Consider the following 446353-nt stretch of genomic DNA (forward strand, 5'->3'; position numbering starts at 1 on the left):
TCGGACAGCACGGCGTGCAGCGACTCGAACAGGGTGTCCCGGGCGGCGGCGTCGAGCCGGGACGCCGTGGCGTAGGGCGACAGGCGCGCGGTGTGCAGGATCTCGTCGGAGTAGGCGTTGCCGATGCCGGCGAGCGTGGACTGGTCGGCCAGCAGCGTCTTGAGTCTGCGGTTGTCGCCGTCGAGCAGCTCGTCGAGACCGGCCCGGCCCAGCTCCAGCGCGTCCGGACCCAGCTTCGCGATGCCCGGGACCTGCGCCGGGTCGTCCACCAGGTACACGGCGAGCCGCTTCTGGGTGCCCTGCTCGGTGAGGTCGAAGCCCGGCCCGCCGACCTGGTCGAGGTGTACCCGCAGCTGCAACGGGCCGCGGCCCGGCTTGGGCGGGGTGACGCCCGCGGTGGTGTGCCAGCGCAGCCAGCCGGCCCGGGACAGGTGCGTGACCAGGTGCAGCGGGCCGCTGTCGGGGCGGTCGTCGAAGTCGACCGACAGGAACTTCCCGAACCGCGACGCCCCGGTCACCACCCGGCCCACCAGCGCCGACACCGGTGGGTCGAACGTCTTCAGTGCGCTCATCGAGGCCAGGTCCACCCGGGCCACCGGGCGGTACACGGCGTGCTCACGCAGGTGGTGGGCCAGGGCCTCCACCTCGGGCAGTTCGGGCACCGCGACTCCTAGTTGATCGGCTGCAGCGGGCTGTCCGCGTGGCCGGGCGTCGAGCGGTTCTTGAGGCTGCGCACGACCACCTTGGTCTCCTCGCGTGCGGTGGCGAGCCCGCGCACCATGCCCGTCCACTTCTCCGGGGGCAGGTCGTAGCCGCCCTGGGTCTTCGCGGTGATCGTGAACGGCCTGCGCAGCAGCCAGCGGAACGGGAAGAAACCCAGTCCGACGATGACGACGAGCCAGTAGAACCAGGGAAAGACCACCCCGCCGGGCACCCAGACGACGAGGACCAGCCAGAAGAACACCAGCGTGCCGAGGATCAGCACGACCGCGCCGTTACCCGCGTCGACGTCGTGCTCGAACTCGTCACCGACCGCCGGCGTGGTCCACTCGATCCGCCGGCTCACCTGCCATTCACGGTAGTCCGCCGCGATGACCGTCTTCGTCGTCAAGGTGTCCGCTCCCCTGCCCCGGTACCGCCCACGATGTTCCCACAGGCCACCGACAGATCCGAGACCTCACGCGCCCGCCGCCGCGTCGCGATCCCCCGTCTCCCACGAACGGGCCGCCCGTACGAACCTTTCGTGCGAACGGCCCGCTCGGACGGACACGGGAGCCGGGCCGAGGAGGGCGCTGTGGTGGGTCAGCAGGCGGGCTCGGCGGGCTCGCGTTCCGGGGCGCCGGGGGCCAGCAGCTCCGAGCGGGTCAGCACGACCGGGTCCGGGCCGTCGTTGCGCAGCTCGTTGGGCCTGCCGTCCTCCAGGAAGAACGCCTCCCCCGGGCCGAACGGGCGCGGCTCGCAGGAGTCGGCGCGCTGCACCGTCACCGTGCCGGACCGCACGACGGTGATCACCGTGCCGGGGTGGCGGACCCAGCCGCTCGCCTGGCCCGGCTGCAGCACCTCGGTGCGCACGAGCAGCTCGGCGGGGCCGGGCGTGGAGATGTCGACGGGGCGGTCGAGGCGCCCCACCGCGTCGGAACCCGCCTGGGCCGCGGTCGCACCGGGAACCTCGGAGCCACCGGGGGCGGCCGCGGATGTGGTCGGCGCCGCGGACCGGTCGGCCGGGAGGATCTCGACGGTCGTCCCGTCGGAGGGTGCGGCGTCGGACTCGTGGCCGAGCTGCCCCGGTTGGGCACACCCCGCGAGCAGGGCGGCGGTCGCGACCAGCAGGGCCGGTCCGAGAAGGTGACGGGCGAGCGGCACGGGCGGTGTCCCTCCGGGCGCGATGCGTGATCGCACCGCACGCTAGTGGCCGATCACCACGCGAGCGGCAGCCGGGTCGTCCCGTTGATGAAGTTCGAGGTCAGGCGGCGCACCTCCCCGTCGAGCCGGGCCGGCGGCAGGCGCAGGAACGCGGTGAGGAAGGCCCGCATCTGCATCCGGGCGAAGTGCGCGCCCAGGCACAGGTGCGGCCCCTGCCCGAACGCCAGGTGCTCGTTCGGGGAGCGGGTGATGTCGAAGGTGTCCGGGTCGGCGAAGCGGCGCTCGTCGCGGTGCGCCGAGCAGTGGTAGACGACGACCTTGTCCCCCGCCGCGATCTCCGCCCCGTTCAGGACGTGGTCGCGGGTGGCGGTCCGGCGGAACGTCAGCACCGGCGGGTGCCAGCGCAGGATCTCCTCGATCGCCGACGGCAGCAGCCCCGGTTCCGCGCGCAGGCGGGCGTAGGCGTCGGGGTGCCCGACGAGCGCGAGCACCCCGCCCGGCAGCGCGCTGCGCACCGTGTCGTTGCCCGCGATGACCAGCAGGAAGAAGAACATGTGCAGCTCGGGTCCGGTGAGTGCGCGACCGTCGACCTCGGCGTGCACCAGTGCGGTCATGACGTCGTCGCCGGGCTCGGCGCGCTTGCGCTCGGCGAGGGCGTCGGCGTAGCCGAACATGTCGGCCAGCGCGGCCGGGGAGCGCGGGTTCACCGGTGGACCCTCGGCCGCGTGGTCCGGGTCCTGGTAGCCGATCACCCGGTTCGTCCAGTGCAGCAGCATCGGGCGGTCCTCGACCGGCACGCCGAGCAGGTCGGACAGGTTCTGCAGCGGGAACTCGTCGGTGACCCGCCCGACGAGCTCGCAGCCGCCGTCGTCGCGCACGGCGTCCAGGAGCGCGTCGGCGCGGCGCTGCACCGCGGCGGCGAACCCCTCCAGCCGGCGACGCGTGAACGCCCCGGTGACCAGCGTCCGCAGCCGGACCTGCTCCGGCGGGTCCATGTTGAGCACCATCCGGCGCAGGAACGGCAGGTCGGCCGGGTCGGGGTCGCGGATCTGCGTCGCCCCGAGCGACGACGAGTAGTCGGCCGGGCTGCGCAGGACGTGCCGGACGTCGTCGTAGCGGGTGACGGCCCAGAACCCGGGTCCGGCCGGCCACGGGCCGACGGCGTGCTCGTCCTGCCAGGAGACGGGCGCCGCGTCGCGCAGCAGCCGCAGCGCATCGTGCGGCACCCCGCGGGCGAACACGCGCGGGTCGAACACATCGGTGTCGATCCCGACCGGGTCGACCCCATCGGGGCGGCTCACCGGTTCGCCACCTCGATCAGCGTGTCCGCGTGGCAGGGCAGGTCCTCGGCGCACCAGCAGCACAGGTCTTTGCCCACGAGCTCGGTCCGGGCCCGTTCGACCAGGTCGGGGCGCTCGTCGAGCAGCCAGCGGCGGTGCGCGGCGATGGCCGGTGCCCGCCCCATCTCGCGCACGTCGAAGGGGTTGCCCCACGGTCCGGGCCGGGTGACGAGCACCGCGCCGTCGGGTTTGCGCCACCCCTTCGTGCGACGCAGCCGGATCCGCTGTGGAGTGCTCACGATCCGCACCGTAATCAGGTGGCGCAGCTCACGGCCAATCGCTTTGCATTGCGCAACGCATCGGCGCATGCTTGCGCGAGTCAACTAGTTGCGTGATACATGCACTACCGAGAGGGGGTCCGCGATGAGCACCGCTCAGGCTGCCACCGCCGAGCCCGCCGACGCCGACCTGGAGCTGGCCGACTCGATCGTCCGGGAGCTGTTCCTGCTGGTCCGCCAGGTGAAGCGGTCCGGTGAACGGCACCGCCCCGAGATGATCGTCGACATGGCCGCGTACCACGTGCTGGCCCATCTCCACTTCGGCGGCCCGCAACGGGCCGGCGAGGTCGCCGCCACCTTCCACTCCGACCCCTCCACGATCAGCCGTCAGGTGTCCGGCCTGGTCAAGGCGGGTCTCATCGAGCGGCGCGCCGACCCCGGCGACGGGCGCGCCTCCCTCCTCGCCGCGACGGACGAGGGCGTCCGCGTGATCGAGACCGAGCGACGCCGTCGCGCGCACGTCATCGCCACCGTGCTGGCCGCGTGGAGCCCCGACGACCGGCAGGCCCTCACCGGCCTGCTCGGCCGCTTCCTCGACGACTACCAGACCTTCGAAGCACAGGAGTCCTGAGAATGTCCACCGCTGCCGCCAGTGCGCAGCGCCCCGCCGCCACCTCCGGCGACGGCGAGCTGACGCACCGGCAGATCCTGACCGTCCTGGGTGGACTGATGCTGGGCATGTTCCTGGCCGCCCTGGACCAGACGGTCGTCTCGACCGCGATCCGCACCATCGCCGACGACCTGTCGGGCCTCAACCTGCAGGCGTGGGCGACGACGGCCTTCCTCATCACCAGCACCATCACCACGCCGCTGTACGGCAAGCTCTCCGACATCTTCGGCCGCAAGCCGCTGTTCATGACCGCGATCACGATCTTCCTGATCGGGTCCGTGGCCTGCACCCTGGCCTGGTCGATGTACTCCCTGGCCGCGTTCCGCGCGCTGCAGGGCCTCGGCGCCGGCGGCCTGATGTCGCTGGCGCTGACGATCCTCGGCGACATCGTCCCGCCGCGTGAGCGTGCCCGCTACCAGGGCTTCTTCCTGGCCGTGTTCGGCACCTCGAGCGTGATCGGCCCGGTCATCGGCGGCCTGCTGTCCGGTGTGGACACCATCGCCGGCATCGACGGGTGGCGCTGGATCTTCCTGGTCAACGTGCCCATCGGGCTCGTCGCGCTGGTCGTCGTCTACCGGGTGCTGAACATCCCGCACGTCCCGCGGCCCGCACGGATCGACTGGCCCGGCGCGCTGGCGCTGGCGCTGTGCCTGGTGCCGCTGCTGATCGTGGCCGAGCAGGGCCGCGAGTGGGGCTGGGGTTCCACCTCGTCGATCGTCTGCTACGTCATCGGTGGGGTCGGCCTGCTGTTGTTCCTGCTGGCCGAGCGTGCCTACGGCGACGCCGCGCTGCTGCCGCTGCGGCTGTTCCGCACCGGCATCTTCTCGCTGTCCGCGGTGCTCAACCTGCTCATCGGTATGGCGATGTTCGGCGGCATCGCGCTGCTGCCGCAGTTCCTGCAGATCGTGCACGGCGCGACGCCCATCGAGGCCGGCTTCATGATGCTGCCGCTGGTCGGCGGGATCATGGTCGCATCGATCCTCTCCGGCCAGCTGACCTCGCGCACCGGCCGCTACAAGATCTTCCCGGTGATCGGCACCGCGTTCATCACGATCGCGATGGTGCTGCTGTGGCAGACCGTCACGCCGTCGATCCCGATCTGGCAGCTCGACCTGACCATGGCCCTGCTGGGTCTCGGCCTGGGTCTGTGCATGCAGACCCTCGTGCTCGCCGTGCAGAACGCGATGCCCGCCCGCGACATGGGTGTCACCACCTCCTCGGTGACGTTCTTCCGGCAGATGGGCGGCACGCTGGGCACCGCGATCTTCCTGTCGGTGGTGTTCTCCACCGCCGGCGACAAGATCGCCGACGCCATCCGCGCCGCGCTCGGCACGAGCTCCTTCCGGGCCGCGCTGACCGACCCCGCCGTCGCGGCCGACCCGGCCAACGCGCAGGTCGTCGGGGCGCTGCAGTCCGGTCAGGCCGGCGGCCTGTCCACCTCGGTGCTGGCCGACTCCTCGTTCCTGCAGCGGATCGACCCGCGGCTGGCCGCACCGTTCCAGGAGGGCTTCACCAGTGCGATGACGCTGGCGTTCCTCATCGCGGCCTGCGTGATCGCGGTGGCCTTCGTCCTGGTGCTGTTCGTCAAGGAGCTGCCGCTGCGCACCATGTCCGGTGCGCAGGCCGCCCGGGCCGAGGCCGCGGGCGAGGGTGCCGCCGCCGCGTCGGTCCCGACCGAGGCGCTCGGGACGGTCGCCCCGGCCCCCGCCCCGGCCGGGCGGGTCGACGGCGGTGGGCGCGGCGCGGACATCGCGCCGCCCACCACGCCGCTGCCCGTCGTCGCCCGGCAGGAGCCGCCGCACCCGGCGCCCCGGCCGAAGCCCCAGTCGCGGCCGCACAACGGCACCGTCGGTGACGCCGCCGCGGCCGCGGGCCTGGACCACCTGCACTCCGCGGGCGGCGACGGCCCGGCCGTCACCGGACGGGTCCAGGGCGGCACCGGCACGCCGGTCGCCGGTGCGGTCGTCACCGTCACCCGGCTGTCCGGCGACCAGGTCGGTCGCACCACGACCGACGGCGACGGCCACTACCGCATCGCCGTCGACCAGCCCGGACGCTTCCTGGTGGTGGCGGCCTCGGCGGCGCTGCCGCCGCACGCCGCCACGGTCTCGGTCGGCACCGAGCCGGTCCGCCACGACGTGCGGCTGTCGGTCAGCAGCGGCATCCGCGGCACCGTGCTCGACGCCGCGGGCACCCCGCTGCCCGGGATCACCGTCTCGCTGATCGACCACGGCGGCGACGTCGCCGCGGCCGGCCGGTCCGGTGAGGGCGGCCGCTGGGCGCTCGACGGCGTCCCGGCCGGGCGCTACACGCTCACCGCCGCCGGCGAGGGCGTCGACCCGGTGGCGGTCGGCGTCGAGGTGCCCGGCTCCGGCACGGCGGTCCAGGACCTGCGGCTGCCGCAGCGCTCCCGGCTCACCGGCCGGGTCACCGCGGCGCCCGACGGGCACCCGGTGGCGCACGCACTGGCCACGCTGATCGACGCCGAGGGCGCCGTCGTCGGGTCGCGGCTGTCCGGCCCGGACGGGACCTTCGCGTTCGAGGGCCTGCCCGCGGGCAGCTACACCCTCGCGACCAGCGGCTACGCCCCGGTCGCGACGGTGGTCGCGCTGGAGCCGGGCCGGGTGACCCACTCCGACGTGGAGTTCCCGCTCCCGCTCGACGGACAGGCGTCCACGAACGGCAACGGGTCCGCGTCGAGCAACGGCAACGGGCTGCAGAACGGCCGGCACGTCCGGGAGGGCGAGCAGGGTCTGCGGGGCGAGGCGCACCGCTGACCCACCCGTCCGTGTTCCACGTGGAACGCCCCGTTCCTCCCGTCACGGGAGGGGCGGGGCGTTCCGCCGTCTACAGCGCGATCGCCGCGCCCACCCCGGACCGGGGGTCGACCGCGGCGTGCAGCGTCCCGGGCCCGCCGCCCCCGGGGACGGCGGCGCCGGTCCCGACCGCGCACATCCGGCCCAGCGCCCAGGCGCCCGCGTCGTCCACGACGTGCCCGCGGCGGGTCAGCCCGGCGAGGGTGGCGGCCCCGAGCCGGGACTCGACGACGAGCCCGTGCGGCTCCCAGCCCCGCGGCGCGAAGGACGCGGGGAACGCCGTCGAGTGCCAGGTCGGCGCGTCGATCGCGGCCTGCAGGTCCAGCCCGCCGTGCATCAGCGCGAGCAGGAAGGCGAGCTGCCACTGGTCCTGCTGGTCCCCACCCGGCGTCCCGAACGCGAGTGCGGGCTCGCCGTCGCGCAGCGCCAGCGACGGCGACAGCGTCGTGCGCGGCATCCGCCCGGGCGCCAGCGTGCTCGCGAGCCCGTCCTCCAGCCAGAACATCTGGCCGCGGGTGCCGAGGCAGAAGCCCAGCGCCGGGATCGTCGGCGACGACTGCAGCCAACCCCCCGACGGCGTCACCGAGATCATGTTCCCGGCGGCGTCGACGACGTCGACATGCACCGTGTCCCCGCGGGCGACACCGTCCCGCGACACCGTCGGCTCGCCGGTGCCCGGCCCCTCCGTCCCGGAGCCGCGACCGGCGCCCGGGGTCGCCGCGTAGTCCCCGATCCGGGGGGTGCGTCCGCCCGGCGAACCGGGTCGCAGCCCGCCGTCCGAGGCCGGGCCGATCAGGCCCCGCCGGTCGTCGGTGTAGGCGTCGGAGAGCAGGTCGGCGATCAGGTCGGGGGTCGCGCCGTCGCCGTACCAGGCCTCCCGGTCGGCGAAGGCGAGCTTCGCGGCCTCGGCGGCGGCGTGCACCGTGTCGAGGGTCGCGACACCGCCGGGCAGCTCCAGGTCCAGGCCCGCCAGCAGCCGCAGCTGCTGCAGCAGGACCGGCCCCTGCGACCACGGGCCGCACTTCGCGACCGACCAGCCGGACCCGGCGTCGGCGACGAGCGCGTCCTCGTAGTGCGCCGACCAGCCGGCCAGGTCGTCGGCGGTGAGCAGGCCGGTGTGGTCACGTCCGGTCTCGTCCCGGACCGGGGTGGCGGCGAACCGGCCGATCTCCTCGGCGACGAACCCGCGGTACCAGGCGTCGCGGGCGGCGTCGATCCGCGCCTCCCGGCTCGGGCCGACGGCCTCGTCGAGCAGCCGGCGCCAGGTCGCGGCCAGCACGGGCAGCCGCACCAGCTCGCCCGCGGCGGGGACCCGGCCGCCGGGCAGCCAGGTCGCCGCCGACGACGGCCAGTGCGTGCGGAAGTGGTCGGCGACCGTGCCGATGGCCGCAGGCACCCGCGGGACCAGCGGGAACCCGCCCGCGGCGTAGCCGAGCGCCGGTGCGAGGACGTCGGCGAGCTCCCAGGTGCCGTGGTCGCGCAGCAGGGTCAGCCAGCCCTCCCAGGCCCCGGGGACCGTCGCCGGGAGCAGGCCGGTGCCGGGGACGATCGTGCAGCCCAGGTCGCGCAGCCGGTCGGCCGTCGCGGCGGCCGGTGCCACGCCCTGGGCGCACAGCACCCGCGGGACGGGGTCGGTCGCGGTGACGAACACGGCGGGCAGCTCACCTCCCGGCCCGCACAGGTGCGGCTCGACCACCTGCAGCACGAACCCGCAGGCGACGGCGGCGTCGAAGGCGTTCCCGCCCCGCGCCAGCACCGTGGCCGCGGCGGCGGTGCCGAGATGGTGGGTGCTGCTGACCGCGCCGTGCGGCCCGATCCGGTCGTGTCCTCTGGGTGCCACGACCCGGATCCTCACACGCCCGCGTGGCCCCGCGGACCTCAGGCGGGGTCGCGCAGCTCGCTCACCAGCGGGACCTCCAGCACCCGGTCCGAGGACATCCACTCGCGCAGCGCGTGGGTGGCCAGCACGTCGTCGGTGTTGTAGCCGAGCAGCCGCTCCCGCTGGACCGGGTCGGGCTCGCCGCCGTCGAGCGCGACGGCGTCGCGATACCAGCGCATGGAGTTCTCCCCACCCGCCTCCGGGTCCCGCCAGGAGAACCCGGCGGCGGGAGCGATCTTCTTCAGCCCCTTGCCCTGCGAGCACAGGAACCAGGTGGAGACCACGCCGTAGAGGTCCACCCAGCACGGGTCCGCGACGAACGCGCGCACCTCGGCCTCGGTCGGTACCCCGGGCATCCCGGCGAACCGCTGCGCCGAGGCGATCATCCAGCGGTTCTCGGCCTGCTCGTTGTAGCAGTAGGCGGCGAACGTGCGCCCGGACGCGAGCGTGGCGGCGCGCAGGCCCGCGAACCACGTCCAGAACTCCCCGAACGAGCGCCCCTCGTCGCGGGTGGGCAGCGGGTCCCAGGTCGCGAACGCCCGGTAGCCGGGCTCCGGGTCCCCGTCACGGGCACCGCCGGGCAGCGTCAGCAACGCACCCCACAGGTAGGCCCCGGACTCGCCGAAGCTCTCCATGTCGACGTCGACCTCGACGTCGGCGCGCGTGACCGGCACCCGGGGCACCCGGCGGGCGACGGCGAGTCCCCGGCGGCGCGCGCGGGCCAGCGCCACGAGGTCGGTGAACGGCGGCCCGGGCAGGGTGCCGGTCAGCTCGGCGGGCGGGTCCGCCGGGTCCAGCCCCGCCAGCCCCGAGACGGTCGCGACGCCCGACTCCCGCAGCAGCCGCGCCGTCTCGCCGTGGGCGACCAGGCTGACGTCGTCGACCTGCTCCAGCTCGGCCTCGCACGTCGGCCACCAGGGGCAGCGGCGGCATTCGGTGATCCGCGACGGCGCCGCGAGCGCGGGCCCGCCGGTCGCCGCGGCCCGGGCGACGGCGGCCCGGTCGGTGAACCGCGCGTCGTACTCCTCCAGCGTGGACCGCCCGCCGGGCCAGTGCCCGGCCCGCAGGTCGTGCCAGACGACCACGTCGGCGTCCAGCCCGATCACCCCGCCGAGCCGCGGGGCCGACTCCGGCGGCGCCCAGCCCGCGGCCTCCAGCAGCCGGGTCAGCTGGGCCAGGGCCAACAGGTCGCGCGGCTGGGAGCGGACCTTGCGGTCCGGGTCGTGCCGGGCACGCTGCGGCCACGGGTCGGTGACGGCGGTGGTACGCGCGCCCTCGCCCGGATCGGTGATCCGGCGGCGCACGACGAGCAGCGGGACGTAGCCCCCGGCGGGCGTGCGCACGAGCAGCTCCGCGGTGCCGCGCCGGTCGCCGTCGACGGGCAGTACCGCACCCCAGACCAGCGGTGCACCGGCAGCGACGAGCTCGGCCGTGCGCTCCGCCCGGGCCGCCCGCGGACCGGCGCCGGTCCCGGTCGGCCCGGCCGCGCGGTCCGGCCAGGTACTCGCCCAGTCCGCACCCCAGGTGCGCGCGAGCAGCTCGCCGATCCGCACCCGGTGCGCCGCCGCGTCGGCCCGGCGCTGTTCGATCGCCGGGTCCGGCAGCGCCCGCGGCCGTTCCGCCGCCGACGGGTCGTGGTCCAGGTGCACCCGGCGGCGGCACCCGCTCAGCGCCGCCGCGTCCAGCAGGACACGGGGTGCGGTACGCGGTCCGGTCGAGGTGCTCACGGCTCCCGAGGGTAGAGACCACCCCCGACAGGAACGGATCCGCGTGACGCCCCGTTCCCCCACCCGGGTGGTGTCGGTCCTGCGCGTGCGGTGGGCGGGGCCCTAGGCTGCGTCGACACGGCGACCATCTGCCGAGCCGACCCGGGAGGACACGACATGGGACTGCTGCGCAGGAAGCCGAGCGCGGGCGAGCGCGCCGCGGCGGCGACCAGGGAGGCGGCGGTCGATGCGTCGGAACGGGTGCAGTCGGCCACGGTCCAGACCCTCGAGTACACCCGCGAGACCGCCGACAAGGCCGCCGAGAAGCTGCACCAGCGCGCGGTGAAGGCCCGGAAGAAGGCCGAGGCGGCGTCGCGGCGGGCGGAGAAGGCCGGCCGCCGGGCCGCGCGCAGCACGCGTCGCGCCGTCGGCGAGGGCACCGCCACCGCGAACAGCCTGCTGAGCTCGGCCGACCTCAAGGCCCGCTCGGCCGACCGAAAGGTCGCCAAGGCGGCGGCGAAGGCCGACGCCGGCGCCCGCAAGGCCGAGGCGAAGGCCGCGCGCGCCGCGGAGAAGGGCAGGCTCAAGAGCGAGACCCTGGCCGCCAAGCAGGCCGAGCGGGACCGCGCCGCCCGCGAGTGGAACGCCAAGAAGGTCCAGCGGTACCTGGGCGTGGCGAAGATCGTCGCGCCGCTGCTGGCGCCGTACGCGATGGCCGCGGCCGGATCGCTGCGCCACCGCCTCGACGACCACCGGTCCCGCCGACTCGGCGTGTCCCCGGACGAGCTGGGCGGTTACTCCGGCCCCGGCGGACGGCTGCACGCACGGCTGTCCCGGATCGCGCGCACCATCACCGAGCTGCGCGAGGACGGGACCGTCGAGCGCGACCAGGCCGCGAAGCGGTTCGCCGACGAGACCGAGCCGCGGCTGCACGACCTCGCCGCCGCCGTCCGGGCCGCGGAGAACATGCCGGCCGCCCGCCGCAAGGCCGCGTACCGCACGGTGTCGGCGGACCTGGACCGCATCGAGGTGCGGCTGCTCGACCACCTGGGCGTCCGCTCCTGAGACCGCCGCTCCTGTGGGCCCGGCCGACACCCGGGCCCACAGGACGACCTCATCCGACGCGGTAGGTCTCCAGCAGCCGCAGCCACACCTCGCTGATCGTGGGGAACGCGGGCACGGCGTGCCACAGCCGGGCCAGCGGCACCTCACCGACCACCGCGACCGTCGCCGCGTGCAGCAGCTCGGCGACCCCGGGCCCGACGAACGTGACCCCGAGCAGCACCTCCCGCTGCGGGTCGACGACGGCGACCACCCGGCCGGACCAGTCGTCCGCGGTGAGCGAGGACCCGGCGACGGCGATCTCCATGTCGACCACCCGCACGTCGAGCCGCTCGGCGCGGGCGGTCGCGGCGGTCCGGCCCACCCAGGCGACCTCGGGGTCGGTGAACACGACCTGGGGCACCGCGTGGTGGTCGGCGGTCGCCGCGTCCTCGCCCCAGGGGTTGTCGTCGAGCGGGCGGCCCGCGGCGCGCGCGGCGATCGCGTGCGCGGCGATCCGGGCCTGGTACTTGCCCTGGTGGGTGAGCGGGGCCCGCCCGTTGACGTCGCCGACGGCGTAGAGCCAGTCCCCCGCGGCGAGCCCCGAGTCGTCGACGACGATCTCGCCGCGCCGCCCGGGGCCCACCCCGGCCGAGCCGAGGTCGAGCCCGTCGGTGGCCGGACGGCGCCCGGTCGCGACGAGCAGCCGGTCCACCTCGACCTCGTCCCCACCGCCGACCAGCACCGTCGCGTCCCCGTTCCGGCGCACCTCGTCCAGGCCGGTACCCAGCCGCACGTCGACGCCGGCCTCCCGCAGCCCGGCCGCGACCCGCTCGGAGGCCTGCGGCTCCGCGCCCGGCAGCACCCGGTCGCCGTGGTTGAACAACGTGACCTGCGCGCCCAGCCGGGCGTGGGCCAGCGCCATCTCGCAGCCGACGACGCCGCCGCCGAGCACGCCGAGCCGGCGCGGGACCTCCCGCGCCGAGGTCGCCTCGCGCGAGCCCCAGTACTCGACCGTGTCCAGCCCCGCGACGTGCGGGACGACCGGCACGCTGCCGGTCGCGACGACGACGGCGTGGCGCGCGGTCACCACGGTCTCGGTGCCGTCGGCCGCGGTCACGACGACGCGCTTCTCCCCGGCCAGCCGGCCCCGGCCGCGCAGCACGGCGGCGCCGGCGCCCTCGGCCCACCGCACCTGGCCGCTGTCGTCCCAGTCGGAGGTGAACGTCGTGCGGCGTTCGAAGACCTTCGCCGGGTCGAACTCGGCCCGCACGCCGGGCAGCCGCCGGGCGTCGGCGACGGCCTGCGGGGTGCGCAGCAACGCCTTCGACGGGATGCACGCCCAGTACGAGCACTCCCCGCCGAGGAGCTCGGCCTCCACCAGCACCGCGGACAGGCCGGCGTCCACCGCGTAGCCCGCGGCGTTCTCACCGACCGGGCCCGCCCCGATCACGACGACGTCGTAGCTCTGCTCGCTCATGGGGCCGACCCTTCCGCACTCACCCCAGGGCCGCGACCGCGTCACCCAGCTCGGTGTCGCCGCCGCGCAGCTCCAGCGTCGTGCCCGCGGTGCCCGGCGCGGCCAGCAGCGCGGCGACGGCCGCGGCGGAGTCGTCGCGGGTCACCTCGCCGTACTCCACCGGCGGCGGGGCCAGGGTGACGCGCCCGGTGCCCGGGTCGTTCGTGAGCCTCCCGGGCCGCAGGATCGTCGCGTCGAGGCGCGTGTCGGCGCGGATCGCGTCCTCGGCGGCCTTCTTCGCGCGGATGTAGGCGGCCCACACCTCGCCGCGTTCGGGGTCGGGCTCGGCGTCGACCCCGGGTGAGGAGACCAGCAGGTAGCGGCGGACGCCCGCCCCGGCGGCCGCGTCGGCGAGCAGGGTGGCGCCGTCCCGGTCGACGGTCTCCTTGCGCTCGACGCCGCTGTCCGGCCCGGCCCCCGCCGCGAAGACGACGGCGTCGGCGCCGGTCAGATGCCCCGCGAGGTCCGTCGCGGAGATCTTCTCCAGGTCCGCCACGACCGGGCTCGCCCCGGTGGCCGCCACGTCGTCGGTGTGGTCGGGGTTGCGCACGATCGAGCGCACCGTGTGTCCCTGACCCGTGAGCAGTGTGGACAGTCGCAGCGCGATCTGTCCGTGTCCTCCGGCGATCACCACGTTCATGCGGCCACGCTAGGCCGGACGGCTGCTCACCGCCTGTTCGGCTTGAGCGTCCAGACGATCGTCATGGCCCCGGTCTGCACACCCTGGGCGTCGGTGATGGTGACGTCGACGGTGAACTCCGGGCGCGTCCCGGCGTCGAGCTCGGCGAGCACCTCACCGGCCGGACGGGTCAGCACCGCCTCGGCGCGGAGGTCTCCCTTGGCGAGCTTGAGGTAGCGGATCTCGGACCGGACGACCAGCGGCACGGCCCGGTCCCCGGCCGAGGCGAACGCGGCCAGGCCGACCGCGCCGGACGCGGTCTCGCCCAGTCCGAACATGACCGCGGCGTGCGGCCCGCCGACGTGGTTGTGCTGGTCGGACCGGTCGGGGAGGAACGCCTCGACCCGGTCGGTCGTGATCGATCCGAAGGTGATCCCGGCGGTGCCCACCCACGGCACCGCCTGCGTCATCGCGTCGGCCACCCAGCTCGCGTCATCAGCCATGACCCGACCCTACTCGTCGGTAACCTTCGAGGAAAGCGACGCCCATTTCCTCACGATTCTCGCTGTGCGAGAACGAACCCCCTTGTCCGTCGTGCACAACGGGGTTGAGATCGGTGTGACAGCAGGCACACCAAGTCCCACCACCACGATGCGCAACGCCGCGCGTCCGAGGCTCGGAGGTACCGCCAGTGAAGGCCGTGCGGGTGCACGCGTACAAGCAGGACCCCCGGATCGACGACATCCCGGAACCGACGGTCCAGGGTCCGCTCGACGTCATCGTCAAGATCGGCGGTGCCGGCGTGTGCCGCACCGACCTCCACATCATCGACGGGGACTGGGCCGACATCCAGAACCCCGACCTGCCGTACGTGATCGGCCACGAGAACGCGGGCTGGGTGCACGCGGTCGGCGACGGCGTCACGAACGTGCGGGTCGGCGACACCGTCATCCTGCACCCGCAGCCGTCGTGCGGGCTGTGCACCATGTGCCGCTACGGGCGCGACATGCAGTGCACCGGGGACGCGTTCTTCCCCGGCCTGTCGAACAACGACGGCGGCATGGCCGAGTACCTGCGCACCACCGCGCGGTCCTGCGTGAAGCTGAACCCGGACACCAACCCGGCCGACGTCGCCGCGCTCGCCGACGCGGGCATCACCGCCTACCACGCGGTCCGCAAGGCGGTCCCGTTCCTGTACCCGGGCACCACCGCGGTCGTGCAGGGTGCGGGCGGGCTCGGCCACATCGGCATCCAGGCGCTCGCCGCGCTCACCGCCACCAAGATCATCGTCGTCGACAAGAACCCGGACGCGCTCGAGCTGGCGAAGCAGATCGGCGCGGAGGAGACCGTCGTCGCCGACGGGAACCAGGTCGAGGCAGTCCAGGAGCTCACCGGCGGCGGCGCCACGGTGGTCTTCGACTTCGTCGCCGAGCAGGGCGCGGAGACCGACGCCTGGGCGATGACCGGGCCGGCCGGCTACAACTTCGTCCTCGGCTACGGCGGCAACCTCTCCGCCCCCACCCTCGACTTCGTCGCCGGCGAGAAGAACATCATCGGCAACATCGTCGGCACCTACAACGACCTCGCCGAGCTCATGGTCCTGGCACAGGCCGGGAAGGTCACGCTGCACACCGTCCAGTACAAGCTCGACCAGGCCCTGGAGGCCCTGCACGACCTGGACGCGGGCAAGGTCCGCGGCCGGGCGATCCTCGTTCCGTAACTCAGTCATACGTACGTACAGGACGAACGTTCTTTCCCTGACCCACCACCGATCAGCAGAGCTGCTGACGCAGGAGGAACCACATGTACGAGAAGGACGGCGAGAAGTACTTCATCGTCGACTCCCACAGCCACTTCTGGGACGCCTCCCGGGAGAACTGGGTCGAGGGTCGCGAGCAGTACGCCAAGGGCTGGATCGACTGCTTCTACGGCTACCACCAGCTCGGCCCGCCCGAGACCCACTGGGACTGGGAGCACTACCTCAAGGTCTCGCAGGACGACTTCGAGCGCGACGTCTTCATCGAGGGCCACGTCGACCACGTGGTCTTCCAGTCGACGTACCTCAAGGAGTGGTACAAGAACGGCTTCAACACCGCCGACCAGAACGCGGCGCTGCTGGAGAAGTGGGGCGACCGGATCATCGTCAACGGGCGCTTCGACCCGCGTGACGGCGACGAGGGCATGAAGCAGTTCGAGGCGGACTGCGCGAAGTACAAGCACAAGGGCGTGAAGCTCTACACCGCCGAGTGGAACGGCAGCTCCCGCGGCTTCAAGCTCACCGACCCGGAGTGCTACCGCTTCCTGGAGCGGGCCCAGGAGCTGGGCATCAAGAACGTCCACGTCCACAAGGGCCCGACGATCTGGCCGCTCGACAAGGACGCGTTCGACGTCGCCGACGTCGACCACGCGGCCACCGACTTCCAGGGCCTGAACTTCATCGTCGAGCACGTCGGCCTGCCGCGCATCGAGGACTTCTGCTTCATGGCGGTGCAGGAGCCCAACGTCTACGCCGGCCTGTCGGTCGTCGTCGGCGGCCTGATGCACGCCCGCCCGAAGTTCTTCGCCAAGGTGATGGGCGAGCTGCTGTTCTGGGTCGGCGAGGACAAGATGACCTTCGGCAGCGACTACAACATCTGGACGCCGAAGTGGCAGGTCGAGGGCCTGGTCGACTGGCAGATGCCCGACGACGACCAGTTCGCCGACTACCCGCGTCTCACCACCGCGTCGAAGAAGAAGATCCTCGGCCTCAACGCGGCGAAGCTCTACGACCTCGAGGTCCCGGCCGACTGCCGGCTGCCCGACACCACGGCCGACGAGGCCATGGCCCCGGGTGAGGAGCTCGTCGACAACAAGGCGGGGGCGCAGGCGTGACCCCGCGGCCTGCTGAGAGCCCGCTCCGGCAGGCCGTGTGGTCAGCGCTGGGGACGGTGCTCGACCCGGAGCTGGACGAGCCGATCACCGAGCTCGACTTCGTCGAGTCGTGGTCGGTCTCGCCCGCCGGTGAGGTCGTCGTCGGGCTCCGGCTGCCGACGTTCTTCTGCGCTCCGAACTTCTCGTTCCTGATGGTCGCCGACGCCTACGACGCGGTGACCGCGGTACCGGGAGTGACGAGGGCGGAGGTGACGCTGGCCGACCACCACGCCTCCGACGAGATCAACGGTGGGGTCGCGGCGCACGCCGGGTTCGTCAAGTCCTTCGAGGGCTCGATCAACGGGCAGGCCGCGGCCGAGCTCGACGAGCTGCGGCACACGTTCCTGGCCAAGGCCGCGCTGGCCGGCCAGGACCGGGTGGCCCGCCCGCTCGTCGACGCCGGCCGGGGACCCGACGAGCTGGCCGGGCTGACGCTCGGCGAGCTGGTCGGGACCGAGGCCGACACCGAGGAGCTGACCCGGATGCGGACCCGCCGCAGGGCGATCGGCCTGCCCGCCGGCGACGACGCACCGCTGCTGGTCCACTCCGACGGCACCGCGGTGACCGTCGAGCAGGTCCCGCTGCACCTGCGTCGCGCGCGGTTGCAGCGGGTCGGGATCGAGACCAACGGGGAGTACTGCAAGGGCCTGCTGAAGATCCGCTACGAGACCGGCCGGACGGCGGCGACCGCCGGCCGCTGACCACCGCACGCCACCTCCGGGCCGCGCCCCTCACCGAGGGACGCGGCCCGGACGTGTGCACGCCCCGAGTCCGCGCGCTGATCCGGAGTCCGCGCGCATCCCCGCGGTTCGCGCGTGTCACGGCACGCGCGAACCGCGAATCAGCGCGCGAACCGCGAATCAGGGCGCGGGAGGACCGGCGTCCAGGACGCGGACGGTGTCGGTGAGGCGGTAGCCGTCCCCGTGCGCGAAGGGGGCCAGGGCGGCCAGCAGGGCGGCGCGGACGGCGGCGGGGCCGGCGTGGCGTGCCGCGTGCCGCCCCGGCCCGGACGCGAGCACCCCGGCGACGAGATCGTCCGGGTCGGGGTGCACCACCGGGACCCGGACGACGGCGACCTCCCGCACCACGAGCCCGGCCAGCTCCGCCAGCCGGGTCAACCGCCGCGGATCGGTCAGCGGGGGCGCACCGACGCCGCTGCGGTCGGGCCCGGGGTTGTTCTGCGGAGGCGCGGGCGCGGCCCCGGTGAGCGGGGCGAGCGCCGCGCCGATGACGGCGGCGTCGCACTCGTCGGGGGTGCCCCAGACCGTGGCCCGCACCGCGCCGCTCGGCGCGCACACCCGGCCCGCCCCGCGCAGCGCGAGCACCGGGTTCGGGAGGTGCTCCAGTACCTGCACCAGCGTGACCAGGTCGAACGCGTCATCGGCGAAGGGCAGCTCGTGGGCGTCGGCGACCCGCAGGTCCGCCCCGGGCGCGGCCCGCTCCGCCGCGGCGAGCGCGCGGGGTTCGGTGTCGACGCCGGTGACGGCCAGCCCGGCGGCGGCCGCGTCGGCGAGCAGCCGCCCCGCCCCGCAGCCGACGTCCAGCAGCCGCGAGCCCGGGCCGGCACCCGCCAGGACACGGTCGAACAGCGGGGATGCGGCAGCGGTGCTCACGGCTCCGACGCTAGTCCGGCCCGGCGCCGCGGTCACCGCTTCGGTGGGAGTGTCTCCACGACGGCGACCGCCTCGGCGACCCAGCCGGCGAGCTCCGGGCCGTCGAGGTCGTCGACGTCGGGCTCGCCGGCCACCCACAGCCAGCCGGTCATCTCGCGGCCGCCCATCACCATCCGCTCGGTCCGCGGGCGCTCCAGCAGCTCCGCGGAGCGGTCCGCGGCCACCCGCACGAGCAGCCCGCCACGTCCGCTCGCGGCGACGGCCATGTGCCCGTCGACCAGGAAGGCGAGCCCGCCGAACATCGTCTTCTCGGTCACCGGCCGGTCCGCGAGCAGGCTGCGCAGACGGGCGGCGAGACCCTCGTCGTAGGCCACCCGGGCGAGTATGGCCCTCAGCGGCCCCAGACGTCCTCGGCGACCGAGACGATCAGCTCCAGCTTGCGCTTCTGGTCGTCGACGGTGAGCTCGTTGCCCTCGACGGTGGAGGAGAACCCGCACTGCGGCGACAGGCACAGCTGGTCCAGCGGCACGTACCGCGCCGCCTCGTCGATCCGGCGCTTGAGCCCGTCCGGGTCCTCCAGCGTCCCGGACTTGGTCGTGACCAGCCCGAGCACCACCTGCTTGCCCTTCGGGACGAACCGCAGCGGGGCGAACCCACCGGAGCGCTCGTCGTCGAACTCGCAGAAGAAGCCGTCGACGCCCAGCGTGCCGAACAGCGCCTCGGCGACGTGGTCGTAGCCGCCCTCCGCGGCCCACGACGACCGGTAGTTGCCCCGGCACATGTGCGTGGTGACGTACATGTCCGACGGCCGGTCGGCGATCGCGGCGTTGATCTGGCGGATGTAGCGCAGGTGCTGGGTCTCCGGGTCGTCACCCTTCTCGGCCAGCTGCGCGCGGTGCGCCGGGTCGTTCAGGTAGGCCAGCGCGGTGTCGTCGAGCTGCAGGTAGCGGCAGCCGTGGTCGTACATCGCGCGGAGCTGGTCGGCGTAGGCGGTCGACAGGTCGGACCAGAACTCCTCGACGTCGGGGTAGACCTCGCCGGAGATGACCGACCGGCCGCCGCGGGCGTAGACCATGCTCGGCGAGGGGATCGTGAGCTTCGGGGTCGCCGTGGTGACCTGCGCGGCCAGGTACTCGAACGCCGAGGCGAAGACGGGTTCTTCGAGGTGCACCCGGCTGTCGACGGCCATCCCGGCGGAGGTGAAGTTGTTCTGGCCCGCCGCGTTGCGCATCGCGACCTCGACCCGGCCGGAGGTCTTCGTGACGCCGCCGAGGGCGTAGATGAAGTCCATGTGCCAGGAGGTGCGGCGGAACTCGCCGTCGGTGGCCGAGCGCAGGCCGACCGACTCCTGCAGCGCGACGACGTCGGTGATCGCGGCGTCCTCGGCCGCGCGCAGGCCCGCGTCGTCGAGCTCGCCCGCGGCGTGCCGCTCCCGGGCGGCGAGCAGGGCGGGCGGCCGCAGCAGCGAACCGACGTGGTCGGCCCGGAACGGCGGGACGGTGCGGACGAGCGACTCCACTGTCTTCTCCGGCATCGGGCGAACGTATCGCCGTGTCCGCATGTCCGCCGACGTCACTTCCGGAGAATGGAAGGTCTATCGCGCGCGCCAGTGCGGGGACCGCTTCTCCCGGGCCGCGGCGGCACCTTCCGCCGCGTCCTCGGTGGTCGCGACGACCTTCCGCAGCGTCTCGCCGAAGCGGATCGCCTCCGTGGTGCCCATCTCCGGCCCGCGCACCGCCATCTCCTTGATCGCACGCTGGGCCAGCGGCGCCCCCGCGGTGAGCCGCCGGGCGAGGTCCCGGGCGGCGTCGCCCAGCTCCTCGTGCGGCACGACCCACCCGGCGAGGCCGATCTCGTGCGCCCGCCGCGCGTCGATCGTCTCGCCGGTGAGCAGCAGCTCCATCGCGTACTGCCGGTCGATCATCCGGGGCAGTCGCAGCGCACCGACGATCGTCGGGACGCCCAGCCGGGCCTCCGGGAAGGAGAAGGTGGCGCGGTCCGAGGCGATCACGAAGTCGCACCAGGTCAGCAGCGTGACGCCGTAGCCGACGGCGGGTCCGTTCACCGCGGCGACGATCGGCTTGAAGATCTCCCAGCCGCTCTCCAGCGAGTTCACCGTCGGCCGCTCGAAGAAGCTGCCCGGGAAGTCGCCCGCCGGGTTGCCGGTGGTCGAGCGCGTGTCCGCCCCGGCACAGAACGCAGGCCCCTCGCCGGTCACGATCGCGACCCACGCCTCCTCGTCGGTGCGGAAGCGGTCCCAGGCGGCGTTGATCGCGCGCCGCATGTCCCCGTCGATCGCGTTGCGCTTCTCCGGGCGGTCGTAGGTGATCGTCACGACGTGTCCGTCGCGTTCGTAGCGCACCCCGCCGGCCATCGGATCATCCTGGCGGGCTCAGCCGGACGCGGCGACCCCCGGCGCCGCGGCCAGGTGCCGGGCCAGCGGCACCGCGGCCTCGCGCACCGCACGTTCGAGCTCCCAGCGGCGCCCGGTGAAGTCCGCCCGGCTGACGACGACCGACAGCGCGGACCCGCCGCCCGGGTGCGGCACCGCGACCGCGAGCCCGGCCCGGCCGCGGGCGTGCTCCTCCACCTCCACCGCGACCCCCGCCGAGCGGACCCGCAGCAGGTCGCGGTCGAGCAGCCGCCGGTCGGTGAGGGTGTGCGGGGTCAGCGGCGCCAGCGGCCCGTGCCCGACGCCGAGGACGTCGGCCAGCCGTCCGGCGTCCAGCCCGGCGAGCAGTGCCTTGCCCGGCGCGGTCGCGTGCGCGGGCAGCGGCTCCCCGGTCACCGCGCCCGGCCCCGGGTGCGCCGCACAGGTCTCGGTGTGGGCGACGACGACGTCGTCGGACCGCAGCACGGCCAGCACCACCGCCGCGCGGGCCGTGGTGTGCAGCTCGGCGAGCACCTCCCGGGCCGGGGCGGGCGGCACGATCGGGTCGGTCATCCCCCGGTACAGCCCGACGACGCGGTAGCCCAGCCCGTACCCGCGCTCGGCGTGCAGCCGGACCAGGTAGCCCTCCTCGACGAGCGTCCCCAGCAACCGGTAGGCCGTCGGTAACGGCAACTCCAGCCGGCGGGCGAGAGCCTTCGCGCTGACCCCGTCACCCGCCTCGGCGACCGCCTCGAGGACCCGCAGCGCTCGGCGCAGCACCGCTCCCGCGCCGTCGCCGACCATCCGCCTAGTGTCGCTGCGGGACCGAGGGCACGCCAGGACCGGGAGGACGACATGGCAGGGGCGTTCCGGCCCGTCGACCGGGCGGGGCTCGCGGCACACCTGGCGGAACGCGCCGGGGAGCCGTCGGGGCGGGTGCGCGTGCTCGTCGACGGCGCCCCGCCCGCGGCCCCGCTGGAGCTGGCCCGGGCGGTCGCGGAGCGGCTGCGCTCCGGCGGCCGACCGGCCCTGGCGGTGGACGCCGACGACTTCCTGCGACCGGCGTCGGTCCGCCTGGAGCTCGGCCGCACCGACCCGGACATGTTCCTCGACGGCTGGCTCGACGAGCCCGCGCTGCGCCGCGAGGTCCTCGCCCCGATGGGTCCCGGCGGCAGCGGCCTGGTGCTGCCCCGGCTGCGCGACACGGTGCGCGACCGTGCCTACCGCGACGAGCCGGTGCCGCTCGGGCCGGACGGGGTGGTGCTGCTCGCCGGCGGGCGGCTGCTGGGCCGGGGCCTGGCCGCCGAGCTGACCGTGCACCTGCGCGTCGGCGGGGCCGCGCTGCGCCGCATGCTGCCCCCCGACGACGCCTGGACGGCCGCCGCGTACGCCCGCTACGAGAGCGAGGGCGACCCCGGTTCGTTCGCCGATGTGCTCGTGATGGCCGACCATCCCGACCGCCCGGCGCTGCGGGACGCCTGATCGGCGCACGGCGTCCGGGCACGGAGCGTGGCCGGAGCCCGGGAAAGCGACAAGCGAGACCGGATCGGGTTACACCCGGAACCGATCTCGCGATGGCGGTGGTGACTGCCGGAGGGGGAGAATCCCCGATGAGGGGAGATGGTGGGCGAGGAGGGAGTTGAACCCTCACGTCCTTTCGGACACACGGACCTGAACCGTGCGCGTCTGCCATTCCGCCACTCGCCCGAGCGACACGAGAAAGTTAGCACCCCGCTCGGCAGCCGTTCGCAGGGGGGTCCCCTGCCCGTCGATCACCAGCTGGAGGGGGTCGTGGCGGGTGGGGCACCGGGATGCGCCGCGGCTCCGGGCCGGGTAGATCGGAGGGGAGCACGTCGGTGGCACCGCGGGGCCGGTCGCCCGCTCGTGCCGGGCCCCGCCGTGCCCGGCGGATAACACAGATACGATCGGTCGCACATCACCGACACGCCGATGCGGATGGAGGAGATCTTTTGGGCCGCGTGGACCGCTTCGAGCGCCGACTTCAGGGGTTCGTGGGCGACGCCTTCGCGCGGGTCTTCGGGGGCAGTGTCGTCCCACAGGAAGTCGCACAGGCACTGCTGAGGGAAGCCGAGGACAACGTCGAGCAGCTCGCCGGAGGTCGCCAGCTGGCGCCCAACCGGTACACCGTTCTGCTCAGCCCCAGCGATCTCGACCGGATGGCGGGCGACGAGGACGGGGTCGTCCGATCCCTCTCGTCGCACGTGGCGAAGGAACTCACCGACCAGGGCTGGGACACCTACGGTGAGGTCGTAGTCTTTCTGGAGCGCTCCGAGGCGCTGCACACGGGACAATTCCGCACCCGCTCCGCTGTCGACCCCGACGCTTCCCGTCGGGCCGCCAACCGAGCACGCACCGCAGGAGAAGCACCCATGAGCCAGCAACCGGGCCACCCCGAGGAGAACGGGCAGTACGGATACGACCGGGGCGCACCCGGCGGGTACGGCCAGCAGACCTACGCGCCTCAGGGGTACGACCAGGAGCAGCAGGGCGGCTACGGCCAGCAGCAGCAGGGCGGGTACGACCAGCCCGGCTACGACCAGTACGGCCAGCCCCAGCAGGGCTACGGCCAGCAGCCCGGGTACGACCAGCAGCAGCCCGGCTACGACCAGTACGGCCAGCAGCAGGGCTACGGCCAGCAGGGCGGCTACGGCCAGCCCCAGCAGGGCGGCTACGACCAGTACGGCCAGCAGGGCTACGGCCAGCCGCAGCAGGGTGGCTACCCCCAGCAGGGCTACGAGCAGGGCTACGACGGCTACGGCCAGCCCCAGCAGGGTGGCTACGGCCAGCCCCAGGGCTACGCCCAGCCCGGCTACCCGCAGCAGGGTGGCTACGAGCAGGGCTACGACGGCGGCTACGGCCAGCAGCAGGGCTACGCCCAGCCCGGCTACCAGCAGGGCGGCTACGACCAGGGCTACGACGGCCAGGGTTACGGCGGCCAGGGCGGCTGGGGCGCTCCGGCGCAGCTGACCGCGATGCTGATCCTGGACGACGGGTCGAACCGCAACTACCAGCTGGCCGAGGGCACCCACGTCATCGGCCGCGGCCAGGACTCCCAGTTCCGGCTCCCGGACACCGGTGTGTCCCGCCGGCACCTGGAGGTCACCTGGGACGGCCAGGTCGCGACCCTGAACGACCTGGGCTCGACCAACGGCACCACGGTGAACAACTCCCCGGTGCAGTCCTGCCAGCTGACCGACGGCGACGTGATCCGCGTGGGTCACTCCAGCCTGGTGTTCCGCACCCAGGGCTGAGCCACACCCGCGGAGCGGAGTCCGCGCAGCGACAGCGGTGCGTCCCCGCCCGCCCGGTGATCCACCGGGCGGGCGGAGCGTGCGGGAACACGAGAAGGGCGAGTAGGACGACGTGCCGGAACTGGTACTGCAACTGACCCGGGGCGGCTTCCTCGCCCTCCTGTGGCTGTTCGTCCTGCTCGCACTCCAGGTGGTCCGCTCCGACCTCTACGCCGCGTCCGGTCTCCGGACGGCCGCACCCGGCCGCGCGGGCGGCGGACGGGCCGCCAGGGTCCGCGGCGGTGGCCGCGGCAAGGTGGCCCGCCAGCTCCTCGTCACCCAGGGTCCGCTGGCCGGCAGCCGCATCACGCTCGACTCCCGGCCGATCCTGATCGGCCGCGCCGACGACTCGACCCTCAAGCTCGACGACGACTACGCCTCCACCCGGCACGCACGCATCTCGCAGCAGGGTGACGACTGGTACGTCGAGGATCTCGGGTCGACGAACGGCACCTATCTGGAACGTAATAAGGTCACCGGGCCCACCCGGGTCCCGCTGGGGACACCGGTCCGCATCGGCAAGACGGTGATCGAGCTGCGATCGTGACGGACACGGACCGACCATGAGGTACCGACCGTGAGCCCGGCGCGACCGACCGCTCCCCCGGTGCCGCGGCCGTCCGACCGGTCCCGCGGCGCGGGATCCGCCCGACGTGCCCCGACCGAAGCCGGAGCCGCCCCGTGACACTGGTGCTGCGTTACTCGGCCCGCAGTGACCGCGGACTGGTCCGGCAGAACAACCAGGACGCCGTCTACGCGGGCCCCCGCCTGCTCGCCCTCGCCGACGGCATGGGCGGTCACGCCGCGGGCGAGGTCGCCTCGTCCCTGGTGATCTCCGCACTGGCCCCGCTCGACGACGACGTACCCGGTGACGACCTGCTCGCCGAACTCCGCGAGGCCACCCACGACGGCAACGAGGCGATCTCCCGCCACGTCGCCGAGGCCCCCGACCTCGAGGGCATGGGCACCACGCTGACCGCGATCCTGTTCGCGGGCTCGCGCCTGGGCATGGTCCACGTCGGCGACTCGCGCTGCTACCTGCTGCGGGACGGCGAGTTCGCCCAGATCACGAAGGACGACACGTTCGTCCAGTCGCTGATCGACGAGGGCCGGATCACCGAGGAGGAGGCGCACACGCACCCGCAGCGGTCGCTGCTGCTGCGCGCCATCACCGGGCAGGACGTCGACCCGTCGCTGTCGATCCGCGAGGCCCGCGCCGGGGACCGCTTCCTGCTGTGCTCCGACGGCCTGTCCGGCCCGGTCAGCGACGAGACGCTGCACGACACCCTGACCGACTACGCCGACCCGCGCGAGTGCGCCGACCGCATGATCGAGCTGGCGCTGCGCGGCGGCGGGCCGGACAACATCACCTGCATCGTCGCCGACGTCGTGGACGTCGACTACGCCGACGACGCCCCGATCATCGGGGGCTCCGCGGGCCGCAACCCGCGCGCCGGCGACGGCGACTACCGCCACGACGAGCGGACCCCGCACTCCTCGGCGCAGCGCGCCGCGGCCACCACGCTGCCCCGCACCGAGCCGGTGCGGCTGGAGCCCGCCGCCGCGGAGGAGCCGCGCCGCCGGCGCGGCCTGCGCCCGGTGCTCGCCCTGCTGGGCGTGCTCGTGGTGCTCGTGGCGGGTGTGTTCGTCGCCCGGGCGCTGGTGCTGCAGCAGTACTACGTGGCCGTCGACCAGAACCAGGTCGCGATCTACCAGGGTGTGCGCGGCAACGTGCTCGGGGTCCCGTTGCAACGGGTGGCCGAGTCCACCGACATCGGCCTCGACGACCTGCCGGAGGCGGTCCGCAGCCAGGTCACCGACGGCATCGTCTCCGACGAGGGCGAGACCGGTGCGCGGGAGACCGTCGACCGGCTGCGGGAGCGCATGCTCCCGCTCTGCTCCACGCTGAACCCGCCGCAGCCGCCCGCGGTCGTCCAGGTACCCGGCGCCCCGCCGGTGACGACGACCCCGCTGCCGACCGCGACCCCCGAGCCGGGCCGGAACTGCCGGCTCGACGGCTGATGGCCACGGGCAGCTCCGCCGCGGAGCCGACCACGCCCACCGGCCGCGGCATCGAGCTGTTGATGCTGGGCCTGGCCGCCGTGCTCACGACCGGTGCGCTGGTGCTGGTGGAGGCGAACCAGGAGCAGTCGCTGACGACCGACCTGTTGTGGGTGGGTCTGGCGTACCTCGTGCTGTTCGCGGGTGCCCACGTGGCGGTGCGCTTCCTCGCGCCCTACGCCGACCCCCTGATCCTGCCGTCGGTCGCGCTGCTCAACGGCATCGGCCTGGTGATGATCCACCGGCTCGACCTGGCCAAGGCCGCCCGCGCGGAGGCCACCGGGAGCCCGGTGCCGAGCGGGCTGATCGGCGCCCAGGTCACCTGGACCGTCGCCGGCCTGGCGTTGTTCGCGCTGGTGCTGTTCTTCCTTCGGGACCACCGCACACTGGCCCGCTACGGCTACACCGCCGGCTTCGTCGGCCTGGTCTTCCTGGCGATCCCGGCGTTCCTGCCGTCGTCGATCTCCGAGGTCAACGGGGCCAAGCTGTGGATCCGCATCCCCGGCGGCCCCGGCATCCAGCCCGGCGAGTTCTCCAAGATCCTGCTGATCATCTTCTTCGCGGCCTACCTGGTCCAGAAGCGCAACCTGCTCTCCACCGCGGGCCGCCGATTCCTGGGCATGGAGCTGCCCCGCGCCCGTGACCTGGCGCCCCTGCTCGTCGCCTGGGGGCTGTCGGTCGGCGTGCTCGTGCTCCAGCGCGACCTCGGCAGCTCGCTGCTGATCTTCGGCCTGGTCCTGGTCCTGCTCTACACCGCGACCGAACGCGTGTCGTGGATGGTGATCGGGCTGCTGGCGTTCTCCGGCGGCGCCGTCGTCGCCTACAACCTGTTCGACCACGTCCAGACCCGTGTGCGGATCTGGCTGGACCCGTTCGCCGACTTCAGCGGCGGCGGCTACCAGCTCGCGCAGGCGCTGTTCGGGCTCGGCACCGGCGGTGTCGGCGGGACCGGGCTGGGCGCCGGCCGGCCGGACATCGTGCCCTTCGCCGAGTCCGACTTCATCTTCTCCTCGCTCGGCGAGGAGCTCGGGCTGATCGGGCTGGCCGCGATCCTGCTGGTCTACCTGGTGCTCATCACCCGTGGGCTGCGGTCGGCCCTGGCCGTGCGCGACTCCTACGGCAAGCTGCTCGCGACCGGGCTGTCGTTCTCGGTGGCGCTGCAGATCTTCGTCGTCATCGGCGGGGTGACGAAGCTGATCCCGTTGACCGGTCTGACGCTCCCGTTCCTGTCCTACGGCGGCTCGTCGCTGCTGGCGAACTACGTGCTGGTGGCGATCCTGCTGCGGATCTCGCACGTGGCCAGGGCACCGCTGCCCGTCCGGCCCGCGAAGCCGCGGGCGCCGATCGCCGAGGCCAGCACCGAGCTCGTCCAGCGTCCCGGGACGGGCCGCTCCGACACCCGTGACGACAACCACGCCGACACCGCCGCCCAGAGGAGCGAGACGTGAACCGCCCGGTCCGCCGCGTGGCACTCGCCGTGATGGTGATGATCGTGGTCCTGCTCGGCAACATCACCTACGTGCAGGTGGTCATGGCCGGCCAGTACCGGGACGACTCCCGCAACCAGCGCTCGCAGATCGACGAGTACTCGCGTCAGCGCGGCCAGATCGTCGCCGGCGGGCAGGTCCTCGCGCAGAGCGTCGAGAGCGACGGCCGGCTGCGGTTCGCCCGCCAGTACCCGCAGGGCGAGATGTTCGCGCCGGTCACCGGCTTCCTGTCGACCGTGTACGGCAAGACCGCACTCGAGCGGTCCACCGACGAGGTGCTCAACGGCACCGACGACCGGCTGTTCGTGCGCAGGCTGTCGGACCTCATCACCGGCCGGGACCCGGCGGGCGGCAACGTGGTGACCACCATCGACCCCGAGGTGCAGCGCGCCGCCTACGACGGGCTGGCCTCCCGCGGGTACACCGGCGCCGTCGTCGCGCTGGTGCCGCAGACCGGCGAGATCCTGGCGATGGCCTCGACGCCGTCGTTCGACCCGAACCCGCTGGCCTCGCCGGACCCGGCGCAGCAGCAGGAGGCGTGGAAGCGCTACGGCGCCGCCGACCCGGACCCGATGACCAACCGGGCGATCAACGAGATCGAGCCGCCCGGCTCGACGTTCAAGCTCGTCACCACCGCGGCCGCCCTGCAGAACGGCTACACCCCGGACAGCCAGCTCACGGCCGCCCGCAACATCCAGCTGGCCGACTCCACGACCACCCTGGAGAACTACAACGGCTCGGCCTGCGGCGGCGGGGCGACGGCGTCGCTGCGCGAGGCGCTGGCGCGATCCTGCAACACCGCGTTCGCCCAGCTCGGCGGCGAGCTCGGCCCGGACAAGCTCCGTGCCCAGGCCGAGGCGTTCGGCATCGGCCGCACCGACCTGCAGATCCCGATGCCCGTCACGGCGTCGCAGGTCGGCCCGATGGCCGACACCCCCTCGACCCAGCAGTCCGCGATCGGGCAGCGCGACGTCCGGCTGACCCCGATGCAGCTGGCGATGATCGGCGCCTCGATCGCCAACGGCGGCCAGACGATGGCCCCGCACCTGGTCAAGGAGATCCAGAGCCAGACCCTGGACGTCGTCGACACCACCGACCCGGACCGGATGTCGCGGTCGATGCCGGCCGACGTGGCCCGCACGATGACCGACCTGATGGTCGGCTCGGAGGACCGGACCTCGGGCGGCGGCAAGATCACCGGCGTCCAGATCGCGTCGAAGACCGGTACCGCCGAGCACGGCACCGACCCGAAGAACACCCCGCCGCACGCCTGGTACGTGGCGTTCGCACCGGCCGACGACCCCAAGGTCGCGGTGGCGGTGCTCGTCGAGAACGGCGGCGACCGGGCGCTCGAGGCGACCGGTGGCTCGGTCGCGGCCCCGATCGGGCGGGCCGTGATCGCCGAGGCGCTGCGGGACGCCCAGTGAGCCCGCGGGACCCGGCCCGGCGCAGGTCCCCGGCGGCCCCGTGAGCGCCCTGTCGGCCGGGCAGCTGATCTCCGAGCGCTACCAGCTGGACCGGCGGATCGCGGTCGGCGGGATGGGCGAGGTCTGGGAGGCCTCGGACACCCGGCTCGGGCGCAGCGTCGCGGTGAAGGTCCTCAAGGCGGAGCTCTCCGACGACCCGGAGTTCCTGCACCGGTTCCGCATCGAGGCCCGCACCGTCGCCTCGCTCGACCACGCCGGGATCGCCGCCGTGCACGACTACGGCGAGGACGACAGCCCCACCGGCGGCGGGCGCACCGCCTACCTGGTGATGGAGCTCGTCCGGGGTGAGCCGCTGTCGTCGCGGATCGGGCGCGGGCCCATCCCCGCCGACGAGGCGCTCGACATCCTCGAGCAGGCGGGCCGGGCGCTGTTCGCCGCGCACGAGCGCGGGTTCGTCCACCGCGACGTCAAGCCCGGCAACATCCTGCTGCGCACCGACGGCGTCGTGAAGCTGACCGACTTCGGCATCGCCAAGGCCGCCGACGCCGTCCCGGTGACCCGGTCCGGGATGGTCATGGGCACCGCCCACTACATCGCTCCGGAGCAGGCCTCCGGCGAGGAGGCCGGGCCGTCGGGCGACGTCTACTCGCTCGGCATCGTCGGCTACGAGTGCCTGGCCGGGGTGCGGCCGTTCCGCGCCGAGAGCGCGGTCGCGGTGGCGATGATGCAGGTCCGCGACGACCCGCCACCACTGCCGGACGAGATCCCCGAGCGGGTCCGCGAACTGGTCTCCTCGGTGCTGGTCAAGGACCCCGAGCAGCGCTACGCCGACGGCGCCGAGTTCGCCGACGCCGTCGCCGCGGTCCGGCGCGGGCACCGGCCGCCGCCGCCCGGTATCCCCGCCCCCGCCGGGTACGCACCCGACTTCCGCGGCGACGACGGCACCGGCTCGCGGCACGTCCTGCAGGAGTCCGGGCCGGGGACCGGTGACGACGGCCCGTCGGCGGGCGGCACCGACACCGCCGACCGCGGCCCGCGCACCGGTGACCCCGGCCCCGACGGCGCCCGCCGCACCGGGCCGGACCAGGGTGTCTCCCGCCCGGTCACCGGTCCGTACCCCGGTGGCGCGCCGGGCCGGCCGCAGGGACCGCGCACCCCGGGCGGCACGCCGTCCTGGTCCGGGCCGGTCCCCGTGCCCCCGGGCTCGCCGCCCTACGGTGCCCCGCTGCGGCCGCCGCACACCGGGCCGCACAGCGGCGGTCTCCCGGGTGGCCGTCGTCCGGGCGGGCCGCCCACCGGACCCGGGGTCCCGGGGCAGCAGCGATCGGCGCCGACCCGTCCGCCGGTGCGCCGCAACGCCTCCGCCGACCGGATGCCCGAGCAGCATCCGTCCGGCCCGCTCGATCTCGGCCCGCAGCGCTCCGGACGGTCGAAGGCGTGGCTGGCCGTGCTGTTCGTGATCCTGACGCTCGCCGCCGTGCTCCTGGCAGTGATGATCTTGAGGGGCGCCTCGCCCGACGACATGCGGCCCGGATCGCTGGGGGTCGCGCCCGGTACCGTGGCGACCGCGGCCGGCCCCTCGGCCGGGTCCACGGGACCGGCGGTCCCGGCGGAGCCGTTCGCCGTCCCCCGTGCCCAAGATCGACCGGAGGTGCCCGGTGATGTCCCGGTGATCCCACCGAACGGTCGCTCCAGCGCACATGTCGCCCGTACGGGACCGGCAGTGAGCGCCGACCGGCATGATGAGCACGCCTCCGACGGACTCGATGAGTACGGGAATCTGAACCGATGACGACACCACGACTGCTCTCCGAGCGCTACGAGCTGGGCGACCCGCTCGGCTACGGCGGCATGTCCGAGGTCCACCGCGGCCTCGACACCCGGCTCGGCCGGGACGTGGCGGTCAAGGTGCTGCGCGCCGACCTGGCCCGCGACCCCCAGTTCCAGCTGCGCTTCCGCCGCGAGGCGCAGAACTCGGCGTCGCTGAACCACCCGGCGATCGTCGCGGTGTACGACACCGGCGAGGTCGAGTCCGAGTTCGGGCCGCTGCCCTACATCGTCATGGAGTTCGTCGACGGGCAGACGCTGCGCGAGATCGTCAAGACCACCGGCCCGATGACCCAGCAGCGGGTCGTCGAGGTGATGGCCGACGTCTGCGCCGCGCTCGACTTCTCGCACCGGCACAACATCATCCACCGCGACGTGAAGCCCGCGAACGTGATGATCAACGGCGTCGGCGCGGTCAAGGTCATGGACTTCGGCATCGCCCGTGCGCTGGGCGAGGGCCAGAACGTCACCCAGACCGCCGCCGTCATCGGCACGGCGCAGTACCTGTCCCCCGAGCAGGCGCGCGGCGAGGCCGTGGACGCCCGCTCGGACGTCTACGCCGCGGGCTGTGTGCTGTTCGAGCTCCTGACCGGCGAGCCGCCCTTCACCGGGGACACCCCGGTCGCGGTCGCCTACCAGCATGTGCGGGAGGACCCCCGGTCCCCGTCCGAGCTCAACCCGTCGGTGCCCCCGGCGCTCGACGCGGTGGTGCTCAAGGCGCTCAGCAAGAACCCGGCCAACCGCTACCAGTCGGCCGCCGAGATGCGGGCGGACCTGGTCCGCGTGCGCAACGGCGAGCCGGTGCACGCGCCGCTGGTCATGAGCGAGCACGAGCGCACGCACATGATGGCCCACGACGGCGCGACCCAGGCCATGGCGACGCGCCGGCTCGACGCGGGCGGCCCGCCCACCGGCCGGCACACGATGCCGCCGCACCACCCCGACTACGCCGACGACGAGGGCCGCGGCGGGCGGCGCAAGGCCCTCCTGTGGGTCGCCGCGCTCGCGGTCATCGGTCTGCTCGGCTTCGTCGGCTTCCAGCTGTTCTCCTCCTCGGGCCCGGACCAGGTGTCGGTGCCCGACGTGCTCGGCCAGTCCCCGGACCAGGCGCGGCAGACCATCACCCAGGCCGGGCTGCTGTTCTCCCAGGAGGACCAGCCGTCGGACGTCGCCCAGGTCGGCAAGGTCGTCCGGACCGACCCCGGCGGCGGCAACCAGGTCGCCGAGAACAGCCGGGTGACGGTCTACGTCGGCAGCGGGCCCGCGCAGGTCACGGTGCCGAGCGTGGAGGGGCTGTCCCCGGACGAGGCCGAGGCCAAGCTCCGGGAGGCCGGCCTGCAGGTCGGCGGCCGCACCGAACGCGACACGAGCGACTCCGGCCAGGTCGGCAAGGTCATCACCTCCGACCCGGGGCCGGGCCAGCAGGTCTCGGGCAACACCGCGGTGTCGCTGGTGGTGGGCCGCAAGCAGCAGACCGTCGCCGTGCCGGACGTGGCGGGCCAGTCCGCCGACGCCGCCCGGGCGACGCTGCAGAACGCCGGCTTCCAGTCGATCTCCACGACCGAGGTCGACAGCAGCGGTTCGGCGGGCCAGGCGGTCGGCACGAACCCGTCGGCCGGGACCCGGGTCGCACCCGACCAGACCATCACGATCCAGATCAGCCGTGGGAACCAGAACCAGGTGCCCAACGTCGTCGGCCAGCGCGTCGACAGCGCGATCAGCACACTGCAGGAGGCGGGGCTGAGCCCGTCGATCCGCCAGGTCGACGTCTCGGACTCCTCGCAGAACGGCGTCGTGCTGCAGCAGAGCCCGTCCGGCGGGTCCGAGGCCTCGAGCGGCCAGACCGTCACCCTCACCGTCGGCAGCTACTCCGGTGGCAGCAGCAGCGACGGTGAGAACGGCAGCAACGGCTTCCCGTTCAACTGACGATTCTCCCGGGAGGGACCGTGCGCGTACTCGTCGTCGACAACTACGACAGCTTCGTCTACAACCTGGTCCAGTACCTGGCCCAGCTCGGTGCCGACCCGGTGGTCCGGCGCAACGACGAGGTCGAGCTCGACGAGCTCGACGAGGTCGGCGCCGTCCTGGTCAGCCCCGGTCCGGGGACCCCGGAGCGGGCCGGTCGCAGCGTCGAGGTCATCCGTCGCGCCGCGGAGCGCGCCACGCCCCTGCTGGGCGTGTGCCTCGGCCACCAGGCGCTGGCCACCGCCTGGGGCGGGGTCGTGGAGCGCGCGCCCGAGCTGCTGCACGGCAAGACCTCGGAGGTCTTCCACGACGACACCGGTGTGCTGACCGGTCTGCCGTCGCCGTTCACGGCCACCCGCTACCACTCGCTGACGATCGCGCCCGACGGTCTGCCGTCGGAGCTGGAGGCGACCGGCCACACCGAGACCGGCCTGATCATGGCCGTGCGGCACCGGGAGCTCCCGATCTCCGGCGTGCAGTTCCACCCGGAGTCCGTGCTGACCGAGGGCGGGCACCGGATGCTGGCGAACTGGCTGCGCCAGGCCGGCTACGACGTGCCGGAGGACCTGGTCGTACGGCTGTCCGACGAGATGGCCGGACTGGTCGCCGGGGTCTGATCCCGTTCCGCACCACCCGACGTCCCCGTGACGTGTGACGCCTGTGTCGCCGGTGTGACCCGGACGGCGAGGCGGTCGCGCTACCGTGGTGGCGGATCTGTCCGGGTCGCCACGTCCCCCGACCACGGCGCCCCGTCGCAGGTCCCGCCCCCGGCCGGCGCACCGGCCGGACCCGTGTCCGACTCCGACAGGCGATGAGGTCAGATGCCGAAGTCGAAGGTCCGCAAGAAGGCGGCCTACACCCCGCCCCCGGTCAGCCGCACCCCGCAGAAGGTCGCGGGACCGACACACCCGGCCTACATCGCCGTCATGGTCGCGATGTGGATCCTCGGCCTGGCCTGGCTGGTGATCAACTATCTGGCCGGTCCGTCCATCCCGTTCATGCTGGCGCTGGGCAACTGGAACTTCATCATCGGGTTCTCACTCATCGTGATCGGCCTGCTGATGACGATGCGGTGGCGTTGACCAGCAGAAATACACGGATGTGAGTTGTCCACCGTGTGGATGGATCCTGTGGACAACTTCACATGACCACACAGGGTGATCGACTTCGGTGGTCGACGCCGGTGGGCACGGTCGTCGTGCTCTGGGCGCTGGCGGTCGCTGCGACCGGCTGGTCGGTCACGGTGCTCGTCTCCGGCGCGGACGCGGCGGGCGCGTTGGTCGCGGGCGTCGCTGCGCTCGGTCTCACCCTGGCCGCGGCGTCGGGGACTCGTGCCCGGCCCCGGCTGGAGGCCGGCCCCGAGGGGCTGACGGTCCGCAGGCTGACCTGGACCCGGCACGTGCCCTGGGGGCGGGTGGACGACCTGCGGCTGCTGCGGACCCGCAGGCTGGGCCGCGAGTCGGTGCTGCTGGAACTGGAACTGCGCGACGTCGACGACCACGAGCGGCTGGTGATCCTGGGCCGGGCCGAGCTGGGCGCGGACCCGGTGGACGTGTTCGACGACCTCGCCGCCCTCCGCCCGGGGCACCGCCCCGGCGACACGGGCCCGCCCGGGCTCTGACCCGCCACCCGCACCTCGGCGAGCACCGGATCCGGCCCCGACGGCCCGCGTCGGCGGGCAGCCGCCGGGAGGCACCTCGGGGCCGTCCAGGCTCAGTGGCGACAGCCCTGAGCTGCCTCTCGACGTACGGGCCGAGGTCGGGCCCGGGCTGCCTCAGACACCGGCGGCCGCGAGCAGCCCCGCGGCGCGCACCCCGATCAGTACCAGCGCCAGCACGGCCAGCCCGGAGACCGCCAGCAGCTGGGTCCGCCTGCGCTGCGGGGATCCCGTCCCGAGGTGGACCAGCGCCGCGGTGACCGCGGCGCCGAAGACGAGCCCGCCGAGGTGCCCCTGCCAGGAGATCCCCTGGATGCTGAGGCTGATCACGGCGTTGATCGCGATGACGGCGACGACCTGCCCGGTCGGCAGCTTCAGCCGCCGCAGCAGGACGAACAGTGCCCCCATCAGCCCGAACACCGCACCGGAGGCGCCCGCGGTCGCCCCGACCGGGGAGCTGAAGAGCATGACCGCGGCCGCACCGCCGAGCATGGAGACGCCGTAGACGGCGACGAACCGGGCCCGGCCCAGGACCGCCTCGACCTCGCGGCCGATGATCCACAGGGCGTACATGTTGAACGCCAGGTGCAGCGGGCCGATGTGCAGGAAGCCCGAGGTGATGATGCGCCAGTACTCGCCGTCGGCGACCAGGAGCGGGACGAGCCCCCCGGCGTCGAACAGCGGCGAGCGGAAGTTGGACATCACGCTGCCCGCCGTGACCGCGGTGAGCACGTAGACCACCACGTTGGCGACGATCAGACCGGGGACGATCACCGGCTTCCCGGTGCGGCTCGCACCGGCGACGTTGCGCCAGCGCGGGGTCGTCCGCGCGCCCTCGGCGAGGCAGTCCACGCAGTGCTGGCCGACCGGGGCCGGCCGCAGGCAGTCGGGACAGGCGGGCCGGTCGCAGCGCGAGCAGGCCAGACCGGTGGGCCGGTCGGGGTGCCGGACGCAGACCGCGCCGGCACCGGACCCGGCCCTCGGGACCCCACCGGGCGGTGGGCCACCGTGCGGGACGCCGTGCGTGGCACCGCCGTCCGGGGCACCGCCGTACGCCGCGCCGGAACCGGCCCGGGGCGGACCGCCCGGCGCGCCCGGCGGCGGCCACTGGGGCTGCGGGTAGCCGGGCGGCGCCGGGTAGTACGGCGTGCCCGCGGGGCCGGGGGAACCCGGCCCGCCCTCGGGCTTGCCGGGTGTCCCGGATCCGCTGTCGTCGGGTCGTCCGTTCACCACGGCCCGTCCACTCGGTGGTCGGAGACCTGCGGGGTCAGGACCGCTCGATCTCGATCTTCTCGATGACCACGTCGGTCAGCGGCCGGTCGGCCTGGCCGGTGGTGGTCTGGGCGATGGCGTCCACGACGGCCCGCGACTCGGCGTCGGCGACCTCACCGAAGATGGTGTGGCGCCGGTTCAGGTGCGGGGTGTTGCCCACCGTGATGAAGAACTGCGAACCGTTGGTGCCCGGCCCGGCGTTGGCCATGGCCAGCAGGTAGGGCTTGTCGAACTTGAGGTCCGGGTGGAACTCGTCGCCGAACTGGTAGCCCGGGCCACCGCGACCGGTACCGGTCGGGTCGCCGCCCTGGATCATGAAGCCGCTGATCACCCGGTGGAAGATCGAACCGTCGTAGAACGGCCCGGAGTCGCCGCCGCTCGCGTTCGGGCCCGTGTAGTCCTTGCTGCCCTCCGCGAGGCCGACGAAGTTCGCGACCGTCTTCGGCGCGTGGTCGCCGAACAGCACGACGCGGACGACGCCCTCGGAGGTGTGCAGGACGGCCGTCGTGTTGGCGTTTCCTGGTTCCGTCACGGCTACCATCGTGCCAGTAAGCAGCCGCATCCGTGGGAAGCAGGTCCGGAACATGAGTGCCGAGAGGACGCGGGCCCGTGCCCGCAAGGATGCCGCCGAGGCCGTGCACACCTTCGCCGACGCCGGCCGGATCGCCGGTGGCGCGGTCGCCGACGCCGTGGCGGGAGGGGTCTCGTCCCGCCTGTCCGGCCTGTCCGACGTGGTGTCCGGCTCGGTGCACGACGCCCGCCACGCGCTGGCCGAGGTGGTCGAGCCGACCCCGGCGCGGGTGCGCCGGGCCCCGTGGATCGTGGCCGTTCTGCTGCTGACCGCGGCCGCGGTGTGGGGCTGGGCGACGGTCCTGCAGCGCGAGCGCGAGGTGGACCCGGGGACCCCGGTGCCGACGACCCCGCCGACCGACGACCAGATCCACGGCAAGCCGATCGGCCAGGGCCGGTCGCAGGCGAGCGGTCACTGACCCAGGGCCGTCCCGGAGCGGGCGGGTCAGGCCGGGCGCAGGGTCCGCAGGAAGCCGGTCACGGCGGCCTCGTAGCCGTCGGGATCGGCGTTCCAGCTGCCGGTGTGCTCGGTGCCGGAGAACTCCCGGTAGGTGACCGGCCAGCGGTGCCCGGGGGCGGTCGCGGCCAGGTCCCGGCTCAGCGTGACCGGCACGGCGGTGTCGGCGTCGCTGTGCAGGACGAGCGTCGGCGGGCGGACCGCGGGCGGGCGCCGGACCAGATCGAACCGGTCGAGGTCGATCCCGATCCGGCGCGCGGTGAACCGGGCCGCGACCCCGGCGAGGGTCGGCGGGAGACCGCGGTTGCGGGCCTGCCTGCGCAGCGTGCGACGCCAGTCGAGCAGCGGCGCGTCCCAGACCACGGCGTCGACGAGGTCGGCGTGCGGGGACCGGTCGAGGAACGCCCCGCCCACCGCGGCCCCCATCGACCAGCCGACCAGCACCAGCCGGCGCGCGCCGTGGACCAGGGCGTAGGCCGCGGCGGCGTCGATGTCGCGCCACTCGGTGTCGCCGAGGTGCGAACGCCCGTCCGGTGACTCCGGGGCGGTCCCGTCCCCGCGGTAGCTGACGACGAGCTGGGCCAGCCCGGCCGCGTGCAGCGCGGGCAGGATCCGCAGTGCCTCGCGCCGGGTCCCGCCTCGGCCGTGCACGCACAGCGCCCAGGTGTCCGGGTCACCGCCGTCCGGGGCGGGGATGCGCCAGGCCGGGGCGAGGCCGAGGTCGGTGGGCACCCGGACGTCGTCGAAGGGCAGCCCGCGCGCGGACGGGTCCGGGTCGAACGGGCCGGCGTCGAGCACCGCGGGGCCGGTCGCCGGGACCGGGCCGGCTCGCAGCTCCCGGACGACGGTGCGGCGCCCGCGGTCCAGGACCGGACCGACGACGGCGAGCCCGGCCGGGCCGCGCAGCCCCCACACGCCCGGCTGTGCGGACAGCCGGGTCCGCGCCAGCTCGACGGTGCCGTCCCCGGCGGCGACGACCCGCTCGGGCAGCCCCGGGTGCGGCGACGGGTGCAGCAGGATCGTCGAGTAGTGCCAGCCGATCGCGGCCGCGGCGGCACCTCCCGCCCCGCCCAGGGCCCCGGCCAGCGCTCCCGCGACGGGCGCCGAACGACGGACGGAGTGGCGGACGGAGGAGCTCGGCGCGCGCACACACTCATCCTGCTCTCCCGCGTACGGGTGCCGCGAGTGGACCACCTGATGCCTTCTGGAGTGACGAGAGGGGGCCGTACGTGCGAGACCCCTCTCAGGTTGCCACTCGTACGGGTGAAGATCGCCGTTCGATGACTGCGGAACGCAACCGACCGATGTGGATCTCGTTGTCCCCCGGCGAGGGTCGCCCGTCGGCCCTCCGCTCCCCCGCTCCCCTTTTGGAAGGACGTGCGCATGACCTCGCTCGCCCGTACCGCCCTGCGGCTGTCCCTCGCCGGCGCCGGCATCGCCGCGCTCGGCGCCGGCCTCGTCGGCCAGGCCTCGGCCGCCGAACTGCCCGAGGCACCCGACGCCCCGGACACCTCCGCCCTGCCGTCCTACGAGGACTGCACCGTGTCGGACGACGCGAACAGCGTCTCCTTCGGCGAGCTGCAGACCCCGCACGGCGAGGCCTCCGGTCTGCCGGAGCTGCCGTCGGCCGACGCGCTCCCCGGCCTGCCGGGCGCCGACTCGCTGCCCTCGGCGGACTCGCTGCCGAGCACCGACGCGCTCCCCTCGGCCGACTCCCTGCCGAGCACCGACGCGCTCCCCTCCGCGGACTCGCTGCCGGGCGCGGAGGACCTCTCCACCGCCTCGCTGCAGTCCGCGGACGCGCCTGAGGTCCCCTCCGCTCCGGACGTGCCCGAGCTCCCCTCCGCCGACGACGCCCCCGAGCTCCCCTCCGCGGACGACGCCGACCTCCCGTCGGCCGACGACGCCGACGCGCTGCCCGTGTTCGAGGTCCCGGGCGTGATGTACCTCGAGGCCCCGACCGTCTCCTGACGGCGGACCGACGAGCGCCGGACCCCCGACCGGCGCTCGCGACGTCGCCCGTCCGGTGTCCCCCACGACCGGGGCACCGGACGGGCGACCGCGGACGGCGTCAGGGCCGGCCGTGCCGCGGACGCGGCGGCGGCGCGGGCACCACCGGCGCGCGGACGAGGAGCTCGTAGCGGTCGAAGGACCCCTCGTCGTCGACGACGTGGCGCAGGAACCGGAACCCGGCCCGTCGCGCGACCCCGACCGATGCGGTGTTCTGCGGGTCGACGTCGATCGAGATCCACCGCACGTCACCCCGTTCGCCCAGGTAGCGGGCCGCGAGCCGGACCGCGCGCGTCGCGAGGCCGCGACGGCGGTACGCCGCGTAGACGCCGTAGGACAGACCGGCCCGGTCCCCCGCCGGATCCAGGTCGACGTCGATGGTCCCGGCGAGGACGGCGCCGCCGTCGACCCGGATGCCGAAGCTCAGCTTCGGCCCGTCGTCGGCCCAGCGCTCGATCGCCCGGCGGACGTGGGCGCGGGCGGTCGCCGGGGTCGCGGGTGCGCCACCGAGCCAGCGGACGATCTCGGCGTCCTCACCCGCGAGGTGGGCCGTCACGTCGTCCCAGCCGAGCGGACTGAGGACGACGACGCCGTCCGCCAGCATGTTCGAGGGACGCGACACGGCACCATCCTGCCCCAGACGTCGCCGTGCGTGATCGGGACCTCCCCCTCCGGGGTTCCCCGTCAGGACGACGGCGCCTCGCGCACCCGGTAGCGCATGAGGAGCGTGTCGTCCCCCGTGACGACGCTGACGAGCTCGAGACGCGCGGGGTCCATGCCCGCGCCGCGGGCGATCCGGCCCGCCTCGCCGGAGACCAGGAACGGCGCGAGGGTCAGCCGCAGCTCGTCGACCAGGCCCGCCTCGGCCAGACTGCCGAACAGCGCGGGTCCGCCCATGCAGTTGATCCGGCGCAGCCCGCGCTCCCCCAGCGCGGCGACGGCGACGGCGAGGTCGACCGACTCGTCGCCGGTGAGCACGACCTCGGCGCCGGCGTCGGCCCACCGGCCGCGCAGGTCCGCCGGGACCGACTCGCAGGTGAGCACGATCGTGGGGACCACGGTGTCGGTCAGCACCGGCGCCGACGGGTCGAGCGAGCGCCCCGACGAGGTGACGACCGCCGTCGACGGCAGCTCCGACAGCCCGAAGCGGCGGCGCCGGTCGTCCATCCGGTCGTTGTGCTTCACGCCGGTGAACCCCTCGGCGGTGGCCGTCCCGGCCGCGACGAGCACGACGTCGGCCAGGTCGGTGCCCAGGTCCAGCACCGCGCGGTCGGGCGGGGTGGACAGCCCGGCCGAGCTGCCCTCGACCTCGACGGCGCCGTCGGCGCTGGACACGAAGTTGACCGACAGCCGGAGGCGGTCGTCCGGGTAGGCGTAGAGCCGTTCGAGCTGCTCGGTCGACAGCGGTCCGACGTCGGCCGCCGGGAAGATCTGGTGGATCACGCTCACGCGAGCAGTCTCACCGCCCGCGACGGGTTCCGCTCGCCACGGACGGTGGCGACCATCTCGCAGGTCTCCCGGGTGGCCCGGGCCTGGTGGGCGCGCACCATGGCGACGCCGCGGTCCGCGGCCAGCGCCGTCGCGGCGAGGGTGCCGGTCAGCCGCTCCTCGAGCGGCACGGCCAGGGACTCCCCGACGACGGTCTTGTTCGACATCGCCAGCAGCACCGGCCAGCCGGTCGCGACCATCTCGTCGATGCCGCGCAGGACCTGGAGGCTGTGCAGCGTGTTCTTGGAGAAGTCGATCGCCGGGTCGATGAGGATCCCCCCGGCGGGCACGCCCGCGGCGACGGCCTTCTCGGCGAGCGCGACGGTCTGGTCGATGACGCTGCGGAGCACGTCGGCGTAGCGGGGCCGGTGCGGCTCGGTGCGCGGGGTGACGTGGTCGGTGTGGGCGCTGACGTAGCCGGCGCCGTACCGGGCGGCGACGTCGAGGATCGCCCCGTCGGCGGCGGCCCAGTTGTCGTTGACCAGGTCGGCCCCGGCGGCGCAGACGGCGTCGGCGGGCCCGGCGCGGAAGGTGTCGACCGAGATCGCGACGTCGGGGAACGTGTGGCGCGCCCACTCCACGGTCGGCACGACCCGGTCGATCTCCTCCTGCTCGGTGACCTCGGTGCCCGGACTGGCCGGGACACCGCCGATGTCGATGACGTCGGCACCTTCCCGGACCACCGCGGTGATCCGGTCCCGGGCCGCCTGCTCGGCGAAGGTGACGCCGTGGTCGTAGAACGAGTCGGGGGTCCGGTTCACGATCGCCATGACCATCGCCCGGTCCCGGTTCCAGGTACGTCCACGGAACGTCACGCTCGGCACGTGGTCTCCTCACAGCACGGACGGGCCCGCTGCAGGACCCGGTTGGATCTCCATCCTCCCCGGGGCCCGGCGTACGCGCCCACCCCGCCGGTCGTCAGCCGCGCGCGTACTCCCGCAGCGGCGGCTCGGCCGCCACCCGCGGCTCGGTCGCGATGCTGGTCGCGACCTGCCCCAGCAGCCGCGCCTCGTTCGCCGGGAGCTGCGTCCGGTCGACGGCGGGCATGACGTCGGCCAGGCAGACGGCGCGGTCGATCCGGCCCGCGTCGGCGGGGCCGTCGTGGTCCAGCGCGTCGGCGACGACGGCGTACCCGACCGGGTCCGTGCTGCCCATGGTCAGGTGCTCGGCGACGTGCACCGGGCAGATCGACTGGACGGGGACGTTCGCGACCCGGCCCGCGCCGTCACGACGCAGCTCCGAGCTCGCCGCGGGCGGCAGGTTCGGGACCACGACCTCGTCGGTCACCGTGTAGACGACGGTGTAGTCGATCCCGGCGAACGTCTCCGGCCCGTCGTCGAGTGCGGCGAGGAACCGGGAGCCGGTCCGCTGCTGCCAGAACGCGGGGACGCAGCCGGGTCCGCAGACCGGGTAGGCGTCGAGCGTGCCGTGGTTCGACGGGTCGATCCCGATCATGTCGGTGACCATGCCGCGGGTGTCCGGCCAGTACTTCAGCGCCCAGCGCGGGACCATGCCGCCCTGGCTGAACCCGACGACGGAGATCCGGCCGCCGGCCTCCTCGTGCATGGTGCGGATCGCATGGACGACGTGCTCGGCCGCGACCTGGATGTCCCCGGTCGCGTGCGCGGGCAGCTGCACGAGGCAGTGGGCCCGGCCCTCCTGCGCGAAGGCGCGGGCGTAGTTCCAGTCGAAGTTGACGTCGGGGTCCAGCGTCGTCCCCGGCACCAGCAGGACCGGGGTGCCCGCGGAGCCGGCGAGGTCGCCGTGGCAGGTGAGGCTCTCGTCCAGGCCGGGCGCGGTGAGCGCGGGCCCGGGGTCGGGGTCGCGCTCCGGGGAGGCCGCCGCCACCCCCGCGACGCCGGTCAGGCAGACCGCGGTGACGGCCAGCGCGAGCAGGGTGGACCTCGTCGTCCGTGCCATGTCGTCCCCCGTTGTCGATCTTCTCGATCGGTGAACGAGGGCGGCGGCCTGCGGTGACGCGTTCTCGTCGGTCCGACGACGAACGGGTGCGCCTCCGGCGGACGGGCCGGAGCCCGGACGACGGCCCGCGAGGCGGCCGCCGCGGCGTCCCGGACGAGCGGCGCGTCGCCCGCGGCGGGAGCCACGCCCCGCCCGGCGAGGCCGGCCCACTGATCGTCGCAGCGGACCGGCCCGCCGGGGTCACGCCAGGTGCTTCCCGGAGATCGCGCGGGCGATGACGAGCTGCTGGATCTGTTCGGTGCCCTCGAAGATGTCGTAGATCTTCGAGTCGCGGTGCATCCGCTCCACCGGGTGCTCGCGCGAGTAGCCCGCACCGCCGAGGATCTGGATGGCGCGCTCGGTGGTCCACACCGCGACCCGGCCGGCCTTGAGCTTGGACATCGACCCCTCGCCCGCGGTGAACGGGACGTTGTTGCGGCCCATCCACGCGGCCCGGTGCACGAGCAGCCGGGCGGCGTCGATCTCGGTCTTCATGTCCGCGAGCATGAACGAGATCGACTGGTTCTCGATGATCGGACGGCCGAAGGCGACGCGGTCCTTGGCGTACTCCAGCGCGTACTCGTAGGCGGCGCGGGCGATGCCGATCGCCTGCGAGCCGACCGTCGGGCGGGACAGCTCGAAGGTCTGCATCGCGGCCGAGCCCGTCGACCTCTCCCCCGACCGGGCGCGGGCGAGCCGCTCGTCGAGCTTCTCCTTGCCGCCGAGCAGGCAGGAGCCGGGGAGCTTCACGTCGTCGAGGAAGACAAGTGTGCGACGCGCGCAGACCCATCTTCTTGATCTTGCGGGTGGACTCCAGGCCGGGGGTGTTCGGCGGGACGACGAACGCGGCCTGGCCCTTGCTACCCAGGTCTGCGTCGACGACGGCCTGCACCACGTGGATGTTCGCGATGCCGCCGTTGGTGGCCCAGGCCTTCTGGCCGGTCAGGGTCCACTCGTCCTTCGCCTCGTCGTAGACGGCGCGGGTACGCATCGCCGAGACGTCCGAGCCGGCCTCGGGCTCGGACGAGCAGAACGCGCCGACCTGCGGCTCGGAGGCGTCGCCGTAGCACTGCGGGATGAACTCGACCATCTGCTCGGGCGTGCCGGAGGCGAAGATGCCGGCCACCGCGAGGGTGGTGCCGAAGATCGCCATGCCGATGCCGCCGTCGCCCCAGAAGAGCTCCTCGTTGACCAGCGGCATGGACAGGCCGGTCTCGTCACCCCAGAAGGAGGCGAGGGTCTCGAAGTTGTAGAGCTCGATCTTCGCGGCCTCCTGCAGGATCGGCCACGGGGTCTCCTCGCGCTCGTCCCACTCGGCGGCGGCCGGGCGTACGACGTCGGCGGCGAAGCCGTGCACCCACTCCTGCAGCTCGCGGTGCTCCTCGGACAGTTCGAAGGAAGTCATCTCAGCTCTCCGCTGGTCGGTCGCGGTTCTCGTCAGGCAGACGGGATCTGGAACATCTTCTGCAGGGCGGTCGCGAAGCCGACGTCGCCGGAGACCTTGAGCTTGCGCGTCATGAACAGGGTCACCGGGTTGGCGTTGTTCGTGGCGACCTTGAGGAACTCGGTGCCCGGCATGGTCAGCGCGGTCCGGGCCTCCTCGTCGGTGCCCTCGGTGACGGTGCAGGTCCCGTTCTGCAGCACGGTCTGGAAGCTGTCGGTCGTCGAGCCGTCCTTGATGTGCCAGTGCACGACCTGCCGGTTCCCGGAGGCCCCCTTCGACGAGTAGAACTCGCTCATCCGGCCGAAGATCGCTTCCAGCACCGGCCGGCGGACCTCGGAGGACATCACGGTCGCCAGCTGCTGCTTCGACGCGGTCTTGACCAGGCGGGCGAACAGCGACGGGTCGACGTCCTTCGCGTTCCCGTCACGCAGGGCCGTGCCGAGGGTGGAGATCAGCTGCTCGTCGGACAGGGACTTCGGGTCGACGCTGCGACCCAGCTCGTTGATGTCGACCGTGTCGGCCATCGCTCGCTCCACCTCGCCGTGGTTCACACAAGTGTCCGGTACTCGCCGTACCGGCTCGGACGGGGCTTACTTTACGCAGCAGTAGCTAAGCTGTCGAGATGGCACCCCCACCCCGCCGCAGGCTCCCTCCCGCGCAGCGCGAGAAGCAGGTCCTCGACGCGGCGGTGCGCGTGTTCTCCCGGGACGGGTTCCACGACGCGTCGATGGACACCGTCGCCGACGAGGCGGGGCTGTCGAAGCCGATGGTCTACACGCACGGCGGGGGTTCGAAGGAGGAGCTGCTGCGGCGGTGCATCCGCCGCGAGTCCGACCGGCTGCTGGAGTCGGTCTCCGGCGCCGCCGCCGGGGCACCGGCCGACGCCGAGGTGCGCCTGCACCGCGGACTCCGGGCGTTCTTCGCCAGCGTGACCACCCACCGCGACGGCTGGTCGGTGCTCTACCGCCAGGCCCGCACCGGGGCACTCGCGGACGAGGTGCACGCGGCGCGCACCCGCATCGTCGACCGGGTGGCACAGCTGCTGGCCGCCGAGCTGGTCGCCCCCGAGGGGGTCGACCCCGCGACGGTCACCACCCCGATCGCGGCGGCGCTGGCGGGTGCGGCCGAGGGTCTGGCCGACTGGGCCGGCGACGGCGGGGACCCCGACGACCTCGCCTCGACGCTGATGGCGCTGGTGTGGCCGGGGCTGGCCCTGCTGCGCTCCTAGTACTGCAACGGCGTTTCGGCGTGTCGTGAGAGGCTGATCCGGGTTCGGCGGTGATGATCGCCGGGTGGTGGATCTTGCTGGATGGGTAGCGGCGTTGGACCAGGTCATCGCGTCGATCGGGCCGCGGTTCTTCCGTCGTGAGCCCCGCGCGCGGGCCGGGGCGTATGTGCGCGGCCTGCTGGCCGGGTTGGAGCGCAAGAACGGGTGGACTCTGGCCGAGCATGCGGGGGCGGTCTCGCCGGACGGGACGCAGCGGATGCTGCGCACCGCTGACTGGGACGTCGACGGGGTCCGCGACGACGTGCGCGACTACGTCCTCGACGCCCTCGGCGACCCCGCAAGTGAGGTGTTCGTGGTCGACGAGACCGGGTTCATCAAGAAGGGCCTGCGTTCGGCGGGAGTGCAACGCCAGTACACCGGTACCAGCGGCAAGGTCGACAACTGTCAGCTCGGGGTGTTCCTGGCCTATGCCAGCTCGAAGGGGCGGGCGCTGATCGACCGCGAGCTCTACCTGCCGACCTCGTGGACCGAGGACCGGGACCGCTGCGCCAGAGCCGACGTGCCCGATGAGGTCGGGTTCGCCACGAAACCCCAGCTCGGGCTGGCGATGCTCGACCGCGCCCACGCCTGCGGGGCCCTCACACCCCGCTCGTGGGTGACCGCCGACGAGATCTACGGACAGAATCCGACCTTCCGCACCTGGCTGGCCGACCGGGAGATTCCGTTCGTGCTGGCCACTCGCAACGACGACGTCCTGACCAGCCCGGACGGGCATCGCCGCCAGGCCAAGGTCCTCGCCACGATCGCCGGCGCCCGCGACCCCGACACCGGCCGCAGCGGGTGGGAACGGCGCCAGGTCGGCGCGGGCGCGCACGGAGAGCGGATCTATGACTGGACCACCGTCGCCCTCGACCCGGCCGGCCTACCCCACGGCTGGGGACACTGGCTGCTCGTGCGCCGCCAGACCGAACCCGGGCAGGGCAAGACCACCCGGGAGCTGGCGTTCTACCGCTGCGCCGCCCCCGCGGCCACGCCGCTGCGCGAGCTGGTCCGCGTCGCCGGCGCACGCTGGGCGATCGAGGAATGCTTCCAGACCTCCAAGAACGAAGCCGGCCTCGACCACTACCAAGTCCGCTCCTACCGAGCCTGGTACGCCCACATCACACTGGCCATGCTCGCCGCCGCCTACTTGTCCGTCACCCGCGCACAGGAGGCCGAAAAGGGGGATCTCCAGCCGAGCGGACCGGCCTGATCCCGCTGAGCGGCAACGAGATACGGCGTCTGCTCGCCACCCTCATCCTCACCCCAGCCGCCTGCCTGGCCAGCACACTCGCCTGGTCCACCTGGCGCCGACGACGCCAGCACCAGGCCCGGACCTGCCACTACCGCCGCCGCGGCCAACGCCCACCAGCCTGACAAAACGCCGTTGCAGTACTAGTCCCTTCCGCCGGGAAATCGATCACAGTGCAATCGATCACCGGGTCGCGATTGTCACCATAATAGAGGGAAATCGAGCCGTAACCCCGCCGTGTCCACGTGCAACGGCATTCGCGCGCGTTGTTCGGAGTGCGCGTACAGGCCGGATGTCACTCGAATGAGTGATGTCGCCGATTCACCGGTCCGGCAGCTCAGAGCCAAGCCCACCTATTGTCCGAGGGTGTCGGGATCGCTACGTGCAACACATCATCAGCGGTTCACCGAGACGGGTGTCGATGACGTCACACGGTGTCGGCGCGCATTACGGGAGAACGCCGGTTACCTTTTTTCGCAGTACGTCCCCCGAATTCCGGGGCGTGCAGCCGACAGCAGTGAACCCATGAAGGGAACGCATTCCATGCGTCAGTCCGTGCGTACTCTGGCCGCCGCCGCCATCGCCGTCCCGATGACCCTCGGTGCGGCCGGGATGGCCTTCGCCGACGACACCGTCGATCAGGGCCAGGCTTCCGAGGCCACCGCATCGTCCGAGCAGGGTGCCGCCACCGAGCAGGGCAACAGCTCGTTCGCCCCGGTCACCCAGGCGAACCCGGCGCTGAACGTGAGCGACGTCCTCGGCCTGAGCGACTTCGCCAACGAGGACTACGACGGCGGTGAGGGGTCCGGACAGCAGATCGTCCAGGACAACTCGATCGACTCCTCGAACGAGCAGGGCAACACGGCCTCCACCGAGCAGGCCCAGAAGACCGTCGTCGAGCAGATCGCCGGCCTCGCGGGCTGATCCGCCGTCGTCCCCGGCCGCCGGGCACAACCCACCCGCTCCGGCGCCTACCGCCCGTGCCGGCCCCTACGACCGGGTCGGCCGGGACCCTTCCCCGAGAGGATCGTTCCCCATGCGCAAGTCCTTCCGCATCGCCGCCGCCGCGGCGCTCGCCGTCCCCATGACCATCGGTGCGGCCGGCATGGCCTTCGCCGACCACGAGCGCGGCGACCGCAGCGAGACCAGCACCCAGGAGACCGCGGGTTCGGCCACCGGCACCCAGTCGTCGGAGAGCACCCAGGGCAACGCCAACGGCGCCCCGGTGACCCAGGCGAACCCGGCGGCGAACGTCGACGGCATCGCCTCGCTGAGCGACTTCGCGAACGAGGACGTCCGCGGCGGCTCCGGCCAGGAGATCGTGCAGGACAACTCGATCGACTCGTCGAACGAGCAGGGCAACAAGGCCTCCTTCGAGCAGGCCCAGAAGACCGTCCTGGACCAGGTCGCCGACCAGTCCTGAGACACCCGAGGTCCGGGGGCACAGCCCGGCTTCTCCGGCGAACGGGCCGGTCCGCGGACGGGCGGGCCGGCCCGTTCGTGTGTCCGGGGCGCGCCTGCCGGCCGGGTGGTGGCGCTCAGCCCTCCGTCGCCGGACGGGTGACCAGGCGCCGGGTGCGGTCCGGCAGCCGGTCGACGATGCGGCCGATCCGCTCGGTGGTGCCCTGCAGCGGCGCGAGCGCGTCCGCCAGCACCCCGATCTGCCGGTCGAGCGCGTCGATCCGGGCCGCGACCGACCGCAGGTCCGGGGCGACGGCGGTCAACTGGCTCGCGGCCTGCGCGAGGTTGACGTTCAGCGCCGCCAGCCGCGGGGTCCCCTCCGCGTCGGCGTCCGCGACGGCCGCGGCGATCCGCCGGACGGCGCCCTGGTCGCCGGTGGCGGCGGCCAGCGTCGCAAGGTCCTCGCGCACGGTGGCGAGCACCCGCAGCGGCTCCACCGCGCCCGCGAGGGCGGCGAGGTCGCCGGGGGTGCGGGCCAGCTCCTCCAGCGGTCCGACCGCCTGGGCGAGCCGCGCGAGGTCGGCCCGGGTCGCGGCCAGCTCGTGCACCGCGGGCACGGCACCGGTCAGGCTCTCCAGGTGCTCGCGGGCCGAGGCCAGCTCCCGCAGCGGCTCGACGGCGCCGGCGAGCTGCGCCAGGTCGGCGCGGGTGGCGGCGAGCTCCTGGAGCGGGGCGACGGCGTCGGCGAGGCGCTGCAGCGAGGTGACCGCCCCCGCCAGCGCAGCCAGGTCGCCCGCGGCGGGGGCCAGCTCGCGCAGCGGCGCCGCGGCACCGGCCAGCTCGTGCAGGTCGTCCCGGACCGCGGCCAGCTCGGACAAGGGACCGACGGCCGCGCCGAGCTCCCGCAGCGACTCCACCGCGCCCGCCAGCTCCGACAGCGGACCGACGGCCCCCGCCAGCTCCTGCAGCGAGGCCACCGCCCCGCCCAGCTCCCGCAGCGGCCCGACCGCGGCGGCCAGCTCGTGCAGGTCGCCCCGCACCGCGGCCAGCTCCCGCAGGTCCTCCCGCATCCCCGCCAGCTCGTGCAGGTCCCCGCGCACCGCAGCCAGCTCGTGCAGGTCCTCCCGCACCCCGGCCAGCTCGTGCAGGTCCTCGCGCACACCGGCCAGCTGGTGCAGGTCCTCGCGCAGCCCGGCGAGCTGGTGCAGGTCGTCGCGGGCACCGGCCAGCTCGCGCAGTGGTCCGGCGGCCCCGGCCAGCTCGACCACAGCCGCGGTCAGCCGGTCGATCCGCTCGACGGTCACCGGGTCGTCCCACAGCGTCACGACCCGGCCGAGCACGTCGTCGAGCACCGGGGCGAGGCCGGTCAGGGAGGCGTCGACACCGGCGATGCGCCGCGGCAGCGCGGCGACGTCGGCCGCGACCGACGGCATCGCCTCGACCGCGCGCGGGGCCTCGGCCAGCCAGCCGGGCAGCCGGCGGCCGATCTCCACAGCCGCGCCGACCGTGCCGAGGGCGGCGCCGATCAGGGTCCCGGTGACGCCCGCGGGCGACCAGGAGCTCGGGAGGGGCTGCTTCGCCATCGGTCTCCTCCGGCGCTGACGGGAACGTGCTCGGTCAGCTTCGCAGATCCGGCGGCCCGGTGTACCGCTCGGTAGCTCCCTCAGTACGACGCGTCGTCCACCCGGGCCGCCGCGTCGCCGCCGGCGTCGCGGGCCGCGGCGTCGTCGAGGATCGTGGCCGTACCGCTGGTGCCGAAGCGGGTGACGCCCGCGGCGTGGAAGGCCAGCACGGTGTCGAGGTCCCGGACCCCGCCGGAGGCCTTGACCTGCACCTGCGGTCCGACGGTGGCGCGCATGAGCGCGAGGTGCTCGGGCGTGGCGCCGCCGCCGGCGAACCCGGTCGAGGTCTTCACGAAGGCCGCGCCCGCCGACTCGGCGGCCCGGCAGCCGGCGACCACGTCGTCGTCGGACAGCAGCGCGGTCTCCAGGATCACCTTCACGACGCGGCCGTCGGCGGCCCCGACGACGGCGGCGATGTCGGCCTCGACGTCGTCGGTCAGGCCGCTCCGCAGCCGGCCGACGTTCAGCACCATGTCCAGCTCGGCGGCGCCGTCGGCGATCGCCTGCCGCGCCTCGGCGACCTTGGCCGCGGTGCTGGTCGTGCCGTGCGGGAAGCCGATCACGGTGCCGACGGCGACGCCGGTCCCCGCGAGCCGGGCGGCGGCGTGCGCGACGTCGGACGGGCGTACGCACACGCTGAAGATGCGGTAGCGGGCGGCGAGGTCGAGCTGGGCGTCGACCTCGGTGCGGGTCAGCTCTGGCTTGAGGATCGCGTGGTCGATCATCCCGGCGATCGCGGCGGCGGAGAGGGTCGTAGCGCTCACGGTGGTCCTTCGGGTCCCGGCGGGAGGATCGCCCCCGCGGGTGGTCGGCGGTCGGGTGCGAAGGCTACGCGCCCGGGGCGCCGCCGATCAGCACATGCGGTGACGGCCACCCGCTGCAATGCTGCTCGGACGTACCGGTGATCCCGGTGGCCGAAGGGGGTTCCCGACCATGGCGGACGACGACCGCTCCGTGCCGGATGCCGCGCAGGCCGCCGCTCCCGGGCCGACGCTGCGCTTCGAGCAGTCCAGCCACCCGGCGGGCGCCACCGTGCTGCACGCGATCGGCTCCATCGACGACGACACCTCCCCCGACCTGTGGGTCGAGATGGGCATCTGGTCCGAGGCGGGTCCCGAACTCATCCTCGACCTGACCGGCGTGGACTTCCTGGGGACGGCGGGGCTGAACTCGCTGCTCCAGTCGCGCGACATGCTGGGCGCCGAGGGCAAACGGCTCCGGGTGTACTGCGGTTCGAGCCGTCCCGCCCGACGCGCACTCCAGGTGACCGGCGCGATGGACCTGTTCGACGTCGTCGACCGGATCCCCGAGGAACCGGCCTCGTCGCGGAACATGCTGTTCGGCGTACCGGACCCGGACGTCCGCCTGGACGGTCAGCGCCGCTCGAACGACGGGTAGCCCGCGGCGGCCTCGTCGTCGCAGGCGCGTAGTACGCCCGCGACCCCGCCGGGCACCGCGTAGGGCGCGACCGGCTCCGCCGCGCACGACAGCGCCTCGATCGTCGACAGGCCGTCGGCGTCGAGGGCGCCGATCGCCCGGTCGACCCACTCGACCTGCCCCTGCAGGCAGGCCGCGTCGTTGCCGTACCCGAGGGTCGGCGCCAGCGGCGCGAACAGGTTCGGGAAGCCGGGGTGCGCCATCCCGAACAGGCCCGGCCCGGTGCCCAGCCGCCGCCCGTCGCGGCCGACGACGTCGATCCCGGCCCGGGTCGCGCCCGTGTCGAACCCGGTGGCCAGCACGATCGCGTCCAGCCCGACGACGGTCCCGTCGGCCAGCCCGACCCCCTCCGGCCGGATCCGCGTGACCGGGTTCCGGGCGACGGGGAGCACCTCGACGTCGTCGCGGTGGAAGGACTCCAGCCACCCCTGGTCGGTCGCGACGGGCCGCAGGCCGTAGTCGTCGCCCTCCGGGACCAGCGCCGCCGCGAGGCGGTCGTCGCCCAGCCGCGCCCGCATCCGGTCCCGGACGACGGCGGCCGCCGCGGCCCGCAGTGCCGGGTCGGACGCGAGTCCGGCGAGCCGGGCCGGGTGCAGCGCCAGCGGGTCCTCGTCGTGGACCGTCCCCAGATTGTGGAGTCCTCTGTGGACAGACGGGTGTCCGGTGCCGGACGGTGTGGACCGAACCGCCTCGCGCATCGCGGGCAACCGGTCGCGGTAGGCCGCGCGCTCCGGCCAGCCGAACATCGGGTTGGCCGCGGGCAGCACGAACCGCGGGGTTCGGGCCAGGACGGTGAGCCGGCCGACCCGCCCGGCCAGGGCCGGGACCAGCTGGACCGCGCTCGGCCCGCAGCCGACGACGCCGACCCGCAGCCCGTCGAGCCGGGGTCCCCCGGCCGGCCACGCTCCGGTGTGGACGACCGGCCCGGTGAAGTCCGACCGGCCGGGGACGGCGTCGGTGCGGGGCGCGGTGAACGACCCCGTGCAGCGGACCAGGAACCGCGCGGACAGCTCGTCGTCGCCGGTGCGGATCCGCCAGCGGCCGCCGTCCCAGCGGGCGGCGGTGACCGGTGTGGACAGTCGCAGGTCGCGGTGCAGGTCGAGCCGGTCGACGACGAACCGCAGCCAGCGCAGCACCTCGTAGCCGGCCGGGAAGCGCTCGCTCCACCCCCAGTCGCGGTACAGCTCGTCGGAGAACAGGTACTGGTAGGCGGCACCCTCGGTGTCGATGCGGGCACCCGGGAAACGCTGGTGGTGCCACACCCCGCCGGGTTCGGGCGCGGCGTCGACGCAGGTCACCCGCAGACCGCGCCGGCGCAGCAGGTGCAGCGCGTACAGACCCGCGACCCCCGCGCCGACGACCACGACGTCGTGCTCGTCCTCCACCGGCCCAGCGTGGCCGATCCGGGACGTCGCCGGACCGACCTGTCTCAGATCGACACGCGGCGCCCGGTGGGCGAGGCTGGGTCCGTGGTGTCCGGCGGGATGCGGTAGCGGCGGTGGAGGCGGTCCTCCTCGGGGTCGGCGGTCTCGTACTGCTGCTCGTCGGCGCCGAGCTGCTCGTCCGGTCCGGCAGCAGGCTCGCCACCCGGCTGGGCCTGTCCCCGATGGTCATCGGGCTGACGGTCGTCTCGGTCGGCACGAGCCTGCCCGAGCTCGCGATCGGCATCGACGCGGCACGCTCGGGCAGCCCGGGCATCGCCACCGGCAACATCGTCGGGACCAACCTGGCGAACCTGCTGCTCGTGCTCGGTCTGGGCGCGCTGCTGCGACCGGTCGCGTTCGACCGGCGCACGCTGCGCTTCGACCTGCCCGCGATGGTCGCCGCCGCGCTGCTGCTGTTCGTCCTGTCGCGCGACGGGTCGATCGGCCCGGCCGGCGGGGTCGTGCTGCTCCTCGCCGCCGTCGGCTACGTCGTGCTGGTGCTGCGCACCTCCCCGCGCGAGGACGTCACCGCCGAGGCCGACGCCGGCGACGGGCGCGGCGGCCCGCCGGTGCAGCTGCTGGTGCTGGTGGTCTCGCTGGCGCTGGTCGTGCTCGGCGCGGAGTGGCTGGTCGACGGCGCGGTGCAGGGGGCGCTGGTGCTCGGCGTCGACGAGGCGGTGATCGGGCTGACGGTCGTCGCGCTCGGTACGTCGGCGCCCGAGCTGGTGACGATGCTGGTCGCCGTCGCACGGCGGGAGACCGGGCTCGCCGTCGGGAACCTGGTCGGGTCCAGCGTCCTGAACATCGCGCTCGTGCTGGGGGCGACGGTGCTCGCCGCACCCGGCGCGACGATCGCGGTCCCGCCGGACGTCGTCGACGCCGACCTGGTGCTGCTGGTCGTCGCGACCCTGGGGACGGGGCTGGCGATGCGGACCGGCTCCCGGCTGTCGCGGCCCGAGGGCGGACTGCTGGTGCTGGGCTATGCGGCCTATCTGACCTGGTTGGTCCTCACGCGGGTGTGAGCGGGTGTCGCACACTGGGCGCATGACCGCATCCGACGACGCATGGTCCTGGCCCGACGCGACGACCGCGGCGCGCGACCTCGCCGCGCACCTGGAGGACGCCGCCCGCGCCCTGCGCGACGGCCGCGCGGAGGTCCGCCGGTCCGCGACCGGCACCGCCTCCGACGGTCACCGGCAGCTGGAGGTCGACCTGACCTGGCGCGAGGACGCGTCCTAGGGGGTCAGCGCGCGGCGAGCTCGGCCCACACCCGCTTGCCGCGGCCCCGGGGGTCACAGCCCCAGGCCTGCGCGACGGCGTCGACGAGCTGCAGGCCGCGCCCACGCGCCGCCCGCAGGTCGATCGGCTGGAGCAGCGGGCCGCCCGCCCCCTCGTCGTCGACCTCGATCCGCAGGGCGTCCCGGCCCCGGACCAGGGTCAGGCGGAACGCGGTACGGGCGTGGTCGACGACGTTCGCGACGAGCTCCTCGATGACCAGCATCGCGTCGGCGAGGGTGCCGGGGGCGAGGTCCCAGCCGACGAGGACGCGTTCCGCGGAACGCCGCGTCTCCCGGCCGACCCCGGCGTGCGGGACGTGCTCGGTGACGACCCGGTCGACGTCGCCGGTGCCGGGCTCCTCGACCTGCACGACGACCACCCCGGCGTCGTCGCTGAGGTGACCGCCGCAGTGCGCGAGGGCGGCGTCGGTGAGGGCGCGCGCGATCGTGTCGGCGTCGGCGCCCGGGTCGAGCGAGGCCAGCGTGCGCCGGGCGCCCTCCTCCCCCAGCTGCTCCCAGTGCCCGCGCACGTGCGCCTCGGTGATGCCGTCGGTGTAGAGCACCAGGCTGTCGCCCGCGGCGAGGGTGACGGCCTCGTCGGCCACCATCGGGGTGGTGCCGATGCCGAGGACCAGCCCGCCGCCGCCGTGGAACTCCGCGGTGCCGTCGGCCCGTCGCACGAGGGCGGGCGGGTGACCGGCCGAGGCGAGGTCGGCGTGCCAGGTGTCGGAGGGCCCGCGGCGCAGCGACGCGAGCGCGGCGGTGACGAAGCTGGTGCGGCCGTCGAACCAGACGTGCAAGACGTCGTTGACGGTGCGCAGCACGGCGGCCGGGTCGTTCTCGAAGTGCGCGGCGGTGCGGGTGGCCGAGCGGGCCAGCGCGGTCGTCCGGGCGGCGCCGGCGCCCTTGCCCTGGACGTCGCCGATCACCACGGCGACGCCGTCCGGGATGGGGACGGCGTCGTAGAAGTCGCCCATGACCTCCACGCCGGAGCCGCCGGGCAGGAAGCGGGCCGCGATGTCGACCCCGGGCAGCCGCGGGGGCTGCGCGGGCAGCAGCGACTCCTGCAGCGTCCGGGCCAGCGTCTCGATCTCGGCGGCGTCGCGAGCGGCGGCGACCGCCTGCCGCTCGGTCTCGCGCAGGGCCAGACGCAGCGCGATCTCGCCCTCGACGGCGTCGGCCAGGGTGCGGATCGTCTCGCGGTGCAGCGGGGTCCAGTCACGGACGACCACGTCCATCGCGCAGAGGTTGCCCACGACCTGGCCCGCGGGGTCGCGCACCGGCACGCCGAGCCAGGCGGCCGCACCGAAGTCGGTCATCAGCGAGAGGTCGCGCAGCCGTGGGTCGGCCCGCACGTCACCGGCACAGATCTCGCCGCCCGACTCGATGACGACCTTGCACCCGCTGTCCTCGACGGGCGCCGACCAGACGCCGTCCGGCCCGACGATCCGCGCGGGCTCGGGCGTGCCCTTGAGGAAGGTCCGGACCTCGTCGACGACGGTCAGCATGACCGCCGGGGTGCCGAGGACCACCGAGACCAGCCGGGTCAGGCGGTTGAACGCCTCGTCCGGCCCGGTGTCGAGCAGCTGGGTGGCCCGGACCGCGGCCAGCCGTGCCGGCGACGTCAGCGGCGACGGTGCCGCGACCGCAACGGGATCCGACACCAGGCTCATTCGCATGATCCTTGCACCGCTGCGTGCCGGCGTCCTGTCGGTGTGCCTCGGAGGCCGGGTGATCGTCAATTGTGACGATGCGGTTCAGCCCGCCGATCCCGTGTGGAGACGGGCGGCACACCGGGTCAGGTGGTCCCGTTCGGCCGTGGAGGACGCCAGTGCCGCGGCCTCGGCGTAGAGACGCGCGGCCGTGGCCCGCTCCCCCGCCCGTTCGTGCAGGTGGGCGCTGACCGCGGTCCGGCGGGGCAGCGCCGGGTCGAGATCGGCGAGGGCCGCCAGCCCGGCCCGTGGCCCGTCGGCCTCCCCGACGGCGACCGCCCGGTTCAGCCGGGCGACCGGGCTGCCGGTGAGCCGGACCAGCTCGTCGTACCACTCGACGATCTGGGGCCAGTCGGTCTCCCCGGCGGCCGGCGCGTCGGCGTGCAGGGCGGCGACGGCCGCCTGGGCCTGGAACTCCCCCAGCCGGTCGCGGGCCAGCGCGGCCTGCAGCACCGCCACCCCCTCGGTGATCAGGGCGGTGTCCCAGCGGCCGCGGTCCTGCTCGGCCAGCGGCACCAGCTCGCCGGCCGGGCCGGTGCGGGCGGCGCGTCGGGCGTGGTGCAGCAGCATCAGCGCGAGCAGGCCCGCGACCTCGGGATGGTCGACCGACGCCGCGAGGCGCCGGGTCAGCCGGATCGCCTCGGCGGCGAGGTCGACGTCGCCGGAGTAGCCCTCGTTGAACACCAGGTAGAGGACCCGCAGGACGGTCGCGACGTCGCCGGGGCGGTCGAACCGCTCCCCCGCGACGGTGCGTTTGGCGCGGCTGATCCGCTGCGCCATCGTCGCCTCGGGCACCAGGTAGGCCGCGGCGATCTGCCGGGTGGTGAGCCCGCCGACCGCGCGCAGGGTGAGCGCGACCGCCGACGACGGCGACAGCGACGGGTGCGCGCACAGGAAGTACAGCTCGAGCGCGTCGTCGTGGTCCGGCGCCGGGCCGGGCGCCGGCTCGGCCTCGGCCCGTTCCTCCCGGCCACGACGCGCGGTCTCCGACCGGGTGGCGTCGAGGAAGCGGCGCCAGGCCACCGTCACGAGCCAGCCCTTCGGGTCCCGAGGCGGGTCCGCGGGCCAGGTCCGCAGGGCCTCGACGAGCGCGTCCTGCACGGCGTCCTCGGCCGCCGCGAAGTCCGCACCGCGGCGGCCGAGGATCCCCAGTACCTCCGGGACGAGGCCGCGCAGCAGCGCGGCGTCGGCGCCGGCCACCTCGCCGCTCACTCCGTGACGGTCGGCGGGGCCTCGAGGAACGGGCGCAGCTCGATCCACTCGTGGATCGGCTCCCCACCGGCGCCGGGGGCCGCCGACAGCCCACCGGTCAGCTCGACGGCCCGCTCGTAGCTGTCGACGTCGACGATCATCCAGCCGGCGACGAGGTCCTTGGTCTCCGCGAACGGACCGTCGGTGACCGGCGGGCGGCCCTCGCCGTCGTAGCGGACGAAGGTGCCCTCCGGCGCCAGCGCCTGGGCGTCGACGAACTCGCCGGTCTCCTTCAGGGACTCGGCGAAGTCCTGCATGAAGCGGATGTGCGCGGTGACCTCCTCGGGAGCCCAGCGGTCCATCGGGACGTCGTTCTTCGGGGCCGGGGCGCCGCGGTAGTGCTTGAGCAGCAGGTACTTGGCCATGGTGTGTCTCCTCGGTGCTCGTCGCGGCCCATCCTGGCCGCGTTCACCCCGGGGACGGAACCGGACGCGCGTTCTCGACATGTCCGCTCGATTTTTCTCCTACCCGTCAGTAAGTTCCGCACATGATCAGAGCGACGTCCGTCCGCACCGTGTCCGCGACGCCCGAGACGGTGTGGTCGGTGCTGTCCGACCACGAGGGCATGTCGGCGTGGGCGCCGGGCCTGAAGGTGGCCGTCACGCGGGCCGGGACGCCGGAGCCCAACGGTGTCGGCACCGTCCGCAAGGTCGGCATCGGCTCGCCCGGTCCGATCGTCGAGGAGGTCACCGCGTTCGAGCCGGGGCGACGCCTCGGGTACCGCGCGCTGGCCGGTGTGCCGCTGAAGAACTACCGCGGCGAGGTCACGCTGCGCCCGGTCGGCACCGGTACCGAGATCACCTACGCGGTCGAGGCCGACAAGCGGCTGCCGGCGGGCGAGACGCTGCTCGCGAAGGGACTGTCGAAGGTGCTGCTGTCCGGCCTGGTCCGCGGGGTCGGCGCCGGTCCGCGCTGACCGGCCCTGCTGCCCGGGTCAGGTCTCGTCCGGCCGCGGGCCGACCGGCTCGCCGTGCCGGTACCAGGCGGCGGACGGTGCCCCGATGACCGAGAGCAGCTGCAGCTTCTCGTGGGTCTCGCTGCCCGGGACGGCGGTGTAGACCAGCAGCAGGTGGGACTGGTCGGGGTCGAGCAGCGTCTGGCAGTGCAGCTCCAGTGGGCCGACCTCGGGGTGGAGGAGGCGTTTGACGTCGTCGGTCCGGACGCCGACCTCGTGGGAGTCCCACAGCGCGCGGAACTCCTCGTTCTCCGGGTACAGGAGATCGGCGAGGTGGGCCGCGCGGGACCCCGGCCCGCGCCGGGCCGCGACCGCCCGCAGGCTCGAGACGTAGCGGCGCGACAGGAACGCGTGGTCCTCCTGCGGGTGGAGCAGACGGGCGCCGGGGTCGGTGAACCAGCGGTAGCCGATGCTCCGCGACGGGCCGGTGAACCCGGTGGTGTCGCCGGTCAACGCGACCCCCAGTGAGGTCTGGCGCAGCGTCTCGCCGAGCTCGGTGACGATCTCGGCGGGGGTGTCGACGAGGCGGTCGAGGATGCGCAGCAGGCCGGGACCGATGTGGTCGCTGGTCGCGCCCCGGGCGGGCGGATGCTGCCCGGCGAGGCGGAACAGGTGATCGCGCTCGTCGAGCGAGAGGTGCAGCCCCTGGGCGATCGCGGCGATCATCTGCTCCGACGGCCGCGGGCCACGCTCCCGTTCGAGGCGCGCGTAGTAGTCGGTCGACATGTGGCACAGCGCCGCGGCCTCCTCGCGGCGCAGCCCGCTGGTACGACGACGCTGCCCCCGCGGCAGCCCCACGTCCTCCGGTTGCAGTACCTCACGGCGCCGCCGCAGGAACTGGGCCAGGCCCACCCGGTCGATCATCCGTACCGCCTCTCGGTCGCCTCCGTCCGTTCCTACCGGGACACACGGCGCGGAGCCACGGACCGTCGATCCGCCCCACCCGGTCGGGGCCGCACGGCCCAGGGGTGGATCGGGAGGCCGTGGTTGCGGGCCGGCGGTGGGGCGAACGTGGTCGGCACACGGCCACCGACCCGAGGAGCCCAGCGTGCCGAACGAACTCTTCCCGCTCGACCCGACCACCACCGTGCCGCCGGGCCGCCCGGAGGAGCACCGCACCGACGAGCCGGCCCGGGCCGCGGGTGCCGCCACCCTGTCCGCGGCGATGCGGACCAGCCTGGACCGCTCCGGCGGCGCCGTCGGGATCCTCCTCGCCGCCGCGCCCGCCGTCGCCTTCGTGGCGGCCGACGCGGCGGGCGGGCTGACCTGGGCGTTCATCGCGCTCGCCGTCGCCGCGCCGGTGACGTTCGGCGTGCGCCTGGCCCGCCGGGAGTCACAGCGGGCCGCCGTCGTCGGTCTGGCGGTGGCCGGCGTGTGCGCCGCCGCCCCCGCGTTCTCCGGCGAGGCCCGGGCGTTCTTCCTGCTCCCCACCCTGATCCCGGCCGCACTCGGCGTGCTGTTCCTCGGCTCGGTCCTCGTCCGCCGCCCGGTGACCGGGACCCTGTTCAACCGGCTGGTCGGCGGCCCCGAGGACTGGCGTGGGCACCCCCGGCTGATGCGCGTCTACACCGTCAGCACGCTGGCCGGCGTCGTGCTCCACGCGCTCAACCTCACCCTGCGCGCCGTGGCCTACCTCGCGGACCGGCCCGCCGTCCTGGCCGCGCTCGGCGTCGCCGCCGTACCGGCCTTCGCCGCGCTCGCCGCGGGCACCCTCGTCGCCGCCCGCCGCGCGATCGGCCCCCGCGGCGCCACCGCCGCCTGACCACCGCCCGACCTCGAGCACCGCACCACCAGGGAGACAGCATGTCCCGCACCCGCGACATCACCATCGGCGACCTCACCGGCCGGCTCGCCGTCGTCACCGGCGCCAGCGACGGCATCGGGCTCGGTATCGCCACCCGGCTCGCCGCCGCAGGAGCCGAGATCGTGCTGCCCGTCCGCAACCGGCGCAAGGGCGAGGCGGCGGTCGACGCGATCCGCACCCGCGCCCCCGGCGCGACCGTGTCCCTACGCGAGCTGGACCTGTCGTCGCTGGGCTCCGTCGCCGCACTCGGTGTCATGCTGCGGGGCGAGGGCCGCCCGATCCACATCCTGGTCAACAACGCCGGCGTCATGACCCCGCCCCGGCGACGACCGTCGACGGCTTCGAGCTGCAGTTCGGCACCAACCACCTCGGTCACGTGGCCCTCGTCGCGCACCTGCTCCCGCTGCTGCGCGCCGGCCGGGCACGGGTGACCTCCCAGCTCAGCGTCGCCGCCCGCCGCGGCCGGATCGCCTGGGACGACCTCCAGGCGCAGGTCGGCTACGGCAACGGCATGGCCGCCTACGCCCGGTCGAAGATCGCGTTCGGGCTGTTCGCCCTCGAGCTCGACCGCCGCAGCCGCGCCGGGCGCTGGGGCATCACCAGCAACGTGTCCCACCCCGGGATCGCCCCGACCAGCCTGCTCGCCGCGCGTGCCGAGGTCGGTCGCGAGCAGCCCGCGCGGGGACGACGGGTGATCGGCGCGCTCTCGGCCCGCGGCATCCTCGTCGGGACCGCGCAGAGCGCCGGGCTGCCCGCGCTGTACGCCGCGACCTCCCCGGACGCACACGGTGGGCGGTTCTACGGGCCCGACGGATTCGGGGGTCTGGGTGGTGCGCCCACCGAGCTGGGCCTCTACCGGCCCCTGCGCAGCACCGACGACGCCGAGCGCATCTGGCGCGTCTCGCAGGAGCTCACCGGGGTCTCGTTCGACGGTGGGGACGCCGTCGCGACCGAGGACACGGTCGTCCTGCACCGCGACGCCCGGTGAGCACGGGGGTCGGACCCCGGCGGCGCGCCGCCACCATTCCTCGACGCCGCGACCGACCTCGCCCTCCCACTCGTCAGCACCGTCCCGGGTGCTCGGCTCGCTGCCGGTGCGCCGGAGCGCGCATGGATCGGCCGGGAACGGGCACGACACAGGACATGAGCAACCACGAACGCCGACGGGGCCTGGACGAGGTCATCGACCCGGAGGAGGGCGCGACGCCCGACCACCGTGAGCACGCCAAGACTCCGCACCCGCCGGACGACGAGGAGCTGGAGCGCCGCGCGCAGCGCGAGCGGGAGCAGACGGGTGCCGGCGGCCCGCTGCGCGAGGACGGCTGAGCAGGCCGGACGACGGGTGGGTCGGTCGGCTCACGGAGTCGGTCGGCCCGTCCGCGGCACGGGTCCGCAGCCACCGGCACGGGGCCTGCGCCGGAGCGGCGTGTTCCACGTGGAACAGCTGGGCACCCGGGAGAACCGCATGTGGTGGGTGGTCGCCCACCGGGACACCGCCACGACTGCGTCACAGTGGCGGTCGGGCCGTCCGGCGGGTCGCCCCGACCACGGACACCGGCGAGAAGTGCGTATCAGCTGGTGGAGACAAGGGGAATCGAACCCCTAACCCCCGCCTTGCAAAGGCGGTGCTCTGCCAATTGAGCTATGTCCCCTGGTGGGTCCCGATCACGGTACCCCGGGAAGCGGAGTCAGCGGGTGGTGGCCTCGTGCCACAGGTCGTCGGACCCGACGCCGCGGAAGCGGGACCAGCCGAAGTACGCAGCACCGGCGGCGACGGCCAGCACGAACAGCTTCTTCATCGGAGGTCTCCTCGCGAGTGACTGTCGGAGGGGGAAGGTGTGGGCCTAGCTGGATTTGAACCAGCGACCTCATCGTTATCAGCGATGCGCTCTAACCAACTGAGCTATAGGCCCGTGCAACAGGAGAAACACTACCGCACGGGGTCGAGCGGGTTACGAGGGGGTCCCCCTCCGCCCGGCCCCGTGCGGGGTGCGCGACGACGCTCCGGTCAGTCCCGCTCGGAGAGCGTGACCTCGATGCCGCCGACCAGGTCGGCGGCCACGTTGTAGACGAACGCGACCACGGTGATGGCCACCGCGAACAGCAGGCTGTTCACCGCGCCGACGACGGCTGCGAGCCCGAAGACCCGGCCGACGCTGATCAGCGAGCCCCCGGTCTCCTGCTGCGAGGTGACCAGGTCGGCGTAGGTGCCGTTGAGCCGGTCCCAGACGCCCATGCCGCCGAGCACGCCGTAGAGGACGCCCGCGGCGACCATCCACACCAGCCACAGCACGACGGCCAGCGCCAGGGCCATCTTCAGCACCGACCACGGGTCGAGCCGCTTCAGCTGCAGCAGCGCCTGGCGCGGGGGCCGGTTGCGGACCGAGGCGCGCGGCGTGTCCGCCGGGGCCGTGCCGTTCTCGCGTTGCTCCGGGTCGCGGACGGCGGTCGTCGCGCCGGCCGCACCTGCGCCGGGGGCGGTCATGAACGCGGTCGGGGCCTCGCTGAGCAGCGAGTCCGCGACCGAGCCGCCGTCGCGGTCGTCGTGGGTGTCGGGCACCCGGCGCCACGGGGGCGGCGAGGCCGCGGCCGGGTCGGCCGTGGGCTCGGCGTCGTCGCGCGGGCCGGGGACGTGGTCGGCCGGGGCCGCCGTCGTCGACGGGTCGTGGTCGGCGTCGGTGGCGACGGTGCGGGCCTCGTCCTGCGACGGGGTGCGGTCGTCGGTGCTCACGAGTGGGAGCTCTCCTCGCTGGTCGTCGCTCGGTACTGCCCCGGTCCCACGGCGTGTGCCGGGTGGCCGGCCCCGCGGGGCCGGCCACCCGACGTGCACTACGCCTGCTGGCCCGGGTCCTCCTCGGTCTCCTCCGCGTTGCGGGCGACGGCCAGCAGCGTGGAGCTCTCGCCCAGGTTCATCAGGCGGACTCCCTTCGTCTGCCGGCCGGCCTTCCGCACCTCGCGGGCGGAGGTCCGGATGACCCCGCCGGTGGAGGTGATCGCGTACAGCTCGTCGTCGATACCGACGATGAGCGCACCGACCAGCGTGCCACGCCGACGGTCGTACTGGAGGGTCAACACTCCCTTCCCGCCACGGCCCTGAACGGGGTAGTCCTCGATCGGGGTGCGCTTCGCGTAGCCACCGGTGGTGGCCACGAGCAGGTAGGTGTCGGAGCGGATCACGCCGAGGGCCAGCAGCTTGTCGCCCTCGTTGAACCGCATCCCCAGCACACCGGAGGTGGCGCGGCCCATCGGGCGCAGCGCGTCGTCGGACGCGGTGAACCGGATCGACTGGCCCTCGGCGGACACGAGGAGCAGATCGTCGTCACCCGAACAGAGGACGGCGCCGACCAGCTCGTCGTCGTCGCGCAGGTTGATGCCGATGAGGCCGCCGGCCCGGTTGGAGTCGAAGTCGGTCAGGCGCGACTTCTTCACCAGGCCGTTGCGGGTGGCCAGGACCAGGTACGGCCGTGCCGAGTAGTCCTTGATCTGCATGACCTGGGCGATCTCCTCCTCCGGCTGGAGGGCCAGGAGGTTCGCCAGGTGCTGGCCGCGCGCGGTGCGGTTGGCCTCGGGCAGCTCGTAGGCCTTGAGCCGGTAGACCCGCCCGCGGTTGGTGAAGAACAGCATCCAGTCGTGCGTGGAGCACACGAAGAAGTGGTTGACGATGTCGTCCTGCTTCAGCTGCGCCCCCTGCACGCCCTTCCCGCCGCGCTTCTGGGCGCGGTACAGGTCGGTCTTCGTGCGCTTGGCGTAGCCGGTGCGGGTGATCGTGACGACGACGTCCTCGACCGCGATCAGGTCCTCGTCGGTGACGTCGCCGTCGTAGCCGACGATCCGGGTGCGGCGGTCGTCGCCGTGGGCCTCGACCAGCTCGGCGAGCTCGTCGCGGACGATCTGCCGCTGGCGCTCCGGACGGGCCAGGATGTCCTGGTAGTCCGCGATCTCGCGCTCGATCTCGGCGAGCTCGTCGATGATCTTCTGGCGCTCCAGCGCGGCGAGGCGACGCAGCTGCATGTCCAGGATGGCCTGGGCCTGGATGTCGTCGACGTCGAGCAGGTCGATCAGGCCGGCCCGGGCGACGTCGACCGTGGCCGACGCCCGGATCAGGGCGATGACCTCGTCGAGCGCGTCCAGCGCCTTGACCAGACCACGCAGGATATGGGCCCGCTCCTCGGCCTTGCGGAGCCGGTAGCGGGTCCGCCGGACGATGACCTCGATCTGGTGCCGGACGTAGTGCCGGATCATCTGGTCGAGGCGCAGCGTGCGCGGGACGCCGTCGACGATCGACAGCATGTTCACACCGAAGCTGTGCTGCAGCTGGGTGTGCTTGTACAGGTTGTTCAGGACGACCTTGGCGACGGCGTCGCGCTTGAGCGTGACGACGATCCGCATGCCGATGCGGTCCGAGGACTCGTCGACGATCTCGGAGATCCCGGCGATCTTGCCGTCGCGGACCATGCCCGCGATCGACTCGATCAGGTTGTCCGGGTTGACCATGTAGGGCAGCTCGGTGACCACCAGGGTGGTGCGGCCCTTGGCGTCCTCCTCGACCTCGACGACGGCCCGCATCCGGACCGAGCCGCGCCCGGTCCGGTAGGCGGACTCGATGCCGTCGCGCCCGACGATGAGGCCGTGGGTCGGGAAGTCCGGCCCCTTGATGCGCTCCATGACCGCTTCGAGCAGCTCGTCGTCGGTGGCGTCGGGGTTCTCCAGGCACCAGGCGACGCCGGCGCCGACCTCGCGCAGGTTGTGCGGCGGGATGTTCGTCGCCATGCCGACCGCGATGCCGGAGCTGCCGTTGATGAGCAGGTTCGGCACCCGCGACGGCAGGACGACCGGTTCCTGGGTCTTGCCGTCGTAGTTGTCCAGGTAGTCGACGGTCTCCTCGTCGATGTCCTGGAGCATCGCCATCGCCAGCGGCGAGAGCCGGCACTCGGTGTACCGCATGGCCGCGGCCGGGTCGTTGCCGCGCGAGCCGAAGTTGCCCTGCCCCTGGATCAGCGGGTAGCGCATCGACCAGGGCTGGGCCAGCCGCACGAGGGCGTCGTAGATCGCCGAGTCGCCGTGCGGGTGGTAGTTGCCCATGACGTCGCCGACGACGCGGGCGCACTTGACCGGGGCGCGGTCGGGCCGGAAGCCGTTCTCCCCCATCGAGTAGAGGACGCGGCGGTGGACCGGCTTGAGACCGTCCTCCACCAGCGGCAGCGCCCGCCCGACGATCACGCTCATCGCGTAGTCGATGTACGAGCGCTGCATCTCCTGCTGGATGTCGACCGGTTCGACCCGGCCCCCACCCTCTCCGCCGCCTGCCGCGGGGGCGGCGGGGTCGATCGTGTCCGTCACGAAGTCTCCTCGTGCGTGTTCATACGTGCGTCTGGATCAGATGTGTGGATCAGACGTCCAGGAAGCGCACGTCCTTGGCGTTGCGGGTGATGAAGGACCGGCGGGATTCGACGTCCTCACCCATCAGCACCGAGAACAGCTCGTCGGCGGTGGCGGCGTCGTCCAGGCTCACCTGCAGCAGCAGCCGGTTCGTCGGGTCCATCGTGGTCTCCCACAGCTCCTTGGCGTCCATCTCGCCGAGACCCTTGTAGCGCTGCACGCCCTGGTCCTTGGGGAGCTTCTTGCCCGCGGCCCGGCCGGCCTCGATCAGGCCGTCGCGCTCGCGGTCGGAGTAGGCGTACTCCGGCTCGGCCCCGCGACCGGACCACTTGAGCTTGTACAGCGGCGGCTGCGCCAGGAACACGTGCCCGTTCTCGATCAGCGGGCGCATGAAGCGGAACAGCAGCGTGAGCAGGAGCGTCCGGATGTGCTGGCCGTCGACGTCGGCGTCGGCCATCAGCACCAGCTTGTGGTACCGCAGCTTGGCCAGATCGAAGTCGTCGTGGATGCCGGTGCCCATCGCGGTGATGATCGACTGGACCTCGGTGTTCTTGAGGACGCGGTCGATCCGGGCCTTCTCGACGTTGATGATCTTGCCGCGGATGGGCAGGATCGCCTGGTGCATCGAGTCGCGGCCGGCCTTCGCCGAGCCGCCCGCGGAGTCACCCTCGACGATGTAGAGCTCGCAGCTCTCCGGGTCGCGCGAGCGGCAGTCCGACAGCTTGCCGGGCAGGCCGCCGATGTCGCCGGCGCTCTTGCGGCGCACGAGCTCGCGGGCACGGCGCGCGGCCAGACGGGCCTGGGCCGAGGAGACCGCCTTGGTGACGATCGTCTTCGCCTCGGTGGGGTTGCGCTCGAACCAGTCGGCGAGCCACTCGTTCGACACGCGCTGGACGAACGACTTGACCTCGGTGTTGCCGAGCTTGGTCTTGGTCTGGCCCTCGAACTGCGGCTCCGAGACCTTGACCGAGACGATCGCGGCGAGGCCCTCGCGGATGTCGTCGCCGGACAGCGCCGGGTCCTTCTCCTTGATGAGCTTCTTGTCGCGCGCGTACTTGTTGACCGTCGCGGTCAGCGCGTGGCGGAATCCCTCCTCGTGGGTGCCGCCCTCGTGCGTGTTGATCGTGTTCGCGAAGGTGTAGACCGACTCGGAGTAGCCCGAGTTCCACTGCATCGCGACCTCGACCTGGTGGCCGGGGCCCTCGCCGGTGTAGCTGACGATCTTGCGGTGGATCGGGTCCTTCGACTTGTTCAGGTGCGCGACGAAGTCCTCCAGCCCGTTCGGGTAGTGGAAGACGTACTCCTTGGGCTTGGCCACGTAGCCCTCGGCGTCGGGCTCGGCGTCCGCGTCGACCTCCGGTACGGGCGCCTCGATCGGGTTGCCGTCGGAGTCCACCGCGTCCGACGACGGGACACCCGCCGGCTTCTCCGGCCGCCGCTCGTCGCGCAGGACCATGGTGAGGCCCTTGTTCAGGAACGTCTGCTCCTGCAGCCGGCGACGGATCGTCTCCAGCGTGTAGCTGGTCGTCTCGAAGATCTTCGGGTCGGCCCAGTAGGTGATCGTGGTGCCGGTGTCGGCCTTCTTCGTGGTGCCGGCCTCGACGAGCTCGCCGGGCACGGCGTACTCGTAGTGCTGGCGCCAGATCTGGCCGTCGCGGCGGACCTCGACGTCGAGCGCGGTGGACAGCGCGTTCACGACCGAGACGCCGACACCGTGCAGACCACCGGACACGGCGTAGGACTTGTCGTCGAACTTGCCGCCGGCGTGCAGGCTGGTGAGGACGACCTCGAGGGTCGGCTTCTTCTCCACCGGGTGCATCTCGACGGGGATGCCGCGGCCGTCGTCCTCGACGCGGATGCCGCCGTCGGCCTGCAGGGTCACGACGACCTTCGTGGCGTGACCGGCCATCGCCTCGTCGACCGAGTTGTCCACCACCTCCCAGATCAGGTGGTGCAGGCCCCGCTCACCGGTCGAGCCGATGTACATGCCGGGCCGCTTGCGGACCGCCTCCAGGCCCTTGAGGACCGTGATGGACGACGCGCCGTAGGCGTTGTTCGCTGCCTTGTCGGAAGCCACGGGTAGCTGCTTCTCCTCGCCACGTGAACCGCCCGCGCGACGCGCGCACCACCGGTGCGACGACGACGGAACGGTTCCACCGACCGGGCGCTCTGGTCATGTCTTGGGGAGCCACCCGGGAAACACCTGTCGATCCTACCCGTCGGGACCGACGGAAAGATGGGAAGGACCCACCCAGAAGCGCCACAGACGGGCGAACGGCGTCCGGTGCGGGATCGGACGTGCCCCTGCGGGGTCGAGCGGACCGGCGGCCGTGTCATCCCGCGCTCACCGCCGACGAGAGACACGAGGCCGGCGGGGTGCAGCTCCTCACCCGATCCGGCCCTCCGCGGCCCCCGCGGCGACGTGACGCGCCTACACGTGCACCCCGGCGCCCACCACCCGTTCGGCGGCACCCACTCCCCTGCCCGATGCTCCCAGGGGAACTTTCGTGGCTTAGAGCGCTACGAGGGTTCCCCTGGGAGCACGCCGGGGCGGTGCCCGGGCGGAGCGGAAGGCAGGGCGCGGATCAGCCGTAGGTGTCGCGGGGGCCGCGGCCGCGGACGTGCCGCGGACCGTGCCGCCAGCTCGGCCCGCTCGGCCCGACGACCCGGATCCGGCGCACGACGTCCGGCCCGACCGCGGCGGCGAGCCGGGTCAGCAGCTGACGCTGCAGGGTCCGCAGCTGGGTGGCCCACGCCGTGGACTCGGCCTGCAGGGTCAGCTCGCCGTCGCGCAGCGAGACCGGTGTGCAGTGGTCGGCGACGTCCGGCCCGACCAGCTGCGGCCACCGGCCGAGGACGGTCGCGTCGGTCAGCCGGTTCGACCAGCCGCGGTCCACCGACACCCGCGACACCAGACGTCCGAACGGCTGCGGGTCCCGGTCGTCGGGCCCCGCCCCCGACCAGCGACGACGACGCCCCCGCCCGGAGACCACGCGCAGCTTGGGCCGGTCGGCCCGGGCCCGCTCCTCGGCCTTGCGGGCCGACGCCTCGCGGGCCGCACGCAGCGCCTCACGCGCGAGGTCGGCTCCGCGCAGGTTCGCGCGGTCGCCGGCGAGCAGGTCACCCTGCTCCCCCGGGACACCGCCGCCCGGGACGTCCCCGCCCGTGACCGCGTCGTGACCGGGACCGGTGTCGCGTCCGTCCCCAGGCTCGGCGCCGTCGGTGCCCGGTCCCCGGCGTCCTGTCCTCCGGTTTCCGGTTCCGGAACGGCGTCCGTCCCCCGGTGCTCCTGAGTTATCCACAGTATCCACAGCCTTGTCCCCAGAATGCCGTGACACGTTCGAGACCTGACGGGGCGATCACGCGGGCACCTCGCCGTCGCGGCTCACCGTCCGGTCGCCGACGGCGAACCGGACCCCGTCGAGCTCCGCGGGCACGTCCTCGGCCACCGCGGCGGTCACCAGGACCTGCTCCGCGTCGGCCACCAGGCCGGCCAGCGCGCGGCGGCGGGCCGAGTCCAGCTCGGCGAAGACGTCGTCCAGCACGAGGACCGGCTCGACGTCGTCGGCGTGCAGCAGGCGGTAGGACGCCAGCCGCAGCGCCAGCGCGAACGCCCAGGACTCGCCGTGGCTGGCGTAGCCCTTCGCCGGTCCCTCGCCCAGGGCGAGGTCCAGCTCGTCGCGGTGCGGGCCGACCAGGCAGACCCCGCGTTCGACCTCCTGGGACCGCACCTCGGCCAGCCGGTCCAGCAGCAGCGACTCCAGGTCCCCGGTCGACGACGGCAGCTCCGCGACCCCCGCCGTCCCGAGGCTGGACCGGTAGTCCAGGCCGATCGGGTCCGACGACGGCGCGATCGCCGCGAACGCCTCGCGGGCGTAGGGCGCCAGCGCGACGACGAGCTCGCGCCGCCCGGCCAGCAGCGCCGCGCCGGTACGGGCGAGATGCCCGTCCCAGACCTCCAGCGTCGCCAGGTCGTCGGGCAGCTCCGGGTCCGCGGCCACCGGCGCCCGGGACCGGCCACGGGCCCCGCGCAGTGCCGGCTTCGCGGACTTCAGCAGGGCCGAGCGCTGGCGCAGGACCTTGTCGTAGTCGGCGCGGACGCCGGCGTAGCGCGGGAACCGCGCGACGAGCAGCTCGTCGAGGAAACGCCGGCGCTCCGACGGGTCGCCCCGCACCAGCGCCAGGTCCTCCGGCGCGAACAGCACGCTGCGCAGGATCCCCAGGACGTCGCGCGGCCGCGAGACCGGTGAGCGGTTGACCCGCGCCCGGTTCTGCTTGCCGTTGTTGATCTCCAGCTCGACGCCGAGCTTCCGGCCGTGGTGGTGCACCTCGCCGCGGACGACGGCCTGCTCGGCCCCGCGCCGGATCAGCGGCGCGTCGGAGGAGACCCGGTGCGAGCCGAGGGTGGCGAGGTAGCCGATCCCCTCGACCAGGTTGGTCTTTCCGACGCCGTTGGACCCGACCAGCACGGTCACGCCGGGGTCGAGCTCCAGCTCGGCCTCCGGCCAGGACCGGAAGTCGGTGACCGAGAACCGCCTGAGGTACACCGCCTGGTCACCCTTCCCGTCCGGCTCGGCGCCGGGTCACTGCTGCGTCGAACCGCCGCCGGACGACGGTCCCGCCTTGTCGCCCGGGGCACCGGCCGGCCCGGACTTCTTCACCGCGTGCCCACCGAACTGCTGGCGCAGCGCGGCGACGGCCTTCATCGCGGGCGACTCGGCCTGCCGGGAGGAGAACCGGGCGAACAGCGCCGCGGAGATGACCGGCAGCGGCACCGCGTGCGCGATGGCCTCCTCGATCGTCCAGCGGCCCTCGCCGGAGTCGTCCACCCAGCCCTCGAGCTGGTCGAGACGGGGGTCCTCCTTCAGCGCGTCGACCAGCAGGTCGAGCAGCCAGGAACGGACGACGGTGCCGCGCGACCAGGCCTGGATCACCCCGGGCACGTCGGTGATCAGCTCGCTGGCCTCCATCAGCTCGAAGCCCTCGGCGTAGGCCTGCATGAGGCCGTACTCGATGCCGTTGTGGACCATCTTCGCGAAGTGGCCCGCGCCCACCGGCCCGGCGTGCGCGAACCCCTCCTCGCGCACGCCCTCGGGACGCAGCGCGTCGAAGATCGGCATGGCGCGCTCGATGTGCTCGGGCTCGCCGCCCGCCATCAGGCCGTAGCCGTTGTCCTTGCCCCAGATCCCGCCGGAGACGCCGCAGTCGACGTAGCCGATGCCGTGCGCGTCGAGCAGCGCGGCGTTGGGCTGGTCGTCGGTGTAGCGGGAGTTGCCGCCGTCGATGACCAGGTCACCGGGATCCAGCGTGGTCGCCAGCGTGGCGACGGTGTTCCGGGTCGGCTCGCCGGAGGGCACCATGACCCACACGACGCGCGGCGCGGCCAGTGCGCCCGCGAGCTCCGCGAGCGAGGCCACGTCGCTGACCTCCGGGCGGGGGTCGTAGCCGACCACCTCGTGCCCGGCGGCCCGCAGCCGCTCCCGCATGTTGCCGCCCATGCGGCCGAGTCCGATCATGCCGATCTGCACGGCAGTGGCCCCCTTCGCGTCCGTGCCGCCGGCATGCCCGTAGGGCACCGGTGGCCCTCGTCGATCACACCGCGGACGAGTCTTCCCCCTCGCCGGGACACCCGCCCGGCGGGGGGTCAGCCGGGCAGCCGCACCGGCATCAGCAGGTGCAGGTAGCCGGACTTCTCCGGCGACGGCGCCTCGCCGGCGTCGTCGGTGGCGGGCTTGGGCACCGGGCGGACCAGCGCGGGCCGGTTCGGCGTGGTGAACGTCAGCTGGGCGCGGTCGGTGTGCAGCGCGCCGAGGGCGTCGAGCAGGTAGCCCGGGTTGAACGCGATCGTCAGCGGGCTGCCGTCGAGCGCGCAGGGCAGCTCCTCCTCGGCGGACCCGACGTCGTCGCCGCCGGCGGCCAGGCGCAGCCCGTCCTCGCCGAACTCCATCCGGATCTGGGCGACCCGGTCCGCGACGAGCGAGACGCGCTTGATCGCCTCGACCAGCAGCGCCACGTCGAGCTCGACCGCGGTGGTGTGCTCGGCCGGGATGAGCTGGCGGAAGCGGGGGAACTCGGCGTCGAGCAGCCGGCTGGTGGAGCGGCGGCCGCCACCGGTAAGCCCGAGCATCCCGTCCCCGGCCGACAGCGCGATCTCCACGGTGCCGGACCCGGCGAGGGTCTTGGCGACCTCGGCCAGGGTCTTGGCCGGGATCAGCACCGCGGTCGAGATCGAGGCGTCCTCCGGGGACCACTCGAGCTCGCGGACGGCGAGCCGGAACCGGTCGGTGGCCGCGAGCGTCAGCTGCGAGCCCTCGATCTCGAGCCGGATACCGGTCAGCATCGGCAGCGTGTCGTCCCGCCCGGACGCGACGGCGACCTGGGCGACGGCGGCGGCGAGCGCGTCGGCGGCGACCGACCCGGCGCGCTGCGGCATGTCGGGCAGCTGCGGGTAGTCCTCGACCGGCATCGTCGGGAGGCTGAACCGGGAGTTGCCGCAGTTGATCGTGGCGCGGGAGCCGTCGATGGTCAGGTCGACCGGCTTGGACGGGAGCGCGCGGGTGATGTCGGCCAGCAGCCGACCGGAGACGAGCGTGCGGCCCGGCTCCCCGACCGTCGCGTCGAGCTCGACGCGCGCCGAGGTCTCGTAGTCGAAGCCGGAGACGGTCAGCTTCTCGCCGGACTCGCCGTCGGACTGGATGAGGACCCCGCCGAGCACGGGCACCGGCGGACGAGCCGGGAGGCTGCGCGCCACCCAGGCGGCCGCGTCCGCGAGGACGTCGCGTTCGACCCGGAACTTCATCTGGAGACCTTCCCCGGTAGCGCCCGGCTCGGACCACGGCGCGGGGCCGGGTCGTCGACGGGACGGCGGTGCGGCGGCGGACCGGTTCGTCCTCCGGGTCCGGCCGGCGCCGTGGCCCGGAGGGGGCTGCGGAGCGGGGTGGCCGGAACGGGATCGGAAGCCGGGGTTCGCCGGGACGCTCACGGTAGAGCCTCGCCCCGACAGTTTCCACGCCACCCCGGTGCCCGTTCGGTGTCCCCGTCCGTGACCCCCGTCCGGGGGTCGGTCCACACAGGTGTTCTTGGGAAGAAGAGATAGAGAGAGACAAACCGTCGTAGTACTAAGTCCTGTGCACAGTGTGGATGGAGCGCATCCCCGCTGGTCAGCAGGCCGCGTCGGCTGGGGATGCGGCGGTGGGGGCACCCGTTGACAGGTCCGTGGAGCGGTGGACCGACGGCGTCGACCCCCATCCGTCCCCGGTTCATCCCGGGTTCACCACAGAGTTGTCCACGGATCCCGGGCGATCCGTCCACGGGGCTGCGACGATCCATCCACAGAGTTGTCCCCAGATGTGGGTGGAAACGTGGTGGATCGTGGACCCAGGGTGATGGCGGGCACAGACCGTTCGGCACTCCCGCATTGCACGATGAACCCACAGACGTCCCACCCGTCACAGGAATGTCGACGGAGCGTGACCGGCGGGTGAGCGCAAGCGATCACCGGGACGAGTGGTGAAGCGCCGAGCGCCCACTACCGGACGACGAACGGGAGTGGTGGGACCGACACGCGGGTGACGCCACGCCGGCCCCGATCGGTACCACGCCGGACGGCCCCGGTGTCCCGGCCGTCCGCGGCGGCGGGGGTGCCGATCACCCGGGGACGGCCCGCAACGCGCCGCAGCGGCGATCTGGGGGCCGTGGCCCCTGTGGGTTGCACGGGATCGGTCCCGGTGCGCGCGGTGACCGCCGGGAACGCGTCCTGCCTGGTCACGGTGGGGCCGGCCGGGCTGTGGAGAAGCGGTGCGACCGGTGGACAACCCGCCTCGGGCGGGCCACCGGAGAAGGTCAGTGCCGGGCGCGCAGCTTGATCCGCGCGGTCAGCTCCTGCACCTGTTCGAAGGTCTTCCGCCGGAGCGAGATCTCGTTGCGGATCTTCTTGTCGGCGTGCATGACGGTCGTGTGGTCCCGGCCGCCGAAGGTCTGCCCGATGCGCGGCAGCGACAGGTCGGTCAGCTCGCGGCACAGGTACATGGCGATCTGGCGGGCCTGGGCGAGCGCCTTCGTCTTGCCGGGCCCGGACAGCTCGTCGAGCGTGAGGCCGAAGAACTCGGCGGTGACCGCCATGATCGTCGGCGCGGTGATCTCCGAGGCTGCGGAGTCCGGGATCAGGTCGCGCAGCACGATCTCGGCGAGCTGGGTGTCGACGGCCTGCCGGTTCAGCGACGCGAACGCCGTGACCCGGATCAGCGCGCCCTCGAGCTCGCGGATGTTGCGCTCGATCCGCTCCGCGATGAACTCCAGGACCTCACCGGGGACGGCGAGCCGGTCCTGCGCGGCCTTCTTCCGCAGGATCGCGATCCGCGTCTCCAGCTCGGGCGGCTGGATGTCGGTGATGAGGCCCCACTCGAACCGTGTGCGCATCCGGTCCTCGAGCGTCTCGAGGCGCTTGGGCGGCCGGTCGGAGGAGACGACGATCTGCTTGTTCGCGTTGTGGAGGGTGTTGAAGGTGTGGAAGAACTCCTCCTGCGTCCCCTCCTTGCCCTCCAGGAACTGGATGTCGTCGACCAGCAGCACGTCGACGTCCCGGTAGCGGCGCTGGAAGGCGACCTTGCGGTCGTCGCGCAGGGAGTTGATGAAGTCGTTCGTGAACTCCTCGGTACTGACGTACCGGACCCGCATCCCGGGGAACAGCCGCTGGGCGTAGTGCCCGACGGCGTGCAGCAGGTGGGTCTTGCCCAGCCCGGACTCGCCCCAGATGAACAGCGGGTTGTACGCCCGCGCCGGCGCCTCGGCCACCGCGACCGCGGCGGCGTGGCTGAACCGGTTCGAGGCACCGATGACGAAGGTGTCGAAGGTGTAGCGCTCGTTGAGCCGGGTCTGCGACCGCGGCGCGACCGGGTCGCCCGCCTGCGGCGCGGTGTAGGCCGGCCACGAGGTCTGGCCCTCGCGCGAGCCCGGCTCCGGGCGCCCGGTGGGCTGCGGCGCCCACCCCCGGACGACGACGGCGCCGGCTCGGCCGACCAGCCGCGGTCGATGCCCGATGGGCCGGCGTCGTCGCGGCGGGCCCCGTCGGCGAAGCCGTTGCCGTACCCGCCGTCGACGCCCGCCTGCGGCCCGGTGTCCGGGCCGGCGCCGTCGGCGGGGCGTGCTCGCGCGCGGGGCGGTCGTGTGCGGGACGGGCGTCGTGGTCCCCGTCGGCCGACGCGGCCGGGTCGTCGCCGGCCCGGCCGCCGGTGCCGGTGTCGCGGACGCTGTCCCCCGCGGTGACGCCGCGGTGCATGCCGAACCCGGGCGGGTCGGGGACCTCGGTGCCGCCGGACGCCGCGGAGGCGTCGACGACGACGGCGAGGTTGACCGCCACACCGAGGTGGCGGCCGAGGGCGTCGCTGATCGGCCTGCGCAGGATCCGCTCGATGGCGTCCTTCGCGAACTCGCTCGGCGCGGCGAGCAGTGCGGTGCCGTCGAGCAGGCCGAGGGGACGGGTCAGGCGCAGGAACGCGCGCTGCTGCGGGGAGAGGGCGGGTGTGCCGGACTCGGCCGACGCGCCGGAGAGATCGGCGATGACCCGGTTCCAGACCGCGCCGAGATCGCCCGGCTGGTCGGTCATCCGCGTTTCCCCCTCCCGATCGACCGCCGCCGGCGGTCTGCTCCCCCGGAGCACTGGCGATGAGCCGTCCGGACACGAGGACTCGGCCTCGGGGGCGATGTATCCCCAGAGTTGTCCACACTTGTGCGTAAAGGTACGCAGCAGGTCCCGGCCGACGCGCATCGGGGCACCGGCCGTCGGTCGTGTGGAGGTCTCGGTCGGGGTGCGGGCGGTCGTTACTCCCGCGCCGGTCCCGGGCGGGGTCGGCGACGCTAGCAGCAGCCGTCGTGGCGGGCGTCCGGCGGGGTCGCGGCGCCCGGTGGGGGCGGTTTGACCCCCTCGAAACGCGCTGCGTACCCTTGACGACCGGACACCTGGTCGGATGGGCGTGTCGCGCCCGTCGAACGCGGCTCCCCGCATCTGTCGTTGTGGAGCGTCGTGTGGCCGGTGGCCCGCGAACCCGAGCCAGTGACCGTAGACATCTCGGCGTCGCAGGACGCCTGCGAACCGCCGACCAGGAGCCGACCGTGAGCAAGCGTACTTTCCAGCCGAACAACCGCCGCCGGGCCAAGACGCACGGCTTCCGGCTGCGCATGCGCACCCGCGCCGGCCGCGCGATCCTCGCTGCGCGCCGTCGCAAGGGGCGCGGCAACCTCTCGGCCTGACGGCCGGCGCCCCCACCGGCCCGCGCCGTGCTGCCGGCACACGCCCGGCTCACCCGCCGGCCCGAGTTCGCCTCGACGATCAGGCGCGGACGACGTGCCGGCCGGTCGAGGCTGGTGGTGCATCTCGACCTGACCCGCCCCGGCGGCGTGCCCGAGCACGCCTCGCCGAGGGCGGGTTTCGTCGTGAGCAAGGCCGTCGGCAACGCCGTGGCCCGGCACCGGGTCTCCCGGCGGCTGCGCCATCTGGTCGCGGACAGGCTGACGGCGCTGCCCGCCGGCGCGGCACTCGTCGTCCGAGCGTTGCCGCCCGCCGGTGACGCCTCGTCCGCCGAGCTGGCGGCCGACCTCGACTCCGCACTGCGCGCGGCGCAGCGGCCGCGCCGTCCGCGCCCGGCCGCGGACGGCCCGCGATGAGCACGACACACGACGCGGCCCCGACGGGTGAGGAGGCTCCGATGGACGACGGGGAGCTCCCCGGCGCACGGCCCGGTGTCGGCGCGCGGGCCGCCATGGCCGCGGTGCGCTGGTACCAGGTGTGGATCTCCCCGAACCTGATGCCGAGCTGCCGGTTCCACCCGAGCTGTAGCGCGTACTCGGTCGAGGCGTTCCGCGAGCACGGCTTCGTGCGCGGTCTCGGCCTCACCGTGTGGCGGTTGCTGAAGTGTGCCCCGTGGCACCCTGGCGGGTGGGATCCGGTGCCGCCGCGCCGGCGGCGCAGCGACGGGGTCCCGCGCAGCGGCACCGGACCCGACCCCGGGCCGGAGCAGACGTCCACCGACCCGCCCCGGACCGAAGGCCTCTCACGCGGTACGGACCGCTGACCCGCGGGCCCCGCCCGAGACCACGAGGAGCAACGCAGCAGTGCTGGACTTCATCTACTACCCCGTCAGCTGGATCATGTGGGTCTGGCACAAGGTCTTCGGCTTCGTCCTGGGCGACGACAACGGGTTCGCCTGGGCGCTGTCGGTCGTCTTCCTCGTCTTCACGCTGCGCGTCATCCTCTACAAGCCGTTCGTCGTGCAGGTCCGCTCCATGCGCAAGATGCAGGAGATGGCCCCGGAGATGCAGAAGCTCCGGAAGAAGTACGCGAACGACCGCCAGAAGCTCGCCACGGAGATGCAGAAGCTCCAGCAGCAGAACGGCGCCAACCCGCTCATGGGCTGCCTGCCGATCCTGGTGCAGATCCCGGTGTTCATCGGTCTGTTCCACGTGCTGCGCGAGTTCAAGCCGGGCAAGACCGAGAACTACGTCTTCAACGCGGCCGAGAACGCCTCGTTCGTCGACTCGAGCCTGTTCGGCGCGAAGCTGGGCTCGGCCGTCTGGCCGCTGCAGAACACCGCGTCCGTCGCCGAGCTCGGTGGCAACCTGGTCTCGCAGTGGATCGTGATGATCCCGCTGATGATCGCGGCCGGCATCTTCACCCACATCACCGCGCGCCATTCGGTCGCCCGCCAGCAGGCGCAGATCGCCGCCGGCACCGTCGCGGCGAACCCGCAGGCCGAGATCATGCAGAAGCTGATGCTCTACGTGTTCCCGATCGGTGTCGTCGTCGGTGCGCCGTTCCTGCCGCTCGCGGTCCTCTTCTACTGGGTCGCCAACAACCTGTGGACCCTCGGCCAGCAGTACGTCGTCTACCGCAAGATCGACGCCGAGGAGTCGGACAAGGCCGAGAAGGCCACCGAGTCCGCCAAGGCCCGCGCCCCGCGCCCCGGCCAGAAGCCGCTCCGCGACGTCCGTCGCGGCTCCGCCGAGGACGTCCGTGAGATCGCCGACGAGCCGATCCAGCCGGCCGAGGAGGAGGCTGCCGAGGCGGCGTCCGAGGCCCGTGCCACCGGGTCCGACGGTGCCTCCGCCGGCACCGGCGCGACCCCCGACGGGCAGCGCAACGGAACGGCCCGCAACGGGAACGGCAACGGTTCCGGTAACGGCCAGAAGAAGCCCGGGGCGAAGCCGGTGCAGAAGCGTCCGGGGGCGAAGGCCCGGCGCGGCAAGCGTCGCTGACCGTCCCACCGCACCACCCCGACAGACCCCGGCGCCCCCGCCGGCCCCGGCGGACCCCACCGCCGCGCGGGCCCGGGCGCGACGGACCGCGAACCGTTGACGAGAGGAGTTGCGCGTGCCCACCACCGCCAAGGAGCCCGCCGAGGGTCCGGACGTGCAGGACAAGCCGTCCGGCGAGAGCCTGCTGATCCAGGAGGGCGACGTCGCAGGTGACTACCTGGAGCGCCTGCTGGACATCCTGGACTACGACGGCGACATCGACCTCGACGTCGAGGGCGGCCGCGCCATCGTCAGCATCGAGGGCGCCGAGGACGACGCCGACCTGCAGAAGCTCGTCGGCGACAAGGGCTCGGTGCTGGAGAGCCTGCAGGAGCTGGCCCGCCTGGCCGTCCAGCAGCAGCTGGGCAGCCGCAGCCGGCTGATGCTCGACATCGCGGGGTGGCGTCGGCACCGCCGCGACGAGCTCACCGAGCTCGGCCTGGAGACCGCCCAGGAGGTCAAGGCCAGCGGCGAGTCCGCGCGGCTGCGCCCGATGACGCCGTTCGAGCGCAAGGTCGTGCACGACGCCGTCGCCACCGTGAAGGGCGTCGTCTCCGAGAGCGAGGGCGAGGAGCCGCGTCGCCAGGTCGTGGTCCACAAGAAGTGACCACCTCCCCCATCCCGACCCCGGAGGTCGCGGAGAAGGTCTTCGGCGACCGGACCGGGCTGGCCGTCCGCTACGTCGAGCACCTCGCGACCTCCGGGATCGAGCGCGGGCTGATCGGCCCGCGCGAGCGGGACCGGCTGTGGGACCGGCACGTGCTGAACTGCGCGGTCCTCGGCGAGGTCGTGCCCGCCGACGCCCGGGTCGCCGACGTCGGCTCCGGCGCCGGGCTCCCCGGGATCCCGCTCGCCCTGGCCCGGCCGGACCTGCGGATCGTGCTGATCGAGCCGCTGGCCCGCCGGGTGGAGTGGCTGGACGAGGTGCTGGGCGACCTCGGCCTGGACATCGTCGTCGAACGGGGGCGTGCCGAGGAGAAGCCCGTTCTGCGACGATGGGAGGGGGCCGACGTCGTCACCGCCCGGGCCGTCGGACCGCTGGCCCGGCTCGCGGGCATCTGCCTGCCGCTGCTGCGGCAGGGGGGTGCGATGCTGGTGCTGAAGGGCGCCTCCGCCCCGGACGAGATCGCCCGCGACGCCGCGGCGGTCCGTGCGCTCGGAGGGGGCGAGCCCCGGATCCACGAGACCGGAGCCGGTGTGGTCGATCCGCTGACCACGGTGGTCGAGATCCCGCGGACCGGCGCGCCCCGCCGCAACCGGAGGAAGGAACGGCGATGATGGGTGCCGGAGCGCCGTTTCACGTGAAACACCGACCGGGCACGAACCGTCCAGGAAGCGAGGGTCGCGCATGAGTGCCGGATGGACCCCCATCGCGGACGAGGCCGAGCGGGCCGCACGCGTCCTGCACCCCGACCGGCACGGCATGCCCCGCCCGGCCGCGCGCCGTGTCATGGGCGTCGCGAACCAGAAGGGCGGGGTCGGGAAGACGACCAGCACGGTCAACCTCGCCGCGGGCCTGGCCCTGCACGGCATCCGGGTGCTGGTGATCGACCTCGACCCGCAGGGCAACGCGTCCACCGCACTCGGCGTCGAGCACCGCACCGGCACGCCGTCGGTGTACGAGGTGATGCTCGGCGAGATCCCCCTCCAGGAGGCCGTCGCGGTCAGCACCGCGTCGCCGAACCTGCTCTGCCTGCCCGCCACGATCGACCTGGCCGGCGCCGAGATCGAGCTCGTCAGCATGGTCGCCCGGGAGTCCCGGCTGGCCCAGGCGCTGAACGACGAGACGCTGGCCCGGCTCGACGTCGACTACGTGCTCATCGACTGCCCGCCGTCGCTGGGGCTGCTGACGGTCAACGCGCTCGTCGCGGCGTCCGAGGTGCTCATCCCGATCCAGTGCGAGTACTACGCGCTGGAGGGGCTCGGGCAGCTGCTGTCCAACATCGACCTCGTCCGGTCGCACCTGAACACCTCGCTGCACGTGTCGACCATCCTGCTGACCATGTACGACGGCCGCACCAAGCTCGCCGACCAGGTCACCTCCGAGGTCCGCCAGCACTTCGGTCCGACGGCGCTGCGCACGGTCATCCCGCGCAGCGTGAAGGTCTCCGAGGCCCCCGGCTACAGCCAGACCGTGCTCGCCTATGACCCCGGCTCCCGCGGTGCGATGAGCTACATCGACGCGGCCCGGGAGATCGCCGAGCACGGGGCGAGCGGCGCCTACCGCCCGGACGGTCGCTGAGATGGCCGAGCGCAAGGGTGGACTGGGCCGCGGTCTCGCCGCGCTCATCCCCACCGGCCCGTCGGAGTCCGGTGACCGGCCCGGGAACAACGGGCCCGGCGCACCCCTGCACCGCCCGGCTCCGGCCGTCCGGCGCGACGACCACGAGCCCGAGACCCCGGTCGTCGACGGCGGCGCGGAGTACCGCGAGATCCCGCTGCGGCGGATCGTGCCCAACCCCAAGCAGCCGCGGACCCAGTTCGACGACGACCAGCTCGCCGAGCTGGAGCACTCGATCCGCGAGTTCGGGCTGCTGCAGCCGATCGTGGTCCGCCGGGCCGGTGTCGACTACGAGCTGATCATGGGCGAGCGCCGCTGGCGCGCGGCCCAGCGCGCCGGGCTGGAGACGCTGCCCGCGATCGTCCGGCACACCGCCGACGACGTGATGCTCCGCGACGCGCTCCTGGAGAACATCCACCGCGTCCAGCTCAACCCCCTCGAGGAGGCTGCCGCCTACGAGCAGCTGCTCGCCGAGTTCGGCGTCACCCACTCCGAGCTCGCCGACCGGCTCGGCCGCAGCCGGCCCGTCGTCACCAACATGATCCGGCTGCTGAAGCTGCCGGTGTCGGTGCAGCGCCGGGTCGCCGCCGGTGTGCTGTCGGCCGGGCACGCGCGCGCCCTGCTCGGTCTCGAGGACGCCGGGCAGCAGGAGGATCTCGCCACCCGCATCGTCGCGGAGGGCATGTCGGTCCGCGCGACCGAGGAGGCCGTCGTGCTGGCGCGGCACTCGGGACCTCCGCAGGAACGCCGGGTCCGCCGTCGCGGCGATCAGCGCCCCGAGTTCGTCGAGCGCGCCGACCGGCTGGCCGACATGTTCGACACCCGGGTGAAGGTCGAGATGGGTCAGCGCAAGGGCCGCATCGTCGTCGAGTTCGGATCGGTGGAGGACCTCGACCGGATCACCGGGCTGATGGGGATCAGCGAGCGCGACTGACCGGACACCGTTCGCCTTCCCCGACGGCCGTCGTCCCCGTGGACGGCGGCCGTCGGTCTGTCCGGGCACCGGGGCGGCGGCGTGGTGTGAGGCGCTGGACGACTTCTGAGGGCGCCCTGAGACGGCCTCTGGGACGTCCGACGGGTGCTGGGTTGATGGGGAGGCCGGGGTGGGTCTCAGGAGTCGTGTGGGACCACTGAGCCGCCGGGCGTGCCCGATTGGTCGCTTTTCCCGGCTTCTGGGCGGTCGCCCAGGTGTGCGCCGCCCGGAACACGCCTGATCAGTCGTACGTATGTCTGAGCTCGATGCATCCATGGTGGTCATGCGTGGTCCGGATCGTGGTGAGTCCAGGGCGAGGGTCGTACGGAGTGCCGGGCTCGGTCGGTGAGCGGGACGGGGCGTCCGCCCCGGGGTTGCGTGGTTCGTGCGCGGCTGGGGTCCGCGGCTCTCTCCGGCGGTCTCGGTACGGCATGTGATCTGGTCCGCGGCGGGGCGGCGGCGATGTTTCACGTGGAACAGCGACGGAGGCCGTGGCAGCCTCCGGTAGCGCGTCGGGCTCGGTCTCGTGAGGGGGTGGCCCGCGGACGCCGCAGCCCCGGGGTGGTCCGCCCACGCTGCGGGACCTGCCGCGTCGCGATTCCGTACGCGCCGCACGGGCACGGCGACCGGGGCGAGGTCTCGTCCCGCCGAGGGTGGCCTGGGCGGTGCGGACGTCGTCGCCCGGCGGGACGGAGGAGCTCGTCGCCGCGTACCGGGTGCGGGCGACGCCGATCCGTGCGCCTCCGCGGCGCAGGGGGCTCGTCGGCCCGAGGTGGCAGCCGGACGCACCGGTGGGATCGCCGCACCTCGGCGTTCCCGGTGGAGCCCGGCCGGTGTCGCCGTCCGGCGACCGTGCCGGGGGACGGCCGGCCCGGATGCGCCGAGCCGGTGGGCGGCGGCCGGCATCCGGGACGACCGCGCGTGCTGCGGCGTGGACGCCGGCCACCACGTCCGGCCCGCAGGCCCCGGGTCCAGCGATGCCCGGACCGCCGGCGCCCGGCCCAGGAGTGCTCACCCGGGAGTGCCCGGCCCGGGAGCGCGCGGCGGCCTGCGAGGCCGGTGTCCGCGCCGGCGCCATCGCGGGCAAGTGCTCGGCGCGGGAGTGCTCGGCCCGTCGGCACGGTTCCGGACGCGGAACCGCGCGTGGACCGGACGGTGCGGGATCGGGCAGGACGGAAGCGGACAGGGCGGAAGCGGGCAGGACGGGATCGGGCAGGACGGGATCGGGCAGGGCGGGATCGGGCAGGGCGGGACCGCCCCAGACGGAACGGGCAGACGGAACCGGGGCAGGGCGGGATCGGGCCGGACGGTGCGGGATCGTACGGCGCAGGGTGGGATCGGACCGGCCGATGCAGCAGGGCGGGGCGACCCACTGCGGCAGACTCGGGCGCACACCGAGCGGCTACGACCCCGCCCGCCCGATCCGCCCGGCGTCGCGTGCGTGTGTTTCACGTGGAACACCCCGATGCCCCAGGATGGCCCGGTGCTCACCGACGCCGAGCTCGCCGCTCGCACCCACCGCGCCGTCGACACCGCGGTGTCCGCCGCGCGGGACCACGGCTACCGCCCCGGCACACCCCGCGTCCTGCACGACCTGTTCTCGGTCGTCGTCGCACTGGAGCCGGAGCCGGTCGTGGTGCGGGTCCCCACCGTCCTCCCGCCCGGCCTCGATCCGGCGGGACAGGCGGAGCAGCAGCGGCGCGAGATCGCGGTCTGCCGGTGGCTGTCGGACGCCGGGCACCCCGTGGTCCGGCCCGCACACCCGGAGCGACCCGTCGCCGCCGGGGACCTGTCCCTCACCTTCTGGGAGCGCCTGACCGTCGTCCCGGACGGCCCGCCCGACGCCGGTGCGAGCGGCGCGACGCTCGCTCGGCTGCACACCGCGCTACGACCGTGTCCGGTCGAGCTGGACTGGATGCACCCACTCGACGACTCCGTCACGGCGATGCTCGACGCGCTGCGGCACGACACCACCCACGTCTCCCCCACCGACCGCGACCGCGCGCTGCGGGAGTGGGCGACGATCCTCCCGGTGCTCGGCGACGAGGCGGGCTGCGCCGACCGGTTCCCCGGCACACGCCCGCAGCCGGTGCACGGGGACTCGCCGGCGTACAACGTCCTGCGGACCCCGGACGGTCCGTACGACGCCGACCTCGAGCACGTCTGCGTCGGACCGGTCGAGTGGGACCTGACCTTCGCCGGCCCGGAGGTCGTCGTCGCCTACGAGCGGGCGGCCGACCGTCCCGTCGACGCCGAGCTGCTCGCCCTCTGCGAGGCGGCCCGGCTGGTGCAGCTCGTCGCCTGCTTCGCGATGGTCCCGCAGCAGCCGGGTCTCGGGGACGGGATGAGCCCGCTCCTGGAGCTGTGGCGGGCCTCCGAACCCTGCGGCGGCGTGCTCGGCTGATGTTCCACGTGGAACCACACCGCTGTGGTTCCACGTGGAACACCGCTCAGCCCTGCCGGGCCGCCGCGCGCTCGACGAGCGCCAGGTAGACCGTCGCGAGGTCGGAACCGTCCGCGGCCACGGCGGTCGGGAGCAGCGAGGTGTCGGTCAGGCCCGGCGACACGTTCATCTCCAGGACGTGCACGTGACCGTCGGCGTCGACGATCGCGTCGGTGCGCGACACGTCGCGCATCCCCAGCAGCCGGTGTGCGGCCAGGGCGGTGTCGGCCAGCGCGTCCAGCACGTCCGACGGCAGCCGCGCCGGGCAGTGGAACGTGGCCGCACCGGGTGTGTAGCGGGACGTGTAGTCGTAGAACCCGGACGGCACCTCCACCTCCACCGGCGGCAGCGCGCGGGGCTCCTCGCCGTCGTGGACGACCGACACCGCGACCTCGGTCCCGGCGACGAACCGCTCGACGAGCACCGTCTCGGCGTAGGCGAAGCAGCTGACCATCGCGGCCGGCAGGTCCGCCGCGTTCCGGACCACCTGCACACCGAGCGCCGAGCCGCCCTGGTCCGGCTTCAGCACCAGCGGCAGCCCCAGGCGCTCGACGATCGCACCGAGCACGCCCTGCGCTCCCAGCTCACGGAAGGTCGAGTGCGGCAGCGCGACCCAGTCCGGCGTCGACAGACCCGCACGGACGAGCTCGGTCTTCACACTCGGCTTGTCCCACGCCCGCCGGCACGCCCCGGACGGGGTCCCGACGAACGGGATGCCCAGCAGCTCCAGCACCTGCTGCACGGCGCCGTTCTCCCCCTCGCCCCCGTGCAGCGCGACGGCGACCGCGTCCGGCCGGTCGGTCGACAGCCGCTCCAACAGGCGCGCGTCGACGTCCCACTCGCGGACGTCGACACCGTTCGCGCGCAGCGCACCCGCCAGTCGACGACCGGATCGCAGGGACACCTCACGCTCGTGGGACAGGCCTCCGGCCAGCACGGCCACCGTTCGATCGCTCACGCGGGCATTCTGCGCCATGAACGGGAACGCCCCGGACCGGGAGCCGGTCCGGGGCGTTCCACGTGAAACATCGCCGTCGTCGGACGGCGTCAGGTCGTGTCCGGCGACGGGCTCTGGGTGCCCCGGGTCAGCTCGGGGCGGACCGGTGTCCCGAACGTCCGCACGACCTCCATCTCGGCCTCCAGCACCGCCGCCAGCCGCCGCACGCCCTCGGTGATGCGCTCGGGCGTCGGGAAGCAGAACGACAGCCGCAGCTGCCGGCTGCCGAACCCGTCGGCGTAGAAGCCGGTGCCGGACGCGTACGCGACCCGCGCGGTGACCGCACGGGGCAGCATCGCCTTCGTGTCGACGCCCTCCGGCACGGTCAGCCACACGAAGAACCCGCCGTCGGGGACGTTCCAGGTGCAGCCCTCGGGCAGGTACGTCTCCAGCGCGGCGAGCATCGCGTCGCGGCGCTCGCGGTAGTTCTCGCTGAACGTCTTGATCTGGCTGCGCCAGTCGTGGTGCGACAGGTAGCGCGACACCAGCATCTGCGTGAACGACGGCGGGCACAGCGTCGCCGACTCCGCGGCCAGCACCAACCGGTCCCGCACCAGCGGCGGTACCAGCGCCCAGCCCACCCGCAGCCCGGACGCGAACGTCTTCGAGAACGACCCCAGGTACAGCACGTCCGGGTCGTACGAACGCAGCGCCGGGTGCACCTCGCCGTCGAAACCGAGCATCCCGTAGGGGTTGTCCTCGACGACCATCACGCCGTAGCGCCGGCACAGCTCCAGGATCCGCGGGCGCCGCTCGTGCGCCAGCGTCACGCCGGCCGGGTTGTGGAAGTTCGGGATCGTGTACAGGAACTTCGGGACGATCCCCTGCCGCGCCAGCGACTCCAGCGCCTCGTGCAGCAGCTCCGGGACCAGCCCGTGCTCGTCCATCGCGACGTGCACGACCCGCGCCTGGTAGGCGGCGAAGCTGCCCAGCGCGCCGACGTAGGACGGTCCCTCGGCCAGGACGACGTCGCCCGGGTCGACGAAGATCCGGGTCAGCAGGTCGAGGGCCATCTGCGAGCCGACGGTGACGACGACGTCGTTCGGGTCGGCCTCGATGCCCTCCTCCCGCATGACCTCGCAGATCTGCTCCCGCAGCTGTGGTACACCCTGCGCGGAGCCGTACTGCAGCGCGGACATGCCGTCCACGTCGACGAGCTCGGCCACCTCGCGGGCGAGGGACTGCAGCGGCAGCGCCGCCAGGTTCGGCATGCCACCGGCCAGCGAGACGACCTCGGGACGGCTCGCGACGGCGAACAGCGCCCGGATCTCCGACGCCGTCATCCCGGCGGTGCGGGTCGCGAAGCGCTCGGTGGGGGCGAGCGGGACCACGGCCCCCTCCCCTGCCGCCGCTGCCTGCGCGGCCGCCGCGGCCGCGGAACGGCGGACGTCGGGCTGCTGCGGGCGGTCGGGCAGGGTCATCGCATGCTCCTCTGCGAGGGGAAAAGGCTCGCCGAGTGTAACCGCGACGGGTGATCGGCCCGCCCTTCGTCGTGACGTTCGTACCGGTGGGCCTTCTCGGGGTGACGGGATCGCGAGAATCCACCTAGTCTCGGGCTGCGCGGGGTCACCGGACCCGGGGGCGGCCAGGGGGGACGGTTGCTCCGGCGCCGGGGTCGGGACCACGCCCCGGACGGGCCGGCCGCGCAGCAGCGCGTGCATCGCGCGACGACGACATCCGGAGGTCGGATTCCGTGTCCTGGCACGTTGCCGCGCTCAACCTCGACAACCTCGGCGATCTGCCGAAGCGGTGTCGCAACTGCGTCTACTGGGAGCTCTCACCCCAGCTCGCCGACCAGGCCGAGGGGTACGGCACGACCGACCTGGAGAAGGAGGCCTGGCTGTCGGAGGTGCTCCTCGAGTGGGGCTCCTGCGGCCGGGTCGTCTACGTCGGCGGTGCCCCCGCGGGGTACGTGCTGTTCGCGCCGCCGGCGTCGGTCCCCCGTGCCACCGAGATGCCGACCGGACCGGTCAGCGCCGACGCCGTCCTGCTGACCACGATGCAGGTGGCCCCGGAGTTCGCCGGCGAGGGACTGGGCCGGGCGCTCGCCCAGGCCGTCGTGAAGGACCTGACCCGGCGCGGGGTGAAGGCCGTGGAGGCGTTCGGCGACGCGCGTCCCGGCACCGAGTCCGACTGCGTCGTCCCGGCGGACTTCCTCCGCTCGGTCGGTTTCAAGACCGTCCGCCCGCACCACCGCTGGCCGCGGCTGCGGATGGAGCTGCGCTCGGGGCTGGAGTGGAAGTCCGACGTGGAAGCCGCGCTCGAACAGCTGTTCAACACGGTGACCATCCCGATGCAGACCGCGGCGCCGCGCCCGACGGCGACACCGGCCCGCGCGGGGTCCTGCCAGCTGTCGTTCGTGCCGCCCGCAGGGACGATCTGAGGGCGCTCTGAGCGGGCCGTGGACGGCCTCGGTGGCCCGGCCCCGGGTGAGGGGGCCGGGCGGGGTGCTGCGGGTCGTGACGGGCCTCAGACGGCCCGGATCTCGTCCCTCGCGTACTCGCGGGCCAGCACGTCGTTGAAGGTGAACGTGCCGGTGGGCTGGTCGTCCTGCCCGAGCAGGTACAGCCGCTTGACGGCGACGAGGATGCCCTCGGCGACGACGTCGCGGAAGCCCGGGTCGAGCAGCTTGCGACGGTCCCCGAGGTGGGTCAGGTACCCGACCTCGACGCGGACGGCCGGCATCCGGGTCCGTCGCACGAGCTCCCAGGTGCACGTCTGGCTGCGGCAGTCGAGCATCGAGGTCCGGGTGAGCAGCTCGCGCTGGATCAGCCCGGCGAGCGCCTCGCCGACGTTCGACGTGGTGCCCGACCCGTTGCCGAAGTAGTAGGTCGCCAGACCCTGCGCGTGCGGGCTGAAGCTCGCGTCGGTGTGCAGCGACACGACCATGTCGGCGCCGACGTCGTTGGCGAACTGCGCGCGCTCGGTGTCCGGCGGGTTGCCGTTCTCCGGCCGGGAGAGCAGAGCCTCCATGCCGGTGGCCGACATGCGGCCGACGACCCGGCGGGCGAGGTCCCACATCAGGTCGGCCTCGGTGACGCCGCCGACGTCGACACCGCGGTCGTGACCGCCGTGTCCCGGGTCGATGACGATGCGCTTGCCGCGCATCCGCGGGCCCGCCCGGCGCAGCAGCTCCTGCTCGCGCATGAGGTGCGGACGCCCGCCGGTGACCTTCCGGCCGAGCTGGCGCAGCGCGCGCAGCGTCTCCGGGCCGCAGACACCGTCGGGGGTCATGCCGTAGTCACGCTGGAAGCGGATCAGGGCCTGCTCGGTCTGCTGGTCGAACAACCCGCTCGGCCGGCCCGGGTTGTACCCGAGCTCGAGCAGGCGTTCCTGCAGGTGGGCGACGTCGTCGCCGGTGGTGGGGGTGGAGAGCGTGAACGACAGCATCCGGTCGCCCAGGCTCCAGCCCGCCTCCCGCAGCGCGCGGGCGGTGTCCGGGCCGACGATGCCGTCGGTGATCAGGCCACGGCCCTGCTGGAACATGCGGACGGCGCGGTCCACGCCGTCGTCGAACATGTCCTGGGCGCGCGAGCCCGGCGGAACCGCCGGGAGCAGACCGAGCTGTCCCAGCGTCGTCCGGATCTCGCGTACGGCCGGACCGCAGTCCCCGCGCCGGAGCAGCTGCATGCACCCCTCGCTCGCAGTCGTGAGGCGCCGTGCGACGCCCGTGATCGGTCGGTTTCGCCCGGTGACCGGACGCGTGCCGGACTCATTGTGCCCTGCCCCGCCCCCGGAGGAGTGCAGCGGGGCGGATACGCGCGTGTCCCGGTTGTGATCAACCGGGACACGCAGCGTTATCTCCGTGCACTATGCAGCGCACGGACAGTGATCAGATGTGGTCGGCGAGATCGGCGAGCAGTGCCGCCTTCGGCTTCGCGCCCACGATCTGCTTCACCGGCTTGCCGCCGGAGAACAGGATCATCGTCGGGACCGACATGACCTGGTAGTCGCGGGCGACCTCCGGGTTTGCGTCGATGTCGAGCTTGGCGACGGTCAGCTTCTCGGAGTTCTCGCCGGCGATCTCGTCGAGCACCGGGGCGACCATCTTGCACGGGCCGCACCAGGTGGCCCAGAAGTCGACCAGGACGGGCTTGTCGCTCTTCAGGACGTCTTGGTCGAACGAGCTGCTGGTGACGTCGACGGTGTTGTTGCCCATGGGGTTCTCCTTCGGTCGCGGATGCGGGTCTGTCGGGTGCCGGTGGGCGGTCAGTGCGCGGCGTCGGCGACGGCGGCCGCCGGGGCGGTCTCCTCCGAGCCGTAGCCGCCACCGGCCATCTCGGAGCCGACCTCGTGGCCGGCCAGCCAGCGCTCGGCGTCGATCGCGGCCGAGCAGCCGGAGCCCGCGGCGGTGATCGCCTGGCGGTAGGTGTGGTCGACGAGGTCGCCACAGGCGAAGACGCCCGGGACGTTCGTGTAGGTGGTACGTCCGTCCACCTGCACGTAGCCCTCGTCGTCGACGTCGACCTGGCCCGCCACCAGCGCGCTGCGCGGGTCGTGGCCGATCGCGACGAACATGCCGGTGACGTCGAGCGTGCTGGTCTCACCGGTCACGGTGTCGCGCAGCTGCAGCTGCTTCACCGAGCCCTCGCCGGTCACCTCGGTGACCTCGGAGTTGGTGCGCCAGCGCATCTTCGGGTCGTTCTGCGCCCGCTCGTACATGATCTTCGAGGCGCGGAACTCGTCGCGACGGTGGATGACCGTGACGGTCTCGGCGAAGCGGGTGAGGAACGTGGCCTCCTCCATCGCCGAGTCGCCGCCGCCGATGACGGCGATGTTCTGGTCCCGGAAGAAGAAGCCGTCGCAGGTGGCGCACGAGCTGACGCCGCGGCCGAGGAGCTCCTGCTCGCCGGGGACGTGCAGGTAGCGCGGGGCGGCACCCATCGCGAGGATCACGGCGCGGGCCCGGAAGGTCTCCTTGCCGACCCGCACCTCCTTGACGTCGCCGTCGAGCTTCACCTCGTCGACGTCCTGCGGGCGCAGGTCGGCGCCGAAGCGCTCCGCCTGGCCCCGCATCTGCTGCATGAGCTCGGGGCCCATGATCCCCTCGGTGAAGCCCGGGTAGTTCTCCACCTCGGTCGTGGTCATCAGGGCGCCGCCGAACTGGCTGCCCTCGAACACGAGCGGGGCGAGCTGGGCCCGCGCGGCGTACACCGCAGCGGTGTAGCCAGCCGGCCCGGACCCGATGATGATCAGGTTGTGCACCGTGTCGTCGGTGGTCACCGGTACCGATCCCTCCTGGCGCGCCCGGGCGACGGGCGCGATGACGGGCCTGCTGGTGCCGGCCCGGGTGGCCGGCTCCTGCGTCGTGGCTGCCGTATGGCTCGAACGCGATCCTAGACAGGGGCATTCCCGCTCGTCGGTGCCGTCGGACGTGGGCCGCGTGATCCGGGCGTCGCCGGTGCCCGGCCGGGTCAGCCGGTGGTGGTCTCGGCGAGCACCCGCGCGGTGCCCGGCCCGCAGTCCGGCGGTACGGCGACGAGGCGGTAGCGGCCCCGCTCCGGTCCGCCGAGGACGAGCAGGACCGCCGGGTGGCCGTCGACGGAGTGCGGGCGGGCCGTCAGGAACGGAGCGTCCGGTCGCGGGTCGCCGGCGGCGGTGAGGCAGGCGCGGACCCGGGCGGGGTCGTCGAGCGCGCCGACGGGGACCGCCGCGCCGGCGGCGGCGGACCGGAGCTCCTCCGGGGCGGTCCCGGCGACCGGGACGACGACCCGCGCGGTGGGCCCGAGGGCGGCGAGCCCGACCCCGGCGACGACGAGTGCCGCCGCGGCGACGGCGAGCGCGCGCCACGGGGTGCGGCGGCCCGGCGGCGGGCCGCCGGCCGCCGGAGCCTCGCCCCGCTCCGGTCCGGGAGCCGCTCGCGCCATCTCCGCGGCGAGCCGCGCCCGCATCCGCGCCGCCACGTCGTCCGGCATCGCCACCGGACCGAGTTCCCGGGCCATCCGCGCCCCGACCTCGACGAACGGTTCCTCGTCGGGATGACACGAAGCAGGTGAACATTGGTTGTCGTCGTACCGACGAGTGATCTCCGAGGAGTTGTCGTCGGATCGGTGAGAACTGCTCATCCCTCGTCCTCCCGCAGCACGGGGGCCAGCCGGGCCCGCGCACGGGCCCGGCGGCTCTTCACCGTCCCCGGCGCCACCGCCAGCATCTCCGCCGCCTCCGCGACGCCGTAGCCGAGCCCGTCCACGAGCACCAGCGCGGCCCGCTGGTCCACCGGCAGCAGGGCCAGCGCGTCGGAGACGGCGAGCCGCACCACGAGCCCGCCCGCGTGGTCCCGGGCCGCGACGACCGTCTCCAGGGCCCGCAACCGGTCCCGTCGCCGCCCGGCCGCGCGGAGCCGGTCGACGCAGTCGTTCACGAGGATCCGGTGCAGCCACGTCCCCGTCGCGGCGTCACCGCGGAACCCGGGCGAGCGGAGCGCGGACAGGAACGCCTCCTGCACCGCGTCCTCGGCCTCGGTCCGGTCGCCGAGCATCCGCAGGGCCACCGACCAGAGCCGGTCGGCGTACCTCCGGAACATCTCGTCCAGGTCGGGCGGGGCCCGGTCCGGGATCCGGTCGACGGTCGTCACCCGCGCACGGTAGGCAGCGCCGGGGGGTGCTCACGGGCGTTGCCGGGCCGGTCCGTCGCGATCGCGAACGGGGCGGCTCAGGGTGCGGTGCGGCGGAACCCGATGTCGTCGATCTGGGTCTGGTTGTTCGGCCCGAGGTTCGTGATCCACAGGAGCACGTGCTGGGTGGGGCGGCCCGGGTCGAGGCCGACCGTCGTCCGTCCCGACGACAGGGTGACGGTGTCGAGCAGCGTCGTCTCCGCCAGCGTCGGCTCGGCCGACGGGGCCGAGCGGACCTGCACGACCGCGCCCGCGGTCGGCGAGTCGACGGTGAGCCCGGTGAGCGGCTCGGCGGCGTCGAACGAGGCCAGCACGCCGATCCCGGGCTTGAGCGCCGGGAACGGCTGGAAGTAGCGGCTCGTCGTCCACACGGTGGAGGGGTCGCCGTCGACGACGTTGCCGACGGTGCCGGCGTTGTCCGCGTCGCCGACCGGGTCGAACACCGTCGCCGACACGTCCGGCACCGCGGTACCCGTCCCGGACGACGCGGCCGGGGCCCCGGCGGGGGGAACCTGCTGCTGCACCGGGGCGCTCGCCGCGGGCGGGACGACCACCGGCGGGGCGCCGCCACCACCGAACAGCATGCCCAGCTGCACGGCGACGTACCCGAGCACGATCAGCACGCCGACGGCGAGCACCCCGAGACCGATCCGCAGGTTGCGGCGGCGCCGGGGGTCGTTGCGGGTGTCGGGCAGCCGGTCGGAGTCCTGCCACACGTCGTCGGGCTCGGCGGGCGCGCCGTCGTGCACCGGCGGGAAGAAGGCCTGGTCGGCGTCCTCGGCGACGACGTCGGCCAGCATCCGGTGCATCGCCGCGGCGGTGTGCACCCGACTGACGCCGTCGCCCTGGCCGAGCGCACCGCTGCACAGCGTGTCCAGCTCCAGCGGCACACCGGGCCGCAGCTGCGACGCGGGCCGCAGCCGGCCCGCGGGCGTGCGGTCGGCGGCGACGAGCCCGGCGCGGGCGGCGTCGGACACCGACAGCGGCCAGCGCCGGGTGAGCAGGCAGTAGAGGATCCCGCCGAGCCCGCGGACGTCGTCGGCGGCGGACACCGACGGGCGCGGGAGCAGGAAGGCGAGCATGGCGCGCCCGTCCGGGGTGATCCGGACGCGCTGCGGGTGGTCGCAGCCGAGCACCAGGCCCTGCTGGTGGGCCTCGGTGGCGGCGGCCGACAGGGTCTCGACGGCCTTGGCGGCCCGCTGCGCGCGGATTGGGCCCTCGGCGACGGTCTCGGCCAGCGAACGCCCCGGCACCCACTCGGCGACGGCGGCGCCCAGCACGTCGGCCGGCAGGCCGTGCGTGCCCGGGGCCAGTACGTCGAGCAGCCGGGCGCTGCCGGAGTGCTCGAAGCAGCCCGAGCGCAGGGCACGCACGATCATCTCACCGGCGCGGGCGGTGCCCTCCGGGTCGTCGGAACGGTCGTCGGCGGGGAGCCTGCGCAGCAGCGTGACGCCGACCGGGCGGCGCAGCACGGTGTCCTCGGCGCGCCAGAACTCCGCCCCGGCGGCCGGGTCGGACCCGATCCGCTGACGGAGCACGTAGCGCTCGGTGAGCGGCGAACCCGCAGTGGTGCCCGCGGTCTCGCGGACGGTCGGGATGCGCTCGGTGGGCCGGGCCTGGGCCGGCACCGCGGGCACGGCGGCCGTCGGCTGCTCGTCGGCGGGTACTCCGGCGGTCCCGGGTGCGTCGGCGGTCGCCGTGGCGTCGGTGGGGTCGAGCGACGGGTGCGGACGGGGGGTCGCGTCGTCCTCGACGGGGTGGGGGCCGGTCCGGGCAGTGCGCTCGCCGATCTGCCCGCTCAACGGCCTCGCCCTCCCCTGGCGCTCGGTGTCGTGTCCGGCGTCAGCCTACGGCACTCGGTCGGATGTGGACGAGCCGAGAACACGCCCCGGATCCGTCTCCCCTGTCTTCGGAGAAGGGGCACCATCGGTTTGCCTCCCCGCCCTCCGGATTCGCCGGAAAGCACCTGTGATGCGACGAGCGGTCAATACCGGACGGCGAACGACAGCCGTGTTCTTTGTCTCTGCCGGCTCAGGAGCCGTGGACGCGTCCGGACGGCGCCGGTCCCGGTGGGACGGGGACGTCCGGGGGCGTGCCGGGCCCTGACCCGGGGCCACCGGACGGCCCGGCTGCGGCGGCCGGACGCAGCCGGCGCAGCACCCGCCGGACCACCAGGACCACGAGGACACCGCCGGCGATCGCGGTCAGCCAGACCGTGACCGTCCCGTAGACCGTCGACCGCACCCGTAGCCGGGTGTCCGGGCCGAGCGCGACGCCGTCGGGGGTGAGCAGGCCCGCGTCGACGCTGAACACCCCGGAGCGGGTGACCTGGGCGCTGACCCGCACCTGGACGCGGCCGCGCGGCGGGACCGCCTGCACCTCGATCGGGGCGACCCGCAGCCCGGTGGTACTCGACAGCACCACCCGCACGTTCATCGTCACCGGCAGCCCGTTGGCGACGGTGATCAGCAGCGGTGCGTCGCTGGTTCCGAGCGAGTACGGGCTGGGCGGCTCCACCACACGCACCGACGCGCGGATCTCGGCGATCCGGTCGGCGACGACGGTCTCCTCCCGCTCGGCGCGGGCCGGGTCGCCCCGCCACCACGACGACACCGCCCGCAGCGTGCCGGTCACCAGCGGGTCGAACACGTCGGCGGGGCTGGCCCCGACCCCGGTGCGGGCCTCGGCCGAGGCCCGCAGCGCCTCGATCGTCCGGACCTGGTCGGCCACCCCGGACACGATCGTCCCCGGGATCTCCGCGCCGCCGGCCTGCGGTGGGTAGAACAGCTGCGTCCCGCCCGCCTGCACGTCGCCGCCGACGAGGGTGGACAGGCCGGTCGGGGCGATCCGGCCGTCGTCGATCAGCGAGGTCAGGGCGGTCAGCACCCCGGCGGCGGCCGGCCCGTCCGCGGCCCAGCGGTGCGGCGGTGCGACGACCAGCGGGCCGCCGGCGTCCCCGGCCCGGAACGCGAGCGCCCCGGCGAGGTCCTGGCCGGCGAGCCCGCCCACGTCCCCCTCCTGGACCTCGACGCCCGCGGGTCCGGTCGCGGCCTCGGTGAGCAGCGGGTCGGTGAGCAGCGCGGAGTCGTCGCCGTCGCGGCCGGTGCCGTCGGAGCGGCCCACGCGCACCCGGCCGGAGGCCGTCGTGCCGGTCACCCCGTCGGCGGAGAGCAGCAGCCGGGTCCCGCCGCCGAGGGCGTCCAGCGTCGCCTCGTCGACGACGCCGTCGGCGGGCCACACGACGCCGTCGAGGACCGTGGTCCCCAGCTCGGTGGCCAGGGTCCGGCGGCCGCGGTCCAGCGCGGTCCTGGCGAGGTCGGCCTGCCCGCCGCGGACCAGGGCGACGAGGTCGGCGTCCGACGGCGGCAGCGCGATCACGCAGGTCCCGCGCGCGGCCGCGGTCAGCGCCGCGAGCCACTGGCCCGCCGCCTCCGCGCCGCGGCCGGGAACGGACTCGCCGGGGCCGGTGACGACGCCGTAGCCGTCGCGCATGGCGGCCGCGGTGGCGACGAGCTCGGGGTCGATCGCCAGACAGAGCGCGGCCCGGGTCGGGGATCCGGCGGGCGCGGCCGAGCCCAGCGCCTCGACAAGGCCGCGCAGCCGGCCGCCGTCGGCGAAGGAGGTCGCGAGGTCGTCGTCGGTCAGCAGTGGCGGCTCGCCGGGCAGCGGCGGGACGCGGCGCGGGGCGTCGGTGATCGGGTACAGCATCGTCACCGGCGCGGCGGTGACCGGCGACGACGGCGGCGCGGCCCCCGGCAGCGACGACACCGGCAGCATCGTGCGGACCCCGGCCAGCCGCGACGGCGTGCCGTCGACGGTCCCGTTGAGGTTCACCAGCAGCGGGTAGGTGCCCGGGCCGGGGAGCGCCAGCGTCGACTGCGGGGGCCCGGTGAGCGGGACGGCGTAGCGGAACGGGACCGACGCGCCCGGCGCGAGCGGGCCGAGGTCGGCGAACGGCGGCGTCGCGTCGTCGACCGTGGCCTCCCCGGCCAGCGCGGCCCGCAGCGCCGCCTCGCCGGCGAGCACCGGCCCGCGCTGCACCCGGACGGCCAGGTCGTCGACGATCCCCGGGCCGGTGTTGGTGACGGTCCCGGTGACGACCAGCTCGCCCGGCCCCGCCGACGTCACCACCCGCGGGGTCATCGTGCCGACGTCGAGCCGGACCGGGGCGACGGGCTGCTGGGCCGGTTGCTGCGCCGGGCGGTCCCGGGCCGCGGCCTGCGGGGCGCCCGCCGGGAACGCCGCGGGCAGGAACAGCGTCACCACCGCGGTGAACACGATCGCGACCAGGGCCGCGACCCGGCTCACGCCGTCTCCTCCAGCAGGTTGGCCGCATGCCGGATCAGCCGGCGCTCGTCGGCGTAGGCGAGGCGGCCCTCGAGCTCGTCGAGCGGCACCCAGGCCACCTCGGAGACCTCGACGTCCTCGTCGCAGAGCTCACCGCCGAGCGCGCGCATCAGGTAGTGGTGGACCGTCTTGTGGACGCGCCGGTCCTCGGCGACGAACCAGAAGTCGATGGTGCCCAGGGGAGCCAGCACCTCACCGATGATGCCGGTCTCCTCCTGCACCTCGCGCACCGCGGCCTGCTCCGCGGTCTCACCGGCCTCGATGTGGCCCTTGGGCAGCGACCACAGCAGCCGGCCCCGGCGGTCCAGCCGGCCGATCAGCGCGGCGGCGCCGGTCTGGGGGTGCACGACGAGCCCACCGGCGGACGTCTCGTCCACCGTGCGCAGCCGGCGACGGCGGTCCGGGGACCGGTCGGCGCGCCCGGCACGGCCGGCGCGTGCGCTCCGGCCCTCACGGCCGGGTTCCGCGCCGCGCCCTGCCGAGGAGCGGCCGCGGGAGGTGGACATGTGGCGATGGTAACGAGGAGGTGGCTCGGAGGGGGGTCGACGAGCCGCCCGCGGCCGTGGCGTCACCCGGTCGCCCTGCCGTCGATCAGCGGTCGAGCGGTACGGAGTGACCGGAGGACCCGTGCCCACCGGCCGGGCGCGTTGCCTAGACTGGCCCGTCGTGTCCTCGTCGTCCCCGTCCTCCACCGCCCGACAGGTGACCCGGCCGACCCGACCTCCGGCCGGATCCGCCCCGGACCCGGACGAGCTGCAGCGAGCACAGGAGAACGCCGTGGTCGCACTGCTCGACGTCCCGGCCGTCGCCGACGAGCTGGCCGCCCGTTTCGCCGCCCGCGGTCACCTGCTCTATCTCGTCGGCGGCAGCGTCCGCGACGCGGTGCTGCGCGGCACCGGCGCGTCGACCCGGGACTCCGGGGACCTCGACTTCACCACCGACGCCCGCCCCGAGCAGATCCTCGCGATCGTGCGCGGCTGGGCCGAGGCCGTCTGGGACACCGGGATCGCGTTCGGGACCGTCGGGCTGCGCCGCGACGGGCAGACCCTCGAGGTGACGACCTTCCGCGCCGACACCTACGACGGCACCTCCCGCAACCCCGAGGTCCGCTTCGGCGACACCGTCGAGGGCGACCTGGTGCGCCGCGACTTCACGGTCAACGCGATGGCGGTCGAGCTGACCGGGTCGCACCGCCGCTTCGTCGACCCGCACGGCGGGTTCGCCGCGCTCGCCCAGGGCGTCCTGGACACCCCGGACACCCCGGAGCGCTCCTTCTCCGACGACCCGCTGCGGATGCTGCGCGCCGCCCGGTTCGTCTCCCAGCTCGGGTTCACCCCCGCCGCGCGGGTCACCGCCGCGATGACGGCGATGGCCGACGAGCTGACCCGGATCACCGCCGAGCGGGTGCAGGCCGAGTTCACCAAGCTGATGATCGGCGACCACCCGCGGCGCGGCCTGGAGCTGCTCTGCGACACCGGCCTGGCCCGGCACGTCGTCCCCGAGGTCCCGGCGATGCAGCTGGAGACCGACGAGCACATGCAGCACAAGGACGTCTACACCCACTCGCTCGTCGTGATGGAGCAGGCGATCGAGCGCGAGACCGACGGGCCGGACCTCACGCTGCGCCTGGCCGCGCTGCTGCACGACATCGGCAAGCCGGCGACCCGGCGCAAGGAGCCGGACGGGCGGGTCTCGTTCCACCACCACGAGGTGGTCGGGGCGAAGATGACCCGCAAGCGGCTGCGGGCGCTCAAGTACCCGAAGGCCCTGGTCGACGACGTGTGCCAGCTCGTCTACCTGCACCTGCGGTTCCACGGCTACGGCAAGGGCGAGTGGACCGACTCGGCCGTGCGCCGCTACGTCGCCGACGCCGGCCCGCTGCTGGAGCGCCTGCACCGGCTGGTGCGCTCGGACTGCACCACCCGCAACCGGCGCCGGGCCTCGGCCCTGCAGCGCAACTACGACGGCCTGGAGGACCGGATCGCCGAGCTGCGCAAGCAGGAGGAGCTCGACGCGATCCGCCCCGACCTCGACGGCAACCGGATCATGGAGCTGCTGGGCATCCCGCCGGGCCCGGCCGTCGGGAAGGCCTACCGGCACATGCTGGCGCTGCGGATGGAGCAGGGGCCGATGGACGCCGAGCAGGCCGAGGTCGCCCTGCGGGCCTGGGCGGACGAGAACCTCTGATCCGTACGGGCGTCCCGTACGGACGTCCACACTGATGTACGTTCGTATTGTACGAACGTATGGACGATCATGTCCGGTGTACGACGATGCGGCGAACGGGTGGCGGCATCGCGTCCGCGCCGGAGGTGCGAACATGGACCCGTGCGGGAACACCGCGCCACGCGAGGCGCCGCTCTTCCCCCGGTCACACCGGGGAGTCTGCTCGTCGCCGCCCCCGGTCTGGGCGACCCGAACTTCTCGCGGACGGTCGTCTACATGATCGAGCACCGTCCGCAGGGCAGCCTCGGGGTCGTGCTCAACCGGCCGGGCCAGGCGGCCGTACGGGACGTGCTCCCGCGCTGGGCCGGGCTCACCAGTGATCCCGGGACCATGTTCGTCGGTGGTCCGGTCGAGGCGCGCACCGCGCTCTGCCTGGCCGCCCTGCGGACCGGGGAGACCGGTCGCGGGCTCGGCGGGCTGATGCCGGTCCGGCCACCGGTGCAGCTGGTCGACCTCGACTCCGACCCGGCGCCGCTCGCGCAGCGGCTGCGCGGCCTGCGGATCTTCGCCGGGTACTCCGGCTGGGACGCGGGCCAGCTGGGCGGCGAGATCGCCCGGGGTGACTGGTACGTCGTCCCCGGCCTGCCCGACGACCTGCTGACCACCGTCTACGACCAGCTGTGGGAACGGGTGTTGCGCCGCCAGGGCGTCCCGCTGGCGCTGCTCGCCACGTTCCCGCGTGATCCCGCCTGGAACTGAATCCCCGCGGGCGGTGAGTGACCTGTGGTGGGCCCACCCCCGGTCAGGACGCCGCGGCCGGTGCCGCGCAGCGCGGGTCCGCCGCGACCGTGCCGGGGGCCGCTGACCGGCCTACCGTGGGGGTCGTGCCGTTCGACCGTCGTCCCCGGCCCGATCCCGTCGGCCCCGGGCAGGAGTCGGTGTGGGACTACCCGCGCCCGCCCCGGGCGGAGCGGGTGCCCCGCCGCGCGGAGCTGTGGCACGGCGGGACGCTCGTCGCCGCTCGGACGACCTGGTCCGGGTGCTGGAGACCAGCCACCCGCCGACCTGGTACCTGCCCCGCACCGCCTTCACCGACGGCGTGCTGGTGCCCGGTGAGCACCGCACGTTCTGCGAGTGGAAGGGCGTCGCCCACTACTGCGACGTGCGCGTCCCCGGCGTGCCGCCGCTGACCGACGTCGCCTGGTGGTACCCGCGGCCGGACGCGCGCTACCCGGAGCTGACCGACCGGGTCGCGGTCTACGTGGCGCCGTTCGAGCGCATCACCCTGGACGGGGAGACGGTCCGCCCGCAGCCCGGCGGGTTCTACGGCGGCTGGGTCACCGACGAGGTCGTCGGCCCGTTCAAGGGCGGGCCGGGCTCCCGCGGCTGGTAGCCCGGGGCCCGCGGATCAGGCCCCGCAGGTCGGGCCCGCGGACCGGCCCCGCAGGTCAGGCCTCGCGGGTGAGCCCGGTGCGGGCCCCGGGCTCCGAGCCCGGCTCGGTGCCGGTCGCGTCGCGGCAGCCCGCGACCAGGTCGCAGCCGGCGCAGACCCGCCGCAGCTCGGGGCCGCGGCCTGCGCGGCGATCGCCGCCGCCGCGGCCCGCGCCCCGACCGCGCCCCCGAGACCGGCGAGCACGACCGTCCCGACCAGCGCGATCGCACCCAGCACCCACGGGGCGGCGCCGGTCCGGTCCAGGACCAGCAGCACCGTCCCGCCGACCAGGGCGATCGCCCCCGCGGCGCCGACCGGCGGCGCGGCCACCCGGTTGGCGATCGCGAACGCGTCGGCGGTCCGCAGGCTGTCCGCGGTGCGGACGCCGACGAAGCGGTTGCGCGGCAGCCGGCCGGTCGCCCCCAGCACGGCGAGGACGACGAGGACCACCCCGGCCAGCAGGAGCAGGGCGGCGAGGAGCAGGCGGAGCGTCGTGGGCACGTGACCAGGGTAGAACCCGCGGGAACGGGGACGCCCGCCCCGGCTACCCTGGTCACATGTGCACGGCCCGCCGACTTCCCGGCGCGGCGTCGTAGCCACAACACGGCGCCGCGACGGCCCCTCCTGCGTGATGCGCACGAGGGGCCGCGACGTGTTCCGGGCCCCGAGTCGGGCCGTCACGACAGGCATCCCCGAGGTGAGACGGACATGAGCACCGAGACCACGACCGCGTCCGAGCAGCGTGCGGACCGACCGGCGTACCGCTACGACGCCGAGATGGCCGCCCGGATCGAGCGGAAGTGGCAGGACTTCTGGGAGACCGAGCAGACCTTCCACGCCCCCGACCCGGGTCAGCCCGGCTCGGAGAAGCCGAAGGTCTACCTGATGGACATGTTCCCCTACCCCTCCGGGGCGGGGCTGCACGTCGGGCACCCGCTGGGCTTCATCGGCACCGACGTGCTGGGCCGCTACCTGCGGATGAACGGCCACAACGTGCTGCACCCGATGGGCTTCGACGCCTTCGGGCTGCCCGCCGAGCAGTACGCCGTCCAGACCGGGACGCACCCGCGGACGACGACCGAGGCCAACATCGCCCGCTACCGGCAGCAGCTGCGCCAGCTGGGCCTGGGCCACGACCCGCGTCGCTCGGTGTCCACCACCGACATCGCGTTCTACCGCTGGACCCAGTGGATCTTCCGGGAGATCTTCGAGTCCTGGTACGACACCGACGCCGACCGCGCCCGCCCGATCTCCGAGCTGCGCGCCGAGTTCGAGGCCGGCACCCGCCCGACCCCCGACGGCCGCCCCTGGGCCGAGCTGTCCGAGGCCGACCGGCGCGCCGCCGTCGACGGGTACCGGCTGGCCTACATCTCCGAGGCGCCGGTGAACTGGTGCCCCGGCCTGGGCACCGTGCTGGCGAACGAGGAGGTCACCCCGGACGGCCGCTCCGAGCGCGGCAACTTCCCCGTCTTCCGCCGCAACCTCAAGCAGTGGATGATGCGGATCACCGCCTACGCCGACCGGCTGGCCGACGACCTGGACCGGGTCGACTGGCCGGAGTCGGTCAAGGCGATGCAGCGCAACTGGATCGGCCGCTCCGAGGGCGCCCGGGTCCGGTTCCCGGTGCAGTCCGGCGCGGACGCGATCGAGGTCTTCACGACCCGCCCGGACACCCTGTTCGGCGCCACCTACATGGTGCTGGCGCCCGAGCACCCGCTGGTCTCCTCCCTGGTCCCCGGGCAGTGGCCCGACGGCACCGACCCGCGCTGGACCGGTGGCGCCGCGACGCCCGCCGAGGCCGTCGCGGCGTACCGCGCCGAGGCCGCGCGCAAGTCCGAGCTGGACCGCCAGGAGAACAAGGACAAGACCGGTGTGTTCACCGGCGCGTACGCCACCAACCCGGTGAACGGCGCGGCCGTCCCGGTGTTCGTCGCCGACTACGTACTGATGGGCTACGGCACCGGCGCGATCATGGCGGTGCCCGCCGAGGACACCCGGGACTGGGACTTCGCGGCCGCGTTCGGGCTGCCGCACGTGCGCACGGTGCAGCCGCCGCCGGACTGGGACGGCGGCGCGTACACCGGCGACGGCCCGACCATCAACTCCGCGAACGACGAGATCAGCCTGGACGGGCTGGGCGTCGACGAGGCCAAGCGCACGATCATCGACTGGCTGGCCGCGAAGGGCGCCGGCGAGGGCGTCGTGCAGTACAAGCTGCGCGACTGGCTGTTCTCCCGGCAGCGCTACTGGGGCGAGCCGTTCCCGGTCGTCTGGGACGAGCACGGCCCGATCGCGCTGCCCGAGGACCAGCTGCCCGTCGTCCTGCCCGACGTCGACGACTACTCGCCCAAGACCTACGCCCCGGACGATGCGAACTCCGAGCCGGAGCCGCCGCTGTCCCGGGCGCACGAGTGGGTGGCCGTCGAGCTGGACCTGGGTGACGGCCCGAAGCAGTACCGCCGCGAGACGAACACGATGCCGCAGTGGGCCGGGTCGTGCTGGTACTACCTGCGCTACCTGGACCCGGAGAACACCGAGCGGTTCGTCTCCGCCGAGGCCGAGAAGTACTGGATCGGCAAGGACGCGGCCCGGTCGGTCGCCGACCCGGGCGGCGTGGACCTGTACGTCGGCGGCGTCGAGCACGCCGTGCTGCACCTGCTGTACTCGCGGTTCTGGCACAAGGTCCTGTTCGACCTGGGCCACGTGAGCAGCGAGGAGCCGTTCCGGAAGCTGTTCAACCAGGGCTACATCCAGGCCTGGGCCTACACCGACGCCCGCGGGACCTACGTGCCCGCGGAGGAGGTCGTCGAGGTCGTCGGCGAGGACGGCACGAGCGCCGGTTTCACGTGGAACAGGCAGCCCGTCACCCGGGAGTACGGGAAGATGGGCAAGTCGCTGAAGAACGTCGTGACGCCCGACGACATGTGCGACCGCTACGGCGCCGACACCTTCCGGCTGTACGAGATGTACACCGGCCCGATGGACGCCTCGCGTCCGTGGTCGACGCGGGACGTCGTCGGCCCGCAGCGGTTCCTGCAGCGGGTGTGGCGCAACCTGGTCGACGAGGGCACCGGTGCGGTGACCGTCGTCGAGGACGCGCCGTCGGAGGAGATCCTGCGGTCGCTGCACAAGGCGATCGCCGGTGTGCGCGAGGACTTCCCGGCGCTGCACTACAACACCGCCGCCGCGAAGCTGATCGAGCTGAACAACACGCTGACCAAGCGCGGGGCGCCGGTGGAGCGTGAGGTCGCGGAGGCGCTGGTGCTGATGCTGGCGCCACTGGCCCCGCACATCGCCGAGGAGCTGTGGCAGAAGCTGGGTCACGAGGACACGCTGACCTACGCGCCGTTCCCGGTCGCCGACGAGCGCTACCTGGTGGCGGACACCGTCGAGTACCCGATCCAGGTCAACGGCAAGGTCCGCTCGCGGGTCACCGTCGCCGCCGACGCCGCCCAGGACGACATCCGGGCGGCCGCGCTGGCCGACGAGAAGGTCGTCGCCGCGCTGGACGGCGCCGAGCCGAAGAAGGTCATCGTCGTGCCGGGGCGCCTGGTCAACGTCGTCCGGTAGGGAACGCAGGCGACCTCCTGCCCGTTGAGCGGGCAGGAGGTCCGTCATGAGCGCAGTCCTGACCCTGATCGTCGTCCTGGCCGTCGTCGCGGCCGTCGTGTGGCTGGTACGGCGGCACAACGCGGACTCCGCCGCCGCTCTGGCGGACGCCCAGGCCGAGTCCCGGCGCTGGGTGGAGCGTCTCGGCGGCCAGGTCCTGGCCCTGACCGGGACCGACGACCCGAGCCGTCAGGCGCTGGCCGACGCCGCCGAGCGCTACACCGCCGCGGGCTCGCAGATGGAGCAGGCGCGCACGGCCGCGCAGTGCCGTCAGGTCACCGAGACCGCCTACGAGGGTCTCTACTACATCCGCGCCGCACGCACGGCGATGGGCATGGACCCCGGGCCCGAGCTGCCGCCGCTGCCGGGCCAGTCCCGCGCCGGTGAGGTCACCGAGGACCGCGAGGTCGAGGTGGAGGGCCGCAGTCTGGGCGCGTCGCCGCAGCCGACCGACCGGAACAGCCATTACTACCCCGGCGGGACCGTCGCCGGGCGTCCGGTGCCGCGCGGCTGGTACTCCGAGCCGTGGTGGAAGCCGGCACTCGTCGCCGGGGCCTGGGGCGTCGGTTCGGCGCTGCTGTTCACCTCGCTGTTCAGCGGGATGGCCGGCGCCGACCAGGCCGCCTACGCCGACGGGGCCGCCCTCGACGACCCGGGCTTCGACGGCGGTGCCGACGGCGGCCTCGACGGCGCCGACCAGGGGGGCTTCGAGGGCGGGGGCCTGTTCGACAACGACTCCGACTTCGGCGGGGACTTCTTCTGACCCGCGCGCCGTAACGGCCGGCGGCCCCCGGCGGCATCCCCTCGTCCGAGCGACCAGCCCGTGGTCGGACGGCGAGAGGGGCCACGTCATGACGTACCACCTGCAGGCGGTGCGCGGATTCTCCGACTTCCGGGGGCGCGCCCGGCGGGCCGGTCAGGCGCGGGACCCGCGCCGGACCGGCTTCTCCGGCCGCCGGGTCGCCCCGGTCCCCGGGTCCGGCGGCCGGGACAGGGCCGGCTCGGCGAGCCAGGCCTCCACGGCGTCGAGCACGAACGCGGCGTCGTCGAGGGCCGCGCGCGCCTCCGCCGCCGGGGCGGTCACGTCCGAGTGGTCGGCCAGCGCCCGCCGGTTGTAGAGCGACCGCAGCAGCCGCCCGGCCCGCGGGTCCAGCGACCGTTCCCGCACCACCCGGCGGACGAACGCGCTGACGACCTCGGAATGCTCGGCGCGGGTCTCCCCCAGCACCAGCAGCGCGGTCTCGGCGGCCCGGAACGCGGCATGGAACGCGCGGGAGACCGCGGCGTCGCCGAAGCCGTTCTCGGCCAGCACCCGGGCCCCGCCCAGCTCGACCCGGGCCCGCGCGATCCCGCCGTGCACCCGCCGGGTCACCGGATCCGCACCGCCTCGGCGCGGGCACGCACGACCGTCGGGTCGGCGGCACGGACGAGCTCACCCTGGCCGACCGGCAGCACGCTGATCGTCAGCCCGGTCCGCCGGGTGTGCTGCCACAGCACGTCGTCCATCGCGCGGACCTCCTCCCAGGGCAGGATCGGGAACCCGTCGTCGTCGAGGACCACGAGCAGGTCGATCGCGGACTCGACCGAGCCCTCCCCGCTCGCCCAGGACCCGAACAGCAGCACCTGACGCAGCCGGGGGCCGTAGAGCAGGCCCAGGTCGTCGGCGACGGCGGCGGGCACGTCGTCGTTGGACGGGTCCGGGTCGGGGTGGCGGGCCCTGAGCCGCTCGCCGTCGTCGGCACCGATCAGGCCGGCCGCGACCAGCCAGTCCGCCGCGCGCCGGCGGGAACGGGCGTCGCGGAAGCGGTACCACTGGTCGCGGACCTCGGGGAACTCGAACAGCGTGTTCTTGAACCGGCGGAACGCACCCCGGCCGTCGATCGCGCGGTCCAGCAGCGCCGCGGCCCGCCGGTGCTGCACGCCCGCGGTGAAGTCGAACATGTCCCGGTAGGACTCCCGGCTGGTCACCGGCCGGATCTCCACCCAGTCCGGACCGGGCCGGTCGTCGCCGGACACGCCGTGCACCTCGGCGTCGGCCGGGTCGAGGTACCAGGTGACCTCCGGCGTGCGGTCCTCGAGCGCGTCCGCCAGTGCGGACAGGTCGAGGCGGGCGGGGTCGAGCACGGGGCGACTCTATGCCCGGCCCGGTGCGCGTGGCAGCCGCCGCGGGACCCTTCAGTCGTCGTCCTTCTCCCCGGAGCCGAAGAAGAAGTGCGCGACCAGGACCGCCCCCCAGATCCCGATCGGGAAGATCGGCCAGAAGAACGGGAGTCCCTCCCCGTCGGAGGACGAGGCGAACGCGGTGACCACCCAGATGCCGGTCAGGATGACCGAGGTGCCGGCCCACGAGCGCCACTCGGTGAGGTGCTCACGCCTCGCCTCGGCCTTCTCCACCTGCGCCGTCTCGGCACGCACCGACGGCAACGTCGTGCGTTCCACCGCGGGCAGGTCGGTGACCAGCCGGTCGAGGTCCGCGCGGACGGTCGCCGCGTAGGCCTGCTGCAACCGCTCGTCGTACTCGATCAGTGACAGCCGGCCCTCGTCGTGCGCCAGCTTCAGCCGTTCCGCGGTCTCGCTGCGGTCGGCGTCCGACACCCGCATCACGGACCGCTCGTCGTCCCTGGACTCCCCCATGCCCGTCGAGCGTAGTGACGGGGAGGGACACGGGGGTCTGTCGTTCGGACGATCCCCGCCCCCGGGGCGGAGCCGAACGGGTGGCGACCGCGACGCCGACCAGGCACAGCAGACCGCCGGCCAGCGCGGCCGGTGCGGGCACCTCCCCGAGCAGTGCCCAGGACAGTCCGACGACCACCGGCGGGATCGCGTACGTGGTGGCGGCCAGCCGCCCCGCGGTCGTGCGGGTCAGGGCGTATCCCCAGGTCAGGAACGCGACTCCGGTCGGGAACACCCCCAGGTAGACGACGCCGGCGACGGCCGTCGGCGGCGCGGTGGCGAGCGCGGCGACCAGCGACGGCAGGAACGGCAGCAGCGCGACGGCCCCGGCGACGGCGCCCGTCCAGGTCATCGTCAGGGCGTCGACCCGGGGCAGCAGCCGCTTCTGCGCGACGGCCGCGCCCGCGTAGACCAGTGCGGCGAGCAGCCCCAGCAGCACCCCGGACAGGTCGGCGCCCCCGGCCGACGACGCCGCCGCGATGAGCACCACCCCGGCGAACGCGACGGCCATCCCGGCCAGCAGCCGTGCCGGGAAGCCCTCGCCGAGCAGCAGCCCGGCGAGCACGGCGACGACCACCGGTGCCACGTTCACCAGCAACGCGGTCGTGCCCGCGTCGAGGTGCCGCTCGGCCGCGTTCAGCGCGAGGTTGTAGACGCCGAACCAGGCCGCGCCCCAGATCACGACCGCCGCCAGCAACCGTCCGCGGGGCAGGGGTGGGCCGGGTCTGGGTCTGCGGGCGCGGACCACGGTCAGGATCGCGGTCAGGGTCAGGGCCCCGACCAGCATCCGTCCCAGGGCCAGCGCGCCCGGCGACAGGTCGTGGCCGACGGCGCGGATGCCCACGAAGGCCGAGGCCCAGAGCACGACGGTGGTGGCCGCGGCGGCGAGCGGCAGCAGTCCCGGCGGGGTCGCGGCGCTCACAGGGTGGGCCGGCGGGTGTCGTAGCCGGTGCGGACGGGCAACCGTCGCGGTCGTTCCCGGAACAGCCGGTACAGCGCGGCGAGGGTGGCGGGGGTGGTGAGGGCGAGCAGCCCCAGGTTCACGGTGGTCATGGAGACATCGTCGAACCGCTCACGGTTCAGCACCAGCGATATGTTCTACCTCTGGATTCAGTTCTGCTGTACGTTTGTCCGCGTGCTCGACGCTCATCGCCTGATGATCTTCCGGTCGGTCGTGGCCGGTGGGTCGGTGCAGTCCGCCGCCGCCAATCTGGGGTACACGCCCTCGGCGGTGAGCCAGCACGTCACCGCACTCGCCCGGGAGACCGGCCTGGTGCTGTTCGAGCGGGTGGGGCGCGGGCTGCGGCCGACCGCGGCCGGGCTCCTGCTGGCCGAGCAGGCCGACGCGGTGCTCGCCCGGCTCGGTGAGGCCCAGGTACTCGTCGAGGACCTGCGCACGGGGCGCACCGGGTCGCTGTCGGTGGCCTACTTCGCCTCCGTCGGGTCCGCCTGGATGCCGCGGGTGGTGCGCAGGCTGACCACCGGTTTCCCGGGGGTCCGGCTCGACCTGGCCCTGCGTGAGTGGCTGCCCGACGACCCGGCCGACCGGTCGGACCTGCAGATCGCCGTCGAACGACCGGAGTTCGAGGCCTGGCCCGGGTTCTCGGTGCACCACCTGCTCGACGACCCCTACGTCGTGGTGGTGCCCGAGGGGCACCCGCTGGCCGGGGCGGAGCAGGTCGACCTGGCGGAGCTGGCCGGGCAGCGGTGGGTGGACAACGACTTCGCCCGCGGGTGGTGCCGGCGCAACCTGATCGAGGCCTGCGCTGCCGCCGGGTTCCGCCCGCCGTTCCACGTCGAGGCCCACGACTACCGCACGGCGTTGGCCTTCGTCGCCGCCGGCATCGGCGTCACCGTGCTCCCCCGGCTCGGCGCCGTCGACCTGCCGGCCGGGACCTGCGCGGTGCCGGTCGTGCGGCCCACGCCGGTGCGGACGATCCTGGCGGTGGTCCGGGACGCCGCGGCGGCGGCGCCACCGCTGCTGGCGGCCCTCGACGAGCTGCGCGAGCAGTCGGCCCTCAGCCCTGCGGGCGCACCACGATCTCGGTGAGGTGCGCGTCGCGGGTCGCGGTCAGTGCGGCCAGGATCGCGGCACCGACCGACTCGGGGCGCAGGAACCGCGAGCCGTCGTACTCGCCGCCCTCGTGGGCGACGACCCGCTCCTGCATCGCCGTGTCCACCCGGCCCGGGTGCACGGAGGTGACCCGGATGCCGTGGCCGGACTCCTCGGCGCGCAGGGCGTCGCCGAACGCGCGCAGCGCGAACTTGCTCGCCGCGTAGGACCCCCAGCCCGCGCGGGCGGTGATCCCGGACCCGGAGTTGACGAGTACGACGTCGGCGCCGGTGTCGGCGCCCGCCGCGCGCAGCGCGGGCAGCAGCAGCCGGGTCGTCTCGGCGACCGCGACGACGTTGACGTCGAACTGGTGGCGCCAGGTCTGCGCGGTGGTCTCCGCGACGGTGCCCAGCTCGCCGACCCCGGCCGAGTGGACCAGCGCGTCGAGCCGGTCGATGCCGTCGAGGGCCGTGGCCAGCGCGTCGTCGTCGGTGAGCTCCACCGCCACGGTGCGGACCGCGACCGGGCCCGCCTCGGTCAGCTCACCGGCCAGGGCCTCCAGCCGCTTCTCGTCCCGGCCGCCCAGGACCAGGTCGTAGCGCGGCGCGAGCAGCCGGGCGGTGGCGGCGCCGATGCCCTGGGAGGCACCGGTGATCAGGGCGAGCGGGCGGCGCGGAGCGGTCACCCGGTGAACCTACGACGACCGGCCCCGTCCTGCGCGAGGACGGGGCCGGTCGTCGTACCGGGGAGCGGGCGCGCTCAGAGCTGAGCCTCGTTCCGCAGGCTTCTCTCAGACCCGGCGGGCCGAGTTGAACGGCATCCGGTCGATGTCGGAGATCTTCACCGGCTGGCCGCTGGTGGAGGCGTGCACGATCTGGCCGCCGCCGATGTAGATGCCGACATGGCTGACCGGGCTGTAGAAGAACACCAGGTCACCGGGCTTCAGGTTCGACTTCGACACCTTGGTGCCCACCTGGGCCTGGGCCCGGCTGGTGCGGGGCAGGTCCTTGCCCGCCTTGGAGAAGGCGTAGTGGACCAGGCCGGAGCAGTCGAACGCGCTCGGGCCGGTGGCGCCCCAGCGGTAGGGCTTGCCGAGCTGGGCCATCGCGGTCGACATCGCGCCGCTGCGCGCGGCGGCGGCCTGCGCGGCCGGGGCCGCGGCCTGCGCCGCGGAGGAGACCGACAGCGCGGCCGGGTTCGAGCCGAGCGCCGGCAGGACGTTCGCGGCCGGGGCGACGTCACGGGTCACGGTCTCCGCGGCGGGTGCCGCGGAGGCGGCGTCCGTGGGTGCCGCGGTGGCGGCGGGGAGCACGGACAGAACTGCGGCCGCGGCGGCGGTGGTGGCCACGACGGCGACGCGGAGCGCCGGAGCGGAATGACGCTGGGGCACGGTGGGGTCCTCGGGATGTTGCACCACCGGAGGAGCGGTCGGGGCGGGACCCGTGGGCGCCGGTACGAAGGGGGAGTTCCGGTGGGGACACCGACGGCACTCACGACCCGCCTGCGTCGTCGCCCGGCGGTGACCCTGTACCCCTCACCCCGGATGGGCGGTGGTCGCACAAGGCCGGACCGCACATTACGAACAGATATCGCTCAGATAAATGACGCAGAGCACATTCATTGCATGACTGCGCTCACGACGAATAACGAGAACATTCCGGATCGGTAATGTCGTCTTTCGGAACGTCTCCGGTACGGCAACGGCCCGGGGATGACCTGCATGGTCTTCCCCGGGCCGTTGTACCGAGAAACGGATCAGCTGTCGATCTCGCCCCGGATGAACGCCTCGACCTTGTCGCGGGCCTCGGAGTCGCGGTACTGCTCCGGCGGCGACTTCATGAAGTAGCTCGACGCCGACAGGATCGGTCCGCCGATGCCGCGGTCCTTCGCGATCTTGGCCGCCCGCACCGCGTCGATGATGATGCCCGCGGAGTTCGGGGAGTCCCAGACCTCGAGCTTGTACTCCAGGTTCAGCGGGACGTCACCGAACGCGCGGCCCTCGAGCCGGACGTAGGCCCACTTGCGGTCGTCCAGCCAGGACACGTAGTCCGACGGGCCGATGTGCACGTTGCCCTTGCCCATGTCCCGGTCCACCTGCGAGGTGACGGCCTGGGTCTTGGAGACCTTCTTGGACTCCAGCCGCTCGAGCTCCTTCATGTTCAGGAAGTCCATGTTCCCGCCCACGTTGAGCTGCATCGTGCGGTCCAGCTGCACGCCGCGGTCCTCGAACAGCTTCGCCAGCACCCGGTGGGTGATGGTCGCGCCGACCTGCGACTTGATGTCGTCGCCGACGATCGGGACGCCGGCGGCGCGGAACTTCTCCGCCCACTCCGGGTCCGAGGCGATGAACACCGGCAGCGCGTTGACGAACGCGACGCCCGCATCCAGTGCGGCCTGCGCGTAGAACCGGTCGGCGTCCTCGCTGCCCACCGGCAGGTAGGACACCAGCACGTCGGCCCCGGTGTCGCGCAGCACCTGCACGACGTCGACGGGCTCGCCGTCGGCCTCGGTGATGGTCTCCCGGTAGAAGCGGCCGAGACCGTCGAGGGTCGGCCCGCGCTGCACGGTCACCCCGAGCGGCGGCACGTCCGCGATCTTGACCGTGTTGTTCTCGCTGGCCGAGATCGCGTCGGCGAGATCCTGACCGACCTTCTTCGCGTCGACGTCGAACGCGGCCACGAAGGTCACGTCCCGGACGTGGTACCCGCCGAAGTCGACGTGCATCAGGCCGGGGACCTGGGTCGACGGATCGGCGTCCGCGTAGTAGTGAACCCCCTGGACCAGCGACGCCGCGCAGTTGCCCACGCCGACGACCGCCACCCGAACCTGGCTCATGTCAGGCTCCTCCTGTTGTCTCGTCCTGTCGTACCCCGCCGGTCGCGGGCCGGGATGGCCCGCCGCCGGGGAAGGTCCTCTCGTCGCGTCCGTCCGCGGCGCCCTGCTCGGCCCGTTCGGTCGCGATCAGCTCGTTCAGCCAGCACACCTCGCGCTCGGAGCACTCCAGCCCGAGCCGGTGCAGCTCGCGGGTGTAGCGGTCGACCCCCTCGCAGGGCCTGCCGAGCGCGGTGCGCAGACCGTCCCGGCGTTCCTCGACGGCCCGTCTGCGGCCCTCCAGGATCCGGATCCTGGTCTCCGCCGGTGTCCGCGCGAAGAACGCCAGGTGCACGTCGAAGCTTCCGTCCTCCCACGCCTGGGGGCCGGCCTCGGCGAGCATGGCCGCGAACCGGTCCCGGCCCGCCGGGGTGATGCGGTAGACCCGCCTGCCCCGTCGCAGCCGTCCCGGAGCGCGTCCGTACTGATCACCCGCCTCGTCGGTGGTCTCGGCGATCGACCCGGCCCGCAGCAGCCGGCGCAGGGCCGGGTACAACGAGCCGTAGGAGAACGCGCGGAAGCCGCCGAGCCTGCGGCCGAGCTGCTTGCGCAGCTCGTACCCGTGCAGCGGACCGTCCTGGAGCAGGCCGAGGACCGCGAAGTCCAGCATCGCGACCTCCTCCGTGCGGACCGCCGACCGGTCATCCTATCGGTCCGATACATCGATCCGTCCCCTCCATGATCGTCGTCACAGGTGGTCGCGGACCGGACGAGTACCCCGACCAGGCACGGAACGGTCGTGCCCGCAGGGCCCCGTGCGGGACGGCGATGGGTCCGCGGGTCCGTCCCGCGTACCCTGGCCGGGTGCTCAGCCCGCGACAGGTGGTGGACTACGCCCTGCAGCGCCGTGCTCTGCTGGCCGACGTCCGGGCCGGCCGGGTCGGACGTGAGGAGGTGTGCGATGCGGGTGCCTACCTGCTCCGCGCCGCGCGCTTCCACGGCACGTCCGCCGGTCGGGCCTGTCCGGTCTGCCGCCACGAGGAGCTCGCCCAGGTCTCGTGGGTGTTCGGCGAGAGCCTGCGCCACGTCTCCGGCTCGGCCCGCTCCGCGGCGGACCTCGAGCAGCTCGCGGCACAGGTCGCCGACTTCTCCGTGCACGTCGTCGAGGTGTGCACCGAGTGCCGTTGGAACCACCTGGTCCGCTCGTTCGTCCTCGGCACCGGCCGCCCCCGCCGCGGCCGGCGGAGTGCGGGTGGCTGAGTCCGATGGCACCCTGCCCGACGAGCACGACCACCCGGACCGCGCGCACCGCGCCGGTCCGCTGCCGGATCCCCTCCGCCCCGGGCACCCCCGGCCCGGGCCGCTGCGGATCCGGTCCACCGCATCCCACGGAGCCGCCCGGTGAACGACGAGCGTGACCCCCGGCGCACCCCGCCGCCGCCCCCGCCCCCGGTCCTCCGCGGTCCCGTCCCCGATGCCCCCGCCGGCACCCCGACCGGGCGTGGGCCCCCGTCCCCCGATGCCCCCGCCCCCGGTCGTCCACCGGTGGGCGGCCGTCCCGCACCCGCGGGGCCGCCGCCGCGCCCGGTCCCCCAGTCCCCTCCGCCGCTGCTGACCCACGACGACTCCGGGGTCGGCCACTTCGACCCCGTCGTCCGGCCCGCCCAGGCCGGTCCGCGCACGGCCGTCCCGCAGCGCACCGGCCCTCCGCAGGCCCGCGGTGCCGCGGCGGCCGCGGCGGCACCGGCCACGGCCGCCCGTCGTGGCGGCGGTGGCGGCCGCCCGCCCGGACCGCCCGGTCGTCCCGACGGTCGCGGTCCCGGGGACGGCGGTGACGGGCGGCAGAAGCCCGGCCGTCGTCGCCGGCTCCGGCGCTGGGTGATCGGGCTCGCCGCGTTCGCGGTGATCGGCCCGCTCGTCGCGTTCGCGATCGGCTGGCTGGTGTTCCCGGTCCCCAACGCCGACGACATCGCCGTCACCCAGGTGGCGACCTTCACCTACACCGACGGCGCCCCGCTGGCGACCGTCCGGCCGGACAACGTCAACCGGATCAGCGTCGACCTGTCCCAGGTGCCGGTGCCGGTCCAGCAGGCCGTGCTGTCCGCCGAGGACCGCACGTTCTTCTCCAACCCCGGCTTCGACATCACCGGCATCGCGCGGGCGGTGATCAACCAGCTCTCCGGCGGGATCGGCGGCGGCTCGACGATCACCCAGCAGTACATCAAGGTGACCACCGGCAACGACCAGTACTCGCTGTTCCGCAAGTTCCGCGAGGTCGTGCTGGCCGCGAAGATGTCCAAGGAGATGACCAAGGAGCAGATCCTCGGCAACTACCTGAACGCGATCTACCTGGGTCGCGGCGCCTACGGCGTCCAGGCCGCCAGCCAGGCGTACTTCGGGAAGAACGTCCAGGACCTGAACGCCTCCGAGGGCGCGATGATCGCCGGGCTGATCCAGTCGCCGTCGCGCTGGGACCCGGCGAAGAACCTCGAGATGTCCCAGCAGCGGTGGAACTTCGTGCTCGACGGCATGGTCGCCCAGGGCTGGATGACGCAGGCCGACCGGGCGCAGCAGAGGTTCCCGCAGTGGCGCGAGGCCTCCGCGGCCGAGGGCGGTGGCATCCCCGGTGACGACAAGGGCCACATCTACAACGCGGCCCGCGCCGAGCTGGAGAAGCTCGGGATCTCCGAGACCGAGATCAACACCCAGGGTCTGACGGTCACCACGACGATCGACCCGAAGGCCCAGGAGGACGCGGCGACGGCCGTCGAGAAGGTCATGGACGGCCAGCCCGGCAACCTGCGGTCCTCGCTGGTGTCGGTGAACCCGAAGACCGGCGCGGTCATCGCCTACTTCGGCGGGGAGAACGGTGTCGGCCTCGACTACGCCTCGGTGCTCAAGCAGCCCGGCTCGTCGTTCAAGCCGTTCGTGCTCGCGGCGGCGCTGCAGGCGAACCCGCCGGTCGGTCTCGGCACGATCTACGACGGCTCCTCCCCCCAGGAGCTCGCCGGCACCACGGTCACCAACTCCGAGGGCGTCAGCTGCGGCCGGTGCTCGGTGAAGGAGGCCATGACCAAGTCGATCAACACGGTCTTCTACCGGATGGGCCTCGACGTCGGCCCGCAGCGGGTCGCCGACGCCGCGCACCAGGCCGGCATCCCCGCCGACCTGCTGCCGAACCCCACCGGCGGCATCTCGCTGGGTGACCGAGAGGTCCACCCCGAGGACATGGCCGCCGCCTACGGCACGTTCGCGGCCGACGGCATGAAGCGCGACCCGTTCCTGATCGCGAAGGTCACCGCCAGCGACGGGCGGGTCATCTACGACCGCGGCAGCACCGACAACGGCCAGCAGGTCATGCCGGCCGAGGTCGCCCGCAACGTCACCGAGTCCATGACCGACGTCGCGAGCTCGTCGCGGATCGGGCTGGACGGGCGTCCGGTCGCCGCGAAGACCGGCACCGTGCAGAGCAGCGTCCAGGGCCAGAACAACGACGCCTGGACCGTCGGCTACACACCGTCGGTGTCCACCGCGGTGTGGGTCGGCACCGACGACAACACCCCGATCAAGAACTCCGCGGGCCGCCCGGTCTACGGGCGGATGCTGCCCGGCTCGATCTGGCAGTCGTTCATGAACGACGTGCTGCAGGGGACGCCGGTGGAGCAGTTCTCCGACTTCGAGCCGATCGGCCAGGCTCCGGCCCGGGCCGTCTCGAACGACTCCGGGCAGGGCGACGACCAGCAGACGACCACCACCCAGGAGCCCGGCGACAGCCGCGACAACGGCGACCGCGGCGACCGCGGCGACCGCGGGGACCGCGGGGACCGGGGTGACCGCGGGAACCGCAGCGACCGGGGTGACTCGTCGGGCGACGGCTCCGGGGACGGGGCCGGCGACGGCAGCAGCGGCAACCCCGGCAGCGACGGCAACAGCGACTCGCCGCCCGGCTCCGATGCGGGCCGGGACCGTCCGGGCCGCGGGGGCGACAACTGACCGCAGGCGGCCGGCCCGGAGCCGCACCACCCGCCCCCGCGACGCGCCGGGGGCGGGCGTCCGGGACCGGGAGATCCCGACCTGGACCGAGCCGCTGGCGCGCGCCGCGAGCCGGGTCGCCGGAGGCCCGATGGGCCGGCACGCACTCGTCGGACGGTCGCGCTGGTGGACCCCGCTGCGGGTGGTGCTGCTGCTCGCCGTCGTCGTGCTGGCGCTGGGCTGGCTGGGCAAGGCGGCCTGTCTGCAGCAGTACCGCACCCCCGACGGTGCGCTCGCGCTGGACTGGCGCAACGACCGTCAGTACGTCGCGATGTGCTACTCCGACACCGTCCCGCTCTACGGGCTGGAAGGTCTCGCCGACGACGCCGTCCCCTACCGCGACGCCTGGTTCGAGACCGCCGCCGACGGCTCCCGCACCGCCCGGTACATGGAGTACCCGGTCGTCACCGGGATGTTCCAGTACCTCAATGCGCAGCTGACCGACGGCTGGCAGTGGCTGGCCGAGCGGTTGCCGCTGCCGACGGCGCTCGACGTCGTCGTCTACTTCGACGTCACAGCGATCTGGCTGGCCATGGCCTGGCTGGTGGTGGTGTGGGCGGTGCTGATGCTCCGCCCGGAACGTCCGTGGGACGCCGCGTTGGTCGCGCTGTCCCCGCTGGTGGCGGTGCACGCGTTCACCAACTTCGACACGCTCACCGTCGCGCTCGCGACCGGGGCACTGCTCGCGCTGCGCCGGGACCGGCCGGTCTGGGCCGGGGTGCTGCTCGGGATCGGCGGCGCGGCCAAGCTCTACCCGCTGCTGCTCCTGCTACCGGTGCTGCTCGTCGGCTGGCGACGCCGCGCCGACGGAGGCCTCCCGCGTGCCGCGTGGACGATCGGTGCCGCGGCCCTCGCCTGGGTGGCGGTGAACCTCCCGGTCGCGCTGGCCTGGCCGCGCGGCTGGGTCGAGTTCTTCCTGCTCAACCGCACGCGACCGGCCGACCCGGACTCGGTCTGGTACTCGCTGTACTGGTTCACCGGCTGGTCCGGCTTCGACGGCCCGCTCGGCGACGGGCAGTCCCCCACCGTGCTCAACACCGTCACCGCGGTGCTCATGGTGCTGGCGTTCGCCGCGATCGCCTGGCTCGCGCTGCGCGCGCCGCGCCCGCCCGCGGTCGCCGAGCTGGCCTTCCTGACGGTCTCGGCGTTCCTGCTGGTCAACAAGGTGTGGAGCCCGCAGTACTCGCTGTGGCTGGTCCCGCTCGCGGTGCTCGCCCTGCCCCGCTGGCGGCTGCTGCTGGCGTGGATGGTCGTCGACGCGCTGGTCTGGGTGCCGCGGATGTTCCAGTACCTCGGCGTCGCGAACAAGGGGCTGCCGCCGGAGCCGTTCCTGGTGACCGTGCTGGTCCGCGACGCCGTGGTGGTCGCGCTGTGCGTGCTCGTCGTCCGGCAGATCCTGCGGCCCGGCACCGACCCCGGCCGGGACCCGGAGCCCGTGTGGCCGGTCGGCCCGCGGGTCTCCCGGTCCGGCGTGCCCGCCGTGACGGCCTCCGCGTCGGCCGTGCCCGCACGGGGCGGGCGACGGCGGAGGGACGGCGGCGGCCCCGGCCCCACCGGTTCCGTCGGCACGCCCCGGTCCGGCGACGCGGCCGGTTCCGCGGGCTCCGGCCGCGCCGGTCGCTCCGATCGCGCGGCCGCACCCGAACCGTGGCCGTCCCGGGCGGCCCGCCCCCGGCGCGACCCCGCGGACTGAACTGCGGCTGCCCCTCGCGCCGCCGCATGTGTCCCGCCGGTCGCCGCACAGGGTGTGGTGGCGCCGCAGCGGGTGTGACGAGTGCGGCGGCGACGGAACCTGTGCGGCACCCGGGCGGGTGCGACGATCGGGCCATGGCCGACGACGTGGTGGTCCCGGAACCGGTGCAGCGCCAGCTGCGGGAGCGTGTCGAGGCGGCGCTGGCGACGCTCCCCCCGGCCGAGCGCCGGGCCGCGTCGGAGGCGGACCGGGCGGGGAAGCGGGCCGCCGCCGTCACCCTGACGCTGCTGCCGGTCCCCGGTGCCACCGGCGACGGCCGTCTCGCCGACGAGGTCGCGTTCGTCCTGACCCGGCGCGCCCGGTCGCTGCGGGCGCACTCCGGCCAGTGGGCCCTTCCGGGCGGACGGCTCGACCCGGGTGAGACCGCCGAGCAGGCGGGGCGCCGCGAGGTGTCCGAGGAGATCGGGCTCGAGCTCGGCCCGGACCGCGTGCTCGGTCTGCTCGACGACTACCCGACCCGTTCCGGCTACGTCATCACCCCGGTCGTGCTGTGGGGCGGCGGCGCGGGCGAGCCGACGCCCAACCCGGACGAGGTCGCCGAGCTGCACCGCCCGCCGCTGGCCGAGATCGACCACGAGCCCCGGTTCCTCACGATCCCCGAGTCCGACGCCCCGGTGATCCAGGTGCCGCTGTTCGACCGCTACGTCCACGCCCCCACCGGGGCGGTGCTCCACCAGTTCCGCGAGGTCGTCCTGCACGGGCGCGCGACCCGGGTCGCGCACCTGGAGCAGCCGGTCTTCGCCTGGCGCTGAGGACTCCCGGAACCGGGGTCTCAGGTGCGGACGGGCCCGCCGAACACGCCCTCCGGGTCGACGCGGCGCTTCAGCGTGGCCGGCCGGCGCCGGGTGTCGTCGTCCCGGTACGGGCACCTGGTGCAGCTGCCGCGGACCCGGCTGCGGACGCGCTCCGGGCACTGGGTGGTGGCGCACGCGTCGCCGCTGGCCGGGCCGGACGGGGGCCTCGGGGAAGGTCGTCGTGACGATCGAGGAGGCCCGCCCGCCGGAGATCGTCCCGCTGGCCACCGCGTCCGCAGCAGGCGCGAGCTCACCGCCCGGGTCTACGTCGACCAGTACGCCCCGCGGCTGCAGATCGGGGCGGGGCTCACGCCGTCCGGCTGGCTCACCGGTACCGCCTGAGGCCTCCTCAGGTGTGCTCCCGCAGGAACGCGATGTCGCGGGCCTGTCCCTCGGCCGGGGTCTCCACCACGACCGGTGCCCCCGCCGCCGCGACGACGGCGGCCAGCTCGTCCGGCGGGATCGTCCCGTCGTCGATGTTGGCGTGCCGGTCGCGGGCGGAGTCGAACGTGTCGCGCGAGTTGTTCAGGTGGATCAGGTCGATCCGCCCGGTGATCCCCCGGACCCGCTCGACGATCCCGGCCAGCTCCTCGCCACCGGCGAAGGCGTGACAGGTGTCCAGGCAGAACCCGACGCCGAACTCGCCCACCGCGTCCCACAGCCGGCCCAGCGCGTCGAACCGGCGGGCCATGGCGTTGTCCCCGCCCGCGGTGTTCTCGATCAGGACGGGCACGTCGAAGCCGTGCTCCCCGGCCTGGCGCTCGACGAACTTGCGCCAGTTGTCGATCCCGACGGCCGGGTCGTCGTCCTTCGTGACGTGGCCGCCGTGCACGACCAGGCCGAACGCGCCGACCTCGGCGGCCCCGGCCAGGTGCTGCTGCACGATCTTGCGGCTCGGGATGCGGATCCGGTTGTTCGTGGACGCGACGTTCGCGGTGTAGGGCGCGTGCACCACCACCGCGACGTCCGACGCGGCCAGCTCCGCCGCCCGTGGGTGCGGCGGCGGCTTCTTCCAGCCCTGCGGGTCGGACAGGAACAGCTGGATCACCTCGGCGCCGACCTCGGCGGCCGCGGCCAGAGGGTCCTCGGCGTCGCGGACGTGTGCTCCGATCTGCATACGGGCACGGTAGCGAGGACCCCCGACAGCCGTGGGCCGCCGGTCGGGCGTCGGTGACGGCACCCGAGCGGTTCGTCGAGGACGGGCCCCGGTGCCGGCGACGAAGGACAGCCGTCCGTCGGCCGGCGTCTCCGCGGGCACGCCCGGACCCGTCCCGGCGATCCGGGGAACCGCGTACCCGCAGGTCGGGGCCGGAACGGCCGTTGCTAGCCTGTACCGGCATCCCCGCAGCTCCCGCGCATCCGCCGGAAACTGTCGGGGTGCACTGAGAACCTCCTGTCACGGCCGTCCGGGCCGTGACCGTTTCGAGTCCATAGGAGGTGAGTGGTTCTCATGCGTCATTACGAGGTCATGGTCATCCTCGACGGCGGCCTGGACGAGCGCACCGTGCAGCCGTCCCTGGAGCAGTTCCTCACCGTCGTGAAGAACGACGGCGGATCGGTCGAGAAGATCGAGGTCTGGGGCAAGCGCCGCCTGGCCTACGAGATCAAGAAGCAGGGCGAGGCCATCTACGCGGTCCTCGACATCACCGCCGAGCCGGCCACCGTCACCGAGCTGGACCGCCAGCTGGGTCTGAACGAGTCCGTGCTGCGCACCAAGGTCCTGCGCAAGGACGTCACCCGCACGCCGGCGCCCGCCGCCGGCTGATTGGAGCCGTCATGGCCGGCGAGACCGTCATCACCGTCGTGGGCAACCTGACGGCGGATCCCGAGCTGCGGTTCACCCCGTCCGGCGCCGCGGTCGCCAACTTCACCGTGGCGTCCACCCCGCGCACCTTCGACCGCCAGTCCGGCGAGTGGAAGGACGGCGAGGCGCTCTTCCTGCGCTGCAACATCTGGCGCCAGGCGGCGGAGAACGTCGCCGAGTCCCTGACCCGCGGCGCGCGCGTCGTGGTCCAGGGTCGCCTGCGCCAGCGGTCGTTCGAGACCAAGGAAGGCGAGAAGCGCACCGTCGTGGAGATGGAGGTCGACGAGGTCGGCCCGTCCCTGCGCTACGCGACCGCCAAGGTCAACAAGGTCAACCGGGGCGGAGGTTCCGGTGGCTTCGGTGGCGGCGGTGGCTACGACGGCGGCGGTGGCGGCGGCGCCCGACAGGGCGGCGGTTCCGGCGGTGGAGGCAACTCCGGCGGCGGCTATGACGACCCCTGGGGTTCGGCCCCGCCCGCGGGCAGTGGCGCCGCGTCCGACGACGAGCCCCCCTTCTGATCCACGTACCTCTCCGCCCGTGACGGGCGGAGGACGATCTCCAGGAGCACCACCATGGCCAAGGCCATCGTGCGCAAGCCGAAGAAGAAGGTCTGCGCTTTCTGCAAGGACAAGGCCCAGCTGATCGACTACAAGGACACCGGTCTGCTGCGGAAGTTCATCTCCGACCGCGGCAAGATCCGTGCCCGTCGGGTCTCCGGCAACTGCCGGCAGCACCAGCGGGACGTCGCCGTCGCGGTGAAGAACTCCCGTGAGGTCGCCCTGCTGCCGTACACCTCGACCGCTCGCTGAGGAAGGGGAGACACATGAAGCTCATCCTCAACGCCGACGTCCCGAACCTGGGTGCCCCGGGTGACATCGTCGAGGTCAAGGACGGCTACGGCCGCAACTACCTGCTGCCGCGCAAGCTCGCGGTCGTCGCCACCCGTGGCGCCGAGAAGCAGGTCGAGCAGATCCGCCGGGCCCAGAAGTCCCGCGAGATCCGCGACCTGGGCCACGCCCAGCAGGTCGACTCGCAGCTGCGCAACATCAACGTGACCGTCCCGGCCAAGGCCGGCGACACCGGCCGTCTGTTCGGCTCGATCACGCCGGCCCAGGTCGTCGACGCCGTCAAGGCGGCCGGCGGCCCGCTGCTGGACAAGCGCAGCATCGACGTCCCGGGTCACCTCAAGACCCTGGGCAAGCACCAGGTGCAGGTCCGCCTGCACCCGGAGGTCACCACCGAGCTGCCGATCGCGGTCGTCGCGAGCTGAGCGGTCCGGTGGTCGTTCGACCACCGAGCGTGAACAGGGCGGTGTCCGGAGCCATGCGCTCCGGGCACCGCCCTTTCGCGTGTCCGGGCCGGCCGGACGGGCGTCGCGCACACGGTGCGCAGTCCCGGATGGACGATCGACACCGATCGGACGACCCCACACCGGATGTCTTGTCACGCAGCCGACACGCCGTGCGGTGACGATCCACTCGTCGGGCGGGCCTGTGGACGCGCCGGGCGGCGAGCGGTCCGCCGGGCGCTCCGACACGCCCGTACGCGGCGTGCGACGACACGCCAGAGCAAAGTTGTCCACAGCTGTGAGTATGCCTCTGACCTGCGCAGACGGCCCGTTCCGGTCCCCTGTCCCCAGGTTGTCCCCAGCACGGTCCCGGGACGGGCGGCATCCGTGCACAGTTCATCCCCAGTTCGATCACCAGGCCGGTTCGCCACGGGCCCGCGGCCGACCTAGTGTCGGCCGTACCGGTACGCGAGCGCCTTGCTCCCCGGACCGCGCCCGCCGCGGTCCGTCGGGCACCGCGCCGGCCGGCAGATCACCGACGACGGTCGCGGGTGGCAGCACGTACCACTCGCGCGTCGAACGTGCGTTCGGTACTGTGTCCACCGGGGGTGACGCTGCGTATGGCTCTGACGGACGATCGTCCCGGCAACAAGCCCCGTGCGGTCCGTGACGGCGAGAAGGCCTCCGGACCCGGCGAGGGCGCCACGTTCGACCGTCAGCCCCCGCAGGACCTCACGGCCGAGCAGTCGGTGCTCGGCGGCATGCTGCTGAGCAAGGACGCGATCGCCGACGTCGTGGAGGTCCTGCAGCCGGAGGACTTCTACCGGCCCGCCCACCAGACCGTCTACGAGACGATCCTGGACCTCTACAGCCGTGGCGAGCCCGCGGACGCGGTGACGGTCTCGGCGGAGCTGCAGCGGCGCGGTGAGCTCGTCCGCCTCGGCGGCGCGCCCTACCTGCACACCCTCATCGCGACCGTGCCCACCGCGGCGAACGCGGCGTACTACGCCGAGATCGTCGGCGAGAAGGCGGTCCTGCGGCGGCTGGTCGAGGCCGGTACCCGGATCGTGCAGCTCGGCTACCACGGTGCCGACGGCGGCGACGTCGACGACGCGGTGGACCGGGCCCAGGCCGCGGTCTACGAGGTCACCGAGCGCACCACCACCGAGGACTACACGGTGCTGGAGGAGCTCCTCCAGCCCACGATGGACGAGATCGACGCGATCGCCTCCCGGGGCGGCCAGTCCACGGGTGTGCCGACCGGCTTCGCCGACCTCGACCAGGTCACCAACGGTCTGCACCCGGGCCAGATGGTCGTCGTCGCGGCCCGGCCGGGTCTGGGCAAGTCGACCCTGGGTCTGGACTTCGCCCGCTCCTGCTCCATCAAGAACGGCATGACCAGCGCGTTCTTCTCGCTGGAGATGAGCAAGTCCGAGATCGTCATGCGTCTGCTGTCCGCGGAGGCCCGGATCCGGCTGGCCGACATGCGCGCCGGCCGGATGTCGGACGAGGACTGGACGCGGATGGCGCGGCGGATGTCGGAGATCTCCGAGGCGCCGCTCTACATCGACGACTCGCCGAACCTGACGCTGATGGAGATCCGGGCCAAGGCGCGCCGGATGAAGCAGCGCTACGACCTGAAGCTGATCATCCTGGACTACCTGCAGCTGATGACCTCGGGCCGCAAGGTCGAGTCCCGTCAGCAGGAGGTCTCGGAGTTCTCCCGGCAGATCAAGCTGCTGGCCAAGGAGCTCGAGGTCCCGGTGGTGGCGATGAGCCAGCTGAACCGTGGTCCCGAGCAGCGCACCGACAAGCGGCCGATGCTGTCCGACCTGCGTGAGTCCGGCTCGATCGAGCAGGACGCGGACATGGTGGTACTGCTGCACCGCCCCGACGCGTTCGAGCAGGACGACCCGCGCGCCGGTGAGGCCGACCTGATCCTGGCCAAGCACCGTAACGGCCCGACCACGACGATCACCGTCGCCCACCAGCTGCACTACAGCCGGTTCTCCGACCTCGCCCACGGCTGAGGACCCCGGTCGCGCGCTACGGCCACGCCGCCCCTCCGGGGCGGCACCGGTCGGCGCCGGTCCGGGGCGGCACCGCGCGGTGCGGGGTGCCGCGTCAGGCGATTCCGGGGTGCGCCTGCGGTCCGGTGGTGGCCGCGACGGCCAGGGCGAGGCCGGCGATGAGGATCCCCGCGACGACGACCGGCACGCTCACCAGTACGGCACCGAGCAGCAGCACGACCAGTGCGGCTCCCAGCAGTACCGTCGGGAACGGGCCGGAGCCGTGCACGGTGCGCCGGTCGCGGGCGAACCCGGCGAGCAGCCGTCCGCCGTGGCGGGCCGGGGCGTGCAGTGCGGCGTTCAGTGCGGAGAACCGGCGGACCAGTCGCGGGTCGGTCAGTCGCAGCTGCACCTCGATCTCGTGCAGTCGACGGTTCTCGCGCTCGCTCAGCACCTCGGCAACCCCTCGTGTCCACGTCCCGGCGGACACGGTCGTGCCGCCGTCCGGCGCGGGGCGTCGTCGATCCGGCCTGGTACCGACGTTACGTGACCGATTCGTGATCTGGCCGACCGGGCCGACGGGCTCACATGCGCCCGTCCTCACACCGGGGACGGCGCCCGGGGTCACCAGAGGGAGACGCGGTCCCGGCGGGGGCCCGCGGGGGCCCCGAGGCGGGTGGTCAGCGCGGCCCAGGAGCGTGCCGTGCCCGGTGTCCGGGCCGGCCGGGGGCGGAGCCAGCGGACCGCGAGGTCCGGGTCGTCCGGGTGGACGTCGAAGCGTTCCCGGCGCGGGAGCCGGGTGGCGCTGCGCAGCTCGACGACGGTCCCGCTCGCGACGGACTGGACGCCGTAGAGGCAGCCCGGAGGGACGAGCAGTCGCTGCGGGCCCTCGAGCAGCGCGACGGCGAGCCGGCCGAAGGTGTCGGCGTCCGGTCGGGCGTCGATGACGACGGCATAACCGCTGCCGCGGGGGACGCCGAGCAGCACCGCGTCGCCGGGATGGCCGAACAGGCCGAGCACGGCGTCGCGGGCCGGGCGGCGCCGTCGCCGCACGGTGAAGGCGGTGAGGTCCGGGCCGGACGTGTCGGCGACGGTCGGGTCGAGCAGCAGCGCGCCGGGCACCACGGTCCGTACGACGTCCACTCGACCTCCCTCGGGTCCGGTCACCGCGTGCGACGGGCGCGCGGTGGGCTGCGGTTGGGGTACCGGAAACGACAACGAGCGGCCCCGGTCCTGGTGACGCTGCGCAAGTCCACGTTGCTCCGATCGGGCTCACAGCGGGCTTTCAGCCCCCGTATCTACTATCGGACCTAGTACTGATGCGACGAAGGGGTGGCGCATGACCGACGACCCGACGCCGGGTACCCGGTGCCGTGCCTGTGGCGGTGCCACGGGCACGGTCGTGCTCGACCTGGGCGAGCAGCCGCCGTGGGACCGGATGCCCGCCCGGGACGCCCCGCTGCCCGACCCGGCGGCCCCGCTGCGCATGTGGCTGTGCGCCGGCTGCGGTCTCGCCCAGCTGCAGACCGATGCCGCGGTGGCCGAGGAGCTGCACGGCGTCGAACCGCGGGCGATGGCCGACCAGAGCGACCGCTCGGTCGGCCGGCTCACCCGCGCCGGGCTGGTCCGCCCGGGCGGCCGGGTCGCGGAGTTCGGCAGCCCGCACGGCGGCTCGTGGCTCCCGCGGCTGACCGGGCGCGGCATGACCGCGCTCGACACGGACGCGGTGTCCGCGACCGGGCGGGCCGACCTCGTCGTCGACTTCTACGGGCTGCTGCACGAGCCCGACCAGGCCGATGCGCTCGCCCGGCGGGTCGCGCTGCTCGCACCCGGCGGCACGCTCGCGCTCCAGCTGCTGTCGCTGGGCACCGTGCTGCGTGACGGCCAGTGGTTCGACCTGCGCCACGGCCACTACGGCTACTGGTCGCTGCCCGCCCTGGACACCGCACTGCGCCGGCACGGCCTGGGCGTGCACCGGGCGTGGTGGTACCCGCTGTCCGGCGGGACCGTGCTGGTCACCGCCCGGGCCGGCGCCGAGCCCGACGCCGAGACCCGCCGCCTCGTCGACGAGGAACGCGCCCTCGCCGTCACCGAGCCGTCCGGGTTCGCCCGGCTGCAGACGGCCGCCGACGACACCCACCTGCTGCGCGACTGGCTGGTCGCCGAGCGGGCGGCGGGACGCACCGTCGCCGCCTACGGCGCGGCGTCCCGCGCGGTGCCCCTGGTGTGCCGCGCCGGGCTGGACGCGTCGCTGCTGGCCGCCGTCGGGGACGCCTCGCCGGCCAAGCAGGGCCACCGCATGCCGGGCAGCGACGTGCCCGTCGTGTCCCCCGACGAGCTCGCCGGCCTGCGCCCGGACCGTGTCCTGCTGTTCCTGCCCGAGCTCCTCGACGAGGTCCGCGCCGCGCTGCCCCAGGTGGAGGCCGCAGGTGGGCGCTGGGTGGTGCTCGGCCCGGGACCGCGTGCGGTGGAGCCCGTGCACGCACTGTCCGGCTGCTGATCCGACGGCCCACCGACCGGGGGAGCATGGGGGGTTGCGGTTACCCTCGGATCCGGGAGGCAACATGCGTGGTCGACTCGGCGAGCTCGAGGCCGCCGTGATGGACGTGCTGTGGGGCGACGCGGGACCGTGCCGGGTGCGCGACGTCCGCGCCCGCCTGGCCCCGGCCCGTCCGCTGGCGTACACGACCGTCATGACGGTGCTCGACAACCTGCACCGCAAGGGCTGGGTGCAGCGGGGGCTGGACGGTCGCGCCTACCTCTACACGCCGGCCGCGAGCCGCGAGGAGGAGACCGCGCGCGCCCTGCGCGACCTGCTCGACGGCCCCGGCGACACCGAGGCCGTGCTCCTGCACTTCGCGCGCTCGGTGTCCGAGCGCGAGTCCGCCGTGCTGCTCGCCGCCCTCTCGGGCCCCGATCGCGGCTGACGCCGCCGCGCGGGCCACCGTGGTCCGGGGGAGCGCCGACCCGGAGGCGGTCAGGCCGCCCGGTCGCGGTGCGACCGGGACCGCAGCCATGCCGGACGGCGGCTCGCCGGGGCGGGGACGTCACCGTCGCGCTCGGCGGTGCGGGTGATGTTGCGGACCATCCCGCCGAAGACGATCCCGTGGAACGGCGCGACCGACCACCAGTACAGGTAGCCGGGGAGGCCGTGCGGGATGAACACCGCCCGCTGGTGGTAGGTCGACCCGCCCGGACGCGGGCGCACCGACATCTCCAGCCAGGCCCGGCCGGGCACCTTCATCTCCGCGCGCAGCCGCAGCAGCCCCTCCTCCGGGTCGCGGTCGCTGCCGGCCGGGCGGGCCCCGCCGGGCTCGACCATCCGCTCCACCCGCCACCAGTCCAGCGCGTCGCCGGTGCGCAGGTCGTGCGGGTCGCGACGGCCGCGGGACAGCCCGACGCCGCCGACCGCGCGGTCCATCCAGCCGCGCACCGACCAGGCCAGCGGGAACGAGTACCAGCCACGCTCCCCGCCGATGCCCTCGACGACCGTCCACAGCCGTTCCGGGGTGGCGGCGCAGACCTGCTCGCGCTCGTCGAGGTAGACGTCGCCGCCGGCCCACTCCGGATCACTGGGCAGCGGGTCGGACGGCACGTTCGCCACGGTCGCGCCCGACCAGCGGGTCTCGACCTCGCCGTCGGTGATGCGGGACAGGGCCAGCTCGACGGCGCGGTCGTAGCCGATCAGCCCGCCCGGCGGGTCGGGGATGCGGTCCTTGATGTCGTCCTCGGAGCAGACGACCTCGTGCACCAGGGACTCGATCAGCGGCTTCGCGATCGACTTCGGGACGGGCGTGACGACGTTGATCCAGTGCGCGGACAGCGACGGCGACAGCACCGGCACCGGCAGCACCCGGCGCCGGGACAGGCCGGCGACGCGGGCGTAGCGCTGCATCATCTCGTAGTAGGTGAGGACCTCGGGGCCGCCGATGTCGAAGGTCCGGTTCAGCTCGGCGGCCGGCGCGTCGATCTCCGCGACGCGGATCAGGTAGCGCAGCACGTCGCGCACCGCGATCGGCTGGATCCGGTTGTGCACCCAGCGCGGGGTGACCATCAGCGGGAGCCGCTGGGTCAGGTAGCGCAGCATCTCGAAGCTGGCCGAGCCGGAGCCGAGGATCACCGCGGCCTGCAGCACGACCGTCGGCACCCCGGAGCGCAGCAGGGTCTCCCCCACCTCCACCCGCGACGCCAGGTGGGCCGAGAGCTTCCCCGCTCCGGTGTCCGGGTGCAGACCACCCAGGTAGACGATCCGCTTCACCCCGGCCGCGCGCGCCGCCTCCCCGAGGATCAGCGCGGCCCGCCGGTCGGTGGCGGCGAAGTCGGAGTCCGACAGCGAGTGCACGAGGAAGTAGACGACGTCGACGTCCTCGCAGGCCGCGCGGACGCTGTCCGGGTCCAGCAGGTCGCCCTGCACGATCTCGGCGTCGGCGGCCCACGGCACGTCGGCGAGCTTGTCCGGGTTGCGGACCAGGCAGCGCACGTGGACCGGGCCCGCGGACGGGTCCGGGACGAGGTCGGGCTCGGGACCCTGGCCCAGCAGCCGGGGCGCGAGCCGCCCACCGATGTAGCCGGTCGCACCCGTCACGAGATAACGCACGGCGCGATCGTCCCACCGCAGGCACTGCGCGGCAGGGCGTGCGCTCAGCCCGGCAGGGCGGGCGGCGGGTTCGCCTCGCGCGGGCGCAGCGGGTCCACCGCCCGCGGCGCGACCTCGCGCGACGCGACCAGGGACCGCACCGCGGCGGTCAGTACGGCCAGCAGCGGGACGGCGAGCAGCGCGCCGGCGATCCCGGCGACGACCACCCCGACCGCGACGCCGAGCGCGACCGCCAGCGGGTGCAGCCGGACGGCCCGGCCCATCAGCACCGGCTGGAGCACGTGGCTCTCCAGCTGCTGCACCGCCAGCACGACACCGAGCACGATCAGCGCGGTCACCGGTCCCTCGGTGGCCAGCGCGACCAGCACCGCGACGGCGCCGGTCAGCACCGCCCCGATGATCGGCACGAACGCACCGAGGAACACCAGCGCGGCCAGCGGCAGCACGAACGGCACACCCGTCGCCCACAGGCCCAGGCCGATCCCGATGGCGTCGACGATCGCGACCAGCACCGTCGCCCGTACGTAGCCGACGAGCGAGGCGAACGCCCGGCGGGCGGCGACGTCGACCCGCGAGCGCCGGGCCCGCGGGGCGAGCAGCCGGACGAACCCCCAGATGCGGCGGCCGTCGTGGAGCATGAAGATCAACGCGAAGAGGCAGAGCGCGAACCCGGCGAGGATCTCCCCGACGGTCGCGGCGGTCGTCACCGCGCCGGAGGTCAGCGTCTGCTGGTTGTCGCGCACCGCCTGCAGCACCTGGTCGCCGAGCACGCCGACGTCGATCCGGAACGGCGTCGCGTCGGCGAGCCCCTGCAGCGAGCCGACGTTGTCGGTGACCTCCGCGACCACCTGGGACGTGCCGTCGACCAGGGTGCTGACGACGGCGGTCAGCAGCCCCCCGAGCGCGGCCAGACCGCCGACCATCACCAGCGCCGTCGCGATGCCGCGGGGCACCCGCCGCTCGTGCAGCCACCGGACCAGCGGGGCGAGCAGCGCGGACAGCAGCACCGCGATCGCCACCGGGACGACCACGACCCGCAGCTCGATCACGAGGAAGACGAGCAGCGCGAACCCGGCGGCGAGGACGAGCATCCGGGCGCACGCCTCGGAGGCGATCCGCAGCGGGCGCGGGATCTCCGCCCGCGGCGACGGGCGGGGACGCGCCCCGGCGGCCCGCGCCACGGGGTCCGCGACGTGCGGCCCGGCCCGCCCGCCGGCGGCGCGATGGTGGTCGGTGGTGTCGTCGAGGAGGGGCTCGGTGTCGTCGTGCGGGGCGGGGGTGGCCCGGTGGGCGCCGGCCCCGGGATCGGCGGGCCGCGGGGCGACCACACGTGCGTGCCCGGCGCCGGAGTCCTCGTCCGCGGCGTGCGCCGGTTCCGCGTGGTGCCCGTCCGCGGACGCGCGCCCGCGAAGGGCAGGGTCGTCGTCGTGCCGTGGGCGCGGGATGCCGCTCCCGGCAGGAGCGGCGGGCCGCCCGGTCCGCTCCGTCATGGGACGACGGTACGGCGGATCGGCCGGGGTGGCGCGGTGCACGCAACGGTGACGGCCCGGCCCCCGAGCACTGCACCCCGGACGGACCAGCGCCGGAACGGACGGAGCAGTGCTGACAGCCATTCGTGACTTTCCGTCGAACTACACCCGTGTAGTCGACACTCCGTGGGCCGCGCCGGCACGAAGGAGTGGCGATGTGGTGACGCACCGCCGCATGGTGGTCGCGACGTGCCGGATCGTGGTCACCTGGGCCGAGGCGAGGACCTGTCGCCGAGGGCTTCCGACGGGCCGGACTCCGAACCGACGTCACCGACTGCTCCAGGAGGAGGCCGAGTGAACACGCTCCGTAGACAACACGGAGAGTCCTGGACCGGTCACGCCACTCGTACGAGGGGACCTCGCAACCAGAACTGTCACCCCCGTTTCCCCTCTCGTGTGTCACCCGTTGACCGGGTGAGTGGGCCGAACGGCGGTACCGGGTGTACGCGATACGGACCAGGCCGTGGGTCCCCACATGTCAGGCGAGCAGGAGGTACGGCGGGTGTACGAGTTCGACAGCGCTGCGGGTGGCCTCGAGTCGTCGATCCGGGCGCGACGCGCCGCGCAGGAGAGCTGGCCGTTCCCCGGCCGGCACGAGTCGCACGACGAGATCCAGGAGGAGACCCCGATCTTCCACGCCCTCACCGTCGGGGGCTGGCGGGACGGCCGGCGGAGCGGGAGCGCCGGCAACGCCGTGCGCCGCGTCCACCGCGGCACCGTCCGCACGACCCGCCGCGGTGGCGCGGTCCGGCCGACCGGGGACACGGTCGCCGCGTTCCACGCCGAGGTCGCACCGGTCCCGGCGCAGCCGCTCGGCCACGCGCCGCAGGAGCAGGACGACGGCGCCTGGAACACACCGGGCGACGCCGCCATGGTGATGCTGCGCCGTCGTCGCGACGCCGAGCGCGCCGCGGACCGGGCCGCGATCGCCGATCTGCTGGGCGGTGCCGGGCGGCACCGGCTGACCCGCACGGCCTGAGCGGCGTCCGAGCGACCGGACGGGTATCCGGCCCGGTCGCTCCGCCGGCACGGGCGGCGCGGTACGGCCGTTCGGCACCCTTTCGCGACCGGATCGGTACGCGAGGCAACCACGACACCCCCGGAGCGTCCCGGGGAGTGGCCGCACGCCACAGGCGTACGGCCGCACGGCAGGACCGGTGGGGACCGGGAGCGCCGAGGATGCACCAGAACATCCCGCGGACACACCTTGGGACCGCGGGATGAGGTGACGACCGGCTGGGGAGCTGGGTCGTCAGCACGCAAGGCGAGGGCCGGGGCGATGGTCGGAGGGAGCCGACCACCGCACCCGGCCCTCGCGCGTGCGGAGGCCACCGGCGTGGCGCGCGCGACACCGGTGACGCCGTCGGCGCCGACCGGAGCCGTGGGGAGCGCGGTTCCGGGCAGGGCGACGGGGCCGAGTGCGGGACATCCTCGTCCCGGACTCGCGTGGCGACATGATCGCCACGGAGTGTGACCGTATCGGGCGGCCGTCCGGGTCACAAGAGGGCATTCGCTGCATGTTTCGCCGTCCCGTCCGGCACACCCGCCACCACGTTCACCGCCGTTCCACCGGACGGCCGTACGACGCGCCGCGACGCGTGCTCGAATCGTTCCGCACGGTGACCCTCGGCGTTCTACCCTGCGAGGGATGAGCACCGATCCCGCCGCGACCGGCCCCCGGCGCACCGACCGCCCGCTCGACGAGGCCGGCGTCGTGACGGCCGTGCGACGGGCCGCGGAAAGGGGCGCCACCGTCCGCCCCACCGGTGCCGGCGGCCGCGCCCCGGGACCCCTCGTCCGGACCGATGACGTACTACTCGACGTGTCCGCGCTGACCGGCGTCGTCGAGATCGGCGAGGACACCGTGCGGGTGCGGGCCGGGGAGACCGTCGCGGACCTCTGCGTCGCCCTCGCCGCCGCCGGCCGGGCGCTGGCCACCGTGCCCGACGCGCCCCGCGCCACCATCGGCGGCGCCACCGGGCTGGGCATGTACGGCGGCGCCCCCGCGGAGGGCTCGCTGTCCGGCCAGGTCCGGGCCGTCCGGTTGGTCGACGGCCGCGGCACCGTCCGCGACGTCACCGGACCCGACCTCGACGCCGCCCGCTGCGGGCTCGGCGCACTGGGCATCGCGACCGCGCTGGAGCTCCGCACCGTCCCGCTCACGCGGCTGCAGGTGCACGAGCGCGCCGTCGGCATCGACGAGGTGCTCGGCGAGGACCTGCTCGGCGAGCACGCCTGGACCGAGTGCGACATCGCGGTCAGCCCGTCGGCGCACGCCGGGTCCGCGGTGCTGCGCTGGGCCGAGCCGGAGCCCGAGGCGACCGGTCCGGTCGAGCGCGCCGGCTGGGGGCAGGCGGTGTCGCGGCTGGCGTCGTCGTGGTGGTCCTCCGGGGTGGGGCTGCGGTCCGGGTGGCCGCCGCCGCAGCGCTGGGCGCCCGGCACGGCCGGGCCGCCGCACGAGGTCCTGCCGGACCCGCAGCCGTGGGACCCGGACCTGTCCGAGTGGGCCGTGCCGCGTGCCGCGCTCGGGACGGTCCTGCGCGAGCTGGGGGCCGCCGTCGCCGCGCGGGGGCGGGAGCTGCGTCCCGTGCGGGTGCGCACCGGACGGGCCGAGACCGGTCTGCTGCACCCGGCGTCCGGCCGCGACACCGCCTACCTGCGGCTGCGGACCCGCGGACCGGCGGAGGAGCCGGTCCGCCGGCTCGCGGGCGCGGTCTGCGAGGACGCCGACGGGCGGCCCTGCTGGACCACCCGGCACGCCTGGGGGCCGGACGAGCTCGCCGTCGCCTACCCGGAGTGGGAGGCGTTCCGCGCCGTCCGCGATCGGTTCGACCCCGACCGCCGCTTCACCGACCCGCACCTCGCGGCCGTACTCGGCCGCTGACGGGCGCGGGACCGCTCAGACCTGCCCGCGCAGCCGCGCCGAGATCGACCGCACCGCGGCGAGTGACGCCCGGCGGTCGGCCCGGGTCGGCTCACCGGCGTCGATGACCTGCTCGCCGCCCACCCACACGTCGTGGACCAGGCGGGAGCCGCCTGCCCACACCAGGTTCGACACGAGCTGCGCGTCGTCCGACGGCGCGACGAATGCGGAGTCGTCGGTGTCGACGTGCACCACGTCCGCCCGCCGCCCGGCCTCCAGCGCGCCGAGGTCGTCGCGGCCGATCGCGTGCGCGGCGTCCGCGGTGCCCATGAGCAGCACGTCGGCGGCGGTGAGGGCGGCGGCGTCGTCGGCCCCGACCCGCGCCATCAGCCCGGCGAGCCGCGCCTGGTGCCAGAGGTCCAGGTCGTCGCAGGAGGCGGGACCGTCGGTGCCCAGACCCACCCGCACCCCGGCCCGGCGCAGGTCCAGCAGCCGGGCGGTGCCCGCCGCGAGCTTCGCGTTCGAGCCGGGACAGTGCGCGACGGCGACGCCGTGCCGGGCGTAGACGGCGATGTCGTCGTCGGACAGGTGCACCGAGTGCGCGGCCAGCACCCGCCCGCCGAGCGCGCCGCCGGCGTCGAGCATCGCCGGGACGGAGCCGTGGGTCTCGCGCACGTGGGCGTCCTCGCCGCGGGACTCCGCGACGTGGGTGTGCACCAGTGCGCCGCGCTCGCGGGCGGCCGCGGCGACCGACTCCAGGGCGCCGGGCGGCAGCGTGTAGGCCGAGTGCGGGCCGTAGCCGAGCTCGATCCGGCCGTCGTCGTCGGGGATCACGCCGCGGGCGTCGATCCGGGCGGAGACGTCGTCGCGCATCTGCTCCCAGGTCCCGAGCCGGTCCCAGCCGGGCGCGGCGATGATCCCCGGGGTGAGCACGGCCCGCGAGCCCGCGGTGCGGACGGCGTCGGCCAGGGCGTCGGTGAAGAAGTACATCTCGACGCTGGTGGTGCAGCCGGTCCGCAGCAGGTCCAGGCAGCCCGCGAGCATCCCGGCGTGCACGTCCTGTTCGGTCAGCAGGCCCTCCGCGGGCCACATGACCTCGGTCAGCCACGGCATCAGCGGCAGGTCGCCACCCATCCCGCGCAGCAGCGACATGGGGGTGTGGCAGTGCGTGTTGACCATGCCGGGCATGAGCAGCCCGGGCAGCGGCCGCACCACGGCGTCCGTCGCCGGCGCGTCGGAGGCCGTGCCGAAGAACGCGATCCGGCCGGTGTCGTCGACGTCGAGGACCGCGTCGCGCACGACCGGGAAGCCGGGCGTGCAGGGCAGCGCGACCGGGGCGGTGAGCCGCTGGAGGACCGCCATGTCAGCGGCGGTCGAGCAGCGAGCGCAGCGACCGGAACGGCGGCAGCCAGGCGCCCTCGTCGGGCAGGGTCTCCAGCGAGACGCGCGGCAGCGGCTCGCGGAACACGCCGTCGATGTCCTCGAGGTCGAGGAACGACAGCGTCTCCGAGGCCAGCGCGAACCCGGCGTACTCGCGGAAGCCGATCACCGTGACGTCGGTGCCGACCTCGATGAGCTTCTCCAGCGGCTCCCGGAACGCCCGCCCGTCCCCCGAGGCGACGACGACGTGGCGCAGCCTGCCCTCGGCCGAGCGCATGCCGATGTGGGCGAGCATGTCGTCGTCCACGTCGGAGTCGTCGCTGGTCTTCGGCTTGGCGAAGACGGCGAAACCCACGTTGCGCAGGGCCTCGACCCAGGGCCGGACGATGTCGATGCTGCCCGGGGCGACGTTGGTGAACACGCACGCCTCGGCCTCGGCCTCGGGGCCGGCGAGGTCGAGCAGCCAGCGGCCGACGGCGTCGAACCGCGGACGGTAGGCCGAGGTGGGGCGGGCGCCGAGCAGCGAACCGAGGCTCATGTCCATGTTGGGCGCGTCCCACACCAGCAGCACGCGCTCCTGCGGGCCTGTCGGAACGCCGCGTCCGTGTTGCCCCGTCCCGCTGCTCATGCCGGGGAGCCTAGCCGCCGTCGCCCCGCCCGCCCGGCCCGGCGCCCACGCGGGTGAGACTGTCCCCATGGAGAACCCACCGACCGGGCCGGAGCAGCTCGCCACCCGGACCGCCGCGATCATGCGCGACGGCGACCGGGCGAGCCGTGCAGCCGGCGTCGACGTCGTCGCGGTCACCCCCGGACGGGCGACGGCGACCATGACCGTCCGTCCCGACCAGGTCAACGGGCACGGGGTCTGCCACGGCGGCTACCTGTTCCTGTTCGCCGACACCGCGATGGCCTACGCCAGCAACTCCCACGGCGTCTCCGCCCTGGCCAGCGGCGCGGACATCGCGTTCCTGCGCCCGGCGCACGAGGGCGACGTCCTCACCGCCGAGGCGGTCGAACGGGCCGCGAGCGGCCGGTCCGGGCTCTACGACGTCACCGTCCGCGCCGCCGACGGGACGGTCGTCGCCGAGTTCCGGGGCCGCACCCGGCAGGTGCCGGGCCTGAGCCCGGTCACCGCCCGGCCCTGACCGGCCCTCAGCCCTGGTCGTCGCGGGGCCGCAGCCCGTGCGGCTCCAGGAACGCCGGCCGCAGATCCGGGTCGGGCTCGTCGTAGTAGCGGTGGAAGACCGGGGTCTGCGAGCCCGACATCGGCGGCACGATCCAGCTCCAGTCGGCCGGGCAGCGCCGTCCCGCGGCCTCCTCCTTCGCCAGGAAGGTCATGAACCGCTCGGCCTCGCTGTGGTGGTCGGCCATGGTGACGCCGTCGGCGTCGAAGGAGTAGGTGACCGCGCGGACCAGCTCGACCATCGCCCGGTCCCGCCACATCGTGCGCACCGACCGGGTGTCGAGCCCGAGCCGCTTCGCGATCTCGGGCAGCAGGTCGTAGCGGTCGGTGTCGGCGAGGTTGCGGGCGCCGACCTCGGTGTCGAGGTACCAGCCGTTGAACGGGGCGGCCGGGTACACGACCCCGCCGATCTCCAGCGGCATGTTGCTGATGGCGGGCACCGAGTGCCAGCGCAGCCCGAGCCGGGCGAACCAGGGGTGCTCGGGGTGGCGCAGCGGGACCTCGTGCACGGCGTCCGGCGGGACGTCGAACAGCCGGGACCGCCCGTCCGGGCCGGTGATCAGCAGCGGCAGCACGTCGAACCGGCCCGCCGGCTGCGGTCGCGGCCACCCCATCCCGACGACGTGGTCGGTGAAGTCGGCCTGCCCCGGGTCCCCGGTGACGGTGCCGTCGGGGTTGCGGTGCCCGGCGTAGCGGACGAGCTGGTCGTTGCGGATCCGCGGGCCGGGACGCCCCGGGGCGTCCGGCGCGAACACCGTCATCGTCGAACGGATCTTCCCGCCGCGGGTGGCGGCGCGCAGGTGCCCGACGCTCTCCTGCGCGATGTCGGCCGGGTCGTGCAGGTGGCGCAGGTCGCGGACCTGCAGCGACTGCCAGTACAGGCGCCCGATGCAGCGCGCGGAGTTCCGCCAGGCCACCCGGGTGCCGAAGACCAGCTCGTGCGTGGTGTGGGTGTAGGTGCCGACCCGGTCGATCTCGGCGCGGACCTGGCGCAGCCGCTCCGGCAGCGGGACGCCCGGCTCGGTCTCGGCGTACACCTGGCGCAGGAACTCCTCGGCCACGGCCGGGTCGACCGGGGCGGGGTCCCGCTCGTCGGCGACGCCGGGGGGCGGCGGGTGTCCGCCGGAGCGTCCGTGCCCGGTGACCGGGCAGCCACCGGTGGCCTGGGTCGGGGGCGCGACACGGCTCCCGGCCGACGGCGCGCCACGGCCCTCCACCGGCGGTGCGGTGCGGGTCTCCGCCGGCGGTGCGGTGCGGGTCTCCACCGGCGGTGCGGTGCGGGTCTCCGCCGGGGGCGCGACGCGGACGACCGCGGTCGCGGCGCCCGGGCCGTCGACCCGGTTGAGGACGTGCTCGCGGCTGCCCGCGGCCGGGCGCTGCGATCCCGGGGCCGGGGTGGTGCCGGAGCCGGGGGTGCTCCCGGGGGCCTGGGTCGTTCCCGGGACCGGGGTCGCGACGGTCGCGCGCTCCGGCAGCGGCGTCGCGACCGTGGCACGCTCGGCCGGGGCCTGCTGGTCCCGCAGCGGCCCGGACCCGCCCGGTCCCTGCTCCCGTGGCGGAGCCTGCCGCACCCGCGACCGGTCGACGACGGTCGTCGTCTCCACCCCGGGCCGCGCCACGGCGGTGGTGGCCTGCACGGGGCCCTCGACCGGACCGACCAGCGGGACCATCGAGACCGACCGGCCGGACCGCTCCGCGCCGGACTCCCCGGACACCGGGCCGGGCCCCTGACCCGGACCCGACGGGGCGCCCGGCGGCGGGCCCGTCATCGGGCGGGGCGTCGGGCTCGGCCGGAAGCCGGGCGGTCGGTCGACCGGCCGCTTCGGTGCCGCGGGAGCGGGGTGCGAGTTCTTGCCGTGCTCCACCGTCGTCACGGGCGTCCTTCGGGGGTCACTCGGGTGGGGATCCGGGTCGGGGGTCCTCCCGACCGTAGTCGGTCACTCTCCGTGTGTCACCGGTGCCGGGGGCGTGGTCGGCGACGTACAGCAGGTCACGAACCGGTCGTCCCTCCAGCCGGGCCCGGTCCTCGAACTTGGTGACCGGACGCCACGACGGACGGTCCTGCCAGCCGTCCGGACGGAGCGGGAAGCGGTCGTCCGGGCGCAGCGACGGCTCCGCGGAGACCACTCGGCGCATCTGCTCGGCGTAGTGCGGCCAGTCGGTGGCCAGGTGCAGCAACCCACCCGGCCGCAGCCGTGACGCGGCCAGCGCGGCGAACTCCGGCTGGATCAACCGCCGCTTGTGGTGCCGCCGCTTGGGCCACGGGTCGGGGAAGAAGATGCGCAGCCCGTCCAGCGACGCGGGCGGGACGACCCGGGTCAGGAGCTCCACGGCGTCGCCGCGCAGCAGCCGCTGGTTGGACAGGCCGCCCTGCTCGATCCGCATGAGCAGCTGGGCCAGGCCGGGCTCGAAGACCTCGACGGCCACGTGGTCGATCCCCGGCTCGGCCGTCGCGAGCGACGCCGTGGTCTCGCCCATGCCGGACCCGATCTCCAGCACGAGCGGCGCGGTCCGGCCGAACGTCGCGGCCGGGTCCCACACCCCGGACGCCACGACGTCGTCGACCTCGGAACCCCACGTCGACCACAGCCGGTCCCAGGCGGACTGCTGGCCCTCGGAGAGCCGGACGCGCTGGTGGACGTAGGAGCGGATCCGGGTGTCGTGCGGGTGCGGGGTCTCCGGGGCGGTGGCCCGGTCAGGCACCGGTGTTCCGGCCCGCGGGCAGCCGCACGTGGGCGGTCGCGCCGGGCAGCCGGCCGCGGACGTAGCCGGCGGCGGTGACGCCGAAGCAGGCGACGATCGCGGCGGCGGAGGCGGCGTTGCGTTCCTTCGCCTCGCGGATGACGCCCGCGGGCAGCACCTTCATCGTGTAGCTGCTCTCGGTGGACAGCGAGTCCCCGGTCCCGACGACCTTGGACACGGCGGCCTTGGAGATGCCCTCGGCCCAGCCGCGGCGCAGCAGGTAGCGCCAGGAGACGCGGTCGTCGGACACCCGGTGGTCGACGGCGGCGCGCGGCTCGAACAGGATGCGCGGGTTCCGGCCGTCGGCGGCGTAGGCCTGCCGGGCCCGGATGCAGAGCTCGGTCTCCTCGCAGCCCAGCGGGTTCTTGCCGATCCGGCCCATGTCCTCGGCGAACCCGCCGACGCGGGTGAACACCTCGGCGCGCAGGGACATGTTGCAGCCCATGAGGTTGCGCATCTCGGCGCGCTCGGTGGGCTGGCCGGTGTAGGTGCAGCCGACGACCCAGTCGAGCTCACCGGTGGCGTTCGGGTCCCCGGGGGCGGCACCGGGCAGCGTCCGCGGACGCCCGTCGGGCCACTTCGGGTGCGCGACCCCGCCGACGCCGATGACGTCCGGGTCCTCGTACGGGGCGAGGAGCGCGTGCAGCCAGCCGGGGCGGGCCGCGGCGTCGTCGTCGAGGAAGACGACGACCTCACCGGAGGCCAGTTCGACCGCGGTGTTGCGGGCGCCGGACAGGCCCTGCTTCTTGTCGTTCGCGACGACGACCACCCCGAGCGGCCCGAACTCGCGTTCGGCCCGCTCGCGCAGGCGCTCGTTGTGGTCGACGACGACGATCGTCTCCAGCGGGGTCACGTCCTGGTCGAGGACCGAGTCGACGGCGGCCTTGATGTCGAACCAGCGCTTCTCGGTGTAGACGCAGACGACCACGGTGGCGGTCGGCAGGGCGCTCACGTGCAATCGCTCCTCATGGGGCTGCGGACCGGCGGGGGCGGCCGGTGCGAGCAGCGTCAGCGGGCGTAGCCGGACGCCTTGCGGCGCTGCTCCATGCGACGGTGCTCGGCCATCAGGGTACGCAGCACGCGCGTGCCGTCGGCGAAGGTCCGCAGGTTGGTCTCGCCGAACATGCGCTCGCGCTCGACCGACGGCACCTCGGTGATCGTCAGGTCGGCGGCCGCGACGCGGCAGTTGAGCACGGTCTCGATCTCGAAACCGTCGCCCCAGAGCATCGAGCCGTCCTCGGGCTGCGGCGCGGCCGGGTCCGGGAGCTCGAGCTGCGGGAGCAGGTCGGCCCAGAAGGCGTTGTAGCCGTAGCAGAGGTCGGAGTACCGCGTGCCGAACAGCCGGTTCGCGACGGTGTTCAGGCCGGCGTTGCCGGACTTGCGCAGCAGCGTGATGTCGTCCGAGCCGCCGCCCTTGCAGAACCGGCTGCCCTTCGCGAAGTCGGCGCCCTTGACCAGCGCGTTCACGAAGGCCGGGATCTCGTTCGGGTCGGCCGAGCCGTCGGCGTCGAACATGACGATGACGTCGCCGGTCGCGGCGGTGAAGCCGCAGGCCATCGCGTTGCCCTTGCCCTTGCGGGTCTGGGTGATGACGCGCGCCCAGGGCAGCGTGCGCCGCGCGACGGCGACCGTGTTGTCGGTCGAGTTGCCGTCGACGACGATGACCTCGTGCACGGCCGGGCGCACCGCGGCGATGGCCGGCAGCACGATCTCCAGGTTCCGGGCCTCGTTGCGGGTCGGCACGATCACCGACACCGCCGGGTTCGCGCTGCGGCGCGGAGCCGGGCGGGGCCGCGGGCGACGGAAGCCCTCGGGTCCCTCCGGCTGCGGCGCCAGCGGAGCGCGCCCGCCGGGTCGGGCAGGGTTCGCCGGGAACGGCGACTGTCCGGCACCGGCACCGTTCTGACGCCCGGGGCGCGCGGGGGCGCTCGCATCGGGCGTGACGGTCGGGCGGGCGGGCGTAACGGCGCTCACACTTCCTCCATACAGGTCCGCTTACTCGTCCAACGACGCGATCACGGTCCGGTTGCGGTTCTGGTGTCGGGCGTCTTCGGTATTGCCCGATCAGTGGACGTCCCTGGAGCCCGTGGGGTTGCCCCGGTCGGCTGATTCGTCCGTGTCCACCCTGCGGTTCAGCCTTGCCCATGAGAGGGGACGACGATCACCCGGGGCCGCTGCGCAGTCCTACGGATCCACCCGGGAACGGTCCCTCCGACACTGTCCGGCATGGACCGGGAACCGCTGTCGGGCAGCATCGGACCGCCGCTGCGCACCGCGCTCGACCAGGCCCGCGCCGATCTTCTCGCGACGTTGTCGGTGCAGGTCGACGGCCTGGCGGCGGACGCGGCCCGGCGCGCGGGGCGGGCCGGCGACGTCCGGTGGTGGACGGCCGCGCTCGACGGTCCCGCCCGCACCCTCGACGACGCCTGGGGGCGCCGCAGCGGGCCGGTCCTGCGCCGCCGTGCGGCCGCAGCCGCACTGCGGCATCAGGGCGTCCACGTGACACATGTCACTCACGTTCCGTCACCGTCGTGTGGCGGGGTTCTCGTCGCCGCGGCGGGCCGGGTGCTCGCCGTCGCACCGGGCCGGGAACGCGGGGCGTGGTCCGGGGCGGTCCTGTCCGGATCGGCGGTGTGGGTGGCGTCGGTCCTCGCGGCCGGCGCGCGGGTGCTCCCGGCCGGGGGTCCCGGGGTGCTGCCCGCCCTCGCGGGGCTCGTCCTGCTGGTGGGTGCGCTCGTCGCGGCCCGGGTGCGGGCGGTCCGCTCCGCCCGGGACCGTGCGCTGGCCCGGCGGGTGCGCGACGCGGTGCTGCTCGCCGCGGACCACGAGCTGCTGCGCCGGATCTCCGACGCCGGCCGCGGGCTGCCGGAGGCGTCCCGTGCGTGCTGAGCCGCCGGTACCGGCCGGGAGCACGGTCCTGGCGGGCGCGGTGGTCGCGGCGGCGCTGCCCGTCCCCTGGTGGGTGCGGGTGCCGCGGGCCCGGTCCGGCGTCGCGGGATCGGTCCCGGTGTCCGGGCCCGCCGCCCGCGACGCCGACGGCGACGGTGTGGCGGAGACGCTCGTCGTCGACTCCGGACGGGGTCCGGAGTTCTGGACCGACCTCGACGGCGACGGTCTCGCCGACGCGGTGACCGGCCTGCCCGGAGACCCCGGCTGAGCCCGGGGTCAGTCCTCCGGCTGGTCGGCGGGGGTGCGGCCCTCGCTGTCGGTGTTCGCGCCGCGCCGGAACCGGCCGACGCCGCGGCGCTGCTCGGCGATGGAGCGGTCGATGTCCGCGGACACCTTCTGCTGGCGGCGCCGCTCGCGGATGCGCAGCAGCACGAGCATCGAGACGCCGTAGGCGATCCCGACGATCAGCAGCACGGCGCCGATCTTGAACACGATCTGCTGCACGCCGGTGATGCTGTCGATGTCGATCACCGAGATCATGCCGAGGACGCCGAGGGTCAGCAGGTGGAACAGCACCACCAGCAGTCGGTTGATGGAGTGCGACGTCTCCGTGTTCTGGAAGACGTCCTCCAGGAACGGCTGTCCGGTGCGCAGCAGGATCTGGCCCACGACGACCGTGATCGCCACTCCGACCACGACCAGTGCGAGATAGCCGCCGGTTCCCTCCACAGTGGGCCCCTCCCCGTGCGTGTGCAGGGTTGGAGACTACCCCGCGCGACCGGTTCGACGCGCTCTGCGCGCGAGGTGTTCATCCGTTTCAGGAACGGGCGGCGAGCAGCTCCCGCAGTGTGTCGAGCAGCTCGTCGGTCGACACCCCGCCGGTGAGCGGTGCGCCGGTCAGGGTGCGCAGGTAGAGGCCGTCCCCGACGAGCTGCACCAGCCAGGCCACGACCGGGTCGTGGATCTCCTCGCCGAGCGCGGCGAGCCCGTCGGCGTCGACGTCGGCCAGCGCGCTCCGTGCGGCCTCCCCGGAGGTGGTGCCGTCGGCGATGCGCAGGGTGGCGAGGTAGGTGCGGGTCAGCCCGACCGGCGAGGTGTTGCCCGGCATCGAGGTGCGCAGGTAGTAGGCCACGGTGCCCGCCGTGTCCGAGCGCATGAGCTCGGCGTCCCGGGCGCTGCGTTCGCGCAGCCGCTCCAGCAGGCCGCCGACCAGCGACTCCTTGGAGTTGAAGTGGTAGAGCAGCCCGCCCTTGGACACCTCGGCGGCCGCCGCCACCGCGTCGAGGGTGGCGCCACCGGGCCCCTGCTCGATCAGCAGCGTCTCGTACGCGTCGAGGACCCGGTCGCGGGCCGAGCCCGGTCCCCGTGTCCCCGCGTTCCGTCGTTCGGAGTGGGACGCCATGGGCGAAGCCTAGTGCCCGTGCCCCGCCTCACAGTCCCGGCCGGGAATGGACTGTACCGTCTGGACGGTATAAAGATGTACCGTCCGGACGGTAAAGCTGCGTCCGGATCCGGGCACCACGGGACGACGAGCACGAGGGAGAACGGCGATGGCACGGCCGGAGGTCGGCGCAGGGGGCGCGGCGATGGACAGGGGCGGGCCGGACGTGGCGCCGCGGCCCGGGCCGCGCGCCTGGCTCGCGCTCGCGGTGCTCGCAATCCCCACGCTGCTGGTGTCGATCGACAACACGGTGCTCGGCGTGGCGCTGCCGGAGCTCTCGGCCGCGCTCCGCCCGGACGCGGCGACGCTGCTGTGGGTCGTCGACGTCTACCCGCTGGTGCTCGCCGGGCTGCTGGTCACCATGGGCACCCTCGGCGACCGGATCGGCCGCCGCAGGTTGCTGATGATCGGTGTCGCCGGCTTCGGTGCGGTCTCGCTGCTCGCCGCGTTCGCCACCTCGGCCGCCCAGCTCGTCGCGGCGCGCGCCCTGCTCGGTGTGTTCGGCGCGATGCTGATGCCCTCCACGCTGGCGCTGCTGCGGTCGGTGTTCCTCGACCGGACCCACCGCAGGCTCGCGCTGGCGATCTGGGCGACCGGGTTCGCCGCGGGTGCGGCGCTCGGCCCGATCGTCGGCGGGCTGCTGCTCGAGCACTTCTGGTGGGGCTCGATCTTCGTGATGAGCGTGCCGCCGATGGCGCTGCTGCTCGTCGTCGCGCCGCTGGTGGTGCCCGAGTCGCGGGAGACCGAGCCGGGCCGGCTCGACCTGGTCGGCGTGGTGCTGTCGCTGCTGACGATGGGACCGCTGGTCCTGGCCCTCAAGCTGGCCGGGTCCGCGGGCGGGGTGACCCCCGCCGTCGTCGCGTCGGTGCTGGTGGGTGTCGGCTCCGGGGCCGCGTTCGTCGCCCACTACCGGCGACGCGTGCGGCGCGGCCTGGACCCGCTGATCGACCTGGAGCTGTTCGCCCGCCCCGTGCTCCGGCACAGCGCGCTGGCCAACGCCACCACCATGTTCGGGCTCACCGGGCTGCTGTTCTTCTCTGCACAGTACCTCCAGCTGGTCGTCGGGTACTCGCCGCTGCAGGCGGGCCTGCTCCTGCTGCCGGGCTTCGTGGTGACGGTCGTGGCCGGGCTCGCCGCCGCGCGGCTGGCCCGCCGGTTCGCGCTGCACCAGCTCGTCGCGACCGGGCTCGCGCTCGTCCTGACCGGCTACGTGGTCTGCCTGTTCCTGCAGGTGGACTCGGCCGTCGTGCTGCTGATGACGGCCGCGGTGCTGATCGGCGCGGGGATCGGGCTGTCCGAGACCGTCACCAACGACGCGATCCTCGCCGCCGCCCCGCCGGAGAAGGCCGGCGCCGCGGCCGCGGTCTCCGAGACCGCCTACGAGGTCGGTGCGGTGCTCGGCACCGCGCTGGTCGGCGGGGTGCTGTCCGCGGTGTACCGGGCGGGTGTCGTGCTCCCCTACGGGACGCCGTCCTCGGCCGGGGAGACCCTCGGCGGGGCGGCGGACGTCGCGACGACGATGCCCGCCGACACCGCGGCGGCCCTGCTGGCCTCCGCGCGGGAGGCGTTCGTGCACGGGGTGGACGTCGCGTCCGGGGTGGCGGCGGTCGCCGTCGCGGTGGTGCTGGTGACGGCCGGGCTCGGCCTGCGCCGCGCGCACCGGGACGTCCTGGCGGCCGGTGCCTCCGCGGTGGACGCCGACGCCGGACACGCGGTCGCCCGCCGCTGACCGCTTGTCGCGGGGTGTGAGCACCGGGTGACCACCCGTGACGGTCACGGGTGACCGTCCGGCTGCCCGGACGGGTGGTTCCGGCGACGCGCGGCCCCGTCGGACGCTCGTTCGGCGGATCCGGTGTGCCCCGGCTGGTTCACTACGGCTCGTCCGCGGCGACCGGTGCCGGTCGCCGGTGCCGACTCCACACGGGAGACAGCCGTGCCGTACGAGGTGGTCAGCGCCTACACCCTGGTGCTCGGGGAGCACCCCGGTGACTCCGTGGACCGCGCCGGGGATCCCGGCACCGAGGACCACGACGTCGTCCCGGGTCGCCCGGAGGTCTCGGTCCACACCACCGCCGAGGACGCCTGGCGCGCGCTCGACGCCGGTGTCCGTGAGCGCTGCGGGATGCGACCCCGGCCGCGCCGGCGGATCGATCCGGACGCCGTCGTCCGGCTCGCCGACGCGTGGCGGGCCGGTGACCCCGGCACGCGCTACTGGCAGGTGACCGCGCACCGGCTGCCGATCATGGTTCCGGAGCTGGCGCGCGCCGTCGCCGCCGTGCGCTGACCGCTTCCGTTCCTGAAAGCCCTAAGTGGGCTCCGAGAATGCGTTGAAACGGTCGCTTCCGGCCTGCGGGTGAATTTCCGCGACGCTTCTCCCGGAATGTGCGTGCCGATGTCACGGATCGTCGCCGAATCGGTCACCGGGAACAGGTTGCGTTCGTGTGACATGCGTGTCACCTGGGCGGACATCGCCGTCGTCCGTCGGCTACTGGATCGATTTACATGATCGGTGCTGTGCCTGACCTCTCAACTCCACCCATGGGTGGCGCACTATTTCGCAGGTAGCCTCGGAAACCACCTTTTCCCGTCTGGGCCCGTCACCGACTCCGGTCGCGGGCCCGTCGTAGTTCCCCCGGTGACGGGCCGGGGCCGGCGAGGAGAACAGGACGACATGACTGCAGCGACCGTTCCGGGCACCGACAAGGCACCGACCACCAACCAGGGCGTCGCGGCCTGGGTCCAGGAGATCGCCGAGCTGACCGCCCCGGACCGCGTCGTGTGGTGCGACGGTTCGGACGAGGAGTGGACCCGGCTCACCGACCAGCTGGTGGAGCAGGGCACCATCGTGCGGCTCGACCCGGAGAAGAAGCCGAACTCCTTCTACGCCGCGTCCGACGCCGGCGACGTCGCCCGCGTCGAGGAGCGGACCTTCATCTGTACCGAGACCGAGCGCGGTGCCGGGCCGACCAACAACTGGGTCGCGCCCGCCGAGATGAAGCGGACGATGACCGAGCTGTACCGCGGCAGCATGAAGGGCCGGACCCTCTACGTGGTCCCGTTCTGCATGGGCCCGACCGACGCCGAGGACCCGAAGCTGGGCGTCGAGATCACCGACTCCGAGTACGTCGTGATCTCCATGAAGATCATGACCCGGATGGGTGCGCACATCCTGCCGCTGCTCGACGAGGCCGGTGACCGCTGGGTCAAGGCCCTGCACTCGATCGGCGCCCCCCTGGCCGAGGGGCAGGCGGACGTCCCGTGGCCGCACAACGAGGACAAGTACATCAGCCACTTCCCGGAGACCCGGGAGATCTGGAGCTACGGCTCCGGCTACGGCGGCAACGCCCTGCTGGGCAAGAAGTGCTACGCGCTGCGCATCGCCTCGGCCATGGCGCACGACGAGGGCTGGCTCGCCGAGCACATGCTGATCCTCAAGCTGATCAGCCCGGAGGAGAAGGCCTACTACGTCGCCGCCGCCTTCCCGAGCGCCTGCGGCAAGACCAACCTCGCGATGCTGCAGCCGACCGTGCCCGGCTGGCGCGCCGAGACCGTCGGCGACGACATCGCCTGGATGAAGTTCGGCAAGGACGGGCGGCTCTACGCCACCAACCCCGAGTTCGGGTTCTTCGGCGTCGCGCCGGGCACCAACTGGAAGACCAACCCGAACGCCATGCGCACCATCGAGGCCGGGAACGCGCTGTTCACCAACGTCGCGCTGACCGACGACGGCGACGTGTGGTGGGAGGACCTCGAGGGCGACCCCCAGCACCTGACGGACTGGAAGGGCAACGACTGGACGCCCGACTCGGGCGTCAAGGCCGCACACCCCAACTCTCGCTACACCGTGCCGATCGACCAGTGCCCGGTCGTCGCCCCGGAGTGGAACGACCCCAACGGCGTGCCGATCTCGGCGATCCTGTTCGGCGGCCGTCGCAAGACCACCGTCCCGCTGGTCACCGAGGCCCGCAGCTGGCAGCACGGCACCTTCATGGGCGCGACCATGTCCTCGGAGAAGACCGCGGCCGCGGCCGGCACCGTCGGTGAGGTCCGCCGCGACCCGATGGCGATGCTGCCGTTCCTCGGTTACAACGTCGGCGACTACTTCGCCCACTGGGTCGCCACCGGCAAGGGCGCGGACGCGGACAAGCTGCCGAAGATCTTCTACGTCAACTGGTTCCGCCGCGGCGAGGACGGCCGCTTCCTGTGGCCCGGTTTCGGTGAGAACAGCCGCGTCCTGAAGTGGTGCATCGAGCGCCTGGAGGGCAAGGCCGCCGCCGTCGACACCCCCATCGGGTTCGTGCCGACCGCCGACCAGCTCGACCTCGACGGCGTCGACGCCGAGCGCTCCGATGTCGAGGCCTCGCTGGCCGTCGACGTCGAGGAGTGGAAGGCCGAGATCCCGCTGATCGAGGAGTGGTTCGCCACGATCGGCGAGGACAACCTCCCGACCTCGATCCGCGACGAGTTCGAGGCCCTGAAGCAGCGCCTCGGCGCCTGACCCACCGCGGCCCCGGCCGCGCGGGACCCACGGAGCCCCCGCACACCGCCCGGTGTGCGGGGGCTCCGTGCTGCGTGCCGACCACACCGGAGTCGCCCCGTCCGCCGCCCCCGCGGACGGGACCCCGGGTCGAGACTCGGTAACGGCGGTCCCACGACCGGTGACAGCGAACGTTGCTCGACGTAACGTGCCCGACCGGGTCGACTCCACGACGGCGTCGGTCACGCACGGTGCACGAGCAGGGGGCGGCATGGTCACGACGGAGCGACCGGGAGAGCCAGGGGCCCGGGGGACGGGCACGGCCCGTCGTCGCGACCCGAGGCAGATCGCGATCTGGGTCGCGGTGGCGGTGGTGGGGGCGATCGCCTGGTCGATCGTCGCGTTCACCCGCGGCGAGGAGATCTCCGCGGCCTGGCTGGTGTTCGCCGCGGTCGCCTCCTACGCGATCGCCTACCGCTTCTACTCCCGCTTCATCGCCCACCGCGCGCTGCGCGTGGACGACACCCGTGCCACCCCGGCCGAGCGCCTCGACGACGGGCAGGACTTCCAGCCCACCGACCGCCGGGTGCTGTTCGGCCACCACTTCGCGGCCATCGCCGGTGCGGGCCCGCTGGTCGGTCCGGTGCTCGCGGCGCAGATGGGCTACCTGCCCGGCACGATCTGGATCATCGTCGGCGTCGTGTTCGCGGGCGCGGTCCAGGACATGGTCACGCTGTTCTTCTCCACCCGTCGCAGCGGGCGCAGCCTCGGCCAGATGGCCCGCGAGGAGATCGGGCCGGTCGGCGGTACGGCGGCCATCGTCGCCGTCCTCGCGATCATGGTGATCCTGCTGGCGGTGCTGGCGCTGGTCGTCGTGCAGGCCCTGGCCGACTCGCCGTGGGGCACGTTCTCGCTCGCGATGACGATCCCGATCGCCCTGTTCATGGGCTTCTACCTGCGCTACCTGCGACCGGGGAAGATCATCGAGGTCTCGGTGGTCGGCGTCGCGCTGATGCTGCTGGCCATCGTCGGCGGCGGCTGGGTGCAGAACTCGTCCTGGGGCGAGGTCTTCCACCTGACCGCGAACCAGCTGACCCTCGCGCTGGTGGTCTACGGCTTCGCCGCCTCGGTGCTGCCGGTCTGGATGCTGCTCGCGCCGCGCGACTACCTGTCGTCGTTCATGAAGGTCGGCGTGGTCGTGCTGCTCGCGGCCTCGATCCTGCTGGCCTGGCCGTCGCTGCAGATGGACGCGCTGACCCGGTTCGCCTCCGACGGGCAGGGTCCGGTCGCGGCGGGCTCGCTGTTCCCGTTCGTCTTCATCACCATCGCCTGCGGTGCGCTGTCCGGGTTCCACGCCCTGGTCGCCTCGGGCACGACGCCGAAGCTGATCCAGAAGGAGTCCCAGATCCGGGTCATCGGCTACGGCGCGATGCTCACCGAGTCCTTCGTCGCGATCATGGCGCTGGCCGCGGCCTGCATCCTCGACCCCGGCCTCTACTTCGCGATGAACATGCCCGCGACGGTGCTCGGGCCGACGGTCGAGTCCGCCTCCGCCGCGGTGCAGCAGATCGGGTTCACGATCTCCCCCGCCGAGCTGACCGCGGCCGCGCAGGCCGTGGAGGAGCAGACCCTGGTCGGGCGCTCCGGCGGGGCGCCGACGCTGGCCGTCGGACTGTCGACGGTGTTCTCCCAGGTCTTCGGCGGCGACGCGATGCGGGCCTTCTGGTACCACTTCGCGATCATGTTCGAGGCGCTGTTCATCCTCACCACGGTGGACGCCGGCACCCGCGTCGGGCGCTTCATCCTGCAGGACACGGTCGGCAACGTCTGGCCGCGCTTCCGCGACACGGGCTGGCGCCCGGGTGCCTGGATCTGCAGCGCGGTCATCGTCGGGGCCTGGGGCTACCTGCTCCACGCCGGCGTCAACGACCCGCTGGGCGGGATCTACCAGCTCTTCCCGCTGTTCGGTATCGCGAACCAGCTGCTCGCGGCGGTCGCGCTGGCCGTCTGCACGACGCTGCTGATCCGCACCGGCCGGGCCCGCTACGCACCGATCACGCTCGTGCCGCTGGTGTTCGACGCCGTCGTCACGCTGACCGCGAGCTACCAGAAGATCTTCTCCGACAACCCCAAGCTCGGGTTCTGGGCCCAGCGCGACCAGTACCAGGCCGCGCTCGACGCCGGGAAGACCAGCCTGGGCACCGCCAGGACCGTCGAGGCGATGGAGAAGGTCGTCGTGAACACGACCGTCGACACCGTGCTCACCGCGCTGTTCGCGCTGCTCATCGTGATCGTGCTGGCCGACTCGGTCCGGGTGTGGGTCGCCGTGCTGCGCGGACGCCCGCTGCCCGGCGGCTCCGAGGACCCGTACGTCGAGTCCCGGATCCAGGCGCCGGCCGGACTGGTCGCCACCCGCGAGGAGCGCGAGCTCGCGCGGGCCGGGGGCTCCGGATGAGCCGGGTCCGGGCGTTCTGGACGTTCCTGCGCGAGCTCGCCGGGGAGCGCGACTACGAGCGGTACCTCGCCCATCGGGCGGCCCACCATCCGGGTGCCCCGGTGCTGGGCGAGCGCGAGTTCTGGCGGGAGCGGACCGACCGTCAGGACCGCGTCCCGTCCGCCCGCTGCTGCTGACCGGGTATTTCACTCTTATGGAGTAGTGCCCGGACGAACTCGGCAACCCACTGTGGACGGCGGAGGGTGCTGGAGGGGGCGTCGTGGCACGGTGTCGACGAGATCGGCCCAGCGTGGCGCCCCAGCAGGTAGCCTGTCGCGGGGAACCGGGGACGTCCGAGTGGATGAACCCGCACCCGCCGTGTGCCCCGAAAGGGACCCGGCTCCGTCGCTCGTCGTGACGGTGGCCGACCGGTCCCGGCCGGAAAGTCGCGGCGGAGGCGGAACACCGGGCCGTCCACGGCGATACACACCGTGAACGTCGTCCCCGGGGCGACGACACAGGTACGGCGGAGGTGTGAGGCGAGATGCTGGACGTCCGGGTGTCCGAGGACACGGACATCGACGCGCTCGTCGCGTTCGTCGAACGGCTGGCGTCGGCCGGCCGCGGCGGAGCGGCACCGCGGACGGCGGCGGCGCGGATCACCGGCGACGTGCGCGCCGGCCGGGTGCCCGCCGGTCTGCGGACCCTGTCGACCGCGCTGGGGGCCGCGGCCCCGCCGCGCCCCGAGGAGGACCCCGCCCACCCGTCGACGTTGCTCGGCGTGGTGGCCGAGGAGCCGCTCGTCGTGCTCTCCGACACCAGCCCCGGCGAGCTCGCCAGGGCGCTGGCCGAGCTGACCGGCTACGGCATGCGCGTCCTGCTGACCGGTGCGCCCGCCGAGCGCGTCGCCGCGGTGCACGACGCGCTGCCGGCGAGCGTCGCGGGCCGCGTCGCCACGCCGTTCCCGGAGCTGCCGGTCCCCGAGCTGCAGCGGCTGCGCCGCCTGCTCGCCCGGGTCGGCGCCGACCGCGCCGCCCGGCGCGGCCAGCAGCTCCCCGACGTCGACGGCATGCCCGACCCGGCCGACGTCGCGGGCTGCTGCGAGCGGGCCGGACGGGTCGTGGCCGGGGCCGAGACCGGTGAGGCCCGGATCGTCCCCGGCCTGCTGCGCGACCTCGACGCCGACCGGCGCGGCGCCGTCACCCAGGTCGCCCGCTGCGTGCTGCGCTCGCTGGAGACCATCACCGCGGCCCCGGACGCCGACCGGCTGCGCGAGGTCGTCGGCCGCCTGGTCCACCAGGGCCTGCGCGCCGAGTTCGAGGCGCTCCAGGGGCACTCCGCCCGCCAGCGCGACGACCGCGCCCGCTACGCCGCAGGCCCCGCGATCGAGATCGTGGAGCCGCTGCCCCAGGGCGGCGCCGACGTGATCCGCCGCTACCTGGACTTCCTCGACTCCGGCGGCCGGACCCGGTCCTACCTCCGCCCGCAGGAGCAGAAGGACGCCGAGCCGCACCTGCGCCGCTTCCGCGTCGCCGGTGAGACCCCGCAGAACCACGACCACGTGGTCGCGATCGTCCACCACCTCGACCTGACCCGCCGCGACGACGAGATCGCGCGGCTGTGCTCGATGCTGGGGCTGCCGATCCCGCGGGACCCCTCCGAGCTGCCCGCGCTCACCGACACCCTGGACCGGGTGGCGGCGACCGCACGGTCGGTCGGCGCGCTCCGCCACGACGTGCTGTTCCTGCAGCAGGACTCCCCGGTCTCGGTGCCGGACCTGGCCGCCGCGGAGCGGGTCGCCCGCGCGATCGTCGACTACGACGAGCACGGCGACCCCGCCGAGGCCGCCGACGAGCTGGAGCGCCTGGCCGCCACCTGCGCCGACCGGGTGCCCGACGGGGCACGGGCCCCGGAGCACGAGGCCGTCGTCGCGGCGCTGCGGGCGCACGACCCGCAGGCCTACACCGACGCGTGCGAGGAGCTCGACCGCGCCCGGCGCGAGGTCGCCGACCGGGACGAGCTGGACCGGCTGCTCGGCGAGCTCGCCGGGACCCACCCACAGCTCGCCGAGACCTGGGCGGCCGACGCCGGCCGCGGCGTCCCGGGCTTCGGCCTGGTCGTCTCCGAGCCCGTCGACGACGTCCTCGGCACGCTGCCCCCGGCGGACACCGCCGACCTGGTGGTCGTGCTGGGTGCGGGTGCGATGCAGGCCGACGGGCTGCTGCTGACCGCGGCGGCGCCGCGGATGCTCGCCGTCGTCGGGGACGAGCCGCGGGCAGCCTCGTCCGGGACGACCCTGCTCGAGGTGCTGAACCAGGCCTCGGCGCGGTTCCTGCGCGGCACCGGGGACCGCACTGCCGCCGTGCGGCCGGACCCCGCGGTCCCGGTCGTCCCGCCGCTGTCGTCGGTGCCCGCCGCCCGTACGGCCGCGGAGGCACCGGAGGTCCCGGTCGCCGTGCCGGCGCAGGCCGGACCGGTCACCGCCCACGAGGCCGTCGAGACGCCGGTGCCCGCACCGCGCCCGGCCCCGCGCGGGTCGGACACGGCGCCGCGCGACGACGAGCCGTCCCGCCCGTCGACGCCGTCGGCCATGGCCCCGGGCCCGCGCCCGGCCGTCACGGGCGGCCGGGAGGACTGAGCGTCAGCTGCTCGCGCGGATCCCGTCGGCGACCTGCGCGAGCAGCACGAACGGGTCGGTGTCCGGCGGCCCCGCCGGCTGCCAGCGCTGCCCCGAGGCGGGGTCGGCGACGCGGTACAGCGTCCAGCTGCCCGGCCCGGGGTCGTCGGCCCGCAGCTGCGCCAGCGCCGTCGACGACCACGCCGCACCCAGTTCCGGGAACGCGGGCGGCCGCCGGTCGAGGATCGTGACGGTGCTGCCGGCCGTGGTGTAGGCGATCCGGCGCCGGTCGCTCTCACCGTCGGGTACCTGCTCGGTGCACCAGGTCGCGAGCTGCGTGCGGACCTGCTCCGGGACTCCCATGGCGCGACATGGTCCCGGATCGGGCCTCGCGCGGGGAAGGGCGGTCTCCGTCGGAGGTCGTAGGCCGCGGTGCCGACCTGCGCCCGATGTGCCGGGGACCCGTTCCCGCGAGGCTCGACGGCATGATCACCGCACGCCGGACCGGCGGCCCGCCCCGCCGTCGCCCCGCCGCCGTCGCCCTGCTCGTCGTGCTGGTCGCGGCCCTGGTCGGCGGCTGCGCGGCCCCGTCCGCGCCGGCCCCCGACCCGGCTCCGCGGGCGGCCGTCCCGACCGCCCCGCTCGGCCCCGCCGACGTCGGCGCCTGGCTGGACGGCCTCGTCCCCGCCGCGCTCGACCGGACCGGCATCGCCGGGGCCGCGGTCACCGTCGTCCGCGACGGGCAGGTCCTCGCCACCCGCGGCTACGGCTCGGCCGGACCGGGCCGTCCGGTCGACCCCGACCGGACGCTGTTCCGGGTCGGATCGGTGTCGAAGGTGGCCACCGCGGTCGCCGTGCTGCAGCTCGCCGACCGCGGCCTGGTCGACCTCGACACCGACGTCCGCCGCTACCTCGACATCGACGTGCCGATGCCCCGGGGCCCGGTGACCCTGCGGAACCTGCTGAGCCACACCGCGGGCTTCGAGGAGCAGATCCGCGGCCTCATCCGCGCCGCGCCGGGCGGCCCGTCGCTGCGGGAGTTCCTCGCCACCGACCCACCCGAGCAGGTCGGCACCCCCGGCACCGTGCCGTCGTACTCCAACTACGGCTACGGCCTGGCCGGGTACGTCGTCGAGCGGGTCACCGGGGAGCCCTTCGAGCGCTACGTGCAGCGCGAGGTGCTCGACCGTGCCGGCATGACGACCGCGACCTTCGACCAGCCGCTGCCCGCGGCCGCCGCCGGGGCGATGTCGGAGGGCTACACCAGCGTCGACGCCCCGCCGGCACCGTTTGAGTTCGTCAGCCCGGCCCCGGCCGGGTCGCTCAGCGCGTCGGCCACCGACATGGGCCGGTTCGCCTCGGCCCTGCTCGGCGCGCCCGGTTCGACCCCTCTGCTCTCCCCCGCCGCGTGGGCGCTGATGCAGCGTCCGGCGCTGGGCCCGGACACCCTCGGCGCGCTCGCCGACGGGCCGCGGATGGCACCCGGCCTGTTCGACGAGAGCCGCAACGGCCACCTCGTCCTCGGCCACGGCGGCGACACCCAGTGGTTCCACTCGCACCTGCAGTTGTATCCGGCCGAGCGGATCGGCGTGTTCGTCACGACGAACAGCAGCGGGCGTGGCGGCGCGGACACGCTGGAGCTGCGGCGCGCGGTGACCGAGGGGTTCACCGACCGCTACCTGCCCGGCACGGCGGGCCCGGCGCCCGCCCCGGACGCCGGCACCCCGGCCCGGGCCGCCGCGATCGCGGGCACCTACGAGTCGGCGCGCCGGTCGGCGAGCACCTTCATGGGCGCGATGAACCTGATGGGGCAGATGCGGGTCGCGGCCCGTCCGGACGGCACGCTGCTGGTCTCCCCCGCCCCGAACGACGTCCGTCCGGCCGCCTACGCCGAGGTCCGGCCCGGGCTGTGGCGGGAGGTCGGCGGCCGGCGGCTGCTGACCGTGCGCACCGACGCCGACGGCCGGGTCACCGCGCTGGGCCACGACGCGGCGTTCACCGAGCTGCCGGTCGGCCCGCTGCGCGACGCGGCGCTGCTCGGCACGGTGCTGGCCGGTTCGGTCGTGGTGCTGCTCGGCGTGCTGGTCGCCCGGCCCGCGGGGGCGCTGTGGCGGCGCCGGTACGGCGTGGTCGTCGCGGCCCGGCCGCGGACCGACCGGGTCCTGCACGGCCTCACCCGGGCGGCGGCGGTGGCCGCGCTCGTCGCGCTCACGGGCTGGGTGGTCTCGGTGCTCACGATCGCGTCGCTGGTCGACGTGCCGCTCCCGGTCCTGCGCGGGCTCCAGGTGCTCCAGTGGATCGGGCTGGCGGGCGTGCCCGTCGCGGCGGCCGGGGTGGTCACCGCGCTGCGCTCCCGGGCCGGCGGGTGGCCGGTGACCGGCCGGGTGCTGCTGCTGGTCGCGCTGGCCGGCGTCGCGGTGGTCGCGGTCGTGGCGGGCCTGCTGCTGCCGAGCCTCACCTACTGAGCCCTACGATCACCCCACCCGAGGCCGGAGACCCCCATGCACCCGCACCCCGAACCGCCGCCCCGCACGGGCGCGGAACGGCTCGACGCCCGGCTCACCGCGCTCGGCCTGGCCGGACCGCGCCGCCGCGACGCCGCGCTGGCGGTGCTCGTCGCGGCCGGGACGCTCGCGGTGGTCACCCCGGTGGTGCTGGCACCGGGTCCGGCCGCGGAGCTGGGCCTGGCACCGGGCACGGCGGCGCTGGCCCTGGGGGTGGTGACCGCGGCGAACCTGCTGCTGGCGCTGCGCCGCACCGCCCCGGCGGTCTGCCTGGCGCTGACGGTCGGGCTGGAGCTGGTGAACGTCGTCCTGCTGCCGGTGGGTGCGGCCCTGCGCGGCCCGGCGACGGCGGTCGCGGCCGGCACCTGCGGGTCCCGGCTCCCGACGCGACGTGCCGGTGCCCTGGTCGGCGCGGCGGCGGTCGTCGAGACCACCGTGGTGCTCACCGGCATCGCGGTGCGACCGGCCGACGGTGCACTGCTCGGCGCGGCCGGGCTGGTCGTCGCCCAGGTGCTGTCGGCGGTCCTGGTCTACGGCGGCCCGCTGCTGCTGGGCGTGTACCTGCGGACCCGGCGTCGCTACGCCGAGCTCGACCGGGTGCACACGGCCGGTGTCGTCGCGGCGTACCGGGAGCGGGCGGACGCCGCCGTCGCGCGGGAGCGGGCGCGGATGGCCCGCGAGCTGCACGACGTCGCCGCGCACCACCTGTCGGCGATGGTCGTGCAGGCCGCGGTGGTCGAGCGGCTGGTGGACCGGGACCCGGACGAGGCGCGCCGGACGGCGTCCCGGCTGCGGGAGCAGGGTCGCCGCACCCTGCACGACCTGCGTCTGGTCGTCGGAGCGTTGCGGGAGCCGGGGGCGGGCGGCGCCGAGGCCGACGCCCCGGTCCCCGGTCTCGCCGAGCTCGACGGGCTCGTGGAACAGGCCCGGGAGCTGGGCGGGCCGGTGGAGCTGGTCCGGCGCGGGGACCCGGGCGAGCCGTCCCCGGTCGCCGACGTCACCTGCTACCGGGTGGTGCAGGAGGCACTGGCCAACGCCCGTGAGCACGCCGCCGGCGCCCCGGTCCGGGTGACCGTGACCCACGCCGACGGCCGGGTCGCCGTCGAGGTGGTGAACGGCCCCGCGCGTGGTACCCCGCCGGAGTCCGGCAGCGCGCCGGGCACCCGTGGGTTCGGGCTGGCCGGGATGCGCGAGCGGGCGCAGCTGGTCGGGGGTGAGTTCGAGGCGGGCCGGACCGGCGACGACGGCTGGCGGGTCCGCCTGGTCGTCCCGCACGATCCCGGCCCGGAGACCGGAGGGGGACGCGCGTGATCAGGGTGGTGCTGGCCGACGACCAGGCGGTGGTCCGGGCCGGGTTCCGGATGTTCCTGGAGCTGGCCGGTGACGTCGAGGTCGTCGGCGAGGCGTCGAGCGGGCCGGAGGCCGTCGCGCTGGTGCGCGCACACCGGCCCGACGTCGTCTGCATGGACGTCCGGATGCCCGGCGGCAACGGGCTCGTCGCGACCCGGGAGATCACCGGCCTCGACGACCCGGTCCCGGCGGTCCTCGTCGTCACCACCTTCGACCTCGACGACTACGTGTTCGGCGCGCTGGAGGCGGGCGCGAGCGGGTTCGTCCTGAAGGACACCCACCCCGACGACCTCGTCGACGCCGTCCGCCGACTCGCCCGCGGCGACGGGCTGATCGACCAGACCGTCACCCGCCGGGTGATCGCCGAGTTCGCGCGTCGCCGCCCCGCCCCGGACGCTGCGCCCGACGGCGGGGTCGCCCCGCTGACCCCGCGCGAGACCGAGATCGTGCGGATGCTGGCCCGCGGGCTGTCCAACGCCGAGATCGCCGACGAGCTGGTCGTCGAGACGTCCACGGTCAAGTCGCACCTGGGCCGGGCGATGGCGAAGATCGGGACCCGGGACCGGCTGCAGACCGTGGTGTGGGCCTACCGGACCGGCGTCGCCGCTCCCGGCTGACGGCCCGGACGGCTAGCGTCCGCGTCATGGCACAGCACGAGGTGAGCAGGTTCGGGCACGTCGACCCCGACGGGCTCCCGCCGGACCTGGCGGAGCGGATCGGCGCGATCGCGGAGCGGTCGGGGTTCGTCCCGAACGTGTTCCGCGCACTGGGGCGGCGCCCACGGGAGCTGCGGGCGTTCCTGGACTACCACGACGCGCTGATGGACTCCGACGACGGACTGTCCAAGGCCGAGCGCGAGCTGGTCGTCGTCGCCACCTCGGGGGCGAACAACTGCACCTACTGCGTCGTCGCGCACGGCGCGATCCTCCGGGTCCGCTACAAGGACCCGGAGATCGCCGACCGCGTCGCGACCAACCCCTACGCCGTCGAGCTGTCGGAGCGCGAGCGCGCGATCGTCGACCTGGCCCTGCTGGTCGCCCGGAACTCCGAGGCGCTCACCGAGGCCGACCTCGACGACGCCCGCGCCGCGGGGCTGTCCGAGGACGAGATCTGGGACGTCGGCGCGATCACCGCGCTGTTCGCGATGTCGAACCGGCTCGCGCACCTGACCGCGCTGCGCCCCAACCCGGAGTTCTACCTGATGGGGCGCATCCCCCCCGGTTAGAGCACCTTCGACAGGAACGCGCGGGTGCGCTCCTCCTGCGGGGCGGAGAGCACCGCGCGCGGGTCGCCCGACTCGACGATCCGGCCGTCGTCCATGAATACCAGCGCGTCGCCGACCTCGCGGGCGAAACCCATCTCGTGGGTCACGACGATCATCGTCATGCCCTCGCGGGCCAGCTCGCGCATCACGTCGAGCACCTCGCCGACCAGCTCCGGGTCGAGCGCCGAGGTCGGCTCGTCGAACAGCATCAGCTTCGGCTGCATGGCCAGCGCCCTGGCGATCGCCACGCGCTGCTGCTGCCCGCCGGACAGCTGCGCGGGGTAGGCGTCGGCCCGGTCGGCCAGCCCGACCCGGCCGAGCAGCTCCACGGCCCGCTTCCGTGCGGTCGCGCGGGACTCCCGGCGGACGACGACCGGTGCCTCCATCACGTTCTCCGCCGCGGTGCGGTGCGGGAACAGGTTGAAGCGCTGGAACACCATGCCGATCTCGCGGCGCTGCCTGCCGAGCGCGGAGTCGCGCAGCCGGTACAGCCTCCCGTTCTCCTCGCGCAGACCCATGAGCTCGCCGCCCACCCAGAGCCGCCCGGTGTCGATCGTCTCGAGGTGGTTGATGCAGCGCAGCAGCGTGGACTTGCCCGAGCCGGACGGCCCGATCACGCAGCAGACCTGCCCGGGCTCGACGACGAGGTCGACGCCGCGGAGCACCTCGACGTCGCCGAAGCTCTTGCCGACCGTCTCGGCGCGGACCATCGGGGTCACGAGGTCTTCCCTCCCGTCCGGAACGAGAACAGCCGCACCAGCGGGGTCGCCTCGGTGACGGCACCGGCGACTCCGCGGCCGTAGCGGCGTTCGATGACCCGCTGGCCGGCGGTGAGCAGCGAGGTCAGCAGCAGGTACCAGGCCGCGGCCACGATCAGCAGCGGGATGGTCTGGAAGTTCGTCGAGTAGATCCGCTGCACCGAGGTGAGCAGCTCGGTGTAGCCGATGACGACGACCAGCGACGTCGTCTTCAGCATGCCGATGGTCTCGTTGCCGGTCGGCGGGATGATCACCCGCATCGCCTGCGGGAGCACCACCCGGCGCAGCGTCTGGGCGCGGGTCATGCCGAGCGCCCCGGCGGCCTCGCTCTGGCCCTGGTCGACCGATTGGATGCCGCCGCGCACGATCTCGGCCATGTAGGCGGCCTCGTTCAGCCCGAGGCCCAGCAGGCACGCCAGGAACGGCGTGATCAGCGAGTTCGTGTCGAACACGACGAACTCCGGGCCGAACGGGATGCCCAGCGACAGGTTCGGGTAGAGCGCCGACAGGAAGCTCCAGAACAGCAGCTGGGCGATCAGCGGGGTGCCGCGGAACAGCCACAGGTACACCCCGGCCACCCCGGACAGCACCGGGTTCGGCGAGAGCCGCATGACGGCCAGCCCGACGCCGCCGACGATGCCGATCAGCATCGACAGCACGGTGAGCACGAGGGTGTTCGCCAAGCCGTTCAGCACCGGCGCGGAGAACAGGTACTGGGCGACGATCGGCCACCCGAAGTTCTCGTTGGTCAGCAGGGTGTTGACCAGCATCGCGCCCAGGACCGCGAGCACCGTGATCGCGACCCACCGTCCGGGGTGCCGGACGGCGACCGCGTCGCGGGGCTCGGGGCGGGCGCCGGTGGTCGCCGGCTCAGCCACCGTTGATCGAGGAGGTGGCGACGGCGCCGTTGGCGACGTTCCACTTGTCGAGGATCCTCGTGTAGGTGCCGTCGTCGATCAGCGACTGGACGGCGCCCTGCACGGCCTGGGCGTACTGGCCGTCGTTCTTCTTCAGCGCGACGCCGTACGGGGCGGTGTCGTAGGGCTGCCCGACGACCTCGACGGCGCCGTTCGTGGTGGTCTGCGCGTAGGCCGCGACCGGGGAGTCGGCGAGCATCGCGACGATCCGGTTCGAGTTCAGCGCGAGCGTCACGTCGGTCTGGGCCTGCAGCTCGGTCACCTGGATGGCCGGCTTGCCCTCGTCGGTGCACTTCGTGGTGCGGGCCTGCACGTCCTCGACCTGCACGGTGCCCTGCTGGACGCCGACGGCCTTGCCGCAGAGGTCGTTCGGGTCGATCCCGTCCGGGTTGCCCTTGCGGGTGGCGAGGCTGGTGCCCGCGGAGAAGTAGCCGACCATGTCGAGCACCTTGGTGCGCTCGTCGTTGATGGTGAACGACGAGATGCCGGCCTCGTAGCGGCCGCCGGTGATGCCCGGGATGATCCCGGAGAACTGGCTCTGCTCGAACTTCGCGGTCAGCCCCAGCTTCTGGGCGATGGCGTTGCCGAGGTCGACCTCCATCCCGATGATCGTGGTGCCGTCGGGCGCGGTGAACTCGTTCGGCGGGTAGGTCGGGTCGGTGCCGACGACCCACGTGCCGTCCTGCCGCACCTCGGCCGGCACCATCGCGGCGAGCCGGTCGTCCTTGGCGACGGCCGGGATCGGAGCATCGGTGCCTGTGGCCTCGGCGGAACCGCCTCCCCCGCTGCCGTCGCCGCCGGCGCCACAGCCGGTCAGGACCAGTGCGGTCAGTGCGGTCAGTGCGATCCCGGTCAGGGAGCGGACGCTGCGGGTCCTCGCGGTCGTCATGCGGTTGCCTTCCAGGTGAGGCGGGGTCGAACGGCGGGGATCCTGCCACCTGTCGGCGGGTCCGCGCCGCCCGCACGGCCGATCCGTTACGTGCTCGTCCCACGACGGTGGAACGCCGCGCCGGTCCGTGCCCGTTCGCCTACTGTTGGTGCGACGACCCAGCGCCGCGGTCCGACGCGGTGCCGCATTCGTCACGGAGGTCCTCGACGATGTCGCTGTTCCGCAGACTCACCGTTCTGGCAGGAGCGGTCGAGGCCGCCCGCCGCTACGCCCGGTCCAACCCGGACAAGGCGGGCAAGGCCCTCGACTCCGCCGCCCAGTTCGTCGACAAGCAGACCAAGGGCAAGTACACGAACCAGATCGCCGGGGCCGCGCGCAAGGCGAAGGACGCGGCGGGCATCCCGCAGCCCGGCTACGGCTACGGCGCGCCGGGCACCACCCCGCCCGCCCCGGGCCGCCCGGCCGCCGGGAACCCGCCGTACCCGGCGGGCGGTGCGGACGCGCCGACGCAGCGCACCCCGCAGCAGCCCCCGGCGTTCCCGCCGCCGGACCCGGAGCGCCCGCACGGCGCCTGACCCGCTCCCGCGACGGTCCCGGCCGGGTGCCGGGACCGTCGTCTGTGGACGTCCGACGGTCCGTCGTCCACCCGTCGACCTGCGGGGCACCGGTTCTCCTCGGGGCCGGTGACGTGCCAGGATCGGCGGTGACGCGCCTGCGCGTCCCGGGGCCCGCACCACCCGCACGGGCCCGGAGCCGACGCTCCCGGGCGTGACCCCGCCCGGTGCGACCGAGGAGGTCTGCCGTGGACGTACCCCAGGCGTGGATACCGACCGATCCGCGATCCCGGCCCAGCCACGACCAGGTCGTCGCCGGGCTGAAGGGCGTCGACGAGGGCGGGCCGGAGCTCGTCCAGCTGCTCACCCCCGAGGGCGAGCGGGTGCCCGACGAGCGTTTCGACCGCTACGCCGCCGACATCACCGCCGAGGACCTGCAGTCGCTCTACCGCGACCTCGTCCTGGTCCGGCGGGCCGACCGCGAGGGCAACTCCCTGCAGCGCCAGGGCGAGCTCGGCCTCTGGGTGCCGCTGCTCGGCCAGGAGGCCGCGCAGGTCGGCTCCGGCCGCGCGCTCGCACCCGAGGACATGTGTTTCCCCAGCTACCGCGAGCACGGCGTCGCCTGGTGCCGCGGGGTCGACCCGACCGAGCTGCTCGGCATCTTCCGCGGCACCGACCACGGCACCTGGGACCCGGTCGCGACCCGGTTCCACCCGTACACGATCGTCATCGGCAACCAGTGCCTCAACGCCGCCGGGTACGCGATGGGCCAGCGCTTCGAGTCGAAGGTCGGCGGCGGTGCCGCTGGGGTCGGCTCCGCCGACGGTGACACCGGAGAGGCCACCATCTGCTACTTCGGCGACGGCGCCACGAGCCAGGGCGACGTCCACGAGGGCTTCGTCTGGGCCGCCGCCTACGACGCGCCGCTGGTCTTCTTCTGCCAGAATAACCAGTGGGCGATCTCGGTGCCGGCCGAGCGCCAGACCCGGGTGCCGCTCTACCAGCGCGCCCGCGGCTACGGCTTCCCCGGCGTCCGGGTGGACGGCAACGACGTCCTCGCCTGCCTCGCCGTCACCCGCTGGGCGCTCGACGAGTGCCGCACCGGCAACGGCCCGGTGCTGATCGAGGCGTTCACCTACCGGATGGACTCCCACACCACCTCCGACGACGCGACCCGCTACCGGCTCGCCGACGAGGTCGAGCTGTGGAAGCTCAAGGACCCGATCGAGCGGGTCCGGGTGCACCTGGCCCGCCGGCACGGCGTCGGCGCCGACTTCTTCGACGCCGTCGAGGCCGAGGCCGACGAGCTCGGCGAGCGGATGCGGGCGTTCTGCCGGGCGATGCCCCAGCCCGGTCCGGAGCGGATGTTCTCCCAGGTCTACGCCGAGGCGTCGCCGACGGTGGAGCGCCAGCGCGAGGAGTTCCTGGCCTACCACGCGTCGTTCGCGGACCAGGAGGACTGAGCCGTGCCGACCACGATGGCGAAGGCGCTCAACGACGGCCTGCGTGCCGCGATGGAGCGCGACCCCAAGGTGCTGGTCATGGGTGAGGACGTCGGCCGGCTCGGCGGCGTCTTCCGTATCACCGACGGGCTGCAGAAGGACTTCGGCGAGCAGCGCGTGCTCGACACCCCGCTGTCGGAGTCCGGGATCATCGGCGCCGCGATCGGGCTCGCGGTGCGCGGCTTCCGGCCGGTCTGCGAGATCCAGTTCGACGGGTTCGTCTTCCCCGGCTACGACCAGATCGTGTCCCAGCTGGCGAAGCTGCGGTACCGGACCCAGGGCCGGGTGCCGGTGCCGGTTGTCGTCCGGATCCCCTACGGCGGCGGGATCGGTGCCGTCGAGCACCACTCCGAGTCGCCCGAGTCGCTGTTCGCGCACGTCGCGGGCCTGAAGGTGGTCACCTGCTCGACCCCGTCGGACGCGCACTGGATGATCCAGCAGGCCATCCTCTCCGACGACCCGGTGATCTTCTTCGAGCCGAAGCGCCGGTACTGGGAGAAGGGCGAGCTCGACGGCGCCGACCTGGCGTCGGCGTACCCGCTGCACGCGTCGCGGGTGGTGCGGCCGGGCTCGACGCTGACCGTCGCCACCTACGGGCCGATGGTGAAGACCTGCCTCGACGCGGCCGCCGCGGCCGCCGAGGAGGGCCGCGAGCTCGAGGTGGTCGACCTGCGGTCGCTGTCCCCGCTCGACCTCGGCCCGGTCGCGGACTCGGTGCGCCGCACCGGTCGGCTGGTCGTGGTGTCCGAGGCGCCCGCGGAGTCGTCGGTGACCTCCGAGGTCGCCGCCCGGATCCAGCAGGAGTGCTTCTTCTCGCTGGAGGCGCCGGTGCTCCGCGTGACCGGTTTCGACACGCCCTACCCGCCGTCGCGGCTGGAGGAGGAGTACCTGCCGGACCTGGACCGGGTGCTCGACGCCGTCGACCGTTCCCTGGCCTGGTGAGGACGAGCACATGCGTGAGCACTTCAAGTTGCCCGACGTCGGCGAGGGGCTGACCGAGGCCGAGATCGTCACCTGGCGGGTGGCGCCGGGGGACACGGTCGCGGTGAACGACGTGATCGTGGAGATCGAGACGGCGAAGGCGGCCGTGGAGCTGCCCTCACCGTGGGCCGGAACGGTCGGCGAGCTGCTGGCCGAGCCGGGCGCGACCGTCGCGGTGGGGACGCCGATCATCGCGATCGACACCGGTGGGTCCGCGCCCGACGCCGGCGCCGACACCGGAGCGAAGATCGGTGAGGCGGGCAGGGACGGACGGATCGCGACGCTCGTCGGGTACGGGCCGCGGCAGGGCTCCGCCCGGCGACGGCCCCGGCGCGAGCCCACCGCCTCCACTGCGCCCGGGTCCGTCGCCGCGGGGGACCCCGGCGCCGCCGGCGCCGGGGTCCCGGACGCCCCGGGGCCGGGCGCGGCCCCCGTCCCGTCGCCCCAGCAGTCGCTCGGGTCGCCGGAGCAGGCCGCTCCCGGGACGTCCACCGGAGCCGACCCGGGAGCCGGGGGCTCCGACGGGCAGACCGGGGGCTCCGACGGGCAGACCGGGGGCTCGGACGGGCAGACCGGGGGCTCCGACGGGCAGACCGGGGGCTCGGACGGCCGGGCCGGGGGCTCCGACGGCCGGGCCGGGGGCGACGCGGTCGGACCGCGTGCCGCCCAGGTCCCGCTCGCTCCGCCGCCGGTCCGGCTGCTCGCACGGGAGCTCGGCGTCGACCTGCGGGCGGTGACGGGGACCGGGCGGGACGGCCGGATCACCCGGGAGGACGTGCACGCCGCCGCGTCGGGGGCCGGGCTCACGGGTGCCGGGAACGGCGCTGCGGCCGACGGCCGGGGCGCCGGAGCGGGCACTGCCGGCACGTCCGCCGGGTCGCCGGTCGCCGGGGGTCCCGCCGCGGCGGGTGCCGCTGCCGGTGGTCTCGCCGCGGGGGGTGCCGCTGCCGGGGATCTCGCCGGCGCCGCGACCTCGGGTGCCGCGCCGGACGGCTCGGGCCCCGGCGACCCGGGGCTCGCCGCCGGGCCGGGTACCGCCGCCGGACCGGGCACGACCACCGCCCGGCCCACCGAGGACCGGCGTGAGCCCATCCGCGGTGTCCGCAAGGCCACCGCCGCGGCGATGGTCGCGAGTGCGTTCACCGCGCCGCACGTCACCGAGTTCCTCGACGTCGACGTCACCGAGATGATGGCCCTGCGCGACCGGCTGCGGGCCTCGCGCGAGTTCGCCGGGGTCAAGCTGACCCCGCTGGCGTTCGTCGCGAAGGCCGCCTGCCTCGCCGCCGCCCGGACCCCGGCGGTCAACGCCAGCTGGGACGAGCGCGCCGGCGAGATCGTCTACTACGCCCGCGTCCAGCTCGGCATCGCCGCCGCGACGCCGCGTGGTCTCGTCGTCCCCAAGATCCGCGACGCGGACACGCTCACCCTGCGCGGCATGGCCGACGCGCTCACGACGCTCACCGACACCGCCCGGGCGGGCCGGACCGCCCCGGCCGACCTGGTCGGGGGCACGTTCACGATCACCAACGTCGGCGTGCTCGGCGTCGACACCGGGACGCCGATCATCAACCCCGGCGAGGCCGCGATCCTCGCGGTCGGGTCGATCAAGCCCGCCCCCTGGGTCGTCGACGGCGAGCTGGCCGTGCGCACCGTGTGCCGGCTGGCGCTGTCGTTCGACCACCGCCTCGTCGACGGGGCCGAGGGCTCGCGGTTCCTCGCCGACGTCGGCGCGCTGCTGCACGACCCCGGGGTCGCCTTCACCTGGTGACCTGGGGAGATCATCCGGGGGCCCCGGGGACCGATCCGGGGAATTCGGGCGATCCGGGAGCAGAACGGCGTGCCCGTGCGTTGTACGGGCATGCCGTTCGTGCTGCTCTACGTCGTGCTCGAGATCGTCGCGCTCGCCGGGCTGATCGCGTGGATCGGACTGGGCTGGACCCTGCTGGTCCTGCTCGCCGGGTCCGTGATCGGGCTCCTGCTCGCCCGCCGGGAGGGCGTCCGCGCCGCCCGCGCGCTCGCCACCGCCGTGCAGCGCGGGAAGCTGGCGCACGAGGAGGCGACCGACGGGCTGCTCGTCGCCGCCGGTGGCATCCTCATCTTCCTGCCGGGCCTGATCACCGACGTGCTCGGTCTCGCCCTGGTGTTCCCCCCGACGCGGGCCCTGGTCCGGCGTCGCATGGTGAACGCCGCCGAGCGGGCCGCACCGAGCCTGCGCACCGCGCGGATCCGCTACGGCGCCACCGTGGTCGAGGGGGAGACCGTCACCGAGCCGCGCCCGGCGACCGCGTACCCGCGCATCACCGGTCCCGCCGCGGGCACCGGCCCGGTCGTCGACGGCGAGGTCGTGGACGGCCCCGACCGCACCTGACCCGTCACCGGGCCTCGCGGTGCGTGGTCTCCCGGCGCACCCCGCACGCGGTCTCCGCACCCCGTGCGGAGGGTGCGACGGCGGCACCGGGGGTGCGACGGCCGGGCGCGGCAGGTCCGGGTCGGGGTGGTGGACGGCGGGGGCGTTCGGGGGTCGCCCCCGCCGTCCTTCTCACCAGCCGGGGCGCGCTCCTGCGAGCAGGCTGCGCAGGCTCTCCAGCCGTCGGCGACGCAGCGTGATCGGCTTCATCCGCAGCGTCGAGTGATGCATCCGGTCGGCGCGGTGCCGTCCGCGGTGTCGGCCCACAGCGCTCTCCTCCCGGGCGTAGTCACGTGCGACAGGGTGGTGCACGCCTCGAAGTGTTGCTGGTCAACCGCGGTCGCGGAAGGTCGCCGGGCGCGGGCCACCGGATCGTGACGACAACGCAGGCGTTCACCGGCCCCGCTCGCACGGTGCGTTCGCGGCGGACCGCACGGGCGACGCCGGAGCCGGCCCGGACGGGCATCGCGACCACGCTGGGTGACCGACGTCGTCGCTGGGCCGCACGGGTGGCGGGGCCGCGACACGCCGCCGTCGTCTACGGAATTCCGAAGAGCGGCGGATACCGTCCTCGCATGGACCCGGTGCGCAACCCGTTCGCCCCCGGCGCCGGGCAGCGCCCGCCGGAGCTGGCCGGCCGGGACCGCGAGGTGGACGCCTTCGAGATCGTCCTGGAGCGGGTCGCCCGCGGTCGCCCGGAGCGGAGCCTGGTGCTCACCGGGCTGCGCGGCGTCGGCAAGACGGTGCTGCTCGGCGAGCTGCGCTCGATGGCGATGCACGCCGGCTGGGGCGCCGGGAAGATCGAGGCCCGCCCGGACGCCGACCTGCGCCGTCCGCTGTCCGCTGCGTTGCACCGCGCGATCCGCGACCTCGCCGTCCGGCACCGGGCCCCCGAGCGCATCGACGAGGTGCTGGGCGTGCTCAAGGCGTTCGCGCTGCGGTCGTCCCCCGAGGGCACGAAGCTGCGGGAGCGCTGGCAGCCCGGCATCGACGTCCCGGTGAAGAACGGGCGCGCGGACTCCGGCGACATCGAGATCGACCTCGTCGAGCTGTTCACCGAGGTCGCGGAGCTGGCCCAGGACGTCGGCTCCGGCATCGCGCTGCTGATCGACGAGATGCAGGACCTGCGGCCCGAGGACGTCTCCGCGCTCTGCGCCGCCTGCCACGAGCTGTCCCAGGCCCGGGTGCCGCTCGTCGTCGTCGGGGCGGGGCTGCCGCACCTGCCCGCGGTGCTGTCGGCGTCGAAGTCCTACTCGGAGCGGCTGTTCAAGTACTCGCGGATCGACCGGCTGGACCGCAAGGACGCCGACTTCGCGCTGATCGCCCCGGCCGAGCGCGAGGAGGCGACCTTCGACCAGGAGGCCCTCGACGACCTCTACGTCCGCTCGGGCGGCTACCCCTACTTCGTGCAGGCCTACGGCAAGGCCGCCTGGGACGCCGCACCGACCAGTCCGATCGGCGTGAAGGACGTCGAGATGGCCGCCCCCGAGGCCGAGGCAGAGCTCGCGGTCGGCTTCTTCGGCTCGCGCTTCGAGCGGGCGACGCCCGCGGAGCGCGAGTACCTGCGGGCGATGGCCGAGCTGACCGACGGGGAGGACCACCCCGTCGAGACGTCGCTGGTGGCCAAGCACCTGGACCGGCGCGCGTCGTCGCTGTCCCCGGCGCGCGACAGCCTGCTCAAGAAGGGCCTGGTGTTCTCCGCCCAGCGCGGCCAGATCGCCTTCACCGTGCCGCACTTCGGGCGGTACCTGCTCGCCAACACCTGAGTCCCGCTGCTCCGGACGAGTGAAAACTGTTTGCGGTGTAACAGGTCGTCGTACCGGTGCGAAACCCCTGCTGAGCCCCGCGGCGCCACCCGACCCCCGACTCGGTAGCGCCGCGGGGCGTTCCACGTTCGGGGCATGCTGTCGCCTGTGCCGGGCGCCGCCGGGGGCGTCAGGGCCCACCCGTAGCATCGGCCCGGTGGCCGAGCCCAAACTCGAGATCCAGATGCTCCACGACCGGGTCATGATCAAGAGGGTCGAGGGTTCCGGCGAGCGACGGAGCTCGGCCGGAATCGTGATCCCGGCAACCGCACAGGTCGCCAAGCGTCTGGTCTGGGGAGAGGTGGTCGGGGTGGGACAGCACGTGCGCACGGTGAAGGCCGGCGACCGCGTCCTGCTCGCCCCGGAGGACCAGTACGAGGTCGAGATCGCCGGCGTCGGGCACCTGGTCATGCGTGAGCGGGACCTGCACGCGGTGGCCTCCGAGGCCACCCAGCACGGGACCGGTCTCTACCTCTGACCCCCCGGGTCGCGCCGGTCCGCACGGACCCGCGGCCCACCCGGTTCGACAGCGGTGTCGACGCAGTCGACGACGCCGGTCGCGATCACAGAGTCGATGGCAGTGCGGAAAGGAAGTCCCACGTCATGCCCGAGCGTCCTCCCTCGTCCGACGACGCGGACGAGCAGCCGGTGACGTCCGCGCCGGAGCCGGGAGACCCGCAGAACGGCGACGCCGCCGGTGCCGGTCGCCCCGTGATGCCCGCCCGCCGTCCCTCGCCCGGCCCCGCCGCCCCCGCCGCGCCGCAGGGAACTCCCGCGCCGCAGGGCGCCACCGAGGTCTCCGCCGCCGAGTCCGGTCCCGCCGACCCGGCCGAGGCCGCCGAGCAGGCGCCGCCGGAGTCCCCCGCGGCCCGCACCGTCGTCGGGCAGGCGACCACCGCGGACGGTCCGGCCGCGCCTGCGCCCGCCCCGCACCAGCAGCCCCCCGCGCCGCAGCGGCCGGACGCCGGTGCCCCGCAGCAGCCCGGGACCCCGCCCCGCCCGGAGTCCGGCACGGCCGCCCCGCAGCCGTCCGGCGGCGCCCCGACGCCCGCGGGCCCCGCCGCGCCGCAGCCCGGCCCCCGGCCGGCCGGTGCGCCGGACGCGACCCGCCCGGTCCCCGCCACCCCCGAGGGGCAGGACCAGGACACCGTCCGCGTCGCTCCGCTCAGCGAGCAGCGCACCCATATCCTGCCCCGGGTCACCCCGGCCGCGGCCGCGACGCCGCCCGCGGGCGGCGCCGCCGAGCAGACCGCCCGCATCCACACCGGCGGCCCGGGCGCGGGCACCGCGGTCCTCGGTGCCGGCGCGACCGGCCCCGCGGGCGCGACCGGTCCGGGTGGGCCGGGAGGCCCCGGTGGTCCCGGCGGCCCCGGTGGTGGCGACGGCGACGGGCACGGCGACGGCGAGGGCGGTGACGGCCCGCAGCGCAAGCGCCCGGTCGGCCTGATCGTCGCGGCCGCCGCGCTCGGCGTGCTCGTCCTCGGCTACGTCGGCGACCTCGCGCTGAGCTCCGGCAGCGTGCCGCGCGGCGTCGTCGTCGCCGGTCAGCAGATCGGCGGCATGTCGCGCGCCCAGGCCACCGAGACGCTGCAGGCCGCGATCGAGCCCCGCTCCTCCGCGCCGGTGCCGGTCCAGGCCGGTGAGGTCAGCTCCGAGATCGACCCGAAGGCCGCGGGCCTGCAGGTCGACTACGCGCGCACTCTCGACGAGGCGGGCGAGCAGCCGCTGAACCCGATCACCCGGATCTCCTCGTTCTTCACCACCCGCGAGGTCGGGGTGGTCAACTCCGCCGACGACCGCGCCGTGCGCACCGCGCTGGAGCAGATGGCCCCGCTGGTCATGAAGGAGCCCAAGGAGGGCTCGGTCGAGTGGCAGGGAGTCACCCCGACCCCGGTCGCGCCGGAGCCCGGCCAGCAGCTCGACGTCGACGCGGCCGTCGGCGTCGTCGAGGAGCAGTGGGCCTCCGGCGAGCCGGTGCAGCTTCCGCTGATCGTCGAGCAGGCCGTCACGACGCCGGCCGACGTGCAGAAGGCCATCGACGAGGTCGCCAAGCCCGCCGTCGCCGGCCCGCTGACGATCACCGGTGAGGGTGCGAACGCGACCATCACCCCGGAGGACATCACGACCGCGCTCAGCTTCACCGCGGACCCGGAGGGGCCCGTGAAGCTGAAGCCGGTGATCGCGAACAAGACCCTCGAGGACATCGCGCAGCCGCAGCTGGCGAGCACCGAGAAGCCCGGCGTCGACGCCCAGCTCGACTTCGCCGCGACGCCGCCGCGGGTCGTCCCGTCGCAGGACGGGCGCGGCATCGACTACGACGCCACCTTCGCGAACGTGCTGCCCATCCTCACCGGCCAGGGCGAGCGCACGGTCGCGGCGGTCTACGCGAACAAGCCGGCCGAGATCACCACGGCCGACCTGGAGTCGCTGGGCAACGCCACCGAGATCTCGACGTTCACCACCGGCGGGTTCGCCGCCGACTCGGGGCAGAACATCAAGCGCGCCGCCGAGGCCATCAACGGCCAGATCGTGCAGCCCGGCGAGACGTTCAGCCTCAACGGCGTCAGCAACCCCCGCAACGCCGCCAACGGCTACGTCGAGGCCGGCATCATCGAGGACGGCCACCCGGCGCGCGGCGTCGGCGGCGGTGTCTCCCAGCTCGCGACGACGCTGTACAACGCGTCGTACTTCGCCGGCATGACCGACATCGAGCACAAGGAGCACAGCTACTACATCAGCCGCTACCCGGTGGCCCGCGAGGCGACGGTCTTCAACGACCTCATCGACGTCAAGTTCCGCAACGACGGCCCGACCCCGGTGCTGATCCGCACGGCGTGGACGCCCAGCAACGTCACCGTCTCGTTCATCGGGCAGAAGATGTACGAGGTCACCTCGGCGACCGGGCCGCGGACGAACCCGACCCAGCCGCAGGTCGTCAACATCCCGGCCGGCCAGCCGTGCAGCGCCAGCAAGGGCTCGCCCGGCTTCACCGCGACCGACACCCGGACCATGCGCAATGTGCAGACCGGGGAGACGACCAGCAAGACGCGGACGGTCAAGTACAACCCTCAGCCGATCGTGCAGTGCGGCGGCTGATCCGGTGATCGTCCCCGTCGGGGGATGACGAGAGCCAGGTCACATTCGTACCCTGATCCCTCCAGCCGTCGGACAGCGAGGGATCGGGGTACCCCATGCGCATCGCGGACGTTCTGAGGAGCAAGGGCAGCGCGGTCAGCACCGTGGCGCCGGAGGACTCGATGGGCGAGGTGCTGCGCGCGATCGCCGAGCGGAACCTCGGCGCACTGCCCGTCGTCGACGGGAACCGGCTGGTCGGCATCGTCTCCGAGCGGGACGTGGTGCGCCGGCTGCACAGCCACGGTGCCGCGCTGCTCGACGCGCGGGTGGCCGAGGTGATGACCACCGAGGTGGTCACCTGCTCGCCCGACGACGGCGTCGGCGACCTCGCCCGGGTCATGACCGACCGCCGGGTGCGGCACCTGCCGGTGATCGTCGACGGGGCGCTGGCCGGGATCGTGTCCATCGGCGACCTGGTCAAGGCCCGGATGGACATGCTGGAGCAGGAGCGCGAGCAGCTGGAGAGCTACATCGCGCAGTAGGGGCGCGACGAGGAAGGGCCCCGGGCGGGGAGTCCGCGCCCGGGGCCCTTCGTCATCGGGGCCGGATCAGAACGAGGCCTCGTCGAGCTCCATGAGCTCGTTGTCGGCGTTCGCGATGATCGCCTTGTCCGAGGTCAGGCGGGGCAGCACGGACTTCGCGAAGAAGGTCGCGACGCCGACCTTGCCCTCGTAGAAGGCCCGGTCCTTCGCGGAGACGCCGTCGGTGCCCAGTGCGGCGAGCGCGACGGTGGCCTGGCGCAGCAGCAGCCAGCCGACGAGCAGGTCGCCGACCGCCATCAGTAGCCGCACGGTGTGCTGGCCGACCTTGTACAGCTCCGTGACGTCCTTGGTGGAGCCGTAGAGGTAGCCGGTCAGCGTGCCGAGCATCCCCTGCACGTCGGTCAGCGCGGTGCGCAGGAGTTCGCGCTCCTCCTTGAGCCGGCCGTTGCCCGCGTCGGAGTCGATGAACGCCTGGACCTCGCCCGCGACGTGCGCGAGCGCCTGGCCGTTGTCCCGGACGATCTTGCGGAACAGGAAGTCCTGGGACTGGATCGCGGTGGTGCCCTCGTAGAGGGAGTCGATCTTGGCGTCCCGGATGTACTGCTCGATCGGGTAGTCCTGCAGGAAGCCCGACCCGCCCAGGGTCTGCAGCGACTGCACGAGCTGCTCGGTGGCGCGCTCGGAGCCGACGCCCTTCACGATCGGCAGCAGCAGGTCGTTGACCTTCTCCGCGAGCTCGGTGCTGATCCCGCTGCCCTCGTCGCCGAGGCGCACCCTGTCCTGGAAGGTCGCGGTGTAGATGTAGACGGCGCGCATGCCCTCGGCGTACGCCTTCTGCAGCATCAGGCTGCGGCGCACATCCGGGTGGTGGGTGATCGTGACGCGCGGCGCGGTCTTGTCGGTCATCTTCGTCAGGTCCGCGCCCTGGACGCGCTCCTTGGCGAACTCGAGCGCGTTCAGGTAGCCGGTCGACAGGGTGCCGATGGCCTTGGTGCCGACCATCATCCGGGCGTACTCGATGACCTGGAACATCTGGGCGATGCCGTCGTGCACGTCGCCGAGCAGCCAGCCGACGGCCGGGGTGCCGTGCGCCCCGAAGGTCAGCTCGCAGGTCGTGGAGGCCTTGAGGCCCATCTTGTGCTCGACGTTGGTCACGAAGGCGCCGTTGCGCTCGCCCGGCTCGCCGGTCCCGCTGTCGAAGTGGAACTTCGGCACCAGGAACAGCGACAGGCCCTTGGTGCCCGGCTTTCCGCCCTCGGGGCGGGCCAGCACCAGGTGCATGATGTTCTCGGTGAAGTCCTGCTCCGCCGAGGTGATGAAGCGCTTCACGCCCTCGATGTGCCAGGTGCCGTCGTCCTGCTGGATCGCCTTGGTGCGGCCGGCGCCGACGTCGGAGCCCGCGTCCGGCTCGGTCAGCACCATGGTGGCGCCCCAGCCGCGGTCGATCATCAGCTGGGCCCAGCGCTTCTGCTCCTCGTTGCCGTTCGCGTGGAGGATCGAGGCGAAGTTCGGGCCGGCCATGTACATGAAGATGGCCGGGTTGGAGCCGCACATCAGCTCGGCGGCGGCCCACTGCACGGACGGCGGGATGCCCATGCCGCCCAGCTCGTTCGGCAGGCCGAGGCGCCACCATTCGCCGTCCCAGAGGACCTTGTAGGCGTCCTTGAGCTCCTGCGGGGTGGTGACCGTGTGGTCCTCGGGGTGGAAGACCGGCGGGTTGCGGTCGATCGTGGCGTAGTGCTCGGCGAGCGGGCCGGTGCAGACGGTCGACAGCTCCGACAGCACGCCCTTGGCCGTGTCGACGTCGACGTCCTCGAAGGGTCCCGTTCCGAGGTGGTCCTGTACCTCGAACACCTCGAAGAGGTTGAACTCGAGGTCGCGCACGTTGCTCTTGTAGTGGCCCATCCGTCCTTCACCGCCGTTCGTGCCAGGGCCGATCGACTTACCGGCCGGTAACTGACTCCAGAGTATTACCGACCGGTAACAAGAGCAAGGTGCAGCTGCGTTGTCAGGGACCGCCCACCCGTGTGACGCGCTCGACCGGCGCGCCCGCACCGTCCTCTTCCCGTGAACCGAGAGAATGCGGAGTCGCACGGGACGGATGTGGCGTGTGTGACGGAGGCGGTGCCGTGCCGGCGGTGCCGCCGAAGGGGGCAGCAGCGATGGGCGAGCCGGGACAGAGCTGGAGCCGCCGCGGGCTGCTGGTCGGGGGTGCGGTCGCCGGCGCGGGCCTGGTCCTGCCCGGCCGGGCGTTCGCCGGACCGCCGCCGACCACCGACCCCGCTCCGCCCGCCACGGATCCGGTGCCCGGCCCGTCGGCCGTCCCGGGGCCGGACGGCATGCCCGGCCCGGCCGGTGCCGGTCCGCTGGCCGAGGGCGTGCCGGTCCCCTACATCGCGCGCTGCTTCGAGTGGGGCGCGCGCAAGCCGAAGTTCCCGCCGAAGATCTGGGACCGGCGCCCGATCCGGATCCTGGTGCACCACACGGCCGGGGCGAACACGAACGACTACAGCGTCGGCGCCGCGCACCGGATGGCCAGGGCGATCCAGAACTACCACATGGACCGCAACGGCTGGCTCGACTCGGGGCAGCACTTCACGATCTCGCGCGGCGGGCACGTGATGGAGGGCAGGCTCTGGAGCCTCGGCGAGCTCAACGGGGGCCGCCGCGTCGTCGAGGGGGCGCACTCGCCCGGTCAGAACGTCATCGCGATCGGCATCGAGAACGAGGGCACCTACATGGGGGTCGACCCGACCCCGGCGCTGTGGAACTCGCTGCGCGTCACCTGCGCCTACATCTGCCTGCGCTACGGCATCGCCCCGACCGAGCTCTACGGCCACCGCGACTACCGCAACACCCTCTGCCCGGGTGACCGTCTCTACGCCGCGCTGCCCCGGCTGCGCCGCGAGGTGGCGGGGCTGCTGGGCAGGCGGCTCTCGCGCACCGAGTCGACCAAGGCGAGCTGGCCGCTGCTGCGCACCGGCGATCGCGGCCCGATGGTCGAGGCGGCCCAGTACCTGCTGCGCGACGCCGGGTCGCTGACCGGGAAGCCCGACGGCCGGTTCGACGACCGCACCGCGGCCGCGGTGAGCGAGTTCCAGCGCGCGCACCGCGCCGACGACGTCAACGGCCTGCTCGGCGGGGAGACCTGGCCGGAGCTGGCCCGCACGGTGCGCGCGGGGACCGAGGACGACGCCGCCCGTGCCGTCGAGGTGCTCGCGGCGGCACGACGGGTGGAGAGCGTGCCCGACGTCGTCGACCACCCGCAGTGGCAGAAGCTGCTCGGGACCTCCGGCAGCGCCGTCCCGGACGCGCAGGACCCGCAGGGCGTGCTGAACCGCTGAGGTCCCGGTCCCGGGCGGAGCGCGCGCACGGACGGGTGACGGCCTGCCGCTAGTCTCGCCCGGTGCTGAACCGCTGCCCCGCGTGCGACGCGCCCGCGAGCGACCCGTTCTTCTCCGCGACCGGGCTGCCGGTGCACGGCACCGCGGTGCTTCCCGACCCGGTCTCGGCGCGTTCCGTGGCCACCGGTGACCAGGTGCTCGTGCTGTGCGAGCGCTGCGGGCTGGTGTTCAACCGCGACTTCGACCCGGGGCTGCTCGACTACACCGGCGACCACGAGGAGTCCCAGCACCACTCCCCCCGCTTCGCCGCCTACGCCGCGGAGGTCACCGCGGACTGGGTGGCGCGGTTCGGGCTGGCCGGGCGGCACGTCGTCGAGGTGGGGTGCGGGTCCGGTGACTTCGCCGCCGAGCTGCTCGGCGCCGGCGTCGGCCGGGTGACCGGGATCGACCCGCACTTCGTGCCGCAGCGGGTCCGCCCGGAGCTGGCGGACCGGCTCACCGCCGTCCCCGCGGAGTTCGCCCGTGACCAGGTCGAGCCGGACACCGCCGCCCTGGTCTGCCGGCACACCCTGGAGCACATCCCCGACCTCGCCGTCTTCGGCGCGGAGCTGTACGCCGGGCTGCGTCGCGGCGGCGGCCGGGCGCTGCTCGCCGAGGTGCCCGACCTGGGCCGGATCCTCGACGAGGGCGCCTTCTGGGACCTGCAGTACGAGCACTGCTCCTACTTCACCCCGGCGACCATGCGGACGTTCCTGACCGGGGTCGGCTTCTCCGACCCGCGGGTGCGGCTGACCTACGCCGACCAGTACGTCGTCGCCGAGGCGGGTCCGGACGGGACGCCGGGCGCGCCCGAGCTGGAGCCGCACCTGCGCGAGGCGCTGCGCAGCGCGTGCCGGGACTTCGCGACCCGGGTGTCGGACCAGGTCGGACGCTGGCGGGAGTGGCTCGGCGGCCGGGCCGCGACCGGCGACGAGGTGGTCGTCTGGGGCGGCGGGGCGAAGGGGCTGACCTTCCTCAACGTCGTCGAGGGCGGTGCGGAGGGGACCGGCGCGGTCGGCGCGGTCGTCGACATCAACCCCGGCCTGCAGGGGCGTTTCATGGGCGGGCTCGGGCTGCCGATCCGCGCCCCGAAGGACCTGCTGGACTCGCCCCCGCGGTCGGTGCTGCTGATGAACCCGGTCTACACCGGCGAGGTCCGCGCCACGCTCGACGAGCTGGGGCTCACCTCCACCGAGTTGCTGGCGGTGTAGCCAGGCGCCGGACGACGGCCAGGTCCTCCGGGCTCGCGACGTGCAGGTTCGCCGGGTCCCCCGGCACCGTCACCACGCGGTGGCCGAGCGCGGCGAGCATCCCGGAGTTCTCCACCGGCCGGGGCGCGTCGGCGTGCGCGGCACGCAGGACGTCCGCGCGGAACGCCTGCGGCGACTGCGTGAGGACCGCGTCCTGCTTGGGGAGGGTGTCGACGACGATGCCGTCGCGCACCCGCTGCACCACCTCCAGCAGCGGGACCACCGGCACCGCCCCGTCGGCGCCCGCCCGCACGGCCTCGACCACCTCGGTGAAGATCCGGTCGGCGGCGAGCGGGTGCGCCGGGTCGGCGAGAACCAGGACCCCCGCCTCGGCGGGCACGACGGCCAGCCCGGCCCGCAGGGACTCCGACTGGTGGTCCCCGCCGACGGCGAGCGCGTCGACCGGCTCGCCGTCCCAGTCCACCCCGGGCGGCAGCACCAGTGCGACCCGGTCACAGGTGCGCCGGGCGGCGGCGACGGTGTGGTCGACCAGCCGGGACCCGGCCAGCTCGTCGAGCTGCTTCAGCCGGCCGTAACGGAGCCCCCGGCCGCCCGCCAGCACGATCGCCCACACGTGGTCACGCACTCCGGTGATCCTGCCGGGTCCGGCGCGGGAACCGGACACCGCACCCGATAGCCTCGGCCGTCCCCGATCGGGCGACCCGATCGGGCGACGGGAGGGGCGGACGAGGATGGCGGCACCGACGACGTCCCCCACGCCCGCCGCGTCGACCGGCCCGCTCGCCGGGGCCCCCGCCGCGGTCGCGCTGGTCCGGGCCGTCGCCGAGGAGCCGGACGCACCGCGCCTGGTGGCCGTCACCGGCCCCGCCGGTGCGGGCAAGTCGACCGTGCTGCGCGAGCTGGTCCGGGTGTGGACCGAGGCCGGCGCCGGGCAGGACGTGACGGTCGTCGACGACGCCCACGAGCTCGGCGACGACGAGCTCGCCGACCTGCGCGGGCGCGCGGGCCGTCCGGGCGCCCGGCTGGTCGTCGCGTTCCGTCCGTGGCCGCGCAGCCGTGCGCTGGCCCGGCTCGGCGCGACGCTGGCCGCCGCCGCGCCGCCGCTGGTCCTGGGCGCGCTCGACGCCGCCGGGATCGCCGCCCGGGCCGCCCGCGTCGCCGGGGTCCGGATCTCCGACGAGGCCGTCCGGGTCGTGGCGGAGCGCACCGCCGGGGCCCCGGTGCTGGTCGACCGGCTGCTCGCCCACGGACGGGTCGGCGGTCCGGTGCCGCCGCAGCTCGCCGAGCAGATCGGCTACGCCGTCGACGCCGAGGACCCGCGGGTGGTCGAGCTGGTCACCGTGCTCGCGCTCGGCGCCCCCGTCGACGGCGAGGTGCTCGTCCCGCTGCTCGGGATCTCCGACGCGGCCGGCATCGGCGTCGGCGCCGAGATCGCCGAGCTCGACGAGCTGTCCGGCCGGGCCGTCGCCGCCGGGCTCTGCACCCCCGACGGGCGGGTCGTGCCGCTGGTCGCCGAGGCGGTCCGCACCCGGGTCGCGCCGGCCCGGCGGGCCGAGCTGCGCCGCCACCTCGCCGAGATCGAGCTCGACCGTGGCGGGAGCGTGCTCGCCGTCGCCCGCACCCTGCGCGGGTCAGGGGCCACCGGGGAGCGCGCCGCCGCGGTGTTCCGGGCCGCCGCGGCCGAGGCGGCCCGCGCGGAGAGCCCGGACGCGGTCCGGTTCTACGCCGAGGCCGTCGCCGCGGGGGCGCCCCCGCTGACCGTCGCCGCGCACCGCGCGCAGGCCCACCTGGTCGCCGGGGACCTCGACGGTGCGCTCGGGCACGCGGACTCGGTGCTGTCCGCGACCGACGCCGTCGAGGCCACCGACGCCGTCCGCGCCGGGTCGGTCGCGGCCGCCGTCCTCGCCCGGCGGGGGCTGCTGGCACGCAGCGCCGAGCTGTACCGGTGGACCGCGGCGGTGTCCGGGGAGCGCCCGCCCGCGGCGGCCGTGCCCGTGCTGATCGGGACCGGGGCGCTGGAGGAGGCCCGCGCCGTCGTCGGGGTCGACGGCTCCGGGTTCGTCGTCGGCCGCGCGCCCACCCTCGTCGACGGCGCCGACGACCTCACCGCCCGCGGCATGCTCGACTCGGTCGAGGGCTCCCCGACCGCCGCGCTGTCCGGCCTGGCCCGCGCCGCCGGTCTGCTGGAGACCGCGCACGGCGCCGCGCTGCTGCCCGACACCCCGGCCGCGCTGGCCGCGCTGGTGGCCGTGCACACCGGGGAGTTCGACGTCGCCGCGTCCGTGCTGGACCGCGCCCTGCGGACCGGGCTCGGCGGGGCGCCCGCCCGGGCCCGGCACCGGCTGCTGCTCGGCTGGATCGCGCTGCTGCGCGGCGCGACCGGCCCGGCGTCGGAGCGGCTCGCCGCCGTCGACGCGGGCGACGACCCCCTCGAACCGCGTGACGAGTTCCTCGCCGCCGCGCTGCAGGTCGCGATCGCCCGCCGCCAGTCCGACCTCGGTGCGCTGATGCGGTCCTGGACCCGGGCCCGGCAGGCGATCGTCCGCCACCCGGTCGACCTCTACGTGCTGCAGCCGCTCGGGGAGCTGGTGACCGCGGCGTCGCGGCTGCGGGAGGAGAGCTGGGTGGCCCCGCACCTCGCCGAGGCCGACGCGCTGCTCGACCGGCTCGGCCGCCCCGCGCTGTGGGCCGCCCCGCTGCACTGGGCGCGGCTGCAGGCCGCGGTGCTCACCGACGACGTCGAGGCCGCCCGCGCCCGCTCCGACGAGCTGCAGAGCGCCGCCTGCGGCAGCCGCTTCGCCCACGCCATGGCGACGGCGGCCCCGCACTGGGTGGGCGTGCTGGAGGACCGGGTCGACGCGGCCGAGGTCGAGGCCGCCGCCCGCGGGCTGCACGCCGTCGGCCTGTCCTTCGACGGCGGCCGCCTCGCCGGGCAGGCGGCACTGCGGACCGGGGACCGGCGCGCGGTGTCGGCCCTGCTGGCCTGCGCGCGGGCGCTGCAGGCGGCGGGGACGGACCTGCGCCAGGGGACCGTCCCGCCCCCCGCGGAGGAGCCCGGCCCGGTCGCGGAGGAGCCCGCCGTCGCGGCCCCGGCGCCCGTCGAGGCCGCCCCGGAACCGTCCGGGTCGGGTCTGCTGTCCGAGCGCGAGCTGGAGGTCGCCGAGCTCGTCGTGCAGGGGCGCACCCAGCGCGAGATCGGTGAGGCGCTGTTCATCTCGGCGAAGACCGTCGAGCACCACGTGGCCCGGATGCGCCAGCGTCTCGGCGTGGGCGGCCGCAGCGAGCTGCTCGACGAGCTCCGCCGGATCCTGGGCGACCGCGGCTGACCCGCCCGGTCAGGGCAGGATCGAGTCGACGTAGCCGCCGTCCACGCGGACCGCGGCCCCGGTCGTGGCCGAGGCCAGCGGCGACGCCAGGTAGGTCACCATGTGGGCGATCTCCTCGGGCTCGATCAGCCGCTGGATCAGCGACTGGGGCCGGTGGGCGCGCATGAACTCGCGCTGCGCCTCGTCCCAGGGCAGGGCCGGGTCCACCAGCTGGTACACGAAGTCCTCGACGCCCGCGGTGTGCGTCGGCCCGGCGATCACCGAGTTGACGGTGACCCCGCTGCCGGCCGCCTCCTTGGCGAACCCGCGGGACAGCGCGAGCAGCGCCGTCTTGGACACGCCGTAGTGGATCATCTCGGCCGGGATGACGACCGCGGAGTCGCTGGCAATGTTCTGGATGCGGCCCCAGCCGCGGTCGCGCATGCCGGGCAGGTAGGTCCGGATGAGGCGGGCCGCGGTCAGGACGTTGACCTCGAAGTAGCGGCGCCAGTCGTCGTCGGTGATGGTGAGGGCCTCCTGGGCACCGAAGACGCCCAGGTTGTTGACCAGGACGTCGACCCCGGGCAGCTCCGCCGCCAGGGTCGCGGTGCCGTCGTCGGTGGTGACGTCGGCCGCCACGCCGACGACCTCTCCGCCGGACTCGTCGCGCACCCGGGCGACGGCCGCGTCGACCCGTTCCGCGGTCCGGCCGTTGACCGCGACCCGGGCGCCCGCGCGGGCGAGGTCGACGGCGATGGCGAGTCCGATGCCCTGGGTGGAGCCGGTGACGAGGGCGGTCCGGCCGGTGAGGTCGAGGTGCATGGCTGTCTCTTTCCAGGAGTCGGGGTGGCCGTCTCGTATCGTGGTGTCGGCACGTGCAACAGTCGGCGCACGCCGGTAGTTGCACACGCTGGTTATTGCCGACGCCGACAACGTAGCACCGTGACCCGGGCCGAAGGGGAGGCACACCATGTCGCTCGACGACGACGCGGTCGAGACGCGGGCGCGGGGGTGGCGCACCCTGGCCGCCCTGCACGCCCGGCTGGAGGACGACCTGGAGCGGGCGTTGCAGCGCTCCTACGGGCTGTCGGTGGTGGAGTACACCGTGCTCGACGCGCTGGCCCGCCAGGACGGCTTCCACCTGCGGATGGCCCAGCTCTCGTCGGTGGTCGTGCTCAGCCAGTCGGCGACGACCCGGCTGGTCGGCAGGCTGGAGGACCGGGGGCTGCTGCAGCGGTACCTGTGCCCCACCGACCGCCGCGGGATCTACACCGAGCTCACCGAGCAGGGACGCCGGCTCCTGGAGAGCGCCCGTCCGGGCCACGACCGGGCGTTGGAGCAGGCGCTGGCCGACGCGGCGACGCGCCCCGAGCTGGCCCCGCTGGTCGCGGCGCTGCACGCCCTCGACGCGACGCCCTGATCCCTCGGCCCTGATCCCTCAGTGGTGCGCGTGCGTGCGGGACGCCTCGGCGAGCAGCCCCTCGCAGGACCGCACCACGATCCGCGCGGCCTCTGCCGACGCCCGCCCGGTCAGCGGGCTCTCCGCCCGCCGCCTCCAGCGGCGCAGCGCCTCGGAGGCGGCGTCGCGGACCTCGCGCGGACCCGCGGCACCGTCGAGCCCGAGCCGGGCCGCAGCCGAGCCGCCCTCGCCGCCGAGCAGCCGTTCGGCGTCGGCGAGCGCCTCGGGCGGGAACACGATCTTGCCGGCGCGCAGGTCGGCCAGCGCCCGCAGCTCGACGAACTCGTGCGCCCCGGCCAGGATCCGCTCCACCTCGGCACGCAGCGCGGCTGTCGCCGGGCGGGGCTCGCGGGTCAGGACGAGGTCGACGGCGAGCAGTGCGGAGCGGGCCTTGAGCAGGTCGCGGCGTTCGGAGAACTGAGTGTCGAGCACCGAGCGCAGCTCGTCGAGACCGGAGCGGCGCACCAGGTCGTCGGCCAGCGCGGTCGGGTCCTTCACGCCCTGGCGGATCAGCGTCGTCCCGAGCCGGACACCGAACAGGCCGAACCGCTCCAGCAGCGCGATCCGGGTGGCGGCGTCGGGCCGGTCGAGGTCGGTGCGCCCGAAGCGGTCGGCCGAGAGCAGCAGCGCCTCGACGTCGCCCCGCGGGAGTGCGGCCAGCTCGGTGAGCGCGACGTACTCGTCCTGCCGCATGGTGCGGGCGGTCTCGGCGAGCAGTCCGGCGACGGCGACGACGGACTGGCACAGCCCCCGCAGCTTGTCGTCGCCGCGGTAGCGCCGGGCGATCCGGCGCGCGGAGATCAGTGCGTCGAGCCGGCCGACGCCGATCTCGTCGGCGCGTGACAGCACCGCGATGGTGTTCACCGGGGTCGCGCGGGCGACGCCGCGGTCGTGGAAGGCCTCCAGGAACCGCACGTCACCGGCGTGCAGGTGACGCATCAGGTAGACGACGGCGTCGGCGGGCGACGGCATGTCCTCCGGCGTCAGGAACTCCCCGGCCCGGCCGGCCGCATCGGCGGTCAGCGACCCGATGCCGGGGGTGTCGATGAGATTGGTGCGCCGCAGGTGCTGCGACGGCCAGTCGACGTGCAGCCGGTCGACGTCCTCCACCCGGGTGCCCTGCAGGTCGATCTGCAGCGCGCCGTCGCGCCGGGCCAGGGTGAGGGCGCGGTCCGCACCGGAGCGCAGGTGCATCCGCACGCCCGGGGCGGGCGCGTCGGCGTACCAGGTGACGATGCGGGTGCACTCGCCTGCGTCGGTGGGGGCGATCCGCTCGCCGACCAGGGCGTTGAGCAGCGTGGACTTGCCGGCCTTGACCTTGCCGGCGATCGCGACGCGCAGCGGCTCGTCGAACCGCTCCAGGTGGTGGCGCAGCCACCCGGCGGCCTGCGGCGAGTCCCCGTAGGCGTCCAGGGTGCGGCGCAGCAGCGCACGGGTCTGGTCGGTCAGCGCGCTCACGCGGACGCCTCCGCCCCGGCCGCCGCGGCCAGCTCGCGGGCCCGCTCGGCGAGGCCGGACACCCGCTTCAGCTCGGCCTCCAGGTCCGCGACGCGCTTCTGCCGCGACGCGTCGTCCTTCAGCGCGGTCTGGGCGGCCGAGACCGACTCCTTCAACGCGTCGGACAGCTCGTCGGCGACGGTGGTGAAGTGGTCGCGCAGGTCGCGCTGGATCCGGCGCAGGTTGTCCCGCGAGTCCTTGCCGACCTGGAAGGTGACCTCGTCGATGTGGCGGCGCACCGCGTTCTTCGACTCGGCCTGGCGACGCTGCTTCATGCGCTTCTTCTCGTCGCGCACGGTCTTGGCACCGAACAGCAGTCCCGCGCCGACCGAGACCGGATTGAGCAGAGCGAACCCGGCGACGGTCGAGGCCAGGCCGAGCATCAGCATGCCGCCGTAGCCACCGCGGGCGCCGACGAAGAGCTTCTGGCCGACGCCGAACTTCTCGTCCGCGGGCATGTCCAGCGGGTCCACCAGGCCGGCCACCGACCCGCCGGCCACGCGGAGTTCGGGCAGCGTGACGTCGACGGCCTCCGCGAAGTGGTCGGCGACCTGCTCGGCCAGCCAGCGGGCCCGCTCGGTGGTCCACACGAAGTTCTGCGCGACGGCGTGGGCGACCTGCTTGTGGAACCACTCGGCGAACTGTTCCCAGATGTCGGCCGGGTCGGCGTCCTCGAGCAGCTGCTCGGCGTCGCGGGAGACCGCCCGCAGCCGGTCGCGCAGGTCGTAGTCGATGTCGGCGATGAGGTCGGCGACGCCGTCGTTCAGCGTGGTCTGCCAGCGTGCGGACCGCTGTCGCAGCCCGTCGACGCGCGACCGGGCCGACTCCAGCTCACGGGCGAGCTGCCCGGCCTTCTCCGGGTCGTTCTGCGACATGAGCTCGGCACGCATCGTCGACTCCAGCGCCTGGCAGGTGACCAGAACGTCCTGGCTTGTCGAACGGCGGTCCAGGTCGTCGGCGGCGGAGACGACCTTGCGCAGCAGGAAGCTGGTGAGCGCCTGGAAGCCGGACTCCGCGATGAGGTCGAGGTCCTGGGTACGGGCCGCGTGCAGCCGCAGTGCGGAGGAGACCGGCAGCAGCCGGGCGTCGATCCCGGCGGTCCGCAGGTGACCCTCGTCCAGCTCCACGATGCGGCGCCAGTGCGGGTAGAGGTCGGTCTTGGTGACGACGCAGGCGACGTTGGGGCACAGCTTGCGCGCCGCCTGCAGGAACTCCAGCTCCGGAGCTGTGTACTCCTGGCTGGCGTCGGAGACCAGCAGCACGGCGTCCGCTGTGGGCAGGGCCGACATCGTGGCCGCGCCGTGGGCCGACCCGAGGCCACCGACCCCGGGGGTGTCCACGAGTGCGAGTCCGCTCTGCAGGAGCTTGCGGGGTAGCGTTACCTCGGCGCGGGTCAGGCCGGCGCGGTTGCCCGGGTTGCCGCCCTCGGACACGTGGTCCGCGAGCTCGTCCAACCCGACGACCGTCCGCTCGGCCTTCTCGGCCACGGCCCCGTCGGTACCGGCGATCTCACGGACCAGCGTCACCGACGTCTCCTCGCCGAAGCGGACGAGGGTCGGCACGGCGGTGGCGATGTCGTCGTCGACGGGACAGACGGCGGCGTTCACGAGGGCGTTCACGAGCTGGCTCTTGCCCTGCTTGAACTCGCCCACCACGAGGACCCGGACCACCGGGTCCGACAGCCTGGTCCTGGTCTGGCGCAGCCGGGGAGCGAGGTCGGGGCGGTCGTAGGCCGTGACCGCCTTGAGGGCGAGGTCGACCAGCGCGACCGCCTCCGGTACCGCCACGTGCGTTGCGCCCCCCATCGCTCCGGAGCGGTGCGGTCACCGCTCGTCGCGTCGCTGTCATGGATACACCAACGTCATCGGCCCCGGTCACCCACGTGAGGGTGGCCGGGGCCGATGGGCCGTGCAGTCGATCCTACTGCTCGCGGGCGGAGCAGGGACGATTTCTCGTCAGGGTGTCGAGGATCAGAGCAGCGAGGCGTTGACGTCGAGGTCGGCGTCGTTGAGCACGTTGACGTTGCCGCTGTCCTCGGTGACGGTCGAGGTCGAGCTGTCGACGTCGGTGTTGAACGAGTCCTCGAACGACGTGGTGGTCTCCTCGGTGGTGGTGGTCTCCGACGAGTTGTAGGAGTCGTTCACCGAGTCGTCACCGGTGGCGTTGCCGCCGCCGATGGCGACGGCGCCGCCGTCGTCGGCGGTGATGTCGCCGTAGGAGTCGGCCGAGGAGCCGTCGCCGAAGGCGACCTGGTTGTCGTCACCGTTGACCACGGCGTTGCCGTCGCCCACCGCGTTGCCGTCACCGGTGGTGATGGTCGAGTCGCGGATGTCGTCGCCGGCAGCCACCGCACCGTCGCCGGACGCGACGACGGAGTTGGTGTCGATGTCCTGGCGGAAGTCGCCGCCGCCGGTGTCGATGTTCTGGTTGATCGAGTTGTCGACGATGGTGTCGCGGTCGTCGACGTTGTAGGTGTAGTGGTTGTTGGTCACGTACTTGTCGATGTACTTGACCGGGTCCTCGCCGTGGTGCACGGGCGGCGGCGGCGGGGTGTGGTGGTGGCCGCCGCCGTGGCCGCCGCCGGTGTTGTAGTCGCGGTCGAAGGAGACCTCGTCGTTGTCCTGGGCCAGGACGATCGCGTCGCGGACGTCCTCGACGGAGACGTCGGACAGGCCGCACTGGGCGAGCAGGCCCTGGGGGTCGTCCTTGAACTCGGCCAGGAGCTTCGGGTCCTTCAGCAGGTCCAGGATGAACTGGATCAGGGTCTTCTCGGCGGACATGGCGTTCTCCTCAGGGGGTGCCGTCGCGCTCGGGCGGGCGACGGAAGACGGTGGTGGCGGGGTGAGCGGGCCGGAGCCGGTGTCCGGCCCGCTCGGTCGACGACGGGAGTCGGATCAGGCGATGTCGAGGTCGACGTTCGCCTCGAGGCCGTTGCCGATGTTCGTGTTGCCGCTGTCGGTGGTGGTGTTCTCCACCGAGTCGTCGATGGTGGTGTTGAACGAGTCCTCGAAGCTGGTCTCGTTCGTCGTCGTGGTCGTGGTGGTCTCCTCGTTGAAGGAGCCGTTCACCGAGTTGTCGCCGGTGGCGTTGCCGCCGCCGATGGCGACGGCGCCGCCGTCGTCGGCGGTGATGTCGCCGTAGGAGTCGGCCGAGGAGCCGTCGCCGAAGGCGACCTGGTTGTCGTCACCGTTGACCACGGCGTTGCCGTCGCCCACCGCGTTGCCGTTGCCGGTGGTGATGGTCGAATCCTCGATGTCGCGGCCGGCGGCCACGGCGCCGTCGCCGGAGGCGGTCACCGAGTTGGTCTCGATCGTCTGGCGGAAGTCGCCGCCGTCGGTGTCGACGTTCTGGTTGATCGAGTTGTCGACGACGGTGTCCCGGTCGTTGACGTGGTACTCGTAGAAGTTGTCCTTGACGTGGACCTTCTCGTGCTCCGCGCCGTGCTTGTGGCCGCCCTCGTGGTGGCCCTCGGAGCCGGCCTTCCAGGCCCAGCCGGCGTTGCCGTGGTCCCAGTCGAAGCCGGTGTCGTAGCTGCGGTCGAACGACACGGTGTCGTTGTCCTGGAGCAGGACGGCGGCGTCGCGGACGTCCTCGGCGGTCAGGTTGCCGAGACCGTGGTACTCGAGCGCGGCGTCGGGGTCCTTCAGGAACCAGTCGCGCAGTTCGATGTTCTCGTCCTTGTCCGGGCCGAGCCCGAGGATGATCTTGACGAACTCGACGAGTGAGAGATCGCGGCCGGCCATGGTTGCCTCCGGGGCTGTCAGGTGGGTACCGGTCGCGGTGTCGGCCGGTGATGACGAGAAAGCTAGGGGTGCCGCCGGGTCCGGCCATCGGGGAACGCTCCGGGTCCGTAGGGGGGCCGTTAGGGGATCGGTCCCCAACCTCGAACTGCTGCGCCGCACGGGCTAACACCGGGGCCGCCCCCGTCGATGGGTCTCGGAGAGGACTACGCCGGCGTGCCGGTTCGACGAGGGGGGGGCAGTGGTGTCGTACCTGCTCGGGATCGATCTGGGGGCCACCTCGGTGACCGCGGCCGTGCTGCGCACGGGCGGTGCCGCGGAGCCCGTGCGGCTGGGGGGCCGCGACGGGAGCGACGTGCTCCCGGCCGTGCTCGTCGCGACGCCCGGGGGTGACCTGCTGTGCGGTGAGCCCGCCCGTCGCCGGGCCCCGGCCGAGCCGGACCGCGTCGCACGCGGCTTCCTCGACCGGGTCGGGGACCCGACCCCGCTGTCGCTGGGCGGCTACGCCTACGCGGCCGAGGACCTGTGCGCCCGGCTGGTGCGCGTCCTGGTCGACGAGGTGTCCACCCGGCACGGCGGCCCGCCGTCGCGGATCGGCGTCACCTGCCCGGTGGGCTGGGGCCGCCACAAGCGCGACCTGCTGGCCGCCGCCCTGCGCCGCCGCGGGCTGACCGTCTCCCTGGTGACCGCGCCGCAGGCCGTCGCGCTCGCCCACCGCGCCGTCGTGCCGGCCGGGGGGCCGCTCGCCGTCGTCGACCTGGGGGGCAACGGGACCACCGCGACCGTGCTGGCCGCGGCCGCACCCGGGGTGCTGCCCGACGCCTTGGGCCGGACGCTGAGCTGCCGGACCGGTGGCGTCGACGTCGACGACGCGGTGTTCGCCTTCGTCCGGTCCTCCTCCCCGGCCACGGCCGCCGCGTTCGACGCGCTCGACCCCGACGACCCGCGGACCGTCGCCGCTCTGACCGCCCTGCGCGACGAGTGCCGCGCCGCCAAGCAGCTGCTGTCCCGGGACACCGTCGCGACCGTCCGGGTGGAGATGCCCGGCCTGCGGACCGCGGTGCGGATCCACCGCTCCGACCTCGACGAGCTCACCCGCCCGCTGCTCGAGCCGGTCGCCGACCTGGTGCAGGACGTCGCCGCCGCCGCCCCCGACGCCGAGGTGCTGCTCGCCGGCGGCGCCGCGCGGATGCCCGTCGTGGTGCAGGCGGTCTCGGCGGCACTGGGCCGCCCGGTCGCCGTCGTCGCGGACCCGGTGGCCGACGCCGCCCGCGGTGCCGCACTGGCCGTCGCACCGGGGGCCGGGACCTCCTGGCCCGGTGTGCGGATGGCACCGCTGACCGGTGTCCCCGCGCCCCGCGAGCCCGTCGACCCGGCCGGGCGCAGCCCGTGGGACCGGCCCGGGCCGGAGGCCACCGAGCGCACCGACCGCACCGGCACGACCGACCGCATCGCGCCGTCGTGGCCGACCCGCGGCGAGCGGGAGCGGACCCCGCGGACCGAGCAGCCGGCCGCCACGGCCGTCGGGCTGCTCGACCCGGAGCCGCCGACCGGCCCGCTGACCGTGGTCCCCCGCCCCCGTACGGCGCCGCCCCCGCCCCCGCACGGACCTCGGTCCTCGGGCCGGACAGCCGCCCGCGCCGTCCGCCGTCCGCCCGGAGCGGCCCGCCCCGGACACCCTGGTCACCCGGGACGCCCCGGCCACCGCCCGTCGCGCCACGATCACCCGGCAGCGCCTGGTGGTGGGTGCCGGTGGTCTCGCCGGTGCCGCCGCCATCGCGGGTGCGCTGCTGTTCTGGCCCACGACGAGCCCCGGGATCGGTGAGCTGAGCGCGGCCCCCGTGCTGAGCTCACCGGCCGTCGCGCCGGCCCCGGTCGCCCCGGGGGCCGCCCCGACCGCCGGCGTCGCCGCCGGTCCGGCCGCGGGTGCCCCCGCGGGCGGGAGACACGCCGCCACCGGTGCCTCGGGTGGCTCGGCCACCGGGGGCACGGCGGCCCGCCCCGCCGCGGGTGCTGCCGCTCCGGTCGCTGCCGTCGCCCCGGCTCCCGCTGCGGCGGCTCCGACGCCGGTCGTGCCCCCCGCCCCGGTGGTGTCGACCCCTCCGGTCACGACGCCGCCGGCGACGACTCCGGGCCCGAGCAAGGCGCCGGAGGGCCCGCCCGACCCGCCGGTCACCACCCCGCCGGTCACGACTCCGCCCGCCACCGGCCCGACCACCCCGGTCCCGGACCCGACGACCACGGCCCCCGCGCCGACGTCGACCACCCCGGCCGCGGGTGCGGCTGCGTGATCATTCTGTCGGACAGGGAATCCACCGCCGATCACCCTCTGCGCTGCGACGACAGCGCCGAGTGACCCCCACCCCGTCCCGCCCGGGCCCCGGGGCGGGATGATTCGGACCGCCGGGCCGGCGTGGACACGGGAGCCCCCACGCCGGCTCGGCCCCATGCACCTTGCGATACGGCCGTGCCCGAAGGTGTGACCGCCACCGCGTCGCGTCGGCCGTGTCCACCCCCTCCGACGTGGTAAAACACTGGTCGTCACGGTTGGGGCACGGTGTGAGAGGGGCGCGTGGTGACGCGGTTGGCGGGGGCGGTCATCGGCATGGCGGCGGGTGCGTTGGTGCTCGCGTATGTCGTGGTGGGCTGGCCCATCCTGGTGGTCGGAGGGCCGCTGCTGGTGGGGGTGGCCCTGACGGTCGGCATCCTGGTCCTCACCGAGCGCCCGCGGGCCCTGCTGGCGCAGCGCCGGGCGACCCAGGGCGGCACGTCCCCCTGGCAGGCCGCCGCCGGTACACGTGACGAGCAGCCCGGCAGCGGGCTGATGAGCGGCTTCTTCGAGATGCCCGCGGCGCTGCCCGAGCAGCGGCCCGCCCCGTCGGACGCCCGCCCGGCCGGCACCCGGTAGCGGTACGTCACAATCGGCCGGTGCCGATCACTCCGCGTGCCGCCCGTGCCCTGACCCGGGCCCGCCCGTGCTGATCGGCATGCTCTTCGCGGTGTTCGCGATGCTCTGCAGCACCGTCGCCGCCATCCTCCAGGCCGACGCGGCCGACCAGGGCGGGCGCACCAGCGCCGTCCTGGCCCGCCCCCGGTTCCTCGGCGGGATCGCGATGGACATCGTCACCTGGCTCTGCATGGTCGTCGCGCTGCAGTTCATCCCCATCTTCGCGGTGCAGGCGACGCTCGCCGGGGCCATCGCGATGACCGCCCTGTACGCCCGCTACTTCCGCGGCGAGTGGCTGCGGCCGGTGCACCGGCTCGCCATCGGCGCCAGCATGCTCGGGCTCGCGTTCGTCGCCGGCAGCGCGGGGACCGAGCGCAAGCAGGCCCTGACCGGCCACGGCACGACCGTCGCCGTCCTGATCGCGGCGCTCGTCGCGATCATGGGGGTGACGCTGGCGATCGCGAACTCGACCAAGCCGTGGCCGTCGGCGGTGCTCGCCGGGCTCGGGCTGGGCGGCGGCTCGGTCTGCATCCGCGCGATGCACGTCTCCGACGGTGTGGACCTGGGGAGCCTGCTGCGCGAGCCGCTCGTGTACATCCTGGTCGGGATGGCCCTGACCGGCCTGTACAACTACGCCCGCGCGCTGCAGCTCGGCGACGTCTCCACGGTCACCGCGCTCTACATGGTCACCCAGGTCGTCGTGCCCGGTCTGGTCGGCATCACCCTGCTCGACGACACCGTCCGCCCCGGTCTGTGGTGGCTGCTGCTGCTCGGGCTGGCGCTCGTCGTCTACGGCACCTCGATCCTGGCGCGGCGCCGTCCGGAGAAGCGGACTCCCCCGCGGGTGGCCTAGTTTCGGGCCATGCCCTCCTTCGAGCGCCCCGGTGTGACCCTGCACTACGAGGAGCACGGCACGGGGTTCCCGGTCCTGCTGCTGGCCCCGGGCGGCATGAACTCGACGATCGCGGCCTGGGGCAACGCCCCCTGGGACCCGGTCACCCACCTCGCGCAGCGGTACCGCGTCATCGCGATGGACCAGCGCAACGCCGGGTCCTCGGTCGCCGAGGTCCACGGCAGCGACGGCTGGGACACCTATACCGCCGACCAGCTCGCCCTGCTCGACCACCTCGGCGTCGACGAGTGCGCGGTGCTCGGCATGTGCATCGGCGGCGCCTTCATCGCGAACCTGCTGGTCACCGCGCCGCAACGCGTCCGGGCCGCGGTCGCGCTGCAGCCCATCGGCCGCGCCGACAACCAGCACCTGTTCGAGGAGAAGTTCGACGAGTGGCGCGCCGGGATCGAGGCCGACCACCCCGGGGTCCCCGACGACGACTGGGCGGCGTTCCGCACGAACATGTGGGGCGGCGGCGGGATGCTGTACTCCGTCCCCGACGAGGCGCTCGCCCACGTCGCGACGCCGTGGCTGGTACTGATGGGGATCGACGCCTTCCACCCGGAGCCCGTGTCGCGCCGCCTCGCCGGGCTCGCGCCGGGCGCGGAGCTGGTCGAGCAGTGGAAGGTCGAGCCGCACGTGGCCGACGGCCGCGCCGCCGTCGACCGGTTCCTCGCGGCCCACCTGGTCTGATTCCTCCACGACGGGCAGCGCCCGCCGCGGGCACCATGACCCCATGCCGAGCTGGGACGACGTGGTGCGGATCGGGTCCGGGCTGCCGGAGGTCGAGGAGTCGACCTGGTACCGGACGCCGTCGCTGAAGGTCCGTGGCAAGGGTTTCGCCCGGCTGCGCACCGAGGCCGAGGGCGGGCTGGTGCTGATGTGCTCGCTCGAGGAGAAGGAGGCGCTGCTCGCGTCGGGCGACCCGGCGTACTTCACGACCCCGCACTACGACGGCCACGGCGTGATCCTCGTCGACCTCGACCGGGTCGACGCGGGGCAGCTCGCGGAGCTCGTCGAGGAGGCCTGGCGGCGGAAGGCCCCGCCGTCGGTCGTGCGCCGTCGCGACGGCTGAGCCACCATCGTCGTCGTGCGCTATGTGGTGATCGGGGCAGGGGCCGTCGGCGGGACGATCGCGGCGCGGCTGCACGCGGCCGGGCGGGAGGTCGTGGTCGTCGCCCGGGGCGCGCACCTCGACGCGATCCGCGAACGCGGGCTGCGCCTCGACACCCCGGACGGGTCGACCACCCACCCGGTCGAGGCCGTCGGCACGGTCGGCGAGGCCCGGCCCACCCCCGACGACGTCGCGATCCTCGCCGTCAAGTCGCAGGACACCCCGCCGCCGCTGGCCGCGCTGCTCAAGGCGGCCCCCGGGATCACCGTGGCGTGCGCGCAGAACGGCGTCGCCAACGAGCGGCTCGCCGCGCGCCGCACCGACCGGGTGCAGGCGATGCTGGTGATCCTGCCCGCCGAGCACTACGAGCCGGGGGTGGTCGTCGCGTCGTCGTCGCCGGTCCCGGGCGTGCTCGACGTCGGCCGGTTCCCCTCCGGTGTCGACGCCACCACCGAGGCGATCGTCGACGACCTCACCGCGGCCGGGTTCTCCTCCCGCGCCGACCCGGACGTGATGGCCGCGAAGTACGGCAAGCTGCTCACCAACCTGGCCAACGCCGTCGACGCGATCTGCGGGCTCGACGACCCGGACGCTCCCCGCCTCGTCGAGGCCGTGACCGCGGAGGGCCGCGCCGTCCTGGACGCGGCCGGGATCACCGCCCGGACCGGCGACGACGACCGCGTCCGCCGGGAGGGCACCATCAGCGAGCGGCCGGTCGCGGGCGCGGCGCGGCGCGGCTCCTCGTCGTGGCAGAGCCTGCAGCGCGGGACCGGCTCCATCGAGGCCCGCTACCTCAACGGCGAGATCGTGGCCCTGGGCGCGGCGCACCGGATCGCGACCCCGGTCAACACCGAGCTGATGCGGGTGGCCGAGGAGATGGCCGCGGCCGGGGAGCAACCGGCGTCGCGGTCGGGTGCGGACCTGCTGTGACGGTCTACCCGCTCGACGTGGCGCGCCCGGGGTCCTCGACGCGCTCGACGGGCTGTCCGCGTTGCTCGACCACGTCGACGACACCGACCTGCACGCCCGCAGCCGCTGTCACGGCTGGCTCGCCGCGGACGTCCTCGCGCACCTGCACCTGGGCCTGGTCGAGATGCTCGCCGGGTTCCCCGCCCGCACCGACCGCCCCGCCGACGCCGACTTCGCGACCTACTGGACCGCGTTTCCCGGGTCCGAGCTGCCGGACTGGGCGCACGAGCGATTCGCCCGCGCCGTCGCGTCCGCCTACGCCCGCCCGACCGGGCAGATCGCCCACGTCGCGATGACGCTGCGCGGCCTGCGCCGGCTCGTCGCGGACCTGGACGGGCCGTACCGGCTGGAGTTCCAGGGGCACGTCCTCGACGTCGGGGACTTCGTCGGCATCTGGGTCGTCGAGGTCGTGGTGCACCACCTGGACATGACCGTCGCGTTGCCGGACGCACCGGCCCCGCCCGCGTCGGGGCTCGCGGTGGTGCGGGAGACGGTGACCCGGCTGGCCGGTCCCGACGTCGTCGCGGGGTGGGGGGACGACACCGCCCTCGCGCTCGCCGCCACCGGGCGGGAGCCGGGGATGACGCCCGTGCTGGGCTGGTAGGTGATGCTGACGGGACCGTCCTGCAGCTGCCCGATGCGTCCCCGCTCGACGGTGTTGGTCATGGCCCTCGTCCCACGACGGCACCCGGGCACCCTCCTGCCGGGCCGGCGGGCTGCTCCGTTCCGACCCGTCATCACAAGAGATGAAGTGCGCCGTTCGGACCAAGATCATCGATAACGACAGGGTGTCGCGTGCGATGAGCAGGCAACACGGTCGGACGGATCCGGCCGCCGTCGTCGGGGAGGGTCGTCATGGTGGAGCGGTGCCGGTGCGGGGCGGAGCTGCTGGGCTCGCTGCACTTCTGCGTGGGGTGCGGACGGCCGCGGGCGCAGGCCGTCGTCCCCCGGCCGCGGACCGGGGCGGTGCAGGTCGGCGCCGGGGCCCCGGTGCCGCAGGGGCATACCGCGGTGCAGCACCCGTTGGCCGCGCAGTACCGCCCCGCCGCGCCTGCGTCGGTCCCGTCGGCCTGGGCCGGTCCGCAGCCGACCGGCTACGCGCCGGGCTGGGACGCCCCGGCCGGGTGGGGTCCGGTGGTGCCCGCCCCGTCGCGGACGCCGTGGGTCGTCGCCTCGCTGGTGCTGGTGACGCTGCTGCTGGTGGGGGCGGCGCTCCTCGTCCTGCGCCCCGACCTGCTCCCCGGCACCGCGCCCACTGTGACCCCGGCGGCCGCGCCGGTACCGGTGGTGGTCGCCCCGGCCGCGGCGCCGGTCGTGATCCCGCCGACCACCTACGTGCCGGGCTACACCCCGTCGCCGACGACGTCGCTCACCGAGCAGGCCGCCGCCGACAGCCCGCGCGTCGCCGCGACGGCCGGCTACTGGGTTCCGCAGCTGTCCTCCAAGCGCGCCGGCACCAGCGACGGCGGCATCACCTATGACGAGCAGGGCATCCTCGAGCACTACCGCGGCCTCGCCGCGCAGTACCCGGGCGCCGCGCTGGTCTGGTCCGGCGACTGGCCGGTCTTCCGCAACAGCGACTACTGGGTCGTGGTCGTCGCCCAGCCCTTCACCGCCGCGGCCGGCGCGAACGCCTGGTGCGACGCCCAGGGCTTCGGCTCCGACGACTGCTTCGCCAAGAAGATCTCCTGGAGCGACGGCCCGCAGGGATCGACGGTGCACCGGTGAGCGCGCCGTACGGGCCGTGTCCGCGGACGCCGCTGCCGGACGTGTCCGTGCTGTTCCCGTGGCGGGCGTGGACGCCGCCCGTCGTCGGACGCCCGTGACCGGAATCCACTCGGCCCCGCCCGCGTCCGCGCCTACCGTCGGCCCATGACCTCCGACGCGCACGGCACCGAGATCCGTACCCTCGCCGAGCTGCAGGGGATCACCGGGCAGCCCATCGCGCCCGCGCTGGCGAAGGAGCGCGACCACCTCGTGGACGTGCACCGCGCCTGGCTGGCGGCGTCCCGGTTCCTGCTGCTGGCGACGTCGGGCCGCGACGGCACCTGCGACGTCTCGCCGGAGGGCGACCCGGCCGGTTTCGTGCACGTCGTCGACGACCGCACGGTCGCGATCCCCGAGCGTCCCGGCAACGGCCGCGTCGACGGCTGGCGCAACGTCCTGGAGAACCCGCACGTCGGCGTGATCCTGCTGGTGCCGGGCCGCAACGACACGCTGCGCATCAACGGCCGGGCCCGGCTCGTCCGGGACGCGCCGTACTTCGACGAGCTCGCCGTGAAGGGCCGCCGGCCGCTGCTCGCCTGCGAGGTCGCGATCGACCAGATCTACTTCCACTGTCCCAAGGCGTTCCTGCGCTCCGAGCTGTGGGTGACGACGAGCTGGCCCGAGCCGGACGCGCTGCCCTCCACCGCGCAGCTCGCCAAGCGGCTCGCCCGTCCCGACGAGCCACTGGAGAAGATCGAGGAGTACTACGGTGCCGGCTACGCGGCCCGGCTCTACTGAGGGTCGCGCAGGTTACATCGAAACCGCAGGTCAGACCCTGCACAATGGGGAGACGTGACACCCCCCGTCCCGCCGCTGCGGCGCTCCCTGCGTGCCCTGCTGTCCGCCGTCCTCACCGCGCTCGCGATCCCGGTCGTGCTCGCGGCGGGTGCCGCGCTGCCGCCGGCCGCGGTGGTCGTGGGGATCGTGCTGGCGGTGGTCGTCGCCGGGGTGGCCCGCACCCTGTCCTGGGTGGCCGGGGAACCGGTCGGCGAGCGGGCGACGGCGCTGGCCGTGGCCAGCGGCCTCGGCGCGGGGACCGCGGCGATCGCGCTGGGCGTGGTCGCGGTGTTCGCCGGCCCCGCGGTGCTGGTGCTCGTCCCGTTGCTCACCGGGGCCGGGGTCGCGACCTGGTGGGTCACCCGCCGGGACGTACCGCCCGCGCTCTGACTCCATGATCACCGGTTGTGGAGTCCGGAGTGCACTCCACGGCCCCCGCGCTCCACAAACGGTGATCATGAGGCCGCACGGCGACTGCCACACGCCACCGGTCACGGACCGTCGTCGCACGGAATGGCACGAGAGACTGTTCCCCGGAGACGACGAAGGCCCAGGCTCGGCGGGAAACCTGCCGCTGACCTGGGCCTTCGTGTTCTGAGCGGATGACGGGAATCGAACCCGCGTATTCAGCTTGGGAAGCTGATGTTCTACCATTGAACTACATCCGCATGGCGCGAGATCACCCTAGCACCACGATCCGCGTACCTGTCACGGACCTCCCCTGCCCGGTCGTCGCACGATCCGACCACCGGGCGCGCGTGTCTCGACCCGGCCGCCCGCTCCGCGCACACTCGTCACCGTCGGTCAGACCTCGGCCGGAAGGCGACTGCGATGACGGTGTTCGACCCGACGTCGGGCGACGTGTCCGGGTTCCCCCCCGACCACGAGCACGACGTCCTGCTCATCGCCGGCAGCCGTCCCGAGGTCGCCCGGCTCGCTCCGGTCGCCGGTGCCGTCGCGGCGGCGGACCGCATCCGTGGGATCACCGTCGCCACCGGCCCGGACCCGATGTCCGTCCACGAGGCGTTCGAGGCCCTCGGTGTCCCCACCGACATCACGATCCTGCTGCCGCTGGAGACCGGGCCCGGCATGGCCGACGTCGCCGCGGCGCTGTTCACCCGGCTCGACCAGCTGCTCGTCGACCAGGACCCGTCCGCGGTGCTGGTGCACGGTGGTGGGCTGGCGGCCGAGGTCGCGGCGACGGTCGCGTTCTGGCGGCGGATCCCGATCGTGCACATGCAGGCCGGCATGGGTACCGACGACCTGCTGTGCCCGTTCCCGCAGGAGGCGCACCGGCGGGTCATCGGCCAGCTCGCGTCGCTGTTCCTCACCACCAGCGGCTCCGCGCTGGGCAGTCCGCTCGGCCCGAACGTGCTGACGATCGGCGACACGATCAACTCGCTGCCCGGCCCGCAGCACCAGGGCTGTGTCGACGCGCTGGAGCGGGTGCACGACCAGCACCGCAGGCTGATCGTCGTCGACCTGGCGAGGGCCTCGTCGTCGCCGGTGCTGCGCGGGATCGCGGACCTGCTGGAGCGGTACCCGAGGATCGAGATCGTGCTGTTCGGTGCGCTCGCCGCCGGGGAGACGGCGCAGTCGCTCGGGACCCACCCGCGGGTGACGGTCGTGGCCGAGCCGGCGCTGCCCGACCAGCTGGCCGTGCTCACCGCGGCGACCGTCCTGGTCAGCGACGACCACGAGCTCGTCGTCGACGCACCCGGTCTCGGCACCCTCGCGGTCCTGGTCGACGGGCCGAACGTGCCGCAGCCCGGCGACTCGATCCGCAGCATCGCCGCGCACGACGCGGCCGCCGCCGTCGCGCAGGTGCTCGACGGCGACCACGGGCGCCGCGCCGCCGCGTCGGACGGCTTCGAGGCCGCCCGCGCCGAGCAGGCCGTCGCCTGGATGTTCGGGCTGACCCGCTCGCCGCAGCTGCCCGACGACCTCGGCGGCGGCGGCCGGCACAGCCCCGGCGGGGTGGAGTCGGACTCCGAGGAGTCCTCCGAGGCGTGACCGCGGGCCCTGGATAGGGTGTCGGCGTGCTGCTCTCCGACGGTGACCTGCGCAAGGACATCGAGTCCGGCCGGCTCGTGCTCGACCCGTGGGACGTCGAGATGCTCCAGCCGTCCAGCGTCGACGTCCGGCTGGACCGGTACTTCCGCGTCTTCCAGAACTCGCGCTACACCCACATCGACCCCTCCCAGCAGCAGGACGAGCTGACGACCCCGGTCGAGACGCCGGACGGCGAGTCGTTCGTGCTGCACCCCGGCGAGTTCGTGCTGGGCTCCACGTTCGAGCGGGTCGGGCTGCCCGACGACCTGGCCGGTCGCCTGGAGGGCAAGAGCTCGCTCGGCCGTCTGGGTCTGCTGACCCACTCCACGGCCGGGTTCATCGACCCGGGCTTCACCGGCCACATCACGCTCGAGCTGTCCAACGTGGCGAACCTGCCGATCACGCTGTGGCCGGGGATGAAGATCGGGCAGCTGTGCCTGTTCCGGCTGTCCAGCCCGGCCGAACGGCCCTACGGCACCGAGGGCGTCGGGTCGCGCTACCAGGGGCAGCGGGGCCCGACGCCGTCGCGCGCGTTCCGCAACTTCCACCGCACCGACACCCGGCGGGCCTGAACTCACCCGGCGACCACGGCCGCCACGAGCCCGGGGAACCTCGCGTCGAGGTCGACGCGCCGCAGCCGGGTGCGCAGCACCCTGCCGTCGCGGCGCTGCTCGATCACGCCCGACTCCCGCAGCGTCCGCCAGTGGTGACTCGCGCTGCTCTTGGTCATGTCCGGCAGGATCTCCTGGCAGGTGAGCGTCTCGTCCTCGCCGAGTGCGGCGAGTGTGCGGACGACGCGCATCCGCACGGGGTGGTCGAGTGCTGCGATCACGGTCTCGATGCGCAGCTCGTCGGCGGCCGGGGGCGGGTTCTCCTGCACGGCCCCATAGTACGACTACAGTCGAACCGATGTGGCGGCCGTCATCTGGTGGCGACCGCTCGACCCTCTTATGGTTCGAATAGAGTCGAACTATTGGAGGAGTCATGGACATCCGGCGGCACATCGCGACCGAGTTCCACACCGCCCTCACCACCGGGGACCGCGACCGGCTGCGGGCGATCCTCGATCCGGAGGTCTCCTGGACCCTGCCGGGCGACAACGCGGTCTCGGGTCGGGTCGACGGCGCCGACGCGGTGCTCGAACGTGCGGCGCTGATCGCGTCCTACGGGGTGGACTTCGCGCTCGAGCACATCCTGGTGAGCGCCGAACACGTCGCGCTCGGGCTGCACAACACGGCCCGCCGCGGGGACCGGGTGCTCGACGAGCACCTCGCCACCGTGTGCCGGATCGGGGGCGACCGGATCGTCGAGATCGAGACCTTCCTGTCCGACGAGCCGGGGATGAACGCGTTCTTCGCCGCCTGAGCGCGCCCGCGGGGGCGTGCACCGCCGCTACGCTGGGCGGTGATGGACGCCGACCGCAGCTCCCCGGACCCGTGGGCCACCGGCCGCCGTCGGAGTGGTCGCCCCGACCGCGGCGTCCGCCGCGCCACCCCGCCCCGGTACGACGACGCCGGTCCCGGCCCGGCCGGGCGTGGCGCCCCCGCCTCCGGCACACCCGCGCCCGGCGGCGCCGGGGAGAACGCGGCCGGTGAGGGCACGGCCCGTTCCGAGCCCGCCACCCCGCCGGACCCCGGCACCGAGCTCGTCGTGTCCCCCGTGGTCCCCCGGAGCCCGACCCGGGCTCACGCGCCCTCACCCGCCGGGTCGCACCCGCCCCCGCGGACCCGCCGCGGGCGGACCGCGGGACGGAGGACCGGGACCCCTGGGCCCCGTGGCGCCGCCTGCGCCCCCGCACCGTCCGCGGTGCCACCGCGCTCGGTCTCGCGGGTGCCGCGGTCCTGCTCCTGCCCTTCCTCGACGACCCGGGCCGCTGGTGGGTCCCGGTCGGCCTCGGGTTCGGCACCCTGGTCCTGCTGGCCCTGCTGCGGCTGGACCGGCTGCTTCAGGGGTGGGCACCGCACGTCGCCGGGGTCGTGCTCGTCGCGGCCCTGGTGAACGGCACCCGGGAGAACCCGTGGGCGTGGGCGCTGGCCCTGTCGGTGGGGGTGATCGTCGCCGGGGCGCTGCTGCTGCCGCGCTGGACGGTGCTCGCCGCCGGCGTGGTGCTGCTGGTGGTGTCCGGGGTCGGCTACTCGTTCCGCTCGGCCGAGATCCGGCAGGACCAGGCCCGCGTCGACGCGCAGGCCGGCGCGCAGTTCCGCAGCGACCTCGGCGTGGCCCGCCCGCAGCTCGCGCTCGTCTCGCTGGACACCGGGGTCGCCTCGCCGAACCCGGCCCGGGTCTGCCGGCTCGTCCAACCCGCCGCGCTCGACCAGCTCCGCGCCGCGACCGGTGCGGCGGCCTGCGAGGACGCCGTCGCCGTCCTGCACGGGCGGATGCCCGCCGGGGCACAGGTCACCGTCCCGGACCGGCGTCCGGACCCGGAGGTGGCGGTCGGCGCCACCACCGCCGTCGACGCCTGCGGCTCGGCGTGGGGCGCGGCCGCACCGCAGCTCGGCCGCGTCGTCCTCACCCGCACCACCCCGGCGACGTTCCAGGTCAGCTCCTTCACTCCCTGCTGACCCGCACACGACGACGGCCGGGCACCCCCTGCGGGGTACCCGGCCGTCGTCGGTGGTGGGTCAGTTCTCGTTCGAGCGCTCCGGTGTCGCCTCCTCCGGCGACGACCCGTTGCTCGACCCGTTCGCCGTGCCGTTCCCCGACGACGCCGGGGTGCCGGTGCTCGACGCGCCGTCCGAGCCGGCCGGGGTCGGGTCCTGCTTCGCGGCCTCGTCGGCCACCTCGGCGGCCGGGGTGGCGGTCCCCGGGGCGTCGGTGGTCGGCGCGCTCTGGCCCTCGGTCTCGGGCTGCGGCTCCGGCGCGGTGTCGGCAGGGGCGTCGCCCCGCTTCACCGCGGTGAGCAGCATCTGCGAGACGTCCTGGACCTGCACGGCCTCACCGGCGGTCTGGTTCACGCCGTCGGTCATCATCGTGCGGCAGAACGGGCAGCCGACCGCGAGCGTGCCGGACGGCTCCGAGCCGCCACCGGCCTTCGTGAGGGTCTCGGCGGCCTCCTCGGCGCGGGTGAAGTTGATGCGCTTGCCGATGCGCTCCTCCATCCACATCCGGGCGCCACCGGCACCGCAGCACATCGACCGGTCGCCGTGGCGCGGCATCTCGGTCAGCGTGGTCGTCCCGGCCGCTCCGGTCGCGTTGATCAGCGCGCGGGGCTCCTCGTAGACCTCGTTGTGCCGCCCGAGGTAGCAGGGGTCGTGGTAGGTGACCGGGCCGGTCTCCTCGCCCGCCGGGGCCGACACCGGGACCAGCTTCTTGTCCCGCACCAGCTTGTTGAGCAGCTGGGTGTGGTGCACGACCTCGTAGTGCCCGTCGAGCTGGGGGTACTCCCGGCCCAGGGTGTTGAGGCAGTGCGGGCAGGTCGTGACGATCTTGCGGGTGCCGGCCTCGCGGCCCTCGAACACGGTGTTGAGGGTCTCGACGTTCTGCTGGGCGAGCATCTGGAACACGAACTCGTTGCCCGAGCGGCGCGCCGGGTCACCGGTGCAGGTCTCCCCCGAGCCCAGGACGGCGAAGTTCACCCCGGCGCGGTGCAGCAGCTCCGCGGTGGCCCGGACGGTCTTCTTCTGGCCGTCGTCGAACGCGCCGGCGCAGCCGATCCAGAACAGGTACTCGGTCTCGGCGTCCAGCTCGCTCTCGACGACCGGAACCTCGAAGTCGAGGCCCTTGGTCCACTCGAGGCGGTCCTTGGCGTTCTGGCCCCAGGGGTTGCCCTTGTTCTCCAGGTTCTTGAACAGCGAGTTGAGCTCGGTGGGGAACTCGGTCTCGATGAGGACCTGGTAGCGGCGCATGTCGATGATGTGGTCGACGTGCTCGATGTCGACCGGGCACTGCTCGACGCACGCGCCGCAGGTGGTGCAGGACCACAGGATGTCGGGGTCGATGACGCCGAGGACGTCCTCACCGCCGACCAGCGGCCGGCCCGCGGCCTCCAGGGCGTCGACCGGGATGGCCTTGAGCCGCTCCTCGGCGCCCTCGCCGGTGATGCCGACCTCGTCGCCCGCCATGTCGCGGCTGCCGCCGGCGAGCAGGTAGGGGGCCTTCTCGTAGGCGTGGTCGCGCAGGGCGTTGACCAGCAGCTTCGGCGACAGCGGCTTCTCGGTGTTCCAGGCCGGGCACTGCGACTGGCAGCGCCCGCACTCGGTGCAGGTGGTGAAGTCGAGCAGGCCCTTCCAGGTGAAGTCCTCGACCTTGCCGACGCCGAAGGTGTCGGTGTCGGGGTCGGCCTCCTCCAGGTCCAGCGGCTTGCCGTTCGACATCATCGGCCGGGTCGCGCCGAGGGCCTTGTAGCCGTCGTCGTTGCGCTTGAAGTAGATGTTCGGGAACGCGGTGAACCGGTGCCAGGCCACACCCATCGTCGGGGTGAGCGCGATGACGATCAGCCAGACCGTCGCGGACAGCACCTTCACCGCGGCGAAGACGGTGACCAGCGTGGTCGAGGCGGGCAGGACCGCGGACAGCGCGTAGGAGACCGGGGCGGACCAGACCGGCACGTCGAACGCGCCCAGGGAGATCTTCGCGCCGCGCACCACCAGGATGCCCAGCCCCTCGAGGAACACGATCGCCTCGACGAAGTAGGCGCGGCCCATGTTCGAGCCGTAGAACCGCGACATCCGGCCCTGCCGGTTCGGGTTGTTCGCCTGGCGGATGACGATCAGCGCGGCGATGCCGACGACCGTGCCGACGCCGAGGATCTCGACGAACAGCGAGTACACCGACCACTGCCCGATCAGCGGCAGGTGGAAGGTCGGGTTCCAGACCTCGACGAAGGCCTCGACCAGCGCCAGGAACAGGCCGCCGAATCCGACCATGACCAACCAGTGGACGATGCCCACCTTGGTCCACTTGAGCATCCTGGTGTGACCCAGGGTCTCCTTGAGCATCGTCGCGAACCGCGGCCCGAACGGGCCGGTGCGCGTCGGGTCGGACTCACCGAGCCGGATGATCTTCACCATCCGGGTCACGGTCATCGCGACGAGGGCCACGGCGACGATCGCCGACAGCACGGTGACGATGCCGAGCGTGTACTGCACCCAGGTCATCTGGAGGAACCTCCCTGTTGAACACCCAGCGGTCCCTGCCGGAGCGTGGTGCTGCCGTGACGGATCGGGACGGGAAACGATGAACCGGTCCGGTGGCGCGCGTCGGCGGGGGCGCGGTCGGGGGCGCACGGACTACCGTGCCGCCGGGACCGGGCGGGCCTCTCCATCGCAGTGCCTCCTCGGACCTCGTCGCCGCACTGGTGTGGTGGGGTGCGACGACGGTCGGGCGAAGGGTAGTGCGCCCGGCCTGGGGTCGCCCGACCCCGTCATGGTCGGGTCGTGCTTGTTACCGAACAGTAGCCAAGGACGACCATGACATCTCGGACCGGGGCCGGTCCCGCGGGGAGACACGAGTCACGCCCGATCGGCGCTGGTCCGACCGTGTCGACCCGATCGCGCAGCGTGGCGCACCGGTGGGCCGGGTGGCTCAGCCCCTAGGATCCCGTACGTGTCTCGTGGTCTACTCGCCTGCGGGAGCGACCGGGACAAGCGGACTGCCGCAAGGAGGAGCTGTGAAGACCTCGTACGAGGCGATCCAGCTGGTACTCGCCCAGGGCGGACAGCTGACCACGGTCAACCTCCGTGACTGGATCACGAACAACATCGTGCCGCTGATCCTGCTAGCGATCGCCGTCATCCTGCTGTGGATCGGTGGTCGTGGTGACAACGCCGGCGTGGCCCGGCGCAGCATCGGACTGCTGGTGGGTCTGATCGCACTGGGCATCGCCGTGACCGGCAGCGGTCCGGCCATCGGACAGGCGCTGGCCAACCTGCTCGTGACCCCGGGCTGATCCGTGCTCGTTCGCACGGACGACGAGGTCTACCGCGTCGACGCCGTCTGGCTCGGGCCGCCACGGGCCACCTTCCCCTGGCGCGCCCGCTACGTCAGCTACGGCGTCGGACTCCTCGTCATGATGCTGATCATGTTCGTCCAGCGCCGGCTCGGTATCGGCCTGGACTTCTTCTCCGTGGCCTGGGCGCTCGTCGGCACCGTCGCGATCACCCGCCTGCTCGGCAAGAAGATCGACTACGAGCGGCCGCTGGGCCAGGTCCTCGGCCAGTTCTGGGCCGAGGTGACCGGGCCGCGGGCCGGTCGGAAGGCCGCGGGCGGCTCGGTCCGCGCGGGGCACGTCCGCGTCCACACCACCCGTGCCCACCCCGGCGTCCCGTCGGCCGGTGGCCGGACCCCCGCGCTGTCCACCGCGCAGCGCACCCGGATCGACGCCGCGGGGACGCGGCCGCCGGTCACCGTGGACGCCGTCGTGGACGCGCCCGCCACCACCGCTCCGGTGGTCCCGGGGCTCGAGGCGCCGGTCGCCGCACCCGCGCGCGTGGTCCCGCCACTGCCGGAGCCGGGCAGCGCGCCGCGCCGGAGCCGTTTCCGCCGGGCCCGCGGCGGTGGCAGCGGTCGCGGCGCGAGCGTGCCCGCGCGCACCCCCCGTCCCGACCCGTGGCGCCGGAGTGGCCACCGTGGCCGCACCTGAGCGGACCCCCCGGCCGAAGGCCCGGCGCGGCCGGGCCCGTGCCGGCGAGGGCGGTTCGGACTACACCCCGTCGATCGCGCTGCGCTCGATCGACGGGCACATCACGCGTACCAACGGGCAGGTCATGGCCTGGTACCGGCTCGCGGCGCAGGCGTGGAGCTTCCGCAGCGACAACCAGCGCGAGGTCCTGATCCGCCAGATCGCCGCGCAGCTCGGCGAGCTGCAGGGGCGCTGGTTGCACCTGCGCGTCACGACCCGGCCCTACCCGGTGCACATGTGGGCGGAGTCGTTCGACCAGAACGCGATCGGCCGTATGCCCGACGTGCCCGGCGCCCTGGGCTGGGACGGGTTCCTGGAGGGCGAGCAGCGCCACCTGATGGGGCTGTCGATGGCGGACAAGGAGGTCTTCCTCGGCATCGAGGTCTCCGGCCGCGGGCTGATCGACCGCTGGGTGGAGCGCGCCGCGCCCGTCCTGGACCGCCTCGTGCCCTCCGCGGTCAAGGCCGAGCTCGCCGCGCTGGAGACCGAGATCAACCACCTGGACGTGCTCGTCGCCGGGTCCGGTCTCGACGCCGTCCCCGCGAGCGCGGAGGACATGGCCTGGCTGATGCACCGCTCGGTCGCCCTCGGGCTGCCCGCCCCGCGCGGGCTCTCCTCGGTGCCGCGCGGGGTGTCGACCTGGGAGCCGGAGGACCTCGCCGCGTTCACCGAGGGCGTCGACCTGCACCAGGAGCCCTACGCGCCGACGGTGCAGGTCGTCGGGCGGATGCGCAGCCAGACCGTCACCCGCAACGTCGCGGTGCTGAGCGTCGGGCTGATGGAGGGTCTGCGGATCCCCGAGATCGACGACCCGTGGATGCAGCACTCCGACCGGCTGCCGTTCCCGGTGGAGTGGTCCGCGCGGATCTACGTGCGCCGACCGGAGGACGTCACCGGCGAGCTGCAGCGCCAGATGGGCAAGGTGCGCAGCCAGATCCGGCACTACACCCACGACCACGACCTCGACCCGCCGATGTCGCTCGCGCGGCAGGCCGACCGGGTCCTGGAGGTCGAGGACGAGCTCACCACCGGGCTCACCCAGCTCAACACCCGTCTCTACGGCTGGTGGCGGATCGCCGTCTCGGGCCGCGACGAGGCCGAGGCCACCACCCGCGCCCAGCAGGTCGTCGACCTGTACCGGCCCAAGGTGCAGATCGAGCACCCCGAGGCGCAGTACCGCTACGCCCGCGAGTTCATCCCCGGCGAGCCGCTGGCCGCGACGGCCTACCGGCGACGCGGGTCGGTCACCTGGGCGGCCGCCGCGGTCCCGGCCGCGACGGCGAGCGTCGGCGACCGGCGCGGAATCATGCTCGGCGAGACCTGCACCGCGACCCGGCGTCCGGTGGCCTGGGACCCGTGGCTCGCCCAGGAGGTGCGACGCGCGTCCGGGCTCACCGCGATCGTCGGCGGGCTGGGCTCGGGCAAGTCGTTCCTGACCGGGCTGGTCGTCTACAAGACGTTGCGCGCCGGGGCCCGCTGGACGGTGCTCGACCCGTCCGGGCCGCTGGCCGAGCTGACCCGGCTGCCGGAGCTGGCGCCGTTCTCCCGGCACATCAACCTGCTCCGCGCCGACCCCGGCATCCTCAACCCGTACCGGGTGGTCGCCGAGCCGCGGCCGGACCACTTCCTCGACGACGAGGACCCCGAGCGCGCCTGGAAGCGGGAGCGCTCGCTGGCCGCGGCCACCCGCCGTCGGCTGGTGCTCGACGTGCTGTCCGGGCTGCTGCCCTACGAGATCGCCCGCCAGCCCCACACCCGGATCGTGCTGCTCCGCGCGGTCCGCGAGGTCGGCGGCTCGCCCGACCGGCACCCGGGCATGGTCATCGACGCGCTGCGCCGGCACGCCGGTGAGGGCGAGGACCACGCCGGTGTCGTCGCGGACTTCCTCGACGAGCGGCGCGAGCTGCCACAGGCCGCGCTGCTGTTCCCCGACGAGACCCGGGCCGACCCCTGGCAGGCCGACCGGGACTACCGGCTCACCGTGCTGACGATGCAGGGACTGTCGCTGCCGCGCCCGGGCAGTCCGCGCGAGGAGTGGACCGACAACGAGTCGCTCGGCGTCGAGCTGCTGAACCTGGCGTCCTGGCTGACCCAGCGCACGATCTACGACGCCGACCGCAACCTGCGCAAGGGCGTCGCGCTCGACGAGACGCACTTCCTGTCCCAGGTGCCCACCGGCAAGGTGCTCATCGACCGCCTCGCCCGCGACTCCCGCAAGTTCAACGTCCGCGCCCTGTTCGCCTCCCAGCTGGCCGGTGACCTGCTGCGGGTCTCGGGCTTCGCGTCGCTGGTCAACGCCGTGTTCGTCGGCCGGACCGACGACGAGGAGGCCCAGTCCGAGGCGCTGCGGCTGCTGCGTGTGCCCACCGACGTCGGCTACGAGGAGATGCTCGGGACCCTGTCCCCGCGCCCCCGCCACGACGACCGGCCCGACGACGCGCCCCGCCAGTTCGTCTTCGCCGACGGCCACGGCGGCGTGGAGAAGGTCCGCATCGACCTGGAGGCACCGCACCTGGAGCACGTCCGCGAGGCGCTCGACACCAACCCCGACGCCGCCCGCGTCGTCGCCCCGCGCCCGCCGGGTGGCCCGGCGATCACCGCGCCCGGGCATCCCGAGATGACCGCACCCGACGAGCCGAGCCCGCTGCCCGCCCGGCGCGCCCCCGCCCCCGTGGTGCTGCCCGACCTCGACGGCGACGAGATCGACCTGCGCACCGACACCCGGATCGGCCCCGGCGACGACGACCCGGTCCTGGTCGGCGGGATCCGCGCCGGTGGGGTGCAGGTCGTGTCGGTCGCCGCGACCGACGCCGCCGTCGGCCGCGCGGAGCTCTACGACGACGAGCAGCTCGACCTGCTCGACGAGCTCGACGACGACTGGGTGGTCGACGAGCCCGCCCCCACGGACGGCACCGCCTCCGCGAACGGCACCGCCTCCGCGAACGGCACCGCCTCCACGGACGGCACCGCCCCCACGAACGGCACCGGCCCGTCGAAGGGGACGGCGGCCACGAACGGCCACCCCGCGGCCGCTCCCCCCGACGGGGACGGACGGTGACGGCGGGCCTCGACCCGTCCGGCGGCGCAGGCGTCTGGGTCGTCCTGGGCGTGCTGCTCGCGGCCGTCGTCGTCTCGGTGCGGAGGACCCGCCGCCGTACGCCGCAGACGCCCGGGGTGACCCGCCGCCGTCGTCGTCGGACGGCGGTCCTGGTGGTCACCGCGATCGCCGGCGGCACGCTACTGCTCGGCTCGCCGGCCATGGCGCAGGCGCTGGACTGCAAGTCCCCGCCGGAACCGGACCGCCCCGGCACCGGGCTGGTCGGCTCGCTGGACCGGCCCTCGGCGCTGCACGGGGAGGCCGGCAGCGTCTACGAGGAGGTCGGCTACGCCGGGCTCGTCTGGCACAACTACGACCTGGGCTGCGCCACGTCGGGGGTGCTGAACCCGTCGGTCACCACCGACACCTGGTTGGGCAACCAGGTCTTCAACCTGGCGAAGCTGACCGTCGGTGGGGTGAACTGGGCGCACTACCTCATCGCCGACGGCGGGTCGTTGTTCGCGCCGCTCGACCAGGTCATCACCACCGCGACCCGGGCGATGTACGAGACCGTGTTCACCACCTGGGTGGGCCTCGGCCTGCTCGGCTTCGCGATCATCGTGCTGCTGCTGGCGATGCGCGGGGAGCTCGCGCGCCAGGCCCAGCGCACCGGCATCGCCGTACTTGCGCTGATGCTCGGCTCCGCCGCCTACCTCGCACCGGTCGACTGGTCCCGCGCCGCGGACAACCTGCTGCTCGACGGGGTCACGCAGATGCAGGAGGGCTTCCTCGGCCAGGTCGGGCTGGGCACCCGCGACACCCTCCCGACGGTGCTCGTCGACCAGGTCGCCTACCAGAACTGGCTGCGCGGCACGTTCGGCGCGCCGGACGTCCCGCAGGCCCAGGAGCTGGGCCGGGACCTGCTGCGGGCGCAGGCGTTCACCATCGACGAGATCGACCAGGGCCAGGACACGTCCGAGACGGCGGAGCGCAAGAAGGGCGAGTACTCCGCGCTCGCCGACCGCATGGGGGACCGCTACCCGTACTTCACCGGGGCCTCCGGCAGCCGGATCGGGGCCGGGACGCTCGCGCTGATCCAGGCCGCGTGCATCGCGCTGTTCCAGCTGCTGTCCAAGGTCCTGGTGCTGGTCGCACTGCTGATCATCCGGCTGATGGTGGTGACGGCGCCGGCGATCGCCGTCGTCGCGCTGCTGAAACCGGACGTCATCCCGGCGATCCTGCGCATCGGCGGCGCCGCGATCGTGAACACCCTCGTCGTCGGGGCGCTGGCCGGGCTGCACGCGCTGCTGGTCGTGTCGCTGTTCGCCCCAGGGTCCGGGGTCGACCTGTGGCTCGCGCTGCTGGTGACCGGCGTGGTCACGCTCGTGCTGTGGGCGGTCGCGCGGCCGTTCCGGCGGCTGGTGTCGATGGTGACACTGACCCGTGAGCAGTTCGGCGGGATCGTCCCCGGCATCAACGGCGGCCCGGTGTCGCGGGTGTGGAACCGGATGCGCGGCCCGAACGACGCCGACGAGCGCCAGTCCCGCTGGTGGTCCGAGCGCGGCGGCCCCGGCGGGTCCGGCGACCCGGGCGCGGCGCGACCGGAGGCCGAGACCGCGGCCGGGCCGGGGGCCCGGGTCCGTCGTCGCGCGGCACCGGACGTGTCCTCGCCCCAGGCGGCCCGGATCGCCGAGCCGCGCCGCGGGGCGCTGCCGGTCGGGGCGTCCGGGCGGCCCGACACCGGGTTCGCCACGCGGGTCGACCCCGGCGAGGTCGACGACCGCTCCATCTACCGCCGCGACGACGCGGGGCCCCGCCGCCCCGGCGACCCGACCCCGGTGAGCCCGGAGCTCGTCGACGGCGTGCCCGTCTACAAGATCTACCGCCCGCGGGCGGCCCGCACCGGCGGCGACCGTGCCGATTAGGTCCTCCCGCGGCCGCGCCGGCGCCTACCGCGCGGTGTGGCAGTGGCCGCTGCGCTCCCCCGCCCGGCTCGCCGTGACGGTGGTGGTCCTGGGCGGGCTCGTGTTCGGGCTGGTCTCGCTCGGCGGTTCCGGCGGGGCGGCGTCCGGCGGCCTGATCGCCGGGGCGGCTCCGGCGGCAACCGGTGGGACAGCGGGTCGTCCGGCGTCTCCGCGACGCCCACCCCGACGCTGCTGCCGCCGGTGCCCGAGCTGACCCCCGAGGCGCTGCCGGTGTCGCAGGCCCCGCGGCAGGCGCTGGAGACGGCGCGGGTGTGGGCGGCGGCCTGGGTGAACCATCCCGACGGGATGACCTCCCAGCAGTGGGTCGCCGGGCTGCGGCCGTACACGACCGACGAGTTCCTCGGCGTGCTCGCGGGCGTCGACCCGTCGAACGTGCCCGCCTCCCGGGTCACCGGGCCCGCGACCCCGACCCGGGTCGCGCCGAAGAGCATCGAGGTCACCGTGCCGACCGACACGCTGACCCTGCGGATCCTGGTCGTCGACACCGAGGCGGGCTGGAAGGTGTCCCGCTACGACCGGGCATGAGCACTCCGCTGACGCGTGCGCTGCGGCCGCTGCGGCTGCTGCTGCCGTTCCTCGCGATCGGGATGGCGCTGGTGCTGTTCCTGACCGTCGGCTTCCTCGCGTTCAGCCCCAACCTCGGCGGCGGCCGGTCGAACGCGGCCTGGTGCGACACCGGGATCTCGACCGCGACGGTCGGCCGTGGCGGCGGGGGAGCCACCTTCGAGACGCTGTCCGACGAGCAGAGGCAGAACGCCGCCGCGATCATCTCGGTCGCCAAGGACATGCAGCTCCCGCCGAAGGCGTGGCTGATCGCGCTGGCCACCGCGATGCAGGAGTCGACGCTCCGCAACATCGACTACGGCGACCGGGACTCGCTCGGGCTGTTCCAGCAGCGGCCGTCGCAGGGGTGGGGCACCCCCGCGCAGGTCACCGACCCCGCCTACAGCAGCCGGATCTTCTACGAACGGCTGATGGAGGTGCCGGGCTGGGACTCGATGCCGGTCACCAAGGCCGCGCAGACCGTGCAGCGCTCGGCCTTCCCCGACGCCTACGCCAAGTGGGAGGGCCTGGCCGCGTCGCTGGTCGAGAACATCGGCGACGTCGCCAACCCGACGGGCTGCGCCCCCGGCACGACCGGCGCGCTGCCCCCGGGCGTCGCCGGGGCCGCGATCGGCTTCGCGCTCGGCGAGCTCGGCAAGCCCTACGTGTGGGGCGCGACCGGACCGGACTCCTGGGACTGCTCCAGCCTGCTGCAGGCGTCGTACCGGGCGGCCGGCGTCACGATCCCGCGGGTGTCGCGCGACCAGTACAACTCCGGCGGCCACCTGCCGGTCCGGGACATGCAGCCGGGCGACTTCCTCTTCTACGCCCACGACACCTCGGACCCGACCACGATCTACCACGTGATGATGTACCTGGGCGACGGCAAGATGGTCGAAGCGCCGAACCGCAACTTCCCCGTCCGCGTGCAGCCGGTGTCGTGGGAGTTCTCCGATCTCGTCCCGCTCGCCACCCGGCCGGGGACCACGCCGAACCCCGCCTGAGCGGGGTCGAGGCGCCATCATGGGCGGCATGCGCTCCCCGCTCTCGGACTATCTCGACTCCGCGGCGCCCGGTGCCTGCCCGGACCACCTCGTCGTGCCGCGGTCACTGGCCCAGTCGATGCCGCTGCGCTGGCAGCAGGTCTTCGTCGGTCTGCTCACCGACCTGCACGACGCCTACCCCGGCGTCGACTGGCCGGAGTACGCCGTGTCCGCGGTGCGGGCCGAACCGTTGACCGAGCTCGACGACGCCCAGCTCGCCACACACGGCTACGTCACCGAGCTGGGGCCCGACGGCGACCTCGAGTACCGCGACGCCGACGACCGCGTCGTCCCCGGGTCGCTGCCCGTCCGGGTGGAGGTGCCCGACACCGTGCCGCCGGCGTCGGCGGGGCAGGTGCCGCGGGGGACCGTCGTCCTGCGCTGACCGCGCCCCGCGTCGCCGCTTGCTGCTCGCACCGGTCGGGTCCGGCCCGGTGCGCGGGGGTGTCGCCGAGATGCACCTCAGCGGGAATCGTCGATCTCCACAGACCGCTGAGCTGCATCTCGGCGTGCGGCAGGGACACCTCCCCTGCGGATCCGCTCACCCGGTGAGCGAGTTCCCGGCCCCCTCACCAGGCCCGGTGCGTCCCGACCGGCGCGCGACGGCGCTGCGCCGCGTCGGCGAGCCGGTCCAGCTCACGGACCAGGTACGCGGCGTCGGCCGGACCGGCGTGCACGACGGCGTCGTCGGGAAGCGGGCCGCCGACGACGTCCGGGGTCGGGCGCCGCTGGACGTAGCAGCCGTCCGTGGTGGCGTGCACCAGGAGGACGCCCGGCGCGCGGCACGGGTCGGGTCCCTTCCGGCCGGCGCCGAGCTGGGCGACGCCCTCGACCTGCCCCATCCGCCGGAGCATCTCGGCCTCGGTCCCGCTGCAGCCCCGCCGCAGGAGCTCGTGGACGAGCCGGTCGGGATCGCCGTCGGCGCGCTCGGCGGCCTCGCCCAGCACCGCGACGGGGATCCGCACCCCGGCCCCGGGGCCGGGTACGAGCTCGCCGAGCAGCTCGACCAGGACGGCCGACGCGTCGTCGGGCGGGACGCGGACCAGCGCGACGTCGTCGCCGATCCGGGTGGCCAGCACCGCGCGCCCGGCCCGCCGCGCGACCAGCGCCCGCTGCCACGACGGCGGTGCGACCACGAGGTCGTGCTGGAACTCCGGTGCGACGACCGTGCGCAGGTCGCCGACCAGGTCCGGCTCGAACGCGGTGCCGGTGAACAGGCCGCGTGCGGCGAGGGTGTCGAGACACCCCCGCACGACACGGGCCCGCTCGACGTCGGTGAACCCGGGGCTGAGCAGCTCCAGGACCGCGGGGTTGCGACCGAGGTCGAGCAGGTCCCGGGCGACGTCGAACTCGGCGGCGGTGAGGACGGTGGCGCGGTTCCAGTCGATCATCGGTGGGGCTCCTCGGGGGCCAGGACGGCGTCGGTCGCGGCGATCTCGATGTCGAACACCTCGTCGGTGGGGACGACGTAGCGGTTGCGGTGGTCCCGGGTGTCGCGGCTGCCCGCGCCGCCGGCCACCGGGCCGTAGCCGCCGGGGGCGCCGCCGCGTCCGGTGCTCTCGCCGGGGCGGGCGGACCAGGCCGGCTCGGCGGTCCGGGCGCCGGGACCGAACTGCTCGTGCAGGCGCGCGCCACCGGATCCCGTGCCGCCGGGGAGCCGGTCGCCGTACCCGGGACCACGGGCCGACGGCGGGACGAGCGGCTGGGCCCGGGTCCGTTCGCCGAACCGGCGTCCGAGGTCGACGCGGGCGGCGAGCGGGTCGGGGCCCGGTGTCGTCGTCGGGTACGGGCCCGGGGCCGCCGCCGGCCGGTACGGGTCCGGGGCGGGCGTGGTCGTCGGGTCGAGGTGCTGGGGTGCGACGACGTCGACCGGCCCGGGGAGCCCGGTGCCCCGGCCCCGGTCGGCCACGCCGCCGCCGGTGGTCCCGGGACCACCGGGCCCCGCGGTTCTCGCGACGTCCGGCGTGCCGGGGCCCGATCCGACGAACCCCGATCCCTCGGTCCCCGGCCCGTCGGTCCCCGGCCCGCCGGGAGCACCGACGCCGTCCGGTCCGGGGCGGGGCCCGCCGCCCGGCTGATCCGGGACGCCGGTTCCCGGACCGCCTCCGCCGAGAGGGGTGGCTCCGCCGGCCCCGACACCGGCCGGGCCGTGACCGCCGGCCCCGGCCGAGCCCGGCGCCGGACCTCCCGCACCGGTGGGCGTCGCGGCCGACCCCGGGTCGACGGTGCGGAAGCGGTCGTCGATCGCCGACGCCGTGTCGAGATGCTCCTGGAGGACGCGGTCGGCCTCCTCGCTGTGCCGCTGGTCGCGTTCGAGCGAGGTGACGTAGTCGGCGACGGTGGCGCTCAGCCCGGTCAACGGGGTGCTCGCCAGCAGGTGGAGGTTGCGGACACCGCTGGTGAAGATGCCCGGCGGGGTGGGATCCAGGGCGGCGATGGCGGCCTGGGCGCGGTCGAAGGACTGCCCGTAGGCGTCCAGCTGGGTCGCGCCGTTCGCGGTGACGGGGGCGGTGCACATCATCGAGGTGGTGATGCCGTCGAGGGACTGCTGGGCGGCGGCCGCGGCGGGGCCCTGCCAGGAGATGCCCAGCTCGGCCATGCGTTTCCGGGCCTCGTCCGATGCGGAGCGCAGCTCGGCGTCCGCGGTGCGGAGTGCGGCTGCGGCGTCGGCGACCGCTGTCGAGCCGGGTTTCCCGACCACCCAGGCGTACTTCTCCTGAAGCGACGTGGCGGCGAAGTTGAAGCCCTGGTGGAACGCCATTCCCGTGTCCTCGTGGTGGTGAGCGACGATCAGGCCCGGAAGGACCTCTCGATCGCGGCCTCATCGATCCGGTACGACGCGGCAACAGCGCGTAGTGATGTGACGGCGTGCTCCAGCTCGATCCGGTGCGCCACGTGACGATCGATGATGGCAGCGAACTTCTCGTCGAACACCGGTGTCGCGATCCCCGATATCGGGTCCTCACCGCACGGGCCGACTGTGCAGCCGAGCGCGTTCTGCAGGGCGGCGCGAATGGCCTCGGCCTGCTGTGCGAGTGATCGACCGACGCCGAGGACGTTGTCGGGAGACACCTGACTGGTCAGGTCGTTCAAGGTCTGCGGATCCGACGAACTCATGGGCGGGCAAGGTAGTCGGCGGTCCGTACGAGCATGGGTCCTTCGAGCGACTGCTTCGCGGTCGCGAATCGCAAGGGTCAGCGCGGAGCGAGCATCGCGAGTGCCTCGTCGAGGACCTCGTTGGCCCTTTCACAGGGTGCGCGTACGGGACTACCGGCCTCGCGCAGTTCGTCGGTGGGTACCGAGGCCTGGGCTCGTACGGATGTCGAGTCGTCGGTGTCGGCGACGGCTTCGCACACGGCCAGCCGGGCTGTGAACCGCTCGTTCTCGATCACGTCGTATCCCCGGGTCCGGCCGGAGGAGGAGTCGGTTGACCGGAGATCTGTCGCGGCGAGCGGGAGGAATTGCAGGTTGATGTCGATCCGCGGGGTTCCGGTGCCGAAGTAGCCGCACGAAGGGGCCCGCGTTCCGCGGATCACCGCATCGTTCGCCCGGGGATCGCGGAGCTCGAGCGTCCGAAGGGCCGGTGCGGACAAGAGATCGCAGGGATGCCTGCTCGTCACGTCGATCGGACCCGGCTGGGCCGTTTGTGGCGAGTCCGGTCCCGGCGGTGTGGCGCCGGGGCTGCACGAGGTGACCGCGACGGTGAGGACGACGGCCGCCGACCCCAGAGCGACCCGACGCGCAGCCGGTACGAGCACGGTGATCCTCCGTCGACGATCGAGCGGCCACAGGCTAGCCCGCCCCACCCCCGTCGACGGCCGTTCGGAGCACCCGCGAACGTCATGGATAAAAGTTGAGTCCCCCGGGAACAAGTCTTCCGGGTCGCCCGTTGACCCCCATGAGAGCAAGTTGAGCAGGACCCACTCAAGGGCGATGCACGAGGCGCTCCCCGGCCTGGTACAACTTGAGCCGGACGCACTCACACCCCACACATCTCGGAGGCAGTCACCATGGCTCGTACGGTCGGTATCGACCTCGGGACCACCAACTCCGTCGTCGCCGTCCTCGAGGGTGGCGAGCCGACGGTGATCGCGAACTCGGAGGGTGCCCGCACCACTCCGTCGATCGTCGCGTTCGCGCGCAACGGCGAGGTCCTCACCGGTCAGTCGGCGAAGAACCAGGCCGTCACCAACTCCGACCGCACGTTCCGCTCGGTCAAGCGTCACATCGGCACGGACTGGAAGACGTCGGAGATCGACGGCAAGACCTTCGCGGCGCAGGAGATCAGCGCCCGCGTCCTGCAGAAGCTGAAGCGGGACGCCGAGGCCTACCTGGGCGACGAGGTCACCGACGCCGTCATCACGGTGCCCGCGTACTTCGAGGACGCGCAGCGCCAGGCGACCAAGGAGGCCGGCCAGATCGCCGGTCTGAACGTGCTCCGAATCGTCAACGAGCCGACCGCGGCCGCGCTGGCCTACGGCCTCGACAAGGGCGACAAGGAGCAGACCATCCTGGTCTTCGACCTGGGTGGCGGCACGTTCGACGTGTCCCTGCTGGAGATCGCCGAGGGCGTCGTCGAGGTCAAGGCGACCAACGGCGACAACCACCTCGGTGGCGACGACTGGGACGAGCGGGTCGTCAGCTGGCTCGTCGACAAGTTCAAGTCCTCCCAGGGCATCGACCTGACCAAGGACAAGATGGCGATGCAGCGGCTCCGCGAGGCCGCGGAGAAGGCGAAGATCGAGCTGTCCAGCTCCTCGTCGACCAGCATCAACCTGCCCTACATCACGGTCGACTCGGACAAGAACCCGCTGTTCCTGGACGAGACGCTGTCCCGCGCGGAGTTCCAGCGGGTCACCCAGGACCTCCTGGACCGCACCCGCAACCCGTTCAACCAGGTCATCAAGGACGCCGGCATCTCGGTGAACCAGATCGACCACGTCGTGCTCGTCGGTGGCTCCACCCGGATGCCCGCCGTCACCGAGCTCGTCAAGGAGCTGACCGGCGGCAAGGAGCCGAACAAGGGCGTCAACCCGGACGAGGTCGTCGCCGCCGGTGCCGCGTTGCAGGCCGGTGTGCTCCGCGGTGAGGTCAAGGACGTCCTGCTGCTCGACGTCACCCCGCTGTCCCTGGGCATCGAGACCAAGGGCGGCGTCATGACCAAGCTGATCGAGAAGAACACCACGATCCCGACCAAGCGCTCGGAGATCTTCTCCACCGCGGACGACAACCAGCCGTCGGTGCAGATCCAGGTCTTCCAGGGCGAGCGCGAGATCGCCGCGTACAACAAGAAGCTCGGCATGTTCGAGCTGACCGGCATCGCGCCGGCGCCGCGCGGCGTCCCGCAGATCGAGGTCTCCTTCGACATCGACGCCAACGGCATCGTCAACGTGTCCGCCAAGGACATGGGCACCGGCAAGAGCCAGGAGATGACGATCACCGGCGGGTCGGCCCTGTCCAAGGACGACATCGACCGCATGGTCAAGGAGGCCGAGGCGCACGCCGAGGAGGACGCCAAGCGTCGCGAGGAGGCGGAGACCCGCAACCAGGCGGAGACCCTCGTCTACCAGACGGAGAAGTTCGTCAAGGAGAACGACGAGAAGCTCCCCTCCGACGTGAAGGACGCGGTGAACGCCGCCCTGGGCGAGACCCAGGAGGCGCTGAAGGGCACCGACCACGAGGCGATCAAGTCCTCGATGGAGAAGCTCGCCACCGAGTCCCAGAAGATGGGGTCCGCCCTGTACTCGCAGCCCGGTGCCGAGGGCGCCGCGGGTGCCGGTGCCGAGGGTGGTGCCGGCGCGGCCGGTGCCTCCGACGCGCAGGACGACGTCGTCGACGCCGAGATCGTGGACGACGACAAGGACGCCAAGGGCGGCAAGTGACGGCCGGCGGCCATCCACGGGACGACAGGACGGTCGACATGGCTGACGAACAGAAGCAGGAGGAGCCGGTGACGTTCCGGGACCGCCGCAAGGTGGACCCGGAGACCGGCGAGGTCCGTCCCGACGCCGACGCGAACGGGGCCGCCGACACGGCGGCCCCGGCCGGGGACGGCGAGCAGGTCGCGGGCCCGGCCGACGGGGAGGACCCGGAGCTCGAGAAGCTGCGGGCCGAGGTCGCCGAGCGCACCGCGGACCTGCAGCGGGTCAGCGCCGAGTACGCCAACTACCGGCGTCGGGCCGACCGGGACCGTGAGCAGACCAAGGTGGACGCGAAGGTCTCCTTCGCGAACGACCTGCTGGTGGTGCTCGACGACTTCGAGCGCGCCGCCCAGCACGGCGACCTCACGGGACCGTTCAAGGCCGCGGCCGACAAGGTCACCACGGTGCTGACCAAGCTCGGTCTCGAGCCGTTCGGGACCGAGGGCGAGTCCTTCGACCCGCAGCTCCACGAGGCCGTGCAGCACGAGCCGGCCGAGGGCTCCGGCCCCACGGTCACCGTGCTGTCCACGGTGCTGCGCCGTGGCTACCGCATCTCCGACCGGGTCCTCCGGCCGGCGATGGTGACCGTGCAGGACCGCCCCGAGGCTCCGGCCGGGGGCGGCGCGGACGCCGGCGACGGCGAGCCGCAGAACCCGGCCTGACCAGGACGGGAAGGGACGTGACCGCGCGGTGCGGTGGGAGGCGACCGGCCTCCCGCCGCACCGCGGGTCTGATCGGGAAGGAGGCGGAGTGACCCAGCGCGACTGGATCGAGAAGGACTTCTACCGCGAGCTGGGCGTCTCCTCGACGGCGTCCCAGGACGAGATCAAGAAGGCGTACCGCAAGCTCGCCCGCGAGCTGCACCCGGACGCGAACCCCGGTGACGAGAAGGCCGAAACCCGCTTCAAGGCGGTCTCCGAGGCCTACGGCGTGCTGGGCGACGAGTCCAAGCGCAAGGAGTACGACGAGACCCGCGCGATGTTCGCGGGCGGCGGCGGCTTCGGCGGGTTCGGCACCGGCGGTGGCTTCCCCGGTGGTGCGCGTCCCGGTGGCGCCGGCCAGGGCGGCTTCGACATCAACGACCTGTTCGGCCAGGCCGGCCGGTCCGGCGATGCCGGAGCCGGCGACTTCAGCGACATCCTCGGCGACATCTTCGGCCGCACCGCGCGGAACAACGCCGGCGGTGCGGGCGGGTACGGCACGGCCGGTGCCCGCCGCGGCCAGGACGTCGAGAGCAGCCTGACCATCTCCTTCGACGACGCGGTGCGCGGCGCGACGGTGCCGATCAAGCTGTCCTCGCCGGGGCGCTGCGAGCGCTGCGGCGGCACCGGGTCCCGGCCCGGCAGCACCCCGCGCACCTGCCCGACCTGCTCCGGTCAGGGTCTGGTGAACCGCAGCCAGGGCGCGTTCTCGTTCTCCGAGCCGTGCCGCGACTGCCGCGGGACCGGCCGCATCATCGACGACCCGTGCCCCGAGTGCCACGGCGACGGCGTGTCCACCCGGACCCGGTCGCTGACGGTGCGGGTCCCCGCCGGCGTCGACGACGGGCAGAAGGTCCGGCTCGCGGGCCAGGGCGAGCCCGGTCGCGGCGGCGCACCCGCCGGTGACCTCTACGTCACGGTCTCGGTCACCCCGCACCGGATCTTCGGGCGGTCGTCGAAGAACTCCGACGACCTGACCCTCACCGTGCCGGTGACCTTCCCCGAGCTGGCTCTGGGTGCGACCCTGACGGTGCCGACACTCGACAGCACCGTCTCGCTGCGGATACCGCCGGGGACCGCCAGCGGCCGGACGTTCCGGGTGTCGGGGCGTGGGGTCGAGCGCAGGAACGGGAAGAAGGGCAATCTGCTGGTCACCGTCGAGGTTGCGGTGCCGCAGAAGCTGGACGAGGCGGCCACCAGTGCGCTGGAGGCCTATGCCGAGGCGACGTCGTCGTTCGACCCGCGGGCCGATCTGCTCGGTAGCACCAGGAGGTGATGGCGGTGGCCGGACGACGCACCCCCCGGGACGGGGAGGAACCGCTGACCGTCGACGTGGCACACGACAGCCCGGTGTTCGTCATCTCGGTCGCCGCGCAGCTGTCCGGCCTGCACGCCCAGACCCTGCGCAGCTACGACCGGATCGGCCTGGTCAGCCCGGGCCGGTCCGCGGGCGGCGGGCGTCGCTACTCCCAGCGCGACATCGCGCTGCTGCGCGAGGTGCAGCGGCTCTCCCAGGAGGAGGGCGTCAACCTCGCGGGCGTCAAGCGGATCATCGAGCTGGAGCAGATGGTCGACGAGCTCTCGGCACGCCTCGACGAGGTCACCGCCGAGCTCGATGCCGTCCGGGCCGCCGCCGCGCAGGCCACGGCCGCGGTGCACCGCTCCTACCGGCGCGACCTCGTGCCGGTGGACCGGCGCCAGGCCGTCGTGCGCTGGCGCCCGGCCGACGAGGGCTGACCCCGGCACCCGCCCGCCGCCCGCCGTCGCGCCAGGAGCGCGGTGTCGTACCTCGGAGGGCGCCGCCGCACCCTCCGCGACGGGTGCGCGGACCACATCCGGGGTGCGACGGCTCCCCGGAGCCGCGCCGAACGGTGCGGGCCCGAACGGTGCGGGCCCGGGCGGGCTCAGGCCGTCGTCAGGACCCCGCGGCGGGCCAGCATCCCCAGCATCACGGCGCCCAGCAGCGGGACCGCGGCCAGCACCGCGAACGGCAGCACCGGCGGGAAGGCCGGGTCCAGCAGCGCGCCGACGCCGGTTGAGCCGACGAGCACCATCAGCCCGCCGAACGAGGCCAGCACCCCGAAGTGGGCGCCCAGCCTGCGCTCTCCGGCGAGCCGGGGCACCAGGTCCTGCGCGACCGGCACGGCGAACATCTCGCCGAAGGTCAGCAGCAGCACCATCAGCACCGCGGGTGCGAGCGCCCACCACCCCGGCAGGCCCGGCAGCAGCCGCGCCACCGCGACGACGGTGAACGACGTGGCCATCAGGCAGAACCCGAGCACCACCGAGCGGCCGGCCCCGATCCGGCGGCCCCACGTCGTCACCCTCATCTGCAGGGTGATCACCAGCACCGACATCAGCACGAACAGGAAGCCCAGTGCCGCGGTGCGGCCGATGCGCTCCAGTTCGTCGGGCAGCGCCAGGTACAGCTGGTTGTAGGACAGCAGCCAGCCCGAGTAGCCGGCCGCGAACAGCATGAAGCGACGGTTGCCCAGCACCTCGCCCCAGCCCGCGAGCATCGGCCGTCCGGCCTGCTCGGCCTCCCGCCACGGCAGCCACCGCCAGTGCGCCAGCCCCACCAGCACGAAGCCGGCGGCGGCGACCAGGCAGGCCAGCTGGAAGTCGACCAGCATGAGCGCGGTGCCGACCAGCGGCCCGGTGACCGTCCCGACCTGACCGGCGACGGCGAACATCGCGAACACCTCGGTCCGCGGCGGGCCCTCCCCGGCGCGTTCCCGTTCCCCGGCTTCCCGCGCCAGCGACGACTCGACGGCCGGCGAGAACAGGGCGGCCGCGAACCCGGTCAGCAGCGCCCCGCCGATGACCGCGGGCAGCGTGCCGGCGGCCCCGAGGAGGATGAATCCGGTCACGCGCAGCGCGCACCCGGCGAGCACGACCGGCTTCGCACCGAACCGATCGGTCAGGGTCCCGCCGATCACGAACAGCCCCTGCTGGCTGAACGTCCGCAGCCCCAGCACGAGCCCGACGGCCGCCGCGGCGAGCCCGAGGTCCTCGGCCAGATGCGTGGCCAGGTAGGGCAGCACCATGTAGAAGCCCACGTTGAAGGCCAGCTGGGTGCTGATCAGCAGTTTCATGACCGGCGGGAGCCCGCCGAAACGCTCCCATCGACCGACGCGGAGCGGAGCCGCGGGACGCGGGTCCGACTCGGGATCGGCGGGGCGGCGGAGCAGACTGCGGAGCACCACGAAGTGGTACCAGGTCGCCCTCTGCAGTCGCGACTCGATGGCAGTAACGACATATGCGCATGCATGCACACACTTGACCGTGTGTACAGGCTTACCGAAGATCTTCCGGGCGCCGGGTGACACACGGTCGAGGGGCGCCGGAGAGGACAGGTCGCCATGCCCGCCGCGCGCGCCGTCGTAGCACCCCGTCGTTCCCGGTTCCGGGTCGCCGTCGCCGTGGCGGTGAGCGCCGTGGTCCTCACCGCCTGCGGTGGCAGCGGCGGCGGGAGCGGCCGGGTCGTCCCGGACGGGCAGGCCACGATCGCGATGGCCTTCGGCCCGTCGGCCGGCTACGGGGTGGACACCGACGACGCGTTCGTCATCTCCCAGCTGGGTGTGACCGAGTCCCTGGTGGCGTCCGGGCCGGACGGCCGGCCGCGACCCGCACTGGCGACGGCGTGGGCCCAGCAGTCCGACCCGCGGACCTGGCGGTTCGAGCTGCGCCCCGGCGTGACCTTCCAGAACGGCGAGCCGCTCACCGGGCAGGCCGCCGCGACCGCCCTGAACTGGGTGGCCGGCGTCGCCGCGCCGCCGCGTGCGGTGCGCGGGATCGGCATGCAGGCCGCCGCGGACGGCGCGGACGCCGTGCGCGTCACGACGACGAAGCCCGACCCGATCCTGCCGCTGCGGCTGTCCAGCGCGAACACCGCGATCCTGGCGCCGTCGGCGTACCGGGCCACCCCGCCGTCGGTCCAGCAGACCGGCACCGGCCCGATGACGATCACCCAGGCGAACGGCACCCAGTCGGTGACCCTCGTCCGCAACGACCGCTACTGGGGCGAGCGCCCGCAGCTGGCCGGTGTCACCGCGAACTTCGTGCCCGACCCGGCCGCCCGCGCCCTGGCGCTGCGGGCCGGCGACGCCGACATCGCCCAGGAGCTCCCCGAGTCCAGCGCCCTGGAGTTCAGCGGTGACGAGTACGTGAACCAGACCGTCGCCGCGCCCCGGACGGCGTCGCTGATCCTCAACCAGTCCCGCACGCCCTTCGCCGACATCCGGGTGCGTCAGGCCGTCGCCGCCGCGGTGGACCGCACCGCGCTCGGTGAGCAGGCCCTCGCCGGGTCGGCGGTCCCGGCCTCGGAGCTGTTCGGCCCGGCGGTGGCATGGGGCTCGCAGGACGCCCCGCCGCCCGCCGATCCCGCGCGCGCCCGGCAGCTGCTGACCGAGGCCGGCTACGGCCCGGACAACCCGCTGCGAATCGAGCTGGGTGCCTACGGCGCCCGCCCCGAGCTCCCGACACTGGCCACCGCCGTCCAGGAGATGCTCCGCGGGGCCGGCATCGAGGCCACCGTCCGCATCGGCGACTACGACGCCCGCGAGCCGCAGCTGCTCGCCGGTGACTTCGACATGTACCTGCTCTCGCGCAGCTACCTGCTCGACGTGCCGGACGCCGGCGCCACGCTGACCACCGACTACACCTGCCAGGGCTCCTACAACCTCAACCACTACTGCTCGCCGGAGTTCGACGCCCTGCTCGCCCCGCTGGCCACCGAGACCGACCCGGCCGCACGGCAGAAGGTCTTCACCGAGGCCGCGGCGAAGCTGAACGCCGACGTCGTCGGGGTCCCGCTGGTGCACACCAACGCGAACGGCGTCGGGCACCGGGTCACCGGCTACACCGTCGACCCGCTGGCCAGGTCGCTCGTCGTCCCCGGGCTGGCGACGACGGAGTGACCGCACTCGTCGCGCGCAGGCTGCTGGCGCTACCGCTGGTCGCCGTGGCCGCGGCGGTGCTGGTGTTCCTGCTCCCGCGGTTCTCCGGCCAGGACACCGCGCTCGCGATCCTGCGCAGCCGGACCGGGGATTCCGACCCGGACCCGGCGGTGCTGGCCGCCCTGCGGGAGCAGTACGGCCTCGACGGCTCCTGGTGGGACCAGTTCACCGGCTGGGCCGGCGCGCTGCTGCGCGGCGACCTCGGGATCTCCTGGACCAGCCGTACTCCCGTCTCGGGCCTGCTCTGGCCCGCGCTCGGGGTGTCGCTGACCCTCGCCCTCGCCGCGCTGGTGCTGGCGGCCCTGGTGGGCATCCCGCTCGGGGTGCGCGCCGCGCGCCGTCCCGGCGGCCGGCTCGACCGGGTCCTGACCACCGGCTCGGTACTGGGTGTCGCGATCCCCGAGTTCGTGCTCGGGACGGCGCTGGTGCTCGCCTTCGCCGTCACCGTGCCGGTGCTGCCCGCGACCGGCTGGGGCGGGGTCGACCAGGCCGTGCTGCCGGTGGTCACGCTCGCCGCGTTCCCGGCTGCGCTCGCCGCCCAGCTCGTGCGCGCCGAGACCGTCGACGCACTGGCCCGCCCGCACGTCGCCGTCGCCCGGTCCAAGGGCATCAGCGACGGACGGGTGCTGTGGCGCCACGGCGGCCGCCTGGCCCTGACCTCGGTGACCTCGCTGTCCGGGCTGTTCCTCGGCGGGTTGCTCGGCGGCTCGGTCGTGGTCGAGGTGCTGTTCGCGATCCCCGGCCTGGGCCGCCTGCTCTACGACGCCGTGCTGGGCCAGGACCTGCCGGTCGTGCAGGCCGGGCTGCTCGCGATCGTGCTGGTCGCCGCCGTCGCCGGGATCCTCGCCGAGCTGCTCGCGCTCGCGCTGGACCCGGTCGCCCGGAGCGCCGTCCGGTGACCGCCCCGGCACTGGCCCGCCCGGCGGGCGCACGCGCGCGCGTCGCGCGGCACTCGACGTGGTGGCAGGCGGGGGCGTTGGTCCTGCTCGGGGTGCTCGTCGTGGTCGCCCTGCTGCCGCTCGACCCGGTCGCCAACGACCTGTCCCACCGCTTCGCCGGGCCGTCGGCCGCACACCCGCTCGGCACCGACCAGCTCGGCCGCGACGTGCTCGCCCGGCTCGCCGTCGGCGCCCGGCTCTCGGTCGGGTTCACCCTGGTCGCACTCGCGCTGTGCGCGGGGATCGGGACGGTGCTGGGCGTGCTCGCGGCCTGGTGCGGACGGGCGGTCGGGCAGCTGTTCCAGCGCACCATCGACGTGCTCGTCGCGATCCCGGCGGTGCTGATCGGACTCGTGGTGGTCGCCGCGTCCGGTGGGGCGCCGGGCGTGTGGTCGCTGCTGGTGGCGATCGTCGTCGCCGGGTGGACGCCGTTCGCCCGGCTCACCTACCAGCTCGTGGTCCGCGAACGCGCCCGCGAGTACGTCGAGGGCGCCGTCGCCGTCGGCGCCGGGCCGCTGCGGATCGCGTTCCGGCACGTCCTGCCGAACCTCGCCCGGCCGCTGCTGTCGCACCTGTGCCTGCGGTTCGCGAACGTCCTGCTGACCGTGGCCGGGCTGTCGTTCCTCGGGCTCGGTCCGCAGCCGCCCACCCCGGAGTGGGGGGCGATGCTCGCCGACGGGCGGCAGTTCCTGTTCAACGCCCCGCAGCTCGTCCTGCTGCCCGCGCTGGCCGTCGTCGGGACGGCGCTGCTCGTCACCTCGCTGGGCCGCGGGCTGGAACGCCGGTGGACGACCGGTCCGACCGGACAGTTCTGACATCGCTTCGTTCCTGCCAGACTGCTGCGAGTACGGATGAACGGCAGGAGGTACGTCGTGGCGATGACCGGAACCGACGGACGGCGCAGGGGCGAGGCGCGACCGGAGCTCAAGAGCCTGGTGGACGAGACCGGGGTCGTGCCCCGCGCGGCGGCGCTCGGCGAGGCCCGGGAGGTGCTGGCCCGCGACGGCGTCGTCCGGATCCCCGGCGCGGGCCCGGACCCGGAGGCGATGGTCGTCGCCGCAGCCACCCTGCTCGGTGGGCGGCTGCGCGAGCTGTTCGGCATCCGGCCACAGGGCGGGACCGACTCGCCGGTCCTCGGCCTGCACAACGACGGCGCGTTCCTCGAGGCCGACGTGCACGGCCGCACCGTACGGCTGCGCGACCCCGACGAGGACTTCCTGTTCATGCACTGCACCTCCCCGGCGCCGTCCGGGGGCGACTCGGTGCTCGTCGACGGCTATGCGCTCGCCGAGCGGATCGCCGCGGAGCACCCGTCGCTGCACGGGTTCCTGACCGGCTGCGACGTGGACTTCTTCGGCAGTCGGACGAACCCGCCGCGCGGTGTGCCGTCGACCCCGCTGCTGCGCCGGATGATCGAGCACACCCGTGGTGGCCGGCGTGCGGTCCGAGCGAGCGACTACGCGCTGCCGGTGCCGCGCGAGCCGTACTGGGACACCCACCTCGCGCACATCGAGTCCTACGCCGACGTGCTCGCCACCGCGTTCGAGGCCGCACCACGGTTCCGGCTGGAGAGCGGGGACCTGCTGGTCCTCGACAACTACCGCTTCCTGCACGGGCGCGACGCGTTCACCGGCAGCCGGGAGCTGCACGTGCTGTCGGTGCGTACCACCGAGGCCTTCTGACCGGGCCCCGCGACGACGACGGCCGCCCTCCCGGCGCGGGAGGGCGGCCGTCGTGGCGTACGGGCCTGCTCAGTCCATCGTGAACGGGTCGTAGGTGATGCGGTCGAGCGGCGTGCCCGCGACCAGCATCCGCGACACCGTGGAGCGGATCATCGACGGCGACCCGCAGACCAGGACGTCGTGGTCGCTCCAGGCGCCGAACCGGGTCACGACGTCGGCCAGGGTGCCGGTCTCGGCCCCGGACGGCTCGTCCTCGTACTCGACGACCGGGATGACGTCGAGCCACGGGTAGTTGTAGGACAGCTTGCGCAGCGAGGTGAAGTCGTACAGGTCGTCCCATGTGCGGCCGCCGACGAACACCTGGGTGCGCGGCGGCTGGGGGCGCCGGCCGACCTCGTCGAGCAGCGCCTTCATCGGGGCGACGCCGGTGCCGCCGGCCACCATCAGCAGCTCGCGACGGGTGTTCTGCGGGACGGCCATCCGGCCCATGGGCGGGCCGATCCGCCAGGTCTCGCCGACCCGGCTGTGCGCGACGATCGCGCGGCTGACCCAGCCGCCCTCGACCGCGCGGACGTGGAACTGGATCGTCCCGTCGCGACGCGGCGCGTTGGCCGGGGACAGGTAGCGCCACAGCCGCGGTCGGTGCGGTGTCTCCACCGAGACGTACTGGCCGGCCTGGTAGGGCACCGGCTGGTCGGTCGCGACGGTGACCACGGCCAGGTCCCAGCCGATCCGGCGGTGCTCCACGACCCGGCCCAGCCAGGACGCGGGCCCGCGCTCGGCCGCGGCGGCCTGCTGCATCGCGTCCGCGACGATCCCGTACGCGCCGGTCCAGGCCTTCTCGATCTCCGGGGTCCAGTTCTCGCCCGCGAACGTGGCGATCGCCGAGAGCAGGGCGGCGCCGACCGCGTCGTAGTGCTGGGACAGCACGCCGAACTTGCGGTGGTCGCGACCGAGCTGCTGCAGGAACGGGACGAGGTCGTCGGGCTGGTCGACCATCTGCACCACGTGCACGAGGGCGCGCAGCAGCCGGCTGCGCTGCACCTCCATGTTCACGGGGAACAGGTCACGCGTCTCGGGCGCATGGCTGAACAGCGTGGCGTAGAAGTGCTTGCCGATGTCCTCGGCCTGCGGCTCGACGAGGGCGAAGCTGGTCCGGATGAGCTCGACGGTGCGCTCCGCCTCCGAGGCGGGGCGTCGCGGCGGGGCGACGTCGCCGGCGATCAGCTGGTCAGCAGTCATGCCTGGCGGACACTCTCCTCGGTCGTGCTCCGTGCCGCGGTGACACCGGGCGTTGCCGCCCGCGTTCCGCCGGTTAGGGTACGCGAGAGACTCCATCCGCCGGAACGGCGTACGCCGACCGACTCACCAGTGTGTGGTGAGCGGGTACGCATTGTCACTCATCATCCGTTCGGGGACGGCGGTCACTCGTCATGGCGTGGGTGGCGCCGTGGTCAGGATAGCGCCCATCGCGGGGAATGCCGACGTGGCGTGTCCCCGGCCGGTCGGAGCCGTGATCGTTTGGTCCTGGCCGCGCCGGATGGCACGGTTGTCCTGTGCCGTTGCGAATCCCCGCCGTCGTCCTGCCCGGACGGGACCGTCCGGCCACGCCGCCGGTGGTCGTCCCCGCGCCCCCGGAGCGCGGCGTGTCCGACGCCCCGCAGGTCCCGGACGGGCCGCACCGGCCCGGCTCCGCGGGTGAGCACACGTTGCAGGCCGAGGTGGGCAGCTCCGCCCGTGCCGGCCGGTTCTACGACGACCAGCTCCGCGACCGGCTGCTGCCGCGGATGATCGAGTTCGTCGGACGGATGGAGATGGCCTTCGTCGCGACGTCCGACGCGCACGGCGAGTGCGACAGCTCGCTGCGGGCCGGCCCGCCCGGTTTCCTGCACGTGCTGGACCCGTACACGCTGGCCTACCCCGAGTACCGGGGCAACGGCGTGTACGCCAGCCTCGGCAACCTGGTGGAGAACCCGCACGTCGGGATGCTGATGGTCGACTTCACCGAGTCGCTGATCGGGCTGCACGTCAACGGCCGGGCCCGGATCATGGACGACGACGCCTTCCGCACCACCTACCCCGGGCACGCGCGCGACCACGCCGCCGGCCGCCGCGCCGAGCGCTGGGTGGTGGTGGACGTGGAGGAGGCCTACATCCACTGCCGCAAGCACATCCCGCGGATGGAGCGGGTGACGCAGCGGCGCGCCTGGGGGACCGACGACCCGGCCCGCAAGGGCGGCGACTTCTTCGGCGCCAAGGGGACCGAGCCGCGGGTGCCGCGGCCCTCGCGTCGCCGGTTCCCGAGCACGACGCACCTCGGCGCGGGGGCCTCACGGACGCTCCGGCGCCGCCCGCACGGCCGCTGACCTGGGGCGACGGTTGCGCACCAGAGGATACTCCGATCGAGTGAACCGAGAGCCGTGACTCGGGTCGACCCTGGTCGTTGACAGCAGCAGACCGTCACCGATCGAGCACGCTCGGTCGAACCCCCGGGCGGTCGGACGGCAGGCGACACCCACGGGCTCCGGGTGCCGTTCGCGTCGTCCTGTATCGGATACACCACAGGAGAAGTCAGACATGCTGTCGAAGAAGAAGCTCGGCCTCGTCGTCGCCGGTACCGCCGCCACGCTGGCCGCGGCCGCGCCGTTCGCCTTCGCGGGCGACTACGGCCACGACAAGGGCGAGCACCACGGCGCTCCGGCGAAGGCCTGCGCCTTCGAGGGCGGCGACGCCGACGCCAAGGGCAAGATCGTCACCGAGGGCTCGCTCAACGCCCTGGCGCAGGCCCCGGTCGCCGGCTCGAACATCGGCCAGGCCGGCAACTGCAGCGACTTCCTGAACGACAACGTCCGGGACAACGCGAACGACAACTTCAGCGACAACGACAACCGCGTCACGGTGATCGACAACAGCGAGCGCTGATCGTCGTACCCGTTCCACCCTCGGCCCGTCCGGATCACTCCGGGCGGGCCGAGGTCGTTCCCGGGAACTTTCCGGTGTTGAGCGGAATGGACTCAACTTTTCTGCGGTTGACCCTGTCGAGAGGCGCACCGGCCGGGCAGACTGTGGAGCAGCGGCCCGGGGTGCCGCTCCCCATCCACAGACCATCGACCTCAGAAGGACCGGGAGGAACGCGGAGCATGGACTCCTTCAACCCCACCACCCGTACCCAGCAGGCCATCTCCGCCGCCGTCCAGGCCGCGACGCTGGCCGGGAACCCCGACGTCGGGCCCACCCACCTGCTGGGCGCCCTGCTGGCCCAGGGCGACGGCATCGCCGCGCCGCTGCTGGCCGCCGTCGGGGCGGACGCGGCCGCCGTCCGATCCGAGCTGACCGCGCTGGGCAACCGGCTGCCGTCGGCGTCGGGGTCGTCGGTGAGCGCGCCGCAGCTGTCCCGGGACGCACTGGCCGCGATCACCGCGGCGCAGCAGCTCGCCACCGAGATGGGCGACGAGTACGTCTCCACCGAGCACCTGCTCGTCGGCCTCGCGCGCTCCGGGGGCCCGGTCGCCCAGCTGCTGGGGCGTCACGGCGCCACGCCGGACGCGCTGCGCGAGGCGTTCGGCAAGGTCCGCGGCTCGGCCCGGGTGACCAGCCCGGACCCCGAGGGCAGCTACCAGGCCCTGGAGAAGTACGGCCAGGACCTGACCGCCCGGGCGCGCGAGGGCGAGCTCGACCCGGTCATCGGCCGGGACACCGAGATCCGCCGCGTCGTCCAGGTGCTGTCGCGGCGCACCAAGAACAACCCGGTGCTGATCGGGGAGCCGGGCGTCGGCAAGACCGCGATCGTCGAGGGCCTGGCCCAGCGCATCGTGGCCGGTGACGTCCCCGAGTCGCTGCGCGGCAAGCGCGTCGTCTCCCTCGACCTGGGGTCGATGGTGGCCGGTGCGAAGTACCGCGGCGAGTTCGAGGAGCGTCTCAAGGCCGTCCTGAAGGAGATCACCGACTCCGCGGGCGAGGTCGTCACCTTCATCGACGAGCTGCACACGATCGTCGGTGCGGGCGCGTCCGGCGAGGGCGCGATGGACGCCGGCAACATGATCAAGCCGATGCTCGCCCGCGGTGAGCTGCGGATGGTCGGCGCGACCACGCTCGACGAGTACCGCCAGCACATCGAGAAGGACCCGGCGCTGGAGCGTCGCTTCCAGCAGGTGCTGGTCGGCGAGCCGTCCGTCGAGGACACCGTCGGCATCCTGCGCGGGCTCAAGGAGCGCTACGAGGTGCACCACGGCGTCCGCATCACCGACGCCGCCCTGGTCGCCGCGGCCGCCCTGTCGGACCGCTACATCACCGCCCGGTTCCTCCCGGACAAGGCCATCGACCTCGTCGACGAGGCCGCCTCCCGGCTCCGGATGGAGATCGACTCGCGCCCGGTGGAGATCGACACCGTGGAACGGGCCGTCCGCCGCCTGGAGATCGAGGAGATGGCGCTCGACAAGGAGGTCGACGCGGCGTCGAAGGACCGGCTGGTGGCCCTGCGCGCCGAGCTGGCCGAGAAGCGCGAGGAGCTGGCCGCGCTGACCGCGCGCTGGCAGAACGAGAAGAGCGCCATCGACGTCACCCGCGAGCTCAAGGAGCAGCTGGAGCAGCTGCGCGGCGAGTCCGAGCGGGCCGAGCGCGACGGCGACCTGGGCCGGGCCGCGGAGCTGCGCTACGGGCGCATCCCGCAGCTGGAGAAGGAGCTCGCCGCCGCCACCGAGACGGTCGAGCGCGCCGAGGACGTGATGCTCAAGGAGGAGGTCGGCCCGGACGACGTCGCCGACGTCGTCAGCTCCTGGACCGGCGTGCCCGCCGGCCGGATGCTGGAGGGTGAGACCGCCAAGCTCCTGCGCATGGAGGACGAGCTCGGCCACCGGGTCGTCGGCCAGTCCGAGGCCGTCCGCGTGGTGTCCGACGCGGTGCGCCGGGCGCGTGCCGGCGTCGCGGACGAGAACCGGCCGACCGGCTCGTTCCTGTTCCTCGGGCCCACCGGCGTCGGCAAGACCGAGCTGGCCAAGGCGCTCGCGGAGTTCCTGTTCGACGACGAGCGGGCGATGATCCGCATCGACATGAGCGAGTACTCCGAGAAGCACTCGGTGGCCCGCCTCGTCGGTGCCCCTCCCGGCTACGTCGGCTACGACCAGGGCGGTCAGCTCACCGAGGCGGTGCGGCGGCGGCCCTACAGCGTCGTGCTGCTCGACGAGGTCGAGAAGGCCCACCCGGACGTCTTCGACACACTCCTGCAGGTGCTCGACGACGGCCGTCTCACCGACGGCCAGGGCCGCACAGTGGACTTCCGCAGCACGATCCTGGTGCTGACGTCCAACCTGGGCAGCCAGGCCATCGCCGACCCGTCCCTGGACGAGAAGGGGCGTACGGACGCCGTCATGGCGGTCGTCCGGTCGCACTTCAAGCCGGAGTTCCTCAACCGGCTCGACGACGTCGTGGTGTTCCACGCGCTGTCGACCGAGGAGCTGACCCACATCGTCGACATCCAGGTCGGGGTGCTGGGGCGCCGGCTGGCCAAGCGGCGGCTGTCGCTGGAGGTCTCCGACGCGGCCCGCGAGTGGCTCGCCATGAACGGGTTCGACCCGGTCTACGGCGCGCGCCCGCTGCGCAGGCTGGTGCAGTCCGCGATCGGCGACCAGCTCGCCCGCGAGCTGCTGTCCGGCGGCGTCCGCGAGGGCGACACGGTCCGGGTCGACCTGGACCCGTCGGCCGACGGCGGGACCGGCGGCCTGGTCGTGGGCAAGGCGGCCGGGGCGGCCGACCCGGCGGTCGCGATCGCGAACTGATCCACCGGTTCGCCCGTGGGCCCCGGCGGTGCACGTCATCGTCGGGGCCCATGGAGCACTTCACCGCCGAGCAGCCGCACGCCGGACGGACCTGGCTGGACGAGTACCGCACCCGCATCGAGTCGATCCGGGTCCGGGCCGAGCAGGCCCGGGACCGGGTCGCGACGGTGACCGCGACCGCACGCACCCGCGACGGTGCGGTCGTGGTCACCGTCGACCCGTCGGGGAGCCTCACCGACCTGCAGCTCGGCGTGCGCGCTGAGGAGATGCCGCGGGCCCGGCTCGCCGAGACGGTGCTGCGGCTGAGCCGGGAGGCCGCGGCGGACGCGGCGGCGCAGGTGGAGGCGATCATGGCACCGCTGACGGGGGCCGGGCGGTGACGGACACCGGCGGTTTCTCCGTCGACCCGACGAGACTGTCCGACCACTCGCGCCGGGTGTCCGCGCTGGCCGAGGCGACGGCGGCCGCGGTGCCACGCTGGACGGACCTCTCCCCGGACGCCTACGGCGTGCTCGGCACGGTCCTGACGGGTGCGCTGCTGGCGCCGACCACGATCGGCGCACGGCAGGTGGCCCGAGGGGCCGAGGCGCTGGCGAGGGTGGCGGGCGACCTCGCCGAGTCCGCCGCGTCGTACCGGACCTTCGACGCCGACCTGACCGCCGAGGTCTGCGCAGTCGACGTCGGTCCGTCACCCGGCCGGAGCGGATCGTGAGCGCGCCGACCCCGCACCTGTTCGACGCGCCGCCGCCCACCGCCGAGGACCTCGTCGACAACCGGTTCGAGGGCGCGGGCATCGCCTCGTCCTTCCACGACATGGGCAAGGCCGTCGACGGGCAGGACGGCCTGGGCATCGTCTCGGCCGGAGCCGCGCTGGCGCTGGACCACGTCAGCGTCGTCCAGGACCCGGTGGCCACCCTGGGCTCGGCGGTCGCCGGCTGGGCGATGGAGCACATCGAGGTCCTGCGTGAGGTGCTCGACGTCCTGTGCGGCGACGGGAAGCAGATCGGGGAACGGGCCGACGGCTGGGCCCGGTTGTCCCGGCACCTGGAGGGCCGGGCCGAGGAGCTGGACCGGGCGATCACCGACGTCCCGGCCGTCTGGACCGGTGCCGCGGCCGGGGCCTACCTCGCCGCCGCCACCCGGCAGGTGACGAGCCTGCGGGAGCTGGCCGGTGACACCCGGGAGCTGGCCGGGCTGGTCCTGGACTCGGGGGTCCTCGTCGGGACCGAGCGGGCACTGATCCGCGACGCCATCGCGGACTTCCTGGGTTCCATCCTGTCCAGGATCGTCCTGGCCACCGCGGTCACCGTCGCCACGGCCGGCGCCGGGGCGGTGACGGTCCCCGCCGTCGTCCTCGAGATCGTGCAGTTCGCCCGCACGCTGGTCGCCCGGCTCGAGGAGATCCTCCGGATGCTGGAGGACGCCGCGGGCACCGCCACCCGGATCGGGCAGAGCCTGCAGACGCGTTCGCCGTCGAACGCGGTCCGTGCCTCGCGTGCGGAGTCCGCGGGCGCCGTCGCCCTCGACGCCGTCGTCGAGAGCCAGAAACAGCAGGCGTCCGCCCGCGAGACCGTTGCGGAGTGGGACGGGCCCGTCCCGACGGCGCCGGCCGGCTGATCCGCGACGAACGTGCACGTCCGGAGCCGTGGCGCTACCACTCCACGGGGCCCGTCGGGACTACGCTGCCCGGCATGTCGGTCTGGTTCGTCATCGCCCTCGTCGCGATCGTCGTCGGTGTCGGTCTGCTGCTGTTCGACCGGTTCCGCGGGGGCGCGACGCGGGACCGCCGTCGCTGGGCGTCCATGCGGGAGTGGGAGTACCTCGAGTCCGATCCCGTCCTGCCCAGCCGCTGGCGCTACGGGACGATCCACCAGGGCGGCCCCGGTGTGGCCCGCAACCTGGTCTCGGGCGACGTCCCCACCCCGGACGGCCCGCGCAAGGCCTACGCGTTCGACCACGAGCAGGCCGGCCGCATCAGCTCGGTGCTCTGCGCGGTGCAGGTGCACGAGTCGCTGCCCGCCGCCGTCGAGCTGCGGCTGCCGTCGGCCCCGCTGCCCGACGACGCCGGCCTCGACCTGCTCGAGCCGGTCGGTGAGCGCTACGCCTTCGTCAGCGACGCCGACGCCGTCCGCCCGCTGCTGACCCCGCGCGTCGCCGACGCCAGCGACGCGGTCGGCGAGGACGTCGAGCTCCTCTGGGCCGAGGACGCCTGGGTGCTGGCCGCCGCGCCCGTCGGCATCTCCGCCGATCGGATGCAGGACCTGCTCGCCGATCTGGCCGAGGTGGCCACCGCTCTGGAGGAGGGGCTGCACGCCCGTCGTCCCGCGATCGAGTCCTGATCTGCGGATATCTACGCAGCGTTGATCCACCGCAACGCGATGTGACCACCCGAACGCGTTAAGCCGAACGGGTACCGCTAGCCTGATCGTGTGGCTATGGCTCTCATCACCGGCGGCGGTACGGGTCTCGGCGCGGCTCTGGCCGACCGACTGGCCGCGCGCGGACACGACCTCCTGCTCGTCACCCGCGACCCCGAGCGGGTCGCCCCCACCGCCCGGGAGCTCGCCGCCCGGTACGGGATCCGCGCCGACGTCCTCCTCGCGGATCTCGGCACCCGGCACGGCCTGTTCCGGCTCGAGGCCTTCCTCGCCGGACCGGACGCCCCGGCCGTCGACGTCCTCGTGCACGACGCGCTCGCCGACGCGGCCGGCGCCGCACCGGACGGCGGGCGGGCGAGCGTCGACCTCGGCATGACGGCGACGATGCGCCTCACCCACGCCGCGCTGCCCGGCATGCTGCGTCGCGGCACCGGCGGGATCGTCGCGATCGGCGGGGACGAGCGGTCGGCCGCGTGGGCGGTCTCGTTCGTCACCTCGCTCGCCCCGACCCTGACCGGCGACGTGCACGTCGTCGCCGTTCGCGGCGACGACCGGCCGGAGTGGACCGCCGACGCCGCCGACGCGGTGCTCGACGACCTCGACGCCGGCCTCGTCGTGAGCGCCCCGCAGAGCGGCCCGGCCCGTCCGGGCCCGGCCCGGCGCGCCGTCGCCGCGGGCGTCCGTGCGGCCCGGCGCGGCGTCGAGCTGTTCGCCGACGCGACCTGGGAGCCCACCGGCGCGGCGGCCGTCGCCACCCCGGCCGCTGCGATCCCGGCCGCCCCGTCCGCCACGCCCGAGGAGCTGCTCGGCGGTGCCGGGCACCGGGAGCCGTCCCGGCTGCCGGACCTGCCCTCCCGCCCGGGCGCGGGGCGCGCCGTCGTCGCCGCCGGGGACTGCGGGCGGCACTGGGCGGCCGGTCCGGTGCGCACCGCGGCGCAGCGCGCCCGCGCGAGCGCCGCGGCCCGTGACCGCTCCCGTGGCCACCAGGTCTCGGCCTACATGACGTCGACGATCACCAGCTCCTGACCGCGCGGGACGGCACGGGATGATGTCCCGGTGACGACCACCGGGACCCCGCCGCTGCCGAAGGCCGAGCTGCACCTGCACATCGAGGGCACGCTCGAACCCGAGACCGTGTTCGAGCTGGCCCGGCGGCACGACGCCGCGCTGCCGTACGCCTCGGTGGAGGAGCTGCGGGCGGCCTACGACTTCACCGACCTGCAGTCCTTCCTGGACGTCTACTACGCGAACATGGCCGTCCTGCGGACCCGCGACGACTTCGCCGCGCTCGCGTCGGCGTACCTGCGGACCTGCCCGGAGCAGGGGGTCCGGCACGTCGAGATGTTCTTCGACCCGCAGGCGCACACCGCCCGCGGCGTCGCGATCGGCGACGTGATCGGCGGGCTCACCGACGCGATCGAGCACCACGCCGACGACGTCTCCGCCGGGCTGATCCTCTGTTTCCTGCGCGACCGGTCGGCCGCCGAGGCGGAGGAGACCCTGCGGGCGGCGGAGCCGTACCTGGACCGGATCGTCGGGGTCGGGCTCGACTCGGCCGAGGTCGGGCACCCGCCGTCGAAGTTCACCTCGGTGTTCGAGCGGGCCCGCGGGCTGGGTCTCAAGCCGGTCGCGCACGCGGGAGAGGAGGGCCCGGCGGGCTACGTGACCGAGGCCCTCGACGAGCTGGGCGTGCTGCGCGTCGACCACGGCATCCGTGCGATCGAGGACGACGCCCTCGTCGCCCGCCTGGTCCGTGACCGCACCCCGCTGACGGTCTGCCCGCTGTCCAACGTCCGGCTCGCCTGCGTGCCCGGCATCGGGCTGCACCCGCTGCCGGAGATGCTGGCGGCGGGGCTGAACGTGTCGGTGCACTCCGACGACCCCGCCTACTTCGGCGGCTACGCCGACGCGAACTACGCCGCGGTCCGCGAGGGCCTCGGCTTCACCGACGACCAGCTCCGCACGCTGGCCGCCAACTCGATCACCTCGTCGTTCCTCGACGACGAGGCCGTGCAGCGCCTGCTCGGCGAGGTCGCCGACTGGGGGGCCGCGGCCCGCGGGTGAGTCAGGCCGTCGCGGCGAGCCGGACCGGGCGCAACGGGTGCAGCGGGCGCCCGGCACCGGCCCGGCCCCGCTCGACGTCGAACGGCGACAGCCGGAACCGGCGGGTCCGCAGCTGGTACTCCGCGGTGTTGGCCGGCCACATGACGACGTTGACGCCCTCGTCGTTCTGGTAGTAGCTCGCGCAGCCGCCGGTCTCGTACACGGTGCGGGCCGAGCGGCGCCGGATCCGCCGCGTCCAGCGCTCCTCGACGGCGGGCTTCACGTCGAGCGCGCGGATGCCCTCGGCCGCCATCCGGCACACGGCGTCGGCGACGTAGCGGGCCTGGGCCTCGGAGAACAGCAGCGTCGAGCTGGCCCCGCTGGTCGCGTTCGGACCCTGCATGAGGAACAGGTTCGGGAAGCCGGGGTAGCTCATCCCCAGGTAGGCGCGCGGGTAGGCGCCCCAGTGGTCGTGCAGCGTCCTGCCGTGGGCGTCGTGGATGCGGCGCGCGATCGGAGCGGTCGCGCCGACCTCGAACCCGGTGGTCAGCACGATCGCGTCGACCTCCGCGCGGCTTCCGTCGCCGGAGACGACGGTCCGCCCCTCGACCCGGGCGAGCCCACCGGTGTGCAGCGTCGTGTTCGGCGCGCTCATCGCGGGCAGGTAGTCGTTCGAGACCAGCGGCCGCTTGCAGGCGTAGTCGAAGTCGGGGGTCAGCCGCGCGCGCAGCCGCGGGTCGGGCGTCTGGGCGGCGAGATGCCTGCGGCCGACCCGGGTGAGTGTCTCGCGCAGCAGCCGCGAGCGACGGGTCGCGGCGAGCAGCTCGGCGCCGACGTAGATGACGTCGAACTGCATCCGGCACAGCAGCGGGTTCGCCGCCAGCGCGCGACGGGTGCGCTCGCCGACGGGCCGCTCGGGCTTGGGCAGGATCCAGGCCGGGGTGCGCTGCAGGACGTGCAGCTCGGTGACGCGCGGCTGCAGCTCGGGGACGAGCTGGATCGCCGTCGCCCCCGTCCCGACGACCGCGACGCGCGAGCCGGTGAGGTCGGTCCCGTGGTCCCAGCGGGCCGAGTGGAACACCGGGCCCGGGAAGTCGGCGAGGCCCTCGACGTCGGGCAGCTTCGGGTCCGCGACCAGACCGGCCGCGCTGACCAGCACGTTCGCGGTGAACTCCCCGGACGGCGTCGCGATCCGCCAGCGGGCGTCCGCGGGGTCCCAGCGGGCGGAGAGCACGTCGGCGTCGAAGCGGACGTGGTCGAGCAGGCCGGTCGAGCGGGCCAGGCGCCGGGCGTAGTCCTGCACCTCGTGGCCGGGCGCGTAGAGGTCGCTCCAGTCCGGGTTGGTCATGGCGCGCAGCTGGTACAGCGGCGACGGCGTGTCGACGCCGACCCCGGGGTAGGTGTTGTCGCGCCACACCCCGCCGACGTCGTCCGCCCGCTCCAGCAGGACGAAGTCGTGCACACCCCGCCGTAGCAGGGCCAGGCCCACGGCGAGTCCGGTGAACCCCGCCCCCACGACGGCGACCCTCGAATGACGGGGCGACGGGCCGCTCGGCACGTCGGAGGTGCCGGGGGAAGCGGGATCGACCGGCCGCTGGATCGGCAGCGCCTCGGACGTCATGGTCTCGACGGTAAAGGCTTCATGGTGCACCGGCACGCGAGAGCGGCCCGTCTCACGAGGTCGTCGCACACCTCTGTCGCACGGGTCACACCCGACCCGTCGGTAACCGTCGCGCCTGCGCCGGTCGGGTGCGGACGCACTACGCTCCCCGCGTGCCCTCCGTCATGATCACGGGCGCGTCGTCGGGGATCGGGGCCGCGTTCGCCGATCGGCTCGCCGCCGACGGCCGCGACCTCGTGCTCGTGGCGCGCGACGCCGACCGCCTCCGGACCGCCGCGCAGCGCTACCGCGACCTCGGTGTCGCCGTCGAGGTGCTGCCCGCCGACCTGTCGGACCCGGACCAGCGGGCCCGGGTCGTGCGCCGCCTCGCCGACCCCGACGTCGCGCCGGTCGACCTGCTCGTCAACAATGCCGGGCTCGCGCTCGGCGCCTCCTTCCTGGAGAACGACGCCGCCGACCTGGCCCGCCAGCTGCAGGTGAACGTGGCCGCCGTGCTGGAGCTGACCCGGGCCGCGCTGCCCGGGATGGTCGACCGCGGCACTGGAGCGGTGCTGAACGTCGCGAGCGTCGCGGGCTTCCTGGCCGGGCGCGGCTCCACCTACCCGGCCGACAAGGCGTGGGTCATCTCCTTCACCGAGGGCGTCGCGGCGTCGCTGCAGGGCACCGGGGTGCGCGCGATGGTGCTGTGCCCCGGCTACGTGCGCACCGAGTTCCACGAGCGGGCCGGCATCGACGTCGGCGCCCGCCGCGGCCCGCTGTGGCTGGAGGCCTCCCAGGTCGTCGACGAGGCACTCGCCGACCTCGACCGGGGCCGGGTCGTCTCCGTGCCCTCCAGGCAGTACAAGGCGATCGTGGGGGTGACCGGGGTGCTGCCCCGGGGCCTGCTGCGACGCATCACGGCGACGTTCGACAGGGATCGCACATGAGCTCCGCACACACCGACCGCTCCCGCCTCGCCGCGCTGGTCCGGGAGATCGCCGTCGTCCACGAGCGGGTCACGCTCTCCTCCGGTGCGGAGGCCGACTACTACATCGACCTGCGCCGCGTCACGCTGCACCACGAGGCGTCCCCGCTGATCGGACGGCTGCTGCGCGAGCTCACCACGGACTGGACCTACCGATCGGTCGGCGGGCTGACGCTCGGCGCGGACCCGGTCGCGACGGCGGTGCTGCACGCGGCGGCGGCCGAGCCGGACACCGACCCGGTCGACGCCTTCGTCGTCCGCAAGGAGACCAAGAAGCACGGCATGCAGCGGCTCATCGAGGGCCCGGACATCACCGGCCGCCCGGTGCTGGTCGTCGAGGACACCTCCACCACCGGCGGCTCGGTCCTGACCGCGGTCCGGTCGGTACTCCGGGCCGGCGCCGACGTCGTCGGGGTGTGCACCGTCGTCGACCGCGACACCGGCGCCCGGCAGGCCGTCGAGGCCGAGGGCGTGCCGTACCGCGCGCTGCTGGGGCTGGCGGACCTGCAGCTGGGATGAGCGAGCCCGGGCCCAGCGAGTGGTCGGTCCCCGGCCAGGTCGGGGTCGGCCCGTGGGCCGGGCCGTGGCCGCAGGGCGACCAGTGGGACCCGGAGCTGCTGGAGCACGGTGACCGGCGCAACGTCGTCGACCGCTACCGCTACTGGCGCCGCGAAGCCGTCGCGGCGGACCTGGCAGGCCGGGCGCACCCGTTCCACGTGGCGATCGAGAACCTCGGGCACGACCACAACATCGGCACGGTGGTGCGCACGGCGAACGCCTTCGGGGTCGCCGGCGTGCACGTCGTCGGGCGACGCCGGTGGAACCGCCGCGGCGCGATGGTCACCGACCGCTACCTGCGGCTGCACCACCACGCCGACTCGCACGGTCTCGTCGCGTTCGCCCGGGAGCACGGCCTGGCCGTGGTCGCGGTGGACAACGTCGCGGGCGCGGTCCGGCTGGAGGCCACGTCGCTGCCGCGGGACTGCGTGCTCGTGTTCGGCGCCGAGGGCCCCGGGCTGTCACCGGAGCTGTGCGACGCCGCGGACCTGGTCGTGTCGATCGCCCAGTTCGGCTCGACGCGCTCGGTCAACGCCGGCGTCGCGTCCGGCATCGTGATGCACAGCTGGATCCGCGAGCACGCGGACCTGTCCGACGCCTGGTGATCAGTTGCCGTGCCGGGGCGGCATGGCGGGGCGGCCGGTGGTGTGGCGGTACGGCGGCTCCACGGCGCCGGGCTGCGGGCGCCCGGGTACGGCGCCGTCGGGGCCGTACCCGCCCGGCTGCGGGCCGGGACCGGCGTAGGGCGACCGCGGGGCGCGACCCGGCTGCGGGCCGGGCTGCGCGGAGGGCGGACCCTGCGGGACCGGGCCGTCACCGACGGCGGGCATCCGCATGGTGACGGCGGCCGGGTCGTCCTCGCGCTCCGGTGCGGTCCCACCGACGGTCGCCACGGCCGCACCGGTCGCGGCGCCCGCGACGCCGTCGACCGGGCCGGCGGGGCCCCCGCGCCTGGACGCGGCCCGCGCCCGCAGCACCTCGAACACGATCGGCAGCACGGAGATCAGCACGATCGCGATGAGGATCAGGTCGATGTGCTCGCGGACGAACGCGAACTGGCCGAGGAAGTAGCCCAGCACCGTCACGCCGGCCGCCCACGCGACGCCGCCGATCAGCGAGTACGTCAGGTAGCGCCTCGGGTCCATCCGCGCGACGCCGGCGCTCACGGTGATGAAGGTCCGCACGATCGGCACGAAGCGGCCGAGGACGATGGCCCGGTTGCCGTACTTCTCGAAGAACTCGTGGGTCTTCTCGACGTGCTTGGGGTTGAACAGCTTCGACTTCGGCTTGTCGAAGATCGCCGGGCCGGCGCGGTAGCCGATGCCGTAGCCGACGGCGTTGCCGGCGAAGGCGGACACCACCAGCACCAGGCAGACCAGCCACAGCGGCACGCCGATCGCGCCCTGCGCGACGAACAGGCCCGCGGTGAACAGCAGCGAGTCGCCCGGGAGGAAGAACCCGAGCAGCAGCCCGCACTCCGCGAAGACGATCGCAGCGACGCCCACCAGGGCCCACGGACCCAGGGACTCGATGATCACCGCCGGGTCGAGCCAGTCGGGACCGAGGGCGAGCGTCTGCGTCGCGGCGAGAACCGTCACGTCGGGAAACGGTACCGGCCGGGTGATGTGGATCGACGTGGCCGTCGCTGTGGGGGTGCTGTGAGCGGCTCAGCCGAGGGCGGGCAGCGCCCCCGGCAGGAGCACCGAGACCAGCGCGAGACCCCCGCCGAGCAGGGCGCCGAGGAGCAGCGCGATCACCGCGGCCCAGACGATCTGGCCGGTCGCCGACCGGGCGGGCTCCGGTGCCGGGGCCTGCTGCGGCCGGCGCTGCGGGGGCGGCCCGGGACGCGGGACCGGCGGCGGGAGCCGGCCGGGGACGCGTGGCGGCACGGGGGCGGGGCCCGCCGCGGGACGCTGCGGCATCGGGCGCCCGCGGGCCTGCGCCTGCAGCGCCTCGCCGATCCGGCGGGCGGCGTCGTCGTGGCCGGGCTGCGGCGGCTGGGGGCCGGTCATCGCAGCTCCCCCGGACGCCGGACGGCCTCGGTACCGGCGCGCTCGGCCATGATCCGGGCGACGGCGTCGAGCGCGCGGCTGGCGGTCGACTTCACCGTGCCCCGGCTCATCCCGGCGGCCTCGGAGATCTCGGACTCGGTCAGCCCGCCGTAGTAGCGCAGGACGAGCACCTCGCGCTGGCGCGGCGGGAGCTGGCCCAGCGCGTCGACGACCGACTGGTGCTCGGCGGACAGCATGGCCAGCGACTCCGCGGAGCGGGCGTTCGCCGCGTGCGGCGGCACGTACTCGCGTGCCGTGCGACGGCGCCGCAGCACCGACCGGGACCCGTTCACCACGGCCGCACGCAGGTAGGCGACGGCGGCCGTCTCGTCCCGCAGGCCGGTCCAGTGCCGGTGCAGGCCGGTGAACGCCTCCTGCACCACGTCCTCCGCGGTGGCCGGGATGTCCACCAGCAGCATCGCGAGGCGCATGAGCCGCAGGCGGTGGTCGCGGTAGAGGTCGGCCAGCGTCAGGGGTGTCTCCGGGCCCTGCCGGGCCCCGGAACCACCCGGCCCGTCGACCGGGGCCGCCGCCGTGCCCGGGGCGAACGGGTGCGGCCCGGTGCCCGCGGGCGCCGGTCGGCTGTCGATGGCGCGCAACCGGCCCAGCGTCCGGTCGACGGCGTTCTCGGCGCGCTCCTCCTCCACACCCACCACACTAGCGACCACCACCGACAGGCTCCGCAGCATTACCCGGTGCAGCGGTCGACGGCGTCGCCCGTGGTGAGACCAGGCCCATGGCAGACGATGGCTCCCCCTTCCCCGCGGGTACGTGATACTCACCCGGAGACAAGGAGCGCTGCGCGGAGCAGCGACCGCCGACGACGAGGAGGCAGGCCCCGTGCCCATCGCCACGCCCGAGATCTACAACCAGATGCTGGACAACGCCAAGAGCGGCGAGTTCGCCTACCCGGCGATCAACGTGACCAGCACCGAGACCCTCAACGCGGCGCTGCGCGGGTTCGCGGAGGCGGGCTCCGACGGCATCGTGCAGGTCTCGACCGGTGGCGCGGAGTTCCTGTCCGGCACCCGGGTGAAGGACATGGTCACCGGCTCGGTCGGCCTCGCCGAGTTCGCGCACGTCGTCGCGGACAAGTACCCGGTCAACATCGCGCTGCACACCGACCACTGCCCCAAGGACAAGCTGGACTCGTTCGTGCGTCCGCTGATCGCGATCAGCCAGGAGCGCGTGGACAAGGGGCAGAACCCGCTGTTCCAGTCGCACATGTGGGACGGCTCCGCGGTCGAGCTCGAGGAGAACCTGAAGATCGCGGCCGAGCTGCTGGAGCAGGCGGCCAAGGCGAAGATCATCCTCGAGGTCGAGATCGGCGTCGTCGGCGGCGAGGAGGACGGTGTCGCGAACGACATCAACGACAAGCTCTACACCGCCCCCGGTGACTACGAGCGCACCGTCGAGGTCCTCGGCTCCGGCGACAAGGGCCGTTACCTGCTGGCCGCGACCTTCGGCAACGTGCACGGCGTCTACAAGCCGGGCAACGTCAAGCTCCGCCCGGAGATCCTCAAGCAGGGCCAGGAGGTGGCCGTGCAGAAGCTGGGGCTCGACGCCGGCGCCAAGCCGTTCGACCTGGTCTTCCACGGCGGGTCCGGCTCGCTGCTCGAGGAGATCCACGAGGCTCTGGGCTACGGCGTCGTGAAGATGAACGTCGACACCGACACCCAGTACGCCTTCACCCGGCCGATCGTGTCGCACATGTTCGCCAACTACGACGGCGTGCTCAAGATCGACGGCGAGGTCGGCAACAAGAAGGTCTACGACCCGCGCTCGTACCTGAAGAAGGCCGAGGTCGGGATGAGCGAGCGCGTCATCGAGGCGTGCGAGTCGCTGAAGTCCGCCGGCAAGGCCCTCTGAGTCCTCCTCCGGATCCTCGTCGTGTGCCCACCGGTTGGCGACGACCGGTGGGCGCGCGCCAGGATGGCGGCATGAGTCTGCACGGCAACCTGCTCGAGCCCGACGACACGCGCCTCCCGGTCGACCCCGCCGCGGCGGACCTGACCGCGGGCAAGGACCCGTCGGAGGTGGCGGCGGGGTCGCCGTCGTCGTCGATCGCCTGGGCGGTGCTCGCCGAGCGCGCCCTCGACGCCGGGGAGACCGTCGCCGCCTACGCCTACGCCCGCACCGGCTACCACCGCGGCCTGGACCAGCTGCGCCGCAACGGCTGGAAGGGCTTCGGTCCGGTGCCGTGGTCGCACGAGCCGAACCAGGGCTTCCTGCGGTCGTGCGGCGCGCTGCTGCGCGCCGCCACGGCGATCGGGGAGGCCCCCGAGGTCGAGCGCCTGCGCACCCTGATCAACGACTCGGACCCGGAGGCGCTCGCCGCCCTCGGCGTGTCCTGACGCCGGTGGCCGCGTGGGACCGGGTCCGCTCACGCGGCCGGGCCGGTGCCCGGCGAGTCCGCGCGTCGTGGCTGCCGATCCTGCAGTGCTCCATGGCCGCCGGCCTCGCCCTCTGGGTGGCCGGTGACCTGGTCGGTCACACGCGGCCGTTCTTCGCACCGATCGCGGCGGTGCTCAGCCTGGGCATGTCGCTGAACTCGCGGCTGCGCCGCACGGCCGAGCTCGTCGTCGGGGTGAGCATCGGTGTCCTGGTCGGCGACCTGCTGATCGCGCAGATCGGCAGCGGACTCTGGCAGCTGGTGCTCGTCGTCGCGCTCGCGCTGGTCATCGCGGTGTTCACCGACGGCGGGACCCTGTTCGTCAACCAGGCCGCGGTGTCCGCGGTGCTGGTGACGACGCTGCTCCCGCCCACCGAGACCGGTGGGATCGACCGCTGCATCGACGCCCTGATCGGCGGCCTCGCCGGGATCCTGGTCGCCGCCGTCATCCCCGCGCACCCGGTCCGGATCGTGCACCGGGTCGCCCGCCGGGTGCTCGACGACCTCGTCACCGTGCTCACCGAGACCGCGACGGCGCTGCGCGAGGGCGACCGGGAGAGCGCGTCGCGAGCGCTGGCCCGGGCCCGCGACACCCAGGCCGTCATCGACGAGCTGCGCACGGCGGTCAGCTCAGCGGGCGAGGTCGTGACGGTCTCACCGATGCACCGGCCGCGCCGGGCCATGCTGCGCCGCTACCGGACGCTCGCCGAGCGGGCCGACTACGCCCACCGCAACGCCCGGGTGCTCGCCCGGCGCGCGATGACCGCGATCGAGGACGGCGAACCGGTCCCGCCCGGTCTGCCGGACGCGATCACCGAGCTCGCCGTCTCCGTCGAGGCGCTGATCGGGGAGCTCGGGCAGGACGGCGACCGCGAGAAGGCGCGCGGCCCGATCCTGGAGGCCGTGCAGCACGCACCGGTCCTCGCCGACCCCGGTGCGGTCGTCGCCCGGCCGGCGGAACGGCAGCCGGCCGCGGCGCCCGCGGTCTCGGCGCCCGTGCTGGTCGCCCAGGTCCGCTCGATCGCCGTCGACCTGTTGCAGGCGACCGGGATGACCCGCAGCGAGGCGCTGCGTGCGTTGCGCGGGCAGCTCACCGATCCTCACGGGGACTGAACGGGCGGAAGGGCTTCCGTCACGGGCCGGTCACGGAGCAGAATCGGGCCTCGTTCGGCGCCGGGACGTCGGTCCCCCCTGCACGGAGTTGTGGACGTCGCTCACTGATCGGGGTTCACGGTGCAGCTGTTCATCCGCTACGTCCTCGCGCCACTCGTCCGGCTTGTGTGGCGGCCCCGCGTGCGCGGCGCGGACCGCATCCCGGCCACCGGACCGGTGATCCTCGCGGCGAACCACCGCGCGGCCGTCGACACGGCGTTTATCCCGCTCGTCGCCCCGCGCACGGTCGCCTTCCTCGGCAAGGCCGAGTACTTCACCGGCCGTGGTCTGCGCGGACGCCTAATGGCCGCCTTCCTCGGCGCCCTCGGCTACATCCCGGTCGACCGGTCCAACGCCCGCGCCGGCCTCGCCGCGCTCGCCGCGGGACGCAAGGTCCTGGATCGCGGCGGTGCCTTCGGCATCTACCCGGAGGGCACCCGCTCCCTCGACGGCAAGCTGCACCGCGGCCACACCGGCGTCGCGTCGCTGGCGCTGTCGACGGGGGCGGTCGTCGTGCCCGTCGGCCTGATCGGGACCGAGCGCGTGCAGCCGATCGGACGGCTGTTCCCGCGCCTGGCCCGGGTCGAGATCCGCTTCGGGCGGCCGCTGGAGTTCAGCCGCTACGAGGGACTGGAGGGCGCTCCGGCGATCCGGCGCGCGGTCACCGACGAGATCATGGACGCCATCGCAGACCTGTCCGGGCAGACCTATGTGGACAGCTATCACCGGCGCCCGGACGACTCGGCCGCCGCGGCCTGACCGGAACGGGCCCGGTGGCGACGACGGCGGGCTAGCCTGCTGCGGTCCTGTTCCTGTCCGGGGGAGCGTCGCCGGTGGTCCGACTCGTTGTCGTCCTGCTGTTCGTGTGCGGGGTGGTCGTGGGGTGTGGGGCTGCGGAGCCGGAGGGGCCGTTTCCGCCGCGGCCGGCGGAGATCGACGTGGCGTTGTTCGATCCGTGTCGGGCTGTTCCGGAGGCGAAGCTGGCAGAGCTCGGAGTGTCGGAGCCCGGAGAGGCGGCAGCCGCAAGACCCGAGGACGACTTCGGGCCCGGATGTCTGTGGTCCAACTACCAGGACGGGTTCAACTACGGCCTCCGTGTGGTGCAGAGAAGCGCTACCGAGATTTCGCGGGCGCCAGGGATGGTCGTTTCGAGTGTCTCCGGCTTCGGTCTCGTACATGAGACGCCTCGCCCGGACGGAACACTCTGCGAGATCTTCGTCGATGTGGCGGACTCGTCGAGCCTGCGGATTCAGGTCGAAGCGTTAGACCGCGCTGCCCACCCCGCCGCGGAGTCATGCGAGTCTGCGACGAGCATCGCGGCAGATGTCCTCGCGAACGCACCTCGTTCGGGCAAGTGACGCTGTTCGCGATCGCGACGGAGTCGAGTAGATCGCCAGTGCTCGGCGTCCGGCCCTCCTACCGTCGTGGTGTGTCGACTAACGCTGAGCACGCCGGAGTAGCCGAAGGTCTGATGGCTCAGATCTCGGTGGGAAGCGTGATGGCCGTTCTAGCCCTGTACTCGAGCCGACTCGTCGCCGCGCAGGCTGCTGTTCGGACAGCGGCGGACCTGAGAGCCATTCCGGCATGTGCGGACGACCCGGTCTCCCAGGACGCGCGCGACTTGTTCCAGCGCAAGGTCGATTCTATTCGAGACACACACGTCGACTACGTCAATGAGCTGCAGAAGACCTGCACTGATCTTCAAGAGGCAGCTCGGGCGTACGGATTCACCGAGGAAGAGATCGCGGCGACCGCGGATGAGGCGGGAGAACCGATGTATCGCGGCCCCCGCGCGATCCGCTGAGGAAACTGATGGCCCTCCCGCGTTGCTACGCATTCGAAGCCTTCGACATCGCCACGAAGGCGGCCTGGATCTTCGGCAAACCCGGCGTCGAGGCCATGCGACAGACTTCCGACGGTCTCCGCAAGCTCGTCGACGACATGGCGACCACCAAGCAGACCCTCGACCGCGGCATGGCCGATCTCGGCATCTCGTGGCAGGGCCCCGCCGCCCGGGCCGCCCAGGAGTCCCTGGACCGCACCGCCACCGGCGTCGACGGCACCGCGAACGTCGCCCGGAACGGCGCCGACCGCATGCTCGACCACGGCAGCGCGTTCGAGCGCATGCGCGGTCAGGTCCGCTTCATGGACCCGGCCGAGTTCTCCTGGATCCAGCGCGCGGGCGACAACATCAGCGAGGCCTGGCAGTCCCTCCGGGGCAGGGGCGCCGACCACGTCACCATCGCCGAGCACAACCAGATCAACGACGAGGTCGCGAACCGCGCGCTCCAGAGGTACGAGTCCGAGACCTCCGCGATCGACGACCGCTTCACCACCGAGGCGGCCGCCGCGCCCCCGCCCGCGACGTCTCCGGGCGTGACGCCGGGTCCCGGCGGTCCGCCGGGACCGCAGCCCGGCGTCTCCGTCGCTCCGGGTGGAGGCGGACTTCCCGGCCCGACACCCGGCCCGGCCGGCGTCGGGCTTCCCCGGTCGGGTCGGCCTCGCACCCGGTGCCGGCGCCTCCCGGCCCGTCGGGCGGCGTCGGTGCGGGCGGCGGCCCCGGTGGTGGCGCGGGAGCCGGAGGCGGTGGCGGGCCCTCGCCCGTCGTCCCGCTGCCGAGCGGACCGGCGTCCTCGGGCGCCGGTGGAGGCGGTGCCGGGGCGCCGGGCTCCCGAATCCCGCCCGTTCCGGACCGCGTTCGGACCCCGACCCCGGCGCCGGACGCCGCCCGTACCCGCGAGGACCTCGCACGCCGCTTCGGCGACCAGGCACGTCGGCAGCAGCTCGTCCGCCCCCTCGCGCAGACCGGCCCCGCCCCGCAGACCCGCTCCGGCAGCGGGACCGGGCCGTACGGACCCGGCGGTCGCGGCGGGGCCGGGACGGCGTGGGGCACCGAGCCCCGCACACCCGGGCCACGGAGCGGCGGCGCGCCCGAGCCGTGGACCGGCGCCAAGGCGGCGGAGGCTCGCGGCGGGGCCGGCTACGGCCCGATGGCAGGCGGCGTCCCGGGCGGTCGCGGCGAGGGCCGGGACCACCGCAACCGCTATGTCGTCCCCACCGACGAGGTGTTCGACGTCGGGATCACCGCGACCGACGCCGTGCTCGCCCCCGAGGACCCCGGGCGCTGATCAGCCCGGCAGCACCGGCCGCCACGGCTCGGTGTGCCGGTACCAGGCCCACCGCTTGATCTCCCGCGGGTGCGCGATGCCGTCGCGGACGGGCGTCGCACCGGTCGTCCCGATCTGGATCGCCCGCCCGGTCGTGCCGGTCACCCCGCGGCCCGCCCGCACGTGCACGCCCTCGGGCCCCGCGTCGACGACGAGCATCTTCACGCGGCCGTGCAGCACGCGCGTCGCGTCGCAGTAGGCCTCGCCGTAGAGGTCGGGGATCTCCCCGCGGCCGGCGAGGACGCCGCCGTTGTCGTCGCGCACCAGCGGCATCTCGCGCGCGGTGCCGGACCGGGCGAGGGCGACGGCGTCGTCGAACCGGGTCGGGACTCCCCAGTTCGCGGCGGCCCGCGACCGTCGGGACACCGGCAGGTAGGCGATCTCGGTCGCCAGCGCGTCCCGCCGGAGCAGCCGGAGGAGCACGGCGGCGAGGTCGGCGTCGTCGCCGTGCACGATCAGGCGCGGGACGGGGAGCAGACCGTCGATCTCGGCCTTGCCGGGGCGCGGACCCACGGTGACCGAACGCACCGCGGGATCGGACACCAGCGACGACGGTGGGCGTTCCCGCCGCGCGCCGGGCCGGATACCGTGGAAGGGAAGCCGGTGACGCCGCTGCGGCAGGCAGTCGAGGAGAACCGCTTCGGGATCGGTCGGAACCACTGATCGAGTACCCTCCTCGCCGCGGAAACCGGAAATCACGCCCGGTCCCGCGACCGTGACGAGCGTGTGTGAACTGGAGTCTCTTACATGCCCGCAATCGTGTTGATCGGCGCCCAGTGGGGCGACGAGGGCAAGGGCAAGGCGACCGACCTGCTGGGCGGGCAGTTCGGCTGGGTCGTCCGCTACCAGGGCGGCAACAACGCCGGGCACACCGTCGTCACGCCGGACGGCCGCGACTTCGCGCTGAAGCTCATCCCGTCCGGGATCCTGTCCCCGGGCGTGAAGAACGTGATCGGCAACGGGGTCGTCGTGAACCCCGAGGCGCTGATCGAGGAGAAGGCCGGGCTGGAGCGGCGCGGCGTCGACACCTCCGGCCTGCTGATCTCGGCCGACTCGCACCTGATCATGCCGTACCACGTGGCGATCGACCGGGTCACCGAGCGCTACCTGGGCAAGGCCAAGATCGGCACGACCGGTCGCGGCATCGGCCCGGCCTACCAGGACAAGGTGGCCCGGGTCGGCGTCCGCGCCGCGGACCTGCTCGACGAGAAGATCCTGCACCAGAAGGTCGAGGCGGCCCTCGAGCTGAAGAACCAGATCCTGGTCAAGGTCTACAACCGGCGCGCGCTGGACTTCAACGAGGTCGTCGACACCGTCCTGGAGCAGTCGAAGGAGTTCGCCGACAAGATCGTCGACACCCGCCTGCTGCTGAACGAGGCCCTGGAGCGCGGTGAGACGCTGCTGCTCGAGGGCTCGCAGGGCACACTGCTCGACGTCGACCACGGCACCTACCCCTTCGTGACCAGCTCGAACCCGACCGCGGGCGGTGCGTCGGTCGGTTCCGGCATCGGCCCGAACAAGATCACCCGGGTGATCGGGATCCTGAAGGCCTACACGACCCGCGTCGGCTCCGGTCCGTTCCCGACCGAGCTGCACGACGAGATGGGCGAGTTCCTGCGCAAGACCGGCGGCGAGGTCGGTGTGAACACCGGCCGTGCGCGGCGCTGCGGCTGGTTCGACGCCGTGATCGGCCGGTACGCGGTCCGCGTCAACGGCATCACCGACGTCTTCCTGACCAAGCTGGACGTGCTGTCCGGGCTGGAGTCGGTGCCGATCTGCGTCGGCTACGAGGTCGACGGCCACCGCGTCGACGAGATGCCGATGACCCAGACCGGCTTCCACCACGCCGTCCCGGTCTACGAGGAGATGCCCGGCTGGGTCGAGGACCTCTCCGGTGCCCGCACCTGGGAGGACCTGCCCCCCGCCGCGCAGGCCTACGTGCAGCGGATCGAGGAGCTCACCGGCGCGCCGGTGTCCGCGATCGGCGTCGGCCCCGGGCGGGACCAGACGATCACCCGCTGACCGGCTGCGCCGGCGGCGTCACGACGACCGCCGGCGCTCGTCGCGGACCGGTGTCACCAGGATCGCGGCCAACGGTGCCGCGGCGGCGATCGCGAACGCCGCCGCGTAGCCGGTCGCGCCGACCAGGGCGCCGAGCGCGGCCGGGACCACTGATGCGACGGCGTTCTGGCCGGTGTTCTGCACTCCCAGCGCGCGCCCCGACCAGGCGGGTCCGGCGATCTCGGCGGTGCTGGTGAACGCCAGCCCGTTCGGGGCGACCGTCACCACCGCCCCGACGGCGAGCATCGTCACTGCCAGCCATCCGGCGACGGCGTCGCCGAGCGCGAACAGCAGCAGCACCGCGGTCGCGGCGGCCGCGACCTGGCGCATCGGGCGCAGCCGGGACCCGACCCGGTCCGACCAGACCCCGGTCGCGATCCGGCCGACCGCCCCGGCGATCTGCCCACCGGCGACGAACGCGCCCGCCGCCGCCACGTGCCACTTCTGCTCGCGGACCAGGTACTCGGTCGCGAACGACGCCACCGCGAACTGCGAGACCACCAGCAGTGCACTCGCGCCGTGCACCCGCCACAGGACCGACGTCCCGTAGGGGGAGCGCTCCGGCTCGGCCCCCGCGGGCCGCGGCGCCCGGGGCGGGTCCGGCGCCAGCGTCGCGACCAGCACCGACGCGACGACGCACAGCACCGCGGGCAGCACCAGCGCCCGGAACGGCCCGACGGCTGCGGCCAGGGTCGGCAGCGTCAGCCCGGCCACGGCGACGCCCAGCGGCTGGGACGTCTGCCGGATCCCCATCGCGGTGCCGCGCTCGTGCGCGGCGAACCAGCCCATCACCATCCGGCCGCTGGCGGCGAACACCGACGCCGCGCCCGCGCCGCCCAGGCCGAGCAGCACCAGCAGCAGCGGTCCGGGCCCGATCGGCAGCAGCGCCGCACCCGCGACGGCCGCCGCGCACAGCGCGAGCCCGACCGTCATCACCCCGCGTTCGCCGGACCGGTCGGCGGCGGCGCCCCACAGCACCAGCGTGCACAGCAGACCGACCGTCGGTGCGCCGACGTAGGCGCCGACCTGGGCCAGCGACAGTCCCTCCGTGTCGCGTAGCAGCGGCACCACGAACGGCAGCCCGTAGACGAACGAGCAGGCCGCGGTCTGGGCGAACACCCCGACGGCCAGCACCAGCCAGCGACGGCGGGTACGGGTCACGTCGACGGAGGTCATGTACCCACGCTAAGCATCTGTCCCACGATCCGGCCATTCGTTCCCGGATCGTGGGACGGAGTGCGGTGGGTCAGGAGGCGCAGTTCCCGGTGTCGGCGGGGGACGACGCGCCGCTCGCGGCCACGTTCAGCGCCTGCCCGACCTGCTCGGCCGTCAGCACGAAACCGGTCTCGGTGTCGTCCAGCGCGGCGCCGAACACGACGCCGACCACTCGCCCGTCGGGGGTGATCATCGGGCCGCCGGAGTTGCCGGAGCGCACCACCGCGCGGACGGTGTAGACGTCGCGCAGCACGCTGCCCTGCTCGTAGATGTCCGGGCCGCGCAGCCGGATCCGCTCGCGGATCTTGCCCGGGGTGACCGTGTACGGGCCGTCCAGCGGGTAGCCCAGGATGATCACGTCGTCGCCGACGCGGGCCGGGTCCGGGCTGAACTGCAGCGGCTGCTCCTCGAGGTCGGGCACGTCGAGCACGGCCACGTCGACCTCGGGGTCGTAGTGGACGACCTGGGCGTCGAGCTGGCGGGCCCGGCCGCTGGACGTCGTCACCTCGACGGTGGTGCTCGACGTCCCGGCGACGACGTGGGCGTTGGTCATCACCCGCTGCGGGGCGACGACGAACCCGGTCCCCTCCAGGGCGCGACGGCAGGACGGGGCGCGCCCGCGGACCTTCAGTACCCGGTCGCGGACCTCGGTGACCACCGGGGACTGCGCGAGCGCGGAGTCCGGCGGGCCGACCGCGGCGACCGGCGTCCGCGAGAACGGGCTGACGACGTCGGGGAAGCCGGAGTCGTCGAGGAGTTGGCGCAGCTCGGCGGGGAGCTTGCGCGCGGCGTCCGGCATCACGTCGTCCACGCCGGCGAGCACCCGCGAGTCGCGCAGGCCGCTGGTCAGGGTGGAGAAGCTCGTCGAGGACAGCGGCAGCGCGATCAGCCAGGCCGCCACCACCACCGCGACCGCCTGCACGCCGGCACCCAGCGTCGAGTCGACCTTGAGGGTGCCCTCGCCGCGGATCCGGTCGCGGATGAACCGTCCGAGGTAGACGCCCGTCGCCTCACCGAGCGCGACGAGCAGCACCACCACGCCGATCCCGAGCAGCACCTTCCCCTGCTGGGACTCCACCTGCCCGGCCAGCAACGGGGCGAGCCGCAGCCCGAGCACCGCGCCGGTCAGTACGCCGGCGAACGACAGCAGCGCCACCGCGACCCCGTGCCGCCAGCCGGACGCCGCGGCCAGCAGGGCGAGGATCACGACGACGACGTCGACCCAGCTGATGCTCACCGGTCCACCACGCCGTGGTCGTCCACCCGGACTCCTTCCGGTTCGTTCCGCCGGGCGCGGGCCCAGGCGTCGTCGAGATCGAGGACCCGGCCGGCGTCCCAGGGACGCTCCCAGCCGGACCGCTGCAGCAGTGCGGACAGCAGGCCCGCGGTGAAACCCCAGACCATCAGGCCCGCGGCGTCGAAGGCGGGGCCGGTGTGGCCGCTGGGGCCGCGCACGGTGAACCGGTTCGCCGGGTCGGTCAGGACCGCCACCGGGACCCGGACGACCCGGGCGACCTCGGCGGTGTCGACCACCCGTACCGGCGACGGCGACGCCCAGTGCGCCAGCACCGGGGTCACCAGGAACCCGGTGGGCGGGATGAACAGGTCCGGCAGGAGGGCCAGCGGTACCACCCCGGACGGGTCCAGCCCGGTCTCCTCCCGGGCCTCCCGCAGTGCGGCGTGCACCGGGCCGGTGTCGGTCGGGTCGAGCCGCCCACCGGGGAAGGCGACCTGCCCGGCGTGCGAGCGCAGCGTCGCCGCGCGCTCGGTGAGCAGCACGTCCGGCCCGCCGGACTCCCCGTCGGTGAACAGCATCAGCACCGAGGCCCGGCGCGGCTCGCCGGTGTCGGGCTGCAGGCGTCGCCAGCCGAACCAGGCCGGGTCCAGGCCCAGCGCCCCGTCGACGAGCGGGCGCAGCGACGCCGGCGCCGCCGCGGGGTCGGGGTCGGGCACCTGCGGCACGCCCGCCTGCGCGGTCACCGGAACCGCTCCACGGCGGCCGCGACGTCGTCGGCGGTGCGGAACGGGACGGGCGGGTCCACCATCGCGACGCCACCGTCCGCGCGGGTCACGTAGCTGACCGGGAGCAGCGGCGGGGTGTCCAGTGCGCGGCGCACGGCCCGCTGCGGGTCGGTCACGGCCGGCAGGGTGACTCCCAGCTGCGTGGACAGGGTCAGCGCGGCCACCGGGTCGTCCTGCACGTCGACGGTGAGCACCGGCAGTGCGCCGGGGCGCTGTGCATAGGCCTGCAGCGCGGGCAGCTCGTCGCGGCACGGCACGCACCACGACGCCCAGAAGTTGACCAGCGTCGGACGCCCGGCCAGGGCCGCGCCCAGGTCGGTACGGCCGTCGGCGCCCAGGCACGGCACGGTGATCCCGGCGAGCGGACCGGCCGGGGTGCTGCCGGACGGGGCGGGGCACGGTGCCAGCCGGGCCGAGGCCCGCGCGGCGGCCAGTGCCTGCGGGTCCGCGGCGGCGAGGTCGGTCTCGGGCCGGTCGGCCGGGGCGGCGCTCGCCGCGGGACCGGCGCCGCCGCTCCCGCCGGGGGCGGGGCCCGAGGGCCACAGCGCCCAGACCGCGATCGCGACCAGGACGACGACGACCACGGTCGAGACGATCTCGGAGCGGGAGGCGCCTGTCCGGGTCACCGGCCGTCCCCGGGCGGCCCCGCGATCCCCGCGAGTGCGAGCAGGTGGTCCCGCTCCGGGCCTTTGACCAGCGCCGCGGCCTCGCCCGGGTCGGTGGGGCCGAGCCCGAAGGCGGGACAGTCCGCCGCGAGCGTGCAGGCGCCGCAGGCCGGCTTGCGCGCATGGCAGACCCGGCGGCCGTGGAAGATCACGTGGTGGGACACGATCGTCCAGTCCCGCCGCGGGACGAGCTCGCCGATCGCGTGCTCGACCTTGACCGGGTCCTCCTCGGTCGTCCAGCCCCAGCGGCGGACCAGGCGTCCGAAGTGGGTGTCGACGGTGATCCCGGGGACCCCGAACGCGTTGCCGAGGATGACGTTCGCGGTCTTGCGTCCGATGCCGGGCAGCTTCACCAGCTCGTCCAGTGTCGACGGCAGCTCCCCGCCGTGCCGCTCGACGACGGCGGCGCCCAGCCCGGTCAGCGACGTCGCCTTGTTCCGGTAGAAGCCGGTGGAGCGGATCAGTTCCTCGAGCTCGGTCCGGTCGGCGCCCGCGTAGTCCGCGGCGGTGGGGTACCGGGCGAACAGCGCGGGGGTGACCTGGTTGACCCGCTCGTCGGTGCACTGCGCGGACAGGATCGTCGCGACGGCGAGGTCCAGCGGGGTGGTGAAGTCCAGCTCGCAGTGCGCGTGCGGATAGGCCTCCGCCAGCGACCGGAGGATGCGGTTGACCCGGCGCGCTCGCCCGATCGGGCTCTCCCCGGCCGCGACGCGCGCGGCCAGACCGGCGGCGGCGCGGGGGGTGGGCCGCGACGCCCGCGACGGCCGTCCGGCGGAGGTGCTCACGTGACCGAGCGTACGGGTGGGCACCGACAGTCGTGTCACGGTGTCGCGCCGTTGCACCGCTCGCCGCCGGGCGCGGTCCGGTCCACGCCGGGTGGTGTTCGACCGGCCGGCGCGGCGACGCGTCCGACGAGCGGTGCGCGCACCCGGCCGGGTGTGCGCCGAACGGGCTATGAGGTCACGGTCGCGTCACGAAGACGTCGACGCGGCCACCCCCGACCGGCCGGGCTGCGAACACGTACGGGAGGATCGGAGTTGCCATGACTGCCTGGTTGAGCGTTCTCGTCCCGCTGCTCGTGATGTTCTTCGCGCTCGGTATGGAGCGCGTGGAGTCCCGCATGCGGGAGTCCACCGTGCGCCAGGACGAGCTGGACGAGATGCTCGAACAGCCGCGTCCGGACGAGGTCCGTGCCCTGTTCCGGTCCGGCACGGGCCGCGCGCTGGAGCTGTTCCGGCTGCGTAACCGGCGCCGCCGGGGGGCTCGTCGGAGTCAGGTCCCGTCGGCCTGACAGGATCGCGTACGGGTGCGGGACAGCGCCCCGCGACGAATCGGACCCGATCGGATGTCAATCCGATCGGGCCAGTGGTGCGCACGTGTGTGGCGAATACCTCTACACTGACGCGCCGACGACCCGCCGTGACGACACGGCCGGTGAACGAGGAGCATTGCAGTGGACGAGGTTCTGATCCGGGCAGGGATCTTCCAAGGTGTGGAGCCCCAGGCCGCCGAGGCGCTGGCCGAAGCTCTGGAGACTGCCGAGTTCTCCCGCGGGCAGGTCATCTTCTCCGAAGGTGAGCCCGGTGACCGCCTCTACATCGTGTCGGGCGGGAAGGTGAAGCTCGGCCGGAAGTCCCCCGACGGCCGGGAGAACCTGCTCATGGTGGCCGGCCCGTCGGACATGTTCGGCGAGCTGTCGATCTTCGACCCGGGCCCGCGCACGTCGTCGGCGACCGCGGTCACCGAGGTGCGCTGCTACACCATGGACCGCAGCGCGCTGCGGGAGTGGATCGGCAAGCGTCCGGAGATCGCCGAGCAGCTTCTGCGCGTGCTGGCCCGTCGCCTGCGCCGCACCAACAACATGCTCGCCGACCTGATCTTCACCGACGTGCCGGGCCGTGTGGCGAAGTCGCTCCTGCAGCTCGCGCGCCAGTTCGGCTCCCAGGAGTCGGGGCTGCTGCGGGTCACCCACGACCTCACGCAGGAGGAGATCGCCCAGCTCGTCGGCGCCTCCCGCGAGACCGTGAACAAGGCGCTCGCCGACTTCGCGCACCGTGGCTGGCTGCGTCTCGAGGGCAAGAGCGTGCTGATCCTGGAGCCGGAGCGGCTCGCGCGGCGCGCGCGCTGAATTCTCTGGTACGGGCGTCCCAGATCATGTGATGCTGGGGCGTGCCCGCCGCTCTCTCCGACTACCGCGCCGCCCTGGGCACCCCCGGGGCGGCCGCGCCGGTCTGTGCCTCCGTCCTCGGTCGGTTCCCGATCGCGATGCACAGTCTCGCCACGCTGCTCTACGTCCGTGAGGTCCACGGCTCCTACGCCGTCGCCGGAGCGGTCTCGGCGGCGCTGCTGATCGGGACCGCGGTCGGCACGGTCGTGCAGGGGCGGGTGCTGGACCGGCTGGGCCCGACCCGGCCGATGCTGGTGCTCGTCGCGGTCTACCTGCTGTGCGTCATCGGGCTGGTGCTGGGCATCGAGTACCGGGCGGCGCTGCCGCTCACCGTCGCGGTCGCGGTCGTCACCGGGCTCGCGACGCCGGCGTTCGAGGGGTCGTCGCGGGCGCTGTGGTCGGACCTGACCCCGCCCGGGCCGCGCCGCGAGGCCGCCTACACCTACGAGGCGATCAGCCTCGAGATCTTCTTCATCATGGGTCCCGCGCTGGCCGCGGTGCTGGTGGTGGCGACGCCGTGGCCGGGCACCGCGCTCGTCGTCGCGGCGACCGCGGAGATCGTCGGCACCACCTGGTTCGCGCTGACCGCCGCCGTACGACGCCGCTCGGCCCGCATCCGCGCCGAGCGCGCCGACGGGTCGCTGCCGGTCGAGGCCGGGCTGCTCGGGGTGTTCCGGCGCCCCGGGCTGCGGACGGTGGCGCTGGCGTCGCTCGGGTTCGGGCTGGTGGCGGGGACCGCCGAGGTCGGTGTGATCGCCGCGACCGCGTTCGCCGGCTCGCCCGCCGCCGGCGGGGTCCTGCTCTCGCTGTGGTCGGTGGTCTCGGTGCTGACCGGGGTGCTCTACGGGATGCGGCCCTGGCCGCGGCCGTTGCATCTGCGGCTGCCGGTCCTGCTCGCCGGCTTCGCCGTCCTGGTGACGGCGATGGGGCTCGTCTCCCCGCTCGGCTCGCTGGTGCTGCTGGCCGTGGTGATGATGGCCGCCGGCGCGCTGATCACCCCGCAGGTCACCGCGCACTCCCTCGGCGTCGAGCAGACCGCTCCGGCGGGGTCGGCGACCGAGGCGTTCAACTGGATGGTGATGGCCGCGGTGCTCGGGGTCTCGGTCGGGCAGGCCCTGTCCGGCGTCATGATCGACCTCGTCGGGCCGGGCGGGTACGCGGCGGGCGGCGCCCTGGGGCTGCTGGTCGCGGGGCTGCTGTGGCTGCGCCGCGGCTCGGTCGCCGACACCGAGCCCCGCGTCCTTGCGGCCGGGAGCCCGGCGTGAGCGGCGCCGGGGAGCTGCGGCGGCTGCGCGACGTCGTCGCCGGTGACATGGCCGGCGCGGACGTCGCGCACGACCTCGGGCACCTCGACCGGGTCGCCGGGCTGTCGGCCCGGCTCGCGGTGCGGGAGGGTCTGGACGGGTTCGTCGCCGCCGTCGCCGCCTATGTGCACGACCACCACCGGGCCGCCGAGGCCCGGCTCGGCCGCGTCGTCGCCCCCGCGGAGGTCCGCGACGACGCCCGGGACGCACTGCGTCGCGGCGGGGTCGCCGAGCAGCTGTGGGACCCGGTGCTCGACGCCGTCGAGGCCACCGGCCGCTACTCGTTCTCGGAGGCGGCGTCGGCGCCGACGGCGGACCGGATCGCGGCCTGCCTGCACGACGCCGACATGCTCGACGCGATGGGCGCCACCGGCATCGCCCGCGCGTTCGCCTACGGCGGCGCGATCGGCGAGCCCCTGTGGGACCCGGCCGCGGGCGTCGCGACCGGCGGCTACCGGTCCGGGCCGACCGGCTCGGTCGTCGCCCACTTCCACGAGAAGCTGCTGCGGCTGCGCGGCGAGCTGCGCACCGCCGCCGGCCGCGAGATGGGCGAGCGGCGGCACGCGGCCCTGGAGGAGTTCCTGCGCCGGTTCCGTGAGGAGTGGGTCGACGCCCACGGCGATTCCGACGGCGCCCCGCCCGGGGTCTAGATCGGGTCGAGGATCCGCTTCAGGAACTGCCGGGTGCGGGGTCGTTCCGGCTCGACCAGCACCCGCGACGGCGGACCGGACTCGGCCACCACCCCGCCGTCGACGAAGAGGACCTGGTCGGCGACCTGCTGGGCGAAGCGGATCTCGTGGGTGACGATGACCATCGTCCGGCCCGCCGTCGCCAGGTCCTTGATGACCCGCAGGACGTCGCCGACGAGTTCGGGGTCCAGCGCCGAGGTGGGCTCGTCGAACAGCATCAGCTGCGGGTCGAGGGCCAGCGCGCGGGCGATCCCGACGCGCTGCTGCTGGCCGCCGGAGAGCTGGTACGGGTACTGGTCGGCCTTCTCGGCCAGCCCCACCTGGTCCAGCAGCCGCCGGGCGTCGGCGGTCGCGTCGGCCCGGGGGCGCCGCTGCACGATCACCGGACCCTCGATGACGTTCTCCAGGACGGTGCGGTGCGGGAACAGGTTGTGCGACTGGAACACCATCGCGGTCCGGGACCGGAACCGGGCCAGCGTGGACCGGTCGACGGGGGCGCCGAAGTCGACGGCCAGGTCGCCGATGGTGATCACCCCGGCGTCGGCCCGGTCCAGCGCGTTCAGGGCACGCAGCACCGTCGTCTTGCCCGAACCGGACGGCCCGATCACCGCGGTGACGGTCCCGGGCGGGACGTCGAACCCGATGTCGCGCAGGACCTCCAGCGTCCCGAAGGACTTCCGCAGGCCCCGGACGGTCAGCAGGTCGCTCATCGCGCCACGTACCTCTCCAGCCGCGTCTCCACCCGTACCTGCACGGACGAGAGGATCAGGCAGACGATCCAGTAGTACACCGCGGCCACGCCGTAGAGGGCGAAGAAGTCGAACGTCGGCGCCGCGGCCAGCTGGGCGACCCGCAGCAGCTCGGTCACCAGGATGGTCGAGGCCAGCGAGGTGTCCTTGACCAGCGAGATCAGCGTGTTCGACAGCGGTGGGACGGCGGTGCGCGCGGCCTGGGGGAGGATCACGCGTCGCAGCGTCGTCGGGTACCCCATGCCGATGGTCTGCGCGGCCTCCCACTGTCCCTTCGGGATGGACAGGATCGCCGCCCGGATGACCTCGGCCGCGTAGCCGCCGACGTTGAGGCTGAACGCGATCACCGCGGACGGGAACGGGTCGATCACCAGCCCGAGCTGCGGGAGCGCGTAGAACACGATGAACAGCTGGACCAGCAGCGGCGTGCCGCGCACCACCGAGATGTAGGCGCGGGCCATCCAGGACAGCGGTCTGATCGAGGAGATCCGGGCCAGCGCCAGCAACAGGGCCAGGACCAGCCCGATGACGAAGCTGACCGCCGTCAGCGGGATGGTCATCGTGACCGTCGCCCTCAGCATCGGCCACAGGTTGCGGCCGATCAGCTCCCAGGTGGCGGGATCCATCTACTTCCCGCTGACGTCGCTGCCGAAGTACTTCTCGGACAGCTGCGTCAGCGTGCCGTCGGCCCGCAGCTCGGCCAGCGCCCGGTCCACGTCGGGCATCAGGCCGCTGTCCTTGCGGGCGGCGAAGGCCTGCTCGCTGGTGTCCCCGGTGGTGCCGGCGACCTTGACGCCCTTGTCCCCGGTCGACTTCTCGTACTCCCCGACGGCGAGGTTGTCGTTGACGGTGGCGTCGACCCGGCCGTCCTTGACGAGCTGGACGGCCTGCACGAAGCCCTCCACCGCCTCGACGTTCGCGCCGGCGCCGCGGGCGACCTCGGCCCAGTTGCTGGTCGCGGACTGGGCGGTGGTGCGGCCCCGCAGGTCGGCGAGGGTCCGGATCGCGGTGTCGTCGGCGCGGGTGACGATCACGCCCTCGGACACGGTGTAGGGCGTGGAGAGGTCGTACCTGGCCTTCCGCTCGTCGTTGACCGTGACCTGGTTGGCGACCAGGTCGATCCGCTTCGACTCGAGCGCGGCGAAGATCGAGTCCCACGGGGTCTGGACGAACTCGACCTCCTTGCCCAGCTTGGCGCCGACCGCACGGGCGACCTCGACGTCGTAGCCGGTCAGCTGCCCGTCGGGACCCTGGAAGCTGAAGGGGCTGTAGGTCCCCTCGGTGCCGATGCGCAGCGTGTCGGACCCGCCGCTGCTGCAGCCGACGAGGGTGGTGAGGGCCAGCAGCGCGGCGGCCAGGGCCAGGATCGTGCGACGCACGGGGTCTCCTTCGAGCGGAACGGGGCCGACGGATGACGATGCCCCGTCGAGATGCGGGGACCCTAGGCCGGTCGGTCGTGTCGGTTCAACGCTCCGTGCGGTCCCGTTCATCCACGCAGGTGATCCAGCTGTGCGCGCACGGACAGCTCGGCGGCGTCCCACAGCGAGGTGTCGACGTCGGCGTAGACGACCTCGACGACGTCGCGTGCCGAGGCGTCGGGCCCGAGCCGCTCCAGCGCGGCCCGCACCTGCTCCAGCCGCTGCTCGCGGTGGGCGAGGTAGTGCCGCGCGGTCTCGGCGGCGTCCGGGAGCTCCGGACCGTGCCCGGGGAGGACCGGGGTGCCCGCGGGCAGCTCCGCGATCCGGCGCAGCGAGTCCAGGTAGGGCCCGAGGGTGCCGTCGGGGTGGGCGATGACGGTGGTGCCGCGGCCGAGCACGGTGTCGCCGGAGAGCAGCGCGACGCCGTCGGAGCCGGGGCCGCGCAGCAGCAGCGACACCGAGTCCGAGGTGTGGCCGGGGGTGGTCAGCACCTCCAGCTCGACCCCGCCACCGGCGACGACGGCGCCGTCGACCAGCGGGGTGGTCCCCGACGCCAGCGACGGGTCCGCGGCGAACACGGGTGCCCCGGTCAGCTCGACGAACCGGCCGATCCCGCCGGCGTGGTCGTGGTGGCGGTGGGTCAGGACGACCGCGGTCACCGGCGGGCCGTCGGCCAGCGCCTCCAGGTGCCTGCCGTCGTCCTCACCCGGGTCGACGACGATCCGGTCGTGCGCGTCCGACGCCGCGAGGACCCAGGTGTTGGTGCCCTCCAGGGTCATCGGGCCGGGGTTGTCCTGCAGCAGCACCGACGCCAGCGGGTGCGCGGCGCGCAGGGTGCCGTAGAGCGGGTGGCTCACCGGGTCGTCTCCTCGTAGATCCAGTCGGGGTCGCCGGGCAGGGTGATCGTGACGACCCTGCCCTCGCGCCGCACCTCGGGGGTCATCGGCTCGATGTCGCGCGCCGCGGCGGCGGCCAGCACCTCGTCCGCGCTGTCGTGCCGGTGCAGCTCCTGCAGGGTCCGCAGGGTGGGCGGCATCAGCTGGAGGTCACCGTCGTCGTGGCCGGACAGGGCCTCGGCCGGGCTCCACCAGCGCGCCTCGACGGCCTCGGTGGTGGCGTCGTCGGCGACCTGGCCGTGCGGCACGCGGGCGACGAGGAACGCGGTGTCGTAGCGCTTCGGGTTGCGCGGCGGGGTGATCCAGCGGGACCACGGGACCATCAGGTCCGCGCGCAGCTCCAGGTCGTGCGCCGCGAGCAGCTCCGGCAGCGTGATCCGGCGGGCGACGAGGTCGTCCCGCCAGGCCGCGGCGGCGTCCAGCGGGCCGGGCTCGGTGCCGGCGGGGGCGGCCAGCAGCACGCCGCACTCCTCGAACGTCTCGCGGACGGCGGCCGTCACCAGCGCGGCGGCCAGGTCCGCGGGCTGGGCCAGCCGCGCGCCGAACCGCTCCGGCTCCGGTCCGCGCCATCGGGCGGGGTCCGGCTCGTCACCGGCGGAGACCCCGCCGCCGGGGAACACGGTCATGCCGCCGGCGAACGCCATCCCGGCCACCCGCCGCTGCAGGAAGACCTGCAGGTCACCGGTGCCCGGCTCGTCGCGGACCAGCAGGACGGTCGCGGCGGCCCTCGGCTCGACCGGCTGCGCTGCCGGATCATCGCTCATGGCCGCCGACCCTAGGTCATGATCGGGGCCGGTCGGCGGTGAGAATGCCCGCATGCGTATCGGACTGCTCGGCGCCGGACCGTGGGCGCGCCAGGTGCACGCCCCCGCCATCGCGGCGCATCCCCGCTGGTCGGCGGCCGGGGTGTGGGCGCGACGGCCGGAGGCGGCCGCCGGGATCGCCGCGGTCTCCGGGGGTCCGGTGCACGCCTTGGTCGAGGACCTGCTCGACGCGTGCGACGCCGTCGCGTTCGCCGTCCCGCCCGCCGTGCAGGCCGAGCTGCTGGAGCGGGTGGTGGCCGCCGGGAAGCACGTCGTGCTCGAGAAGCCGCTGGCCGCGGACCTGCCCGCCGCGGAACGGGCCGCCGCCGCGGTCGCGGCCTCGGGCGTCCGGTCGGCGACGATGCTGACCCTGCGGTTCGACCCGGCGATCCGGGCCTGGCTCGACGCGGTCCCGGCCGGCGCCGGCGGTCCCGGGACGACCGCGACCGCCCGGTGGCTCTCCGGGGCGCTGCTCGGCGGGCCGTTCGCTGCGTCGTCGTGGCGGGCCGAGCACGGGGCGCTGCTCGACGTCGGCCCGCACGTCGTGGACCTGCTCGACGCGGCGCTGGGACCGGTCGTCGACGTCGACCACGCCCATCGCGACGAGCCCGACCTGTGGCGGATCGGCCTCGTCCACGACGGCGGCGCCCGCAGTTCGGTGGTGCTGTCGCTGCGTGTCCCGGTGGACCCGACCGAGTTCGAGGTGGCGATGGTCGGCGGGCTCGGGGAGGACGGCCGCGGCCGGTACGTGCTCGACCGTCGCCCGGCCGACGCGGTCGCCTGCTTCGGCGCGCTGCTCGACGACCTCGCCGACGCGATCGGCTCCGGCGCCGACCTCCCGGTGGACGCCGCACGGGCGCTGCACCTGCAGCGGGTGATCGACCGGATCGTGCGCGCGGTCGGCTGATCCCCCGCACCGGCCGCCGGCCAGGCCGGGCTCAGCCCCGGTCGGTGCGGGCGGTGCCGTTGCGCGGGGTCGGCTCGCCGCCGTTCTCGCGGGCCGCGAGCTCCTCGTGGAGGCGCTGCAGCAGGTCCTGTTCGGTCGGGGTGAGCCGGTCGGCCAGGCCCCCGGCGGGACGGGGTCGCGGCCGCGGCCTCGGCGCGGGTGCGTCCGCGGGCCCCGTCGCGGGTTCCGCCGCGGGACCCGGTGCGGGGGGCTCCGTTGCGGGGGCGACGACGTCGGCCGGTTCCGTGGGGTCCTCCACGGTGCCGTCCCGCCCGGTGGTGTCCCGCTCCGTGGTGTCCCACTCGTCCGGCTCGTCGTCGGTGAGTAGGAGGTGCCGGGGGCGACGCTCCCCGTCGGCCGGGGCCGGGGGTGTCGGGGCGCGCAGGATGGGGACGCCCGGAGGTGGGGTGGGGGCCTCGTCGACGGGGTCGGCCTCGTCGGCCGGGGGCGGGGGGCCGGGCGTCCCGGTTCCGGCCGGTCCGGTGCCTGCGGGACGGTCGAGTCCGGCCCGGACGTCCGGAGCCGGTCCGGCGTGGGCCGGGTCCGCCGGGGCGTCCTCCGTGGCCGGTGCCGCTCCGTTCGCCTCGGCCACGGCGGCGGACGTGCCGACGTGGGTCCGGTCGGATCCGGGCCCCGGGTGTGCCGGCCCGGGGGTGGGGCGGGCCGGGTCGTCGCCGGTGGTCACACGGTGGGCGGGATGTGCCGGTCCGTCGCGGCGGTCGTCGTCGACGGTCACGGTGGCGGTCGCGGCGGGGACGACGTGCGGCGTGCCCGGGACGGTCTCCTCGCTGCCGCTCCGGTCGGTCCGCGCCGCGGTCTCCGGAGGCGGGATCTCCCCGGCCCAGGCACCGGAGGCCCAGTCGGCGAGCCAGGACGCCTCGTCGGGTCCCGGTGCCGCGGGCGGCCCGACGGGCGGACGCCCGACGACCGGACCGGGCCCGCCGCCCGCGGGCGCGCGGCCCTCCCCGGCCCGCCTGCGGAGCGGCACGCCGAGGTCGCGCGGGGCCGCCCGGGGGCCGGTCGGAGCCGGGTCCGCGGGGACGACCGGCGGGACGGATGCGGCCGGGGCCACCGCGGCCGCGGGCGGTGACGAGACGGCCGGATGTGCCGGGATCCCGGGAGGTGCGGGGGCGACCGGTGGTGGGGGCGGTTCGTCGGAGGGGGCCGGGGGCCGCCCGGCCGGCGTCGCGGCGGGCCCGACCGGACGCCGCTCCGGCGGCCCCGCCACCGGCCCGCGGCCCGCGGTCGTGGGGTGCGCGCCGTTCGCGTCGGGGAGGTGGCCGTTGCCGCCGGGTCCGGTGCCGGCGACGAACCGGTGCCGGGGGACCTCGCCGACCCCGCTCGGCGGGGTCGGGTCCGGGCTGTCGCCCTCCGGGGGAGAGTCGAACCAGTCGCCCGCGGAGGCCTCCCGCAGCGCCCGGATCGGCGGCGACGGCCGCGGCGCCGGATGCGCCGCGTCGTCCCCCTCGGCGGGTGCCGCGACGCGTCGGGCCGCGGAGCCGCGTGGCCCGGCGGGGCCGGGACCGGCCCCGTCGGGCGTGCCGGTCCCCGGGACCGGAGCGGCCCTGTCGGACGTGTCGGTGCCCGGACCGGACGTGGCCGGGCCGGAGGCGGCCGTCCCCGGACCGCGAGTCGTCGGATCGGAGGTGCCGGTCCCCGGGCCGGGAGCGGCGTCGTCGGACATGCCGGTCTCGGGGTACGACCCGGTCGCGTCGGGCGCGCTCGCCGGGGAGCCGGACCCGGTGGCGTCCTCGCCCGGGGCGTGGCCGGTTCCGGTGGCGGAGGCCTCCGCGGCCGGAACCGGGCCCGGCCCGGCGCCGGACGTGGCTGCGCCCGGGGTCCGGTCCGGCCCGGCGTCGGGTCCGCCGGCTGCTCCCGGCGACGGGGCTGCCGCGGCGAACCCCTCCGTCGTCGGCTCCGGGGCGGCCCGGCCGGGCCGGCCCTCCGGGTCCGGGGTCTCGGTGGCGGGGCTCCCGGGGAGTGGCTTGGGACGGTCGATGCGCACCGGCGCGGGCGGTGGGTCGGAGGCGGGGATGTCCGTGTCGACGGAGGAGTCGACGGAGAAGTCGCCGGAGAAGTCGCCGGGGGAGCTGTCGGTGCGGTGTCCGCCCGGTGCGTCCTCGACGGCGTCGGGTCCGGGGGCGGCCGGGATCCCGTCCCGGTCGGGCCGTGGGGCCGGGGGCGTCGCCGAGGACAGGAGCCCGCCCCGGTCGGAGGGCCGGTCGTCGGGAACCCGGTGGGCCGGCGGGCCGGACGTGTCGCCGTCCGCAACCCCGCCCCTGTCCCCGGGCTCCACCAGGGGGGACCGGGACGTGTCGGGGGCGGGCCACGGTGCGTCGCCGGTGAGGGACGCCGACACGTCCTCCCGGGACGGAGCGGCGGCGTCGGGAACCGGAGTGGCGGGGAGCGGACGCGCGACCTCCCGGGCGGCGCGGTGGTAGCCGGGGTCCGGACCGTCGTCGCCGACCTCGACCGACACGACCAGTCCGGCCCGGGCCAGCGCCGACTGGGCCTGGTAGGTCAGGACCTCGGGTGCGCCGTGCGACCCGGTGCGGGCCAGCAGCACCGGCTGCGGCAGCGGACCGGGGGCGGTACCGGCGGGCGTCGTGCGCCAGGCCAGCGTCCAGCCCGACTCCGGGACCGGGACGCCGGCGAGCGCGGCCGCGACCGCCTCCGCGGCACCGGGCGGGCCGTCGCCGTCGAACCGGTGCGGACCGGCGGCGACGTCCGCGGCGGGCGGAAGCCAGGCGTCGGCGTCGGGCTGCACCCGGCGGGCTGCGGCCTCGGCGACCAGCTCGGAGCGCACCGCGTGCGGCAGCACCGCCCGTCCCGCGACGAGCTCGGCGACCAGCAGCTCCAGCGCGTGCCCCTCCTCGCCGACGGCGACGAGCTCGCGTCCGGTGGCGAGCAGGTCGTCGTCCACCAGGCCGGCCAGTTCCCGCAGCAGGCGGTACGTGGGGTCGGACATGGGGCCTCCTTCGCGGTCCCGCGTCAGCCGGTGGGGACCGGCTCGCGGCTCCACAGCGACGCCGCCGCGGTGCACGCGGCCTCGTGGTACTCGGTCGGGGCGTCGCCGGTGAGGGCCTCGACGCGCGGGACACGGTCACCGTGGACGCGCAGCAGCCGCGCGACCGCGGCGGCGAGCAGGTGCGGCCGCTGCGCGTCACGCACGAGCAGCACGCGGGCGCCGTCGTCGCGCACGGCCAGCAGCAGCGCGGACGCCTCGTCGCGCACGACCGACAGCGCCGACCACGCGGCCAGGTCCGGCTCGCCCGCCGTGAACGCGGGCGGAGCGGGCGGCGTGCCGGGCAGCACCGCCTCGACCAGGCGCCGCGACGGCGCGTCCGGCCCGACGACCTCGGCGAGCAGCGTGCGCTCGTGCCCGGTCAGCCCGATCCGGTGCCGCAGCAGCGTGCGCGGCAGGACCGCGCCCAGCGCAGCGGTGTCCCCGGCGGCCAGCCAGTCGCGCAGCCGCCAGAGCAGCTCGTCGGGGAACCGGCCGGCGAGCCGCAGCAGCAGCTCGTGACCGGCCGGGACCCCGGCGAGCCGATCCATGTCAGCTGCCGACCTCGACCGTCAGCTCCACCTCGACCGGCACGTCCAGCGGCAGCACCGCGACGCCGACGGCCGACCGGGCGTGCGCCCCTGCCTCGCCGAACACCTCGCCGAGCAGGTCCGACGCGCCGTTGACCACGCCGGGCTGGCCGGAGAACGACGGGTCCGACGCGACGAACCCGACGACCTTCACGACGCCGGTGACGCTGTCGAGGCCGACCAGCCCGTCGATCGCGGCGAGCGCGTTCAGCGTGCAGATCCGGGCCAGGTCGTACGCCTGCTCGGCGGTGACCGTGGCCCCGACCTTGCCGGTCGCGGCGACCTTCCCGTCCACGAACGGGACCTGCCCGGCCGTGAACACGAGGTTCCCGCTGCGCCGGGCCGGGATGTAGGCGCCGGCCGGTGCGGCCACCGCGGGCAGGGTCAGCCCCAGCTCCTTCAGCCGGGCGAGTGCGCTCACTGCTGCACCGGCCGCTTGAAGAACGCCACCAGCTGCTCGGCGTTCGCGCCGCTCGTCACCGTGACCAGTTCCCAGCCGTCCTGGCCGAAGTTGTCCAGGATCGCCTTGGTGTTGTGGATCAGCAGGGGGGCGGTCAGGTATTCCCACTTCACGACCGGGGAGCTCATGGGCGGGACTGTAACCCGGGCACCCGACACCGAACCGCCGTGGCGCGACGGATGGCCGTCCCCCTGCGACGGACGCCCACCGCCGGAGCACGGGACGGGCCCCGTCCGTTGTGGGACGCACCTCGCCGACGGGCCGCTGTCGGTGGGCGCTCGTACGCTGGATCCGTGACCACGACCGTCCGGCCCGAGCCCGGAACCCGCCCCGACCCGTGGCCCGACGCGCTCTCCCGCGCGCGGTTCCACGTGGTGTCCGGCAAGGGGGGCACCGGCAAGACCACCGTGGCCGCCGCCCTCGCGCTGGCCCTCGCCGGCGGCGGGAAGCGGGTGCTGCTCGTCGAGGTGGAGGGCCGCCAGGGCATCGCCCAGGTCTTCGACACCGCCCCGCTTCCGTACGAGGAGCGCCGCATCGCGGTCGCGCCCGGCGGGGGCGAGGTGCGGGCGCTGGCCGTCGACGCCGAGGCCGCCCTGCTGGAGTACTTCGAGATGTTCTACCGGCTGGGCGTGGCCGGGCGGACGCTGCGCCGGATGGGCGCGATCGAGTTCGCGACGACGCTCGCCCCCGGCCTGCGCGACGTGCTGCTCACCGGCAAGGCCAAGGAGTGCGTCACCCGCACGGAGTCCGACGGTCTCCCCGCCTACGACGCGGTGGTCCTCGACGCTCCGCCCACCGGCCGTCTCGTGTCGTTCCTCGACGTCACCAGGGCGATGGCCGACCTGGCCAAGGTCGGGCCCATCCACGGGCAGGCCAAGGGCGTCGAGGCGCTCATCCACTCCCCGCTCACCGCGGTGCACCTGGTCACGCTGCTGTCGGACCTGCCGGTCACCGAGACGCTCGACGCGGCCGCCGAGCTCGACGCCGCCGGGATCCCGCTGGGCTCGGTCGTGGTGAACCGGATGCGCGAGCAGTGGCTGCCCGACCGCTCGGTCACCGCCGCCGCGGGCGGGCGGGTCGACGCGACCCGGATCCGCAACGGCCTGCAGAGCGCCGGGATCGAGCTGGCCCCCACCGAGATCGACGGGCTGGTCGCCGAGACCGTGGAACACGCCGTCGCCGTCGAGGGGGAGACCGCCGCGCTGCGCCGCCTGGAGACCGAGCCGACCCCGCCGCTGCCGCGGCTCACGCTGCCCGCGCTGCTCGGCGGGGTGGACCTCGGCTCGCTGTACGAGCTGGCCGAGTCGATGACCGCGCAGGGTGTGCACCTGGAGGCCCGCCGATGACCGCCCCGCTGGACGTGGACGCCCTGATCGACGACCCGGGCACCCGGGTGATCGTGTGCTGCGGCTCGGGCGGCGTCGGCAAGACGACCACCTCCGCCGCGCTCGCGGTGCGCGCCGCCGAGCGCGGTCGTCAGGTCGTCGTACTCACCATCGACCCGGCGCGCCGGCTGGCGCAGGCCCTCGGGGTGGACGAGCTGTCCAACGACCCCGCCCCGGTGAAGGCCGTCGACGGCGAACTCGCCGCGATGATGCTGGACATGCGCCGCACCTTCGACGAGATGGTGGAGTCGCACGCCCCGCCCGAGCGGGCGCAGAAGATCATCGAGACCCCCTTCTACCAGACGATCTCCTCCTCGTTCTCCGGGACGCAGGAGTACATGGCTATGGAGAAGCTGGGCCAGCTGGCCGGTGCCGGGACGTGGGACCTCGTCGTCGTCGACACGCCGCCGTCGCGCTCGGCGCTGGACTTCCTCGACGCCCCGCAGCGCATGTCCCGCTTCCTCGACGGCCGCATGATCCGGCTGCTCGCCGCGCCCGCCCGGGCCGGTGGCCGCGGGCTGCGCCGGATCGTCGAGGCCGGGTTCGGGCTGTTCGCCAAGGCCGTCGGGTCGATCATCGGCGGGCAGATGCTGCAGGACGCGTCGGCGTTCGTGCAGGCCTTCGACACCCTGTTCGGCGGGTTCGCCGAGCGGGCCGAGAAGACCTACGCGCTGCTGCGCTCGGAGGGGACGGCGTTCCTCGTCGTCGCCGCGCCGGAGCCGGACGCGCTGCGCGAGGCGGCGTACTTCACCGAGCGGCTGTCGTCGGAGCACATGCCCCTGGCCGGGCTCGTGCTGAACCGGACCCATCCGGTGCTCGCGCCGGTCTCCGCGGCGCGTGCGCGGGCCGCGGCCGAGCAGGTCGGCGGACCGGGATCGCAGATCGCGGCCGCGGTGCTGCGGCTGCACGCCGACCGCGTCGACCTGCACGAACGGGAGGAGCACCTGCTCACCCGGTTCTCCGCCGCGCACCCCGGCGTGTCGGTGACGCGGGTCCCCGCGCTGGCCGGCGACATCGCCGACCTCGACGGGCTGCGCCGGGTCGGCGCGCTGCTGGCCGGCGAGACCGGGACCGGCGCCGCGGCGACGGCGGGCTGAGGCTCAGGACACGCCGAGCGCCGCCCGCAGGCGGGCCGAGCGGGGCGCGAACACCTCCAGCACCCCGACCGCGCGCAGGCCGGGGAGCAGGTCCCGCAGGTGCGAGGCCAGACCGGCCTCGGCCGGGTCCCCCGCGGGCAGCGCCTCCAGGGACCGCGCCGTCGCGACGAACGCGGCGACCGTCCCCTTGCGCACCTGCTCCCCACCCAGCTCCGCGTACTCGGTCCCGTCCGGCAGGACGTCCTCGGGATCTACTGCTCCGTCCATGACCGCTCCCCCCATCAGCGTGCACTGTGCACGTATTCGGACGGTACGCCCGACCGTAGGGAGCGTGCAAGATGCACGTATCGTGAGGGGGTGACCCCCGAACGCCGCTGCGCGGAGGCCCTCGGCCGGCTGTTGCTGCGCGACCCCCGCACCGGGCTGCACACGGCGCTGACCAGCGACATCGACGGTCTCGACGCGACGACCTACCCGGTGCTGTCCGGTCTGGCCCGGCTCGGCGACGGGGTCAGCACCACCGAGCTGGCCGCGGCCGTCGGGCTGGAGCGCAGCGTCACCAGCCGGCACGTCAGTGCTCTGGAGGCGCACGGCCTGCTGCGCCGTCACCCGCACGCGGCCGACCGCCGCGCCGTCGCCGTCGCCCTCACCGACCGAGGTCGGGCCGCGGTCGAGCGTGCCCGCGGACGGCTCGACGCACGCCTGGCCGACCTCCTGTCGGCGCTGGACCGTTCGGAGGCCGACCGGTTCGCCACCGTCCTCGACGGTCTCGTCGAGGGCCTGCGCGATCCCGGGCGCTGATCTCAGGGCATCGAGAAGAAGATCATGGGGTTGCGTGAGGTCCCGCGGACGCCGGTGATCCCCAGCTCGGCCCGGACGGCGTCGAGCGCGCGCAGGTTCCGCGGCGCCGCCGCGCGCGAGGAGGTGAACCAGCCGGTGCCGCTGCGTTCCAGGTGCCGCAGCACCTCGCACCCCTCGGTGAACGGGCGCGCCCGGGGCAGGTGGAACACGTCGTGCACGCTGGTCGGGGTGCCGGTCGCGATCCGCCCGAACAGGTGCTCCAGGTACCAGCGGGCGAAGCGGCGTCCGTGGTCGGCGTCGACGAACAGGTAGCCCGTGTCGGCCGGGACCTTGTCGACGGTCTCGCGCAGGTCCCCGCGGTGGAACGTCCAGCGCCCGGTCGACAGCTCTTCGGGCACGGTGCCGCACACGTGGTCGACCAGGTCGAACGACTGCAGGTGACCGGACCCGTTGTCGCGCAGCGCGGACAGGATCCAGGTGGTGGACCAGCCGTAGTAGGTGCCGACCTCCACCACCTGCGACGGCCGGTGATGGCGCAGCAGGAGGTAGGTCAGCTCGGCCTCGACGTCGTCGAGCTGCGGGGTGATCGTGCCGTCGGCGAGGAGCTCCCGCTGCCGGTCGATCACCGTGGCGAGGTCGTCGGCGTGCGTCCGGTAGAGGCCGGCCAGGAACTCGAGCACGCGCCTGACGCTATCGGGTCAGGCGCTCCTGCTGCGTCCGGCGTAGTGGTCGGAGCGCGCGCGCCCGAGCAGCGCGGCCCAGTCGCGCACGTCCGGGCGCCGGCGCAGGAGCGCGCGGCGCTCCCGCTCGGTCATCCCGCCCCACACGCCGAACTCGACCCGGTGGTCCAGGGCGTGGGCCAGGCACTCGGTGCGGACCGGGCAGGACAGGCAGAACTCGCGGGCCTCGCGCTGGTCGGCACCGGTGACGAACAGGTTCTCGGCGTCGGAGGTGCGGCAGCGTGCGGCCGAACGCCAGTTCCAGACCGCGGTGCAGGCGCGGACGACGACGGCGGGGCGCAGGCGGGGCCTGCCGGTGACGGGACGCAGGGTGTCGAGCATCGGGTCGCCTCTCGGGCCGGGGCGGGCCCGGTGGCCCGCGACGTGATGCCTCGATCCTGGGACGCGGAGGGTGCCCGGGTCAGCGCGCAAAACTACGCAACCGGGGACACGAGCCTGACCGTGTCCTGACCTCGCGGCCCGTAGGCTTGTCCCTGTGAGGTTCCCCCGGCGTCTGCTCCGCCCGCTCGGCGTCCTCGCCGGCCTGTGCGTCCTGCTCGGTGTGGTCACGGCGGGCATGGCCTTCCCGCTGGTCGGCGGCCTCGGCGTGCTGTCCAACGAGGCGGGTGACAGCGTCACGTCGAGCTCGGCGGACCTGGTCGGCACCCGCCCGCCGCTGACGACGACGCTCACCGACTCCGACGGCCGCCCGATCGCCTACCTGTTCGACCAGAACCGCACCGAGGTCACGAACGACCAGATCTCGACCGCGATGAAGGGCGCGATGCTGGCGATCGAGGACCGCCGGTTCTACGAGCACGACGGCGTCGACTGGCAGGGCACGTTGCGCGCGGTCGTCGCGAACTCGGCGTCCGGCGACGTCGTACAGGGTGCCTCGACGATCACCCAGCAGTACGTCAAGAACTACATGCTCTACGTCGACGCGACGAGCGAGGCCGAGCGGCTCAAGGCCACCGAGCAGACCCCGGCCCGCAAGCTCAAGGAGGCGCGGATCGCCCTGCAGCTGGAGCGCCAGCTGTCGAAGGACGAGATCCTCAACCGTTACCTCAACATCGTCTTCCTGGGCAACGGGTCCTACGGCGTCGCCGCGGGGGCGCGCACCTACTTCAACACCACGCCGGACAAGCTGACCGTCCCGCAGGCCGCGATGCTGGCCGGGATGGTCCGCTCGACCACCCAGTTCGACCCGGTGCAGAACCCGCAGACCGCGCTGCAGCGGCGCAACGTCGTCATCGACCAGATGCGCCAGCAGCAGATGATCGACGACGCCCAGGCGAAGCAGGCCATGGCCGCTCCGCTCGGCGTCGCGAACCCGCTGGTCCGCGTGCCGAACGGGTGTATCGGCGCCGGCGACATGGGCTTCTTCTGCAAGTACGTGACGCAGTACCTCACCGAGGCCGGCTTCACCGAGGAGCAGATCCAGCGCGGCGGCTACACCATCCGCACCACCCTGGACCGCCGCGCGATGACCGAGGTCAAGCGCTCCCTCGACAAGGAGGTGCCGCCGGACACCCCCAACGTCGCGAACGTGATGTCGCTGGTCCAGCCCGGCCAGGACAAGCACCGTGTGCTCGCGATGGGGTCGAGCCGCACGTTCGGACTGAACGCCGACGCCGAGGAGACCAGTTACGGCCTGCCGTACCAGCCGGTCAACCTCGGTGCCGGGTCCACGTACAAGATCTTCACCGCGGCCACCGCGCTGGAGAAGGGCCTCGGCATCAACTACTCGATGCAGGTGCCGCCCTCGGGCTACGCCTCCCCGATCTACGTCGACGGCAGCGGGCGCCCCGTCCCGGTCGCGAACGCCGGCAACTACCCCGGCCGGATGAGCCTGACCGACGCGCTCGCGCAGTCGCCGAACACCGCGTTCATCAAGCTCGAGGAGTTCACCGGGGTGCCGGACGTGGTCGACATGGCCGTCCGCCTCGGCATGAAGTCCCTGGCCACGACGCCGTTCGTCGACCCGGGCACCGGCAAGCGCACCGACCGCTCGATCGCCGAGGTGATCAAGGACCAGCGGCTCGCGTCGTTCACGCTCGGCGTCACCCCGACCTCGGTGCTGGAGCTGGCCAACGTCGGCGCCACCCTGTTCTCCCAGGGCAAGTGGTGCCCGCCGACGCCGATCGACTCGATCACCGATGCCGAGGGCAAGCCCGTCCCGATCACCGAGGAGCCCTGCCAGCAGGCCGTCGAGCCCGCCCTGGCGAACACCCTCGTCACCGGCCTGAGCAAGGACGACATCGCCGGCACCTCCGCCGCCGCCGCGAAGGCCGCCGGCTGGACCCGGCCGATGGCGGGCAAGACCGGGACGACCCAGCAGCACAAGTCGGCCGCGTTCATGGGCGCGATCCCGGAGATGGCCGGAGCGGTCATCACCTTCGACAACTCCAACCGCCCGCGACCCCTCTGCGACGGCGGCGGCGCCCCCTTCGCCTGCGGGAACGGCAACATCTTCGGCGGCAAGACCCCGGCCCGGACGTGGTACGGCGCGGTGACCCCGCTGGTGGCGAACACCCCGCCGACGCCGCTGCCCGCGACCGACCCCCGCTACCTCGACGGCGGCGCCGAGTCCCGCATCCCGGACGTCGTCGGCCGGTCGGCCGGCGCCGCCCGCGGTGAGTTGGAGGGCGCCGGATGGCAGGTCACCACCCGCACCGTCGACAACAACGCTCCGGAGGGGACGGTCGTCGGGCAGGAGCCCCGCGGCGCCGCGCTCCCGGGTGAGCAGGTGACCCTGCAGGTGAGCAGTGGGTCGGTGCCGGCCCCGCCGCCGCCCCCGGGCACCCCGACGCCCGGCCCGGCCCCGGGGCAGGACGGCGGCCCGCCGGCGGACCGTCCCGACGGGAACCGGCCGCCCGACGGCGGGTGACGCTCCGTCCGGCCGGGTCACCCGGCCGGGCGGCACCGCGCGCCATACCCCGTCGGAACGAGGCATCACCGCTGGTCGCGGCCTAGCATGCCGTCATGGCCGTGCGGTGGAGGAGCAGGCGTCCCGCGCCGGCGCCCGCCGACGACGGGCGCTGGGGCGTGGCGCGGCTGGTCGCCGAGCGCGAGGCGGACCGGCTCGCCCGGGAGCGGGGTGACGGCCCCGCGGGTTCCGCCGTGTCACGACCCGCGTCCGACGGGATCCGGCCCGCGTCCGGTGTGGAGCGGGGGCCCGGCGCTCCGGCTGCCCGACCGGCCGCTGTGGACGGCACCGCCGTTCCCGAGCGGGTCGCCCCCGCGGAGGCCCCGACCCCGACCAGTCGGCGGAGGAGGAGCGGCCCGCCGCGCGCGAGCCCGACATCGACGGCCCCACCCAGCGGACCCTGACCGCGGTCCGGCGCCGCAGGCCCGGCCCCGCCGCCGTCCCCACCCCGGACGACGACGCCGGCGACCCTGTCCCCGGCCCCCGCCGCCCGGTGACGCCCACCCCGTCGTCGCCGGTCGCGCCCGCGCCCCGACGGTCCCCGACCGGCCCGGTGCCCCGGTTGCCCGCCCCACGTCGTCCCCGCGCGGACGGCGACGAGCCCGTCGGCACGGTCTACCGGCCGCCCGCGGTGTCCGCCCGGCCCCCGGTCGACCTCGACAACGGCCTGCTCGGCTTCTCCCGGCTGACCCGCGGCCGGGTCGGGGCCCGGGTGTTCACGATCGTCTTCGTCCTGATCTACCTGGTGATCCTCGTCCAGACGCTGTCCACCATCGTCTGAGGCAGCGCGTCCGCTGTCGGTGGCCCGGTCTAGCCTGAAGATCCGCACGCCGTGCCGGGTGAGGAGGAGGTGAGCCGCGATCACGACCCCGTCGTCGACGTCGCACCGCCTGACGTCGGTCCTCGCGATCCCCGCCTTCCGCAGGCTCTGGTCGGTCACCGCGGTCACCGCGACCGGCGAGTGGCTGGCGCTGCTGGCGCTCACGTCGCTGGCCACCCACCTCACCGCGGGCGCCGGGTTCACCGCGCAGAGCTTCGCGCTCGGGGGCGTCGTCGCGACCAAGCTCGTGCCGTCGCTGCTGTTCGGGCCGCTCGCCGGGGTGCTCGCCGACCGCTTCGACCGGCGCAAGGTCATGGTGACCTGCGACCTCACGAAGTTCGTGCTGCTGCTGTCGATCCCGTTCGTCGGGCAGCTGTGGTGGCTGCTGGTCGTGACCCTGCTCCTCGAGCTGTGCACCATGTTCTGGATCCCGGCGAAGGACGCGGCGGTCCCGAACCTGCTGCGCAGCCCGGCCCAGATGGAGAGCGCGGCGCAGCTGAGCCTGCTGGTGACCTACGGCGTCGCCGTCGTCGGGGGTGCGGGGCTCTTCGCGCTGGTCAGCAAGGTCGGTCCGCTGTTCGGCGCGGACCAGGCGACCACCGTGTACGCGGCGCTGTGCGTCAACGCGTTCGCCTTCCTGGCCTCGGCGCTGGTCGTGTATCTCGCGATCCCGGAGATCTCCGGCCGGGCCCCCGAGGCCGAGCGGCGGCACGCCCCGCCGTCGATGCAGTTCCTGCTGCGCGACGGCTACACCTTCGTCGTCCGCACCCCGCTCGTGCGCGGGCTGGTCGTCGGGATCGTCGGCGCGTTCACCGCGGGCGGCGCCGTGATCGCGACGGCCAAGCTCTACGCGTCGAGCCTCGGCGGCGGGGACGCGGCGTACTCGATCCTGTTCGCGTCGGTGTTCGCCGGTCTCGCGGCGGGCATGGCCGCCGGTCCGGTGCTGGCCCGGCAGGTGCCGCACCGGCGCCTGTTCGGCAGCGCGATCATCGGGGCCGGGGTGTCGCTCGTCGTCGTGGCGGTGGCGGTGCACCTGTTCATGGCGATCGCCGCGGTGCTCTTCGTCGGCGCATTCGCCGGGGTCGCGTTCCTGACCGGGCTCACGATCATCGGCACCGAGGTCGCCGACGGGATCCGCGGCCGGGTCAACGCGTTCGTCCAGTCCCTGGTGCGGCTGGTGCTGCTGGGGGCGATGTCGGTGGTGCCGATCGTCGTCGGCGTCGTGGCGACGCGGACGGTGACCGTGGGCGACACCGCGCTGCTGGTCGACGGCACGCGGTTCGTCCTCGCAGGCGGGGGCGTCCTGGCGGCGGTGGTCGGCGTCGTCGCGCGCCGGCAGATGACGCAGGAGGGGTCGTCGTGAGCGTGTGGGACGACGTGGTGGGCCAGCCCGCCGCCGTCGCCGAGCTGGACGGGGCGGCGTCGGACCCGACGGCGATGACCCACGCCTGGCTGTTCACCGGCCCGCCCGGATCCGGCCGGTCGAACGCCGCACGCGCCTTCGCGGCCGCCCTGCAGTGCCGCTACCACGGCTGCGGCGAGTGCGCGGCCTGCCGGACCGTCATGGCGGGCACCCACTCCGACGTCCGCGAGATCGTCCCGGAGGGACTGTCCATCTCGGTCGCCGAGATGCGCTCGCTCGTCCAGCTCGCCGCCCGGAGGCCCGCCACCGGGACCTGGCAGATCGTGATCATCGCCGACGCCGACCGGCTCACCGAGGGCGCGTCGAACGCGCTGCTCAAGGCGGTCGAGGAGCCGGCGCCGGAGACGGTGTTCCTGCTGTGCGCGCCGTCGGACCACCCCGACGACGTGCCCGTCACGATCCGGTCGCGCTGCCGGATGGTGCACCTGCGCAGCCCGGCGCCCGACGCCGTCGCCGGGGTGCTGCGCGACCGCGACGGGATCGACCCCGACCAGGCGCAGTGGGCCGCGTCGGTGTGCGGCGGCCACGTCGGCCGCGCACGGCGCCTCGCCCGCGACCCGCAGGCCCGTGCCCGGCGCGAGGAGATCCTCGGCGTGCCGACGAAGCTCCGCCGCCTCGGCGACGCGTTCTTCCACGCCGACGTGCTGATCCGCGCGGCCGAGGCCGAGGCCGACGAGCTGCGGTCCTCCCGCGACGAGTCCGAGCGCGAGGAGCTGGCCGTCGCGATGGGCGCCGGCGGCACGGGCAAGGGTGCCGCGTCGGCGGCCCGCTCCGCGAAGGCGGCCGAGCGGGACCTGGAGAAGCGCCAGAAGAGCCGCGCCACCCGGACCCAGCGGGACGCGCTCGACCGCGCCCTGGTCGACCTCGCCGGCTTCTACCGGGACGCGATCGTCGCCGCGACCGGCGCGACGGTGCCGCTGACCAACCCGGACCGCGACCGCGAGATCCGGGTGGCCGCCGCCGAGTGGGGCCCGGAGTCGAGCCTGCGTCGCCTGGAGGCGGTGCTCGCCTGCCGCGACGCGCTGGAGCAGAACGTGAAGCCGCGGATCGCTGTCGAGGCCATGATGACGGCCCTGCACCGTGGATGACCGGCCGCTGATCCTCACGGCCCTGCTCGACGACGCCACGCAGGCCCGGTTCGACGATCTGCGCGAACGGCACTTCCCGGCCGGGCGCAACCACCTCGCCGCGCACCTGACCCTGTTCCACGCCCTGCCCGGCGACGCCGCCGCCGAGCTCGCCACCGACCTGACCGCCGCGACCGACCGGGCCCCGATGACCGCCCTCGTCACCGGCCTGCGGCTCCTCGGCCGCGGGGTCGCGTTCACCCTCGACTGCCCCGAGCTGACCGCGCTGCGCCGCGGCGTCGCCGAGCGGTGGCGGCCGCGCCTCACCCGGCAGGACGCGGGGAAGGCCGACCTGCACGTGACCGTCCAGAACAAGGTCACCCCGGCCGCGGCCCGGGCGCTGCACGATGACCTGGCCGCCGGGTTCGCCCCGTGGGACGCCGGCGTCCCCGGCCTCGCGCTCTGGCGCTACGACGGCGGGCCGTGGGAGCCGGGGCCGCGTTTCCCCTTCTCCGGATGACCGGTGGGGGCTTGTGAGGGGGCGGGAGCGCGGTGGCTATACTTGCCTCGCACCACGCCGCCTTAGCTCAGTCGGTTAGAGCGACGCACTCGTAATGCGTAGGTCTGGGGTTCGACTCCCCAAGGCGGCTCCACGAAAGCAGCAGGTCAGCCGACATGGCGAACCTCCTGCTCGTCCATCCGGGGGTCGATGACCGGGCGACTGGTCCGCACCTGGTCCGCATCAGATTTGATCTTGGCCTCGTGGAGGCGGTCCGCGACCGTATCCAGGTCGTCCGCGAATAAGTGGGCGTACACGCGCAGTGTCACCGCCGGTGAGCTGTGCCCCAGCATCGTCTGCACCACGATCACCGTCGCACCCGCAGCGATCGCCAGAGAAGCCGCTGTGTGCCGCAACCCGTGCGGCGACAGCCCTACGATCCCCGCCCGCTCGGCCGCGGCGTCGAAGACGCCCCTGCGGAAGTTCCCGTTCCGCAGGATCTCGCCCGCCGGCGACGTGAAAAGCAGTTCCTCAGGCGCCTTCCCAACCACGTGCTCGGCCAGGCCGTCGACAAGGAACCGCGGGATCGGCACATTCCGGACCTCGTGGGTCTTCGGTGTCCCGATCACCGCCTTGCCGCGCACCTCGGCCATCGCCCGCTGCACGCTGATCCGCCGGCGCAGCAGGTCGACGTCACCCGCCTGTAGCGCCGCAACCTCGCCCCAGCGCAAACCGGTGTAGCCGAGCAGCAGGATCAGCAACCTGTACGGGCCGCACTCGTCCGCGAGGGCCGCCACCTGGACGTGGTCGAGGAAGACCTTTTTCTTCCCGTGCGCCCGCGGTAGCGGAACACCCTCCGCGGGGTTCCGCGACAGACGTCCATCGAGCACCGCCGCCTTCAGCGCCAGCGATAGCACCCTGTGTGCGTATCGCACCGATGCCGGCGCCAGCCCCGACTCCCCGAGCCTCGCCACCCACGACGCCACATCAGTAGGGGCAACCCCTGCCAGCGGCACGGACCCCCAGGACGGCGTGATGTGCTTCGAGAACAATCCCTCGTAGCGGACCCGCGTCGTTGGCTTCAGCTGAACCTGGCTGTCGAGCCATGACCGGACCCAAACCCCGACCGTGACCCGCGACAGAGCCGGGTCGATCCACTCGCCGCGCGCCTTCGCGACCTCGATGCCTGCCAGCCAGCGCTCTGCATCGAGCTTCCGCTTGAAGTGCTTCGACCGTTCCCGGCGGTCCGGGCCGCGGTACCGAGCGCGCCAGGTGCCGTCCGGACGTCGCGCGATGCTACTCATCGGCACCGCCCGAGGGTTCCCCCGGCATCGCGCCTGGGAAGAGGCTGCGCGCCTTACGAATCCAGTTGTTTGCAGTCGCGCGAGGGAGACCCCACAGGCCCATGACGGCCTGGCGGGGGTTGCCCCAGGCGGCGTACTGGAACCCATAGACCGAGGCGACCAGGCGAAGTTCATCGGGCCCCGGTCGGCGACCTTCTCGACGTGTCCAGTGACGTGCCAGCTCCGGCTGGAGCTCGGACTCGGAGACCAGGTAGACGGCGCGGGCAAGCTCGATCGCGCTCAGGTCGCGTGGCGTGATCGAGCGGCCGTTCGTGCTCCTCACGGTCACCGCCTTCACCTCGACACGCTCACCTGAGAAATAGCAGGTCAGTCCGAGCCGAAACGGCTCGCTGCTGTGGTCTAGCTCGCTCTCAAAGACTGTTGGCAACGACCAGTCGAGCACTCCGACTGGCGCCCGACTGCCCGAGCGATCTCCGTGCCTGACGATCCACCGCTCGCCCCCAACGTCCGCCACAGCCAAACCGTAGCCGACTTGCCACACCCTCGTCCACCGGGGTACAACTGTGAATAGATACCCCTGTCCACGGAGGTATCACCAGTGAGGGGAGCCGAGAATGAGCCGAAAGATCCTCCGCCTGGAGGAAATCCACACCCGGACGGGCATCCCGATCGCGACGCTTCGCTGGTACCGGAAGGTCGGCCAGGGGCCACGCATGTACCTACTGGCCGGGCGGGTCGTATGCGACGAAGGCGACCTCGATACCTGGCTCGATCAGCAGCGGGAGGCCACGTCCACCGGGGGCGCGGCCTGATGGCCAGAAAGAAGATCGGCGGGGCTGGCGCCGCAATCGCCAACCCCGCCCGGAAGATCACCGCCGCCACCAAGCCGCAGGATCCGGACCAGACTAGCGCCCCGCAGCGGGTTCCCGTGGCCATCGACGATCGCCGCGACCACCCGCGCCTTCCGGTCGTGAATGCCATCGCCGTCCCGCCCCTTGGACGCCGTCGCATGTGGCTCCTGCTCGTCGACTCCTGCCCGTGGTGCCACCTGGCCCACGTCCACCGCGCCGCCGGCGCGTACGGGGGCCGGCGTGACGGCTGCTGCGGCAGGCCCTACTACGTGCGGGTCCTGCGCGCGCAAGGGCGGTCGGCCGCGTGACGACACTCCTTGACTGGGCTGAGAAGTACGCCGCAGCGGGTATCGCCGTCCTGCCCGTGCACTCGATACGTCCCGACGGACTCTGCACCTGCGGCAGCGCTAAGCCGCATTCGTCCGGAAAGCACCCAATCGTCGAGCACGGAGTCGACGACGCCACCACCGACCTCAATCTCATTCGGCGCTGGTTCACCGACTACCCGACCGCCAACATTGCGCTCCGGCCACCCGACGGCGTCGCGGTGCTCGACATCGACCCGCGCCACCGCGGCGCGACCGCGCTCCTGCAGCTGGCCCGCACCCACAACGACCGGTTGACCCCCACGTGGGCAGCTCGGACCGGCGGCGGAGGACTGCACGTCTGGTACCGCTACGCGGGCGCGACCAGGGGGAAGGTCTGCGATGGAGTCGACTTCAAGACATCGAAGGGCTACGTCCTCGTCGAGCCGTCCAACCACACCAGCGGTCGCCGCTACAAATGGATCACCGAACGGGCAGTCGCCCCGATGCCCGCGTGGTTGCGCCGGGTTCTCGCCCCGCCACCTCCGCGAACGCTCCCCGTCCGGACGACCGAGACCTGCAACTCCGCCGGGCTGATCCGCTCCGTCGCCGAGGCCCAAGAGGGCAACCGCAACGCCGCCTTGCATTGGGCCGCGTGCCGGGTTGCGGAGAACGGCGGCGACCACCGCGACATGGCCGAACTTGTCGCCGCCGCCATGTCAGCTGGGCTGAGCGAGGCAGAGGCGTCTCGGACGATCGCAAGCGCCCGCCGCTCTGTCGGAGGTGCAGCATGACCGAGATCCCCGAAGTCGTCGGGGAGACCACCGAGGAGGCCGCCGCGGCGCTGGCGCAAGCCCAGTCGGCCGCCGTCCTCGTCCCGCTCTCCGAAGTGCAGCCCGAGACCCTCACGTGGCTGTGGGAAGGCCGCCTGCCCGCCGGGAAGATCGTCACCATCGACGGCGACCCATCGGTCGGGAAGTCCACACTCGCCGTAGAGCTCGCGGCGCACGTCTCCACCGGCAAGGACTGGCCCGACGGGGCGAGCTGCACGGCCGGAGGCGTCCTGATCCTCTCCGCGGAGGACGGACTGGGCGACACCATCCGGCCACGCCTCGACGCAGCCGGCGGCGACCCAACGCGAGTGCACGCCCTCACCGCCATCCGCAGCGTCGATGCCGACGGAATCATGGTGGAGCGCCCCCCCACACTCGCCGACATCGACACCATTCGTGCCGCCATCACACAGGTGCGCGCCCGCCTGGTCGTGATCGACGTGATGATGGCGTTCCTCCCCGGAAAGGTCGACTCCCACAAGGATCAGGACATCCGTGCGGTACTGAGCAGGCTCACACGGGTCGGGGAGGAAACGGGCGCCACTTTCGTACTTCTGAGGCATCTGAACAAGGCGGGCGGCGGTTCGCCGATGTATCGCGGCGGCGGCTCCATCGGTGTCATCGGGGCAGCCCGAGCGGGCTACCTCATCGCCCGGGACCCGGACGACCCGGAGACACGAGTGATGGCCTGTGTGAAGTCCAACCTGGCCAAGGAGCCCAACAGCCTCACCTACCGGCTGAGCTCCACCGAGGGCAGCGACGTCGCCCACGTGACCTGGACAGGCGTGTCCGAGCACGACGCGGCGAATCTGCTCCGTCAGGACCACGACGACGCGGACGAGAAGACCGAGCTCGACGCTTTCCTCTGCAACCTGCTCGCGTCTGGCGCAACTCCCGCCCGGGACGTCACGCGCGCAGTCAAGGACGCCGGCTTCTCTTGGGACCAGGCGAAGCGGGCCAAGAAGCGCCTCGGGATCCGGTCGGAGAAGGCAGGCATGGACGGCGGCTGGGCCTGGTCGCTCCCCGAAGGGAGCGCCGAAGGGTGCGAAGAAGGCGGCTCCCAGAGTGCCACCCCCTTCGCACCCTTCGTGCTCCCTTCGGACGGCCCTCACTGCCTCAGCTGCGGCCGGGCAGTGCCAGAAGGAGCCGACGAATGCGCGCGCTGCTACTCGGGGGGACGTGTCGCATGACCCCCCGAGTAGCCGACGCCGCGGGGGCGCTGTGGCCACGCACGGACCGCCGCTGCCGCGCCTGCGGGATGCCGTCGGCGCTCGGCGACGTCCACCCGTCCTGCGCCGCGCTCCCCGCCGCGCAGTCCGGGCCCGACCGCGCCATCGCAACCGCCCGATCCCTGCTCGGCGGCGAAGTCCTCAACAGCCGCACCGGAACCTGGCTCGCCTCACAGGCCCCGGCCGTCAACCTCCGCGCCGTCGACGGCCGCGACCCCACCACCTGCGCCGACTGCGGCACCCCACTCAGCCCACGAGCAGTAGCAACCGGCGTCGTCCGACACCTCACCTGCTGGCAAAACTCCGGGACGCCCCGATGAGCGGCCGGATCAACAGCGGCCTCGACCGGCTCATCCGCGCCGCGACCGCCCTCCCACCCGTCGCCGGCGCCGCATGCACCGGCCGAGCAGAACTGTTCGACGACCACCGCCACGGCGAAACCGACCACGACCAGCAGACGCGACACAGCGCAGCCCTCGACCTCTGCGGCCGATGCGAGGCCATCACCGCCTGCCGCGCCGCCGTCGACCAGCTCCGGAACCCGTCCGGGGTCTGGGCCGGCGAGGTCCGCGGCCCCCGAAGGAGAACACCCAATGCCTGAGTACCGCATCGCGATCAGCCCCAAGGTCGCCGTCGCGTTGTCGTTCCTGATCCGCTGCGGCGCGATCAACGGCGACCACGACGCAGTCGCCCGCTACGCCCGCGCTGCCGCCGAGACAGGCGACGCAGCCGAGCTCCTCACCGGAGTCGCCCTGTTCCTGTGCAGCGTGCTCGTCGGAAGCAACAGCACCGACGACATCCGCAACCTCTGCGCCGACCTGGTCGACGCGACCGCACCGAACCAGCCCCCCACCGAACGGAGCCCCAATGTCTGACGAACCCGACGACCCGCGCGAGCTCGCCGCCCGCGTCCCCCGCAACGCCCTCGCCGCCCACACCGACCGGCTCAACCGGCACGACCAGGAGACCGACCATGACGACTGACACCCGTACCGTCGCCGACCTCGAGGCCGCACTGCTCGACGGCGAGAACATCACCGCCGACCAGCTGGCCGCGGCCCGCGCCCACGACGACCACCGCCAGCTCGTCGAAGCAGCCGCCCAGAAGACAGCCCAAGCCGCCGCCGAACAGCACCGGCATGCAGCCCTCGCCCAGCTCCGCGCCGACGTCGCCGCCACCGCCAACGCGACCGACGAGATCAAGGCAGCGGCGCAGCAGGCCATCGACGCCGTCGCCCGCTTCGCCACGCTGATCGGCCGGCACTCCGACGACGTCGCCGACCTCGTCCGCCGAGCCCGAGCGGCGGGCGCCCCCCAGCACGACCCCGGCCAGGCCCTCGACGACAACGGCATCGCATGGCGCCTCGCCCTCGGCGGGTGGACCGGCGCCGGGATCCGGCTCGCCCTCGACGACGACGGCGAGCGCCGAATCGCCCAGCCCGACCGCGACCACCTCATCGCCCGACTCCTCGGCGCCGCCGCCACCACCGTCCAGCTGTCCCGCCGCGTCGACATCCCCCGCGGATCCACCACCGACGAACTCACCGCGAAGATCGAGTCGCTCGACCACACCATCCGCCGGCCCGAACAGGCCGTCGTCATCCTGCAGTCCGGCAGCCGACGAGGACACCGCGCAACCGTCACCGTCGCAGAAGCCCAGCACATGATCGAACGCGGCACCGCACGCTGGCCCGACACCGCCAGCTAGCCCACCGACCGCTGTGCGCCCGGCGTCAAAGTCACCCGGTCCGGAGGAACCCTCTCGGGTCCGGCAGGGACCAACCCCGGGAGCCAAGCCCCCGCACCGCGCGCGACCTCCTGTGCGCGGGGGCTGCGCCCGGCGCACAGCACCACCCCTCGAACCTGGGGGACCTCAGCCCCCGAACGACCCCGGCGACACCGCCACCCCGGACACCCCCCCCGTCCGTCCCCCGGCGTCGACACTCCGAGACACGCGACAGCGGAACGACACCACCACACACAGCACAACGCTCCAGCCGCAGCTCAACTCGACAAACGCAACACAAACACATCGCATGTAATACTAATGAATCATCAAGCAACACATCGCGAAAAGCGCTTCATTGAAAGAGTCGTCGATTGAATCGAAACTGAAGCGCAGCGCGACGGCCCTGGAAATGACACACCCCCGGGGGATGCCCCCTACCTATAAGCGGCTCGACCGGTACGTCATAGCGTCTCCGGCTATGCGTGCCCCGTGAGCTGACTTCGACACGAGTGGAGTAAATAGATGACTACAGGTAGCGAGACGATCGAGTGCGCCTGCTGCGGAAGGAGTTTCGCTCCCCGGCGTCGGGTGGGTCGTCCGCCCCGGTACTGCGGTGAGGTCTGCCGGCGGACTTCGGAGATGGAGCTGCGGCGGGTGCAGAGCTTGCTCCGGCGGGCCTCGTCGAAGGCTCAGGACGCGGCGCTGGCTCTTGCTACAGGCGCGCGGTTCAGCGAGGTGACCGATCGGAAGGTGCTGGAGTTCTGGCAGGGGGAAATCGAGCGTCTTCGCGAGGAAATGCGGCAGCTCGTCGCGGTGGAGACGACGAATCCGCAAGCGACTCGGAGCTATCCGACTGCATCGTAATGCGGTAGAATCTCCACAGATTTTCGGCAGCGTTGAGTTGCCGATTCGCAGGTTCACCCGGGAGTCCTGCACCGGGCGCTGACGGGCGACACCACGGCCAGGTTCCTTCTGCGCCTCGAGGTGTGTCCGTATGGCTGGTGGCCGTGAAGTTGGGCGCGTATCTGTCCGGGTCGTTCCCGATACTGACGGGTTCGGCGACAGTGTCCGCCGCGAACTGCAGGGCATCGGCGACCAGGAAATCCACGTCGACGTCGTGTTCGACGCCGACCGGGCGCAGCTCCGCGCGGAGCTCGAAGCGATCCGCGTGCCCACCATCCATGTCCCGGTGGATCTCGACACCGCCGGCTTGGCCCGCGACCTGGCCCGTTTGGACGCGATGACCGGTGACCGGAAGGTCACCGTCAACGCCGATCTGGACTCGGCGAGGCTGCGTGCGCAGATCGAGACGGCCACCCGCGCGGCGGGCACATCGGTACCGGTCGCAGTCGACGTGGACCGCGGCGGGATCACCGCGCTCCGCGCGGAGCTCGCCACCCTGCGGAACCAGCGGGTCCGCGTCTCGGTCGATACCGATCCGGGGCCGCTGCGGTCTGTGCTGTCGACGATGACCGGGCTCGGTTCGGTGGCGCTGTCGACCGCGAGCAGCGTGGCTGGTATCGCGGCCGGGTTCGTCAAGGTCGCCGGTGTGGCCGGCGCTGTCGCGGTTGGCGGTGCCGGGATCACCGCCGCTTTCGGGGCGGCAGCGACCGCAGTGGCGGCCGTTCCCGCGGCGCTCGGGTTGGCCGCGGCACCGGTCGGGGCGATCGTTGCTGGGCTGGACGGCATCAAGAAGGCCGCGAAGTCGCTGGAACCTGCGTTCGACCGGCTGAGAAGCCAGGTATCCGGGGTGTTCGAGAAGGGACTCACCCCTGTCTTCAAGAGCCTCGACGGTCTGGTCCGGGGGACTCTCACCGACGGGCTGAAGGGCACCGCGACGTCGATCAACGGTGTCGCATCGAGCCTCGCGGACATGCTGAACGCGATGAACCGGGCCGACCAGCTCGGGAACATCTTCCGCAACATCAACAAGGCGATCACCGACATCGGCCCCGGCATCGTCGACATCGTCAACTCGACGCTGCGGATGATGGAACTGACCGGCGGCTACGACGCCTTGACCACCGCGGTCAACGAGTTCGGCCGCGCCTACAGCGATTCGGTGAGCCGCATCATCGGTGACGGCTCGATCTCTCGGGCGTTCACCGGCCTCGAGTCCGTGCTGGGAAGTTTGAGCCGGGCGTTCGTCGGGCTCGTCGAGAACGGGATCCGTGGCTTCGCCGGCGCGGCGCCGGGGATCTCGAAGGTCGTCGACTCACTGACCGGGTTCTTCGGCCGGTTCGACTGGGAACGTCTCGGCCGCGCCTCCGGTGCAGTGTTCGAGGGCATCGGGGAGATCTTCGACAACGTCGACGACTCCACGATCGAGGCCATCACGCAGGCGTTCGAGCGGCTGGGGCAGGTGTTCCAGGGCGCCGACTTCCAGGCCAGCATCGGGAAGATCGTCGACGCCTTGCCGGCGCTGATCGACGGGTTGTCGTGGTTCGTGGAGAACGGCGCCACCGTCGCCGGCTGGATCGCGGACATCGTCTCTGCGCTGGGTGGCGACAACATCGCCGCCGTCGCCGTTGGTGGCGCGATCGCCGCCGCGGTGTGGAAGGGCATGAAAGCAGCGTCGAAGCTGTGGAAGCTGAAGGATCTGTTCGGCAAGGGCGTCGGCGCGAAGGATCTCCTGCCCGGCGCGATCAAGCTCGTCGACCTGTTCGACAAGGCGTTTAAGTGGACTGACCTGATCGGCCCCGCCGGTGATCTCGCGTCGGGTCTGCTCCGTGAGCTGCTCGGGCTCAACGAGTACACCGTCGAGATCGACGAGGGCGACCTGAAGGAGAAGGTCTCCGGTGCCGTGTCGGAGGCTTTCCAGGAGGCGTTGGACGGTGTCTTCGACGACGTGCCCCAGGTTGAGGTCGAGATCAACGCGGACCCGGCCCGGCAGAGCATCGCCGACGCTGTCGCGGGCGGCGTCGCTGACGGTCTTGCTCGAGTCGACACCTCTGGGCTCGCCGGCGGATTCTCGCTGACCCTGGACCCGGCAGGGTTCGCAGGCCCCCTCGCGCAGATCCAGGCATCGTTCACGGCGGCACTGTCGGATCTGCGTTCTCAGGCGACGGCGGGGATGGCGGCTGTGTCGGTCGCGTTCACGACGGGCATGTCTGGCCTGGCGACGACGGTCACTGCAGGGTTCACCTCCGTCCAGACGGCGTTCCGGACCGGGATGGCGGCGCTCCCCGTGGGAGTCACCGAGTCCTTCGCGCAGATCCAGGCGGCGTTCACGGCCGGGATGACGGGTCTCGCAACGGTGGTGGGCGCGCAGATGGAACTGGTGCGGCTGGCGTTCGTGAACCCGATGGTTGCGCTGCCGCAGCAGATGTTGGCGCAGCTGGTGGCGCTGCAGCAGGCGTTCGTGAACGGCATGCTGATGTTGCAGAACACCGTCACTCTCGGGATGCAGCAGATCGTGCTCGCGTTCACGACACCGTTGCAGGCACTGCCGGCGACGTTGACACCGCAGTTCGCGCTGATCCAGCAGGCCTTCGTCAACGGCATGCTGATGGCGCAGAACACCGTCACGCTGGGCATGGCTCAGATCCAGGCGACCGTGGTGGCAGGGATGACGCAGATCGTGGCGTCCGTCCAGCTCGGAATGCAGTCGATCGTGGTGGCGGTCCAGCAGTCGATGGCGGCCATCACCATCGCCGTGCAAACCGCTGTCGCGACGATTCTGGCGACGGTGCAGGCTGGTTTCGCGCAGGTCCCGCTGGCGATCGCAACCGGGATGGCGCAGGCGGTCGCGTCTGTCGCGTCCGGGTTCGCCTCCATCGTGTCGAGCGCGATTTCCGGGATGGGCCAGTACGTGTCCACGGTCGGAGATGGTGTGTCGCAGGCGGTCGGGAAGTGGGTCGAGGGCGCCGGCGAGATCGGCCAGGCCCTGGGCCGGCTCAGCCAGGACATCTTCCTGTCCGCCGAGACCTCGGTCAGCGGGTATGTGTCCCGGGTCGCGGCCGGGGTGGGGGACGTTGCCGCCGCCTGGGGCAAGATGGCCGGCGCAGCTCTGGACGCCATCACGTCCCTTGTTCCCGGCATGCAGAACGCTGGATCGAACGCTGTCCGTGCGTTGGCGTCGGCGATCGCCGCCGGTGCCTCCTCAGTGATCTCGGCCGCGGCGAACGTCGCCCGGCAGGCCATCGCAGCAGCCAAGAGCGCGCTGGGGATCGCGTCACCGTCGCGGGCGTTCCTGTCCATCGGTGACTTCGTCATCGCCGGGTTCGTGAAGGGCCTCGACTCGGACAAGCCGGCGCAGGAGATGCGCCGGCTCGCCGACAACGTCATCGCCGAGGCGGAGCGCATCACGAAGGCCGCCGCCGGGACACCGACGTTCGCGGCGGGCCTCGACACGAGCCGCATGAACGCCCGCGTGGAGGCGTCCATCGGGGGCCTCGGTACACCGGCTGCGAGAGCGACAGGCGGGCGCACCCAGACGTTCAACTTCAATGTCCAGAGCAGCGCCGACGAGCTGACCGCGGAAAGCGTCGCCCGGGTGACCCGCCGACAGGCCGCTCTGGGGCTGTTCGGATAGTCTGCGTCGCCCCTGGCGTCAGCTCAGGTTCACCGGCGTCGGCTGGATGACGCCGGCGGCGTCGCGCACGGTGGTCTGCTCGGCGCGGAGACGGTCGGCGGCGCGGCGGTCTCGTTCGTTCACGGCGGTTCCCCCGGGGTAGTCGTACGCGGACGTAAGCCCCGGGGGCGGGACAGCTGAGGGTAGCTGTACCGCTGTCTGTGGGCCTTTCAGGAGCCGCTGAGGGCTTCGTAGACGCGACGGCCGACCCTCACCCGCCTGCCGGTACCCCCGCAGCGCGGGCACGGGCGCCACGCCTTCCCCGTCGGTGACTTGAGCTTGGCGGTTCCGGAGCAGCGGCGGCAGGCCGCGAACGGCCAGAACGCGCACGCGGCCCAGTAGACGGCCAGGGCGCCTAGCGCTAGCAGGATCAGGGTGGTCATGACGCGGCCGAGCTGGAGTTGGCGAGGGCGTCGAGGACCTCGGTGCGCACCACGCCGCGGCGGTTCACGCCCCCGTCTGCGGTTGTCTGCCACAGCTGCCGGGTGCGCACCCCGACGAGTGTGAGCGCGCGGGCGAGGGACGAGGGCGACCAGCCCGCATAGTTCTCGGGCCACTGGGCTTCCAGGCGGGCGAGGAGGACTTCGGAGTGCGCCCGCTCGTCCACGCCGAGGACCGCGAGGACATCGGCGAGCAGCGGACGAGCGGGACCCGTGATCGGGCGGTTGACGAGGACCGTCGCGCCCTGGAGCGCTGCGTGGAACTCGCCTCCACAGACGCAGTCGCACTCACCCGAAGATGCCGCGGCGAGGAGGCAGCTCGCCGAGCAGCGGCCGGCGAGGATGAGGTGTGTAGCGGGTACGGGTGAGGGCATGAGAACCGTCCTGGTGAAGGGCAGCGCGTAGCGGGCTGGAGTGCCCGCTACGCGCTACGGGGCTGGTCAGCGGCCTACTGGACCGCTAGCGGTGCCGCTTGACGTAGCGGCTCGTGGTGCTTCATCCCGAGCTGGTGCTTGATCCGATGGCGCGCTGGTCGAGCGCTTCGCGGACCTGGTCGAGGTGCAGTCCGCGTCGGTTCACCCGGGCGCCGTCGACCGTGACGTTGATCTGCCGGGTTGCGATCCCGAGCGGGCGCAGTGCGACGCCGAGCGCCTCCGGGTCCCACCCGCCGTAGACCGCCGGCCGGTGCTCGGCCAGCAGTGTGCACAGCTCCTCGGACCACGCCCGGTCGGAGCGCTCGCACCGGGCGAACACCACTGCCAGGTCGTCGAGAAGCCGGGCCGGCGGGGTGCGCTCATCGTCGGGTCGCTCGCCCAGCGCGTACCCGGACAGGAGGCCGGCGGCTTCGCGGGCGGCGCGGGCTCGTTCGGCGACCTTCTGCGCGGCGGGGCCGTCGATGTAGAAGGTGCGGACGACTTGCGGGTCGTCACCGGCCCCGACGAGGTAGCCGATCCCGCGGTCGGACGGGGTGAACGTGGTCGCCCTGATTCCGTTCTTGTAGGCGCTGGTACCGAGGACCAGGTCGTTCTCGATCTGGCCGGTGACCCGCAGGCAGAACCTCAGCCCGACGTTGCCGCTGACCCCGGTCGGGACGCTCTTGGCGTCCGGGCGCTGGGTGGCGATGACCAGATAGACGGCGAACGCCCGTCCGCGTTTGATGATCCGCTCGGCGAGCTCCCCGGCCTCTTTGCCCATGTCGGGGTGGGTGAACAGCTCCTGCGCCTCGTCGATGACCTGCACGATCGGGTGCAGCCCGGACCCCTTCTTCGCTGCCAACTCCGGGGTGACCTTCTTGTCGGGCACCAGGTTGCGGGGCAGCTTCGACACGACCTTCGCCCGCCGCCCCACCTCCTCGAGCAGTTCCCGCAGCGACGCGAGGGTCTCGGCGAGCGCTTCGTCGTCGACCCCGGAGGAGTACCGGTGCGCGACGAGCTCCAGGGCCTCGAGGTCCCCGGAGCCCTTGTGTTCCCCGATCCGCAGTTCGCAGTGCACGTCCAGCGCCGCGGCCAACGCCAGGACCCGGACTGCGGCGGTCTTCCCGCCACCGGGCAGCGCCCCGATCAGCGCGTTGGTTTCCTCCAGGCTTACCTTCACCGTGCGCTGCCGCTGGTCGGTGCCGAACGGGAACACCCCGCCCACGATCTGCACGCCCCCAGCCCGGGCGAGCGGCCACGCCGCGGCCTTCACCTTGTTCAGCGGCTGGTCCCCGACCCACAGGATCAGACGGCCGGCGTGCTGCTCCGCCGCGGCCTCGGGCCACACCGACGACAACGGCCGCCGCAGCCCCGACGCCAACCGGTCCCGTCGTTCCATCACGTCGGCGACGGTGACGCCGTGGGGCAGGTCCACATCCGCGCGCCACCCGGGCCCGTCGCGGGTGATCGGGGCGACGAACGCGGGAGCCTGCGCCTTCGGGCCGGCGCCCATCGCCGAGATACCCAACGCCTGCAGCGCCCGCGTCACCACGTCCGGGGACAGCCTCGGCGGGGCGGACGGGGTGACGGTGGCGGGGTCGGTGACCCGCCTGTCCCGCGGGCGCCCGTACCGACCGAGGGCGGCGACGATCCCGACCAGCAGCACCGTTTGCGCCCACCCGATCCACACGGGTGCGGGCTGCATGACCGGTACCGGGCGCCCACCCGCGCCCGGCACCTCGACCGTGGCGGGAGAACCCGCCCACCACAACGCCACCACGCCGGTGACCAGCACCGACACGACCGCGCCGGTGATGATCGCCCGCTGCTTCACCCGCCGGTTCCGCTGCTTCGACAACGTCATGTACTCGTTGATCTCGCCGCGGGTGACGGCGTTCGCCCGCAGGGGCGCGGCTTCGGCGTCGAACACCCACTGTCCGGCGTGGAACAGCAGCAGCATCAGCCCGCGGGGCGCCCACCACGCCAGCCGCAGCGCGTACTTCGGGGACCGGGTCAGGTGGTAGAGGGTGATGTGGGCGCCGAACCGGGCGAGCCACCGGGCGAGCTGACGGGCCTCGTCCCGGTTCCGCAGGTAGGCGGGGACGATCGGCCGGCGTTGGGTGTCCCGCACCGACAGCGCGGTCGCGTACACGGTCTTCGGTTCCGGGCCCGGGTCGACGGGCACCAGCTCGATGTCGTCGTTCACCGCGGCACCGCCTGACCGTTACGGCGCCCGGCGAGCAGCTCCCGCGCCTGGTGCTCGCTGATGTCGAGTTCCTTCGCCAACCGGCGCCTGCCCGCACCGTCTGCGATCAACGCCTCGGCCCGGTCCACGACCGGCGGCTGACGCCGGTCGTCATCTGCACCGGGCTCTGCCTGGTCCAGCTCCGGAACAGTCCGGACTCCATCCGGGTGAGGGGTGCGGACAGTGTCCGCACCCTCGTCGACCACCGGCCCCTGCCCGGTGGTTGCCGGCACGATCCACGCCCTCGCGACGAGGTGGGTCGTCACGATCGCACCGACCGGACCCACCAACCCGAACGCGCCGTAGGCGTGCACCCCGGCATACCCGGACACCGCCGACGCCAGCACCACCGCCGTCGCGGCCTCCCACCGCAACCGCGGCTCGGTCACCCACAACCACGTACCCGTCACCGCGACGACCTCGACGATGCCCACCGCGGCGGGATGCGCCCACCCGGGCACGTTCACCGTGGCGGCCAGGGCCACGGTCGCGGTGCCCGAAAGGACCAAGGCGCAGCCGATCGCGGCGAGGACGAGGACGGTCTGCACGATCCGCTTCACCGCCGACCACCCACGATCCGCTCCCGGCGGGTCACCGCGTAGGCGCCCACGGCCATGACCGCGGCCCCGGCCAGCAGGATCAGCATCGACGCCGTTTGCACCTGCACCACGGCCAGCACGGACACGAGGTAAGCGAGGACGGCCAGGAACCACGCGCGGCGCGGCATCACACCTCACCGCCCAGCGCCGTCACGGCCACGGTGACCGCCCGGGCCAACGCGGCAGCCTCCGCGACGGTCAGACCGGGCTCAGCCCCGCCGGCGCCGCGGACGCACACCACCGGCTCGTCGACCGTGATCCCATCGGCCGGGTCCAGGTCGACGTACTGCTCGACCTGCACCGTGACCGGATGCTGAGAGAACTTCGGGCGCTCGACCGCCAGGATCTCCACGCCACGGTGGTGCCGGTAGATCCCGCCGGCCGTCTGGATGTCGTCGACGGTGATCCCGTGGTTCGGGTCGGCGATGCACCAGGAAGGGCAACGCAGTTCGGCGGCCAGCAGGGCGACGTCGGCCGGGTCGAAGATGGGGATGCTCATCGCGCGCACCGCCCCGTGGCCGTCTCGGCGAGGTCGGCGAGGTTCAGCAGCTCCGCAGCGGCCTGCCTTGCCTCGGCGGGGGTCAGGACGGACTCGGCGAACACCGGCCGGTCACCCGCCTCGGTCAGGGTCTCGGCGATCCCGACGACGATCTGAGGGGCGTCCAACACCCACTCGGTGCCGTGGTGGGCGCGGCTCATCGGCTGGTGCAGGAACAGGTAGGTGGTCATCGGGTCACACGCGGCGCCGGCGGCCGGTTCCAGCAGCGCGGCCTCGGTGGCGCAGTACTGGTCCCACCTCCCGCCGTCGGTGTGGGCTCGGCACCACGCGGCGTGGTCATGGGCGGGAACAGGGGTGTCGTTCAGTACGGTCTTCACGGGTCAGCTCCTGGGCTGATCAAGTCCCCGGCATCGGCGTGCTACCGCCGCCCGGGGGCGTCTGATGGGCTGGGGATCTCGTAGTCCGCGGAGGTCCGCGGCTGGTCCGCACCAGCGCCACCAACAGCCATCGTTGGCACCCATGTTCAGTTACGGAATGTGCAGGTCGGTCAGCGTGTCCACCCTCCGCCACCCAACGACCACTATTCCCAGTATCGCGCTCGTAATGCGTAGGTCTGGGGTTCGACTCCCCAAGGCGGCTCCACTGTTTTCGCAGGTCAGAGACCTGCGGATGTTCGATCAGTGCGTTCAGTCGTGTTGACCCGGCGCACTCACAGAAACACTGTTTCAGCAGGCTGTCGACCTGTTCCGGCCCTGCTCAACGGGGTCGTGGTGATCGTCTTCGACTGCGAGCCCGTGGCATGACGGGACTCATGCCACAGGTGAGTGCGTAGCTCGGCCGGACTGAGGTGTGCACGGGGCTGGTGTCCCTGGGCGGCTTGGTCTTGCGGGAGCGATCCTCAGCTCTCGGGTTGCACCTGTGGTGAGCGGGCCTGGCCGTAGGCTCGGCGGCGTGGGCGGAGGGGATGTCGAGTTGGCTGCGTTGATCGAAGAGGCGACGGCTGACGCCTACGGCGTGGACGAGCAGCTCGGTGGGTTCCACGCGAAGCTGGAGGAGCACGTCGCTGTGCCGTTCACGACGACGCTGCTGGGTGTCGAGGTGGCGGTGGTCGAGATCGACTGGCCCGTGAGTGGCGGTCTGGTGGCGGTCTGTCGACGGGGTCGTGAGTCGCAGTCGATCGACCTTCGTGAGCTGCCGTTGCCGACGCCGCCGCCGGAGGGCGTGGAGTGGATCTACGCCTACCTCCGGTGGGCGGCCGGTGGGCTGACGTGAGCGAGTACCAGTACTACGAGTTCCTCGCGATGGACCGGCCGCTCGACGAGCGGGAGCAGGCCGAGGTACGCGCGTTGTCGACGCGGGCGCAGATCAGCGCGACGAGCTTCACCAACGAGTACCACTGGGGCGACTTCCGTGGTGATCCGCTCCGGTTGATGGAGCGCTACTACGACGCCCATCTGTACTTCGCGAACTGGGGCAGTCGAACGCTGATGCTGCGCCTCCCGCTGGGGGTGCTCGACGTCGAGGCGGTCGAGCCGTTCCTGGTCGATTCTCTGGTGTCTGTGTGGGACACCGCTGAGCACCTGATCCTGGGCTTGCACAGCGATGACGAGAACGCCGACTTCTTCGGCCCGGACGACCTGTACACGTTGGCGGGACTCGTCGGGGTGCGGGCCGAGCTGGCGTCCGGCGACCTGCGCCCGCTGTATCTGGGCTGGCTGGCGGCACAGGGGACCTGGGACCGCGATGAGGGCGCGTTCGACGTCGACAACGAGGAGGTCCTGGAGCCGGCGGTGCCTGCGGGGTTGTCGACACTGACGGCGTCGCAGCGGGCACTGGCGGACTTCCTGCGGCTGGATCCGGACCTGCTGACGGTGGCGGCGAAGGCGAGCGCACCGTCGTCGGATGCGCGACTCACGGGGAGGCGGCTGGCCTCCTGGGTGGCACGGCTCCCGAGCAGCGAGAAGGACCGCCTGCTTGTCCTGGTCGCTCGTGGCGAGAGCCTTGTCGCACAGTCTGAGTTGCGTCGGCAGTTGAGTGCCTCGGACCCAGCGGTAGGCGACGAGCGTCCGCGTCGGACGGTCGCTGAGCTTCTGGATGCCACCCACCTCGTCCGGCAGGACAAGCACCGGCGGGCCGAGGCAGCCCATGCCGCTGAGGAAGCGGAGCGGCGACACAAGCGCGAGGCGGCTCGGGAGCGGCGTCTCGCGGCGCTGTCGGCGGACGTGGAGGGTGGCTGGGCGCGGGTCGAGGCGATGATCGCCACCAAGAAGCCTGCCGAGTACGACGCTGCGGTCGCGCTGCTGGAGGACCTGCGGGTCGTCGCAGAGCGGGCGGACCAGTCGAGCGGGTTCGGTGTTCGGCTCACTGAGCTGCGTGCTCGCCATCAGCGCAAGGTGAGTCTGGTCGAGCGGATCGACCAGGCCGGGCTCGTCGTCGCTCCCCGCTGATCGCCGGCTTTGGCTAGGCCGTGGCATCGTGAGGTTCGTGGCGACCGGGGACCTCGAGCGTGAACTCGCTCGGTTGCGAGCAGAGAACGACCGTCTGCTGCGCCTGTTGGGGATGACGGCGGAGCAGGCCCGCGCTCCGGATGCGTCCCAATCGGGGCTGTTCTTGGAGCGTCCCGGCATGGTGACCGCGTCGTCGACGCCGGAGGCGAAGGTGGCCTTCTTCCGGGCGTTGTTCGCGGCCCGCGAGGACGTCTACGCGATCCGCTGGGAGAACGAGGGATCGGGGAAGTCGGGCTGGGTGCCAGCGGTGGCCGGCGGGTGGCGGAAGGGCACGACCCGCCCGTACCTGCGGCTTCGTGACGACGTGGTCGCGGCGCACCTGTCGGGCCGCCACCACATCGGGCTCTACCCGTTGATGCCGGGCGACACGTGCCGGTGGCTCGCGGCGGACTTCGACGGACCTGCTGCGATGCTGGACGCATTGGCCTACCTGAAGGCGGCCAGGGCGGCCGGTGTTCCCGCGGCTCTGGAGGTGTCTCGCTCGGGAGTCGGCGCCCATGCGTGGATCTTCTTCGCCGGCGCGGTTCCTGCGGCGACGGCGAGAGCGCTGGGCATGGGCCTGCTCCGGGAGGCGATAGCCGTCCGCGGCCGGATGGATCTATGCAGCTACGACAGGCTCTTCCCGTCCCAAGACGTGCTGCCGTCCTCGGGTGGGATCGGGAACCTGATCGCTGCTCCGCTGCACGGCCGGACGCGCAAGGACGGTGCGACGGTGTTCCTGGACCTGGGGACCCTGGAGCCGCACGAGGATCAGTGGGCGCATCTCTCCGGGGTGCACCGTCTGTCCCCTGCCGAGGCCGCCCGCCTGGCCGGCCGTGTCGGGGCGGTCAAGGTGGGTGGCGCTGTCGAGCGCCTGGCTCCCGCGACGTCGACGCGGACGAGGCCGAGACCGGCGGCGGTGATCGGGCTTCGGCTGGAGGCCGGATGCGAGGTGTCGGTGTCGGACCTGACGCCGGCCGCATTGGCGACGCTCAAGCACGCGGCGTCGATGAGCAACCCGCTGTTCGGCGAGCGACAGCGCCGTCGGCTATCGACGTGGAACGTGCCCAGGTTCCTGCTCAGCTACGACGAGACCGTGGACGGCCGTCTCGTCCTGCCCCGCGGCCTCGGCGAGCGCGTCGTGTCGGTGCTGGACGAGGCGGGAAGCCGCGTCGAGGTCAGCGACGATCGCACCGACGGCGACAGCCACAGCTTCGACCTGGCGGTGACGCTGCGCGAGGACCAGGCAGCCGCCGTCTCGGATCTCGCCGGCCACGACCTTGGAGTGCTCGTCGCGGAGCCGGGTGCCGGAAAGACCGTCATGGGATGCGCGCTGATCGCGGAGCACGGCGTGTCCACCCTGGTCCTGGTGGACCGTAAGACGTTGGCGGACCAGTGGCGAAGCCGGATCAAGGACCTGCTGGGTGTTCGGGCCGGTCAGCTGGGCGCCGGACGGTCCTCGTTGCGGGGTGTGGTCGACGTTGTCACTCTGCAGACGCTGGCGCGCCGTCAGGACGTCGCGGAGCTGACCGGGGGCTACGGGCTCGTTCTCGTCGACGAGTGCCATCACCTGCCCGCCGCCGCGTTCGAGAACGCCGCCCGGCAGATCCGGGCGCGGCGATGGGTCGGCCTGACGGCGACCCCGTATCGGCGCGACGGCCTGGACGAGCTCATCCACCACCAGCTCGGTCCGATCCGTCACACGGTGACGCCCCGGCCTGTGGGCACCCTGGGAGCCGCCGACGCCCCGGAGCGGCAGCTAATTGTGCATCCGACCTCGTACGAGTACCTCAAGGACGCGGATCCGTCGAAGCCGGGCGGGATGGCGGCGATCTACCGTGACCTGGCCGCTGACGAGGCGCGGAGGGACCAGATCGTCGGTGACGTGCTCGAGGCATTGGGGCGCGGGAGGAACTGCCTCGTCCTTACGCAGTGGAAGGGCCACGTGGAGTCGCTGGCGGCGAGGCTCCGGGAAGAGGGACGAGATCCTGTGGTGTTGCGAGGGGGCATGGGTGCCCGGGAACGCAAGACCGCTCTGGCTCGTCTCGAGCCGGGTGCGGCGCCGCTGCTCGTCGTGGCGACCGGGCCCTACGTGGGCGAGGGCTTCGACTGTCCTGCTCTCGACGCCCTGTTCCTCGCGGCGCCGATCGCCTTCAAGGGGCGCCTCGTGCAGTTCGTCGGCCGCGTGCTCAGGCCGCACCCCGGCAAGACGACGGCCGAGGTGCACGACTACCACGACGAACAGACCCCTGTGCTCGCCTCGTCGCTGGCCAAGCGCGCACCGGGATACACCTCCCTCGGCTTCCCCCATCCCCGAGACTCGACCCTCGCCTCACACTGAGTGAGGTTACGAGTCTCCGTCAAAGATCGCTGCGCCTGCCCGCGTCACGCTCGCCAGCCAGGGCCCGGGGTACTCGGCGACGAGCTTCTCGATCTCGTTCCACCAGCGCAGCCAGAGGCGGAGCTGCTCGAACAGGGTCAACTGACCGGCGGTGGTCTGGAAGCACGCTCGGACGCCGTGGTCCAGTAGCGCCTGGCGCTCGAGCGGGCGGCTGCGGATGCGCTTGTCCCGAGTGAGGACGACGAGACCGGCCTGGCCGACGAGGGGGAGCCACTCCTGGTCTTTGGCGCCTGCCGGTACGAGGTCACCAGGTCCGCCGGGCCACGTGATATCGCCGCGGACGTAGTGGAGGGCCTGGGCGACGCCGATGCTGTTCTCGTCGAAGAACCAGCGCGGACTCTGGAGACGAGCGGGCACGTGTCAGGCGGCTCGGGTGAGCTCGCCGTGACGGCGCTCGAACTCGACGACCTGCTCGACGTCGGTGACGGAGATCGAGTAGATTTCCGCAACTCTGTCGGGCTCCTCTCCGGCGCTCACCAGCTCCGCGACGATCTCGGTGCGCACGCCGACGTTCGGGATGGTCGGCTCGCCGAAGCTGCGTGTGGGGTCGAGGACGATCGGCTTCCCCCGTCCGAGGGGGAACAGTCGCTCGGCGACGTCGCCTGCGTCGTTGAACTCGACCTTGTCGAGGAACGCCACGGCCGGGTCGGACGGCATCAGGGTCCCGTCGCGGCCGAGGATCACGATGCTCAACGCCAGGTCGAGGCCGACGAACTCCTGTGCTTCGAGGGCGAGTTCGCGGCCCGAGGTGTAAGGCTTCAGCGTGGCGAGCGGGTACTGCACCTGGAGGCGGTCGCGGAGGAACCCGATGACGGGGCGGAGGTACTGCAGGGTGACCCGTTTGGCCCGGTACTCCCGCAGGTAGCCGGCTTCGATGAACTCGCCCCAGGTGACGGTGTCCACTCCTGTGGAGCGCTCTCGGATCACGGGGGCGTAGGTCGTGTTCCCGCGTTCGTAGCCGTCGATCCAGCGGCGCAGGCCGTCGGTGCGCAGGCCGAGGAGCCGCGCGGCCTGGCTCATGCCGTAGACCGGGCGGTCGAGCAGCTCCGCGCTGTTCTCACCCACGAGCGTCAGTGTGCACCATTGCACCGACGACGTGGGCGAGGTTGCCGGGCACCGCGTGGCATGGCTCGTGGCATGAGGTCGGAGTCTGACCTGCGACGTCAGTGCCGTAGGTGCCGTGAGCCGCGCGATCGGTGCTGGTAGAGCGGTGAGCGACGCACATCGGTTGCCTCGTAATGCGTAGGTCTGGGGTTCGACTCCCCAAGGCGGCTCGTTTGCGCAGGTCAGATCGCGCTTATGGATCTTGCCTGTCCCTTTTTCGTGGCTCGTGGCCTCTCTCAGGCGGGTTCTTGCCGGTCAGCTGCCTGCGACGTGGCCTCCACGCGTGTGTGCGTCGGTCGGTCGCACCTCCTTGCTCATGGTTCTCTGTCCACAGCGGGTGCGGCTGTCCGACATTGATCGTTGCTTCCGATCGTCGGCGGTGATCACCGACATCGGTGGGACGGCGGAGCCACCCGCACCGTCGTCGGGCGCTTCGTTATCGGAGTGGGGTGGGCGACGACGGTGTGGTCGGGGCGGGGAGGTCCAGAACGCGGGAGTTGCGGAGTCGCCAGACCAGTGAAGCGAGTCCGAATCGGGTTCGTCCGATGCCGTTGTCGAGGGGGTCGTAACCCAGTTCGGCGATGATCGTGTCGAGTCGGGTCTGCAACGTGCTGTGGTGGACTCCGGCATTCCGCGCCGCCTGGCGTACGGAGCTGGTTCGCACGAGTGCGTCGACGGTGGCCGAGCCCCACGGGTGGGACATGATCGCGTCCAGGGAGTCGACGTCGGGCAGGTCGCTGTCCAGGGGGAGGTCGGCGAGTAGGCCGACCAGGCCGCCGTAGTCGTCGGCGAGGACCGACGGTGCGACCTCGGGATCGCACAGACGCAGGGCGACCACCGCCGTGCGGAACGACCTGTGCAGGTGGTCGACGTCGGTGGCCGGCCCGGTTCCGATCGGCCGTGCCGGGACGGGCGCGTGGTCGTGGGGTACGACCAGGGCGTGGATCGATCCGTAGGGGGTCGCGACGACGTCCTCGGCGCCGGACGGGTGCTCGTCCCACACCGCGAACAACGGCGCCGCGATGACGCGGTATCGCGCGGTGGACACGAGATTGAGTCGGGCCGCGGCGAGACGGCGGGTCTCGGTCGGGACGGTCGGGTCGAGCAGCAGGCCGAGATCGCGGCGGCCGTCGATCTCTCGTCGGCCTCCTCCGAGGCGGATGCGGACGGCCAGCGCCAGGCGTTCGAGGACGATCGCGTCGTTCGCATGCGGCTCGCCGTCGCGCTCGATCCACACGGTCAACCCCTCGGCCGTGATGGCCGAGCAGCTCCCTGGCGTCGGCGGCCCGTCGTCGGGGGCCACAATCTCGCCGCGCGGGCTGACCCGGAGCGACCGCGGGGGGAGATCGCTCTGGTAGCCGGCGTTGCACCCGGAGAGGGAGGCGGCCGCACTCAGCAGTGCTCGGGTGTTGACGTTGCCGATGATCAGTTCGTCGAAGCAGGCGATGACCCGCAGACCGAGGCTCGCCTGCGGGTCGAGCGCCGAGATCCGACCGAGGAGTTCTTGCACGGGCACCTCCCGACGACTGGTGGGTGCAGTCTAGTGGCGTGGGTCACCGGATCAGTCCGCGAGGATCTTCTCGACCCAGTTGTTCCGCGTCCGGACCATGCCTCGGGCGACGACGGTGTGCGGGGCGAAGATGTCGAACGCGTGGAACCCGCCGGACCAGACGTGCAGCTCGGCGTCGCCACCTGCGGCCCAGAGGCCGTCGGCGTAGGCGATCGCCTCGTCGCGGAAGATCTCGGCGGCGCCGACGTCGATGAAGGCAGGCGGGAGCCCGGACAGGTCCGTCGCCCGGGCCGGCGCCGCGTACGGGGAGACGTCCGGCCCACCGCGCGCCTCGCCGAGCAGCGCGGACCAGCCGGTCTCGTTGCTGACGCGGTCCCAGACCCCGACGCCGTCGAACTGGCCGGTTGAGGCGGTGACGCCGCGGTCGTCGAGCATCGGGTAGTCGAGGACCTGGCCGCACAGGGCTGGGCCGTCGCGATCCCGCGCCGCGAGCGCCATCCCGGCCGCGAGCCCACCACCGGAACTGGCCCCGGCCACCATGAGCCGGTCGTGGCGGATGCCCAACTGCCCGGCCGTCGCCGCCGCCCATTCCAGCGCGGCGTAGCAGTCCTCTCGGGGGAAGGGGTCCGGGAACTCCGGCGCGAGCCGGTACTCGACGGCGACCAGGACTGCGCCGAGGTTGTCGACCCAGTCGAGCACCAGGTCGGCTCCACTGAAGCGGTCGCCGAACATCAGCCCACCGGAGTGGACGAAGACGATGCCGGGCCGGGGGGAGCCGGCTCGGGTGGGGCGCAGCACCGACACCTGGATCGGCTCGCCTCGATGGCCGGCGATCGTGTGCTCGCTGTGTGTGATCGCGCGTCCCCGCAGCGTGTCGTCGATCGGCGGGGAGGCATAAGACCGCCGCATGAACGCGATCAGGTTCGGGGTGATGGTCGGCGGGAACACACCACCGACCACGGCGAGGCCGGCCTTCAGCTCCGGGTCGAACTCCGGCCGGGCTCTGGACGACACAGGCTCCTCCGACAGGGTGCGGTGGCAGGGAGACGACGACCGCCGCGACGCTGCCGGCGGGTGCAGCGTCGCGGCGGGTCGACGATCACAGCGAAGCGTAGAGGGCGGCCTCGAAGTCCCCGTAGAGCTTCCACGCCTCGTGCTCGGTGATGAACGGCAGCGAGTTCGTGTAGATCGACGCACAGATGCCGGTGGTGCGGTCGATGAAGAAGTGGGTGTTGAACAGCCCGGCCCACGCGCCCGTCCCGGCCCGCCGGGCGCCGGGGACGTCCTGGGTGTTGATCAGCAGCCCGTAGCCCCACGTCCACCCTTCACCGAGCTTCAGCGTGTCGGTGATCGGAGCGTCTGCCGTCCTGATCTCCGTCGGCATCGGAGCGCCGTCGAGCTGGTCGGTGAACGCCGCGTCCACGGTCTCCCGGCTCAGGATCCGTACACCGTCCAGCTCACCGCCGCGCAGCAACGCCCGCTCGAAGCGGATGTAGTCACGCGGGGTCGAGTGCAGACCGTGGCCACCCGCCCACCACTGCGGGTCGTCGGGCAGGACGTTGCCCGCCGAGATCCACTTGCCGTCCTCGCCCTTGACGTGCACGGGCGTCTTGTTCGCCTGGCGTGCCTCGTCGAGGGCGAACATCGTGTCGTCCATGCCGAGCGGACCGGTGATGTTCTCCTTGATCACCACGTCGAGGGTCGAGCCGGCGACGGCTTCGACGACGCGGCCGAGCCAGTCGGTGTTGATGCCGTACTCGAACTTCGTGCCGGGGTCGGCGACCAGTGGCGCCTTGAACGCGGCCATGTCTCCTGGCACCACGTTGGGGATGCCGGTGACCTGCTCGTACTTGACCAGGTCCTCGTTCCAGAACCAGTACGTCAGTCCCGAGGTGTGGGTGATCAGCTGCTTGACGGTGGCCTTCGACCTCGGTGCGCGTAGGCGCGGGGTGTCACCGTCGAAGCCGTCGAGGACCTGCAGCTCGGCGAAGTCGGGAACGTAGCGCTCGACCGGGGCCGAGAGATCGAGTTCACCGCGCTCCACCTGCTGCAGCGCGGCCACGGTGGCGACCATCTTGGTCATCGACATGATGCGGAAATGGGTCGACGTCGACACAGGCTTCGCACCGGCGTCGTCGAGCCGAACTCCGGCGGCCCCTTCGTAGAACACGCCGTCGGCGTCCGCGGCGATCGCGGCCACGTGCGGTACGGCACCGGCGTCCACTGCCCCCTGCAGCACCTGGTCGATGCGGGATCCTTCAATGTTCCTCGACACGGAACCTCCGTTGGCTCAGATCTGGTCGCGACGCCCACAGGCCTGCGGGACGTCTTCCGACGACGGTCTCGAGTGTGGTCGGCGCCACACCGGTAGGTAACCGACGGCGCGACGAGAATCTCGACCTGTTGCCCGCCATGTGGCGGTCCGGCGCCGGCCGGCAGGTCGACCACGGCCGACCACAGGGACGCGGTGTCCAGCCCATTCGCGGTGTGCGCAGTCGGAGCCATCGTCCGCGGCACGAGCCGGACGCGTAGGCCCGCTCCTCGGTCGACACGCCGGGCCGTATCAGCTGGTTCTCCGCACCTTCCGTAGCGATCGAGCAGGTGTCGTCCCACCGTGGGGGCGGACGGTCACAGCCGCTGCGTCGTCAGACGGCTGCGCACGCTGGGGGCGGCGTGATGGCTCGGACACCGAACGGGGCGTCGAGCATCTACCTCGGGAAGGACGGCTACTGGCACGGCCGTGTGACCGTGGGCGTCAAGGATGACGGCCGGCCCGACCGGCGGCACGTGATGGGCACCCAAGCCGACGTGACGCGCAAGGTGCGGGCTCTGGAACGGCAGCGGGACGGCGGGACGGTGCGCAAGCCCGGCCGCTCGTGGACGGTCGAGAAGTGGCTCACGCACTGGGTCGAGAACATCGCGGCGCCGTTCGTGAAGGACAACACGATCTCCGGGTACCGGGTCGCGGTGAACGTGCACCTCATCCCGGGGATCGGCAAGCACCGGCTCGACCGGTTGGAGCCGGAGCACCTGGAGAAGCTCTACGTGCGGATGATGCGCGAGGGCAAGGCGGCCGCCACGGCACACCAGGCGCACCGCACCGTCCGGACAGCGCTCAACGAGGCCGTGCGACGCGGGCATATCGGGCGCAACCCCGCGACCCTGGCCAAGGCGCCCCGCCTCATCGAGACGGAGATCGAGCCGTACTCCGTCGACGAGATCCGGATGCTGCTGAAGTCGGCGCTCGACGGCCGGAACGGTGCCCGCTGGGCCGTCGCACTCGCGCTCGGGCTGCGCCAAGGGGAAGCGCTCGGCCTGAAGTGGGCTGACGTCGACCTCGACGCCGGGTCGATGTTCGTGCGCCGGGGCCGGCTGCGTCCACGGTGGCAGCACGGGTGCGGCGACACCTGCGGCCGGAAGTACGCCGGCCACTGCCCGGACCGTGTACCCCTTCGGCCCGAGACCGCCGAGACCAAGTCCCGGGCCGGCCGTCGGGGTATCGGGCTCCCGGCGGAGCTCGTCGAGCTGCTGCGCGCGCATCGCGTCGAGCAGGATCGGGAACGCGACCTGGCGGCGCAGCTCTGGACCGACGGTGACTGGTTGTTCGCCACCCCGACGGGGGGTCCGCTCAACCCGCGCACGGACTGGGACGACTGGAAGAAGCTCCTCGCCCGGGCCGGCGTGCGAGACGGCCGGCTGCACGACGCCCGCCACACCGCCGCGACAGTGTTGCTCCTGCTCGGCGTCCCGGAGCGCGCCGTCATGGGCATCATGGGCTGGTCGCACACCGCGATGGCCGCGCGCCACCAGCACGTCACCTCGGCCATCCAGCGCGACATCGCGAGCCGCGTCGACGGGCTGATCTGGCAGTTCAGCGTCAAGCCTTCCGGTGAAGGCGGGATGTCGGGCGGGGCTAACGCTGATGACACGGCGGACGAATCAAACGATGAGGACTGTCCGGATGATCCGGGCGGACGGGTGTGATGAGGGGGAGATCGTGCGTCGCTCGCTGCTGGCCGTGCTATCGCTGGTCGTCGCGTTCCTGCTGTTGGGTTCGTCGGTCGCTCTCGCTCAGGACGACGGCAACAGCGAGCCACCACCGCCGACATGTGGCGTCGGCTGCATTCCGCAAGATCCGAACGCACCCCCGCCCCCGCCGACCAACCCGAACAGCCCGATCGGTCGAGCGTTCGCTCAGGTGAACGAGCGCATCACCCAGATCCCCGCGGGGCCGAGACGCGCGTTCGCTGAGCGGGTCGCCAGCCGGGTGCAGAACCGGTTGTGCCACTCGTTCCCGCGGTTCTGCTGACCGGACCACCGGCGGGGAATGAGACTAGAACTGAGACTACGACCAAGAACGCCGGACGCTCCCTGTTGGGAGGTCCGGCGTTCTGCCTGGTCAGGCTGGCGGTGGCGGTGGGATTTGAACCCACGGAGGCTTGCCCCTCACACGCTTTCGAGGCGTGGGAGGTAGAACGGGACCATCTCGCCCCAGTGCCCGCTGATGATCTGCAGATCGGGTAGCTCGTCGAAGATCCCGGCGAGGATGAGGCGCAGCGCGTGGATGCCTGCCTCGTGGTGCCAGCCCCACCCACCGAGTGACAGTTCTGTGGTGACCTTGTCGGCGAAGCCGGCGTGCTGCGCGGGAACGAGGCGGCGTACGCCGGGTGGTTCCTCGACCAGGGCACTCGCGGGCGCGGAATCCGTCCGGATCTGCGATCCGCGATGGCCGGGACGTTCGCGCGCCCGGACGCCCTCCGCTGTGCGTTCGCCCTCTACCGGTCGCTGCCCGAGACCGGACGCCAGATCTCCACGGCGGTGGCCGGTGCCCGGTTGACGGTGCCCACGACCGCGGTCGGAGCCGCGCCGGTCGGCCGCGCGCTGGAGAACCAGCTGCGCGGGGTCGCCGACGTCCTCGACGGGCATCTGTTCGACGACTGCGGGCACATCGTGCCCCTCGACCGGCCGGACGAGCTCGTGGCACTGCTGCGGCCCGGATGATGCCGGGTGCCGTCGGACGCCGGGCGCGGCCGGCGGACCCCGGGCGCGCCGGCCGGTCCCGGACGAGGCCCGAGGAGCGGGTCGGGGGAGCAGCGTCCGGTGCGGGCGCGGCTGGTGCTCGGTGCGCTCGTCGCCACCGGGCGGCCCGACGCCGACACCGGCCGGCGGCCCCGGATCAGATCCCGGTCATCCCGGCGTCGACGGTGTAGATGCTGCCGCTGACGTAGCTGGCCCGGTCCGAGGCCAGGAACAGCACGACCGAGGCGATCTCGGCCGGGTCCGCGTAGCGCTTGAGCGCGGTGAGCCCGGCGAACTGCTCCTGGACGCCCGGGATGTCGTCGGGGGACATCCCGTTCTCGATCGAGCGCATCATCCTGGTGTCGACCGGCCCGGGGCACACCGCGTTGACCCGGACGCCGGCCGGCGCCGCCTCGACGGCGGCGACGCGGGTGAGGCCCACGACGGCGTGCTTGGACGCCGTGTACATGCCGCCCAGCCCGGCGAACGCGATGACCCCGGCCATCGAGGAGGTGTTCACCACCGACCCGTGGCCCTGTGCGGTCATCACCCGCAGCACGTGCTTGAGCCCGAGGAAGGAGCCGCGCACGTTGACCGACAGGATGGTGTCGACCGTCTCCAGGTCGGTGTCCACCAGCGGGCCGGTGGCGCCCTCGACGCCGGCGTTGTTGAAGAACACGTCGATCGCGCCGAAACGGTCGCGGGTGGCGGCGACGTAGCCCTCGACCTGCTGCTCGTCACGGACGTCCGCGACGTGCAGCAGCACCCGGGCGTCGTCGACGCCGAGCCCGGCCGCGACCTTCTCCAGCGCGGAGCGGTCGAGGTCGACGAGCGCGAGGGAGGCGCCCTCCGCCGCGAACGCCGCGGCGGCCGCCGCGCCGATCCCGCCCGCGGCTCCGGTGATGAGGACCGTCCTGCCGTCGAATTCCATGGTCGTCTCCGTTCTCGCCGGTCGTGCTGACGGGACCGAGCCTCGGCCGGAGCGGGGCCGCGGCGCCCGGACGGCCGTGCACCGGCGCGCACCGCCGGGTCTCACGCGGGCGTCGCCGTCGCGGTGCGGGCCGCGTCACCCACTGAGCCTTTGCCAACCTGATCACGCGCTGGCGATCATGAGGGTCTGAACTGCGGCGATGAGCCTGTCGGCGGTGTTCGGGCTGGACCGGATCTTGCGCAGGACTCGCCAGTTCTTCAGCTCGGCGTTGACCCGCTCGCCCGGTCCGCGACGGTGGGCGTGGGCGGTGTTCACGTCCTTCTGGTGTCGTGACAGCTTCCGGAATCGGCCGGTGTCGGGGTCCTTACGTCGACGCCGCTGCGGCACGGCGACCGTAGGACCGGCGCCTTGGTAGGCGGTGTCGGCCGCGGCGGGGATCTCATGCTCGGCCAGGGCGTCGATGATCCCGTGCTCGCGGGCTGCGCCCATGTCGTGCCGCGCGCCCGGCATCGGCGGGGAGATCCACACCAGGCGGCCGACCGGGTCCGCGATGACCTGCACGTTCAGTCCGTGGGCTTTGTGCTTTCCAGAGTAGAACGCCCGGTCGTAGCCCGATGCCATCCCGACCCGGTCGATGCGCAACAGGGTGCCGTCGAGGATCACGAACGCCTTCCGTTTCGCGACCTCGATGGCTTGTTCCAGGGTGGGGGCCTTCGCGGCGAGCAGCTCGATCCCCTCCTGGATGTAGCGGTAGACCGTGGAGGTGCCGACCCCGAACCCGCAGGCCAACTCGGCGTAGGGCGTGTCTCCTAACTCGGCCGTTCGGGTCTGCGCGATGATCAGCAGGTGTCGCGTCGTGCGGTCCTGACCGATCTCCAATGGGCCCGACTTGAGCCGTTGTTGCCCTCGTCGGACGGGATGCCAGGACGCCCGTTCGCTGATCACCGCAGAGTGGTGGAGGGGATCATCTACCGGTTCCGGTGCGGGCTGGCCTGGCGTGATGTCCCGGTCGAGTTCGGTCCGTGGCAGGCCCTGTGGAAGCGTCACCGCCGCTACAGCGGTGACGGCACCTGGGATCACATTCTCGCTGCTCTGTTGGCCGGTCGGGCAGGTGAACCTGCACGGCACGCGGGAGGTCGCCCGGACCGCGGAGGCCACGGTCTTCGTCAACCTGCAGCTCGCCGGATCGTGCGTCGGGTCCCAGGGCGGGCGCACCTGCCACGTCCCGGCGGGCTCGTTCGCCCTGTTCGACGCGACACGGCCGTTCCGGCTGGACTACGCCGGGGACTGGCGGTCGCTGTCGTTCCGGGTGCCCCGCGACCGGCTGATGTCGCTGGTGGCGCGGCCCGACGACGTCACGACGACCACCGTCGACGGCTCCCGCGCACTCGGCGCCGTGGTCGCGGGCACCATGCGGTCGGTGTGGGACGCCGTCGAGGACCTGGGCGACGCCGAGGCCCGCGCGGTCAGCTCCGGCTTCACGACCCTGCTGGCCACGGCCTGCGGGGCGACCGACGAGGCCCGCGGCGCCGGCCGCCGCACGCTGGCCGCGTCGCTCTACACGTCGGTGTGCACCCACCTGCAGGACAACCTGCGGAACGGCGACCTCGCGGCCGCCCGGGTGGCGGCGCACTTCGGCGTGTCGGTGCGGACACTGCACAACGTCTTCCGGGACTTCGAGCACACCTACGCCCAGACGGTCACGAGGCTACGGGTGGACGCCTGCGCCCGTGACCTCGCCGACCCGGCGTGCCGGGAGTCGCTGACCGCCCTCGCCGCCCGGTGGGGCTTCTTCGACCTCTCCCACCTCAACCGGGCCTTCCGCACCCACCGCGGCCACCGGCCCGCCGACCTGCGCCCGGCCTGAGACGGCGACGGCCCGGACCCGGCGAGCGGTGGGCTCGCCGGACCCGGGCCGACCGGCCCGCCGCGCTCAGGCGGGCGGGGCGAAGCTGGTGAACGGCATGACCGGCGCGACCTTGCGGTCGCGGTAGCGCCAGGCGCCGTCCTCGCGGACCAGCTCGTCGGTGTACACGCAGACGGTGCCGCTCACCGTCCCCGCCGTGTTCGCGAAGAACAGCAGGTAGCAGGTCTGGGTGGCGGTGTCACCGGACACCGAGACCACCTCGTTCATGGTCAGGTGCCGCATCGGGCCGAAGGTGTCCCGGCACAGCGGGACGAAGGCCGCGAGCTCGGCGTGGCCCTTCGGGGTCTGGCCCTCGATGAGGGCGTGGAACACGCCGTCCGTCGAGAAGGTGGCGGCCCACTCCTCGGGGGTCCCCTGGTCGACCGCGAAGTTGTAGCGGGCGTTGAGCGCGCGGATCTCCTCGGGATCGGCGAGCGTGTCCGTGCTGATCATGATGAATCCTCCGGTCCGGTCCCGTGACGGGGTCCTGGAACCCGACGCTAGGAGCGGACTCCACCGGCGGCCTTGGACACGACTGCACGCCAGCGTGCACGGACCGGGGTGTCGCCGGCCACGCCCTGCACGGCGGGCCTCCCCGTCGTGTCGGCGCTTCGGCCCGGCCGGGCCACCGTGCGGGTCCGTCCGCGTTAGACTCGGCATCATGTCATCGGATCCTGACGCGTCGGCCGGGGCCGGCCGGGACGCCGGCCCCGCCTTCGACGCGCTCGCCGATCCCGTCCGCCGCCGCATCCTGGCCGTGCTCTCCGAGCACGACGAGGTCAGCGCGGGCGACCTGGCCGACCACATCACCTCGGTCGGCCGCACGGCCGTCTCCACCCATCTGCGGGTGCTCCGCGTCGCGGGGCTCATCACCGAGCGCCGTTCCGGCCGGTACCGCTACTACTCCATCGAGCCCGGTGGTGCGGCCGCCGACGTCATCGCGCTGCTGCGCACCCTGTTCCAGTCCTCGCTCGGCGAGGTGGGCTCCGCCGTGGAGAGCCGTCCCGCGACGGACCGGGAGGGCGCGACCGGATGACCGGACCCTCCGTGCCGGGAGACTGACCCCCATGGGGACGATCGCGCTCGCGGTGGAGGAGTTCGTCGCCGCCGACCCGGCGGTCGTCTTCGGACGTTTCGGGCGCGACTCCGGCGCGGGCTGGCTGTTCGGTGCGGCGTGCGACCGGGTCGCGGTGGGCGAGCCGGTCACCCTGCGGGCGCCCATCGCCGGCGGGCCGCCGGTCGACGTGCTCGGCCGGATCAGCGAGCTCCGCGGACCGCGCACCATCACGATCACCCACGACCAGCCCTGGCAGGGCCGCATCCGGCTGCGGTTCTCCGCCGCGCCCGGCGGGACGCGGATCCGGCTCGACGCCGAGATCGACCGGCTCGGGTTCGAGTGGCTGATGCGTCGGCGCGGCCACCCGGTTCCCGACCACGCCCCGGACGGCCCCCGCATCGGTGTGCTCACCAGCCGGTGCGGGTCGGGCAGCGTGTTCGCCTCGGCCGTCGCGAACGCGGCGGCCCTGGCCGTCGAGGAGATCAACGAGTCGGGTGGTGTCGGCGGGCGCCCGCTGGACCTGATGGTGGGCGACGACGCCACCGACCCCGGCACGGGGACCCTGGAAGCGCTGCGGCTGGCCCGGGCCGGCTGCCGGACCGTCTTCCTGACGACGACCTCGGCGACCTACCACGCCGTCTCGACCGCCCTGACCGGCCGCGACGTGCTCGTCGTGCACACCAACATGAACGAGGGCGGCGGCGAGTCCCGGCTGCGGATCCGGCTGGGCGAGCGGCCCGCGACCCAGATCGTGACGGCGGCGGGACCGGTCATGCGGGCAGCCGGTGGACGTCGCTGGTTCCTGGCGGGCAACGACTACGTGTGGCCCCGTGCGGTCAACGCCGCCGCGCGGGAGGTGCTCCCGGCGCACGGCGCGGTGCTGGTCGGCGAGGGCTACGCCACGCTCGGGGCCCGGGACTTCGCCCCGCTGGTCGAGCGGATCGCCGCCTCGGGCGCCGACATCGTGCTCAACACGTTCGTGGGCGCCGACGCCGCCGCGTTCGAGCGTCAGTGCCACGCAATGGGTCTGCGCGACCGGACCGTCAGCCTCGGCCCCGCGATGGACGAGGCCACCCTTGAGCGGATCGGACTGCACGCTTCCCAGGGGATCCACGGTGTCTCCGGCTACTTCCAGCACCTGCAGACCGAGCGCAACGGGTCGCTCCTGAAGCGCTACCGGGCCCGCTTCGGCCAGTGGGCGGCGCCGCTGTCGTCGTTGTCGGAGTCGATGTTCGAGGCGATCCACGTGTGGTCCGCCGCGGCCCGCGCCGCCCGCTCGACCGAGCCGGTGCCCGTCGCCGACGAGATCCGGTCCGGCCGCTACGACCTCCCGCGGGGCACCCTGGCGCTCGACGGCCACCACCACGTCGAGCAGCCGCTGCACCTCGCGGCCGCCCGCGGCGCGACCTTCGGCTCGATGAACGACAGCGAGGGACGGTCGTGAATACGCGCATGTAACAGAGGTGGGACGGGTGTGTCAGACCTCGTGTCAATGCGTCTGTATTGATTGACATGTGCAGGCATGAACCCTAGCTTTCTCGCATCCCCCGATGTGAGGAGCACCACCTGATGGCGATTCCACCCCCTGATGCCGCCCGTCTGGCGGCGTTGAACAAGCACTATGCGTTCGGTCTGTCCGAGGCGGAGTTGGCCGAGTTCGGTCCGGCGGTGGCTGCGACGCTGGCGTCCTCGGAGCGGGTCGAGGAGCTCTATCGGGCGTCGGCGCCGCAGGCCCCGCAGCGGGAGTGGTCCGAGCCGGCGGACAACCCGCTGGGTGGCTGGTACGTGACCACGTCGGTGACCGGTGCGGCGGAGGGCCCGTTGGCCGGGCGGACCGTGGCGCTCAAGGACAACATCGCGTTGGCCGGGGTCCCGATGACCAACGGGTCGGCCACGGTGGAGGGGTTCGTGCCCTCCCGTGACGCGACGGTCGCGACCCGCCTGCTGGCCGCCGGGGCGACGATCACCGGTAAGGCGATGTGTGAGGACCTGTGTTTCTCCGGGGGCAGTTTCACCTCCCGGCCGTGGCCGGTGGGCAACCCCTGGGACCCGACCCGTATCTCGGGTGGGTCCTCGTCGGGTAGTGCGGCGCTGGTCGGGTCCGGGGCGGTCGACATGGCCGTGGGTGGTGACCAGGGCGGCTCGATCCGTATGCCGTCGGCGTTCTCGGGCACGGTCGGGCACAAGCCCACCCACGGCCTGGTGCCCTACACCGGTGCGTTCCCCATCGAGGCCACGATCGACCATCTGGGCCCGATCACCCGCACGGTGTCCGACGCCGCACTGATGCTGGGTGTGATCGCCGGGGTGGACGGGCTCGATGTGCGTCAGCCCACCGAGCTCGAGCCGGTCGACTACCTGGCTGCCTTGGAGCGGTCGGCAGGCGGGTTGCGGGTCGGGATCGTGACCGAGGGCTTCGCCCGCCCGGAGAGCGACCCGGCCGTGGACGAGGCCGTGCGTGCGGCGATCGGGACGCTGACCGATGCGGGTCTGGTCGCCGAGGAGGTCTCGATCCCCTGGCACCTGGACGCGATGGCGGTCTGGAACGTCATCGGGACCGAGGGAGCCGCGCACCAGATGATCGACGGCAACGCCTACGGCATGAACTACCCGGGTCTCTACGACCCGGAGCTGATCGCGCACTACCACCGCGGGCGTCACGCCCGCGGGTCGGAGCTGTCCAAGACCGTCAAGCTCGTCGGCCTCTCGGGTGGTTACACCTTCGCCCACGCGGGAGGTGCCTACTACGGGATGGCCCGCAACCTGGCCTTCGAGGTGCGAGCGGCCTACGACGCGGCCCTGACCGGCTACGACGTGCTGGTCATGCCGACCGTGCCCTACACCGCGCCCGAGCTGCTCGGGCTCGACGCCGATCTGGACAGCTACCTGCCGACCGCGCTGGGGATGATCGGCAACTGTGCCCCGTTCGACGTGTCCGGGCACCCGGCCGCGTCGGTCCCGGCCGGGCTCGTGAACGGGCTCCCGACCGGTCTGATGATCGTGGGCCGGCGTTTCGACGACGCGACCGTGTTGCGGGTCGCGCACACCTTCGAGCAGGCCGTCGGCGGCTTCCCCGCTCCGCCGGCCCTCACCACCGTGGGAGGACGGCAGTGAACGGAGTCTTCGATCTCGGCGGCACCGACGGGCTGGGCAAGGTCGAGAACGACCACATGTCCGAGCCCGTGTTCCGTGCCGACTGGGAGAAGCGTGCCTTCTCCATGTTCGCGCAGAGCGCCCGCGCCGGGCTGTTCAACGTGGACCAGTTCCGGCACGGCATCGAGAAGATGGACCCTGCCGAGTACCTGATCTCGAACTACTACGAGCACTGGATGCACACGGTCGAGCACTACGCCGAGGCCGCGGGCGTGCTGGACCCGGCCGAGCTGGAGGCGCGGACCCGGCACTACCTCGAGAACCCCGACGCGCCGCTCCCCGAGCGGGAGACCGACACCGAGATCGTCGAGTTCGTCGACTGGGCGGTCACCAACGGGTTCCCGGCCCACCGCGAGTCGGACAAGGTCGCGCAGTTCTCCGTCGGCGACGAGGTCGTCATCTCCTCCGAGAGCCCCTACGGCCACACCCGCCGGGCCCGCTACATCCGCGGCCGCCGCGGCGTGATCAGCGCGGCCCACGGCACCTACCTCTACCCCGACACCGCCGGCAACGGGCTCGGCGACTGCCCCGAGCACCTCTACACCGTCCGTTTCGACGCCGCCGAGCTGTGGGGCGCCGAGTACGCGGACCCGAACGGCGTCAACTACTTCGACGTGTGGGAGCCGTACCTCTCGCCCGTCCCCGCCACCCAGGGAGCCTGACCCATGACCGCGAAGCCCACCGACACCCCGCTCCGCACGCAGGAGGAGATCACCGCCCGGGTCAAGGCCCTGGAGTCGCTGCTGATCGAGAAGGGCGTGATGACCACCGCGGCGGTCGACCGTCTCGCCGAGGTCTACGAGAACGAGGTCGGTCCGCAGCTGGGGGCGAAGGTCGTCGCCAAGGCGTGGACCGACCCGGAGTTCAAGGCGCGCCTGCTGGAGGACGCCTCCGCCGCCTGCCGCGAACTCGGTGTCGGCGGCCTGCAGGGTGAGGAGATGGTCGCCGTCGAGAACACCGACGACGTCCACCACGTCATCGTCTGCACGCTGTGCTCGTGCTACCCGTGGCCGGTGCTCGGGCTGCCCCCGAACTGGTACAAGGCGCCGCCGTTCCGTGCCCGCATCGTGCGTGAGCCGCGGAAGGTGCTGGCCGAGGACTTCGACCTGTCGCTGCCCGACAGCGTCGAGATCCGGGTGTGGGACTCCAGCTCCGAGCTGCGCTACTGGGTGCTGCCGCAGCGCCCGGCCGGCAGCGAGCACCTCTCCGAGGACGAGCTGGCCGCGCTGGTCACGCGCGACTCGATGATCGGCGTCGGCAAGCCGAAGCCCGTGTTCACCGAGGCGGCCCGCGGATGAGCACCGGGGTCCGCGCGGACGCCACCGAGCTGGGCGACGCCCGCCGCCGGATCGAGAAGCTCGTCTGCGACATGCCCGGGGCGGACAAGCCGTTCACCGAGCCGTGGGAGCTGCGGGCCTTCGCCATGGCGGTCGCCGCGTACCACGAGGGCCACTACGAGTGGAGCGAGTTCCAGCTCTCCCTGGTCGAGGCGATCAAGGCCTGGGAGAACGGCGACGGCGGCGAGCCCTGGAGCTACTACCAGCACTGGCTGGACGCGCTCGAGCACACGCTCGCCGCGAGCGGGGCCCTGTCCGACTCCGTCGCGCTCGACGACCGCACCCGCCAGGTGCTGGCCACGCCGCGCAACGCGAACCACCACGAGGCACGACGCGAGCCGGTCGCGATCGACCCGGCCCGCTGAACGACGCGTGCGGGACCGGTCCGCGCTCCCCGCGGGCCGGTCCCGCCCGTCCTTCCCGACACCCCGATCGGAGGCGGCACCGTGGACCTGCTGGTCAACCTGGCCGAACGCGCGGTGCTCCGGCACGGCCTCACCACCGCCGCCACGATCGACCGCTGGTACGACCACCACGCCGACGAGGTCGGCCCCCGCGCCGGTGCCCGTGCGGTCGCCCGGATCTGGACCGGCACGGGGCGGCCGGACACCGCGGACGCGGCCGGTGCCCGGCTCGGCCGCTGTGGGTGCGGCCGGGTCTGGCGCACCCACCGCGACACCCCCGGTGTCCGCAACGTGGTGCTCCCCGCCGCGACCGGGTGCAGCGGCTGGCCGGTGCTCGGGGTGCCCCCGAGCTGGTACCGGCCGCGCTCGGAGTACCTGCTCGACGTCGCGGGGGACACCGGCCCCGGGGTCCGCACCGCGATCTGGTCGGACTCGGCCCGCGTCCACCACCTGGTCGTCCCGGGGGCGCCGGCGCGGTGCACCGACGGCCCGGCCGACCTGGAGGGACGTGTCAGCCGGGCGGCGCTGCGGGGTCTCGACCCCGCCCCGTCCCCGGCGCCGCCGGACGCCCGGTGGGCCCGCGGCCTGCCCGGGTACGACCTCGACGAGCGGCTGCTCGACCGGCCGTGGCAGCTCCGCGCGGTCGCACTCGTCCTCGCCGTCGGGACCGACCGCCCGGACCTGCGCCCGCTGCTCGCCGCCGCGGTCGCCGCCGCGCCGTCGGCCGAGGTCTACGCCGCCTGGCCCGCCGCGGCGGCCGCGGCCGTGCGGACTGCGCGTGGGTGTGGACCCACGGGGTCCGGGTAGGCCGGGGTCCGACGGCTTCAACCCCGCAGGCCGTGTCCACGACCCCGGAAGGGGTCGCGCCCCACAGCCCACGAGGTGTCACCCGTGTTCCTGCACGTCCAGCGACTGTTGAACGAGATCGTCCCCGACGAGCCCGACCCCGCCGCGGCGAATGCGCTGCAGGAGGGGCTGGGTGGCCAGTTCGGCGAGATGCGCACGATGATGCAGTACCTGTTCCAGAGCTTCAATTTCCGCGGTCCGGACGGGAAGCCCTTCCGTGACCTGCTCTACGGCGTCGGGACCGAGGAGATCGGGCACGTCGAGCTGATCGCCACCACGATCGCCCGGCTCACCGACGGCTCGCCCCGCTACCAGGGCAGCGCGCCCGACGACATGGACACGCCCGGCGCAGGCGGGGCGACCCCGCTGAGCGCGGCCCTGACCGAGGGCAACATCCACCACTACCTGGTGGGGGCCCAGGGGGCGCTGCCGGTCGACGCGCAGGGTGACCCGTGGACGGGCAAGTACGTCTACGACAGCGGCAACCTGCCGCTCAACCTGCTCTACAACCTCATGCTCGAGTCGACCGGCCGGCTGCAGAAGTGCCGGCTCTACGAGATGACGGCGAACAGGACGGCGCGCTCGACGATCGCGTACCTGATCGTGCGCGACCAGGCCCACGAGAACGCCTACGCCAAGGCGCTCGAGGCGCTCGGGGTCAACTGGAACACGCTGCTGCCGATCCCGAAGACGAACGCCGAGAAGTTCCCCGAGGTGGCGACGCTGCTGGAGCAGGGTCTGCAGAGCAAGCAGTACACGTTCAGCCTCGACCAGCTCTCCGAGGCAGGGAAGCTCTACCGCGGTCCGTCGCCGTCGAACGACGGGACGACGCTGTCGACCGCGCAGGCGCCCGACGGCGTCCCGATGGACATCGCCGTCGAACGGCCCGAGGAGTTCGGACCGGGACTCGACCCGGAGCTGCTGGCGATGGTCCAGGCCGTCGCCGAGATGGAGGGTGACGAGCCCGCAGGTCAGTGGGGTCGCGTCGGCTGACGCACGTCCGGGCGGACGGGGCGGGACCGGACGCGGTTCCGCCCCGTCGTCGTGCAGAACCGCCGACTCGGCGACGACACCATATCGTGTGAATATCTGACGCTCGGTGATTGTTCCCCACGATGGTGTTCTGAGCTTGATGGGCACCTTTCCCGCCATTACGGTTCTTCTCAGCCGGTTCGGGCTCCCCCCTTTGTCGTCGGGCCGGCACGTGCCCGGATCCGAATGGATCCGTGACTCACCAGGAGAAGACTGTGCAGAAGAAGAAGGCCGGTTTCGTCGCCGCCGTGTCCGCCGTCGCCCTGATCGGCCTGTCGCCGCTGGCGTTCGCCGGCTCGGACAGCGTCATCGACAAGGACGCCAAGGGTCTCGTCGCGGGCGCCAACGGCAACAACGCCCAGGTCCCGGTCCAGGCGTGCAACAACAACGTGCCGGTCAACGTCCTGGGTGTCCAGGTTCCGGTCGAGGACGCCGCTGCGGGCAACGGCCTGACCGGTGCCGCCGGCATCGCGGGCAAGGGCAAGGCCGTGTCGGGCGACTCCACCACCGACCAGTCCGACACCTGCGGCCAGGAGGCCGGCGCGGGCGACTCGGTCAACTGACCGACTCCTCGTCGCTGACGTGCCCCGGGACCCTCGCGGTCCCGGGGCACGTCCGTGTCCGGGGCAGGGTCGCGTGACCACCCGCCGTGGTCGTCGTCGCCGGTCCCGGCGCCGCTCCGGGCGGTTCGCCCCGATCGCATTCGACCCGATCGTGGGAGTATCCGAACGGAAAGTAATTCGGCCACCCGATGGTGGTAGAAGAATTGTTCGGGCTCTCCCGCGCAGCTAGATTCGCAGCCAGTCGGCACGGGCTCCCCCTTTTGTCAGCGTGCCGTCATGGAACGGGGCCTTCACCACGGCCCTGAGACCTCATCAGGAGAAGAACTGTGCTGAAGAAGGCCGGAATCATCGTCGCGGCGTCCGCCGCGTCCTTGCTCGCCGTCTCCCCGCTGGCCTTCGCCGGCGACTACGCGGGCGACTCCGCCAAGGACGGCAAGCACCACGGCAAGCACGAGTCGGGCCACATCGACAAGGACGCCAAGGGCCTGCTCGCGGGTGGCCTGAACGGCAACAACGTCAACGTGCCGATCCAGGTCTGCAACAACAACATCCCGGTCAACGTGCTGGGCGTGCAGGCCCCGATCGAGGACGCGAACCTGCTGAGCGGCATCACCGGCGCCCTCGGCCTGGGTGGCGAGGCCAAGGCGGTCTCCGGCGACTCGACCACCGACCAGTCCGACAACTGCGGCCAGACCTCCGGCGCGGGCGACTCGGTCAACTGACCTTCCCGTACCGCGACGTGCCCCGGGACCGTGTGGTCCCGGGGCACCGTCGTGTCCGGGGTCAGCCGCCGGCCCGGCGTGCCTCGCGACGCCGGCGCGCCTCGTCCCGGCGACGACGCTCGGTGTCGGTCGACGGGACCAGCTCCGGGACCGGCACCGGACGCCGGTGCTCGTCCATCGCGACCATCGTGAAGTAACAGCTGTTGGCGTGCCGCTGGGTCCGCTCGGTGATGTTCTCCGTGGTGACCCGGATGCCGATCTCCATCGAGCTGCGCCCGGTGTCGTTCACCGACGCCAGGAAGGTCACGAGCTCGCCGATGTAGATCGGTTCGCGGAAGCGGACCCGGTCCACCGAGAGCGTCACGACGTAGGTCCCGGCCCAGCGGCTCGCGCAGGAGAACGCGACCTGGTCGAGCAGCTTCAGGATCGCACCGCCGTGGACGTTGCCGGAGAAGTTCGCCATGTCCGGCGTCATCAGCACGGTCATCGTGAGCTGATGGCGGGGCAGGCCGCCGGGCGCGGTCACGTCGCCACCGCCAGGATCTCCCGGGTCACCGTCTCCCAGGCCGCCGACAGCGGGTCCACCACCGCGAAGTGGTCGCAGCCGGGCAGCTCGACCAGCCGCACCGACGGGTGCCGGCCCGCGTAGGAGCGGGAGACGCCCAGCGGGACGCGGTCGTCGGCGTCGCCGTGCACGATCGTCACCGGCCCGGGCGGGGGCGGGCCCGCCGCCGGGTCCAGGTCGGTGCGCCCGGCCGCCGGGCCACCGAGGTAGGCGCGGACCGCGCCGTCGCCGAGGTCCTCCGCGTCGGCCAGCGCGAGGTCCGCGACCGGGGCGAGCGGCACCGTCGCCCGCACCAGCGACGGCTCGACGGCCGCGGCGTGCAGCACCAGGTGCCCGCCCGCGGAGTGCCCCACCGCGATGACCGGCCCGGCGACGGCGCGGGCGGCCCGCAGACCGGCGAGCACGTCGGCGACCGTCGCGTCCGGCTCACCGGGCACCCGGCGGTACTCCAGCGAGGCCACCGGCAGCCCCAGTGCGTTCAGCGCGGCCGCCGTCGACCGCAGGTGCGTCCGGTCGATCGGGGGCCGCCAGAACCCGCCGTGCACCAGCACGACCAGCGGGCGCCCGGGCCCACCGTCCGGCCACAGGTCCATGACCTGGTCGGGGTCGTCGCCGACGGCGACGGAGCGGGGCGGCTCGGGGGCCGGGCGGGACAGGACCGATCCGTTCACGACCGGTGGTCTAGCACGGATCACTCCGACGGGCGCCCCGTGGCGGCCCGCCGCCCGGCCTTGCGCAGCTCCAGCACCGCGACCGCGGCCACCGGCACCAGCGCCGCCGCCGTCCACTGCGGACCGGTCAGCGGGGTGAGCCGCAGCGTCTCCCGCAGCACCGGCACGGTCGTGACCACCCACACCGCCACGGCGGTCACCACCGTCCACCACGGCAGGAACCGGTTCGCGAACAGCCCCGCCCGCAGCACCGGCGTCCGCTCGGTGCGCATCACCCAGGCCAGCGCCAGGTGCCCGGACAGCCAGCCCACGAACGCGACCGTCTGCGAGGCGGTCACCAGGTACAGCCCGCCGACGGCGGCGAACAGCGCCGCCGCCCCCGCGGCGAGGTCGCCGAGCAGGGCCCGGTCCAGGAACCGTGCACCCGGGTCGCGCGGTGGGCGGGTCATGGCGTCGCGCTCGGCGGGTTCCGCGGCGAAGGTCGCGCTCCCCGCGATGTCCATGAACATCTCCAGCACCACGATCTGGATCGGGGTGAACGGTACGGCCATCCCGGTGAGCACCCCGGCGGCGACGGTCGCGACCAGCCCGGCCTTGCAGGCCAGGTAGTAGGCGACGCCCTTGCGCAGGTTCCCGTGCAGCGTGCGGCCCTCGTGCAGGGCCCGGGTGAGGGTGGAGACGTCGTCGTCGGCCAGGACCAGCCCGGCCGCCTCGCGCGCCACGTCAGTACCCGACGAGCCCATGGCCACGCCGACGTCGGCCCGGGCGAGCGCGGGGGCGTCGTTCACGCCGTCCCCGGTCACCGCCACCACCTCCCCGCCGGCCTGCAGCGCCGTGACCAGGCGCAGCTTGTGCGCGGGCGAGACCCGGGCGAACACCGGCGTCGACGCGACGGCGGCGGCCAGCGTCGCGTCGTCGAGACCGTCGAGGTCGCGGCCGGTCAGCACCGGGTCCGGGTCGATCCCGACCTCCGCGGCGACGGCCCGGGCGCAGGCGGGGTGGTCGCCGGTCACCATCACCACCCGCACCCCGGCCCGCCGCGCGGCGGCGACGGCCTCGGCGGCGCCCGGGCGCGGCGGGTCGGACAGCGCCACGACCCCCGCGAGGACGAGGTCGCGCTCGGCGTCGCCGACGGTCGCCGGGACCTGCGACGCCGGCCTGCTCGCCACCGCGATCACCCGCAGGCCGCGGGCGGCGAGCGCGGCGACCCGGCCCGCGGTCTCCGGCGACGGCGCCGCGCAGCGGGCCAGCACCGACTCCGGCGAGCCGGTGGTCACCACCGTGGCGGTGCCGGACGCGCCGGCGGGCAGGACGACCGTCATCGTCTCCCGGCCGGGGTCGAACGGGAACCGGGCGACCGGTTCGGCGGGCGTCGGCAGGCCCCGGTCGCGGGCCGCGACGAGGAACGCGACGTCGGTCGGGTCACCGGACCAGCCGCCGTCGGGCTCGGGGGCGGTCTCGGTGCAGGCCGCGCCGAGGCCGAGCAGGGTGTCGTCGTCGACGCCCGGGGCCGGTTCGACCCGCGCGACGGTCATCCGGTTGCAGGTGAGCGTGCCGGTCTTGTCGGTGGCGAGCACCGTCACCAGCCCGAGGGCCTCCGCCGCGCGCAGCCGCCGGACCAGCCCGCGCCGCCGCGACAGCCGGTACGCGCCGAGCCCGAGCACCAGGCTGACGATGATCGGCAGCTCCTCCGGGACCGTCGCGAAGGCCAGGGTGAGCCCGGTCAGCACCATCTCCCGCCACGGCCGCCCGGTCAGCACGCCGACCAGCGGGACGAGCACGCTGAACGCGATCGCCAGTGTCGCGAGGCTGCCGGCGAGCTCGCGCATGGCCTGCTGGAGTGCCGTACGGGGCGGCCGCGCGGCGGCGACGAGCCCGGTGAGTGTGCCCAGCTCGGTGGCCGTCCCCGTCGCGACGACGACGCCGCGGGCCCACCCGGCGACGACCGTCGTCCCGGCGAACACCAGGTTCGCCCGCTCGGCCAGCGCGGTGTCGCCGGAGAGCACCCGGGCGGCGTCCTTGGGGGCGGCGACGGGTTCCCCGGTGAGGGTCGACTCGTCGACGCGCAGCCCCCAGGTCTCGACCAGACGCAGGTCGGCGGGCACCCGCGAGCCCGCGGCCAGCGGCACGAGGTCGCCGGGCACGATGTCGTCGACCCCGACCGAGACGGTGCTCCCGTCGCGCACCACCGGCGTCGTCGGGGCGGTGAGCTCGCCGAGCGAGGCGATGACCGACTTCGCGCGGAACTCGGCGAACACCTCGACCCCGACGACCGCCGCGATGATCACGACGACGGCGACGGTGTCGTCGAACCGCCCCCAGACGCCGTAGAGCACCGCGATCGCCGCGAGCAGCAGCATCATCGGCTCGGTGACCTCGTCGGCGAGCACCCGCAGGAAGGTGACCCGACGCGGGACGACCCACCGGTTGGGGCCGTGCCGCCTCCTCCGCGCCGCGGCCTCGGCGCCGGTGAGGCCCCGCAGCGCGTCCGTACCGAGGTCGTCGACCACGGCCGCACCGGTCGCGGCGTGCGCCCCGCTGCTCACGGGCTCAGTCCGTACGCGGTGGCAGGTCGGGGGCCACGCCCTCGGCGCGGTAGACGGCGGCGGTGAACGCGTCGAGCGCGTGCCGGCAGCGGTCCAGGAGGGCCTCGGCGTCCTTGCCGCGCTCGTCGGGGAAGAAGTCCCGGGACGAGATCGTGGCCAGCCAGCGGGTGAGCCGCTCCAGGTCCTGCTCGTTCTCCTCCAGCTCGGCGAAGGAGTAGTTGTCCCGCGAGGACTCCTTCTCCAGCTCCGCCAGCAGTGCGTCGCCGCGCTCGGTGAACTCGGCGAACTCCTTGCCGCGCTCGGCGCGGATCCGGGCGACGATGCCGTCGTCGCTGGTCCCGGCGGCGACGTCGAGCGCGTATGCGGTCCCGCCGGACTCGCGGACGTAGGCCGCGAGCCCCTCCAGGAACGTGCGGTGCTCGCCGGTCGCCGGCAGCACCCAGGCGCCGTTCTGCAGGCCGACCGCGCCCGCGGCGCGGGCCCGGCGCCACAGCGTGACCCGGGGGCTCGAGGGGGAGGCGGGCAGTTGCGCGAGCAGCAGGACCCAGCCACCGGGCGGCGCATCGGTCATGCCCGGGGACGGTACCGGCCGGCACCGGCGTGCAACAGGTGTTTCGTCGGGTGCGGCGCCGCCGTCGGGTGCGGCAGGCTGGGGCCATGCCCGCCCCCGCCCACCGTCTCGGCCTCGGCCTGGCCGCGATCGCCCGCCCCGCCTACATCACCTCCGGCCGCGCCGACGAGCTCGGCGACGACCGCGACGTCGCCACCCTGCGCGACCGCTCCCGCGCCCTGCTCGACGCCGCGTACGCCGCGGGCGTCCGCTACCTCGACGTCGCCCGCTCCTACGGCCGCGCCGAGGAGTTCCTCGCCGGCTGGCTCGCCGACCGGCCCGGGGTCACCGGCGGTGGGGACCCCGTCGAGATCGGCTCGAAGTGGGGCTACCGCTACGTGGGCGGGTGGCGGACCGACGCCGACACCCACGAGGTCAAGGACCACTCGCTCGACGCCTTCACCGAGCAGTACGCGCTGAGCCGCGAGCTGCTCGGCGACCACCTCGGGACCTACCACGTGCACTCCGCGACGCTCGACACCGGCGTCCTCGACGACGGGCGCGTCCACCGCGCGATGGCTCACCTGCGCGACCGGGGGATCCGGGTCGGCATCTCCACCTCCGGCCCCGCCCAGGGCGACGCGGTGCGCCGGGCGCTGGACGTCCGGGTGGACGGCGAGCCGCTGTTCACCTCGTTCCAGAGCACCTGGAATCCGCTCGAACCCTCGGTGGGCCCGGCGCTGGCCGAGGCCGCCGACGCCGGGGCCCGGGTGATCGTGAAGGAGGTCTTCGCGAACGGCAGGCTCGCCCCGGGCGGTGAGGACGGCACCGAGGGTGCCCGCGCGGCGGCGGCGCTGGCGGCACGCACGGGGGTGCCGCTGGACCGGATCGCCGTCGCCGCGGCGCTGGCGAACCCGTGGGCGTGGCGGGTGCTGCTCGGCCCGGTCGGGACCGACCAGCTCGCGTCGAACCTCGCGGGCGCGGAGCTCACGCTGCCCGCGGACGCGGCCGAGGAGCTCGCCGCGCTGGCCGAACCGGCCGAGCACTACTGGGCCACCCGCTCCGCGCGCCCCTGGAGCTGACCCCGCGTTTCCCGGCGGACATACGCTCGTTTACCTTCCAGCCACCTGGCGGTCGGAGTCGACGTCGTCCACCGATGCCGCCCGGCCGCGTGGTGAGGAGGAGGGGACATGACCGCCCAGGACCATCTCGCCCAGGGCCACGGCGCCCAGGGCCGCGGCGCGCACAGCGCCGACGACGACCCGGCCACGGTCGTCATCCCGCGCTGCGCCGAGGACGCCGGGGCCGGCCCGCGGCCCGCGGCGGCGCCCGGGCCGCGAGCCCGTCCCGCGCGGAGCCGTCGCCCGAGGCCCAGGCCGCCGCGCCGGGCGCACCGCACCTGGCGCTGCTGCGTCGCGGGCCGGTCGTCGGCACCGCCGCCGCGATCGTCGCCGTGCTGGCGCTGGCCCACTACGGCGCCGCCGTCTACGGCATCGGGCGGCCCGGCTTCGAGATCCCCGCCCCGATCCGGCTGGGCACCGAGCTGAACATCTCGACCTGGTTCAGCTCGGCGATGCACCTGACCAACGCGGCGCTGCTCGCGCTGATCGCGGCGAACTCGGTGCGTCGCGAGCGGTGGCGCTGGATCCTGCTCAGCCTGTCCTGCGCGGTCGTCGCGATGGACGAGACCGCGGCCAACCACGAACAGGTCGGCTGGATCATCCACACCACGCTCGGCACGAGCGGCTTCCTGACCTACGCCTGGATCATCCCGGCCGCGGTGCTCGTCGCCGTCGTCGCGGCGCTGTGCCTGCCGATGGTGCTGCGCCGGCCGGGGGCCTGGCTCGTCGTCGCCGGGGCGGCGGTGTTCCTGCTCGGCGCGGTCGGGCTGGAGTCGGCCGGTGGGGCCCTGTTCGAGCAGACCGGTGACGTTCAGTCCTTCACCTACAACGTCCTGGCCGGCACCGAGGAGACCTTCGAGATGGCCGGTCTGGTCATCGCGATGGCGGGGCTGCTCCGCATGGCGGGCGGCAGCGGCCTGCGGATCGCCGGCGCCGGGTTCGTCGACCGGTCCCGCTGACCCACCCGCACACGACGACGGGGCCCCGGTGATCCGGGGCCCCGTCGTCGTGAGTCCGTGCGGTGTTCAGCCCACCCGCGAGTGCTCCTTCTCCTCGGCCAGGCGCAGCACCAGATCGGCGCGCCCGGACTCGATGTCCAGTGCGGACCGCAGCCGCGGCAGCGCGTGGTCGGTGATCCGGGTGCGCAGCGCGGCGAGGTCGGCACCGTCGTCCGCGGTCACGTCCAGGTGGATCTCCGGACGGCGGCGGTCGCCGACGAGCGCGGCGGCGGCGCGCTGGACGCCGTCGTAGCTCTCGATGTCGGCGGCCAGTGCGTCCGCGGCGTGGTCGGAGTGGATCCGGGTCGTCCCGGCGTCCCGGCCCGCCACCTGTGCGGACGGCAGTGTCCACGCCGAGGTGCGCGGCCTGCGCCGGGCCTGGGCGAGCAGCCAGCGCAGCGCCAGCAGCCCGACCACGACGGCGACGGCGAGCGTCACCCACGGCGCCCACTCGGGCAGCGTGAGACCGGCGGGCAGCAGCGGGACCGACGGGTCGATCCCGGGGAGCACCTGGCGCAGGACGCCGGTGCCGAACAGCAGCCCGAACACGCCCGCGGCGAGCAGGACGAGGCCGATCAGGAACAGCAGGGTCCGGTTGAGCCGGGCCGGTGGGATCGCGCTGGCCATCACGCCTCCTTCTGCTTCGTGCCGGTCACGGACACCGTGACCCTGGGGCTGCGTGCCGGTCCGACGGCGTCGAGCCGCTGCGCGACCGCACTGCGGACCCGGTCACGCAGGTCCGCACGCTCGCCGAACGCGGCGTGCGCGGTGACGGCGGCGCGGCGCCCGGTGCTCTTCACCGACGCCTTGGTGACGCCGTCGACGCCGGTGGCGGCGTCGGCCAGCGCCCGGTTGAGGCTGCGCCGGGTGATCCCGGAGTCGAGGTGCTCGGCTCCGCCCGCCGGGGTCAGCGGGAACACGGTCGGGGTGCCCGGCCGCAGTGCGACCACGACGAGCACCAGCCCGACCAGCGCCACCAGACCGGACACGACGAGTACGGGCACGTCGGCTCCGGTGAACCCGGCGACGGTGGACCCCAGCACGCCGAAGTCGATGATCGGCTGCTGTCCGAGGAGCAGCTGTACGACCGCGACGGCGACGACGACGCAGAGCGCGAGCAGGACCAGCGCCACGATGCCCGCGGCGAGGGACTTGCGGGGGCGGCGGATCATTCGAGCTCCCTCGCGGCCGGCCGGGCGGCGCCCGGGACGGTGAGTGCGGTGACGACGACGTCGACCCGCGCGACGGACAACCCGGTCAGCGCCTCGACCTGCCGCACGACGTGCGCGCGGGCGCGGTCGCAGACCGCGGCCACCGGGGACGGGTAGGCGACGGAGATCCGCGCGTCGATCCGGGTCGACTGCCCGGAGACGGTCGCCTCGACGCGGGGGTGGCCGCCGGAGTCGTCGCGGCCGAGCATCCGCCCGACCGTGCCGGTGGTGCCACCGACACCCTCGGTCTCCTCCAGGGCCCCGAGCGCGATCTTCTGCACGACCTGGTCGGCGACGTCGATCCGGCCGCGGTCCTCCGGGGCCGTGCCGCCGGAGCCGTCGGCACCCGCGGAGCCGGTACCGGTGTCGATCGTGCGGGTCGGGGTGTCGTCCGGCGGGGGAGGGGCGAGGCGGGTGGCCCGGATCGTGTCCGGGTCCCCGGTCGCCGTCCCCGCCGGCTCGACGGTGCTCACCGGGTTCACCGGACCTTGTCGCGGCCGCGCCCGGACAGCCCCGACCGCTCGGAGAGCTCGGACAGGTCGAGGTCGCCGTCGAGCCAGCGGCCGACGGCGAGGCCGATCGCGCCGAGAATCAGGGCGAGGACGAACCCGCCGAAGCCGCCGACGATGCCGGCGATGGCCAGGAGGAGACCGGCGATCAGGCCGATCTGGGTGTTGGTGGACAGGGACATCACAGTCACGTCCTTCGAGACGAGGAGGTACCGGACGTCCGGGGATGTGGGCGGGCGTCCGGGCGGGTCAGGGGGTGGCCGCGGGAGGGACCGGGAGCTCGCCGGTGGCGGGTGCCGAGTCCGACGGCCGGATCGGCGTCGACTCGGTGGGGCCGGCGTAGTCGCCGACCACCACGTCCACCCGCGCGCCCCCGACGACCGGGAGCAGCGCGGTGCGGACCTGGCGGTCGATCTCGGCCACGGAGGCCGGGTAGCGGCCGACCACGTGTACCTCGACGGCCGGGGCCGTGGGGTCCACGCGGATGCCGCTCACCCGGCGTCCGGGCAGGTAGGTGGCGATCTCACCGAACCGGCCGCCGTGCAGCTGTGCGACGCCGGGGCAACCCAGCACCGCGTCGGCGATCCGGTCGGTGTCGACCGCACCCGTGGCGACGATCCCGTCGCCGTCCGCGGCGACGCGGGCGCTCACGCCACCCGCGAGGTGGACTCGATCTTCTTCGGCTCCTCGTCCTTGCCGTCGTCCTCGGACGGCAGGTGGACGTCGTCGACCGAGATGTTGACCTCGACGACCTCGAGCCCGGTCATCCGCTCCAGGGCGGAGATGACGTTGCGGCGCACGGCCTTCGCCAGGTCGGCGATGGAGACGCCGTACTCGACGACGACGTTGATGTCGACGGCGGCCTGCTTCTCGCCGACCTCGACCGACACACCCTGCGAGGCGTTGGTGGTGCCACCCGGGATGCGCTCGCGCAGCGCGCCGAACGCGCGGGCCGCGCCGCCGCCGAGGGCGTAGATGCCGCTGACCTCGCGGGCCGCCAGACCGGCGATCTTCGAGACGACCGTCTCGGCGATGCGGGTGCTGCCGTGCTCGGACTGCAGGGCGGACGGGGTGCCGGTGACGGCCGGGGTCTTGGTCTCGGTGGTGCTCATGTGCGCCTCCAGGTCGTGGCCCGGTATCGGGCCTCACAGTGGTCCGGATCGGGGGGCCGGTTCGTTCCGGTGGTGCCCCGTCGATCCGCTCGACACACATAGGAGGTCCCGGGGCGGCACATCCTCACGGGCGACCTCACGTGGTCGTCGTCACACCGCGGTCGGGGCTGCGGGCCGCTGACCTGGGTTGAAACCCTGTGACCTGCGACGGGAGGTCCGGGCGGGAGATCGGGCCGACCGGTTTGCGATCACCCGATCAGATGATCATCGGACGTGGCGCTCAGCCGGGCGGGAGGCCGATCGTCCAGCCGGTGACATCGCGCAGTGCCACCTGCCAGCAGGCCGGCTCGACGTAGTTCGGCCCGCCGGCGGCGGTCGGGACCACGAGCGCGTCGGTGAAGTAGATCCAGTGGATGTCCTTCACCGGGATGTCCCGGCCGGGGTGCTCGTCGCCGCGGCCGTCGGCCATGTCGTCGAACATGTCGGCCATCGACGCCGCGGACTCGTTGCCCGGGTCGCCCGCGGTGAGCCGGCGCAGCTGGTCCCCGAGCCCGCGCAGCCAGGCCGAGGGGTGCACGGCGTTGCCGAACACGAGCCCGGCCGGTGTGGCGACGGTGAGCGGGACGCTGTTGCGCTCGTCGCGGTAGGCGATCGACAGCACCGCCTGCAGGTAGCTCGGTGCGCTCAGCTCGGGGATCGTGACCACGCGCTGCGCATCGGCCATTCCGGCGGGTCCGTCGGCGTCGACCGTCATGACTCCGGACGGTAACCAGGAACCGCCCGGTCACGACAGGTCCACGTCGACCTGACGAGAACGACCGGACGGTCCAACGGTCGCACCGCCACCCGGCCCAGCCGACCCCTCAGGAACGGCGTGCGCGCGCTGCGACGCCCGGCTCCGGGCGGCGTGGGGACGGCACCGCCACCTCGGGCCGGACCACGACGTCGAACCGGGCCCCGGCGCGGTCGGGGCCGACGCCGTCGACGGTCTCGTGCGCCCGGCCCGTCAGTCCGCGGGCGGCCGCCGCGGCGGCGAGCGCCTCGTGCACCCGGTCGGCCGTCCCGGCCTGCCCGAACGCTCCGCGGTAGTGGTAGGCGAGCAGCATCCCGCCCGGCCGCAGGCGGTCCAGCAGGGCGGCCAGGCCGACCTGCAGCGTGACCGTCTCCCAGTAGTAGAGGACGTCGGAGCAGACGATCAGGTCGAAGTCGCCCTCGGGCATCTCGTGCGGGAGTGTGCGGCGGACGAAGGTCCCCGACGGCACCCGGGCGGCGGCCCGCTGGACCGCGGCGGAGCAGATGTCGACCCCGAGCAGCGCCGCGGTGTGCCCGGCGAGGCGGACCGACAGGTCACCCTCGCCGCAGCCGACCTCCAGCACCCGGTCGAAGCGGCGCCCGGCGAGCGCATCCATGACGGTGCCGTACTTCTGCTGCTCGTACGCCGACAGCCCGATCGAGTACGGGTCCGGGCTGCGGTAGAGCCGGTCGTGCGTGCGCCGGCCCCAGCCCGGCTGCCACAGCCAGGTCTGGCCGGTCCAGCGCGGGTCGTGCTCGTCGCGGCCGAGCCGGGCCAGGCCACGCACCGGGACCGCGGCGGCACGCGCGCCGCCGCTCAGGGAGAGCCGCGCGATCCGCCGGGCGTGGTCGATCGGCGTGCGACGGGCGGGTCGGCTCGCGGCCATCGGGCGCTCCCGGGGACGGACGGGTGATACGTCCGGTGTGTCGCCGGACGACCATCTCCGCGTTACGCCGGATGCCCGAGCACTCCCCGATGCGGTGACTCCGCGCTCACTGCCCCTGACGGGCCGCGGTCTCCTCGGAGGCCTTCACGACCTGCACCTGGTCGCCGATCTGCAGGTAGTCGAAGTACGCCTTGGCCTCGTCCGGCGGGACGTGGATGCAGCCGGCCGAGGAGCGGTTCGGGTCGCCGCTGTGGAAGGCGATGCCGCCGTCGTTGAAGAACACCGACCAGGGCATCGGGGCCGGGTCGCCGTTCGGCAGCCGCGACTCCTCGCTCTTGTGGGTCGCGTCCTTGCGGTAGACGCGCAGGGAGTGGCCGACCGGGGTCTCCTGGCCGTTGCCGCCGGAGGAGATGCCGATCGGGCCACGGATGACCTTGCCGTCCTGGATGAGCCAGGACTTCTGCGAGTCCAGGTCGACGCAGGCCTTGGCGGTGATCGAGCACGGGGTGCCCGGGACGAGCGGCTGTGCGCGGGCCTGCTCGGCGGCGGGGGATCCGGCCAGTGCCGTCCCGGCGACGGCGACACCCGCGATGGTGGCCAGTCCGAGGCCCAGTGCGACGAGGCGGCGGGGCCGCTGCCGGACGGTGTCCATGGGGTGCTCCTGTTCGTCCGCGTCGCTCGGGGAGGCGACGCCACGTGATCGTTCCGTCACCGTGGGAGACGCGCGGGGAGCGCCCGGGGTTGCGTGACGAAAAGCTCTGCCGTGCGCGTCCAGTCTGCACCCCGGCGTCGACCGGCCGGGACGCGGTGCGCTCCCGTCCCGATCACCCGGAAGGACCGTCTCGGTTCCGATGTCCGGTCCGCCCGACTCCGTCGGTCCGGCGCAGCCGGGGCACCTGCTCGCGGCACCGGTGGACGCGACGATGCCGGCGCCCCGTGGGGTCGCCGGCATCGTCGGGAGGGAGGGGGTCAGTGCGGGGTGACCTCGCCCATCTCGACCCAGGCGTCCTTGCCGTCCTCGCTCTGGAAGTTGACGAGCGGCTTCTCCGGCACGACCGAGCCCATGAAGTCGAAGAACTTCTGCGCGTGGTCGGTCTTGACGTGCGCGTCGCCGGCCACGCTGTCCTTGAAGACCTCCACGATCACGAACTCGTTCTGCTTCTCGTAGTTCTCGTGGTAGTCGAAGGAGATGTTGCCCGGCTCGGAGTTCACGTCCTTCTTGTACTGCGAGATGCCGGACAGCCACTCCTCGCGCTTGTCCGGGCGGATCTGGGCCTTGAGCACGATGAGGATCACGTGAGCCTCCGGTTCACTTCTGGTCGGCAACGTCGCCGGGATCTTTCCACGGATCGCCGCATCGCGGGCGTCTCGAAGTGCGACGCCGCGGGCTTGACGACCCCCTCAGCCGAAGGTCGCGGTGTCGATCACGAAGCGGTAGCGCACGTCGCCCCGCACGACCCGCTCCCAGGCCTCGTCGACCTGGTCGCAGGAGATCGTCTCGATGTCGGCGCCGAGGCCGTGCTCGGCGCAGAAGTCCAGCATCTCCTGGGTCTCGCGGATGCCACCGATCTTCGAGCCGGACAGGCTCTTGCGGCCTGCGACCAGTGAGAACCCGTGGTAAGACAGCTTCTCCTCGGGCACGCCGACGTTGACCATCGAGCCGTCGAGCTTCAGCAGCCCGAGGTAGTCGTCGACCGGGATCACCGCGGCCACGGTGTTGACGATCAGGTCGAAGGATCCGGCCAGCTCGGTGAAGGTGGACTCGTCCTCGGTCGCGTAGTAGTGCGCTGCTCCGAGTCGCTTGCCGTCCTGCTCCTTGGACAGCGTGCGGGAGAGCACCGTGACCTCGGCGCCCATCGCCGCGGCGATCTTCACGCCCATGTGGCCGAGACCGCCCATGCCGACGATCGCCACCTTCTTCCCGGGGCCCGCGCCCCAGTGGTGGAGCGGGGAGTAGAGCGTGATGCCGGCACAGAGCAGCGGCGCGGCGACGTCGAGCTCGACGCCGTCCGGGATGCGCAGCACGTAGTTCTCGTCGACGACGATCTGCGTGGAGTAGCCGCCGTAGGTGGGCTCGCCGTCGTACTCCTTCGCGTTGTAGGTCTGCACCTCGCCCTTGAGGCAGTACTGCTCCTCGCCGGCCCTGCAGTTCTCGCACTCGCGGCAGGAGTCGACGAAGCAGCCGACGCCGACGGTGTCGCCCACGGCGTAGCGGGTCACGTCGTCGCCGACCGCGGAGACGACGCCGGCGATCTCGTGGCCGGGGACCATCGGGTAGATGCCCTCGCCCCACTCGTCGCGGGCCTGGTGGATGTCGGAGTGGCAGATCCCGGCGTACCGGATGTTGATGACGACGTCGTGCGGCTTCGGGTCGCGACGGGTCACGGTCCCGCGCTCGAACGGCTTGTTCGGTCCGGCGGTGGTCATGGCAGGCACGGTCGTGGGCACGTTTCCTCCTGGTCGGCGTCGCGTGTGGACGTCGTGTCTGGGGTGGCCGGGCTCCGGCGCCGCAGCGGGGACGGGCGGCCGTCGTGCAGCCGCATCGCCATGTGGCTACCCGTTGATGGTTGTGCACAATGCATCGGCGGGCTGTGGTTCACGTCTCCCACCCGCGGAGGAGTGCAGGATCCGTCGGAGGAGGGATCCGCGACCGCGCCACCGTCCCTACCGTCGTGTCATGACCGGGACGAGGGGGACCGCCGCGGTGCGGCGGGAGGACGGGGCCGTGGTCACGACGGCCGTGCGGCCGTGGTGGAACCGGGTGGGCTGGGTGCTGCACGCGCTGCTGCGGTTCGTCCTGATCATGGTCATGCAGGCCTACGTGTGGTCGAAGCTCAACCTGACCCAGATGGGCCGGGCCGACTACTCCGACGCGCTGGCCATGACCGGCGAGAAGAGCCCGATGGGCCTGCTGTGGGGGCTCATGGCCTACTCCCCGGTGATCCAGTTCCTCGCCGGGTTCGCCGAGCTCGTCGTCGTGCTGCTGCTGGTGTTCCGGCGCACGGCGTGGATCGGCGGCCTGCTCGGCACCGTCGCGCTCGGCACCGTCTTCCTGCTGAACATGACCTACGACGTGCCGGTCAAGCAGATCGCCCTCGCCCTGACGGTCGGGTTCGCGCTCGTCGCGGCCCCGGAGCTGCCGCGGGTGGTGCGGTTCCTGGCCGGGCGTCCGACGGCGGCGACCGAGGGGTCCCCGCGGCTGCTGCCGTGGCCGAGGGTCCGCCGGGTCACCCGGTGGCTCGTCCCGGTGCTCGGGCTGGCCCTGGTCGCCGCGCAGGGTGTGCTGTTCCAGCAGTTCCAGCCCGCCCTCCAGCGGGGTGACCTCGCGCTCGCCGGGGTGTACCGGGTGGTGGAGGACCCGACGGCCCCGGCCGCGCGGCTCGCCGACGACCGGCGCTGGCAGCACGTGGCCGTCGGGCAGTGGACCTACGTCGGGCCGTCGATCCCGCTCCCCGGCTACCCGCAGTCCGGGTCCGCCGGGATCGCGATCCGGCTCGCCGACAGCACGTTCGTCCGCGGGACGTGGCGGCCCGTGGGGGACCGGACGATCCGGGTCGAGTGGAACCCGCCGCAGTCCGGGGCCGCCCCGATGTTCGAGCCCGCCGTCCGGACGGTCGAACTCACCTGGGTGGTCCGGCCCGACGGCCGGGTGGAACTGGCCGGGGACGGGCAGCGGCTCGTGCTGGAGAGCGATCCGGAGCGGCGCTTCCTCTACGACCGCGGCTTCTCCTGGGCGGAGGGCAACGGGGCGGCCGTCAACCGGTGAGGCCCTACGCTGGCCCGATGCTTCCACGGCTCGGGCTCGCCGAGTGGGTCGTCCTGGCCGTGGCCGGTGAGCGCCCGGTGCACGGCTTCGCCGTCGCCGCGCTCACCGCCGCCGACGGCGAGCTGGGCCGGGTGTGGCAGATCCCGCGCCCGGTCGTCTACCGGGCCATCGGCAGGCTGGTCGACGCCGGCCTGATCACCGCCGAGGCCGTCGAGACGAAGGGCGGCCCGCCCCGCACCCTCTACGCCGCGACCACCACCGGCCGCGGCCACGTCGACGCCTGGCTGAACACCCCCGTCCCGCACGTGCGGGACCTGCGCTCGGAGTTCCTGCTGAAGCTGGCGGTGCTGCACCGGCACGGCCGGGATGCGACCGCGCTGGTCGACGCCCAGCGTCGCGAGCTGGCCCCGATCGTCGCGGCGCTGCGGGCCGAGCAGGACCGGGCCGGACGGGCGGGGGACGGCGCCGACGAGTTCGACCGGATGCTGGCCGCCTGGCGGCGCACCTCGGCGGAGGCGGCGCTGGCCTTCCTCGACGAGCTCTGACTTGTGCCCCCGGCACGGATAGCGGATAGTATCGGTATCCGATCAGGAGGGTGGTCATGTTGGACGTACGCATCGGTGACGCCGAGCGGGAGCGCGCACTGGAGCGGCTCGGCAGGCACGTGGGGGACGGGCGGCTCGACCTCGCCGAGTTCTCGACCCGCAGCGAGCAGGTGACCGCGGCGCGCACGGCGTCGGAGCTCGCCGCGGTCGAGGCGGACCTGCCCCGGCTGCCGCGACCCGCCGACCCGGAGCGTGAGCGTCGGGTCCGCCGGACCGTCCTGGCTGCGACCTGGGGGCCGTGGGCGCTGACTGCGGTGGTCGTCCTGACGGTCTGGGCCGCCGTCGCGCTCGGCGGGGGCGGGGGCTACTTCTGGCCGATCTGGGTCATCGGGCCGTGGGGTGCGGTGCTCGCGCTCGGCACGCTCACCGGTCGCTCGGTCGCCGGTCCGTGCGGGCGGGCGAGAACCGGCGCGGAACGGGTACACCGGGTACATGCCCCGTCGTGACCTGACCTGGATCCCCCGCCTGCTGGGCGCCGCCACCGCCGCCTACGGTGCGGCCGTCGCCGCGAAGCCGGACGTGCTGCTGTCGCCGACGAAGCTGTCCGGCGGCGGCCGGACCCCGTCCGCGGGGACCACGCTGCTCGCGCGGGCGGTCGGCGGGCGGGACCTCGCGTCCGGCCTGGCCATGGCGCTGGCTCCGGCCGGCACCCCGCTCAAGGTTGCCGTCGCGGTGCGGGTCGGCGCCGACATCGTCGACCTCGTGGTGCTGGGCTCGCAGCTCCCCGACCGCGACGCCCGGGAGAAGGCGACCATGGTCGCCGCCGGCTGGGGCGCGCTGTGCGCGCTCTCGCTGCTCGCCGCCGACCCGCCGCGCCGGGGGTTGCTCGGGCGCGCATGACAGCCCGCGGGCCGTCCACCATGATCGGGCGATGGCCACGAGCACCGGGGGCGACCCCCACCTGGAACGCGCCTACTCGCTGAGCGGCCCGGCCGACGCCCGGGCCCTCTACGACGAGTGGGCCCCCACCTACGACGCCGACCTCACCGGCGAGGCCCAGGGCTACGTCGCGCCCGCGGTCACCGCAGACGCCGTCGTCGCGGCCGCGGGCCCCGGCGGGGAGATCCTCGACGCCGGTTGCGGCACGGGGCTGGTCGGCGTCGCGCTCCGCGAGCGCGGCGCGACCACCGTCGACGGGATCGACCTGTCGGCCGGGATGCTGGAGCGGGCCGGCGCCACCGGCGCCTACCGGGACCTGCGCGAGGCCGACCTCACCGCCGCGCTGGAGCTGCCCGACGACTCCTACGACGTCGTCGTCTGCGTCGGGACGCTCACCCACGCCCATGTCGGGCCCTCGGCGCTGGCGGAGTTCACGCGGGTCGTGCGGCCGGGCGGCTACCTGGTCGCGACCGTCCTCGACGACGTCTGGGAGTCCGGGGGCTACCGTGCCGAGGTCGACCGGCTCGCCGCCGCCGACGTGTTCGAGGCCGTCTCGATCGAGGTCGCGCCCTACCGGTCCGGGCAGCAGGTCGACTGCCGCCTCCTGGTGCTGCGGGTGCGGTAGGTGAGGATGGGCCCATGAGCGACGACCGCGGCCCGGTGACCGGGCGCCGGATCCTGACCGTGCTGCTGGTGCTCGCCGCCGCCGTGCACGTCCGGCTCGCGTTCGGCGCCGTGGGACCGGTCCTGGCCGGGCTGGACGGGCTCGTCGCCGCGGCCGCCGTCGTGTCGCTGCTCCTGCTGCTGCGCCGGGCCGACGGCCCGGCGCTGCTCGCCTGTGCCGTCGCCGGCGGGCTCGGTGTCGCGCTGTTCCTCGTGCCCGGGCTCCTCGCCGTCGCGCAGGGGGTGAACTGGACCGCCTGGCTCGACGCGTGGGCGTTCGGCGGTCTGCTGCTCGACGCGATGGTCGTGCGGATCGCGGTGTTCACCCTGCGCCGGGCCGAGGGCGCGCCGCGCCGCTGATGCCGGTGGAACATCTCCGGATCGAAAGCATCGGCCTGATTCCTGTCTGTTCCGTGATCGTGAAAATGCGCTCCTGAGCTGGGACGACGTACCCGACCGTTATCTCCGTGTGATACGTCACCGGTCGCCCGCTTGACCTGATCTCGGCCGGTCGGCGACCTTCGTGGTCGCTCCGGTCCACACGGCCGGGGCACGCACCGAAGCGCCGGAACCGCCACGCCACCACGGCCCCGTCCCGCGGTCCCCGGCCAGTCGACCTGCACGGACCGAGACGGGGCCGCGGGCCGCGAGTCCCCTCGCGACGACACCGGCACAGCGCTCCCCGCGCGACCGGCCCGCCCGGAAAGCCGTGGGTCCGGACCTCAGGTGATCACACAATGAGCAGCACGCGTATGTCCATCCGTGGGCGTTTCGTCGGAACTCTCGTCGCCGGTGTCCTGGCGTTCGGCGCTCCGCTCGCCCTCGCCGGGCCCGCGACGGCCGCCCCCGAGACCTCCGCCGCGGTCGCCCCCGCCGCCGTCGCGGTCCCCACGCAGTCCGTCGCGACCTCGACGTGGGACAAGCTCGCCCAGTGCGAGTCCAGCGGGAACTGGAACACCAACACCGGTAACGGCTTCTCCGGCGGCCTGCAGTTCACGCCGTCCACCTGGAAGGCCTTCGGCGGGTCGGGCAAGGCGCACAACGCCAGCAAGTCCGAGCAGATCCGCGTCGCCGAGAACGTCCTGGACGCCCAGGGCTGGAAGGCGTGGCCGGCCTGCTCCAAGAAGCTGGGCCTGCGGTAGTACGCGGCACGTACGGCGGCCGGTGACCCGGGCAGGTCACCGGCCGCCGTCGTGTGTCAGTAGCTGCGGGGCAGCCCGAGCACGTGCTCGGCGACGTGGTTGAGCACCATCTCCTGCGGCAGCGGTGCCAGGCGCATCAGGCGGGCCTCGGTGAAGTAGCGGCTCACGTCGTACTCGGTGGCGTAGCCGAATCCGCCGAGGGTCTGCACCGCCCGGTCCGCGGCGAAGAACGCGGCCTCGGCGGCCAGGAACTTCGCGGTGTTGGCCTGCTCGCCGCACGGTTCGCCCGCGTCGTAGCGGGCCGCGGCATCGGCGATCACCAGCGACGCCGCCCGGAGCCGCATGTGCGCCTCGGCCAGCGGGAACGCGATGCCCTGGTTCTGCCCGATCGGCCGCCCGAACACGGTGCGCTCCTTCGCGTAGGCGACGGCGGCGGCCAGCGCGGCCCGCCCGGTGCCCAGCGCCTCGGCGGCGATCAGGATCCGTTCCGGGTTGAGCCCGTCGAGGATCAGCCGGAAGCCGCGGCCCTCCTCGCCGACCAGGTCGGCGGCGTCGACGGGCAGGTCGTCGTAGACGACCTCGCAGGACACCACCGCGTTGCGGCCCAGCTTGTCGATCGGGGTGATCGTGACCTCGGGGCGCTGCAGGTCGGCGAGCAGCAGCGACAGCCCGCCGGTCCGCGTCGCCACCTCCGCGCGCGGGGTGGTGCGCACCAGCAGCAGGACCTTGTCGCAGAACGGCGCCTTCGACGTCCACACCTTGCGCCCGCGGACCAGGTACCGGTCGCCGTCGCGGCGGGCGGTCGTGGTGATCGCGGTGGTGTCGAGTCCCGCGTCGGGCTCGGTGACACCGAACGCGACCTGCAGCGACCCGTCGGCGACCCGGGGCAGGTAGCGCCGCCGCATCTCCTCCGAGCCGTGCCGGACGACCGGGTTCATCCCGAAGACCGACAGGTGGATCGCCGACGCCCCGTTCATCGCCGCCCCGGACGCGGCGACCTCCTCCATCACCGCGGCGGCCTCGGAGATCCCGGCACCCCCGCCGCCGTAGGCCTCGGGGATGGCTACGCCGATCCAGCCGCCGGCGGCCATCGCGTCGTGGAACTCCTGCGGGAACCGGTGCTCGCGGTCGCAGGTGCGCCAGTACTCCGACCCGAAGCGGGAGCAGACCGCGCGGACCCCCTCCCGGATCTCCGGATGCGTGCTCACGCCGCGCGCAGCCGGGTGACGACGTCGAGCACCAGGGTGGGGTCGGGGTCGTAGGGGGTGTTGAGCGAGACCCGGTCGACGAGGCCGCGGTAGCGGTCCGCGATCCCGGACGCCACCTCGGCCGGGTCGCCCGCGACGGCGAACAGCGCCAGCAGGTCGTCGTCGACCAGGCCGGTCATCTCGTCCCAGGCCTGCCGGCGCGACAGTCCGTTGAGCTCGTCGGCGAGCGCGCCGCGGCCGTGGTGCTCCAGCACCGGCCGGTACGGCGGGGTGGAGGCGTAGAAGGCGATCTGGCGTCGCACCCCGGCCTCGGCGACGGCCCGGGCCTCGGCGTCGGCGCCCAGGACCGCGAAGACCGGCAGGCACACGTCGAAGCCGGCGAGGTCGTCGCGGCCGCGTCCGCGGCGCAGCGCGGGCAGCGTCACCTCCGCCAGGTACGACGGTGAGGTCAGCGAGTGCGCCAGCAGGCCGTCGGTGACCCGGCCCGCGACCTCGGTCATCCGCTCGCCGACCGCGGCCAGCATCACCGGCGGGATCCCGTGCGGGTTCGGCCCCGGTGAGAAGAACTCGGTCATCAGGGTGTGGGAGTAGAACTCGCCGCGGTGATGCAGCCGGTCCCCGGTGGCCCAGGCGTCGAAGATCGCCCGCAGGGCGGAGACGAAGTCCTCCATCCGGGCCGCGGGGCGGCTCCACGGCATCCCGAACCGGCGCTCGATGTGCGGGCGGACCTGCGAGCCGAGCCCCAGGTCGAAGCGGCCGCCGGAGAGCAGCTGCACGTCGTTGGCCTGGTAGGCCAGCGTCATCGGGTTGCGGGCGAAGGCGACCGCGATCGCCGACTGCAGCCGGATCCGGCTGGTCGCCCGGGCGGCCAGCGCCAGCGACACGAACGCGTCGTGCGAGGTCTCGGGGACCGACAGGGCGTCGTAGCCCTCGGCCTCCGCGGCGACGGCCGCCGCCTCGGTCTCGAGCGGGGAGGCGGAGAAGCCGCCGGTGGTGTCGACGCGCAACTCAGGCCCCCCGCTGCTCGGGGACGACACGGTCGAGCCAGGACAGCAGGTCCGCGACGATCTCCTCGCGGTTGGTCTCGTTGAACACCTCGTGCCGGGCACCCGGCCAGATCTTCAGCGTGACGTCGTGCAGCCCGGCCTCGGCGTAGCGCTCGGTCAGCGGCCGCACCAGGGCCAGCCCGGCGTTGACCGGGTCCTCGTCCCCGACGACGACGTACACCGGCAGTCCGCCCGCGATCCGCTTCAGCGTGGCGGCCTCGCCGAGCGGCCGGGCGGCGGCGAACATCGCCTGCGTGCCGGGCAGGTCGAGGCCGAAGCCGCAGCGGGCGTCGGCGACGTAGGCGTCGACCTGAGCGGGGTCGCGGCTGAGCCACTCGAAACCGGTGCGCTGCTCGAACGGCGCATTGAACGACGACAGGTCCAGCGGCGCGGACAGGTCCAGGCCCTGCTCCATCAGGTCGAGCAACGCGGTGCCGGACAGCACGACCGCGTCCGGCGGCGGCGCGTCGGCGACGAGGAACTGCTGCACGGCGAACGAGCCCATGCTGTGACCGAGCAGCACCAGCGGGGCGCCCGGATGCTCGGCGCGGGCGTGCGCGGACAGCAGCCCGATGTCGCCGACCAGCTGCTCCCAGCCGTCGTCGCCGAGGACGCCGAACTTCTCGGGCCCGCCCGCGGTGGCGCCGTGACCGCGGTGGTCCTGGGCGTAGACGGCGAAGCCGCGGGCGGTCAGCGCGTCGGCGAGGGCGACGTAGCGCAGGGCGTGCTCGCCCATGCCGTGGGTGATCTGGACGATCCCGCGCACCGGGTCGCCCGCGGCGGCGGGGAGCCAGCGGTAGGCGGTGACGGCGGCGCCGTCGCGGCCGGAGAAGGTGAACGTGTCGGACATGCGTGGGCACCGCCAGTGGTGGGGGGTCGATCTCGGTCGGATCGTGCGCCACCGGGCCGAGGGGGTCAATGCCCGGGTTCGATCTCCGGTTCGATCTCGGTCAGGTCGGCGACCATCGCGGCGAGTACCCGCAGCGTCGCGTCGACGTCGGCGGGGTCGAGGTGTCCGGCGACCGCGCGCAGCCGCGCGTGCTCCCGTCCGACGACCTCGTCGATCACCGCGCGCCCGGCCGGCGTCGGCACGATCAGGGGGGACCGCCGGTGCCGCGGGTTGTCCGCCCGCTCGACGAGCCCGGCGGCCAGCGCGTCGTCGACCATCCGCTGCACGAACTGCCGGCTGAGCGACTGCGACCGCCCGATCCCGGGCACGGTCATCGGGCCGTGCCGCCGGAGCTGGTCGAGCACCGCGCGCACGCCCGCCGAGACCCGGTTGTCCGGCGCGGACTCCTCGACCTCGCGCAGCACCCGCCGGTAGAGGGGGCCCACGAGTACGTAGACCTCGGCCAGCTTCTCGGCGGTGTCGTCGATGCCGGGCACCCTCCGAGTATGACACCTGGGTTGTCACGATGCCCAAATAATGACACCTTGGTTGTCATGACGCTTGCCCTCGCCCAGGTCACCGTCCCGACGTTCCTGCCCGTGGAGGACGGCCGGATCGCCTACCGCGACACCGGCCCGCACCCGGACGGGCGCCCGCCGCTGGTGTTGCTGCACGGGGGCGCCGTCGACGGACGGATGTGGTCGCGTCAGATCGGGCCGCTGTCCGCCCGGCACCGGGTCGTGGTGCCGGACGCCCGCGGGCACGGCGCGTCGTCGACGCCCGGCCCGCAGGGCTACCGGCCGCACGCCGACCTCGCCGCGCTGCTGGAGCACCTCGACGCCGGGCCGGTCGCGCTCGTCGGACTGTCGATGGGGGCGCGGGTCGCGTTCGACACCGCGCTGGAACGCCCGGACCTCGTCGACCGGGTCGTGCTGTGCGGCGCCGGCGCGGGCGAGCCGGTGTGGACCGACCCGTGGACGGTCGACACCATGGCGCGCTGGGAGCAGGCGCGCCTGGACCTCGACGCCGAGCGCTGGGTCCGGGTGTTCCTGGAGTTCGTGCCCGGCCCGTTCCGCACGGAGGCCGACGTGGACCCGGCCGTCCTCGCCGAGATCCGGCTGATGGCGGTCGACCTGCTGTCCCACCACCTGCCCGCGGACCCGGCCGCGCCCCCGGGCCCGATCGGCTTCCTCGACGACGCCGTCGAGCGCGCCGGCGCGTTCCCGGTGCCGCTGCTCGGTCTCGTCGGCGCCCTCGATTCCGACGACCACCGGCGGATCGTCGCCGACGCGGTCGCCGCCGTCCCGGACGGCCGCTCCGGCGAGATCGGTGGGACCGCGCACTACCCGAACATGGAGCGTCCGCGGGAGTTCGAGCGGGCGGTGCTGGACTTCGTCAGCCGGTAGGGGTGCGGGCCCACACCGCGTACAGCGGATCCCCGGGTGCGCCGCAGTCACGGGCCACCGGGGTGTCGAACGCGCCGCTGCGCCGGAAGTACTCCCCGACGATCGCGACCCGCGTCCTGTCGTCGGAGGCGAGCCACCCGCGGACCGCCTTGGTCGGGAAGCAGCGGTTCGAGAACGTGGTGGCGAACACCCCGCCCGGCACCAGCACCCGTCCCACCTCGGCGAACACCGCGACCGGGTCGGTCAGGTAGTCGACCGAGACGGTGCAGACGCAGGCGTCGAACGCGGCGTCGGCGAAGGGGAGCACCGGGTCGGCGTTGAGGTCGTGGCGGACGGCCTCGTGGGCCATCTCGTTGGCGGCGAGCTCGGCCCGGTTCATGCCCAGCACGGTCAGGTGCTCCGGGCGGTGCGGCAGGTGCGACACCCACGACGACATCAGGTCCAGCACCCGGCCGGTGGTGCCGATCTCGTCGTAGAACGCCGACGCGGCGGCGATGGCGCCCTCGTCGATGTGCTGGACGAAGCGCGGGGGCAGGTAGAACTCGCGGTCGTCGGCCGGGTCGGCGCGGTCGAAGAAGCCGTCGGGGAAATCGTTCATCGTCGTGGGAGTCTGCCGTCATGACGACGTTCGTGCTGGTCCACGGTGCCTGGGGTGGCGCCCATTCCTTCCACCTGGTGCGCCCGCTGCTGCGCGCGGCCGGCCACGACGTGGTGACGCCCGCGCTCACCGGCATCGGGGAGCGCTCGCACCTGGCCGGGCCGTGGATCGACCTGTCCGTCCACGTGCGCGACGTGGTCGGCGCCGTGCTCTACGAGGACCTGCGCGACATCGTGCTGCTCGGGTTCTCCTACGGCGGCATGGTCGTCACCGGGGCGCTCGACGAGATCGGCGACCGGGTCCGTGAGCTGGTCTACCTCGACGCGTTCGTCCCCGACGACGGCGAGTCCGCGCTGGACCTGGCGCCCGGCCTCGCCGGCGCGGTGCCGGCGCCGGGCGCACCGGGACTGGGGTCGTCGTGGCTGGTCCCGGGCCCGGAGCGGCACTACGACGACCCGGCCGAGGCCGCGTGGTCGGCGCCGCGGCGCTCCCCGCAGCCGGTCCGCACGCTCACCGAGCCGGTGCGGCTGTCCCGGCCGCTGGAGCAGTGGCCGTGCGGCCGGACGTTCGTGCGGGCCACCCGGGAGGACGTCGCGGGCGGGGCGTTCACCGCGGCCGCCGACCGCGCCCGGACCTCCGACGCCTGGCGCTACGCCGAGATCGACACCCACCACCTGGTGCCGCAGAACCGGCCCCGCGAGCTGGCCGCGCTGCTGCTGGACCTGGCCGGGTGATCAGCTGCCGAGCGCGCCGCGCAGCCAGGCGACCGAGCGCCCGGTGAAGTCGTCGGCGATCGCGACGCCCTTGCCCCAGCCGTCGAAGCCGTGCGGGGCGCCGGGGACGACGTCGAGCTCGACGGGCACCCCGGCCTCGCGCAGCCGCTGCGCGTAGGTGATGTCCTCGTCGTGGAACAGGTCGACGTCGCCGACGCCGATCCACGCGGGCGGCAGCCCGGACAGGTCGGCGCGACGGGCGGGCACCGCGTACGGGGCGGGCTCGCCGGTCCCGGGCGGGCGCCCCAGGTAGGCGCGCCAGCCGACCTCGTTGTTGCGGTTGTTCCACACCCGGTGCGGGGGCCGGTCGAGCTCGCGGCGGGCGGCGGTGCGGTCGTCGAGCATCGGGTAGACCAGCCACTGCGCGACCGGCTGCGGTCCGCCCTCGTCGTGCAGGCGCTGGACCAGCGCGGCGGCCAGGCAGCCCCCGGCGCTCGCCCCGCCGACGGCGATCCGCGCCGGGTCGACCTCCAGCCGGCCGGCGGCGTCCCGCAGCCAGGTCCAGCCGGCGTGGCAGTCGTCGAGCGCGGCGGGGAACGGGTCACCGGGCGCGAGCCGGTAGTCCACCGAGACGACGACGATCCCCAGGTCCGCGGCGAGCTCGCCGCACCGCACGTCGTCGATCATGGGGGAGCCCAGGACGAGGCCGCCGCCGTGGAACCACAGCAGCGCCGCGGGGGTCGTGCGGTGGTCGGGGACGTGCACGCGCAGCAGCGGCGGGCCCGGGTGGGTGGTGGACCGGACCCCGTCGACGGTGGCGGGCCCGCCGCGCCGGGACAGCCGCTGCAGCAGGCGCAGCAGCCGGGGGCGGTGCAGTGGGATCGGTGGGACCCACCGCAGGGGGCGACGCAGCTCGGCGGCGATCCGGTCGGTGCTCACGATCCGATCCTGCCGGTGCGGGCCGGCCTCGCACACCTCGAGGACCTCGCACCGTCTGCAGGGGCCGCGAGGTGCGAGGTCCGTGCGGTCCGTACCGGACGGGGCGGTGCCGGTCGCTCCTCCGGTCGCGGTGCCGCTGGCCCGGTGCCGGGTGGGGACCGCGGGGCGGCACCGGCGGTTGCCCGGGGGTGTGGTGGCGCGACGCCCGCTCAGCGCGACAGCGCCGCGGCGAGGCGTCGGGTCAGCGGGTCCGGGGCGGCCCACGTGGCGACGGTGTGGCCGTCGTCCTCGACCCGGTGCACCCACTGCACCCCGCGCAGCGCGTTGACCAGCAGGAACCCGTCGGCCCCGGTGAGCGCGGCCAGGGGCAGCGGGGCGATCCGCACGGCGCCGGGGCCCAGCAGGTCGAGCAGCGCGCGGCGGCCGGTGCCGGGCAGGATGCGGCCGTCGAGCGGGGGGACCCACAGCCGCCCCCGGTGCACGGCGGCGACGGCGGAACGCGTCGTCTCCAGCACCAGGCCCGCCGGGTCGCACAGCAGCGGCGAACCGTCCCCGACCCCGGCCTCGTGGGCGTCGAGCCAGCGGCGGTCGACGAACTTGTGGGACTCGCCGTCGGTGCCGCGGCGGACGACGGCGACCACCCCGCCCTGTGCGTCGAGCGGGACCGGTCCGGGCCAGGGGACCGCGCGCACGGTGACCCGCGACGGGTCGTCCGGTGTCGCCTCGACCCGGACCCGGTGGTGCCCGGCCGCCCCCGCGACGGCCGTGGCGACCTCGGCCTCGACCCGCGCGTCGAGGGGGCGGCCGGTGACCGCGAGGTAGGAGCGGCGCAGCCGGGCGGCGTGCTCGCCGACCCGGCGGGCCCGGCCGTCGACGCAGGCCAGCGTCTCGAACAGGCCCGCGGCCCGGTCGGCGGGCCGGGCGACGGGCGGCCGGACCGGCCGGGGCGGGCCGTCCAGCGCGGCCAGGACCGGGGCGGCCTTGGTCAGGACCTCGCCGAACTCCTCCGCCGGGTCGGAGTCGACGGTGATGCCCCCGCCGACGCCGAGCCGGCCGCTTCGGCTGCCGTCGGGCCCGGCGGGGCCGAGGTCGAGGGTGCGGATCGCGACGTTCAGCTCCAGTCCTGCCAGCGGGCTCACCCCGCCGACGGCGCCGGTGAACAGCCCGCGGTCGCCGTCCTCGCAGTCGGCGATCACCTCGCAGGCCCGGATCTTCGGCGCGCCGGTGACCGAGCCCGGCGGGAACGTGGCGACGAGCAGGTCGGCGTCGGTGACGTCGTCGCGCAGCGTCGCGTGCACCCGCGACACCAGGTGCCACACCCCCGGATGCGGTTCGACGGCGAGCAGCCGCCCCGGCCGCACCCCGCCGGGCCGTGCGACCCGGGCCAGGTCGTTGCGCATCAGGTCGACGATCATCACGTTCTCGGCCGCGTCCTTCACCGAGGCGCCGAGCCGCGCGCGTTCGGCGTCGTCGGCGTCGCCACCGGTGCGCGGCCGGGTGCCCTTGATCGGCGCGGTGGTGGCCCGGTCCCCGGCACGGTGCAGGAACAGCTCCGGGCTCGCGCCCACCGCGGCCCGCTCCGGCGTCACGACGAGCGCGGCGCGGGCCGGTGCGACCGGCTCGACCAGCCGGGCCCACGCCTCGTGCGGGTCGCCGTCGAGCCGCACCTCCAGCCGGGTCGCGATGTTGGCCTGGAAGATCTCGCCGCGGCGGATCTCGGTGACGCACCGCTCGACCGCGGCCAGGTGTGCGTCGCGGTCGGGCCACCGGGTGACCGCGATCCGGGCCGTCCGGCCCGGCGCCGGGCGGGCGAGGTCGGCGCACAGCTGCGTGTACCGGCGCTCGGCCGAGCCGGTGTCGGGGTGCACCGCACCGGGGTCGTCCGGCAGGCCCGGCAGCGGGGCTCCGCCGGCGACCAGCGCCTCGAACCACCAGCGCTCGCCGTCGTGCCGCAGCACGTCGCGGTACCAGGACAGCACCGCCGTCGGCCGCACACCGGGCGGGGCGTGGTCCAGGAGCCCGAACCAGCCGCCTCCGACGGCCCCGGCGGTCCCGGCGCCCGGGTTCGCCGCCGGGCCCGCGGACGGTGGCGGCGCGTCCAGCACGGCGAACGGGTCGGCCCCGTCCGGTGCGGTGAGCACCGGGTCGGTGGCGACCAGTGCCCCCCACGACCAGCTCCCGCCGAAGGCGACCAGCCGCGGCCGGTGGGCGAGCAGGCGCACCGCCGCCGCCACCCCGGACGGTGCGACACCGTCCGGGACCGGGACACGGTGCAGCCCGGTCCGGGCCGGGGCGGTCGAGGTCACCGGGAGAGCATGCTGATCCGGCCCTGCGCGGGGAAGGCGCCGTGACCCGGCGCACGCCTCACTCCCAGCTCTCCGGGCGCCGGGCGACGGCGTGGATCCGCTCCACCTCCCGCGGGCCGAGCACCGGGGTCAGCCCGCGCAGGGCGTACACCAGCGCGCCCTCGGTGGCGACCACGACGTCGTCGGGCCAGCGGCGCACCCGGAGCGGGGCCCCGACCAGCGCGATCACCGGGCGGACCGGCGTCGACGCGGCGGCGGCCCCGAGCCGGGGAGCAGCAGCTCGCGGACCCGCTGCGCCTCGGCCCGGGCCCGCGGCACCGCGTCCGTGGCCGTCCCCGCGACGACCAGCCGATCGCCGTCGAGGAGCAGGGAGCGGCCGCGGTGGTGGCGGGTGTCGACGACGCAGATGCCGGGCGGCCCGATCAGGACGTGGTCGAGGTCGGCGGCGCCGCCGTCGAGCGGGACCGAGTGCAGGACCTGCCATGCCGGGGGCCTGCCGAGCAGCCGGTCCCGGCGGGTCCGCCCGGTGAGCGCGGTCAGCAGGTGCGCGGTGCGCTGCTCGCCGTCGGCGCCGAGGCGCCAGTTGCGGTCGGGGAACCCCGCCCTCCGCTGCTGCGCGGCGACGTGCCCCACCCGCCGGCCGGGGTAGTGGCGCGCCAGGTCCAGCGCGCGGGAACGGTCGGTGGTGGGGGTCGCGGGTGTCGTCGTCATGGCGCGGAGTGTGCACCCGACCACCGACAGGAAACGGCGCTCGCCGGTAACCTCGCGACGGGGTGGTGCAGCCATGAACGGTGTGGACCCGCGGTTCGAGTCACCGGTCGACCGGACGATCCGGGAGGCCGTCGAGCGGGGCGACTTCGACGACCTGCCCGGCAAGGGCAAGCCGTTGCCCGGGGCGGGACGGATCGGCCCGGTCGACGAGAACTGGTGGATCCGCGGCTACCTGGAGCGGGAGGGCGTCCCGGGCGACGCGATGCTGCCGCCGTCGATCCAGCTGCGCAAGGAGCTGGACCGGATCGACGAGACCGTCACCCGCTTCGTCGACGAGCGCCGCGTGCGTGAGCACGTCGAGGAGGTCAACTCCCGGGTCGTCGACCACATGCGCCACCCGATGGGCCCGCGCGTGCCGATCCGCAGGCTCGACGCCGACGAGGTCGTCGCGCGCTGGCACGCGGCCCGGGAGCGGCGACGGGCCGCCGCCCGGCCCGCCGCGCCGCCGCCCGCCACCGCGGAGACCGCGCCGGGGTCCCGCCGTGGCTGGTGGGCACGCCTGTTCGGCCGCTGAGAGCCGTCGGGCCCCTCGCCCCGGAGACCACCGGGGCGACAGGTCCGCGCGCGGACTCACCGGGCGGGCGTCGCCGGTGTCCGTGGCGCGAAGTGACCGGGGGAGGCCAGCGGCCGGTCGGTCTCCAGCAGCGTCTTGAGCGCGGACAGGATCGCGGGCCAGCCCTCGCCCACGTCGCGGGAGTCCTGCGCGCCCTGCTCGTCGTCGGTGAAACCGGTGTGGACGACCTGCAGCTTCACCGCCTCCTCGCCGAACGGGGAGAGCGTGAACTCGACGACGGTCGGCGGCCGTCCCGCGGCCTGTTCCGCCTGCCCGGTGAAGGTGTAGGACAACCGGTGCGGCGGCTCGACGGCGAGGATCTCGCCGATGAAGTCGTCGCGGTCGGGGTGGACCGCCTCCAGCGGGCTGCCCACCCGCCAGTCCGAGGTCAGCTCCGCGCCGCCCCAGTACTGCATGGTGAACGCGGGCGTGGTCAGCGCCCGGAACACCTGCTCGGCGGTGCTGCGGATGTAGGTCGTGTAGACGAACCTGCGCTCACTGCTCATCGTGCTCCTCCAGCGCCGCGCGCAGGGCGGTGACCGCCTGCACCCGGCTGCGCTCGAACTTCCCGATCCACCGGTCGTGGATCTCCTGGATGGGGACCGGGTCGAGGTGGTGGAGCTTCTCCCGGCCGCGACGCAGCGTGGTCACCAGCCCGGCCGCCTCCAGCTGCGCGAGGTGCTTGGACACGGCCTGCCGGCTCATGTCCAGCCCCTCGCACAGCGCGCCGAGCGTCGACTCGCCCTGCTCGTGCAACCGGTCGAGGATGCGCCGCCGCGTCGGGTCCGCGAGTGCGCGGAAGACGGCGTCCACGTCGGTCACGCCGCCAATTATGCAACCATTCGGTTGCCTGTCAACCGCTGCCGGGACAGTCGTCCGCCGGGCTTCTCCACCGACAGCACCGTCGCGCCCAGCAGCATCGCCTGGTGCAGCACCGACGCCGCGACCAGCAGCGGCAGGACCGACCGGTCCCCGGCCGCGGCGGCGTCGACCCACCCGGTGGTGAGCGCGACCGACGAGACGATCACCGCCGGCGCCAGCACGGTCTTCGCGACGACCCAGCGGTACCGGAACAGCCCCCACGCCGTTCCGAGGCCGAGGGCCGCCCCGCTGAGGACGGTGCCGACGGCGAGGAACGGGATCATCCCGTTCCCGACGGTGCCCATCACCGCGACGGCGAACCCGGCGTCGCCACCCCGCAGCAGCACCGCCACGGGCAGCACCAGCATCACCAGCGACGCGCCGGTCCAGGCCACCGCGAGCAGCACGTGCACCGTCCGCAACGCGGCCCGCGGGCGCCGGGCGAGCCGCCGCGGTGCGGTCCGTCCGGCCCGCTCGGCGACGGCGGTCACCGCAGCTCCTCGGGCATCTCCTCGTCCGGCGACGCCTCGCGCTCGGCCCGCCGGGAGTGCACGAACAGGATCAGGCCCAGCCAGAACGCCGGCCCGATCGGGACGAACAGCGGCGCCGGGCCGAGCACGGCGCCCAGGACCAGCAGGAGCAGCACGGCGACGGTCACCCCGGCGTGGATCCGCAGGTTGCGCTGCGCGCGGGGGGTGAGCGGACCGCGCCGGGGGCGACGCGGCCGCGGCGGGCGGGGCAGCCCGGCGAGCAGCGGGACGAGCTCGTCGCGGGTGCGGGCGGCGTAGGCGGCGGCCTGCCGCTCGTCGGACTCGGCGAGGGTCAGGCGCCCCTCGGCGGCGGCCGTCCGCAGCCGGGCGGTGACGTGCTCGCGCTCGGCGTCCGAGGCGAGCACGGCGTCGGACCGGGGCGGGAGACCGCCCGCGGTCGTCGCCGTGGGCGCGGTCGCGGCCGGTACCGCGTCGGCCGGGGGCGGGGTGACGGGGGACGGTGCGGCCGGTGCCGGGGCGGTGGCCGGTCCGGGTGCGGGACGGGTGTCCGGAGTCGCTGTCATGACGGCCAGCGTCGCGGTGCCGGGGGGTCGCGCGCGTCCGTCCGCGGTCGCCGATCCCGCTGCCGCCCCCGGGGAAGGAGCGGCCGCCCGTGTACTCCCGCGGGTGTACGGCACCGGTCACCGTCCGGACGACGACCGCTGTCGGTGCCCCGGTCTACGGTGTCCCGCGTGCCCGCCGACCGACGTCCGAGGTGGGGCGGGATCGCGCGGATCCTCGTCCCTGCGCTGGTCGTCGGCCTGTTCACCGTGGGCGGGACGGCGTTCTACGCCGTCCGCAGCGCGCAGTACCCGGACCCGGACGCGACGGCACTCCCGCTCGACGGGCTCGCCGTCGCACTGCTCGCGGTGGGGCCGGTCGCGCTGCTGTTCCGGCACCTGAACCGGGTCGTGGCGCTCGCGGTGTGCGCAGCCGCGGTCGTCGTCTACCTGGGCCTGGGGTACCCGCCGATCGGGCCGCTCGGGTTCGCGTTCGCCGTGGCGCTGGTGTCGGCGGTCGCCGCCGGGCGCCACCACCGCGCGCTCGCGGTGGTGGCCGTCGCGCCGGCCGTGCTGACCGGGTGGCTGCTCGTGACCGGGCGGCCGATCCCGTGGCCGGCGACCGCGCCGGTCCTGGCCTGGCTGGCGGCGCTCGTCGCGGGCGGCGCCCTCTGGCGGGTCCGGCGCGAGCGCACGGCGCAGGCCCGGCGGGCCGCCGAGGCCGAGCGTCGGCGCAGCGCCGACGCCGAGCGGCTGCGCATCGCCCAGGAGCTGCACGACGTGCTGGGCCACCACGTCTCCCTGATCAACGTGCAGGCCGGGGTCGCGCTCTACCTGATGGACGACGACCCGGAGCAGGCCCGCACCGCGCTCACCGAGATCAAGCGGGCCAGCCGCGACCTGCTGCGCGAGATGCGCTCCACCCTCGGCGTGCTGCGTGGGGTCGACGAGCAGGCCCCGCGGGCGCCCACCCCCGGCCTGGACCGGCTCGACGCGCTGCTCGACGAGGTGCGCGCCGCGGGGCTGCCGGTGCGCCGCGGCGCCGAGGGGACCCCGCGACCGCTGCCGACCGGGGTCGACCTGGCGGCGTACCGGATCGTGCAGGAGTCGCTGACCAACACGCGTCGGCACGCCGGGGCCGGTGGCGCGATGGTCACCCTGCGGTTCGGCGACGACGCGCTGGACCTGACCGTCGACGACGACGGTGCCGGCCCGGCGCCCGGCGCGGTGGACGGCACGGGGCTGACCGGCATGCGCGAGCGTGCGCGCTCGGTCGGCGGGACCCTGGAGGCGGGGCCGGGCCCGGAGCGGGGCTTCCGGGTGCGCGCCCACCTGCCCGCGCCGCCGGCCGACCCCGCCGCCGCGGACCCCGCCGCCCCGGAGCCCGCTGCCCCGGAGCCCGCTGCCCCGGACCCCGCTGCCCCGGACCCCGCTGCCCCGGACCCCGCTGCCCCGGACCCCGCTGCCCCGGACCCTGCTGCCCCGGACCCTGCGGCCCAGGGCTCCGCCGCCCCGGGCTCCGCCCCGGCCGGGCGTTCCCCCGCGGAACCCGCTCCGGCCGACCCGACCGGACGGGCCGGGGCCGCCGGGGCGACCGACCGCCCCGGGCGGGCCCACGTCCCCGACCGCCCCGCGACCCCGGGAGCCGACAGGTGATCCGCGTCCTGCTCGCCGACGACCAGGCGCTCGTCCGCTCCGGGTTCCGCGCCCTGCTCGGCTCCCAGCCCGACCTGGACGTGGTCGCCGAGGCCGCCGACGGCGCACAGGCCGTCACCGCGGCCCGCGAGCACCACCCGGACGTCGTCCTCATGGACATCCGCATGCCCGGCACCGACGGCATCACCGCGACCCGGGAGATCACCGACGACGCGGAGCTCGCCGGCACCCGGGTGGTCGTCCTGACCACCTTCACCGACGACTCCTACGTCTTCGACGCGATCCGTGGCGGCGCCAGCGGATTCCTGGTCAAGGACTCCGAACCGGCCGACCTCATCCACGCCATCCGGGTCGTCCACGGCGGGGAGGCCCTGCTCGCCCCGGCGGTCACCCGCACCCTGATCGCCGAGTTCGCGGCGCGCTCCCGGGGCGGCCCCGACGGCGCGGTCCGGCTCGGCGAGCTCACCGACCGCGAGCGGGAGGTCCTCGCGGAGGTCGCGGCCGGGCTGTCCAACGACGAGATCGCCGCCCGCCTGCACATGAGCCCGACGACGGCGAAGACCCACGTCAGCCGCACGATGACCAAGCTCGGCGCCCGGGACCGCGCGCAGCTGGTCGTGCTGGCCTACGAGTCGGGCCTGGTCCGCCCCGGCTGGCGCGGCTGAGAGGATCGCGGGCGTGACCACCGTCTTCGTGTTCAACGGCCCGAACCTCAACCTGCTCGGGACCCGCAAGCCGGAGGTGTACGGGACCACCGTGCTCACCGACGTCGAGGCGCTGTGCCGGGAGTCGGCCGCCGCGCACCACCTCGAGCTGGACTTCCGCCAGACCAACCACGAGGGCGTCCTCGTCGACTGGATCCACGAGGCCGGCACCGCGGTGAAGCGCGGCGACGCGGTCGGCCTGGTCCTCAACGCCGCCGCCTACACCCACACCTCGGTCGCGCTGCACGACGCGATCGAGGGCGCCGAGCTCCCCACGGTCGAGGTGCACATCTCCAACGTGCACGGCCGCGAGACCTTCCGGCACCACTCGTTCGTCTCGCCGGTGGCGGCCGGGATCGTCGTCGGGTTCGGCGTCGACGGCTACGCGCTCGCCATCGACGGGCTGGTCCGCAAGGTGCGCCCGCTGCGCGCCGTCTGAACCCGCGCCGCCCGCCGCCGCTGCGCTGCCCGGCCGGTGCGCCGCCGGATCGTGCGCCGTCCGACCGGGCCGGCGCCGGTCGGCCCGGTCCGTCGCCGTACCCCTCGGACGGCGGTGACGGACCGGGCGGGGATCACTCCCCGGCGACGGCCGACGGGTCCATCCACACGAACTCGAGGTGGTGGCCGTCCGGGTCGTCGATGCCGCGGCCGTACATGAAGCCGTGGTCCTCGGTCTTGCCGGACAGCGCCCCGCCCGCGGCCAGACCGGCGTCGATCAGCCGGTCGACGTCGTCGCGGCTCTCGACGCCGAAGGCGTTGATGACCTCGCGGGCGGTCCGCGGGTCGGCGACACCGGGCTGCTCGGTGAACTCCCGGAACCGGTCCTGCGCCATCACCATGACCACGATGGCGTCGCTGACGACGAACGAGGCGGTGCGCTCGTCGGAGAACTGCTCGTTCAGGGTGAAGCCGAGCGCGGAGTAGAACGCCTTCGCGGCGTCCAGGTCGCTGACCGGCAGGTTCACGAAGATCATGTTCGGCATCGGGGGCTCCTGTGGACGGTGGCGCCGGGGTCCCGGTGCCGTTCGGAGGGGTGGACCGTGGCCGGTGACCGGACTCATCGGTCGTGCGCCGGGAACTTCGGCCGGGCTCCGGGCAGGATCGGGGCATGACCGTGAAGTGGGGAATCATCGGGCCCGGCCGCATCGCCGACGCCGTCGCACCGGACTTCGCGCACGTGCCCGGCGCCGAGCTCGTCGCCGTCGCGTCGCGTTCCGCGGAACGCGGTGCCGACTTCGCCCGCCGGCACGGCGTCGACCGGGTGCACACCGGCTACCGCGCGATCCTCGACGACCCGGACGTCGACGTCCTCTACGTCGCCACCCCGCACCCGCAGCACCGCGCGATCGCGCTGGCCGCGATCGAGGCGGGCAAGGCCCTGATGATCGAGAAGGCGTTCACCGTCAGCTCCGTCGCGACCCGCGAGATCGCCGCGGCCGCCCGCAACCGCGGCGTGTTCGTGATGGAGGCGATGTGGACGCGGTTCTTCCCGGCCGTCGTCCGGCTGCGCGAGCTCGTCGCCGAGGGCGCGATCGGGGAGGTCCGCTCGGTGCAGGCCGACCTCGGCGTGCGCAACCGCACCGCGGACGACGACCGCTTCTTCTCCCCGGAGCTCGGCGGCGGCGCCCTGTTCGACCTCGGCGTCTACGTGGTCTCGTTCGCCCAGATGCTGCTCGGCAGCCCGGTCACGGTCGCCGCGAGCGGTGCGCTGACGCCGTCCGGTGTGGACCTGGAGGAGTCCATCCTGCTCGGTTGGCCCGACGGCCGCAGCGCCGCACTGCAGGTCAGCCTGCAGTGCGCGATGCCCGGCTCGGCCCGGGTGATCGGCACCGAGGGCTGGATCGAGGTGCCGCCGCGCTTCCACCACCCGGACCGGATCGTGGTGCACCGGCACGGCGCCGACCCCGAGGAGATCGTGCTGCCGGCCACCGGGCGCGGCTACGCGCACGAGATCGAGGAGGTGACCCGCCGGGTCGCGGCGGGAGAGACGGAGAGCCCGGTCATGCCGCTGGCCGACACCGTCGCCGTCCAGGACGTGATGGCCGCGGTCGCCGACCGGGTCGGGATGGTCCCGGAGGAGGGACCGGCGGAGCTCAGGTGATCCGCTGACCAGCATGCGGACGGGATCCTGTCGGTCCATCCACGGTGACATCGATGTCATTCAATAGAAAGACACAGATTCATTCTATGGTGTCCCAGCGGGTCTCGTGATTGCGGGTCGACATGGTGGGCCCCTAGCGTCGGGGGCGAGTCGTCGTCGAGGTGAAAGTGGTTGCCATGGCTCCCGTCCATTTCTTCCTTGCATTTGACTCGTCGTGCGGTCGCTGCGCCAGGATCAGTGAAGTAGTCTCGAACGAGATTGCGTCAGAGATCGAAGTCGTGCCGCTCGCGGATCCGATGGTCAAGGACCTGCGAAGCGCGTTCTACGGCAAGAATCCCCCATGGAGACCGACTCTCATCCAGGTCGATGAAGAAGGGGTTCGGTGTCATATCGGCGCCGGGATGGCGGCGACTCTGACTCGTCTTCTTGGATTTCGTCGTGCCGGGCGAGTTGTTCTTGCCCTCGGTGAGCGAACGAGTCGCCGCTCTGATCAGGCCAGCCTGTCCAGAGCAGGCTTCCTCAGGGCCGCCTGTGTAGGCGGAGCGGTAGCGGTGACGGCCGTGGCCTCGCCGAGACTGATCAACTCGACGGCGGGTGCTCCTGTTCGCCGACTTGCAGCCGGCACCACCGCACTGCAATCCGCCGGATACCACGATCTCCCGTCCGGCTACCTCTCCGGTGCAATGGATCGCCTCGCGGTCGATTCCGACTTCCGACTGCTGATGACGCGCGCTGGAATGGACTCGTTCACCTTTCAGCCCGTGGCGGTGCAGGGGGCACGTCATAGGCTCCGAGGCGGTGGAGAGATGACGGTGACTGCGCTCGCGGCGGACGACGCCCGTGTGCTAGTAGCGCGAGAATTCTCAGGAGTTCAGGGTGCGGGGCATCGAGATTATGCGATGTGGCAGAAGCAGGGCAATGACGTCCTCGTGATGAAAGCGATGGCGGTGAGCGGGGCTGGGCTCGTTGACCTGCATCCGGCAGAAGTGCAGGGAAAGTGTGGAACGTGTAGTACGACAACGATGTACGACGGGCCCGGGTGTGGTGCGATCGACCTCAAGGTGTGTGCGGGGTGCGCCAGCTGTGCCTCGTGCAAGAATGCAAAAGGAAAAGCAGGCTATATCGCCTGTGCGGCGTGCATCGCGGGCTGCGCCGCAACAGTCGACGGCTGTTGCACGAAGCCGATCACGGTCTGCATGCCGTGCAAGGCTGTGCCATGACCGGGTAGCTCGCCGGCGGCGTACCCGCGGCGGTGGTAGGGGACCTCGGGTGGCTGTGAGGCATCAGTCGGGTGTTCGATCTTTACCTGATGAAACTCCGAGGGTAGACCGGGCGGGTGTCCGACACCACCACCAACCCTCAGCGCCGGGAGAGGACCTTTCTCGGTCACCCCGTTCAGCTCGCGACGCTCTTCGGCGTCGAGATGTTCGAGCGGTTCTCCTTCTACGGCATGCAGGCGATCCTGCTGTACTACATGTACTACGAGGTCACCGCCGGTGGCCTCGGCTACGACCAGGGAGTCGCGGCCGGAGTCTCGGAGCCTACGGCGGAACCGTCTACCTCTCGACGATCCTCGCCGCGTGGCTCGGCGATCGGCTGTTCGGTCCGGAGCATGTCCTCTTCGGCAGCGCGGTGGCGGTCATGGCCGGGCACATCGCGCTGGCGCTCCTGCCGGGCGGAGCAGGGCTGGCCTGTGGTCTCGTCCTCGTCGCGCTCGGCAGCGGCGGGATCAAGGCGAACGCGTCGACGATCGTCGCGATGCTCTACGGCGAGGGTGACGACCGCCGCGACGCCGGGTTCTCGATCTTCTATCTGGACGTCAACATCGGCGCTCTGCTCGGACAGATCCTCACCCCGGTCGTGCAGACCCGGGCGGAGAGCTTCCACATCGGGTTCGGTCTCGCCGCGCTCGGCATGGCGATCGGTCTGGCCCAGTACGCGTTCTTCCGCCGGAGCCTTCCGGCGGAGGGCAAGCTCCCGCCCAACCCGCTCCCGGCCTCGCAGCGGACCCGCGCCGGGCTGATCGGCGCGGCCGTCGTCGTCGTGCTGCTGGTCCTCACGGTCACCGGGGTGATCACGGCGGGTCGCCTGGACTACATCGTCACCGGGGTCGTCGCGGTCGCCACGATCGCCTACTTCTCCGTGATGCTGACCAGCTCCAGGGTGAACCGGGTCGAGCGCCGCCGTGTGCTGGCCTTCCTGCCGATGTGGATCGCCAGCGCTGTCTTCTGGGCGATCTTCCAGCAGATCTTCACCGTACTGACGATCTACGCGGACGAACGACTGAACCGCTCGGTATTCGGTCTGTTCGAGATCCCGGCCGGCTCCGTCCAGGCGATCGAACCACTGTTCGTCGTGCTGCTGGCCGGAGTGTTCGCCGCGGTGTGGACCAAGCTCGGCCCGCGTCAGCCGGCGTCGCCGGCGAAGATGGCGCTCGGCACGATCATCATCGGTGTCGGCTTCCTGTTGTTCGTGCCACTGGCCGGTACCGGGGCCAACGGCACCCCGATGCTGGCCGTCGCCGGGATCCTGCTGGTGTTCTGCATCGGAGAGCTCTTCACCTCTCCAGTCGGTCAATCGCTGTCGACGAAGCTGGCTCCGGCCGCGTTCCGCACCCAGATGGTGGCCCTGTTCTTCCTGTCGGTCTCGATGGGATCGGTGCTCGCCGGAGTCCTGGCCGACTTCTACAGCGAGGAGAACGAAGCCGCGTACTTCGGCATCACCGGGGCCGCTGCGATCGTCGTCGGCATCGTGGTGCTCGTGCTCGTGCCGAAGCTGAAGGTCCTGATGGAGGGCGTCCGCTAGGCCCCGGTCGAACACCGGTTCGATCCGTCCCCAGCTGTGCACACACCTGTGGACAACTCCGGTGGATCACCGACGACGAGTACGCCGGATCGTCGGTGAGTCCATCGTGTCGCCGGCCATCTCCCGGGCGATCCGCACCACGTGCGCGCGGACGTCCGGGGGCTGGTCGGCGATCCGCATCGCCAGCATCTCCAGCACCGAGGCCAGCCCGAACGCGATCTCGGGGCGGCTGAGCCCGGCGTAGCGCGCCTGCACGGCCTCGTGCCGCAGCGCGGCCGCGGCGGCGAGCACCGTCTCGCGGTCGGTGCGCAGGGCGGCCAGCCGCCGTCGTTCGTGGGTGTTCATGCTCCCCCGGTCGTCGCTGCGGAGCCGTCGCGGGCGACGGCCGGTCCGCACCCGGGGGAGCGGGCGCGGCGACCAGCGTGCCCCGCCCGCCCCGGCAGGCGCCAGGCGGGTCCCCGAGATGTCGCACACACGTTCGACTCAGAGCAGCAGCAGGACCACGCCGAGTGCCGAGAACGCCCCCCGGAGGTGGTTCGCGACGCTCCACCGCGGAGCGAACGCGGCCCAGTCGCCGTCGCGCTCCAGGGCGTTGTTGAGCGGGATGTTCACCGCGGCGGTCACGGCGAAGCCGGCCAGCACCGCGACCCCGCCCGCGATCCGCAGCGGCTGCCCGCCGAGCGCCCCGGCCACCGTCACCGCGCCGGCGAGCAGTGCGGTGCCGGCGAACAGTGTCCCGAACACCGGGTTCACGATCACCCGGTTCACCCCGCGCATCACCGCGACCGCCTCCGCGGCGGGGCGACGACGCAGGGCGGGGAGCGCCGCGACCGAGAACGCCAGGTAGACCCCGCCGAGCAGGCCCGCCCCGGTGAGAGTGGCTCCGTCGAGGAGGCCGGTCATCCCGCCACCCCCGCCGCCCACTCCTCGACGGTCAGCACGCCGTCGGCGGCGCCCCGCGGGCCGTGCGCCCGGACCCGCCCCTCGTTGAACGCCCGGTTCATCGCGACGTGCAGCCGCGCCCCGTCGGCGGACAGTCCGGCCTCGCGCAGCAGCCCCTCCATCTCCCCGTCCGGGACACGCACGTAGGCCAGGTCCGGCAGGCCCAGCGCGGGCCCGAGCGCGGCGACGACGTCGGGCACCGTCCGGTCCGCCGCGCCCTGCACCTCCACGACGTCCGGTGCGTCCGGGTCGAGCAGCGCCGCGGCGGCGGCCCGGCCGACGTCGCGGGTGGCGACCATCGGCAACGCGACGTCCGGGTCGACCGAGTCGGCATGCACCCCGTGTGCCCGCATGGCGTCGGCCGACCACAGGAACGACTCCAGGAACAGGCCCGGCCGGACCCGGGTGACGTGCGCGTCGAGCGTCACCAGCCGGGCCTCCTGGTCGTGCAGGCTGCCCAGGTACCCGGTCGCGGCGAGACCGGGGCCGCCCGGGACCTCCGCCCCGAGCGAGCTCAGCGCGACGACCCGGGGCACGGCCGCGTCCCGCAGCGCGGCGACGACCGACTCCCCGAGCCGGGCCTGGTGGGCGGCGTGGTCGGGCCCGGTGACGTCGAACGGCAGCAGTACGAACGCGGCGGCCGCGCCGTCGAACGCCCGGCGCAGGAACGCCCGGTCGCCCAGGTCGCCGGGCCACGGCCGCACCCCCGGCGCGGCGACGGCCGGGCGGCGCGCGACGGCGCGGACGTCCACCCCGGCCGCGGTCAGCTCCCGGACGACCTGCGATCCCACGTTCCCGGTCGCACCCAGCACGGTGATCATGTCGAACCCCTCTCGTCAGTGTCCGTCCACGATCACCGCCATCGGCCGGACGCAGAATGGCTGTGGATCCACAACTGGTGCTCATTCGTCCACAGATGGGGATGAGCTGTGGACGGACTGTCATGCTGTGCGCCGTGTCCACCGCGCCGCCGTTCCCGGCCGCCGACCCGCTCGGGGAGGCGCTGCACGTGCTGCGGATGGACGGCGTCTTCTACTGCCGCTCCGAGCTCGGCGAGCCGTGGGGGATGACGCTGCCGCCGACGCCGGGCTGCCTCTGGTTCCACGTCGTCACCTCCGGCGGGTGCCGGCTCACCGTCGACGGAGCCGGCGGCCGGGACGGGGCCGGGGACGGAGCCGACCGCGAGCTGCGCCCCGGCGAGCTCGTCGTCGTGCCGCGGGGGACCGGGCACGCGCTGCGCAGTGCGCCCGGTGTGTCCGCCCCGGACATCCGGTCGATCCCGCACCCGATGCTCGACGGGCGCTACGCCCTGCTCCGGCACGGCGGCGAGGGTCCGGTGACCCGGATGGTGTGCGGCGCGGTCCGGTTCTCCCACCCCGCCGCGGGCGACCTCGTCGCGAGCCTGCCCGACCTCGTCCGGGTCGAGCCGTCGCCGATCGGGGACCGGGTGCAGGACACGCTGCGGCTGCTGGCCGCGGAGGTCGAGCACGGCGGCCCCGGCAGCGACGCGGTGATCACCCGGCTGGCCGACGTGCTGGTCCTGCAGGCGGTGCGCGGCCGGCTGCAGGCCGACGCGGCCACCCGTACCGGCTGGCTCGGCGCGCTCGCCGACGACCGGATCGGCCGCGCGCTCGCCGCGGTGCACCGCGAGCCGGAGCGGGACTGGACCGTCGCCGCGCTCGCCGCGACGGCGGCCATGTCGCGGTCGGCGTTCTCCGCCCGGTTCACCGAGCTCGTCGGCGAGTCCGCGATGGGCTACGTGACCCGGTGGCGGATGCACGCCGCCGCCGAGTTCCTGTCAGGGGGGAGTGGGACGGTGGCGCAGGCGGCCCACCGGTTCGGTTACCGGTCCGAGGCGGCGTTCGCACGGGCCTTCTCGCGGGTCGTCGGGGAGCCCGCCGGGCGGGTGCGCCGGCACGGGCTCGCGGGCACGGCCGATGCCCTCGCCGCCTTCCGGAGCTGATCCGGGCCCTCGCACACACGTTCGACACAGGGCTGCTACGCTGCGACGACGCCACCGGGAGAGGAGTAGCGCATCAGGTCGATCGTCCCGTATCCGGATCTCTCGCGACCGTTCTAGACGGCGGTATGCGGCGGCATGCTCGTGTGTCGATGCCGTCGTATGACGGTGTCTAGTGCTCGTGCGAGAAGGCGTTACAGAATCGGATCGACGATCGATGTACTCGTCTGCGCTTCTCTCGGGACGATCCGAGACAGGGCTAGAGGGTGCTACGCGCGCCTGCTCGCTCGGGTGGTCTGCGCTTCTCTAGCGTGCGCGCGAGACGGCCGGAGAGAGCCCGAGGCGCCGCCGGCCGGCGCCCCGGGCCCGGGTGTTCACAGGTGGGCGAGCTTCTCCGGGTTGCGCACCGCGTAGACCGCGGTGACCAGGTCGGCCCCGTCCACCTCGGACACCTCGATGAGCACGACGCTGTCGACGCCGTCCGGCCCGCGCACCACCACCGCGGGGAGCCCGTTGAACTCCGCGGCGCCGGTCAGCGCGCCCGGCAGCGGCCGAGCCGCCAGCCCGACGAGGAACCGGGCGACCTTCCCCGCCCGCGGATCGGGCGCCGGGCCGCCGACACCGCGCCGCCGCCGTCGGCGAGCGAGACGACCTCGGGGGCCAGCAGCGCGGTCAGCGCCGCGACGTCGCCGCCCAGCGCCGCCCCGACGAACGCCTCCGCCACCCGCCGGGCCCGGTCCGGGGGCACGGTGAAGCGCGGCCGGCGGGCCCGCACGTGCTCGCGCGCCCGGTGCGCGATCTGCCGGACCGTGGCGACCGGGCGCCCGGTCGCGGCGGCGATCTCGTCGTAGCCGGTGCCGAAGGCCTCCCGCAGCACGAACACCGCACGCTCCTCCGGGGCGAGGGTCTCCAGTACGAGCAGCATCGCGACGGTGACGTCGTCGGTGCGCAGGGCGCGGTCGGCGGCGCCGTCGTCGCCGGTCGGCAGCGGGTCGGGCAGCCACGGTCCGGGGTAGGTCTCCCGGGCCCGGGCGACGGTGCGCAGCCGGTTCAGCGCCTGCCGCGACACCACCCGCGCCAGGTACGCCCGCGGGTTCCCCACCTCGTCGTGCGCGGTGGCCGACCAGCGCAGCCAGCTGTCCTGCAGCACGTCCTCGGCATCGGCGACGCTGCCGAGGATCTCGTAGGCGACGGCGAACAGCAGGCCGCGGTGGCGGTCGAACTCGGCGAGCGGGTCCACCTCAGGCCACCCGCCCCCGGGCCCGGCGCAGCGCGTAGCGGCACACCTGCTCCTTCACCACGGCCGCCGCGCCGCCGCCGACCGCGACCGGCCGGGGCACGTCGTGGCGGTCCACGAGCTGGATCAGCGCGGCGTCCGGCCCGAGCGCCAGGCACTGCGCGGCGTAGGACACCGAGGCCGCCGGTGCGGGGCGTCCGCGCAGGCCCGCGAGCACGGTGCGCGCCGCGGCGACCCCGAGCGGGAGGGCGGCCTGGCAGCTCGCGCGGACCAGCCCGACCTCCGGCGGGGCGGCGACGGCGTCGCCCGCGCCGACGATCCGGGCGTCGCCGGTGCAGGTGAGCGTGGCGTCGGTGCGCAGGCGGCCGTCGTCGTCGACGGGCAGGCCGGAGTCCCGGGCCAGCCCCGGGACCGCGGGCGTCGTGGTCCACACGACCAGGCCGGCGCCGAGCGTCGCCGGGTCGGTCACCGTGACGCCCTCGCCGACCTCCACCCCCAGCGAGGCCAGCCGGGCGCGGACCCGGTCCCGGCTGCGGGCGGGCAGCTCCGCGGCGACCGGGCCCGCCGACAGCAGCCGCACGCGCAGGCCGGGCCGGGCGGCGGCGAGCTCGGTGGCCGTCTCCAGCCCGGTCAGCCCCGCCCCGACGACGGCGACGACCGCCCCGTCGGGCAGGGCCGCGGCGGCGTCGTGCACCCGGCGGGCGCTCTCCAGGGTGTCCACCCGCAGCGCGCCGCCCGGGGCCGTTCCCGCCCCGCTGCCGACCGCGTACACGAGCCGATCGAACCGCAGCACGTCGCCGTCGTCGAGGGTCGCCGTGCCGTCCCCGATCCGGGTGACCCGCGCCGCGCGGGTGCGGACCCGCCGGTGCAGGACCTCGCGCAGCGGGACCGTCGCCGCCCCGGTGCCCGCGGCGAGCCGGTGCAGCCGCACCCGCTCGACGAACTCCTCCCGCGGGTCGACGACCGTGACCGCCGCCCCGCCTGCCGCGATCCGGTTCGCCGCCGCGACCCCCGCGTACCCCGCTCCGACCACCAGCACCGTCGCGTCCATGTCGCTCTCCTCCCGTGTGTGCGCTGTCGGGATACCGACACCGCACGGGACCAGCCGCGTGACGCTCTGTGTCCGGGGTCACGGACGGCGCGTGGCAGGGTGGGCCCATGAGCGGTGTGGCGGTGGTGACCGGGGCCGGGTCGGGCATCGGCGAGGCGGTGACCCGCGGCCTGCTCGACGCCGGCTGGCGGGTCGCACTGGCCGGGCGCCGACGCGAGCCCCTGACCAGGGCCGCGGCGGGACGCGACGGGACGCTCACCGTCCCCACCGACGTCACCGACCCCGGGTCGGTCGACGCCCTGTTCGCCGCGGTGCACGAGCGCTGGGGCCGGGTCGACCTGCTGGTCAACAACGCCGGCACGTTCGGCGCGGGCGGCACCGTCGACGAGATCTCCGTCGAGGACTGGAACGCGGCCGTCGCGGTCAACCTCACCGGCTCGTTCCTCTGCGCCCGCGCCGCGTTCGCGGCGATGCGCCACCAGGACCCGCAGGGCGGGCGGATCATCAACAACGGGTCGATCTCCGCGCACGTCCCCCGGCCGGGCAGCGCGCCCTACACCGCCACCAAGCACGCGATCACCGGGCTGACCAAGTCGCTCTCGCTCGACGGCCGCGGGTTCGGCATCGCCTGCGGCCAGATCGACATCGGCAACGCCGCCACCGAGATGACCGCGGGCATCGCGACCGGCGCGAGGCAGGCCGACGGGTCGGTGCGCCCGGAGGCCACCTTCGACGTCCGGCACGTCGCCGACGCCGTCGTCTACATGGCCGGGCTGCCGCCGGAGGCGAACGTGCAGTTCCTGACCGTCGCGGCGACGACGATGCCCTGGCTCGCCCGGGGCTGAGGGCCGTCTCTTTCTGAGACTTCCGTCACCTGCCGTCGCGGGGGACACTGTGCGGATGACTCGGAGGATGCACGTCCTTCGCCTGATCGTGCATGCCCGGTCACGCCAGCCCGTGCTGCTGCTCGGCGAGGCCGACGGCGACCGCTGCGTGCCGGTGTTCCTGCGGCCGCCGCAGGCCGAGGTCATCGCCGTGGGCCCGCGCGACGACGAGGGCACCCCGCTCACCCAGGACGTGCTGCTCCCGGTGGTGGAGGCGCTGGGCCGGACCCTGGAGCAGGTCGAGATCTCCGACCTCGTCGACGGTGTCTACACCGCCGAGCTGGTCTTCGACGGCGGCACCCGGCTGGCCGTGCGCCCGTCGGACGCGTTGTCGCTGGCCGTCCGGGAGGGGCTGCCGATCGGGATGGCCGAGCACGTGCTCGACGAGGTCGGCCAGGCCGTCGACGACGTCCTGCCCCCCGACGGCGACGACACCACCGGCGCCGCCGCGCAGGCCCGCGCGGCCACCGCCGGCCCGGCGGACGTCCCGCCGGAGCAGCAGATGCAGGAGTTCCGCGAGTTCATCGACGAGGTGTCGCCGGAGGACTTCCGCTAGGCCGCGGCCGGGGCCCCGGCCCACAGCTCGGCGTAGCGCCCGCCCCGGGCCAGCAGCCCGGCGTGGTCCCCGCGCTCGACGATCCGGCCCTGTTCGAGCACGAGGATCTCGTCGGCGTGGCGGACGGTGGACAGCCGGTGTGCGATGACGAGTGCGGTCCGCCCGTCCAGCGCCTCGGCCAGCGCCGCCTGCACCGCGGCCTCCGAGGTGGTGTCCAGGCTGGCCGTGGCCTCGTCCAGGACCACGATCCGCGGCCGGGCCAGCAGCACCCGCGCGATCGTCATCCGCTGGCGCTCCCCGCCGGACAGCCGGTACCCCCGCTCCCCGACGACGGTCGCGAGCCCGTCCGGCAGGGCCGCCACCAGGCCGTCGAGCCGGGCCCGGCGCAGCGCCGCCCACAGCTCGGCGTCCGTAGCCTCCGGTGCCCCGATCCGCAGGTTCGCCGCAACCGTGTCGTGCAGCAGGTGCCCGTCCTGGGTCACGAACCCGACCGCGCGGTGCACCGAGGCGGTCGTCAGCTCGCGCACGTCCACCTCGCCGATCCGGACCGCGCCGTCGCCGACGTCGTAGAGCCGGGCGAGCAGCTGGGCGACCGTGGACTTCCCGGCCCCCGACGACCCGACGACCGCCACCACGGCGCCGGGCGGGGCGCTGAACGACACCTCGTGCAGCACCTGCTCCCCGCCGCGGGTGTCGAGCGTCGCCACCTCCTCCAGCGACGCCAGCGACACCTGCTCGGCGGTCGGGTAGGCGAACGACACCCGGTCGAACTCGACGCCGACCGGCCCGTCGGGCACCGGGCGCGCCCCCCGGGCGTCGGCGATCATCGGCTCCAGGTCGAGGACCTCGAGCACCCGCTCGAAGCTGACCAGCACCGTCATGATCTCCATCCGGGCGCCGGCCAGCGCGGTCAGCGGCTGGTAGAGCCGGGTCAGCAGCAGCGCGAGCGCCACGACGTTCCCCGCCGACAGCGCCCCGGCCAGCGCGAACCCGCCCCCGACCCCGTAGACGACGGCGACGGCCAGCGACGACGCGAGCGTCAGCGCCGTCACGAACGTCCACTGCAGCATCGCCGATCGCACCCCGATCGCGCGGACCCGGTCGGCCCGCTCGGCGAACTCCGCGGACTCGCGCTCCGGGCGGCCGAACAGCGTGATCAGGGTGGCGCCGGGCGCGGAGAACCGTTCGGTCATCCGGGTGCTCATCGCCGCGTTGTGGTCCGCGGCCGCCCGTTCCAGCGCGGCCAGCCGCCGCCCCATCAGCCGGGCCGGGACCAGGAACGCCGGCAGCAGCAGCGTCACCAGCAGGGTCACCGGCCAGGAGATCACCAGCATCGCGGCGAGGGTCAGCACCAGTACGACGACGTTGGACACCACTCCGGCGAGGGTGTCGGAGAACGCCCGCTGCGCCCCGAGCACGTCGGAGTTCAGCCGCGACACCAGGGCGCCGGTGCGGGTGCGGGTGAAGAACGCGACCGGCATCCGCTGCACGTGGTCGAACACGGTGGTCCGGAGCTGGTGGATCAGGCTCTCGCCGAGGTTCGCCGAGTACCAGCGGGTCAGCATCGACAGCGCCGCCTCGACCAGTGCGACGGCGGCCATCAGCCCGGCCAGCACCGCGAGCACCGACAGCCGCTCGCCGCGGGTCACCGCGTCGGTGGCCCGCCCGGCCAGCAGCGGCACCGCCACCGTCAGCACCGCGGCGACGGTGCTCACGGCGAGGAACGCCGCGATCCGCCGCCGGTGCGGCCGGGCGAAGGCCAGGATCCGGTGGGCCGTCTCCCCGGCCGGGCGGGTGCGCCTGCCGGGCTCGGTGCTCGCGTTGCGCAGTGCCGTCCAGGTGCTCGCGTCCATGGTGGGCGACGCTATGACGTGAAGCTGACTTCAGGTCAAACGTGCGGTCCTCATGCGGCCGCGAGTTCGGGCTCGTCGTTCAGGTCCGGCAGCGTCCACGGCCGTGCGACGGCGACCAGCGCGATCCCGGCGAGCGCGATCGCGCCGAACATGGCGGTGCCCATCGCGGCCGCGTCGTTGCCGAGCAGTCCGACCACGGGCGAGGTCGCGGCGCCGATCCCGAACTGCAGCGACCCCAGCAGCGCCGACGCCGTCCCGGCGGACTCGCCGTGCCGGGCCAGGGCCAGCGCGGGCGCGTTCGGCAGGACGAAGCCACAGGCCAGCAGCAGTGCCCACACCCCGGCGAGCACGGCGGGCAGGCCGCCGGTGCCGGTTGCGGTGAGCACGGCCAGCACGAGCCCGACGAGCACCCCGGCGGCGACGGCGGTCGACATCACCTGGCGGGGCTCGAAGCGGCGCAGCACCACCGGGTTGAGCTGGGTGCCGACGACCAGCCAGATCGCGCCGGCGCCGAAGGCGATGCCGAACGTCTGCTGGTCCATCCCGAACTGCTGCTGGTAGACGTACGCGGCGCCGGAGACGTAGCTGAACAGCGCGCCCATCGCGAGCCCGGCGACGAGCACCAGCCCGACGAAGGTCCGGTCGCGCAGCAGCCCGCCATAGGTCCGCAGGGTGGGGCCGAACCGGGCCGACCGGCGTCGGGAGACGGGGAGGGTCTCGGGCAGCCCCGAGGTGACCACGGCCAGCATGACGAGGCCGTAGCCGGCCAGGAACAGGAAGACCCCCCGCCAGGAGACCCAGTTGAGCAGGGCGGCGCCGAGGGTCGGGGCGAGCACCGGGAAGGCACCCATCACCAGGATCAGCCGCGACAGCATGGTCGCCGCGGCCCGGCCGGTGAACAGGTCGCGCACCACGGCGAGGCCGATCACCGCGCCCGCCGCGGCGCCGACGCCCTGCAGCGCCCGCAGCACCGCCAGCACCTCGATGCTCGGGGCGAGGGCGACCAGCGCGGAGGCCAGCACGTGCACGGCGGTGCCGGCGAGCAGGAGCCTGCGACGGCCGTAGGCGTCGGACAGCGGGCCGATCACCAGCTGGCCGAGCGCGAGACCGGCGAGTGTGCCGGTCAGCGTCAGCTGCACGACCGGCTCGGACGCGACGAGGTCGCGCCCGACGTCCGGCAGCGCGGGCAGGTAGGTGTCGATCGTCAGTGGACCGAGCGCGATCAGCGCGCCCAGGATCAGCGCGATCCGTAGCCGGCTCGGCGCGGTGACTGCAGTGGTGGTCACTCGGACGTCCCCCTCGTGTGGCCGAACGGTGCAACCTCACGAGGGGTGACGCCGATTCCGTCCGGAGATCACCGGACGGGTGAGCGCGCTCACACGTCGATCACCGGGTGGCGGGCTCCAGCCGGACCTGCACCCACTTCGAGGTCGGGCAGCGCGAGCCGTCCGCGTACGACTCGAGCGGGATCAGCGGGTTCGTCTCCGGGTAGTACGCGGCGATGCAGCCCTTCGGCGTCGAGTACGACACCAGCCGGAAGTCGTCCGCGCGCCGCTCGCTGCCGTCGGTCCACTCGCTGACCAGATTCACCCGGTCGCCGTCGGCGAAGCCCAGCTCACGCAGGTCGGCGTCGGAGATGAACACGACCCGGCGGCCGGAGTGGATGCCGCGGTAGCGGTCGTCCAGGCCGTAGATCGTGGTGTTGAACTGGTCGTGGCTGCGCAGGCTCTGCAGGACCAGCCGGCCCTCGGGGAGCGTCAGCACCTCCAGCGGGCTGACGGTGAACTCCGCCTTGCCCGACGCCGTCGGGAAGGTGCGGCTGTCCCGCGGCGGGTGGGCGAGGGTGAACCCGCCGGAGCGGGCGACCTTCTCGGTGTAGGCCTCACAGCCCGGGACGACCCGGCCGATCCGGTCGCGGATGCGGTCGTAGTCGGCCGCGAACTCGGCCCACGGGACGAGGTGGTCCGCGCCGAGGGTGGCCCGCGCGATCCCGCACAGGATGTCGACCTCGGAACGCAGCAGCTCACCGGCCGGCTCGGAGCGGCCGTGCGAGGCGTGCACCGCCGACATCGAGTCCTCGACGGTGACCCGCTGCGCCCGGCCGCCGGTCAGGTCCTTCTCGGTGCGGCCCAGCGCGGGCAGGATCAGCGCGTCGGTCCCGGCGACGACGTGCGACCGGTTCAGCTTGGTCGAGATCTGGACGGTCAGCGCGCAGCGCTCCAGCGCCGGCTCGGTGACGCCGGTGTCCGACATCGCCTGGGAGAAGTTGCCGCCCAGGCCGACGAACACGCTCGCCCGCCCGTCGGCCATCGCCTGCACGGCCGCGACCGAGTCGTGGCCGTGCTCGCGGGGCGGCTCGAAGCCGAACTCGTCGCGGATCGCGTCGAGGAAGCTGTCCGCGACCCGCTCCCAGATGCCCATCGTGCGGTCGCCCTGCACGTTCGAGTGGCCACGGACCGGGCACAGGCCCGCGCCCGGCTTGCCGATCATGCCCTGGAGCAGGGCGACGTTCACCATCTCCTTGATGGTGGCGACGGCGTTGCGGTGCTGGGTGATGCCCATCGCCCAGCAGTTCACGATCCGCTTCGAGGTCGCGAGCATCTCCGCGGCCTTCTCGATCTCGCCCCAGGTGAGCCCGGTCGCGGCGACGACGGCGTCGCGGTCCAGGTCCTTCACGTGCGCGGCGTAGGCCTCGAAGCCGTTCGTGTGCCGCTCGATGAAGTCGCGGTCCAGCACGCTGCCCGGGTTGCGGTCCTCGGCGGCGAGCAGCAGGTGCCCGAACGCCTGCCACAGCGCGAGGTCGCCGCCCGAGCGAATCTGCAGGAACTCGTCGGCCAGGTGGGTGCCGATGCCGGACATGCCGCGCGGGGTCTGCGGGTTGTCGAACTTGAACAGCCCGGCCTCGGGCAGCGGGTTGACCGCGAGGATCCGCGCGCCGTTCTTCTTGGCCGTCTCCAGCGCCGACAGCATGCGCGGGTGGTTGGTGCCCGGGTTCTGTCCGGAGATGACGATCAGGTCGGCGTCGTGCAGGTCCTGCAGCGAGACCGACCCCTTGCCGACGCCGATCGCCTCGGCCAGGCCGACCGAGGTCGACTCGTGGCACATGTTGGAGCAGTCGGGCAGGTTGTTCGTGCCGTAGGCGCGGGCGAACAGCTGGTAGACGAACGCGGCCTCGTTCGAGGCCCGGCCGGAGGTGTAGAACAGCGCCTCGTCCGGGCTCGACAGGGCGCGCAGGTGGGTCCCGACCAGGTCGAACGCGTCGTCCCACGAGATGGGCTCGTAGTGCGTGCCGCCGGCCCGGCGAACCATCGGGTGGGTCAGCCTGCCCTGGCTCTCCAGCCAGTGCGCGCTGCGGTCACGCAGGTCGGCGATGGAGTGCTCGGCGAAGAACTCCGGGGTGACCCGGCGGCGGTCGCCCTCCCAGGACACGGCCTTCGCGCCGTTCTCGCAGAACTCGGCGGTGTGCCGCTCGCCCGGGGCCGGGTCCGGCCAGGCACAGCTCATGCAGTCGAAGCCGTCGACCTGGTTCATCGTGAGCAGGTTCTTGGCGGTCTTCACCACGCCCTGTTCGGCGAGGGAGCGCTTCATGGAGATCGCAACAGCCTTCGCCCCGGCGGCGGAGGTCTTCCGCTCCGAGACGCGCAGATCGGACTCCTCGGTGTCGACCGGGGGGTGGATCGGGGCGCTGTTGACCGGGGTGGGAGACACGGGCACCTCATCTGGAACACGACGACGGCGGAACGGGGCGGATCACCCACGCGTACGGGGCACGGGAACGATGTTGCCCCAGCGTGCGACGTCGTGCCCAGCCGGTCCGCCGTTGCGCGGGGAAGGTCACGGACGTCCCGCGGCCGCAGCGCGCCGGTGGCTTCCCGCGATCTGCCGGGTGGCGACGCTGATCCGGTTCCAGGCGTTGATCGTCGCGACCGTGGTGACCAGCAGGGTCAGGGCCCGCTCGTCGAACACCGCGGCGGCCTCGTCCCACACCGCGTCCGGGACGGCATCGGGTCGGTCGGCCAGCCGGGTCACCTCCTCGGTGAGGGCCAGCGCGGCCCGCTCCTGGCGGGTGAACCACGGGGCCTCTCGCCAGGCGGCCACGGAGAACAGGCGCTCGACGGCCTCGCCGGAGTCCAGTGCGTCGTGCGAGTGCATGTCCACGCAGAAGCCGCAGCCGTTGATCTGCGACGCCCGCAGTCGTACGAGCTCCTGCACGGTGCGGGGGAGGACGGCGTCGTCGCGGGTGGAGGCCTCCAGCGCCGTCAGGGCGCGGTAGCCGTCCGGGACGTGGCGGTAGGGCCGGGTGATGCGCGGTTCCATGACGGTCCCCTTCGGGTCGGTGGCGTTCGTGGACGGTGTCGTGGGTGGTGCGATCACGGTGCGAGTGCGGCCCGGACGCGCTGCGGTGCGTCCGGGGCGGAGCGGACGACGTCCGCGGCGACCTCGGCGAGCGAGCGGCCGGCCAGCTCGCGTCGCCAGGCGAGCTCGGCCGAGCGCATGGACAGCGAGATCGCGCAGTGGCCGGAGTAGTCGAGCGACGGGTCCCCGCCCGGCGCCGCACCGAGGATCGAGGTGCAGCGGAACGCGTCCTCCGGTCCCTCGACCGCGACGACGACGTCGAGCAGGGACACCTCGTCCGCGGGCCGGGCGAGCCGGAACCCGCCCCGTGGGCCGGGCACGGACTCGCACACCCCGGCCCGGACCAAGGCCTGGAGCTGCTTGTTGAGGTACGCGGGCGGGAGGTCGTAGAACCCGGCGAGCCGGGCGCCGGGGACGGCGTCGCCGACCCAGGCCAGGTTCAGGCAGCAGTGCAGCGCCCACTCGACGCCCTGTCCCATCCGCATGATCTGGACACTACATATCCAGGATATTTGTTGTCCAGGTTTTACTGGTGATCACCGTCTCCGCCGATGTGTCCGACAGATGACGGCACACGTATCGATGTAAGCGGTCGGTTACAGGTACCGCCGGAACCTGGAAATCGGAGGCTCCGGTCTCCCACCCTCGGGGCGTACGGAAGCTCCCCCGAAGGAAGGAACCACCATGGACAAGCGTCGTATCGCCGGTCTGGCCACCGCGGCCGTGGCCGCCCCGCTGGTGATGCTGGGTCTCACCGGTACCGCCAACGCCGCCGAGATCACCCCGATCGCCGAGGTCGTCGACGGCACCGTCGCCGACCTGTCGTCGACCATCGGTGCGGTCGTCGACGCCCTGGGCTTCGAGGCCTGACCTACGCCCGACGACGGACGGCCGGCCCCGGATCTCCGGGGCCGGCCGTCCGTCGTGGCCGGGACGTGTGGTCCGGGTCAGCCCGTCTCGACCTGGTCGGTGAGCGGCTCGGCCGGACGGCCGGGGGCCGGGGCCCACGCCTCGTCGTCGAGCATCGGGCAGGCCAGCCACTCGTCCGGGACGCCGAAGCCGTCGACCAGGGTCCGGGCGTGCGGACGCAGCTCGGTGCACAGCCCGTTGACCAGCGGCCGGATCGAGCGGGACTCGGCCGCGGTGAGGCGGCCGGTCTCCAGGTACCAGGCCCGCTCGCGGTCGATCACGGTGAGCACGTGCAGGTCGTAGACGCGCTCCAGCAGTGCGCGCACCGCCGGGTCGTCGACGGTCACGAGCTTGTCCGCGAACGACGCCTCCACCAGCGTGTCCACGTGCGCGCGGGCCGCGGTGAGCAGCAGATCCTGCGCGGAGTTGAAGACGGCGAACTCGTCGTTGCCCGTGCGCATGGCCGGGGCCAGGTTGCGGATCGCGGCGGCCAGGGTGTCCTCGCGACGGACGGCCAGCAGCTCCCGGCGGCGCGTGCGGTCGGTCAGGTCGATCCCGCGGAACGGGAGCCGCCGGGTGAGCGACGCGGCCCCGGTCCGCTCGGCCAGTACCCCGGCGAGCTGACGGCCGAGCAGCGGCGCGATCTCGAGCGGGTTGCCCTTCTTGATCGTGCGGCCGTAGTCCGACAGCAGCTCCTTGGCCAGCAGCTGGAGCAGGACCGTGTTGTCGCCCTCGAACGTGGTGAACACGTCGGTGTCGGCCTTGAGGGCGGGCAGCAGGTTCTCCTCCAGGTAGCCCGCGCCGCCGCAGGCCTCCCGGCAGGTCTGGATGGTGTGCGTGGCGTGCCAGGTCGCGATCGCCTTGATCCCGGCGGCGGACTGCTCCAGCGTGCGTTGCTCGCGTGCGCCGACCGGTCCGGCGCCCGGGGCCTGGATGTCGTGCATCCGCTGGACCAGGTCGTCCTGGGTGAAGTGCAGGGCGAACGTCGTCGCCAGCGCGGGCAGCAGCTTCTGCTGGTGGGCGAGGTAGTCGAGGACGGCGATCTCCTTGCCGGTCGCCGGGTTGGCGAACTGGCGACGGCGCTCGCCGAAGCGCACGGCCAGGGTGAGCGCCTTCTCGGTCGCCGCGCCGGCACCGCCCGCCACCGAGATGCGGCCGCGGACCAGCGTGCCGAGCATGGAGAAGAACCGCGCCGTCTCGTTCTCGATCGACGACGAGTACGTCCCGTCCGGGGCGACGTCGGCGAAGCGGTTGAGGAGGTTCTCGCGCGGGATGCGGACGTGGTCGAAGGCCAGCCGTCCGTTGTCGACGCCGTTGAGGCCGGCCTTGCGGCCGTCGTCGCCGATCTGCACGCCGGGCAGGGCCTTGCCGTCGCTGTCGCGCAGCGGCACGAGGAAGGCGTGCACGCCGGGCTTCTCGTCGCCGGTGATCAGCTGGGCGAACACGACCGCCATCCGGCCGTCCCGCGCGGCGTTGCCGATGTACTCCTTGCGGGCCTGCGGGTACGGGGTGTGGACGACGAACTCGCCCGCCTCCCGGTCGTAGGTCGCGGTGGTGTGCAGGTGCTGGACGTCCGAGCCGTGCCCGGTCTCGGTCATCGCGAAGCAGCCGAGCAGCTCGCCGTCGATGATCTTGCGGAGGTACTGCTCGTGGTGCCGCTCGGTGCCGAGCACCTGGACCGCGCCGCCGAACAGTCCCCACTGCACACCGGCCTTGACCAGTAGCGACAGGTCTCCGTAGGCGAGCATCGCGAACGCGGCGACGACCCCGCCGACGTCGCCCTGGCCGCCGACCGAGGGGTCGAACCCGGTGTGCGGGCGGCCCGAGGAGGTCAGGAACTTCAGCGAGTCGGTGATCCACTCGCGGTACTGCGCCGAGGTCAGGTCGGGGTCCGCGCGCATCTCGGCGTTGGCCGCCAGCTGTTCGCGGGTCTCCTGCCGGGCCCGGGCCCAGCGCCCGTCGACGACGGTGCGGAGCGCCTCGGCGGGGACGGCGTCGGGGCTCGGAAGGGTGCTGCGGGTCATGGCTGAACCTCCTGCTGCACGTGCGATGCCAGGCCGGACAGTCCGGACCAGGCCAGGTCGGTGAGATGGGCGGCGATCCGCTCGCGGGGGGTGCCGTCGGGGCGGGCGAGCCAGTCGTCGGCCGCCCCCCGGACGAGGCCGACGATCGCGTGGCCCCAGATGCGGGCGGCGGCCCGCGGGTCGGTGCCGGTCCCCGCCGCGGTGCCGAGGTTGCCGGCGATGACCACGGCCACCTCGTCGCCGATCACGGTCACGAGGTCGTTGACCGGGTCGCTCGTCTCGGTAGGGCCGGTGTCGGCGGTGGGGGCGCGCCGGGTGGTGCCCTGGGTGAGCAGCGGTCGCTGTACCACGAACCGGTACAGCTCCGGGTCGATCTCGATCAGCCTGAGGTAGGCGTCGATGCCGGCCGCGACGGCCGCCCGCGGCCCGCGGCCCGCGTCGGACAGGGCATCGGCGGTGGCCCGCCGGACCTCGGTCAGCAGGACGCCGGCCACCGACTCGCAGATCGCGGTGTAGAGGCCGGCCCGGTCGCCGAAGTGCCGGTAGATCACGGTCTTGCTGGTCCCGGCGGACGCGGCGATCTCGTCCATCCCGATGCCGGCGCCGTGCCGGCGGATGGCCCCGATCGCGGACCCGACGAGTGCCACCCGCCGCTGCTCGCGGTGGGCGTCCCATCGGCTGTCGCGTCTGTCCCGTCCGGCCTTCACGAAACCCATAGTACCGTGTACCTTGAGTACCGGCTACCCCGTGGTAACGACGAACCACGAGCTGATGCTCCGCCCGCCCGGATCCGCGTGCAGCGCGGCGACCCGATCGGGTGGGGCGGGACCCGATCCAGGAGGGACGACCCCCATGCCAGCCAGCACCCGGCGCGCCGCCGTCATCGGCGGCAACCGCATCCCGTTCGCGCGGGCCAACGGTGCCTACGCCTCCGCCTCGAACCTCGACATGCTCACCACGACGCTCGACGGTCTGGTGGCCCGCTTCGGGCTGGCCGGCGAGCGCCTGGGTGAGGTCGTGGCCGGCGCCGTGCTCAAGCACTCCCGCGACTTCAACCTGACCCGCGAGGCGGTCCTCGGCTCCCGGCTGAACCCCGCCACCGCGGCCTACGACGTGCAGCAGGCCTGCGGGACCGGCCTGGAGGCGACGATCGCCGTCGCCAACAAGATCGCGCTCGGCCAGATCGAGTCCGGCGTCGCCGGCGGTGTGGACACCGCGTCCGACGCCCCGATCGCGCTGAACGACGACCTGCGTCGCGTGCTGGTCAGGCTCAACGCCGCGAAGACGGCGGTGGACCGGCTCAAGCTGGTCGGGCAGCTGCGGCCGGGCCAGATCGTCCCGGACATCCCGGAGAACTCCGAGCCGCGCACCGGCCTGTCGATGGGCGAGCACGCGGCGCGCACCGCGCTGGAGTGGGGCATCGGCCGCACCGAGCAGGACGAGCTGACCGCGCGCAGCCACCACAACCTGGCCGCCGCCTACGACCGCGGCTTCTTCGACGACCTCGTCACGCCCTACCTGAAGCTGACCCGCGACAACAACCTGCGCGCGGACTCCTCGGTGGAGAAGCTCGCGAAGCTCAAGCCGGTCTTCGGGAAGGGCCCGGACGCCACGATGACGGCGGGCAACTCGACCCCGCTGACCGACGGCGCCGCGCTCGTCCTGCTCGGCTCCGACGAGTGGGCCGCCGAGCACAAGCTGCCGGTGCTGGCCCACGTCGTCGACGCCGAGACCTCGGCCGTGGACTACGTGCACGGCCCGGACGGGCTGCTCACCGCGCCGGTGTTCGCCGTCCCGCGGATGCTCGAGCGCAACGGTCTGTCCCTGCAGGACTTCGACCTGTACGAGATCCACGAGGCGTTCGCCTCGGTCGTGCTCGTGCAGCGCAAGGCCTGGGAGGACCCGCGCTTCTGCAAGGCGCGCCTGGGCCTCGACGCGCCGCTGGGCGCCGTCGACGACGCGAAGCTCAACGTCGCGGGCTCCTCGCTCGCCGCGGGGCACCCGTTCGCCGCGACCGGCGGGCGGATCGTCGCCACCCTGGCCAAGCTCCTGCGGGAGAAGGCCGACACGGAGAAGAAGGACCAGCGCGGCCTGATCTCGATCTGCGCCGCGGGCGGCCAGGGCGTCGTCGCGATCCTGGAGGCGAAGAAGGCATGAGCGACCTGCTCGCGACCCTGTCCAACACCGGCATCGCCAAGCAGCTGGGGCTGCCCACGGTGCCGACGCTGCGCCGGCACCGCCCCGGGGACCCGCTGCTGGCCGGCCCGGTGCTCGTCGCGTCGGTCGGCGGGTCGCGCTTCGCCGAGGCCGTCACCGCGTTCGTCGAGGAGCAGGGTGTCCCCGCGCTCACGGCGGTCGGCGAGGACCGGCTGCACGGCGTCGTCGTCGACCTGTCGGGAGCGCGGACCCTGGCCGACCTCGCCGCCGCCCAGCAGATCCTCACCCCCGCGGTGAAGCGGCTCGGGCCCTCGGGCCGGGTGCTGCTGATCGGCGCCGAGCCCGCCGAGGCGTCCGGGGCCGAGGCGGCCGCCGTCGCCCAGTCGCTCGACGGCCTGGTCCGCTCGATCGGCAAGGAGCTGCGGTTCGGCGCGACGGCGAACCTGCTCGTCGTGACCTCCGACGTGACCCCCGCGGCGATCGACTCGTCGGTCCGGTTCTTCCTGTCGGCCCGCTCCGCCTACGTCGACGGCCAGGTCGCGCACGTCGCCGCCCCGGTCGGGACCCCGCGGGAGCCGGCCGAGGTCGACGACCCGCGCGCCGAGGAGCAGCCGCTCGCCGGGCGCATCGCGGTGGTCACCGGGGCGGCACGGGGCATCGGCGCAGCCATCGCCGACACCCTCGCCCGCGACGGCGCGACGATCGTCGCCGTCGACATCCCGGCGGCCGGCGAGGGCCTGGCCCGCACCGCGAACCGCACCGGCGGCACCGCGCTGCAGCTGGACATCACCGCGTCGGACGCGGCGGACCGGCTGCTCTCGCACCTCGCCGACCGGCACGACGGCGTCGACATCGTGGTGCACAACGCGGGCATCACCCGCGACAAGCTGCTCGCGAACATGACCGAGGACCGGTGGAACTCGGTGCTCGCGGTCAACCTGGGCGCCCAGCTGACGATCAACGAGGCGCTGCTGGCGAAGGGCTCCCCGCTGCACGAGGCCGGCCGCGTGGTCTGCGTGTCGTCCCAGTCGGGCATCGCGGGCAACCGCGGCCAGACCAACTACGCCGCCTCGAAGGCCGGTGTGATCGGGATGGTCCGCGCGCTCGCCCCGCGGTTCGCCGAGCGTGGTGCGACGATCAACGCCGTCGCGCCCGGGTTCATCGAGACCGACATGACCGCGACGATGCCCGTCGCCACCCGCGAGGGCGGCCGCCGGATCAACTCGCTCAAGCAGGGCGGGCTGCCGGTCGACGTCGCCGAGGCCATCGGCTGGTTCGGCCGCGCCGAGTCCGGCGGGCTCAACGGGCAGGTCGTGCGCGTCTGCGGCCAGTCGATGCTGGGGGCCTGATGACCGTGGCCGAGGACCGGAAGGTCACCGAGCTGCCCGGCCCGCCGTCGCTGGGGCAGTACTACGCCTCCGCGGCCGCCCGGGCGGCGCTGCCCGGCGCCTCCGGCCGGTCGCTCCCCGCGACCGAGCTGGTCCGCCGCGGCGTCACCGTCGAGCAGGGGCACCTCGCCGACTACGCCCGGGTCTGCGGGTTCCGGGTCGGCAACGCCCTGCCGGTGACCTACCCGCACATGCTCACCTTCGGGCTGCAGGTCGTGCTGATGGCCGGCCGGTCGTTCCCGCTGCCGCTGCCCGGACTGGTGCACATCGCCAACCGGATCACCGTGCACCGGGCGATCACCCCGACCGAGACGCTCGACGTCCGGGTGTGGGCCGAGCGGTTCACCCGCCACCCCAAGGGCGCGCAGGTGGATCTGATCGGCGAGGTCTCCGCGGGCGGCGAGACCGTCTGGGAGGGCCGCAGCACCTACCTGGCCCGCGGGGCGACGGCCCCGGACGGCCCGGTGGGCGGCGACGGCACGGCCGACATCGCCGAGCCGCCGGTGCCCACCGGTCCGGCGAACGCGCTGTGGCGGGTCCCGGGCGACATCGGGCGCCGCTACGCGGCCGTCTCCGGCGACGTGAACCCGATCCACCTGCATCCGCTCACCGCGAAGGCGATGGGCTTCCCGCGGGCGATCGCGCACGGCATGTGGACCGCGGCGCACGCCGCCGCGGCGCTGGAGGGCCGGGTCCCCGACGCCTGCACCTACGAGGTCGTGTTCCGCAAGCCGGTGCTGCTCCCGGCGAAGGTCGAGCTCGTGACCGAGCAGACCGCAGGCGGGGCGTGGGGACTGGCCCTGCGCAGCGCCGAGGACGCGCACAAGCTCCACCTGGTCGGCCGCATCGGCGGGTAGACCGGGCGCATGGACGAGGAACGACCCCGACCGGGTGGGCAGGTCTGCTCACCCGGTCGGGTGATTCTGGATCGGTCCACAGGCCGGTACAGCAACGTTTTCCCGATGACGGACGTCTTCCTCTGTGTCCATCATTCGTCATCCGACATCCGTGAGGAGGCCATGCGATGAACGAGGACATCTCGATCGAGACCGACGAGCAGCACGACGACGAGTCCCACATCGTCCGCGGACTCGACTAGGTCGGGCGGAGGAGCTCGTCCCGGCGCGGTGGAACCCACCGGCGTCCGCGGACCGGCACGGGTTCGCGCAGACCCTCGATCAGGAGCTGCGCCACCCGCCCACCCGGATAGTGTCGGGCCCATGCTGGTCGAGCGCATGCGCCCGTTCACCTCGACGATCTTCACCGAGATCTCCCGCCTCGCGGTCGAGACCGGTGCGATCAACCTCGGCCAGGGCTTCCCGGACACCGACGGTCCGGCCTCCCTGCTCGCCGACGCCGCCGCCAACATCACCGAGCGCGGCCTGAACCAGTACCCGCCCGGCCCGGGTGTACCCGCGCTGCGCGAGGCCGTCGCCGCGCACCAGCAGCGCTGGTACGGCCTCGACGTCGACCCGGCCGACGTCGTCGTCACCACGGGGGCGACCGAGGCGATCGCCGCGACCCTGCTCGGGCTCTGCGGCCCCGGTGACGAGGTCGTCGCCTTCGAGCCCGCCTACGACTCCTACGCCGCCGCCGTCGCGCTGGCCGGCGCCACGCTGCGGACCGTGCCGCTGCTCCCGCCCGACTTCGGCTTCGACGACGACGCGCTGGCCGGCGCGTTCTCCGACCGCACCCGGGTGGTGCTGGTCAACACCCCGCACAACCCGACCGGCGCCGTGCTCACCCGCGACCAGCTGACCCGGGTCGGGGAGCTCGCCGTCGCGCACGACGCCGTCGTCGTCACCGACGAGGTGTACGAGCACATGGTCTTCGACGACGCCCGGCACGTGCCGATGGCGTCGCTGCCCGGACTCGCCGACCGCACCCTCACGATCTCCTCGGCGGGCAAGACGTTCTCGGTGACCGGCTGGAAGGTCGGCTGGGTGCACGGCCCGCCGGAGCTCGTCGCCGCGCCGCGGGCGGTCAAGCAGTTCCTCACCTTCCACGGCGGCGCCCCGCTGCAGCCCGCCGTCGCGCACGCGCTGGCCTTGGGCGACGACTTCTACACCGGCCTCACCGCGGACCTGGCCCGCAAGCGGGACCTGCTGTCAGCAGGGCTGCGGGCGGCCGGGTTCGACGTGCTCACCCCGCGCGGGACGTACTTCGTGGTCGCCGACCCGCGCCCCCTCGGGTTCGACGACGGCGTCGACCTGGCCTGGAAGCTGCCCGGGCTGTGCGGGGTCGCCGCCGTCCCGGTGTCGGTGTTCTGCCCGTCGCCCGAGGCGGCGCGGGCGTACCGGCCGTTCGTGCGGTTCGCGTTCTGCAAGCGCGACGACGTGCTGGAGAAGGCGGCCGGGCGGCTCGCGGGGCTGCGGGCGTGACCGCGGTGCCGGGCCCGGGCGCGAGCCGGGTGCCGGTCGTCGTCGGCGCCGACCGGGAGCGGCTGCGAGACCCGCTGGAGGTCACCGGCCCGCCCGCGCCGCCCGCTTGACGCCGACGACCAGCAGCGCCGACATCGCCGCCCACACCACGATCGACTGCACCGACAGGATCGGCAGCGCCACCACCGGGGCCAGCGTGTAGGCCAGGGTGATCCGCAGCGCCGCGTCCAGCGCCATCACCAGCGCCGCGACGCCCGTCGCGCGGCGCAGCGTCCGCCGGAACACCGGGTTGGCCGCCCACTGGCGCTCCATCAGCTCCGGCAGGTCGGGGCGCTGGGCACTGCCGAAGAACCGGCACACGTGGAACACCAGCGGCCGACGCCCGACCACCAGCGACCCGGCGAGCAGCAGTCCGAACGCGACGCTCTGGATCGCGTCGCGGGCCACGGCGAACCGGGCGTCGCCGCTGAGCAGCGACGTCGCCAGACCAGCCGCGATGGTGACCAGCACGATCATCCCGACCGGGTTGACCCTGCGGTGCAGCACCGCCTGCACCAGCACGTTCAGCGCGGGCGGCAGTGCGGACCAGGCCAGCGCCACGACGTCGGACATGCCCTGCCCGGTCAGCACGACGTAGACGAGGTAGGGCAGCGCCGCGTCCACCAGCAGCGAGCCCACGGTCTGCCGCAGCACGGCGCCGCGGCCCGCGGGGGCGGTGGCCGCCGGGATGGCCGCCGGGGTGGCCGTCGGTGTGGTGGTCGGGGTCATCGGTGCCTCCGGAGTACGGCGGATCGGTCCCGACGACGGTCCCGCGCGCGGACCCCCTCCCGGATCCACCCGGAGACCGACCCCGGGTGGAGATCGGCTCTCCACCCACCGGTCCCGATCTCCGGCGGCCCGGCTCACTCGATCGGCCTAGACTCCGGCCCATGGATGCGCAGCGACCCGCGACGCGGCCGGGCCGTCAGGTCGTCGGGCTGCCGGTACGGGCCCTGCTCGCCCTCGTCGTGGCGTCGGCGAACGTCATCGGCGCGGCCGTGGTGCTGGTCATCGCGGCCTTCGTGCTGCCGCGCGAGCAGCTGCTCGACGCCGTCGAGATCCGGCTGGTCAACCTCGTCGTGCTCGGGATCTACCTGCTCGTCGCCGTCCCGGTCGGGATCTGGTTCGGCCGCCGGAAGCTGACCCTGCGCCGCTCCTCGCGCGACCCGCAGGCCGACGAGCGAGCGCTGGTCCTGCGGGCGCCCGCCCGCATCTCGTCGATGGTCGCGCTGCTGTGGATGGTGGCCGCGGTCCTGTTCTGCTTCCTGAATCTGCGCTACTCCGGCCGGCTGGGCTTCTCGGTCACCGCCACCGTGCTGATCGGCGGCGTGACCACGTCGTCGCTGTCCTACCTGCTGGTCGAGCGGATGCTGCGCCGTGCCGCGGCCCGGGTGCTGTCCGGACGGCCGCCGAAGCGGCGTCGCCTGGTCACCGGGGTCATGCTGCGCTCGGTCGGGTTCTGGGCGCTCGGCACGGCGGTCCCGATCTCCGGGATCATGCTGGCCGGGCTCGTCGCGCTGGTGTTCGGCGACTCCTCGCCCACCCAGCTCGCGGTCACCATGCTCGCGCTGGGCGGCACCGCGATCGGGGTCGGGCTGATCACGACGCTCGGGGCCGCCCGCGCCATCGCCGACCCCGTGCTGGCCGTGCGCCGTGCGCTGGCCCGGGTGCAGGACGGTGATCTCGACGTGAGCCTGCCCGTCTACGACAACACCGAGCTCGGCCAGCTCCAGGCCGGGACGAACAGCATGGTCGAGGGCCTGCGCGAGCGGGAGCGGATCCGCGACCTGTTCGGCCGCCACGTCGGTCGCGACGTCGCCGAGGCGGCCTCGGCGCGCGGCGACGGCATCCGGCTCGGCGGCGAGGTGCGCCCGGTCGCCGTGCTGTTCGTCGACCTCGTCGGCTCGACGGCGATGGCCGCCCGCCGCCCGCCCGAGGAGGTCGTGGCGGTGCTGAACCGCTTCTTCGGGGTGGTCGTCGAGTGCGTCGAGCAGGCCGGCGGGTGGATCAACAAGTTCGAGGGCGACGCCGCGCTCGCGGTCTTCGGTGCCCCGCTCGACCTCGACGACGCCCCCGGCGCCGCGCTGAGCGCCGCCCGCTGCCTGGGCGCCCGCCTGGCCGAGGAGATGCCCGAGGTCGAGGCCGGGATCGGCGTGTCCGCGGGTGACGCCGTGGCCGGCAACATCGGGGACCCGCGCCGCTACGAGTACACCGTGATCGGCGACCCGGTGAACGAGGCCGCCCGGCTCACCGAGCTGGCGAAGTCCGTGCCGGGGATGGTCGTCGCGTCCGCGCGGGCCGTCGACGCCGCCGGTGCGGAGGCCGCGCGGTGGCGGGCCGGGGAGTCGGTGACGCTGCGCGGACGGGACGAGCCGACCGGCGTCTGCGTGCCCGCCGAGCACGCCCAGGACACCGCCGCGCCCGTCGGATCCGGGGAGAACAGTCGTACGTGACTGTCGGGGTGTCCTCGGGCAGGATGCCGCCATGGGCAACGGCGCTACCGGGTTCAGTGAGCAGACCGCCGCGGCGATCCAGCGGGTGCGACGGCACTCGCTCGGGGACCTCCTGCACCGCACGGCCGTCCGGTACCCGGGCAAGACCGCGGTCGTCGACGGCGACACCCGCTGGACGTTCGCCGAGTTCGACGCGGCGGTGAACCGGTGCGCCGCCGCCCTGGCGGAGCAGGGGCTGGCCAAGGGCGACCGGCTCGCGCTGCTCTCGCACAACTGCCGCCAGTTCGCGGTGCTCGTCTACGCCACCGCGCGGCTCGGAGTCGTGCTCGTGCCGATCAACTTCATGCTGAACGCCGAGGAGATCGCGTTCATCCTCGATCACTCCGGGGCGACGGCGTTCGTCGTCGAGGACGCGCTGGCCGCCACCGGGGAGAAGGCGCTCGCGCAGTCGTCGGAGCCGGCGTCGGTCCGGGCCCGGATCGGGCTGTCCGGGCAGGCGCCGGCCGGCGACTGGGCCGACCTGGACGCCTGGATCGACGGCGACGGCGACCCCGGCGAGCCCGACGTGCACGTCGCCGACGACGACCCGCTGCGCCTCATGTACACCTCCGGCACCGAGTCGCGGCCCAAGGGCGTCATGCTGCCGAGCCGGTCGCTGATCACCCAGTACGTGTCGTGCGTCGTCGACGGCGGGATGACCCACGACGACGTCGAGCTGCACTCGCTGCCGCTCTACCACTGCGCGCAGCTGGACTGCTTCCTGTCCGTCGACGTCTACCTGGGCGCGACCAGCATTATCCTCCCGTCGCCGGACCCGGCCCGGCTGTTGGAGACCATCGAGCGGGAGAAGGTCACCAAGCTCTTCTGCCCGCCGACGGTGTGGATCTCGCTGCTGCGCCACCCGGACTTCGACACCCGGGACCTGTCGAGCCTGCGCAAGGGCTACTACGGCGCCGCGGCCATGCCGGTCGAGGTGCTGCAGGAGCTGTCCCGGCGACTGCCCGACGTGCGGCTGTGGAACTTCTACGGCCAGACCGAGACCTCGCCGCTGGCGACCCTGCTGGGTCCGGACGAGCAGCTCAGCCACGCCGGGTCGGCCGGGCGGGCGTCGCTGAACGTCGAGACGCGCGTCGTCGACGACGCCGGGAACGAGGTCCCGCCGGGTGAGGTCGGCGAGATCGTGCACCGCAGCCCGCACGTGACGCTGGGGTACTACGAGAACGAGGAGAAGACCGCCGAGGCGTTCGCCGGGGGCTGGTTCCACTCCGGCGACCTGGGCGTGATGACGGCCGACGGGTACCTGTCCGTCGTCGACCGCAAGAAGGACATGATCAAGACCGGTGGGGAGAACGTGGCCTCCCGCGAGGTGGAGGAGGCGCTCTACCTGCTCGACGGGGTCGCCGAGGTCGCCGTGTTCGGCGTCAGCCACCCGCACTGGATCGAGGCCGTCACCGCGGTCGTCGTCCCGAAGCAGGGGGTGACGCTGACCCGCGAGCAGGTCGACGCGCACGCGAGGGACAAGCTCGCCGGCTACAAGCGGCCCAAGTACGTCGTGTTCGCCGACGCCCTCCCCAAGAACCCCAGCGGCAAGATCCTCAAGCGGGAGCTGCGCACCGAGCACGGCGACATCGCCGCCCGGGAGGGCTGAGCCCGCCCCGGGCGTCAGCAGCCCGGCCGGACCACGAACTCGGCCTCCACCTCGGCCCGGACGGTGATGTCGTCCGGGGCGAGCAGCGTCCCGAGCCCGCCGTCGGCGGACTCGGCGCCCCAGCTGCCGGGCGCGCCGACGGCCCGCGCGCTCATCGCGACCGCCCGGCCGCCGAGCATCCCGGTGTCGGCGACCGAGCGCGGGGCGACGGTGCCCAGGTCCAGGGCGTCGGCGTAGTCCTGGGCGCGTTCGACGGCCTGGCGCAGCGCGTCCTGCCGGGCCGCGCGCTCGACCTCGCGGCGGTGGTCGCGGGCCAGGTCCCAGGTGATCCCCTGGACTTGCGCACCGGTGAACCGGTCCACACCGGACAGCCACGCGCCGAGCCGGGCGACGTCGTCGAACTCCACCAACACCGACACCGACGCGTGGTGCACCGGCGGCTGCGGGCGCCCCTCGAAGGAGGGCTGCTCGACCCAGCTGCGGGCCTGGTCGACGACGTAGCGCCGGACCGGCCCGGCGTCGGGGTCGTGCAGGCCGCGCACGTCGGCGACGAGCGCCGCGGTGCCGCGCTCGACCTCCGCCCGCACCGGGGCGGCCTCGGGGCCCTGCGCCCGGACGACGACGAGCGCGGTGCCGCGCTCGGCGGGCACCTGCCGCTCGTGCTCGCCCCGCACCCTGATCACGACGTCGCTCATGCCAGCTTCTCCCACAGGAATCCGTAGGCCAGTGCGGCCATCCTGGCGGCCTGCGCGTTGTCCGCGGCGCCGCCGTGCCCGCCCTCGATGTTCTCGTAGTAGGTCACGTCGTGGCCGGCGGCCTCCAGCGCGGCGGTGAACTTGCGGGCGTGGCCGGGGTGCACCCGGTCGTCGCGGGTGGAGGTCAGCAGGATCGTCGGCGGGTAGTCGGCCGCGTCGTCGATCAGGTGGTACGGCGAGAACGTCCGGATGAACTCCCAGTCGTCGGTGTCCGGGTCGCCGTACTCGGCCATCCAGGAGGCGCCGGCGAGCAGGTGGCTGTAGCGCTTCATGTCCAGCAGCGGCACCTGGATGACCACCGCGCCGAACAGCTCCGGGTAGCGGACCAGCATGTTCCCGGCCATCAGGCCGCCGTTGCTGCCGCCCTGCACGGCGAGGTGAGCCCGCGAGGTGACGCCGCGGTCGATCAGGTTCCGGGCGACGGCGGCCATGTCCTCGTAGGCCCGCGGCCGCTTCTCGCGCAGCGCCGCCCGGTGCCAGCGCGGCCCGTACTCGCCGCCGCCGCGCAGGTTCGCGACCGCGTACACCCCGCCGCGCTCCAGCCAGGACCGGCCCGTGCCACCAGAGTAGCCGGGGGTCATGGGGATCTCGAAGCCGCCGTAGCCGTAGAGCAGGGTGGGGGCGGAGCCGTCGAAGGGCAGGTCGTCGCGCCGGACCAGGAAGTACGGGACCCGGGTGCCGTCGTCGCTGGTCACGAAGTGCTGCTCGATGACGTGGCGGGACGCGTCGAAGAACGCGGGCGCGCTGCGCAGCGGACGGGGCTGTTCGCCGACCGTCGCGATCGACAGCGTCGACGGGGTCAGGTAGTCGGTGACGATCAGCCAGACGTCGTCGCTCTCGTCGGCGTCGACCGCGGCGACGGTGACGCTGCCGAACTCCGGTGCCCCGGTGAACGGCGCGCGGGTCCAGCCCTGCTCGCCCGGGGTGAGCACGACGAGCCGGTCGACGACGTGTTCCAGCACGTCGAGCACGAGGTGGTGGCGGGTCCAGGCGTACCCGGCGAGCGAGGAGGAGTCGGTGGGCTCGAACAGCACCTCCCACGAGGGGGTGCCGGCCAGGACGTCGTCGAAACGGGCGGCGAGCAGGGAGCCCGCGGTGAACGAGCCCCAGTCCTCGCGCAGCTCGACGGTGCACCACTCGCGGTGCACGTCGGTCATCGCGGAGTCCGGGACGTCGATCTTGGTGAGGGTCCCGTTCGCGCCGATGAGGTACAGCTCGTCGGCGTAGAAGGCGAGCGCGCGCCGCAGGAAGTCCCGCTCGAAGCCCGGGGTGTGGTCGCGGAACGCCGAGATGCTGAGGTCGGTCTCCTCGCCGGCGTAGACCAGCTCGGCGGACTCCAGGGCCTCGCCGCGGCGCAGCCGCCGCACCGTGCGCGGGTAGCCCGACGTGGTCATGGTGCCCGGGCCGAGGTCGGTGGACAGGTAGACGGTGTCGCGGTCGATCCAGCTCATCCCGCCCTTCGCCTCGGGCCGGGAGAATCCGCCGTCGACGAAGCTGCGGGTCGGGAGGTCGAACTCGCGCGTGACGTCGGCGTCGGCGCCACCGCGGGACAGGTCGACCAGCGCGCGGTCGAGGTCCGGGCGCAGGAACCGGGCACCGTGCCAGACCCAGTTCTCGCCCTCGGCGGCGTTGAGCGCGTCGACGTCGAGCAGCACCTCCCACTCGGTGTCGGCGCTGCGGTAGGACTCCGGCGTGGTGCGCCGCCACAGGCCGCGCGGGTGCTGCTCGTCGGTCCAGAAGTTGTAGTAGTGCCCGCCGCGGGCGGTGACGAACGGGATCCGGTCGCGGGAGTCGAGGACCTCGCGGATCCCCGACTCCAGCTCGGCGAACAGCGGGGTGCCGGTCAGCCGCGCCTCGGTGCGGGCGTTGCGCTGCGACACCCATTCCAGGGCCTCGGTGCCGGTGACGTCCTCGAGCCAGGCGTGCGGGTCGTTCGTCATGACCCGATCATCGCTCACACGAACGGTGCGACGGTGATCCCGGCCCGGGCGAGCTCGTCACGGACCCGTCGGGCGGTCGCGACGGCGCCGGGGGAGTCGCCGTGCAGGCAGGCGGACTCGGCACGGACCGCGACGTCGCTGCCGTCGACCGCGGGCACCGTCCCCGTCCCGACCACGCGGACCAGCCGTTCGGCCGCCTCCGCGGGGTCGTCGAGCAGTGCACCCGGTTCGCCGCGCGGCACGAGCCCGCCCTCACCGGTGTAGCCGCGGTCGACGAAGAACTCGCCCACCGCGCGCAGCCCGGCCCGCTCGGCCTCCGCGAGCAGCTCGGACCCGGGCAGCCCGAGCACCGGCAGCGACGGGTCGTACGCCCGCACCGCCCGGACCACCGCGCGTGCCTGCGCGGTGTGCGTCCGTGTGGCGTTGTAGAGCGCGCCGTGCGGCTTGACGTAGCGGACCCGGGTACCCGCGGCCCGGCACAGGGCCTCGAGGCCGCCGATCTGGTAGAGCACGTCGTCGGTCAGCGCGTCGGGCTCGATGTCGAGGAACCGGCGCCCGAACCCGCGCAGGTCCGGGTACGACACCTGCGCCCCGACGACGACCTCCGCCCCGGCCGCCCCGGTGGTCGTGACCCGCAGCGTCGAGGGATCCCCGGCGTGGAACCCGCACGCGACGTTCGCCGAGGTGACGAGCCCGAGCATCGCCTCGTCGTCGCCGAGGGTCCACCGGCCCCAGGACTCACCGAGGTCGGCGTTCAGGTCGATCGTGCTCACGGGCGTGTCCTCGGTGTCGGTGTCTGTGTCTGCGTCGGTGTCCGTGTCGGTCCGGGACCCAGTGTGACCGGAATCGGCTCGCCCGGAGATCGGAGCTCCTGGGCCTCGCCCGCCCCGGGGGCACAGCAGGGTGCTGGTTCTCCGGATTCGCTTACCCGGTAAGCGAATCCGGAGAAGAGGGGTGCCCGTGCACTCGGTCCCTGCCGGCGCGGAGGCGCGTCGTCGCCCCGACGGCATGCCCCTGTTCTGCGGGAGAGAGTTCCTCCCGTGAAGGGTTCTGCGGGGATCGGGCCTCCCCGGAACCGAGAGGCCGGGGCGAGGCACCGGCGGGGATCGATCGACCCTGCCCCGGCGCGAGGGTGGCGAGCAGCCCTGCCCGGTCAGCCCTCCTGCAGCGCCCCCGCCCGCACCAGGACGGCGGCCCGGTGCCCCACGCGGACCCGTTCGAGGGGCCGGGCCCCGCCCGGCAGCGGCACCGTCCGCCCACGCCCGACGGCCACGACCACGGCGTCCGGGCGGAGCGCGGTCGCGACCGCGCGCAGGAACTCGACCCCGGGGTCCTGGTCGTCGGCGGCGGCGCGGACGGGCCCGGCGTCGGGGGCCGGGGTGCCGGCCGCGCCGCCGGGCCGGGTGGGGGAGGCGGCCCAGGTCGTCCGGTGCCCGTGCGGCAGATCGGCCAGGACCAGGTCCGGGCCGGTCCCGTACGGGCCCGCCCCGGCCAGTGCGCTGCGGACGGCGGCGGTGTCGCGGGCGTCGGCGAGGGTGACCGACCAGGCCGGGGTACCCGCCGGGACCAGGGTCCGGGCGGCGGTCGCAGCCTCGGCGTAGGACGGCTTGTCGTGCCGGGCCGCGAGGGCCTCGAGGTCCGCGGCGCGGGCGGTGAGGCCGCCCGGGTCGAGCAGGGCGAGGTTGCGCCGGGCCAGGTCGAGCGGCTCGGGGTCGGCGTCGGTGCCCACCAACCGCGCGAGGCCGGGCACGAGCAGGCCCAGCACGGCGAGTGTCACCCCGGCGCCGCAGCACGGGTCCCACACGGTGAGCGGGGCGTCGGCGGGCAGGTGGACGCGGGCGCGGCCGGCGAGCTCGACGGTCAGTCGCACCGGGAGGGTCGGGCGGCCCGGCGCCGACGCCAGCACCGCGTCGAGCGCCGCGTGGTTCGCGGCCGGGGCGTGGCGGTACTGCACCCGGGCAGTCCAGCAGCCCGCACGCGCACCGGTTCCGGCGGGTGGCCGGTCAGCGGGTGCGGCGGTGCAGCCAGAACGCCACGCCGCCGACCAGCAGCGCGACGACCACCAGCGCGCCGACGATCTGCGGGCCCGCGGTCCCGGCCAGGTAGCTGAGCGGCAGCCCGGCCAGCGCGATGATCAGCACCCAGGCGACCACCCGGCGGGTCGCGGGGCCCTCCGGGCCGGGTGTGTTCCGATCGTGCTCCATGTCCGGAACGTACCGGTCGGGCGTCGAGGCGGTGCCGCCCCGGGTCCGGTCCCGCGTCCGGCCCGGCCCGGTACCGGGGCTCAGCCGGTGTTCTTCATCCCGGCCGCGATCCCGTTGATCGTCAGCAGCAGGGCGCGCTCCAGGTCGGGATCCGGGTCGTCGCCCGCGGCCCGGCGCTGGGCGAGCAGCTCGACCTGCAGGTGGTGCAGCGGCTCGAGGTAGGTGTCGCGCACCGACAGCGTGCCCCGCAGCACCGGGTGCCGGGCGAGCAGCTGGTCCTCCCCGGTCACCGCGAGCAGCTCGCGGCGGGTGAGTTCGTGCTCGGCCCGGATCTGCGCGAACAGCCCCTGCTGCTCCGGCTCCACCAGGGTCGCGACGTAGTTCGACGCGATCCGCAGGTCGGTCTTCGCCAGCGTCATCTCGACGTTGCCGATCAGGTTCCGGAAGAACGCCCACTCCCGCATCTCGGCGAGCTCGTCGGCGTAGCCGGCCTCGCGGGCGGCCTTCAGCCCCGAGCCCAGGCCGTACCAGCCGGGCACGACCATCCGGGTCTGCGTCCAGCCGAACACCCACGGGATCGCCCGCAGGTCGTCGAGCGTCGGCTCGCCCTGCCCCGGTCGCTTCGACGGCCGCGACCCGACGTTGAGCCGCCCCAGCTCCTCCACCGGCGTCGCCGCGGTGAAGAACAGCGGCAGGCCCGGGTCGTCGACGAGCGTCCGGTAGGTCGCGGTGGCCGCCTCGGACACACAGTCCATGACCTCGTCCCACCGCTTCAGGGTCTCGGCCGGCCAGCGCGACGCCTGGTGCAGCAGCGACGCGTCCAGCATCGACGCCAGCAGGATCTCCAGGTTGTCGTGCGCCAGGCTGGGCAGCGAGTACTTGTCGGAGATGACCTCGCCCTGCTCGGTGAGCTTCATCGTGGCGTCGACCGACCCGAACGGGGCCGACGCGATGGCCTCACCGGCCGGGCCGCCACCGCGCCCGACCGACCCGCCGCGACCGTGGAACAGCCGCAGCCGCACCCCGTGCTCGGCGGCCACGTCGCGCAGCTGGCGCTGCGCCCGGTGGATCTGCCACTGCGACGCGGTGATCCCCGCGCCCTTGTTGGAGTCGGAGTACCCCAGCATGATCTCCTGCAGGTCACCGCGGTTGCGGACCTGCTGCCGGTACCCCGGGTCCGACAACAGCCCCTCCAGCAGCTCCCCGGCCCGGGACAGCTCCTCCACGGTCTCGAACAGCGGCACGAGGTCGATCGAGGAGCGCGGGTCGTCGCCGATCTCGACCATGTACGCCTCGCGGGCCAGCACGGCGACGGCGAGCAGGTCGTCGACGTCGCGGGCCATCGAGACGATGTAGGTCCGCACGACCTCGTCGCCGAACTCGTGCTGCAGCGCGTGCACCGTGTCGAACAGGTCCAGCACCGGCGCGGCGGCCTCGGGCACGCCGTAGTGGCGGCGGAACAGCGGCCGCTTGCTGCGCAGCTCCGCCGAGAGCAGCTCCCGGCGCTCGTCGCGGGTCAGCTCGGCGTAGGGCTTCTCCAGCTCGCCGAGCCCGTCGAACACCGCGCCGAGCGCGTCGTGGTGCTTCTGCGAGTGCTCGCGCACATCCATCTCGACCAGGTGCAGGCCCAGCGCGCGGGCCGAGCGGATCGCCCGGGCCAGGGTGCCGCCGGCGATCCGGGCTCCGTGGTGGCCGCGCAGCGACCGGTCGACGACCAGCAGGTCCTCCAGGTAGCCGGCCGACCCCAGGTAGTCGACGCCCGGCTCGTGCGCGGCGCCGGCCGCGATCCGCCGGCGGGTGTTCTCCAGCCGGGCCGCGACGTAGGACAGCTTGAGCCGGTACGGCTCGTGCGCGTTGAGCCGGATGTAGCGGTCGTGCACCGCGGGCAGTGCGCGGCGGTCCCGGGCCAGCGAGCCGCGCAGCTCCTCCGACACCCCCATCACCCGCGTCGACACCGACAGCTCGAAGACCAGCTTCTCGACCAGCGCGGTGTGGATCCGGATCGCCCGGTCGGCGTTGAGCTCCAGCACCTCGCGGGTCACCGCGGGGGTGACGTTGGGGTTGCCGTCGCGGTCGCCGCCGACCCACGACCCCAGTACGAGCGGACGCGCGTCGTCCGGGATCTCCAGCCCGGCCTCGGCGGCCTCCCGGGCGAACTCGCCCAGCAGGTCGGGGACGGTCCGCTCGCCGAGCCGGGCCGCGAACCAGGCGACGTTGCGGGCCTCGTCGATCACCATCGGCTTGCCGGGGCGGATGTCGTCGGTCTGCCAGAGCAGGTCGACCAGCGCGGCGAGCTCCTCGTCGGGCGCCCGCTCGTCGAGGGCGTCGACGATCCGGCGGAGGATGCCCAGCACCGACTGCCGGGTCGACTCGGTCGGGTGCGCGGTGAACACCGGGCGCAGCTCGGCCCGGGCCAGCACGTCGGCGACCTCGTCCGGGTCGGCCTCGGTGGCCAGGCGGCGCAGCACCGTCCGCAGCGGTCGTGCGTCGACCGGGCGGAGTTCCCGCAGCTCACGGGACCGGTGCAGCTGCTCGGCGACGTTGGCCAGCTGGAAGTACTGGGAGAACGCCCGCGCCAGCAGTACCGCGGTGCCGGTGTCGATCCCGTCGAGCAGGGCCGCGACGACGTCCGGCCCGGCCTCGCCGCGCGCCGAGTCCCGGGCCGCCCGGCGCACCTGCTCGACCAGCTCGAGGACCTCGGGACCGGACTCGTCGGACAGCGTCCGCCCGAGCATCGTCGACAACCGCCGGATGTCGGCGCGCAGCGCCTTCTGCTCGCTCTCGCTGACGACGCCCGAGTGCGCGGTCAGCGAGTCGGGGGCGAGTGCGGTGGTCTCCGAGGGGCTCACGCAGGCTCTCCGGTTCTCCGCGCGGTGGCGCGGGTCGGGACGGGCCGCTCGCGTCGTCGGGAACGGGGTTCGGGCAGCGGCATCGTCCCCCGCCGGCGCGGGGCGGGGCCATCGCTGGCGCCGCCCGTAACCCCGGGGAAACCTGATCCGCACGAACTCGGACACATCCGCACGACATCGCACATCATCGCGGGCCACACTGGGCGCATGACCCGCTGGCTGCGTCGCACCCCCGGTGCCTCCCGTCCCCGCATCGAGTTCGGGGCCGACTACAACCCCGAGCAGTGGCCGCGCGCGGTGTGGGAGTCCGACGTGGCGCTCATGCGCGAGGCAGGCGTGACGGTCGCGACCGTCGGCGTCTTCTCCTGGGCGCTGCTCCAGCCCGCGCCGGACCGCTGGGACCTCGGGTGGCTCGACGACGTGCTGGACCTGCTGCACGCGGGCGGGATCGCCGTCGACCTCGCGACGGGCACGGCGTCACCCCCGCCGTGGCTGCATCACCGGCACCCGGAGATCCTCGCCGTCGACGCCGACGGCCGGACCCTGGCGCCGGGCGGGCGCCAGCACCACCGCCCGACCTCCCCGGTGTTCCGCCGCCACGCCCTCGCCCTGGTCGAGCGGCTCGCCCGCCGCTACGGCGACCACCCCGCGCTCGCCGCCTGGCACGTGTCCAACGAGCTGGGCTGCCACGACGTCCACGACCACTCCGACGACGCACAGGTCGCGTTCCGCGCCTGGCTGCAGCGCCGCTACGGCGACCTCGACCGGCTCAACCACGCCTGGGGCACCGCGTTCTGGTCCCAGCACTACGGCGACTGGGACGAGATCGGCACCCCGCGCCGCACCGGCCCGGGCACCCACCCGAACCCGACCCAGCAGCTCGACTTCGCCCGCTTCTCCTCCGACGCCCTGCTCGACCACCTGCGCGCGGAGCGGGACCTGCTGCACGCGCTCACCCCGGACGTGCCCGTGACCACCAACTTCATGGTGATGGGCGAGACCAGCGGCATGGACTACGCGACCTGGGCGCCCGAGGTCGACGTCGTCGCCAACGACCACTACGTGTTCCCCGGCCCGGACGCCCGCGACGAGCTGTCGTTCTCGGCCAACCTCACCGGCAACCTCGCCGGCGGGCACCCGTGGTGGCTGATGGAGCACTCGACGTCGGCGGTGAACTGGCAGCCGGTCAACCGCGCCAAGCGCCCCGGGGAGCTCGCCCGCGACGCGCTCACCCACCTCGCGCACGGCGCCGACGCGCTCTGCTTCTTCCAGTGGCGCCAGTCCGCGGCGGGCGCGGAGAAGTTCCACTCGGCGATGGTGCCGCACGCCGGGCCGGATTCGGCGCTGTTCCGCGACGTCACCGCGCTCGGGGCGACCCTGCGCGACCTGGCCCCGGTCGCCGGGGCGCGACGGGTCCCCGCGCCGGCCGCGGTGCTGTGGGACTGGCCGTCGTGGTGGGCGGCCGAGCAGCCGTTCACCCCGACCACCGAGCTGCGCTACAAGGCCGAGGCTCTCGGCTGGTACCGGGCGTTCCTCGACGCCGGGGTGCGGGCCGACGTCACGTCCGCCGACGCGGACCTGTCCGGCTACGGGCTGGTCGTCGCCCCGGTGCTGCACGTGGTCGGCCCGGACCGGGCGGCCGCGCTGACCGCCTACGTCGGGGCCGGTGGGCACCTGGTCACCACCTACTTCTCCGGCACCGTCGACGACGACGCGCACGCCGTCCTCGGCGGCTACCCGGGCGCGCTGCGCGACCTGCTGGGCATCCGGGTCGAGGAGTTCGCGCCGCTCGACCCGGGCGCCGTCGTCGAGCTCGACGACGGCTCCACCGGTGACCTGTGGAGCGAGGCCGTGCAGGTGGTGGACCCGGCCGTCGAGGTGCTCGCCCGCTGGACAGGCGGCGGTACCGACCCGGCCGCGGGGGACCTCGCCGGGCTGCCCGCGGTGACCCGCCGCCCGGTCGGGGACGGATCGGCGACCTACGTCCCGACCCGCCTCGCCGATCGCGCCCCGCTGCTGCGACGCCTGCTGGCCGCCGCCGGGATCGTCCCCGAGCTGCCCGGCGAGCTGGTGGGCCGGGTGGAGCTGGTCCGCCGCGACGGCTTCCGGTTCGTCGTCAACCGGACCGACGCCCCCGTCGACCTGGGGCCGCTCGGCGCGGCGGAGGTGCTCGCCGGCCCGGCCGGCACGCTGCCCCCGCGCGGGGTGACCGTCCTGCGGGACCGATCCGCGGGATCGAATCGCACGTTCCTGCCCCCGGGAGGGCGGAAACGTGCGTCTCGGCAGGACCGGGGTGCGGACGGCCGGACGCCCCGCCGCGCGGGAGGCGCGGCGGGGCGTCGGGGTCGTACCGGGTGACGCGGGGTCAGCTCGCGTCGAGGTCCTGCTCCAGCAGCTCGGCCAGGGCCGCGACGGCGGCCTCGCCCTGCTCGTCGTCGGAGGAGGTCAGCACGACCTCCTCGCCGGACTTCACTCCCAGGCCCATCACCGACAGGATCGAGGCGGCGTCGACCGGACCACGCTCGCCGTCGGCGGTCCCGATCCTCACCTTGACCCCCTGCTCCTTGGCGGCGGTCACGAACAGGTTGGCGGGGCGGGCGTGCAGCCCGACCGACGAACCGACCTTCACACGGCGCTCGGCCATGGTGGGTGCTCCTTCTCTCGGGTGGGTCAGCCCGCGACCGGCGCGGCGGCCGGGGCGATGGCGGTCTGCTCGGCGGCGGCCGGAGCCGGGGTGCGGCGGGCCGACTTCAGGCCGACGACCAGGGCGGCGGAGACCAGGGTGCCCGCGATGATCGCCAGCAGGTAGGCGAACGGGTTGCCGATCAGCGGGACCACGAAGATGCCGCCGTGCGGGGCCCGCAGGGTCGCGCCGAAGGCCATCGACAGCGAGCCGGCGACCGCGGACCCGGCCATCAGCGACGGGATGACCCGCAGCGGGTCGGCCGCGGCGAACGGGATCGCGCCCTCGGTGATGAACGAGGCGCCCAGCAGCCAGGCGGCGCGCCCGTTCTCCTGCTCGGCCTTGGTGAACAGGTTCTTGCGGACGGCGGTGGCCAGGGCCAGCGCCAGCGGCGGGGTCATGCCGGCGGCCATGACCGCGGCCATGATCATCAGCGCGGTCTCGGAGCCGGTGGACAGCCCGGCGACGGCGAAGGCGTAGGCGGCCTTGTTGACCGGGCCGCCCATGTCGAAGGCCATCATCAGGCCGAGCAGCGCGCCGAGCAGGATCGCGTTGGTGCCCGAGAGGCCGTTGAGCCAGTTGGTGAGGCCGGTCGTCGCGGCGGCCAGCGGGGTGCCGACCAGCACGAACATGATGAAGCCGACGACGGCCGTACCGATCAGCGGCAGCACCAGCACCGGCATGATCCCGGCCAGGGCGCGCGGCGGCTGCCACAGCTTCAGGCCGTAGATGACCGCACCGGCGAGCAGGCCGGCGACCAGGCCGCCGAGGAACCCGGCGTGGGTGTTGACGGCGATCATGCCGCCGACGAAGCCGGGCACCAGGGCCGGGCGGTCGGCGATGGCGTAGGCGATGAAGCCGGCCAGCACCGGCACCAGGAAGCCGAACGCGAGCGCGCCTGTCTGGAACAGCAGCGCCGCCCAGGACTGCAGCGCGCCCGGGTCGAACGCGACGGAGGCGACGCCGTTGTCGTCGAACGACACGATGTCGGGGGCCTCGGTGATCTGGTAGCCGCCGAGCGCGAAGCCCAGCGCGATCAGCAGACCGCCCGCGGCGACGAACGGGATGACGTAGGAGACGCCGGTCATCAGCCAGCCGCGCAGGCGCGACCCGAAGCCGGAGCCGAAGTTCTTGGTGTCCATCTCCGCGCCGTCGCGCTGGGCCGGGGCCGTCGCGGCGGCCGTGCCCTTCGGCTGGGCGGTGGCCTTGGCGACGGCCTGCTCGATCAGGCCGGGCGCGCCGCCGATGGCCTTCTTGACCGGCGAGGTCACCGTGGGCAGGTGCGCGAAGCGCTCCTTGTCCCGGACCTCGACGTCGGCGGCGAGGATGATGGCCTCGGCCTCGTCGAGCTGGGCCTGGGTGAACGGCGTCGAGCCGGCCGAGCCCTGGGTCTCGACCACGATCTCGTGGCCCGACTCCTCGGCGGCGACCTCGAGGGCCTCGGCGGCCATGTAGGTGTGCGCGATGCCCGTGGGGCACGCGGTGACGGCGAGGAGCTTCATGCTCCCACCTCCTGCTGGATGAAGGTCGCGACGGCGGCCGGGTCGGTGGCGTTGCGGAGCTCGTTCTTGAACGAGGCACGGACCAGGCGACGGGCCAGCGCGGCGAGCACCGTCATGTGGTCGGTGTTCCCGCCCTCGGGGGCGGCGATCATGAAGATGAGGTCGGCGGGGCCGTCCTCGGCGCCGAAGTCGACACCCGACGGCGCCCGGCCGAAGGCCAGGGTCGGCTCGGTGACGGCCGCGGAACGGCAGTGCGGGATGCCGATGCCGCCCTCCAGGCCGGTCGGCATCTGGGCCTCGCGGGCCTCGATGTCGGCGAGGAACCGGTCGAGATCGGTGACCCGGCCGGCCTTCACCAGGCGCTCGGCGAGCGCGGTGACGGCGGTCTTCCGGTCGGCCGACGGCACGTCGAGGTCGACCAGATCAGCGGTGATCAGGGCAGTCATGCGGCATCTCCGGTGAGGGCGAGGGTGACGTCCGGCGTGGGGGCCAGTTCGACGTCGTCGATTCGGATGTCGGCCGGACCCGGCGTGGCGGAGCCGGGCAGTCGGCAGGCGGCGGCGCCGTAGGCCACGGCCTGCCGCAGGGCGTCGGGTCCCTCCCCACCCGCGGCCAGGAACCCGGCCAGGGTGGAGTCACCGGCGCCCACCGTGCTGAGCACGGTGATCGGAGGGGTCCGGGCGTGGTACTCGCCGGACCGGTCGACCAGCAGGGCGCCACCGGCACCCAGGCTGACCAGGACCGCGCCGATCCCGCGGGCACGCAGCTCGCGGGCGGCCAGCAGCACGTCGCCGAGGCTGCCCAGGGGGCGCCCGACGAGCTCGGCCAGCTCGGCGTGGTTGGGCTTCACGAGGTCGGGGGCCGCCGCGACGGCGTGGTGCAGCGGCGCGTCCGAGGTGTCGATCGCGACCTTCAGGCCGGGACGGCGGCAGCGCCGGGTCAGCTCGGCGTGGAAGTCGTCGCCGACCCCCGGGGGGAGTGACCCGCAGCTGACCAGCCAGGTGGCGCCGGCGCCGAGGGCGCAGGCGCGCTGGAACAACGCCTCGACCTCGTCGGCGGACAGTCGCGGGCCCGGCTCGTTGATCTTGGTGGTGACGCCGTCCGGCTCGACCAGGGTGATGTTGACCCGGGTGGCATCGGCGACGGGGACGGCGACGGTCGTGACGTCGGTCGGCTCCAGCAGCGCCGCGAGGCGCTCACCGGGGGTGGCGCCCGACGGCATCAGGGCCACCGCCCGGTGCCCGGCCGACGCCAGCGCACGGGCGACGTTGACGCCCTTGCCGCCGGGGTCGACCCGGACCGACTCGGCCCGGTGGACCTCGCCGCGCACCAGGTGCGGCAGCGCGATGGTCCGGTCCAGGCTCGGGTTCGGGGTGACCGTCACGAACATGGGCGGGGTCGGGAGCGTGCGGGGGGTCATGCGCGTACCACCTTCGGGCCGGCGGCCTCCAACTCGGCGGCGTCCGCCGCGTCGAGGCCGGTGTCGGTGATCAGCGTGTCGACCTCGGCCAGCGTGCCGAAGCGGATGAACTGGTCGGAGCCGAACTTGCTGGCGTCGGCGAGGACGACGGTGCGGCGGGCGGCGCGCAGCATCGCCCGCTTCGTCGCGCCCTCGCCGCTGTCGGGTGTGGTGAGGCCGCGCGCCACGGAGAAGCCGTTGGTCCCGATGAAGGCGACGTCGATCGTGAGACCGGCCAGCACCTCGGTGCCCCAGTCGTCGACGGTGGCCAGCGTCGTCCCGCGGACCCGGCCGCCGAGCAGCCGCAGGTCCACGTTCGGGCGCCCGGCCAGCGAGGACGCGATCGGCAGCGAGTTGGTGACGACGGTGACGTCGCGCTCGCGGGGCAGGGTGCTCGCGAGCCGGGAGGTCGTGGTCCCGGCGTCGAGCAGGACGGTCGCGGCGGTGCCCAGCTCGGCGAGGGCGGCCTTGGCGATCCGCTCCTTCTCCGCGCCGAACTGGCTGTCGCGCTGGCCGACCCCGGGCTCGAAGTTCAGCAGGTCCGACGGGATCGCCCCGCCGTGCACCCGCCGGACGAGGGCCTGGCGCTCCAGGGCCCCGAGGTCCCGGCGGATGGTCTCGGGGGTGACATCGAGCTCCTCGGCGACAGCGGCCACGTCGACCCGGCCCCGGTCCCGGGTCCGGTCGAGCAGCCACTGCTGACGCTCCGCTGCGTACATCTTTGTTCGCTCCCGCTTCGATGCTTGCTTGTGTCTGAGTATGTGGGTTTTACTGTGTTTGTCAACGGGTCACGTCGACGTAACCCCGGGAGCCACTCATGCCGAGCACGACCGCCCTCATCGGAATCCCCGCCAGCCCCGGCCGCGCCGGCGGCCGCGTCGTCCGCGTCGCCGAGCCGCCGGGCGAGCCGGCCGCCGGCCCCGCCCCGGCCGACGCCGCCGCCGAGGCCGCGCGGATCGCGCCGGCCGTCGAGCTGGTCTCGCAGCGCCTGACCGCGCGCGCCGCGACCGTCACCGGCGACGCGCGCGAGGTGCTGGAGGCGACCGTGACGATGGTCGGCGACCCGGCGCTGCTGGAGAGCGCGCAGGGGCTGGTCACCGAGCAGGGGCGGCCCGCCGCGCGCGCGGTGTGGGAGGCCGCGAACTCCTTCGCCGAGATGCTGTCGTCGATGGGCGGCTACATGGCCGAGCGCGCCCGCGACATCCACGACGTGCGTGACCGGATCGTCGCGGAGCTGCTGGGGCTGCCCGCGCCGGGCGTCGCCGACCTGGACGCGCCTGCCGTGCTCGTCGCGACCGACCTGGCCCCGGCCGACACCGCCGGGTTGAAGCCGGGCGTCGCGCTCGCCCTGGTCACCGAGCAGGGCGGCCCGACCAGCCACACCGCGATCCTCGCGCGTTCGCTGGGGATCCCCGCGGTCGTCGGCTGCGCGGGCGCGACCCGGATCGCCGAGGGCGCCGCGCTGACCGTCGACGGCGGCACCGGTGAGGTCGTCGAGGTCGCCACCCTCGACGAGGCCACCGCGTTCGCCGCCGCCGCCTCGGTCACCGCCGAGTGGGACGGCGTCGGCCGCACCGCCGACGGTCGTGTCGTGCCGGTCCTGGCCAATGTCGGCGACGGCCCCGGCGCGGCGAAGGCCGCGGAGGCCCGGGCCGAGGGCGTCGGCCTGTTCCGCACCGAGCTCGCGTTCCTCTCCGCGGCCGAGGAGCCGACCGAGGCCGCCCAGCGCGAGGTCTACACCGCGGTGCTGTCCGCGTTCGCCGGCAGGCCGGTCACCGCCCGCACCCTCGACGCCGGCGCGGACAAGCCGCTGCCGTTCCTGTCGCTCGACGGCGAGCCCAACCCGGCGCTGGGCGTGCGCGGCCTGCGGATCGCCCGCGTCCCCGGCAACGGCGACGGCGTGCTGGAGCGCCAGCTCGCCGCGCTCGCCGCCGCGGCGAAGGAGACCGGCGTCGCGCTCAAGGTGATGGCGCCGATGGTCGCCACCGCCGAGGAGGCGCGCTGGTTCGTGCAGCGCTGCCGGGCGCACGGCATCTCCCAGGCCGGCGTGATGATCGAGATCCCGGCCGCGGTGCTCACCGCCGACGAGATCATGGCCGAGGTCGACTTCGTCTCGGTCGGCACCAACGACCTGGCCCAGTACCTGTTCGCCGCGGACCGCCAGTCCGGGCCGGTGGCCGCGCTCAACGACCCGTGGCAGCCGGCGCTGCTGCGGCTGATCGGGCTGCTCGGCGAGGCGTCGGCGCGCACCGGCACCCCGGTCGGGGTGTGCGGCGAGGCCGCGGCCGACCCGGGGCTGGCCGCGGTACTGGTGGGTCTGGGGGTCGCGAGCATGTCGATGGGGTCCGGTGCGCTCGCCGCGGTCGGGGCGACCCTGGCCGGGCTGACGGTGGAGCAGTGCCGGGAGCGGGCCCGCGCGGCCTGCGCCGCGGCCGACCCGGTCGCAGCCCGCCGCGCCGTCGCCGCTCTCGACGGCTGATCGCCGTTCGTCGCGTTCGTCCTCCCGCTCGGCTGCGCGGTGGGTGGACCGGCGGCGTCACGCCGCTGGTCGCAGTGGCCTGTGGTCCCACCGGACGTACCCGGCCACCGGTTGCCCTCGGCGACCCGCGGTTGTTGGGTCGACACACGGCGTGATCCCGTGTCGCGAACCGGGCGCCGTCCGACGACCGGAGGTCACCCCTGTCCGAGGGACCGCTTGCCCACGCCGTCCGGGTGGCCTCGGAGCAGGCCTACGTCGACGGGCTGTCCGAGGGCCGCCGCGAGGCCTGGGAGCGCGCCTCGGGCGCGCGCCCGGAGCCGGCGTCGAAGCGGCTGCTCGTGCACCTGTCGCACTCCATCGAGCGCGCGGTGATGTCCGGGCCGCGGGAGGACCCGACGGTCGTCGTCGCGCTGTTCCAGCAGCTGCGCTTCTTCGACCGCGAGCGCGAGGTCTACGCGCGGATGGCCCAGGCCGGGATGCACGTCGTCGTCGCGTTCGCCGACGGCGGGGTGCACGACGTACCGGACGGCGTCCACCTCGTGGTGCTGGACCCGGACGAGCCGCTGGCGTCGGAGTGGAGTGTCGTCGCGCTCGGGCCCGGGGCGGGCGCGTTCCTGGTCGCGACCGACCAGTACGCCCGCGACCCGCGCGAACGGGGCGAGGCCGGGCGGGTGTTCCTCGGCCGCTGGGGCTACGCCCGCGCCCAGGCCGGGACCGAGCTCGCGCGGCTGCGGTTCGCGCTGGGGGACCGGCTGCCGGCCTCGGTACGGCGCACGGTCGACGAGCTGCTCGGCTCCTCGATGCCGACCGGCGGCGACCCGGCGGCCTCGGCGGGCACCACCGGCGAGGCCTGGGCGACGACCTCGCTCAACCACATGATCGACCGGCTGCTGTCGGCCCGGGCCGGCACCCGTGAGCTGCGATCCCAGCTGGCCGACGCCCAGCGCGCCGCGGCCGCCCGTGCCGCCGCCGCGGTCGACCCGGCGAGCGGTCTGCCCACCGCCGAGGCCCTGGACCGCTTCGCCGGACCGGCGGGGCCGGAGACGCTGCCCGTCGGCGTCGCACTGTTCGACCTGCCCGGCCTCGACGGCTCCGTCGTGCACGACGACGACCGCGCCGCCTGGTTCGCCGCCCACCAGGTCGCGGCGGCGATGACCCAGCCGCTCGGCCCGGTCGACGCGGCCCTGCGGCTGTCCGAGCGCGAGTTCGCGCTGGTCGTGCCCGGTGCCTCGGACCGGCACCTGGCCGGGCTCTGCGACCGGGTCGGCGAGCGCCTGGCGCTGGCCTCGCAGGGCTGGCCGGGCATCGCGCTGGCCGGGCGGGTCGCGTTCGCGGTCACGGCGACCCGGCCGCTGCCGCTGGCCGACCTGCGCGCGGCGCTGGCCCACCTGCCCGAGGAGCCGGGCGACGCCGGCCCGGTCGACACCGGCCGGAACCCGGCCGGAGACCGCATCGTCGTCGCCGCGACCGGGCGGGAGGGCGTCGGGCCGCGGCCGTCCCCGGAGCCGTCGGCCGCGGCCCGGCACCGCGGTCCCGACGACGTCGCACCGCGCCCGCGCCCGGCCGCGAACGGCGGCGGGTCCGGCGACCCGGTCGCGCCCCCGCCCGACGCGCACGCCCCGCCGCCGCGGCCCGCACCGGCCCCGCCGCCGTCACGGCCCCGGCCCTACCTCGACGCGTCCTCGACCGGCCCGCGGCCGGTCACCGGTGAGGCGGCCGCCGACCCGCGGGCCGCGGCGCAGGAGGCGGTGCGCCGCCTGGTCCAGGGCGACCGGGGTGCCGACTACGACGTGTTCGCCGACCGGCACCGCGACAACGGCGGTCACCCCGGCTGACCGGCGCGTTCGCCCTGGGCGGAGCTGCCCTGGGCAGAACCGGGCGCGGAACGCGCCGCCCCCCGGCCACGGTGGGGTCATGAGCGACTCACCGCGCACCCCGCGCTTCGACGACCGCGCCCGCCGCGACCTCTACGACCAGCGCGTCGTGGTGCTCGACGGCCCCCTCGACGACGACAACGGCACCCTGCTCGCCACCCAGGTCGTGGCACTGGCCGCCCGTGACCCGGACGCCGACATCGCCTTCTGGATCCACTCGCCCGGCGGGTCGGTGCCGGCGATGCTGGCGCTGCGGGACCTGTTCCGGCTGGTCCCCTGCGACGTCGCGACGCTCGTGCTCGGCATCGCCTACAGCGCCGGGCAGTTCCTGCTCTCGGCGGGCACCCCGGGCAAGCGCCGCGCGCTGCCGCACTCGCGGGTGCTGATGCACCAGGGCTCGTCGGGGATCGGCGGGACGGCCGTCGACATCGAGCTGCAGGCCGACGACCTGCGCCACACCCGCGACACCGTGCTCGGCCTCATCGCCCAGGACACCGGGCAGCCGGTGGACCGGATCTTCAGCGACTCGCTGCACGACCGCTGGTACTCCGCCGCCGAGGCGCTCGACTACGGCTTCGTCGACGCCGTCGTCGACCGGTTCGACCAGGTGGTGCCGCGCCGCGGTGCCGTCCCGACCGGCTTCGGCGTGGGGCGGTGACGGCGGTGAGCACCTACACGATCCCGAACGTCATCGCCCGCACCCCGGGCGGCGAGCGGGTCCTCGACGTCTACTCCCACCTGCTCACCGAGCGGGTCGTCTACCTGGGCACCGAGATCGACGCGGGCGTGGCGAACGCGTTGATCGCCCAGCTGCTGTTCCTGGAGGCCGACGACCCCGACCGCGAGGTGCAGCTCTACGTCAACTGCGGGGGCGGCGACCCCAGCGCGATGCTCGGCATCTACGACACGCTGCGCCACGTCCGCTGCCCGGTCGCGACGACGTGCGTCGGGCAGGCCGTCTCGGTGGGTGCGGTGCTGCTCGCCGCCGGGACCGAGGGCCGTCGCGGCGCGCTGCCGCACGCCCGGGTCGTGCTGCACCAGCCGGCGGCGCAGGGCCGCGGGTCCATCCCGGACCTGATCCTGCAGGCCGACGAGCTGGTCCGGATCCGCGCCGACATCGAGGAGATCCTGGCCCGGCACACCGGGCAGACCGTCGAGCGGTTGCGCGCCGACACCGACCACGACCGCGTGTTCACCGCGTCCGCGGCCCGGGACTACGGCCTGCTCGACACCGTGCTCGAACCGCAGCCGCCGCGCACCCGCGAGCGGCGCTGAGCGTCGCTGAGCGGCGCCGGGTCAGGCCGCCAGCGCGTAGGCGCACTGCGGCCCGCGCACCCGCGGCGCCGTCGCGAGACCGTCGGCGACGCCGCGGGTCAGCCCGGCCAGGTCGGTCCCGAGCGCCCCGGCGACGGCGGCGATCATCTCGCTGGAGGGCTCCTTGCGGCCCCGCTCCACCTCCGAGAGGTACTGCGGGGACACCCCGGCGCGCCCGGCCGTCGCGTGCAGGGTCTCACCGCGGGCGTGCCGCCGTCGCCACAGCTCACGACCGAGTGCGTGCCGCCAGAGGGGTTCGCTCATGGGAGCACGGTAGGGCCCGGCGGGGGCCGTGGTCCCCGGGTTCCGCCCACAGCGGAACCCGGGGCGGGCGCTCAGGCCTTCAGGAAGTCGAGCAGCGCGGCATTGAACTCGTCGGGGTGGGTGGCGTTGAGGCCGTGCGGGCCGCCCTCGATCAGCACGAGCCGCGAGCCCTCGATCGCCTCGTGCGAGCGCTTGCCGGACACCTCGAACGGGACGATCGCGTCGGCGTCGCCGTGGACGACCAGGGTCGGGATGCCGGCGTCGGAGACCTTCTGCACGTCGTCGCGGAAGTCGGTGCGTCCGAACGCGGTGATGCAGTCCAGGGTGCCCTTCGGCGACGCGAACTCGGCGATCGCGCGGTGGTAGGCACGGTTCGGCTCGCTGATCAGGTCGGTCCGGTCGCCCGCGGCGAAGAAGTTCGACGTGAACTCCTCCAGGAAGGCGATCCGGTCACCGGTGACGCCGCCCTGGAACTGCTCGATGGTGGCGTCGTCGAGACCGCCGTCGGGGTTGTCGTCGGACCGGTAGAGGTACGGCGGCACGGCGGCGGCCAGCACGGCGCGGGCGACCCGGTCGGTGCCGTGCTTCGCGACGTAGCGGACGACCTCGCCGCCGCCCATCGAGAACCCGACGAGGGTGGCCTCGCGCAGGTCGAGGTGCACGAGCAGGGCGTGCAGGTCGTCGGCGAAGGTGTCGTAGTCGTAGCCGTCCCAGGGCTGGGAGGACTGGCCGAAGCCGCGACGGTCGTAGGTCACGACCCGGTGGCCGGCGTCGACCAGCGCGGGGACCTGCTTCTCCCAGGACCTCCCCGACAGCGGCCAGCCGTGGATCAGCACGACGGGTGCGCCGGAGCCCTGGTCGGTGTAGTGCAGCTCGACCGGGCTGCCGTTCTCGGTACCGATGCTGAGCTGGGGCATGGGGTGCACTCCTCCGGGAAGATCGGTTGCGTCCTCCCGATCCGCGTACCCGCCCCGCCGCGGACCTACCCGTCGACGACCGTGCCCTGCCCGAGCATCCGCTCCAGCACGGCGCGGACGGTCGCGTCCTCCACGGTGTAGTACACGTAGGTCCCCTCGCGCCGGTTCTCGACCAGGCCCGACAGTCGCAGCTTCGACAGGTGCTGGCTCACCGCGGTGGGGGCGGCGCCGACCAGGTCGGCGAGGCAGGCCACCGAGGACTCGCCCTGCAGCAGCGCCCAGAGGATCTTGACCCGGGTCGGGTCGGAGAGCATGCGCATCGCGTCCGCCACCCGGCGGACCTCGTCCTCGGGCGGCATCGCGAAGCCGTGGATGGACTCGTGCACGACGCGAGGATACCTGCGTGACTGCGCGGATGGTCCACCGTCACACCATGTGGATGGCTGACTGCGTATCTTCGTGCATGCGCAGGTACGGTCTCACGCATGCGATCCGCTCTGACCCTGCCCGAGGTCCGCTGGGCCGGGGCCTCCCTGCTGGCCTTCCTGGCGGCGCTCGGGGCCGACCTGCTCGGCGCGCCGTCCGCGGTGGTCGTCGGCCTGTACCTGGCCTGCTACGTCCTCGGCGGCTGGGAGCCCGCGCTCGAGGGCCTGCGTGCGCTCGGGGAGAAGCGGCTCGACGTCGACCTGCTGATGATCGTCGCCGCGGTGGCCGCGGCCGCCATCGGGCAGTGGTTCGACGGCGGCCTGCTCATCGTCATCTTCGCGACGTCCGGGGCGCTGGAGTCGGTCATGACCGCCCGCACCCGGGCCAGCATCGACGCCCTGCTGGACCTCGCCCCGGAGACCGCCACCGTCGTCGACGAGGACGGCACCGAGCGTGTCGTCCCCGCCGCCGGGCTCGTCGCGGGACAGGCGGTGCTGGTGCGTCCGGGCGAGCGGGTCCCCGGCGACGGCACCGTGCTCGGCGGGGTCTCGGAGGTCGACACCTCCGCGCTGACCGGTGAGCCGGTCCCGGCCCGTACCGGGCCGGGCGATCCGGTCCTCGCGGGCACCGTCAACGGCACCGGGGTGCTGCGGGTCCGGGTCTCGCGCGACGCCGCGGACACCGTCGTCGCGGGGGTCGCCGCGCAGGTCGAGCGGGCCGCCGAGACCAAGGCGGGCCGCCAGCTGTTCATCGAGCGCGTCGAGCAGCGCTACTCGGTGCTGGTCGTCGCGGGGACGGTGCTGCTGCTCGCGGTGCCGCTGCTGCTCGGCGCCCCGTTCACCGAGACGCTGCTGCGCGCGATCGTCTTCATGATCGTGGCCTCGCCGTGCGCGATCGTGCTCGCGACGATGCCGCCGCTGCTCGCCGCGGTCGCGGTGTCCGGCCGGCGCGGGACCCTGGTCAAGGACGTCACCGTGCTGGAGGCGCTCGCCGAGGTCGACACCGTGGTGCTCGACAAGACCGGCACGCTGACCTCCGGCCGCCCGCAGGTGGTGTCGGTGACCCCGCTCGGGTCCCGTCGCGCCGACGAGCTGCTCGCCCTGGCCGGGGCCGCCGAGGCCGGCAGCGAGCACGTACTGGGCCGGGCGGTGCGCGCGCACGCCCTGGAGCGCGGCCTGCACCTGCCCCACGCCGAGGGGTTCACCGCGGTCCCGGGCGAGGGTGTGCGGGCGGTCGTCGGCGGGCGGACCGTCGCCGTCGGGCGCCCGGAGCTCGCCGGTGACGTGGAGGTCCCCGGGGTCGCCGCGCTGCAGGAGGCGGGGCGGACCGCCGTCGTCGTGCTGGTGGACGGCGAGCCCGCCGGGGTGGTCGGGCTGTCCGACGAGCCGCGTCCGGGTGCCGCGACCGCGCTGGCCGCGCTGCGCCACGAGGTCGGCGGCGACCCGCAGGTCCTCACCGGCGACGCCGAGCGCCCGGCCCGGGTGCTCGCCGACCGGCTCGGCCTGACCCGGGTGCGGGCCGGGCTGCTGCCCGACGGCAAGGTCGAGGTCGTCCGCGCCGAGCAGGCCCGGGGCCGCCGGGTACTCGCCGCGGGCGACGGCATCAACGACGCGCCGCTGCTCGCGTCGGCCGACGTCGGCCTCGTGGTCTCCGAGGGGGCGGGGGCGCTGTCCCTGGAGGCCGCCGACGGCGTGCTCACCCGTGACCCGCTCGGCTCGCTGGCCCCGCTGGTCGTGCTGGCCCGGCGGGCTCGGCGGATCGCGCGGGCGAACCTGGCCTTCGCCGCCACGGTGATCGTGGTCCTGGTCGGGTGGGACCTGATCGGGACGTTGCCGCTGGTCGTCGGCGTCGCCGGGCACGAGCTGTCCACGGTGCTGGTGTGCCTGAACGGGCTGCGGCTGCTCGTCGTCGCGCGCCGGGAGGACCGGCGGGCCCGGGCCGCGGTCGCGCCGGTCGCCGTGGATCCCGAACGGGAGCGCGTCGGGGCCTGACGGGTGCTCCGGCCGGTGCTGCTCAGGCCGGGGCGACCGCCAGCGCGGCCAGCGCCATCCGGCGCAGCACCGCGGCCCGGGCGTCCGCCCCGCGCGGGGACGGCTGCTCGGCCCGTGGTGCGTACGGCGTGGAGTTGAGCAGGCCGAACACCCCGTGGGCGACGGTGCGGGCCTCGGCCGGGGCGACGTCGGGGTGCGCCCGGCGCAGCGTGTCCACCCACAGCTCGACGTAGGTGCGCTGCAGCCGCCGCACGGTGCGGCGCGGCTCCTCGGGCAGGTTCGCCAGGTCCCGGTCCTGCACGACGATCAGCTCCGGCTCGCGGGTCGCGAACGCGACGTGGAAGTCGACGAGGTCGGCCAGCGCGGCACGGGGGTCGTCGTGGTGGACGCGGGCGCGGCCGCCGTCGAGCAGGCGCTCGGAGATGTCGATGAGCAGCTCGGCGAGCAGCGCCTCCTTGCCGGGGAAGTGCCGGTAGAGGGCGGGGCCGCTGACGCCGACCGCGGCGCCCAGGTCGGCGATGCTCACCCCGTGGAAGCCGTGCCGGGCGAACAGCCGGGCCGCCTCGGTGAGGATCTGCTCGCGCCGCGACGGGGCCTCCGTGCGCGCGCCCGCGCCGTCCGCGGGGGAGGGGCCTGCTGCGACCATCGGACGATCGTAGCGTCGTCGGTTAACAGTTGTTAACGCGCCGTGCGGTCCGTCTCAGGCTCCGCACAGGTCGGCGGCGATACCCTCGTGGGCGTGATGAGGACCCTGCGCCGGATGCGCGAGCGTCTCGGCGTGCGCGCCGCGTCCGCCCTCGCGGCGGCGACGGCGGTCGCGATGGTGCTCGTCGTCGCCGGTGTGTCGCTGGTGCTGGTCCTGGAGAGCCAGCTGAAGCGCAACACCGAGGAGGCGCTCCTGGCCAACGCCCAGCAGGTGGCCGAGCGCATCCAGGCCAACTTCGCCGACTACCGCCCCGGCGACCCGGCCAAGGAGAACGCGGTGGTGACCACCGCCCGCCGCACCGACCTGGTGCAGGTCGTCACGGCCTGGAGCGACCGGACCGGAGCGCCGGACGACCGGGTCGGGTCGAACGGCGAGGGCCGCAACATCGAGGTGTTCGCCTCGTCCGAGCCGCTGGACGGGCAGCCGAAGCTGGTGGACTGGGTCCTCGCCCCGCACGAGACGCGCTCCCAGATGGACGTGCCGGTCACCTTCCACGACGCGGGCGGCCCGGAGCCGGAGCCCGGCCCGCTCGAGACCGAGAACATGATGGTCGTCGGGCTCGGCGTGCGGGCCTTCGACCGGCCGATCACGATCTACTCCGCCCAGCCGACCGACCAGATGCACAGCGCCGTCGACCTCGTCACCTGGCTCGTCGCGGGCGGGGTCCCGCTGCTGGTGCTGGTCGCGGGCGGCTTCACCTACCTGTTCGCCGGCCGCGCGCTGCGTCCGGTGGAGGACATGCGGTCCCGGGTCGCCGGGATGGGGGACAAGGACCTCTCCCAGCGCGTCGACGAGCCGGTCGCCCGCGACGAGGTCGGCCGTCTCGCTCGCACCATGAACCAGATGCTCGGGCGGATCGAGTCCTCCCAGGCGACCCAGCGCCGCTTCGTCGCCGACGCCAGCCACGAGCTGCGCAGCCCGCTCGCGACCGTGTCGACCGGTCTGGAGCTGCTCGGCGCGGGCATGCCGGAGGCGTCCGCGGACCGGGCCACCGTCGACGTCCTGCGCGGGGAGGCCTCCCGGCTGACCGGGCTGGTCGAGAACCTGCTGTTCCTCGCCCGTGCCGACGAGCGCGGCATCGCGCCGCGCCGCGAGGAGGTCGACCTCGACGAGATCGCCGACGCCGAGCGGGAGCGGCCGTCGGCCGAGACCGCCGTCGCGGTCCGGGTGACCAGTGAGCCCGTCCGGGTGGTCGGCGACCGCGGCCAGCTCGTCCGGGTGCTGCGCAACCTGGTCGACAACGCCAAGCGGCACGCGGCGTCGACGGTCGCGGTGTCGGTCCGGGCCGAGGGCGACCTCGCGGTGATCGAGGTCGACGACGACGGCAACGGCGTCCCCGAGGCCGACCGCGCCCGGGTCTTCGAGCGCTTCGTGCGGCTCGACGAGGCCCGTTCCCGCGGCGACGGCGGCTCCGGGCTCGGCCTGGCGATCGTCGCCGAGCTGGTCGCGGCGCACGGCGGGACCGTGGAGGCGGCCTCGTCGCCCGCGCTGGGCGGGGCCCGGTTCCGGGTCACCGTGCCCGCCGTGACGGCGCCGCTGCCCGAGGAGGAGACCTCCGGACCGGTGGACGCCGACCACGCCGGGGCCGGGCTCGACGGCGAGCCGGCCGCGGAGCTGTGCGACGACCGGCCCTCCGGCCCGATCCCGCGGGTGACCACGCGGTCGCCGTGGGCACGGGCCGAGGAGCCCGCCGACTTCGGCCCGGACGCATGGCTGGGGCAGGGCGGCACCGACCACGGGACAGCGGAGCACGGCACGGCGCAGAACGGCACGGCGCAGAACGGCACGGCGCAGAACGGCACGGCGTCGGGCGGCACCGCTCCGGTCCGCCCGGTCATGGGCTCCGCGGTCCCTCCCGAGGCCCCGGCCCGCCCGGTGCCCGCGGGCCCCGTGGGGGCGGGCGCGTCGGCGCGCGGGACCGCCGCTCCGGATGGCATGATGCGCACGCCCGGTGACCCGGCCGTCACCCACGGCTCGGGCACGGACGGTCGGACCCCGGACAGCGGTCCGGTGACGACCCCGCCCGACCCGGAGGACGACGTGTCCGCACCACCCGCCCACAGTCGCCTCGCCCCGCCGGCCGGCCCGCTGCCGATCCGGCCCAACACCGTCGGCAGCCCGTTCGACGAGAACGCCACCCGGCCGTTGCCGGTCGTCACGCCGCGTGGGCAGCGGGGACGTGGCGGCACCGCCGTCGCCAGCCGGGAGACGTCCCCCGACACCCGGGACACCGGGCGCGAGCCCGCCCGGGCCGAGCGGGAGCCGGTCGGGGCGCCGTCGCCGCGGCGGCCGTCCGACCGTCGTCGCTGAGCGGGTCCCCGCAGGTCAGCGGGGCGGCGCGGGCGCGGGCTCGGACATCCGATAGCCGACGCCGCGCAGCGTCTCGATGCTGTGCGTCCCGAACGGTGCGTCGATCTTGCGGCGCAGGTAGCCGACGTAGACCTCGACGACGTTGACCTCGCCGTCGTAGTGGGCGTCCCAGACCGAGCGCAGGATGTCGGTCTTGGTCACGACCTGCCCGGTGTTCTGCATCAGGTGCTCGAGCACGCCGAACTCGCGCGGGGTCAGCGGGATCTCGGTCTCGCCGCGGTGCACCCGGTGCGTGCCCGGGTCGAGGCTGAGGTCCCCGACCCGCAGCACGGTCGGTGCGGCCTCCCCGGCCCGGCGCAGCAGCGCACGCAGCCGCGCCTGCAGCACGACGAACGAGAACGGCTTGGTCAGGTAGTCGTCCGCGCCGAGGTCGAAGGCGTCGGCCTCGTCGTACTCGCCGTCCTTGGCGGTCAGCATGAGCACCGGCGTCCACACGCCGCGGTCGCGCAGGTGCTGCAGGATCCGGTAGCCCGACAGGCCCGGCAGCATGATGTCGAGGATGACCACGTCGTGCCGGCCGGTCAGCGCGAGCTGTAGCCCGGTGGGTCCGTCGTGTGCGATCTCCACCTCGTGCCCCTCCCCGGCGAGGCCGCGGCGGACCAGCTCGGCGAGCGGTTTCTCGTCCTCGACCAGTAGCAGGCGCACGCACCCCAGCGTAGTCCGCGGGATGCCCGCTCTGGACGCCACGTGTTAACAACCGCTAACCTGTTAACGGTCATTAACAGGCAGCGTTACCCGGGAGGTCCGATGACGGCACCGCAGGCCCCACCCGCGCCGGCCCCGGAGGCCCCGCGGCTCGGCACGGCGGTGGATCCGGCCGACCCGCGCGCCGCGGAGAACGACGCCGCGCACCGCGCCCTGGTCGCCGACCTGCGCGACCGGCTGGAGCGGACCCGGCTCGGCGGGCCGGAGCGTTCGCGGGCCCGGCACGTCGAGCGCGGGAAGCTGCTGCCGCGCGACCGGGTGGATGCGCTGGTGGACCCGTCGTCGCCGTTCCTGGAGCTGTCCCCGCTGGCCGCGAACGGCATGTACGACGACCAGGCCCCCGGCGCCGGGATGATCACCGGGGTCGGGCGGGTCGCCGGCCGGGAGGTCGTGGTCGTGGCCAACGACGCGACCGTCAAGGGCGGCACCTACTACCCGATGACGGTCAAGAAGCACCTGCGCGCGCAGGAGGTGGCGCTGCACAACCGGCTGCCGTGCGTGTACCTGGTGGACTCCGGGGGCGCGTACCTGCCCGAGCAGGACGACGTGTTCCCCGACCGCGAGCACTTCGGTCGGATCTTCTACAACCAGGCGCAGATGTCCGGGCAGGGCATCCCGCAGATCGCCGCCGTCCTCGGCTCCTGCACCGCGGGTGGCGCCTACGTCCCCGCGATGAGCGACGAGGCCGTCATCGTCCGCAACCAGGGCACGATCTTCCTGGGCGGCCCGCCGCTGGTGAAGGCCGCGACCGGCGAGGTCGTCACCGCCGAGGAGCTGGGCGGCGGGGACCTGCACGCGAAGGTCTCCGGCGTCACCGACCACCTCGCCGTCGACGACGCCGATGCGCTCGCCCGGGTCCGCGCGATCGTCGCGACGCTCGGCCCGCGTGCCCCGCGGCCGTGGGAGGTGCGCCCCACCGAGGAGCCCGCCGTCGACCCCGCCGGGCTCTACGCCGCGGTGCCCACCGACACCCGCACCCCCTACGACGTGCGTGAGGTCATCGCGCGCGTCGTCGACGGCTCGCGGTTCGCCGAGTTCAAGTCCGAGTACGGCACCACCCTGGTCACCGGGTTCGCCCGGATCCACGGCCACCCGGTCGGGATCGTCGCCAACAACGGGATCCTGTTCTCCGAGTCCGCGACCAAGGGCGCGCACTTCGTCGAGCTGTGCGACCAGCGCGGCATCCCGCTGGTGTTCCTGCAGAACATCTCCGGGTTCATGGTCGGCCGCGAGTACGAGGCGGGCGGCATCGCCCGCAACGGCGCGAAGATGGTCACCGCCGTCGCCTCCACCCGGGTACCGAAGCTGACCGTCGTCATCGGCGGCTCCTTCGGCGCCGGCAACTACGCCATGTGCGGGCGGGCGTACTCGCCCCGGTTCCTGTTCATGTGGCCCAATGCCCGCATCTCGGTCATGGGCGGCGAGCAGGCGGCCACCGTGCTCGGCACCGTCGGCAACGCCGACCCGGACGCGATCCGCGCCCAGTACGAGGAGCAGGGACACCCCCTCTACTCCACCGCCCGGCTGTGGGACGACGGCGTCATCGACCCCGCCGACACCCGCACCGTCCTCGGGCTGTCCCTGTCCGTCGCCGCCAACGCGCCCCTGGCCGACCCGGCCTTCGGCGTCTTCCGGATGTGAGGGCCCCCATGGGATCGGCACTGTTCGACACCGTCCTGGTCGCGAACCGCGGCGAGATCGCGGTCCGCGTCATCCGCACCCTGCGCTCGCTGGGCGTCCGGTCGGTCGCCGTGTACTCCGACGCCGACGCCGCGGCCCCGCACGTCCGCGCCGCCGACGAGGCCGTCCGGATCGGCCCGGCCGCCGCCGGCGAGTCCTACCTGTCGGTGGAGAACGTGATCGCCGCCGCCCGGGCGACCGGTGCGCAGGCGATCCACCCCGGCTACGGCTTCCTGTCCGAGAACACCGCGTTCGCCGCCGCCTGCGAACAGGCGGGGATCGCCTTCGTCGGGCCGCCGTCGTCGGCGATCGAGGCGATGGGCGACAAGATCCGCGCCAAGCAGACCGTCGCCAAGGCCGGGGTCCCGGTCGTGCCCGGCTCCGACGGCTCCGGCCTCACCGACGACGACCTGGCCTCCGTCGTCGCCGACATCGGCTACCCGGTGCTGCTCAAGCCGTCCGCGGGCGGCGGGGGCAAGGGCATGCGCGAGGTGCACTCACCGGAGCAGCTGGCCGACGCGATCGCCGGTGCGCGCCGCGAGGCCCGCGGCTCCTTCGGCGACGACACCCTGCTCGTCGAGCGGCTGGTCACCACGCCGCGGCACATCGAGATCCAGGTGATGGCCGACGCGCACGGCGCCGTCGTGCACCTCGGCGAGCGCGAGTGCTCGCTGCAGCGCCGCCACCAGAAGATCATCGAGGAGGCGCCGTCGGCTCTGCTCACCCCCGCGCAGCGCGACGAGATGGGCCGCGCCGCCTGCGAGGCCGCCCGCAGCGTCGGTTACACCGGCGCCGGGACCGTCGAGTTCATCGTGAGCTCGGACCGTCCCGACGAGTTCTTCTTCCTCGAGATGAACACCCGCCTGCAGGTCGAGCACCCGGTCACCGAGGAGGTCACCGGCCTGGACCTGGTCGAGCTGCAGCTGCGCGTCGCCGCGGGGGAGCCGCTGCCGATCACCCAGGACGACGTGGTGCTCACCGGGCACGCGATGGAGGCCCGCGTGTACGCCGAGGCCACCGCCGTGTCCGGCGACGCGCTCACCTTCCTCCCCTCCGGCGGGCCGGTGCTGGACTGGACGCCGCCGCCCGGGGTGCGGGTCGACGCCGGGATCGAGACCGGCACCGTCGTCGGGTCCGACTACGACCCGATGCTGGCCAAGGTCATCGCCCACGGCGCGACCCGCGACGAGGCGCTGCGCCGGCTCGACGCCGCGCTCCGCGACACGGTACTGCTCGGGATCGACTCCAACATCGGGTTCCTCCGGGCCCTGCTCGCCGACGACGACGTCCGCGCCGGTGACCTCGACACCGGGCTGATCGCCCGGCGCGGCGCCGCGCTCGTCGACGACACGGTGCCCGCCGACGTCCTCGGTGCGGTCGCGGGTCTCGGGCTGCTGCGCCGGGAGCCGGCCGGGCCCGTGGTGGACCCCTTCGACGTCCCCGGTGGCTGGCGGGTCGGGGAGCCCGCCTGGACGGTGAGCCGCCTGGTCACCGGTGGCGCCGACGGCGCCGTCGAGGTTCGGGCCCGCGGCCGGGCGGCCGGGTTCGACCTGGCGCTGCCCGCCGCCGATGGAACCGCGGACGGGGACGCGGGGGACACCGCCGTCCCGGCGTCGGCGACACCCGCCGCGGCCGCCGCCCGCTGCCGCACCGCCGCCGTCGCACCGGGGGTCGTGGAGCACACCCAGGACGGCCGCACCCGCCGGTTCGCCGTCGCCGAGGGTGCCGACGGGGTCGTCTGGATCGGCCGTGACGGGCACGCCTGGGGCGTGCGCGAGCAGGCGCCGACGGAGGCCGCCGCGGCCGCCGGCGGTGCGGGCGGGCCGGTCGTCTCGCCGATGCCGGGGACGGTGACCGTCGTCGAGGTCGCCGACGGGGACGCCGTCGTCGCAGGTCAGAAGCTGGTCGTCGTCGAGGCCATGAAGATGGAACACGTGCTCACCGCCCCCGTCGACGGGACGGTGCGCGAGCTGAGGGCCCGGGCCGGAGCCACCGTCGCGAAGGACGCGGTGCTGCTCGTGGTCGAGCCCGCCACCCAGGAGGAGCAGGCATGACCACCGCCCAGGACGCCACCACCGCCGAGGAGTACGAGGCGCTGCGCGCCTCGGTCGAGGAGTTCGCCCGCAAGGAGGTCGCGCCGGTCATCGGCGACCTCTACATCCGCGAGGAGTTCCCCTACGACATCACCGCCAAGATGGGCGAGATGGGCCTGTTCGGCCTCCCCGTCCCCGAGTCCTACGGCGGCATGGGCGGCGACTACCACGCCCTCTGCCTGGCCCTGGAGGAGCTCGCCCGGGTCGACTCCTCGGTCGCGATCACCGTGGAGGCCGGCGTCGGGCTCGGTGCCATGCCGATCCTGCGCTTCGGCACCGACGAGCAGAAGGCGCGCTGGCTGCCCGACCTGGCCGCGGGCCGCACGCTCGGCGCGTTCGGCCTCACCGAGCCCGGCGGTGGCTCCGACGCCGGCGCCACCCGCACCACCGCCCGCCTCGACGGCGACGAGTGGGTGATCAACGGGTCGAAGTGCTTCATCACCAACTCCGGCACCGACATCACCTCGGTCGTCACCGTCACCGCCGTCACCGGCGAGAAGCCCGACGGCCGCAAGGAGATCTCGGCGATCCTCGTCCCGGCGGGCACGCCCGGGTTCACGGTGAGCGAGAAGTACTCCAAGGTCGGCTGGAACTGCTCCGACACCCGCGAGCTCTTCTTCGACGACGTCCGCGTCCCCGAGGCGAACCTGCTCGGCGAGCGCGGCCGCGGCTACGCCCAGTTCCTGTCCATCCTCGACGAGGGTCGGGTCGCGATCGCGGCGCTGGCGACCGGGCTGGCCCAGGGCTGCGTCGACGAGTCCGTCCGCTACGCCGGTGAGCGCGAGGCGTTCGGGAACACCATCGGCTCCTACCAGGCGATCCAGTTCAAGATCGCCGACATGGAGGCCCGCGCGCACACCGCCCGGCTGGCCTGGCAGCACGCCGCGCGGCTGCTCGTCGCGGGGGAGCCGTTCAAGAAGGAGGCGGCGATCGCCAAGCTCGTCTCGTCGAACGCCGCGATGGACAACGCGCGCGACGCCACCCAGATCTTCGGCGGCTACGGCTTCATGAACGAGTACCCGGTCGGGCGGTTCTACCGCGACGCCAAGATCCTCGAGGTCGGCGAGGGCACCTCCGAGGTGCAGAAGATGCTGATCGCGCGGCACCTGGGCCTGTAGCGACGATCCGTTCGGTCCCCGAACGACATTCCCGTCACGCGCGTGACGACCGTGATGCGGTGCCGCGCGCGTGACGGGGGTAGACCGGTGTCATGAGCAACGAGGTCAACCACCAGGTACGGCTCGCCGCACGCCCGCAGGGCACCCCCGGCCCGGAGGTGTGGGAGCACACCACCGAGCCGGTGCCCGAGCCCGGCGAGGGCCGCATCGTCGTCCGGGTCAGCCACATCTCGCTGGACCCGGCGATGCGCGGCTGGATGAACGAGGGGCGTTCGTACGCGCCCCCGGTCGGGATCGGCGAGGTGATGCGCGCGCTCGGCCTCGGTGAGGTCGTCGCCTCCAGGAACACGGACTTCGCCGTCGGCGACACCGTCACCGGTGTGCTCGGCGTGCAGGAGTACGTGGAGAGCGACGGCCGCGGCCTGCAGAAGGTCTCCCCGACCGCGGACGTGCCGCCGGAGCGCTACCTCGCGCTGCTCGGCATGACCGGCATGACCGCCTACTTCGGGCTGTTCGACGTCGGTGCGCTGAAGGAGGGCGACACGGTCGTCGTCTCCGGTGCGGCCGGGGCCGTCGGGTCGGTGGTCGGGCAGCTCGCGAAGGTCAAGGGCGCCCGGGTCGTCGGCATCGCGGGCGGCCCCGAGAAGTGCGCGTGGATCACCGGCGAGCTCGGGTTCGACGCCGCGATCGACTACCGCTCCGAGAACGTGTCGCAGCGCCTGAAGGAGCTCGCCCCCGAGGGCGTGGACGTGTACTTCGACAACGTCGGCGGGGACATCCTCGACGCCGTGCTCGGCAGGCTCGCGATGCACGCCCGCGTCGTCATCTGCGGTGCGATCAGCCAGTACAACGCCGAGGGCGGCATGACCGGCCCGAAGAACTACATGAACCTGCTGGTCAACCGGGCCCGCATGGAGGGTTTCCTGGTCGGCGACTACCTCCCCCGCTGGGGCGAGGCGGGCACGGAGCTCGCCGGCTGGCTCGCCGAGGGCCGCCTGCGCAGCCGTGAGGACGTCGTCGACGGCACCGTCGCGGACTTCCCGGAGGTCTTCCTCAAGCTCTTCCGCGGCGAGAACACCGGCAAGCTCGTGCTCCGGCTGAACCGGGCCTGACCCCGGCGTGCACCATGGCGGGGTGCGCCTCGCCATGGCCCGGACCGCCGTCGTCGTCTCGGGGGCGGCGATCCTCGTCGTCGAGACCCTCGCGACCCGGCTCGTCGCGCCCTACGTCGGACTGACGCTCGAGTCGACCACCGCCGTGATCGGGGTGGCCCTCGCCGGGATCGCGGCGGGCGCCTCGCTGGGTGGGCGGTGGGCCGACGAGCGCGACCCGGTGGCGGTCGCCGCGCTGATGATGGTCGTCGGCGGGCTGGGCACGCTGGCCGTGCGGCCGGTGGTCCGGCTGCTCGGGCCGCTGCTCGGGGCCGGGCCGTACGCCGCCGTGGTGCTCGTCGCCGCGTCCACCCTGGTCTCGGTGACGGCGCTCGCCGCGGTCACCCCGGCCGTCACCAAGGCCCGGCTGACCGGGCTGGACCGCTCCGGCGAGGTCGTCGGCGGGCTGTCCGCGGCAGGCACCCTCGGGTCGCTCGCCGGGACCTTCCTCACCGGGTTCGTGCTGGTCGCGCTGCTGCCGGTGAGCGCGATCCTGCTGGTCACCGCGGCCGCCTGCCTCGTGCTCGGGCTCGTCCTGGCGCCCCGGCGCCGGCGCTCGGACATCGCGAAGGGTGGTGCCGCGGCACTGCTGCTGGCCGTCGCGCTCGTCGCGCTGCCGGGGCGTTGCGACGCCGACACCACCTACTACTGCGCCGCCGTCCGGACCGACCCCGCGGACCCGGCCGGTCGTTATCTGGTGCTCGACGACCTGCGCCACTCCTACGTCCGCCTCGGCGACCCCGCGCACCTGGAGTTCGCCTACACGAAGCGGTTCGCCGCGGCCGTCGACACCGCGTTCGGACAGGGGCGCCCGGTCGACGCGGTGCACATCGGCGGCGGCGCGCTGACCATGCCGCGCTGGCTCGCCGCGACCCGCCCCGGCAGCACCTCGACCGTGCTGGAGCTGGACCAGGGCGTGATCGACCTCGGCGTCCGCTCCCTGGACGCGGGCGGGATCCCCGGCACCACCGTGCGCACCGGCGACGCCCGGGTGAACCTCGCCGCGCTGCCCGACGACTCCGCCGACCTGGTCGTCGGCGACGCCTTCGGTGCCCGCTCGGTGCCCTGGCACCTGTCCACCGCGGAGTTCCTCGACGAGGTGGCGCGGGTGCTGCGCCCGGGCGGGCTCTACGTCCTCAACGTGATCGACCGGTACCCGCTCGACCTGGTGAAGGCCGCCACCGCGACCGTCGAGTCCCGGTTCGCGACGACGATGCTCCTCGCCCTCCCCGACGAGTTCGCCCCCGGCGGGGGCGGGAACGTCGTGGTCGTCGCCTCGGACCGGCCGCTCGACCCGGCCGCCCTCGGTGCCGCCGTCGCCCGTTCCGAGCCGGCCGGCACGGTCCTCGACCCGGCCCGCACCGCCGCGTTCACCGCGGGGGCCCCGGTCCTGACCGACGACCGCGCCCCGGTGGACCAGCTGATCACCACCGGGCTGGCGGGATAGGACGCCCCCTCCGCGCCCCGGGGTGCCGTGCCCCGCCCAGCTCGGCGTCCCGCTGCGCCGAGATGCAGCTCAGCGGGACTTGTGGATCTCCAGCGCCCGCTCAGCTGCATCTCGGCGCCGGTGATCCGAGCACGGACGAATCGTCGGCCTGCCGGCCCGTTCGTCGAGATGCAGCCCGGGGTGGTCCGCAGACCGCCGTGACGACCCTCAGCTCCATCTCGTCGGTGGAACCGGTCCGGGCTCGGACGACTCGGGGCGTCGCCGAGCAGCCGCGCGGGAGGCCGGGGCACCGGGAGGCGAGGCTCATCGGGAGGTGAGGCCCGGCCGCGCGGGGTCCGGATCACGCTAGGGTCGGCGACGGGGTCCGGTGGGCCCCGTCGGACGATCGAGGGGGAGACGGGCGTGGCGACCTGGGAGGACCTGAAGGCCTACGTCGTGGTCCGGTACGAGATCGTCCGCCAGGGTGCGGACGAGCTGCGGTTCCGGCTGCCGACGACCGAGGACCGGGACCAGCTCGTCGTCGTGAAGCGGGTGCGGGAGGGTGCGGGCCGCCCCGGCGTCGAGGTCACCGACGCGGCGGCCGCGGTCGCCGACCCGGACCAGGAGTGGGTGCAGATCGAGTCCCCGGTCGCGCGGCTCGGCGAGGTCGACCTCGGCCGCGCCCTGGAGCTCGCGGGGCCGTCGGTGGTCGGTGGGCTGGCCGCGGAGGAGGGCGTCGTGGTGTTCCGGCACTCGATCCCGCTCGGCCCGGCCGCGCTGGACGGGTTCGAGTTCCCGTTCCGCCAGGTCGTCCACCTCGCCGACGAGCTGGAGCACGCGCTCACCGGGCGCGACGACCACTGAGGTCGGGCCGTGCGGCCGCCGTCACACTTGACCTGAAGTCCGGTTCAGCTATCAGGCTGCGGGCATGGCCGACTACACGCTTCCGGACCTGCCCTACGACTACTCCGCGCTCGCCCCGCACATCGCGCCCGAGATCATGGAGCTGCACCACTCCCAGCACCACAACACCTACGTCCAGGGCCTCAACACCACCCTCGACAAGCTCGCCGACGCCCGCGACAAGAACGACTTCGGCGCCATCGTCGGACTCGAGAAGACCCTCGCGTTCAACCTCGGCGGCCACGTCAACCACTCCGCCTTCTGGAACAACCTCTCCCCCGACGGCGGCGACAAGCCCACCGGCGACCTGGCCGCCGCGATCGAGAAGGACTTCGGGTCCTTCGACGCGTTCCGGGCCCACTTCACCGCCGCCGCCACCACCATCCAGGGCTCCGGCTGGGCCATCCTCGGCCACGACCGGCTCGGCGACCGCCTGCTCATCCACCAGCTCTACGACCAGCAGTCCCAGCTCCCCGCCGGCCAGACCCCCATCGTCCTGCTCGACATGTGGGAGCACGCCTTCTACCTGCAGTACAAGAACGTCAAGCCCGACTACGTCAAGGCCTGGTGGAACGTCGTCGACTGGGCCGACGCCGCCAAGCGGTTCGCCCGGGCGCGGGCGTGACGGTCGCCGATCCGGCCGGGGGCCTGCGGGCGGCGTTCCGTGGGCACCCCGCCGGAGTCGCCGTGCTCACCGCGACCGGGCCCGACGGGCCGGTCGGGATGACGGCGTCGTCGGTCGCCTCGGTCGGGGTGGACCCGCCCGCGGTGTCGTTCTCGACCGCCCGTGACTCGAGGCTGGCCGGTGCGCTCGCCGGGGGCGGGACGGTCGTCGTGCACCTGCTCGACGACACCGACACCGGTCTCGCGGCGGCGTTCGCGGTCCCGGGCGCGGAACGGTTCGGAGCGGGTGTCCGGTGGATGGCCCTGCCGACCGGGGAGCCGTGGCTGGTCGACGTGGGCACCGCGCTGCGCTGCCGGGTCCTGTCGGTCTCCGAGGTCGGCGCGTCGCTGCTGGTCGCGGCCGAGGTCGTCGAGCTGCTCGGGCTGCGCCGTCGCGGCCGACCCCTGGTGTGGGTGGGGCGGGCCTACCGCGGCGTCCCCGTCGAGGACGAGGACGCGGTCACAGTGGCTGCGGATGCACGTCCAGCGCCTGGTCGATCACCGTACGCAGACGGTTGAGCAGCTCGTCGGCCTCGCTCCAGGTGACCGCGCCGGTCGCGACGCCGTGGCGCAGCTCCTCGGCGATGGTGCGGGCGAATCCGGTGGACCAGGTGTGACGGGGGTCGATGCTCCGCATGGACGAATATTGCCCTACGCGACCTGCGGCGTTCACCCCGGGTGCTCGTTTCGTTCACAGCGCGTGTGCGACAGGGTGGGCGAAATCGGTGACGTCCGGCGATGCACACCGCGGGGACGCGGGGCGGTCCGCGGGCCGGCCGGTGACGCACCGGCGACGACGATGGTCCGATCGGCGGGACCCGGCGCACCCGCGGGTGGCCCCGCGGCGTCGTCCCCGGGGGGTCGGATCGACGATTCGCCCGGTGTGCGTCACGATGATCGCCCGGCCCCCGGGCGAATCGATCCAGACGGAGTGTGCGCGTGACCACCTCGGAGTACAGCAGCATCACGCCCGGGGACCTGGCCATCGACACGCTCGGCCCGGCCCGCATCACCTCGCCGCTGGCGCCGCTGCTCGACGCCCGCCGCACCACCGAGCACTACGTCGACGCCGGTGACCGGGTCCTGCTCGACGACACCGCCGCCGGGATCCGCGCCCGCGGCGTCGAACCGGAGGAGCTGCCGGGCCTGGAGCCGTGCGGGCCGCGCCGGCAGATCTACTTCGACCCGTCGAAGACCCGCGCCGGGATCGTCACCTGCGGCGGACTGTGCCCGGGGCTCAACGACGTCATCTCCGGCCTGGTCCGCACCCTGACCTACCACTACGGCGTGCGCCGGGTCGTCGGGTTCCGCAACGGCTACCGCGGCTTCGTCTCCTCCTACGGCCACGACGTCGTCGAGCTGAGCCCGGAGTCGGTGCGCGACATCCCGGTCGACGGCGGCACCTTCCTCGGCACCTCGCGCGGCCCGCAGGACCCCGAGGAGATCGTCGACTGCCTCGAGCAGATGCACCTCAACGTGCTGTTCGTGATCGGCGGCGACGGCACCATGCGCGGCGCGATGGAGATCGCCAGGGTGGTGGGGGAGCGGGGGCTGCGGATCGCCGTCGTCGGGATCCCGAAGACGATCGACAACGACATCCCGTTCATCGACCAGTCCTTCGGCTTCCAGACGGCGTTCTCCCAGGCCAGCGAGGCCATCCGGTCGGTCACGGTGGAGGCCAAGTCCACCCCCGGCGGCGTCGGCCTGGTCAAGCTGATGGGCCGGCACTCCGGCTTCATCGCCTGCTACGCCTCGCTCGTGCGGTCCGACGCCGACGCCGTTCTGATCCCCGAGGTGCCCTTCGAGCTGGACGGCGAGACCGGTCTGCTGAACCACCTGCGACGACGGGTGTCCCAGCGCGGGCACGCGGTCGTCGTCGTCGCGGAGGGGGCGGGGCAGGAGATGCTGCCGCCGGTCGGGCGCACCGACGCCTCCGGCAACGCGAAGCTCTCCGACGTCGGCCCCTGGCTCAAGGAGCGCATCGCCGACTCCTTCGCCGACGCCGGGATGGAGACCACCGTCCGCTACGTCGACCCGAGCTACATCATCCGCAGCGTCCCCGCGAACCCCTACGACAGCGTCTACACCGTCCGGCTGTCCCAGGCCGCGGTGCACGCCGCCATGTCCGGGCGCACCGCGATGGTGGTCGGACGGGTGCGGCGCCGGTTCGTGCACATCCCGATGAGCCTGGCCGTCAGCCGTCGCAACCAGGTCGACCCGCACGGCGACCTGTGGATGGCCGTGCTGGAGTCGACCGGGCAGCCGTGGCGCTTCGGCGAGGACTCCGGCGCACCGACCCGGGCCCCGCACACCTGACCGGCGTCCTAGTTGAGGTGGGCCCGGTGCTTCATCGCCTCGGTGCGCACCTGGTCCAGCACGTCGGCGCCCGAGCGCGATCCGCGCCCCGGACCGTCCACCCAGGACTCCATCAGCCGGGCCGCCTCGTCCCAGCGGGCCTGCGCGGCGAGTACCTCGCCGAGCTCGCGGATGAGCTCCGGGCCCTGGTGGCGCAGGCCCAGCCGCATCCGGAGCACCCACTCCAGGCCGTCGTGGTCGCGGGAGCGGCCGTAGGTCGCACGCAGGTTCTCCAGCATCCGGGCGAGGATCTGGCGGGTCGAGGTCCGCGGCAGCATGCCCGCGTCGAAGGGCACCTCCGGGCCGGCGCCCGTCGTCGCGCGGAAGAGCTCCTCGCAGCCCGCCGGGTCGAGCCGCCTGCCGCCGTCGAAGGCGTCGACGAGGCGCTGGGTGCCGGGCACCCGCACCAGGAAGTGCCCGGGCATGCCGACGCCCTCCAGCGGCACCCCGGCCCGGCGGCCCACCTCGATCGCGACGACCGACAGGGTGATCGGGATGCCGGTGCGGCGTTCGAGGACGTCGGGCAGGAAGGAGTTGCGCGGGTCGGCGTAGTCGGCGGAGTTGCCGCGGAACCCGGCCTCGGTGAACAACCGGTGCAGCAGCGACTCGAAGCCGGTGACACCGTCGGCGAGCTCGTCGAGCGTGGCGCGGGCCCGTGCGGTGGACACCGCCGCGACCTCCGGATCCGGGGCGGCGCCGGCGGCGATCGCCAGTGCGGCCTCGTCGAGCGGCGGTTCGGGCCCGGTCACCATCCGCAGGAAGCGGGTCACCGGGTCGGCGCGGTCGTGCCGGGTCACCCCGGGACCGTACCGGGATTCACGGGGGCGACATCGTGACGCGCACGACCGTGCCCGTCACCTGACCGGGGTCGTCCTCCGCGGTCCACACCTGCAGCACGTCCGACAGCTCCGAGGCCAGCCACATCCCCCGGCCGCGGTTCCCGGCGACCGGTGGCGCGGCGAGCCCGGGGAACGCGAGCCGGCACGTCGCGGCGTCGCTCATCTCCGAGACCAGCCCCGCCTCGGTGCGCCACATCCGCAGGACCGGGTTACCCGACCCGTGCTCGACGCCGTTGCTGATCAGCTCGTTGACTGCCAGCACGAGGTCGGAGATCCGGCTGGGCCCCAGCCCGGACAGCTCGGCCTGCCGCTCGACGACGCGCCGCATCGACCCGAGGTCGTCCAAGGTCACCGGCAGCGTCACGATCGCCGGCCCCAGCTCGTCCGGCGGGCACTGCGGGTTCTCGGCCAGCAGCTCGTGGTCGTCGCGCCGGCAGCCGCTCGGGACCGGGGCGCCGTCCACGAGGAACTCGTCGTGCAGGGCCCCGGCGTGCGCGCGGTCGGCCTCGACGTCGGGGAAGCAGCACAGCAGCTCGACGGGCAGCGCGCGCAGGGCGTGCGAGAGGGCGAGGTCGAGGCGGGTCCAGTAGGCGGCGTCCGCGCCGGGCAGCTCGACCGGCTGGCCGACCGTGCACACCCCGGACGCGCCGTCGGCCAGCGCTTCGCGCACCGCGCGGCTCCAGCGCCCCGCGACCGTGAACGGCGGGGCCGAGTGCATCCGGTCCGGCGTGCGGAACTCCACCCCGGCGTCGTGGCCGAGGGAGCGGCGCAGCACCGCGGCACACCGCGGGTCGACGACCACGAGCGCGCGACGGCCCGACTCCAGCGCCTCGGTCACCGGTGCGGTGAGGGCGGCGGCCTGGTGCTCGGGATCCCGGTACGGCACGGCCCGGTGGACGAGGCCGTCCGGGTCGGGACGCGGGGTGGTGGTGGTGGTCATCGGCGGTCGGGGGCGGTCGGGGTCATGGGGCGTAGGCCTTCCACGTCGAAGCTGTGCCCATCTGCTCAAGGCGGCTCCTGACGGGGTGACCATAACCAAGCCGCACCGGTCGTGCGGTGCGGGGCGTGTGTGTTCGACGACGTCGCACCCCCCGGCGGCCCGCGGTGCGGTAGGGAAGGCTGGAAACGGATCACCATCACGCACCACGAACGGAGTGACAGATGCGCGTCTTCGACGGAGTGGACGAGCTGCGGGCGGCCAAGGGGACCGAGATCGGGACCTCGCCCTGGCTGACCGTCACGCAGGAGCGGATCGACGGCTTCGCCGACGCCACCGACGACCACCAGTGGATCCACGTCGACGCCGAGCGGGCCGCGGCCGGACCGTTCGGCACCACGATCGCCCACGGCTTCCTGTCGCTGTCGCTGCTGCCCGAGCTGGTCCACTCCGTCTTCACGGTGGACGGGGTCAAGATGGGTGTGAACTACGGCCTCAACAGGGTCCGGTTCACCAGCCCGCTGCCGGTGGGCGCCCGGATCCGCGGCCGGATCGAGCTGACCGACGTCAGCGATGCCCCCGGCGGCGTCCAGCTCACCGTCGGTGTGACCGTCGAGGTCGAGGGATCCGAGAAGCCCGCCCTGGTCGCCGAATGGCTGACCCGGCAGTTCGTCTAGGAGGAGAGAACCCATGCGTGATGCGGTGATCTGCGAGCCGCTGCGGACCCCGGTCGGCGGGTTCGGGGGGTCGCTGCGCGACGTCCCGGCCCACACCCTCGCCGCGACCGTGATCCGCGCCCTGATGGAGCGGACCGGGCTGGACCCCGACGTCGTCGAGGACGTCGTGCTGGGCCACTGCTACCCGACGATGGACGCCCCGGCGATCGGACGGGTCGCCGCGCTCGACGCCGGCCTGCCGGTGACCGCGGGCGGCATCCAGATCGACCGCCGCTGCGGCTCGGGCCTGCAGGCCGTGCTCTACGCGGCCGGCCAGGTCCGGACGGGCGCGGCGGAGGTCGTGCTGGCCGGCGGCGCCGAGTCGATGTCGGGCGCGTCGTTCTACTCCACCGGGATGCGCTGGGGGGTCAAGGGCGGCCCCGGCGTGATGCTGAACGACTCGCTGGCCCGCGGCCGCGTCACCGCCGGCGGGAAGAACTTCCCGGTGCCGGGCGGCATGCTGGAGACCGCGGAGAACCTGCGCCGCGACTACGCGATCGGTCGCGCCGAGCAGGACGAGTACGCCGTCCGCTCGCACCACCGGGCCGCGGCCGCGCAGGAGTCCGGGGTGTTCGCCGAGGAGATCGTCCCGGTGACCGTGCCCGGCCGGAAGGGCGACACCGTCGTCGAGCGCGACGAGCACGTCCGCCCCGACTCGACGGTCGAGAAGCTGGCGACGCTGCGCCCGATCCTGGGCAAGGACGACCCGGACGCCACCGTGACCGCGGGCAACGCGTCGGGCCAGAACGACGGCGCCGCGATCTGCGTGGTGACCAGCCCGGAGAAGGCCGCCGAGCTGGGACTGCGCCCGCTGGCGAAGGTCGTGTCCTGGGGCCTGGGCGGGGTCCCGCCCAAGACGATGGGCATCGGCCCGGTCCCGGCGACGGCCAAGGCCCTGGACGTGGCCGGGCTGACCCTGGCCGACATCGACCTGATCGAGCTGAACGAGGCGTTCGCCGCGCAGGTGCTGGCCTGCACGCGGGAGTGGAAGTTCACCGACGCCGACTTCGAGCGCACCAACGTGCACGGCTCGGGGATCTCGATGGGGCACCCGGTCGGTGCCACCGGCGGCCGCATCCTGGCCACCCTCACCCGCGAGATGGCGCGTCGCGACGCCCGTTACGGGCTGGAGACGATGTGCATCGGCGGCGGCCAGGGCCTCGCCGCGGTGTTCGAGAAGGTGTGACCCGTAGCCGGGGCGGCCGTGCACGGCCGCCCCGGCGAGATCGGTCAGTGCCCGGCGTTCTTCGCGCGCTCGTAGGACGCCTTGATCTCGCGCTCGGCGTCGGCCCGGCCGACCCAGGACGCACCCTCGACGCTCTTGCCCGGCTCGAGGGTCTTGTAGATCTCGAAGAAGTGCTGGATCTCCGCCCGGTCGAACTCGGCCAGGTGGTGGATGTCGCGCAGGTGCTCCTGGCGGGGGTCGTCCGAGGGGACGCAGAGGACCTTGTCGTCGCCGCCCTTCTCGTCCTTCATCCGGAACATGCCGATCGCGCGGGAGCGGATGACGCACCCGGGGAAGGTCGGCTCCTGCACCAGGACCAGGGCGTCCAGCGGGTCCCCGTCCTCGCCCAGGGTGTCGTCGATGAACCCGTAGTCGGCGGGGTACTGGGTGGCGGTGAACAGGGTGCGGTCGAGCCGGATACGTCCGGTCTCGTGATCGACCTCGTACTTGTTCCGGCCGCCCTTGGGGATTTCGATGGTGACGTCGAAGTCCACGGTTCGTTGCTCCTTGAAGAAGGTCAGCGGTCTTGTGTCACGGCTCCACCGGATCCGGGGCGGGGCCGCTGGCCCGCCCGCTCCGGCGGTGTCGGTGCTGCCCCCTAGTGTGAGGGACCGGGTGGGCACGGGTGCACGCCGGTGAGGGCGGAGCGGGCCGATGTGGCCCGCGTCGCACCACCGTGCGGGCAGGTCGGCCGCCGGACGAGCAGGTACAGGAGGGTCCGTGGGACGCAGGCATCGCCGGCCGGAGCGCAGCTACCGGCGGTTCGCCGTGGTCGCGGTCGCGGTGATGGCACTGGCCTCGCTGTTCGGCGCCGTCGCCCTGGCCGGGCCGGACGCCCGCAGCTCGTTCGGGCTCGGCACCACCGCCACCCAGTACCCGCCGGTCCCGATGCCCGCGCTGCGCCCGCTCACACCGACGGCGCCGGTGCCGAGTGCCGCCGGGATCACCCAGGCCCTGTCCTCCCAGCTCGACGCGCCCGAGCTCGGCGAGGTCACCGGGGTCGTCATGGACTCCGCGGCCCCGCGCGGGGTGAAGCCGATCTGGGAGCGCGACGGCGACCGCGGCATGGTCCCCGGCTCCACGACGAAGCTGCTCACCGCCGCGGCCGCGCTGCTGTCGCTGAACCCGACCGACCGGCTCGCGACCCGGGTCGTGCCCGGTCCGTCCCCGGACTCGGTCGTCCTCGTCGGGTCCGGCGACCCGTCGCTGACCGCGCTGCCCGACGGGCAGGACGGGCTCTACCCGGAGCCCGCGCGGATCGCCGACCTCGCCGAGCAGGTGAAGAAGGCCGTCGGCCGCCCGATCACGACGGTCTACACCGACGCGAGCCTCTGGAAGGGCCCGGCCGAGTCCCCGGGCTGGGGGCCCACCGACGTCGCGGACGGCTACGTCGCCCCGATGTCGGCGCTGATGCTCGACGGCGGCCGCACCGACCCGCTGCAGCAGGACGGCCCGCGCAGCACCGACCCCGCCGCGGCCGCCGGGAAGGCGCTGGCCCGCGCGCTCGGCGCCTCCGACGTCCTCGAGGGCGTCGCCGCTGCGAACGCGCCGGTGCTGGGCAGCGTGTCCTCCCCGCCGATCGCGAGCCTGATCGAGTACATGCTCACCGCCTCGGACAACGTCACCGCCGAGGCGATGGCCCGCCAGGTCGCGGTGTCCAAGGACGGCGAGGCCTCGTTCGACGGGGCCTCGAAGGCCGTCACCGAGGCGCTGGTCCAGGCCGGTTACGACGTGTCCGGGCTGGAGCTCGCCGACGGCAGCGGCCTGTCCCGGGACAACCTGATCCCGGCCCGGCTGCTCGGCGCGGTGCTGTCCTCGGCCGCCGCCCAGTCCGACAGCCCGACCGACGTGCAGTTCCTGCGCCCGATCCTCACCGGGCTCCCGGTCGCCGGCGGTGGCGGGACACTCGCCGACCGGTTCGGCGACCCGCGGTCGGTCGCCGGGCGCGGTGTCGTGCGCGCCAAGACCGGCACGCTGTCCGGCGCCTCCAGCCTCGCCGGGGTCGTCACCGACGTCGACGGCAGGCTGCTGGTGTTCGCGCTGCTGTCCAACGGCACCTCGCCCGCCGACGCCCGCCCCGCGCTGGACCGCATCGCGGCAACGCTGTCGCGCTGCGGCTGCCGCGGCTGACCCGGTCTCGCGCACCCGTCGTCGCGGGTAGCGTGGGACGCATGGAGACCGACACGACCGGCCCGGTCACCGGCCGCCCCCGGCCCGACATCACCGGCGCCGGGCTGCCGGTGAACTGGTCCCTGGCCGCGTCGACGGCGGCATCGCTGATGCCCGCCGGGCCCCGCACCACCCCCGCGGTGGCGGGCGCGCTGGTGGAGCGCCTGCGCACCGACTCCGCCCGCGCCGAGGGACACGTCCGCGAGGTCACCGGCCTCGGGGCGGACCTGCCGCTGCTGCCCGCCGACGTGCTGGACCGGCCCGCCTGGGCGCGTGCCGCCGTCGGGGGGATGGAGGCGCTGACCTCCGGCGCCCGGCTGCCCGACTCGCCGTGGCCGCTGCGCACGGTCACCGCGGCCGGCTCGGGGGTGCAGCTCGGCGCGCTGCTCGCCTACATGGGTGCCCGCGTGCTCGGCCAGTACGACCCGTTCGGCGGGCCCGGCGGGGCGGGGCGGCTCATCGTCGTCGCCCCGAACGTCTACGCCGCCTCGCGCTCGCTCGACGTCGACGGCGACCAGTTCGGCCTCTGGGTCTGCCTGCACGAGGCCACCCACCGGCTCCAGTTCACCGCGGTGCCGTGGCTGCGCGACCACTTCTCCGGGCTGGTCACCGAGCTGCTGTCGCTGCAGGAACCGGACACCGCGCGGCTCGCCCGGCTGCCCGACGCGATCCGCGCGCTGCGCGGCGAGGACGGCCGCAAGGCCGACGTGCTCGCGCTCGTCGAGCTGCTGCAGGGCCCCGAGCAGCGGGCCGTGCTCGACCGGCTGCTGGCCCTGTCGACCCTGCTGGAGGGGCACGCCGACCACGTCATGGACGCCGTCGGGCCGGACGTGGTCCCCGACGTCGCGCTCATCCGGCGCCGGTTCACCGAGCGCCGCCGCGGCGGCGGGCTGATCGACCGGATCCTGCGCGCGCTCCTCGGGGTCGAGGCGAAGATGCGCCAGTACGCCGTCGGCGCCGCGTTCTGCCGGGCCGTCGAGCGCGAGGCCGGGATGGCCGGGATCAACCGGGTCTGGGAGTCGCCGGAGACGCTGCCGACCCGCGCCGAGCTGGACGACCCCGCCGCGTGGCTGCGCCGCGTCGCCTGACGGGTCACGGGCCCGCCGCGGCCGGCCGGGTCCGGCGTGCCGTGCGGGCCGCACTGGACCGACTGCCCGGCGGTGTGGCGGCCGCCCCGCCGCTGGTCGCCTGCTCCGGCGGGGCCGACTCCACCGCGCTGGTGCTCGCCGTCCGGGAGGCGGTCGAGGGGCCGGTGCACGCCGCCGTCGTCGACCACGGGCTGCAGGACGGGTCCGCGGAGCGCTCGGCGGGGCTCGCCACGCTGCTGCGCGGGCTCGGGGTGACGGCGACGGTGCACCCGGTCGTCGTCGGCGCCGCGGGCGGCCCCGAGGCCGCGGCCCGGGCCGCCCGGTACGCGGCGCTGCGGGCGGCGCGGCCGACGCCGTCGTCGCCGGTGCTGCTCGGGCACACCCTCGACGACCAGGCCGAGACGGTCCTGCTGGGCCTCGGCCGGGGCTCCGGGGCCCGGTCGCTGTCCGGGATGCGCGAGTGGACCGAGCCGTGGCTGCGCCCGCTGCTCGGGGTGCGCCGGGCCGACACCGTCGCCGCCTGCGCGGCCGCCGGCGTCGCGGCCTGGGCCGACCCGCACAACGCCGACCCCCGCTTCGTCCGCTCCCGGCTGCGCCACGAGGTGCTGCCGCTGCTGGAGGACGTCCTGGGCGGCGGGGTCGCGGCCGCGCTCGCCCGCACCGCGGACCAGCTCCACGACGACGACGCCGCCCTCTCCGTCGCCGCGGCCCGGCTGCTGTCCGCGGCCCGCGTGGCCACGGACGGTGAGCGGAATACACCGGCGGGGGGGGCCGGGCCGGGTGATTCCGGCGACAACGGCTCACCACCGGGTACCGCCGTGACCGGCCCCACCGGGGCCGCGGCGGGGGTCGGGGAGGCCCTCGGCACCGCGCTCGACACCGGTGTACTGGCCGCTGCCGAGCCCGCCGTACGGCGCCGGGTCCTGCGGGAATGGCTCGCCGGAGCGGGCGCGCGGGCCCTCACCGACGCGCAGCTGCGGGCGGCCGACGACCTCGTCGGAGCCTGGCGCGGGCAGGGCGGACCGGCGGTGGGCGGCGGCTTGGTGCTGACCCGCGCCCGTGGCAGGCTCGTGCTGCGCCGCCGCAGCCGGCCGCGTGACCGGGCGTGACCGCGGGTCCGGTGCACAGGGTCGACCGGACCGCCACGCGGTCCGTGCGAGGGGGTCGGGTGTACGACGGGGACATCTCCTCGGTGCTGGTCACCGAGGAGCAGGTGCGCGAGAAGACCGCGGAGCTGGCGCAGCAGGTCGCCGGTGACTACACCGGCCTCGTGCGCGACGGCCGCGAGTCCGACCTCGTGCTGATCGGCGTCCTCAAGGGCGCCGTCATGTTCATGACCGACTTCGCCCGCGCGCTGCCCATCCCGGCCCAGCTGGAGTTCATGGCGGTCAGCTCCTACGGCTCGTCGACCTCGTCGTCGGGCGTCGTGCGGATCCTCAAGGACCTCGACCGCGACATCGCCGGGCGGCACGTGCTGATCGTCGAGGACATCATCGACTCGGGGCTCACCCTGAACTGGCTGCTGGGCAACCTGCAGACCCGCTCGCCCGCGTCGCTGGAGGTCGTGACGCTGCTGCGCAAGCCGGACGCGGTGAAGGTCGACGTCCCGGTCCGCTACGTCGGGTTCGACATCCCGAACGAGTTCGTCGTCGGCTACGGCCTCGACTACGCCGAGCGCTACCGCGACCTGCCCTACATCGGGACCCTGGACCCGTCGGTCTACGCCTGAGCGGGGCTCAGCCGACCCCGGGCCCGGCCGGCGTGGCCAGTGCCCGCGGGTCGACCCCGGCCGGGGCCGCGTCGAACGCGGGCCCACTGGCGAGCGTCAGACCGGCCGGACCGTCGGTGCGGGCTGCGTAGTCCAACGCCCTCGCCAGGTCGGTGTACTCGATGCTGGGCAGGTCCTCGGTGGTGGTGAGGCTGGACAGCACGCCGATCGCGCGGCCCTGCGCGTCGAGCAGCGGGCTGCCCGACTCCCCGGCGACGCCGTCCTGCACGGCGAACACCGCGTGCCCCCAGCCGCCACCGACCTCGGCGGCGGCCGCACCGGCGCGCACCCCGACCGTGCGGACGCCGCCGGCGCCCGGCGGGTTGGTCAGGCCGTAGACCGGGGTGCCGGCGGGCAGCGGCGCGGTGCGGACCGCGCCGGGACCTCCGAAGAACGGCACCGCGGCACCCACCGACGGGCGGGCGCCCGCGGGCAGCTCGACGAGTGCGAGGTCGTTGTAGGCGCAGACGTCGGGGTCGCGCTCCCCGCGGGCCTGCATGGTGTTCCACGAGCTCCACGCCAGCGTCCCGGTGACCGTGCCGTCGCGGCCGTGCACCAGCACCGGGGTGCCCAGCGGCACCGCGTCGGAGGTGCAGCCGTCGGTCTCGGTCTCGTCGCCGGTGCCGCCGCAGTGCGCGGCCTGCCCGAGGAAGGTGCGCTCGCCCGCGGTGAACACGAACCCGGCCGTGCACAGGCCCGCGCCGGTGGTCTCGGTGACGGTCCCCGGGCCGATCGACCCCGGCCCCGCGACGACGGCCGGGTGCGGCACGAGGTCGCTCGCCTCGGCCCGGGCGGTGGTCGCCGGCGGCGCGGTCACGACCGGCGGCGTCGGTGCGGCGGCCGCGGGCGGCGGGATCACGGGCACGGCGGCGGCCGTCCCCACCGGCACGGTGAACACCGCCAGTGCCGCCGCGGCGGCGAGACCGGCGGCGAGCACCGACACCGTCCGCCGGGGTCCGGCCACCGCGTGCAGCGCCATCCGATCGTCCCTCCCGACCCGCAGACCATCGCCGCTGGACCGGACGGAGCAGGGCGCCGCTGCCCTCCGCCGCCGTCCCGGTACCGAGCGTGCTGCACAGTTGTCCCACACCACGGTGTCGACGTGTGCGTCGGGACACCCCTGTGGGGGAACCGGGCAGGTCGCCGGTTCGTTCACCGATCGGCCGTCCGCTCACCGGGCGGTCCGGCCAGGTCCGTCCGGAGCACGCCACCCACCGTGGGGCTATCCTGGCGGGTCAGGGCCCTCCGGCGGGGCGGTACACCGTCCGCCGCCGCTGCCGAGAACCACTCCCGGGAAGGTGAAGGCCACCCAGGCCGACGTTGCATGGACCGCAAGCGCCTGCTCCGCAACCCGCTGATCTGGATCCTCGTCGCACTCCTGATCTATCTCGGGTTCAGCCAGCTGTTCGACGACACCCGCGGATACACCGAGGTCACGACGTCGGTCGCGCTCTCCCAGGTGCAGTCGGGGAACGTCAAGGACGCCCTCGTCGAGGACCGTGAGCAGCAGCTCCGCCTCACGCTGGACCGCCCGATCGAGGTCGACGGCAACGAGACGACCCAGATCCTCACCCAGTACCCGGCGCAGATCTCCGGTCAGATCTTCGACCAGGTCCGCCAGGTCCCCGGGATCGCCGAGTACGACACCGTCGTCCGCCAGGACTCCTTCCTCTCCACGCTGCTGATCACGATGATCCCGCTGGCGCTGGTCCTGATCCTGCTGTTCTGGTTCCTGAACAACGCCCAGGGCGGCGGGAACCGGGTCATGAGCTTCGGCAAGTCCAAGGCCAAGCAGCTGAACAAGGACATGCCGAAGAACACGTTCGCGGACGTGGCGGGCGCCGACGAGGCGGTCGAGGAGCTCTACGAGATCAAGGACTTCCTGCAGAACCCGGGCCGCTACCAGGCCCTGGGCGCGAAGATCCCCAAGGGCGTGCTGCTCTACGGCCCGCCCGGCACCGGCAAGACGCTGCTGGCCCGTGCGGTCGCCGGTGAGGCGGGCGTGCCGTTCTACACGATCTCCGGGTCCGACTTCGTCGAGATGTTCGTCGGTGTCGGTGCCTCCCGGGTGCGCGACCTGTTCGAGCAGGCCAAGCAGAACGCGCCCTGCATCATCTTCGTCGACGAGATCGACGCGGTCGGCCGCCAGCGCGGCGCCGGCCTCGGCGGCGGGCACGACGAGCGCGAGCAGACCCTGAACCAGCTGCTCGTCGAGATGGACGGCTTCGACGCCCGCGGCGGCATCATCCTGATCGCCGCGACGAACCGGCCGGACATCCTGGACCCGGCGCTGCTGCGCCCGGGCCGGTTCGACCGGCAGATCCCGGTCGGCGCCCCCGACCTGGCGGGCCGTCGCGCGATCCTGTCGGTGCACTCCAAAGGCAAGCCCTTCGCCGACGACGTCGACCTCGAGTCGCTGGCCAAACGCACCGTGGGCATGTCCGGCGCCGACCTGGCCAACGTGATCAACGAGGCCGCGCTGCTGACCGCCCGCGAGCACGGGACGCTGATCAACGGCGCCGCGCTGGAGGAGTCGGTCGACCGCGTCGTCGGCGGCCCCCGGCGCAAGTCGAAGATCGTCTCCGAGCGCGAGAAGAAGATCACCGCATACCACGAGGGCGGGCACGCGCTGGCCGCGTGGGCGATGCCGGACCTGGAGCCGGTCTACAAGCTCACGATCCTGCCGCGCGGGCGCACCGGCGGGCACGCGCTCGTCGTCCCGGAGGACGACAAGGGCCTCATGACCCGCGCCGAGATGATCGCGAGGCTGGTGTTCGCGATGGGTGGGCGTTCGGCCGAGGAGCTCGTCTTCCACGAGCCCACGACGGGCGCGTCCTCCGACATCGACCAGGCCACCAAGATCGCCCGCGCGATGGTCACCGAGTACGGCATGAGCGCCAAGCTCGGCGCCGTCCGCTACGGCCGCGAGCAGGGCGACCCGTTCCTCGGCCGCTCGATGGGCAACCAGGCCGACTACTCGCTCGAGGTCGCCCACGAGATCGACGAGGAGGTGCGCAAGCTCATCGAGGCCGCGCACACCGAGGCGTGGGAGATCCTCAACACCTACCGCGACGTGCTCGACGACCTGGTGCTCGAGCTCCTGGACAAGGAGACCCTGAACCGCAAGGACCTCGAGCGGATCTTCGGGTCGGTGGAGAAGCGGCCGCGGATCACCGCGTTCGACGACTTCGGCGTGCGCACGCCCTCGGAGAAGCCGCCGATCAAGACCCGGCGCGAGCTGGCGCACGAGCGCGGTGAGGTCCTGCCGCCCGAGGAGGACGAGCTCACCCCGGCCGAGGTCGGCTCGGGCGTCGCCAACGGCTACGGCGACGCGCCCGGCACCCCCGGCGCCTCCCCGTTCCCGGCGGGCGGCTCGGTCCCGAGCCGCCCGGACGCCCCCAACGACGGCGGCTACGCCCCCGGCGACGGCGGCCCGGGCCACGGCGGCGGCAACGGGAACGGGAACGGCTACGGCGCGCCCGGCAACGGGCACGGCGCCCCGGTCCACGGCTACGGCCGGGCCGGGTCCTACGGCGGACCGGGACAGCCCCCGCCGCCCGCCGTCGCCCCGAACTACGGCGCCCCGCCGGACTGGCGGCCCGCGACGACCCCGCAGGGGCAGAGCTGGCCGCCGCCGAACTGGGCGCAGCCGCCGCAGCAGGGCGGGCCGCAGGGCCCCGCCCAGGGCGGTCCCTGGTCCGGTCCCGGACCGGGCGACGGCGGCAACGGCAACGGCGCGCACGGCAACGGCGCGCCGGGTGGTGCGAACGATCCCGGCGCCGGCGAGCAGCGACGCGGACACGACCCGGAGGCAGGACACTGAGCACGTCGACGACGGACGGACGCTCCGGACCGGTGGAGTCCGCCGCGGTGGCGCCCGGGGTGACCCGGGCCGTACCCGGCGGGGTCGACCTGGACCGTGCGGAGCGCGCCGTCCGCGAGCTGCTGATCGCGGTCGGGGAGAACCCGGACCGCGAGGGCCTCAAGGAGACCCCGGCCCGGGTCGCGCGCGCCTACGGCGAGATCTTCGCCGGGCTGTTCGTCGACCCGGACACGGTGCTGGAGAAGACCTTCGACGAGGGCCACGGCGAGCTCGTGCTGGTCAAGGACATCCCGATGTTCTCCACCTGCGAGCACCACCTCGTGCCCTTCCACGGGGTGGCCCACGTCGGCTACATCCCGGCCGTCGACGGCCAGGTCACCGGCCTGTCCAAGCTGGCCCGGGTGGTCGACCTGTACGCCAAGCGCCCGCAGGTCCAGGAGCGGCTGACCGCGCAGATCGCCGACGCCCTGGTGCGCAAGCTGAACCCGCGCGCGGTGATCGTCGTGCTGGAGGCCGAGCACCTGTGCATGGCCATGCGTGGCATCCGCAAGCCGGGGTCGCGCACCACCACCTCGGCGGTGCGCGGGCTGTTCAAGAGCTCGGCGACCTCCCGCGCGGAGGCGCTCTCGCTGATCAGGGGGCGCTGACGTGGTCGCCCCCGGCGGGGCGTTGCCGGAGCTCGGCCGCTGTGCGGTCATGGGGATCCTGAACGTCACCCCCGACTCGTTCTCCGACGGCGGCCGCTACGTCGACCGGTCGCACGCCGTCGCACACGGCGTCGCGATGCGCGACGCCGGGGCCGACCTCGTCGACGTCGGCGGGGAGTCGACCCGGCCCGGGGCGCAGCGGATCGACGCCGCGACCGAGCGGGACCGCGTCCTGCCGGTCGTGCGCGAGCTCGTCGCCGCGGGCGTGCGGGTCAGCGTCGACACGACCCGGTCCGAGGTCGCGCAGGCCTGCGTCGAGGCCGGTGCGGCGATGGTCAACGACGTCTCCGGCGGCCTGGCCGACCCGCGGATGGCCGCGGTCGTCGCCGAGTCGAGGACGCCCTGGGTGATCATGCACTGGCGCGGGCACAGCGCCGGCATGCAGCAGCTCGCGGGCTACGAGGACGTGATCGGCGAGGTCCGGTCCGAGCTCGTCGCCCGGGTCGACCACGCCGTGATGGCCGGGGTCGACCCCGGCCGCATCGTGCTCGACCCCGGTCTCGGGTTCGCCAAGAACGCCGCGCACAACTGGGCGCTGCTGCGCCGGCTCGACGTGTTCGTCGACCTGGGCTTCCCGGTGCTGGTCGGGGCCTCGCGCAAGCGGTTCCTCGGCGAGCTCCTGGCCTCGGCCGAGGGCGAGCCGCGCACCCCGCCGGGCCGCGACATCGCGACCGCCGCGGTCAGCGCGCTCGCCGCCAACGCGGGCGCCTGGGGCGTGCGGGTGCACGACGTCGAGTCCACGATGGACGCCATCGCGGTCGCCGCCGCCTGCCGGCTCGGCGCCTCGCGCGCCCGCACCCCGCGGGAGACCGGGCGGTGAGCGACCGGATCGAGCTCCGGGGTCTGCGGGTCCGCGGGAACCACGGCGTGTTCGACCACGAGCGTCGCGACGGCCAGGAGTTCGTCGTCGACCTGGTGGTGCACGCCGACCTCGCGCCCGCCGCCGCCTCGGACGACCTGGCCGACACGCTGCACTACGGCGAGCTCGCCGAGCTGGCCGCGGGCATCGTCGGCGGTCCGGCCCGGGACCTCGTCGAGGCCGTCGCCGGGGAGATCGCGCAGGCCGTACTGGACCACGACGCCCGGGTCGCCGCCGTCGAGGTGACGCTGCACAAGCCGTCGGCGCCGATCCCCCTGACCTTCGACGACGTCGCGGTCGTCCTGACCCGGAGCCGGGCGTGACCCGCGCGGTCCTGTCCCTCGGCTCCAACCTGGGCGACCGGGCCGCGCACCTGCGCACGGTCGTCGCGGACCTGGGGACGGCCGTCGTGGCGGTGTCGCCGGTGTTCGAGACGGCGCCGTGGGGCGTGACCGACCAGCCGGACTTCCTCAACGCGGTGCTGGTCGCGGACGACCCGGGGCTCGATGCGTGGGGCTGGCTGCGCCGTGGGCAGGCACTCGAGGACGCCTCGGGCCGGGTCCGCGAGCAGCGGTGGGGGCCGCGCACCCTCGACGTCGACGTCGTCCAGGTGACCGACGACGGCGCCCCGGTCACCTCGGACGACCCGGAGCTGCTCCTGCCGCACCCGGGCACCCCCGACCGGGCCACCGTGCTGCTGCCCTGGCTGCTCGCCGAGCCCGGCGCGGTCCTGCACGGGCACGGGCCGGTCGCCGACCTGCTGGACCGGCTCGGCCCGGACGGCCGTGCCGGTGCGCACCGCCGCGACGACGTCGTCCTGCGGGACCCGGCATGACCGCGCCCGGACCGGGCGGACGGCGCCCCGGCCGCGGCCCGGACGGCGACCCGCGCCCGACCGTGCGCCCGACCCGGGTCCGCGACGTCGCCGCGATCGCCGTGGTCGCGGCCCTGCTCGGCAACATTCTCGTCCAGCTGACCTACGGGTCGCTGCCGACGCTGCCGGTCGCCGCGGCGGTCGTCGTCACGGTCCTCGCCGCCGCCGAGGCCGCGGGCGGGGTCGTGCTGCGGCGCCGGATCGAGCGGCGGAACGGGGCCGTCCCGGTACCGCCGCTCGTCGCGGCCCGGGCGGTGCTGCTCGCCAAGGCCTCCGCGGCCGGCGGCGCGGTGGTCGCCGGGCTGTGGGTGGGCGTGCTGATGCACACGCTGCCGCGGGCCGCGGTCGTGGTGGCCGCGTTCCGGGACAGCGTCGTCGCCGCGATCGGCGTGGTCAGCGCGCTGCTGCTGATCGGCGCCGCGTTCTGGCTGGAGTACTGCTGCCGTGCCCCCGACGACCCGGACGACACCGACGGTGGGATCCGCTCGACCTGAGGCGCGTCCCCCCGCGCGGGCGGGGCCGGTTCTCTACGCTGGACGGTCATGACGTCCCCGACGCTCGGCCGCCCGTACACACCGGTGCCGGCGCCGTCCGCCAAGCGACGGGGCGTGCTGCTGCCGGTCGTCGGCCTGGTGGTGCTGGCCCTGCTCGCGGTGATCACGATCGGGGTGCTGCAACGCGCGATCGGGACACCGGGGGTGATCGTCGGGACCCTGGCCGCGCTGCTGCCGGTCGTGCCGGTGGTGGCGGCGTTCCTCTGGGTGGACCGCTGGGAGCCCGAGCCGCCGCGGATGCTGATGGGCGCGTTCCTCTGGGGCGCCGGGTTCGCCGCGCTGGTCGCCCTGCTGATCAACACGAGTGCCTCGGCGGTGCTCGACGCGGCCGCCGGGCGCGGCGCGGGCGACCTGTTCGGCCCGGTCGTGGTCGCCCCGGTCGTCGAGGAGTTCACCAAGGGCCTGTTCCTGGTCGGGCTGCTGCTGTTCCGGCGCCGCGAGTTCGACGGGATCGTCGACGGCGTCGTCTACGCCGGGATCGTCGCCGCCGGGTTCGCCTTCAGCGAGAACATCCTCTACCTCGGCCGCGCGGTGTCCGAGCCGGAGTCGGCCGGCGTGCTCGCGACGCTGTTCGTCCGCGGCGTCGCCTCGCCGTTCGCGCACCCGCTGTTCACCTGCATGATCGGCATCGCCGCCGGGATCGCGGTGGCCAGCCGCAGCATCGGGGTGCGGGTGCTGGCGATGATCGCCGGCTACGTCGCCGCGGTGGTGCTGCACGCGCTGTGGAACGGCGCGTCGGTGCTGGCCGCGACGCCCGGCGGCTTCTTCCAGATCTACCTGTTCGTGATGGTCCCGATCTTCGTCGGGCTGATCCTGCTCGTGGTGTTCGCCCGTCGCCGCGAGGCGCGGATCGTCGCCGCGCAGCTGCCCGGCTTCGCCGCCGCGGGCTGGATCGCGCCGAGCGAGGTGACCCTGCTGGCCCGGCTGTCCCGGCGGAAGGGCTGGCGCACGCTGGTGCGGCGCCGCTCCGGCCCGGCGGCGGCGAAGGCCGTCGCCGAGTACCAGTCCGCGGTCACCGAGCTGGCGTTCATGCGGAACCGGATCGCGCGCGGCGCGGTGAAGGAGAGCGCCCACGCCCTGCACGACGAGAAGCTGGCCGCGGTGCTGCGGGCCCGCGCCGTCGCCGTCGGGGTGCCGGAGGCGCTGGTCGCGGCCTGGGCGCGGAAGCGTCCGTCGGACTGGGAGCCGCCGCCCCCGGCCGCGCCGGACGGCAGCTTCTCCGGCCAGTTCCGGATCCCGACCTTCCCCGACGGCGGCGGCGCGTCCGCCTCCGCGGGGCCCGCCGTGCCGCCGCTCCCGCCCGGCCCGGACACGCTCATGACCGCGGCGCCCTGGGGGCGCCCCGAGGGACCGCGGGTCGCTCCGTGGTCGGGTGCGCCGCGGACACCCGCCCCGTACACCCCGGGACCGCCCGGCGTCGCCCGTCCCGCCGGCCCGCGCGGTCCGGGGTCGGCCGATCCCGAGGCCCGCTCCGACGGCCCGGGCGTGCCCGGCCGTCCGCAGGAGCCGGCCCGACGTCCGGGCCAGCCGGGTGCCGGGCCCGGTCCGGTCCCCGGCGGCCGGGGAGCGGGCTCGCCGTCACCCGGACACCAGCCGCCCGGTTCCCCGGTGTCCGGTCCGGCACCGTCCGCCTCGCCGGCGCAGGGCCCCGCGGTCCCCGGCGCCGCCGGACCCGCCCCGGGGGGAGGCGACGAGCACCTCACCCGGGCCGTCCGCCGTCCGGAACCACCCGCCGCCGAGCCCCGCGGCCGCCACCACGACAACCCGTCCGACCCCGGCCCCACCCGCCCGATGCTCCGCCCCGACGACGACCCGGACCGTCCCGCCGCCCGTTGACCCGGGCCGGTCCGGGGCGCCGGGGACCGCCCGCCCGCCCCCACCCCGTTCCATGATCACCGGTTGTGGAGCGGAGCGTTCGCGAGGCGGGCGCTGATCTCCACAACCGTCGAACACCGGCGGGGCCGGGGGTGAGGCCGGTCTCAGGAGCACGCCCCGCCACCCGGCGCCCGTCTACCCTCGCGTCCGGCGCGCGGCCACCGGAGGTCGCGCCACCCGCGGATTGCCCGACCGGTACCCCACCAGGACCGGAACGGGAGGAAACGGATTCTCGTGATGGACTCTGCGATCGATGGCGGTCGCCCCGCGCGGCTCGCGGTCGGGGTGGTCTCGGCCGGTCGGGTCGGTGCGGTGCTGGGCGCCGCGCTCGCCCGCGCGGGCCACCACGTCGTCGCCGCCTCCGGGGTCTCGCAGGCCTCGGTGCGCCGGGCGGAGACCCTGCTGCCCGACGTCCCCCTGCTCCCGCCGGACGAGGTCTGCTCGCGCGCCGACCTGGTCCTGCTCGCCGTCCCCGACGACGTGCTGCCCGGCCTGGTCCGTGGCCTCGCCGCCGCCGGATGCTTCCGCCCGGGCCAGATCGCCGTCCACACGGCGGGGTCGCGCGGCGTCGCGGTGCTGGACCCGGCGACGGAGCGGGGTGTGCTGCCGCTGGCGCTGCACCCGGCGATGACGGTGACCGGCCGCCCCGAGGACGTCGACCGGCTCGCCGCCTGCTGCATCGGCGTCACCGCCCCCGGCGACCCGGAGCACGGCGACCCGCGCGACGCCGTCGGCTGGAGCGTCGCCGAGGCACTCGTGCTGGAGATGTCGGCCGAGCCCGTCCGCATCCCCGAGGCGATGCGCCCGCTCTACCACGCCGCGCTCGCCCACGGCGCCAACCACCTGACCACCCTGGTCGGGGACTGCGTGCAGCTGCTGGAGACCGCCGGCATCCGGCCCGCGGAGCGGCTCGTCGCGCCGCTGCTGTCGGCCGCGCTGGACAACGCGCTGCGCCACGGCGACCGCGCGCTGACCGGACCGGTCGCCCGCGGCGACGCCGGCACCGTCCGGACCCACCTGGAGCACATCGGCGACGCCGACGCCGACCTGGCCGCCGTATACCGGGCGCTGGCCGGGCGCACCGCCCACCGCGCCGCCGCCGCCGGGCTCCTCGGCCCCGACGGCGTCCGCGACATCGAGACCGCACTGGAGGAGAAGTGAGCACCCCCGGCTCCACCCGGAACGGCTACGGCACCGGCCGGCTGACTGTGCACGCCGACCCGGCGAAGCTCGCCGCGGTCACCCGCGCGCTGCGCGGTGCGGGCCGCAAGGTCGTCCTCATCCCCACGATGGGCGCCCTGCACGAGGGCCACCGCGAGCTGATCCGGCACGCGAAGCGGATCCCCGGCGCCGTCGTCCCGGTCGTGTCGATCTTCGTGAACCCGCTGCAGTTCGGCGCGGGCGAGGACCTGGACCGCTACCCGCGCCCGATCGAGGCCGACCTGGACGCCTGCCGCGACGAGGGCGTCGAGCTGGTGTTCACCCCGCAGGTCGAGCACATGTACCCGCCGGGCTCGCAGACCCGCGTCACCGCCGGGCCGCTCGGCGACGAGCTGGAGGGTGCCTCCCGGAAAGGCCACTTCGACGGCGTCCTGACCGTCGTGTCCAAGCTGTTCCACATCGTCGGCCCGGACGTCGCGCTGTTCGGCGAGAAGGACTACCAGCAGCTGACGCTGATCCGCCGGATGGTGCGCGACCTGGACTTCCCGACCCGGGTCGTGGGCGTCCCGACCGTCCGCGATGACGACGGCCTGGCCCTGTCCTCGCGCAACGTCTACCTCGACCCCGGGCAGCGCCGCGCCGCCGCCGTGCTGTCGCGCGCGCTCGCGGCCGGGGCCGCGGTGTCGGTCCGCGGGCACGACGCCGTGCTGGACGCCGCCCGCGCCGAGCTGTCGACCGAGCCGGAGATCGACGTCGACTACCTCGAGCTGCGCGACACCGACCTCGGACCGGCCCCCGCCCCGGGCGCCGGGGACGGCCGCCTGCTCGTCGCCGCCCGGGTCGGCGCCACCCGCCTGATCGACAACGCCCCCATCGCGTTCTGACCGCGTCCCGAGGAGAACCGCCGTGAACCGCACGATGATGAAGTCCAAGATCCACCGCGCCACCGTGACGCAGGCCGACCTGCACTACGTCGGCTCGGTCACCGTCGACGCCGACCTCATGGCGGCCGCCGACCTGCTCGAGGGCGAGCAGGTCAGCATCGTCGACATCACCAACGGTGCCCGCCTGGAGACCTACGTGATCACCGGCGAGCCCGGCTCCGGGGTGATCGGCATCAACGGCGCCGCCGCGCACCTGGTGCACCCCGGTGACCTGGTCATCCTGATCTCCTACGGCTCCTATGACGAGGCCGAGCTGCGCGGCTACAGCCCGCGGGTCGTCTTCGTCGACGCCGACAACCGGATCGCCGACCTGGGCGCCGACCCGGGACACGCCCCGGAGGGCTCGGGCCTGCTGACCAGCGCGGCCCGCTGAGGACGACACGGTGCTGCTCTGCATCGACGTCGGGAACACCCACGTCTCGCTGGGGCTCTACCCCGACACCGGGACGGGTGCGGAGGCGCTCGACCCGGAGCCGGAGCGGCGCTGGCGGCTGCGCACCGACACCAGCGCCACCGCCGACGAGCTGGACCTGACCGTCACCGGGATGCTCGGCGCGCACTTCCCCGAGGTCACCGCGGTCGCCGCGCTGTCCACGGTGCCCGGGCCGTCGCGGGAGCTGCGCACGCTCCTCTCGCGCTGGTCGGACCGGATGCGCACGCTCGTCGTCGGGCCGGGGGTGCGGACGGGCGTGCCGCTGCTGGTGGACCACCCGCGCGAGGTGGGCGCGGACCGGGTCGTGAACTCGCTCGCCGCGCACCACCTGTTCGGCACCACCTGCATCTGCGTCGACCTCGGGACCTGCACGAACATCGACGTGGTCACCGCGAAGGGCGAGTTCCTCGGCGGGGCCCTGGCCCCGGGCATCGACATCGCGATGCAGGCGCTGGCCGAGCGGGCGTCGTCGCTGCGGCCGGTGGACCTGGTCGAGCCGCGCTCGGTGATCGGCCGGACGACGGTCGAGGCCGTCCAGGCCGGGGTGCTCTACGGCGCCGCCGGGCAGGTCGACGGGCTGGTCCGCCGCATCCTCGCCGAGCTGGGCCCGGACGCGCTGCCGGTCACCGTGATCGTCACCGGCGGGCTCGCGGAGCTCGTCCACGGCCGTGCCGACACCGTCACCCACCACGTCCCGGACCTGACGCTGCACGGGCTGCGGCTGACCCACCTGCGCCACCACCGGCCCCGCTGACCGGTCCCGTGGACCGCGCCCGCCGGCCGGGCTCAGAGCCTGCGGGACCGCCGCACGATCGTGCGCATCGGCACGGTGAAGCGGCCGTCGGGGCCGGCGACCCGCCCGGTCAGGAACTCCCGGGCGGCGGCGAACACCGCGTCCCGGTCCTGCGGGGTGCTCAGCAGCGCCCAGGAGTGCGTGGCGATGTCGGCGAGGTGCTCGTCGACGGTGGTCGGGCGGCCCCAGGTGACGCGCTCCTCCCCGTCGTCGACGAACCAGGGGGAGCCCGGGTGCGGCGTCGCGCCGCCGCCACCGGCCGGGTCGCCGGGCACACGCCGCCCGCGCACGGTGAGCTCGCCGAACTCGCGGATCCAGGCGACGTCGTCGTCCCCGCCGTTCCACAGCCCGGCCAGCACGCCGCCGGGCCGCAGCACCCGCGCCATCTCCGGGGCGGCCCGGCCGAGGTCGAACCAGTGCAGCGCCTGGCCCACCAGCACGGCGTCGACGTGGCCGTCGGGCAGCGGGATGCCCTCCGCGGACCCGGTCCGGGCCTCGACGCCGGGGGAGCGCTCCCGCAGGACGGCGAGCATCGCCGGTTCCGGCTCCACCGCGACGACGTCGAGGCCGCGCGCGGTCAGGACGCGGGTCAGCTTGCCGGTCCCCGCTCCCAGGTCGAGCACGCGGGGCCGCTCCGCGGTCCCGGCCAGCGCCGCGTCGACGGCGGCATCGGGGTAGGCGGGGCGGTGGTCGTCGTAGGCGCGGGCGACGGCACCGAACGTGCGGCCGCGGTCCACCTCGTCGTCGGGCACCTCCGCACGGTAGGCCGGTGGCCGGCCACCGCGCGATGCCTCGCCGCGGAGGTGGGGGGGTGACGACGGGCGCTCCCGGGTACCGCCGATAGCCTGACCTGCCGTGAACACTCCCGGCACACCGTCCGACCCGGCGACCGAGGCCGACCTCCCCGAGCAGATGCGGGTGCGCCGGGCCAAGCGCGCGGAGCTGATCGCCGCGGGCACCGACCCGTACCCCGTCGAGGTCCCCCGCACGCACTCGCTGCGCCAGGTCCGCGACGCCCACCCGGACCTGCCCGCGGACACCGCGACGGGCGAGACCGTGGCCGTCGCCGGCCGGGTGATCTTCGTGCGGAACACCGGCAAGCTGTGCTTCGCGACGCTGCGCGAGGGCGACGGCACCGAGCTGCAGGCCATGCTCTCGCTCGACCGGGTCGGGGCCGAGGCGCTGGCCGGCTGGAAGTCCGTCGTCGACATGGGTGACTTCGTCGCGGTGCGCGGTGAGGTCATCACCTCGCGACGGGGCGAGCTCTCGGTGATGGTCGACGAGTGGTCGGTCGCCGCGAAGTCGGTCCGGCCGCTGCCGACCGCGCACAAGGAGCTCTCGGAGGAGAACCGGGTCCGGCAGCGCTACGTCGACCTCATCCTGCGCCCGCAGGCCCGCGAGACCGTGCGCGCGCGGTCCACCGTGCTGCGGACCGTCCGCGAGTCGCTCACCGGCCGCGACTTCATCGAGGTCGAGACGCCGATGCTGCAGAACCTGCACGGCGGTGCCACTGCGCGTCCGTTCGTGACGCACGCGAACGCACTCGACTCCGATCTGTATCTGCGGATCGCACCGGAGCTGTTCCTGAAGCGTTGCGTGGTCGGTGGTATCGAGCGCGTCTTCGAGCTGAACCGGGTGTTCCGGAACGAGGGCATCGACTCCACGCATTCCCCGGAGTTCGCGATGCTGGAGGCCTACCAGGCCTACGCGACCTACGACGACATGGCGGTCCTGACCCGGGAGCTGATCCAGTCCTCGGCGCAGGCGCTGTTCGGTTCCACCACGGTGCGCCACCACGACGGCACCGAGCACGATCTCGGTGGCGAGTGGCGATCGGTGACCATCTACGGATCGGTGTCCGAGGCCGTCGGGCGGGACGTGACGCCGGACACGGAACTGTCGGAACTGCAGCGGATCGCGCACGCCCACGACGTCGACATCACCGATTACCCGACGGCCGCACAGATCGTGCTCGAGTTGTTCGAGAAGCTGGTCGAGCACACCCTGCACGAGCCGACCTTCGTGCGCGACTTCCCGGTCGAGGTGCGGCCGCTGACCCGTGCGCACCGCGACGACCCGCGGCTGTCGGAGTCCTGGGACCTCATCGTCTTCGGCGTGGAGCTGGCCACGGCCTACTCCGAGCTGGTGGACCCGGTCGAGCAGCGGGAACGCCTGCACGCCCAGTCGCTCAAGGCCGCGGCGGGCGACCCGGAGGCCATGCAGCTCGACGAGGACTTCCTGCGCGCCATGGAGTACGGCATGCCGCCCACCGGTGGGATGGGAATGGGCATCGACCGTCTCCTGATGACGCTGACCGGCCTCGGAATCCGCGAGACGATCCTGTTCCCGCTGGTCCGCGGCGAGTCCTGAACCGGTTCCGAACGCACATCCGACGACGTCCCCGGCCGCGAAGAGCGACCGGGGGCGTCGTGTTTGGCGGACCCGTACGAGTGGTGTCGAACTCGGTTCGCCGTATTTCGCCGTACCCAGGTCGACGACACGAACATTTCTCGGATACTCTCGGATTCGAGTCGGAACCGGTACCCGGTGGCCTCATATTGCGTCCTGCTATTGCATCGCGCAGTCGCCGATGTCCGCCCCGGTCCCTCATCATGAACGTGTTCGGCCATTCAGGGAGGCTGCGGAGATGGCGCAGATCAAGGAAGTCCGGCTCGTCGACGATCTGACCGGTGACGCGGCGGACGAGACGATCGAGTTCGGTCTCGACGGACGCAACTACGAGATCGACCTGTCCGACGGGAATGCGAAGAAGCTGCGCGACGTGCTCGCCGACTACGTCGCGGCCGCCCGTCGCGCCGGTGGAGCGGCCCGCCGGCGCAGCAGCGGCTCGTCGGGCGGGGCGGCCCGCCGCCCGTCGGTCGACCGCGAGCAGAACCAGGCGATCCGCGAGTGGGCCCGCAACCGCGGGATGAAGGTCTCGGACCGCGGCCGCATCCCGGCCGAGGTGCTCGAGGCCTACCACCAGGAGAACTAAGGTCTGCCTTACCCGGCGGGGCGGGGGAGGGGTACCGTGGCGACGGCCCCTTCCCCTCTCGTCGTTGGGAGGCAGCCTGATGGCCCGCCCCGTCACCGATCTCCGGGTGCTCCGCACCGAACGCCTGAGCCCGCACATGGTGCGCGTCGTCGCCGGTGGCGACGGCCTGGCCGCGTTCCCCGTCACGGAGTACACCGACCGCTACGTCAAGATCCTCTTCCCGCTCCCCGGCGTCGGGTACCCCGAGCCGCTGGACATGGACCGGGTGCACGCCGAGCTGCCGCGCGACCGGTGGCCCGCCCAGCGGACCTACACCGTCCGCTCGCTCGACCACGCCGCAGGCGAGCTCGTCATCGACTTCGTCCACCACGGCGACACCGGCCTCGCCGGCCCGTGGGCGGCCGCCGCCCGCCCGGGCGACCGGCTGCGGATGCTCGGCCCGGGCGGCGCCTACGCACCGGACCCGGACGCCGACTGGCACCTGCTCGTCGGCGACGAGGCCGCGTTGCCCGCGATCTGCGCCGCGCTCGAGCGGATCCCGGCCGGGCGGCCGGTCGTCGCCGTCTTGCAGGTGGACGGTCCCGGCGACGAGATCGACGTGCCGACGGGCCCCGGGGTGGACGTGCGGTGGCTGTACCGCACCGACGCCGGGGGCGACCCGGACTCGGAGCAGCTGCCCGCCGTCGTCGCGGGTCTGGAGTTCCTCCCCGGGCGCGTGCACGCCTTCGTGCACGGTGAGGCGATCGCCGTGCGCGAACTCCGCAGGCATCTCACCCGCGAGCGCGGCGTCGCCAAGGACGACCTGTCGATCTCCGGGTACTGGCGCCGCGGGCGCGACGAGGAGGGGTTCCGGCAGTTCAAGGCGGCCGAGCGGGAGCGCGAGGAGGCCGCTGCCGCGACCGGCTGACGTCCGTCGGGAACACGGCAGGTGTCACCCGTGTTACTGCGGGCACGTACCCCGGTGCACGTCAGGTGGAGGCGCCGGGGCCCCTTCGACCGATACAGTGATATGTGGTCTCCCGCGAGGGTGGCCTGGCGCGGTGTCACGCGAGGGCGCAGTGTCGGTTCGGGCGAGCCCGGACCGTACGGAGATGCTGGTCGCGCCGTCAGTGAGGCGCAGCAGGCAAGGAGTGCGAATTGTTCGAGAGGTTCACCGACCGAGCGCGACGTGTTGTCGTCCTGGCCCAGGAAGAGGCCCGGATGCTCAACCACAACTACATCGGGACCGAGCACATCCTCCTTGGCCTGATCCACGAGGGAGAGGGCGTCGCCGCGAAGGCGCTCGAGTCCCTCGGTATCGCTCTGGAGGGCGTGCGACAGCAGGTCGAGGAGATCATCGGCCAGGGGCAGCAGGCCCCGTCCGGGCACATCCCCTTCACCCCCCGGGCGAAGAAGGTGCTGGAGCTGTCGCTGCGCGAGGCGCTGCAGCTCGGCCACAACTACATCGGGACCGAGCACATCCTGCTCGGCCTCATCCGCGAGGGCGAGGGCGTCGCGGCCCAGGTGCTGGTCAAGCTGGGCGCCGACCTCAACCGTGTCCGTCAGCAGGTGCTCCAGCTGCTGTCCGGCTACCAGGGCAAGGAGCCGCAGGAGAGCGGCACCGGTGGCCGTGGCGAGGGCACGCCGTCCTCGTCGCTGGTGCTGGACCAGTTCGGTCGCAACCTCACCCAGCAGGCCCGTGAGGGCAAGCTGGACCCGGTCATCGGCCGGGAGAAGGAGATCGAGCGGATCATGCAGGTCCTCTCGCGGAGGACCAAGAACAATCCGGTGCTGATCGGCGAGGCCGGCGTCGGCAAGACCGCCGCCGTCGAGGGCCTCGGCCAGGCGATCGTCAAGGGCGAGGTCCCGGAGACGCTGAAGGACAAGCAGCTCTACACCCTCGACCTGGGCTCGCTGGTCGCCGGTTCCCGCTACCGCGGTGACTTCGAGGAGCGCCTCAAGAAGGTGCTCAAGGAGATCCGCACCCGCGGCGACATCATCCTGTTCATCGACGAGATCCACACCCTGGTGGGTGCGGGTGCCGCCGAGGGCGCGATCGACGCCGCCTCGATCCTCAAGCCGATGCTGGCCCGCGGCGAGCTGCAGACCATCGGTGCGACGACGCTCGACGAGTACCGCAAGTACGTCGAGAAGGACCCCGCGCTGGAGCGCCGCTTCCAGCCGATCCAGGTGTCCGAGCCGTCGGTCGAGCACACGATCGAGATCCTTCGTGGTCTGCGTGACCGGTACGAGGCGCACCACCGCGTCACGATCACCGACGACGCACTGGCCTCGGCCGCGACGCTGGCCGACCGCTACATCAACGACCGCTTCCTGCCGGACAAGGCGATCGACCTGATCGACGAGGCCGGCGCCCGGATGCGCATCCGCCGGATGACGGCTCCGCCGGACCTGCGGGAGTTCGACGAGAAGATCGCGAACGTCCGCCGGGACAAGGAGTCGGCGATCGACGCGCAGGACTTCGAGCGGGCCGCGCACCTGCGCGACCAGGAGAAGACCCTGCTCGGCGAGAAGGCCGAGCGCGAAAAGCAGTGGAAGTCGGGCGACCTCGACGTCGTCGCGGAGGTCGACGGCGAGCAGATCGCCGAGGTGCTGGGCAACTGGACCGGCATCCCGGTGTTCAAGCTGACCGAGGAGGAGACGACCCGTCTGCTCAAGATGGAGGACGAGGTCCACAAGCGGATCATCGGCCAGGAGGACGCGGTCCGCTCCGTCTCGCAGGCGATCCGTCGTACCCGCGCCGGTCTGAAGGACCCGAAGCGCCCGTCCGGCTCGTTCATCTTCGCCGGCCCGTCCGGTGTCGGTAAGACCGAGCTGTCCAAGGCGCTCGCGAACTTCCTGTTCGGCGAGGACGACGCCCTCATCCAGATCGACATGGGTGAGTTCCACGACCGCTACACCGCCTCGCGGCTGTTCGGTGCCCCTCCCGGGTACGTCGGCTACGAGGAGGGCGGCCAGCTCACCGAGAAGGTGCGGCGCAAGCCGTTCTCGGTGGTGCTGTTCGACGAGATCGAGAAGGCGCACCAGGAGATCTACAACACGCTCCTGCAGGTGCTCGAGGACGGCCGTCTCACCGACGGCCAGGGCCGCACGGTCGACTTCAAGAACACCGTGCTGATCTTCACCTCGAACCTGGGTACCCAGGACATCTCGAAGGCCGTGGGACTGGGCTTCTCCTCCGGTGGCGACGAGAAGTCGAACTACGAGCGGATGAAGACGAAGGTCAACGACGAGCTGAAGAAGCACTTCAGGCCGGAGTTCCTCAACCGCATCGACGACATCATCGTCTTCCACCAGCTCAACCAGGAACAGATCATCCAGATGGTCGACCTGATGATCGGGCGGGTGGAGAAGCAGCTGGCGAACAAGGACATGGGCATCGAGCTCACCGACAACGCCAAGAAGCTGCTGGCCCACCGCGGGTTCGACCCGGTCCTGGGCGCCCGGCCGCTGCGCCGGACGATCCAGCGGGAGATCGAGGACCAGCTGTCGGAGAAGATCCTGTTCGGCGAGATCGAGGCCGGGCAGATCGTCATCGTCGACGTCGAGGGCCTCGACACCTCCGCGGAGGAGGGCTCCAACGCCTGGTCGGACAAGGCCAAGTTCACCTTCCGTGGTGAGCGCAAGCCGTCCGAGCCGGTGCCGGACTCCCCGCCCACCGCGCTGGCCGGCGAGGAGTGAGACAGACCCACGCATGACGACGGCGGGCCGTCCCGGGAACTTCCGGGGCGGCCCGCCGTCGTCGGTCCGGAGCCCGGTTCCGGCCCCGGCCCGGTGGCCCCCAGGGGAACCTTCGAGGCGTAGAGCGCTACGAAGGTTCCCCTGGGAGCGGGCCGGGGGCGTGGTCGGGCAGCGCGACGACCAGGTCGGCCCGATGCCGGGACGCCTCGACGAGGCGGGCGTTGGGCTCGTCGGTGCGCTCGACCCACACCCGGGCCGCCTCCAGGGTCTTGCCGAAGCGCACGTGCCGCGCGACCAGGCGCTCCAGCCGGAGCGCCTCGTCGGTCTCGTGGAACCACACGGCGTCGAACCCGGCCCGCACCGCCCGCCAGCGGGGCGTGCCGAGGAGCAGGTAGTTGCCCTCGCTGACCACGAGCCGGCACTCCGGGTGCACCGGGACCGACCCGGCGACGGGCTGCTCGATCTCCCGGTCGAACGCCGGGGCGTACACCGGGCCCGCGCCGTCGTCGGGGGTGAGCCGCAGCCGGGCGAGCAGCGCGGCGTAGCCGTCGGCGTCGAAGGTGTCCGGGGCGCCCTTGCGATGACGGCGGCCCAGCCGGTCCAGCTCGACGTCGGCGAGATGGAAGCCGTCCATCGGGACGTGGACGACCCAGCCGGGGCCGAGCCCGTCCGGGGGCGTGGCGGCGAGCGTCCGGACCAGGGCCAGCGCGACGGTCGTCTTCCCCGCCCCGGGGGCGCCCGCGATGCCGAGCACCGCCCGTCGCCGCCCGGCGGCGAGCGCCCGCGCGCGCTCCACCAGCTCGTCGAAGCGGTCGGTCCGTGCCGGGGTGTCCACGAGCGTCATTCTCGCCCGCCTGCGGCTAGGTTCTGCGCATGAGCTCGGTGCGCCCGGTCCCCGAGACCCGGCTGATGACCGGCGAGGAGCTCTCCGCCGACGACGTCGCCCACACGCTGCGCCGCTACGGCCTCGGGCACCTGCTGTCCGCGGGCTTCCTGCGCTTCCGCTACGGCGACGGCTTCTCCCACGCCCGCGCGTTCGGCCTGCAGCTGGCGCTCGCCGCCGTCCCGCTGATCATCGCCGGGGTCGGGCTGTCCGCCGCGGCGGGCGCCGAGGGCGCCTCGGAGGTCGTCGCCCGCACGGTGCTGGCGCTGTCCCCCGGGACCAGCGACGAGCTGGTCGCCGACGCCGTCCGCGGTGCCGGAACGGGGGAGGCCGACCCGGACGACCCCGGTGAGCCCGCCGAGCGGGACGACACCCCCACCGGGGAACGCGGTGAGCTGGTCCTCACGCTCGGCCTGCTCACCGCGTTCGCCGCGGCGACCTCGGCGTTCGCACAGCTGGAGCGGGGCGCGAACCGGATCTACGGCACCGAGCGGGACCGGCCCGCGCTCGCCAAGTACGCGCGGGCCGCGGCGCTCACCGCCACCGCGGGCGTCGCGATGGCGGCCGGGCTGCTGCTGATCGTGGCGGGGGAGCCGTTCGGGGACGCGGTGCGCGAGGTGTACCGGTGGGGTGCGGTCGCCGAGACGGTGTGGGACGTCGTGCGCTGGCCGGTCGGGCTGGCGCTGCTCGTCGTCGCGGTGACGGTGCTGCTGCGGTTCGCGCCGCGCCGTCGCCAGCCGGGGCTGTCCTGGCTGGGGGCCGGGGCCGCGGTCACGGTGCTGCTGTGGCTGGTCGCGTCCGGGCTGCTGGGTCTCTACGTCGCCGTCGCGGACACCTTCGGTGAGACCTACGGTCCGTTGACGGCGGTGATGGCCCTGCTGATCTGGGCGAACATCACCGGGGTCGCGTTGCTGGCCGGGGTGGCGCTGTCCGCGCAGCTGGAGGCGGTGCGGGCCGGTGAGGAGGACCCGCGGCTGCCCGACTCCGACGACGACGGCATCCCCGACCACACCGACCCGGACTGAGCGCTCAGCCGAGCTCGTCGCGCCGCGGGTCCGACGACGGCAGCAGCACCCGCAGCCGGTGGCGCAGCTCCTCGTCGTCGGTGCCGTCGCCCCGGCCGGACCGGACCAGGGTCCACAGCGCGTCCGGGTCGTCGGCCCGCAGCAGCGCCGACCGGACGGCGACGGCGAGCTGCTCACGGGCTCGGCGGACCTCCGGTGCGTCCGAGGTCGGCAGCAGCGGCCCGCGGGCGGCCTCGGCCGCGGCGTCGCGGATCCGGCCCTCCCGCAGCGCCGCGCGCAGCCGCAGGAAGTCCGCGTCGACGTCGGCGACGAGCCGGTAGGGCTGGGTCCGCACCGTGTCCTCACCGACGGCGCGGCGCAGCCGGTGCATCTCGGCGCGCACGGTGATGGCGCGGCCGCCGTCGCCGTAGAGGGCGGCGGCGAGCTGGTCGGCGGTCAGCCCCTCCGGGTGCAGCGCCAGCAGCGCGAGGACCTCGGCGTGCCGCAGGCCCAGGCGCACCGGGCGCCCGTCCCGGCGGGCGACGACGGGGGTACGCGCCCCGAGCAGCGGCAGCGTCAGGGCCGTCCGGACGGGTCCGCCCGTGGGCAGCCGCAGCAGCCAGCCCTCGCCCAGTGGCTCCAGCACGCCCGCGACGGGCCCGCCGCCCAGCGGCACCCCGCCGACCGCGACGCCGTCGACGACGACCCGGTCCCCGCCGTCGGGCAGGGTGATCCGCTCAGGGAACTCGCTGCCCGGCGACGCGGCCAGCACCCGCCCGTGCGCGGACAACAGCGCGCCCGGGGTGCCGCCGAGCCGGGTCAGGTGCGGCCAGTACTCCTCGCGCAGTCGTCGGTCGTGGGTCTCGGCGATGGCCAGCAGCCGGTGCTCGGCCAGCCGCGCGGCCGCGGTGACCAGCGCCAGGGTCGTCGGGTGAAAGCTCTCCTCCGGCCCGGTGACGTCGACGGTGCCCACCACCCGTCCGGTCGCCGGGTCGTGCACCGGGGCGGCCGCGCAGGTCCACGGGTGGTAGGCGCTGACCAGGTGCTCGGCGGAGTGGATACGGACCGGCGCGGCGCCGGCCAGCGCGGTGCCCATCGCGTTGGTCCCGACGGCGTCCTCGCTCCACCGGGTGCCCTCCACCAGGTCGACCCGCTCGGCCCGGGTCAGCACCGCGCGGGCGCCCTCGCGCCAGAGGATCCGCCCCTGCCCGTCGGTCACGATCATCATGTGCCGCGCCTGTTCGGCGGCGTCGGTGAGCGTGTCGCGCAGCACCGGCAGCACGGACGCGAGGGGATGCGCCGCCCGCCGGTCGGTGAGCTCGGCGCGGTCGTAGTCGTGCGGGGGACGGGAGCGTTCCGGGTCGACCGCTGCGGCCAGCGAGCGGGCCCAGGAGGCGCGGACCTCGGGCCGGACCCCGGCGCCGCGCGCACCGGGGGAGCCGCCGAGCACGGCGTCGCGCGCCCGCTCGTACACCCGGCGATCCGCGTGCTGCGCTGCCACGTCCTCACCTTACGGTCAGCTTTGCCTAACCTGAATCGAATCCGCGTCGTCGGTACTCACCGGAGGGTCAGGTTCCGCATCTGCGTGCAACTTCCGTGCAACCCCCACTTTCCTAGTGTCGGTGGTCACGCGCAACGTGCGTTCCGCACCGCGCCCTCGGTTCGACGAAGCACCTCAGGGAAGGACCATTCATGGCCGTCTACGCCAACCCCGGTCAGCCGGGCAGCGTCGTCTCCTTCAAGCCGCGCTACGAGCACTTCATCGGCGGCGAGTACGTCGCTCCGGTGAAGGGCCAGTACTTCGAGAACCCGACCCCGATCACCGGTGAGAACTTCACCGAGGTCGCCCGGGGTACCGCGGAGGACGTCGAGAAGGCGCTCGACGCCGCGCACGCCGCCGCCCCGGCGTGGGGGAAGACCTCCGCCGGTGAGCGCGCGAACATCCTGAACAAGATCGCCGACCGGGTCGAGGCCAACCTCGAGCTGATCGCCATCGCCGAGTCCTGGGACAACGGCAAGGCCTGCCGCGAGACCCTCGCCGCCGACATCCCGCTCGCCGTCGACCACCTGCGCTACTTCGCCGGTGCGATCCGGGCGCAGGAGGGCACGTCGTCGGAGATCGACGCCGACACCATCGCCTACCACTTCCACGAGCCGCTGGGCGTCGTCGGCCAGATCATCCCGTGGAACTTCCCGATCCTGATGGCGATCTGGAAGCTGGCCCCGGCCCTGGCCGCCGGCAACGCGATCGTCCTCAAGCCGGCCGAGCAGACCCCGGTCTCGATCCACGTGCTGCTCGAGCTGGTCGCCGACCTGCTCCCGCCGGGCGTGCTGAACGTCGTCAACGGCTTCGGCGTCGAGGCCGGCAAGCCGCTGGCGTCGAACAAGCGCATCCGCAAGATCGCCTTCACCGGTGAGACCACCACCGGCCGGCTGATCATGCAGTACGCCTCGGAGAACCTGATCCCGGTCACCCTGGAGCTGGGCGGCAAGAGCCCGAACATCTTCTTCGACGACGTCGCCTCGCAGCAGGACGCCTTCTACGACAAGGCGCTCGAGGGCTTCGCGATGTTCGCCCTCAACCAGGGCGAGGTCTGCACCTGCCCGTCGCGCGCGCTCATCCAGGGCGGCATCTACGACGAGTTCATCGAGCAGGCCGTCAAGCGCGTCGAGCAGATCAAGCAGGGCAACCCGCTCGACACCGACGTCATGATGGGTGCGCAGGCCTCGAACGACCAGTTCGAGAAGATCCTCTCCTACATCGACATCGGCCGGCAGGAGGGCGCCAAGGTCCTCGCGGGTGGCGAGAAGGCCGAGCTGGGCGGCGACCTCGCGGGCGGCTACTACATCAAGCCGACCGTGTTCGAGGGCAACAACCAGATGCGGATCTTCCAGGAGGAGATCTTCGGTCCGGTCGTGTCGGTCGCGCGCTTCAGCGACTACGACGACGCCATGAAGATCGCCAACGACACGCTCTACGGTCTCGGCGCCGGCGTGTGGAGCCGCGACGCGAACACCGCCTACCGCGCGGGCCGCGAGATCCAGGCCGGCCGGGTGTGGGTGAACAACTACCACGCCTACCCGGCGCACGCGGCCTTCGGTGGCTACAAGCAGTCCGGTATCGGGCGCGAGAACCACAAGATGATGCTGGACCACTACCAGCAGACGAAGAACATCCTGCAGAGCTACTCGCCGAACGCGCTGGGCTTCTTCTGATGGGTGAGCCGGACGTCGGCGCCACCCCGACCGAGCGGGTGACGCTGACGCCGGCCGCCGCCGATCTGCTCGTGAAACTCACCGACCTGCACGGCCCGCTGATGTTCCACCAGTCCGGTGGGTGCTGCGACGGCAGCGCCCCCATGTGCTACCCGGACGGGGACTTCCGGACGGGCGGGTCGGACGTCCACCTCGGCGACCTGGTCGTCGAGGGTGTGGACCGGCCGATCGGATTCTGGATGTCGGCGTCGCAGTACGAGTACTGGAAGCACACGCATCTCACGGTCGATGTCGTCAAGGGACGCGGCAGCGGGTTCTCGGTCGAGGCGCCGGAGGGCGTCCGGTTCCTGATCCGCTCGCGGCTGTTCACCGACGACGAGTACCGGGCGATGCAGGACTGACCACCCCCTCCACGGCCCGGGACGACCGTCCCGGGCCGTGGTCGTCCCCGCCCGAGGAGCACCGATGACGCACACCCTGCGCGGACTGATGGGCCTGCCGGCGGAACCGGCCCCGCTGTCCCGATCCGCACTCATCATGATCGACCTGCAGAACACCTACACCGAGGGCGTGATGCGGCTGGAGAACGTCGAGCCGGCCCTCGGGGAGGCGGCCGAGCTGCTCGACCGCGCCCGCTCCGCCGGGTCCCGGATCATCCACATCCGGCACGACGCCGGCGAGGGGAGCCCGTACGACGTCACCGCGCCGATCGGCGCCATCCACGACTCGGTCGCCCCGCGCGACGGCGAGGCCGTGGTGACCAAGAACTTCCCCAGCGCGTTCGTCCACACCGGGCTGGCGGAGCTGCTGGAGGGCTACCAGGACCTGGTGCTCGCCGGGTTCATGACGCACATGTGCGTGAACTCCACCGCGCGCAGCGCGTTCTCCGGCGGCTACGTGCCGACCGTCGTCGCGGCGGCCACGGCCACCCGGGCCCTGCCCGGCGTGCACGGCACCGTCCCGGCGTCCGAGGTCCACGACGCGGCGCTGGCCGGGCTCGCCGACCTGCCCGCGATCGTCGTCCCGGACCAGAAGGCCGTCCCCTCCTGAGCCCTGCCCCCGCCCCGCGGCACGCAGGTGCGCGGGGCGGGTGGGTCAGAGGGCGGCGTCGATCGCGGCGAGCGTCGCGGCCGCGGGGGCCGCGATGCCGACGCCGCGGCCGTGGCGCACCTGCGGCTCGCGGACGTTGATCCGCACCAGCGCGCCGGTCGCGGCCGAGGCGAGCTCCGAGCGCCGACGCACCGTGGGCAGCGCACCGCCCGCCCCCAGCTCGACGACGACCACACCGGTCCGGTGCGCCGCCAGCCAGTCCACGTGCCGCTGCAGCGCCG

Annotated in this window: 442 protein-coding genes, 5 tRNA genes and 6 pseudogenes (2 of these 453 only partly in view); 247 read left to right on the forward strand and 206 right to left on the reverse strand. The window is 73.9% G+C overall.

All coding sequences use genetic code 11. The annotated features are described in order from the left end of the window. From AC0GKK_RS15245 to AC0GKK_RS15265, 5 genes are all read right to left on the reverse strand, one after another. Positions 1 to 662, reverse strand: partial view of a DNA-formamidopyrimidine glycosylase family protein gene (locus tag AC0GKK_RS15245; RefSeq protein WP_224401014.1) — the 5' portion only. It extends 217 nt beyond the left edge of the window; 662 of the gene's 879 nt are visible here — the first part of the coding sequence; its start codon is at positions 660 to 662; its stop codon lies beyond the left edge, outside the window. An 8-nt stretch (positions 663 to 670) separates the two neighbouring features. Continuing rightward, positions 671 to 1111: a hypothetical protein gene (locus AC0GKK_RS15250; RefSeq protein WP_073573757.1), complete on the reverse strand. Its 441-nt coding sequence runs from the start codon at positions 1109 to 1111 to the stop codon at positions 671 to 673. A 191-nt stretch (positions 1112 to 1302) separates the two neighbouring features. Then, the gene (locus AC0GKK_RS15255; protein ID WP_226368087.1) at positions 1303 to 1863 is read right to left on the reverse strand and encodes a cupin domain-containing protein; all 561 of its coding nucleotides are present in this window, start codon (positions 1861 to 1863) and stop codon (positions 1303 to 1305) included. 53 nt (positions 1864 to 1916) lie between these two features. After that, positions 1917 to 3164 carry a cytochrome P450 gene (locus AC0GKK_RS15260; RefSeq protein ID WP_405420583.1) on the reverse strand — a complete coding sequence of 416 codons (1248 nt, stop codon included), beginning with the start codon at positions 3162 to 3164 and terminating at the stop codon, positions 1917 to 1919. Further along, complete coding sequence (locus AC0GKK_RS15265; protein ID WP_489881923.1) at positions 3161 to 3442, reverse strand: DUF4326 domain-containing protein; 282 nt, start codon at positions 3440 to 3442, stop codon at positions 3161 to 3163. Before AC0GKK_RS15265 ends, AC0GKK_RS15260 begins: the two co-directional genes overlap by 4 nt. A 124-nt stretch (positions 3443 to 3566) precedes the next feature. On the opposite strand from AC0GKK_RS15265, the gene AC0GKK_RS15270 reads away from it, so the two are divergent. Then, positions 3567 to 4052, forward strand: a complete 486-nt coding sequence (locus AC0GKK_RS15270; RefSeq protein WP_178376572.1) for a MarR family winged helix-turn-helix transcriptional regulator — start codon at positions 3567 to 3569, stop codon at positions 4050 to 4052. Positions 4053 to 4054: 2 nt separating this feature from the next. Further along, a complete protein-coding gene (locus tag AC0GKK_RS15275; RefSeq protein ID WP_489881924.1) occupies positions 4055 to 6868 on the forward strand; it encodes an MFS transporter in 2814 nt (937 codons plus the stop codon). Between the two features lie 70 nt (positions 6869 to 6938). Here the strand turns inward: AC0GKK_RS15275 and AC0GKK_RS15280 are convergent, their stop codons facing one another. Together AC0GKK_RS15280 and AC0GKK_RS15285 are read right to left on the reverse strand one after the other, a co-directional pair. Next, entirely contained in the window at positions 6939 to 8747 is a 1809-nt protein-coding gene (locus AC0GKK_RS15280) for a gamma-glutamyltransferase family protein (RefSeq protein ID WP_489881925.1), read from the reverse strand. A gap of 38 nt (positions 8748 to 8785) precedes the next feature. Then, positions 8786 to 10513: a TM0106 family RecB-like putative nuclease gene (locus AC0GKK_RS15285; protein WP_489881926.1), complete on the reverse strand. Its 1728-nt coding sequence runs from the start codon at positions 10511 to 10513 to the stop codon at positions 8786 to 8788. Between the two features lie 156 nt (positions 10514 to 10669). Between AC0GKK_RS15285 and AC0GKK_RS15290 the strand changes: the two genes are divergently transcribed. Further along, positions 10670 to 11557, forward strand: a complete 888-nt coding sequence (locus AC0GKK_RS15290; RefSeq protein ID WP_489881927.1) for a DUF6474 family protein — start codon at positions 10670 to 10672, stop codon at positions 11555 to 11557. A 49-nt stretch (positions 11558 to 11606) separates the two neighbouring features. On the opposite strand, the gene AC0GKK_RS15295 is transcribed toward AC0GKK_RS15290, so the two are convergent. From AC0GKK_RS15295 to AC0GKK_RS15305, 3 genes are read right to left on the reverse strand one after another with little or no spacing between them, the layout of a single operon-like run. Next, positions 11607 to 13013, reverse strand: a complete 1407-nt coding sequence (locus AC0GKK_RS15295) for a dihydrolipoyl dehydrogenase family protein (RefSeq protein WP_489881928.1) — start codon at positions 13011 to 13013, stop codon at positions 11607 to 11609. A 19-nt stretch (positions 13014 to 13032) separates the two neighbouring features. Continuing rightward, a complete protein-coding gene (locus AC0GKK_RS15300) occupies positions 13033 to 13692 on the reverse strand; it encodes an NAD(P)H-binding protein (protein ID WP_476653253.1) in 660 nt (219 codons plus the stop codon). Positions 13693 to 13718: 26 nt separating this feature from the next. Continuing rightward, positions 13719 to 14174 (reverse strand): DUF4442 domain-containing protein, encoded by a 456-nt coding sequence (locus AC0GKK_RS15305; protein WP_083474440.1) that lies wholly within the window; start codon positions 14172 to 14174, stop codon positions 13719 to 13721. Positions 14175 to 14362: 188 nt separating this feature from the next. On the opposite strand from AC0GKK_RS15305, the gene AC0GKK_RS15310 reads away from it, so the two are divergent. From AC0GKK_RS15310 to AC0GKK_RS15320, 3 genes are all read left to right on the forward strand, one after another. Next, complete coding sequence (locus AC0GKK_RS15310; RefSeq protein WP_489881929.1) at positions 14363 to 15391, forward strand: NAD(P)-dependent alcohol dehydrogenase; 1029 nt, start codon at positions 14363 to 14365, stop codon at positions 15389 to 15391. A gap of 83 nt (positions 15392 to 15474) precedes the next feature. Then, complete coding sequence (locus AC0GKK_RS15315; RefSeq protein WP_489881930.1) at positions 15475 to 16542, forward strand: amidohydrolase family protein; 1068 nt, start codon at positions 15475 to 15477, stop codon at positions 16540 to 16542. A gap of 56 nt (positions 16543 to 16598) precedes the next feature. Beyond that, on the forward strand, positions 16599 to 17282 hold the full coding sequence (locus tag AC0GKK_RS15320; RefSeq protein WP_489881931.1) for an iron-sulfur cluster assembly protein: 684 nt from the start codon (positions 16599 to 16601) through the stop codon (positions 17280 to 17282). 159 nt (positions 17283 to 17441) lie between these two features. Here the strand turns inward: AC0GKK_RS15320 and AC0GKK_RS15325 are convergent, their stop codons facing one another. From AC0GKK_RS15325 to AC0GKK_RS15345, 5 genes are read right to left on the reverse strand one after another with little or no spacing between them, the layout of a single operon-like run. After that, on the reverse strand, positions 17442 to 18194 hold the full coding sequence (locus AC0GKK_RS15325) for a class I SAM-dependent methyltransferase (protein ID WP_489881932.1): 753 nt from the start codon (positions 18192 to 18194) through the stop codon (positions 17442 to 17444). Positions 18195 to 18226: 32 nt separating this feature from the next. Further along, positions 18227 to 18568 (reverse strand): TfoX/Sxy family protein, encoded by a 342-nt coding sequence (locus AC0GKK_RS15330; RefSeq protein WP_161152569.1) that lies wholly within the window; start codon positions 18566 to 18568, stop codon positions 18227 to 18229. A 17-nt stretch (positions 18569 to 18585) separates the two neighbouring features. Further along, positions 18586 to 19728 carry a 5-methyltetrahydropteroyltriglutamate--homocysteine S-methyltransferase gene (locus AC0GKK_RS15335; protein ID WP_489881933.1) on the reverse strand — a complete coding sequence of 381 codons (1143 nt, stop codon included), beginning with the start codon at positions 19726 to 19728 and terminating at the stop codon, positions 18586 to 18588. A 60-nt stretch (positions 19729 to 19788) separates the two neighbouring features. Further along, positions 19789 to 20568, reverse strand: a complete 780-nt coding sequence (locus AC0GKK_RS15340; protein WP_482636195.1) for an enoyl-CoA hydratase/isomerase family protein — start codon at positions 20566 to 20568, stop codon at positions 19789 to 19791. A gap of 18 nt (positions 20569 to 20586) precedes the next feature. Beyond that, positions 20587 to 21369, reverse strand: a complete 783-nt coding sequence (locus tag AC0GKK_RS15345) for an IclR family transcriptional regulator (RefSeq protein WP_405420617.1) — start codon at positions 21367 to 21369, stop codon at positions 20587 to 20589. A gap of 51 nt (positions 21370 to 21420) precedes the next feature. Between AC0GKK_RS15345 and AC0GKK_RS15350 the strand changes: the two genes are divergently transcribed. Next, entirely contained in the window at positions 21421 to 22047 is a 627-nt protein-coding gene (locus AC0GKK_RS15350; RefSeq protein WP_489881934.1) for a nucleoside/nucleotide kinase family protein, read from the forward strand. Between the two features lie 139 nt (positions 22048 to 22186). On the opposite strand, the gene AC0GKK_RS15355 is transcribed toward AC0GKK_RS15350, so the two are convergent. Continuing rightward, positions 22187 to 22272 (reverse strand) — tRNA-Leu (locus tag AC0GKK_RS15355). A gap of 263 nt (positions 22273 to 22535) precedes the next feature. Between AC0GKK_RS15355 and AC0GKK_RS15360 the strand changes: the two genes are divergently transcribed. From AC0GKK_RS15360 to AC0GKK_RS15405, 10 genes are all read left to right on the forward strand, one after another. Continuing rightward, positions 22536 to 23837 (forward strand): FHA domain-containing protein, encoded by a 1302-nt coding sequence (locus AC0GKK_RS15360; RefSeq protein WP_489881935.1) that lies wholly within the window; start codon positions 22536 to 22538, stop codon positions 23835 to 23837. Positions 23838 to 23949: 112 nt separating this feature from the next. Continuing rightward, positions 23950 to 24423 (forward strand): FHA domain-containing protein FhaB/FipA, encoded by a 474-nt coding sequence (locus AC0GKK_RS15365; RefSeq protein WP_062399103.1) that lies wholly within the window; start codon positions 23950 to 23952, stop codon positions 24421 to 24423. Between the two features lie 134 nt (positions 24424 to 24557). After that, positions 24558 to 25898, forward strand: coding sequence for a PP2C family protein-serine/threonine phosphatase (locus AC0GKK_RS15370; protein ID WP_489881936.1), 1341 nt, complete (start codon positions 24558 to 24560; stop codon positions 25896 to 25898). Beyond that, positions 25898 to 27385 carry an FtsW/RodA/SpoVE family cell cycle protein gene (locus AC0GKK_RS15375; protein ID WP_161152735.1) on the forward strand — a complete coding sequence of 496 codons (1488 nt, stop codon included), beginning with the start codon at positions 25898 to 25900 and terminating at the stop codon, positions 27383 to 27385. The genes AC0GKK_RS15370 and AC0GKK_RS15375 overlap by 1 nt, the downstream gene beginning before the upstream one ends. Further along, on the forward strand, positions 27382 to 28851 hold the full coding sequence (locus AC0GKK_RS15380) for a peptidoglycan D,D-transpeptidase FtsI family protein (RefSeq protein ID WP_489881937.1): 1470 nt from the start codon (positions 27382 to 27384) through the stop codon (positions 28849 to 28851). The genes AC0GKK_RS15375 and AC0GKK_RS15380 overlap by 4 nt, the downstream gene beginning before the upstream one ends. A gap of 40 nt (positions 28852 to 28891) precedes the next feature. Beyond that, on the forward strand, positions 28892 to 30643 hold the full coding sequence (locus tag AC0GKK_RS15385) for a serine/threonine-protein kinase (protein WP_476653242.1): 1752 nt from the start codon (positions 28892 to 28894) through the stop codon (positions 30641 to 30643). Then, positions 30640 to 32604 carry a Stk1 family PASTA domain-containing Ser/Thr kinase gene (gene pknB, locus AC0GKK_RS15390; protein WP_489881938.1) on the forward strand — a complete coding sequence of 655 codons (1965 nt, stop codon included), beginning with the start codon at positions 30640 to 30642 and terminating at the stop codon, positions 32602 to 32604. Before AC0GKK_RS15385 ends, pknB begins: the two co-directional genes overlap by 4 nt. A gap of 20 nt (positions 32605 to 32624) precedes the next feature. Continuing rightward, entirely contained in the window at positions 32625 to 33260 is a 636-nt protein-coding gene (locus tag AC0GKK_RS15395; protein ID WP_062399097.1) for an aminodeoxychorismate/anthranilate synthase component II, read from the forward strand. A 204-nt stretch (positions 33261 to 33464) separates the two neighbouring features. Continuing rightward, complete coding sequence (crgA, locus tag AC0GKK_RS15400) at positions 33465 to 33725, forward strand: cell division protein CrgA (protein ID WP_020626195.1); 261 nt, start codon at positions 33465 to 33467, stop codon at positions 33723 to 33725. A 101-nt stretch (positions 33726 to 33826) separates the two neighbouring features. Further along, on the forward strand, positions 33827 to 34264 hold the full coding sequence (locus AC0GKK_RS15405; protein ID WP_224401023.1) for a PH domain-containing protein: 438 nt from the start codon (positions 33827 to 33829) through the stop codon (positions 34262 to 34264). A 153-nt stretch (positions 34265 to 34417) separates the two neighbouring features. Here AC0GKK_RS15405 and AC0GKK_RS15410 read toward each other — a convergent pair whose 3' ends face one another. Next, entirely contained in the window at positions 34418 to 35530 is a 1113-nt protein-coding gene (locus AC0GKK_RS15410) for a rhomboid family intramembrane serine protease (protein WP_489881939.1), read from the reverse strand. A 37-nt stretch (positions 35531 to 35567) separates the two neighbouring features. Further along, the gene (locus tag AC0GKK_RS15415; RefSeq protein ID WP_062399093.1) at positions 35568 to 36113 is read right to left on the reverse strand and encodes a peptidylprolyl isomerase; all 546 of its coding nucleotides are present in this window, start codon (positions 36111 to 36113) and stop codon (positions 35568 to 35570) included. A gap of 43 nt (positions 36114 to 36156) precedes the next feature. On the opposite strand from AC0GKK_RS15415, the gene AC0GKK_RS15420 reads away from it, so the two are divergent. Then, positions 36157 to 36561 carry a hypothetical protein gene (locus AC0GKK_RS15420; protein WP_073573733.1) on the forward strand — a complete coding sequence of 135 codons (405 nt, stop codon included), beginning with the start codon at positions 36157 to 36159 and terminating at the stop codon, positions 36559 to 36561. Positions 36562 to 36587: 26 nt separating this feature from the next. On the opposite strand, the gene AC0GKK_RS15425 is transcribed toward AC0GKK_RS15420, so the two are convergent. Further along, positions 36588 to 37748, reverse strand: a complete 1161-nt coding sequence (locus AC0GKK_RS15425) for an alpha/beta hydrolase family protein (protein WP_489881940.1) — start codon at positions 37746 to 37748, stop codon at positions 36588 to 36590. A 234-nt stretch (positions 37749 to 37982) separates the two neighbouring features. Here AC0GKK_RS15425 and AC0GKK_RS15430 point away from each other — a divergent pair, with 234 nt between their 5' ends. Next, entirely contained in the window at positions 37983 to 38570 is a 588-nt protein-coding gene (locus AC0GKK_RS15430; protein ID WP_489881941.1) for a hypothetical protein, read from the forward strand. Between the two features lie 100 nt (positions 38571 to 38670). Here AC0GKK_RS15430 and AC0GKK_RS15435 read toward each other — a convergent pair whose 3' ends face one another. The 7 genes and pseudogenes from AC0GKK_RS15435 to AC0GKK_RS15465 form a co-directional block, all read right to left on the reverse strand. Further along, positions 38671 to 39231: a GNAT family N-acetyltransferase gene (locus AC0GKK_RS15435; protein WP_062399087.1), complete on the reverse strand. Its 561-nt coding sequence runs from the start codon at positions 39229 to 39231 to the stop codon at positions 38671 to 38673. 62 nt (positions 39232 to 39293) lie between these two features. Next, positions 39294 to 40058 carry a dihydrofolate reductase family protein gene (locus AC0GKK_RS15440; RefSeq protein ID WP_405420651.1) on the reverse strand — a complete coding sequence of 255 codons (765 nt, stop codon included), beginning with the start codon at positions 40056 to 40058 and terminating at the stop codon, positions 39294 to 39296. Further along, positions 40055 to 40921 carry a dihydropteroate synthase gene (folP, locus tag AC0GKK_RS15445; protein WP_083657976.1) on the reverse strand — a complete coding sequence of 289 codons (867 nt, stop codon included), beginning with the start codon at positions 40919 to 40921 and terminating at the stop codon, positions 40055 to 40057. The genes AC0GKK_RS15440 and folP (AC0GKK_RS15445) overlap by 4 nt, the downstream gene beginning before the upstream one ends. Positions 40922 to 41015: 94 nt before the next feature. Continuing rightward, positions 41016 to 42017 carry an esterase/lipase family protein gene (locus AC0GKK_RS15450; RefSeq protein ID WP_489881942.1) on the reverse strand — a complete coding sequence of 334 codons (1002 nt, stop codon included), beginning with the start codon at positions 42015 to 42017 and terminating at the stop codon, positions 41016 to 41018. A 240-nt stretch (positions 42018 to 42257) separates the two neighbouring features. Beyond that, positions 42258 to 42806 carry an acyl-CoA dehydrogenase family protein gene (locus tag AC0GKK_RS15455; RefSeq protein ID WP_489881943.1) on the reverse strand — a complete coding sequence of 183 codons (549 nt, stop codon included), beginning with the start codon at positions 42804 to 42806 and terminating at the stop codon, positions 42258 to 42260. A gap of 73 nt (positions 42807 to 42879) precedes the next feature. Continuing rightward, positions 42880 to 43461, reverse strand: a pseudogene (locus AC0GKK_RS15460) (acyl-CoA dehydrogenase family protein); the annotation flags it as partial. Positions 43462 to 43493: 32 nt separating this feature from the next. Next, entirely contained in the window at positions 43494 to 44024 is a 531-nt protein-coding gene (locus AC0GKK_RS15465) for an SCP2 sterol-binding domain-containing protein (protein ID WP_224401032.1), read from the reverse strand. Positions 44025 to 44122: 98 nt separating this feature from the next. On the opposite strand from AC0GKK_RS15465, the gene AC0GKK_RS15470 reads away from it, so the two are divergent. From AC0GKK_RS15470 to AC0GKK_RS15485, 4 genes are all read left to right on the forward strand, one after another. Then, complete coding sequence (locus tag AC0GKK_RS15470) at positions 44123 to 44728, forward strand: TetR/AcrR family transcriptional regulator (RefSeq protein WP_489881944.1); 606 nt, start codon at positions 44123 to 44125, stop codon at positions 44726 to 44728. Positions 44729 to 44792: 64 nt separating this feature from the next. Further along, a complete protein-coding gene (locus tag AC0GKK_RS15475) occupies positions 44793 to 45980 on the forward strand; it encodes an IS701 family transposase (RefSeq protein ID WP_073578377.1) in 1188 nt (395 codons plus the stop codon). Between the two features lie 582 nt (positions 45981 to 46562). After that, positions 46563 to 46943 (forward strand): hypothetical protein, encoded by a 381-nt coding sequence (locus AC0GKK_RS15480; RefSeq protein WP_405420665.1) that lies wholly within the window; start codon positions 46563 to 46565, stop codon positions 46941 to 46943. A 112-nt stretch (positions 46944 to 47055) separates the two neighbouring features. Further along, positions 47056 to 47442: a hypothetical protein gene (locus tag AC0GKK_RS15485; protein WP_489881945.1), complete on the forward strand. Its 387-nt coding sequence runs from the start codon at positions 47056 to 47058 to the stop codon at positions 47440 to 47442. A 115-nt stretch (positions 47443 to 47557) separates the two neighbouring features. Here AC0GKK_RS15485 and AC0GKK_RS15490 read toward each other — a convergent pair whose 3' ends face one another. Both AC0GKK_RS15490 and deoC read right to left on the reverse strand, forming a co-directional pair. Next, the gene (locus AC0GKK_RS15490) at positions 47558 to 49003 is read right to left on the reverse strand and encodes a hypothetical protein (protein ID WP_489881946.1); all 1446 of its coding nucleotides are present in this window, start codon (positions 49001 to 49003) and stop codon (positions 47558 to 47560) included. Positions 49004 to 49083: 80 nt separating this feature from the next. Beyond that, a complete protein-coding gene (gene deoC / locus AC0GKK_RS15495) occupies positions 49084 to 49806 on the reverse strand; it encodes a deoxyribose-phosphate aldolase (protein ID WP_489881947.1) in 723 nt (240 codons plus the stop codon). Positions 49807 to 49975: 169 nt separating this feature from the next. Between deoC and AC0GKK_RS15500 the strand changes: the two genes are divergently transcribed. Beyond that, complete coding sequence (locus AC0GKK_RS15500) at positions 49976 to 50440, forward strand: STAS domain-containing protein (RefSeq protein ID WP_073573723.1); 465 nt, start codon at positions 49976 to 49978, stop codon at positions 50438 to 50440. On the opposite strand, the gene AC0GKK_RS15505 is transcribed toward AC0GKK_RS15500, so the two are convergent. Continuing rightward, a complete protein-coding gene (locus AC0GKK_RS15505) occupies positions 50416 to 51864 on the reverse strand; it encodes a flavin-containing monooxygenase (RefSeq protein ID WP_489881948.1) in 1449 nt (482 codons plus the stop codon). The two genes, AC0GKK_RS15500 and AC0GKK_RS15505, sit on opposite strands and share 25 nt — an antisense overlap. Before the next feature lie 113 nt (positions 51865 to 51977). Between AC0GKK_RS15505 and AC0GKK_RS15510 the strand changes: the two genes are divergently transcribed. After that, positions 51978 to 52925: a calcium/sodium antiporter gene (locus AC0GKK_RS15510; RefSeq protein ID WP_482636183.1), complete on the forward strand. Its 948-nt coding sequence runs from the start codon at positions 51978 to 51980 to the stop codon at positions 52923 to 52925. A 22-nt stretch (positions 52926 to 52947) separates the two neighbouring features. After that, positions 52948 to 53142 carry a hypothetical protein gene (locus AC0GKK_RS15515; protein ID WP_346107717.1) on the forward strand — a complete coding sequence of 65 codons (195 nt, stop codon included), beginning with the start codon at positions 52948 to 52950 and terminating at the stop codon, positions 53140 to 53142. A gap of 4 nt (positions 53143 to 53146) precedes the next feature. On the opposite strand, the gene AC0GKK_RS15520 is transcribed toward AC0GKK_RS15515, so the two are convergent. The 3 genes from AC0GKK_RS15520 to AC0GKK_RS15530 all read right to left on the reverse strand — a co-directional run bounded on the left by AC0GKK_RS15520 (position 53147) and on the right by AC0GKK_RS15530 (position 56508). Next, entirely contained in the window at positions 53147 to 54853 is a 1707-nt protein-coding gene (locus AC0GKK_RS15520; protein ID WP_489881949.1) for an ATP-binding SpoIIE family protein phosphatase, read from the reverse strand. Positions 54854 to 54937: 84 nt separating this feature from the next. Next, positions 54938 to 56104 carry an RNA polymerase sigma factor gene (locus AC0GKK_RS15525; protein WP_489881950.1) on the reverse strand — a complete coding sequence of 389 codons (1167 nt, stop codon included), beginning with the start codon at positions 56102 to 56104 and terminating at the stop codon, positions 54938 to 54940. After that, positions 56101 to 56508 (reverse strand): YciI family protein, encoded by a 408-nt coding sequence (locus AC0GKK_RS15530; protein ID WP_251783304.1) that lies wholly within the window; start codon positions 56506 to 56508, stop codon positions 56101 to 56103. Before AC0GKK_RS15530 ends, AC0GKK_RS15525 begins: the two co-directional genes overlap by 4 nt. Before the next feature lie 122 nt (positions 56509 to 56630). Between AC0GKK_RS15530 and AC0GKK_RS15535 the strand changes: the two genes are divergently transcribed. Beyond that, positions 56631 to 57059 (forward strand): SRPBCC family protein, encoded by a 429-nt coding sequence (locus AC0GKK_RS15535; protein ID WP_100879109.1) that lies wholly within the window; start codon positions 56631 to 56633, stop codon positions 57057 to 57059. Between the two features lie 18 nt (positions 57060 to 57077). Here AC0GKK_RS15535 and AC0GKK_RS15540 read toward each other — a convergent pair whose 3' ends face one another. Next, a complete protein-coding gene (locus AC0GKK_RS15540) occupies positions 57078 to 57962 on the reverse strand; it encodes a helix-turn-helix transcriptional regulator (protein WP_346107710.1) in 885 nt (294 codons plus the stop codon). 184 nt (positions 57963 to 58146) lie between these two features. On the opposite strand from AC0GKK_RS15540, the gene AC0GKK_RS15545 reads away from it, so the two are divergent. The 4 genes from AC0GKK_RS15545 (at position 58147) to AC0GKK_RS15560 (ending at position 60228) form a co-directional block, all read left to right on the forward strand. Then, positions 58147 to 58860: a DUF3159 domain-containing protein gene (locus AC0GKK_RS15545; RefSeq protein WP_489881951.1), complete on the forward strand. Its 714-nt coding sequence runs from the start codon at positions 58147 to 58149 to the stop codon at positions 58858 to 58860. 41 nt (positions 58861 to 58901) lie between these two features. Then, a complete protein-coding gene (locus AC0GKK_RS15550; RefSeq protein ID WP_489881952.1) occupies positions 58902 to 59333 on the forward strand; it encodes an SDR family NAD(P)-dependent oxidoreductase in 432 nt (143 codons plus the stop codon). Next, the gene (locus AC0GKK_RS15555) at positions 59249 to 59890 is read left to right on the forward strand and encodes an SDR family oxidoreductase (protein ID WP_489884027.1); all 642 of its coding nucleotides are present in this window, start codon (positions 59249 to 59251) and stop codon (positions 59888 to 59890) included. Before AC0GKK_RS15550 ends, AC0GKK_RS15555 begins: the two co-directional genes overlap by 85 nt. Positions 59891 to 60045: 155 nt before the next feature. Continuing rightward, positions 60046 to 60228, forward strand: coding sequence for a hypothetical protein (locus tag AC0GKK_RS15560; RefSeq protein WP_405420698.1), 183 nt, complete (start codon positions 60046 to 60048; stop codon positions 60226 to 60228). A gap of 250 nt (positions 60229 to 60478) precedes the next feature. Here AC0GKK_RS15560 and AC0GKK_RS15565 read toward each other — a convergent pair. The 11 genes from AC0GKK_RS15565 to dnaA form a co-directional block, all read right to left on the reverse strand. Beyond that, a tRNA-Ala gene (locus AC0GKK_RS15565) sits at positions 60479 to 60554 on the reverse strand. A 36-nt stretch (positions 60555 to 60590) separates the two neighbouring features. Beyond that, entirely contained in the window at positions 60591 to 60701 is a 111-nt protein-coding gene (locus AC0GKK_RS15570) for a DLW-39 family protein (protein WP_208820446.1), read from the reverse strand. A 40-nt stretch (positions 60702 to 60741) separates the two neighbouring features. Then, positions 60742 to 60815 (reverse strand) — tRNA-Ile (locus tag AC0GKK_RS15575). A 95-nt stretch (positions 60816 to 60910) separates the two neighbouring features. Continuing rightward, complete coding sequence (locus tag AC0GKK_RS15580; RefSeq protein ID WP_062399051.1) at positions 60911 to 61633, reverse strand: DUF3566 domain-containing protein; 723 nt, start codon at positions 61631 to 61633, stop codon at positions 60911 to 60913. A 98-nt stretch (positions 61634 to 61731) separates the two neighbouring features. Beyond that, complete coding sequence (gene gyrA, locus AC0GKK_RS15585) at positions 61732 to 64155, reverse strand: DNA gyrase subunit A (RefSeq protein ID WP_405421641.1); 2424 nt, start codon at positions 64153 to 64155, stop codon at positions 61732 to 61734. A 136-nt stretch (positions 64156 to 64291) separates the two neighbouring features. Next, on the reverse strand, positions 64292 to 66358 hold the full coding sequence (gene gyrB / locus AC0GKK_RS15590; protein ID WP_251783308.1) for a DNA topoisomerase (ATP-hydrolyzing) subunit B: 2067 nt from the start codon (positions 66356 to 66358) through the stop codon (positions 64292 to 64294). Positions 66359 to 66866: 508 nt separating this feature from the next. Then, complete coding sequence (locus AC0GKK_RS15595; protein WP_322789684.1) at positions 66867 to 67583, reverse strand: DciA family protein; 717 nt, start codon at positions 67581 to 67583, stop codon at positions 66867 to 66869. Between the two features lie 57 nt (positions 67584 to 67640). After that, entirely contained in the window at positions 67641 to 68828 is a 1188-nt protein-coding gene (gene recF, locus AC0GKK_RS15600) for a DNA replication/repair protein RecF (RefSeq protein WP_405420712.1), read from the reverse strand. A 36-nt stretch (positions 68829 to 68864) separates the two neighbouring features. After that, positions 68865 to 69797 carry a phosphogluconate dehydrogenase (NAD(+)-dependent, decarboxylating) gene (gnd, locus tag AC0GKK_RS15605; RefSeq protein ID WP_244326313.1) on the reverse strand — a complete coding sequence of 311 codons (933 nt, stop codon included), beginning with the start codon at positions 69795 to 69797 and terminating at the stop codon, positions 68865 to 68867. 128 nt (positions 69798 to 69925) lie between these two features. After that, positions 69926 to 71080 (reverse strand): DNA polymerase III subunit beta, encoded by a 1155-nt coding sequence (dnaN, locus tag AC0GKK_RS15610; RefSeq protein WP_489881953.1) that lies wholly within the window; start codon positions 71078 to 71080, stop codon positions 69926 to 69928. Positions 71081 to 72123: 1043 nt separating this feature from the next. Continuing rightward, the gene (gene dnaA, locus AC0GKK_RS15615; RefSeq protein ID WP_489881954.1) at positions 72124 to 73641 is read right to left on the reverse strand and encodes a chromosomal replication initiator protein DnaA; all 1518 of its coding nucleotides are present in this window, start codon (positions 73639 to 73641) and stop codon (positions 72124 to 72126) included. On the opposite strand from dnaA, the gene AC0GKK_RS15620 reads away from it, so the two are divergent. From AC0GKK_RS15620 to AC0GKK_RS15665, 10 genes are all read left to right on the forward strand, one after another. Next, positions 73553 to 73948 carry a hypothetical protein gene (locus AC0GKK_RS15620; RefSeq protein ID WP_489884080.1) on the forward strand — a complete coding sequence of 132 codons (396 nt, stop codon included), beginning with the start codon at positions 73553 to 73555 and terminating at the stop codon, positions 73946 to 73948. The two genes, dnaA and AC0GKK_RS15620, sit on opposite strands and share 89 nt — an antisense overlap. A 443-nt stretch (positions 73949 to 74391) precedes the next feature. Continuing rightward, positions 74392 to 74529 (forward strand): 50S ribosomal protein L34, encoded by a 138-nt coding sequence (gene rpmH / locus AC0GKK_RS15625; RefSeq protein WP_020622600.1) that lies wholly within the window; start codon positions 74392 to 74394, stop codon positions 74527 to 74529. Positions 74530 to 74556: 27 nt separating this feature from the next. Continuing rightward, entirely contained in the window at positions 74557 to 74943 is a 387-nt protein-coding gene (rnpA, locus tag AC0GKK_RS15630) for a ribonuclease P protein component (protein ID WP_062399033.1), read from the forward strand. Positions 74944 to 74984: 41 nt separating this feature from the next. Further along, positions 74985 to 75350 (forward strand): membrane protein insertion efficiency factor YidD, encoded by a 366-nt coding sequence (gene yidD, locus AC0GKK_RS15635; RefSeq protein ID WP_489881955.1) that lies wholly within the window; start codon positions 74985 to 74987, stop codon positions 75348 to 75350. 40 nt (positions 75351 to 75390) lie between these two features. After that, complete coding sequence (gene yidC, locus AC0GKK_RS15640; RefSeq protein WP_476653217.1) at positions 75391 to 76530, forward strand: membrane protein insertase YidC; 1140 nt, start codon at positions 75391 to 75393, stop codon at positions 76528 to 76530. A gap of 154 nt (positions 76531 to 76684) precedes the next feature. Continuing rightward, positions 76685 to 77176 (forward strand): Jag family protein, encoded by a 492-nt coding sequence (locus AC0GKK_RS15645; RefSeq protein ID WP_145983423.1) that lies wholly within the window; start codon positions 76685 to 76687, stop codon positions 77174 to 77176. Next, positions 77173 to 77847 (forward strand): 16S rRNA (guanine(527)-N(7))-methyltransferase RsmG, encoded by a 675-nt coding sequence (gene rsmG, locus AC0GKK_RS15650; RefSeq protein ID WP_062399027.1) that lies wholly within the window; start codon positions 77173 to 77175, stop codon positions 77845 to 77847. Before AC0GKK_RS15645 ends, rsmG begins: the two co-directional genes overlap by 4 nt. Before the next feature lie 70 nt (positions 77848 to 77917). Beyond that, positions 77918 to 78811 (forward strand): ParA family protein, encoded by an 894-nt coding sequence (locus tag AC0GKK_RS15655; protein WP_489881956.1) that lies wholly within the window; start codon positions 77918 to 77920, stop codon positions 78809 to 78811. 1 nt (position 78812) lies between these two features. Then, on the forward strand, positions 78813 to 79784 hold the full coding sequence (locus tag AC0GKK_RS15660) for a ParB/RepB/Spo0J family partition protein (protein ID WP_073573705.1): 972 nt from the start codon (positions 78813 to 78815) through the stop codon (positions 79782 to 79784). A 1522-nt stretch (positions 79785 to 81306) separates the two neighbouring features. Beyond that, entirely contained in the window at positions 81307 to 82227 is a 921-nt protein-coding gene (locus AC0GKK_RS15665) for an aminoglycoside phosphotransferase/kinase family protein (protein ID WP_405420732.1), read from the forward strand. 46 nt (positions 82228 to 82273) lie between these two features. On the opposite strand, the gene AC0GKK_RS15670 is transcribed toward AC0GKK_RS15665, so the two are convergent. Together AC0GKK_RS15670 and AC0GKK_RS15675 are read right to left on the reverse strand one after the other, a co-directional pair. Continuing rightward, entirely contained in the window at positions 82274 to 83224 is a 951-nt protein-coding gene (locus tag AC0GKK_RS15670) for a D-alanine--D-alanine ligase family protein (RefSeq protein ID WP_062399020.1), read from the reverse strand. Between the two features lie 89 nt (positions 83225 to 83313). Continuing rightward, a complete protein-coding gene (locus AC0GKK_RS15675) occupies positions 83314 to 84684 on the reverse strand; it encodes an aminotransferase-like domain-containing protein (protein ID WP_224401045.1) in 1371 nt (456 codons plus the stop codon). A gap of 272 nt (positions 84685 to 84956) precedes the next feature. Between AC0GKK_RS15675 and AC0GKK_RS15680 the strand changes: the two genes are divergently transcribed. Continuing rightward, positions 84957 to 85646 (forward strand): GNAT family N-acetyltransferase, encoded by a 690-nt coding sequence (locus tag AC0GKK_RS15680; protein WP_224401046.1) that lies wholly within the window; start codon positions 84957 to 84959, stop codon positions 85644 to 85646. Positions 85647 to 85732: 86 nt separating this feature from the next. On the opposite strand, the gene AC0GKK_RS15685 is transcribed toward AC0GKK_RS15680, so the two are convergent. The 8 genes from AC0GKK_RS15685 to AC0GKK_RS15720 form a co-directional block, all read right to left on the reverse strand. Next, positions 85733 to 86893, reverse strand: a complete 1161-nt coding sequence (locus tag AC0GKK_RS15685) for an N-acetylmuramoyl-L-alanine amidase (protein ID WP_073573702.1) — start codon at positions 86891 to 86893, stop codon at positions 85733 to 85735. A gap of 202 nt (positions 86894 to 87095) precedes the next feature. Further along, positions 87096 to 87422, reverse strand: a complete 327-nt coding sequence (trxA, locus tag AC0GKK_RS15690) for a thioredoxin (RefSeq protein ID WP_020622767.1) — start codon at positions 87420 to 87422, stop codon at positions 87096 to 87098. A gap of 50 nt (positions 87423 to 87472) precedes the next feature. After that, the gene (gene trxB / locus AC0GKK_RS15695; protein WP_062399016.1) at positions 87473 to 88486 is read right to left on the reverse strand and encodes a thioredoxin-disulfide reductase; all 1014 of its coding nucleotides are present in this window, start codon (positions 88484 to 88486) and stop codon (positions 87473 to 87475) included. 191 nt (positions 88487 to 88677) lie between these two features. Then, complete coding sequence (locus tag AC0GKK_RS15700) at positions 88678 to 89328, reverse strand: RsmA family anti-sigma factor (protein WP_476653212.1); 651 nt, start codon at positions 89326 to 89328, stop codon at positions 88678 to 88680. Continuing rightward, the gene (locus tag AC0GKK_RS15705) at positions 89325 to 89837 is read right to left on the reverse strand and encodes a sigma-70 family RNA polymerase sigma factor (protein ID WP_073573699.1); all 513 of its coding nucleotides are present in this window, start codon (positions 89835 to 89837) and stop codon (positions 89325 to 89327) included. The genes AC0GKK_RS15700 and AC0GKK_RS15705 overlap by 4 nt, the downstream gene beginning before the upstream one ends. 77 nt (positions 89838 to 89914) lie before the next feature. Beyond that, the gene (locus tag AC0GKK_RS15710) at positions 89915 to 91678 is read right to left on the reverse strand and encodes a protein kinase family protein (protein ID WP_405420741.1); all 1764 of its coding nucleotides are present in this window, start codon (positions 91676 to 91678) and stop codon (positions 89915 to 89917) included. Positions 91679 to 91907: 229 nt separating this feature from the next. Next, entirely contained in the window at positions 91908 to 94184 is a 2277-nt protein-coding gene (locus AC0GKK_RS15715; RefSeq protein ID WP_489881957.1) for a DUF6049 family protein, read from the reverse strand. Beyond that, positions 94181 to 94729: an NUDIX hydrolase gene (locus AC0GKK_RS15720; RefSeq protein ID WP_346101884.1), complete on the reverse strand. Its 549-nt coding sequence runs from the start codon at positions 94727 to 94729 to the stop codon at positions 94181 to 94183. The genes AC0GKK_RS15715 and AC0GKK_RS15720 overlap by 4 nt, the downstream gene beginning before the upstream one ends. Positions 94730 to 94925: 196 nt before the next feature. Between AC0GKK_RS15720 and AC0GKK_RS15725 the strand changes: the two genes are divergently transcribed. From AC0GKK_RS15725 to AC0GKK_RS15735, 3 genes are all read left to right on the forward strand, one after another. Next, positions 94926 to 96410 carry a CCA tRNA nucleotidyltransferase gene (locus AC0GKK_RS15725; protein WP_346101886.1) on the forward strand — a complete coding sequence of 495 codons (1485 nt, stop codon included), beginning with the start codon at positions 94926 to 94928 and terminating at the stop codon, positions 96408 to 96410. A gap of 141 nt (positions 96411 to 96551) precedes the next feature. After that, complete coding sequence (locus AC0GKK_RS15730) at positions 96552 to 97148, forward strand: YqgE/AlgH family protein (protein WP_073573695.1); 597 nt, start codon at positions 96552 to 96554, stop codon at positions 97146 to 97148. A 235-nt stretch (positions 97149 to 97383) separates the two neighbouring features. Next, the gene (locus tag AC0GKK_RS15735) at positions 97384 to 97782 is read left to right on the forward strand and encodes a DUF427 domain-containing protein (protein WP_489881958.1); all 399 of its coding nucleotides are present in this window, start codon (positions 97384 to 97386) and stop codon (positions 97780 to 97782) included. A gap of 15 nt (positions 97783 to 97797) precedes the next feature. Here AC0GKK_RS15735 and AC0GKK_RS15740 read toward each other — a convergent pair whose 3' ends face one another. Beyond that, the gene (locus AC0GKK_RS15740; protein WP_489881959.1) at positions 97798 to 98322 is read right to left on the reverse strand and encodes an SdpI family protein; all 525 of its coding nucleotides are present in this window, start codon (positions 98320 to 98322) and stop codon (positions 97798 to 97800) included. Positions 98323 to 98529: 207 nt separating this feature from the next. Between AC0GKK_RS15740 and leuS the strand changes: the two genes are divergently transcribed. Together leuS and AC0GKK_RS15750 are read left to right on the forward strand one after the other, a co-directional pair. After that, entirely contained in the window at positions 98530 to 101391 is a 2862-nt protein-coding gene (leuS, locus tag AC0GKK_RS15745; RefSeq protein WP_489881960.1) for a leucine--tRNA ligase, read from the forward strand. 46 nt (positions 101392 to 101437) lie between these two features. Further along, a complete protein-coding gene (locus AC0GKK_RS15750; protein ID WP_489881961.1) occupies positions 101438 to 102193 on the forward strand; it encodes a hypothetical protein in 756 nt (251 codons plus the stop codon). 153 nt (positions 102194 to 102346) lie between these two features. Here AC0GKK_RS15750 and AC0GKK_RS15755 read toward each other — a convergent pair whose 3' ends face one another. The 6 genes and pseudogenes from AC0GKK_RS15755 to AC0GKK_RS15780 all read right to left on the reverse strand — a co-directional run bounded on the left by AC0GKK_RS15755 (position 102347) and on the right by AC0GKK_RS15780 (position 105156). After that, entirely contained in the window at positions 102347 to 102802 is a 456-nt protein-coding gene (locus AC0GKK_RS15755; RefSeq protein ID WP_062398987.1) for a HEPN domain-containing protein, read from the reverse strand. Next, entirely contained in the window at positions 102799 to 103554 is a 756-nt protein-coding gene (locus AC0GKK_RS15760) for a UPF0158 family protein (RefSeq protein ID WP_489881962.1), read from the reverse strand. The genes AC0GKK_RS15755 and AC0GKK_RS15760 overlap by 4 nt, the downstream gene beginning before the upstream one ends. 51 nt (positions 103555 to 103605) lie before the next feature. Continuing rightward, a complete protein-coding gene (locus AC0GKK_RS15765) occupies positions 103606 to 103845 on the reverse strand; it encodes a hypothetical protein (protein ID WP_174525533.1) in 240 nt (79 codons plus the stop codon). Positions 103846 to 103932: 87 nt separating this feature from the next. Further along, positions 103933 to 104064: pseudogene (locus AC0GKK_RS15770) on the reverse strand (DUF1707 SHOCT-like domain-containing protein); the annotation flags it as partial. 142 nt (positions 104065 to 104206) lie between these two features. After that, a pseudogene (locus AC0GKK_RS15775) lies at positions 104207 to 105025 on the reverse strand (DMT family transporter); the annotation flags it as partial. After that, on the reverse strand, positions 105022 to 105156 hold the full coding sequence (locus tag AC0GKK_RS15780) for a hypothetical protein (protein WP_255497419.1): 135 nt from the start codon (positions 105154 to 105156) through the stop codon (positions 105022 to 105024). The gene AC0GKK_RS15780 and the pseudogene AC0GKK_RS15775, both read right to left, overlap by 4 nt. Positions 105157 to 105238: 82 nt before the next feature. Between AC0GKK_RS15780 and AC0GKK_RS15785 the strand changes: the two genes are divergently transcribed. Further along, entirely contained in the window at positions 105239 to 106153 is a 915-nt protein-coding gene (locus tag AC0GKK_RS15785) for a LysR family transcriptional regulator (protein ID WP_489881963.1), read from the forward strand. On the opposite strand, the gene AC0GKK_RS15790 is transcribed toward AC0GKK_RS15785, so the two are convergent. From AC0GKK_RS15790 to AC0GKK_RS15805, 4 genes are all read right to left on the reverse strand, one after another. Then, positions 106122 to 106841 (reverse strand): SDR family oxidoreductase, encoded by a 720-nt coding sequence (locus AC0GKK_RS15790; RefSeq protein ID WP_482638647.1) that lies wholly within the window; start codon positions 106839 to 106841, stop codon positions 106122 to 106124. The two genes, AC0GKK_RS15785 and AC0GKK_RS15790, sit on opposite strands and share 32 nt — an antisense overlap. Positions 106842 to 106946: 105 nt before the next feature. Continuing rightward, complete coding sequence (locus AC0GKK_RS15795; RefSeq protein WP_238589730.1) at positions 106947 to 107546, reverse strand: C40 family peptidase; 600 nt, start codon at positions 107544 to 107546, stop codon at positions 106947 to 106949. A 365-nt stretch (positions 107547 to 107911) separates the two neighbouring features. Next, the gene (locus AC0GKK_RS15800) at positions 107912 to 108991 is read right to left on the reverse strand and encodes an inositol-3-phosphate synthase (RefSeq protein WP_062398977.1); all 1080 of its coding nucleotides are present in this window, start codon (positions 108989 to 108991) and stop codon (positions 107912 to 107914) included. Position 108992: 1 nt separating this feature from the next. Continuing rightward, the gene (locus AC0GKK_RS15805) at positions 108993 to 109637 is read right to left on the reverse strand and encodes a PadR family transcriptional regulator (protein ID WP_226354439.1); all 645 of its coding nucleotides are present in this window, start codon (positions 109635 to 109637) and stop codon (positions 108993 to 108995) included. A 194-nt stretch (positions 109638 to 109831) separates the two neighbouring features. Here AC0GKK_RS15805 and AC0GKK_RS15810 point away from each other — a divergent pair, with 194 nt between their 5' ends. The 5 genes from AC0GKK_RS15810 to AC0GKK_RS15830 all read left to right on the forward strand — a co-directional run bounded on the left by AC0GKK_RS15810 (position 109832) and on the right by AC0GKK_RS15830 (position 115888). Then, positions 109832 to 110227, forward strand: a complete 396-nt coding sequence (locus tag AC0GKK_RS15810; protein ID WP_073573684.1) for a DUF5318 family protein — start codon at positions 109832 to 109834, stop codon at positions 110225 to 110227. Positions 110228 to 110512: 285 nt separating this feature from the next. Continuing rightward, positions 110513 to 112960: a transglycosylase domain-containing protein gene (locus AC0GKK_RS15815; RefSeq protein WP_489881964.1), complete on the forward strand. Its 2448-nt coding sequence runs from the start codon at positions 110513 to 110515 to the stop codon at positions 112958 to 112960. A gap of 130 nt (positions 112961 to 113090) precedes the next feature. Continuing rightward, positions 113091 to 114692, forward strand: a complete 1602-nt coding sequence (locus AC0GKK_RS15820; RefSeq protein ID WP_476653192.1) for a glycosyltransferase family 87 protein — start codon at positions 113091 to 113093, stop codon at positions 114690 to 114692. A gap of 134 nt (positions 114693 to 114826) precedes the next feature. Continuing rightward, entirely contained in the window at positions 114827 to 115504 is a 678-nt protein-coding gene (locus AC0GKK_RS15825) for an NUDIX hydrolase (protein ID WP_073576122.1), read from the forward strand. A gap of 120 nt (positions 115505 to 115624) precedes the next feature. Beyond that, on the forward strand, positions 115625 to 115888 hold the full coding sequence (locus AC0GKK_RS15830) for a hypothetical protein (protein WP_476653191.1): 264 nt from the start codon (positions 115625 to 115627) through the stop codon (positions 115886 to 115888). Between the two features lie 7 nt (positions 115889 to 115895). On the opposite strand, the gene AC0GKK_RS15835 is transcribed toward AC0GKK_RS15830, so the two are convergent. Next, complete coding sequence (locus AC0GKK_RS15835; RefSeq protein WP_489881965.1) at positions 115896 to 116663, reverse strand: deoxyribonuclease IV; 768 nt, start codon at positions 116661 to 116663, stop codon at positions 115896 to 115898. Between the two features lie 333 nt (positions 116664 to 116996). On the opposite strand from AC0GKK_RS15835, the gene rpsF reads away from it, so the two are divergent. The 5 genes from rpsF (at position 116997) to dnaB (ending at position 120668) form a co-directional block, all read left to right on the forward strand. Beyond that, positions 116997 to 117311: a 30S ribosomal protein S6 gene (gene rpsF, locus AC0GKK_RS15840; RefSeq protein WP_062398960.1), complete on the forward strand. Its 315-nt coding sequence runs from the start codon at positions 116997 to 116999 to the stop codon at positions 117309 to 117311. A gap of 11 nt (positions 117312 to 117322) precedes the next feature. Beyond that, complete coding sequence (locus AC0GKK_RS15845; protein WP_251783330.1) at positions 117323 to 117868, forward strand: single-stranded DNA-binding protein; 546 nt, start codon at positions 117323 to 117325, stop codon at positions 117866 to 117868. 54 nt (positions 117869 to 117922) lie between these two features. After that, positions 117923 to 118159, forward strand: a complete 237-nt coding sequence (rpsR, locus tag AC0GKK_RS15850; RefSeq protein WP_020623471.1) for a 30S ribosomal protein S18 — start codon at positions 117923 to 117925, stop codon at positions 118157 to 118159. 14 nt (positions 118160 to 118173) lie between these two features. Next, positions 118174 to 118620, forward strand: coding sequence for a 50S ribosomal protein L9 (gene rplI / locus AC0GKK_RS15855; RefSeq protein ID WP_208822723.1), 447 nt, complete (start codon positions 118174 to 118176; stop codon positions 118618 to 118620). A 638-nt stretch (positions 118621 to 119258) separates the two neighbouring features. Beyond that, positions 119259 to 120668 (forward strand): replicative DNA helicase, encoded by a 1410-nt coding sequence (gene dnaB, locus AC0GKK_RS15860; protein WP_062403954.1) that lies wholly within the window; start codon positions 119259 to 119261, stop codon positions 120666 to 120668. A 94-nt stretch (positions 120669 to 120762) separates the two neighbouring features. Here the strand turns inward: dnaB and AC0GKK_RS15865 are convergent, their stop codons facing one another. Then, entirely contained in the window at positions 120763 to 121101 is a 339-nt protein-coding gene (locus AC0GKK_RS15865) for a DUF3040 domain-containing protein (protein ID WP_405420789.1), read from the reverse strand. A 170-nt stretch (positions 121102 to 121271) separates the two neighbouring features. Then, entirely contained in the window at positions 121272 to 121790 is a 519-nt protein-coding gene (locus tag AC0GKK_RS15870) for a dTDP-4-dehydrorhamnose 3,5-epimerase family protein (protein WP_346101916.1), read from the reverse strand. A 196-nt stretch (positions 121791 to 121986) separates the two neighbouring features. On the opposite strand from AC0GKK_RS15870, the gene AC0GKK_RS15875 reads away from it, so the two are divergent. Then, on the forward strand, positions 121987 to 123147 hold the full coding sequence (locus AC0GKK_RS15875) for a methyltransferase domain-containing protein (protein WP_482638642.1): 1161 nt from the start codon (positions 121987 to 121989) through the stop codon (positions 123145 to 123147). A gap of 64 nt (positions 123148 to 123211) precedes the next feature. Continuing rightward, positions 123212 to 123574, forward strand: a complete 363-nt coding sequence (locus AC0GKK_RS15880; RefSeq protein WP_489881966.1) for a BlaI/MecI/CopY family transcriptional regulator — start codon at positions 123212 to 123214, stop codon at positions 123572 to 123574. A gap of 50 nt (positions 123575 to 123624) precedes the next feature. Here the strand turns inward: AC0GKK_RS15880 and AC0GKK_RS15885 are convergent, their stop codons facing one another. Together AC0GKK_RS15885 and AC0GKK_RS15890 are read right to left on the reverse strand one after the other, a co-directional pair. Further along, positions 123625 to 125244, reverse strand: coding sequence for an SDR family oxidoreductase (locus AC0GKK_RS15885; protein WP_489881967.1), 1620 nt, complete (start codon positions 125242 to 125244; stop codon positions 123625 to 123627). Positions 125245 to 125288: 44 nt separating this feature from the next. Beyond that, complete coding sequence (locus AC0GKK_RS15890) at positions 125289 to 126734, reverse strand: AI-2E family transporter (protein ID WP_489881968.1); 1446 nt, start codon at positions 126732 to 126734, stop codon at positions 125289 to 125291. Between the two features lie 541 nt (positions 126735 to 127275). Between AC0GKK_RS15890 and AC0GKK_RS15895 the strand changes: the two genes are divergently transcribed. After that, positions 127276 to 127752, forward strand: coding sequence for a hypothetical protein (locus tag AC0GKK_RS15895; protein WP_073576113.1), 477 nt, complete (start codon positions 127276 to 127278; stop codon positions 127750 to 127752). Between the two features lie 669 nt (positions 127753 to 128421). Continuing rightward, complete coding sequence (locus tag AC0GKK_RS15900) at positions 128422 to 129657, forward strand: D-arabinono-1,4-lactone oxidase (RefSeq protein WP_489881969.1); 1236 nt, start codon at positions 128422 to 128424, stop codon at positions 129655 to 129657. Positions 129658 to 129672: 15 nt separating this feature from the next. Here AC0GKK_RS15900 and AC0GKK_RS15905 read toward each other — a convergent pair whose 3' ends face one another. Then, complete coding sequence (locus AC0GKK_RS15905) at positions 129673 to 130998, reverse strand: amidohydrolase family protein (RefSeq protein WP_489881970.1); 1326 nt, start codon at positions 130996 to 130998, stop codon at positions 129673 to 129675. Between the two features lies 1 nt (position 130999). Then, on the reverse strand, positions 131000 to 131644 hold the full coding sequence (locus tag AC0GKK_RS15910) for an NYN domain-containing protein (RefSeq protein ID WP_208822739.1): 645 nt from the start codon (positions 131642 to 131644) through the stop codon (positions 131000 to 131002). Between the two features lie 67 nt (positions 131645 to 131711). Here AC0GKK_RS15910 and paaI point away from each other — a divergent pair, with 67 nt between their 5' ends. Further along, positions 131712 to 132161, forward strand: coding sequence for a hydroxyphenylacetyl-CoA thioesterase PaaI (gene paaI / locus AC0GKK_RS15915; RefSeq protein ID WP_489881971.1), 450 nt, complete (start codon positions 131712 to 131714; stop codon positions 132159 to 132161). Between the two features lie 7 nt (positions 132162 to 132168). Here paaI and AC0GKK_RS15920 read toward each other — a convergent pair whose 3' ends face one another. The 4 genes from AC0GKK_RS15920 to AC0GKK_RS15935 form a co-directional block, all read right to left on the reverse strand. Then, a complete protein-coding gene (locus AC0GKK_RS15920; protein ID WP_308215826.1) occupies positions 132169 to 133260 on the reverse strand; it encodes a nitric oxide synthase oxygenase in 1092 nt (363 codons plus the stop codon). A gap of 829 nt (positions 133261 to 134089) precedes the next feature. Continuing rightward, positions 134090 to 134902, reverse strand: coding sequence for a tRNA (guanosine(46)-N7)-methyltransferase TrmB (gene trmB / locus AC0GKK_RS15925; RefSeq protein ID WP_345647727.1), 813 nt, complete (start codon positions 134900 to 134902; stop codon positions 134090 to 134092). After that, on the reverse strand, positions 134895 to 135893 hold the full coding sequence (locus AC0GKK_RS15930) for a glycosyltransferase family 2 protein (protein ID WP_357544750.1): 999 nt from the start codon (positions 135891 to 135893) through the stop codon (positions 134895 to 134897). Before AC0GKK_RS15930 ends, trmB begins: the two co-directional genes overlap by 8 nt. 56 nt (positions 135894 to 135949) lie before the next feature. Further along, entirely contained in the window at positions 135950 to 136690 is a 741-nt protein-coding gene (locus AC0GKK_RS15935) for a glycosyltransferase family 2 protein (RefSeq protein ID WP_062403950.1), read from the reverse strand. A 477-nt stretch (positions 136691 to 137167) separates the two neighbouring features. Here AC0GKK_RS15935 and AC0GKK_RS15940 point away from each other — a divergent pair, with 477 nt between their 5' ends. Both AC0GKK_RS15940 and AC0GKK_RS15945 read left to right on the forward strand, forming a co-directional pair. Beyond that, a complete protein-coding gene (locus AC0GKK_RS15940; RefSeq protein WP_345647722.1) occupies positions 137168 to 137830 on the forward strand; it encodes a hypothetical protein in 663 nt (220 codons plus the stop codon). Then, the gene (locus AC0GKK_RS15945) at positions 137820 to 138098 is read left to right on the forward strand and encodes a DUF6802 family protein (protein WP_345647719.1); all 279 of its coding nucleotides are present in this window, start codon (positions 137820 to 137822) and stop codon (positions 138096 to 138098) included. Before AC0GKK_RS15940 ends, AC0GKK_RS15945 begins: the two co-directional genes overlap by 11 nt. Positions 138099 to 138106: 8 nt before the next feature. Here the strand turns inward: AC0GKK_RS15945 and AC0GKK_RS15950 are convergent, their stop codons facing one another. Together AC0GKK_RS15950 and AC0GKK_RS15955 are read right to left on the reverse strand one after the other, a co-directional pair. Further along, positions 138107 to 138559 (reverse strand): hypothetical protein, encoded by a 453-nt coding sequence (locus tag AC0GKK_RS15950; protein ID WP_345647716.1) that lies wholly within the window; start codon positions 138557 to 138559, stop codon positions 138107 to 138109. 88 nt (positions 138560 to 138647) lie between these two features. Then, on the reverse strand, positions 138648 to 139232 hold the full coding sequence (locus AC0GKK_RS15955; protein WP_073576103.1) for a TetR/AcrR family transcriptional regulator: 585 nt from the start codon (positions 139230 to 139232) through the stop codon (positions 138648 to 138650). Between the two features lie 148 nt (positions 139233 to 139380). Between AC0GKK_RS15955 and AC0GKK_RS15960 the strand changes: the two genes are divergently transcribed. The 6 genes from AC0GKK_RS15960 (at position 139381) to AC0GKK_RS15985 (ending at position 148820) form a co-directional block, all read left to right on the forward strand. Continuing rightward, positions 139381 to 141000 (forward strand): MFS transporter, encoded by a 1620-nt coding sequence (locus tag AC0GKK_RS15960; protein ID WP_489881972.1) that lies wholly within the window; start codon positions 139381 to 139383, stop codon positions 140998 to 141000. Positions 141001 to 141204: 204 nt separating this feature from the next. Beyond that, positions 141205 to 141555: a hypothetical protein gene (locus tag AC0GKK_RS15965; RefSeq protein ID WP_208822749.1), complete on the forward strand. Its 351-nt coding sequence runs from the start codon at positions 141205 to 141207 to the stop codon at positions 141553 to 141555. A gap of 387 nt (positions 141556 to 141942) precedes the next feature. Continuing rightward, the gene (locus AC0GKK_RS15970) at positions 141943 to 143769 is read left to right on the forward strand and encodes a phosphoenolpyruvate carboxykinase (GTP) (protein WP_482638635.1); all 1827 of its coding nucleotides are present in this window, start codon (positions 141943 to 141945) and stop codon (positions 143767 to 143769) included. A 250-nt stretch (positions 143770 to 144019) separates the two neighbouring features. Then, positions 144020 to 146203 carry a carbon starvation CstA family protein gene (locus tag AC0GKK_RS15975; protein ID WP_489881973.1) on the forward strand — a complete coding sequence of 728 codons (2184 nt, stop codon included), beginning with the start codon at positions 144020 to 144022 and terminating at the stop codon, positions 146201 to 146203. Further along, positions 146200 to 146379 carry a YbdD/YjiX family protein gene (locus tag AC0GKK_RS15980; protein WP_073576102.1) on the forward strand — a complete coding sequence of 60 codons (180 nt, stop codon included), beginning with the start codon at positions 146200 to 146202 and terminating at the stop codon, positions 146377 to 146379. Before AC0GKK_RS15975 ends, AC0GKK_RS15980 begins: the two co-directional genes overlap by 4 nt. Positions 146380 to 146726: 347 nt before the next feature. After that, the gene (locus AC0GKK_RS15985) at positions 146727 to 148820 is read left to right on the forward strand and encodes a hypothetical protein (protein ID WP_489881974.1); all 2094 of its coding nucleotides are present in this window, start codon (positions 146727 to 146729) and stop codon (positions 148818 to 148820) included. A gap of 3 nt (positions 148821 to 148823) precedes the next feature. Here AC0GKK_RS15985 and AC0GKK_RS15990 read toward each other — a convergent pair whose 3' ends face one another. Beyond that, positions 148824 to 149162 (reverse strand): DUF3024 domain-containing protein, encoded by a 339-nt coding sequence (locus AC0GKK_RS15990; protein WP_405420820.1) that lies wholly within the window; start codon positions 149160 to 149162, stop codon positions 148824 to 148826. 122 nt (positions 149163 to 149284) lie between these two features. Between AC0GKK_RS15990 and AC0GKK_RS15995 the strand changes: the two genes are divergently transcribed. From AC0GKK_RS15995 to AC0GKK_RS16010, 4 genes are read left to right on the forward strand one after another with little or no spacing between them, the layout of a single operon-like run. Then, positions 149285 to 151264 (forward strand): serine hydrolase domain-containing protein, encoded by a 1980-nt coding sequence (locus tag AC0GKK_RS15995; RefSeq protein ID WP_489881975.1) that lies wholly within the window; start codon positions 149285 to 149287, stop codon positions 151262 to 151264. 36 nt (positions 151265 to 151300) lie between these two features. Then, positions 151301 to 152614, forward strand: a complete 1314-nt coding sequence (locus AC0GKK_RS16000; RefSeq protein WP_405420824.1) for a sensor histidine kinase — start codon at positions 151301 to 151303, stop codon at positions 152612 to 152614. Next, positions 152611 to 153270: a response regulator transcription factor gene (locus AC0GKK_RS16005; RefSeq protein ID WP_073576097.1), complete on the forward strand. Its 660-nt coding sequence runs from the start codon at positions 152611 to 152613 to the stop codon at positions 153268 to 153270. Before AC0GKK_RS16000 ends, AC0GKK_RS16005 begins: the two co-directional genes overlap by 4 nt. A 26-nt stretch (positions 153271 to 153296) precedes the next feature. Beyond that, a complete protein-coding gene (locus AC0GKK_RS16010) occupies positions 153297 to 153878 on the forward strand; it encodes a peroxidase-related enzyme (protein WP_489881976.1) in 582 nt (193 codons plus the stop codon). On the opposite strand, the gene AC0GKK_RS16015 is transcribed toward AC0GKK_RS16010, so the two are convergent. The 3 genes from AC0GKK_RS16015 to AC0GKK_RS16025 are packed head-to-tail and all read right to left on the reverse strand — an operon-like array spanning position 153875 to position 156481. Then, a complete protein-coding gene (locus AC0GKK_RS16015; RefSeq protein ID WP_405420828.1) occupies positions 153875 to 154636 on the reverse strand; it encodes an amino acid ABC transporter ATP-binding protein in 762 nt (253 codons plus the stop codon). The two genes, AC0GKK_RS16010 and AC0GKK_RS16015, sit on opposite strands and share 4 nt — an antisense overlap. Then, positions 154633 to 155553 (reverse strand): amino acid ABC transporter permease, encoded by a 921-nt coding sequence (locus tag AC0GKK_RS16020; RefSeq protein WP_489881977.1) that lies wholly within the window; start codon positions 155551 to 155553, stop codon positions 154633 to 154635. Before AC0GKK_RS16020 ends, AC0GKK_RS16015 begins: the two co-directional genes overlap by 4 nt. After that, entirely contained in the window at positions 155546 to 156481 is a 936-nt protein-coding gene (locus AC0GKK_RS16025) for an ABC transporter substrate-binding protein (RefSeq protein ID WP_489881978.1), read from the reverse strand. The genes AC0GKK_RS16020 and AC0GKK_RS16025 overlap by 8 nt, the downstream gene beginning before the upstream one ends. Positions 156482 to 156690: 209 nt before the next feature. On the opposite strand from AC0GKK_RS16025, the gene AC0GKK_RS16030 reads away from it, so the two are divergent. The 5 genes from AC0GKK_RS16030 to AC0GKK_RS16050 all read left to right on the forward strand — a co-directional run bounded on the left by AC0GKK_RS16030 (position 156691) and on the right by AC0GKK_RS16050 (position 161886). Next, positions 156691 to 157056, forward strand: coding sequence for an antitoxin (locus AC0GKK_RS16030; RefSeq protein ID WP_073576094.1), 366 nt, complete (start codon positions 156691 to 156693; stop codon positions 157054 to 157056). A gap of 227 nt (positions 157057 to 157283) precedes the next feature. Next, entirely contained in the window at positions 157284 to 158498 is a 1215-nt protein-coding gene (gene pdhA / locus AC0GKK_RS16035; protein WP_405420834.1) for a pyruvate dehydrogenase (acetyl-transferring) E1 component subunit alpha, read from the forward strand. 15 nt (positions 158499 to 158513) lie between these two features. Next, positions 158514 to 159479 (forward strand): alpha-ketoacid dehydrogenase subunit beta, encoded by a 966-nt coding sequence (locus AC0GKK_RS16040; protein ID WP_405421646.1) that lies wholly within the window; start codon positions 158514 to 158516, stop codon positions 159477 to 159479. Between the two features lie 10 nt (positions 159480 to 159489). Next, positions 159490 to 161286: a dihydrolipoamide acetyltransferase family protein gene (locus tag AC0GKK_RS16045; RefSeq protein WP_489881979.1), complete on the forward strand. Its 1797-nt coding sequence runs from the start codon at positions 159490 to 159492 to the stop codon at positions 161284 to 161286. Between the two features lie 90 nt (positions 161287 to 161376). Further along, positions 161377 to 161886 (forward strand): FxsA family protein, encoded by a 510-nt coding sequence (locus AC0GKK_RS16050; RefSeq protein WP_489881980.1) that lies wholly within the window; start codon positions 161377 to 161379, stop codon positions 161884 to 161886. A gap of 171 nt (positions 161887 to 162057) precedes the next feature. On the opposite strand, the gene AC0GKK_RS16055 is transcribed toward AC0GKK_RS16050, so the two are convergent. Next, on the reverse strand, positions 162058 to 162192 hold the full coding sequence (locus tag AC0GKK_RS16055) for a hypothetical protein (protein WP_255497807.1): 135 nt from the start codon (positions 162190 to 162192) through the stop codon (positions 162058 to 162060). Between the two features lie 308 nt (positions 162193 to 162500). Here AC0GKK_RS16055 and AC0GKK_RS16060 point away from each other — a divergent pair, with 308 nt between their 5' ends. From AC0GKK_RS16060 to AC0GKK_RS16075, 4 genes are all read left to right on the forward strand, one after another. Further along, a complete protein-coding gene (locus AC0GKK_RS16060; protein WP_062398897.1) occupies positions 162501 to 163691 on the forward strand; it encodes an ATP-binding protein in 1191 nt (396 codons plus the stop codon). Between the two features lie 196 nt (positions 163692 to 163887). Next, positions 163888 to 164208 carry a GroES family chaperonin gene (locus AC0GKK_RS16065; RefSeq protein ID WP_043276256.1) on the forward strand — a complete coding sequence of 107 codons (321 nt, stop codon included), beginning with the start codon at positions 163888 to 163890 and terminating at the stop codon, positions 164206 to 164208. A gap of 125 nt (positions 164209 to 164333) precedes the next feature. After that, entirely contained in the window at positions 164334 to 166826 is a 2493-nt protein-coding gene (locus tag AC0GKK_RS16070; protein ID WP_489881981.1) for a VanW family protein, read from the forward strand. Between the two features lie 95 nt (positions 166827 to 166921). After that, positions 166922 to 167347: a CBS domain-containing protein gene (locus tag AC0GKK_RS16075; RefSeq protein WP_489881982.1), complete on the forward strand. Its 426-nt coding sequence runs from the start codon at positions 166922 to 166924 to the stop codon at positions 167345 to 167347. Between the two features lie 66 nt (positions 167348 to 167413). On the opposite strand, the gene AC0GKK_RS16080 is transcribed toward AC0GKK_RS16075, so the two are convergent. Next, positions 167414 to 169252: an acyl-CoA dehydrogenase gene (locus tag AC0GKK_RS16080; RefSeq protein WP_476653147.1), complete on the reverse strand. Its 1839-nt coding sequence runs from the start codon at positions 169250 to 169252 to the stop codon at positions 167414 to 167416. A gap of 257 nt (positions 169253 to 169509) precedes the next feature. Between AC0GKK_RS16080 and AC0GKK_RS16085 the strand changes: the two genes are divergently transcribed. Further along, entirely contained in the window at positions 169510 to 170691 is a 1182-nt protein-coding gene (locus AC0GKK_RS16085; protein WP_489881983.1) for a peptidoglycan recognition protein family protein, read from the forward strand. 62 nt (positions 170692 to 170753) lie between these two features. Further along, positions 170754 to 171941 (forward strand): class I SAM-dependent methyltransferase, encoded by a 1188-nt coding sequence (locus AC0GKK_RS16090; protein WP_489881984.1) that lies wholly within the window; start codon positions 170754 to 170756, stop codon positions 171939 to 171941. Here the strand turns inward: AC0GKK_RS16090 and AC0GKK_RS16095 are convergent. Beyond that, positions 171913 to 172566: a 2-C-methyl-D-erythritol 4-phosphate cytidylyltransferase gene (locus AC0GKK_RS16095; RefSeq protein ID WP_489881985.1), complete on the reverse strand. Its 654-nt coding sequence runs from the start codon at positions 172564 to 172566 to the stop codon at positions 171913 to 171915. The two genes, AC0GKK_RS16090 and AC0GKK_RS16095, sit on opposite strands and share 29 nt — an antisense overlap. A gap of 106 nt (positions 172567 to 172672) precedes the next feature. On the opposite strand from AC0GKK_RS16095, the gene AC0GKK_RS16100 reads away from it, so the two are divergent. Beyond that, a complete protein-coding gene (locus AC0GKK_RS16100) occupies positions 172673 to 175267 on the forward strand; it encodes a helix-turn-helix transcriptional regulator (protein ID WP_489881986.1) in 2595 nt (864 codons plus the stop codon). A 9-nt stretch (positions 175268 to 175276) separates the two neighbouring features. Here the strand turns inward: AC0GKK_RS16100 and AC0GKK_RS16105 are convergent, their stop codons facing one another. Next, positions 175277 to 176068 carry an SDR family NAD(P)-dependent oxidoreductase gene (locus AC0GKK_RS16105; RefSeq protein WP_489881987.1) on the reverse strand — a complete coding sequence of 264 codons (792 nt, stop codon included), beginning with the start codon at positions 176066 to 176068 and terminating at the stop codon, positions 175277 to 175279. A gap of 148 nt (positions 176069 to 176216) precedes the next feature. On the opposite strand from AC0GKK_RS16105, the gene AC0GKK_RS16110 reads away from it, so the two are divergent. Next, complete coding sequence (locus tag AC0GKK_RS16110) at positions 176217 to 176666, forward strand: MarR family winged helix-turn-helix transcriptional regulator (protein ID WP_062398878.1); 450 nt, start codon at positions 176217 to 176219, stop codon at positions 176664 to 176666. A gap of 18 nt (positions 176667 to 176684) precedes the next feature. Here the strand turns inward: AC0GKK_RS16110 and AC0GKK_RS16115 are convergent, their stop codons facing one another. From AC0GKK_RS16115 to AC0GKK_RS16130, 4 genes are all read right to left on the reverse strand, one after another. Further along, the gene (locus tag AC0GKK_RS16115) at positions 176685 to 178163 is read right to left on the reverse strand and encodes a dynamin family protein (RefSeq protein ID WP_489881988.1); all 1479 of its coding nucleotides are present in this window, start codon (positions 178161 to 178163) and stop codon (positions 176685 to 176687) included. Continuing rightward, positions 178160 to 179989, reverse strand: coding sequence for a dynamin family protein (locus tag AC0GKK_RS16120; protein ID WP_489881989.1), 1830 nt, complete (start codon positions 179987 to 179989; stop codon positions 178160 to 178162). Before AC0GKK_RS16120 ends, AC0GKK_RS16115 begins: the two co-directional genes overlap by 4 nt. 183 nt (positions 179990 to 180172) lie before the next feature. Next, positions 180173 to 180982, reverse strand: a complete 810-nt coding sequence (locus AC0GKK_RS16125; protein WP_482638619.1) for an IniB N-terminal domain-containing protein — start codon at positions 180980 to 180982, stop codon at positions 180173 to 180175. A 114-nt stretch (positions 180983 to 181096) separates the two neighbouring features. After that, positions 181097 to 181945 carry a hypothetical protein gene (locus AC0GKK_RS16130; RefSeq protein ID WP_482638618.1) on the reverse strand — a complete coding sequence of 283 codons (849 nt, stop codon included), beginning with the start codon at positions 181943 to 181945 and terminating at the stop codon, positions 181097 to 181099. A 238-nt stretch (positions 181946 to 182183) separates the two neighbouring features. Between AC0GKK_RS16130 and AC0GKK_RS16135 the strand changes: the two genes are divergently transcribed. From AC0GKK_RS16135 to AC0GKK_RS16180, 10 genes are all read left to right on the forward strand, one after another. Beyond that, positions 182184 to 183767: an Hsp70 family protein gene (locus tag AC0GKK_RS16135; RefSeq protein WP_489881990.1), complete on the forward strand. Its 1584-nt coding sequence runs from the start codon at positions 182184 to 182186 to the stop codon at positions 183765 to 183767. 750 nt (positions 183768 to 184517) lie between these two features. Further along, positions 184518 to 184850, forward strand: coding sequence for a hypothetical protein (locus AC0GKK_RS16140; protein ID WP_167410005.1), 333 nt, complete (start codon positions 184518 to 184520; stop codon positions 184848 to 184850). Positions 184851 to 184929: 79 nt separating this feature from the next. After that, positions 184930 to 185742: a DMT family transporter gene (locus tag AC0GKK_RS16145; RefSeq protein ID WP_139282843.1), complete on the forward strand. Its 813-nt coding sequence runs from the start codon at positions 184930 to 184932 to the stop codon at positions 185740 to 185742. A 9-nt stretch (positions 185743 to 185751) separates the two neighbouring features. Then, entirely contained in the window at positions 185752 to 186474 is a 723-nt protein-coding gene (locus AC0GKK_RS16150; protein WP_405420877.1) for an alpha/beta fold hydrolase, read from the forward strand. A 43-nt stretch (positions 186475 to 186517) separates the two neighbouring features. Continuing rightward, on the forward strand, positions 186518 to 186856 hold the full coding sequence (locus AC0GKK_RS16155) for an MmcQ/YjbR family DNA-binding protein (protein WP_208826833.1): 339 nt from the start codon (positions 186518 to 186520) through the stop codon (positions 186854 to 186856). A 15-nt stretch (positions 186857 to 186871) separates the two neighbouring features. Continuing rightward, complete coding sequence (locus tag AC0GKK_RS16160; protein ID WP_489881991.1) at positions 186872 to 187825, forward strand: ketopantoate reductase family protein; 954 nt, start codon at positions 186872 to 186874, stop codon at positions 187823 to 187825. Then, positions 187809 to 188468 (forward strand): maleylpyruvate isomerase N-terminal domain-containing protein, encoded by a 660-nt coding sequence (locus tag AC0GKK_RS16165; protein ID WP_489881992.1) that lies wholly within the window; start codon positions 187809 to 187811, stop codon positions 188466 to 188468. The genes AC0GKK_RS16160 and AC0GKK_RS16165 overlap by 17 nt, the downstream gene beginning before the upstream one ends. A 251-nt stretch (positions 188469 to 188719) precedes the next feature. Beyond that, positions 188720 to 189592 carry a hypothetical protein gene (locus AC0GKK_RS16170; RefSeq protein WP_489881993.1) on the forward strand — a complete coding sequence of 291 codons (873 nt, stop codon included), beginning with the start codon at positions 188720 to 188722 and terminating at the stop codon, positions 189590 to 189592. A gap of 144 nt (positions 189593 to 189736) precedes the next feature. Beyond that, positions 189737 to 190369 (forward strand): pyridoxamine 5'-phosphate oxidase family protein, encoded by a 633-nt coding sequence (locus tag AC0GKK_RS16175; RefSeq protein ID WP_489881994.1) that lies wholly within the window; start codon positions 189737 to 189739, stop codon positions 190367 to 190369. Positions 190370 to 190423: 54 nt separating this feature from the next. Next, the gene (locus AC0GKK_RS16180) at positions 190424 to 190798 is read left to right on the forward strand and encodes a hypothetical protein (protein ID WP_251783378.1); all 375 of its coding nucleotides are present in this window, start codon (positions 190424 to 190426) and stop codon (positions 190796 to 190798) included. 207 nt (positions 190799 to 191005) lie between these two features. On the opposite strand, the gene AC0GKK_RS16185 is transcribed toward AC0GKK_RS16180, so the two are convergent. Then, positions 191006 to 191076, reverse strand: a tRNA-Gly gene (locus tag AC0GKK_RS16185). A gap of 163 nt (positions 191077 to 191239) precedes the next feature. Here AC0GKK_RS16185 and AC0GKK_RS16190 point away from each other — a divergent pair. Together AC0GKK_RS16190 and dcd are read left to right on the forward strand one after the other, a co-directional pair. Beyond that, a complete protein-coding gene (locus tag AC0GKK_RS16190) occupies positions 191240 to 192421 on the forward strand; it encodes a UDP-N-acetylglucosamine 2-epimerase (RefSeq protein ID WP_482638611.1) in 1182 nt (393 codons plus the stop codon). A gap of 26 nt (positions 192422 to 192447) precedes the next feature. Further along, a complete protein-coding gene (gene dcd / locus AC0GKK_RS16195) occupies positions 192448 to 193032 on the forward strand; it encodes a dCTP deaminase (protein ID WP_251783382.1) in 585 nt (194 codons plus the stop codon). A 2-nt stretch (positions 193033 to 193034) separates the two neighbouring features. Here the strand turns inward: dcd and AC0GKK_RS16200 are convergent, their stop codons facing one another. Continuing rightward, a complete protein-coding gene (locus AC0GKK_RS16200; RefSeq protein ID WP_062398839.1) occupies positions 193035 to 193340 on the reverse strand; it encodes an ArsR/SmtB family transcription factor in 306 nt (101 codons plus the stop codon). A 104-nt stretch (positions 193341 to 193444) separates the two neighbouring features. Here AC0GKK_RS16200 and AC0GKK_RS16205 point away from each other — a divergent pair, with 104 nt between their 5' ends. Then, a complete protein-coding gene (locus AC0GKK_RS16205; protein WP_062398837.1) occupies positions 193445 to 193825 on the forward strand; it encodes a nuclear transport factor 2 family protein in 381 nt (126 codons plus the stop codon). A 611-nt stretch (positions 193826 to 194436) separates the two neighbouring features. Then, entirely contained in the window at positions 194437 to 195024 is a 588-nt protein-coding gene (locus AC0GKK_RS16210; RefSeq protein ID WP_489881995.1) for a hypothetical protein, read from the forward strand. Positions 195025 to 195084: 60 nt separating this feature from the next. On the opposite strand, the gene AC0GKK_RS16215 is transcribed toward AC0GKK_RS16210, so the two are convergent. After that, positions 195085 to 197559 (reverse strand): heterodisulfide reductase-related iron-sulfur binding cluster, encoded by a 2475-nt coding sequence (locus AC0GKK_RS16215; RefSeq protein ID WP_489881996.1) that lies wholly within the window; start codon positions 197557 to 197559, stop codon positions 195085 to 195087. A 512-nt stretch (positions 197560 to 198071) separates the two neighbouring features. On the opposite strand from AC0GKK_RS16215, the gene AC0GKK_RS16220 reads away from it, so the two are divergent. From AC0GKK_RS16220 to AC0GKK_RS16250, 7 genes are all read left to right on the forward strand, one after another. Continuing rightward, on the forward strand, positions 198072 to 198350 hold the full coding sequence (locus tag AC0GKK_RS16220) for a hypothetical protein (RefSeq protein WP_020622502.1): 279 nt from the start codon (positions 198072 to 198074) through the stop codon (positions 198348 to 198350). 3 nt (positions 198351 to 198353) lie between these two features. Beyond that, positions 198354 to 199043, forward strand: coding sequence for a hypothetical protein (locus AC0GKK_RS16225; protein WP_489881997.1), 690 nt, complete (start codon positions 198354 to 198356; stop codon positions 199041 to 199043). After that, on the forward strand, positions 199030 to 202140 hold the full coding sequence (locus AC0GKK_RS16230; RefSeq protein ID WP_489881998.1) for an ATP-binding protein: 3111 nt from the start codon (positions 199030 to 199032) through the stop codon (positions 202138 to 202140). Before AC0GKK_RS16225 ends, AC0GKK_RS16230 begins: the two co-directional genes overlap by 14 nt. Beyond that, positions 202137 to 204044 carry a hypothetical protein gene (locus tag AC0GKK_RS16235; protein WP_489881999.1) on the forward strand — a complete coding sequence of 636 codons (1908 nt, stop codon included), beginning with the start codon at positions 202137 to 202139 and terminating at the stop codon, positions 204042 to 204044. The genes AC0GKK_RS16230 and AC0GKK_RS16235 overlap by 4 nt, the downstream gene beginning before the upstream one ends. Positions 204045 to 204284: 240 nt before the next feature. Beyond that, the gene (locus tag AC0GKK_RS16240; RefSeq protein WP_489882000.1) at positions 204285 to 204629 is read left to right on the forward strand and encodes a hypothetical protein; all 345 of its coding nucleotides are present in this window, start codon (positions 204285 to 204287) and stop codon (positions 204627 to 204629) included. Next, positions 204626 to 205651: a C40 family peptidase gene (locus AC0GKK_RS16245; RefSeq protein WP_062398829.1), complete on the forward strand. Its 1026-nt coding sequence runs from the start codon at positions 204626 to 204628 to the stop codon at positions 205649 to 205651. The genes AC0GKK_RS16240 and AC0GKK_RS16245 overlap by 4 nt, the downstream gene beginning before the upstream one ends. A 28-nt stretch (positions 205652 to 205679) precedes the next feature. Continuing rightward, complete coding sequence (locus tag AC0GKK_RS16250) at positions 205680 to 206075, forward strand: hypothetical protein (protein WP_226367990.1); 396 nt, start codon at positions 205680 to 205682, stop codon at positions 206073 to 206075. A gap of 184 nt (positions 206076 to 206259) precedes the next feature. On the opposite strand, the gene AC0GKK_RS16255 is transcribed toward AC0GKK_RS16250, so the two are convergent. The 4 genes from AC0GKK_RS16255 to AC0GKK_RS16270 all read right to left on the reverse strand — a co-directional run bounded on the left by AC0GKK_RS16255 (position 206260) and on the right by AC0GKK_RS16270 (position 209448). Next, positions 206260 to 207081, reverse strand: coding sequence for an ESX secretion-associated protein EspG (locus tag AC0GKK_RS16255; protein WP_489882001.1), 822 nt, complete (start codon positions 207079 to 207081; stop codon positions 206260 to 206262). Beyond that, complete coding sequence (locus tag AC0GKK_RS16260; RefSeq protein ID WP_489882002.1) at positions 207078 to 208451, reverse strand: PPE domain-containing protein; 1374 nt, start codon at positions 208449 to 208451, stop codon at positions 207078 to 207080. The genes AC0GKK_RS16255 and AC0GKK_RS16260 overlap by 4 nt, the downstream gene beginning before the upstream one ends. Before the next feature lie 29 nt (positions 208452 to 208480). Then, on the reverse strand, positions 208481 to 208807 hold the full coding sequence (locus AC0GKK_RS16265) for a PE domain-containing protein (RefSeq protein ID WP_482638605.1): 327 nt from the start codon (positions 208805 to 208807) through the stop codon (positions 208481 to 208483). 77 nt (positions 208808 to 208884) lie between these two features. After that, positions 208885 to 209448 carry a DUF3558 family protein gene (locus tag AC0GKK_RS16270; RefSeq protein ID WP_489882003.1) on the reverse strand — a complete coding sequence of 188 codons (564 nt, stop codon included), beginning with the start codon at positions 209446 to 209448 and terminating at the stop codon, positions 208885 to 208887. A 252-nt stretch (positions 209449 to 209700) separates the two neighbouring features. Here AC0GKK_RS16270 and dnaK point away from each other — a divergent pair, with 252 nt between their 5' ends. The 4 genes from dnaK (at position 209701) to AC0GKK_RS16290 (ending at position 214049) form a co-directional block, all read left to right on the forward strand. Further along, entirely contained in the window at positions 209701 to 211572 is a 1872-nt protein-coding gene (gene dnaK / locus AC0GKK_RS16275) for a molecular chaperone DnaK (protein ID WP_251783394.1), read from the forward strand. A gap of 38 nt (positions 211573 to 211610) precedes the next feature. Next, the gene (gene grpE, locus AC0GKK_RS16280) at positions 211611 to 212273 is read left to right on the forward strand and encodes a nucleotide exchange factor GrpE (RefSeq protein WP_251783395.1); all 663 of its coding nucleotides are present in this window, start codon (positions 211611 to 211613) and stop codon (positions 212271 to 212273) included. Positions 212274 to 212361: 88 nt separating this feature from the next. Next, positions 212362 to 213588, forward strand: coding sequence for a molecular chaperone DnaJ (gene dnaJ / locus AC0GKK_RS16285; RefSeq protein ID WP_489882004.1), 1227 nt, complete (start codon positions 212362 to 212364; stop codon positions 213586 to 213588). A gap of 5 nt (positions 213589 to 213593) precedes the next feature. Then, entirely contained in the window at positions 213594 to 214049 is a 456-nt protein-coding gene (locus AC0GKK_RS16290) for a heat shock protein transcriptional repressor HspR (RefSeq protein ID WP_489882005.1), read from the forward strand. A gap of 167 nt (positions 214050 to 214216) precedes the next feature. On the opposite strand, the gene AC0GKK_RS16295 is transcribed toward AC0GKK_RS16290, so the two are convergent. Beyond that, positions 214217 to 215407 carry an MDR family MFS transporter gene (locus AC0GKK_RS16295; protein ID WP_489882006.1) on the reverse strand — a complete coding sequence of 397 codons (1191 nt, stop codon included), beginning with the start codon at positions 215405 to 215407 and terminating at the stop codon, positions 214217 to 214219. Between the two features lie 267 nt (positions 215408 to 215674). Here AC0GKK_RS16295 and AC0GKK_RS16300 point away from each other — a divergent pair, with 267 nt between their 5' ends. The 4 genes from AC0GKK_RS16300 (at position 215675) to AC0GKK_RS16315 (ending at position 219890) form a co-directional block, all read left to right on the forward strand. Beyond that, positions 215675 to 217231, forward strand: coding sequence for an ABC transporter substrate-binding protein (locus AC0GKK_RS16300; RefSeq protein ID WP_489882007.1), 1557 nt, complete (start codon positions 215675 to 215677; stop codon positions 217229 to 217231). Further along, on the forward strand, positions 217228 to 218169 hold the full coding sequence (locus AC0GKK_RS16305) for an ABC transporter permease (protein WP_489882008.1): 942 nt from the start codon (positions 217228 to 217230) through the stop codon (positions 218167 to 218169). Before AC0GKK_RS16300 ends, AC0GKK_RS16305 begins: the two co-directional genes overlap by 4 nt. Beyond that, positions 218166 to 219023 (forward strand): ABC transporter permease, encoded by an 858-nt coding sequence (locus tag AC0GKK_RS16310; RefSeq protein ID WP_482638599.1) that lies wholly within the window; start codon positions 218166 to 218168, stop codon positions 219021 to 219023. The genes AC0GKK_RS16305 and AC0GKK_RS16310 overlap by 4 nt, the downstream gene beginning before the upstream one ends. Positions 219024 to 219086: 63 nt before the next feature. After that, positions 219087 to 219890: a TauD/TfdA family dioxygenase gene (locus AC0GKK_RS16315; protein WP_208822281.1), complete on the forward strand. Its 804-nt coding sequence runs from the start codon at positions 219087 to 219089 to the stop codon at positions 219888 to 219890. 69 nt (positions 219891 to 219959) lie between these two features. Here the strand turns inward: AC0GKK_RS16315 and AC0GKK_RS16320 are convergent, their stop codons facing one another. Continuing rightward, the gene (locus AC0GKK_RS16320) at positions 219960 to 221132 is read right to left on the reverse strand and encodes a globin domain-containing protein (RefSeq protein ID WP_208822279.1); all 1173 of its coding nucleotides are present in this window, start codon (positions 221130 to 221132) and stop codon (positions 219960 to 219962) included. Between the two features lie 314 nt (positions 221133 to 221446). On the opposite strand from AC0GKK_RS16320, the gene AC0GKK_RS16325 reads away from it, so the two are divergent. From AC0GKK_RS16325 to AC0GKK_RS16365, 9 genes are all read left to right on the forward strand, one after another. Continuing rightward, positions 221447 to 222256, forward strand: a complete 810-nt coding sequence (locus tag AC0GKK_RS16325) for a pyridoxamine 5'-phosphate oxidase family protein (RefSeq protein WP_073576050.1) — start codon at positions 221447 to 221449, stop codon at positions 222254 to 222256. 211 nt (positions 222257 to 222467) lie between these two features. After that, positions 222468 to 222812 (forward strand): hypothetical protein, encoded by a 345-nt coding sequence (locus tag AC0GKK_RS16330; protein WP_062398803.1) that lies wholly within the window; start codon positions 222468 to 222470, stop codon positions 222810 to 222812. A 218-nt stretch (positions 222813 to 223030) separates the two neighbouring features. Continuing rightward, entirely contained in the window at positions 223031 to 225664 is a 2634-nt protein-coding gene (gene clpB / locus AC0GKK_RS16335; protein WP_405420936.1) for an ATP-dependent chaperone ClpB, read from the forward strand. A 50-nt stretch (positions 225665 to 225714) separates the two neighbouring features. Continuing rightward, positions 225715 to 226044, forward strand: a complete 330-nt coding sequence (locus AC0GKK_RS16340; protein WP_062398799.1) for a YbaB/EbfC family nucleoid-associated protein — start codon at positions 225715 to 225717, stop codon at positions 226042 to 226044. After that, complete coding sequence (locus AC0GKK_RS16345) at positions 226041 to 226376, forward strand: hypothetical protein (protein ID WP_405420939.1); 336 nt, start codon at positions 226041 to 226043, stop codon at positions 226374 to 226376. Before AC0GKK_RS16340 ends, AC0GKK_RS16345 begins: the two co-directional genes overlap by 4 nt. Further along, positions 226373 to 227281: a PPE domain-containing protein gene (locus AC0GKK_RS16350; RefSeq protein ID WP_489882009.1), complete on the forward strand. Its 909-nt coding sequence runs from the start codon at positions 226373 to 226375 to the stop codon at positions 227279 to 227281. Before AC0GKK_RS16345 ends, AC0GKK_RS16350 begins: the two co-directional genes overlap by 4 nt. Positions 227282 to 227355: 74 nt before the next feature. Then, positions 227356 to 228003, forward strand: a complete 648-nt coding sequence (locus AC0GKK_RS16355; RefSeq protein WP_062403935.1) for a type III secretion system chaperone family protein — start codon at positions 227356 to 227358, stop codon at positions 228001 to 228003. A 96-nt stretch (positions 228004 to 228099) separates the two neighbouring features. After that, complete coding sequence (locus tag AC0GKK_RS16360) at positions 228100 to 229068, forward strand: SDR family NAD(P)-dependent oxidoreductase (protein ID WP_476653105.1); 969 nt, start codon at positions 228100 to 228102, stop codon at positions 229066 to 229068. Positions 229069 to 229098: 30 nt separating this feature from the next. Further along, entirely contained in the window at positions 229099 to 230106 is a 1008-nt protein-coding gene (locus AC0GKK_RS16365) for an adenosine deaminase (RefSeq protein WP_489882010.1), read from the forward strand. Position 230107: 1 nt separating this feature from the next. Here the strand turns inward: AC0GKK_RS16365 and AC0GKK_RS16370 are convergent, their stop codons facing one another. Further along, positions 230108 to 231706 (reverse strand): flavin-containing monooxygenase, encoded by a 1599-nt coding sequence (locus AC0GKK_RS16370; RefSeq protein ID WP_489882011.1) that lies wholly within the window; start codon positions 231704 to 231706, stop codon positions 230108 to 230110. Positions 231707 to 231858: 152 nt separating this feature from the next. Between AC0GKK_RS16370 and AC0GKK_RS16375 the strand changes: the two genes are divergently transcribed. The 3 genes from AC0GKK_RS16375 to AC0GKK_RS16385 are packed head-to-tail and all read left to right on the forward strand — an operon-like array spanning position 231859 to position 233833. Continuing rightward, positions 231859 to 232632: an SDR family NAD(P)-dependent oxidoreductase gene (locus AC0GKK_RS16375; protein WP_482638592.1), complete on the forward strand. Its 774-nt coding sequence runs from the start codon at positions 231859 to 231861 to the stop codon at positions 232630 to 232632. Further along, entirely contained in the window at positions 232629 to 233189 is a 561-nt protein-coding gene (pyrE, locus tag AC0GKK_RS16380) for an orotate phosphoribosyltransferase (protein ID WP_489882012.1), read from the forward strand. The genes AC0GKK_RS16375 and pyrE overlap by 4 nt, the downstream gene beginning before the upstream one ends. After that, on the forward strand, positions 233186 to 233833 hold the full coding sequence (locus tag AC0GKK_RS16385; RefSeq protein ID WP_405420952.1) for a TrmH family RNA methyltransferase: 648 nt from the start codon (positions 233186 to 233188) through the stop codon (positions 233831 to 233833). Before pyrE ends, AC0GKK_RS16385 begins: the two co-directional genes overlap by 4 nt. On the opposite strand, the gene AC0GKK_RS16390 is transcribed toward AC0GKK_RS16385, so the two are convergent. From AC0GKK_RS16390 to AC0GKK_RS16400, 3 genes are all read right to left on the reverse strand, one after another. Then, positions 233834 to 234826 carry a DedA family protein gene (locus tag AC0GKK_RS16390; RefSeq protein WP_489882013.1) on the reverse strand — a complete coding sequence of 331 codons (993 nt, stop codon included), beginning with the start codon at positions 234824 to 234826 and terminating at the stop codon, positions 233834 to 233836. A gap of 69 nt (positions 234827 to 234895) precedes the next feature. Continuing rightward, positions 234896 to 235240, reverse strand: a complete 345-nt coding sequence (locus tag AC0GKK_RS16395) for a hypothetical protein (RefSeq protein WP_073576040.1) — start codon at positions 235238 to 235240, stop codon at positions 234896 to 234898. Then, positions 235237 to 235968 (reverse strand): RNA polymerase sigma factor, encoded by a 732-nt coding sequence (locus tag AC0GKK_RS16400; protein WP_083474417.1) that lies wholly within the window; start codon positions 235966 to 235968, stop codon positions 235237 to 235239. Before AC0GKK_RS16400 ends, AC0GKK_RS16395 begins: the two co-directional genes overlap by 4 nt. Positions 235969 to 236119: 151 nt before the next feature. Between AC0GKK_RS16400 and fbaA the strand changes: the two genes are divergently transcribed. The 5 genes from fbaA to AC0GKK_RS16425 all read left to right on the forward strand — a co-directional run bounded on the left by fbaA (position 236120) and on the right by AC0GKK_RS16425 (position 240181). Further along, positions 236120 to 237148, forward strand: a complete 1029-nt coding sequence (gene fbaA, locus AC0GKK_RS16405) for a class II fructose-bisphosphate aldolase (RefSeq protein WP_062398779.1) — start codon at positions 236120 to 236122, stop codon at positions 237146 to 237148. A gap of 71 nt (positions 237149 to 237219) precedes the next feature. After that, positions 237220 to 237633, forward strand: coding sequence for a DUF3151 domain-containing protein (locus AC0GKK_RS16410; protein ID WP_251783410.1), 414 nt, complete (start codon positions 237220 to 237222; stop codon positions 237631 to 237633). Between the two features lie 5 nt (positions 237634 to 237638). Continuing rightward, entirely contained in the window at positions 237639 to 238784 is a 1146-nt protein-coding gene (locus AC0GKK_RS16415; RefSeq protein WP_489882014.1) for an FUSC family protein, read from the forward strand. 120 nt (positions 238785 to 238904) lie between these two features. Beyond that, positions 238905 to 239582, forward strand: coding sequence for a lysophospholipid acyltransferase family protein (locus tag AC0GKK_RS16420; RefSeq protein ID WP_489882015.1), 678 nt, complete (start codon positions 238905 to 238907; stop codon positions 239580 to 239582). A 74-nt stretch (positions 239583 to 239656) separates the two neighbouring features. Beyond that, entirely contained in the window at positions 239657 to 240181 is a 525-nt protein-coding gene (locus tag AC0GKK_RS16425) for a DUF3558 domain-containing protein (RefSeq protein WP_489882016.1), read from the forward strand. A 343-nt stretch (positions 240182 to 240524) separates the two neighbouring features. Here AC0GKK_RS16425 and AC0GKK_RS16430 read toward each other — a convergent pair whose 3' ends face one another. Continuing rightward, positions 240525 to 241076 (reverse strand): hypothetical protein, encoded by a 552-nt coding sequence (locus AC0GKK_RS16430; RefSeq protein WP_489882017.1) that lies wholly within the window; start codon positions 241074 to 241076, stop codon positions 240525 to 240527. 737 nt (positions 241077 to 241813) lie between these two features. Here AC0GKK_RS16430 and AC0GKK_RS16435 point away from each other — a divergent pair. Next, complete coding sequence (locus tag AC0GKK_RS16435; protein ID WP_489882018.1) at positions 241814 to 241951, forward strand: hypothetical protein; 138 nt, start codon at positions 241814 to 241816, stop codon at positions 241949 to 241951. Here the strand turns inward: AC0GKK_RS16435 and AC0GKK_RS16440 are convergent, their stop codons facing one another. Beyond that, positions 241952 to 242533 (reverse strand): hypothetical protein, encoded by a 582-nt coding sequence (locus AC0GKK_RS16440; RefSeq protein ID WP_476653098.1) that lies wholly within the window; start codon positions 242531 to 242533, stop codon positions 241952 to 241954. Between the two features lie 204 nt (positions 242534 to 242737). Between AC0GKK_RS16440 and AC0GKK_RS16445 the strand changes: the two genes are divergently transcribed. Then, on the forward strand, positions 242738 to 244012 hold the full coding sequence (locus tag AC0GKK_RS16445; protein WP_489882019.1) for an adenylosuccinate synthase: 1275 nt from the start codon (positions 242738 to 242740) through the stop codon (positions 244010 to 244012). An 18-nt stretch (positions 244013 to 244030) separates the two neighbouring features. Here AC0GKK_RS16445 and AC0GKK_RS16450 read toward each other — a convergent pair whose 3' ends face one another. From AC0GKK_RS16450 to nth, 5 genes are all read right to left on the reverse strand, one after another. Then, positions 244031 to 245227, reverse strand: coding sequence for an MFS transporter (locus tag AC0GKK_RS16450; RefSeq protein ID WP_489882020.1), 1197 nt, complete (start codon positions 245225 to 245227; stop codon positions 244031 to 244033). 70 nt (positions 245228 to 245297) lie between these two features. Further along, the gene (locus tag AC0GKK_RS16455) at positions 245298 to 246497 is read right to left on the reverse strand and encodes a MarP family serine protease (protein WP_476654974.1); all 1200 of its coding nucleotides are present in this window, start codon (positions 246495 to 246497) and stop codon (positions 245298 to 245300) included. Between the two features lie 2 nt (positions 246498 to 246499). After that, the gene (locus AC0GKK_RS16460) at positions 246500 to 247246 is read right to left on the reverse strand and encodes an NUDIX hydrolase (RefSeq protein WP_489882021.1); all 747 of its coding nucleotides are present in this window, start codon (positions 247244 to 247246) and stop codon (positions 246500 to 246502) included. Beyond that, complete coding sequence (locus AC0GKK_RS16465; RefSeq protein ID WP_489882022.1) at positions 247243 to 247914, reverse strand: TlpA family protein disulfide reductase; 672 nt, start codon at positions 247912 to 247914, stop codon at positions 247243 to 247245. Before AC0GKK_RS16465 ends, AC0GKK_RS16460 begins: the two co-directional genes overlap by 4 nt. Beyond that, a complete protein-coding gene (nth, locus tag AC0GKK_RS16470) occupies positions 247911 to 248642 on the reverse strand; it encodes an endonuclease III (protein ID WP_304580140.1) in 732 nt (243 codons plus the stop codon). The genes AC0GKK_RS16465 and nth overlap by 4 nt, the downstream gene beginning before the upstream one ends. Positions 248643 to 248995: 353 nt before the next feature. On the opposite strand from nth, the gene AC0GKK_RS16475 reads away from it, so the two are divergent. The 4 genes from AC0GKK_RS16475 (at position 248996) to AC0GKK_RS16490 (ending at position 252074) form a co-directional block, all read left to right on the forward strand. Further along, positions 248996 to 249244, forward strand: coding sequence for a hypothetical protein (locus AC0GKK_RS16475; RefSeq protein ID WP_043282623.1), 249 nt, complete (start codon positions 248996 to 248998; stop codon positions 249242 to 249244). A 162-nt stretch (positions 249245 to 249406) separates the two neighbouring features. After that, on the forward strand, positions 249407 to 250081 hold the full coding sequence (locus tag AC0GKK_RS16480; protein ID WP_020628211.1) for a Crp/Fnr family transcriptional regulator: 675 nt from the start codon (positions 249407 to 249409) through the stop codon (positions 250079 to 250081). 41 nt (positions 250082 to 250122) lie between these two features. Then, positions 250123 to 251385, forward strand: coding sequence for an MFS transporter (locus AC0GKK_RS16485; protein WP_489882023.1), 1263 nt, complete (start codon positions 250123 to 250125; stop codon positions 251383 to 251385). After that, positions 251382 to 252074 (forward strand): HD domain-containing protein, encoded by a 693-nt coding sequence (locus AC0GKK_RS16490; protein ID WP_251783423.1) that lies wholly within the window; start codon positions 251382 to 251384, stop codon positions 252072 to 252074. The genes AC0GKK_RS16485 and AC0GKK_RS16490 overlap by 4 nt, the downstream gene beginning before the upstream one ends. On the opposite strand, the gene AC0GKK_RS16495 is transcribed toward AC0GKK_RS16490, so the two are convergent. The 5 genes from AC0GKK_RS16495 to AC0GKK_RS16515 all read right to left on the reverse strand — a co-directional run bounded on the left by AC0GKK_RS16495 (position 252071) and on the right by AC0GKK_RS16515 (position 255940). Continuing rightward, the gene (locus tag AC0GKK_RS16495; protein WP_489882024.1) at positions 252071 to 252823 is read right to left on the reverse strand and encodes an amino acid ABC transporter ATP-binding protein; all 753 of its coding nucleotides are present in this window, start codon (positions 252821 to 252823) and stop codon (positions 252071 to 252073) included. The genes AC0GKK_RS16490 and AC0GKK_RS16495 overlap by 4 nt on opposite strands. Next, positions 252820 to 253488, reverse strand: a complete 669-nt coding sequence (locus AC0GKK_RS16500; protein ID WP_489882025.1) for an amino acid ABC transporter permease — start codon at positions 253486 to 253488, stop codon at positions 252820 to 252822. Before AC0GKK_RS16500 ends, AC0GKK_RS16495 begins: the two co-directional genes overlap by 4 nt. Next, positions 253489 to 254241 carry an amino acid ABC transporter substrate-binding protein gene (locus AC0GKK_RS16505; protein WP_489882026.1) on the reverse strand — a complete coding sequence of 251 codons (753 nt, stop codon included), beginning with the start codon at positions 254239 to 254241 and terminating at the stop codon, positions 253489 to 253491. Positions 254242 to 254348: 107 nt separating this feature from the next. Continuing rightward, complete coding sequence (locus tag AC0GKK_RS16510) at positions 254349 to 255137, reverse strand: MBL fold metallo-hydrolase (RefSeq protein WP_489882027.1); 789 nt, start codon at positions 255135 to 255137, stop codon at positions 254349 to 254351. After that, on the reverse strand, positions 255134 to 255940 hold the full coding sequence (locus tag AC0GKK_RS16515) for an NUDIX hydrolase (RefSeq protein ID WP_489882028.1): 807 nt from the start codon (positions 255938 to 255940) through the stop codon (positions 255134 to 255136). The genes AC0GKK_RS16510 and AC0GKK_RS16515 overlap by 4 nt, the downstream gene beginning before the upstream one ends. Positions 255941 to 255992: 52 nt before the next feature. Between AC0GKK_RS16515 and AC0GKK_RS16520 the strand changes: the two genes are divergently transcribed. Continuing rightward, positions 255993 to 256886, forward strand: a complete 894-nt coding sequence (locus AC0GKK_RS16520) for a Gfo/Idh/MocA family protein (protein ID WP_489882029.1) — start codon at positions 255993 to 255995, stop codon at positions 256884 to 256886. A 31-nt stretch (positions 256887 to 256917) separates the two neighbouring features. Here the strand turns inward: AC0GKK_RS16520 and AC0GKK_RS16525 are convergent, their stop codons facing one another. Genes AC0GKK_RS16525 through sp36 form a run of 4 tightly spaced genes read right to left on the reverse strand, consistent with a single transcriptional unit; the run spans position 256918 to position 261107 of the window. Next, entirely contained in the window at positions 256918 to 259893 is a 2976-nt protein-coding gene (locus AC0GKK_RS16525) for a hypothetical protein (RefSeq protein ID WP_489882030.1), read from the reverse strand. 23 nt (positions 259894 to 259916) lie between these two features. Beyond that, a complete protein-coding gene (locus AC0GKK_RS16530; protein ID WP_073576023.1) occupies positions 259917 to 260480 on the reverse strand; it encodes a hypothetical protein in 564 nt (187 codons plus the stop codon). A gap of 1 nt (position 260481) precedes the next feature. Next, complete coding sequence (locus tag AC0GKK_RS16535) at positions 260482 to 260940, reverse strand: RidA family protein (RefSeq protein ID WP_346102052.1); 459 nt, start codon at positions 260938 to 260940, stop codon at positions 260482 to 260484. Next, complete coding sequence (gene sp36 / locus AC0GKK_RS16540; RefSeq protein WP_139282840.1) at positions 260937 to 261107, reverse strand: Sp36 family protein; 171 nt, start codon at positions 261105 to 261107, stop codon at positions 260937 to 260939. Before sp36 ends, AC0GKK_RS16535 begins: the two co-directional genes overlap by 4 nt. 165 nt (positions 261108 to 261272) lie before the next feature. On the opposite strand from sp36, the gene bagA reads away from it, so the two are divergent. Next, the gene (gene bagA / locus AC0GKK_RS16545; protein ID WP_208826818.1) at positions 261273 to 262325 is read left to right on the forward strand and encodes an ATPase BagA; all 1053 of its coding nucleotides are present in this window, start codon (positions 261273 to 261275) and stop codon (positions 262323 to 262325) included. Beyond that, positions 262322 to 263461, forward strand: a complete 1140-nt coding sequence (gene bagB, locus AC0GKK_RS16550) for an ATPase BagB (RefSeq protein ID WP_489882031.1) — start codon at positions 262322 to 262324, stop codon at positions 263459 to 263461. The genes bagA and bagB overlap by 4 nt, the downstream gene beginning before the upstream one ends. Positions 263462 to 263464: 3 nt before the next feature. Here the strand turns inward: bagB and AC0GKK_RS16555 are convergent, their stop codons facing one another. Continuing rightward, positions 263465 to 263728: a hypothetical protein gene (locus AC0GKK_RS16555; RefSeq protein ID WP_062403926.1), complete on the reverse strand. Its 264-nt coding sequence runs from the start codon at positions 263726 to 263728 to the stop codon at positions 263465 to 263467. Between the two features lie 90 nt (positions 263729 to 263818). On the opposite strand from AC0GKK_RS16555, the gene AC0GKK_RS16560 reads away from it, so the two are divergent. Continuing rightward, positions 263819 to 264262: a MarR family winged helix-turn-helix transcriptional regulator gene (locus AC0GKK_RS16560; protein WP_489882032.1), complete on the forward strand. Its 444-nt coding sequence runs from the start codon at positions 263819 to 263821 to the stop codon at positions 264260 to 264262. A gap of 2 nt (positions 264263 to 264264) precedes the next feature. Here the strand turns inward: AC0GKK_RS16560 and AC0GKK_RS16565 are convergent, their stop codons facing one another. Both AC0GKK_RS16565 and AC0GKK_RS16570 read right to left on the reverse strand, forming a co-directional pair. Continuing rightward, positions 264265 to 264942 carry a class I SAM-dependent methyltransferase gene (locus tag AC0GKK_RS16565; RefSeq protein ID WP_489882033.1) on the reverse strand — a complete coding sequence of 226 codons (678 nt, stop codon included), beginning with the start codon at positions 264940 to 264942 and terminating at the stop codon, positions 264265 to 264267. A gap of 18 nt (positions 264943 to 264960) precedes the next feature. Further along, positions 264961 to 265323: a WhiB family transcriptional regulator gene (locus tag AC0GKK_RS16570; protein WP_083658695.1), complete on the reverse strand. Its 363-nt coding sequence runs from the start codon at positions 265321 to 265323 to the stop codon at positions 264961 to 264963. A gap of 154 nt (positions 265324 to 265477) precedes the next feature. Here AC0GKK_RS16570 and AC0GKK_RS16575 point away from each other — a divergent pair, with 154 nt between their 5' ends. The 6 genes from AC0GKK_RS16575 to AC0GKK_RS16600 all read left to right on the forward strand — a co-directional run bounded on the left by AC0GKK_RS16575 (position 265478) and on the right by AC0GKK_RS16600 (position 271873). After that, the gene (locus tag AC0GKK_RS16575; protein WP_489882034.1) at positions 265478 to 267871 is read left to right on the forward strand and encodes a penicillin-binding protein; all 2394 of its coding nucleotides are present in this window, start codon (positions 265478 to 265480) and stop codon (positions 267869 to 267871) included. A 601-nt stretch (positions 267872 to 268472) separates the two neighbouring features. After that, the gene (locus AC0GKK_RS16580; RefSeq protein WP_489882035.1) at positions 268473 to 268691 is read left to right on the forward strand and encodes a hypothetical protein; all 219 of its coding nucleotides are present in this window, start codon (positions 268473 to 268475) and stop codon (positions 268689 to 268691) included. Between the two features lie 127 nt (positions 268692 to 268818). Continuing rightward, complete coding sequence (locus tag AC0GKK_RS16585) at positions 268819 to 270093, forward strand: MFS transporter (protein WP_489884028.1); 1275 nt, start codon at positions 268819 to 268821, stop codon at positions 270091 to 270093. Next, entirely contained in the window at positions 270090 to 271241 is a 1152-nt protein-coding gene (locus AC0GKK_RS16590) for a DNA polymerase III subunit delta' (RefSeq protein ID WP_489882036.1), read from the forward strand. Before AC0GKK_RS16585 ends, AC0GKK_RS16590 begins: the two co-directional genes overlap by 4 nt. After that, on the forward strand, positions 271234 to 271740 hold the full coding sequence (locus AC0GKK_RS16595; RefSeq protein ID WP_405421016.1) for a 2'-5' RNA ligase family protein: 507 nt from the start codon (positions 271234 to 271236) through the stop codon (positions 271738 to 271740). Before AC0GKK_RS16590 ends, AC0GKK_RS16595 begins: the two co-directional genes overlap by 8 nt. Positions 271741 to 271796: 56 nt before the next feature. Further along, positions 271797 to 271873, forward strand: a tRNA-Thr gene (locus tag AC0GKK_RS16600). A gap of 13 nt (positions 271874 to 271886) precedes the next feature. Here the strand turns inward: AC0GKK_RS16600 and AC0GKK_RS16605 are convergent. Then, a complete protein-coding gene (locus tag AC0GKK_RS16605; protein WP_489882037.1) occupies positions 271887 to 273023 on the reverse strand; it encodes a tyrosine-type recombinase/integrase in 1137 nt (378 codons plus the stop codon). After that, positions 273016 to 273465, reverse strand: a complete 450-nt coding sequence (locus AC0GKK_RS16610) for a hypothetical protein (RefSeq protein ID WP_489882038.1) — start codon at positions 273463 to 273465, stop codon at positions 273016 to 273018. The genes AC0GKK_RS16605 and AC0GKK_RS16610 overlap by 8 nt, the downstream gene beginning before the upstream one ends. 172 nt (positions 273466 to 273637) lie before the next feature. Here AC0GKK_RS16610 and AC0GKK_RS16615 point away from each other — a divergent pair, with 172 nt between their 5' ends. The 9 genes from AC0GKK_RS16615 to AC0GKK_RS16655 all read left to right on the forward strand — a co-directional run bounded on the left by AC0GKK_RS16615 (position 273638) and on the right by AC0GKK_RS16655 (position 282504). Beyond that, on the forward strand, positions 273638 to 273835 hold the full coding sequence (locus AC0GKK_RS16615; protein ID WP_489882039.1) for a helix-turn-helix transcriptional regulator: 198 nt from the start codon (positions 273638 to 273640) through the stop codon (positions 273833 to 273835). Next, the gene (locus tag AC0GKK_RS16620) at positions 273835 to 274182 is read left to right on the forward strand and encodes a hypothetical protein (protein ID WP_489882040.1); all 348 of its coding nucleotides are present in this window, start codon (positions 273835 to 273837) and stop codon (positions 274180 to 274182) included. Before AC0GKK_RS16615 ends, AC0GKK_RS16620 begins: the two co-directional genes overlap by 1 nt. Further along, positions 274179 to 274973: a bifunctional DNA primase/polymerase gene (locus tag AC0GKK_RS16625; RefSeq protein ID WP_489882041.1), complete on the forward strand. Its 795-nt coding sequence runs from the start codon at positions 274179 to 274181 to the stop codon at positions 274971 to 274973. Before AC0GKK_RS16620 ends, AC0GKK_RS16625 begins: the two co-directional genes overlap by 4 nt. After that, positions 274970 to 276202: an AAA family ATPase gene (locus AC0GKK_RS16630; RefSeq protein ID WP_489882042.1), complete on the forward strand. Its 1233-nt coding sequence runs from the start codon at positions 274970 to 274972 to the stop codon at positions 276200 to 276202. Before AC0GKK_RS16625 ends, AC0GKK_RS16630 begins: the two co-directional genes overlap by 4 nt. A gap of 355 nt (positions 276203 to 276557) precedes the next feature. Further along, entirely contained in the window at positions 276558 to 276842 is a 285-nt protein-coding gene (locus AC0GKK_RS16635) for a WhiB family transcriptional regulator (protein ID WP_489882043.1), read from the forward strand. After that, positions 276835 to 277116, forward strand: a complete 282-nt coding sequence (locus AC0GKK_RS16640) for a hypothetical protein (protein WP_489882044.1) — start codon at positions 276835 to 276837, stop codon at positions 277114 to 277116. Before AC0GKK_RS16635 ends, AC0GKK_RS16640 begins: the two co-directional genes overlap by 8 nt. A 98-nt stretch (positions 277117 to 277214) precedes the next feature. Next, positions 277215 to 277949 (forward strand): hypothetical protein, encoded by a 735-nt coding sequence (locus AC0GKK_RS16645; RefSeq protein ID WP_489882045.1) that lies wholly within the window; start codon positions 277215 to 277217, stop codon positions 277947 to 277949. Between the two features lie 660 nt (positions 277950 to 278609). Beyond that, positions 278610 to 278834, forward strand: a complete 225-nt coding sequence (locus tag AC0GKK_RS16650; RefSeq protein WP_253067960.1) for a hypothetical protein — start codon at positions 278610 to 278612, stop codon at positions 278832 to 278834. Positions 278835 to 278964: 130 nt separating this feature from the next. Further along, positions 278965 to 282504, forward strand: coding sequence for a phage tail protein (locus AC0GKK_RS16655; RefSeq protein WP_489882046.1), 3540 nt, complete (start codon positions 278965 to 278967; stop codon positions 282502 to 282504). Between the two features lie 418 nt (positions 282505 to 282922). Here AC0GKK_RS16655 and AC0GKK_RS16660 read toward each other — a convergent pair whose 3' ends face one another. From AC0GKK_RS16660 to AC0GKK_RS16685, 6 genes are all read right to left on the reverse strand, one after another. Then, the gene (locus AC0GKK_RS16660) at positions 282923 to 283357 is read right to left on the reverse strand and encodes a hypothetical protein (RefSeq protein ID WP_489882047.1); all 435 of its coding nucleotides are present in this window, start codon (positions 283355 to 283357) and stop codon (positions 282923 to 282925) included. A 121-nt stretch (positions 283358 to 283478) separates the two neighbouring features. Next, complete coding sequence (locus AC0GKK_RS16665; protein WP_489882048.1) at positions 283479 to 285602, reverse strand: FtsK/SpoIIIE domain-containing protein; 2124 nt, start codon at positions 285600 to 285602, stop codon at positions 283479 to 283481. Continuing rightward, complete coding sequence (locus AC0GKK_RS16670; protein ID WP_489882049.1) at positions 285599 to 286201, reverse strand: hypothetical protein; 603 nt, start codon at positions 286199 to 286201, stop codon at positions 285599 to 285601. Before AC0GKK_RS16670 ends, AC0GKK_RS16665 begins: the two co-directional genes overlap by 4 nt. Continuing rightward, on the reverse strand, positions 286198 to 286368 hold the full coding sequence (locus tag AC0GKK_RS16675) for a hypothetical protein (RefSeq protein WP_489881846.1): 171 nt from the start codon (positions 286366 to 286368) through the stop codon (positions 286198 to 286200). The genes AC0GKK_RS16670 and AC0GKK_RS16675 overlap by 4 nt, the downstream gene beginning before the upstream one ends. After that, on the reverse strand, positions 286368 to 286739 hold the full coding sequence (locus tag AC0GKK_RS16680; protein WP_489881845.1) for a DUF6907 domain-containing protein: 372 nt from the start codon (positions 286737 to 286739) through the stop codon (positions 286368 to 286370). Before AC0GKK_RS16680 ends, AC0GKK_RS16675 begins: the two co-directional genes overlap by 1 nt. Next, entirely contained in the window at positions 286736 to 287116 is a 381-nt protein-coding gene (locus AC0GKK_RS16685) for a hypothetical protein (protein ID WP_489882050.1), read from the reverse strand. Before AC0GKK_RS16685 ends, AC0GKK_RS16680 begins: the two co-directional genes overlap by 4 nt. 574 nt (positions 287117 to 287690) lie before the next feature. On the opposite strand from AC0GKK_RS16685, the gene AC0GKK_RS16690 reads away from it, so the two are divergent. Genes AC0GKK_RS16690 through AC0GKK_RS16700 form a run of 3 tightly spaced genes read left to right on the forward strand, consistent with a single transcriptional unit; the run spans position 287691 to position 291566 of the window. Then, positions 287691 to 288011, forward strand: a complete 321-nt coding sequence (locus tag AC0GKK_RS16690; protein WP_331141193.1) for a hypothetical protein — start codon at positions 287691 to 287693, stop codon at positions 288009 to 288011. Then, positions 288008 to 289186 carry a hypothetical protein gene (locus AC0GKK_RS16695; RefSeq protein WP_357438415.1) on the forward strand — a complete coding sequence of 393 codons (1179 nt, stop codon included), beginning with the start codon at positions 288008 to 288010 and terminating at the stop codon, positions 289184 to 289186. Before AC0GKK_RS16690 ends, AC0GKK_RS16695 begins: the two co-directional genes overlap by 4 nt. A gap of 37 nt (positions 289187 to 289223) precedes the next feature. Beyond that, positions 289224 to 291566 carry a TOTE conflict system archaeo-eukaryotic primase domain-containing protein gene (locus AC0GKK_RS16700; RefSeq protein WP_357438418.1) on the forward strand — a complete coding sequence of 781 codons (2343 nt, stop codon included), beginning with the start codon at positions 289224 to 289226 and terminating at the stop codon, positions 291564 to 291566. Positions 291567 to 291572: 6 nt separating this feature from the next. Here the strand turns inward: AC0GKK_RS16700 and AC0GKK_RS16705 are convergent, their stop codons facing one another. From AC0GKK_RS16705 to AC0GKK_RS16725, 5 genes are all read right to left on the reverse strand, one after another. After that, positions 291573 to 291983 (reverse strand): PIN-like domain-containing protein, encoded by a 411-nt coding sequence (locus AC0GKK_RS16705; RefSeq protein WP_331141190.1) that lies wholly within the window; start codon positions 291981 to 291983, stop codon positions 291573 to 291575. A 3-nt stretch (positions 291984 to 291986) separates the two neighbouring features. Next, positions 291987 to 292691, reverse strand: coding sequence for a DUF433 domain-containing protein (locus tag AC0GKK_RS16710; RefSeq protein ID WP_489882051.1), 705 nt, complete (start codon positions 292689 to 292691; stop codon positions 291987 to 291989). Positions 292692 to 293166: 475 nt separating this feature from the next. Continuing rightward, on the reverse strand, positions 293167 to 294240 hold the full coding sequence (locus AC0GKK_RS16715; protein WP_251783439.1) for a helix-turn-helix domain-containing protein: 1074 nt from the start codon (positions 294238 to 294240) through the stop codon (positions 293167 to 293169). A gap of 51 nt (positions 294241 to 294291) precedes the next feature. Further along, positions 294292 to 295254: an alpha/beta hydrolase gene (locus AC0GKK_RS16720; RefSeq protein ID WP_405421033.1), complete on the reverse strand. Its 963-nt coding sequence runs from the start codon at positions 295252 to 295254 to the stop codon at positions 294292 to 294294. A gap of 85 nt (positions 295255 to 295339) precedes the next feature. Next, the gene (locus tag AC0GKK_RS16725) at positions 295340 to 296515 is read right to left on the reverse strand and encodes a serine hydrolase domain-containing protein (protein WP_357438424.1); all 1176 of its coding nucleotides are present in this window, start codon (positions 296513 to 296515) and stop codon (positions 295340 to 295342) included. A 401-nt stretch (positions 296516 to 296916) separates the two neighbouring features. Between AC0GKK_RS16725 and AC0GKK_RS16730 the strand changes: the two genes are divergently transcribed. The 3 genes from AC0GKK_RS16730 (at position 296917) to AC0GKK_RS16740 (ending at position 299241) form a co-directional block, all read left to right on the forward strand. Then, positions 296917 to 298224 (forward strand): tyrosine-type recombinase/integrase, encoded by a 1308-nt coding sequence (locus AC0GKK_RS16730; protein ID WP_482638571.1) that lies wholly within the window; start codon positions 296917 to 296919, stop codon positions 298222 to 298224. Next, positions 298202 to 298549 carry a hypothetical protein gene (locus AC0GKK_RS16735; protein WP_357441318.1) on the forward strand — a complete coding sequence of 116 codons (348 nt, stop codon included), beginning with the start codon at positions 298202 to 298204 and terminating at the stop codon, positions 298547 to 298549. Before AC0GKK_RS16730 ends, AC0GKK_RS16735 begins: the two co-directional genes overlap by 23 nt. A 416-nt stretch (positions 298550 to 298965) precedes the next feature. After that, positions 298966 to 299241, forward strand: a complete 276-nt coding sequence (locus AC0GKK_RS16740) for a hypothetical protein (protein WP_357441315.1) — start codon at positions 298966 to 298968, stop codon at positions 299239 to 299241. A 175-nt stretch (positions 299242 to 299416) separates the two neighbouring features. Here the strand turns inward: AC0GKK_RS16740 and AC0GKK_RS16745 are convergent, their stop codons facing one another. Together AC0GKK_RS16745 and AC0GKK_RS16750 are read right to left on the reverse strand one after the other, a co-directional pair. Further along, on the reverse strand, positions 299417 to 300190 hold the full coding sequence (locus AC0GKK_RS16745; RefSeq protein ID WP_357441313.1) for an SDR family NAD(P)-dependent oxidoreductase: 774 nt from the start codon (positions 300188 to 300190) through the stop codon (positions 299417 to 299419). 162 nt (positions 300191 to 300352) lie between these two features. Beyond that, positions 300353 to 301069, reverse strand: a complete 717-nt coding sequence (locus AC0GKK_RS16750; protein WP_482638568.1) for a transposase family protein — start codon at positions 301067 to 301069, stop codon at positions 300353 to 300355. Positions 301070 to 301108: 39 nt separating this feature from the next. Between AC0GKK_RS16750 and AC0GKK_RS16755 the strand changes: the two are divergent. Next, a pseudogene (locus AC0GKK_RS16755) lies at positions 301109 to 301213 on the forward strand (transposase); the annotation flags it as partial. Between the two features lie 88 nt (positions 301214 to 301301). Next, on the forward strand, positions 301302 to 302057 hold the full coding sequence (locus tag AC0GKK_RS16760; RefSeq protein ID WP_489882052.1) for an AraC-like ligand-binding domain-containing protein: 756 nt from the start codon (positions 301302 to 301304) through the stop codon (positions 302055 to 302057). A 66-nt stretch (positions 302058 to 302123) separates the two neighbouring features. Here AC0GKK_RS16760 and AC0GKK_RS16765 read toward each other — a convergent pair whose 3' ends face one another. After that, positions 302124 to 302549: a nuclear transport factor 2 family protein gene (locus AC0GKK_RS16765; protein WP_489882053.1), complete on the reverse strand. Its 426-nt coding sequence runs from the start codon at positions 302547 to 302549 to the stop codon at positions 302124 to 302126. Between the two features lie 208 nt (positions 302550 to 302757). Here AC0GKK_RS16765 and AC0GKK_RS16770 point away from each other — a divergent pair, with 208 nt between their 5' ends. The 10 genes from AC0GKK_RS16770 to AC0GKK_RS16815 all read left to right on the forward strand — a co-directional run bounded on the left by AC0GKK_RS16770 (position 302758) and on the right by AC0GKK_RS16815 (position 311210). After that, positions 302758 to 303132 carry an ArsR/SmtB family transcription factor gene (locus AC0GKK_RS16770; RefSeq protein WP_357437190.1) on the forward strand — a complete coding sequence of 125 codons (375 nt, stop codon included), beginning with the start codon at positions 302758 to 302760 and terminating at the stop codon, positions 303130 to 303132. A gap of 31 nt (positions 303133 to 303163) precedes the next feature. Next, positions 303164 to 304597, forward strand: coding sequence for an ABC transporter substrate-binding protein (locus AC0GKK_RS16775; RefSeq protein ID WP_489882054.1), 1434 nt, complete (start codon positions 303164 to 303166; stop codon positions 304595 to 304597). A gap of 125 nt (positions 304598 to 304722) precedes the next feature. Next, positions 304723 to 306267, forward strand: coding sequence for an amidase (locus tag AC0GKK_RS16780; RefSeq protein WP_489882055.1), 1545 nt, complete (start codon positions 304723 to 304725; stop codon positions 306265 to 306267). Continuing rightward, positions 306264 to 306968, forward strand: coding sequence for a nitrile hydratase subunit beta (gene nthB, locus AC0GKK_RS16785; protein ID WP_482638564.1), 705 nt, complete (start codon positions 306264 to 306266; stop codon positions 306966 to 306968). Before AC0GKK_RS16780 ends, nthB begins: the two co-directional genes overlap by 4 nt. Positions 306969 to 306971: 3 nt before the next feature. Next, positions 306972 to 307604 (forward strand): nitrile hydratase subunit alpha, encoded by a 633-nt coding sequence (gene nthA, locus AC0GKK_RS16790; protein WP_357437183.1) that lies wholly within the window; start codon positions 306972 to 306974, stop codon positions 307602 to 307604. Then, positions 307601 to 308008 carry a nitrile hydratase accessory protein gene (locus AC0GKK_RS16795; RefSeq protein ID WP_346102093.1) on the forward strand — a complete coding sequence of 136 codons (408 nt, stop codon included), beginning with the start codon at positions 307601 to 307603 and terminating at the stop codon, positions 308006 to 308008. The genes nthA and AC0GKK_RS16795 overlap by 4 nt, the downstream gene beginning before the upstream one ends. Before the next feature lie 81 nt (positions 308009 to 308089). Beyond that, positions 308090 to 308854: a nitrile hydratase subunit alpha gene (locus AC0GKK_RS16800; RefSeq protein WP_251783453.1), complete on the forward strand. Its 765-nt coding sequence runs from the start codon at positions 308090 to 308092 to the stop codon at positions 308852 to 308854. A gap of 84 nt (positions 308855 to 308938) precedes the next feature. After that, positions 308939 to 309886 carry a manganese catalase family protein gene (locus AC0GKK_RS16805; protein WP_489882056.1) on the forward strand — a complete coding sequence of 316 codons (948 nt, stop codon included), beginning with the start codon at positions 308939 to 308941 and terminating at the stop codon, positions 309884 to 309886. A 254-nt stretch (positions 309887 to 310140) separates the two neighbouring features. Continuing rightward, positions 310141 to 310488, forward strand: a complete 348-nt coding sequence (locus AC0GKK_RS16810; RefSeq protein WP_208822832.1) for a hypothetical protein — start codon at positions 310141 to 310143, stop codon at positions 310486 to 310488. A gap of 326 nt (positions 310489 to 310814) precedes the next feature. Continuing rightward, the gene (locus tag AC0GKK_RS16815; RefSeq protein ID WP_208822834.1) at positions 310815 to 311210 is read left to right on the forward strand and encodes a hypothetical protein; all 396 of its coding nucleotides are present in this window, start codon (positions 310815 to 310817) and stop codon (positions 311208 to 311210) included. A gap of 61 nt (positions 311211 to 311271) precedes the next feature. On the opposite strand, the gene AC0GKK_RS16820 is transcribed toward AC0GKK_RS16815, so the two are convergent. Genes AC0GKK_RS16820 through AC0GKK_RS16835 form a run of 4 tightly spaced genes read right to left on the reverse strand, consistent with a single transcriptional unit; the run spans position 311272 to position 315563 of the window. Continuing rightward, positions 311272 to 311736, reverse strand: coding sequence for an acyl-CoA thioesterase (locus tag AC0GKK_RS16820; RefSeq protein ID WP_217266902.1), 465 nt, complete (start codon positions 311734 to 311736; stop codon positions 311272 to 311274). After that, a complete protein-coding gene (locus AC0GKK_RS16825) occupies positions 311733 to 312446 on the reverse strand; it encodes an alpha/beta hydrolase family protein (RefSeq protein WP_489882057.1) in 714 nt (237 codons plus the stop codon). Before AC0GKK_RS16825 ends, AC0GKK_RS16820 begins: the two co-directional genes overlap by 4 nt. A 20-nt stretch (positions 312447 to 312466) precedes the next feature. Further along, a complete protein-coding gene (locus AC0GKK_RS16830; RefSeq protein WP_489882058.1) occupies positions 312467 to 314992 on the reverse strand; it encodes a cation-translocating P-type ATPase in 2526 nt (841 codons plus the stop codon). 4 nt (positions 314993 to 314996) lie between these two features. Continuing rightward, complete coding sequence (locus AC0GKK_RS16835) at positions 314997 to 315563, reverse strand: Chromate resistance protein ChrB (RefSeq protein ID WP_489882059.1); 567 nt, start codon at positions 315561 to 315563, stop codon at positions 314997 to 314999. An 86-nt stretch (positions 315564 to 315649) separates the two neighbouring features. On the opposite strand from AC0GKK_RS16835, the gene AC0GKK_RS16840 reads away from it, so the two are divergent. Continuing rightward, entirely contained in the window at positions 315650 to 316624 is a 975-nt protein-coding gene (locus AC0GKK_RS16840) for an aldo/keto reductase (RefSeq protein ID WP_346102106.1), read from the forward strand. A 371-nt stretch (positions 316625 to 316995) separates the two neighbouring features. Further along, the gene (locus tag AC0GKK_RS16845) at positions 316996 to 317622 is read left to right on the forward strand and encodes a DUF8692 domain-containing protein (RefSeq protein ID WP_489882060.1); all 627 of its coding nucleotides are present in this window, start codon (positions 316996 to 316998) and stop codon (positions 317620 to 317622) included. Positions 317623 to 317688: 66 nt separating this feature from the next. Here the strand turns inward: AC0GKK_RS16845 and AC0GKK_RS16850 are convergent, their stop codons facing one another. The 11 genes from AC0GKK_RS16850 to AC0GKK_RS16900 form a co-directional block, all read right to left on the reverse strand. Continuing rightward, a complete protein-coding gene (locus AC0GKK_RS16850) occupies positions 317689 to 318288 on the reverse strand; it encodes an Asp23/Gls24 family envelope stress response protein (RefSeq protein ID WP_489882061.1) in 600 nt (199 codons plus the stop codon). Next, complete coding sequence (locus tag AC0GKK_RS16855) at positions 318288 to 318833, reverse strand: DUF6286 domain-containing protein (protein ID WP_489882062.1); 546 nt, start codon at positions 318831 to 318833, stop codon at positions 318288 to 318290. The genes AC0GKK_RS16850 and AC0GKK_RS16855 overlap by 1 nt, the downstream gene beginning before the upstream one ends. Continuing rightward, complete coding sequence (locus AC0GKK_RS16860) at positions 318830 to 319345, reverse strand: Asp23/Gls24 family envelope stress response protein (protein WP_346102114.1); 516 nt, start codon at positions 319343 to 319345, stop codon at positions 318830 to 318832. The genes AC0GKK_RS16855 and AC0GKK_RS16860 overlap by 4 nt, the downstream gene beginning before the upstream one ends. Positions 319346 to 319350: 5 nt before the next feature. After that, positions 319351 to 319563, reverse strand: coding sequence for a hypothetical protein (locus tag AC0GKK_RS16865; RefSeq protein WP_062398628.1), 213 nt, complete (start codon positions 319561 to 319563; stop codon positions 319351 to 319353). 67 nt (positions 319564 to 319630) lie between these two features. Further along, a complete protein-coding gene (locus AC0GKK_RS16870; RefSeq protein WP_073575989.1) occupies positions 319631 to 320032 on the reverse strand; it encodes a hypothetical protein in 402 nt (133 codons plus the stop codon). After that, positions 320029 to 320493 (reverse strand): Asp23/Gls24 family envelope stress response protein, encoded by a 465-nt coding sequence (locus AC0GKK_RS16875; protein ID WP_073575988.1) that lies wholly within the window; start codon positions 320491 to 320493, stop codon positions 320029 to 320031. Before AC0GKK_RS16875 ends, AC0GKK_RS16870 begins: the two co-directional genes overlap by 4 nt. A 280-nt stretch (positions 320494 to 320773) precedes the next feature. Beyond that, positions 320774 to 321247, reverse strand: a complete 474-nt coding sequence (locus AC0GKK_RS16880) for a hypothetical protein (protein ID WP_100878979.1) — start codon at positions 321245 to 321247, stop codon at positions 320774 to 320776. Positions 321248 to 321356: 109 nt separating this feature from the next. Beyond that, positions 321357 to 322172, reverse strand: coding sequence for a class I SAM-dependent methyltransferase (locus AC0GKK_RS16885; RefSeq protein ID WP_489882063.1), 816 nt, complete (start codon positions 322170 to 322172; stop codon positions 321357 to 321359). Positions 322173 to 322278: 106 nt separating this feature from the next. Beyond that, the gene (locus AC0GKK_RS16890) at positions 322279 to 322824 is read right to left on the reverse strand and encodes a L,D-transpeptidase (protein WP_062398619.1); all 546 of its coding nucleotides are present in this window, start codon (positions 322822 to 322824) and stop codon (positions 322279 to 322281) included. A gap of 317 nt (positions 322825 to 323141) precedes the next feature. Continuing rightward, complete coding sequence (locus AC0GKK_RS16895) at positions 323142 to 323468, reverse strand: putative quinol monooxygenase (RefSeq protein WP_489882064.1); 327 nt, start codon at positions 323466 to 323468, stop codon at positions 323142 to 323144. Between the two features lie 105 nt (positions 323469 to 323573). Next, positions 323574 to 324599, reverse strand: coding sequence for an NAD(P)-dependent alcohol dehydrogenase (locus AC0GKK_RS16900; protein ID WP_489882065.1), 1026 nt, complete (start codon positions 324597 to 324599; stop codon positions 323574 to 323576). A gap of 250 nt (positions 324600 to 324849) precedes the next feature. On the opposite strand from AC0GKK_RS16900, the gene AC0GKK_RS16905 reads away from it, so the two are divergent. From AC0GKK_RS16905 to AC0GKK_RS16935, 7 genes are all read left to right on the forward strand, one after another. After that, the gene (locus AC0GKK_RS16905; RefSeq protein WP_489882066.1) at positions 324850 to 325938 is read left to right on the forward strand and encodes a hypothetical protein; all 1089 of its coding nucleotides are present in this window, start codon (positions 324850 to 324852) and stop codon (positions 325936 to 325938) included. A 17-nt stretch (positions 325939 to 325955) separates the two neighbouring features. Continuing rightward, complete coding sequence (locus tag AC0GKK_RS16910) at positions 325956 to 326483, forward strand: PadR family transcriptional regulator (protein WP_482638555.1); 528 nt, start codon at positions 325956 to 325958, stop codon at positions 326481 to 326483. 56 nt (positions 326484 to 326539) lie between these two features. Then, a complete protein-coding gene (locus AC0GKK_RS16915) occupies positions 326540 to 326989 on the forward strand; it encodes a DUF1707 SHOCT-like domain-containing protein (protein ID WP_357437152.1) in 450 nt (149 codons plus the stop codon). Further along, positions 326976 to 327383, forward strand: coding sequence for a hypothetical protein (locus AC0GKK_RS16920; RefSeq protein WP_489882067.1), 408 nt, complete (start codon positions 326976 to 326978; stop codon positions 327381 to 327383). The genes AC0GKK_RS16915 and AC0GKK_RS16920 overlap by 14 nt, the downstream gene beginning before the upstream one ends. 31 nt (positions 327384 to 327414) lie before the next feature. After that, positions 327415 to 328047, forward strand: a complete 633-nt coding sequence (locus AC0GKK_RS16925) for a class I SAM-dependent DNA methyltransferase (RefSeq protein ID WP_357437150.1) — start codon at positions 327415 to 327417, stop codon at positions 328045 to 328047. A 14-nt stretch (positions 328048 to 328061) separates the two neighbouring features. After that, complete coding sequence (locus AC0GKK_RS16930) at positions 328062 to 328445, forward strand: hypothetical protein (RefSeq protein WP_073575977.1); 384 nt, start codon at positions 328062 to 328064, stop codon at positions 328443 to 328445. A 377-nt stretch (positions 328446 to 328822) separates the two neighbouring features. Further along, entirely contained in the window at positions 328823 to 329227 is a 405-nt protein-coding gene (locus AC0GKK_RS16935; RefSeq protein ID WP_357437148.1) for a transglycosylase family protein, read from the forward strand. Between the two features lie 56 nt (positions 329228 to 329283). On the opposite strand, the gene AC0GKK_RS16940 is transcribed toward AC0GKK_RS16935, so the two are convergent. From AC0GKK_RS16940 to AC0GKK_RS16955, 4 genes are all read right to left on the reverse strand, one after another. Continuing rightward, complete coding sequence (locus AC0GKK_RS16940) at positions 329284 to 330435, reverse strand: acyl-CoA dehydrogenase family protein (protein ID WP_405421078.1); 1152 nt, start codon at positions 330433 to 330435, stop codon at positions 329284 to 329286. Beyond that, entirely contained in the window at positions 330432 to 331442 is a 1011-nt protein-coding gene (locus AC0GKK_RS16945) for a TIGR03617 family F420-dependent LLM class oxidoreductase (protein ID WP_357437143.1), read from the reverse strand. The genes AC0GKK_RS16940 and AC0GKK_RS16945 overlap by 4 nt, the downstream gene beginning before the upstream one ends. Position 331443: 1 nt before the next feature. Continuing rightward, the gene (locus tag AC0GKK_RS16950) at positions 331444 to 332331 is read right to left on the reverse strand and encodes an alpha/beta fold hydrolase (protein WP_357437141.1); all 888 of its coding nucleotides are present in this window, start codon (positions 332329 to 332331) and stop codon (positions 331444 to 331446) included. Between the two features lie 65 nt (positions 332332 to 332396). Next, positions 332397 to 332867 (reverse strand): MarR family winged helix-turn-helix transcriptional regulator, encoded by a 471-nt coding sequence (locus AC0GKK_RS16955; protein WP_357437139.1) that lies wholly within the window; start codon positions 332865 to 332867, stop codon positions 332397 to 332399. Between the two features lie 57 nt (positions 332868 to 332924). Between AC0GKK_RS16955 and AC0GKK_RS16960 the strand changes: the two genes are divergently transcribed. Further along, positions 332925 to 333776, forward strand: coding sequence for an alpha/beta fold hydrolase (locus tag AC0GKK_RS16960; RefSeq protein WP_476653052.1), 852 nt, complete (start codon positions 332925 to 332927; stop codon positions 333774 to 333776). On the opposite strand, the gene AC0GKK_RS16965 is transcribed toward AC0GKK_RS16960, so the two are convergent. Further along, on the reverse strand, positions 333766 to 334374 hold the full coding sequence (locus AC0GKK_RS16965) for a class I SAM-dependent methyltransferase (RefSeq protein ID WP_357437135.1): 609 nt from the start codon (positions 334372 to 334374) through the stop codon (positions 333766 to 333768). The two genes, AC0GKK_RS16960 and AC0GKK_RS16965, sit on opposite strands and share 11 nt — an antisense overlap. Positions 334375 to 334394: 20 nt before the next feature. Between AC0GKK_RS16965 and AC0GKK_RS16970 the strand changes: the two genes are divergently transcribed. Continuing rightward, on the forward strand, positions 334395 to 335108 hold the full coding sequence (locus AC0GKK_RS16970; protein WP_489882068.1) for an alpha/beta hydrolase: 714 nt from the start codon (positions 334395 to 334397) through the stop codon (positions 335106 to 335108). Here AC0GKK_RS16970 and AC0GKK_RS16975 read toward each other — a convergent pair whose 3' ends face one another. The 4 genes from AC0GKK_RS16975 to AC0GKK_RS16990 form a co-directional block, all read right to left on the reverse strand. Continuing rightward, positions 335109 to 336026: an alpha/beta hydrolase gene (locus AC0GKK_RS16975; protein WP_489882069.1), complete on the reverse strand. Its 918-nt coding sequence runs from the start codon at positions 336024 to 336026 to the stop codon at positions 335109 to 335111. Positions 336027 to 336235: 209 nt separating this feature from the next. Continuing rightward, positions 336236 to 338332: a chorismate-binding protein gene (locus AC0GKK_RS16980; RefSeq protein WP_489882070.1), complete on the reverse strand. Its 2097-nt coding sequence runs from the start codon at positions 338330 to 338332 to the stop codon at positions 336236 to 336238. 58 nt (positions 338333 to 338390) lie between these two features. Beyond that, complete coding sequence (locus AC0GKK_RS16985) at positions 338391 to 338561, reverse strand: hypothetical protein (RefSeq protein WP_489882071.1); 171 nt, start codon at positions 338559 to 338561, stop codon at positions 338391 to 338393. Further along, a complete protein-coding gene (locus tag AC0GKK_RS16990) occupies positions 338558 to 339043 on the reverse strand; it encodes a nuclease-related domain-containing protein (protein WP_489882072.1) in 486 nt (161 codons plus the stop codon). The genes AC0GKK_RS16985 and AC0GKK_RS16990 overlap by 4 nt, the downstream gene beginning before the upstream one ends. Positions 339044 to 339116: 73 nt before the next feature. On the opposite strand from AC0GKK_RS16990, the gene AC0GKK_RS16995 reads away from it, so the two are divergent. After that, a complete protein-coding gene (locus AC0GKK_RS16995; protein ID WP_251783481.1) occupies positions 339117 to 339617 on the forward strand; it encodes a DnaJ family domain-containing protein in 501 nt (166 codons plus the stop codon). Between the two features lie 56 nt (positions 339618 to 339673). On the opposite strand, the gene AC0GKK_RS17000 is transcribed toward AC0GKK_RS16995, so the two are convergent. From AC0GKK_RS17000 to AC0GKK_RS17015, 4 genes are read right to left on the reverse strand one after another with little or no spacing between them, the layout of a single operon-like run. Continuing rightward, complete coding sequence (locus AC0GKK_RS17000; RefSeq protein WP_489882073.1) at positions 339674 to 340162, reverse strand: SRPBCC family protein; 489 nt, start codon at positions 340160 to 340162, stop codon at positions 339674 to 339676. Continuing rightward, a complete protein-coding gene (locus AC0GKK_RS17005) occupies positions 340152 to 340478 on the reverse strand; it encodes an ArsR/SmtB family transcription factor (RefSeq protein WP_073575964.1) in 327 nt (108 codons plus the stop codon). The genes AC0GKK_RS17000 and AC0GKK_RS17005 overlap by 11 nt, the downstream gene beginning before the upstream one ends. A gap of 8 nt (positions 340479 to 340486) precedes the next feature. Then, positions 340487 to 341008 carry a hypothetical protein gene (locus tag AC0GKK_RS17010; RefSeq protein WP_489882074.1) on the reverse strand — a complete coding sequence of 174 codons (522 nt, stop codon included), beginning with the start codon at positions 341006 to 341008 and terminating at the stop codon, positions 340487 to 340489. Next, positions 341005 to 341571: a DUF1707 SHOCT-like domain-containing protein gene (locus tag AC0GKK_RS17015; protein WP_251783485.1), complete on the reverse strand. Its 567-nt coding sequence runs from the start codon at positions 341569 to 341571 to the stop codon at positions 341005 to 341007. Before AC0GKK_RS17015 ends, AC0GKK_RS17010 begins: the two co-directional genes overlap by 4 nt. A gap of 168 nt (positions 341572 to 341739) precedes the next feature. Between AC0GKK_RS17015 and AC0GKK_RS17020 the strand changes: the two genes are divergently transcribed. The 3 genes from AC0GKK_RS17020 to aroQ are packed head-to-tail and all read left to right on the forward strand — an operon-like array spanning position 341740 to position 344346. Continuing rightward, on the forward strand, positions 341740 to 343203 hold the full coding sequence (locus tag AC0GKK_RS17020; RefSeq protein WP_489882075.1) for a sensor histidine kinase: 1464 nt from the start codon (positions 341740 to 341742) through the stop codon (positions 343201 to 343203). Then, positions 343200 to 343868: a response regulator transcription factor gene (locus tag AC0GKK_RS17025; protein WP_350590705.1), complete on the forward strand. Its 669-nt coding sequence runs from the start codon at positions 343200 to 343202 to the stop codon at positions 343866 to 343868. Before AC0GKK_RS17020 ends, AC0GKK_RS17025 begins: the two co-directional genes overlap by 4 nt. A gap of 4 nt (positions 343869 to 343872) precedes the next feature. Then, positions 343873 to 344346, forward strand: coding sequence for a type II 3-dehydroquinate dehydratase (gene aroQ / locus AC0GKK_RS17030; RefSeq protein ID WP_405421652.1), 474 nt, complete (start codon positions 343873 to 343875; stop codon positions 344344 to 344346). A 133-nt stretch (positions 344347 to 344479) separates the two neighbouring features. Here the strand turns inward: aroQ and AC0GKK_RS17035 are convergent, their stop codons facing one another. Then, positions 344480 to 344890, reverse strand: a complete 411-nt coding sequence (locus AC0GKK_RS17035; RefSeq protein WP_350590704.1) for a VOC family protein — start codon at positions 344888 to 344890, stop codon at positions 344480 to 344482. A 125-nt stretch (positions 344891 to 345015) separates the two neighbouring features. Here AC0GKK_RS17035 and AC0GKK_RS17040 point away from each other — a divergent pair, with 125 nt between their 5' ends. The 3 genes from AC0GKK_RS17040 (at position 345016) to AC0GKK_RS17050 (ending at position 348813) form a co-directional block, all read left to right on the forward strand. Continuing rightward, positions 345016 to 346008 carry a Gfo/Idh/MocA family protein gene (locus AC0GKK_RS17040; RefSeq protein WP_350590703.1) on the forward strand — a complete coding sequence of 331 codons (993 nt, stop codon included), beginning with the start codon at positions 345016 to 345018 and terminating at the stop codon, positions 346006 to 346008. A 176-nt stretch (positions 346009 to 346184) separates the two neighbouring features. Further along, positions 346185 to 347228 (forward strand): hypothetical protein, encoded by a 1044-nt coding sequence (locus AC0GKK_RS17045; RefSeq protein ID WP_350590702.1) that lies wholly within the window; start codon positions 346185 to 346187, stop codon positions 347226 to 347228. 55 nt (positions 347229 to 347283) lie between these two features. Then, positions 347284 to 348813: a peptide MFS transporter gene (locus tag AC0GKK_RS17050; RefSeq protein ID WP_489882076.1), complete on the forward strand. Its 1530-nt coding sequence runs from the start codon at positions 347284 to 347286 to the stop codon at positions 348811 to 348813. 66 nt (positions 348814 to 348879) lie between these two features. Here the strand turns inward: AC0GKK_RS17050 and AC0GKK_RS17055 are convergent, their stop codons facing one another. The 3 genes from AC0GKK_RS17055 to AC0GKK_RS17065 form a co-directional block, all read right to left on the reverse strand. After that, the gene (locus AC0GKK_RS17055) at positions 348880 to 349158 is read right to left on the reverse strand and encodes a hypothetical protein (protein WP_062398562.1); all 279 of its coding nucleotides are present in this window, start codon (positions 349156 to 349158) and stop codon (positions 348880 to 348882) included. A gap of 138 nt (positions 349159 to 349296) precedes the next feature. After that, the gene (locus tag AC0GKK_RS17060) at positions 349297 to 349716 is read right to left on the reverse strand and encodes an anthrone oxygenase family protein (RefSeq protein ID WP_346104610.1); all 420 of its coding nucleotides are present in this window, start codon (positions 349714 to 349716) and stop codon (positions 349297 to 349299) included. Beyond that, positions 349713 to 350576 (reverse strand): NmrA family NAD(P)-binding protein, encoded by an 864-nt coding sequence (locus AC0GKK_RS17065; RefSeq protein ID WP_489882077.1) that lies wholly within the window; start codon positions 350574 to 350576, stop codon positions 349713 to 349715. Before AC0GKK_RS17065 ends, AC0GKK_RS17060 begins: the two co-directional genes overlap by 4 nt. Positions 350577 to 350710: 134 nt before the next feature. On the opposite strand from AC0GKK_RS17065, the gene AC0GKK_RS17070 reads away from it, so the two are divergent. Continuing rightward, a complete protein-coding gene (locus AC0GKK_RS17070) occupies positions 350711 to 351718 on the forward strand; it encodes a cupin domain-containing protein (RefSeq protein ID WP_083658715.1) in 1008 nt (335 codons plus the stop codon). A 371-nt stretch (positions 351719 to 352089) separates the two neighbouring features. Here AC0GKK_RS17070 and AC0GKK_RS17075 read toward each other — a convergent pair whose 3' ends face one another. Genes AC0GKK_RS17075 through AC0GKK_RS17085 form a run of 3 tightly spaced genes read right to left on the reverse strand, consistent with a single transcriptional unit; the run spans position 352090 to position 354003 of the window. After that, positions 352090 to 352215 carry a hypothetical protein gene (locus AC0GKK_RS17075; protein WP_489882078.1) on the reverse strand — a complete coding sequence of 42 codons (126 nt, stop codon included), beginning with the start codon at positions 352213 to 352215 and terminating at the stop codon, positions 352090 to 352092. A gap of 32 nt (positions 352216 to 352247) precedes the next feature. Further along, positions 352248 to 352955: a sigma-70 family RNA polymerase sigma factor gene (locus tag AC0GKK_RS17080; protein WP_489882079.1), complete on the reverse strand. Its 708-nt coding sequence runs from the start codon at positions 352953 to 352955 to the stop codon at positions 352248 to 352250. Between the two features lies 1 nt (position 352956). Next, positions 352957 to 354003 carry an FAD-dependent oxidoreductase gene (locus AC0GKK_RS17085; RefSeq protein WP_489882080.1) on the reverse strand — a complete coding sequence of 349 codons (1047 nt, stop codon included), beginning with the start codon at positions 354001 to 354003 and terminating at the stop codon, positions 352957 to 352959. 107 nt (positions 354004 to 354110) lie between these two features. Between AC0GKK_RS17085 and AC0GKK_RS17090 the strand changes: the two genes are divergently transcribed. Beyond that, positions 354111 to 354848, forward strand: a complete 738-nt coding sequence (locus AC0GKK_RS17090; RefSeq protein WP_489882081.1) for an SDR family oxidoreductase — start codon at positions 354111 to 354113, stop codon at positions 354846 to 354848. Between the two features lie 67 nt (positions 354849 to 354915). Further along, entirely contained in the window at positions 354916 to 355443 is a 528-nt protein-coding gene (locus AC0GKK_RS17095) for a bifunctional nuclease family protein (protein WP_224401208.1), read from the forward strand. On the opposite strand, the gene AC0GKK_RS17100 is transcribed toward AC0GKK_RS17095, so the two are convergent. The 5 genes from AC0GKK_RS17100 to AC0GKK_RS17120 all read right to left on the reverse strand — a co-directional run bounded on the left by AC0GKK_RS17100 (position 355440) and on the right by AC0GKK_RS17120 (position 362137). Continuing rightward, positions 355440 to 357296, reverse strand: a complete 1857-nt coding sequence (locus AC0GKK_RS17100; protein WP_489882082.1) for an ABC transporter ATP-binding protein — start codon at positions 357294 to 357296, stop codon at positions 355440 to 355442. The genes AC0GKK_RS17095 and AC0GKK_RS17100 overlap by 4 nt on opposite strands. Positions 357297 to 357346: 50 nt before the next feature. Further along, positions 357347 to 358582, reverse strand: coding sequence for a multidrug effflux MFS transporter (locus tag AC0GKK_RS17105; protein WP_489882083.1), 1236 nt, complete (start codon positions 358580 to 358582; stop codon positions 357347 to 357349). Between the two features lie 100 nt (positions 358583 to 358682). Then, positions 358683 to 361004 carry an FdhF/YdeP family oxidoreductase gene (locus AC0GKK_RS17110; RefSeq protein WP_405421131.1) on the reverse strand — a complete coding sequence of 774 codons (2322 nt, stop codon included), beginning with the start codon at positions 361002 to 361004 and terminating at the stop codon, positions 358683 to 358685. Between the two features lie 126 nt (positions 361005 to 361130). Next, on the reverse strand, positions 361131 to 361613 hold the full coding sequence (locus AC0GKK_RS17115) for a carboxymuconolactone decarboxylase family protein (protein WP_489882084.1): 483 nt from the start codon (positions 361611 to 361613) through the stop codon (positions 361131 to 361133). A 53-nt stretch (positions 361614 to 361666) separates the two neighbouring features. Beyond that, the gene (locus AC0GKK_RS17120; protein ID WP_489882085.1) at positions 361667 to 362137 is read right to left on the reverse strand and encodes an RrF2 family transcriptional regulator; all 471 of its coding nucleotides are present in this window, start codon (positions 362135 to 362137) and stop codon (positions 361667 to 361669) included. Between the two features lie 199 nt (positions 362138 to 362336). On the opposite strand from AC0GKK_RS17120, the gene AC0GKK_RS17125 reads away from it, so the two are divergent. Then, positions 362337 to 362522, forward strand: coding sequence for a hypothetical protein (locus AC0GKK_RS17125; RefSeq protein ID WP_073576817.1), 186 nt, complete (start codon positions 362337 to 362339; stop codon positions 362520 to 362522). Between the two features lie 77 nt (positions 362523 to 362599). Here the strand turns inward: AC0GKK_RS17125 and AC0GKK_RS17130 are convergent, their stop codons facing one another. Then, positions 362600 to 364585, reverse strand: coding sequence for an acyl-CoA dehydrogenase family protein (locus AC0GKK_RS17130; RefSeq protein WP_489882086.1), 1986 nt, complete (start codon positions 364583 to 364585; stop codon positions 362600 to 362602). Beyond that, positions 364582 to 365301, reverse strand: a complete 720-nt coding sequence (locus tag AC0GKK_RS17135) for a TetR family transcriptional regulator (protein ID WP_489882087.1) — start codon at positions 365299 to 365301, stop codon at positions 364582 to 364584. Before AC0GKK_RS17135 ends, AC0GKK_RS17130 begins: the two co-directional genes overlap by 4 nt. Before the next feature lie 136 nt (positions 365302 to 365437). On the opposite strand from AC0GKK_RS17135, the gene AC0GKK_RS17140 reads away from it, so the two are divergent. From AC0GKK_RS17140 to AC0GKK_RS17155, 4 genes are all read left to right on the forward strand, one after another. Next, on the forward strand, positions 365438 to 366742 hold the full coding sequence (locus AC0GKK_RS17140; protein ID WP_489882088.1) for an acetyl-CoA C-acetyltransferase: 1305 nt from the start codon (positions 365438 to 365440) through the stop codon (positions 366740 to 366742). Further along, complete coding sequence (locus tag AC0GKK_RS17145) at positions 366739 to 368091, forward strand: 3-oxoacyl-ACP reductase (RefSeq protein ID WP_489882089.1); 1353 nt, start codon at positions 366739 to 366741, stop codon at positions 368089 to 368091. The genes AC0GKK_RS17140 and AC0GKK_RS17145 overlap by 4 nt, the downstream gene beginning before the upstream one ends. Continuing rightward, a complete protein-coding gene (locus AC0GKK_RS17150) occupies positions 368091 to 368987 on the forward strand; it encodes a MaoC family dehydratase (RefSeq protein ID WP_489882090.1) in 897 nt (298 codons plus the stop codon). The genes AC0GKK_RS17145 and AC0GKK_RS17150 overlap by 1 nt, the downstream gene beginning before the upstream one ends. Positions 368988 to 369350: 363 nt before the next feature. Further along, positions 369351 to 370511, forward strand: coding sequence for a pyridoxal phosphate-dependent aminotransferase (locus tag AC0GKK_RS17155; RefSeq protein ID WP_251783525.1), 1161 nt, complete (start codon positions 369351 to 369353; stop codon positions 370509 to 370511). Positions 370512 to 370592: 81 nt separating this feature from the next. Here AC0GKK_RS17155 and AC0GKK_RS17160 read toward each other — a convergent pair whose 3' ends face one another. Next, a complete protein-coding gene (locus AC0GKK_RS17160; protein WP_489882091.1) occupies positions 370593 to 371279 on the reverse strand; it encodes a VC0807 family protein in 687 nt (228 codons plus the stop codon). Between the two features lie 161 nt (positions 371280 to 371440). Here AC0GKK_RS17160 and AC0GKK_RS17165 point away from each other — a divergent pair, with 161 nt between their 5' ends. Next, entirely contained in the window at positions 371441 to 373003 is a 1563-nt protein-coding gene (locus AC0GKK_RS17165) for an adenylate/guanylate cyclase domain-containing protein (RefSeq protein WP_405421151.1), read from the forward strand. A 31-nt stretch (positions 373004 to 373034) separates the two neighbouring features. Beyond that, the gene (locus AC0GKK_RS17170; protein WP_489882092.1) at positions 373035 to 374651 is read left to right on the forward strand and encodes an acyl-CoA synthetase; all 1617 of its coding nucleotides are present in this window, start codon (positions 373035 to 373037) and stop codon (positions 374649 to 374651) included. 14 nt (positions 374652 to 374665) lie between these two features. Here AC0GKK_RS17170 and AC0GKK_RS17175 read toward each other — a convergent pair whose 3' ends face one another. From AC0GKK_RS17175 to ppc, 6 genes are all read right to left on the reverse strand, one after another. Further along, positions 374666 to 375346 (reverse strand): SIMPL domain-containing protein, encoded by a 681-nt coding sequence (locus tag AC0GKK_RS17175; RefSeq protein ID WP_489882093.1) that lies wholly within the window; start codon positions 375344 to 375346, stop codon positions 374666 to 374668. After that, positions 375343 to 377346, reverse strand: coding sequence for a prolyl oligopeptidase family serine peptidase (locus tag AC0GKK_RS17180; RefSeq protein ID WP_489882094.1), 2004 nt, complete (start codon positions 377344 to 377346; stop codon positions 375343 to 375345). The genes AC0GKK_RS17175 and AC0GKK_RS17180 overlap by 4 nt, the downstream gene beginning before the upstream one ends. Before the next feature lie 14 nt (positions 377347 to 377360). Then, on the reverse strand, positions 377361 to 378119 hold the full coding sequence (locus AC0GKK_RS17185) for a LamB/YcsF family protein (protein WP_489882095.1): 759 nt from the start codon (positions 378117 to 378119) through the stop codon (positions 377361 to 377363). A gap of 380 nt (positions 378120 to 378499) precedes the next feature. Beyond that, positions 378500 to 379300 carry an rRNA methyltransferase gene (locus tag AC0GKK_RS17190; protein ID WP_489882096.1) on the reverse strand — a complete coding sequence of 267 codons (801 nt, stop codon included), beginning with the start codon at positions 379298 to 379300 and terminating at the stop codon, positions 378500 to 378502. Positions 379301 to 379349: 49 nt separating this feature from the next. Further along, a complete protein-coding gene (locus AC0GKK_RS17195) occupies positions 379350 to 379550 on the reverse strand; it encodes a hypothetical protein (RefSeq protein WP_062398523.1) in 201 nt (66 codons plus the stop codon). Positions 379551 to 379630: 80 nt separating this feature from the next. Then, positions 379631 to 382399 (reverse strand): phosphoenolpyruvate carboxylase, encoded by a 2769-nt coding sequence (gene ppc, locus AC0GKK_RS17200; RefSeq protein ID WP_476653021.1) that lies wholly within the window; start codon positions 382397 to 382399, stop codon positions 379631 to 379633. A gap of 207 nt (positions 382400 to 382606) precedes the next feature. On the opposite strand from ppc, the gene AC0GKK_RS17205 reads away from it, so the two are divergent. Beyond that, entirely contained in the window at positions 382607 to 384757 is a 2151-nt protein-coding gene (locus tag AC0GKK_RS17205) for a beta-galactosidase (RefSeq protein WP_489882097.1), read from the forward strand. 7 nt (positions 384758 to 384764) lie between these two features. On the opposite strand, the gene AC0GKK_RS17210 is transcribed toward AC0GKK_RS17205, so the two are convergent. The 5 genes from AC0GKK_RS17210 to AC0GKK_RS17230 are packed head-to-tail and all read right to left on the reverse strand — an operon-like array spanning position 384765 to position 388762. Continuing rightward, positions 384765 to 385043, reverse strand: a complete 279-nt coding sequence (locus AC0GKK_RS17210) for an HPr family phosphocarrier protein (RefSeq protein WP_062398519.1) — start codon at positions 385041 to 385043, stop codon at positions 384765 to 384767. 26 nt (positions 385044 to 385069) lie between these two features. Then, positions 385070 to 386584: a PTS fructose transporter subunit IIC gene (locus AC0GKK_RS17215; RefSeq protein WP_489882098.1), complete on the reverse strand. Its 1515-nt coding sequence runs from the start codon at positions 386582 to 386584 to the stop codon at positions 385070 to 385072. Then, entirely contained in the window at positions 386581 to 387030 is a 450-nt protein-coding gene (locus AC0GKK_RS17220; protein WP_062398515.1) for a PTS sugar transporter subunit IIA, read from the reverse strand. Before AC0GKK_RS17220 ends, AC0GKK_RS17215 begins: the two co-directional genes overlap by 4 nt. Then, positions 387027 to 387974 carry a 1-phosphofructokinase gene (pfkB, locus tag AC0GKK_RS17225; protein ID WP_489884029.1) on the reverse strand — a complete coding sequence of 316 codons (948 nt, stop codon included), beginning with the start codon at positions 387972 to 387974 and terminating at the stop codon, positions 387027 to 387029. The genes AC0GKK_RS17220 and pfkB overlap by 4 nt, the downstream gene beginning before the upstream one ends. Positions 387975 to 388000: 26 nt before the next feature. Continuing rightward, on the reverse strand, positions 388001 to 388762 hold the full coding sequence (locus AC0GKK_RS17230) for a DeoR/GlpR family DNA-binding transcription regulator (RefSeq protein WP_489882099.1): 762 nt from the start codon (positions 388760 to 388762) through the stop codon (positions 388001 to 388003). Between the two features lie 98 nt (positions 388763 to 388860). On the opposite strand from AC0GKK_RS17230, the gene AC0GKK_RS17235 reads away from it, so the two are divergent. The 4 genes from AC0GKK_RS17235 (at position 388861) to AC0GKK_RS17250 (ending at position 393671) form a co-directional block, all read left to right on the forward strand. Further along, complete coding sequence (locus AC0GKK_RS17235) at positions 388861 to 390522, forward strand: putative PEP-binding protein (protein WP_489882100.1); 1662 nt, start codon at positions 388861 to 388863, stop codon at positions 390520 to 390522. 233 nt (positions 390523 to 390755) lie between these two features. Next, complete coding sequence (locus AC0GKK_RS17240) at positions 390756 to 392357, forward strand: DICT sensory domain-containing protein (protein WP_489882101.1); 1602 nt, start codon at positions 390756 to 390758, stop codon at positions 392355 to 392357. A 79-nt stretch (positions 392358 to 392436) separates the two neighbouring features. Next, positions 392437 to 393054: a ClpP family protease gene (locus tag AC0GKK_RS17245; RefSeq protein ID WP_489882102.1), complete on the forward strand. Its 618-nt coding sequence runs from the start codon at positions 392437 to 392439 to the stop codon at positions 393052 to 393054. Positions 393055 to 393059: 5 nt separating this feature from the next. Continuing rightward, complete coding sequence (locus AC0GKK_RS17250) at positions 393060 to 393671, forward strand: ClpP family protease (protein ID WP_062403890.1); 612 nt, start codon at positions 393060 to 393062, stop codon at positions 393669 to 393671. Positions 393672 to 393692: 21 nt separating this feature from the next. Here AC0GKK_RS17250 and AC0GKK_RS17255 read toward each other — a convergent pair whose 3' ends face one another. From AC0GKK_RS17255 to AC0GKK_RS17265, 3 genes are all read right to left on the reverse strand, one after another. Continuing rightward, positions 393693 to 393974 (reverse strand): helix-turn-helix domain-containing protein, encoded by a 282-nt coding sequence (locus AC0GKK_RS17255; RefSeq protein ID WP_489882103.1) that lies wholly within the window; start codon positions 393972 to 393974, stop codon positions 393693 to 393695. Positions 393975 to 394045: 71 nt separating this feature from the next. Further along, positions 394046 to 394891 (reverse strand): alpha/beta fold hydrolase, encoded by an 846-nt coding sequence (locus tag AC0GKK_RS17260; protein ID WP_489882104.1) that lies wholly within the window; start codon positions 394889 to 394891, stop codon positions 394046 to 394048. 65 nt (positions 394892 to 394956) lie between these two features. Beyond that, positions 394957 to 395277: an ArsR/SmtB family transcription factor gene (locus AC0GKK_RS17265; protein ID WP_062398503.1), complete on the reverse strand. Its 321-nt coding sequence runs from the start codon at positions 395275 to 395277 to the stop codon at positions 394957 to 394959. A gap of 306 nt (positions 395278 to 395583) precedes the next feature. Between AC0GKK_RS17265 and AC0GKK_RS17270 the strand changes: the two genes are divergently transcribed. After that, positions 395584 to 397308, forward strand: a complete 1725-nt coding sequence (locus AC0GKK_RS17270; protein WP_405421657.1) for a heavy metal translocating P-type ATPase — start codon at positions 395584 to 395586, stop codon at positions 397306 to 397308. Between the two features lie 22 nt (positions 397309 to 397330). Here the strand turns inward: AC0GKK_RS17270 and AC0GKK_RS17275 are convergent, their stop codons facing one another. Continuing rightward, a complete protein-coding gene (locus AC0GKK_RS17275) occupies positions 397331 to 397954 on the reverse strand; it encodes an SACE_7040 family transcriptional regulator (protein ID WP_208821612.1) in 624 nt (207 codons plus the stop codon). Between the two features lie 819 nt (positions 397955 to 398773). Here AC0GKK_RS17275 and AC0GKK_RS17280 point away from each other — a divergent pair. Then, a pseudogene (locus AC0GKK_RS17280) lies at positions 398774 to 399025 on the forward strand (histidine kinase dimerization/phospho-acceptor domain-containing protein); the annotation flags it as partial. Between the two features lie 243 nt (positions 399026 to 399268). Continuing rightward, positions 399269 to 399493: pseudogene (locus AC0GKK_RS17285) on the forward strand (ATP-binding protein); the annotation flags it as partial. Positions 399494 to 400339: 846 nt separating this feature from the next. Here the strand turns inward: AC0GKK_RS17285 and AC0GKK_RS17290 are convergent. Continuing rightward, positions 400340 to 401029 carry a response regulator transcription factor gene (locus AC0GKK_RS17290; protein WP_062398497.1) on the reverse strand — a complete coding sequence of 230 codons (690 nt, stop codon included), beginning with the start codon at positions 401027 to 401029 and terminating at the stop codon, positions 400340 to 400342. Positions 401030 to 401131: 102 nt separating this feature from the next. On the opposite strand from AC0GKK_RS17290, the gene AC0GKK_RS17295 reads away from it, so the two are divergent. The 8 genes from AC0GKK_RS17295 (at position 401132) to AC0GKK_RS17330 (ending at position 410642) form a co-directional block, all read left to right on the forward strand. Continuing rightward, positions 401132 to 402730 carry a carboxyl transferase domain-containing protein gene (locus tag AC0GKK_RS17295; RefSeq protein WP_226367877.1) on the forward strand — a complete coding sequence of 533 codons (1599 nt, stop codon included), beginning with the start codon at positions 401132 to 401134 and terminating at the stop codon, positions 402728 to 402730. Positions 402731 to 402738: 8 nt separating this feature from the next. Then, entirely contained in the window at positions 402739 to 404823 is a 2085-nt protein-coding gene (locus AC0GKK_RS17300) for an acetyl/propionyl/methylcrotonyl-CoA carboxylase subunit alpha (protein ID WP_482638523.1), read from the forward strand. Further along, the gene (locus AC0GKK_RS17305) at positions 404820 to 405980 is read left to right on the forward strand and encodes an acyl-CoA dehydrogenase family protein (RefSeq protein WP_350663677.1); all 1161 of its coding nucleotides are present in this window, start codon (positions 404820 to 404822) and stop codon (positions 405978 to 405980) included. Before AC0GKK_RS17300 ends, AC0GKK_RS17305 begins: the two co-directional genes overlap by 4 nt. Positions 405981 to 406072: 92 nt before the next feature. After that, positions 406073 to 407092, forward strand: coding sequence for an NADP-dependent oxidoreductase (locus tag AC0GKK_RS17310; RefSeq protein WP_208821624.1), 1020 nt, complete (start codon positions 406073 to 406075; stop codon positions 407090 to 407092). Between the two features lie 22 nt (positions 407093 to 407114). After that, positions 407115 to 408578, forward strand: coding sequence for a fused MFS/spermidine synthase (locus AC0GKK_RS17315; protein WP_489882105.1), 1464 nt, complete (start codon positions 407115 to 407117; stop codon positions 408576 to 408578). A gap of 402 nt (positions 408579 to 408980) precedes the next feature. After that, positions 408981 to 409421 (forward strand): hypothetical protein, encoded by a 441-nt coding sequence (locus AC0GKK_RS17320; protein WP_020627019.1) that lies wholly within the window; start codon positions 408981 to 408983, stop codon positions 409419 to 409421. A gap of 64 nt (positions 409422 to 409485) precedes the next feature. Further along, a complete protein-coding gene (locus AC0GKK_RS17325; protein ID WP_489882106.1) occupies positions 409486 to 410085 on the forward strand; it encodes a superoxide dismutase in 600 nt (199 codons plus the stop codon). Further along, entirely contained in the window at positions 410082 to 410642 is a 561-nt protein-coding gene (locus tag AC0GKK_RS17330) for a flavin reductase family protein (RefSeq protein WP_346864533.1), read from the forward strand. Before AC0GKK_RS17325 ends, AC0GKK_RS17330 begins: the two co-directional genes overlap by 4 nt. On the opposite strand, the gene AC0GKK_RS17335 is transcribed toward AC0GKK_RS17330, so the two are convergent. Further along, entirely contained in the window at positions 410584 to 410760 is a 177-nt protein-coding gene (locus tag AC0GKK_RS17335) for a hypothetical protein (protein ID WP_168172146.1), read from the reverse strand. The two genes, AC0GKK_RS17330 and AC0GKK_RS17335, sit on opposite strands and share 59 nt — an antisense overlap. A 302-nt stretch (positions 410761 to 411062) precedes the next feature. Between AC0GKK_RS17335 and AC0GKK_RS17340 the strand changes: the two genes are divergently transcribed. Next, positions 411063 to 412439, forward strand: coding sequence for an ATP-dependent 6-phosphofructokinase (locus AC0GKK_RS17340; protein ID WP_224401228.1), 1377 nt, complete (start codon positions 411063 to 411065; stop codon positions 412437 to 412439). Positions 412440 to 412447: 8 nt separating this feature from the next. On the opposite strand, the gene AC0GKK_RS17345 is transcribed toward AC0GKK_RS17340, so the two are convergent. Next, a complete protein-coding gene (locus AC0GKK_RS17345) occupies positions 412448 to 413275 on the reverse strand; it encodes a SirB1 family protein (RefSeq protein WP_346106335.1) in 828 nt (275 codons plus the stop codon). A gap of 19 nt (positions 413276 to 413294) precedes the next feature. Next, the gene (locus tag AC0GKK_RS17350; protein WP_489882107.1) at positions 413295 to 414257 is read right to left on the reverse strand and encodes an ATP-binding protein; all 963 of its coding nucleotides are present in this window, start codon (positions 414255 to 414257) and stop codon (positions 413295 to 413297) included. Between the two features lie 221 nt (positions 414258 to 414478). Here AC0GKK_RS17350 and AC0GKK_RS17355 point away from each other — a divergent pair, with 221 nt between their 5' ends. After that, entirely contained in the window at positions 414479 to 414931 is a 453-nt protein-coding gene (locus AC0GKK_RS17355) for a MaoC family dehydratase (RefSeq protein WP_489882108.1), read from the forward strand. Positions 414932 to 414944: 13 nt separating this feature from the next. Further along, positions 414945 to 416156, forward strand: a complete 1212-nt coding sequence (locus AC0GKK_RS17360; protein ID WP_405421188.1) for an acetyl-CoA C-acetyltransferase — start codon at positions 414945 to 414947, stop codon at positions 416154 to 416156. A gap of 44 nt (positions 416157 to 416200) precedes the next feature. Here AC0GKK_RS17360 and AC0GKK_RS17365 read toward each other — a convergent pair whose 3' ends face one another. Then, positions 416201 to 416689: an inorganic diphosphatase gene (locus AC0GKK_RS17365; protein ID WP_073576771.1), complete on the reverse strand. Its 489-nt coding sequence runs from the start codon at positions 416687 to 416689 to the stop codon at positions 416201 to 416203. Between the two features lie 226 nt (positions 416690 to 416915). Here AC0GKK_RS17365 and dacB point away from each other — a divergent pair, with 226 nt between their 5' ends. From dacB to hpt, 4 genes are all read left to right on the forward strand, one after another. Then, positions 416916 to 418325, forward strand: a complete 1410-nt coding sequence (dacB, locus tag AC0GKK_RS17370) for a D-alanyl-D-alanine carboxypeptidase/D-alanyl-D-alanine endopeptidase (protein ID WP_489882109.1) — start codon at positions 416916 to 416918, stop codon at positions 418323 to 418325. 149 nt (positions 418326 to 418474) lie between these two features. Continuing rightward, complete coding sequence (locus AC0GKK_RS17375) at positions 418475 to 419452, forward strand: zinc-dependent metalloprotease (protein ID WP_489884030.1); 978 nt, start codon at positions 418475 to 418477, stop codon at positions 419450 to 419452. After that, on the forward strand, positions 419449 to 420561 hold the full coding sequence (gene tilS / locus AC0GKK_RS17380; protein ID WP_489884031.1) for a tRNA lysidine(34) synthetase TilS: 1113 nt from the start codon (positions 419449 to 419451) through the stop codon (positions 420559 to 420561). The genes AC0GKK_RS17375 and tilS overlap by 4 nt, the downstream gene beginning before the upstream one ends. A 59-nt stretch (positions 420562 to 420620) precedes the next feature. After that, the gene (gene hpt, locus AC0GKK_RS17385) at positions 420621 to 421181 is read left to right on the forward strand and encodes a hypoxanthine phosphoribosyltransferase (RefSeq protein ID WP_062398476.1); all 561 of its coding nucleotides are present in this window, start codon (positions 420621 to 420623) and stop codon (positions 421179 to 421181) included. Between the two features lie 7 nt (positions 421182 to 421188). On the opposite strand, the gene AC0GKK_RS17390 is transcribed toward hpt, so the two are convergent. Then, positions 421189 to 422199 carry a serine protease gene (locus AC0GKK_RS17390; RefSeq protein WP_489882110.1) on the reverse strand — a complete coding sequence of 337 codons (1011 nt, stop codon included), beginning with the start codon at positions 422197 to 422199 and terminating at the stop codon, positions 421189 to 421191. Between the two features lie 345 nt (positions 422200 to 422544). On the opposite strand from AC0GKK_RS17390, the gene ftsH reads away from it, so the two are divergent. The 11 genes from ftsH (at position 422545) to AC0GKK_RS17445 (ending at position 433204) form a co-directional block, all read left to right on the forward strand. Next, a complete protein-coding gene (gene ftsH / locus AC0GKK_RS17395; protein ID WP_489882111.1) occupies positions 422545 to 425043 on the forward strand; it encodes an ATP-dependent zinc metalloprotease FtsH in 2499 nt (832 codons plus the stop codon). A 32-nt stretch (positions 425044 to 425075) separates the two neighbouring features. After that, positions 425076 to 425690: a GTP cyclohydrolase I FolE gene (gene folE / locus AC0GKK_RS17400; protein ID WP_374107449.1), complete on the forward strand. Its 615-nt coding sequence runs from the start codon at positions 425076 to 425078 to the stop codon at positions 425688 to 425690. A 49-nt stretch (positions 425691 to 425739) separates the two neighbouring features. After that, a complete protein-coding gene (gene folP, locus AC0GKK_RS17405; protein ID WP_208826391.1) occupies positions 425740 to 426570 on the forward strand; it encodes a dihydropteroate synthase in 831 nt (276 codons plus the stop codon). Next, positions 426567 to 426932, forward strand: a complete 366-nt coding sequence (folB, locus tag AC0GKK_RS17410; protein ID WP_178375735.1) for a dihydroneopterin aldolase — start codon at positions 426567 to 426569, stop codon at positions 426930 to 426932. Before folP (AC0GKK_RS17405) ends, folB begins: the two co-directional genes overlap by 4 nt. After that, positions 426929 to 427444 carry a 2-amino-4-hydroxy-6-hydroxymethyldihydropteridine diphosphokinase gene (folK, locus tag AC0GKK_RS17415; RefSeq protein WP_489882112.1) on the forward strand — a complete coding sequence of 172 codons (516 nt, stop codon included), beginning with the start codon at positions 426929 to 426931 and terminating at the stop codon, positions 427442 to 427444. The genes folB and folK overlap by 4 nt, the downstream gene beginning before the upstream one ends. After that, positions 427441 to 427977, forward strand: a complete 537-nt coding sequence (locus AC0GKK_RS17420; RefSeq protein ID WP_489882113.1) for a DUF3180 domain-containing protein — start codon at positions 427441 to 427443, stop codon at positions 427975 to 427977. The genes folK and AC0GKK_RS17420 overlap by 4 nt, the downstream gene beginning before the upstream one ends. Positions 427978 to 428025: 48 nt before the next feature. Then, on the forward strand, positions 428026 to 429873 hold the full coding sequence (locus AC0GKK_RS17425) for a PrsW family glutamic-type intramembrane protease (protein ID WP_357437065.1): 1848 nt from the start codon (positions 428026 to 428028) through the stop codon (positions 429871 to 429873). A 276-nt stretch (positions 429874 to 430149) separates the two neighbouring features. Then, the gene (locus AC0GKK_RS17430) at positions 430150 to 431073 is read left to right on the forward strand and encodes a Rossmann-like and DUF2520 domain-containing protein (RefSeq protein ID WP_251783589.1); all 924 of its coding nucleotides are present in this window, start codon (positions 430150 to 430152) and stop codon (positions 431071 to 431073) included. Further along, entirely contained in the window at positions 431070 to 431957 is an 888-nt protein-coding gene (gene panC / locus AC0GKK_RS17435; RefSeq protein ID WP_489882114.1) for a pantoate--beta-alanine ligase, read from the forward strand. The genes AC0GKK_RS17430 and panC overlap by 4 nt, the downstream gene beginning before the upstream one ends. Positions 431958 to 431979: 22 nt before the next feature. Then, positions 431980 to 432390 (forward strand): aspartate 1-decarboxylase, encoded by a 411-nt coding sequence (panD, locus tag AC0GKK_RS17440; RefSeq protein WP_208826235.1) that lies wholly within the window; start codon positions 431980 to 431982, stop codon positions 432388 to 432390. A 10-nt stretch (positions 432391 to 432400) separates the two neighbouring features. Further along, positions 432401 to 433204 (forward strand): type III pantothenate kinase, encoded by an 804-nt coding sequence (locus AC0GKK_RS17445; protein ID WP_062398459.1) that lies wholly within the window; start codon positions 432401 to 432403, stop codon positions 433202 to 433204. A 32-nt stretch (positions 433205 to 433236) separates the two neighbouring features. Here AC0GKK_RS17445 and AC0GKK_RS17450 read toward each other — a convergent pair whose 3' ends face one another. Continuing rightward, positions 433237 to 433995, reverse strand: coding sequence for a class I SAM-dependent methyltransferase (locus AC0GKK_RS17450; RefSeq protein ID WP_489882115.1), 759 nt, complete (start codon positions 433993 to 433995; stop codon positions 433237 to 433239). Between the two features lie 160 nt (positions 433996 to 434155). On the opposite strand from AC0GKK_RS17450, the gene lysS reads away from it, so the two are divergent. The 4 genes from lysS (at position 434156) to AC0GKK_RS17470 (ending at position 439919) form a co-directional block, all read left to right on the forward strand. Further along, entirely contained in the window at positions 434156 to 435613 is a 1458-nt protein-coding gene (lysS, locus tag AC0GKK_RS17455) for a lysine--tRNA ligase (RefSeq protein WP_073576925.1), read from the forward strand. A 277-nt stretch (positions 435614 to 435890) separates the two neighbouring features. Then, positions 435891 to 436238 (forward strand): histone-like nucleoid-structuring protein Lsr2, encoded by a 348-nt coding sequence (locus tag AC0GKK_RS17460; RefSeq protein WP_073576759.1) that lies wholly within the window; start codon positions 435891 to 435893, stop codon positions 436236 to 436238. 79 nt (positions 436239 to 436317) lie between these two features. Further along, complete coding sequence (locus tag AC0GKK_RS17465; RefSeq protein ID WP_489882116.1) at positions 436318 to 437145, forward strand: siderophore-interacting protein; 828 nt, start codon at positions 436318 to 436320, stop codon at positions 437143 to 437145. A 230-nt stretch (positions 437146 to 437375) separates the two neighbouring features. Further along, complete coding sequence (locus AC0GKK_RS17470; protein ID WP_062398450.1) at positions 437376 to 439919, forward strand: ATP-dependent Clp protease ATP-binding subunit; 2544 nt, start codon at positions 437376 to 437378, stop codon at positions 439917 to 439919. A gap of 127 nt (positions 439920 to 440046) precedes the next feature. On the opposite strand, the gene AC0GKK_RS17475 is transcribed toward AC0GKK_RS17470, so the two are convergent. Next, positions 440047 to 440763 carry a nucleoside/nucleotide kinase family protein gene (locus AC0GKK_RS17475; protein ID WP_350590457.1) on the reverse strand — a complete coding sequence of 239 codons (717 nt, stop codon included), beginning with the start codon at positions 440761 to 440763 and terminating at the stop codon, positions 440047 to 440049. 29 nt (positions 440764 to 440792) lie between these two features. Here AC0GKK_RS17475 and AC0GKK_RS17480 point away from each other — a divergent pair, with 29 nt between their 5' ends. Further along, positions 440793 to 441827: a YihY/virulence factor BrkB family protein gene (locus tag AC0GKK_RS17480; protein WP_489882117.1), complete on the forward strand. Its 1035-nt coding sequence runs from the start codon at positions 440793 to 440795 to the stop codon at positions 441825 to 441827. A 4-nt stretch (positions 441828 to 441831) separates the two neighbouring features. On the opposite strand, the gene AC0GKK_RS17485 is transcribed toward AC0GKK_RS17480, so the two are convergent. Continuing rightward, positions 441832 to 443307, reverse strand: a complete 1476-nt coding sequence (locus AC0GKK_RS17485; protein WP_489882118.1) for a helix-turn-helix domain-containing protein — start codon at positions 443305 to 443307, stop codon at positions 441832 to 441834. A 191-nt stretch (positions 443308 to 443498) separates the two neighbouring features. Between AC0GKK_RS17485 and exaC the strand changes: the two genes are divergently transcribed. The 3 genes from exaC to AC0GKK_RS17500 all read left to right on the forward strand — a co-directional run bounded on the left by exaC (position 443499) and on the right by AC0GKK_RS17500 (position 446072). After that, positions 443499 to 445022, forward strand: coding sequence for an acetaldehyde dehydrogenase ExaC (exaC, locus tag AC0GKK_RS17490; RefSeq protein WP_062398441.1), 1524 nt, complete (start codon positions 443499 to 443501; stop codon positions 445020 to 445022). Beyond that, positions 445022 to 445423, forward strand: a complete 402-nt coding sequence (locus AC0GKK_RS17495; RefSeq protein WP_489882119.1) for a DUF779 domain-containing protein — start codon at positions 445022 to 445024, stop codon at positions 445421 to 445423. The genes exaC and AC0GKK_RS17495 overlap by 1 nt, the downstream gene beginning before the upstream one ends. Before the next feature lie 64 nt (positions 445424 to 445487). Next, positions 445488 to 446072 (forward strand): cysteine hydrolase family protein, encoded by a 585-nt coding sequence (locus AC0GKK_RS17500; RefSeq protein ID WP_179761641.1) that lies wholly within the window; start codon positions 445488 to 445490, stop codon positions 446070 to 446072. A gap of 45 nt (positions 446073 to 446117) precedes the next feature. On the opposite strand, the gene AC0GKK_RS17505 is transcribed toward AC0GKK_RS17500, so the two are convergent. Beyond that, positions 446118 to 446353, reverse strand: partial view of an SIR2 family NAD-dependent protein deacylase gene (locus AC0GKK_RS17505; protein WP_357545084.1) — the final stretch only. It continues 505 nt past the right edge of the window; the window shows 236 of its 741 coding nt (coding positions 506-741); the start codon falls outside the window, past its right edge; the stop codon is at positions 446118 to 446120.

The organism is Pseudonocardia sp. P-1, from assembly GCF_058111925.1.

What these genes read in the sequence shown, in the direction of transcription:
- AC0GKK_RS17060 (WP_346104610.1), bottom strand. Translation starts at nt 349,716, where the DNA reads ATGACCGGCCTCCTCGACGGAGCCACTCTCACCGGGGCGGGCCTGCTC.
- AC0GKK_RS17480 (WP_489882117.1), top strand. Translation starts at nt 440,793, where the DNA reads ATGAGCTCGGTGCGCCCGGTCCCCGAGACCCGGCTGATGACCGGCGAG.
- AC0GKK_RS15820 (WP_476653192.1), top strand. Translation starts at nt 113,091, where the DNA reads ATGGGCCGGCACGCACTCGTCGGACGGTCGCGCTGGTGGACCCCGCTG.
- AC0GKK_RS15970 (WP_482638635.1), top strand. Translation starts at nt 141,943, where the DNA reads ATGACTGCAGCGACCGTTCCGGGCACCGACAAGGCACCGACCACCAAC.
- AC0GKK_RS15875 (WP_482638642.1), top strand. Translation starts at nt 121,987, where the DNA reads ATGACCGACGACCCGACGCCGGGTACCCGGTGCCGTGCCTGTGGCGGT.
- AC0GKK_RS16515 (WP_489882028.1), bottom strand. Translation starts at nt 255,940, where the DNA reads ATGAGCGATGATCCGGCAGCGCAGCCGGTCGAGCCGAGGGCCGCCGCG.
- AC0GKK_RS16930 (WP_073575977.1), top strand. Translation starts at nt 328,062, where the DNA reads ATGAGCGACGACCGCGGCCCGGTGACCGGGCGCCGGATCCTGACCGTG.
- AC0GKK_RS16385 (WP_405420952.1), top strand. Translation starts at nt 233,186, where the DNA reads ATGAGCGAGCCCGGGCCCAGCGAGTGGTCGGTCCCCGGCCAGGTCGGG.
- dnaB (WP_062403954.1), top strand. Translation starts at nt 119,259, where the DNA reads ATGGCTCTGACGGACGATCGTCCCGGCAACAAGCCCCGTGCGGTCCGT.
- AC0GKK_RS16150 (WP_405420877.1), top strand. Translation starts at nt 185,752, where the DNA reads ATGCCCTCCTTCGAGCGCCCCGGTGTGACCCTGCACTACGAGGAGCAC.
- pfkB (WP_489884029.1), bottom strand. Translation starts at nt 387,974, where the DNA reads ATGTTCGTGACGGTCACCCCGAACCCGAGCCTGGACCGGACCATCGCG.
- AC0GKK_RS15805 (WP_226354439.1), bottom strand. Translation starts at nt 109,637, where the DNA reads ATGCTGGACTTCGCGGTCCTCGGCCTGCTCCAGGACGGTCCGCTGCAC.
- AC0GKK_RS16340 (WP_062398799.1), top strand. Translation starts at nt 225,715, where the DNA reads ATGGAGCACTTCACCGCCGAGCAGCCGCACGCCGGACGGACCTGGCTG.
- AC0GKK_RS16855 (WP_489882062.1), bottom strand. Translation starts at nt 318,833, where the DNA reads ATGATCCGCCGCCCCCGCAAGTCCCTCGCCGCGGGCATCGTGGCGCTG.
- AC0GKK_RS17125 (WP_073576817.1), top strand. Translation starts at nt 362,337, where the DNA reads ATGGACAAGCGTCGTATCGCCGGTCTGGCCACCGCGGCCGTGGCCGCC.
- AC0GKK_RS16075 (WP_489881982.1), top strand. Translation starts at nt 166,922, where the DNA reads ATGCGCATCGCGGACGTTCTGAGGAGCAAGGGCAGCGCGGTCAGCACC.
- AC0GKK_RS16265 (WP_482638605.1), bottom strand. Translation starts at nt 208,807, where the DNA reads ATGAGTTCGTCGGATCCGCAGACCTTGAACGACCTGACCAGTCAGGTG.
- AC0GKK_RS17300 (WP_482638523.1), top strand. Translation starts at nt 402,739, where the DNA reads ATGGGATCGGCACTGTTCGACACCGTCCTGGTCGCGAACCGCGGCGAG.
- AC0GKK_RS15800 (WP_062398977.1), bottom strand. Translation starts at nt 108,991, where the DNA reads ATGAGCCAGGTTCGGGTGGCGGTCGTCGGCGTGGGCAACTGCGCGGCG.
- AC0GKK_RS16900 (WP_489882065.1), bottom strand. Translation starts at nt 324,599, where the DNA reads ATGACCACCGCCGGACCGAACAAGCCGTTCGAGCGCGGGACCGTGACC.
- AC0GKK_RS16050 (WP_489881980.1), top strand. Translation starts at nt 161,377, where the DNA reads ATGCCGTTCGTGCTGCTCTACGTCGTGCTCGAGATCGTCGCGCTCGCC.
- AC0GKK_RS16615 (WP_489882039.1), top strand. Translation starts at nt 273,638, where the DNA reads ATGAGCCGAAAGATCCTCCGCCTGGAGGAAATCCACACCCGGACGGGC.
- folP (WP_208826391.1), top strand. Translation starts at nt 425,740, where the DNA reads ATGGGGATCCTGAACGTCACCCCCGACTCGTTCTCCGACGGCGGCCGC.
- lysS (WP_073576925.1), top strand. Translation starts at nt 434,156, where the DNA reads ATGCGGGTGCGCCGGGCCAAGCGCGCGGAGCTGATCGCCGCGGGCACC.
- AC0GKK_RS17305 (WP_350663677.1), top strand. Translation starts at nt 404,820, where the DNA reads ATGACCACCGCCCAGGACGCCACCACCGCCGAGGAGTACGAGGCGCTG.
- AC0GKK_RS15300 (WP_476653253.1), bottom strand. Translation starts at nt 13,692, where the DNA reads ATGAACGTGGTGATCGCCGGAGGACACGGACAGATCGCGCTGCGACTG.
- AC0GKK_RS16530 (WP_073576023.1), bottom strand. Translation starts at nt 260,480, where the DNA reads ATGGATCGGCTCGCCGGGGTCCCGGCCGGTCACGAGCTGCTGCTGCGG.
- AC0GKK_RS17495 (WP_489882119.1), top strand. Translation starts at nt 445,022, where the DNA reads ATGGGTGAGCCGGACGTCGGCGCCACCCCGACCGAGCGGGTGACGCTG.
- AC0GKK_RS15570 (WP_208820446.1), bottom strand. Translation starts at nt 60,701, where the DNA reads ATGAAGAAGCTGTTCGTGCTGGCCGTCGCCGCCGGTGCTGCGTACTTC.
- AC0GKK_RS15750 (WP_489881961.1), top strand. Translation starts at nt 101,438, where the DNA reads ATGAGCGCAGTCCTGACCCTGATCGTCGTCCTGGCCGTCGTCGCGGCC.
- AC0GKK_RS16915 (WP_357437152.1), top strand. Translation starts at nt 326,540, where the DNA reads ATGTTGGACGTACGCATCGGTGACGCCGAGCGGGAGCGCGCACTGGAG.
- AC0GKK_RS16620 (WP_489882040.1), top strand. Translation starts at nt 273,835, where the DNA reads ATGGCCAGAAAGAAGATCGGCGGGGCTGGCGCCGCAATCGCCAACCCC.
- AC0GKK_RS16010 (WP_489881976.1), top strand. Translation starts at nt 153,297, where the DNA reads ATGGCACAGCACGAGGTGAGCAGGTTCGGGCACGTCGACCCCGACGGG.
- AC0GKK_RS15290 (WP_489881927.1), top strand. Translation starts at nt 10,670, where the DNA reads ATGGGACTGCTGCGCAGGAAGCCGAGCGCGGGCGAGCGCGCCGCGGCG.
- ftsH (WP_489882111.1), top strand. Translation starts at nt 422,545, where the DNA reads ATGGACCGCAAGCGCCTGCTCCGCAACCCGCTGATCTGGATCCTCGTC.
- AC0GKK_RS16370 (WP_489882011.1), bottom strand. Translation starts at nt 231,706, where the DNA reads ATGACGTCCGAGGCGCTGCCGATCCAGCGGCCGGTCGATCCCGCTTCC.
- exaC (WP_062398441.1), top strand. Translation starts at nt 443,499, where the DNA reads ATGGCCGTCTACGCCAACCCCGGTCAGCCGGGCAGCGTCGTCTCCTTC.
- AC0GKK_RS15420 (WP_073573733.1), top strand. Translation starts at nt 36,157, where the DNA reads ATGAGTGCCGAGAGGACGCGGGCCCGTGCCCGCAAGGATGCCGCCGAG.
- AC0GKK_RS16125 (WP_482638619.1), bottom strand. Translation starts at nt 180,982, where the DNA reads ATGTCCGCCGAGAAGACCCTGATCCAGTTCATCCTGGACCTGCTGAAG.
- AC0GKK_RS17350 (WP_489882107.1), bottom strand. Translation starts at nt 414,257, where the DNA reads ATGACCACCACCACCACCCCGCGTCCCGACCCGGACGGCCTCGTCCAC.
- AC0GKK_RS16145 (WP_139282843.1), top strand. Translation starts at nt 184,930, where the DNA reads ATGCTCTTCGCGGTGTTCGCGATGCTCTGCAGCACCGTCGCCGCCATC.
- AC0GKK_RS16840 (WP_346102106.1), top strand. Translation starts at nt 315,650, where the DNA reads ATGCCCGCCCCCGCCCACCGTCTCGGCCTCGGCCTGGCCGCGATCGCC.
- AC0GKK_RS17295 (WP_226367877.1), top strand. Translation starts at nt 401,132, where the DNA reads ATGACGGCACCGCAGGCCCCACCCGCGCCGGCCCCGGAGGCCCCGCGG.
- AC0GKK_RS16680 (WP_489881845.1), bottom strand. Translation starts at nt 286,739, where the DNA reads ATGAGCATCCCCATCTTCGACCCGGCCGACGTCGCCCTGCTGGCCGCC.
- AC0GKK_RS16105 (WP_489881987.1), bottom strand. Translation starts at nt 176,068, where the DNA reads ATGCACCTCGACCTCACCGGCCGGACCGCCCTCGTCACCGGCTCCACC.
- AC0GKK_RS16740 (WP_357441315.1), top strand. Translation starts at nt 298,966, where the DNA reads ATGGCCGGGACGTTCGCGCGCCCGGACGCCCTCCGCTGTGCGTTCGCC.
- pyrE (WP_489882012.1), top strand. Translation starts at nt 232,629, where the DNA reads ATGAGCTCCGCACACACCGACCGCTCCCGCCTCGCCGCGCTGGTCCGG.
- AC0GKK_RS15835 (WP_489881965.1), bottom strand. Translation starts at nt 116,663, where the DNA reads ATGCAGATCGGAGCACACGTCCGCGACGCCGAGGACCCTCTGGCCGCG.
- AC0GKK_RS15485 (WP_489881945.1), top strand. Translation starts at nt 47,056, where the DNA reads ATGCGCAAGTCCTTCCGCATCGCCGCCGCCGCGGCGCTCGCCGTCCCC.
- AC0GKK_RS16850 (WP_489882061.1), bottom strand. Translation starts at nt 318,288, where the DNA reads ATGGCCAGCGCGATCCCACCGGCCCGGCTCAACCGGACCCTGCTGTTC.
- AC0GKK_RS16060 (WP_062398897.1), top strand. Translation starts at nt 162,501, where the DNA reads ATGGACCCGGTGCGCAACCCGTTCGCCCCCGGCGCCGGGCAGCGCCCG.
- AC0GKK_RS16935 (WP_357437148.1), top strand. Translation starts at nt 328,823, where the DNA reads ATGAGCAGCACGCGTATGTCCATCCGTGGGCGTTTCGTCGGAACTCTC.
- AC0GKK_RS17230 (WP_489882099.1), bottom strand. Translation starts at nt 388,762, where the DNA reads ATGTACGCAGCGGAGCGTCAGCAGTGGCTGCTCGACCGGACCCGGGAC.
- AC0GKK_RS16330 (WP_062398803.1), top strand. Translation starts at nt 222,468, where the DNA reads ATGCTGTCGAAGAAGAAGCTCGGCCTCGTCGTCGCCGGTACCGCCGCC.
- AC0GKK_RS16605 (WP_489882037.1), bottom strand. Translation starts at nt 273,023, where the DNA reads ATGAGTAGCATCGCGCGACGTCCGGACGGCACCTGGCGCGCTCGGTAC.
- AC0GKK_RS16205 (WP_062398837.1), top strand. Translation starts at nt 193,445, where the DNA reads ATGGACATCCGGCGGCACATCGCGACCGAGTTCCACACCGCCCTCACC.
- AC0GKK_RS15660 (WP_073573705.1), top strand. Translation starts at nt 78,813, where the DNA reads ATGGCCGAGCGCAAGGGTGGACTGGGCCGCGGTCTCGCCGCGCTCATC.
- AC0GKK_RS15990 (WP_405420820.1), bottom strand. Translation starts at nt 149,162, where the DNA reads ATGGGAGTCCCGGAGCAGGTCCGCACGCAGCTCGCGACCTGGTGCACC.
- AC0GKK_RS15975 (WP_489881973.1), top strand. Translation starts at nt 144,020, where the DNA reads ATGGTCACGACGGAGCGACCGGGAGAGCCAGGGGCCCGGGGGACGGGC.
- AC0GKK_RS15430 (WP_489881941.1), top strand. Translation starts at nt 37,983, where the DNA reads ATGACCTCGCTCGCCCGTACCGCCCTGCGGCTGTCCCTCGCCGGCGCC.
- AC0GKK_RS16030 (WP_073576094.1), top strand. Translation starts at nt 156,691, where the DNA reads ATGTCGCTGTTCCGCAGACTCACCGTTCTGGCAGGAGCGGTCGAGGCC.
- AC0GKK_RS16970 (WP_489882068.1), top strand. Translation starts at nt 334,395, where the DNA reads ATGACGACGTTCGTGCTGGTCCACGGTGCCTGGGGTGGCGCCCATTCC.
- AC0GKK_RS17325 (WP_489882106.1), top strand. Translation starts at nt 409,486, where the DNA reads ATGGCCGACTACACGCTTCCGGACCTGCCCTACGACTACTCCGCGCTC.
- AC0GKK_RS16780 (WP_489882055.1), top strand. Translation starts at nt 304,723, where the DNA reads ATGGCGATTCCACCCCCTGATGCCGCCCGTCTGGCGGCGTTGAACAAG.
- AC0GKK_RS16475 (WP_043282623.1), top strand. Translation starts at nt 248,996, where the DNA reads ATGACTGCCTGGTTGAGCGTTCTCGTCCCGCTGCTCGTGATGTTCTTC.
- AC0GKK_RS16500 (WP_489882025.1), bottom strand. Translation starts at nt 253,488, where the DNA reads ATGGATCCCGCCACCTGGGAGCTGATCGGCCGCAACCTGTGGCCGATG.
- AC0GKK_RS15480 (WP_405420665.1), top strand. Translation starts at nt 46,563, where the DNA reads ATGCGTCAGTCCGTGCGTACTCTGGCCGCCGCCGCCATCGCCGTCCCG.
- AC0GKK_RS16025 (WP_489881978.1), bottom strand. Translation starts at nt 156,481, where the DNA reads ATGACGACCGCGAGGACCCGCAGCGTCCGCTCCCTGACCGGGATCGCA.
- AC0GKK_RS17275 (WP_208821612.1), bottom strand. Translation starts at nt 397,954, where the DNA reads ATGGTCGCAGCAGGCCCCTCCCCCGCGGACGGCGCGGGCGCGCGCACG.
- AC0GKK_RS15520 (WP_489881949.1), bottom strand. Translation starts at nt 54,853, where the DNA reads ATGAGCCTGGTGTCGGATCCCGTTGCGGTCGCGGCACCGTCGCCGCTG.
- clpB (WP_405420936.1), top strand. Translation starts at nt 223,031, where the DNA reads ATGGACTCCTTCAACCCCACCACCCGTACCCAGCAGGCCATCTCCGCC.
- AC0GKK_RS16885 (WP_489882063.1), bottom strand. Translation starts at nt 322,172, where the DNA reads ATGGCCGCGAGCCGACCCGCCCGTCGCACGCCGATCGACCACGCCCGG.
- AC0GKK_RS17205 (WP_489882097.1), top strand. Translation starts at nt 382,607, where the DNA reads ATGACCCGCTGGCTGCGTCGCACCCCCGGTGCCTCCCGTCCCCGCATC.
- AC0GKK_RS17170 (WP_489882092.1), top strand. Translation starts at nt 373,035, where the DNA reads ATGGGCAACGGCGCTACCGGGTTCAGTGAGCAGACCGCCGCGGCGATC.
- AC0GKK_RS15350 (WP_489881934.1), top strand. Translation starts at nt 21,421, where the DNA reads ATGGCAGGGGCGTTCCGGCCCGTCGACCGGGCGGGGCTCGCGGCACAC.
- nthA (WP_357437183.1), top strand. Translation starts at nt 306,972, where the DNA reads ATGACCGCGAAGCCCACCGACACCCCGCTCCGCACGCAGGAGGAGATC.
- AC0GKK_RS17100 (WP_489882082.1), bottom strand. Translation starts at nt 357,296, where the DNA reads ATGGACGCGAGCACCTGGACGGCACTGCGCAACGCGAGCACCGAGCCC.
- AC0GKK_RS16130 (WP_482638618.1), bottom strand. Translation starts at nt 181,945, where the DNA reads ATGGCCGGCCGCGATCTCTCACTCGTCGAGTTCGTCAAGATCATCCTC.
- dnaN (WP_489881953.1), bottom strand. Translation starts at nt 71,080, where the DNA reads ATGAAGTTCCGGGTCGAACGCGACGTCCTCGCGGACGCGGCCGCCTGG.
- AC0GKK_RS15470 (WP_489881944.1), top strand. Translation starts at nt 44,123, where the DNA reads ATGGCACCCCCACCCCGCCGCAGGCTCCCTCCCGCGCAGCGCGAGAAG.
- AC0GKK_RS17375 (WP_489884030.1), top strand. Translation starts at nt 418,475, where the DNA reads ATGCCCGCCGGGCCCCGCACCACCCCCGCGGTGGCGGGCGCGCTGGTG.
- AC0GKK_RS17430 (WP_251783589.1), top strand. Translation starts at nt 430,150, where the DNA reads ATGGACTCTGCGATCGATGGCGGTCGCCCCGCGCGGCTCGCGGTCGGG.
- AC0GKK_RS16250 (WP_226367990.1), top strand. Translation starts at nt 205,680, where the DNA reads ATGCGCTCCCCGCTCTCGGACTATCTCGACTCCGCGGCGCCCGGTGCC.
- AC0GKK_RS17000 (WP_489882073.1), bottom strand. Translation starts at nt 340,162, where the DNA reads ATGAGCAGTGAGCGCAGGTTCGTCTACACGACCTACATCCGCAGCACC.
- AC0GKK_RS15900 (WP_489881969.1), top strand. Translation starts at nt 128,422, where the DNA reads ATGAGCACCGATCCCGCCGCGACCGGCCCCCGGCGCACCGACCGCCCG.
- AC0GKK_RS16045 (WP_489881979.1), top strand. Translation starts at nt 159,490, where the DNA reads ATGCGTGAGCACTTCAAGTTGCCCGACGTCGGCGAGGGGCTGACCGAG.
- AC0GKK_RS15345 (WP_405420617.1), bottom strand. Translation starts at nt 21,369, where the DNA reads ATGGTCGGCGACGGCGCGGGAGCGGTGCTGCGCCGAGCGCTGCGGGTC.
- AC0GKK_RS17165 (WP_405421151.1), top strand. Translation starts at nt 371,441, where the DNA reads ATGGATGCGCAGCGACCCGCGACGCGGCCGGGCCGTCAGGTCGTCGGG.
- AC0GKK_RS17175 (WP_489882093.1), bottom strand. Translation starts at nt 375,346, where the DNA reads ATGAGCGACGTCGTGATCAGGGTGCGGGGCGAGCACGAGCGGCAGGTG.
- AC0GKK_RS17045 (WP_350590702.1), top strand. Translation starts at nt 346,185, where the DNA reads ATGGCTCCCGTCCATTTCTTCCTTGCATTTGACTCGTCGTGCGGTCGC.
- AC0GKK_RS15880 (WP_489881966.1), top strand. Translation starts at nt 123,212, where the DNA reads ATGCGTGGTCGACTCGGCGAGCTCGAGGCCGCCGTGATGGACGTGCTG.
- AC0GKK_RS17425 (WP_357437065.1), top strand. Translation starts at nt 428,026, where the DNA reads ATGACGTCCCCGACGCTCGGCCGCCCGTACACACCGGTGCCGGCGCCG.
- AC0GKK_RS16295 (WP_489882006.1), bottom strand. Translation starts at nt 215,407, where the DNA reads ATGAAACTGCTGATCAGCACCCAGCTGGCCTTCAACGTGGGCTTCTAC.
- AC0GKK_RS15720 (WP_346101884.1), bottom strand. Translation starts at nt 94,729, where the DNA reads ATGTCCACCTCCCGCGGCCGCTCCTCGGCAGGGCGCGGCGCGGAACCC.
- AC0GKK_RS16655 (WP_489882046.1), top strand. Translation starts at nt 278,965, where the DNA reads ATGGCTGGTGGCCGTGAAGTTGGGCGCGTATCTGTCCGGGTCGTTCCC.
- AC0GKK_RS16965 (WP_357437135.1), bottom strand. Translation starts at nt 334,374, where the DNA reads ATGAACGATTTCCCCGACGGCTTCTTCGACCGCGCCGACCCGGCCGAC.
- AC0GKK_RS16085 (WP_489881983.1), top strand. Translation starts at nt 169,510, where the DNA reads ATGGGCGAGCCGGGACAGAGCTGGAGCCGCCGCGGGCTGCTGGTCGGG.
- AC0GKK_RS17085 (WP_489882080.1), bottom strand. Translation starts at nt 354,003, where the DNA reads ATGGACGCGACGGTGCTGGTGGTCGGAGCGGGGTACGCGGGGGTCGCG.
- AC0GKK_RS15955 (WP_073576103.1), bottom strand. Translation starts at nt 139,232, where the DNA reads ATGGCGTCCCACTCCGAACGACGGAACGCGGGGACACGGGGACCGGGC.
- AC0GKK_RS16920 (WP_489882067.1), top strand. Translation starts at nt 326,976, where the DNA reads ATGCCCCGTCGTGACCTGACCTGGATCCCCCGCCTGCTGGGCGCCGCC.
- AC0GKK_RS16190 (WP_482638611.1), top strand. Translation starts at nt 191,240, where the DNA reads ATGACGGTGTTCGACCCGACGTCGGGCGACGTGTCCGGGTTCCCCCCC.
- AC0GKK_RS16445 (WP_489882019.1), top strand. Translation starts at nt 242,738, where the DNA reads ATGCCCGCAATCGTGTTGATCGGCGCCCAGTGGGGCGACGAGGGCAAG.
- AC0GKK_RS16960 (WP_476653052.1), top strand. Translation starts at nt 332,925, where the DNA reads ATGACGCTTGCCCTCGCCCAGGTCACCGTCCCGACGTTCCTGCCCGTG.
- AC0GKK_RS17040 (WP_350590703.1), top strand. Translation starts at nt 345,016, where the DNA reads ATGACCGTGAAGTGGGGAATCATCGGGCCCGGCCGCATCGCCGACGCC.
- AC0GKK_RS15540 (WP_346107710.1), bottom strand. Translation starts at nt 57,962, where the DNA reads ATGATCGACCGGGTGGGCCTGGCCCAGTTCCTGCGGCGGCGCCGTGAG.
- AC0GKK_RS16040 (WP_405421646.1), top strand. Translation starts at nt 158,514, where the DNA reads ATGGCGAAGGCGCTCAACGACGGCCTGCGTGCCGCGATGGAGCGCGAC.
- AC0GKK_RS16735 (WP_357441318.1), top strand. Translation starts at nt 298,202, where the DNA reads ATGATCCGGGCGGACGGGTGTGATGAGGGGGAGATCGTGCGTCGCTCG.
- AC0GKK_RS16260 (WP_489882002.1), bottom strand. Translation starts at nt 208,451, where the DNA reads ATGGCGTTCCACCAGGGCTTCAACTTCGCCGCCACGTCGCTTCAGGAG.
- AC0GKK_RS17360 (WP_405421188.1), top strand. Translation starts at nt 414,945, where the DNA reads ATGCGTGATGCGGTGATCTGCGAGCCGCTGCGGACCCCGGTCGGCGGG.
- AC0GKK_RS15415 (WP_062399093.1), bottom strand. Translation starts at nt 36,113, where the DNA reads ATGGTAGCCGTGACGGAACCAGGAAACGCCAACACGACGGCCGTCCTG.
- AC0GKK_RS17220 (WP_062398515.1), bottom strand. Translation starts at nt 387,030, where the DNA reads ATGACTGCCCTGATCACCGCTGATCTGGTCGACCTCGACGTGCCGTCG.
- AC0GKK_RS16630 (WP_489882042.1), top strand. Translation starts at nt 274,970, where the DNA reads ATGACCGAGATCCCCGAAGTCGTCGGGGAGACCACCGAGGAGGCCGCC.
- AC0GKK_RS16865 (WP_062398628.1), bottom strand. Translation starts at nt 319,563, where the DNA reads ATGTCCCTGTCCACCAACACCCAGATCGGCCTGATCGCCGGTCTCCTC.
- AC0GKK_RS15890 (WP_489881968.1), bottom strand. Translation starts at nt 126,734, where the DNA reads ATGACGGAGCGGACCGGGCGGCCCGCCGCTCCTGCCGGGAGCGGCATC.
- AC0GKK_RS15295 (WP_489881928.1), bottom strand. Translation starts at nt 13,013, where the DNA reads ATGAGCGAGCAGAGCTACGACGTCGTCGTGATCGGGGCGGGCCCGGTC.
- AC0GKK_RS15960 (WP_489881972.1), top strand. Translation starts at nt 139,381, where the DNA reads ATGGCACGGCCGGAGGTCGGCGCAGGGGGCGCGGCGATGGACAGGGGC.
- AC0GKK_RS15700 (WP_476653212.1), bottom strand. Translation starts at nt 89,328, where the DNA reads ATGAGCAGTTCTCACCGATCCGACGACAACTCCTCGGAGATCACTCGT.
- AC0GKK_RS15655 (WP_489881956.1), top strand. Translation starts at nt 77,918, where the DNA reads ATGAGTGCCGGATGGACCCCCATCGCGGACGAGGCCGAGCGGGCCGCA.
- AC0GKK_RS16410 (WP_251783410.1), top strand. Translation starts at nt 237,220, where the DNA reads ATGAGTCTGCACGGCAACCTGCTCGAGCCCGACGACACGCGCCTCCCG.
- AC0GKK_RS17120 (WP_489882085.1), bottom strand. Translation starts at nt 362,137, where the DNA reads ATGCGGATGGGACAGGGCGTCGAGTGGGCGCTGCACTGCTGCCTGAAC.
- AC0GKK_RS17420 (WP_489882113.1), top strand. Translation starts at nt 427,441, where the DNA reads ATGACCGCGCCCGGACCGGGCGGACGGCGCCCCGGCCGCGGCCCGGAC.
- AC0GKK_RS17270 (WP_405421657.1), top strand. Translation starts at nt 395,584, where the DNA reads ATGATCGTCGCCGCGGTGGCCGCGGCCGCCATCGGGCAGTGGTTCGAC.
- AC0GKK_RS16400 (WP_083474417.1), bottom strand. Translation starts at nt 235,968, where the DNA reads ATGCTGCGGAGCCTGTCGGTGGTGGTCGCTAGTGTGGTGGGTGTGGAG.
- AC0GKK_RS17460 (WP_073576759.1), top strand. Translation starts at nt 435,891, where the DNA reads ATGGCGCAGATCAAGGAAGTCCGGCTCGTCGACGATCTGACCGGTGAC.
- AC0GKK_RS17245 (WP_489882102.1), top strand. Translation starts at nt 392,437, where the DNA reads ATGAGCGACTCACCGCGCACCCCGCGCTTCGACGACCGCGCCCGCCGC.
- AC0GKK_RS15315 (WP_489881930.1), top strand. Translation starts at nt 15,475, where the DNA reads ATGTACGAGAAGGACGGCGAGAAGTACTTCATCGTCGACTCCCACAGC.
- AC0GKK_RS15500 (WP_073573723.1), top strand. Translation starts at nt 49,976, where the DNA reads ATGGCGGACGACGACCGCTCCGTGCCGGATGCCGCGCAGGCCGCCGCT.
- AC0GKK_RS16795 (WP_346102093.1), top strand. Translation starts at nt 307,601, where the DNA reads ATGAGCACCGGGGTCCGCGCGGACGCCACCGAGCTGGGCGACGCCCGC.
- AC0GKK_RS15910 (WP_208822739.1), bottom strand. Translation starts at nt 131,644, where the DNA reads ATGAGCAGCGGGACGGGGCAACACGGACGCGGCGTTCCGACAGGCCCG.
- AC0GKK_RS17195 (WP_062398523.1), bottom strand. Translation starts at nt 379,550, where the DNA reads ATGGAGCACGATCGGAACACACCCGGCCCGGAGGGCCCCGCGACCCGC.
- AC0GKK_RS16435 (WP_489882018.1), top strand. Translation starts at nt 241,814, where the DNA reads ATGGCAGGCGGCGTCCCGGGCGGTCGCGGCGAGGGCCGGGACCACCGC.
- AC0GKK_RS15995 (WP_489881975.1), top strand. Translation starts at nt 149,285, where the DNA reads ATGATCACCGCACGCCGGACCGGCGGCCCGCCCCGCCGTCGCCCCGCC.
- AC0GKK_RS16645 (WP_489882045.1), top strand. Translation starts at nt 277,215, where the DNA reads ATGACGACTGACACCCGTACCGTCGCCGACCTCGAGGCCGCACTGCTC.
- AC0GKK_RS16675 (WP_489881846.1), bottom strand. Translation starts at nt 286,368, where the DNA reads ATGCCGCGCCGCGCGTGGTTCCTGGCCGTCCTCGCTTACCTCGTGTCC.
- AC0GKK_RS16520 (WP_489882029.1), top strand. Translation starts at nt 255,993, where the DNA reads ATGCGTATCGGACTGCTCGGCGCCGGACCGTGGGCGCGCCAGGTGCAC.
- grpE (WP_251783395.1), top strand. Translation starts at nt 211,611, where the DNA reads ATGGCTGACGAACAGAAGCAGGAGGAGCCGGTGACGTTCCGGGACCGC.
- AC0GKK_RS17150 (WP_489882090.1), top strand. Translation starts at nt 368,091, where the DNA reads ATGACCGTGGCCGAGGACCGGAAGGTCACCGAGCTGCCCGGCCCGCCG.
- AC0GKK_RS17145 (WP_489882089.1), top strand. Translation starts at nt 366,739, where the DNA reads ATGAGCGACCTGCTCGCGACCCTGTCCAACACCGGCATCGCCAAGCAG.
- AC0GKK_RS17140 (WP_489882088.1), top strand. Translation starts at nt 365,438, where the DNA reads ATGCCAGCCAGCACCCGGCGCGCCGCCGTCATCGGCGGCAACCGCATC.
- rpsR (WP_020623471.1), top strand. Translation starts at nt 117,923, where the DNA reads ATGGCCAAGGCCATCGTGCGCAAGCCGAAGAAGAAGGTCTGCGCTTTC.
- AC0GKK_RS16835 (WP_489882059.1), bottom strand. Translation starts at nt 315,563, where the DNA reads ATGACCGATGCGCCGCCCGGTGGCTGGGTCCTGCTGCTCGCGCAACTG.
- trxA (WP_020622767.1), bottom strand. Translation starts at nt 87,422, where the DNA reads ATGGGCAACAACACCGTCGACGTCACCAGCAGCTCGTTCGACCAAGAC.
- AC0GKK_RS16215 (WP_489881996.1), bottom strand. Translation starts at nt 197,559, where the DNA reads ATGACCTGGGTGCAGTACACGCTCGGCATCGTCACCGTGCTGTCGGCG.
- AC0GKK_RS16925 (WP_357437150.1), top strand. Translation starts at nt 327,415, where the DNA reads ATGGCCACGAGCACCGGGGGCGACCCCCACCTGGAACGCGCCTACTCG.
- AC0GKK_RS17115 (WP_489882084.1), bottom strand. Translation starts at nt 361,613, where the DNA reads ATGGAACCGCGCATCACCCGGCCCTACCGCCACGTCCCGGACGGCTAC.
- AC0GKK_RS16155 (WP_208826833.1), top strand. Translation starts at nt 186,518, where the DNA reads ATGCCGAGCTGGGACGACGTGGTGCGGATCGGGTCCGGGCTGCCGGAG.
- AC0GKK_RS17210 (WP_062398519.1), bottom strand. Translation starts at nt 385,043, where the DNA reads ATGGCCGAGCGCCGTGTGAAGGTCGGTTCGTCGGTCGGGCTGCACGCC.
- AC0GKK_RS17055 (WP_062398562.1), bottom strand. Translation starts at nt 349,158, where the DNA reads ATGAACACCCACGAACGACGGCGGCTGGCCGCCCTGCGCACCGACCGC.
- AC0GKK_RS16745 (WP_357441313.1), bottom strand. Translation starts at nt 300,190, where the DNA reads ATGGAATTCGACGGCAGGACGGTCCTCATCACCGGAGCCGCGGGCGGG.
- AC0GKK_RS15675 (WP_224401045.1), bottom strand. Translation starts at nt 84,684, where the DNA reads ATGACCCTGCCCGACCGCCCGCAGCAGCCCGACGTCCGCCGTTCCGCG.
- AC0GKK_RS16905 (WP_489882066.1), top strand. Translation starts at nt 324,850, where the DNA reads ATGACCGGGACGAGGGGGACCGCCGCGGTGCGGCGGGAGGACGGGGCC.
- AC0GKK_RS16450 (WP_489882020.1), bottom strand. Translation starts at nt 245,227, where the DNA reads ATGACCTCCGTCGACGTGACCCGTACCCGCCGTCGCTGGCTGGTGCTG.
- AC0GKK_RS17015 (WP_251783485.1), bottom strand. Translation starts at nt 341,571, where the DNA reads ATGACAGCGACTCCGGACACCCGTCCCGCACCCGGACCGGCCACCGCC.
- AC0GKK_RS17355 (WP_489882108.1), top strand. Translation starts at nt 414,479, where the DNA reads ATGCGCGTCTTCGACGGAGTGGACGAGCTGCGGGCGGCCAAGGGGACC.
- AC0GKK_RS17260 (WP_489882104.1), bottom strand. Translation starts at nt 394,891, where the DNA reads ATGCCCCAGCTCAGCATCGGTACCGAGAACGGCAGCCCGGTCGAGCTG.
- AC0GKK_RS16660 (WP_489882047.1), bottom strand. Translation starts at nt 283,357, where the DNA reads ATGCCCTCACCCGTACCCGCTACACACCTCATCCTCGCCGGCCGCTGC.
- AC0GKK_RS16080 (WP_476653147.1), bottom strand. Translation starts at nt 169,252, where the DNA reads ATGGGCCACTACAAGAGCAACGTGCGCGACCTCGAGTTCAACCTCTTC.
- AC0GKK_RS15340 (WP_482636195.1), bottom strand. Translation starts at nt 20,568, where the DNA reads ATGGCCGGCGGGGTGCGCTACGAACGCGACGGACACGTCGTGACGATC.
- AC0GKK_RS17130 (WP_489882086.1), bottom strand. Translation starts at nt 364,585, where the DNA reads ATGACCCGCAGCACCCTTCCGAGCCCCGACGCCGTCCCCGCCGAGGCG.
- pknB (WP_489881938.1), top strand. Translation starts at nt 30,640, where the DNA reads ATGACGACACCACGACTGCTCTCCGAGCGCTACGAGCTGGGCGACCCG.
- AC0GKK_RS16000 (WP_405420824.1), top strand. Translation starts at nt 151,301, where the DNA reads ATGCACCCGCACCCCGAACCGCCGCCCCGCACGGGCGCGGAACGGCTC.
- AC0GKK_RS16650 (WP_253067960.1), top strand. Translation starts at nt 278,610, where the DNA reads ATGGAGCTGCGGCGGGTGCAGAGCTTGCTCCGGCGGGCCTCGTCGAAG.
- bagB (WP_489882031.1), top strand. Translation starts at nt 262,322, where the DNA reads ATGACCGCCCCGCTGGACGTGGACGCCCTGATCGACGACCCGGGCACC.
- AC0GKK_RS16950 (WP_357437141.1), bottom strand. Translation starts at nt 332,331, where the DNA reads ATGTCCGACACGTTCACCTTCTCCGGCCGCGACGGCGCCGCCGTCACC.
- AC0GKK_RS17160 (WP_489882091.1), bottom strand. Translation starts at nt 371,279, where the DNA reads ATGACCCCGACCACCACACCGACGGCCACCCCGGCGGCCATCCCGGCG.
- AC0GKK_RS15515 (WP_346107717.1), top strand. Translation starts at nt 52,948, where the DNA reads ATGACCGCATCCGACGACGCATGGTCCTGGCCCGACGCGACGACCGCG.
- AC0GKK_RS16360 (WP_476653105.1), top strand. Translation starts at nt 228,100, where the DNA reads ATGGCTCTCATCACCGGCGGCGGTACGGGTCTCGGCGCGGCTCTGGCC.
- AC0GKK_RS16170 (WP_489881993.1), top strand. Translation starts at nt 188,720, where the DNA reads ATGGTGGAGCGGTGCCGGTGCGGGGCGGAGCTGCTGGGCTCGCTGCAC.
- sp36 (WP_139282840.1), bottom strand. Translation starts at nt 261,107, where the DNA reads ATGAGCTCCCCGGTCGTGAAGTGGGAATACCTGACCGCCCCCCTGCTG.
- AC0GKK_RS17155 (WP_251783525.1), top strand. Translation starts at nt 369,351, where the DNA reads ATGCTGGTCGAGCGCATGCGCCCGTTCACCTCGACGATCTTCACCGAG.
- AC0GKK_RS16100 (WP_489881986.1), top strand. Translation starts at nt 172,673, where the DNA reads ATGGCGGCACCGACGACGTCCCCCACGCCCGCCGCGTCGACCGGCCCG.
- AC0GKK_RS16315 (WP_208822281.1), top strand. Translation starts at nt 219,087, where the DNA reads ATGACCGGAACCGACGGACGGCGCAGGGGCGAGGCGCGACCGGAGCTC.
- AC0GKK_RS15825 (WP_073576122.1), top strand. Translation starts at nt 114,827, where the DNA reads ATGGCCGACGACGTGGTGGTCCCGGAACCGGTGCAGCGCCAGCTGCGG.
- AC0GKK_RS15985 (WP_489881974.1), top strand. Translation starts at nt 146,727, where the DNA reads ATGCTGGACGTCCGGGTGTCCGAGGACACGGACATCGACGCGCTCGTC.
- AC0GKK_RS16495 (WP_489882024.1), bottom strand. Translation starts at nt 252,823, where the DNA reads ATGAGCGACCTGCTGACCGTCCGGGGCCTGCGGAAGTCCTTCGGGACG.
- AC0GKK_RS17475 (WP_350590457.1), bottom strand. Translation starts at nt 440,763, where the DNA reads ATGACGCTCGTGGACACCCCGGCACGGACCGACCGCTTCGACGAGCTG.
- AC0GKK_RS17310 (WP_208821624.1), top strand. Translation starts at nt 406,073, where the DNA reads ATGAGCAACGAGGTCAACCACCAGGTACGGCTCGCCGCACGCCCGCAG.
- AC0GKK_RS15335 (WP_489881933.1), bottom strand. Translation starts at nt 19,728, where the DNA reads ATGCCGGAGAAGACAGTGGAGTCGCTCGTCCGCACCGTCCCGCCGTTC.
- AC0GKK_RS16640 (WP_489882044.1), top strand. Translation starts at nt 276,835, where the DNA reads ATGCCTGAGTACCGCATCGCGATCAGCCCCAAGGTCGCCGTCGCGTTG.
- AC0GKK_RS15530 (WP_251783304.1), bottom strand. Translation starts at nt 56,508, where the DNA reads ATGGCCAAGTACCTGCTGCTCAAGCACTACCGCGGCGCCCCGGCCCCG.
- AC0GKK_RS17335 (WP_168172146.1), bottom strand. Translation starts at nt 410,760, where the DNA reads ATGCGGAGCATCGACCCCCGTCACACCTGGTCCACCGGATTCGCCCGC.
- AC0GKK_RS17095 (WP_224401208.1), top strand. Translation starts at nt 354,916, where the DNA reads ATGCACGTCCTTCGCCTGATCGTGCATGCCCGGTCACGCCAGCCCGTG.
- AC0GKK_RS16765 (WP_489882053.1), bottom strand. Translation starts at nt 302,549, where the DNA reads ATGATCAGCACGGACACGCTCGCCGATCCCGAGGAGATCCGCGCGCTC.
- AC0GKK_RS16525 (WP_489882030.1), bottom strand. Translation starts at nt 259,893, where the DNA reads ATGTCCGACCCCACGTACCGCCTGCTGCGGGAACTGGCCGGCCTGGTG.
- AC0GKK_RS16395 (WP_073576040.1), bottom strand. Translation starts at nt 235,240, where the DNA reads ATGACCGGCCCCCAGCCGCCGCAGCCCGGCCACGACGACGCCGCCCGC.
- gyrA (WP_405421641.1), bottom strand. Translation starts at nt 64,155, where the DNA reads ATGCAGCGCTCGTACATCGACTACGCGATGAGCGTGATCGTCGGGCGG.
- AC0GKK_RS16245 (WP_062398829.1), top strand. Translation starts at nt 204,626, where the DNA reads ATGAGCACTCCGCTGACGCGTGCGCTGCGGCCGCTGCGGCTGCTGCTG.
- AC0GKK_RS15560 (WP_405420698.1), top strand. Translation starts at nt 60,046, where the DNA reads ATGAGCAACCACGAACGCCGACGGGGCCTGGACGAGGTCATCGACCCG.
- AC0GKK_RS17135 (WP_489882087.1), bottom strand. Translation starts at nt 365,301, where the DNA reads ATGGGTTTCGTGAAGGCCGGACGGGACAGACGCGACAGCCGATGGGAC.
- AC0GKK_RS15685 (WP_073573702.1), bottom strand. Translation starts at nt 86,893, where the DNA reads ATGCAGCTGCTCCGGCGCGGGGACTGCGGTCCGGCCGTACGCGAGATC.
- AC0GKK_RS17235 (WP_489882100.1), top strand. Translation starts at nt 388,861, where the DNA reads ATGCCGAGCACGACCGCCCTCATCGGAATCCCCGCCAGCCCCGGCCGC.
- AC0GKK_RS16175 (WP_489881994.1), top strand. Translation starts at nt 189,737, where the DNA reads ATGACCTCCGACGCGCACGGCACCGAGATCCGTACCCTCGCCGAGCTG.
- AC0GKK_RS16300 (WP_489882007.1), top strand. Translation starts at nt 215,675, where the DNA reads ATGCCCGCCGCGCGCGCCGTCGTAGCACCCCGTCGTTCCCGGTTCCGG.
- AC0GKK_RS16635 (WP_489882043.1), top strand. Translation starts at nt 276,558, where the DNA reads ATGAGCGGCCGGATCAACAGCGGCCTCGACCGGCTCATCCGCGCCGCG.
- AC0GKK_RS16555 (WP_062403926.1), bottom strand. Translation starts at nt 263,728, where the DNA reads ATGGACGGAGCAGTAGATCCCGAGGACGTCCTGCCGGACGGGACCGAG.
- AC0GKK_RS15465 (WP_224401032.1), bottom strand. Translation starts at nt 44,024, where the DNA reads ATGGCCGACACGGTCGACATCAACGAGCTGGGTCGCAGCGTCGACCCG.
- AC0GKK_RS15375 (WP_161152735.1), top strand. Translation starts at nt 25,898, where the DNA reads ATGGCCACGGGCAGCTCCGCCGCGGAGCCGACCACGCCCACCGGCCGC.
- rpsF (WP_062398960.1), top strand. Translation starts at nt 116,997, where the DNA reads ATGCGTCATTACGAGGTCATGGTCATCCTCGACGGCGGCCTGGACGAG.
- AC0GKK_RS15450 (WP_489881942.1), bottom strand. Translation starts at nt 42,017, where the DNA reads ATGGCACGGACGACGAGGTCCACCCTGCTCGCGCTGGCCGTCACCGCG.
- AC0GKK_RS15845 (WP_251783330.1), top strand. Translation starts at nt 117,323, where the DNA reads ATGGCCGGCGAGACCGTCATCACCGTCGTGGGCAACCTGACGGCGGAT.
- AC0GKK_RS16770 (WP_357437190.1), top strand. Translation starts at nt 302,758, where the DNA reads ATGTCATCGGATCCTGACGCGTCGGCCGGGGCCGGCCGGGACGCCGGC.
- AC0GKK_RS16355 (WP_062403935.1), top strand. Translation starts at nt 227,356, where the DNA reads ATGTCGGTCTGGTTCGTCATCGCCCTCGTCGCGATCGTCGTCGGTGTC.
- AC0GKK_RS16990 (WP_489882072.1), bottom strand. Translation starts at nt 339,043, where the DNA reads ATGACGACGACACCCGCGACCCCCACCACCGACCGTTCCCGCGCGCTG.
- AC0GKK_RS16910 (WP_482638555.1), top strand. Translation starts at nt 325,956, where the DNA reads ATGCTTCCACGGCTCGGGCTCGCCGAGTGGGTCGTCCTGGCCGTGGCC.
- AC0GKK_RS15980 (WP_073576102.1), top strand. Translation starts at nt 146,200, where the DNA reads ATGAGCCGGGTCCGGGCGTTCTGGACGTTCCTGCGCGAGCTCGCCGGG.
- AC0GKK_RS16730 (WP_482638571.1), top strand. Translation starts at nt 296,917, where the DNA reads ATGGCTCGGACACCGAACGGGGCGTCGAGCATCTACCTCGGGAAGGAC.
- gnd (WP_244326313.1), bottom strand. Translation starts at nt 69,797, where the DNA reads ATGATCGGACTCGGCCGCATGGGCGGCAACATGCGGGAGCGGCTGCGG.
- AC0GKK_RS16070 (WP_489881981.1), top strand. Translation starts at nt 164,334, where the DNA reads ATGCCCGAGCGTCCTCCCTCGTCCGACGACGCGGACGAGCAGCCGGTG.
- AC0GKK_RS15940 (WP_345647722.1), top strand. Translation starts at nt 137,168, where the DNA reads ATGGACCGGGAACCGCTGTCGGGCAGCATCGGACCGCCGCTGCGCACC.
- leuS (WP_489881960.1), top strand. Translation starts at nt 98,530, where the DNA reads ATGAGCACCGAGACCACGACCGCGTCCGAGCAGCGTGCGGACCGACCG.
- AC0GKK_RS16880 (WP_100878979.1), bottom strand. Translation starts at nt 321,247, where the DNA reads ATGACGGTCGACGCCGACGGACCCGCCGGAATGGCCGATGCGCAGCGC.
- AC0GKK_RS17215 (WP_489882098.1), bottom strand. Translation starts at nt 386,584, where the DNA reads ATGAAGCTCCTCGCCGTCACCGCGTGCCCCACGGGCATCGCGCACACC.
- AC0GKK_RS15780 (WP_255497419.1), bottom strand. Translation starts at nt 105,156, where the DNA reads ATGACCACCGTGAACCTGGGGCTGCTCGCCCTCACCACCCCCGCCACC.
- AC0GKK_RS17500 (WP_179761641.1), top strand. Translation starts at nt 445,488, where the DNA reads ATGACGCACACCCTGCGCGGACTGATGGGCCTGCCGGCGGAACCGGCC.
- dnaK (WP_251783394.1), top strand. Translation starts at nt 209,701, where the DNA reads ATGGCTCGTACGGTCGGTATCGACCTCGGGACCACCAACTCCGTCGTC.
- crgA (WP_020626195.1), top strand. Translation starts at nt 33,465, where the DNA reads ATGCCGAAGTCGAAGGTCCGCAAGAAGGCGGCCTACACCCCGCCCCCG.
- AC0GKK_RS16320 (WP_208822279.1), bottom strand. Translation starts at nt 221,132, where the DNA reads ATGACTGCTGACCAGCTGATCGCCGGCGACGTCGCCCCGCCGCGACGC.
- AC0GKK_RS17390 (WP_489882110.1), bottom strand. Translation starts at nt 422,199, where the DNA reads ATGGCGCTGCACGCGGTGGCCGGACCCCGGCGGACGGTGTCGGTGCTC.
- AC0GKK_RS15550 (WP_489881952.1), top strand. Translation starts at nt 58,902, where the DNA reads ATGTCCCGCACCCGCGACATCACCATCGGCGACCTCACCGGCCGGCTC.
- AC0GKK_RS16255 (WP_489882001.1), bottom strand. Translation starts at nt 207,081, where the DNA reads ATGATCGACTGGAACCGCGCCACCGTCCTCACCGCCGCCGAGTTCGAC.
- AC0GKK_RS17090 (WP_489882081.1), top strand. Translation starts at nt 354,111, where the DNA reads ATGAGCGGTGTGGCGGTGGTGACCGGGGCCGGGTCGGGCATCGGCGAG.
- yidD (WP_489881955.1), top strand. Translation starts at nt 74,985, where the DNA reads ATGGACGACGGGGAGCTCCCCGGCGCACGGCCCGGTGTCGGCGCGCGG.
- paaI (WP_489881971.1), top strand. Translation starts at nt 131,712, where the DNA reads ATGGAGAACCCACCGACCGGGCCGGAGCAGCTCGCCACCCGGACCGCC.
- AC0GKK_RS15305 (WP_083474440.1), bottom strand. Translation starts at nt 14,174, where the DNA reads ATGGCTGATGACGCGAGCTGGGTGGCCGACGCGATGACGCAGGCGGTG.
- AC0GKK_RS17035 (WP_350590704.1), bottom strand. Translation starts at nt 344,890, where the DNA reads ATGCCGAACATGATCTTCGTGAACCTGCCGGTCAGCGACCTGGACGCC.
- AC0GKK_RS15535 (WP_100879109.1), top strand. Translation starts at nt 56,631, where the DNA reads ATGATCAGAGCGACGTCCGTCCGCACCGTGTCCGCGACGCCCGAGACG.
- AC0GKK_RS16110 (WP_062398878.1), top strand. Translation starts at nt 176,217, where the DNA reads ATGTCGCTCGACGACGACGCGGTCGAGACGCGGGCGCGGGGGTGGCGC.
- AC0GKK_RS16570 (WP_083658695.1), bottom strand. Translation starts at nt 265,323, where the DNA reads ATGCTCGACACCCTGCGTCCCGTCACCGGCAGGCCCCGCCTGCGCCCC.
- AC0GKK_RS16890 (WP_062398619.1), bottom strand. Translation starts at nt 322,824, where the DNA reads ATGGACACCGTCCGGCAGCGGCCCCGCCGCCTCGTCGCACTGGGCCTC.
- AC0GKK_RS15905 (WP_489881970.1), bottom strand. Translation starts at nt 130,998, where the DNA reads ATGGCGGTCCTCCAGCGGCTCACCGCCCCGGTCGCGCTGCCCTGCACG.
- AC0GKK_RS15270 (WP_178376572.1), top strand. Translation starts at nt 3,567, where the DNA reads ATGAGCACCGCTCAGGCTGCCACCGCCGAGCCCGCCGACGCCGACCTG.
- AC0GKK_RS17255 (WP_489882103.1), bottom strand. Translation starts at nt 393,974, where the DNA reads ATGAGCGAACCCCTCTGGCGGCACGCACTCGGTCGTGAGCTGTGGCGA.
- AC0GKK_RS16995 (WP_251783481.1), top strand. Translation starts at nt 339,117, where the DNA reads ATGAACGGTGTGGACCCGCGGTTCGAGTCACCGGTCGACCGGACGATC.
- AC0GKK_RS15490 (WP_489881946.1), bottom strand. Translation starts at nt 49,003, where the DNA reads ATGGCGAAGCAGCCCCTCCCGAGCTCCTGGTCGCCCGCGGGCGTCACC.
- AC0GKK_RS17465 (WP_489882116.1), top strand. Translation starts at nt 436,318, where the DNA reads ATGGCCCGCCCCGTCACCGATCTCCGGGTGCTCCGCACCGAACGCCTG.
- AC0GKK_RS16775 (WP_489882054.1), top strand. Translation starts at nt 303,164, where the DNA reads ATGGGGACGATCGCGCTCGCGGTGGAGGAGTTCGTCGCCGCCGACCCG.
- AC0GKK_RS16875 (WP_073575988.1), bottom strand. Translation starts at nt 320,493, where the DNA reads ATGAGCACCACCGAGACCAAGACCCCGGCCGTCACCGGCACCCCGTCC.
- AC0GKK_RS15275 (WP_489881924.1), top strand. Translation starts at nt 4,055, where the DNA reads ATGTCCACCGCTGCCGCCAGTGCGCAGCGCCCCGCCGCCACCTCCGGC.
- rplI (WP_208822723.1), top strand. Translation starts at nt 118,174, where the DNA reads ATGAAGCTCATCCTCAACGCCGACGTCCCGAACCTGGGTGCCCCGGGT.
- AC0GKK_RS17065 (WP_489882077.1), bottom strand. Translation starts at nt 350,576, where the DNA reads ATGATCACCGTGCTGGGTGCGACCGGGAACGTGGGATCGCAGGTCGTC.
- AC0GKK_RS17180 (WP_489882094.1), bottom strand. Translation starts at nt 377,346, where the DNA reads ATGACGAACGACCCGCACGCCTGGCTCGAGGACGTCACCGGCACCGAG.